The sequence below is a fragment of the Burkholderia metallica genome (assembly GCF_902832845.1).
GTDB classification, from domain to species: Bacteria; Pseudomonadota; Gammaproteobacteria; order Burkholderiales; family Burkholderiaceae; genus Burkholderia; species Burkholderia metallica.
Window position 1 is genome coordinate 400402 of the sequence record NZ_CADFDB010000001.1, and the last position, 457548, is coordinate 857949.

A 457548-nucleotide genomic window follows, 5' to 3' on the forward strand; every position below is an offset into this window, starting at 1 on the left:
CAGGTTGGCGCGCTCGCGGACGGCTTCGCGCCGGAAGCGAACACCCTCGCACCCGTCGATGCGCTCGCCGGGCGCACGCTCGCGCTCGGCGATGCATCGGGTGTGTGGCGCATCTATACGTTCGAGCGCGGCGCGCTGCAGTGGCGCGACGCGGCGACCGACACGGGCGGCCGCGAGCCGTGCCGCGTGACGCGGCTGCGCGGCGGCCTGTACTTCGTCGACTACATCGATTCGACGGTGCGCGCGACGTCGGTCAGTCTCGTGATCGATCTCGATGCCGGCGTGTGGACGTCGGTGGTCGGCACGCTGCCGACCGAAGCCGATACGCACATCGACGCGTTCACGCGGGTTGCGCGCGGGCTGGCGCTGACGGGCGTCGAGGCCGGTTTCCGGCACGGCACGCTCGGCGGCCACACGCAGCCGGGGCCGCTGCACGGGCCCACGCGCGAGCTGATCGGCAAGCGGACGATGTACCGCTACAGCCCGACCGAATGCTACGAGCACATCTACCTGAACGAGAACTTCTACGCGTGGCAGTGCCTGCAGGGTGTCGAAGCCGGGCTGGCCGATGTCGACCGCTGTCATTACTTCAGGATTGCAGACGAACTGTACCTGTTCGTGTGGCGCGAAAAAGTGGTGCCGACGCTCGGCGTCGTGTTGATCGACCTCGCGCAGCGCAAGACCGACGGCAAGATCTTCGGCTACCAGGGCGGCGATTTCGGCACGCTGTCGAACTTCCCGGTCGGCGCCCATGCGCTCGTGCTGAACGACACCGTGCATCCGCTCGGCGGCGAGGCGCCGCGATGACCGCCGTGCCGGGCAGCGGCCGCCTGCGTGCGGATTTCAGCGGGCGCGTCGTCCTCGTCACGGGCGCCGCGCAGGGGATCGGCGCGGCGATCGCGCGCCGCTTCGCGGAATCCGGCGCGTTCGTCGCGCTGGCCGACCTGAACGGCGAGGCCGCCGCCGCGCAGGCCGACGCGCTCGCGAGCACGGGCGGAGACGCGCGCGCCTATCAGGTGGACGCCGCCAGCCGCGACGAACTGCGCGCGCTGGTCGCGGCGGTCGAGCGCGACGGCGGCCGGCTCGATGTCGTCGTCCACAATGCCGCGTATTTTCCGCTGACGCCGTTCATGCAGATCGACCAGCCGACGCTCGACCGGACGCTGTCGGTCAACCTGTCGGCGTTGTTCTGGCTCGCGCAGGCCGCGTTGCCGGCATTCGAGCGCGCGGGAGCGGGGCGGCTGCTCGTCACGTCGTCGGTGACGGGGCCGCGCGTCGCGTACCCGGGGCTCGCGCATTACGCGGCGTCGAAGGCCGGCGTGAACGGCTTCATTCGCGCGGCGGCACTGGAACTCGCGCGCCGCAACGTGACGGTGAACGGTGTCGAGCCGGGGATGATCCGCACGCCGGCGGCCGGCAATCTCGGCGACGCGTCGCTCGCCGCGCAGATCGCGCGCGACATTCCGCTTGCGAGGCTGGGCGAGCCGGACGATATTGCGAACGCGATGCTGTTTCTTGCATCGGCCGACGCCGCGTACATCACGGGGCAGACGATCGTCGTCGACGGCGGCGCGACGCTGCCCGAGAGCGGGGCGGTGCTGGACGGTACGTGACGGCGGGCTGGGCAACGACCGCCGGAACAGCGCGGTGTCGGCGGCCCGCTGCGAGCGCGCGCGGCGGGCTCGGTGCGGGCCGTCCGGGGCATTCGCGCAGGCGTCAGTCCGGCCTCCCGTCATGGCCGCCGAGCGGCCGGTCGGGCCAATCCACCCAGCGGTCCGCGCGGGTCAGCTCGTAGGCCTCGTTCATCGGGTAGCGGATGCGGTTGTCGTCGCGCGGACGTTCGCCGATCACCATCAGCCGGACTTCGTCCTTCGTGTTGTTGATGAAGGTGTGGCAGATTCCGGTCCCCGCCGGGAACGCGACGGATTCGCCTTCGGCAACGGGGTAAAGCACGCCGTCGATCCAGACGTCGGGCTTGCCCTCGAGCACGTACACGAACTCCTGCTCGGTGCTTTCGGCATGCGGATAGGACGTCCGCCGGCCCGGCAGCAGCCTCACGTGATGAATGCCGATCCGCGTGATGCCGAGTTTCTCGGAAAGCGGTGCGTCGAGCGCCATCGGCTCGGTATCGCCGCGATAGCAATGCGCTTCCGGTTCTTCGAGCTCGGTCCAGTGCTTGATGAAATCGGGGCGGGTCATCGGTTGCGCTCCTTTCAAGGGGATGTCGAGGTACGGGCCGGCCGCCGACGTCGGCCGCGAATCGCGCCTGAGCTCTGCGAACGGACCTCGGCCGATAACTTACCAGCCAATATGCAACGGCGGTGCACGTCGTGGTATTCGGGCGGTGGAATGCGCGGCCCGGATGCCGCCGACGAAGCGGCCGACGACATTCATGGAATGTCACGACGTCGATTTTTCGCGCAGCGCCAATGACGTGCGTGATGCGACACGCGCGGGCCGGCCGCCCTGCGTATCGCCGCGGCGATTACAGCCAGCCGTTGCGGATGAACTCGACGATCGAATAGCGGCGGGGTTCGAGATCGTGTTGCCGGACGGCATCGACGATGCGCGACACGCCGTCCGCATACGGTGCCGCACCCACCACGCGCGATTCGAACTGCAGGCTGCATGCGCCGTCTTCGATACGTATCCGGTGAATCGCGTGACGACCAAGCTGATCGTCGGCGAGCCCGAATTCGCCGCGCTGCACGTCCGGGTCGCGCACGGAGCGGATGTCGTCCGGCCGCACGCCGAGCGACTGGCCGATCCCGACGGCCGTGCCGGGGACGGATGTCTTGCCGGCCTGGTGCGACTCGGTCAGGCTGATCCGGCAGCCGTGAAACAGATGGCCGCTGGTCTCCAGCATGCTCATGAACTTGAGCATCAGGATGTTCGTGTTCGGGCACAGCACGACCGGGAACGCGTGCGCACCGGTTTCGAGCTCGGAGCCGGTCGACAGCTCGACGAGCGGCGATGCGGTGGCCTCGCAGAACGCGATCGCGGCACGGAGTTCGCGGCCGGAGCCGGCATGCACGACGATCGTTCGTGCCGGGCTGCGTCGGGCGTCGCTTTGCGCGCTGTCCGACCATGGCATCACGTGATACGTTGCCGGGTCGAGCCGGTGTGCGTCGAGCAGCTCGCTGGCCAGCTTGCCGGTTCCTACGACGAGAACTTGCATGGAATCGATGGATTGAGGTTCGGGATTCTGGATGGAGATGACGCGGGCCGTCGGGTGCCCCGGCCCGGTCGCGTCTGACCGGCTTCATGCATTATGCCCGGCCGGCCGTCGGCGTGCCCGCCGGGCCGCGCGGGCGGCGACGCGTTCAACCTGATGTACCCGTTCCGGCTGCGCGACACGTGGATGCCGAAGCCCGGCTGGCTCGCATACATGTTCAACACGCCGTCCGCGCACCGCGTGCATCATGCGTCGAACCTCGACTGTCTCGATGCGAACGAAGGCGGCGTGTCGAGCGTGTTCGAGCGGCCCTTCAGCACCTGTGTCGCCGAGCGTGCTGACGAGCCGTGCCGTTTCGGCCTCGTCACGTCGACCCGCTCGCGCAATCCGTTCGTCGTCGAGCTCGAGCACTCGGCGAGCGTCGCCCGCGACGTCGCAACGGCCCGCGACGTGGGGGCCGCGATCCGCTTCATGCCGCCGCCGGGCTGGCGCTTGGACAACCCGGACAACCCGGGCGAAACGACGGAGGAACGACGGAGGAACTACGCCGCCGCAGGCCCGTCGCCGTGCGCACGGATGCGTGAACGGCGCTACGCTGTGGCGAATTGCCGGCCGCGCATGCATCCCGCGGCCGGCCTCTGTCATGCAAAACGCATCCAGCAACCCTCGATCCAGGAGAAAACATCGATGGAACACGAACTCAAAGGCAAGGCAGTCGCGATCACCGGCGGCTTCGGCCATCTGGGCGTCGCGACGGCCGCGTGGCTCGGCGCGCGCGGCGCACGCGTCGCGCTGATCGGCCGCGGCGCGGCCCCGGCCGCGCAGGCGCTGCCCGGTGTGCCGGCCGACGCGCTGCGCATCGGCGGCATCGATCTCGTCGATCCGCAGGCCGCCGTGCAGGCGCTCGATACCGTGCAGCGCGAATTCGGCCGGGTCGACGCGCTGCTGAACATCGCGGGCGCGTTCGTGTGGCAGACGATCGCCGACGGCGATGCCGCCACGTGGGACCGCATGTACGACCTGAACGTGAAGACCGCGCTGAACACATCGAAAGCGGCGCTGCCGCACCTGCTGGCGAGTCCGGCCGCGCGCATCGTCAACATCGGCGCCGGCGCGGCGTTCAAGGCCGGCACCGGGATGGGCGCCTATGCGGCCGCGAAGGCCGGCGTCGCGCGGCTCACCGAGGCGCTGGCGGCCGAACTGCTCGACCGCGGCGTGACGGTGAACGCGATCCTGCCGAGCATCATCGATACGCCGCCGAACCGCGCGGACATGCCGGACGCGGATTTCACGCGCTGGGTGCGGCCGGAGCAGATCGCGGCGACGATCGGCTTCCTGCTGTCGGCCGACGCGCAGGCGATCACCGGCGCGTCGATTCCGGTGACGGGCCGCGTCGCGTAGCGCGGCGGGCAGGGGCGCGCACGGCGGCCGGCCGTGCGTACAATGTCGCACCGGAAACGCGCGAGCCCAGCCTGAGCCCATGAATCAGCCCAACATCCTGATCGTCGAAGATGAAGCGGCGATCGCGGACACGATCGTCTACGCCCTCGGCACCGAAGGCATGCAGACTGTCCACTGCACGCTCGGCCTCGCGGCGCTCGATCGCCTGCGCGACACGCGCTTCGATCTCGTGGTGCTCGACGTCGGCCTGCCCGACCTCAGCGGTTTCGAGGTATGCCGGCGGCTGCGCACGTTCTCCGACGTGCCGGTGATCTTTCTCACCGCGCGCCACGATGAAATCGACCGGATCGTCGGGCTCGAAATCGGCGCCGACGATTACGTGGTCAAGCCGTTTTCGCCGCGCGAACTGGCGGCGCGGGTGCGCGTGATCCTGCGGCGCTTCAACCGCACGGCCGCACCCGAAACGACACCCGCGCCGGCCCCGGCGCCCGCCGAAACGCCCGCACCGGGTTTCACGCTCGACCTCGACGGTGCGCGCGTGTCGTGGCTCGGCCACGCGCTGGACCTCACGCGCTACGAATTCGGGCTGCTCGCGCTGCTGGTCCGGCATCCGGGGCGCATCTATTCGCGCGAGCAGCTGATGGACCTCGTGTGGCACGAGGCACTCGATTCGGCCGACCGCACGGTCGATACCCACGTGAAGACGCTGCGCGCGAAGCTGCGCGCGATCGACCCCGAGCGCGACCCGATCCGCACGCATCGCGGGATGGGTTATTCGCTGCAACCGTAACGACCGGCACCGCCCATGCATATCGGCCTGCGCATCTTCTTCGGTTTTTTCCTGATCGTCGGCCTGGCCGCGCTGATCACGCTGCGCGTGTTCGTGCAGGAGGTGAAGCCCGGTGTGCGCGAGGCGATGGAGGACACGCTCGTCGATACCGCGCAAGTGCTCGCGACGCTCGCCGCCGACGACATGGCGAACGGCCATATCGCCGACGGCGCGTTCGCGCGGCAACTGTCGAACCTGCACGAGCGCGCGGTCAGCGCGAACGTGTGGGGCGTGCAGAAGAACGCGATCGGCTACCGTCTCTACATCACCGATGCGCACGGCATCGTGCGCTACGACTCGTCCGGCAAGGCCGTCGGGCAGGACTATTCGCGCTGGAACGACGTGTACCGCACGCTGCGCGGCGAATACGGCGCGCGCAGCACGCGCAGCGATCCGAACGACGACAGCAGCACCGTGATGCACGTGGCGGCGCCGATTCGGCACGGCAACGAGATCATCGGCGTGCTGACGATCGCGAAGCCGAACCAGACGGTCGCGCCGTTCATCGCGCGCAGCCAGCGCAAGATCATGCTGTACGGCGCGCTGCTGATGGGCGGCGCGATCCTGATCGGCGTGGCGTGCACGTGGTGGCTGGTGGTCGGGCTGCGGCGCCTGCAGCGCTATGCGCGCGCGATCGCGGCGGGCGAGCGGGCCGACATGCCGCTGCAGGGCGCGAGCGAACTCGCCGAGCTCGGGCGCGCGGTGGAGAGCATGCATCGGCGGCTGGAAGACCGGCAGTACGTCGAGAACTACATCCATACGCTCACGCACGAGATGAAGAGCCCGCTGGCGGCGATCAGCGGCGCGGCCGAACTGCTGCACGAAGAGATGCCGGTCGCGAACCGCCGGCGCTTCACCGAGAACATCCGCCGCCAGGCCGGCCGCCTCGAACAGATGATCCGCAAGCTGCTCGCGCTCGCCGAAGTCGAGCAGAAGCAGCGCCTGTCGGTGCGCGAACCGGTCGCGCTGCGCCCGATGCTCGAACAGCTCGTCGACGACATCGAGCCGCGCGCGCGGCAGCGCGGCGTGAACCTGGCGATCGACGCGAGCGACGCGGCCGATGCGGCCAATGGGGCCAATGGGGCCGGTGCGGCGATCGTCGAAGGCGATCCGTTCCTGCTGCGCCAGGCGCTCGGCAACCTGCTCGACAACGCGCTGGATTTCGCGCCGCAGGGCAGCACGATCCGCATAGCGCTCGAACGGCAGCCGGCGGGCAGGGCGCACGTCGCGGTCGTGCGCGTCGTCGACGACGGCCCCGGCGTGCCCGATTACGCGCTGGCCCGCGTGTTCGAGCGCTTCTATTCGCTGCCGCGCCCCGACGGGCAGGATCGCAGCACGGGCCTCGGGCTGTGTTTCGTTCGCGAAGTCGCGATGCTGCACCGCGGCCAGGTCGCGCTCGCGAACCGCGACGAAGGCGGCGCGTGCGCGACGCTCACGCTGCCGTCGGCAGGCTGATCGCGCTTCACGTTCGCCGCACGTTCGCCACACATTCGCTTCACGCAGGCTTCAATCGCCCTTCACCGGGCCGGATCATGCTGACCGTACCCTTTACTCCGGTACCTGTCGGCCATGAATCGAGTCCTGTTGTTCAAATTCGCGATCACCGCGTTTCTCGCGCTGCTGATCCTGATCCCGCTGCAGATGGTGCAAGGCATCGTGCAGGAGCGCGCCGCGTATCGCCACGATGCGCTGCAGAGCATCTGGTCGAGCTATGCGGGGCCGCAAACGGTGTCGGGGCCCGTGCTCGTCGTGCGCTACACCGAAGTCACGCGCGTGCGTGACGACGCGCCGGCCCGCGGCGCGCCGAAGACGAGCCTGAAAAGCGAGACGAAGCGCCTGCTCGTGTTTCCGAAGACGCTGAACGTCAACGGCACGCTGACGACCGGCATCCGCTATCGCGGCATCCACAAGGCGCTGGTCTACGAGCTGGCGAGCCGGCTGACCGGTACGCTGCCGTTGCCGGACCTGAAGAAGCTGCCGGAGGCCGACGGCCACGTGAGCTTCAAGATCGACGACGCGTACGTCGCGCTCGGCATCGGCGACATTCGCGGGCTGACCGCGCGGCCCGACCTGCGCATCGGCGGCACGCGGCTCGACGTCGAGCAGGGTGCGCGGCTGGAGAGCTTGCGCCAGGGCGTGCATGCGAACGTCGATCTCGCGGCGCTGGCAGCGGCGAACGCGGGCGAGGCCGTGCCGTTCAGCATCGACCTGCCGCTGCGCGGCGCGGAGTCCGTCGCGTTCGCGCCGGTGGGCGACCAGAACGATTTCTCGCTGAAGTCGACGTGGCCGCATCCGAGTTTCGACGGCGCGTTCCTGCCGACCAGCCGCACGGTCGATGCGCACGGCTTCACCGGCAACTGGCGCGTGACGTCGTTCAACACGAAGGCACGCGAGCAGATCGCATCCGGCAACGGCGAAGGTGCGATCGAAATGGCGTCGGTGTCGATGATCGAACCCGTGAACGTCTATCTGCAGACCGAACGCGCGACGAAGTACGGTGCGCTGTTCGTGATGCTCACGTTCGCGAGCTTCTTCATGTACGAGCTCGTGAAACGGCTGCGCATTCACCCGATCCAGTACACGCTGGTCGGCCTGTCGCTCGCGCTGTTCTTCCTGCTGCTGCTGAGCCTGTCCGAACACATCGCGTTCGCCAGCGCGTATCTCGCGGCAAGCGGCGCCTGCATCGGGCTGCTCGGCTTCTACCTGTCGTTCGTGCTGCACAGCGTGAAGCGCGGGGCGGTGTTCGCCGCGCTGCTCGCGGTGCTGTACGCGGCGCTCTACGGGCTGCTGCTGTCGGAAGACAACGCGCTGATGCTCGGTTCGCTGCTGCTGTTCGCGATCCTCGCCGGCATCATGACGCTCACACGCCGCGTCGACTGGTATTCGCTCGGCGCCGCGTGGCAGCCGCTGGCCGACAAGGCGGGCGCGGGCGCCGCGAAGCCGGGCGCGCAGGCGAAGTAAGCGCGCGGTCGGCGTGCAGGTGCGCCGGCCGGGAAAGTCACGGCCGGCGCGTCACACGGTGCTGTGCAGCGCCGCCGGTTCACGCACGCGATGCGGGCCCGCGAAACCGCGTCATCGGAATTTCCGCGACGGCGGCGATCTCGATCAGCAGATCGGGATGGTAGAGACGCGCGACCTGGACGGTCGTCGTCACGGGATACGGCTCGGCGAAGTACGTGCCGCGGATGTCGCCGGCCTGCATGAAGGCGTCGATGTCGGTCGCGTAGTGCACGAGCGAGATCACGTCCTGCATCTGCCCGCCCATCGACGCGAGCACGGCGCGGATGTTGTCGAGCGTCTGCCGCACCTGCGCGCGCATGTCGCCGACGCCGACCACGCGGCCGTCGCGGTCGAGCGCCACTTGCCCCTTCAGATGCACGATCCGGCCGTCGCCCTGGATCACGGCCATCGAGAACGCGCCGAACGGCGCCCAGACTTCCGGCGGATTGACTGCTTCGGCCATCGTGCGGCTCCTGGCGGGCGATGAGGACGATCAGTATGCCGGAGCGGCTCCCCATCGGCGACGCACTGTATGGCACGCGCAGGTTGCGTGGCGACGCCGCGCAGCGAACGACGGCGCCCGAGCGGCGCGGCGTCGTGTTCCGCGATTCGCGGCACGCGTTCGTCGACCGTCCGGGCGCGAGCCGTGTCGCGCTTGCCGAGGCGAGCGCCGAAATCGATATATGGACCCGCGAGATCCGGATGCGCGACGCCGGGGTGACGATTCGGGGGAGATGGCGCAGCGTGGAACGACCCGCGCGTCACGCAGGCCGCACGGCATCCGCTTATACTGAGCACGTCTCTTCATCCGATTTTCGCCGTGCCCGATACTGCCGCTCCGGAATCGTCCGTCGACGATCCCCGTCCGACCCCGCCGATCCAACCCGAACTGGAAGACTGCTGCAACAGCGGCTGTTCGCCCTGCGTCTTCGATCTCTACGACGAAGCACTCGCGCGCTATCGCGTCGAGCTGGCCGAATGGGAAGCGCGCCACGCGCAACGCCGGCATCCCGCGTGAGCCGGATGGCGGCGAGCCGCCGCACCGGCGGCTGCGTCGTTTTCGCTTCGTCGGCCCCCGCCTGCGCCGCGATTCCCGTTTCGCTCACGCGCCCGCGTGCAGCCGCCGATGCAGCGGCCCGAGCATCGCCGATAGCGCCACGCACGCGAGCAGGACGGCTGTCAGCGCGAACATCGACGTCCGGAAGCCCTGCACGTAATCGAGCGCGGCCGGATGCGCGCCGAGCCGCGCGAAGAACAGGCCGCCGAGCGTCGCCGCGCCGACGGCCGCGCCGATCTGCAGCATCGCGGTGACCATGCCGGATGCGACACCCGCGCGCGCCGTGTCGACTTCCGCGAGCACGATCCGCACGACCGACGGCAGCACGAGGCCCTGGCCGATCCCGATCGCCGCGATCCCCGCATAGAAGCCGGGGCCCGGTGCGGCCGCGCCCGCCAGCGCGGCGGCCGTCGCGACGCCGGCCGCGAGCATCGCGAAGCCGAGCGTGAGCACGCGATAGCCGCCGAACCGGCCGACGAGCCGCGGCATCAGCAGCGGGCTCGACAGGAAGCCGAGCCCGAGCGGCAGGATCGCGAGCCCCGACGCGAGCGGCGACCAGTTCAGGCAGCCCTGCAGATAGATCCCGTAGCTCAGGAAGAACGCGCTCAGCGTGTAGAACAGGAACGCGAGTACGAGCCCGAGCGCGACGACGGGATGGCGAAACAGCCGCACGTCGAGCAGCGGATCGTGGCCGCGCGCGAGACGGCGCGCCTCGACCGCCAGCAGCGCGCCGAGCATCGGCAGCGCGCCGACGAGGCACGCAACCATCCACAGCGGCCAGCCGGCGTCGCGGCCCTGCGTGAGCGGGTAGACGAGCATCAGCAGGAACAGCGACAGCAGCGCCATGCCGGGCACGTCGATGCGCTGGCCGCGCGGCGGCCGGCTTTCCGGGATGAAGCGCCAGCTGCCGATCAGCGCGAGGAGGCCGATCGGCAGGTTGACGAGGAAGATCGCGCGCCAGCCGAGCCCGAACGGATGCAGGCTGATCAACGCACCGCCGCCGAGCTGGCCGATCACGGCCGCGAGGCCGAACACGAAACCGTAGAAGCCCATCACGCGCACCTGCTCCTGCGGGCTGAACACGCTGCGGATCGTCGCGAGCACCTGCGGCGCGAGGATCGCGGCGAACAGGCCCTGCAGCACGCGGCCGCCGACCAGCACCGCGCCGCTGCCGGCGAGCCCGCACAGCGTCGACGCGACGACGAAGCCGGCCATCCCGATCATGAACATGCGCTTGCGCCCGTACAGGTCGCCGAGCCGGCCGCCGGTGATCTGCACGACCGCGTTCGCGCACGCGTACGCCGACACGACCAGCTGCAGCTCGGCCGGGCGCGCGCCGATGCCGTCGCGGATGGCCGGCAGCGCGAGATTCACAATGAAGTAGTCGAGTGGCGGCAGAATCGCGCCGACCAGCAGGACCACCAGCGCCCAGCCGTGGTGGCTGCGCGGCGTCGCTGCGGCGGCCGTACCGGCCGGCACGCAGGGAGCAAGGGTGTCGTTCGTCATGGAAGCAGATCCGAAAGAATGAGTGCCACATTCACGCCGAGCGCGACGCCGGGCGCGCCGGTTCGGCCGTGGACGGGCGATTGACCCCCATTCTGGTTCGTGTCGACGAATCGGAAAAGCGGGAATTGGTGGTAGCATCCATCGGGTAACTCGATGGATGGAGAATGACGATGCGCGGTTTCGACCTGGATCAGTTGCGGACTTTCGCGGCGGTCGCGGACGCCGGCAGCCTGACGGCCGCCGCGCCGCTGCTGCACCTGTCGCAGTCGACCGTCAGCGAGCAGGTGCGCAAGCTCGAGTCGCGCGCCGGCGTGCCGCTGTTCGTGCGCAGCAAGCGCGGCGTCGAGCCGACGCCGGCCGGCGCGCGGCTGCTGCAGCACGCCCGGCGCATCGTCGCGTTGAACGAGGCCGCGTTCGACGAAGTGCGCGGGCAGGCGATCAAGGGCGAACTGCGCGTCGCGATCACCGATTACTACCGGACGAACGAAGTCGCGGGCCTGCTCGCGCGGCTGCGGGAGTGCTACCCGCAACTGAGCCTGCACGTGAGCGCGATGAAGAGCGCGGATATCGAGGCGGCGCACGCGCGCGGGCAGGTGGATCTCGGCGTGGTGATGAACCTGTCGAGCGGGCCGTTCCGGCCCGCGTCGGCCGATACGCGCTGGGTGCTGCGTCGCGAGCCGCTGTCGTGGGTCGCGTCGCCCGCGCTCGCCGAGCAGTTGCCCGAGCCGCTGCCGCTGGTGCTGCTGCCGGACGACTGCATGATGCATCAGATCGCCGTGCGCTCGCTCGACGAGCAGCACACGCCGTACCGGCTCGTGCACAGCGCGTCGGGCGTCGCGGGGCTGCAGTCGATGCTCGCGGCGGGGCTCGGGGTGGGCTGCCTGTGCGCGTCGGCGATCGGCGACGGCCTGATGCGGCTCGGCGCGAAATACCGGCTGCCGCCGCTGCCCGACGCGGTGTTTTCGCTGACGCCGCCGATGCCGGGCGAACGCGACACCGTTGCGCAGGCGCGCGAGGTGCTGTCGCGCCAGTTGCTGATGTAGAACCGGGCCGCGCGATTCGCACGCGTCACGTGCGCGGCCGCGCACCGTCTATTCGCCGGCTTCGCCGTTCACGTACGCACGCAGCCCGTCGGCCAGCGCGTCGAACACCGCACGGCAACGCGGGCTCGTGCGCAGATCCTCGTGCATCACGACCCAGGTTTCGAGCCGCATCGCGAGCGTGTCGGGCAGCACGCGCACGAGCCGCGCGTCGCGTGTCGCGAGCCGGCTCTGGCAGAAGCCGATCCCGTAGCCGGCGCGGATCATCGCGAGCTGCGCGAGGTTGCTGTCGGTGCGCAGCGAGAATGCGTCGCGCTTCCACAGCGGCATGCCGCGCCCCGCCGAACGGATGAACGGCGTGATCGTATCGAAGCCGATCAGCGCGTGATGTGCGAGTGCATCGACCGTCGCGGGCGCGCCGTTGTGCGCCAGGTAGTCGTCGCGCGCATACAGCCCGATCTCGATGTCGCCGATGCGCCGCGCCACGAGCGCCTCCTGCACGGGCGGCGCCATCCGCACCGCGATGTCGGCCTCGCGCTTGAGCACGTCCTGGATGCGATCGGTCGGCACCAGTTCGATGACGAGCCCCGGATGGTGGCGCCGCAATTGTGCAAGGATCGGCGGCAGCACCTCGACGGCGATCACGTCGCTGGCCGAGATCCGCACGATGCCGCGCACGCCGGCGCCGTGGCTCGCGGCCGCACGCTCGAATGCGGCCGCCGCGCTGCGCAGCGCCTCCGCATGGCCGCGCAGCGCGAGCGCCGCCTCGGTCGGCAGCAGGCCGGACGGCGAGCGCGTGAACAGCGTCTGGCCGAACGCGGCCTCGAGCGCCGCGACGTGGCGGCCGGCCGTCGGCTGCGTGATGCCGAGCGCGCGCGCCGCGCCCGACAGCGAGCCTTCCGTCAGCACGGCGAGGAAGGTGCGATAGCGTTCCCAGTTCAGATCGATGGCCATGCATAAATGTATAGCTGATCGCTTGTGTTCGGCAATTCCTTGATAGCCGGAATCGCACCAGAATGCGTGTCATCACGGTTCATTCAAGGAGAGCGGCAATGACGACGAACGCAGGCGGCACGCCACGACAGGCCCTCGTGCTCGGCGCGAGCGGCGGGATCGGCGGGGAAGTCGCGCGGCAGTTGCGCGACGCGGGCTGGCAGGTGCGGGCGCTCAAGCGCGGGCTCGATGCCGAAGTCGTCGAGCGCGACGGTATCAGATGGATACGCGGCGACGCGATGGACCGCGACGCGGTCGTCCGGGCCGCGCGCGGCTGCAGCGTGATCGTGCACGCGGTGAATCCGCCGGGCTACCGGAACTGGGCCGGGCAGGTGTTGCCGATGATCGACAACACGATCGCAGCGGCGAAGGCGGCGCGGGCCACCGTCGTGCTGCCGGGCACCGTCTACAACTACGGCGCCGACGCGTTTCCGGTGCTGTACGAAGACGCGCCGCAGCATCCTTCGTCACGCAAGGGCGCGATTCGCGTCGAGCTGGAGCGGCGGCTGCAGGATGCGGCCGGGCAGGGGATTCGCACGATCATCGTGCGCGCCGGCGATTTCTTCGGGCCGAAGCTCACCGGCAACAGCTGGTTTGCGGCCGGGCTCGTCAAGGCCGGGCAGCCGGTTTCCGCGATCAGCGTGCCGGGGCGGCGCGGTGTCGGGCATCAATGGTCGTATGTGCCGGACGCCGCGCGCGCGATGGTCGAGCTGATCGAGCGGCGCGACACGCTGGAACCATTCGCGCGTTTTCATCTCGGCGGACATTGGGACGAGGACGGCGCGCAGATGGCCGAGGCCATCCGACGCGTCGCGCAGCGGCACGGGCTGCGTCCGACGGTGCGCAAGTTCCCGTGGTGGTTCGTGTGGGTCGCGGCGCCGTTCGTCACGACCCTGCGCGAATTGCTCGAAATGCGTTACCTGTGGCGCGATCCGATCCGACTCGACAACACGCGGGTGACCGCGGTGCTCGGCCGCGAACCGGTGACGCCGCTCGACACGGCGGTGGAGGCGACGCTCGCGGGGCTCGGGTGTCTGAAGTGAGCCACGGCGGCCACGAATGCAAGCGCGTTCCGATCTGATTCGCGTACCCTTCGTCGACGCTGCTGCGGGAAGGTGCCCACGACCGCCGGAATGCCGGAGGACCGGCAGGGGGCAGGCGCCGCGCGCAACAAGCCGTCGCGCCCGTGCGCCGGGTGATTCCCGGCTGCCCGTCACGCGACGACCGGCAGCACCTCCACCGCATAGCGGTGCCGAAGGCTGCGCCCGAGCACCGGATCGTGCAGTTCCATTTCGAACGCATCGCCGTCGCCCATCGCGGCGATCGCGCCATGCACGGCGACCGTGCCGCCATACATCGCGCAGCGCGCGGGCATCGTGCGGCGGTCGTCGAAGCGCTGCCACAGCACGTCGGGCGCCAGCAGGCCGCTGACCGCGCCGTGCTGGTACGCGGTCCGCCCGCCGTCGCGCGCAATCAGCCACGAACGCATCTCGATCGCATCCCAGTGATCCGCAACCTCGGCGTAAAGCCACGCGTCTTGGCCGAGCGGTTTCGCGCATACCTGTTTCGACACCGCGACGCCATAGGCTTCGACTTCGCGATCCGTATGATCGGAGCCGACGGTCACCAGCGTGCCGGCCGGGCTGTCGACCAGCACGCATTCGATCTCGCCGCCCGAGCGCGCGCCGAGCACGCCGATCGACGGTGCCTGCGTGAGCAGCGCGGACGAGACGCGATAGAAGCACGGAGTACTCGACGGCGGCGCGACGCCGAGCGCCGCGAGTTCGTCGATATGCGCGCGGATCGCGGCCGGATCGCGGCCGGCCCAGCCGGCGATCACGACGCGCTCGATGTCGACGTCGACCGGAGCCGGCGCGCGCTGGAGGGAAATCACGTTGAACGACAGGGTTTGCATGCGGTTATCCGTCTGGAATGCGAATCAATGAAACGGGTGAGGACGACGCTCAATCCGCGAGCGGCTTGTGCGCGGTTTCGCGTGCGACGAGCAGCGCGATCGACGTGACGACGAGCGCGGCGGCGACGTACAGCGAGACGGCCGTCGTGGTGCCCGTCTGCCGGAACAGCGCGGCGATCACGAGCGGTGCGAAGCCGCCGCCGACGATGCCGGCGAGCGTGTACGCGAGCGACGAGCCCGCATAGCGCACGCGGGTCGGGAACTGTTCGGTCACGAACGCGCCCTGCGGGCCGTACATCACCGCGTGGATCACGAGGCCGATCGCGACGGCCGCGACGATCGCGGCGGGGCGGGCCGAATCGAGCAGCGCGAAGAACGCGAACGCCCACACGATGCCGGCAAGCGCCCCCGCGAGATATACGGGCCGACGGCCGAAGCGGTCCGACAGCGCGCCGAAGAACGGCACCGCGAGCGCGTTGCAGGCCGTGCCGATCATCACGGCCGTCAGTGCGACGGGGCGCGACAGGTGCAGCACGGTCGTCACGTAGGTCAGCGTGAACACGACGATCAGCGCATACAGCACGTCCGAGCCGATCCGCGAACCGCCCGCGATCAGCAGGCGCTTCCAGTGGTACTTCAACACGTCGGCAACCGGCACGTCGGCGGTTGCATGCGATTCGGCGAGTTGCTCGAACTGCGGCGTTTCGTCGACGCCGCGACGCAGCCAGAAACCGAACACGACGAGCAGCGCGCTGGCCGCGAACGGCACGCGCCACCCCCACGACAGGAAGTCGGCCGACGTGGTCGACAGCGTCACGAGCGCGATGCAGCCGGTGCCGAGCAGCGTGCCGAACGACGGGCCGATCTGCGTCCACGACGCGGACAGCCCGCGCCGCTTCTGGTCGCCGTGCTCGACCGACAGCAGCACCGCGCCGGCCCATTCGCCGCCGAGCGCGACGCCCTGCACGAAGCGCAGCGCGACGAGCAGAATCGGGCTCAGGATGCCGGCCTGCGCGTAGGTCGGCAGCACGCCCATCAGCGCGGTCGTCACGCCCATCAGCACGAGCGTGAGCATCAGTACCGCGCGGCGGCCGATGCGGTCGCCGAGATTGCCGAACACGAAACCGCCGAGCGGGCGCGATACGTAGCCGACCGCATAGGTCGAGAACGCGAGGATCGTGCCGGCCAGCGGATCGACCGATGGAAAGAACAGGTGGTTGAAGACGAGCGCGGCGAGCGTGTTGTAGATCGTGAAGTCGTACCACTCGAGCGACGTGCCGATCATGCTCGCGGTCGCGAGTCGGCTGTTGCGGACGCGGCGGGGCGCGTGGGCGGCGGGCTGGGCGAGAGTGCTCATGGTATCGGGCATGTCGTGACGGAGGACGAAGTGAAGCGCCGGGCCGATGCGCGGGCGTGCATCGCCCGTGCGGTGCGGCCGGCGTGGGCGATCAGGCGGGCAGCGCGGTGGCGGCCGGCGCGGCGGCGACGTCGCCGCGCGCCGCATGCAGCGGTGCGGCGGCGCGCCACAGCAGCGCGAAGGTGCGCACGTCGTCGTGCCCGGCGAGCGCGGCGGCCACGCGGCGCGTCGCGGCCGCATCGCTGCCTTCGATCAGCACGAGCGCGTCGGCGGCCGGGCGGGCGGCCGCATCGGCGCCGATCGGCGCGGACAGCTCGGGCGCGGTGCGGAAGAGCCGTGCCGCGTGGATGCCCGGTTCGTGCAGCGCGGCGTCGAAGCGCTCGCGCAGTTGCGGTACGTCGATACGATCCGGCGGCAGCACGAACAGTGCGAGATGCGCGCCTTCGCCGTCGCCGGCCTCGATCGTCAGGTCGCCGACGCGTCGCTGCGTGCCCGTCATGCGCTCGAAGTTCGCGAGCGACCACGCGGTCTGGTGCGTGAACGCGCGCCGGTACGCATCGCTGCGGAACACGTCGAGCGTCTCCGTCACGTACAGCGCGAGGTACTTGCGCGGGCCGTCGTCGGTCGCGCGAAACCGCCGCGCATGCGTGAAGCCGGGAATCGCGACGCGCTCCTGCATGTGCTCGCGGTCGTACCACGCGTTGAAATCGGCTTCGTGCCCGGGGGCGATATCCGTCCAGACGCAGAGCTGGCCGTGCGCAGGGGAAAGGCGGGTCATGGCAGGTTCCTCGTGATGCTGTGTATCAGGAACTGCAGTGTCCCGAATGCGGGCCGCGCCCGTCCAACAAGAAAACAAATTCGCGGTGAACAGGTTTTCTTATGAGCGGCGCGGGCGGCGTTTTGCTGCGGGCGGCGCGGCTTGAGACGCGCGTGCTGCTTTTGCCTGCGGATTCGATTTCGTCTTCGTTTTTGTCTTTGCCTTTGCTTTTGCCAGTGTCGTCGCACGGGCGGGACGTACATCGTCCGTGTCGGCCGTTTCGGGCACGCGCGATGCGGCCGGCTTCGCCTGGCTCGCGCCGGACGGCATCGCGCGCGCGACTTCGCTGGCGAGTTCGGCGATACGCGCGGCCACCGGCAGGCCCTGGCTGCGATACGTCGCGACGAGCGGCAGCGACGGGAATTCGGGGTCGACGTCGAGCAGTTCGAGCGCGCCTTCGTGCAGCTCGCGCCCGATGATCGCGGGCGGCAGCGCGGCCACGCCGAAGCCGTCGGCGACGAGGCGGATCATCGCGGCGACCGACGTGATGCAGTTGATGCTGGCCGGCCGCTCGACGGCCGCGAACAGCCGTTCGATCGTCGCGTGCGGCCCCGAGTGGCGAGAGAAGCTGACGATCGGGAAGTCGGCCAGGCGCGCGACGCCGAGCCGCTGGCCGCCGAGCCCGAGGCGCGGGCTGGCTGCCCAGCGCACCGGGAACTCGCACAGCGGCAGGTTCGTGAAGTCGGGGCCCGGCACCGGGTCGGTCTGCAGGATCAGGTCGATGCCGTCGGTGCTGAGCAGGCGGGTCAGGTGCAGCGTCGTGTCGCTCGTGATCTCGACGTCGAGGCGCGGATAGCGCTCGCGCAGTTGCGCCATCAGCGCGGGAAACCAGCTGTGCACGATCGATTCGATCACGCCGATCCGGATCAGGCCCGCGTCGCTCGCCGCATCGATGTCGCGGCGCATTTCGCCGTCGAGCCGCACGATCCGCTCGGCATACGCGAGCATGCGGCGCCCGGCGGGCGTGAGCGTGGCCGAGCGCGTGTTGCGGTCGAACAGCCGCACGTCGAACGCTTCCTCCAGCGACGCGATGCGGCTCGATACGGCGGCCTGCGTCGTGTGGAGTTTTTCGGCGGTGAGCCGGAAGTTTTCCAGCTTCGCGAGCCAGACGAAGGTTTCAAGAAACCGGATGTTCATCGAAGTCCGAACGGTGAGGCGGTGCCGGGCAACGCGGCGGGATCGGTCGATGGTAGCGGATTTTCAGGGGCGGGAAACGTGCGGGCGGCGGCCCGCGCGTGAACGGCGGGCGCCAATCCGGAGGACATTCGCGACACGCGGCCCGCGACGCGTGCGTTACGCGGGCGGCGTACCCGCGCCAGTCAGAGCGTGTCGAACGCGAGCGTCGGTACGTCGACGACCGTCGCGCCGCCGTCGGCGACGAGCGTCGCGCCGGTCACGAACGATGCGTCCGGCGACGCGAGGAACGCACAGACCGCCGCGATCTCGTCCGGGGCGGCCGCGCGCCGCAGCGGCACGTCGGCGCTGACGCGCGCATACGCGCCGTCGAGCGTGTCGCCGTGCGCCGACATCAGCGGTTCCATCTCGGCATCGGCCATCGGCGTGCGGACCCAGCCCGGGCATACCGCGTTCGCCCGCACGCCGTGCGGCCCGTAGTCGCGCGCGAGCGAGCGGGCGAGCCCGAGCAGCGCGTGCTTGCCGACGGTGTAGCCGCACACGCCGGGCCCTGCCGCGAGCGCGGCGATCGACGCGACCAGCACGATGCTGCCGCGCTGCGCGATCAGGTCGGGCAGGCACGCGCGTGCGCTGACGAACGCGGTGTCGAGGTTCGCGTGCATCGCGTCGCGCCACTGCGCGTCGTCGGTTTCGCCTGCGCAGCCGAGCCCGTGGCCGCCCGCGCACGCGACGAGCGCGTCGACGCGACCGAAGCGTTCGGCGATCTGCGGCAGGAAGCGGGCCCAGTCGGCGGGGCTCGCGGCATCGCCGGCCAGCGCGAGGCCGCCCGTTTCGGCGGCCAGCGCGGCGAGCGGCGCCGGGCGCCGCCCGATCAGCACGACGCGATCGCCGCGGCGGGCGAAACGGTGCGCGCACGCGGCGCCGATGCCGGTACCGGCGCCGGTGATCACGATCGTGCGGGGTTGAGGGTTGGTCATGGCGGGCTCCGGGAGGTGTCGTTGCCGGTCACTTTAGGGGGCGCCGGCGCGCGCCGGTATCCGCCGAAAGGATGAACGCAGGCGGCATCCGGCCCGGCGTAACGGCCGTCGGCCATTTTGCAAAGGCTGACGATGTCCGGCGCCGAATCGCTCTATCCTCCACATTTTTGCGATAAGTCACGAAAGCCCGGCAAAATAGCGCGGGCGGGCCGCGTATCGACGCGCGACGCGTCGGCCGGCCGATTCCGTCGCGCGGGCGCGGTGGCGGGCCGGCGATCCCGGCATGCGCACCCACCCGGGTTGCCCCGGCCGAAATCGGGCCACGACAACACACATCGCCCGGCCGCGCGCCTGCGCGCCGGACCATCGACAAGAACGAACAGGGAGGGCCGGCTATGAGGCTGGACGACGAAAGGGAAAGCACAAACGTCGAGGATCGCCGCGGCGCGGGCGGGTTCGGTGGCGGGCGTGGCGCGACGATCGGCATCGGCACGATCGTGATCGCGTTCGCGGCATCGTATTTCTTCGGGATCGACCCGCGCGTGGTGCTCGAAGGCGCGTCGGCGCTGCAGGGCCGCCAGCAGCAGGCGCAACCCGCGCCCACGCAGCGGCAGGGCGCGCCGGCGGACGACGCGGGCTCGGTGTTTACGCGCAAGGTGCTCGGCAATATCGAGCGCACGTGGACGAGCGTGTTCAATACCCAGCTGCATGCGCAGTACCAGCCGCCGACGCTCGTGATGTTCACGAACTCGACGCCGACCGCCTGCGGCACGGGCCAGACCGCGATGGGGCCGTTCTATTGCCCGGGCGACCGCAAGGTGTACATCGATCTCGGCTTCTACGACGAACTGCGCAAGCGGTTCGGCGCGGGCGGCGATTTCGCGCAGGCTTACGTGATCGCGCACGAAGTCGGCCATCACGTGCAGAACCTGCTGGGCATTTCCGACAAGGTCGACGCCGCGCGTCGGCGGGCGAGCCAGGCGCACTCGAATGCGCTGTCGGTGCGCATGGAACTGCAGGCCGACTGTTTTGCCGGCGTATGGGCGAACAACGCGCAGCGCGCGAACCAGCGGCTGATCGAACCCGGCGATTTCGAGCAGGGGCTGAAGGCGGCCGCCGCGATCGGCGACGACCGGCTGCAGCAGCAAGGGCAGGGCTACGTCGTGCCGGAAAGCTTCACGCACGGCACCAGCGACCAGCGCGTGTACTGGCTGCGGCGCGGGATGGAGTCGGGCGAGCTGAGCGCCTGCGACACGTTCGCCGCGAACGCACGCTGACGCGAGGGCGCGCCCCGTCGCGCGCCCGCCTCGTCCCGGACGAAACCGGACCGGCCGTCGCGGCCGCATCCGGTCGCGCCGGGCCGGGACGATTTGCCGATTTGTGCTCACCGGCGCTTTTCGGCGCCGGTAGGCTGGCCCGAGCTTCGATCCTCGACACGTTCGCCCGCCCGCCGATTCCTCCATGCCGACTTCATCCGTTCCCGCCGATCCGGCCGCCGCCGACTGGTCGCGTGCGCTGCGCGCGTGCGTGGATGCGTTCGACGCGTTCGCGAGCCCGTCCGCGATCGTGTTCTACCGGCTCGACCTGAGCGGCGAACCGGCCGATTTCGAGCTGTTCGGGATGCCGGAATCGATGCATCGCACCTATGTCGCGCGCTACCGGATGCTCGATCCGCTGCATCCGTCGCGCTGCGCGGCGGGTGAACGCGCGGTCGTCACGCTCGCGTCTCAATTGCCTGACGAAAGACGCGACGCGTCCGCATACTGGACCCGTTTCCTGCGGCGGCACGACGTGGCTGACGTCGTCGAGATCTGGCTGCGCGATGCGGGGCGGACGGTCGGTGCGTTCTCGCTGCTGCGCTTCGGCGCGGGCGAAACGCGCGCCGGCCTGGCCGGCAACCGCACGGCGGGGCGGTTCGCGCCCGGCGAGCTCGACGCGCTCGCGCGGCTGCAGCCGGTGGCCGAAGCCGCACTGAGCCCGCTGCTGCGCGCGCGGGGCGGCATCCACCGGATCGATTGCGCCGAGCGCCTGACCTACCGCGAAGAACAGATCGCGCGCCTCGTGCGCGACGGCCGCTCGAACAAGGAGATCGCACGCGATCTCGCGCTCGGCCAGCCGACCGTCAAGACGCATCTGATGCGGATGTTCCGCAAGCTGGGCGTGTCGAATCGTACCGAACTGGTGGGGGCGTTGTTTCTTTGATTCGTCGGATCATTGCGATTCGGGCTTCGAACGTTCGCGATCGCCGATTCAGGAATAACCACGTATTGCCCGGCTTGCCGGGTGCCTCGACGGCCTCGAAGCGACCCATCCCCGCGCGGTTCGAACCCGCTCCCCCAGCGCCCACGCGCTGCCAATTTGCGCTCACCGGGCGCAATCCGTCGTCGATACAGTGGAACGACGCCCGCGTGCCCGTGCGCACGCGGTCCAGCCACGACAATCATCGAGACGCCCATGAGCACCACGAACTTCGTCGCCGTCAGCGACACCGTGCGCACCTTCGTTGCGCGCGATTTCGGCCTCTTCATCGACGGTGAAATGCAGCCCGCGCACGCGGCCGCGCGGCTCGACGTGTACGACCCCGCGACCGGCGAGCGGCTCGCGACGGTCGCGGATGCCGACGCACACGACGTCGACCGCGCAGTCGCCAGCGCGAAGCATGCATTCGACACGCGCGCATGGAGCGGGCTGCGCCCGGCCGAGCGCGAACGCATCCTGCTGAAACTCGCCGACCTGATCGAGCGCGACGCCGAAACGCTCGCGCAGCTCGAAACGCTGAACCAGGGCAAGTCGATCCACGTGTCGCGCGCGATCGAGGTCGGCGCGAGCGTCGAATACGTGCGCTACATGGCCGGCTGGGCGACCAAGATCACCGGCCAGACGCTCGACGTGTCGATCCCGTTCCCGCCGGGCGCGCGCTACACGGCCTATACGCGCAAGGAGCCGGTGGGCGTGGTGGCCGCGATCGTGCCGTGGAATTTCCCGCTGATGATCGCGGTGTGGAAGCTGATCCCCGCGCTCGCGGCCGGCTGCACGATCGTGCTGAAGCCGTCGCCGGAAACGCCGCTCACCGCGCTGCGCCTGGCCGAACTCGCGCTCGAAGCCGGCGTGCCGCCCGGCGTGTTCAACGTCGTCACCGGCGGGCGCGTGTGCGGCGCCGCGCTCGCGAGCCATCCGTCGATCGCGAAGATCTCGTTCACGGGTTCGACCGCGACCGGCAAGCTGGTCGGTGCGGCGGCCGTGCAGAACATGACGCGCTTCTCGCTGGAACTCGGCGGCAAGAACCCGATCGTGATGCTCGACGATATCGACGTCGCGCAGGCGCTCGACGGCGTCGCCGCCGGCGCGTTCTTCAACCAGGGGCAGGTGTGCGCGGCCGCGTCGCGCATCTACGTGCACCGCAGCAAGTTCGCGCAGCTCGCCGACGGCCTGGCCGGCGTCGCGCAGTCGATGAAACTCGGCGCGGGCCTCGACACGACCGCGCAGATCAACCCGCTCGTGTCCGCGCACCATCGCGACAAGGTCGTCCAGCACATCGAAGGCGCGCGACGCGCGGGCCTCACGTTCCTCGCGGGCGGCACGCCGGCCGACGACCTGCCCGGCTACTACGTGAAGCCGGCCGTGATCGCCGATCCGCATCCGGACAGCGCGATCGTGCGCGACGAGGTGTTCGGCCCGGTGATCGTCGTCGTGCCGTTCGACGACGCGGCCGATGCGGTGCGTCTCGCGAACGCATCGCCGTACGGCCTCGCCGCGAGTATCTGGAGCAACGACCTGAAGCGCGTGATGAACCTCGTGCCGCAGATCGAGGCCGGCACCGTGTGGGTGAACTGCCATATCCCGCTCGACCCGTCGATGCCGTTCGGCGGCTACAAGCAATCGGGCATCGGCCGCGAATTCGGCCAGTACGCGATCGAAGGCTTCACCGAAACCAAATCCGTCTGCATCGCGCACTGACGCACTGACGCACTGCGCCGACGACGCAACCCTCGAACCTCGGCGATCGAGGTTCAACCGATCCGACCTTGGAGACTGCAATGAGCTACAACGAAGCGAAGTTCTGGCACCCGATGCTGCACCCTAACGAGATGAAGCAGCGCAAGCCGATCCGCATCGTGCGCGGCGACGGCTGCTACGTGTTCGACGAAACCGGCAAGCAACTCGTCGACGGCGTCGCGGGCCTGTGGAACGTGAACGTCGGCCACAACCGCCAGGAGGTGAAGGACGCGATCGTGCGCCAGCTCGACGAGCTCGAATACTTCCAGCTGTTCGACGGCATCTCGCATCCGCGCGCGGAAGAACTGTCGACGAAGCTGATCGACATGCTCGAACCGGAAGGCATGCGCCGCGTGCTGTACAGCTCGGGCGGCTCCGACTCGATCGAGACCGCGCTGAAGATCGCGCGCCAGTACTGGAAGGTGCGCGGCCAGGCCGACCGCACGAAGTTCATCTCGCTGAAGCAGGGCTATCACGGCACGCACTTCGGCGGCGCGTCGGTGAACGGCAACACGGTGTTCCGCCGCAACTACGAGCCGAACCTGCCGGGCTGCTTCCACGTCGAGACGCCGTGGCTGTACCGCAACCCGTTCACGCAGGACCCGGAGGAACTCGGCCGGATCTGCGCGGAAATGCTCGAACGCGAGATCCAGTTCCAGAGCCCCGACACGGTCGCCGCGTTCATCGCGGAGCCGATCCAGGGCGCGGGCGGCGTGATCGTGCCGCCGGCCAACTACTGGCCGCTCGTGCGCGAGGTGTGCGACCGCTACGGCGTGCTGCTGATCGCCGACGAGGTCGTGACGGGCTTCGGCCGCAGCGGCAGCCTGTTCGGCAGCCGCGGCTGGGGCGTGCGCCCGGACATCATGTGTCTCGCGAAGGGGATCTCGTCAGGCTACGTGCCGCTCGGCGCGACGGTCGTGAACGCGCGGATCGAGGACGCGTTCGCCGCGAATGCCGATTTCGGCGGCGCGATCATGCACGGCTACACGTATGCGGGCCACCCGGTCGCCTGCGCGGCCGCGATCGCGAGCCTCGACATCGTCGTGAAGGAAGACCTGCCGGCGAACGCGGCGAAGCAGGGCGCGTATCTGCTCGAGGCGCTGCAGCCGTTCGCGCAGCGTTTCGCCGCGGTCGGCGAGGTGCGCGGCAAGGGGTTGATGCTCGCGCTCGACCTCGTCGCGAACAAGGCGACACGCGAGCCGATCGACCCGCTGTCCGGCTATGCGAATGCCGTCGCGGAAGTCGCGCGCGAGCACGGCGTGCTGGTGCGCCCGGTCGGCACGAAGATCATCCTGTCGCCGCCGCTCGTGATCCAGCGCGAACAGCTCGACCGGATCGTCGACGCGCTCGCGGCGGGCTTCGAGGCCGTGCCGTTCGCGTAACCGCGTCGTGGGTCGCGTGACGGCAACCCTGCGGTGGCAGGCGCGCACGCCGCCGCCGGTTTGCCGATTTGCGCTATGACCGGATTATTTTGCCTGCGTATTTTTTCGACATCGGATCGAGGTGTGATCGACAGGGGCCCGGGAGACGAAGCGCTGAAGCGCCGCCCCGGGCCGACCGCAACGCAAATGCAGCCCCAGCCGCCGACGAAGCGGTGGCCGGGGCGACCCACGAAGGAGACAGGGATGTCGGGATGGTCAGGAGTTAACGGCGCAGCAGGCGACGCGCCCGCCGGCACGCCGGCTGAAGCGGGTGGCGGCACGGCGCTGAACGCGGGCGCGGTCGGTTTTCCGACCGCGCTGGCCAGCGCCGTCGGTCTCATCATGGCAAGCCCGGTGATCCTCACCGCGACGTCGGGCTTCGGGATGGGCGGCTGGGCGTTCGCGGTCGCGATGATCATCGCGTTCGTGATGATGCAGGCGCAGGCGACGACCTTCTCCGAAGCGGCCGCGATGCTGCCGACGGCCGGCTCGGTTTACGATTACCTGTCGTGCGGGCTCGGCCGCTTCTGGGCGATCACCGGCACGATTTCCGCGTATTTCCTCGTGCACGTGTTCGCCGGCACGGCGGAGACGATCCTGAGCGGCATCATGGCGCTCGTCAATTTCGAATCGCTGAACGCCGCGTTCGAGAAGCACAACAGCTCGTGGCTCGTCGGCGTCGGCCTCGTCGTCACGTTCGCGATCACCAACATCGTCGGCATCAAGGTGTTCAGCAAGCTCGAAATCGTGCTGACGGCCGGCATGTGGCTGTCGCTGATGATCTTCGGGATTCTCGGGCTCGCGGCTGCGCCGGCCGTGCATCTCGACGGCTGGTTCGGCGGCTCGGAAGTCGGCACGTCGGTGCCGGCCGTGCTGTCGCTGGTCGGGATGGCGATATTCATGTTCGTCGGCTGCGAGTTCGTCACGCCGCTCGCGCCGGAAATGAAGGCGCCGGGCCGCACGATTCCGCGCGCGATGGCGCTCGGCCTCGTCGGCGTCGCGATCTGCATGTTCCTGTACGGCGCGGCGATCCGCCGCCAGGTCGCGAACGTGCCCGTGAGCCCCGACGGCCTCACGCACCTGCTCGACACGCCGGGCGCGATTCCCGCGTTCGCGCTGCAGGTGCTCGGGCCCTTCGGCCGCGTGTGGTTCGGCATCGCGTTCCTGTGCGCGGGCGCCGCGACGATCAACACGCTGATGGCCGGACTGCCGCGCATCCTGTACGGGATGGCGATCGACGGCGCGCTGCCGCGTTGTTTCTCGTATCTGCATCCGCGCTTCAAGACGCCGGTGGTCGGCATCGTCGCGGCGGCGGTCGTGCCGATCTTCCACGCATGGCTGATCAACGGCAATCTCGACAGCATCCTGCACCTCGTGCTCGCCGCGACCTGCGCATGGGGCACCGCGTACCTGCTCGTCACGGCGTCGGTCGTGATGCTGCGGATTCGCCGCCCGGACCTGCCGCGCCCGTACCGTTCGCCGCTGTTCCCGCTGCCGCAGATCGTGTCGAGCGTCGGCATCGTGCTGGCGATCTGGTACATCACGCCGCCGGGCATGAACGCGCGCGACATCTACGTGCCGTTCGGCGCGATGCTCGGGCTCACCGCGCTGTACGCGCTGTTCTGGACGCTCGTCGTGCAGCGCCGGCATCCGTTCCGGCCGGTGCCGGTCGAGGAAGTGCTGCGCAACGAGCACGTCGCGTCGTGAAGGCCGCGCTCGCCCGCTGGCGCGTGGCGCCCGATGCACGGCCGCCCGGCCATCGGCCCGGCGCGATCGCGGCGCGCGTGCTGGCCGACCTGCGCGCCGAGCGCGAAGCCGACGGGGCTGGCGGGTCTGCCGCGCTTGGCGGCGCGACGGCCCGACTGCCGAACGGCGTGCGCGTGAGCATCGACGAGCGCGTCGACCGCCAGTTCCTGATGCATACGGTCAGCGTGAAGGTGGCGGCAACCGCATGCGGCCCGACCGTGCAGGGCAGCGCGCGCGTGCGCCAGACCGGCTGGCTGCGCAGCAAGGGCATCGACGCGGTCGCCGCGCCGGGATGCGACCCCGGATTCGTCGACACGGTGAACGCGCTGGCTGCCGAACCGTCGCTGGCCGACGCGCTGCGGCCGCTGCACCTGACCGACTGCACGATCGACGCACACGACGGCCGCTGGACGCTCGCGATCGTGCCGTTCGGCGGCAGCGAGGTGGTGAACCGGATGCCGTCGTTTCGCCGCTACGTCAGGCTGACGGGCGAGCAGGCCGCCGTGTTGTCCGCAGCCTGTCTTGCGTTCGAAACCGCACTACGCAGGATTTTGCACGGGTAAGCTATGACGTTGCGCGCCGGGGAACCGGCGGTCGCGTTCAAGGGTTTCACCGGAGATGCCGATGCTGTTCCAGTCACGCTCACACGAAGACGTGCACGATCACGGGCTCGCGATCGCGGGCTGGCATCAGGTCTATCGCCAGATGACGCCGGGTCGCTTCAAGGGCACCGTCACGCAGGTGCTGTACGACGATTTCCACTTCTTTCGCGAAACCACCAACCGGCGCGTCGCGCAAACCGGGGTCGCGCCTCACGGGCGCACGTCGCTCGCGGTGCCGCTGTCCGTGCCGCTCGCGGGCACGTTCCAGGGGCAGCCCGTCGACGGCCATGCGCTGCTCGCGCTGCGTGCCGGCGAGGATTTCGAATTCCATACGCCGGAAGGGATGGGGCTCGTCGGGATCAGCGCGGCGTCCGACATGATCGACGAGCTGTGCGAAGCCGAATTCGGCGCGTCCGGCGCGCGCAAGCTGCGCCACGTGACACGGCTGTCCGACGCGCAGGGCGTCGCGCTCGGCGCGAGGCTGTCGGCGCTGATCGACGATGCGCAGCGCAATCCGGGCCACCTCGAATACGCGGCCACCCGCAGGATGTTCCGCGACGCGATGCTCGGCATGTTCCTCGATGCGCTCGAACAGGGCACCGGCGTCGAGCGCCGCGACATCACGCACGCCACCTACAGCGACATCGTGAGCCGTTGCGAGAAGCACCTGCGCGAGCGGCCCGAGGAACCCGTCACCGTGCTCGAACTGTGCCGCGCGCTGCGCTGCAGCCGCCGCACGCTGCAGACGAGTTTTCAACGCGTGGCCGACGTCACGCCGGTCGGCTATCTGCGCACGATCCGGCTGAACGCGGTGCGCCGCATGCTGCGCACGACGTCCGTGCAGCAGCTCGGTGTCGGCGAGGCCGCCGCAAGCTGGGGGTTCACGCATCTCGGCTATTTCGCGCGCGAGTATCGCGACCTGTTCGGCGAGCTGCCCTCGCAGACCACCCGCCCCGAATGACGCACGCGCGGCGCGCCGCCGCCGCCGGGCACCGTCGCGCACGATGCGCGCCACGGTTTGCCGATTTGCGATAGAGGTCCTGAATTTTCGCTGGATAGAGTCCTGTCACCCATATCGACAACACCATCGATCTGCACTGCGAATCGATGACCAAAGAGGGGCGGGACATGAAGACAGGACGACGACTGGCCGCGGCGGCGGCGACGCTGGGTTGCATCCACGCACACGCGCAGACCGCGGGCAGCGTGACGCTGTACGGCACCGTGGATACCGGCATCATCTACTCGACGAACCAGCAGTTCACGCGTGCCGACGGCAGCACGGGCGGCGGCCATGCGTGGCAGATGGGCGGCGGCAACCTCGTGCCGTCGCGCTTCGGCTTCCAGGGCGCCGAGCCGCTCGGCGGCGGGCTCGACGCGGTGTTTACGCTCGAGCAGCAGTTCCTGTCGGCGAACGGGCAGGCGCTGCAAGGCGGCACCGCGTTCAGCCGGCAGGCCTGGGTCGGGCTGCGCCAGGACCGGATCGGCACGCTTGGCCTCGGCCGCCAGTACGACTCGTACACCGACATGCTCGGCGCGTACGTGTCGAGCAACAACTGGGCGACGCCGTACGGCTCGCACCTCGGCGACGTCGACAACCTGAACGCCGCGTTCAACTTCAACAACGCGGTGAAGTTCACCAGCGCCGATTTCAACGGCCTCACGTTCGGCGGCACGTTCAGCTTCGGCGGGCAGGCCGGCGACTTTTCCGCGAAGCGCGGCTATGCGGTGGCCGCGACCTACACGCGCGCGCCGGTCGCGTTCTCGGTCGGCTACCTCGACCTGCACCAGCCGCTCGACGCGGCGCTCGGCGGCGCGAGCGGCTATATCGGCGATTTCGCGTGCAGCAACCCGGGCGCGATGTACTGCCTGCTACAGGATGCCGGCTCGATGCGCGCGTTCGGCGCGGGCGGCTCGGTCACGCTGGGCGCTGCGACGATCGCGCTCACCTACACGCATACGCGCCTCGGCGACAGCCGCTATTTCTCGACCGCCGCGCAGCCGCGCACGCAGGCGTTTACGTTCGATATCGGCGAACTGAACGCCACCTACATGTTCACGCCGGCGCTGCAAGGCGGCATCGCGTACATCTTCAACGCCGCGCATACCGACGGGCGCGGCACGACGCGGTTTCATCAGGTGAACGTCGGCACGAACTACAGCCTGTCGAAGCGCACGGCGCTGTATGCGGTTGCGATCGGCCAGATCGCGAGCGGGAAGGGGCTCGGCACCGACGCGGACGGCAACGCGGCGAACTATGCGCAGATTCCGGTGCTCGCGAACAGCAACTCGACCCGGCAACTCGCGGTGATGGCCGGCATTCGCGTGAACTTCTGACGGTCGGCGGCGCGAGTCGGCGCGCCGGTCAACTGGTGGAAAGCGATGCTTGAAAAAAATCGCCCGTGTGCTTAACTGAACGGTCGAGATCGACGGAAATCCCGTATCGCAAGCGATGGCGCGGAAGGTCGGGGGCGGCTATTCCGCCATTTTCATCAGGAACCGGATCGTTCCATCCGGCACCTTACACGCATCGCGGGGTGCCCGGCTTGCCGCTTGCCACAATACCTTCACGGTCGACGTGAACAATGGCGACGCTTCAGGCGACCGACGTGTCGCCGGCGTTGCACACGTGTGCAACGCATGGTTGTCCCGCTACACACGCCGACCGAGAGAGACCACATGACCCTGTTGAGCCGCCTGCGCGTACTGTCCGCCGCCATCGCGCTGTCCTTCGCCGCCTCGCACGCCTGCGCGGCCGATCTCGTCATCGCAGGCCGCGACGACATCTACGGCAAGGGGCTGGCCGACGCCGTCGCCGGCTTCAACAAGCTGCACCCGGGCACCGAGATCGAGCTGCTCAAGCTGCCGAACGCGAACCTGTACCAGAAGCTGAAGCTGTCGATGCGCGAAGGCACCGGCGCGTACGACCTCGTGATGATGGACGACACGTGGGCACCCGAATTCATCGGCAACGGCTGGCTGAAGCCGCTGCCGGCGTCGCTCGCGGACGCCGATCTCGTGCCGTCCGCCGTCGCGCTCGGCCGCAACGCGGCCGGGGCGCTATACGCGCTGCCGATCGTCGGCAACGTCGAGATGTTCGCGTACCGCAAGGACCTGCTCGCGAAGTACAAGCTGCAGCCGCCGCGCAACTGGGACGACGTGCTGAAGATCGCGCAGACCGTCGGCGGCGCCGACAAGAGCGTGTCGGGCGTGGTGTTTCGCGGCACGAAGGGCAACCCGGTCGTCACGGGCTTCCTGCCGATCCTGTGGGCGTACGGCGGCGACGTGTTCGACCATGCCGGCAACGTGACGATCGATTCGCGCGAAGCGCAGGCCGCGCTGAAGACGTTCCTCGCGCTGAAGGCGTTCGCGCCGAAGGACGTCGACGTGTACGGCGCGGCGGAAGTGCGCGACGCGCTGCAGCGCGGCACGGCCGCGCAGTCGATCGAGGTGTGGCCGGCCTGGGTGCCGGCGCTCGACGATCCGAAGCAGTCGCGCGTGGTCGGGCAGATCGCGCTGCAGCCGCCGCCCGGGCAGACCGCCGGCCCGGCGCCGATGCTCGGCATCTGGCAGATGGGGATTCCGAAGGATGCGCCGCACGCGAAGCTCGCGCAGGATTTCCTGGCGTACCTGACCGCCCGCGACACGCAGACGCGCCTGGCCGGCATCGGCATTCCGCCGACCCGCCGCAGCGTGTTCAACGATCCGGCGCTGGTGCGGCAGTACCGCTGGTATCCGGATCAGCTGAAGGCGCTCGAAGCCGGCCGTGCGCGGCCGCGCGTGAAGGACTGGCAGCAGGTCGAAAGCATTCTCGGCGACCAGTTGCAGCTCGCGCTGACCGGGCAGGCCGCGCCCGACGCCGCGCTGCGCCAGGCGCAGCAGAAGATCGCGCAGGCGACGGCCGCGGCCGGCAAGTGACGGCGCGCGTCAACCCGTCGCCGGAGCGCGGCGCATGAAAGCCTTCGGCCGCAGCCTGCCGTTCGTCGCGCTGCTCGGGCCGGCACTGCTGGTGCTCGCCGCGCTCGCGCTGTATCCGGTCGCGCAGGTGCTGATCGACTCGTTCTGCCAGGTCGACTACTCGGCCGGCCGTCGCGCGTTCGCGGGGCTCGCGAACTATCGCGCGGTGCTCGGCGACGACGCGTTCACGGCCGGCTTCGGCAACACGCTGCGCTTCACGATCGTCGCGTCGCTCGCCGAGGTCGCGCTCGGCTTCGGCCTCGCGCTGCTGTTCGTGCGCGCGTTTCCGGGCCGGCGCATCGCGTTGCCGCTCGCGATCCTGCCGATGATGCTGTCCACGCTCGTATGCTCGGCGATCTGGCGCAACTGGCTGAACTTCGACGGCTTCCTGAACGCGCTGCTCGCGGCGTTCGGCGTCGAAGGCGTGCGCTGGCTGTCCGATCCGCATCTCGCGCTGTGGTCGCTCGCGCTCGTCGACGTCTGGCAGTGGACGCCGATGGCGTTCCTGATCGTGCTCGCGGGGCTGCAGTCGATCCCGCAGGAGCTGTACGAGGCCGCGCGCACCGACGGCGCGAGCGAGTGGCAGTGCCTGCGCGACATCACGCTGCCGCTCGCGGCGCCGCAGATCGGCCTCGCGCTGCTGCTGCGCTCGATCGACACGTTCAAGCTGTTCGACAAGGTCTATGCGCTGACGGGCGGCGGCCCCGGCAATGCGACGCAGACGCTGTCGACCTATATCTACGACACGGGCTTCCGCTTCTTCAACGTCGGGCCGGCGAGCGCCGCGTCGGTGCTGATGCTCGCGGCGTCCGCGCTGCTGGTTTCGGGGTACGTATGGCAGACGGTTCGCAGGCGGCGCGCATGACCGCGCGATCCGCGGGCATCTCGCGCGCGAGAACGGGCGCCGCACCCGGGCGCGCGATGCCGTGGGCGCTGCGCGTCGTCGCGCTCGCGCTATTGCTGCTGCCGTGCCTGTGGATGGCCGGCGCGGCGTTCATGCCGACGCTCGAACGCCTCGATCATCCGTTGCGGCTCTGGCCGGCCGCGCCGACCTTCGAGCATTTCGCGTCGGTGTGGTCCAACGGCATCGGCGCGCCGCTGTTCAACTCGCTGCTGGTCGGCTTCGGCACGACGCTGCTCGCGCTGGCGCTCGCGTTTCCGGCCGCGTACGCGCTCGTGCGGCTGCGCTTTCCCGCGCGGCTCGACCTGCTGTTCCTCGTGCTCGTGCTCGCGTTGAAGCTGATGCCGCCAATCACGATCGCGGTGCCGTTGTTCGCGCTCGCGAAGCGGCTGCACCTGCTCGATTCGACGCTCGGCCTGGTGCTCGCGTACCAGATCTATGCGTTGCCGATGGCGATCTGGATGCTGCTCGCGTTCGTGCGCGACGTGCCGATCGAATACGAGGAAGCCGCGTGCATCGACGGTGCGGGGCTCGCGCGACGGCTCGTGCAGATCGTGCTGCCGCTGTGCGCGCCGGGGCTGATCGCGACCGCGATCTTCGTGTTCATTGCCGCATGGAACGAATTCCTGATCGCGCTGCTGTTCGTGTCGACGCCGAGCCGCTTCACGCTGCCGCTCGCGATTGCCGGCTACGTGACCGAGAACGGGATCGACTGGGGCGACCTGATGAGCGCGGGGCTGATGGCGTCGCTGCCCACGCTGGCCGTGGCCGGCTACGTGCAGCGCTACCTGCTGCGCGGGTTCGCGGGCGGCCTGAAGTGACGCGCGGCGTGGCCGCGCCTGCTGTCACGACGTCACGCGCAGCTTGCCCGCACGATTTGCGTGACCGGCACGACACGCGTGCGCGACGGGCCGTCGAACGTCTGCATCCGGTCGGCGAGCAGCTCGATCGCCGCGTGCGCGAGGCCGCGCGTGTCCTGCCGCAGCGTCGTCAGCCGGTACGCATCGTATTCGGCGGCCGGAATGTCGTCGAAGCCGACCACGCGGACGTCGTCCGGCACGCGCAACCCGAATTCGCTGCGCGCGACGTCGATCACGCCGAGCGCCAGCAGGTCCGACGAGCAGAACACGCCGTCGGGCCGCTGGCCGTTCGCGAACAGTTCGCGCGCGGCCTCGATTCCGCTCGCATGGGTGTCGGACGGGGTGTCGAGCACGTGCGCGAGCGTCGCGCCGAACGCGTCGCCGCGCGCGATCGCCTGCTCGAACGCGGCGGCGCGCGACTGCGCGCTGTAGCTCGCGCCGCGCGGCCCGACGAACGCGAGCCGGCGTGCGCCGGCGCGCACGAGCCGCTGCGCCGCATGGGCAGCGCCCGCCGCATTGTCGCTGACGACGACGTCGGCGCCCGGCAGGTTCGCGTCGCGATTGATCATCACGACCGGAATCCGGTGTTCGAGATACTGCTGCGCGACCGACAGCGGCGGCGACGCGGACGTCATCACGAGGCCCGCGATCCGGTAGCTGAGCAGCTGCTCGAGCGATTGCCGGACCTGACGCGGATCTTCCGCATTGGTCACGAGCGGCGTCAGCGCGCGCTGCCCGAGCGCGGCCATCAGGTCCGACAGCAGCCGCGCGCGGAACGGGTTCTCGAACCCGGCCGTCACGACGCCGATCATGCTGCTGCGCTGCGTGATCATGTCGCGCGCGATCAGGTTGACCTGGTAGCCGAGCGCGCGTGCTGCGGTCATCACGCGCTCGCGCGTCTGCGGTGCGATGCTCGCCGTCGGCGAAAACGCGCGCGACACCGCGGAGCGCGAGACGCCGGCGCGCGCCGCGACATCCGACGCCGTCACCCACGGTTTTCTTTCCTTGTCATTCATCGATTCATGATTCCTTCGAGCCACGATACGTGCATGCCGTCTGCCGACTGGATGTCGGCGCTCGACGACGCGCGGCCGCTGCATACGCTGACCCTACCGGGCAGTCATGACACCTGTGCGTATACGGTCGACGACCTGCTCGTGCGCACGCAGCGCGCGCCGCTCGATGCGCAGCTCGCGCACGGCGTGCGGCTGCTCGACATCCGTTGCCGGCACGTGCGCGATGCGTTCGACATCCATCACGGCGGCATCGCGCTCGGCATGACGTTCGACGACGTGCTGGCGACCTGTGCGCGCTTTCTCGATGCGCACCCGCGCGAATGCATCGTGATGTCGGTGAAGGACGAATGGCCGGCGCACGCGTGCACGCGCAGTTTCGACGCGACGTTCGACGCGCATCGCGCGCGGCAGCCGCGGCTGCGCTGGCATGCCGGCGGCACGCTGCCCGCGCTCGGCGACGTGCGCGGCGCGATCGTGCTGCTGCGGCGCTTTCGCAGCAGCCGGCCGCTCGGCATCGACCTGACCGCGTGGCCCGACAACGCGACGTTTTCGATCGACCATCCGGACGGCGCATTCGTGATCCAGGATGAATATCGCGTGCCGGTGGTCGCGTCGATCGCGTGGAAGTGGCGTGCGATCGACGCGCTGCTCACGCACCTGCCGTTGCCGGACAGCGGCCGCTGGGCGATCAGTTTCTGCAGCGGAACGGGGATGGGCGCGAATCCGTCGGTGGTCGCGCACGGCGACGGCCGCGTGCAGGGCATTCATGCGCGGCTGGCCGAACGCTTGCGCACGCAGCGCGGCCCGTGTGGCGCGATGCTGCTCGACTTCTGCGATGACGACGACTGGGCGCTGGTGCGCGCGTTGATCGAATGCAACGACTCTGCGCCGGCGCAGCGCGTCTGGCGCAAGACGTTGCGCTGTTAGCGCAGATTGGCGCTGAAGAACGCGAGCGCCTTCACGTCGAGCGTTTCGTGGAATGCCGCGCGATCGAATCCGTTCGCATCGGTACAGACTTCAGGCGAGACCTGCGCCAGTTGTTCAGGGCACGGCGCGAGAAACGCGAAATGCGCGGAATTCGGCACGACGTGGAATTCCGGTCGTTGCGGCAGCATGCCGGCCAGCGCGCGGACGGTTTCCGGCTCCACGCCGTCGCCGCCGGCTTCGGACCCCCAGAGCTGGATCGGCGCGTGCACGTCCTTCAGCGAATCGGCGGTCGGAAATTCGTTCAACGGGTCGGCGATCACATAGGCTTTGATCCGCGGATCGTGCGTCAGCGGTTGGTGCGGCAGGTCATGGTCGCGTATCTGCCTGCAGATCAGCCAGGTCGGGTCGGGGCAGGCGACCCGCGCATGGACGAAATCCGGATTGGCGCCGGCCAGCACGAGGCCCGTATAGCCGCCGCGTGAAAAGCCGAAGAAGCCGATCCGCGCGGGGTCGATATGCGTGGCGTCGGGCCCGTTTGCCAGCATGTAGTCGACGAGACGCTTGATGTCCTCCGGCCGCTCGGCGAGCTCGCGAAGGTCGGCCGCGCGGCTCATGTCGGTATGCGTGTCGCCGGGATGGTTGATTGCCGCGACGACGTAGCCCGCATCGGCCAGCGTTTCGGCGAGGTCGTGATGCCCGAAGTACGTGCCGGCATGCCCGTGCGAAATCACGACGAGCGGCAGCTTGTCGCCGACGGTCGGACAGTTGCGTTGCCCTTTCAGCACGAACGGGCCGATCGTCAGCGATTGCGCGGGTGCTGCGCAGGGCGTCCAGATGGCCGCGCGCAGTTCGGGGCCGGCCGCGTCGGCCGGGATGCTGACGAACTTGATACCGGCCGCGTGCGCGAGCGTCGCGGACAGGCAGAGAAGGACAGCCGGGAGCCAGGTTTTCATGTCGATTCCCCTCCGCTGCAGTAAGCGGGCTTCCGTTCCGGTTCGCGGGGCAGCGACTGCCGCGCGAGCCCGGCGATTCGACCGGGCGGCGAGTTCGGGAGGCATCGCGCCGAGCGGTGACATGGCGGTCCCGGCGACGCCGTGGCGTGCGGCGGGGTGCCGTTCAGCGTGTCGCGATCGCCACCGCCGCACCGGCCATCGCGGTTGCGCTCGTGCGGTTGGCAATCCGCTTGGCGCGCGCCGACGTCAGGAACGCTCGTGCGCGCGACGCAAGCAGCGACCAGAAGCAGTCTGCCAGGATCAGGACCGCGAGCATCGTGCCGACCAGTTCGGCCCATGCGGTCACTCCCACGTGCGCGAGGTCGACGAGAGTCGGCAGCAGCGCGAGATAGAACACCGCGATCTTCGGATTGCCGAGCGTGACGGCCATGCCCGCGACGAACATGCGCCATGGCGACTGGCCGCGCGGCAGCGCGTCGGCGCCCGTTTCCGTCGGCGCGGTCCACATCTTCCACGCGAGGAACAGCAGGTACGCGACGCCGAGCAGCTTCAGCACGATCAGCCCCGTCTCGAACGTGCGTACGAACGCGGACAGCCCCGCGACCGCGAGCGTGAGCCACAGCGCCTCGCCGAGCCACATCGCGGCGAGGAACGGCAGCACGTCCCGCACGCCGTTCGTGAGCACGCGTGCGACCAGCGCGGCGACGCTTGGGCCGGGCGTGCCGGCGGTGACGAGCAGGGCGATGGCGAAGACGACGAGCGCGGACAACGTCATGACGAACCTCGTGGGTGGGGCGTTCGAAACGTATGAGGTTTCGATTATAGTGACGGCCGTTCCAGACTGTCTGCCTGAATTGCCGTCATGACTGCATCGATCCTGATTCGCCCGGCCACGCGGGAAGACGCGGCCGCGATGGCCGCCGTGGAAGTCGCCGCCGCGCAGCGGTTTCGCGACATCGGCATGGCCGATATCGCCGATGCCGGGCCGACCGACACGGCCGCCCTGCGCGTGCGCATCGACGACGGTCGGGCGTACGTGGCGGTCGATGCGCAGGGTGCGTGCGTCGGGTTTGCATTTTGCCGGCTGCTCGATGCGCAGCGGCTCTATCTGGAAGAACTGGATGTCGCGCCGTCACATGCGGGGCAGCGGATCGGCGCGCGCCTGATCGAACAGGTGACGGCGCGCGCGGCGCAGGAGGGTATCACCGAAGTCGTGCTGTCGACGTTTCGCGATGCGCCGTGGAATGCGCCGTACTACGCGCGCCTGGGTTTCGAGGTGCTCGACGACGCGATGCTCGACGACATGCTGCGTACCATCCGCGCGTATCACGTGTCGCTCGGGCTCGACGAGACACGGCGCGTATTCATGCGGTTGCGCGTTCCGGGCTGACGCAGGCCCGGCGAATCACGGTGCCGGCCGCGGTCCGGTCCGGCGTCAGCGCAATGCCGTGCTCCCGGTAAACGGCAGCGATGCGAACGCGGCTTCCACGTGTGCAAGAAAGTCGGCCGCGGGCCGCGTCAGTTGCAGCCCCGGCGGCGTGAGCCGGTACAACTGCAGCGGCGGCGGCGACATCGGTAACGGCAGCGGCGTCAGCTTCTGGCCGAACACGGTTTCCGCGAGCGAGAGCCGGGTCCACGAGAAAATCGCATCGTTGGTCATCATCAGGCTGTAGAACAGCGCATACGACGTGCAGCGCGTGATGCAGCGCGGCGGGGGCAGGCCCGCGTGCGCATGCAGGTCACGGATATACGTGGGGAAGTTGTCGCTCGCATCGGCGTGGATCCATTCCGCGTCGCGCAGCGCGTCGAGCGATGTCGCGCCCGCAAAGCGTCCGTTCTCGCGGGTGACGAACGCGGTGTCGAACGTGCGGATCGCCTTGATGTCGAGCGACTCGGCAATGGGGCCCGTGACGGCGACGAAGGCGAGATCGAGCGTGCGATTGCGCAACTGTTCCGAGAGCAGGTTGAACGTCAGTTCACGCAGTTCGCACTCGACGTTTGGCCAGCGGCGGCGGAACGCGGCGTAGGCCTCGGCAAAGCCCGTCACCGCGACGATCGGTGTGAAGCCGATCACGAGCCGCCCGTCTCGCAGCCCCTTCATGTGCGCCATGTCCTCGCTCGCCCGTTCGAGCTCGCGCACGACAGCCTGCGCGCGCCCCAGCAGCGCGTCGCCTTCCGGTGTCGGCACGACGCCCCACGGCTTGCGCTCGAGCAGGGGTAGGCCGAACTCGTTCTCCAGTTCCTGGATCGCCTTGCTGATGGCCGGCTGCGTGACGTGCAGGGTCCGGGCCGCGGCCTTGATGCTGCCGGCCGTCGTGACCGCGACGAGCGCGCGCAATTGATGGATTTTCATGATGCGGAAGATATTACCAAAAGTTATCTGCATCAAAATTCGTGAGTTTTTTGACCCGAAACGCGTCTCTATGCTTGGCCGGGACGGTCGCGAGGCGGCCGATTCCACGGAGCCATTCATGACGCAGAACCTTGCTCACGTACTCGCGGCGATTCGCGAGTCGGAGTCCCGATTCGTGGCGATCCGCCGCGACATCCACGCCCATCCCGAACTCGGCTTCGCCGAGACCCGCACCGCGCAGCTCGTCGCCGAACAGCTGGCCGCATGGGGGTACGACGTCACGACGGGCGTGGGCGGCACGGGGGTCGTCGGCCAATTGCGGCGCGGCGCGGCGGCGCGCACGCTCGGCCTGCGCGCCGACATGGACGCGCTGCCGATCGAGGAGGCGACGGGGCTGCCGTACGCGAGCACGGTTGCGCACACGATGCACGCGTGCGGACACGACGGCCATACGGCGATCTTGCTGGCCGCCGCGCACTATCTCGCCGAACAGGGCCGATTCGACGGCACGCTCAACGTGATTTTCCAGCCGGCCGAGGAAGGGCTCGGCGGCGCAAAGCGGATGATCGACGATGGCCTGTTCGAACGTTTCCCGTGTGAACGCGTATATGCGCTGCACAACGCGCCGGGCGTGCCGGTCGGCCATTTCGCGTTGCGCCATGGGCCGATGATGGCCTCGTCCGATTCGGTGACCATCACCGTGACGGGCAAGGGCGGACACGGTGCGATGCCGCAGCTCGCAAGCGACCCGATCGTCGCGGGCGCGCAAATCGTGACCGCGCTGCAATCGATCGTCTCCCGCAACGTCGATCCGCTGAAACCGGCCGTCGTGACCGTCGGCACGTTCCATGCGGGCACCGCGCCGAACGTGATTCCGGAAACCGCAACGCTGCAGTTGTCCGTGCGTGCGCTCGACGCGGCCACGCGCGACGAAATCGAGGCGCGCATCCGCCGGATCGTCGACGCGCATGCGCAGGCTTACGGGATGACCGCGCAGATCGAATATCAATCGATCTCGCGTGTCGTGGACAACGACCGCGCGGCATCGGATCTCGCGGTCGAGACGATTGCGGCGCTGGCCGGCGAAGGCGCGCTCACGCTGTTACCCGACGGCGTGATGGGCAGCGAGGATTTCTCGTGGATGACCGAATGCGTACCGGGCTGCTACGTGCTGATCGGTAACGGCGTCGATTCCCGCGGCGGGTGCTCGGTGCACAACCCGGGTTATGACTTCAACGACACCGCGCTGAGCTGGGGGGCGGCCTATTTCGCCGGTATCGCCGAACGCTTCCTGAAGGCGGGATGACGACGGCGCAGAGGAGAAGCGCCGGTCGGACATGAATCGAATTGACGATAAGGATATCGAATGAAAAAGCGATTTGCACTGGGTGCGGCCTGTCTCGCGCTCGGCGCCGGCAACGCGCGCGCCGTGCCCTATCAGGACGTGTTGCTGGCGGCGGTGCCCGAGTACAACGGTCGACTGACGGAGGGCGTCGCGCTGTACGGCTCGGTCGACATGGGGATCAACTACCAGACGGTCGGCGGCCATTCGCTGTGGCAGACGCAGAGCGGTGGCGAGTGGACCTCCAAATTCGGCTTCTTCGGCCGCGAGAACCTCGGTGGCGGCTGGCGCGCCGAGTTCAACCTCGAAAGCGGTTTTCTCGCGAACAATGGCGCGCAGCAGGACAAGCAGTCGACCTACAACCGGCAGTCGTGGGTCGGCCTGTCGTCGGACAGCTACGGGCGGCTGCGTCTCGGCAAGCAGATCGGCACGGCGCTGCCGCTGTTCATCGACGTATTCGGCACGGTGGGTACGAACTCGGTCTATACGTGGCTGGGCGCGGCAGCCGTGCAGACGAGCCGCGGCGTCGGCTACAACTCGGACCTCGGGCCAGGGGCGACGCAATTGCCGGCGCGCGTCGACAACGCCATCACGTACCGTACGCCGATCGTTGCGGGCACCACGTCGCTGATGCTGATGTATGCGCCGAGCAACGTGGCCGGGCGCGCGCCCGCGGCGTCCGCGCAGGGCGCGCTGCTGCAGTGGTACAACGGCACGACCTATCTGGCCGCGAGCTACAACCAGGCGTGGGGCGTCAACGGGGCGAGCACCGTGCGCAACGACCTGTACGGGCTCGGCGCCGTCTACGACACGGGGCGGCTCGTGCTGTCCGCATCGTTCAACCAGTACGCGCCGAAGCTGGCCGGCGACGGCATCGCGCGCGTCTACACGGTCGGCGCGATCGTGCCGTTCGGTGTCAATGCGATTCGCGCGTCGGTCGTCTATCGCGATACGTCGGGCGTACGCGACGCGGCCGGCCAGCCGGCCAAGGATTCGGCGCTCGGTGCGATGCTCGGCTACGACTACCTGCTGTCGAAACGCACAGGCCTCTATGCGCGTGCGGGGTTCATCCGCAACTACGGCATCTCGACCGTGTTGCTGAACGGCAACCCGCTGCCGACCGAGCCGGGCGGCACCGCACCGCGCACCGGGACGACCCCCGTGACGCTGTCGCTCGGCATGTATCACAACTTCTGAACGGGAATTTTCCGATGCATACCCTGAATCGCACGGCCGCCGCACCGGTCGATGCCGCGCCGCGCGTGACGCGCCGCACGGTCGTTGCGGCCGCGCTCGGCAACGGACTCGAGTTCTTCGACTTCACCGTCTACAGTTTTTTTGCCGCCCTGATCGGCAAGCTGTTCTTTCCCGCGTCGAGCGACGTCGGCGCACTGATGTTGTCGCTGGCGACGTTCGGTGTCGGGTTTGTCGCGCGGCCGCTCGGCAGCGTCGCGATCGGTGCCTATGCGGACCGTGCCGGGCGCAAGCCTGCACTCGTGCTGACGGTCGCGTTGATGGCGCTCGGCACCGGGATCATCGGCTTCGCGCCGACCTATGCACAGATCGGCATCGCAGCGCCGCTGCTGATCGTCATCGGGCGCTTGCTGCAGGGCTTTTCGGCGGGGGGCGAAGTCGGCGCCGCGACGACCCTGCTGATGGAGTCGGGCGATACCGGCCGGCGCGGCGAGCGGGTGAGCTGGCAGATGGCGAGCCAGGGCGGCGCGACGCTGGTTGGCGCGTTCGTCGCGCTGACGCTGTCGCGCGCGCTGCCACCCGAAGCGCTGCACGCGTGGGGATGGCGCGTACCGTTCGTGCTCGGTCTGCTGATCGGCCCGGTCGGCTTCTATCTGCGGCGTCACCTCGACGATACGTTGCCGCACGCGGCGGGCGGCGCACCGCGCGAGCGTGCGCGCGTTCCGTGGCGGCAGGTCGTGGCCGGCACGCTGCTCGTGATCGGCGGCACGTCGACCACCTATACGATCGTGTTTTTCCTGCCATCGTTCCTGACGCTGACCGTCGGCATGCCGGCGTCGGTGTCGTTGCTGTCGGGCTGCGCGGCGGGCGCCGTGCTGCTGATCGGTTCGCCGCTCGCGGGACGACTCGCGGATCGCGTGCGGCGTCGCAAGCGGCTGGTGGGCGTGACGTGTGTCGCGTCGGCCGTGCTCGTACTGCCGGCGTTTTACGCGATGAGCAAGTGGCCGTCGGCGGTCACCGCGGTCGCGGTCGTGATCGTGCTGATCGGCTTGATGACGCTGTCGAGTCCCGCCGGCTTCGTGATGATTCTCGACGCATTTCGGCCCGAAGTGCGGGCAATGTCGCTCGGGATGATCTATGCGCTCGGCGTGACGATTTTTGGCGGGTTCGCACAACTGATTGTCGGTGCGATGTGGCGCGCGACCGGCAGTTTTTACGCGCCGGCGTGGTATGTGCTGGGATGCAGCGCGGCGAGCCTGGTCGGCCTGGCGTTGTTCGTGGACGCGCCCGCCGTGGACGGCACGCGGTGAGCGGGACGGGCGAACGCGTTGCATGCCCGCCCGGAGGTGTGCACGACGAACGGACGGGCGAGGCCGGACCATTCGTCGTGCATGGCTCGTTGCGCGATCAGGCCGCGTCGCTCAGCGCCGGGTAGTCGGTATAGCCCGTTTCGCCTTCCGCGTAGAACGTCTCCGGCACCGGCTTGTTGAGCGGTGCGCCGAGTTCGAGGCGGCGCGGCAGGTCCGGGTTCGCGATGAACAGCTTGCCCCATGCGATCGCGTCGGCGCTGCCGCTCGCGAGCGCGGCCTGCGCGGTGTCGAACGTGAACTGTTCGTTCGCGATCAGCGGGCCGCCGAACGCTTCCTTCAGGCGCGGGCTCAAGTGGTCGCCCGAGTACGATTCACGCGTGAAGATGAACGCGATCTTGCGGCGGCCGAGTTCGCGCGCGACATAGCCGAACGTGGCGGCCGGGTCGGAGTCGCCCATCGTGTGCGCGTCGCCGCGCGGGGCAAGGTGCACGCCGACGCGGCCGGCGCCCCACACGTCGATCGCTGCGTCGACCACTTCGAGCAGCAGGCGCGCGCGGTTCTCGATCGGGCCGCCGTACGCATCGGTGCGGTGATTCGTGCTGTCCTGCAGGAACTGGTCGAGCAGGTAGCCGTTCGCGCCGTGAATCTCGACGCCGTCGAAGCCGGCCGCCTTCGCGTTCTCCGCTCCCTTGCGATACGCGGCGACGATGCCCGGGATTTCGTCGAGTTCGAGCGCGCGCGGCGTCACGTACGGACGCTGCGGACGCACGAGGCTCACGTGTCCGCCGGCGGCGATCGCGCTCGGCGCGACCGGCAGGTCGCCGTCCAGGAACATCGGATCGGAGATGCGGCCGACGTGCCACAGCTGCAGTACGATGCGCCCGCCGGCCGCGTGCACGGCCTGCGTCACACGCTTCCAGCCGGCTACCTGCTCGTCGGACCAGATGCCGGGCGTGTCCGCGTAGCCGACGCCCTGCGGCGTGACCGACGTCGCTTCGGTAATGATCAGCCCGGCCGTCGCGCGCTCGGCGTAGTAGCGGGCCATCAGGGCGTTCGGCACGCGCGTCGCGCCCGCGCGGGAGCGGGTGAGCGGCGCCATCACGATACGGTTCGGCAGGGTCAGTTCGCCGAGGGTAACGGGGTCGAACAACGTGGGCATGGCAGATAACCTCTTCACGAAAAGCGGGTGCGCGGTCGCGTCATGTGCGATGCGGGCCCGGGTGGCCGATTCGGCCGTTGGCTAGAGTTCGCGACGCAGCGCGTCGTGAAATGCGTCGATGACGGCCTCGTTGCGGCGAAAGAACGCCCACTGGCCGATCCGCGTCGACGTCACGAGCCCCGCGCGCTGCAGCGTCGCGAGGTGCGCGGAGACGGTCGACTGCGACAGCCCGCAGCGCGCATCGATCTGGCCCGCGCAGACGCCGTGTTCATACGGCAGCGTCTGCGCCGGAAAATGCTCGCCCGGCGTTTTCAGCCAGTTGAGGATTTCCCGGCGCACGGGGTTCGAGAGCGCTTTCAGGATCGCGTCGATGTCGAGTTCGGTCGGCATGGAGGGGTGGGTGGCGTTACGGTCGTGCATACGGGTATCGTCGATTGGCGAATCTTATATCGGAATTTGACGATATGATTGAAAGCATTACTGGCTATAGGGGTGATAGGTGGGGACGGACAAAAAAGATCGCACTTGTAAGAAGGGGACGGAAATGCGCAAAAAAGACTGCACCCCGGATGTCACAATGTGAAAAATCGAAGTAACTGATTGATATTAATCTACTTTATTTCCCGCTCGGTTAGGTGGGCTTGGGAGTCAGTAGGGTGGGCGAAAGTCAGCGATCGAGTAAATTGATAAGTATGTCTAAGCTAATGTGTGCGCTAAGGCGATGTGACAGGGGAAAACCATATTCTTTCAAAATTATTTCATGTTGAAGGGGGAAGTCAACTCAACGCGAGCAGGTTGCATCCCTCGATCGATGCCTTCGTCGACTGCGAGGTCAGGTTGATCGCCGCATGCGTTGCTGGACGTGAAAACGACGCCCGGTCGATACCCAGTGTGTGGGACTTGGCGGGCTTCAAAGTCCATAGATGACAGGCGGATGGACCGCGGCTCCTGGATCGATCGATTGTCGTATTACACGCGTGACAGATACGCTTCCTTCATTGATTCCGTATGGTTTTCCGGCAGGTAGCGTCCCGGCAGCGCGCGGTGCCATTCGTAGTTGCCGCGCATGATCCTTTCCATCATCGCAATATACCGATCCAGTCGCTCGCGCACTTCGGCGCCCATCCCCAGGCTCGCGCACCACGCGGGCACGCCGGCCTTCAAGGTGACGAAGTCCTGGCAAAACCGTGCGACCATCCGCTGCGACTCGGCGATGGCTGCGTCGCGTCTCATCCCATGTCCGTGCGTCAACTGAATGACGATGTTGTTGCGCTCGCCCTCGCTCTCCTCGCGCTCCAGCGACACGACGTCGTTCACGATGCAGCACACGGCAAAGCACACGAATGCCATGTCTTCCAGATGCCCCGGCCCGAGCAATGCGGACGGGAGTTCGATGTCGTTCCCGCGTTCGCCGAGATCGAGAAACATGTGGTACGCGTAGCTTCTGACCCGCTTCTGCAGGTAGACCTGCACGTCCGGCGCCCAGACGTCGGCCGCATGTTCTTCGGTTTCTTCCAGCAAGCGCTGGAAGTAATCCTCCCAGTCCCGCAGGCAGCGCGCACGCCATTCGGCCGACATGCCGCCCTCCTTCGCCCGCGCCCAGATATCGAGCCACGCCGCCTCCGGGCCCGACTTCGGGATCCATGTATCGGGATCGCGCATCATGCCGATCACGCGGTTCAGGACCGGCCGAACGCGGGAAAGATCGCCGTTGTTGCGAACGCAGAAATCGTCGAAAACGGCGACCCACATCAGCGTGTCGCAAATGATCCGGTTGTCCTCGAACGGGATATTTCCCCACATCCACGCGATCGCCACGGTCAGATCCGTTTTCATCAGGCTTTGCACCGCGCTTTCGTTTCCGGCAAGGCCTTTCTCGGCCAGCCATTGCTCCTGCACGGTCAGCAGTTCCGCAAGCTGCGGATGCAGGTTCGCGGAAAACGGGACATCGAAATCAACGATGGGCATATGGGTTCCTGATTTATTTCTGAGAGAAATGACTCATCGACCATCGAAACGCCGACAGTCCATTTCCTAAAGCCCGAAACGGCGATGGCGAGAATAAAAAAAGCGAATGGCGTCGTCGAAGTCCGCGCGCCCGAATTCAGGCCAGCACACCGGCGTGAAATACAGTTCGGAAAACGAGCTTTGCCACAGCATGAAGTTCGACAGCCGCTGTTCGCCTGACGTCCGGATGACGAGATCGGGGTCGGGTTGCCCAGCCGTGTAGAGGCGGCTCGCAATCAATTCGGGACTCAGGTCGGCGAGCAACTGGTCGAGCGATCCGGCAGCGGCGTGCTCGCTGATTAGCGCCCGGATCGCGCTTAGCAATTCGAGGCGGCCACTGTACGCAACCGCGATGTTGACTTCGAGCCCCTGAACCTGCTCGGTGCTTCGCACGGCGTCTCCGATGCGCTCCGCGACGGTCGAGGGAAGTTTCGTCAGATCACCAATCACGCGCAGCCGCCACCGGCCGCTACGGGCCAGTTCGTCGAGTACCTTGACGATCACGGTCAACAGGCCGACCAGTTCCTCGGCGTTGCGTTTCAGGTTCTCGGTGGACAGCGGCCATAGCGTCACCATAGGAATGGCCGCAGCTTCGCACCAGGACAGCAGCGCGTGAACGTTTCTTCCACCCGCTCGATAGCCGTCGATGGTTGGCAACCCGAGGCGATCCGCCCAGCGGCGGTTGCCGTCGAGAATGACCGCGAGATGCCGGAGTGGGACGCCTTCGCTGGCGGTCGGCGTTTCGGGCGTGCCGAACGAGCAGGCGTCGGGGGCCGACAGTGCCGCAGCTTGAGTCATCGCCACTCCCTCGGTCAAGAAGTCTGTGTCGACGATGAGAGATCGTTGCGTCGACTCGATGAAACCGACAATACGTAAACGAAAAGAACCTGCGGGGAGATAGTTTATGACTCGTATTATTCATAGTTGCCCGGATTTTTCAAGTCGACAAAATCAATATTTTGTTTTTAGATAAATTGATTTGAATGGTTTCAATAATGGAAATTGCGGTCGCGCGGGTTGCCGGCGCTCGGCGCCGTCCGTCAATGCGGCACCGATGAATGCTGCGGGGTCGACGATCAAACGCAACGATGCAGTTCAGCCATCCAGCGTCTGCGCCGGCGTGTCGAGCTTCAGTTGATAGAACGCAACATCGAGCCAGCGCCCGAACTTGAAGCCCGCTTCCGCAATCGTGCCCGAGTGCACGAACCCCAGCAGCGTCGTATCCGTGCCGCGAAGCTGGGCAAGTTCATCGCTTGTAGACCGGGCGCAGGCCTTGGCGCTGCAAACTACGTCGAACACGCTCAGCACTCACCGGGCAGCCTTGGGCGCGCAATTGCCGCACGATACGGGGGCGGCCATAGCTGCCGCGACTGGCCCGGTAGATGGCCGCCACTTCGACGTTCAGTTGTTGAAGCCCTTAAAAACTGCTAATCGTGTCCATAGATTACGCTAATGTAAGGCACGGCCGCGGCCCCGCGAGATAAGGCATTGCTGCCGTTCGCGCGTCTTTTCATGCGGTGCGTTTTGGCAACGCGCGCACGCACGGATGTCCGTTTATATTGCTAAGGAACCTTATCACGACGGCATGATTGCCTGTTCAAACCCGGGTTTCGCACAACGCGTGAAACGGGCTGTCGGCGCTGCAACGGTGTGGGCGGGAGTTGGCACGGGTCTTCGCAACACCGTGGTCGGTGACAACGTTAATTCGCAACCTGCAACCTCATGAATTCACGACGGTTTCGCTCTTCATTGCCGGTGTGAGGCGGCGGAGTGACATTTTTACTTCGCAAACGGTGACAACTTTAATTTGGTCTACGGTAGGGGAGGCGACGTTGGCCAGTCAAAAATAGCACTTGACGTTCACTTTTTGCGTCATATGCTTTCCACTGGATGCGAGTAAAAGGCGTGGAAATAAGCAATCAGTTTGTCGATGATTTATCGTATTGTTTCCGTTTTTTATGGGACATACGTCGCGACACTACCTGAGATTAAATCGGCAGCATGATTGTTTCGGAAATTCCACTTGGAAATCTCCGAAACTTCCCGAACGAGCGCGACCACCTCTCAGTTCGTTATTTTTCAACCTTTGGAGAGCCGACATGTCATCTATTGCCAAGATCCTCTTTTTGACCTTAATGGCCTGCCTTGTTTTTAACGGAGAAGCTGGCGCCGCTCAAAAGTCTTTCTGCTATTTCCACCACAATTGCCCCGCTGACGGAAAGCTGCCGAAAGGTCAACCGCCGGAGCAATACACCAAACAGCAGTGCAAGAACGGTGGAGGTAAGAGCTGGGGCGACGGCCCAACGAGCTGCGAAAACGTGAACAAATGAGAAGATCGGAGCCCAGCGTCAATTGAACAATGCGAGGGGTAGTTCTCGCTGCCGGATCTCCCTCTTGATTTTGTTGCGTTCTACCGGGGAAGACGGATCTCGGGCGGCAAGGTCTGCCGCTCGCCCAAATCAGAGACCGTGCGATATCGATCCCAACGGGTTCGTCTCGGCAGTCCTCAAAAACGCAATGCCACTAATAAGAATTAGCGGCATTGAATGTGCATCATAAAAACCCGGCCAAAGCCGGGCTCACGTCGCTGTGTGATGCGGCGGCCCACGCCTACTTGACCGTCGCCAACGGCAAAAACAACGCCAACGGGTCATGCGTGAGGGACTGAAAACCGAAGTGGCCATAGAGAACGCCGCGGCACCCTCGTCCTTCGCGTCGACGGTCAAGGCGACGGCCGGGATTTCCGAGCTGGCCACGCGCCGCAGGGCGTTGACCGACATGGTGCGCCCCTGGATCTCGGCGGCCCGGCGGATCACCGCCAGCACATCGGTCTCGACGCGTGCTTCAAAGCGAGTAGTAGCCATAGGGTGTTACCTCCTGGTGCTACTGTACGGAAAATTGCCGGGTGCACTCGCGAGGATGGAACCGGCCATTGTCAAATGCGTACATCCCGTGATTCGGCCGCCGGGGAGCGGCGCCTACGGCAGCACCCTCTGATAAGGGCAGGCGGTCGATGAGCATATCGATGCCGCCTGCGGATGCGGTTGCTTCATGACGCGTCATTCGCGACAATGCGCCCCTGCCCGATGAGCGCCGTCATCGCCATCATCAGTTCGAATGCGCGGTCCGCGTTCACCGGTTGATTCTGCGTACCGAACCTCAGCACGATGACACCGTCCACCAGCGCCGCGATGAGTGTCGCGCGCGCGAGGCATTCGCGCGCGGTCGCCGACGAATCGATCTCCCGGATGAGATCCGTGCAGACCACCCGGTACGCCGCGTAGCCCCTTCCCACGATTTCACGCGTGATATCCGAATGTTGAGCCAGAGCGAACATCTCGATCCAGAGTTGTTGCACCTCGGGAACACAGACTTCCTCGAAGACGTCTGCGGCGATGTCGCACAGGCGCTCCAGCGCCGACTTTCCGCTCGGCTTGCCGAGCTCCGCGTAGTGGTCCAGATAAGCTCGTCCCACCGCGTCAAGTGTCGAGCGCAGCAGGTCGTCATGGGTCGGGAAATAGTTCTGGAGCACCGAGGGCAGGATGCCGAGTTCTCTCGCCACCCGTGCCAGGGTGAAGTTTGCATAGCCTTCTGTCGCCAGAAGGTTGGCGGCGGTGGAGACGATCTCGTTGATCTTGAGTTCCCTGCGCTTGCCCTGGGCCGTCGGCCGGTAATGGAAGGCGTCCTGGGTCGACTGGTGCGCCCGGAGATCCAGTAGCCCGGGCTGGAGGTCCCCATTCGATCCGAAGACGCTGATCGGGGTATGGCTGCCGTCGTGAAGGACACGCGGACGACGATGTGGCGCTTCGCTCTCGAGCATCTGTGGCGACGCGCTCATCACCATTTTTACGGCTCGCTTGGCGACGCGGATCAACTCCACATAGTCTTTTCCGGGGTAATCGCCGTGGGACGCGAATATCGTCATGCCGTCCATCTGCGCGACGATCACGGCGGCACGCACCTGGCATGCGTCACTGGACAACGTCGGGTGAAGCTCCGACAGCAATTTCTCGAAGATGCCTCGATACCGCGCCTGCATGTCGCGCAGCATTTCCGCGACATAGGCTTCATGCGATGCGAAGGCCCAGATCTCGACCATGAACTTCGGTAGATCGGTCTCGTTGATGTTCTGGAAAATGCGATTGATCAGCGCGGAGCAACGTTGCGCAGCACCCATGCCCGGGCGGCTCGCGATCGCTTTGTAGTCCTCCATGACCTGGCTCAGGTAGGCCGGGAGCGCGGTGCGCAGCAACTCTTCCGTCGTTCGGAAGTAGTACTGGAGATTGCCATGGGTGATTCCCATGCGATCCGCTACACGGCGGATCGCGAACCCGGCATAGCCGTCCTCCTGAAAGACCTGGCGCGCGGTATCGATGATCTCTCGAATGCGCTGTTCGCGATTGCGCCGTGACGACGGCCGCGCGGCGGACTTGGCGCCCTCCGAATGGTCAGGGGTTTCTTCCTTGATCGCGCTGTTTTGCACGTTGACGCTCCCATGGCTAATACAAGGTTTCTGTAAATTATAGGCCTATCCGACGGAAGGGGAAAAATGCCGCTTCTTTCCCTCCATGCTTTTGTGCGCGAGCAATGACTGGCTGAGTGCGCAACGCGCCCCTTACGTTTTTTCACTCCAGTGCATGGCGGCGTGCTGCCCGCGGCAACCTTGCGCCCCGGAACATCTTTATTGGCCCATCGTGCAATTCCGCGCCTTGCGGCATGCGAATTCGAGTCGGTTCGACATCGTTTTCCTCGTGCCCGGTCGGTGTTTTCCCTAATTTTTTCGCGCTTGAGTGTAGGCCGACGCAACGTTAATATTAGGCCGTCATAACGTACTTTAAGGGCCGACGATACGTCTCTTGGTGATCGATTCAGGCTCCGGGGCGAGGTGATGGATTTCATTCGTTGCAGAGCGGATCTGCATGCGAAAGGCGTCCCGGAGAAGTGCGAAACGCGTTCCCGGGCGGGTAGCGAACGGCAGAAAGGCGCAGGTTCTCCTTCGCTTGGACGTGCGAGCCGGCTTCAACGGATGTGCCGCGCACCATCGTCGGCGGCCGTACTCCCATCAAACCGTCGGGTGGTCTGGAGTCGAAAGACCACCCACTGGATGCGACCGGCATCGGAACGCGATGACCTCGTCACGCAGCTGCCCGGCAACGCCGGTGTGCGTCAGGTGCAGCGTGCGCGCGCTGCGATCCAGGAAAACGGCGACGCGATGCAGCGCATGGAAGAGGCGGCAGTGGCCGTCCACATTTTGAGCAAGGATTGACGGAGTCTGAAATGAGTACGGCTAACGATACGAAGCAGGAAAAGCCAGATAAGCGTGCGGGAATGACGCGGCGCAATTTCGTGAAAGGTGCGGCAGCCGCGGCCGTTGTCGTGCCTGCCGTGGTGGCGATGCAGGATGCACGCACGGAACCCGTGGAGGACGGCAAGGAGCGAGCCGACCTCGAAAAATATCGGGCGCTGGGCGGATGGGTTGAAAAGCCCGATGACCTGCAGCCCGCGCTCGAGGGCGACGTCAGCGCGGATGTGGTGATTGTCGGCGCCGGTTTCGCGGGCCTTTCCGCGGCAGTGGAACTCGCCCGGCAAGGCGCGAAAGTGGTCGTGATCGAGCGCGAGTTTCCCGGCTTTGGCGCGAGCGGGCGCAACGCGGGCTACCTGGCAGGCGCCATGGGGCTCGAATACGACCTGATGCTTCGCGATATCAGCAAGGAGCAGGCGACGCAGATCGTCCGGTATTACGACGCCGCCGTCGGCTTCGTCGAAGGCAAGCTCAAGGAGCACGATATCGATTGCGAGTACGTGCAGTCCGGATGGATCCGTGCGGGCGTGCATCCGTCGCAGGAGCAGAAGATCCGCGACGAGATGCGGATCGGCGCCGAGCTCGGCCACAAGTCGCAATTTCTGGATCAGGCCCAAATGCGCGCGCGCGGAATTCCCCCCGCGTTTCTCTTTGGCGAATACACACCGACCGGCGGCACGCTCCACCCGGGCAAATACGTGATGGGGCTGCGGCGTGCCGCGCTGCGGGCCGGCGTGAAGCTGTACGAGAACACGCCGCTGCTGTCTTACACCGAAGGCCCGGTCATCCAGGTGAAGACCCCGCGCGGCAGCGCGAGCGCCCCGGTGCTGCTGTTTGCTACCAATGCCTACACCCCGCAGCTCGGTTTGCTCGCAAACAAGGTGGTGCCGTTGCGGATCTCCGCCATCGAGACCGAGCCGCTGTCCGACGCGCAACTGGCGTCGCTGGGGTGGTCACGGCGCGAAGGCATCGTCACCGCTCACTACAGCATGGAGAGCTTCCGCCTGACGGCACGCAACACGATCATCTCGACCGTCAAGCGTATCCACTACGTGTTCGTGCAGCGCGCGGTTCGTACTGCCGACACAGCGGAAAACGCCGGCTGCGCCGGCATCAGAAAGACAACGGATCCGGCGACGGGGCAAGCAAAACGACGCGGATCGAAAGAAGCGCGTATTTCGCTGGCGCAGCTTCGCGCCCGGCCAGACGCCGTGCGACGAGCGGCGCTGCCCGCGTCGCCGCGGGACGCCCGCTTACGTCACCGTGCCGTTCTTCAGCTTGTCGATACACGGAATCCCCGCGCGCCGCTTCGGCCGCAGGAATTTCGGCACCGCGGGCGGCTGCCCGACAGCCGCCGTGCTGTGCTCGACCTTCGGCTTGAGCGCCGACGCCTTCGCCTTGCGCGGAATCCGGCAACCGCCGGCCGGGAGGTCGGCGTACGGATCGTCTTCCGCGGCCGCGGCGGCCGGCAGCGCCGGCGCGGTCGACGCGACCGCCATCGGTGCGAACGGCAGCGCACGCATCCGTTCGCCGGTCAGCACGAACGCGCCGTTGGCGACGGCCGGCGCGATCGGCGGCACGCCGGCTTCGCTCAACCCGGTCGGATGCGCATCAGACGGAACGAAGAACACGTCCACCGGTGCCGCCTCCTGCATCCGCACCGGCGAGTAGTCGGCGAAACCGGCGTTGCGGACCGCGCCATGCTCGACGTCGATCGCGAAACCCGGCTTCGTCGTCGCGAGGCCGAACAGCGCACCGCCCTGAATCTGGGCTTCCGCGCCGGTCGGGTTCACGATGCGGCCGGCATACACGCCGGCCGTCACGCGGTGCACGCGCGGTTGCTGCGCTTCGATCGACACTTCCGTCACATACGCGACGACCGTGCCGGCGGTTTCGTGCATCGCGACGCCCCACGCGTGCCCGGCAGGCAGCGTGCGCGTGCCGTAGCCCGACTTGTCGACGGCCAGGGCGAGCGCGTCGCGATGGTGCGCGTGCTCGGGACCGGACAGGCGCGCCATCCGGTAGGCGACCGGGTCCTGGCGCGCCGAATGCGCGAGCTCGTCGACGAGCGTTTCCATCACGAACGCCGTATGGGTATTGCCGCCCGAGCGCCACGACTGAACCGGCACGTCGACGTCCGTCTGATGGACGGACACCTGCATCGGGAAACCGTACGGGCTGTTCGCCACCCCTTCGGTCAGGTCGGGATCGGTGCCGCTTTTGCGAATGGTGGTGCGCTCGAGCGGCGACCCCTTCAGCACCGACTGACCGACGACGACGTGCTGCCAGTCCCGCACCGCGCCGCTGCCGTCGACGCCGATGTCGACGCGATGCAGCACCATCGGGCGGTAATAGCCGCCGCGCAGATCGTCTTCGCGCGTCCAGATCGTCTTGACCGGGCCCAGATGGCCGGCCGCCAGGTAGGCGGCGGACACGCGGGCGGCTTCGACCACGTAGTCCGACGTCGGCGTCGAGCGCCGGCCGTAGTCGCCGCCGGACGTCATCGTGAAGATCTGCACCTTCGACGGCGCGACGCCCAGCGCCTTGGCAACCGCTGCGCGATCGGTCGTCTGCATCGCCGAACCGCCCCAGATCTTGATGCCGCACGCGCAGCTCGCCGGGCCGACATCGACCGTGCAACTGAGCGGTTCCATCGCGGCGTGCGCGAGATACGGAAATTCGTAGTCCTTCCGGATTCGCGTTGCCGCCGGCGGCGCGCTGCCGGCGTCGGCCGTGCGCACCACGGTCCCCGGCGTGCCGGCGAGCTGCTTGTACGCCTGCATCTGTTCGGCGGACGTGACGGTCGAGCCGACGTCCTTCCACGTGACCTTCAGCGCATCGCGGCCAAGCCTGGCCGGCCAGTAGCCGTTCGCGATCACGGCCACGCCGGTGCCGCCGCGAGCGGTCGGAATCTCGACGACCTCGACGACTCCCTTGACCGCCCGCGCCGCGGCCGCGTTGTAGCTCGCGACCTGTCCGCCGAAGCGCGGCGGCCGCGCAACGACGGCCACCATCATGTCGGGCAGGCTCCAGTCCATTCCATACTTGAGCGTGCCGTCGAGCATCGCGCGCGAATCGACGCGCGGCGTCGGCTTGCCGATGATGCGGAACTGATCGGGCGACTTCAGCGGCACGTGCTGCGGCACGGGCATCGCCATCGCGTCGGGTGCCAGTTCACCGTAGGTCGCACGATGGCTGCCCGACGTCACGACGCCGTTCGCGGTGCGGCACGTGGCGGGATCGACGTTCCAGCGCCGGGCCGCCGCGGCGACGAGCATCGCGCGTGCCGATGCGCCGAGTTCGCGGTATTGCGTAAACGAATGGTTGACCGACGTCGAGCCGCCCGTCATCTGGATGCCGGTCACCGGGTCCCTGTACGGCTCGCCGGCCGGCGCGAGCACGGGGCGCACGTTGCGCCAGTCCGCATCCAGTTCGTCGGCCAGCGCCATCGGCAGCGCGGTGCTGACGCCCTGGCCGGACTCGGTGCGGTTGACGGCAACGGTGACGGTGTTGTCCGGCGAGATGATCAGGAATGCTTGCGGTGGAGACGCCTGCGGCGCGTTGCCCGTTTGCGCGGCGGTGCGCGTCGGCGCGATACCGAGCGCCAGGCAGCCGCTCGCCGCCATCGTGAGCTTCAGAAAGCCGCGCCGGCCGGGCATCGGCGCATCGGGCCCGGTGACGGGCGACGCGTCGCGGCGGGGGGCGTCGGCGCCAGCCGGGCGCCCGAAAGTGCGGATACGCATGATCACAGTCTCCCCGGCAGGCTCAGGCAAGCGCGTGAGCCGCATCGTGAATCGCGGCACGGATGCGCTGATAGGTCGCGCAACGGCACAGGTTGCCGGCCATCGCGCTGTCGATGTCGGCATCGGTCGGTGCCTTGTTGCTGCGCAGCAGGCCGGCCGCGCTCATCATCTGGCCGCTCTGGCAGTAGCCGCACTGCGCGACGTCGTGCCGGATCCAGGCATCGAGGACGGCCTTGCCGACCGCATCGTCGGCGAGATGTTCGGACGTCGTGACGTGCGCACTCCCGACCGTCGACAGCGCCAGCGTGCAGCTATGCACGGGCCGGCCGTCGACGTGCACGGTACAGGCGCCGCAGTCGCCGGCGTCGCAGCCGAACTTGGTGCCGGTCAGACCGAGGTTGTCGCGCAGCACCCAGAGCACCGGCGTCGACGGATCGGCATCGACCTCCGCCGACCGGTTGTTGATGTTCAACGTCACCATCTTGATGTTCTCCCGTGGACACCTCGTTGTCGTTCCGCAGGTCCGGACCGCGGCACGGCGAATGTGAACCAATTAAAGCAGATTCGAGAATAAATCAGGATCCGGGGAATCCGCTTTTTTCCATTCTTAATAATTCACGTGCTTTAGTTAAAACATGAAATTTACAACCCGCATGCGAATCGCCGGATGTTCCAGAAAGATTGTTGAGTTTTGACAAAAACTTGCCGGTTCGATGGAAAACGTTTGCGAGTCATGCCTATATTTGTCTCGCGATCACGCCGGAGGCTTGACGATCGAATATCGGGAATCAGCCAACCTGTATGCGACTCATTCGCAACCGGGTTGAATCGGGGACTGGAATTCAGTGTTTGTTTAACAGGGATGGGAGACAGGCGGGAAATGGAGTACAGCGGGAGTACAGCGTTCGGCTCGTTTGATCTGTATACGCACAGATGCCATCGATGCCGATCGACGCAACAGTTTCTCCATGAAACAGCCATATTTTAAAAAGTGGAAAATTTACCGCTCAGAGGGGATAAAAGTAAAAAGTGCCGAATAAATGATTCCGGTTGATTGATTCTTGATGGTTGCCAATCGAGTCATCTGCATTGATTTGATGGCGGGGCGGCATTTATCTAAAAATATCGAATAACGCATTCCGGTAATTCCTTTCTGCGTTTTTTAACTGCGGAAGGGGCTCGGGTCGTCGATTCTCTTTATGGGAAGGTGTGATTATGCGTATGCGCATGGGTTCGAATAAAAAGCGCGCGGAAGCACGTCCGAAACTCCTCGTCCCGACCGGCATGCTGGTCGCACTCGTCAGTGCGGGGATCGTTCCCGCCGACGCATTGGCCGCCTGCACCGGCTCGCCCACTGTCACCTGTACCGGCACCACCAACAGCTATGCGAACGGCACGAATAATCTCAACGTGACGGTCGCATCGGGCGCGACCGTCTCGGTGGTGCCGCTGTTCGGCGGCACGGCGCTGTCGCTCACGGGCAGCGGCGTCACGCTGACCAACAACGGGACCATCGACCCGTCGCAGGCCGGGCTGAGCATCGTTTCGAACGGCACGGTCGTCGGCAATATCACGTCCGCGAGCACGGTGAACGTCACGAACAACGGCGTGATGATGGGCTCGACCAGTTCGCTGTTCGGCAACGGGCCGGCATTGACCGTCTACAACGGCACGGGCGGCACGACGAACATCACGAACACCGGCACGATCGGCACGACGGGCATCGGCTTCACCGCCGGTCCGACCACGCAGGTGGTCACCGCATCGGGCGGCGCGCAGGTCAACTTCACGAACGCGAGCGGCGGGGCGATCAACGGCTCGGTCGTGCTTGCACCGAGCACCTTGGTGGGCACCGGCAATACCTTCACCAATGCCGGAAGCATTACCGGCAACGTATCGCTGGGCGCGGGCCTCGGCACGTCGAACACGTTCAACGCGCAGACCGGGTCGTCGGTCGGGCTCGGCGTCGATGCCGGGCTGGGCGGCAACAACACGCTGAATCTGCAGCAGAACACGTCCGGCGGGGCGGCGAACGGCGCCATCGCGGTCGACACGTTCGGCAATTTCACGCATCTCGCGGTCCAGGGCGGCACGTGGAACATCACGGGCGCGTCGACCGCGTCGGACGCGTCGCTCACCGGCGGTACCGCGATCATCAACAACAGCGGCTCGCTGGGCACCGGGACGATCGCAGTGAGCGGCGGCCGGCTGGAGGCCGGGTCCGCCGGCGTGAACCTCCAGAACAACGTGGCGCTCGGTGCGGCGCTGACGGTCGACGGCGCAACCGGGTTCGGGATCTCGGGCGCGATTTCGGGCGGCGGCGCACTGAATGCGGCCGGCACCGGCACGCTGGCGCTGAACGGTGCGAATTCCTTCTCGGGCGGAACGAATCTGACGGGCGGCGGCGGGCTGCTCGTCGGTACCGGCCTGGCGCTCGGGTCCGGCGCGCTGAACGTCACGGGCGCGGGCGGGACGCTCGCGACGAGCGTCGGCGGCACGCTGCTCGGCAACGCGGTGAACATCGACAGTGGCGTCACGCTGGGCCTCAACAGTTCGGCGAACCTGGGCCTGGGCGGCGTGATCGGCGGCAACGGCGGTCTGGCGCAAACCGGCAGCGGTACGACGACGCTGCTCGGCCTGAACACATTTACGGGCGGCATGAACCTGAGCGGCGGCGGACTCGTCGCCGGCAACGGCCAGGCGCTCGGGACCGGCGCACTGCATGTGTCCGGCGCGGGCGGCTCGCTGGCGGTGAACGCCGGCGGCACGCTGCTCGGCAACGCGGTGAACCTCGATGCGGGTGCGACGCTCGGCCTGAACGGCGCGGCCGGCATGAGCCTGGGTGGCGTGATCGGCGGCAACGGCGGTCTGGCGCAAACCGGCAGCGGCACGACGACGCTGCTCGGCGCGAACACGTTCTCGGGCGGTACGGCGCTGAGCGGCGGCGGACTCGTCGCCGGCAACGGCAGCGCACTCGGGACTGGCGCGCTGCATGTGTCGGGCACGGGCGGCGCGCTGGCGGTGAACGCCGACGGCACGCTGCTCGGCAATGCGGTGAATCTCGATGCGGGCGCGACGCTCGGCCTGAACGGTACGGCCGGCATGAGCCTGGGCGGTGTGATCTCGGGCAACGGCGGCCTCGCGCAAACCGGCACGGGTACGACGACGCTGCTCGGTGTGAACGCGTTCACGGGCGGCACGACGCTCGGTGCCGGCGGCCTGATTGCGGGCAACGGGCACGCACTGGGCAGCGGCGCACTGAACGTCGTCGGCGCGGGCGGCACGCTCGCCACGAACGTTGCCGGCACCGTGCTCGGCAATGCGGTGAACCTCGGTGCAGGCGCGACGCTCGGCCTGAACGGCGCGGCCGATCTTGGCCTGGGCGGCACGATCTCGGGCGCGGGCGGCCTCGCGCTCGGCGGCACCGGCGCGACGACGCTGTCCGGTGCGAACACGTTCAGCGGCGGCGCGAGCCTCACGGGCGGCGGCAGCCTGATCGTCGACGGCAACTCGGCGCTCGGCGTGGGCGGTGCGTTGAACGTGAGCGGCCTCGGCGGCTCGCTGCACGCGGGTGCGGCAGGCGCGACACTCGTGAATTCGATCAACCTGAACGGCACGTCGCTGACGCTGGACGGGGCGAACGATCTCGGCCTGGGCGGGGTGATCGGCGGCACCGGCGGTCTCGTGCTGAACGGCACGGGCACGACCACGCTGTCCGGCGCGAACACCTTCGGCGGCGGCACGACGCTGAGCGCCGGCACGCTGCTCGCCGGCAACAATCTGGCGCTGGGTACGGGCGCGCTCAATGTCGCCGGCGCGGGCGGCGCACTCGGCGCGAGCGCGAGCGGCGTCGCGTTGAACAATGCGGTCAATCTCGGCACGGGTGCGACGCTCGCGCTCACCGGTTCGAACGATCTTGGCCTGGGCGGCGTGATCGCCGGTGACGGCGGCCTCGCGCAAGTCGGCTCGGGCATCACGACGCTGCTGGGGGCGAACACGTTCACGGGCGGTACGACGCTGAGCGGCGGCGGCATTCTCGCCGGCAACGGCGCCGCACTGGGCACGGGTGCGCTGAACGTGACCGGTGCGGGCGGCTCGCTCGGCACGACCGTCGGCGGCACGGTGCTCGGCAATGCGATCCAGCTCGGCGCGGGCGCGGCACTGACGGTTGGCGGTGCGAACGATCTCGGGCTGGGCGGGATCATTTCCGGCGCCGGCGGCCTGTCCGTGAACGGCCCGGGCACGACGACGCTCACCGCGGCCGAGACGTTCACCGGCGGCACCACGATCGGCAGCGGCACGCTCGCGATCGGCGCGGGCGGCAGCCTCGCCGCGTCGAGCCCCGTCAACCTGGCGGGCGCCGGTGCGCAGTTCAACATCGCCGGGGCGACCACGCCGCAGTCGATCGGCACGCTGTCGGGTGTCGCGGGTTCGACGATCGATCTCGGTTCGAACCACCTGACGCTGGCAGGCAGCGGTAGCGGCGTCTTCGCGGGCAACATCGGCGGGGCGGGCGGGCTCACGCTTTCCGGCACCGGCTCGCAGGCACTCACCGGCAACAACACGTACGCGGGCGGCACGGCGCTGACGGGCGGCGACCTGATCGTCGGCAGCGGCGCGGCGCTTGGCCTCGGCACACTCGACGTCAACGGCTCGGCGTCGCTCGGCGCCAGCGTGCCGGGCGTGACGATCGGCAACGCGGTCAATCTCGGCGCCGGCGTCACGCTCGGGTTGAACGGCGCGAACGATCTCGGCCTGAGCGGCACGATCGCCGGCAACGGCGGTCTCGCGCAAACGGGCACGGGCACGGGCACGACGACGCTCACCGGCACGAACACGTACACGGGCGGCACGACGCTGAGTGGCGGCGGGCTCATCGCGGGCAACGGCAGCGCACTCGGCGCGGGCGCGCTGAACGTGACCGGCGCGGGCGGCACGCTCGCCACGAACGTCGCCGGCACCGTGCTCGGCAATGCGGTGAACCTCGGCGCCGGCGCGACGCTGGGGCTGAACGGTTCGGCGGACCTGAGCCTCGGCGGGGTGCTGTCGGGTGGCGGCGGTCTGGCGCAAACCGGCACCGGCACGACGACGCTGCTCGGCGCGAACACGTACACGGGCGGTACGACGCTCAGCGGCGGCGGACTCATCGCCGGCAACGGCAGCGCACTCGGCACCGGCGCGCTGAACGTAACGGGCGCGGGCGGCTCGCTCGGCACGAGCGTCGGCGGCACCGTGCTCGGCAATGCGGTGAATCTGGGCGCGGGCGCGACGCTGACGGTCGGTGGTGCGAACAACCTCGGCCTCGGCGGCGCGATTTCGGGCGGCGGCAATCTGTCGGTGACCGGCCCGTCGATCACGACGCTCACGGGAGCGGGCCGCTACACCGGCAACACGACGATCGGCAACGGCAGCACGCTGGCGGTCGGCGCGGGCGGCAGCCTGTCGGGCGGCAGCTTGTTCGACCTGACTGGCGTGGGCGCGACGCTCGACCTGAGCGCGGCGACGTCGCCGCAGACGACGGGCGGGCTGGTCGGCACGGCCGGCTCGGCCGTGAACCTCGGCGGCAATACGCTGACGCTCGGCGGCGCCGGCAACGGCACGTTCGGCGGCACGATCGGCGGGGCGGGCGGGCTGACGCTGGCCGGCACCGGCACGGAAACGCTGATTGGTGCGAACACGTACACGGGCGGCACGACGATCAACAGCGGCACGCTGGCGATCGGCGCGGGCGGCAGCCTCGCGGCGGGCGGCGCAGTGAATCTGGGCGGCGCCGGCGCGGCGTTCGACCTGAGCGGCGCGGCGCTGCCGCAGACGATCGGCACGCTGTCGGGCGTGGCCGGTTCGACGGTGAATCTCGGCGGCAACGGCCTGACGCTGGGCGGCGCAGGCAGCGGCACGTTCGGCGGCACGATCGCCGGGGCCGGCGGCAGCCTGACGCTGTCGGGCACGGGTACCGAAACGCTGAATGGTGCGAACAGCTACACGGGCGGCACGAGCCTGACCGGCGGCGGCACGCTGCTCGCCGGCAACGGTGCGGCACTCGGCACGGGCGCGCTGAACATCGGCGGTGCAGGCGGCACGCTGGCCGCGAGCGTTGCCGGCACGACGCTGAACAACGCGGTGAATCTCGGCACCGGTTCGGCACTGACGCTCGGCGGCACGAACGACCTGGGCCTCGGCGGCATCATCGGCGGCGGCGGCAGTCTCGCGCAAACCGGCAGCGGAACGACCGCGCTCACCGGCGCGAACACGTTCACGGGCGGCACGACGCTGAGCGCGGGCGGCCTGTCGGTCGGCAGCAACACGGCGCTCGGCACGGGCACGCTCAACGTGACCGGCAGCGGCGGCGCGCTCAGCGCGAGCACGGCGAACCTCCTGCTGGCGAACGCCGTCGATCTGGGCATCGGCTCGACGCTGAATCTCGGCGGTGCATTCGACTTCGGGCTGAACGGCATGATTTCCGGTGCAGGCGGCGTGGTGCAGTCCGGCTCGGGCACGACCACGCTCGGCGGCGCGAATACCTACGGCGGCGGCACGACGCTGAGCAGCGGCGGACTGAGCGTGGGCAGCAATTCGGCGCTGGGCACCGGCGCACTGAACGTGACCGGCAACGGCACGCTGAACGCGAGCGTGAGCGGCACGACGCTCGGCAACGCAGTGAACCTCGGCGCGGGTGCGACGCTCGGGCTGAACGGTTCGAACGATCTTGGCCTGAGCGGTACGATTTCCGGTAGCGGCGCCCTGGCGCAGACCGGCGCGGGCACCACGACGCTCACCGGCACGAACACCTATGACGGCGGCACCACGTTGAGCGGTGGCGGGCTCATCGCCGGCAACGGCAGCGCACTCGGTTCCGGCGCGCTGAACGTCACGGGCGCGGGCGGCTCGCTCGGCACGAGCGTCGGCGGCACGACGCTCGGCAATACGGTGAATCTCGGCGCGGGTTCGACGCTGACGGTTGGCGGTGCGAACGATCTCGGGCTGGGCGGCGGGATCTCGGGCAGCGGCGGTCTGTCGGTCAGCGGCCCGTCGACGACCACGCTCACGGGCGTGAACACCTATACCGGCAACACGACGATCGGCGGCGGCAGCACGCTGGCGGTCGGCGCGGGCGGCAGCCTGTCGTCGGGCAGCGCGCTCGACCTCGCCGGCACGGGCGCGACGCTCGACATCAGCGCGGCGACCACGCCGCAGACGAGCGGCATGCTGTCCGGCGTAGCGGGCACGAACGTGAACCTCGGCGGCAATACGCTGACGCTGGCCGGTACCGGCAACGGCAACTATGCGGGCACGATCGGCGGCACCGGCGGGTTGACGATGTCCGGCACGGGCACGGAAACGCTGACCGGCACCAACACGTACACCGGCGCGACGACGATCAACAGCGGCACGCTGGCAATCGGCGCGGGCGGCAGCCTGTCCGGCAGCAGCCCGGTGAATCTGGCCGGTGCGGGCGCCACCTTCGACCTCAGCGGCGCAACGACGCCGCAGACGACGGGCACGCTGTCGGGCGTGGCCGGCTCGACCGTGAACCTCGGCGGCAACAACCTGACGCTCGGCGGCACGGGCAACGGCACGTACGGCGGCACGATCGCGGGTGCGGGCGGCAGCCTGACGCTGTCGGGCACCGGCACCGAAACGCTGACCGGGAACAACACGTACACCGGCGGCACGACCCTGAGCGGCGGTGGCACGTTGATCGCGGGCGGCGGTTCGGCGCTCGGCACCGGCGCGTTGAACACGAGTGGCGCTGGCGGTACGCTCGGCACGAGCGTGGCCGGCACGACGCTGACCAACAACGTGAATCTGGGCAGCGGCTCGACGCTGACGGTCGGCGGTGCGAACAATCTGGGCCTCGGCGGCGCGATTTCGGGCAGCGGCAACCTCGCGGTGACCGGCCCGTCGACGACGACGCTCACAGGGGCCAGCTCATACACCGGCAACACGACGATCGGCAACGGCAGCACGCTCGCGGTCGGCGCAGGCGGCAGCCTGTCGGGCGGCAGCGCGATCGACCTGTCGGGTACCGGCGCCACGCTCGATCTGAGCGCGGCGACGTCGCCGCAGACGAGCGGCGCGCTGTCCGGCGGCGCGGGCACGAACGTGAACCTGGGCGGCAATACGCTCACGCTCGGCGGCGCAGCCAGCGGCACGTACGGGGGCGTGATCGGCGGCACGGGCGGGTTGACGCTGTCGGGTACCGGCACCGAAACGCTGACGGGCAACAACACGTACACGGGTGCGACGACGATCAACAGCGGCACGCTGGCGATCGGCGCGGGCGGCAGCCTGTCCGGCAGCAGCCCGGTGAACCTGGCCGGTGCGGGCGCCACCTTCGACGTCAGCGGCGCGACGACGCCGCAGACGACGGGCACGCTGTCGGGCGTGGCCGGTTCGACGGTGAACCTCGGCGGCAACAACCTGACGCTCGGCGGCACGGGCAACGGCACGTACGGCGGCACGATCGCGGGTGCGGGCGGCAGCCTGACGCTGTCGGGCACCGGCACTGAAACGCTGACCGGCAACAACACGTACACGGGCGGCACGACCCTGAGCGGCGGCGGCACGCTGATCGCGGGCAGCGGCTCGGCGCTCGGCACGGGCGCGTTGAACACGAGCGGCGCAGGCGGCACGCTGGCCGCGAGCACGCCCGGTACAACGCTCGGCAACGCGGTGAATCTCGGTGCGGGTTCGACGCTGACGGTTGGCGGTGCGAACAATCTGGGCCTCGGCGGCGGGATCTCGGGTAGCGGCAACCTCGCGGTGACCGGCCCGTCGACGACGACGCTTACCGGCACCAGCTCCTACACCGGCAACACGACGATCGGCAACGGCAGCACGCTGGCGGTCGGTGCAGGCGGCAGCCTGTCCGGCGGCAGCGCGATCGACCTGGCCGGCACGGGCTCGACGCTCGATCTGAGCGCGGCGACGTCGCCGCAGACGAGCGGCGCGTTGTCCGGCGGCGCGGGCACGAACGTGAACCTGGGCGGCAATACGCTCACGCTCGGCGGCGCAGCCAGCGGCACGTACGGCGGTGTGATCGGCGGCACGGGCGGGTTGACGCTGTCGGGTACCGGCACCGAAACGCTGACGGGCAACAACACGTACACCGGCGCGACGACGATCAACAGCGGCACGCTGGCGATCAGCGGCAACGGCAGCTTGTCGTCGAGCAGCCCGGTCAGCCTGACGGCGTCCGGCGCGACGCTCGACCTGAGCGGTGCGTCATCGCCGCAGTCGACCGGTGCGATCTCGGGGGTAGCCGGTTCGACGGTGAATCTCGGCAACAACAACCTGACGCTCGGCGGATCGGACAGCGGCACCTATGCGGGCAATATTGCCGGCACGGGCGGCGTGACGATGAGCGGCACCGGCACCGAAACGCTGACGGGCGCCAACACGTACACCGGTGCGACGACGATCAACAGCGGCACGCTGGCGATCGGCGCAGGCGGCAGCCTGTCGGGGTCGACGCCGGTGAACCTGACCGGTGCGGGCGCAACGTTCGATCTGAGCGGCGCGACGACGCCGCAGACGACGGGTGCGTTGTCGGGCGTGGCGGGTTCGACGGTGAATCTCGGTGGCAACAACCTGACGCTCGGCGGTTCGGGTAGCGGAACGTACGACGGCACGATCGCGGGTTCGGGCGGCAGCCTGACGCTGGGCGGTACGGGCACCGAAACGCTGACGGGCAACAACACGTATTCGGGCGGCACGAACCTGACAGGCGGTGGCACGCTGCTGGCCGGTAACGGTTCGGCACTCGGCACGGGGGCGCTGAACACCAGCGGCGCAGGCGGTACGCTCGGCACGACCGTAGCAGGCACGACGCTCGGCAACGCGGTGAATCTCGGTGCGGGTTCGACGCTGACGGTTGGCGGTGCGAACAATCTGGGCCTGGGCGGCGCGATCACGGGCAGCGGCAACCTCGCGGTGAATGGTCCGTCGACGACGACGCTCACCGGCGCCAGCTCGTACACCGGCAACACGACGATCGGCAACGGCAGCACGCTGGCGGTCGGCGCGGGCGGCAGCCTGTCGGGCGGCAGCGCGATCGATCTGGCCGGCACGGGCTCGACGCTGGACGTGAGCGGGGCGACGACGCCGCAGACGACGGGTGCGTTGTCGGGTGTCTCCGGTTCGACGGTGAACCTCGGCGGCAACAACCTGACGCTCGGCGGTTCGGGCAGCGGCACGTACGGCGGCACGATCGCCGGCACGGGCGGCAGCCTGACGCTCGGCGGCACGGGCACCGAAACGCTGACGGGCAACAACACGTATTCGGGCGGCACGAACCTGACGGGCGGCGGCACGCTGCTGGCCGGCAACGGTTCGGCACTCGGCACCGGCGCGCTGAACACGAGCGGCGCAGGCGGCACGCTGGGCACGAGCGTGGCCGGCACGACGCTGACCAACGCAATCGATCTTGGCGCAGGTTCGACGCTGACGGTCGGCGGCGCGAACAACCTCGGCCTCGGCGGTGCGATCTCGGGCAGCGGCAACCTCGCGGTGAGCGGCCCGTCGACGACGACGCTCACCGGCACCAGCTCGTACACCGGCAACACGACGATCGGCAACGGCAGCACGCTGGCGGTCGGCGCGGGCGGCAGCCTGTCGTCGGGCAGCGCGCTCGACCTTGCTGGCACCGGGGCGACGCTGGACCTGAGCGCGGCCACGACGCAGCAGACGACGGGCGCGCTGTCGGGTGTCTCCGGTTCGACGGTGAATCTGGGCAGCAACACGCTGACGCTCGGCGGTTCCGGTAACGGCACGTACGGCGGCACCGTGGCAGGCACGGGCGGATTGACGCTGTCGGGCACCGGCACCGAAACGCTGACGGGCAACAACACGTACACGGGTGCGACGACGATCAACAGCGGCACGCTGGCGATCGGCGCGGGCGGCAGCCTGTCCGGCAGCAGCCCGGTGAGCCTGACCGGTGCGGGCGCAACGTTCGACCTGAGCGGCGCGACGACGCCGCAGACGACGGGCACGCTGTCGGGCGTGGCCGGTTCGACGGTGAACCTCGGCGGCAACAACCTGACGCTGGGCGGCACGGGCAGCGGCACGTACGGCGGTACGATCGCCGGCACGGGCGGCAGCCTGACGCTCGGCGGCACGGGCACCGAAACGCTGACCGGGTCGAACACGTACACGGGCGGCACGAACCTGAACGGTGGCGGCACGCTGGTCGCGGGCAGCAACACCGCGCTCGGCACCGGCGCACTGAACGCGAGCGGCGCAGGCGGCACGCTGACGGCCGGCACGCCGGGCACGACGCTGGCCAACGCGGTGAACCTCGGCACGGGTTCGACGCTGACCGTGGGCGGCGCCAACAGCCTCGGCCTGACCGGCGCGATCTCCGGCAACGGCACGCTGTCGCTCACCGGCCCGGCGACGACGACGCTGTCGGGCGCGAACAGCTATGCCGGCGGCACCAACGTCACCGGCGGCGGCACGCTGCTGGCCGGCACGTCGACGGCGCTCGGCAGCGGCACGCTGAACGTCGGCGGCAAGGGCGGCACGCTCGGTACGACCGTGGCAGGCACGACGCTCGGCAACGCAGTGAATCTCGGCACGGGCTCGACGCTGACGGTCGGCGGCGCGAACAACCTCGGCCTCGGCGGCCCGATTTCGGGGAGCGGCAACCTGGCTGTGAGCGGCCCGTCGACGACCACGCTCAGTGGTGCCAACACGTACACCGGCGGCACGACGATCGGCAGCGGCAGCACGCTGGCGGTCGGCGGCAAGGGCAGCCTGTCGGCAGCGAGCGGGGTGACGCTGGCCGGAAACGGCAGCACGCTGGATCTCGGCGGCGCGAGCAGCCCGCAGACGGCGAGCGCGCTGTCCGGCGCAGCCGGTTCGACCGTGAACCTCGGCGGCAACACGCTGACCGTGGCCGGCTCGACGGGCGGCGCGTACGGCGGCTCGATCGTCGGCACCGGTGGCTTCGCGGTACAGGGCGGCGGCACGCAGACGCTGACGGGCGCCAACACGTACACCGGCGGCACGACGATCGGCAGCGGCAGCACGCTCGCACTCTCCGGCGCAGGCAGTCTCGCGCCGACCAGCCCGATGACGCTCGCCGGCAGCGGCGCGACGCTGAACCTCGCGGGTTCCGCTTCGCCGCAGTCGATCGGTGTGCTGTCGGGCACGACGGGCTCGAACGTGAATCTCGGCAGTACGCCGCTGACGGTCAACACCGCGGGCACCAGCACGTTCGCGGGCACGCTGTCGGGCACCGGCCCGCTGACGCTGGCCGGGACGGGCGCGCAAGTGCTGAGCGGCACGAACACGCTGTCCGGGCCGACGACCGTCACGGGCGGCACGCTCGCCGTTACCGGTTCGCTCGCCGGCTCGCCGGTGACCGTCGGCAACGGCGCGACCATCACGGGCACGGGCACGATCGGCGGCCTGGTCGTGTCGGGCGGCGGCACCGCATCGGTGCTGCAGCTCGGGCAGCCGCTGAAGGTCGCGGGCAACGCGACGTTCCAGCCGGGCTCGACGCTGCAGGTCGGCGCGACGCCGCAACAGAGCGGCGGCCTCGACGTGACCGGCTCCGCCACGCTCAACGGCGGGTCGGTACAGGTCGTCGCGGCGACTGGGCAATACCAGCCGGGCAAGCTCTACACGATCGTGAATGCCGGCGCGGGTGTGCAAGGCCAGTTCAGCGCGGTGAACTCGACGTATGCGTTCCTCACGCCGACGCTTACGTACAACCCGGCGCAGGTGCTGATGTCGCTGGCGCCGAACGGCACGCCGTTCTCGTCGGTGGCGACGACGCCGGACGGGCAAGCGGTGGCGGGTGCGGTCGGCACGCTCGGCGCCGGCAACCCGCTGTTCGATACGGTGCTGACGTCGGATGCGCCGACCGCGAGCCGTGCATTCACGCAACTGGCCGGCGATCTGTATCCGAGTACGCGCAGCGTGCTGCTGTCGGATAGCCGCTATGTGCGCGACGCGGTGCTCGATCGTGCGCGGCTCGGTTCGCAACCGGGCGGCGCGCTGTGCGGATGCGAGGCGCCGGTGTCGGCGGACGATCATTCGGCTGCGCTCGACCGGCGCATGGCCGCGGAGAACGGCTGCACACCGGCCAAATCGTTCAAGCCCGCGGTCTGGGGGCGGCTGTACGGGTCGCATAGCCGCTTCGACGGCGATGGCGTCGCGACGGTCGACCGCAACCTGTACGGCTTCATCGTCGGTACGGACGCGGAGGTCAGCAGCCACTGGCGCGTCGGTATCGCGGGTGGCGCGTCGCGCAGCCTGCTCAATACCGACCAGAACGAATCGGCGAAGGCAAACGGCGAGACGATCGCGCTGTATGCGAGCGGCCGGTACGACGCGTGGAACGTGCGCGGCGGTGTGTCGCAGTCGTGGTACCGCGTGCACAGCGAGCGCAATCCGTCGTTCGGCAGCTTTGCCGATCACGATACGGCCAGCTACGACGCGAACGCGACGCAGGTGTTCACCGAGATCGGCTACTCGACGGCGTTCCGCAATGTCGCGCTCGAACCGTTCGTTGGGCTCGCGTACGCCAGCCTGCACACCGACGGCTTCAAGGAGAGCGGTGGCGCGGCGGCGCTGCAGGGCGACTCAGATACGACGGGCCTCGGTTTCTCGACGCTCGGCGTGCGGGCTTCGACGGACGTCGCGGTCACGACGAAGGGCAAGGTCACGACCTACGGCACGATCGGCTGGCGGCATGCGTTCGGCAATACGCAGCCGGGGGCGAAGCTGTCGTTCGCGAGCGGCGGTTCGCCGTTCAGCGTGGTCGGCGTGCCGGTCGCGCGTGATGCGGCAGTGCTCGAGGTCGGCGTCGACGCGGCCGTGACGAAGAACCTGTCGCTCGGGTTGTCGTATAGCGGCCAGCTCGGCGGCAGCATCAGCGACCACGCGCTGTACGGCAATCTGTTGTGGAAGTTTTAAGGGGGCGGCCGCTCGCGACGGGGTTGTCGTGAGCGGCCGATTGTCGATCGATGTTTCTATGGGAAGTGTTCGTTTCGCATGACAGAAGTTTCGTGATGCAGATCAATTAGCATGAAGTGCATCGCGTGACGTTTGGTATTCCGTCGCACCGACTGGTCAAGCCTGTTTAACGCTTTGCATATCGAGCAATCCGCACACGATTTACGTCGCCTTCGGGCGGCAGGTCCAGGCGTGATCGCTCGAGCTGTTCCGCGGTTGTCCAACCGAAATGGGGTAATTCATGAAAACGAAAATGAACATGAAGTTGACAGGCATCGCCTTGTCGGTCGCGGCTTTGTTCAGCGTGGCCGCCACGGCGTCCCAGGCGGGGGTAGTGACTGCCGTGCCGGGAAGTCTCAGCAACACCGACGGCTTGATCATCGGAGGCAGATCGCCGGCGCCGGGGGGGCTCGTCGGCGCCGTGGCGGGATGGGGGAACGGGGTGGTGTCGGTCGGCGGCCCGACGAATGCCGGCGGTATCTCGATCGGGGCGGCGGGTGCGGCAGGCGCGGCCATCAATATCAATAGCGGATTGCTCGAGCCGGTCGCGGATGTGGCCGGTACGGTGACCGGGGCGTTGGGTGGCATCGGCGGGAACGGTGGAACCGGCGGTGCGGCGGGCGGACTCGGGGGGGTGATCGGTACCGTCACCGGTGCGCTGGGCGGTGTCGGCGGTAGTGGCGGTGCGACCGGCGGCCTGGGTGGTGTCGTCGGGACGGTGGGTAACGCGGCAACTGGCGCGGTGGGTGCCGTGACTGGCGCGTTGGGTGGTGTTGGCGGCAGCGGTGATCCGATCAGTGGTCTCGGCGGCGTGGTTGGGACGGTGACGGGTGCACTGGGTGGCATCGGCGGGAGCGGCGGCGCGACGGGCGGCCTGGGTGGCGTCGTCGGCACGGTGGGCAATGCGGCAACTGGCGCGGTCGGTGCAGTGACTGGCGCGTTGGGTGGCGTCGGTGGCAGCGGTGATCCGATCGGTGGTCTTGGAGGTGTGATTGGCACGGTGACGGGTGCGCTGGGTGGCATCGGCGGGAGCGGCGGCGCGACGGGTGGCCTGGGTGGCGTCGTCGGGACAGTGGGCAATGCGGCAACTGGCGCGGTGGGTGCCGTGACTGGCGCGTTGGGTGGTGTTGGCGGCAGCGGTGATCCGATCGGTGGTCTTGGAGGTGTGATTGGCACGGTGACGGGTGCGCTGGGTGGCATCGGCGGGAGCGGTGGCGCGACGGGCGGCCTGGGTGGTGTCGTCGGGACAGTGGGTAACGCGGCAACTGGCGCGGTCGGTGCAGTGACTGGCGCGTTAGGTGGCGTCGGCGGCAGCAGCGGTGCGACCGGTGGTCTCGGCGGAGTCGTTGGGACGGTGACTGGTGCGCTGGGTGGCATTGATGGGAGCGGTGGCGCGACGGGTGGCCTGGGTGGCGTCGTCGGGACAGTGGGTAACGCGGCAACCGGCGCGCTCGGCACTGTGACGGGTGCGTTGGGTGGTGTCGGTGGCAGCGGTGATCCGACCGGTGGTCTTGGCGGAGTCGTTGGGACGGTGACGGGTGCGCTGGGTGGCATTGGCGGGAGCGGTGGCGCGACGGGCGGCCTGGGCGGCGTCGTCGGGACAGTGGGCAATGCGGCAACCGGCGCGGTTGGTGCGGTGACTGGCGCGCTGGGTGGCGTCGGCGGCAGCGGCGGTGCGGCCGGTGGTCTCGGTGGCGTGGTTGGGACGGTGACCGGTGCGTTGGGTGGCATCGGCGGGAGCGGTGGCGCGACGGGTGGCCTGGGTGGCGTCGTCGGCACGGTTGGCAACGCGGCAAACGGTGCGGTCGGTACCGTAACCGGTGCATTGGGCGGCCTCGGTGGTAGTGGGGGGCTGACCAGCGGTCTTGGAGGTGTGATTGGCACGGTGACGGGAGCCCTGGGTGGCGACGGCAATCCGGCTGGTGGCCTGGGTAGTGTTGTCGGTACGGTGACCAACGCGGCAAACGGCGCGGTCGGTACGGTGACGGGCGCATTGGGTGGTGTCGGCGGCAATGGCAATCCGGCCGGTGGTCTCGGTGGAGTCATTGGCACGGTGACTGGCGCGCTGGGCGGCGTCGGCGGCGTCGGTGGCGCAACTGGTGGCCTGGGTGGAGTCGTCGGCACGGTAGGTAGCACGGCAACGGGAGCACTCGGCACGGTGACGGGTGCGCTGGGCAGCGTTGGCGTCGTCGGTGGCGCGACTGGCGGCCTGGGTGGTGTCGTCGGCACGGTAGCTAACACGGCTACGGGTGCGCTCGGCACGGTGACCGGGGCACTGGGCGGGGTTGGCGGCGTCGGTGGTGCAACTGGTGGCCTGGGTGGCGTCGTCGGCACGGTAGCTAACACGGCTGCGGGTGCGCTCGGCACGGTGACCGGTGCACTGGGTGGGGTTGGCGGCGTCGGTGGCGCAGCTGGCGGCCTGGGTGGAGTCGTCGGCACGGTGGGCAACACGGCAACGGGTGCACTCGGCACCGTGACCGGTGCACTGGGCAGCGTTGGCGGCGTCGGTGGTGCCGCTGGTGGCTTGGGTGGCGTTGTCGGCACCGTGGCTAACACGGCAACCGGTGCACTTGGGACGGCGGCCAATACGGCAACGGGTGCACTTGGCACGGTGACGGGCGCGCTGGGCAGTGTCGGCGGCGTCGGTGGTGCCGCTGGTGGCTTGGGTGGTGTCGTCGGGACCGTGGGCAACACGGCAACGGGTGCGCTCGGTACGGTGACGGGTGCACTGGGCAGCGTTGGCGGCGTCGGTGGCGCGACTGGCGGCCTGGGTAGTGTCGTCGGGACGGTGGCTAACTCGGCTACCGGTGCACTCGGCACGGTGACCGGTGCGCTGGGCAGCGTTGGCGGCGTCGGTGGTGCCGCTGGCGGCTTGGGTGGTGTCGTCGGCACCGTGGCTAACACGGCAACCGGTGCACTCGGCACGGTGACCGGTGCGCTGGGCAGCGTTGGCGGCGTCGGTGGTGCCGCTGGCGGCTTGGGTGGTGTCGTCGGCACCGTGGCTAACACGGCAACCGGTGCACTTGGGACGGCAGCCAATACGGCAACGGGTGCACTTGGCACGGTGACGGGCGCGCTGGGTAGCGTTGGCGGCATCGGTGGCGCAGCTGGCGGCCTGGGTAGTGTCGTCGGGACGGTAGCTAACTCGGCAACCGGTGCGCTCGGCACGGTGGGCAACACGGCAACCGGGGCGCTTGGAGCGGTGACGGGCGCACTGGGCGGGGTTGGCGGCATCGGCGGTGCTGCTGGTGGCCTGGGTGGAGTCGTCGGCACGGTGGGCAACACGGCGACCGGTGCACTCGGCACGGTGACGGGCGCGCTGGGTAGCGTTGGCGGCGTCGGTGGTGCCGCTGGTGGTTTGGGTGGTGTCGTCGGCACGGTAGGCAACACGGCAACTGGTGCACTCGGGACGGCGGCCAATACGGCAACGGGAGCACTCGGCACGGTGACGGGCGCACTGGGCGGGGTTGGCGGCGTCGGCGGCGCAACTGGTGGCCTGGGTGGAGTCGTCGGCACGATAGGCAACACGGCAACCGGTGCACTCGGCACGGTGACGGGTGCACTGGGCAGTGTCGGCGGCGTTGGTGGCGCAACTGGTGGCCTGGGTGGCGTTGTCGGCACCGTGGCTAACTCGGCAACGGGAGCACTCGGCACGGTGACCGGAGCACTGGGCAGCGTTGGCGGCATCGGTGGCGCAACTGGCGGCCTGGGTGGTGTCGTCGGCACGGTAGCCAACACGGCAACCGGTGCACTCGGTACGTTGACGGGTACGGTCGGTGGCAGCAGCGGTACGATCGGCGGCCTGGGTGGCATCGTCGGTACGGTGGCCAACAGCGGCACCGGCGTGGTCAACGCCGTCACCGGTGTCGCAGGAAACGGCGGTGCGCTGATCACGCCGATCACGAGCATCGTCGGGAACCTCGGCGGATCGCTGCCGGTCGGCGCAGCTACCGGTGCACTCGGTGCAGCGTCCGGCGCGGTCACGGGGATCGTCGGTAGTGGCACGGCGGCGATCTCGCCGATCGCGTCGACCGTCACGTCGCTGATCGGACCGGCATCGAGCGGCGCCGGCAACATCGTCGGCTCCGGAACCGGCGCCCTCACCGGCGCAGCCGGTGCGGCTGCATCGCTCGCATCGACCACGACGGGTGTGGCCAGCTCGCTGGCGAACACCGTGACCAGCACGACGGGCGCGGTCGCAGGCGTCCTTCCGGCACTGAGCGTCGCGCTCAACGGCGGGACGGCATCCGGTGCCGCCGCAGGCGCGACCAACGCAGTCGGTGCGCTGGTCTCCGGCGGCGCGACGATTGCCAATGCGGCAGTGCATTCGGTCGGTTCGGCTGTCGGATCCGTGGCCGGCGTGCTCCCGGCACTGGCGGTCTCGCTGAACAGCAATTCCGCGCAAGGGGGAGGCGCTGCGACAGGTGGTGGTCTGCTGGCACCGGTGACGTCGCTCGTCACTTCGCTTGCAGCGCCGTTGCCGAAGAAGTAAACGACGTGGGTACCCGGCCGCCGCAGCCAATGGGCGGCCGGGAACATTCAGGCACGTCAGAACGACACGATTTCAGCGCTTCCATATCGAGCATCGCTTCGGCCGGCAGTATCTTCAGCCACGCGTTCTCCGTCTCAAGATCCTTCAGTCGGCGAGCCTCCGACACCTCCGTACCGCCAAACTTCGCGCGCCAGGTATGGAACGATGCTTCACTGAAGCCGTGTTTCCTGCATGGCTCCTTTACCGGCATACCGCCCCCGGCTTCCTTCAGAAACCCGATGATTTGCTCTCCCGTGAGGCGCTTCTCGACGTTCGTCTTCTTCTCCGAAAACGAATTCCACTAGATCCTGACTGACTCAGGTTGGCTTGGGGGCATGTCAACGCCCGCATTCGCCGATGGGTCAAGCCGGTAGCGCAGGTCTCGTGCTTTAAAAAATAAAGCAAGAAAAGAAAAAACATCCGCATTGCCGCGCAGCATCCGTTCGATACCGCATCGATTCGTTGACGTCACACGATGCTTGCTTTAAAAAGTACAGCATGACTGCACCCCGAATCGGACAACGCGTGCGCGGATCGAAAACGGGACGACCGATCATGGTCGTGCTGGATCTGCTCGGGCGACGCACGACGCTGCGCATCCTGTGGGAACTACGCGGCGAGCCGCTCACATTCCGTGCGTTGCAGGAAGCCTGCGAAACGAATGCGCGCCTGCTCAACACGCGGCTCGCCGAGCTCAAGGCGTCGGGTCTCGTCGAGCATGGCGAGGGCGGGTACTGCATGACCGCCGAAGGCCGGCGGCTGGAGGCGGCACTGCAGCCGTTGCTGGGGTGGGCCAAACAATGGGCGAGGCGCGACCCGGACGGGTTCGACGCGGCCGATCGCGAGCAATCCGGCCGGGATCGCTGATCGATCGGCGCGCGGAGGCGCATCGCACCGTCAATGCCGGGTTCGCGCATCGTGCGCGAGCCGACTTATGTTCGCGGAGTGCTTTCATGACTGTACGGGCCGTCATCTTCGATTTCGATCTGACGCTGGCGGATTCGTCCGCCGCGATCGTCGCATGCACGCAATACGCGTTGCACCGGCTGGATGCCGCCGGCGCGACGCCGGCGCAGATCGGTGCGGTGATCGGGCTGCCGCTGCACGAGATGTGCGTTTCGCTGACGGGCGAGACCGAACCGGCACGGGTCGATGCGTTCGCGCGTCACTTCGTGGCGCGCGCCGACGAGATCATGGTGGCCGGCACGCGTATCTATCCCGAGGTTCCGTCGCTGCTCGCGCGTCTGCGCGAGCAGGGGCTCGCGGTCGCGATCGTGTCGTCGAAGTTTCGCTACCGGATCGACGCGATCCTGGCGCTTAACGAATTGCAATCGCTCGTCGACGTGGTGATCGGCGGCGAAGACGTGCAGCATCACAAGCCCGATTCGGAAGGGCTCGTGCTGGCGCTGGCGCGGCTTGGCGTGCCGGCCCGGGCGGCTGTCTACGTGGGCGACCACGCGGTGGATGCGCAGGCGGTCGAGCGTGCCGGCGTGGCGTTCGTCGGCGCGGTGAGCGGGATGACGTCGTCCGACGGATGGGCACGCGCGGGCAAGCGGGCGGTGACCGCGCATCTCGGTGAACTGGATGCGATCGTGCGAGCGATGCAGCGCGATCCGCGCGAAGCGTGGGGCTGACGTTCGACCGCATGGCGATCCCGGGCGCGCCGGGCCTGTCGACGATCCCGACGGCTTGCTTCCCGACCTGCGCGATCGGCCCACCGGCGGCCAGATTGTCAGATGAGGGATGCCGGGAATCGGTGTCCGCGAATGGGTGATTGCGCGTACCTCATCCCGACATCCCGGGTTCGTCTGGAGGACAAACCCATGGGTCTGCATTTCGCTCAGGATTCAATAAACAGTATCTTCATTCATTTCCGTTTTTCGCGTAAATGCAGAATCGGTCGAATATCAGCTGATCGATCCGATAACGACGAAGCTGAAATTCCGGTCGCTGTATTTACCATATGAGTCACCGGTTTGAATCGTGGCGCCGCTGCCGGAAAGGGCCGGGAAGATCACGTTGTCGAGCGTATTTTGCCCGCCGCCGTAACCCCATTGCGACCCGACAATGGCCGGTGTCTTGGTGAAGGCGGTGCTGAACGAGAGCTGATACGTGCCCGTGCTTTCACGCTTCACGGTGAATCCGCCCGAGCCGTCGACCACCGTACCGTTACCCTGGACGCTACCCCATAGCGTAACTTGAGCCATGATTGTTTCTCCTTATCTATTGTTGAAACAATGTCGATAATTGAAACGGGATGCCGACCTGGTGATGCTTTAATGATCCGGATCGACGGTTGTATTGTATGTGATGATTTTTTGAAGTTTGATGTGGGATAAATAATTTATTCTGATTTTTTCTTTAAATATTTCGAATTTGTAATTGAAAGAGGGCGCCGTTGCGTCATGTCGGCATGCGAGCGTCGGACGCGCAATCGGGCGCCGGTCGACGTCGCGACCGGTGCGGCGCATGCCGTCATCGGCCGGATCGGGGCCGGCGGGCTTGCCGGGCATCCCGACGTTCGACTCGCAGTGACGCCGGCATGCGCGGCCAGCCGAAGCGATGCAGAATCAGCTCGCCTGAACCGCTGACCGCAGCCACCCGGCAGCGCGCGACGGATTCTGCGACCATTGCCGTTCAAGTCGTACCCGCCTCTTCACTCGACCCGTCACCATGCCAACCATTTCCGTCGCCTTCGCCAGCTTCCGGTTCTCGCGCATGCGGCCGGCTACCCGAACCCTGTCATACGTCCTCGCGCTCGCGGCCGTCGCTGCCGTGCTCGGCGTGCCGCTCCGCACGCGTGCGGCCGAAGCCGCCGCGCTCACGCAGCGCGAACGTCTCGAGGCGCCCGTCAAGGCCGTCGCCGGCCAGCGCGTGGCCGTCGATACGCCGCAGGGCAGCGCGGTGCTGCCCGTCTACGCCGATCGTCCGCTCGACCGGGCCGCGCCTGATGTCGAACGGGTCTTCGTCGTGATTCACGGTACGCTTCGCAATGCCGACGCGTACTACGCATCGGGGCTCGAGGTCGTCGAGAAGGCCGGCTCGGCCGGCAAGGGCACGATGGTCGTCGCGCCGCAGTTCCTGACGCGCGCCGATACGCGTGCGTTCTCGCTGCCCGCGCAAACGCTGGCATGGACGCAGGAGGGGTGGAAGGGCGGCGACGCGGCCCGGCAGCCGGCGCCGATCAGTTCGTTCACCGCGCTCGACGCGTTGCTCGCGCATTTCGCCGACCGCAGCCTGTATCCCGCGCTGTCGAGCGTGGTCGTGATCGGCCATTCCGCCGGCGCGCAGTTGCTGCAGCGCTATGCGGTGGCCGGACACGAAGGCGATGCACTGGTGCGGGCCGGCATCGCCGTGCGCTATGTGGTCGCGAATCCGTCGAGCTACCTGTATTTCGACGACGAACGGCCGAACGCCGATGCAATCGCGGGCGGCACCTGCCCGCGCGCGACGCAGTGGAAATACGGGCTGAAGTCGGCGCCGCCCTACGTCGCGTCGCAGGACGTGCGCGATCTCGAAGCGCGCTACGTGGCGCGTCATGTCGTGTACCTGCTCGGCCAGACCGACACGAACCCTTACACGCACTTCATCGACCGTTCGTGCGCTGCGATGGCGCAAGGCCCGTACCGGCTCGCACGCGGGCTCGCGTATTTCGACTACCTGAAGAAGCGGCACCCGGCCGATCTCGCCCAGCGGGTCGTCGAAGTGCCGGGCGTCGGGCACGACGAGCTCGGCATGTTCACGTCCGCCTGCGGGTTGGCCGTGCTGTTCGGTCAGGCATTGCCGTCATCGTGTCCGGTCATCGCCGGCACCGCGCCGGGCATGCGCGCGGAATCGCCGTAAGCCGAGCGGCGCAGGCCGACGCCCGTCGTCAGGTCGGCCGCGCGTGATCGTACCGATGCGATCGACAAGCGGTTGCGGCGCCGAGTATCACGCCGGGCCTTCCGCGATGGGCGGCCCGCTGGCGTCGAATACCGTCAGCCCTTCCGTCGGGTCCGTCGGCGTGTCCCACGGACGTGCGGCGATGGCCCGTTGCGCGGCCTCGTAGCCGGCCTGCCGGCGGGCCGCGATGCCGGTGGGCGTGAAATCGATGTCCTTGAACTGATTGTCGTCGGCGAGTCGCGGCGCCGCGAGCTTGATCAGATGCATCGTGGTTTCGCATCCCCACGCGGCGAGCCGGCGCACGGCCGGCGATGCGCGCTCCGATTCCGGCACGTGCCGGGCCAGTTCGCGGATCACGTGGCGCAGCCGGTGAATCTGCTGCTGGCGCGCGATGTGGCTGTCGGTGCGGCTTGCATACTGGATGTCCTTCTGCCGCTCCGACACCTCCCAGATGCTCTGGGGTTCGGGGCCCGCCGGATTCCACATCTGGACGGAGAAGATGATCGAGCTGCGGCGCGGATTGTCGTCGAGCACGACCTCGACCGGCGTGTTCGAATACACGCCGCCATCCCAGTACGGTGCGCCGTCGATCCGTATCGCCGGGAACGCGGGCGGCAACGCGCCCGAGCTCATGATGTGCTCGAGTTCCAGCCGCGTATCGCGCGAATCGAAATAGCGCATCGTGCCCGTGCACGCATTGACCGCGCTGACGGTCAGGCGCGGGCGGCCCGCGTTCAGCAGGTCGGGATCGATCAGCGACGCAAGCGTGTCGCGCAGCGGCGCGATCCGGTAATACGACGCGCGATCGACGCCGAGGCGGACCATCGGCCCGAGCCACGATGCCGGATTGGGCTGGAAGAATCCCGAGATGCCGCCTCCGACGATCATCAGCTCGGCCAGCGTCCGGTTCCAGCCGGGCAGCAGCGATCCGGTGTCGAAACGGGTTCGTTCGGTCACGCGGCGCCAGAATGCCGACAGTTTCTCGTAGCGCTGCTCGGGCGGGTTTCCCGCGATCAGCGCCGCGTTGATCGCGCCGATCGACGTGCCGACCACCCAGTCGGGGCGGATGCCGGCTTCGTCCATCGCCTGAAAGACGCCGAGCTGGAATGCGCCCAGTGCGCCGCCGCCCTGGAGCACGAGCACGACTTGCCCGGGAAGGTCCATGCGTGCCGGCTGGCTCGCGGTCATGGCTTGCCTCGCTGCGTATGTGACGATGGGTCTGATCCGAACGGTTCGATTCAGTTTAGGCGATCGGCGGCGAGGGGCCGCATCCAGTGAAGCGGGCGGCTGCGGTGGGCTTCCCTGCCAGTCGATTCCGACCCTCAAGTGCGTTCGCGGCAGGGTGCGTGCGGCAACGCGCATCGTTTTAGCCGCCACGCGCCGCGTCATTCGACCGTGATGGTCTCCTTCATGTACGGGTGAATGCCGCAGAACACCTTGTAGACGCCCGGCTTGTCGAAGCGGAACGAGTACGTCTCGTCCTGGTCGAGCGCTTTCGAATGAAAGATGCCGGCGTCGTTGACGACCGTATGCGGCTCGGCGTCGAGGTTCTTCCACGTGATCGTCGTGCCGGCCTTGATCGTGGTCGACATCGGCGAAAACATGAAATTGCGGATCGTCACGAGCGAGCCGTCCGGGCCCTGCGCGAACGCGGCGAGCGGGGCGGCGGCGCACAGGATCAGTGCCGCGACGAGGCGGGATGGCATGAAGCGGTTCATGTCGGTCTCCTTGCGGTTCGGTGCGTCAGGCGAGCGTCGTGTCGTGCAGCGACGACGCGACCGGATGGCCCGCGAATTCGACGGTCGTCACGCCGAGCATCGACGGCAGCCGGTCGCGCGGCACGGTGAGCGGCACGGGGCCCGGGCCGTTGCCGGCCGTCGGCTGCGGGAACGCGGTGGAGCGCGCGGTGTGGAACGTCACGTTGCCCTCGACCTTCGACACGATCTGGTGGATGTGCCCGTTCAGCACGGTGACCGAGCCGAAGCGGCGCAGCAGCGCCATCGTCTGCGGCGCGTCGCCGGTGCCCCAGCCCCACGGTTCGTAGATGGTCCACATCGGCATGTGCGAGAACACGACGATCGGCGTGCTCGACGAGCGGCCCTTCAGATCCTGCGCGAGCCACGCGAGCTGGTCGTCGCCGAAGCTGCCGAGCCCGTTCGGCTTGAAGTGCATCACGTTGACGAGGCCGATGAAGTGCACGCCCGCGTGATCGAAGCTGTAATACCCGCGGTTGTCGGACGCCTTGCCGAACCGGCCGAAATATTCGGCACCCGAACCATCGGTGACGTCGTGCTCGCCGGGCACCGTATGCAGTTCCGGCACGCGCAGCGCGGACAGCAGCTGCGACGCGTGGTCGAATTCCTCGGGCTTGGACAGGTGCGTGATGTCGCCCGTATGGATGGCCAGTGCGGGCATCGACGGCATGCCGTTGACGAGATCGATCGTCTGCTTCAGCGTGGCCGACACGTCGGGATTGGCATCCTTGTTGAAGCCGATGTGCGTATCGCTGATCTGCACGAACAGCGGGCGGCCTGCGTTGGCCGGGAGCGCGTCGCCGGCCTGCGCGAGCGCGAGGTCGAACGGCGTGAGGATGCCGCCCGACAGCGTGAACAGCGTGCCGAGGCCGCCGAAGGCCATGCACTGCAGCGCCTTGCGACGCGACGGGTTGGGGGGAAGCGATGAAGACATGTGAGCCTCGCATTCGTATGACGAAACCGGACGGCCGGATCGTCCTGGAATAAACCGGCGCCTTCGCGTGCCATACCGGCGAGGCGGCGAATTTATTCCCGCGCGTGACAACGTCGAACGCCCGTGTTCGCGGCTGGCGCGGCGGTCCGGGATGCCAGGAAGATGACCTGTCAATGTCCTGTAAGTGACACGTCACATTTGCGTCACGACCGATCGATAGCCTGCGACTCCGAGTCACCTCTCCGGAGCCCCTTCATGCCGAATCTCGCGGCAACGGAAACCCGCGGCGCGGTCGGTCGTCGCACGCGCACCCTCAGCTTCGCGCTGTTTTTTCTGATCATTGCCTGCGGCATCGTCTACGTCGGCATCCATCTCAGTGCGGACCTCAGCCCCGTCAAGGAAAGTTCGGCCCTCCCGTTCCTGTTGCTGATCGTCGCGCTGCTGATCGCGCTCGGCTTCGAGTTCGTCAACGGCTTCCACGACACCGCGAACGCGGTCGCGACCGTCATCTACACGCATTCGCTCGACCCGCACCTCGCGGTCGTCTGGTCGGGCCTCTGGAACCTGTTCGGCGTACTCGTGTCGAGCGGCGCCGTCGCGTTCGGCATCCTGCAGTTGCTGCCTGTCGAACTGATCCTGCAGGTCGGCAGCGGGTCGGGCTTCGCGATGGTGTTCTCGCTGCTGATCGCGGCCGTCACGTGGAACCTCGCGACCTGGTATTTCGGACTGCCGTCGTCGAGTTCGCACACGCTCGTCGGCTCGATCATCGGCGTCGGGCTGATGAACCAGATCGTCAGCGGCCCGTCGGGCACGAGCGGCGTCGACTGGAACCAGGCGCTCGGCGTCGGCAAGGCGCTGCTGTTCTCGCCGCTGATCGGCTTCGTGCTGTCCGCGCTCGTGCTGCTGCTCCTGAAGGCCGTCGTGCGCGTACCGGCGCTGTACCAGGAGCCGAAGGGCAACCAGCCGCCGCCGTTCTGGATCCGCCTGCTGCTGATCCTGACCTGCACGGGCGTGTCGTTCGCGCACGGCTCGAACGACGGGCAGAAGGGCATGGGGCTGATCATGCTGATCCTGATCGGCGTGATGCCGACCGCGTACGCGCTGAACAAGGCCGTGACGCCCGACCAGACCAGCACGTTCGTCGCGGTCGCGCGCCATGCGTCGACGACGCTCGTCAAGTACGCGGACCCGGACCCGGCCGCGCGCTCGGCCGACGCGCGCGCCGACGTCGAGGCGTACGTGCGCACGCACAGGCTGACGCCCGCGACGATTCCCGCGCTCGGCAAGCTCACCGACACGATCGCCGACCAGGTCGCGCAGGCCGGCGGCATTTCGAGCGTGCCGCAGAACCTCGTCGACAACGTGCGCAACAACATGTACGTCGCATCCGAGGCGATCCGGCTGATGAAGAAGGCGAAGGCGCCGGCGTTCTCGGTCGAGGACGCGAGCGCGCTCGAAGCGTTCAAGAAGCAGATGGACCACGCGACGAAATTCATTCCGACGTGGGTGAAGGTGGCCGTCGCGATCGCGCTCGGCCTCGGCACGATGGTCGGGTGGAAGCGGATCGTCGTGACGGTCGGCGAGAAGATCGGCAAGTCGCACCTGACGTACGGGCAGGGCGCATCGGCCGAAGCCGTCGCGATGCTGACGATCGGGATGGCCGACGCATACGGGCTGCCGGTGTCGACGACGCACGTGCTCGCGTCGGGCGTGGCCGGCACGATGACGGCGAGCGGCGCGGGCCTGCGCTGGGATACGGTGCGCAACCTCGTGCTCGCATGGGTGCTCACGCTGCCTGCGTCGATCGCGCTGTCGGCCGCCCTGTACTGGGCGCTGCACGGACTGTTCTGACCTGCGCCGGGGGCGCGACGTCCGGCCGTGCGACGCGCGGCCGGTCCCATCGATTTTCCATTCAACACAAGACGCTACCGATGGATATCAGTTTCGATCCGAACCGCACCGCGAACGCTTCGGCGTGGCGCGTGCTGCCCAACCGCTGGGATGCCGTCGCGTTTCCGCTGATCATCTGCCTGCTCGCGATGGCGATCGTCGGTTTCCATCAGACGATGGCGCCGATCGGCGTGCTGCAGACGCAGAAGATCTCGCTCGACCCGTCGAACCTGCCCGAATACGCGTTGCGCACCACGCTGCGGATGCTCGCCGCGATGGTTGCCTCGCTTGCGTTCACGCTGGTCTACGGCACGCTCGCCGCGAAAAGCCGCCGCGCGGGCATGGTGCTGATCCCGATCCTCGACATCCTGCAGTCGGTGCCCGTGCTCGGCTACATCTCGTTTACCGTCACGTTCTTCCTCGCGCTGTTTCCGGGCCGCGTGCTCGGTGCGGAGCTGGCCGCGATCTTCGCGATCTTCACCAGCCAGGCGTGGAACATGACGTTCAGCTTCTACCAGTCGCTGCGCACCGTGCCGCGCGACCTGAGCGAAGTGTCGCGCGGCTTCCACCTGACGTCGTGGCAGCGCTTCTGGAAGCTCGAAGTGCCGTTCTCGATGCCTGGCCTGATCTGGAACATGATGATGTCGATGTCGGGCGGCTGGTTCTTCGTCGTCGCATCGGAAGCGATCACCGTCGGCAACCAGACCATCACGCTGCCGGGCATCGGCGCGTATCTCGCGCAGGCGATCTCGGAGAAGAACCTCGGCGCGGTTGGCTGGGTGATCGTCGCGATGTCGGTCGTGATCCTCGCGTACGACCAGTTCCTGTTCCGTCCGCTCGTCGCGTGGGCCGACAAGTTCCGGATGGAAAACACCGCGTCGGGCGACGCGCCGCAATCGTGGCTGCTCGACATGATGCGCCGCACGCACCTGATTCATCAGCTGCTCGTGCCGGCCGGCTGGCTGCTGTCGCAGGCCGCGCGGATTCCGCTGCGCGTGCCGTCGACGAAGGGCAAGCGTGCGCGCGGCGCGTCGTCGCGCGGCTCGTCGCGCATCGGCGACATCGTGTGGGGTACGTTCGTGATCCTGATGACCGTGTACGTCGTGTGGCGCGTCGTCAGCTTCGTCGCGACCGGCGTGACGATGGCCGAGGTCGGCCACGTGCTCGTGCTCGGGCTCGTCACGCTGCTGCGCGTGGTCGTGCTGATCGCGATCGCGTCGGTGGTGTGGGTACCGCTCGGCGTGCTGATCGGGCTGCGCCCGGCGCTGGCCGAGAAGATCCAGCCGCTCGCGCAATTCCTTGCCGCGTTCCCGGCGAACCTGCTGTTCCCGGTGTTCGTGATCGTGATCGTCCACTTCCACCTGAACGCGGACATCTGGCTGTCGCCGCTGATCGTGCTCGGCACGCAGTGGTACATCCTGTTCAACGTGATTGCCGGCGCGATGTCCTATCCGAACGACTACAAGGAAGCGACGAAGAATTTCCGCATCCGCGGCTGGCAGTGGTGGCGCCAGGCGATCCTGCCGGGCATCTTCCCGTACTACGTGACGGGTGCGATCACCGCGTCGGGCGGCGCGTGGAACGCGAGCATCGTGTCGGAAGCGGTGCAGTGGGGCACTACCCGGATCGAGGCGCATGGCCTCGGCGCGTATATCGCGCAGACCACCGCCGCCGGCGATTTTCCGAAGATCATCCTCGGCATCGCCGTGATGTCCCTGTTCGTTACCCTGTTCAACCGTCTGCTGTGGCGTCCGATGTACGCCTATGCGGAATCCCGGCTCCGTCTCGATTGAGAGTAAGCGCGATGCAAAATTCGACCGTTATCAACGCCCCCGCCAAGACGTCCCAGCCGCTGCAGCCGCCGCGTCTCGGTGAAGAAATCCTGCGCGTCGAGCACGTGAACCGCGGCTTCAACAAGTCGCAGGGCGAACTGCTCGTGCTCGACGATGCGAACCTGTCGCTGCGCGAAGGCGAAATCGTCGGGCTGCTCGGCCGGTCCGGCTCGGGCAAGTCGACGCTGCTGCGCATCATCGCCGGCCTGATCGAGCCGACCGGCGGCGAAGTGACTTACCTCGGCAAGCCGCTGCGCGGCCCGGCCGAAGGCGTCGCGATGGTGTTCCAGACCTTCGCGCTGTTCCCGTGGCTCACCGTGCTGCAGAACGTGGAAGCCGGCCTCGAGGCGCTCGGCGTCGGCGCGCGCGAGCGGCGCGAGCGCGCGCTGGCCGCGATCGACCTGATCGGTCTCGACGGCTTCGAGAACGCGTACCCGCGCGAGCTGTCGGGCGGGATGCGCCAGCGCGTGGGCTTTGCGCGCGCGCTCGTCGTCGACCCGACGATCCTGCTGATGGACGAGCCGTTCTCCGCGCTCGACGTGCTGACGGCCGAGACGCTGCGTACCGACCTGCTCGACCTGTGGACGCAGGGCCGGATGCCGATCAAGTCGGTGCTGATCGTCACGCACAACATCGAGGAAGCGGTGTTCATGTGCGACCGGATTCTCGTGCTGTCGTCGAATCCGGGCCGCGTGATCGCCGAGATCAAAGTGCCGTTCAAGCATCCGCGCAATCGCCTCGACACCGATTTCCGCAAGCTCGTCGACGACATCTACGCGAAGATGACCGCGCGCCAGACCGGCGAGGCGACGAAGAAGGGGCTCGAACTCGGCAGCTGGATGCCGCGCGTGTCGACCAACCTGATGGCCGGCCTGATCGAGACGCTCGCGATGGCGCCTTACCACGGCCGCGCCGACATGCCGGAAATCGCGCGCACGCTGCATCTGGAAGTGGACGAGCTGTTTCCGATCGCGGAAGTATTGCAGCATCTCGGTTTCGCGGACGTGCGGGAAGGCGACGTGTTCCTGACGCCGCCCGCGCGCGTATTCGCGGAATTCGGCACGCAGGAACGCAAGCTGATGTTCGCGGATCACCTGCTGAAGCACGTGCCGCTCGCCGCGCGGATCAAGAAGGTGCTGAACGAGCGTCCGGGCCATCGTGCACCGCGCGTGCGCTTCGAGCAGGAGCTGGAGGATTTTCTGTCGGATGAAGCGGCCGAGGAAACGCTCGATGCGGTGATCGACTGGGGGCGGTACGGGGAAGTGTTCTCGTATAACGACAAGACCGAGGTGTTCAGTCTCGAGGATGTCGAGAGCTGAAAGTCACGAAGTAGATTCATCGGGTGCGACATCCATCCGTCAGCGATGTCGCGCCCGCGCCAGAGCCCGCCGCCCAACCGGCAGGATTGCAGAAGGTCTATGACGCAACGATTCCAGCTTCCCAACCGACGAGCGAGCCGACCAGATCGGCGGCGAATCCGGGCGTCATTCCGGCATCGGGGCAACACCATGTTGCGCCACTCGCTGACCGTCCCGCTTGACCATATCAAAAATGGCAAGCTCACATCACAGATGTCGCGTGACAATTTTCTACATTGTTCGGCTCGATTATATTTTGGGCTAGTCGATTGATCCTGCGTGGAAGTACGCTGACTCAGTGGGTATTTTATTGAATTATTTGCCAGTACAAATTAAATCAAATTGTATAGGGGCTGATTTTTTTGTGATGGGGAAATTGCGCTTGAAGGTAGCTGCCGCATACCTATAGCGCATGAGGCTTGCAGGCCCGTTGCTCCCCCGGGATTCGCTCTGTCGTTGTCTCAAAAGGAGGGATTTCGAGATAGTGGGGCGTGGGGAAAAATAAAAAATACACATAATCAAGTGCGGCGTGGTGCTTCGGGTATATCAAAAAAGATAGCGAACGATTGGGGCTGGGGGCGCGTGTGTTCATTCTCGTGAGCCTATGCTTCACTGGCGAGAGCGTAGTGGCACTGCGTCCCCGAATGCATGAGTGGACGAACGTGCCGGTGTACAACCTCTCGTTCGACGGCAGCCATGCTAACCATCCACGATGTGCTGAACCACCCGGGTTCGGTCGTTACCCAACCGCTGCATCTGGAAATCGCGACGCTGGATGCGCCGATCTCCGTTTTGTCGTTTGTCTTGACCGAGGAGATGAACACACGATTCCTCGCGGACATCACTGTGACGTCGAACGACAAACGGATCGACGGTGCGGCGATCGTCGGTCGGCCGGCGGTCTTTACGATCGAGGAACGCGCGTCCGTGCCGTCGATGGCGGGGACGATCGCTCCGGTTCAGCATGCGGCACGTACCGTGCACGGCGTTGTCACGCAATGGACCCGAGTCAAGGCGTCTCGCGACGAGGCGACCTATCAATTGCACCTGAAGCCACGCCTCTCGCTGCTTGAAGAGGTGCACGATTCGGCCGTATTTCTGGACCGGTCGTTTCGCGAGTTGCTGGCCGACGTGATCGTCGATCGCAGTTTGTTCGAGTCTTTCGATGTCGAGTTCGAACTGGAGGGGCTCGACGGGAAGTTCGAACAAACCGTGATGTACGAGGAGACGGTCGCGAACTTTATCGATCGGCATTGCCGGCGCGCCGGGGTCTATTACTACTTCAAGCAGGCCAGGAAGGAGGACGGCCCGCAGCGCGACACGTTGGTGTTCGGCAATACGCTGCGCGGCTATATGCGAGCGCTTGAGGTGCCGTTGTTGCCGCATTCCGGTCTGGTGAACTGGCACGAGGCGATTCTGGCGCTGGAAGCCACGCGCGCGCTGGTGCCGCAGAAGGTACGCGAATGGGATCGCAACTACCGCATACCTGACGATCCGTTACAGGTGGAATCGGTCGTGGCCCACGACGACCGTTCGGTGTATGGGAGCGTGAACCGTAGCATCGAGCATTTCCATTCGGTCGAAGAAGGGCAGGCGCTGGCCGACGCGCGGCGTGACGAATTGCTCACGCGGCAGATACGGTTATCGGGCACGAGTAACGTCATTGGAATGACGCCGGGGATGGTAGTGAGAATTACCAATGAGGTGGTGCCGGAGGCGCCGCACGGGATGGTGATCACGAAGCTCGTCACGACCGGTAGCCGCAGCCAGTCGGTGGTCAACACCTTCGAAGCGATTCCTGCGCATCAGACCTATCGGCCGGAATATGTTCCCGAAGCGCACTGGCGGTGGATCACCGGCATGCTGATCGGCGTGGTCGAGTCCGGCGACGACGAGCCGTACGCGTGGATGGACGAGTATGGTCGCTATCGCGTCAGGCTCCTGTTCACCCGGCACAGCGGAAAACGAGGCACGAACAGCATGCCGTTGCGCCTGTTGCGTACGTCCGCGTCGTATCGCGGTGGCTTGCACGTCCCTTTGCTGCCGCGGTCCGAAGTACGCGTCGTCGCGACTCAAGGAAATTGCGATCGCCTGCTTATCGCCGGGGCGCTGCATGACTATGCGCATCGGGACCTCGTGCATGGCAAGGAGGGCTGGTACAGCCGAGCCGTGTTCCGCTCCCCGCTGCTTGGCAACAAGCTTCGCTTCGAGGATCTGAAAGACCGCGAAGGCATCCGTCTGGCGACGGTGTTCGGGCAGTCGTCGCTCAACATGGGTTGTCTTGTCGACAGTGAGAAGAACAAGCGCGGCGAGGGCTTCGAACTGACCACGCAGGACTGGGGCACCGTGCGTGCGCCGAAGGGGCTGTTCGTCTCGGCAGATGCAGCGGGCGGGGCCGGGAAGCCGCACCTCGATATGCCCGCCGCTGTCGCGCAACTCAAGGCCGCATTGCAGCGTGTAACGGAACTTGCGGCTGCGGCGACGCAGGTCAAGGCCGATCCTGCGGACCGCGCGATGCAGGCGGCGCTGATGGACAGTCTGAATCAGCTTCGCGACGCGGGGCTGCTTGCTAGTGCCCCCGGTGGCATGGCATTCGTGACGCCGAAATCGGTGCAGCACTCGGCGGGCGAGAACGTGATCGTCACCGCGGGGCAGGATCTGGACGTGAGTGTCGTCAGGCGGTTGCGCATGGTGGCGGGGGACCTGATCTCGCTGTGCGCGCTCAAGCTCGGTATCAAGATTTTTTCGAAAGGGAAGATCGAGTTGCAGGCACAACGCGCTTCGATGGATCTCTTCTCCGACGAGCAATTGCACGTGTCGAGCGCCAGCGCGAATGTGCTCGTGAGCGCCAAGACCAGGGCGATGGTGGCCAGTGGCGGTGCGTCGATGACCATCGAGAACGGCAATGTCGTATTCAACTGTCCGGGTGAGTTTCGTATCAGGGCCGCCTCGTTCACGTTCGAAGGGCCGCGCAATACGTCCATCAGCTTGCCGCAACTGCCGGTGAGCGACTACTCGCCCAGCGCGAGATACAGCCACACACGGTAACGATCATGATTATCAGCCCGCCATTTCTGCCCAAGGCCGGTCTCGCGGCCCCGACCGGGACGAACCCCGATCCGATGATGGACGCTGTAGACAAGCTCGAATGTGATCACGGCGTCTATCCGATCGCCCACGATCGGCGCTGGCATTGTGGCGTGCATCTTCAACCCGATACGAAGGGCAAGGTGCACGCGATTGCCGACGGGGAAGTCGTTGCTTATCGCGTCTGCCAGCATGCCGTTGACAGCGGCAAGAGCCATACGGGATTTGTGTTGCTCAAGCATACGACCGAGACGGGGGAAGGCCGTACGCTGACCTTCTATTCGCTTTATATGCATCTGTTGCCGCTGGTGGAATATGTGAAGCACAGTGCGGACAAAGAGGCGCTGCCGGAATTCCTGCGCATGCCGACTGGCCCGGTAAGCAAGGGGCAGGTGACGCCGGCGCTCCCGGGGGAGGGCAAGAAGGTCCGTCGCAAGGAGGTACTGGGGTGGCGCGGCCAATATGAGGATATGCCGCATTTGCACTTCGAAATCTTCATGTTGCCGGAAGATTTCGACGCGTATTTCGGGAGCACGCAACTGGGTAACAGCGCACCCACTCCGCTCAATGGTACGGACTGGTGGGGGCACGCATATTTTGTCATTCCGGCAGGCAGCAACTTTCGCCGTTTGCCTGAGAAGGCCGATGCTCGAAACAAGTTGCACGGGATTGAATTCAGGCCGGGTCAAGAGGGGGCGAGCTCGTTGCCGTTGCTTGTCGAAACTTACTTCAGTCTCGGCTCGAAATACACCACGGTATGGAGCGTTGCGCAAGACGGTACGTGCACGTTGCTCACGCCGCAACCCGTCGAGGAAAAGGACTACGAATACGACCTGTACAAGCGTGCGACGGCGCTTTATTCATCATGTCCGAGCGACGGCTACGAACTGCTGCGTTTCGGCCGCATCCTGTCTCCGTCTCAAACATTGGCGGCCGACGCGCGCGCTACGTGGATGCGGGTCAATTGGGCAGCAGACAAGGCTGGCTACATCGATATTAATGATCCACGTATCCAAAAGTTTTCCGATGCGGACTTTCTGCCATTTATGGGCTGGAAAAAAATCATTGAGGGCAATACGCCGTTCGACAGTGACGGAATGTGCGATGTGGATGCGCTGAAGGAAATACTGAACGATGCCGCCCCACATGAGGTAGCAGCGGTGACAGGCGAAACGCCGGAAATTCACAGGGCGAGAGTGCTGTCGGCCTACGTAAAGAGCAACACCCAGGTGCGGCAGCGGTTGCGCGGGCTTGTCTGCTACGCACCAAGCGAATGGGACAGTGCAAACAACGAGGAGCGCTATGCGCGGTTGCTTGACGAGGGCGGTTTCTATTACGGAAATGATAAGGGATACAACGATTTCATGAAGTATCTGAAGGAAGTTCAGTTTTGGGACAAAACGGGGCTTCCGGCGGGGCAGAAGCTTTGGTTTTTTCATCCGCTTGAATTTATTCGGCACTTCAGACGGTGCAGCTGGCTATCGTCATCTGAACTCTCGTGTATCTACCCGGACAAGCTCTACAATCGTCGGGAAACACCTGATCCATCCGCCACGAGAGAAAGGTATCGGGTATCTCTCAATCAGGGAATGCGGAAGTATCTGGTAGATACGTCAACAAGGATGACGCATTTCCTTGGTCAAGGGGCAGTAGAGTCATTTATGCTGGCTCGCATGATGGAGGCGTCCGTCACGCACTTTATCGCCAGCCTTCAGCCTGAGATGAACGGTTACTACAACAACAAAGAAGATCGCTACTTCGATTATCTTGAAGGGAGGCTTGGGAATGTTGATGCAGGAGACGGTATAAAATTTCGTGGTCGTGGTATGAAGCAGCTTACGGCGCGCGCGAACTACGCGAGCTATTGGGTATATCGTGGCTGGCTAGATTTGTCGACCTTTGACGATCCTTGGTGGGATAAAAAAACTCGCCGTCGACCAATCATTAACGATCCGCAGCGAATTGGAATTGTTCCGTTCAATGCAATTGATGCGGGTGGGTGGTATTGGGTCGCGGGCGCAGCAAGTAATGAAAATATCACGATAAACTCAATTATTCGAGAGATGGACGTCTCGTATGAAAGTGTTTTTGCTGTATCTCGTGCTATTAATGGAATAAATAAAAAGACAAAAAAGCCAAATGGGTTGAGTGAGAGGGTTGGGCACACTCAGAGAATTGCTGAAGTATTGGTGGATATACGATGAAAAAAGTAAATTTTATTGTTTTTGTACTTCTGACTGGATTGCCTTGGGGTGGGTTGAATTTGTATGCGAGAACTGTCACGCTTGAAAACGGTGTCAAGATCGATCTGCCTGTTTATCGCAATAAGCAAATAAATTCGGATGGATCCGTGTGCGTGGATGTTAATCGATTTAATGTAACTGCAACTATATGTTCATATAAAAAAGCCACTGACGCTGCCGTCGGGAGTAATGGTTTTTTTAAGTATAAAGATCTCTCTCTGATGGGGGTGAGGCAAATCCCTTCCTTGCCTGATGATGCCCTTGTGTATGCCGAGGGGGGGTATAGCTTTCTGTATCCGACGAATAAGAAAAGAATTGGTGGATTTGTTGTGTACGAGGCCGACAACATACTCTGTAAAACGGATTCGGATGATGGAGAGCGTCCAGCCGTTTGTTACGCTGCTGCATTGGTTTCGGTAAAAAAACCCGACATGAGTCCGACGATCTTCGTCTTCTCTGTTATTGAACAGCCGCCGACTCCAGGTGGAAATCTTAGTGAAAAGGCGAAGGAGAAGGTGGTGATAATCAATGAAATTATTAGATCTATAAAAACTTATAGGTAACCTGGGTGTGAGTTTGAGGTGGCGGATTAACAGGCTTCACATGCATTTTATTGATTCGCGTTGACAATTCGTGTGGCTCCGTATGTGGGGGTGCGAGTCAATTTCTAAGAGGGAGTGTGAGGCGATATATTTTTTCCATTTTTGCAATAATGTTGACGGCGAAGGCGAAATCAGAGACTCAGATTAAATCGTGCGATGCTGTTTTTTCTGCAAAAAGCAGTCATGGATCGATCGTTATTGAGCGTGCAGGTAAAGTGGTGGGTGCGGCAAAGATCGATCATGAAGTCGAGGGTGGAGTGTTTAGCATGGACGATTCGCTATTAATTGTCTATGGCTTTCATGAAGATTTAAATGGAGAAAGTCTTCAGAGAACTATTCTTTCCATTTTGAGGGTTCCTCGTGCGAATCTTGTTGGAAAGAAGGAGTATGGGAGTAGAGTCTACGACGTTTCATTTAGCGATAACCAGCGTGTTGCCGTTGTCGATAGTAGATATGGAATTGATGTTACAGATTTGATCAAGGGGGATTCGAAATTTTATGATCCAACCTATACTCCCGATTTTACGACTCAGAGATGTGGGGCGAAATGATTTTCCAAGAAAGAGACTGCTGGTGAGGGCTTGCGGTTAGGCGGGGCACTCGTTTCTGTTGTCAAGGATTGATTCATTTAACTTGGAGAAAAGGCTGTCGCGAATATGGCGAATGCCGCTCCAAGAATTTTACGAATGATCCTAATTAACTTGCTCTGAAAAATGATGTGGAGGAGGGTATTGCGTAAGCTACGTCTGCAAGTCGACAGGTGGTCTTCGAGCGTGTTGCTCAGGGGCAATTTTATAATGGCGTGACGATGTATAAATTCGGACACGGTTTATCAGTCTTGATATTGTCCTTTGCCGCATGGAATGTATATGCGGATAATTTCTATGATGTGATCGGAGCGTCGTTAAAAATAGGTGATTCAAAAATATGCTCACTTGACAGAGTGCCACGCTACGCAGTTGAGAGTTTTGATAAATCGGCAGTCATGCTTTCTGAGGCGATGTACGTTGATAAGCGTCAGTTGGATCATTGTCGAGCCGGGGAGGTGGTTCGCGTTCTTTCGGTTCCGGCAGGCGTTGGTGTCCTATCGGATATAAATGTATCGAAGGGAGTCTACGTTGCGCTTGATTTCGTTAGTGTGCGACCATTTTTTTATTTGGCTACCGTTGCTCGTGTTGGTACTTCGAAAAATCTCGTTTCCATTAAGGGTGCATATGTTGTTGGTAGAAAAATCAGTGAACTGAAGGAGGAGGCTTTTAGCAGTAGCGGAGATGCAGGAGCATCGATCATCTCTCCTGATGGGCGCTATGTGGCACCAACTGGCGAAATGGATTGCTCTCAAACATCCTACCCAGGAGTATGGGATATCAAAAATAATCGACGTGTTGTTGCAATGAGTGCTTCATGTACAGAGCTATTTAAAAAGTAGGGAAAATTTGTTGCTTATGGATTCTATGTTTTGGGTGTGGCGCAAAATTTAGTCGCTGACGCTTCGTCCAGTGATAGCCAGTAGATTGCGGCAGCCTGCGATAGACTTAAAGCCGATGTTGTTGATTTAATCAAAGAAAATCGACATTTTATGACTCGATTCATGTTCCGGATTTTTTGGCTTAAATTGGGATGAGAAATAATTTTGGATGGGAATCATGCGTTTTTATTGCAAATTTAAATATGTGTAGATCGAAGTGGGTTATGTGGGTTGTCAGGGGCTTCGTGGCGACGATTATGCTTGCGGCATCATTTATCGTGTGTGCTGAAGATATATATAAAACTTTCTCTCCATATCCAGGCGCAGTGGCTGAGATTAGCATTGATGGCGGAAATTTGTTCTGGAGTTTCTCCGAAAGAAGCGAGACTAGGCGAGGGAAAGTAAATTTCGATACGAATAAACCATTGAATCTAGAAATCGGTAGCTATGATTTCAGCGGACGGCTCGGCTTTTTGGTGTCATATATGGACGACGGAATGGGGGTGTATGAAATTTACAGAATTTTCACATTTTCTCCGTCGTCGAATGAGTTTGTGGAGAGGTTTCCGTCATGTGGAGATGAATTTATCAACCTCACGGTGGATCGAAAAAGCCATTCCCTACTCAGCACTTACTGGGATAGAAATATCCCCAAAAGATGTATCACAAGATTGTCGGTTGAAAGGTGAGGGGCGACCTAATTTAAGGGGAAACATGAATAGAAAATCACCGATTCGCCAAGGCGACAAACTGGAACACGGCGGCGAAGTCACCAGTGGCTCACCATGGACGACATTCATGGGCATGCCGCTTGCCCGCAAGGGTGACGAGGCCACGTGCACTCTGCATGGCCCAACCATTATCGACGAAGGCGCTGACAAGTTTCCCGATCGCGACAACAAACCATTCGCGCTGGACGGCCATCGCTGCGCATGCGGTTGTCGGCTGATCGCATCGCTACCGAACGTCCACTTCGAATAATGCCCGTCGACCTCTCTCAGGCGGGGCCCCCGAGCGCATATCCGAGCCGCCCGCGCTTCTGGCCGTGGTGGTTCTGCATCTGGCTGATCTGCGCGGTGTTCGGAGCGTCGATCGCCCTGCTGACCTGGCCAAAGGGTGAGCGGGCGGCCGGCCCGTGGTTCTGGTTCTGCGTCATCGGTATCCCGAACGGTTTTTTCGGCTTTCTGTTCGCGATCGATCGCGCTCGCTACGAGGCTATGTGGTATCGCGCATACCACCGCAACCTTCATCGCGACCGATGGCTGGCGGGGCGCATCCGTGTCGCGCAGCAGCCGCTTCGGGTGCTGGGTGTCGGCTATTGCTTGCCCTTGAACGACCAGAAGCTTGCACAGGCGATCGATGTGGGGGTGCGTTTGCCGCGACAGCAGCAGCCCCGTGTGGGCGCGGGTGTCGTTGAGCATTGCCGCTTTGACGACCCGTTGGAAATGTCCGACGAAGCCGACGAAGCCGACGAGATCGACGTGGCCGACCCGACAGAGGAAAGCGATGCCGTAGCGGATACGCCTCCAAAGCGCCCCGTTACCCAGCTAGCACTCAGGATCGCCGAAGCGCTCGAACCGCTTTCCACGAGCCTCCACGCGCTTACGCATTACGAAACCACCCACTGGCCGAAAGTGCGCGTTCTGGCCGAGCCCGGCGAAGAAGCGTTGCGCGAGCAGGAGGTGCGCGACGCGCTGCAATGGGTTGGTCTGCCGCCTCTCACCGTGCGGTCCACACCCGCTTCGCACGGATTGCTGTTGGCGGATGCGTGGCTGGATACCCGCGACGCATGCCCGCTGCTCGTGATCGCAACGGCGTGGCACGAAGAACGGCCTCCAGCCGGCAGCACGGAGGGATGTGTCGCGACGCTGCTCGATACCGGCTTTTACGCACTACCCGAAGGCGTGCCCGTAATGGCGACGCTGCACCGACCTGTCGAAGGCAACGCCGACGAAGTCGAATACGGTTTCGCGAATTCGGTGATCTGGGGCAGGTCGGACGTCGCTGCCGTGACGCGTGCCTGGGTCACGCGTGCCGTCAAGCGTTGCAATCGGGGGCTGCGTATCGCGAACCTGGAGGCGCTTGCGAACAGCGACGCCCAGTGTGACCTCGCCTACATCGTGGGCGATTTTGGTAGTGCGAGCGGCTGGCTGTCAGTCGCAGCCGCTATCGAATGTGGTGCTTCGGATGCGCCACAACTGATCATCGATGGCGTGCAGTCCGCCGTCATTCATGTGCTTCCCGGTCCGAGCGGGAAGGATGCCTCGTTGCCTGGACACGCTCAGCATGACCGACCCGAAACTGACCTTGCGATCGCTTGACACGGCCACCGCGGTGGCGTCTGCGCCGTCCGGACGCCTTGCACTTTGGGGTGTGGTTGTCGCGGCGCTGATCGCCGCGGCGTTCGCGATTGGCCTCGTCTGGGGGCGTGGCGACCTGTTCGGTCTCGCGCCCGGTGCGGCGCGTATGCAAGTGGTGATCGTCATCCTCATCGCGCTGATTGTTTTCGTCGCCATACATCTCAGCTTGTTTTTCATCGGTGCATACACGATTGCCGGGCAGACGTTTCGCAAGGATATCGGTGATGCGACGAAGGCGCAGAAGGCATCGAAATACGACACCCGTCTGAAACGCGTGGCCGAGGAACTACGCGCGTCGCAGGGCCGGTTCTGGCGATACCGTTCACCGTGGCTGATGGTGAGCGGCGCGGATACGTTGATCGAACAGGTCGCGCCGGGCCTGAAGCGCGCGGGCGCGATGCCCGTCGGCAACGCGATTCTCGTGCACGCGGCACCGGACGGCGTCGAGGCCGGGGCGTGGCGCCGACAAATCCGTAAGCTGCGACGCAGGCGGCCGGTCGACGGCATCGTGCAGGTTACGCATGGGGACGAGCGCGATACCGAACTGCCGCGCGCACTCGCCGCGCTTGTGACCGACATCGGCTACGCCGCGCCCGTCACGTTCCTGCACGCGGTGCCCACGCAGGGCGATCGACCCGAAACGTTCGAGGCGATCGGTGCGTTTCCGGGGCTGGCGTACAAGAATGAGCAGCCGGCGTCGGCATTACGCGATCAGCTTGCCGAGATCGAGTGCGGGACGGCGGATGCGGGCGTTCGCCTGTGTACAGCGCCCACGCGTATCGCCTGTCTGGCCGAAATTTCGCAATACATCGGGAAGCGGCACGACGATATCGTCGCCGGCTGGCAAGCGCTCCTTGCTTCACCCTGGCTGCGCACACCGCTGGCGGGCGTGATGTTCGCACCCGTATTTGCGACAACGGCAGCAATGCCGACGCCGGTGCCGGTCGCCGCCGACGGAAGTGCTGCAGTTCCGAACCTCCCGATCGAGTTCCCGCCGCAACCGGCCGCTCTGCTGCCAGCATGGCACGCTATCGCCGATCGGAAGCACATTGGCCGGCGGGTGGGGCTCTACTGGCCGAACGCGCTGGCGATGTGCTTGATCGTTGCGGCCATGGTGTGGTGCGCATGGATGTCCGCGTCGTTCATCGGCAACCAGCGGCTCATGCGCGACGCGCGGGCAGCAGCGAGCGCGGCGGTCGATGCGCGGCCGCAGACGGCCGCCGCGTGGCGCGCGCAACTCGCGCTACAACGGTTGATGGAGACGCTCGAATACCGCCAGCAGCATGGCGTACCGTGGTACCTGCGGGCGGGGTTGTCGCGCAACGACGCTATCCTCGACGGTCTCTGGCAACCGTACCGGGTCGCGGCGATCCGCAACCTGCAGACGCCTGTCGTGCAAACGATCGGCACGTTGCTGCAGGCCGCGGATCAGACGCGCGCCGACAGCCTTCAATCGCAGGACACGCGGGGCAGTACCTACAACGCGCTCAAAACCTACCTGATGCTAGGCGATCCGTCGCGGGCCGATCCGGCGTTTCTGAAGCGCTTGCTCGTAGCCCTCTGGCCGCGCCCGGTGGAGATGCCGCTGGGTGAGCGTGACGATACCGGCCGACGGCTCGCAGGGTTTTACGCCGATCACCTGAAAGCGCATCCCGAATGGCGAACAGCGACGGACGAAAGTGTCGTGACAGCGACGCGCAACATGCTGGTCACGCAGATTGGACTCGCGTCGGCAGACGACACGGTGTACCAACGCATCCTCGACGACGTCAGGAACAAATACGCCGATGCGTCGCTCGAAACGCTCCTGAATGGCGCCGATGCGCGTGGGATGTTCATCGCGTCGCATACGGTGCCGGGGATTTATACGCGCGCTGCGTGGGATGGCATGATTGCCGCGGCGATCGACAAGGCTTCCGGCGAGCGCCAGCTCGGCGGCGATTGGGTGCTGACGGGCAAGCAGCCGCAGCAGACGATCGGCAACGCGGTCGCGTACGGTGCGATCCGGACCAGGACGATCGCGGACGAGAAACGCGCGGGCGACGAGTTGAAGCAGCGATTGACGGCACGCTATTTTGGCGAGTACACGGCCGCATGGCAGCGCATGCTCAACAGTCTGCAGTGGCAACCGATGTCCAATCTCAGTGGCGCGGTAGAACAGCTTTCCCGTCTGGCGGATGCGCAGACTTCGCCATTGATCGCGTTGATGCAATCCGTTCAGTATCAGGCGCAGGCGGGGCGCCCGTCGCAGGCACTGGCCGATACGCTGGTGAGAAAGGCACAAAATCTGATCGGGACGGACGAGGACGCGTCTATCGTCGTTCACCCGCTCGACAAGCCGTTTGGTCCACTGCTGGTGCTGATGGGCGACATGAACGCGTCGCCTGCCGCTGCAAATGAGAAGGGCGCGTCACCGGCCAGCATCGCGCTGAACGGCGTGAGCCTGTCGCGTTACCTGACGGCGGTCACGACGATGCGGCTGAAGCTGCAACAGATCTCGAACAGTCCTGACGCATCGGCAATGGCGCGCACGCTCGCACAGGCTGTGTTCCAGGGAAAATTGTCGGAATTGTCGCAGGCGCGCGATGACGCGGCACTCACGGCTGCGAGCCTGGGTACGGCGTGGGCGGGGTTTGGCAATGCGATGTTTGCGCAGCCGCTCGACGCGGCATGGCAGACGATCCTGCAACCGGCCGCAGCGAGCCTGAATGACGCATGGCGAGTCAGTGTTGCAGCGCCGTTCAACGCGGCGATGAATGGCCGCTATCCGTTCTTCGACACGCAGGCCGATGCGTCCTTCGCGGAACTTGGACGCTATGTGCGACCCGATACAGGCTTGATCTCGCGTTTTGTCACGACACAGCTTGCCGGTGTAATGAAACCCGAGGGCGACCATTGGGTGCCTGACGAGCTGGCACCGCAGGCGCTGCAGTTCGACCCGGCATTCCTGAGTGCCGTCAGGCAGTTGTCGGCGGTTGGCGCGCAACTTTACCTGCAAGGCGATGCGAGGGCGAAATTCGAAGTGATGGCGCTGCCGACGCCGCAAGTGACGCGCTCGGAACTGTCGGTCGACGGCAAGCAGATCGTCTATTTCAATCAGCAGGCGCGCTGGACGCCGTTGGCGTGGCCCGGCAATGGCTTGAACGGTCATGCGGGGCTCACGTGGCAGACGCTCGACGCGGGCTTGCGCCAGGCATTCGATGAGACGGGAGACTGGGCGTTCCTGCGGCTGATGAGCAAGGCCGACATCAAGCAGCTCGACAGTACGCGCTATCGGCTCACGTGGAATGCCGGGAACGATATGCCGCTGTCGTACGTGTTGCGTACGCAGATCGGTGCCGGGCCGGTCGACCTGCTGAAACTACGCGGGTTCCGCATGCCTGATCGAATTTTCATTGTCCGCAAGGCGGCCGTCGCTTCGAAGATGTCGCCCTTGCCTCCGCTGCCACCGGAGCTCCAGCCATGAGTGAAGACAAACACGAACCGACGATGCCTGAAAAGGGCGGTTTCGATGCGGACGACGATCCATACCTGCGTTACTTCGACGCGGAGATGCGTTACCTGCGCGAAGCGGGGAAGGAATTTGCGAAATCCCGGCCACAAGTCGCCCGCCGTTTGGGAATGTCGATGCCCGGCGCGCGCCACGACAGTGTCGAGCAGACCTATGAGGGTTTCGCGCTCCTCGCGAGCCGGCTGCGCATGAAGCTCGACGACGCGTTGCCGGAAATCACCGACCCACTGGTCGATCATCTGTGGCCACATGCAGGTCGCACGATTCCGTCGCTGGCCATCCTCGAGTGCATGCCGCGCGCAGGCGAGGCGCGGATTCTCGATACGTTGCCGTCTGGGTTGCAGGTACGATCGACACCGGTCGGACCGGACGGGACGGTCTGTGTTTATCGAACCACGCAGGCGATACGTCTGCTGCCGCTCAGCGTGCGCGAGGCGGGCACGCACATGCGCGAAGACGGTCGTACGGTGATCCGACTCGCATTTGACCTTCTGCATCGCGAGCAGCGGTTGCGGGACGATCTGTCGCGTATCCGGCTATACCTGCATGGAGACCGACCGACTGCATCGGCGCTGTACGGCGCTTTCACGCGCCAGATTGAGTCGATCGGCGTGCGCATGCCGCGCATACTCGACGGCCAATTGCAACCACGGCCGGAGATGACTGTCGAGGCGACCGGCTTTGGCGCGCCGGCGCGACTTTGGCCGATCGATCTCGATGCGCGCGACGCCGATCTCGACCGTGAGCAGACGATGCTCGAGTATTTCGCGTTTCCCGAGAAGTTTCACTTCGTCGACTTGTGCGGTTTCGACACGGCAAGTGTGCCGCCGGGCGAAACGCGCGTTGAATTCGAAATCGTGATCCGGGATCGGATACCGGGTGACGTGACGTTCTGCGCGGACAACATCCGGCTATTTTGTACGCCGGTGATCAATCTGTTCGAACTGGACGCGCAGGCAATCCGACCGAACGTACACGAGCGCCACTATCCGGTGTGTGCCCCGGCGTCGGCGGGCGAGCACGTCGAGCCCTACGATGTACTGTCGGTCGTGGCCAACGATCCGCGCACCGCCAGACAATACACCTACCAGTCGATCAAGGAATTCAGGCACCGAGGCGGGATGATGCGATACGAGTCGCCTGATCGGCACTACCACGCGTCGGTTCGGCAGGGCGTGACGGGCCGGCGCGAGATGGTCGTGACGTTAGGCGGGCATCTCTGGGACGAACCCGGCAGCTTGCCGGACGCATACGTAACGGTTCGGCTGTTGGCAAACAACGGGCGCTTGCCGCGCATGGCGCTGCGTGAATCGATGATCGCCACGCCTGCTTCGAATTTCAACGGTGTCGAACGCGTGCGCAACCTGACGGCCCCGACGATGCCGCTGTATCCCCCGCGCGGCGGCGACTATCACTGGCGGGTGATTTCTCACTTCAACGGGGCGTGCGCAACCGAGCTGAACATGATGGACGCGAACGTGCTGCGCGGCGCACTATCGTTGTACGACTGGACGCGACAGGACGATAACCGTCGACGTATCGACGCGATTCATTACGTTTGGCTCGACGAGGAAACGGAACTGGCAGGTGCGCGTGTCGACCGCATCGTGAATGTGAACGTGGGTATCGAGCCCGCGGGCTTCGCCGGACCGGGTGACGTCGCGTTGTTCGGGGACGTACTCAGCCGCTTCGTAGGCCGCTACGCAAGTGTCCATTTTGCGGTGCGGCTCGTTCTGTATGAAGGCGTGGGCGGTCCGATCCGGCGCTATCCCCGCACGATCAAAACGGGAGGCTGGTTGTGACGCTGCGAGCAAATCGGATGATGCGAAGTGTCCGGCGGGCGAGTGCTGTTGCGATGACGGCAGCATCGTTGTCCGGCTGTGGCACGTGGCAAGCGGTGAAGGCGACGACCACCGACATGACGCGAGCGATTTTCGTCGCGAAGATCAAGCAGATGAATCTCGTGATTGAAAGTCGCTCCGCACTTAACGAGAACGAGCAAGGGCAATCGCTGCCGGTTGTGATACGCATCTACCAGTTAAAGGATGCGAAGGTTTTCGAGAAGGCAGCTTACGTCCAGCTGCTCGACGACGACAAAGCGTTATTGAGTGCCGATCTGCTCGGCAGGCAGGAGGCGACGCTTGCGCCCGACGCGACGGTGAGGCTGTCTGCGCCAATGGCGGATGACGCACAAATCGTTGGGATCGCCGGGTTCTTTCGAAATCAGGACGGTGCCGAGTGGCAACTGACAATTCCGAAGTCGCAGTGGAAAAAGACGGATCCAGTCAAGCTGGTCGTGACGGGGAATCGGATGGAGCTGGTGCCCTGAACGAGATATTGCGAAGACTGCTGGAGTAACGCATCAAATGTTACGGGCTGGAGTTGTTGATTCAGCCAGTATGTTCCACGGCGTCGAGCGCTGAAGTTCATACCTGAATGGAGATGAGCCGTCATCTGGGCAAATCGCGCCGACGCGTGTCCGGTCCGATTCTCCCGGAATTGAGATCCTCGATCTTCTCCATCCTTTGCCGCGCCAGCTTCCGCAAGTAATTCGTCACACCGATCAAGAGCGCTTCGGCGAGCACGAGCGCAGGCACATTGGCCTGCCGCATCGCGAACGGCTGCCCCTTGATCCGCAGCACGATCCCGGCAAACTCGCCGATCGGCGAGTGTCACTCTTCCATGATCAGCCACCCGCACGTACCGAGCCGGTACGCAGCCTGCGCAAACCGGAAGCAGAAGCCTAAGTACGCACGAACGACGCGGCCCGCGAGACGGATCGCAACACCACAACCTGAAGCGGTATCCCGGTCCGAATGCCGGGCCTTCACGCCGCTTCAGCAGGGCGGGCCGCGTCGATATACGCAGCCAGCACCATCGCGGCGGCGTTGCCCGGCGTCGAGCCGAGCAATTGCGGCGCATAGACGCTGTCGCCGATCTCGATCGGCTGCCCAGACAGCGCGCACACGCCGCGCTTGCGCGTGGTGAACAGCCGCCACTTCTGATAACCGTAGTGCCCGGTGCATGCGTCGCGCCACGAAATCATCACGGTGTCGGCCGTGGGCCGTTCGAGTACGCTGATGGTCGGCTTGCTCGTCGCGTCCCACGACGGCAGCCGGTCGCGCGTGATGCTGCGCCGCCGCGGCATGCTCCAGGAGACGGACGGCATGTCGAAGCTGCCGATCGCGGCGACGGTGACGAGCCAGGGCGCTATACGGTTGTTCATGTCGGTTTTCCTCGAAACGTTACGCGACACCGCGACGCGCGGCATCACGACAGGCGGATGCGCGGCTGCACGCAGCCGTTGATCCGTTCGGCGATCCACAGCAGGGTCGCCTTGGAGAAGCCATGCAGCGCCTGCTGGTGCCGCCGGTAGAGCATCAGGTGGCTGAACTGCGCGAAACGCCCCTGGATGAAGCCGCCGCGAAAGAACCCGAACTGCCCGAGCGTGCCGAACGCGTCGTAGTCGCTGATCGACACGAGCGCGCCGAAATCGTGGAACGCGAACGGCGGAATCGGCTGGCCGTCGAGCCACGCGGGCAGGTGCTTCGCGAGATGCTCGGCCTGCTGCGTCGCGACCTGCGCGGTAGGCGGCAGCGGCCGTTCGTGGCCGTCGGGCAGCAGGCTCGCGCAATCGCCGATCGCGAACACGTGCTCGTCGCCGGTTGCCTGCAGCGTCGGCCCGACGACGATCTGGTTCGCGCGATTCGTGTCGAGCCCGTCGAGCGCCTGCATGAAATCGGGCGCCTTCACGCCGGCCGCCCAGACCATCAGGTCCGCTTCCGCGAATGAACCGTCGCCATAGTGAAAGCCGTTCGCGTCGGCCGATGTGACGCGGGTCGACGTCAGCACGTGAAAGCCGATCTGTTCGAGCCGGCGCTGCGCGGAAGCGGAAATCCGCGGCGGAAACGCGGCGAGGATGCGCGGGCCGCTTTCGAGCAGCGTGAGCTGCAGCCGTTCGCGCACCGTCTCGTCGCCATACGCCTGCGCCACTTCCAGCAGGCGGCTCAGCTCCGCCGCGAGTTCGACGCCGGTCGCGCCCGCGCCGACGATCGCGACGCGGAACGGCTCGTTGCGCGCGATGCTGCGAAACACGCGCATCCGCAACGCTTCGTTGAAGGTCTCGGCCTGCTGCTGGCTGTCGATGAAATAGCAGTGCTCGCGCACGCCCGGCACGCCGAAATCGTTGGCCTGGCTGCCGAGCGCCAGGATCAGCACGTCGTATTCGAGTTCGCGGGCTTCGAGCACGAGTTCGCCGTCCTGCGAGCGGATTTCGCCGAGCTGCACGCGGCGGCGGGCGCGATCGAGCCCTTTCAGTTCGCCGGGCTGGTACGTGTAGCCATGGTCGCGCGCATGGGCGAGGAAGATCACCTGCTGCTGCTGCACGTCGCGCGTGCCGGCCGCGATCGTGTGCAGCATCGGCTTCCAGATGTGGGTCGGACTGCGGTCGACGACGGTGACCTGCGCGCGCCCGGACCGGCCGAGACGCTCGCCCAGGCGGGTCGCGAGCTGCAATCCGGCGATCCCGCCGCCGACGATGACGATGCGTGTAGGGGTTGTCATGGATAAATCATCAAGTGATGAATAAGGTATGATCCTAGCGCTTCCCGGCTTCGCGTGTCAACGGAGCAGGGCGGGTCCCCGGTTTCGGCGGCGTGCAAGCGGGGCCGGTACACGGGCATTCGAATCATTCAAGGAGAGCAGGGAAACGTGGCTGAAGTCACTGAGCGCGCGACGGTCAAGCGTATGCGCGGGCGGCCGCTGGCCGGGGCGTCCGTCGGTCCGGACGTGATATTGCGGGCCGCGCGCAAAATGTTTGCGAAACGTGGCTACGACGCGACGAGCGTGCGCGAAATCGCGCGGGAGCTGGGCATCGACGCGGCGCTGATCGCGCACCATTTCGGCACGAAAGAAACGTTGTGGCTGGCCGTCGTCGAGCAGATCGCCGAACTGGCCGAGCCGATGTTCGATGCGCTGCGTGCGTTGCGCACGTCGTCGCTGCCGCATCGCGATCGCGTACGCCGCGCGATCGAGCTGTGTGTCGCCCACGAGTTCGACGAGCCCGACCTGGGCATGTTCTTCTCGACGGCGGCGACCGAAGTGGGCGGGCGGCTCGACCGGCTGCAGGAGCGGCTCGTGCGTCCGTATTACGACATGATGTTCCCGCTGCTGTCGGAGGCGGTCGACGCCGGCGCGATCCGCCCGGTCGAACCGACGGTGCTGTTCTTCATGATCGCGAGCGCGATCGGTACGACGGTGTCGTACAGCCACACGATGCTGGCGTACACGTCGCTGCCCACGCGGCAGGACGCATTCCGGCAGGCCGTAGCGGACATCGCGTTCAACATCGTCGGCGGCTGAGCGCCGCGCGCGCTCACGCCGCGGGTATCAGCCCCAGTTCGCGCACCGCGCTTCGCGCGGTCTCGCGCAGCGCATCGACGAGCGGCGACGGCGTCCGGTACGCGATCGCGAGCACGTACGCGAGCGGGCTGCCCGCATCCTTCAGTTCGCAGAACGTAATACCTTGCGGCTGCATCGGCACGAACAGGCGCGGCATCAGCGCGACGCCGATGCCGCCCGCGACGAGCCCGGCCGTCGTCTGCATCTGGCGCGGCTGCTGGACCACGCGCGGCGCGAAGCCGGCCTGCGCGCACGCGGTCACGATCAGCGCATGCATGCCGGGCCCGTGGTGCGCGGCGAACATGACCCACGGCTCGTCCGCCAGTTCGGCGAGAGCGATGCGCTTGCGGTGGGCGAGCCGGTGACCGTCGGGCAGCGCGGCGACCATCCGGTCGCGCAGCAGCGGCTCGACGCGCACGTCGCCCGCATCGGCAACCGGCAGTACGACGAGACCGACGTCCGTGCGGTCCTGGCGCAGCGCGAGCACCTGCTCGGCGGTCGTGCCTTCCTCGAGCTGGAAATCGACGTCCGGATGGCGTTCCTGGAATGCGCGGAGGATCAGCGGCAGCAACGCGTTGACCGTGCTGTCGACGAAGCGCAGCCGCAGCGTGCCGCCGAGGCCGGCGCCCGCGCGACGGGCCACGGCCACCGCGCGCTCGGCCTGTTCGAGCGCGCGCCGCGCTTCGAGCAGGAACGCGTCGCCGGCCGGTGTGAGTACCGAGCCGCGATTGTCGCGCTCGAGCAGCGCGACGCCCAGCTCGTCCTCGAGCTTGCGGATCGCCGCGCTGAGCGGCGGCTGCGCCATGTGCAGCCGCTCGGCCGCGCGCCGGAAGCTGAGCGTCTCGGCGACCGCGATGAATTGCCTGAACTGGCGCAGATCGATCATGCGATACCTTTCACGTATCAGTAGGTCATCGAATTCGTATTTTACCTATCACCATGCGTTGCCCAGAATGGTCCTGTCATCAACGTTCGGGATTCGGGAGGGCAGGTCATGGCGGGAAACGAGCAACCAAGGACGGCGATCGTCACGGGCGGGTCGAGCGGGATCGGTTTTGCGATCGCGCGCCGGCTGGTGGAGGACGGCTATCGCGTCGCGATCGTCGGGCGCGATGCGGCGCGGCTGCAAGCGGCCGTCGCGCGTCTGGGCGCTGCGGCGATCGGGCACGCGGCCGACCTGAGCGTGCGGCGCGATGCGCAAGCGGCGGTCGCCGCGATCGTCGCGCGCTGGTCCAGCATCGACGTGCTGGTCAACAACGCGGGGCTGACCGGCCGCGTCGGCGCGGATACGGAGGCGGGCGAGGCCGAGGCCGTGTGGGACGCGGTCATCGACGCGAACCTGAAAAGCCTGTTCGTGACGACGATGGCCGTGCTGCCGCATCTGGCCGGGCACGCCGCGCGGATCGTCAACATCGGCTCGATCGCGGCGCGCGCCGGCAGCCTGCTGCCGGGCGGCCTCGCGTACGCGGCGGCGAAGGCCGGCGTCGAAGGGTTCACGGTCGCGCTCGCGCGCGAACTCGGGCCGCGCGGCGTAACGGTCAATACGGTTGCGCCCGGCTACATCGCCGAGACGCGCTTCTTCGGGGAAGGCGGCGTCGCGCCGGCCATCGCGGCGACGATCCGCGAGCAAACGCCGGCCGGCCGCGCCGGCCATCCGGACGACATCGCGGACGCGGTCGCGTGGCTCGCCGGCCCGCGTGCGTCGTTCGTCACCGGCGCGACGATCGCGGTGAACGGCGGCTGGCGCGTTGGATGACGTCAGCCACACGGCCGGCCGCGGCGTTGCGCGCCACGCCCGGCCCGCCGGTCATTCGACGTCCGTGGGCGGCTTGTCGCCGAGCCAGCGCCGCGCGCCGGGCCCGTTGCGGCCCGCGCGGTCTTCCGGGTTCGTCAGCTTGCAGCGCTTCAGCGACAGGCAGCCGCAGCCGATGCATTCGTCGAGATTGATGTAGAGCCGCTGCAGCTCCTCTATCCGGCTCGCGACGCGCTGCTTCCAGCCGCGCGACAGCCGCTGCCAGTCCTTGTTGGTCGGCGCGGTGTCTTCGGGGAGGCTGACGAGCTGCTCGGCGATCTCGTCGAGCGAATAGCCGATCTTCTGCGCGAACACGATGAACGCGATCAGCCGCAGCACCGCGCGCGAATAGTGGCGGTGGCTCGAACCGTTGCGGTGCGACTTGATGAGCCCGCGCGTCTCGTAGAACCGCAGCGTCGACGCCGGCACGCCGCTGCGCGCGGCCACTTCGCGGATCGACAGCAGCGGCCATTGCGGCACGTCCTGGATACCCATGATGCTCCTCCGGGAAAGCTTGACTTGAAGTTAACTTCAACTTTTATGCTACGCGGCAGTTTAACCCTCGCGAGGCATCATGCTCTCCTTATCCCTACGCAGGACGTCGCCTTTGGGTGCGGCCTGTGCACTGCTGCTGGCGTTGTCGGGCTGTCACGACGGCAAAGGCGCATCGTCGGCTCAATCCCCTCCCGAAGTCGGCGTCGCCACCGTCGCGCCGCGCACGATCCGCGTCGCGGACGAATTCAACGGCCGCGTCGAAGCCGTCGATGCAGTCGAACTGCGACCGCGCGTGAGCGGTTATCTGCAGCGCGTCGCGTACAAGGAGGGCGACCTGGTCGCGCAGGGCACGCTGTTGTTCGAAATCGATCCACGCCCGTACCGGATCGCGCTCGATCGCACGAATGCGCAGTTGCAGCGGGCCCGCGCGGCCGCGAGCCTCGCGAACGTGCAGCTCAAGCGCGTGCAGACGCTGATCGATGCGCATGCGACGTCGCAGGAGGAGCTCGACAACGCACGCGCCACCGCCGAGCAGGCGCGCGCGGACCTGCAGGCGGCCGAGGCGGCCGTCGCCGACGCGAAGCTCAATCTCGGCTTCACCGAAGTGCGCGCGCCGATCGCGGGCCGGGTCGGCCGCGCGGTCGCCACCGTCGGCAACCTGGCGCGCGCGGACGACACGCTGCTGACGACCGTCGTGTCGCAGGACCCCGTCTACGTGTACTTCGACTGCGACGAACAAAGCTACCTGCGCTACAACGCGCGTCGCGCCGATCCGAAGCATCGTGCGATCGGCGCCGATCCGGTGCGCGTGGGCCTCGCGAACGAAACCGGCTTCCCGCACGCGGGCACCGTCGATTTCCTCGACAACCGGCTCGACCCGCAAACGGGCACGATCCGCGCGCGCGTGCGGCTGCCGAATGCGGACCATACGTTTACGCCGGGGCTGTATGCGCGCGTGCAGCTCGTCAGCGGCCGCGACCAGGATGCGCTGCTCGTCGACGACAAGGCCGTGCTCACCGACCAGGACCGCAAGTACGTGTACGTGATCGGGCCCGGCGACAAGGCGCTGCGCCGCGACGTGACGATCGGCCGCGGGCTGGACGGCGAGCGGATCATCGAAAAGGGGATTCAGGCGGGCGACCGCGTGGTCGTCGACGGCGTGCAGCGGATCTACTATCCGGGCGCGCAGGTGAAGCCGAAGGCGCTGCCCGCGCACGCCGACGCCGACGCCGGCGCCAGCGCCGAGGCCGGTGCCGGTGCCGGCAACGGCGCGGGCACCGCGGCTGGCAACGCTTCGGGCGCCGCGCCCGGCAGCGCCCCGCAGGCCGTGGCCGACGCCGACGCGCCGGCCGCGCAGTAACGGGAGACAGGCGATGGATTTCTCCCGATTCTTCATCGACCGGCCGATCTTCGCGGTCGTGCTGTCGATCGTCATCTTCGCGATCGGCCTGATCTCGATTCCGATGCTGCCGGCCGGCGAATATCCGGAAGTCGTGCCGCCGAGCGTCGTCGTTCGGGCGACGTATCCGGGCGCGAACCCGAAGGAAATCGCCGAATCGGTCGCCGAACCGCTGGAAGAGGCGATCAACGGCGTCGAAGGCATCATGTACATGAAGTCGGTCGCGGGTTCCGACGGCAGCCTGCAGGTCGTCGTCACGTTCCTGCAGGGCGTCGATCCCGACACGGCCGCCGTGCGCGTGCAGAACCGCGTGAGCCAGGCGCTGTCGCGTCTGCCCGACGAGGTGCGCCAGTACGGCGTGACCACGCAGAAGCAGTCGCCGACGCCGCTGATGTACGTGAGCCTGTACTCGCCCGACAACAGTCGCGATTCGCTGTACCTGCGCAACTACCTGACGCTGCACGTGAAGGACGAGTTGTCGCGGCTCGCCGGCATCGGCGACGTCGGCGTGTACGGGTCCGGCGACTATGCGATGCGGCTATGGCTCGACCCGAACCGGCTCGCGTCGCGCGGGCTGACCGCGAGCGACGTGATCGCCGCGGTGCGCGAGCAGAACGTGCAGGTGTCGGCCGGCCAGCTCGGCGCGGAACCGTCGCCGAAGAAAAACGACTTCCTGCTGTCGATCAACGTGCGCGGCCGGCTGCGCACGGTGCAGGAGTTCGGCGACATCGTGCTGCGCAACGGCGACGACGGCCAGGTCGTGAAGCTGTCCGACGTCGCGCGCATCGAGCTCGGCGCGGGCGACTACACGCTGCGCTCGTATTTCAACGACAGGCAGTCGGCCGTGGTCGGCATCTTCCTGTCGCCCGGCGCGAACGCGCTCGAAGTCGCGAAGGCCGTGTATGCGAAGTTCGACGAACTGTCTAAGCGCTTTCCGCCCGGCGTCGCGTACCGGCCCGTGTGGGACCCGACGGTGTTCGTGCGCGAATCGATCCGCTCGGTGCAGCACACGCTGATCGAAGCCGTCGTGCTGGTCGTGCTCGTCGTGATCCTGTTCCTGCAGACCTGGCGCGCGTCGATCATCCCGCTCGTCGCGGTGCCCGTCTCGGTCGTCGGCACGTTCGCGTGGCTCTATCTGCTCGGCTATTCGATCAACACGCTGACGCTGTTCGGGCTCGTGCTCGCGATCGGGATCGTCGTCGACGATGCGATCGTGGTCGTCGAGAACGTCGAGCGCAACATCGCGCAGGGCCTGAGCCCGCGCGACGCCGCGCACCAGGCGATGCGCGAGGTGTCGGGGCCGATCGTCGCGATCGCGCTCGTGCTGTGCGCGGTGTTCGTGCCGATGGCCTTCATGTCCGGCGTCACCGGCCAGTTCTACCGGCAGTTCGCGGTGACGATCGCGATTTCGACGGTGATCTCCGCGATCAACTCGCTGACGCTGTCGCCCGCGCTCGCCGCGAAGCTGCTGCGCCCGCACGACGCGCCGAAGGACGCGCTCACGCGCGGGCTCGACCGCGCGTTCGGCTGGCTGTTCCGTCCGTTCAACCGCTTCTTCGAGCGCAGTTCCGACCGCTATCACGGCGTCGTCTCGCGCACGCTGAAGCGGCGCGGCGTGGTGTTCGCGGTCTACGCGGCGCTGCTCGGGGCGACCGTGTTGCTGCTCAACGCGGTGCCGGGCGGCTTCATCCCCGTGCAGGACAAGCTGTACCTGTTCGCGGGCGCGAAGCTGCCGGAAGGCGCGTCGCTCGCGCGCACGAGCGAGGTGACCGAGCAGATGACGAAGATCGCGCTCGGCACCGACGGGGTGGAGATGGTGCCGGCGTTCGCGGGGCTGAACGCGCTGCAGGGCGTGAACACGCCGAACATCACGAACTCGTACGTGATCCTGAAGCCGTTCGACCAGCGTCACCGCAGCGCCGCGCAGATCAACGCGGACCTGAACGCGCGTTTCGCGGCGATCGGCGGCGGCATCACCTATGCGCTGATGCCGCCGCCGATCCAGGGCCTCGGCAACGGCTCCGGCTACGCGCTGTATCTGGAGGATCGCGGCGGGCTCGGCTACGGCGCATTGCAGAACGCGCTCACAGCGTTCCAGGCGGCGGTCGCGAAGACGCCCGGGATGAGCTATCCCGTCAGCTCGTACCAGGCGAACATTCCGCAGCTCGAGGTGAAGGTCGACCGGCTGAAGGCGAAGGCGCAGGGCGTCGCGCTGACCGATCTGTTCAATACGCTGCAGGTGTATCTCGGCTCGATGTACGTGAACGACTTCAATGCGTTCGGCCGCGTGTACCGCGTGATGGCGCAGGCCGATGCCGGCCACCGTCAGACGGCTGCCGACATCGCGAACCTGCGCACGCGCAATGCGAAGGGCGAGATGGTGCCGATCGGCTCGATGGTGACCGTGACGCCCGCGTACGGGCCCGACCCGGTGGTTCGCTACAACGGCTATCCGGCCGCGAGCCTGATCGGTGACGCCGATCCGAAGGTGATGTCGTCGTCGCAGGCGATCGAGAAGCTGCAGCAGATCGCGAAGGCGGTGCTGCCACCGGGCATCACGCTCGAATGGACCGACCTCAGCTACCAGCAGGTCACGCAGAGCAACGCGGCGATCGTCGTGTTCCCGCTCGCGGTGATGCTCGTGTTCCTCGTGCTCGCATCGCTGTACGAGAGCTGGACGCTGCCGCTCGCGGTGATCCTGATCGTGCCCGTGTGCATTTGCGCCGCGCTGTTCGGCGTGTGGCTGTCGGGCGGCGACAACAACGTGTTCGTGCAGGTCGGTCTCGTCGTGCTGATGGGCCTGGCGTGCAAGAACGCGATCCTGATCGTCGAGTTCGCGCGCGAGCTCGAAATCCAGGGCAAGGGCGTGATCGAAGCCGCGCTCGAAGCGTGCAGGCTGCGCCTGCGGCCGATCGTGATGACGTCGGTCGCGTTCATCGCGGGCTCGGTGCCGTTGCTGATCGGCGGCGGCGCGGGCAGCGAAGTGCGCGCGGCCACCGGCATCACCGTGTTCGCGGGGATGCTCGGCGTCACGCTGTTCGGGCTGTTCCTGACGCCCGTGTTCTACGTGGCGATCCGCAAGCTCGCGGGCGGCACGCCGGCCGTGTGGGGCGAACACCACGGCACCCTCGAAGGAGAAAGCCGATGAGCGCCGCTTTCCGTCTTGCCGCGCTCGCGACGTCGGTGACGCTCGCCGCGTGCGCGGTCGGCCCCGATTTCAACCGGCCCGACACGGCCACGGCCGCGCGGTTCGCGCGCGATGCGCATCCGTCGGCGGCGCGCGATGCGTCGCCGTCCGCTACGACGCCGCAGACGCCGCCCGACGCGTCTGCCACTGCCGATGCCGCGTTCTGGCGCGGCTTCGGCGATCCGGTGCTGACGCAGCTGATCGACACGGCGCTCGCGGCGAACCAGGACCTGCAGGTCGCGGTGTCGCGCTACGACGCAGCGAATGCGCTGCTGTCGCAGGCGACGTTCGACCGCTATCCGACGCTCACCGCGAGCGGGCAGATCGGCCATCAGCTGATGAGCAAGGACCAGGCGTTCGGCGCGCCGCGCAGCCAGCGCGATACGCCGACGTCGAGCGTCGGGATCAATGCGGCGTGGGAGCTCGACCTGTTCGGCCGGGTGCGCCGTTCGATCGAGTCGCAGCGTGCGGAGACGGCCGCCAGCGCGGCGGACGTGCGCGCGGTGCGCGTCGCGATCGCCGCCGAGGTGGCGAGCACGTACGTCGATCTGCGCGGCTCGCAGGAGCGGCTGCGGATCGCACGCGAGAACGCCGACAACCAGAGGCAGACGCTCGCGCTGATCAACGCGCGGGTCGGCGCGGGGCGCGGCTCCGAACTCGATGCGGCGCGCTCGCGCGCGCAGTACGAAGCGACGACGTCGCGGATCGCCGTGTACGAAGCGGCGATCGGTGTCGACGAGCACCGGCTCGCGGTGCTGACCGGGCAGACGCCCGATGCGCTGATCGGCCGCTTCGATCTGCCGAACGCGGCCGCGGCGACGGGCGCGCCGGTGCCGCTGCCCGCGCTTTCCGCCGACATCGATCCCGGCACGCCAGGCGACCTGCTGCGACGCCGGCCCGACGTCGCGGCCGCCGAGGCGCGGCTGCACGCCGCGACCGCGCGCGTCGGCGTCGCGACGGCCGACCTGTTCCCGCGCTTCACGCTGTCGGGGCTGCTCGGCAGCGCGACGAGCAGCTACGGGTTCTTCCGCTCCGGCAGCGACACGAATCTGATCGCGCTCGGCGTCGACTGGTCGTTCCTCGACGTCGGCCGCGTGCGTGCGCGGATCGCCGCGAGCGACGCGCAGGCGGCCGGCCAGCTCGCGCAGTACCGGCAAACGGTGCTCGGGGCGCTGGAGGAAACGGAGAACGCGCTGCTGCGCGCGGCCCGCACGCGTGACGAGACCGGCCATCTCGTGCGCGCCGCGACCGACAGCGCGCGTGCCGCGCAACTGGCGCAGGCGCGGTTTGCGGCGGGCGCGATCGACTACTACGAAGTGCTCGACGCGCAACGCACGCTGCTGCAGGCGCAGGATGCGGCGGCCGACGGGCGGATGCGCAGCGCGGCGTCGACGGTCGCGCTGTACAAGGCGCTGGCGGGCGGCTGGCCGTCGGGCACGGGGCAGGGCCCGCAGCAACAGGGTCCGATCGCGCAGTCGGGACGGTAGCGCGGGGCAACGATCGTGGCGCCGCATCGTGCGGCGCAATGCCCGCCGATCCGCAGGCTGTGGGTTGCAAATGCAATCGCATGGAAGCAATTTCCATCGAGGTAGAATTTGATTGCATCTGCAATTCAACGAGAGGAACGACCTGACATGAGCGCACCCGAACCCGATCTGTGGTTCTCGTTCGTCCGCGCGCACCGGACGATGGTTCGCGAGATCGAGCGCCGCCTCGCGGCGGCCGGCCTGCCGGCCTATGCGTGGTACGACGCGTTGTGGGGGCTCGAAAGCGGGCCCGACGGCACGCGCCGGATGCACGAACTGGCCGACGTGCTCGCGATCGAGCGCTACAACCTCACGCGGCTCGTCGACCGGCTCGAACAGGAGGGGCTCGTCACGCGCGCCCGTTCGGCGGACGATGGCCGCGCCGCGTATGCGAGCATCACCGACAAGGGGCGCACGCTGCGCAAGAAGATGTGGAAGGTGTACCAGTCGACGGTCGCGGAGCTCTTTCTCGATCAGTTCACCGGCAAGGAGCAGGCGGCGATGGCCGCCGCGCTCGACCGTGCAGCCGCCGCGGCGCGCGACGCCGCAGCCGACGCCAGATAGCGGATAGCGGCGGCCGGCAAGCAACCGTCAGCCGCTTGCATCACGGCGCATCGCCTGCGCGGCCCGGTCGGCCGGCATCCGACCGTCGTCGGTCGGTACGCGCAGCGCGATCGCGGCGATCCAGCCTGTCCCGGCGCGCGCATGCCGGAGCCCGGGGCGGCAGGTCCGTCGAGCGGCGAAACCGCGCGGCCGCGCGACGCGAGCCGCGGCATGATCGGCCTTTCGAGGCAGGCCGCCGAGGCGCGGCGGGTGTCGAGCGTCCGCATGGGCGGACCGGGTCGCCCAGTCTGCATGTCCCTTCTTCGAGTGCTGGCATGTCGCGGGGTGTGACGGTTCCGATATAGGATTGCAATTGCAACGATTGCAGTTGCAACTTCAATCCGAAGACAAGGACCGACATGATCCCCACGTACCCCTTCACGTTCTATACGGCCGACACGCCGAACGGGCACAAGATCGCCATTTATCTGGAAGAGGCCGGGCTCGCGCACGAGCGCGTGCACGTGAACCTGTCCGCCGGCGAGCAGCGCAGCCCGGCGTATCTCGCGATCAACCCGAACGGCAAGATTCCGGCCATCGTCGATCACGACGCCGGGCTGACCGTATTCGAATCCGGCGCGATCCTCGGCTATCTCGCCGAAAAGACGGGCTTTCTGCAGCCCGACACGCTCGCCGAGCGCACGGCGGTGCAGCAATGGCTGCATTTCCAGATCGGCGGGATCGGGCCGATGCTCGGCCAGCTCTGGTGGTTCCTGCATGCATCGAAGACGGTCAATGCGGAGGCGATCGAGCGCTACCGGAACGAGGCACGGCGTCTCTATGGGGTGGTGAACGGCCGGTTGGCGGAGTCGCCGTTTCTCGCGTCGTCGCGGTACTCGATCGCCGACATCGCCGCGTTTCCGTGGCTGCGCACGGCGACCGAGCTCGATCTCGACCTCGCCGGCTACCCGCACGTCGCGCGCTGGCTCGCCGCCATCGAGGAGCGGCCTGCCGTCCAGCGGGGCCTGATCGCATGCCGTGCGCCGGCGGCGCAGCGCGCGGGCTGAACTCGCATCGCCCGCGCCGCACGGACGGCGCGGGCGCCGGCCGTCCGCCTGCCGGGAAACATCGTTCTCCTTCGTCGTAAACGTCTCGAATGCGTGATATTTGCGCCGCGCGATCCGGTTTAGAGTGGCCGCGAATCGATGACGATGTGTCGTATGGCCGCAGCCCCAGGCCGTACAGATGCACAGAAAAGCTGGAGACAAAATGAGTGAAGGCAGGATTACGCAGGTCGAGTCGTTCGGTTTCGAGCGCATTCCCGATGCATCGCGCTATGCGCGGCCGATCGATCTGTTCCGGTTGCTGTTCGGCGGCTGCAATACGTTTTCCACATCGGTGCTCGGCAGCTTTCCCGTGCTGGTCGGGCTGTCGTTCAAGGCCGGTGTCTGCGCGATCGTGCTCGGCGTGCTCGCCGGCACCTTCATCCTCGCGCCGATGAGCCTCTTCGGCCCGCGCAACGGCACGAGCGACCCCGTGTCGTCCGGCGCGCATTTCGGCATCCACGGCCGGATCGTCGGCTCGTTCCTCGCGCTGCTCACGTCGATCGCGTTCTTTTCGCTCGCGGTATGGAGCTCGGGCGATGCGCTCGTCGGCGGCGCGCACGACATGGTCGGCGTGCCGGTCAACGGGCTCACGCTCGGCGCGGCGTACATGGTGTTCGCGGTGCTCGTGCTGATCGTCTGCATCTACGGCTTTCGCTTCATGCTGTGGGTCAACAAGATCGCCGTGTGGGCCGCGAGCCTTCTATTCGTCGCGGGCCTGTTCGCATTCGCCGGGCCGTTCGACATGCACTACGCCGGCACGGTGCAGCCGGGCAGCGCGGGCTTCTGGGCGGCGTTCGTCGGCGCGGTGCTGGTGGCGCTGAGCAACCCGGTGTCGTTCGCGTCGACGCTCGGCGACTGGGCCCGCTACATCCCGCAGCACACGCCGAAGCATCGCGTGATGGGCGCCGTGTTCGCCGCGCAGCTCGCGACCTTCGTGCCGTTCTTCTTCGGTCTCGCGACCGCGACGATCATCGCGACGAAGGCGCCCGCATTCATCGCGTCGAACGACTACGTCGGCGGCCTGCTCGCGATCTCGCCGCGCTGGTTCCTGTTGCCGATGTGCCTGATCGCGATCATCGGCGGGATGTCGACCGGCACCACCGCGCTATACGGCACCGGCCTCGACGTGTCGAGCATGTTCCCGCGCCTGCTGAACCGCGTGCGGGCGACGCTGCTGATCGGCACGATCGCGATCGCGTTCATCTTCGTCGGCCGCTTCTGGTTCAACCTCGTCGAAAGCGTCGCGACGTTCTCGACGCTGATCGATACGTTCAGCTGTCCGTGGATGGCGATCATGGTGATCGGCTACGTGACGCGGCGCGGCTACTATCTCGCCGACGACCTGCAGGTGTTCAACCGCGGCCTGCGCGGCGGCCACTACTGGTTCACGCACGGCTGGAACGTGCGCGCGATGGGGGCGTGGCTGCCGGCCGCGTTCGTCGGGCTCGCGTTCGTGAACCTGCCGGGCCAGTTCGTCGGGCCGCTCGGCAACCTCGCGGGCGGGCTCGACCTCAGCGTGCCGGTATCGCTGGTGGGCGGCGGGCTGCTGTATTTCGTGCTGCTGACGCTGTATCCGGAACCGGACGGCGTGTACGGCCCGCACGGGCGACGCTTCGTGCGCGGCGGCGGACGGACGGCGCGCGGTGTGGGCGCTCCGGCGATCCAGCCGAAGGGGTAAGCGCGGCGCGTAGCGTGTCGCTGTGCGAATGACGAAGCCGCCACGCGGGAGAACTGTCGGTGGCATCGTCGTTTCCGGGCGGGTGATTGCGTGAATTGCGTGAAGGGCGAGACGGTACGTTTCAGGCGGCGCATCGCACACGAAAACAAAACGAAAACGGAAATGAAAACGCCCGCCGGATCGGCGGGCGCGCGTCGGCGTGCAGCGGTGTCAGTGGAACGAACTGCCCGCGAGCATCCCGCCGTCGACGATGAATTCCGACCCCGTGCAATACGCGGATTCGTCGGACGCGAGGAACAGCACGAGGCTGGCCACTTCATCGGGTTTGCCGATGCGCGCGATCGGCAGGCCGCTGTAGATCGACGACGGATCGAAATCCGCGAACTCGGGCGGGCGCGCCATCACGGTATCGATGCCGCCGGGGTGCACCGAGTTCACGCGAATCCCGTAGCGGCCGAATTCGAGCGCGGCGGCTTTCGTCATCCCGCGCACCGCGAACTTGCTCGACACGTACGCGCTGCCGCCCGCGACGCCTTCCATCCCCGCCGTCGACGACACGTTGACGATCGAGCCGCCGCCCGCCGCCTTCAGCGCGCCGAGCGCCGACTTCATGCCGAGCCAGCAGCCGACCTGGTTCACGTCGATCACCTTGCGATAGTCGTCGAGCGAACACGCTTCGATCGGCACCAGCTTCAGGATCGCCGCGTTGTTCACGAGGATGTCGAGCCGGCCGAAATGCGCGAGCGTCGCGTCGACGGCGGCCTGCCAGTCGGCCTCGCTCGTCACGTCGAGATGCTGGAAGCGCGCGGCGTCGCCGAGGTCGGCCGCGACGCGGCGGCCGGCGTCGTCGAGCACGTCGGCGATCACTACGCGTGCGCCTTCGGCGGCGAACCGGCGCGCTTCAGCTTCTCCCTGGCCGCGGGCGCCGCCCGTGATCAGCGCTACCTTGCCTTCAAGTCGTTTCATGCTGCCTGCTCCTGTGAGTGAGGGGAAACGCGGGGCCGCTCACGCGGAAGCCCCCGCCGCGTCGATGATGCGAAGCGGGTCGGCGCCGTCCCATGCACGGGCTTCGGCGATGCCGTGCGCGATCATGTCGCGCATGCCGGCGCCTTCGATCACTTCGACACGCACGCCGGGATCGTCGGCGTCGTCGAGATACGCGACGCGGGTGGCCGCGTTGCGTGCGTCGAACACGACCCGCAGCCCGCGGGACGTGAGCCGCGCGAGCGCGGCATCGAGATCGTCGACGACCCACGCGACGTGATGCAGCCCGACGAGCGGCTGACCGTGCGCATCGCGATAGGGCGAAGGCGTGTCGTTCGTCACGTGGATCAGTTCGATCTGCAGATCGCCGCGATACGCGAGCCCGACGTCCATCGTGACCGTCACCGGGTTGCCGAGATGATGGCCGTCGACGCGCACGTTGCGGAAGACGGTCCACGGGCCGACGTCGTGGCGTTCGCGCCAGCGCGCGATGCTGCGGTCGAGATCGGCGACCACGTAGCCGATCTGGTCGATGGGGCCGAGGACAGGGTCGTTCATGACGTCTCCGTGGCGCACGCACATCTGCGTGCCGCGCGATGAATGACGGCCATGATCGCAACAAAGCGCGGGCGGCGTGCCATCCAAACGGACGAGTGCGTGCGCTTCGTTCCAGCGATGCAGGTGTGGAAAGCGGGAAGGAGAGGGCCCCGCCGGGCGGTCCGCGCGCTACCGCGCGTTCGGCCCCTTGACCGTCAGCCGGCACACAGCACGCGAGTGCGAGCAGGTTCGGGTCGCGCTCGCGTCCGCGCCGGCGGGCAATCGGCGCGGCGGCGGCCAGGGTATCGGCCGCGCCGATAGTCAGCATCGCGGGCGGCGGCCTACCGCGGCGGCCAGCCGGTCGTTACGCTCGGGCGATCATCCACTCTGTCCGGAAGGTCGTCATGTCCCGGCTCGACTACACGTTGCTCGGCCCCTGCCTGCTCGCGATCGCGATCGACGCGATGGGTTTCGGGCTCGCCTATCCGATGATGTCCGCGATCTTCAGCGATCCGCACGCGGGCATCCTGCCGGCCGATGCCGGTGCGCACGCGCGCAATTTCTACCTCGGTCTCGGCTACGGAATCTATCCGTTGTGCATGTTCTTCGGCTCGTCGCTGATGGGCGACCTGTCCGACCGCTACGGCCGCCGCCGGATCCTGCTGCTGTGCCTGCTCGGCCTCGCGGCCGGCTACGCGCTGATGGCGGCCGGCGCATGGCGCGCGAGCGTCGCGCTGCTGCTGGCCGGCCGTGGGCTCACCGGGCTGATGGCCGGCTGCCAGGGCATCGCGCAGGCGGCCATCACCGATCTCAGCACGCCCGAGAACAAGGCGTACAACATGAGCAACATGTCGCTCGCGTTCAGCGCGGGCGTGATCGTCGGCCCGGTGCTCGGCGGGCTCACGTCCGACCGCACGATCTCGCCGCTGTTCGACTACGGCACGCCGTTCGTGCTGGTCGCCGCGCTGTCGTTGATCTGCGCGTGCTGGACCTGGGTGTCGTACCGCGACTCGGCCGCGCCGCGCGGCGGCACGCGCATCGATCTGCTGGTGCCGCTGCGGATCATCGGCGAGGCCGCGCGCCAGCGCAACGTCGCGTTCCTGTCGGTCGTGTTCTTTCTGATGCAGGTCGGCTACGGGCTCTACCTGCAGACCATCATGCTGTTGCTGCAGACGAAATTCGGCTATACGAGCGCGCGGCTCGGGCTGTTCAGCGGCGTGATCGGCGTTTGCTTCGTGTTCGGGCTGCTGGTCGTCGTGCGGCTGATGCTGCGCGTGTGGCGTGTGATCGATATCGCGAAGACGGGCCTGCTCGTCGCCGGGCTGGGCCAGATCCTGTCCGCGCTGTTTCCGCACGAGCCGGTGGTGTGGGCGCTCGCGACCGTCGTCGGTTGCTTCGACATGGTGGCGTACACGACGATGTATACGGCTTTTTCCGATGCCGTCAGCGAGGACCGGCAGGGCTGGGCGCTCGGCGTCGCGGGTTCGGTGATGGCCGTTGCGTGGGTCGTCACGGGCGCGCTGACGAACCTGCTGCCCGCGCTCGGCGAGACCGGCCTGCTGATGATCGGCGGCGCGGCGTTCCTGCTCGGCTTCGTGATGATGACGGCATACGGCCGCACGCGGCCGGGTGCGCGGGCGGCCGCGCTGTCCTAGGCGGTTGCGTGCGCTGGCCCGCTCCTGTCGGACGTTGTCCCGCGCACCGCCGTCGCGTCGCGCCGCGCTGTCGGACACGTTCGGCGACGTGCTGACGACCGCGCAGGGGCCGGCGCTGCCCGTCGCCTGACGGCCGCGCGGTGCGTGCGTCAGTCGGCCCACCCCGGCGCGGCGTAGACGACTTCGCCGCGAAAGCACGTCTCGATCGCGCGGGTCTGCGCGAACGTCTCGACCGGGTGCGCGAACGGATTGCGGTCGAGGATCGCGAAGCTCGCGTCCTTGCCCGCTTCGAGCGAACCCGTGCAGTCGTCGAAGCGCAGCGCATACGCGGTGTTCACCGTATAGGCTTCGAGCATCGTGAGCAGGTCGAGGCGTTCGTGCGGATTCCACGGCGGGCTGTCGGGCTGGTCGATCAGCAGGTGCGTGACGCCCGTCTGGATGATCTGCATCGGGTCCATCGTGCTGACCGACCAGTCGGAGCCGGCTGCGAGCATCGCGCCCGCGTTGCGCAGGCTGCGGAACGGGTAGTTGCGCGCGGTGCGCTCGGCGCCGAGCAGGTCTCGATAGAGCTGTTGCTGCTCCTCGCGAGCGGCCGTCCACAGCGTCTGCACGCTGGCGATCGCGCCCAGCCGGTTGATGCGGCTCATGTCGGCCGGATCGACGAGCTGCAGGTGCGCGAGCTGCGCGCGCCGGTCGCGCATGCCGTTGCGGATCTGCACGTATTCGAGCGCGTCGAGCGTCATGCGCACCGCGCGGTCGGCGAGCGTGTGGAAATGCAGGTCGAAGCCGGCCGTATCGGCGAGCAGGCAGATCTCGTTCAGCGCGTCCTGGCTCCACAGCGCGAGGCCGCAATCGTCGGTGCCCGCGTACGGCTCGAGCAGCGCGGCGGTTTTCGATTCGGGTACGCCGTCGACGAAGATCTTCACCGTATGCAGGCGCAGGTTGTCGCATGCGTACTCGCGACGCCACCGGGTAAAGCGCTCGATCTGTTCGCGCGGATCGCGGCGCGGATTCGCATAGAGGCCCGCGCTCATGTACACCTTCAGCGTGCCCGAGCGCTGCGCGTCGGCATAAGCCTTGAGTTCGGCTTCCTCGACACGTGCGTCGAACCAGCCGGTGATGCCGTAGCCGTGCGCCATCCTGTGCGCCTTCGCGAGCGACTTCGGGTAGCCGGCCGGGCTCAGTTGCGGAATGAGCGGGCAGACGCGGTAGAACGCTGCTTCGTGCACGACGCCGTCGGGTGCGCCGGACGCATCGCGTCCGTACACGCCGCCGGCCGGGTCGGGCGTGTCGGCGCGGATGCCGGCCGCTTCGAGCCCCTTCGTGTTGAGGCAGCCGCTGTGCACGTCGAAACCGACCACGAGCAGCGGCCGGTCGGGGACGATCCGGTCGAGCAGTTCGCGGGTCGGATACGCGCCGAACGCGGCCAGGTTCGCGCCGCCGAGATAGACCCACGGTTCGTTCGGCGTCGCGTCGGCGCATTCGCGGATGCGCTGCAGGATCGCATCGGGATCGTTGATGCCGGACAGGTCGAAGTCGCCGAGGATCTGGTGGCCTTCGAGCGGGTGCACGTGGCCGTCGATGAGGCCCGGCAGCATCAGCCTGCCGGCCAGGTCGACGATGCGCGTCGCGGGGCCGGCCAGCGGACGGATCTCGTCGTCGCGGCCGACGGCGGCGATCTTGCCGTCCCGGGTGGCGAGTGCCTGGGCGAAGCGGCGCTGCGCGTCGCCGGTGTAAAGCAGGCCGTTCAGATAGATGGTGTCGGCGTGTTGCATGTGTCTCCTCCGGATGGGGCGGTACGACGGGCGCACGTGTCCGGCGGGCGGCCCGTGTGGGTCGTCCGGTCGTGTGAACCCGGTTGGTTGGAACGGGGTGAGGGGCGGCTAGGTGCCGGTGCTGCGCGGCAGCCGCGACGATGCGCGATGGCGAAGGCCGGCTGCGGCCGGAGCGTCATGCCGATCGCGCCGCCGGGGCTGACCTGGCGGATCGATGGTCGACGCGCGCGCGGCCGTGCGGGCCGGCGTCCATCCGGTATTCGGCATTCCGTGTCTCCTGGCGTCCGACGCTTTCCTGTCGTCGGGTGAGTCAGATACTAGGAGTGGGGCGGCCGGCTGTCTGTCATCGTTTTGAGGACAACGCGCGACAAAGGCAGTGGGGGCGTACGGCGAGGTGGGGGCGCCGCCTAGTGACCGTGATCTTGCGGCGCTTCGTCTTCGGTCACGCACCACGCGAACAGCCCGGCCCGGTTCGCCACGCCGAGTTTTGCGAGCGCACGCCCGAGATAGGTGCGCACGCTGCTCGGCTTGAGCGCGAGCGTGTCGGAGATCTGCGGGATGGGCCGGCCTTGCAGTACCGCGCGGCACACGAGCCGTTCGCGCTGCGACAGCGCCGCGCCGCTGGCCGACAAGCGCTGTTCGAACCGTTGCAGCAGCGCGCCGTCGTCCGAGCGCGGCGTCAGGCGCGCGAGCCGCGCATGCTGGATCAGCAGCGGCAGCACGAAATCGCCGAGCTGCCGCAGCAGCGCCAGCTCGGCCAGCGTATAGGACGGCTGGCCGCGCCGGCGGAACAGCGAAAACGCGTAGACGTAGTCGCGCTCGCTGCCGAGCAGCGTACAGTCTTCGCCGAGGTCGCCGAGCGCGAACTGGCGGCCGTATTCGGTCGCCGTGTCGACTTCTTCATTGCACGAGAACACGAGCTGCGAATCGGTGGCGCGTTCGATATGCGGGAGCAGCGCGTCGGTGCGCCACTCGCCCTGCGTATACAGATCGAGCGCGTGGCGCGTGCCGTCGGGATCGTCGCCGCCCGCGAAGAACAGCACGTCGACGCTGTCGACCGATTGCGACGGCGCATCGCGGCGGTAGCGCGTCGCGACGCTGTAATGGGACTGCGGATCGACGGTTTCGCGCAGCCACGCCCAAAGCCGGGCGGGAAACTGCGGACTGCCGAGGCTGGCGACCAGGTCGCCGGCGTTGCTGAGGGAAATATGGGCGGGGCTCATCGTTGACACCGTCTTCGCGAACGGCCGCCCGTGCCGGCCGTGCTTCGCGTGCGACGGTGCGCCGGCGGCGAGGCGCTCGGCGGTGCGGTCATGCGGGACGGAGGCCGGCGCGGCGGCGAAGCCCGATTGTAGGGGACTTCGCCGCCGCGGGGCATTCGCACTTGCCCGGCAGGCGGCCGATCGTTCGTCGACGGGCGGCGCGTATCGTCGCGCACCGCATGGCGGCCTCGCGCGTCAGAACATCGTGTTTGCGTTCGCGGACGTTTCGGGCACCGGCTGGATCACGTCCCAGTGTTCGACGATCTTGCCGTTCTTCACGCGGAAGATGTCGACGACGGCTTCGCCGCGGTCGCCGGGGCGCTCGGTTGCATGCACGTGCAGATAGACGAGATCGCCGTCGGTTGCGCTGCGCACGATGCGCGCGCGCGATGCCGGGTTCTTCTGGAACGCGCCGACGAAATACGACACGAATGGCTGCTTGCCGTCCGGCACCTGCGGATTGTGCTGTTTGTAGTCGTCCGCGACGACGGCGGCGGCCTCGAGCGCTTCGTGCTTGTTGAAGAAGCGGTCGTAGAACGTCAGCACGAGCTGGCGGTTGGCTTCCTCGGCGGCCAGGTCGCGCGTGGTCGGGCCGGCGGCCAGCGCGGCCGTCGACGCGGCCAGCAGGACGAGCGCGGCAACGGCGCTAACGGGAGAGCGGAGCGATGACATGCAGCGGGTTCCTTGTCTGACGAAGCGTGGGTGGGCGCGCGATGCGCGATGGCGGGTCGCGCCGTGGGTGTCGTCACGATACGGACAGCGCGAGGCCGCGCGGTGTCGTCATGCTTCGTTGAACTGGCGAATCCGCGCGGCTGTCGGGTCGAGCGAATGGTACAGTTGCTGCGAACCCGTCACAAGAAGTCAGCGCGGTGTGAACAGGTCACACCGCGCTGACCGTGCATTGCCGTTGAAAGAGAATCCAGTCATGCCGTTCCCGTCCGCAGATGAACCCGTCGAACTCGATCAGCCGTGCCCGATCCGCGATGTGCTCGACCGCATCGGCGACCAGTGGAGCCTGCTGGTGCTCGAAGCGCTGGCAGGCGGAACGATGCGCTTCAACGAACTCGGCCGCGCGATCGGCGACGTATCGAATCAGATGCTGTCGCGTACGCTGAAGCGGCTCGAACAGGACGGCTTCGTCAGTCGTGCGCTGTTCGCCGAAGTGCCGCCGCGCGTCGAATATGCGCTGACCGACCTCGGGCGTTCGTTCCTGACGCCGATGCACGCGATGATCCGGTGGGCCGACGAACATCATCGCGCAATCTGCGCGGCGCGACGTCGTGCCCGGGCGCTGGAGAGCGATGGGCGCTAGGCAGCGCGCAGGCGTGCTGTGCTGTCGATGGGTGTCGTGTTGCCGCGCGAATGCGATGCGATGCGACGGGACGGGGGGGCAACTGCATGAGCATCGTTATCGCATGAATGCGTTGTCCGAATGATTGCGCGCGTGTGAGCGCGGTAGCCGATGCTCACGTTCCGTTCGTCCCGAATGTGACGACGTATTGTGGCGCGAAGCTCAAGGGGCACGCGCCGGGGTGACCGAATTGCGGTCTTCCACCGCAACGTGCGCGTCAGGTGCGGGATGATCCGGACGTGACGGGAAGGCATGCGGTTTATCGGCGAGCATGCCGACGGTTGATGTTGCGTGACCAATGCCTCCGAAGAAGTACGAGCGCGGGCATCGGAGCGGGGGGAGACAGGATTCGCGGGAGCGCCCGCCGGGCATCGCGATCCCGGGGCCGAACGGCGCGGGTTCGCCCGCGCCGCCCGGTTCCGGGCCTGCCATCGGCCGGGTGGCGGGTGCCTGCCTATCGCCACGTACCGTCGACGTAGATCCACACCCGTCCCTGGCGTCGCCAGTAGCCGGGCACCCACCGGCGCCCCGGGCGCCGCGCGACCCAGCGACCGGGCACCCATATATAGCGGCCACCCTGCCAGCGCCAGTAGCCGTCCGTCCATATATAGCCGTGCGGCCGGGGCGGCGGCGGACGGCGGTCGTGCCGGGCGGCCGGCGGCCCGAAGCCCGGACGGTCCGCATAGGGTGGTCGGCCGGGCGGGCGGTTCGGGCCGGGCGGCCGATACCCGGGCGGCGCGGGCTGGGCCGAGGCGGCCCGCAGCCAGCCGGTGCCGGCGAGGGCGACGGTCAGTCCGATGGCGCGCAACAACGAGCGTCGATTCATGGCGTGTCCTGTTCTGTATGCGAGGCTGCCTTACATTAGCCTGCCGGTTCGCCAGCCGGGTTACGCGAGCGGTTAAGGCTGTTACCGCGTGTCACGGCAGGCGAGCGGGCCGCCGACGGGCGGAGGCCGGCCTCCCTGTTTCAGCGACCGGCGGCGATGCATGGCTCGCGGCGCGCAGGTCGCATGCTGTTTATCGGCCGTCGGACGCGGTTTAGCCGCTCGGCGCCCGAATTTGGGACTAAACTAGGTAAAAGTTGCCGACTCTTGGGGTGCCGATTCGAATCCGTTTGTTGTTTCTATGCAACCGTCAAGACGATGACATGAAAGAATGGTGCGATGAGAGGGTCCAAAAAGACCCCGTCAAGAAGTCAAAAACAAACGTTAAAACAAATACTTATAACACTTCCCCATTTTCATTATTTCTAGTTCTGGAAAAGCTTATTTCTTTATTTGCGGATCGCTCCCCTAGGGTACACCCCTAAACTCACGGTTCCCAAACGGGCAACTATCCGGGCGCCGCCAGCAGGACCGATGGCGCTCCCAGGCGGTTGCAGACCGTTTATGAACAAGGTCGCGAGACCTGCCTCTTTTTATAGAAGGGAGCTCCACGAATGAACAAGACTCTGATCGTTGCAGCAGCTGCAGCATCGTTCGCTACCGTCGCTCACGCGCAAAGCAGCGTCACGCTGTACGGCGTGCTGGACGCAGGCATCACCTACACGAGCAACGTCCAACCGGCACTGGGCCAAGCTGGCAAGTCGCGCTGGGCGATGGGTTCGGGCATTGACCAGAGCCGTTTCGGCCTGCGTGGCTCGGAAGACCTGGGTGGCGGCCTGAAGGCAATCTTCACGTTGGAAAGCGGCTTCGGCATCGGTGACGGCAAGCTGGGCAACAACGGCGGCATGTTCAACCGCCAAGCTTTCGTCGGCCTGTCGAGCCAGTACGGCACGGTCACGCTGGGTAAGCAATATGACGCAACGCAAGACTTCCTGGCGCCGCTGACGGCAACGGGCTCGTGGGGCGGCACGTACTTCGCGCACCCGCTGAACCTGGACCGCCTGAGCACGACCGGCGACGTCGCATCGAACAACACGATCAAGTACACGAGCGCTAACTACGCTGGCCTGCAATTCGGCGGTACGTACTCGTTCTCGAACAACACGAACTTCGGCAACAACCGTGCATACAGCGCGGGCGTGGCATACCAGTTCCAAGGCCTGAAGCTCGCAGGTGCATACTCGCAAGCTAACCTGGGTGACGGTACGAACGGTAGCGGCGCAACGTCGTCGGCAATCGGTGGTCTGGCTAGCCAAGGCCGTGTCCGCACGTACGGTGCTGCTGCTGGCTACGCATTCGGCCCGGCACAAGTCGGCGCTGCATGGACGCAAGCGCGTCTGGACAACAATGCAGTCGGTGTTGGCACGCTGCGCACTGACAACTACGAAGTCAACGCAAAGTACAACCTGACGCCGGCTCTCGGCCTGGGTGCTGCTTACACGTACACGAACGCGAAGATCAACAACGGCAGCACGCACTGGAACCAGTTCGGTCTGCAAGCTGACTACGCACTGTCGAAGCGCACGGACGTCTACGCACAAGCTGTGTACCAGCGTGCAGCGAAGAACGGCATCGGCGCATCGATCTACAACGGCAACAGCTTCAACGACAACCTGCCGAGCTCGTCGATCAACCAAACCGCAGCAACGGTTGGTCTGCGTCACCGCTTCTAAGCGTGACGGCGGGGTAACCCGCATCGCAGCATCGAAAAAGGCGCCTTCGGGCGCCTTTTTTTTCGCCTGCGGAATGCGAGGCCGGCGATTCGTCGCGTCCGGATGCAAAAAAGCGAGGCCGGTGCCTCGCTTTCTTCTTGGTGCGGCGGTGCCGCCGGCAGGCGGCTCAGCGCGTGTATTCGCCGTTGGCTTCCGGCTGGAACACGATCGCGGCGACCTTCATCAGCTTTTCGGCGCCGCTCGGCTGCATCACCTTGACCATCTGGCCGCGCTGAGTGCCCAACAGGGCCATGCCGACGGGCGAGAACACGTTCAGGCGGCCCAGTTCGAGATTGGCGGCATCCGGATAAACAATCGTCCAGGTTGCCTGTTCCTGGGTCGCTTCGTCGAGCAGCGTGATCTGCGAATTCATCGTGACGACGTTCGCCTTGATCGCATCGGGCTGGACGATGTCGGCGCGTTCGAGCAGCGTATCGAGCATCGTCTGGAAGCGCGGGTTGTGTTCGGCGTGCTTCTCGAGGCGAGCAACGTCGAGTTCGGTCAACTGGTAAAGGCGTTGTTTCATGGAAGTTCTCCAAATGATCGGCAAGGGGCAGGCGTGGCGTGCCTTTGAGGATCGCCCGGAGCCTGTCTGACCTGGCTCCGGGAGGAGACCGAGCCGTCAGATCAGGCGCCGGGCAGGGGCGAGCGGCGCCTGGGCCGTGCGTCGAGCGAGGGGATGCGCCGGCTGGCCGGCGCGCGCACGCACGCCGGCCGGGCCGGACAGCGAAACCGAGAGGGGCGTGAGCGCGTACATGGATGGAATATCGACTGGCGAATAAAACCTTACGATTCTACAACACAACCTTGGGAATATGTGATTTGGCTGTCGGCGTTTCGTCAGCGATTGTTGTGCTGGCGGTGCAAGTGGCAGCGACATCATCCAGAAAAGGCGCTCGATTTTTGTCAAAATCGCAACGCTGTATGTTCAAACTAAGGGTTTCCCCTTGGGGTGGCGCGAACTACACTGCATTCAATCGCTTCAGGCATTCCTGCCGAGGCGACGCCATAAGAGAACATATTCCGGAGGTCAATCATGAAGTCGATCATCTACGCAGCCATCGCCGCATCCGTCCTTGCCGCCCCGATCGCATCGTTTGCGCAGTCCGAGCAAGGGCTCACGCGCGACCAGGTCAAGTCCGAACTCGTGCAGCTCGAACAGAACGGCTACAAGCCGCTGGCGAGCGATTCGCAGTATCCGGACAACGTCCAGGCTGCCGAACGACGCATCCAGCCGAACCAGCCGATGCTCGCGCAGGCCGATACGAGCGGCTACGGTGCCGTGGCGACGGGTGCCGGCCAGGCCGGCCGCCGCATGACGCGCGAAGCACCGAATCCCGTGAACTCGGTCTACTTCGGCAACTGAACGTCCCCGGGTCTGCCCGAGCGCACCGCTTGAACGACGAGACGCGCGCCAGTCGCGCGCGTCATGCGCCCGCAGGAGCAGAACCTCCGTCGTCGCATTCCGGCGACTTTCCGCCCAGACGCTCGCGCGTTTGGGCCTTTTTTGCTGGGGCCGGTCAGGCGGACGTGACCGCGGGCGTGCCGTGGATATAGTGTTCGAGCTGGCTGATCGTGAACTGCTGATCGGCGATCACGCTCTTGACGAGGTCGCCGATCGAGATGAGGCCGACCAGCTTGCCGCCATCGAGGACGGGCAGGTGGCGCATCCGGTGTTCGGTCATCAGCGCCATGCACTCGTCGGTGGATTGCGACGGTTCGACGTAGCGTACCTTCGCCGTCATGATTTCCTCGACGCGGGTGGCCTTCGACGAGCGATCCTGCAGGACGACCTTGCGCGCGTAGTCGCGCTCGGTGACGATGCCTGCGATGTCGTCGCCGTCCACGACCAGCAGCGCGCCGATGCCTTTTTCCGCCATCAGCTTGATGGCGTCGTAGACGAAATCGGTCTTCTTGACGGTGTAGATGGTGCGGCCCGAATCCGGCTTGGCCTTGAGAAGCTGCGCGACAGTCGTGCTCATTCGCTTTCTCCGTGTGCAGTTCGATACTGGGCAGGCAGGGCGCGATGCGTGTCACCCGACGAGCCCAGTATAGCCGCGCAGGCGGCGGCAGTCGCGTGACGATTCCAGATTAGCGGTAAACTCCCGTCACGCACTATCCACACAATTCCTACATTCCAGAACGTTTCGATTGAATTCATGATGTCTTCGCGTCCCCAATCGCCCACGCCGGGCAATGGCCAGGCCGACGAGTGCGTGACGCTCGTCGCCACCGCGTCGCTGCCCACGCGCTACGGTACGTTCACGTCTTACGCTTTTCGCGTATCGGGCAGCGATGCCGAACATCTTGCGCTCGTGATGGGCGACGTCGCCGGCGAGCAGTCCGTGCTGACGCGGCTGCATTCCGAATGCCTGACCGGAGACGTGTTCGGCTCCTACCGCTGCGACTGCGGCGAGCAGCTCGATCTTGCATTGCGCTACATCGCGGCCGAAGACCGCGGCGTGCTGCTGTATCTGCGCGGCCATGAAGGGCGCGGGATCGGCCTGAGCAACAAGATCCGCGCGTACGCGCTGCAGGAGCAGGGGCGCGACACCGTCGAGGCGAACCTCGATCTCGGCCTGCCCGATGATGCCCGCGAATACGACTCGGCCGCTGCGATTCTTCGCATCCTCGGCGTGACGTCGGTGCGGCTGATGAGCAACAATCCGGCGAAGTTCGACACGCTCGCGAAGCACGGCATTCCGGTGTGTGAGCGCGTGGCGCTCGCGGTGCCCGTGCGCGAGGAAAACGAGCGTTATATCCGTACGAAGCAGACGAAATTTGGGCATTACTTCGAGGAAAACGAGTAACTGCCGCGGGCGCGTCGGCGCCCGTTTTCCGTTATCGGTTCAAGGGATCGTCGCCGGCAGCAGCGACGATCTCGATTTCCCCTCCATCCGTTCCGCCTTCGGGTACGTGACGCAGCTCGCGTCTCGCCACCTGAACGAACCGTGTCCCCCATGCCCACCCCATCGAAGCTCGAAACCGAACGTCTGACGCTGCGCCGTTGGCGGCCGGCGGATGCGGGCGCGCTGTCGGCGATGCATGCCGATCCGGATGTGACCGCGTGGCTCGCGCGCGGTCCGATGTCCGTTGACGAGGCGAGCGACGTCATCGCCCGTTTCGATACGCATTTCGATGCCCACGGCTTCGGCCCATGGGCGGTCGAGCGCCGTGCCGACAGGATGGTGATCGGGGTGTGCGGACTGTCGAGCGAAGTACGTGCGACTCACCCGATGGCACCGTGCGTCGAGATCATGTGGCGGCTGGCGCGCCACGCATGGGGGCAAGGCTATGTTGCCGAAGCAGCCGCCGCCGCGTTGGCCGACGGGTTCGACCGGCTCGGGCTCGGCGAGATCTTTGCGTGGACGGCCGACATCAACCTTCGATCGCAACATGTGATGGAGCGGCTCGGCATGCAGCGTCAGCCGGCGCGCGATTTCGACCATCCTGCGTTGTCGGAAGGGCACGCGCTGCGCCGGCACGTCGTGTATGTGGCCCGCGCCGCCGGCCTGACCGGCGTGTAACAGTTCGCACGAATTTGCGCGTCAGCGCCACGTACCGTTCTGCAGCACGATCCGGTAGCCGTCGGCATCCTCGAAAGTCTGGCCGGATATTTCCCAATACGGATTGAACGACGTGACGGGCATGAATCCATGCGCGGTGGCGCGCGCGCAGGCGGCTTCCCATTCCGGCCGATCGGGCAGGTAGAACACGATCAGGTCTTCCGGTGTCGGCGACGGCGCGATCGGATGGTCGGGGCAGTGCGTGAATTCGAAGTGATAATCGAGGCCGTCGCGTCCGAGCATCACGCCCGAAAAGCCGTCGTGATCTTCAAAGCGCGCAAGGACGGACAAGTCGAGGGCGTCGCGATACATGCGCTCGGTTCGGGCGAGGTTGCTGACCGGGCGGGCAATGCGCAGATGGGCGTGCAAGATGGCCTCGGGGTGAGTGGCGGGCCGGTCAATGATAAGCCGGCCGGTCCGGATTGCGCGATGCGAACGGATCGCGTCGCGGCGCATGCTCGTCGTATCGAACGACAGGGGCGCATTTCGGCCAAACGAACCAAACGTCGAATCTCGTATCGCGAAAGAAAAACATGACACTACCGATCAAATGCGCGCACCCCGTTACGGCAGAGGCTTGTTCGAACACCTGTCGAAGTCAGGCCTTCATCTCGGCTTGTCGACCGACGGGCAGAGGTGCCCATCCCGAACGGGAGGCCGCGAATGGGTAAGCCCGATCTGCGCCGGCCGGTTGCCGGCCCTTATCGCCAGTCGCGATGGGCGGCCGTGCTCGAAGTTGTCTTTGGATGGGTGGCCAAGGGGACGATGGTGTCGCTCGGACTCGGAGTGGCCGCATTGGCGGTATTGACGGGCGACGTGAGTGCGCTGACGGACCTGCCGACAACGAAAAAGGGCTGGCTGTATTTGCTGCTGGCTGTGGTCGTGGCGGTCGCGCTGATATTCGCGGTGCATCACTACTGGTTGCGGCCGGCGGGGATGCGGCCGGCGGGCTAGGCGGGGCGAAAGAGGATGTGTCCCCGTAATTTGCGCAGACAAGAAAAAAGCCCGCTTCATTGAGCGGGCTGAATCCATGTTTGGAGACATGGAGGAGACAGACGTAAATTTAAGGGAAAACCCGAGGCATGGCAAGCCCTAGTTGCATCGATACAACCATCTGTTGCGCTGCGTTCACATGCCGCCGGCGCGCGCGTGTGCCGCAAACGCGCTGAACCGCTCCTGCGCGACCGGCAACGCGTACTTGTCGCGCATTTCCGTCTCGATCCACGCGCAGGCCTCGCGCGCGCAGTCGGTCAGCGCGTGCCGCGTGGCGTGCCCGTCGATGTCGTACACGAAGCGCACGCCGACTTCATCGTCGGCGACCTGTCGCTCGAGCTGGTTGAGCTGCAGTTGCGGCCCGTGCTGCTGCGACAGCGCGCGCAATTCGTCGAAGTGATATTCGAGCCAGTCGGCAAAGAACAGCGCGTCGCTGTGGCACGGCAGCCGGAAGGCCGCGCTGCGCGACGGGCGCGGCGCGGCTTCGCCGGTCGATGCGTGCGGTTCACCGTCGGTGGCGATGGACGTTTCGACGGGCGCAAGCGGGTGCCGAAGCCGGCGGTACGGTTCGCGATCACGCAACGCATGCCACAGCAATTCGTCGCCGGCGGCACCGGACGGCTGCATCGTCAGATCATGCCGGCCTTCGCCGACCGGGGCGACGTCGCGGATCACGAGGCGCAGCGAGCAGAGCGGCTCGTCCGCGACCAGCAGTGTCGCAGCACGCGGCAGCCCGCAGACGAGCGGCGCGGCGCCGGCGGCCCGGAACACGAGGCCGCGACGGTCGAGCCGCACGAGCGGCAGCGGCCGGGGAAACGACGGGTAGGCGACCGCGATGCGGGCGCCGTTAGCGCTCGTCAATCCGGGCATCATCGCGCGAAAGACCTGGGACTGGTCCACGTTGATTCTCCTTCGTTACGATGCCGCCCGGGCAGAAACGCGTGTTCCGGCTCAGGCGGCGATGGCTTGCCGGGCAGCGTGCCCCGGCGCGATTCCTAGTGCAGCAAACGTTTGCGGATCGATGTCGATCCAGCACGCGACCACCAGACGTCCGTCCACCTGCTTCGGCGGGCCTGCGCGGTGCGCGTGGATGCCGATCCGGCGGAACAGCCGCTCCATGCTCGCGAACGTCACGCCGATCAGCTGCCGCGCGCCGAGCTGCGCCGCGCATCCGACGACGGCTGCGAGCATCGGGCGCACGGCCCATTCGGCGTTGCCCGGGCCGCCTTCGTCGTCGGTTGCCGCGAACCGGGACAGCTCCCAGACGGCAGCCGACTGCGGCAGCGGCATGTCTTCGGCGATCAGATCGGCGAACAGCGACTTCAGCAGATACGGGCGCGTCGTCGGCAGCAGGCGCGCACATCCGCACATGTCGCCGCCGGCGTTTCGCGCGAACACGTACACGGTATCGTCGCGATCGAACTGATCGCGCTCGAAACTTTCGTTTGCCGACGGGAGTGCCCAACCCAGCTGCTCGACGAACACGCGGCGCCGGTAGCGCCCGAGATCCGCCGCAAGTTCGTGTGGCAACCGCCCTTCCTCGTGAACGAAGGTCCGCATGGTGTCCTCGGATCTGTGCTTTTGTATGCACGCATTACATCGCGGGGCACGAGGGGGCTGTAACTGGTAACTCTTACAGGGTGACGCGGGAATGACGCCGATCAGGACGTGGTAACGGTTTCTTGATCAACGGGATTGAAAACCGTGGCGCTTTTGCTTATAAAGAGCCCCAGCATCACGGAAATCGTCAGAGGAATGCGCGCCAGTTGTCACTGGAGCGTCGGACCGGCATGATAGGCGTCGTTGTGCCCGAGCAGGGCCGCCGCGACCGCAGCCGGCCAGTCGATGCACGCAAGCCGCGCGGCGAGCGCGGCGGCCGTGCGGAACATGCCGATGTCGGTGCCCGTGGCGTCGACGGCCATCACGTTGCTGCGGACGTCGCCGCCCGCGATCACGAACGTGCCCGTCGCGCGTTCGAGATACCAGTCCCAGCCGATCGTCACGTAAGCGACGCCGGCACTGGCCGGGCGATGCCATTCGGTATAGCCGGCGAGCCGGGCGTCGATCGCGCTGTCGCGCAGTTCCGCGAGCAGCGATGCGTCGAGGCCGCTCGCGACATGGTCGAGCGCAAGCACGGCCAGCGTGCCTTCTGACAGGCGTACGTAGCCGTCCGGGGACGGGCCGGAGACCGGGTGCAGCAAAGGTGAAGTCATGCGCGGAATGTATCAGCCTCGAACGGGTGCTGGAACCTGACAAGTATGACAGCGTGACGTTGTCGGAGAATGAATGGAACTGCGCTGGCAGGATGCCTATCAACAATTCAGCGCCGCGGAAGACGAGCAGCAGCTCTTCCAGCGGATCGCTGCCTATTCCAAGCGGCTTGGATTCGAATACTGCTGTTACGGCATTCGCGTTCCGCTGCCCGTCTCGAAGCCGGCGGTCGCGATCTTCAATACCTATCCGGACGGCTGGATGGCGCACTACCAGGCGCAGAACTACATCGACATCGACTCGACGGTTCGCGACGGCGCGCTCAGCACCAACATGATCGTCTGGCCTGACGTCGACCGGATCGAGCCGTGCCCGCTGTGGCAGGACGCGCGTGATTTCGGGCTGTCGGTGGGGGTCGCGCAGTCGAGCTGGGCCGCGCGCGGGGCGTTCGGTCTGCTGAGCATCGCACGCCATGCCGATCCGCTGACGCCGGCAGAAATCAACATGCTGACGCTTCAGACGAACTGGCTCGCGAACCTGTCGCACTCGCTGATGAGCCGCTTCATGGTGCCGAAGCTGTCGCCGGCGGCGGGCGTCACGCTGACCGCGCGCGAGCGCGAGGTGCTGTGCTGGACCGCCGAGGGCAAGACCGCCTGCGAAATCGGCCAGATCCTCAGCATCTCGGAACGGACGGTCAACTTCCACGTCAACAACATCCTCGAGAAACTGGGCGCGACGAACAAGGTCCAGGCGGTCGTCAAGGCCATCTCGGCCGGACTGATCGAGACGCCCTGACCCGCAGACGGGCGGCCCGCAGTGCGACACGCGGCGGCCGCCCGGGCGCTCACTCCATCATCGGCTCCGCTTCCTTCGCGGTCCAGCTCACGCTGGAAATGCTCTTCTCCATGCTCATCCGGCTGGCGATCTGCTCGAGCTTCTGCTGATCCTTCGGATGCAGCTTCAGCGTCGCCGTGACCTTCAGCCGGTCCGGCTGGTCGGGCACGTCTTCGCTCGTCAGGCTCTGGAACGACAGCGGCTTCGCATACATCGCGTTCGACAGCAGCGTGCGGATGTGCACTTCGTCGGCGGCCAGGCAGATCACGGTGATCTGGTATTCGCGTACGAGGTCGGCATTCGATACCGGCGTCGCGTTGATCGCCTGGCTGACGCCGCGCAGCACCGTGTTGGTGAGCAGCACGACGCCCGTGCCGGCGAGCGCGGGCACGTAATGGCCGGAGCCGGCCAGCACGCCGACGGCGGCCGAGCACCACAGCGTCGCGGCGGTGTTGATGCCCTGGATCGAGCCCTTGTCGCGCATGATCACGCCGCCGCCGAGAAAGCCGACGCCCGACACGACGTACGCGGCGATTTGCGTGACGCCCGCGACGCCGTTGCCGGTCAGCACGCCGAGCGTGACGAACAGGCATGCGCCGCTCGCGACGAGCGTGATGGTGCGCAGGCCGGCCGTGCGCTGGCGCATCTGGCGCTCGAGGCCGATGGCGACGCCGCAGGCGAACGCGGTGAAAAGACGGAGTGCGAAATCGAAAGTCATGGGTGTCCTGCCGTGAAGGCGCGCGTGCCGTTTCGCGCGGCCGCGGCGCGATGCCGAAGACGACGCGAAGATAGCCGTCATCGCGCGGTACTGTACCGCGCGTATGCGTCATTCAGTGTGAAACGGGAGGCGTGCGGCTCGCGGAACGCGAGCCGGGCAGGAGAACTGCGTCGGACAGGCGTTCAGGCGGCAAGCGGCGCACGCAACGGAGTGCTGCAACTGTCCACGATGGTTCCTGAAGGAAGAATGGGCGGCATTCTAGTGGGCGGCGAGCGCATGCGTCAACCGCCTCGCGGCGGTCGCGCTACTGCGCCGAGCCGATCGTCCCCGTCGCCAGCGCGAGCGCGGCAGCGGCCGACAGCGCACCGGCATAGCTGTCGACCTCCGCGTTGCGGGCGGCGAGCAGCTGGCTTTGCGCGATCGTCGCATCGGTGACCGAACCGACGCCGTTGCGGTACGCGGTCAGCGCCGCGTCGTAGCTCGTCTGCGCGGCATCGACGAGTGCCTTCGCGGCATCGTGCGATGCGAGGCTCGTCTGCACCGCGTTCTGCGCGGCGACGACCTGGCGGACGGCTTCCTCCTTGGTCCGTGTGAGTCGCGCGGAGGCGCTTTGCGCATCGTTGCGCGCCTGCATCAACACGGCCGAGCGCAGGCCGCCGTCGTACAGCGGAATCGTCACGCCGAGAAACACGCCGCCGCCGTAGCGGCTGCCGTTCAGGTTGACGGTCGGCGCCTGGTCGCCGATCGCCGGCAGCGCGGAGATGGACGTGCCGCCGCTCGCGTACGACGTCGACGCGGACAGGAAGATCTTCGGCATGAACGCGGCTTCCGCGGCCTTGATCTTCGCGCGGTTGGCTTTTTCGAGCGCGAACGCGCCCTGCAGGTCGGGGCGGCGCGCGATCGCATCCGCCACGATTGCGTCGACCGATGCGCCGAGCGCGGGCGGCAGCGGCCGCTTCGGCGGCGCGGCGATGGTCGGCTTCGACAGCGGCGAAATGCCGAGCGCGGACACGAGGGCGAGGTAGCTGTCGCTCTCCGCGCCGCTCGCCTGCACGAGCGCGAGGTTGGCCTGCGCGCGATTCTGCGTCGCCTGCGCGAGCTCGACGACCGTGCCGACACCATGCTTGAGCCGCGCGCGGGAGGCCGCGAGGATCGCGTCCGCGTTCGCGAGGCCCTGCTGCGCGCTGAGCGCGCGTGAGCGTGCCGCGTCGTAGCGGTAGTACGCGACGGTCACGTCGTGGATCACCTGCTGATGCACGGCCGTGAACGCGACGTTCGACGCGATCGACGCCTGTTCGGCCGCTTCGACGCGCGCCGCGCGGCCGCCGAAATCGAACAGCAGCCATTGCAGCGACAGCGCCGAGATGGTGCCGTGCACGGTGGAGTCGCTCGACGATTCGCCGAGGATCGACGACGTCGAGCCGTGGTTTGCCTGGTAGCCGCCCATCGCCGTCGCGGACAACCTCGGCAGATAGGCGGCCTTGGCCAGCCCGACCGCGAGCGCCGCGTTGCGGGCGTCGTTCCATGCGATGCGGGTCAGCGGGTTCGCCGATTCGGCGAGATCGATCAGCTCCGGCAGCGTGTACGCGTGTGCGGCATCGAGGGCGGCCGGCGGCGAGACCGACGCCAGCGCGGGCGACGCGGGCAGCGTGTAGTCGTGCGGACCTTGCGCGGACGCGCGCGGCGGGCCCGGCACGATGTCGCCTGCAGCCGACGTTTGCGGCTGCCACGGGCGATCGGGCGCCTCCGGCGCCAGATCGATCGACGACGTCGCGCAACCGGCCAGCGCGACGGCGGTCGCGAGGGCGGCGGCGGCGATCGACGCGGCCGGCGGTTCAGGTACGCGCATGGGGGGCAGGCTCCTTCGGTGTGGCTTGACGGGCGGCGTCGGCGATGCGCGCGAGCCGCGTGTCGATCAGGTTCAGCAGTGCGTCGCGCGCAGGGTCGGCGGGCGTGCCGCCCGGCGGCGGGGACGATGGCGCGGCGGATTGCGCCGGGGCGGTTGTGTCGTCGCGCGGTTCGGTCACGCGGGCGAGTTGCGCATCGAGCGCCGCGTCGCCGGGCTTGCGTTCGGCGAGCAGGAACAGCGGGCCTTCGAGCGCGCCGAGTTCCGCGAGCGCGCGCCGTCGCGTGGCGAGCCACGTGGCAGCCGGGCGCACCCACGACGGTTCGTAGTGGACCAGCCCGAGCTCCTGCGCGAGCGCGCCGTGACGGGCGAACGCTTCAGCGGCGAGCGCGCGTCGTTCGGCCGGCTGCGCGACTTGCACGAGGCGCCGCCACTGGTCGATCAGCGCCGCGAGACCGACGTCGATCTGCTTGCCGATGCTGACGGGCCAGATGCGCGTGAACACGAGATACACGACGACGTTGCCGAGCAGGATGCCGATCGTGCGATCGCGCGCGATCGTCAGGTCGAAGCCGGGGCCGGCGCCCTGGATCACGCACAGGAAAAACGCGAATGCGATCTGGAAGCCGGCGTACGCGATGCGCGGCGAGCCGAACGCGACCCATGCGGCGAGCCATGCGCCGGCGAACACGAGCGCCATCAGGTCGCCGACCGACGACAGCGACGGCACGACGAATACGAGTGCCGCCGTGCCGAGCAGCGCGCCGACGATGCAGCCGAAGATCCGCAGCGTGAGCTTCTCGACCGTTTCGGCCGTCGACCCGAGCGACACGATGTAGCAGGTGACGACGCAAGTATGGATGCCCGACCAGTCGAGCTGCGAATACAGCAGGTAGCAGAAGATCGCCGCGGCGGTCGTCTTCAGCGCGTAGCGGATGTGGTCGGGGTTGGTGCGCGCGTCGGGCAGGAAGAAGCCGCCGCGCGGTGCGGGCGAGGGGACGGGGGCGTTTGACGAAGCCGTCGAAGCCGTGGAAGCGACATCGGTCGTGGCGGCCGGCTCCGCGAAACGCGTGATCGCCGCATGAAGATCCGTCGCGGCGACACGCGCGAGCGGCGGCAGCGTTTCGATCGGCGGCAGCGCGAGCGTCACGTCGACCGGGTAGCCGCCCTGGTCGAGAATGTCGGCCATCTCGTCGAGCGTCGCCGCGATCGGGGCGGCGTATGCGTCGGGCAATCGGGCGCCCGGTTCGCGATCGGCCAGCGCGACGCCGACCAGCAGCGCGGTGCTCGACGCCACGGCCTGCCGCAACGCCACGAAGTCGGCGGCGGACGACGAGCCTTCGAGTTTCGACAGCTTGAGCCATGTGAGCAACTGCTTGTCGCCTTCGTGCAGGCTGGCGTCGAACGCGTCGCGCGCCGCCTCGTCGCCGCGCAGCCGCTGCGCGGCGAGCCGCAGGCGCTTCGCGAGCTGCGCGTGCGCGAGCTTGCGCGGCGACGGCGCGATCAGCAGGTTGACGACGATCGCGACGCCGACCGGAATCGCGATCGTCAGCCAGATGTACAGCAGCGCGCGCGTCGCGGCTTCGCCGAACGGCGCGAGGCCGAGCTGGTCGAGCCCGAAGCCGACGATCATCGCGAGGATCGCGCCGACCGGGCGCAGCTTGCTGGCCGACGTCAGGTAGAGGAGGCCGACCGACAGCACGGCCATGCACGCGACCCGCAGAATCGAATAGTCGATGCTGAAGATCGCGATGCCGAGCACGAGCCCGATCACGATCGTGACGATCAGCAGCAGCGCGGCCGCGAGCACGACGCTCGTCACGCGGTCGGCACGGATCATGAAGAACACGACGTATGCGGACAGCGCGGCTTCGGGCGTGCCGTAGGCGGCCGTCACGAACGCGGTCAGCGCGCAGATCAGCGCGACCCGCACGGCAATCGACGTGCGTCCCGGAAACGGCGCGAGCAGTCGCAGGACTTCGCGCAGGCCCGGCGCGCGAACCTCAGCGGCAGGCAGTGCCATGCCGGACCTCGACGATCGCGCTGGCGCCGACGCGCACGAGCCGGGCGTCGGGTTCGTCGAGCTTCACGCGCACGGGGAAGCGCTGCGCGACGTGCACCCAGTTCACCGAGTTCTGCACGATCGGCAGCGAGCGCGGCAGGTTGATGCGGGCGCTGTCGGCGATGCCCGCGCCGATACCGACGACCTTGCCCGTCAGCGGGCGGCTGCGGTCGATCATCGAATAGACGGTCGCGCAGTCGCCGACCTCGATGCGGCTCAGCGACGTCTCGCGGAAGTTGCCGACGGCGAACCATTCGCGCGCGTCGATCAGCGTGAAGATCGACTGGTTCGGCGCCAGCGTTTCGCCGGCGAGTACGGTCAGGCCCGTGACGAGGCCGTCGTGCGGCGCGCGCACGACGGTGTCTTCGAGCGCATGCTGCGCGCGGGCCAGCGCGGCCTCGCGCGCGTGCAGCGTCGCGATCGCGTCGGCCTCGTCGCCGATCGTCTGCGCGGACGCGCGCTGCTGTTCCTGGGCCTGCGCGAGCGACACGGCCGCGTCGCGCTGGCGGACCTTCGCCTGGTCGAACTGCTGCGCGCTGACGTAGCCCTGCGCGGCGAGCGGGGCGAGGCGGTTCACGTCGCGCGTCGCGAGGTCGTGGTTCTGCGTCGCGCGCTTGACCTGCTCGGCGGCAACCGTCGCGTTCGAGCGCTCGCCGATCAGCGAACGGCGGCGCGTGTCGAGCGATGCGCGCGCGAGCTCGAGGTCGGCCTGCGCCTGCGCAACCGTCAGCCGGTACGGCACCGGATCGATCGCGTACAGCAGGTCGCCCTTCGCGACGCGCTGGTTTTCATGCACGGCGAGCTGCACGATGCGGCCGCCGACCGGCGACGCGACGTGCACGACGTCCGCATCGATCGACGCGTCGTCGGTGGACGGGTAGGCCGTCGTGCGGTGGTACGCGTACGCGAGTGCCGCGATGCCGAGCGCGACGATCGCCAGCGCGATCACGCGGCCTTTGACGGACGGGCGGGCGGTTCCGGCGGCCTTCATGCGAACGGCCCCGTGCCGGTGAGCCACACGATCACGGCGACCACGAGCCCGATCGCGGTGCAGACGGCAAGCTGGTAGGGTACCGTGGCGGCCCAGCCGGTCGCGACGAACACGCGGTGCGCGACGATCGCGCCGACGACGCCGACGATCGCACTGACGAGCCAAAGCGGGAAATACGCGCCGAACAGGACGTACGACGGTGCGCCGCGCGATGCGCAGCCCGCGAGCGGCAGGGCGGGCGCAAGGATGGCGGCGACGCGCAAGGGCGCGCGCGGCATTGTTTTTCTCATGGTGTGACGAGCTCGACGTTGGGGGTGGATGCCGGGCGCGGCGCAATGCGGATCGTCGCCGCGACGACGATTCCGAGATACGGAGCCGATAATAAAGCAGCGCGATGCGGACCGCCAGCCGCCCGTTTCGCGCATCGTGGGGGCGTTGCCGGTTGGGGGCGCGTCCGCACGCCCGGCATCGTGGTTCGACCGCCGAAGCCGGATCGTCGCGATTCTGCCAGTGCCGGCTCGCGTAGGGTTGCTAACGGACTGTAAAGAATCGTCAGACGAACGCAGGATGACTCGATTTGCCGTGTCGGCGGCGCGGAATCGTTGCGGAAGCGGCAGATTGCCGTTCGAACGGGCGGGAATCGGGGGGGGAGCGTTGATCGCGCCTACTGCGGGCAGACCGATGAAGTCGCGATCGAAGCCGCTTTGGTTGGCCACAATGAAGGTGGTGCGATCAAGCCCGCGTCGGTCGTCCGACGAAACCGCGGTCCAAACCGCTCCGGGCATCTCGACGAAACCCCGAGCAAGCGTTGCGATGCACGGTGTCGAAGCCCGACCGGCGAACGGTCGTCACAGCTGCGATCTGTGTACCATCCATAAGTATGGCGCGCCGCGCGGCACGAAGCCTCACGACGGCCTCGTCCGACGCGCGGCGCGGAACGCGGTAACGCGGTATCGCAACGAAGGTGAACGTTCCATGCGAAGTTTCTTTGTCCGGTTCATTGCAATCGGCGTGCTGTTCCATCTGTACGTCGGGATGCGGATCATTCCCGACGCATTCGCTTCGCCGGTCGCGCGCACGATCGCCGCGCTCGTGCTGGCGAGCTTCGTCGTGCTGATTCCGGTCGGCATGTTCTCGCGCCGCTTCGACGAAGGCTGGGCGGCGACGCTGGTCGGCTGGGCCGGCGCGCTCGTGATGGGCTTCTTCTCGTCGCTGCTCCTGCTCACGCTGTTCCGCGAGTTCGTGTTGCTCGGTGTATTGACCTGGCGGCATCTCGGGCACGACGGCGCATGGCCCGGCGCGGCGACCGACACGGCGCTCGGCGTGCTGGCCGGCGCGGTGTTCGTCACGGCGGTCGGGTTCGTCGGTGCGCGCCGCACGGCGGCGGTCAAGCGCGTGTCGATTCCGGTTGCGGGGCTACCGGCCGGGCTCGACGGGCTGACGATCGTGCAACTGTCCGACATCCATGTCGGGCCGACGATCAAGCGGCCCTATGTCGAACGGATCGTGCGTGCGGTCAATGCGCTCGACGCCGACCTCGTCGTCGTGACGGGCGACGTGGTCGACGGCTCGGTCAAGCGCCTGCGCGAGCACACCGCGCCGCTCGGCCGCATGCAGTCGCGACATGGCAGTTTCCTGGTGACGGGCAACCACGAGTATTACGCCGGCGCGCATGCGTGGATCGACGAGTTCCGGCGGATCGGGCTGACGGTGCTGCTCAACGAGCACGTGCTGATCGAGCATGACGGTGCGCGCGCGGTGCTCGCGGGCGTCACCGATTTCACCGCGGGCGGGTTCGATCCCGCCCATCGCAGCGACCCCGCGCAGGCGCTGGCCGGGGCGCCGCGCGACGTCGGCACGAAGATCCTGCTCGCGCACCAGCCGCGCAGTGCGGAAGCGGCGAGCCGCGCGGGGTTCACCGTGCAGTTGTCGGGGCATACGCACGGCGGTCAGTTCCTGCCGTGGCCGCCGTTCGTGCGGCTGCAGCAGCCGGTGATCGGCGGGCTGACCCGCATCGGCGATCTGTGGCTCTATACGAGCCGCGGCACCGGGTACTGGGGGCCGCCGAACCGTTTCGGCGTGCCGTCCGAGATCACGCTGGTCCGGCTGACGCGCGGCCGGTAGTGCGCCTTCCCCCGTTCGGAAAAATCATTCGTGGAGCCGATGCAAGACCGGCGTAGGCGGGCACGGGCGCCGGCCGTCACGCGATGCGCGCGATGTCGTCGAAGTCGAAGCGCGGGCTGCGGGGGAACAGGTCGGCCGGCTGGCTGGCGGAAGAGAGCGGCGCCGTTCGGCAGGGTGCGCTGCGACACGCCGCGATGATCGCGTGACGGGCGAACGCGCATCGCGTGGCGCATGTTGCACGGTGCATGACGCGGCGGTTACCTTCCATCCGCGAATGACAGCGCATGGCGGTGCGCGATGCCGTTGGCTAGTATGCAGGCATGCACCGCTCGCTGCGTTCATCGCGTTCCTTTCGACATGTCGACCCCCGATCTCTTCGCTGACACGCCGGCTCCCGAAGTGGACTGGTACCCGGACTGGCTCGCGCCGCCAGATGCCGATCGCGCGCTGGCCGCGCTGATCGTCGAGGTCGCGTGGAAGCAGGATACGATCCGCACGCCGCGCGGCCGCATTCCGTTGCCGCGGCTCACCGCGTGGCAGGGCGAGCCGGATGCCGTCTACGTGTATTCGGGAATCCACAACGTGCCGGCGCCGTGGACGCCGGCCGTGTTGGACCTGAAGCGCGCGGTCGAGGCGACGTGCGGCGCAAGTTTCAACAGCGTGCTGCTCAATCGCTACCGCAACGGGCAGGACAGCCTCGGCTGGCACGCGGACAACGAGCCCGAGCTCGGCGACGCGCCGGTGATCGCGTCGGTGAGCCTCGGCGCGATGCGCGTGTTCGATCTTCGTCATCGCGCGACCGGCGTCACGCATGCGTATCGTCTCGTGCACGGCAGCCTGCTCGTGATGCGCGGGCGCACGCAGGCCGAATGGCAGCATCGTGTGCCGAAAGCGCCGGGCGTGCAGGGCGAGCGCGTGAACCTGACGTTCCGGCGCGTGGTGCTGGCCGATATCGGGCGGTCACAGCTCTGATCGACGGGGACTTCGGAAGATTCGTGCCCCGTTTTCGCGATTCACGGGCGACCGATGCAGGCAAGCGTTCGCGTGTGCGGCACGTTGCCGCACGAGCGTCGCGCCGTGTACGCCGAAACGGCGCTGAGGCCCGTGGCATATGGGTTTCAGGCAAACTCGATCGACCGCCCGGTTTTGATAGATGAGTGAAACCTCTGATGGTGCGTCGCAACAATCATTGACTAGACTCACGATTGGCAGAATCGCGTCGAGTCCCGGCGCGATCTTTTCGACATGCCCCGAGCGTCGCCGATGCGACGCGCAAGGGGCAGGAGCACAACGCGTGACCGTATTCGACCCTTCCTTCGAACCCTCGCTGCACGTCTTTGAACAAGACGGCGGATGGCAATGGGCGCTGACGGTGAAGCGGGCGACCGGCGTCGGCGTGAAAGTCGTCGCGTTCAGCCGGGAAGGCTTTCGCGGCGAAGCCGAGGCTTATGCAGCCGGCCAGCTTGCCCGCGCCGAGTATGACGCCGCCGTGACGGCCTGACGCCGTCGCGTCGCGCCGTCGCGTCGATTTCGCCCGAGGATCGTCTTCATCATTTGCCGCCCGGCGCCGGGCGGTTTTCCGATCGTTTTCCGTTTTTCCGTGCGCTCCACGCGGTTGCCCCGTGCGCTTTGCGCAACAGCGCTCGCGGCGCGTCTGTCCATTTGCGTCACCTGCGCCAAATGGTCCGTTCCATTCGACACGTGCGGGCCATGCGCCGCGCTTCACGTTCCTGCATGGCGTCGCGCCTTCCATCGCTGCTATCCTCTCGACCGTGAATGACTGACTCTCCACGGCGTCGCGATGCGAGCGGGTATGAACCCGCGTGCGCACTGAGGTAGCATGACTGACTATCCACGACGATCCGTGACCTGTTTCGTGACTGATTTCCTACCGTCCATGTCCACATGGCCAAGACAACGATGAGCGGCGCACCCGACCGCGCGGCGCCCGCCGACGACGAATCGTCCGGCGGCGCGTCGTCCTACCTGGTGCCGGGCCTCGAACGCGGGCTGCGGATTCTCGCCGAATTCTCCGCGCGCGAGCCCGTGCTCGGCGCGCCCGAGTTGTCGAAGCGCATCGGCATTCCGCGCACGACCACGTTCCGCCTGCTGCAGACGCTCGAAGCGCTCGGCTTCCTCGAGCGCGTGAACGGCGACCGCTATTTCCGGCTGGGTGTCGGCGTGCTGCGGCTCGGCTTCGAATACCTGAATTCGCTCGAACTGACCGATCTCGGCGCGCCCGTGCTCGAACGGTTGCGCGATGCCACCGGCTTTTCGACGCATCTGTTGATCCGCGACCAGCGCGACGTCGTGTTCGTCGCGAAAGCGCAGAGCAACGCGTCGATGTTCGGCTCGGTGAAGGTGCACGTCGGCACGCGCCTGCCCGCGCATGCGACCGTGCACGGCCACGTGCTGATGGGCGACCTGACGCGCGACGCGCTGCGCCAGCTCTATCCGGAAAAGCGCCTCGAGCAGTTCACCGAGCGCACGCCGGGCACCGTCGACGAACTGTACGAACGCGTGCGCCATTACGCGCGGCTCGGCTATGCGGTCAGCGAGGCGGCGTTCGAGAGCGGCATCTCCGCCGTGACGGCGCCGGTGCGCGATCATTCGGGCTCGATCGTCGCGGCGATCACCGCGACGGTGCCGCGCTCGGAGATCGGCGAGGCCGGCGAGAAGGAGCGGCTCGTCGAAGCCGTGTGCGGCGCGGCGGTCGACCTGTCGCAGCGGCTGAACTATCGTCCGCTCGAAAGCGACCCGACGTTCGCGCACGCGCGCCACAAGGTCGCGATGTTCTGAGGGTTCCGGTTTCCGGTGCGCGACCGGCTCGCGGCCGCACATCGATCGCGCGTGCGCGCCAGCGTCTGTGTGCCGATCCCTGGAAATCTCCCGGTATTCGGGCGACTCGATGCGCCGATGCGCGGATGCGTCGTCGGCAAACGACATCAGTACTCCCCAAGACAAAAGCGGCCCGCGGGCCGCTTTTGTCTTATCGGGCGCCGAACGCCCGATCCCGTTCAGAACGAGTGGTGAATCCCGGTGAGCACGATCACCTGGTTCGCGGTGCTCGACACGCCTGCCGTGAAGAACGCGGCCTTCGCGCCGCCCGACCCGTGTTCGTACAACACGTTCGCATAGAGTTGCGTGCGCTTCGACAGCGCATAGATGTCGCCGAGCTCGACCTGCGTCCAGCGGCGGCCGGCCAGCGTCGTGGTCGCCGCGCCGCCCGCGATCGTGTTGAACGCGCTGCTGCGGTAGTTCACGCCCGCATCGTAGCTCTGGAACGTGTCCGAAAAACCGTTCGACTGCATCTTCGTGCGCGTGTACAGGCCATGCACAAGGAAGTCGCCGAACTGGTAGGACGCGCCCGCACCGATGTTCTCCACCTTGCTCGCTGTGTAGCCGTTCGCGGTGTTCTGCCCCTGGAACGACGTGATGCCGGTCGTGCCGATCAGGATCGAGCGGTCGTGCTCGTTCGAGTACACGGCCGACGCCTTGAACGGCCCGTTCGCATAATTCAGCGCGACGCCGACCGATTTGCCGGTCGAGAAGTTCGTCGTGTTGCCGAGCGCCATCGTCGCCGCGGCCGAGAAGCCCGCGAAGGCCGGCGACCGGTACTTGACCGAGTTGTTGTACGGCACGTTGCCGGTCGCGGCGAGACCGTCGATGTTGCCTGGGTGGAACGCGTACCAGCTCATCGCGAGATAGGCCGTGCTGAGCGGATCGAGATAGTCGAACGACAGCGGCGTCTGGCGGCCGAGCGTCAGCGTGCCGTAGCGCTCCGAACCGAGGCCGACGAATGCCGCGCGGTTCCAGATCGTGTTCGCGGTCGCGAACTGCCCGTTGTTCGTATAGAAGCCGTTTTCGAGCTGGAAGATCGCCGACAGGCCGTCGCCGAGGTCTTCCTTGCCCTTCAGGCCCCACCGGTCGGGCTGCGTATTGCCCTGGATCATCGCCCACTTCGCATGGCCGCCGACGTTGTTCACGTAAGCGACCCCCGCATCGAGGCTGCCGTACAGCACCACGCTGCTCTGCGCCCACGCGCCCGACGCGGCGCCCAATCCGATCATTGCTGCTGCTACCGCTTGCTTGACCATTTGATCTCCTGAATCTCCGTACCTGATGAAAACGTGCCATGGCGGCATGCACGGAAGAACGGCCGGCCATCGTGCGTTTTCGCCATCGAGCGGGCATTTTTATGTTCCATATAAGGAACAATGTGCCTCTGATGGAATGGAGTATAGGGGTGTGCAGCGCCGAATCAAAAATAAATTTTTCGGGACGGATGAGCTTGCGGTGCGACCCGGCTGCGCGGAGCGAATCCGTGAAAAAGTCGGTAAATCCCTGCCGAATAACAAAAAATTACATTCGATAAGGTAGGGCGGCGGGTTCGTTGAGCGCGCGGTCGGTGTTTTCCCTAGGACATGCAGCTTTTTGTTTTACTCGTGGAAAGTCGCTCCTATAATCACCATCCATAAACTGCTGTTCCGGATATGGAACAAATCGGAACAAACCGAGCGTCGCTCAGAAGGAAGGGTTGAGATGTCTGAACAATGGATTTGCGCCGGACACGCCGGCGCGCTGTCGGAAGACACGCCGATCGAGTTCAAGCGGACCGACGGCGTCGAAATCGGGATCTACCGCGTCGGCGACGACGTGTATGCGCTCGAGAACGTATGTCCGCATGCGTACGCGCTGCTGACGCAGGGGTTCGTCGACGAAGGCACCGTCGAATGCCCGCTGCACGAGGCCGTGTTCGACATCAGGACGGGCGAATGCCTGAAGGGTCCGGGCGGGCGCGCACTGAAGCAGTACGCGGTGCGCCTCGCCGGCGAGGAAATCCAGATCAAGGTGGAATGACATGAAAGAAGCGACCGTCAACTTCAATCCCTTCCTGAAGCCGTGGGTGGCGCCGCAGCCGAACAACGTCGCGGGCAAGGGGCAGATCGAGATCCCCGGCCAGGTCGAGAACCAGGTCTGGCAGAACCGCAAGGCCGCGCCGACCCAGTACGAAAACGACCTCGGCGACGCGCTCGAACGCGTGTTCGAAGCCGGCGCGACCGAGCTGGACGACGTCGTCGCGGGCCTGAACCGCATCGGCTTCCGCGCGCCGGACGGCACCGCGTGGACCGCCGAGCGCTTCCGCGCCGAAATGGCCTCGCTCGCGGAGTGAGCGCGCTGACGCGCTGACCGCCGAGCCGACGACAACCGCATCCGGAGCACACTGATGACGTCCCCCGCACAACACGCAGTCCAACACGACCCGGTCCGTGACTATCTCGACCGCGGCATCAAGAACTACTGGTATCCCGTCGCGCCGAGCTGGCAGGTGTCGAATGCGCCTGTCGGCCTCACGCGCCTGTCCGAGCAGATCGTGCTGTGGCGCGATCACGACGGCAAGGTCCATGCGCTCGAAGATCGCTGCCCGCACCGCGGCGCGCGCCTGTCGCTCGGCTGGAACCTCGGCGGCAACATCGCCTGCTGGTATCACGGCATCGAAGTTGACGGCGGCGGCACGGTCAACCGCGTGCCGGCCGTGTCGAACTGTCCGCTCGAAGGCACGAAGTGCGTGAAGTCGTACCCGGTCGAAGAGAAGGCCGGCGCGATCTTCCTGTGGTTCGGCGACGAAGCGCACGGCGAGCCGGCGCCGCTGAACCTGCCGGAAGAACTGGTCGCCGACGAATACGCGCACTTCCTGTGCGTGTCGAACTGGAAGTGCAATTACCAGTACGCGATCGACAACGTGATGGACCCGATGCACGGTGCGTACCTGCATGCCACCTCACACTCGATGGCCGAAGGCGACAAGCAGGCCGACATGCGCGTGCGCAAGACGGAAACGGGCCTGATGTTCGAGAAGGTCGGCCAGCGCGACGTGAACTTCGACTGGGTCGAGCTCGGCGAAACGGGCTGCCTGTGGATGCGCCTCGCGATTCCGTACAAGCAGAAGTTCGGCCCGGGCGGCAACTTCGGGATCATCGGCTTCGCGACGCCGGTCGACGGCGACCACTGCCAGGTCTACTTCTGGCGCACGCGCAAGGTCAGCGGCTGGCAGCGCGACGTGTGGCGCTTCATGTATCGCAACCGCCTCGAGGGGCTGCACTGGGACGTGCTCGAGCAGGACCGCTACGTCCTCGAAAGCCTCGCGCCGCAGGCCCGCGATCACGAATACCTGTATCAGCACGACGTCGGCATCACGCGCGTGCGCCGGATGCTGCGCCAGCGTGCGCAGGAGCATCTCTCCGCGCTCGACGCGCATCGTGCGGCGCAGGCCGCGGCGGAGCCGTCGAATGGCTGAGCGCGCTCCGGTCGTGTCGCTCGCGGGGCGCCGCGTGCTCGTCACGGGCGGCGCGCGCGGGCTCGGCGCGGCGTTCGTGACGGCGCTCGTCGAAGCGGGCGCGCAGGTCGCGTTCGGCGACGTGCTGGCCGACGAAGGCCGTGCGCTTGCCGCGCAACTCGCCGAAGCGGGCCACGTCGCGCATTTCTTTGCACTCGATCTCGCCGATCCGGCGAGCGTCGACGCGTTCGTCGCGCAGGGCGCGGCGGCGCTCGGCGGCATCGACGCGCTGATCAACAACGCGGCGATCACGAACTCGGGCGGCAAGCTGTCGACGGAGCTCGACGTGTCGACCTGGGACGCCGTGATGAACGTGAACGTGCGCGGCGTGTGGCTCGTCAGCAATGCGGCGCTGCCGCACCTCGCGCAGTCGGGCCGCGGCGCGATCGTGAACCTCGCATCGGACACCGCGCTGTGGGGCGCGCCGAAGCTGCTCGCGTACGTCGCCAGCAAGGGTGCAGTGATCGCGATGACGCATGCGCAGGCGCGCGAATTCGGCGCGCACGGCGTGACGGTCAACGCGATCGCGCCGGGGCTCACCGAAGTCGAGGCGACCGCCTACGTGCCGGCCGAGCGCCACGCGTTCTACATGCAGGGCCGCGCGCTGACGCGCGCGCAGGTGCCCGACGACGTGACGGGCCCGGTGCTGTTCCTGCTGTCGGACGGCGCGCGCTTCGTGACGGGGCAGTTGCTGCCGGTCAACGGCGGCTTCGTGATGAATTGATTGAACTGAAGTTTTCACTCTGATGAAGGAGAGGACGATGGCGGACGCCGATCTCGAACGCAAGTCGTGGGACCAGCCGGAAGGCGCAAGCTTCAACGACTGGATGGAAGGGCGCGTGGCGCGCTATGCGACGCGTCGCTACGACTGGGACGCACTGAAGTTCCAGGCCGACTACGACCCGAAGTACCGCCGCGCGCAGATGCGCTACGTCGGCACTGGCGGCACGGGCGTCGCGAAGGACGTCAACACGGTGCCGGCCGGCGGCTTCACGTTCTCGACGATGGTCATCCCGGCCGGCAACATCGGCCCGAGCCACATCCACATGGACGTCGAGGAAATCTTCTTCGTGCTGCGCGGCAAGATGAAGGTGATCTGCGAGCGTGACGGCGAGACGTGGGAAGCGGTCCTCGGCGAGCGCGACCTGATCTCGGTGCCGCCGGGCGTGTATCGCACGGAAATCAACATCGGCGAGGAAGATGCGCTGATGTGCGTGATGCTCGGTTCGCCGAAGCCGGTCACGCCGACGTATCCGCCCGATTCGCCGCTCGCGAAGATCAAGCGTTGAGACGGAGCGGCTGAGCAATGAGTGTCATCGACAAACGTGAACGCGACCGCACCGCGGCGTTCGCCGCGCTGCTCGGGCAGTTTCCCGAACAGCGTTGCGCGGCCGGCGCAGCGGGCACGATCGGCTACCGTGAGGCCGGCGCGCAGCATGCGGGCCGCGCGCTGCCCGTCGTGCTGCTGCACGGCATCGGGTCGGGCGCCGCATCGTGGGTGCGCCAGCTCGACACGCTCGGCGCATCGCGGCGCGTGCTCGCGTGGGATGCGCCCGGTTACGGCGTGTCGACGCCGGTGCACGGCGAGTCGCCGGCCGCCGCCGATTACGCGGCGTCGCTGAACGCGTGGCTCGAGGCACTCGGCATCGAACGCTGCGTGCTGGTCGGCCACTCGCTCGGCGCGATCATCGCGGGCGGTCTCGCCCGCGCGATGCCCGCGCGGATCGCCGGCCTGCTGCTGGTGTCGCCCGCGGGCGGCTACGGCGGCGCGCCCGCCGAAACGCGCGAATCGCGTCGCGACGCGCGGCTCGCGATGCTCGCCGCACTCGGCCCGGCGGGGCTCGCCGAGCAGCGCAGCGGCAACATGCTGTCTGGTTTCGCGAACGAGGAGGCGCGCGCGTGGGTGCGCTGGAACATGGCGCGCATCGTGCCGGCCGGCTACGCGCAGGCCACGCATCTGCTCGCGAACGCCGATCTCGCGGCCGATCTCGCCGGTTTTCGCGGCCGCACGGCCGTGGCCGTCGGCGCGAACGACGCGATCACGCCGCCTGCCGCGTGCGAGCGGATCGCCGCGGCCGCGCACGTCGGGCTGCAGGTGATTCCGCAAGCCGGTCATGCCGGCTATGTCGAGGCACCGGCCGTTTATTCCGCACTGATCGACACGTTCTGCCGTCAGTGCGACTCGCAGCGGGGGCTGGCATGAACGAACCGCTGAAACAACCCGAACTCGAGAACGCGAGGGCCGAAGCCAGTTACGTCGTGCCCGGCCTCGAACGCGGGCTGCGGATCCTCGCGGAATTCTCGCCGCGCGAGCCCGTGCTCGGTGCGCCCGAGCTGTCGAAGCGGCTCGGCATTCCGCGCACGACGGTGTTCCGTCTGCTGCAGACGCTCGAATCGCTCGGCTTCCTCGAGCGCGCGGACAAGGATCGCAACTACAAGCTCGGCATCGCCGTGCTGCGGCTCGGCTTCGAATACCTGAGCTCGCTGGAGCTGACCGATCTCGGCCTGCCGGTGATCGAGAGCCTGCGCGATGCGACCGGCTTCACGACGCACATCGTGATCCGCGACGGCCGCGACGTGGTGTTCGTCGCGAAGGCGCAGAGCCAGGCGCCGGTGTTCAGCTCGATCCGCGTGAACGTCGGCACGCGCCTGCCCGCGCATGCGACGACGCACGGCCACGTGCTGATGGGCGACCTGTCGTTGAAGGAACTGCAAGCGCTGTATCCGGAAGGCACACTGAACCGGATGACGAACGCGACGCCGGAAACGGTCGACGCGCTGTATGCGGTGATCCGCGAGGATGCGCTGCGCGGCTACGGCGTCAGCAACTCGTCGTTCGAGCGCGGCATTTCGGTGGTCACGGCGCCGGTGCGCAACGAAACGCAGCGGATCGTCGCGTGCATCACGGTGACGGTGCCGCGGCCGGAAATCGACGCGGCGCTGATCGCGGACGGCCTGATCGACAAGGTGCAGCGCGCGGCGGCAGAACTGTCGCGGCGGCTCAATTACCGCTCGGACGACGAGCACACGTTCATGAAAGCATTAGGACTCCGATGATTCAGATCGATCTGACCGGGCAGGTGGCGGTGGTGACGGGCGGTTCGTCCGGCATCGGCCTCGCGACCGCCGAACGGTTTCTGCAGGCGGGCGCATCGGTCGCGATTTGCGGCCGGGACGGCGAGCGCCTCGCGCGCGCCGAAGCGATGCTCGTCGAAAAATATCCGGGCGCGCAATTGCTCGCCGTGCGCTGCAACGTGCTCGACGAAGCCGATGTGGCTGCGTTCGCGCAGGCGGTGTCCGCGCGCTTCGGCCGCGCCGACATGCTGGTCAACAACGCCGGCCAGGGCCGCGTATCGACCTTCGCCGACACGACCGACGACGCGTGGCGCGAAGAGCTCGAACTGAAGTATTTCAGCATCATCCGCCCGACGCGCGCGTTCCTGCCGCTGCTGCGCGACGCGCAGGCGCCGACGATCACCTGCGTGAACTCGCTGCTCGCGCTGCAGCCGGAGCCGCACATGGTCGCGACGTCGTCGGCGCGCGCGGGCGTGCTGAGCCTCGTGAAGTCGCTCGCGACCGAACTCGCGCCGCAGCGCATCCGCGTGAACTCGATCCTGATCGGCATCGTCGAGTCGGGGCAGTGGCGCCGCCGCTACGAAGCGCAGGCGCAGGCCGGCGAAAGCTGGGACGACTGGACGGGCGCGCTCGCCCGCAAGAAGAACATTCCGCTGAACCGCTTCGGCAAGCCTGACGAGGCCGCCTGGGCGCTCTTTTATCTCGCAACGCATCTGTCGTCCTACACGACGGGCAGCCATATCGACGTTTCTGGAGGCTTTGCACGCCATGTCTAAAAAAACCACGGTTGGCGAGCTGATTGCCGCCTTTCTCGAGCAGTGCGGCGTGAAGACCGCATTCGGTGTCATCTCGATCCACAACATGCCGATCCTCGACGCGATCAACTCGCGCGGCAACATCCGGTACGTCGGCGCGCGCGGCGAAGCCGGTGCGTTGAACATGGCCGACGGCCTGGCCCGCGTGTCGGGCGGCCTCGGCGTCGCGTTCACGAGCACGGGCACGGCGGCCGGCAACGCGGCCGGCGCGATGGTCGAGGCGCTGACGGCCGGCACCGCGCTGCTGCACGTGACGGGGCAGATCGAAACGCCGTATCTGGATCAGGATCTCGCGTACATCCACGAAGCGCCCGATCAGCTGTCGATGCTCGACTCGATCTCGAAGGCCGCGTTCCGCGTGCGCACCGTCGAAACCGTGCTGCCGACGATCCGCGAAGCCGTGCGCGTCGCGCAGACCGCACCGACGGGCCCCGTGTCCGTCGAGATTCCGATCGACATCCAGGCCGCCGAAATCGAATGGCCGGACGACCTTGCGCCGGCGTACGTCGCGGTGCGCGAACACGACTCCGCACGCGTCGCGAAGCTCGCCGACGCGCTGGCCGAGAAGCGCCGCCCGCTGCTGTGGCTCGGCGGCGGCGCGCGCCACGCACGCGAGGAAGTCGAACGCCTCGTGAAGCTCGGCTTCGGCGTCGTGACGAGCGTGCAGGGCCGCGGCGTGCTGCCGGAGGATCACCCGGCCACGCTCGGCGCATTCAACGTGCACGCGTCCGTCGAAGCGTTCTACAAGACCTGCGATGCGCTCGTCGTCGTCGGCTCGCGCCTGCGCGGCAACGAGACGCTGAAGTACAAGCTCGGGCTGCCGCAGCCGCTGTTCCGCGTCGACGCCGATGCGCTCGCCGACAACCGCGGCTATCGCAACGCGCTGTTCGTGCACGGCGATTCGAAGCGCGTGCTGGCCGAGCTGGCCGACCGCCTCGAAGGCCGCCTGACGGTCGATCCGCAGTTCGCGGTCGATCTCGCGACGGCCCGCGAACAGGCGGTGGCCGACGTGTCGAAGGGCCTCGGGCCGTACAAGCAGCTCGTCGACACGCTGCAGGCCGCCGTCGGCCGCGACTACAACTGGGTGCGCGACGTGACGATCTCGAACAGCACGTGGGGCAACCGCCTGCTGAAGATCTTCGAGCCGCGCTCGGGCGTGCATGCGCTCGGCGGCGGCATCGGCCAGGGCATCCAGATGGGCATCGGGGCGGCGCTCGCGGGCGCGGCTGCGAAGACGGTCTGCCTCGTCGGCGACGGCGGCCTGATGGTCAACGTCGGCGAACTCGTCACGGCCGTGCAGGAAAACGCGAACGTGATGATCGTGCTGATGAACGACCAGTGCTACGGCGTGATCCGCAACATCCAGGACGCGCATTACGGCGGCCGCCGCTGCTTCGTGCAGCTGCACCAGCCGGATTTCGCGCAGTTCTGCGCGAGCTTCGGCCTCACGCACTACCGGATCACGTCGCTCGACGACGCCGAAGCGATCGTGCGCGAAGGGATGGCGAAGGAAGGCCCGGTGATGGTCGAGGTCGACATGCTGTCGGTCGGCTCGTTCGCGTCGAATTTCGCGGGCCCGCCGGTCAAGAAGGAAGAACCGTCGGAGCGCCAGTATGCGTAACGGCCACGCACCCGTCGACGTCGCGATGATCGGCTTCGGTGCGATCGGCGCGGCCGTGTACCACGCGGTCGAGCACGATGCGTCGCTGCGCATCGCGCACGTGATCGTGCCGGAACACCAGCGCGCGGCGGTGCAGCGCGAGCTGGGCGGCGCGGTGGAGGTCGTGTCGTCGGTCGACGCACTGGCCCGCCGCCCCGGGTTCGCGCTCGAATGCGCGGGCCACAGTGCGCTCGTCGATCACGTCGTGCCGCTGCTGAAGGCCGGCACCGACTGCGCGGTCGCGTCGATCGGTGCGCTGTCCGATCTCGCGCTGCTCGACGTGCTCGCCCAGGCCGCCGACGAAGGCGACGCAACCGTGACGCTGCTGTCCGGCGCGATCGGCGGCATCGACGCGCTGGCGTCCGCGAAGCAGGGCGGCCTCGACGAAGTGCTGTACGTCGGCCGCAAGCCGCCGCTCGGCTGGCTCGGCACGCCCGCCGAAGAACTGTGCGACCTGCGCGCGATGACCGAGGAGAAGGTGATCTTCGAAGGCACCGCGCGCGACGCCGCGCGGCTGTATCCGAAGAACGCGAACGTCGCGGCGACCGTCGCGCTCGCGGGCCTCGGCCTCGATGCGACGCACGTGCGCCTGATCGCCGATCCGGCGGTCGAGCGCAACGTGCATCGCATCACCGCGCGCGGCGCGTTCGGCGAGATGTCGCTGGAAATGAGCGGCAAACCGCTGCCCGACAACCCGAAGACGTCCGCGCTGACGGCGTACAGCGCGATCCGCGCGCTGCGCAACCGCGCGGCCCGCTGTGTGATCTGACCGGGCCATTGAATGCCCGCCCGCGCCACGGCGCGGGCGAGCCTGCAGAGACAGATTTGTGGGACTTGTGACATGACTCCTTTCGATACGCGCCTCGTACCCGACGGCAACATCCTGATCGGCGGCGAATGGCGGCGCGGCCGTGGCGCGCCTTACGCGAGCATCTATCCGGCCGACCAGTCGCTGAACATGGAAGTGTCGACCGCGGACGCGCAAGACGCGGCCGACGCCGTCGTGGCCGCCGATGCCGCGTGGCGCCGCGCCGACTGGGCCGGGCTGAAGCCGCATCTGCGCGCGCAGGTGCTGTACCGCATCGCCGATCTGATCATGCAGCGCCACGAAGCGCTCGCGAACCTGCAGCGTCGCGACAACGGCAAGCCAATCGGCGAGACGCGCGTGCTGGTGGCGAGCGCCGCGAACACGTTCCGCTATTTCGCGGCGTGCCTCGAAACGCTCGACGAAGAGCTGACGCCGTCGCGCGGCGACTACCTGACGATGAGCGTGTACGAACCGATCGGCGTGATCGCGGCGATCACGCCGTGGAATTCGCCGATCGCGTCCGACGCGCAGAAGCTCGCGCCGGCGCTCGCGGGCGGCAACGCGGTGGTGTTGAAGCCGGCCGAAGTCACGCCGCTCGTGTCGCTCGCGCTGGCGCGCATCTGCGAGGAAGCCGGCGTGCCGAAGGGCGTGCTGAGCGTGCTGCCGGGCAAGGGCTCGGTGATCGGCGACGTGCTCGTGCGGCATCCGCTGGTGAAGAAGGTGTCGTTTACCGGCGGCACCGAAGTGGGCCGCGGCATCGCGCGCATCGCGGCCGAGAAGCTGATGCCCGTGTCGCTCGAACTCGGCGGCAAGTCGCCGACGATCGTATGCGACGACGCCAATCTCGATCACGCGGTCAACGGCGTGCTGTACGGCATCTTCAGCTCGTCGGGCGAAGCGTGCATCGCGGGCTCACGGCTGTTCGTGCAGCGCTCGGTGTACGACGAATTCATGCGACGCCTGGTGGCCGGCGCCCGCAAGCTGCGCGTGGGCGACCCGACGCGGCCCGACACGCAGATGGGGCCGCTGATCACCGCGAAGCATCGCGAATCGGTGGAGCGCTACGTCGCGCTCGGCCTCGAGGAAGGCGGCCGCCTGCTGTGCGGCGGCGAGCGGCCGTCGGGCGACGGCCGCGAAGACGGCTTCTTCTATCAGCCGACGATTCTCGAAGGTCTGCCGAACAGCGCGCGCATCTGCCAGGAAGAAATCTTCGGGCCGGTGCTCGTCGCGATGCCGTTCGACGACGAAGCGTCGCTGATCGTGGAGGCGAACGACAGCGTGTTCGGTCTTGCGGCCGGCATCTGGACGCGCGACTACAAGCGCGCATGGCGCATCGCGCGTGCGCTGGAGACGGGCACCGTCTGGATCAACACGTACAAGCTGTTTTCGATCTCCACGCCGTTCTCGGGCTGGAAGGAGAGCGGGATGGGGCGCGAGAAGGGGCGCCTCGGTATCCGCGAGTACATGCAGCAGAAGAGCCTCTACTGGGGATTGAACGACGCGCCGCTGCCGTGGGCGAACTGAGCGAAGGGGAATGACGCAATGAGCATTTTGGGAATCGAGCAGATCACGTACGGCGTCGACGATCTCGCGACCTGCCGGCGCTTTTTCGCCGACTGGGGGCTGAAGGAAGTCGAGCACGACGACACGCAAGCACGCTTCGAGACGCTGAACGGCTGCACCGTGCTGGTCGTCAAGGCCGACGATCCGGCGCTGCCGCCCGCGTTCGAAGCGGGCCCGACGGTGCGCGAAGTCACGTGGGGCGTCGCGACGCAGCAGGAACTCGACGCGCTGCGCGGCAAGCTCGCCGGCCAGCCCGGCTTTTACGCACGGAAGGACGCGCTCGGCTGTACCGACCCGAACGGGATGGCGATTCGCATCGAAGTCACGCGCAAGCGTGAACTCGACATCACCGGCTCGCCGTCGAACGTGTGGGGCCGCACGCTGCGCGTCGACCAGCCGAGCCCGATCTACGCACGCGCGGAGCCGGTCGAGGTCGGCCACGTGGTGTTCTTCACGAACTGCCTCGACGCACAGGAAAAGTTCTATCACGAGCTGCTCGGCTTCGAGACGTCCGACCGTTATCCGGGCCGCGGTGCGTTCATGCGCTGCGCGCCGCACGGCGGCCACCACGACCTGTTCCTGCTCGCGCTGCCGAACGGCAAACGCGGCCTGAACCATGTCGCGTTCACCGTGCGCGATATTCACGAAGTGTTCGGCGGCGGCCTGCACATCGACCGCTGCGGCTGGCAAACGCAACTCGGCCCGGGACGCCACCCGGTGTCGTCCGCGTACTTCTGGTACTTCCAGAATCCGGCCGGCGGCCTGATCGAGTACTACGCGGACGAGGACATGCTGACGCCCGAGTGGCAGCCGCGCGAATTCGAACCGGGCCCGACCGTGTTCGCCGAATGGGCCGTCGACGGCGGCCTCGACGGCAACACGCGCCGGCAGAAGGACGCGAAGGCGCCGGAAGGCAAGTTCATGACGGAGCGCAAATCGTGAGCGAAGGGACCACACAGGAGCAGGCCGCGCCCGGCACGGTCGTCGTGATCGGCGGCGGCCAGGCGGCCGGCTGGGTGCTGAAGACGCTGCGCGCGGAAGGCTACGCGGGCCGCCTCGTGATGATCGCGGACGAACCGCATCTGCCGTACGAGCGCCCGCCGCTGTCGAAGGCCGTGCTGGCCGGCGACGCCGACATCGACACCGTGCGCGTCGTGCGCCCGGACGAATTCGACACGCTGAACGTCGAAGCGTGGCAGCCGGAACGCGCCGCGTCGATCGACCGCGCCCGCCGCGTCGTGAAAACCGCAAGCGGCCGCGAGATCGAATACGACCGCCTCGTGATCGCGACCGGCGGCACGTCGCGCCGCCTGCCGGATTCGATCGTCAGGACGCCGAACCTGCATTACCTGCGCACGCTCGACGAAGCGTCCGCGCTTGGCGAGAAGCTGCGCGCGAGCCGGCGCGTGCTCGTGATCGGCGGCGGCTGGATCGGCCTCGAAGTCGCGGCGACCGCGCGCAAGCTCGGCGTCGACGCCGTGGTGGTCGAAGGGGCGCCGCGGCTGTGCGGCCGCTCGGTGCCGCAGATCGTGTCGGATTTCCTGCTCGACCTGCATCGCGCGAACGGCGTCGACGTGCGGCTCGGTGCGGCACTCGCGTCGCTCGACGCGCAGCCGGGCGATGCGTCGAAGGTCCGCGCGACGCTTGCCGACGGCACGACGATCGACGCCGATTTCGCGGTGGCCGGCATCGGCATCGCGCTGAACGCGTCGCTCGCGAGCGACGCGGGGCTGGCCGTCGACGACGGCATAGTCGTCGACGAATTCGGCGCGACGAGCGACCCGGCGATCTTCGCGTGCGGCGACGTCGCGAACCATCACAACGGCTGGCTGAAGCGGCGCGTGCGGCTCGAATCGTGGGCCAATGCGCAGAACCAGGCGATCGCGGCCGCGAAGGCGGTGCTAGGCGTGCGTGCGCCGTACGCGGAGATTCCGTGGTTCTGGTCCGATCAGTACGACGTGAACCTGCAGATCCTCGGCGATCTGCCGGCCGATGCGCAGCTCGTCGTGCGCGGCGAGCTGGCCGCGCGTCGGGCGACGTTGTTTTTCGTGGGCGAAGGACATGTGAGAGGTGTCATCGCCGTCAACAACGCGCGCGAGCTGAAACTCGCGCGCAAGTGGATGAACCAGGGCCGGGCAGTCGATACGGAAGCCCTGGCAGACACGAGCAAGGCCTTGGCCTGACCGCGCGACGAGACACAGGAGACTCCCCGCATGAGCACTTTCGACAACGTCGTGGCCGGACGCGCCACGATGGAAGCTGCCGCCTCCACGCCCGGCGCGATCATCGCGCGGCTCGAGCGGCTTCCTGCCAACGCGATGCAGATCCGTGCGCGCGTGCTGATCGGCACCGCAACGTTCTTCGACGGCTTCGACGTGATCACGATCGCGGCGACGCTGCCGCTGCTGATTCACAAATGGGGGCTGTCGCCGACGCAGATCGGCATGCTGATCGCGTCCGGCGCGATCGGCCAGCTGATCGGCGCCTTCCTGTTTCCCGCGCTGTCCGAGAAACACGGCCGCGTGAAGGCGATCGCGTGGAGTTCGGCCGTGATCGGCGTCACGAGCATCGCATGCGGCTTCGCGCCGACGTTCGAGATCTTCGTGCTGCTGCGGATCTTGCAGGGCCTCGGCCTCGGCGGCGAGCTGCCGGTCGCCGCGACGTACATCAACGAGATCACGCGCGCCCATGGCCGCGGCCGTTTCGTGCTGCTGTACGAGATCGTGTTCCCGATCGGCCTGCTCGTGTCGATGGCGCTCGGCGCATGGCTCGTGCCGCGCTTCGGCTGGGAAATCATGTACTTCGTCGGCGGGCTGCCGCTGATCCTGTCGCTGGTGCTTACGCGCCTCGTGCCGGAGTCGCCGCGCTGGCTCGCGTCGCGCGGGCGTCTGGCCGAAGCAGGGCGGGCGGTCGGCGCGTTCGAAACGTCGGTGCGCGGCGAACTGCCGCCCGTCACGCAGGCGGCCGCGTTCGACGAGATGGTGCGCCAGCATCCGAAGCGCAAGATGAGCGACCTGTTCAGCGCCGCGTATCGCAAGCGCACGCTCGCGGTCGCGACGTTGTGGGCGACCTGTGGGTTCATCCAGTACGGGCTGTCGACGTGGCTGCCGACGATCTACAAGAACTTCTATCACGCGCCGCTGCAGCTCGCGCTGAACCTCGCGGTGATCGGCTCGGTGATGGGCGTGCTCGGGTCGCTGGCGTCCGCGCTGCTCGTCGACAAGCTCGGCCGCAAGCCGGTGATCGTCTGGTCGTTCGTGCTGTGCGCGCTGTCGTTGGCGCTCGCGGGCATCTATCACGCGTCGTCGGTGTACGTCGTTGCGCTTTTCTGCTCGCTGTCGCTCGGGTTGATGGCGTCGGGGTTCATTACCGCGTACGTCTATACGCCGGAGCAGTATCCGACGAGCATCCGCGCGTCGGGCTGCGGGCTCGGCAGCGCGTGGCTGAAGATCGCATCGTTCGTCGCGCCGATGGTCGTGCCGCACGCGATTATCGGCGGGAACCTCGCGCCGGCGTTCTACCTGATCGGCGTCGTGCCGCTGATCGCGGCGCTGACCGTGCACTTCGTCGGCATCGAGACGAAGGGGAAGGTGCTCGAAGCGCTGGAAGCGTAAGCGCGGCCGGTGGTAGCGGATGACGTGACGAGGCCCGGGCGGATGTCCGGGCCTTTTTGTCTGGCGCGCCGCGGGTGCCGGTGCAGAGCGCGTCGTGCGAACGCGCGCAGTGACCGGCTTGCGGCTTGCGTGTTCTAATTCACGCTTCCGTTTTCAGAACGACTGTCGCCATGCCCGTGTTCGAACCCGTCACGCTGAGTACCTCCCGCCTCCTCCTGCGGCCGCTGCGCGAAGCCGACGCGCACGCGTTCTTCGAGATCTGGTCGGATGTGGAAGCGATGCGCTATTTCTCGTTCGCGCCGATGACGCGCGTCGAACAGGCCGTCGAGCGCGTCGCGCGCAACCTGACGACGTCCGCGAGCGGACAGGACCTGATCTGCGTGCTCGAACTGCGGGAAACCGGCGAAGCGCTCGGCGAATGCGCGCTGTTCCATGCGAACGACCAATGCCGGCGCGCCGAGATCGGCTTCAGCCTGCGGCGCGCGTTCTGGCGCGGCGGCTACATGCGCGAGGCGGCATCGGCCGTGCTCGATCACGCGTTCGGCACGCTGCGGCTGAACCGGATTGAAGCCGATATCGATCCGCGCAACGTCGCATCGGCGCAGTTGCTCGAACGGCTCGGGTTCACGCGAGAAGGGGTGCTGCGCGAACGCTGGATCGTCGGCGACGAAGTGTCGGACAGCGCGCTGTACGGGTTGCTGGCGAGCGACCGGCGCGCGTGATGCGCAGGCATGCGGGGCACTTGGGCGCCGGCGCGATGACTCACAGCTTCGCGAGCCGGTCCTCGACCATGTCTCTCCCGCGCAGCGTCGCCCTCCATCGATCGGGCAGCGCCTGCTCGCCATACAGCGCGCCGGCGAGGCTGCCGGCGATGGCCGCCGTCGTATCCGTGTCGTTGCCGAGCGCGATCGCGCGCTTCACGCAGTCTTCGTAGCTGCGCGTCGACAGCAGGCAATGGATCGACGACCAGAAGCTGTCGACCACGTACCCGGAGCCTTGCGGCGCATCGAAGCGGCCATCGAGCACGACCTTCAGTTCGATCTCGTCGGCCGTGCCCGCGTAGCGCGTCAGCAGCTCGTCTTCGGCCGCGCGCACCGCATCGGGCGCGGGCTGGCCTTCGACGATGCCCCACGCCGTCAGCCCATAGAGCGCACAGCACAGCTGCGAGCGCACGTGGCCGTGCGTGACGACGCTCTGCCGGCACGCGAGCCGGATCGTTTCGTCGCGCGATGCGGCGGCCATCACCACCGGAAAGCAGCGCATCAATGCGCCGTTGCCGTTGTCGTGCTCGCCGTCCGGGCCGGCCGCTGACGGCGCCGCGCCGGCCGCCAGCGCATGGAGCGCCCGCTGCGTCTGCAGGCCGACGTCGAACACGCAGCCGTCCGGCGTGAAGGCGCCGCGATGAAACCAGTCCTGCAGGTTGCGGGCGAACGCATCGAGGTTCAGGCTGCGGTCGTCCGTCAGCGCGTCGAGCAACGCGAGCGCCTGCGCGCCGTCGTCGCTCCAGGTGCCGGGCGGCACGCCGTCGTGTGCGCGCGCAAAGCCGGGCGGCGGCGTCATGTCGATCGCGGCGGGCGGCGGGATCGACGCCGCGTCGTGGAATTCGTACGGCACGCCCAGCGCGTCGCCGATCAGCAGGCCAAGCAGGCCGCCGCGCAGCCGGTATCGTCGGTTCGGAATCGCTGTCATCGGAACGGGTTCGGATGGGTGGTTCGCGTGGAATACGGTGCAGGCTAGACCATTCGCCCGCGCATGCCTAGCCGATATGTCGCGGCCGGTGCGAACGCATGCCGTAGGGGCGGTGTGCGCCGGTGAACTGGAGTCGAACGGTAGCGGACGAACCGATACCGGGAAGACGATACATCACGGCCGGGAAATTTTCGCTGCAACGAGGGCGCGCAATGCGTGCCGCCGCCGACCGACCGGGCGACGACGGCCTTGCCCGATTGGTGGCGCGAACTTACCCTTTGTCGACATCCCGGCTCCGAACAGGATCGCGACCATGCAAGCCCACCCTCTGCGTCTGTCCCCCGGCGACGACCTGCGCGCGTCGATCGAGCATGCATTGCGTCGGCACGACGCGCACGCGGCATTCGTGATCCAGGGCATCGGCAGCCTGAGCGTCGCGCAGTTGCGCTTCGCCGGGGCCGACGCGCCGACCGAACTGCGCGGCGACCTCGAAATCCTGACGCTGGCCGGCTCGGTATCGCCGGACGGCGCACACCTGCACATGTCCGTTTCCGATCGCGTCGGCCGCGTGTCCGGCGGCCATGTGGCCAGCGGCTGCGTGGTGCGCACGACCGCCGAGATCCTGCTGGCCGTGCTGCCCGCGCATCGCTTTGCGCGCGAGCCCGACCCGCACACCGGCTTCAACGAACTGGCGATCCGCCGCGAGCCGGGCGGCGACGGCACGTGACCGTCGCGACACGGCGCTTGAATCGCCGGTCATTCGACGGCTGATCGACCGGAATCCCGGCGCCGGATAAAAAATGGCGCCGCAGGCATTGAGCCTGCGACGCCATCGCGTGGCGCTGCGACGTCGACCGCCCGTCGCAGCCCCTGCGCGTGCTTACAACTGCACGGTGTCGGCCACTTCCTTGAAGTCTTCGATCTGGTCGAAGTTCATGTACTTGTAGATCTTGTCGCCGTTCGCGCTGAGCACGCCCATGTCGGCCATGTACTCTTCCTTGGTCGGAATCTTGCCCAGACGCGAGCAGATTGCGGCCAGTTCTGCCGAGCCGAGATACACGTTCGTGTTCTTGCCGAGACGGTTCGGGAAGTTGCGGGTCGACGTCGACATGACCGTCGCGCCTTCGCGCACCTGGGCCTGGTTACCCATGCACAGCGAGCAACCCGGCATTTCGGTACGCGCGCCGGCCGTGCCGAACACGCCGTAGTGACCTTCTTCGGTCAGCTGCTTCTGGTCCATCTTGGTCGGCGGCGCGACCCACAGCTTGACCGGAATGTCGCGCTTGCCTTCGAGCAGCTTCGACGCGGCACGGAAGTGACCGATGTTGGTCATGCACGAGCCGATGAACACTTCGTCGATCTTCGCGCCGGCGACGTCGGACAGCGTCTTCACGTCGTCCGGATCGTTCGGGCATGCGACGATCGGCTCATGGATGTCGGCGAGGTCGATCTCGATGACGGCCGCGTACTCGGCGTCGGCATCCGGCGACAGCAGTTGCGGGTCGGCCAGCCACTGTTCCATCGCCGCGATCCGGCGCTGCAGGCTGCGCGGATCCTGGTAGCCCTGCGCGATCATCCACTTCAGCAGCGTGATGTTGCTGTTCAGGTACTCGATGATCGGTTCCTTGTTCAGGCGCACCGTGCACCCGGCCGCCGAACGCTCTGCCGACGCATCCGACAGCTCGAACGCCTGCTCGACCTTCAGGTCGGGGAGGCCTTCGATTTCGAGGATGCGGCCCGAGAAGATGTTCTTCTTGCCTTGCTTGGCGACCGTCAGCATGCCCTGCTTGATCGCGTACAGCGGAATCGCGTTGACGAGGTCGCGCAGCGTGACGCCCGGCTGCATGTTGCCCTTGAAGCGGACCAGCACCGATTCCGGCATGTCGAGCGGCATCGTGCCGGTGGCGGCCGCGAACGCGACCAGGCCCGAGCCTGCCGGGAAGCTGATGCCGATCGGGAAGCGCGTGTGCGAATCGCCGCCGGTACCGACGGTGTCGGGCAGCAGCATGCGGTTCAGCCACGAGTGGATCACGCCGTCGCCCGGGCGCAGCGCGATGCCGCCGCGCGTGCTGATGAAGTTCGGCAGCGTCTGGTGCGTCTTCACGTCGACCGGCTTCGGATACGCGGCGGTGTGGCAGAACGACTGCATCACGAGGTCGGCCGAGAAGCCGAGGCACGCGAGATCCTTCAGTTCGTCGCGGGTCATCGGGCCCGTGGTGTCCTGCGAGCCGACCGAGGTCATCTTCGGTTCGCAGTACGTGCCCGGGCGCACGCCCTGGCCTTCCGGCAGACCGCACGCGCGGCCGACCATCTTCTGCGCGAGCGAGAAGCCCTTGCCGCTGTCGGCCGGCTGGTGCGGCAGGCGGAACAGCGTCGACGGCGCGAGGCCCAGCGCTTCACGCGCCTTCGCGGTCAGGCCGCGGCCGATGATCAGCGGAATGCGGCCGCCGGCGCGCACTTCGTCGAACAGCACGTCGGACTTGACCTGGAATTCGGCGATGACCTTGCCGTCCTTCAGCGCCTTGCCTTCGTACGGGCGCAGTTCGACCACGTCGCCCATGTTCATCTGCGACACGTCGAGCTCGATCGGCAGCGCGCCGGCATCTTCCATCGTGTTGTAGAAGATCGGGGCGATCTTGCCGCCGAGGCACACGCCGCCGAAGCGCTTGTTCGGCACGAACGGGATGTCTTCGCCGGTGAACCACAGCACCGAGTTGGTGGCCGACTTGCGCGAGGAGCCGGTGCCGACCACGTCGCCCACGTAGGCGACCAGGTGACCCTTTTCCTTCAGCGATTCGATGAACTTGACGGGGCCGCGCTTGCCGTCTTCTTCCGGCGTGATGCCCGGGCGCGCGTTCTTCAGCATCGCCAGCGCGTGCATCGGGATGTCGGGGCGGGTGGTGGCGTCCGGCGCCGGCGACAGGTCGTCGGTGTTGGTTTCGCCCGTGACCTTGAACACGGTGATGGTCAGGCTTTGCGGCACTTCCGGACGGCTCGTGAACCATTCGGCGTCGGCCCAGCTTTGCAGCACGGCCTTCGCGTGCGCGTTGCCCTTGTCGGCGAGTTCCTTCACGTCGTGGAACTGGTCGAACATCAGCAGGGTTTTCTTCAGTGCGTCGGCGGCGACGGCGGCCACGGCTTCATCGGACAGCAGCTCGATCAGCGGCTGGATGTTGTAGCCGCCGAGCATCGTGCCGAGCAGTTCGGTCGCGCGTTCGCGCGAGATCAGCGGGCAGGCGGTCTCGCCCTTGGCCACGGCGGCCAGGAAGCCGGCCTTCACGCGGGCGGCTTCGTCGACGCCGGCAGGCACGCGATGGGTGATCAGGTCGAGCAGCGTCTGCTCTTCGCCGGCCGGCGGGTTCGTCAGCAGTTCCACCAGTTCGGCGGTCTGTTGAGCCGTCAGCGGCAGGGGAGGAATACCGAGCGCGGCGCGGGCGGCCACGTGAGCACGAAAGTTTTCAAGCATGGGGAGACCTGCTGATATTGCGTTTGAGGGGAAGGCCTTGCCGGCACTCCGGGGCTGTTCCAGGCACTGCTTTGCAGCCGGATTCTAATCTCAATGCGCTTTAACGTCAAATGTCTTATGTCTTATATAAGAGTTGGCGGTCGGAGTGCGGGGAAGCGCGATGGCGCGGGGGAGTCGGTGGTTTCGGACGTGTAGCGGAGGCGCGGGTGGCCCCGAAGCCGACGAAAGCCGGTTTCGCCAGTACGGTCTCAAGAATCCGGACGGTGTTCTGCCCGATCCGGCTTGCCACCCGATCGACGCGACGATGAAGCGATGACGGCGAGTAATGGTGGGTGCTATTTCCGTTTCGCGCGATACGCGTCGAGATTCTTCCGCGCCTGCGCGCGGATCGCCCGTTGCACGAAAGGTGTCCAGCCGAGCAGCGCGCCTTTCAGCCCCAGTGCCTGACGCGACCAGCGCCACAGGTCGAAGCTGTCGCGATGCTCGACGATGCGTCCGTCGCGAAACCGGAACCGCGCATCGATCCGGTTGACCACCATGCGGTTGGTCGCGGTGAACCGGTATTGGGCGGTCCACCTGGCGCGCCCGGTCTGTTGATCCGCGTCGACGTCGCCGAACGTCAATGAAAAGTCCTGCGCACGCGCGACCAGCATGCGCCACATGTCGCGTGCGAGGTCGCCGCGCAGTTCGCCGAACGCCGGATCGCTGAAGACGACGTCATCGGCGTAGCAGGCGAGCATCGCGTCGATATCGCGCTGCTGGAATGCGGTGTAGAAGCGCTGGATCAACTCGGTGTTCGGATGGGTCACTTCTGGATGGGTTGTGGTTGCCGAAGAGGCGGCGTTTCGGTGCGGCGGCCGGAAATTCGGCCGGTTGAGCGACCGGAGCATGGCGAACGGCAACGATGCCACGATCGAGCCGATGCCGGCGCGTATTCTTCGCGACTCTGCCGGTCGGTCACGCGCAGATCTGCAGACGTGCGGTGTGCCGCCGCCCGTATCGTGACATGCGTCTCGATCTCGATCGAAAAAGCGGGAAGGGAGGCGGGTGGGTGCGGCCGGGGTTCAGCCGGCATGGGCCGGCTGCGACCGGAGCGTCAACCGACGTGCATCAGCGGTTCGCCAGCGCGACATCCGGGTTGCCGCGCCCCGTCACCAGGCAGCCCGACATGTATGCCTCGCTCTGGCTGCCGGCGGCCGCTTCGCCGAAACCGCGGCCGAGCGCGTCGACCTTCACCTGCGCGGCGCCCTGTTCGCAAGCAAGCGGGCTGGTGTCGCGGCCCTGCGCGTGCAGGATCGCGCGACCGCCAATGAGATAGGCCAGCAGCGCGAAAACAGCGATATGTACGGCTCGTCTCATGGTTCGTCTCCTCGTCGCGCTAGCGTAACGCGGACCCGCTTGACGAAGCACTTGGGGGTTCCCCCGGTAAACGTCTGCTGAAACCGCGGTGAACGCGGTGGTTCTGTCCCGTTTTTCGGGCTCGGCGTGCGGCGGGGGCACACAATTTCAATGCGGCCGGCGGACGAAACCGGACGGGCGGCGAGACGTTGGCGCGATGGTTTTCAGCGCAACCGGCGCGCGATTCACGCGAGTTTGACGAATGTCAGGGTACGGGCGGGAGGGGGCGGTCGTGCGGCCGTTCAGAGCGATAGCATGAATGCACGATTTGACGGAACGCGATCGCGGAGGCGCGCATCGGTTCCGGCAAGCAGGTGCGTGTTGAACATCGCTATCGAAATAGTGAGGAATCCAAATGCTTGACGTCTCTTCCGTGTTGATCAGCCTCGCCCCGATGTGGGCCATCCTGCTCGTTGCATCTTCGGCGGCCGCCTATTTCGTATTCTGGCGCAAGGTCATCGAATAAGCGCTGCTTGAAGGCGGGTGCGCGTGCGGGCGGCATGACATCACGCGTTGCGTAACGCCCGCATGCGTGCGGCATTGCTCGTTCGATCGCCGCCGAGGCTGACGAACGACTCGTCGGCGCGAACCGCCGTCACCGCGCCGCTGCGCGTCATCCCGTCATTGCACGGCCGTGACCGGCACGTTCGAAATCCGCACGAGCCGGCTCATCACGCTGCGGCGAAACACCGACAGCAGCGCATGCAGCGGACCGTGCCGTGGCGCGACGACCACGATCTCGTCACATCCTGTTTCTGCCGCGACGGACGCGATCGTATCGGCCACCGGGCCCACCTTCATCACGACGCTGTACTTGACGCCGGCTTCCTGCAGGATCCGTTCGGCCATCGCCAGATCGTCGGACGCGAACTTCTCCTCGATCGAACGCAGCCGCGACAGCGGATGGTAGGCCTCGAGCCGCGTCGATTCGAGCGGCACCTGAACGTTGATCAGCACGATCTCCGATGCGCACCGTTCGCGATACAGGAAGGTCGCATGGCGAACCGCCTGAAGCGAGCGGGGTGAGTGGCCGACCGGAACCAGCAGCTTGAGCATGAACGTTGTCCAGGAAACGAGATGATTCCAGCGTAGCGCGCCGCCGGGCCGAACGATCTAAAGAGAACGGGCGACCGCGTAAAAATGTCGTTAACGCGGGCCGCCTCGTGCCGCGCCTAATAGAAATATAAGAAATTTAAGTTTATGCGCATAAACGATTTCATCGGCCGGGGCGGCGCGCGGCAAGCGTGGCCTGCTGGCCCCGATTTAGTCGAAACCGCAATGAATCGCGGCGGAAAATATCGGAGGTGGCCGATCCGGCGTCGCGTAGAGTAGTGCATCGGCCGCGGCGCGGCCGCTTCCGGCCGGCTCGGGAGCGACCACCGTCATGCGGCCCGCCATTCCATCCCGCTTCCAGGAGACCCCGCATGCCGCACGGCGCCCCGCAGCTTCTCGCTCCCGCTTCCATCCCGGTCGACCCGATCGTGCGCCTGTCGGCGAGCGAGCTCGCGTCGGCGATCCGCGGCAAGGCCGTGTCGTGCGTCGAGACGATGCGCGCGTATCTCGATCACGTCGAGCGTGTGAACGGCGCGGTCAATGCGATCGTCGCGCTGCGCGATCGCGACGCGCTGCTCGCCGAAGCCGCGGACAAGGATGCCGCGCTCGCGCGCGGCGAGTACCACGGCTGGATGCACGGGATGCCGCAGGCGCCGAAGGATCTGGCGATGACGAAGGGGCTGCGGACGACCTTCGGCTCGCTGATCTTCCGCGAAAACGTGCCGCAGGCCGATTCCGTGGGTGTCGCGCGGATGCGCGCGGCCGGCGCGATCTTCATCGGCAAGACCAACACGCCGGAATTCGGGCTCGGCTCGCATACGTTCAACGAGGTCTATGGCGCGACGCGCAACCCGTACGACCAGACGAAAAGCGCGGGCGGCAGCAGCGGCGGCACGGCGGCGGCGCTCGCGTCGCGGATGCTGCCGGTGGCGGACGGCAGCGATTTCGGCGGTTCGCTGCGCAATCCGGCCGCGTTCTGCAACGTCTACGGCTTCCGTCCGTCGCAGGGCCGCGTGCCGCGCTGGCCGGGCGTCGACGTGTTCGTGCAGCAGCTCGGCACGGAAGGGCCGATGGGCCGCACGGTCGGCGACGTTGCGCAGCTGCTCGCGATCCAGGCCGGCTACGACCGCAACGATCCGCTGTCGCTCGCGGAAGATCCGGCCGTGTTCGCGCGGCCGCTCGACGCCGACCTGCGCGGCAGGCGGATCGCGTGGGTCGGCGACTGGAACGGCTATCTCGCGACCGAGGCCGGCGTGCTCGCGCTGTGCGAACAGGGGCTGGCGACGTTGCGCGAGATCGGCTGTGACGTCGATGCCGCGCTGCCGGCGTTCGCGCCCGACCGGATCTGGCGTCTGTGGCTCGCGCACCGGCATCTGCTGTCCGGTGGCGGGCTGCTGGCGCACTATCGCGATCCGGCGCGGCGTGCGCTGCTGAAGCCCGAGGCGATCTACGAGGTCGAAGGGCTGCTCGCGATGCAGGGCGCGGCCGTGTTCGACGCGAGTGTCGAGCGCACCGCGTGGCATCAGGCCGTGCTGAGCTTCTTCGACCGCTACGACTTCATCGCGGCGCCGACCGCGCAGGTGTTCCCGTTCGACGTCGAGCAGCGCTGGCCGAAGGAGATCGCGGGCCGCGCGATGGATACCTATCACCGCTGGATGGAAACGGTCGTGCCGTGGACGCTGGCCGGCTGCCCGGTGATCAGCGTGCCGGTCGGCTTCAACGACGCGGGGCTGCCGATGGGGATGCAACTGATCGGGCGGCCGCGCGCGGATCTCGCGGTGCTGCAGCTCGCGCGTGGTTACGAGCAGGCGGCCGATTGGGTGGGTGCGCGACTGCCCGGGTGGATGGCTGCGTAGCCCGGTGCAATCGTAGCCGCAGCCGGGGCTGGTTGCGGAGGGTGGATCGAGAAGCGGGCGGCGGCAAGCTGCCCGTTTTGCATTGAATCCCGAATGTATTGTCAGGTGGCTTGCGTCACGCCGCCATGGCAACGGCAACGGCAACCGACTCGGACACCGAAGCGTCGCGCGACAGCGTGGCGCCACGTCACGATCGCTGCGCGGTACCGTCCGCAGCCACTGCAGCGCCGATCGATGGTGATACGACGCACATTCAAAGACGCGCGACGTCTGGCAGACCTCCGGCCGTATCACTGCGCAATCGCGCAACCGCTACCGTCGACCGTCATTCCTGCAACTCGCGAACGAATTCACCCGCGTGCCCGACTATCGCGCAGCCTACGCGGATGAATCCACCCCTGCGCATACGCCGGCCTAGGAATTGCAAGCGTCCGCGCCACGTGATTTCGTTTCGATGTGTTTCAGTCGTTGCGGCGGCGCGCGGCGCGCTTCGACAATATCGGCTTCGATCATTCCGGCACGAGGAACACACATGAAGCAGATTCGCGCGACGGGCCGGTACCTGGCCACCGCAGGCATCGCGTTCGGAATCCTGGCGAGCGGCGCCGCGCACGCGCAGCTCGACCTGCAGTCGATCGGCGCGTCGCTGCTCGGCGGCGGCCAGCAGCAGGCCGCGCCCACGCAGGGCGGCGTCGCGCAGTTGCTGCAGGCGTATGTCGGTGCGAACCAGCAGGTGCTGACCGGCCAGTCGTCGCTCGCGTCGGCGATGGGGCTCACCGGCGCGGCCGGGCAGGCGCAGCAGGCCGCGAGCCAGCTCACCGGCGGCGATGCGCTGACGCCGGCCGCGCTGTCGCAGATGGGCGGCGCGCAGCAATCGGTGTCGCAGGCGCTCGGCCAGGCCTTCGCGAGCGGCGGCGCGACGCACGGGCCGATCGACAAGCAGGCGTTCAGCAACGGCCTCGCGTCGCTCGGGCAGGGGCTCACGCAATATTCGCAACTGCAGTCGGGGCTCGGCAATCTCGGCTCGACGAGCGCGGCGTCGCTGTTGCAGTCGGGCCTGAATCCGCAGAACATGCAGGCAGCGTCGTATATCGCGCAAAGCGCGCCGGGCCAGTTGCAGTCGCTCGCGACGACGCTCAGCCAGGCCGTGCAGTTCGCGACGAGCCAGGGCATTTCGGTGCCGTCGGTTGCGTCGTCCGCGCTGAAGCTGCTGCCGTAACGTTGCGCGGGGCCGCGCGCGATCCGGTGCCGGCAGCACGCGCGGTGCGAAGAGGGCCCCGCACAACATGGGGATGGCGCACGATGCTATCGTGGCGTGTCCCTTTGTTCGGTGCAGGTTCATGACAGACTCGTTCGACCTCTCGCGCTACTTCTCCCGCATCGGCTACGACGGCCCGGCCGAGCCGACGCTCGACGTGCTGCGCCGGCTGCATCTGCTGCACCCGCAGGCGATTCCGTTCGAAAACCTCACGCCGCTGACCGGCGCGCGCGTGTCGCTCGACCTGCCGTCGATCGTCGACAAGGTGCTCGCGCATCGCCGCGGCGGCTACTGCTTCGAACTCAACAAGCTGTTCTACACCGCGCTCACGGCGATCGGTTTTCGCGTGACGCCGATGATCGCGCGCGTGCGCTGGCTGCTGCCGCCAGACGTCGCCACCGCGCATACGCACATGCTGCTGCGCATCGATCTCGACGGCGCGGCCTGGCTCGCGGACATCGGCTTCGGCAGCGCGACGCTGACCGCGCCGCTGCGCTTCGTGCCGGACGAGCGGCAACTGACGCCGCACGGCGCATTCCGTATCGTCGCCGCGCCGGTCGACGGCGAATTCGACATGCAGATCGAGACGCCCGACGGCTGGCAGACCACCTACCGTTTCCAGCCGAAGCGGGTCGAGTGGATCGATTACGACGCCGCGAACTGGTTCACGTCGACGTATCCCGAATCGATCTTCCTGCATAACCTGATCGCCTGCCGCGTGCTGCCGGACGGCCGCGCGGCGCTGCGCAACACCACGCTGACGATTCGCGATGCGGCGGGCGTCGGGCGCACCGTCACGTTCGACGATGCGGCCGCATGGGGCGCCTGCCTGCGCGACACGATCGGCATCGACACGACGGGATTCGATCTCGACGCGCTGTTCGCGCGGCTGGCGGCGCACGTCGCCACGTAACCCCGATTCACGACAGCCGATCGCGGCCCGCATGCGCGGGCTGCGTTGGCAATTGACTTTTGCTATATTGCTAGCATACTAGTAACCATGACCGACGAAGAAGTGAAGCAGTTCAACGTGTACCTGCCGCTGAGCCTGATCCGGCAGGTCAAGCATCGCGCCATCGAAACGGAGCAGTCGCTGTCCGCGCTGGTGGCCGACGCATTGCGCGCGTACCTGGCCGCACCGCGGCCGGGCGCGGGGCCGTCCACCAAGGAGGAGTGACATGTCATCCGAGCGAATCGAAGCCGTGTACCTGACGACGCACAACTGGGGCAAGTCGGCGAAATTCTTCCAGGCGCTGGGCTTCACGCTGGAGTTCGAAACCGATCACCAGTCGGGCCAGTTGCGCAGCGGCGACGGCCCGTTCCTGTTCATCGCCGAAGTGCCGCCGGGCGAGACGCCCGATATGCAAGTCGTGCTCAAGGTGGCCGACGAGCACGCGGTGCGACCGCAGCCGATCGTCGACGTCGTCACGCCGTTCGAGGATACCCACTGGGGCACGCGCGACATGACCGTGCGCGATCCGGACGGCCGCGTGTGGCGTCTGCAGGCGCCGGGCAAGGGCGTGTGAGGCTGGCATGGCCGAACTCCGCGAAACCGCCCCCGACAGCACGGCCGCCCGCGTCGCGCTTTGGCGTGCGCTGCACGTCGAACTCGATGCGCCGCCGCATGTGCTCGCCGACGAAGTCGGGCTGCAATTGCTCGCCCCCGAACCCGGCTGGCAGCAGCGCGGCGACATGGACCCGCAGTTCACGCGGCCGTTCCGTGCGTCGATCGTCGCACGGGCGCGCTTCATCGAGGATCTGGTGGTCGAGCAGGCCGCGCGCGGCGTGAGTCAGTACGTGATCCTCGGCGCGGGTCTCGACAGCTTCGTGCAGCGCCGGCCCGACATGGCGTCGCGCGTAACCGTGTTCGAAGTCGATCCGCCGGCGCCGCAGGCGTGGAAGCAGCGCCGCCTGGTCGAGCTCGGTTTCGGCGTGCCCGACTGGCTGCGTTTCGTGCCGGTCGATTTCGAGGCGAAGCAGTCGTGGCGCGCGGCACTCGTCGGCGCGGGCTTCGATGCCGGCAAGCCGGCGGTCGTGGTGTCCACCGGCGTCAGCATGTACCTGACGCACGAAGCGAACGCGGCTGCGTTGCGCGAAGTCGCGTCGCTCGCGCCGGGCTCGACGCTCGCGATGACGTTCCTGCTGCCGCTGGAGAATGCCGACCCGGATGTGCGCCCCGGGCTGGAAATGGCCGCGAAGGGCGCGCGCGCGAGCGGCACGCCGTTCATCAGCTTCTTCATGCCGGCGCAGATCCAGGCACTCGCGCGGGAGGCCGGTTTCGCGCAGGCTACGCACGTATCGGCGGCCGAACTGACGCGGCGCTATTTCGCCGATCGCACCGACGGCCTGCGGCCGCCGAACCACGCGGAAGAGCTGCTGGTCGCGACGGTCTGAGCCGCCGTGCCGGGGCCGGCCGGTCCGTCACGACCGGAGCGGCCGTCACGCGCGTTCGAGCACGGCCATTTCCCGCACGATCACGAGCAGTACCGCGAGGCTCGCGCCGCCCGACGCGCGCAGGTCCGCGAGCAGGTGCTCGTAGCGGGCGAGCGCGGCTTCGCGGCGTTCGCGCCACGCGCCGACGATCGTCTCCGGCGTCGTCGAATCCGGCGATTCCGCGAGCGCGCTCGTCGCGAGCGTGCGCTTGAGGCGGGCGACTTCGGCCAGCGCGGCCGCGCGCGCGAGCATGTCCCAGTGGGTCGGCGTCGGCAGCGTCGCCGCGCGTTCGGCGATCCAGCTGTAATTGAGCAGCGTGCCGAGCGAGAAATACACGCCCGCGACGAGTTCGAGGCTGCGGCTGCCGGTGGCGGCCACTTCGGCGATGTCGAGCAGCGCGGCCGAGATGTCGCCGCTCGCGACGCGCACCGCCAGCGCGCTGTCGACGCCGGCTTCGACCAGCACGCGCTGCCGCTCGGACAGCGCATCGAGGTCGTCGGCCGGCAGCAGCGACGGCAGTTGCGGCGCCAGCCGCTGCGCCGCGTCGCGGCAGCGTGCGATCAGCTCGGCCACGCCGCCGTCGGCCACCGCGCCGGATTGCAGATGCCGCAGGAACCACAGCGCCGCGCGCTCCAGCAGCCGCGCGACGTCGACGAACATGCGCGCCTGCACGTCGTCGGCCACGCGGTTGTCGAGCGCGTCGATGTCGCGCCACACCGCATCGAGGTCGAACACGTCGCGCGCCATGATGCACGCGCGCACGATGTCGCCCGGCTTCGCGTCCGTTTCCTCCATCAGCCGGTGCACGAACGCGCAGCCCACGCGGTTCACGAGCGCGTTGGTCAGGTGCGTCGCGAGAATCTCGCGGCGCAGCGGATGGCGGCGCATCGGTTCGCTGAAACGCTGCTGCAGCGGCTTCGGGAAGTAGTCGACGAGCATCGCGGCCACGAGCGGATCCTCGGGCACGTCGGATTCGAGCAGCGCGTCGTACAGCCACATCTTGCTGTACGCGAGCAGCACCGCGCGCTCCGGCGACGTGAGGCCGAGCTTCGCCGCCTGCCGTTCGGCGATTTCGTCGTCGGTCGGCAGAAATTCGATCACGCGGTTCAGCCGGCCCGCGCGTTCGAGCCAGCGCATCAGCCGCGCTTCGGCGTCGAGCAATTCGACCGCATAGCGGCCGGCGATCGACAGCGCCTGCGTCTGGTAGTAGTTGTCGCGCAGCACGAGCAGCCCGACTTCGTCGGTCATCTCCGCGAGCAGCGCGTTGCGCTGCTTCTCGGTCATCTCGCCGTCGGACACGACGAGCCCGAGCAGGATCTTGATGTTGACTTCGTGATCCGAACAATCGACGCCCGCCGAGTTGTCGATCGCGTCGGTGTTGATGCGGCCGCCGCGCTGCGCGAACTCGATCCGCCCGAACTGCGTGCAGCCGAGGTTGCCGCCTTCGCCGACCACCTTGCAGCGCAGGTCCGCGCCGTTCACGCGCACCGCGTCGTTCGCGCGGTCGCCGACCTGCAGGTGGGTTTCGCGCGCGGCCTTCACGTAGGTGCCGATGCCGCCGTTGTACAGCAGGTCGACCGGCGCCTGCAGGATCGCGCGGATCAGCTCGGTCGGCGGCAGCGCGTGCGCGTCGATGCCGAGCGCGGCCTGCACGGCCGGCGACAGCGGAATCGTCTTCGCGGTGCGCGGATACACGCCGCCGCCCGATGAAATCGCCGCCGGATCGTAATCTGCCCAGCTCGAGCGTTCGAGCGCGAACATGCGCTGGCGCTCCGCGAAGCTCGTCGCCGGGTCGGGGTTCGGGTCGAGGAACACGTGCCGGTGATCGAACGCGGCGACGAGCCGGATATGCGGCGACAGCAGCATCCCGTTGCCGAACACGTCGCCCGACATGTCGCCGACGCCGACCACGGTGAAGTCGGTCGTCTGCGTATCGACGCCCATCTCGCGGAAGTGCCGCTTCACCGATTCCCATGCGCCGCGCGCGGTGATCGCCATCTTCTTGTGGTCGTAGCCGACCGAGCCGCCGGACGCGAACGCGTCGTCGAGCCAGAAGCCGTATTCATGCGAGATCGCGTTCGCGTAGTCGGAGAAGGTGGCGGTGCCCTTGTCGGCGGCGACGACCAGGTACGGATCGTCCGGATCGTGACGCACGACGCCGGGCGGCGGCACGATCGCGCTGCTCGCCAGGTTGTCGGTCAGGTCGAGCAGGCCGCGCAGGAAGGTCTGGTAGCACGCGATGCCTTCGCGCATCCACGCTTCGCGATCGCTCGGCGGCGGCGGGTTCTTCACGACGAAGCCGCCTTTCGAGCCGACCGGCACGATCACGACGTTCTTCACCATCTGCGCCTTCATCAGCCCGAGCACCTCGGTGCGGAAATCCTCGCGGCGATCCGACCAGCGCAGCCCGCCGCGCGCGACGCGCCCGCCGCGCAGGTGCACGCCCTCGACCCGCGGCGAATACACCCAGATCTCGAACATCGGCTTCGGTTCGGGCAGGCCCGGCACTTTCGCCGGATCGAACTTGAACGACAGGTACGGTTTCGATTCGCCGCTGGCGTCGACGAGGAAGTAGTTCGTGCGCTCGGTCGCGTTGATCACGCCGAGGAACTGGCGCAGGATGCGGTCTTCGTCGAGGTTCGGCACCTGGTCGAGCGCGCCTTCGATCGCCTTCAGCAGCCGCTCGGCCTGGACGTCGCGCGTGTCGCCGACGGCCGGGTCGAAGCGCAGCAGGAACAGCTCGACGAGCTGCCGCGCGATCGCCGGGTTGCCGGTCAGCGCGCGCTCGATATACGCGTCGCTGAAGGTCGAGCCGACTTGCCGCAGGTACTTCGCATACGCGCGCAGGATCGTCACTTCGCGCGCGCTCAGGTGGGCGCGCAGCACGAGGCGGTTGAAATCGTCGTTCTCGATCCGGCCGCTCCAGATCTGGTCGAACGCATCTTCGAACAGGCCCTTCACGCGCTCGATGTCGAATTCGGTATTGTCGTCCGCGAGTTCGAGGCCGAAGTCGTGCACCCACGCGTGCGCGCCATCCTGCGTCTGGATGCGGTACGGCCGCTCCTCGTCGACGCGCACGCCGAGATGTTCGAGCATCGGCAGGCTGCGCGACAGCGCGATCGGGTCGCCCGCGCGATAGACCTTGAAGCGGAACGCGCGCGCCTCGGCCTCGATCGGCCGGTACAGGTTCATCGCGAGCTGCCCCGAATCCTTCACGCGCTCGATCAGCTCGATGTCGCGCACGGCCGTGCGTGCCGGATAGTCGTCGCGATAGCCGGCCGGGAACGACTCGGCATAGCGCTGCAGCAGGCGGTTGCCTTGCTCCTCGCCGAATGCGTCGAGCAGCGCGTCGGCGAGATCGTCCTGCCAGCGGCGCGTGACCTGCACGAGCCGCGTTTCGAGTTCACGCGTGTCGACGTCGGGCATCGTGCCCGGTTCCGCGTGCACGACGAAATGAATGCGCGCGATCGCCGATTCCGACAGCAGCGGCGTGAATTCGACGTTCACGCCGTTGTACGCGTCGACCAGCAGTTTCGCGATGCGCCGGCGCAGGTCGGTGTTGTACTTGTCGCGCGGCACGAACACGAGGCACGACACGAAGCGGTCGAAGCGGTCGCGGCGCACGAACAGGCGCGTGCGCTGGTGTTCCTGCAGCCGCAGGATGCCGAGCGCGATGTCGTAGAGCTGGTCTTCGTCGGCCTGGAACAGTTCGTCGCGCGGATAGGTTTCGAGCACCGTCACGAGCGACTTGCCGAGATGCCCCTTCGGCAAAAAGCCCGCGCGCCGCACGATGTTCGCGCACTTGCGGCGCACGATCGGGATTTCCGCGCTCGACACCATGTAGGCGGTCGACGTGTAGAGCCCGATGAAGCGGCGTTCGCCGGTGACCTTGCCGTCGGCGCCGATGAGTTTCACGCCGACGTAGTCGAGATAGCCGGGCCGGTGCACGGTCGCGCGCGAGTTCGCCTTGGTCAGGAAGATCGGCCACGCGCCGGTGATGATGTCGGCGGCAGCCTGCGGCAGCGGCGTGACGTCGGGCGCGCCCGACGGGCGCAACGATTCGCGCAGGATGCCGAAGCCGGTGCCCTCGATGCCGCGCAGCCCGAAGCCGGTGCCGTCCGAGACCAGCGCGTAGTCGCGCTGGCCGAGGAACGTGAAGTGATCGGCCGCCATCCATTCGAGGAACGCGCGCGCCTCGATGTCTTCGGCGGTCGATTCGCGCGCCTTCATTTCCTTGATCGTCGCGCGGGCGATGTCGACGATCTTCGGCCAGTCTTCGACCGACGCGCGTACGTCGCCGAGCACGTGCGCGATGTCGTTGCGCAGCGTGTCGAGCAGCGCGGCGTCGCCGCAGCGGTCGACTTCGAAATGGATGAACGATGCGAGCTGCGACTGGCCGTCGGCCGACGCCGCGCCGCCCGCGTCGACCCGCTCGATGCCGCCGTCGGCGCCGCGCCAGATGCGGAACACCGGGTGCAGCGCGGAATGCAGCGCAAGCCCGAGGCGGTTGACGGCCATCGTCACCGAATCGACGAGGAACGGCATGTCGTCGTTGACGATCTCGATCACCGTGTGATCGGAATGCCAGCCGTGCTGTTCGAGGATCGGGTTGTACACGCGCAGCCGTTCGCTGCCGGGCACGAATTTCTGGGCCGTCTGCCAGTGCGCCATCGCGGCGCCGTAGAGATCGGCGATGCCGCGGCTTTGCAGGTCGTCGGCATCGGCGAAATCGTAGTAGTGACGCAGGAACGGTTCGACGATCCGGAACGTGGCTTCGGGCAGGCGCCCGCGCGCGAATTCGACGACGTCGGAGAGCAGGTGTGCGACGACTTCCTCGTTCTTCGCTTCCATGGCGGTCTCCTCGTCGGGTGGCCATCGGCTGCTGCGTCTGTCCGGCATTATGCGCCGATTGCGTGACAAAGCGATGTGCGGGCGCACAACGGGACGGAGCGTGAAGCGGGGGGCTGCAGCGCCCGTGGCGGGGCGCTGCAGATGTGGGTCACGTCAGTTCCGGCGGCTTCAGGTCGGGGTGCCGTGCGTAGAGCGGGTTCATGAAGTCGACCAGCATTGTGGTCAGCACTTGCGACACGAATTCGCGGTAGGCGACGAATTCGGAATCCGGGCACGACGCCTTGACCTCCAGTAGAGAGCGATCGAGATCGGCCCCCATTTGCAAGATCATGTCGTTCAGGGCGCTTGCGATTTGCTTGTCCGTGATCATGTGCTTACCTTTTTAACATCCCGCCAACGCGTTGCAACTGTTGACGCAGTTCCAGAATTTGAATCCGAAGTTGCCGGTTGGTAAAGTCATTGCAGAACACTTTGCCCGGCACATCTCCCTCCATTGCGCGCAGGACGTGTTTCGAGGCTGCGGCGCCATACCAGGAGGGTTGTCGATGGTTGGGTGAGCGACGAAGACGAAGTTCGTCGATTCTCGTATCGTCGGATAGATCACGGCGAGATCTTCCGAAAAGAGCAACGCTGCATCAAATTCGTGATTGAACTTGGTTGCGCAGGCTGTCGTCGCTGGAGAGAGCGTCAGATGCGATCCATCTTCCAAGCCATCTGATTTTATCTTCCCTGCCAGTCTACATTTACCGATATCGACTGACGCGTCCGCAAGGTTTTTGTCGATGCGAAGCTGGACAGGGATATCGGAGATTGTTGCCAGCCAGCTTCCCGAACGGAGGGCGCCCTGAGCTTTATTTTTGGTGCGATAGGGTTTCGCAACGAAGCTGGTGGTTTCACCATTGGCGCTCAGCATGACGCCAATTGATCGACTGCTAGTCTCCTGAACTCCGATAGTGATTTTGGACGAATTCGAAGTCCACGGGGCATAGTCGGTGCCGTTTGATCCGTCTCGTCGATCATGAATGACGTATCCGGAAATATTCTTTTTGTTTCCGTATACGACTAGAAAGCGGTCGGCGGAAATCTTGATGATTCTGTAAGCCGTTCCATTCTCGTTGGCCTCCCATGTCTCGTGGAGAGTAGCGGAGTGCCGATCCGACGTCGTGTCGGGCGATGTCGAGACGGGGCCGCCGACGCCGGAAGTCGCGAACGAAATCAACGAAAACAGCAGAGCGGCGGAATAGCCTTTGAGCGTCCTGATTTTCATGGTGTCTACCTGTAGCGATAAGTTGAATGTCGGCGTAGACGTACTTGCCGGATTTCATCGCTGGCGGTGACACCGATGGGCGGTGATTGGCTGGCTACTATGTCAAATGCGGAATGATGTTTTTGATTCGTTATACGAAGCTTTTTTGGAGCGCAGCGAAACGATTCCTGGATGTTTTTGTGTTAACGAAAGCTAATTGCGATGATTCTGAATGTCAATGGCAATATATTGGGATAGCTGATTGACGTGAGGTATTCGAGGAGGTGGCGAGGGGGCTATAGCTGATCAACGGAGACAGCGCGCTTTTGTGGTCCGGAGGCGCGCTGGCTTTTTGTGGGGCGCCTGTCAGCGCTCGTCGCTCCACAGCTTGCCGGCCGTCGCCCAGTTTTCCTTCTTCACGTCGGTCAGGATGATATCGACCGAGCCCGGCGTGCAGCCGAGCGTCTCGCAGGTGACGCGCGTGATCGCTTCGACGAATTCGCGCTTCTGGTCGACGGTGCGGCCTTCGAAGAGCTGGATATTGAAAGTCGGCATGACAATGCTCCGGTTGGGTTTGAACGATTCGGCCGCGGTTGCGGCGATGATTGCGGCGTCAGTCGCGATACGACGGATCGATCCGGTCGAGGCGGCGCAGCAGCGCCGGCCATTCGAGTTCGCCTTCGACCGCGCCGCCGTCGCGCAGTTGTTCGGCAGTGCGCTGCGCGACGGCCGCATCGGGCAGCACGAGCGGCCCGCCGCCTGCTTGCGCGCGCACCTGGATGTCGCACGCCTTGATCAGCGTATCCATCAGCACATAGGCTTCGGCCACGGTGCGGCCGACCGTCAGCGTGCCGTGGTTGCGCAGCAGCATCGCGGATTTTGCGCCGAGGCTCGCGGTCAGTCGCGCGCCTTCGGCCGGCGAGAACGCGAGCGCTTCGTAATCGTGATACGCGAGGTCGCCATGAAAGCGCAGCGCGTGCTGCGACGCGGGCAGCAGCCCGTCGCGCTGGATCGACACCGCAATGCCGGCCGTATTGTGCAGATGCATCACGCACACGGCGTCGGCGCGCGCGGCATGCACGGCCGCGTGCAGCGCAAAGCCCGTCACGTTGACCGCATGCTCGCTCGTGCCGATCCGGTTGCCGGCCAGGTCGATCTTCACGAGATTCGATGCGCGGACTTCGTCGAACGTGAGCCCGAACGGGTTGATCAGGAAGTGGCCGGGTTCGCCGGGCACGGTCGCGGACAGATGCGTGTAGATCAGGTCGTCCCAGCCGTTCAGCGCGACGAGCCGGTAGGCGGCGGCGAGGTCGACGCGCAGCCGGCGTTCGGCGTCCGAGATCGGGCCGCCGGGTTTCACGGCGTCAGGACGGTGTGCGAATGACATTGGGTTCTCCGAAGGTGAAGCGGCGTGCGACGGCTACGGTCACCCACGACGCCAACGCGAACGGGGCCGTGAACGCGGGAATGCCGGCGCGCGTCGCGAGCCACTGAATCAGCGCGGCGAATGCTGCGGCGGCCAGTGCCGCGCGCGGGCCGCGCGGCATCAGCGCCAGCGCGGCGAGCGCGCCGTTGAAGCCGAGCAGGCCGTCGGCGAACTGCGCGTCGCTCGCGCCGAGCACGACCAGCAGCACGGTCGATACGAGCGCGCCGCCGAGCGCGAACGCGGCCGCCCGGCGCGACGCGACGGCAAGGCCGGCGACGATCAGCGCGCCGGCCCACGCGCCTTGCGCGAAGGTGGTCTGGGCGACGCCGGACAGAACGGCATCGGCGGCAGCAGCGACGGTCAGCGCCGGGGCGGCCGTCGCGCCGTCCGCGTGTTGCAGCGCGACAAACGGCAGCCACAGCGCGGTGACGACGAGGCACGGGCTCGAATACGGACACTGGCGCCAGCGCGCGAGCGGCGTGCGCATCGCGCGCTGGACGAGCGCCGCGCCGATCGACACGAGCGGCACCAGCGCGACGGCGGCGCCGGAAGACGGCACGCACAGCACGGCGATCAGCGCGGCGAGCGCGCCGTTGAAGCCGTGCAGCCCCTGTTCGATGTCGCGACGCCCGGCGCCCGTCAGCACGGCGGTCATGCTGGCGGCGGCCGAGCCGACCAGCGCCGCGCTCGCGAGCCGCAGGTCGGTCAGCGCCAGCGCGGCGAGCAGCAGGGCGCCTGTGAGCGCATTCGCCTGCAGCACGATCTGCCCGATGCCGCGCAGCAGGATGCGCAGGTCGATCGACGGCGAGGCGGGGCGGGCGGTAGGCATGGCAGCGACGGAACAGGACGACACGCGAGCATAGGACACTCCGCGATGCACCGGAATAGGGAATTCCGGATAGTCAGGATTTGGGATGGATGCCCCAAATTGAGGCGCGGAGAGGCCGACGTGCGTACTCGGGATGCTTTTTCGTGTGCAGGCTGCTCGTCACGTGACTGATTCACACTCGCCGACTTCAAAGCGCCAGCCCCGATCGCCGGTCGAGGGGCCGGCCACGGTGCGCCGTGCTGACCGACGGGGGGCATTCCGGATAGCGACGATTTGTGTGACGATGCCCCGACACGAGATACCCGGGAGGTGGGACGATGCGCGAGGTGCGGTGGGCGTCGCTCGAAGGCGACGGGGTCGAACATCTGACGTTCGACCGGAGCGACGGCGGGATCGTCGTCGAAAGCGCGGTGGTCGGGCAGCGGTACGGCCGTGCGTACGGCCTCGCGTATCGCGTCGAATGCGATCCGCAATGGCGCGTGACCTACGCCGTGCTCAAGGTGATGGGCGGCGGCACGCTCGAACTGCACGGCGACGGGGCTGGGCACTGGCGCAACGGCTCAGGCCGGGCGCTGCACGAGCTGGATGGCTGCGTCGACATCGACATCGCGGCGACGCCGTTCACGAATTCGCTGCCGATCGGCCGCCTCGGGCTCGCGCGCGGCGAGCGGCGGCCGATCGACGTTGCGTACATCTCGACGCCGGACCTGAAGGTCGTGCCGGTCAAGCAGGCTTATGCGTGCATCGAACCCGGCCGGCGCTACCGCTACGAAGGGATCTTCCGGAACTTCACCGCGGAGATGGACGTCGACGACGACGGGCTCGTCGTCGATTACGAGACGCTGTTCAGACGCCTGCCGGCGCTGCCAACGGCACGTTGAACCGCGGCGTTCGGCACCGCCGGGCGCTCCTGCGCGGAGGCGAAGCGGTCGATCCGCGACGCGATCATGTCCGGGTGGCGCAGCACGATCCAGTGCGTGCCGTCGATTTCCTCGCGCACGTGCTCGCCGAGCCAGCGGTCGAGGTCGACCGACATCTCGGGCGTCACATAGCGGTCGCGCACCGGCACGAGGATCTGCACCGGCGCCTGCGCGTAGCGTTCGCGCGGCTGGCGGGCCCGTGCGAGGAAATTCGCGCGGTACAACTGCAGGCCGTTCAGCGCGTTCTTCAGCTGCACGGGATCGCGCCCGGCGCGCACGCGTTCGGTGAGCTGCAGCCAGCGCGGCCACAACGCCGCGCCGCCGAGCCGCCACACCAGCGACGGCACGAGCGGCAGATGAAAGAACGCGATGTACCACGACTTCAGGCTCTGTTTGAGCCGCATCTTCGCGCGGAACACGTGATCGAGGCACGGGCCCGAGATCGACGTGTACGACGCGATTAGGCCGCGGAACGCGGGGTCGGTCACGGCCTCCCAGCACTGGATCGAGCCCCAGTCGTGGCCGACGAGATGGAACGGCCGGCCGCCGCAGGTCGCGTCCGCCACCGCCTTCAGGTCGGCGGCGAGCCGCTCGAGCGTGTAGTCGGCCCGGCGGCGCGGCGCATCTGACGCGCCGGCGCCGCGCACGTCGTACGCGATCACGCGGTAGCGGTTCGCGAGCCGCGCGCGGATCGGCGCCCACACGGACGCCGAATCGGGGTAGCCGTGCACGAGGATCAGCGGCGGCGCGCGCCGCGGCCCGCTCACGTAGACGGCGAGCTTCACGTCGCCGGACTGGACGGTCAGCATCTCGTGGGCGCGCGCCATCGCGTCACGCCTGCGGGACCGGATGCAGCGGCACGCGGCGCGGCGCGGCTTGCGCGGCGTAGCGCGCGTTGGTCGCGTCGATGTTCTCGAGCAGCGTGTCGAGCTCCTGCAGGTACTGATGGTTGTCGTGGTCCCACGGGTGGAAGCCCGGGCGGAAGTAGTCGAGCCATTCGCGCGCGATGCTCGGAAACACGCCGTGCTTCGGGCTGTACAGGTACTTCACGAGGCGCCACATGCCGCCGAACTTCCCGTGTTCGCGACGGTGCGCGCGCATCAGCCGCACGTGGAAGTCGAACACGATCGTCCAGAAGAACACGGTGGTCACGAGCATCGTGCCCGTGCGCAACAGGTAGCTGCCGAGGCCCGGCTTCATCACGGTGTTCCATACGTCGTAGGACACTGCCTTGTGTTCGGTTTCCTCCATCGCATGCCACATCCACATCTGCCGGTAGCCTTCGACCGAACCGTCGATGCGGTGCTCGTGGCCGGACAGCAACTGGTTCGCGAGGATCGCCGTGTAGTGTTCGAGCGCGATCGTGATCGCGAGCTGCATCGAATGCGGCAGCACCTTCTTGAACCAGCCGAGGATCGTCCACAGGCGCTTGTCGAGCTTGTGCGCGGGCAGGCCGGCCGCTTGCAGCAGATCGTTGTATTCGATGTGCTCGCGCGTATGCATCGCTTCCTGGCCGATGAAGCCGAGCACCTGCTTCTTCAGCTCGGGGTCCTCGATCCGGTCGCGGTAGTTGCGCACCGAATCCATGAAGAAGCGTTCGCCGGCCGGAAACAGCAGCGACAGCGCATTCATGAAGTGCGTGACCGGCACGCCCTGCACGTGCCAGTCGCGCGCGCGTTCCGGCGGCAGCGCGAAACGGATGTCGCGCCGCACGGGCATCATGTTCGGGGTCGTCATGATTGTTCTCCCTGATTGCCTGCATTGTTGTAGGTGGCGTGCAGCGGGGCGGGCGCCGGCGTGCCCCGCGCGGCGCGACGGGCCTTCGCGGCCTCGCGGCGCGTCGCGAGCACGACGAGCGCCTGGTACGCGGCCGGCAGGATGCGCGCCATCCAGTCCGCCCCTTTCGCGTCGCGGCCGATCAGCACGCGGCGCTTGTTCCTGCGCACGCCGGCGAGGATCGTGCGCGCGGCGTCGTCGGCGGTCGTGATGAAGAACTTCTCGAAGCTGTCCTTGCCTTGCTGCTCGCTCTCGACGATGAAGCCGACCATGTTCTTCGCGACGCGGCTCGACTGCGCGATGTTCGTGCGGATGCCGCCCGGATGCACGCAGGTGGCCGATACGCCGCACTTCATCATGTCGAGTTCCTGGCGCAGCGATTCGGTGAAGCCGCGCACCGCGAACTTCGTCGCGTTGTAGCCGCTCATGCCCGGCTGCGCGAAGATCCCGAAGATGCTTGACGTGTTGATCACGTGGCCGTCGCCCGATGCTTTCAGATGCGGCAGGAACGCCTTCGTGCCGTGCACGACGCCCCAGAAGTTGATGTTCACGATCCATTCGAGATCGTCGTATTCCATGCCTTCGATCGTGCTCGACAGCGCGACGCCCGCGTTGTTGAAGATCAGGTTGACCTTGCCGTGTTCCTTCGCGGTGTCGTCGGCCCACGCGAACATCGCGTCGCGCTCGCTCACGTCGAGCACGCGGGTCGACACGCGCACGTTCGGCGCGATCGCACGGACGATCCGTTCGGTTTCGGCGAGGCCGACGCCGTTCCTGTCGGCGAGCGATACGTGGCAGCCGGCCTGCGCGAGCTGGATCGCGAGCGCGCGGCCCATGCCCGAGCCGGCTCCGGTGATCGCGGCGACCTTGTTGGCGAAATCTCTCATGTCGGTGGCTCCTTGTCTGGCTCAGGCCGCTTCGGCGGATGCGGAAGCGGAAGCGGCGGGCGCGGCGGCGGGCCGCGCGCTCGTGTCGTGTTGCGGCGCGCGATACGTGTGGTAGTCGGCGATCGAGAAGTGCGCGGTCGCCTGGCGGAAGCGCCACGTGAAGCCCGGCCACAGCGTCGTGTTCTTGCCGGTGCGCGGGTCGAGATACCAGCTCTTGCAGCCGCCTGTCGACCAGATCGCCTTCTTCAGCCTGCCCTGCAGGTCGTCGTTGAACTGCGCCTCGACGAGCGGGCGCACCTCGATCGCGTCCGCGCGCTCGCGGCGCATCGCCTGCAGTGCGCCGAGGATGTACTCGATCTGCGACTCGATCATGAACACCATCGAGTTGTGGCCGAGGCCCGTGTTCGGGCCGACGATCATGAAGAAGTTCGGGTAGCCGGGAAGCGTCGAGCCGAGGTACGCGTGCGCGCCGTCGCGCCACGCGTCGACGATGTCGAGCCCGCCGCGGCCGACGATCGCGCCGCGCGGATACGGATCGGCTACCTGGAAGCCGGTGCCGTAGATCAGGCAGTCGACTTCATGGCGCTTGCCGTCGGCCGTCACGACCGCGTCGGCTTCGATGTGGTCGATGCCGGTCGTGATCACGTCGACGTTCTTGCGCGACAGCGCCGGATAGTAGTCGTTCGAGATCAGCACGCGCTTGCAGCCGAGCGTGTAGTTCGGCGTGACCGTCTTGCGCAGTTCCGGATCGGGAATCTGCTTGCGGATGTGGCGCAGCGCGAGCTTCTGCACGTTCTTCATCAGCGACGGATGGATCGCGAAGCCGAGCACGCGCGATTCGAGCATCCAGTAGATGCCGCTGCGCACGATCTTCTGCGTGAACGGCAGCGTGCGGAACAGCCACTTCTCGAACCCGGTGAGGTTGCGGTCGGGCTTCGGCATGATCCACGGCGGCGTGCGCTGGAACAGCGCGAGCTGCTTCACGCGCGGCGCGATCTGCGGCACGAACTGGATCGCGCTCGCGCCGGTGCCGATCACCGCGACGCGCTTGCCTTCGAGCGCGTAGTCGTGATCCCACTGCTGCGAATGAAACGCGCGGCCCTTGAAGGTCTCGACGCCGGGAATCGACGGCAGCGCGGCGCGCGACAGCCCGCCCATCCCCGACACCAGCACGCGCGCCGACAGCCGCTTGCCGTTTGCGAACGTGAGGCGCCAGCGCTGCGCTGCCTCGTCGTACTCGGCGCGCTGCAGTTCGTGGTTCAGGCGCAGGTGCGGGCCGACGCCGAAGCGCTGCACGCAGTCTTCCAGATACGCGCGGATTTCCGGCTGGGGCGCGAACATGCGCGTCCAGCGCGGGTTCGGCGCGAACGAGAACGAATAGACGTGCGATTGGACGTCGCATGCGCACCCGGGGTAATGATTGTCGCGCCACGTGCCGCCGACCGCCGCGGCCTTCTCCAGCACGACGAAGTCGGTCACGCCTGTTTGCAGCAGGCGAATCGCCATCCCGAGGCCGGCGAAGCCGGTGCCGATGATGGCGATGTCGATGGTTTCGTCCAGGCCGTCGTGGCCGGGCGGACCGAAAGGCAACGTGCGAGCATTCATCCGGGTGTCTCCGATTTGGCTCATTTTTGAATGTTACATTGTTTGATGTAACGATAGTGGGTGAACCCGGAAACCGCAAGAGGCTAGAAGCGGCGCTCTAAGGGCCGGAAGCCAGACGGGAAAAGGCTGAGCGGGGTTTGGAACGGGCCCGGTTCCGCACTGCGGGAAGAGCGGAAACGGCCGTCGGGACGGCGAGAGCGGAAGCGCACGAGGCCGCCGGCGCGCGGCGGCCTGTTTGAAACGGTATCAGGGACGGATCGACCGGGCGGCGGTCTCATGGAAAACCCCGGCCACGATCGTGACCTGCGCGAGCGCGTAGAGGCCCCAGATCAGGTAATCGATGCCCGGAAAGCCGCCGAGGAAGCGGCCGACGCCGATCAGCGTGTCGGAGCCGACGAAGATCAGGCTGCCGATGGCCACCAGCGGGCCGCGCGTGCGGGCGGCGAGCGCGAAGCTCGCCATCGCGCAGAGCACGAGCATGTAGACGGCGACCGGCGCCAGCAGCTCGCCGAGGTGCGGGAAGAACGCCGCGTAGAACGCCGGCGCGGCGATCCATAGCGCGACGAGCGCCACGATGCGCCAGCCCTGCGGCCGCGCGCGCCAGCGCAGGAAGATCGCGCAGTAGCACAGGTGCGTGAGCAGGAACGCGCCGAGGCCGAGGACGAACGACAGCGGCCAGTCGGGCAGCGCGAGCAGCACGTCGCCGAGCACGGCCGTTGCGAGCGCCGCGCACAGCCACGCGCGTTCGCGCGGCGCCGCGCAGGTGCTGCCCGCCGCGAGCAGCAGGATGCCCATCGCGGCTTTCGCGGCGGCCTGGCCGGGATACGGGGCGGCGGCGAGCGACAGCCCGTACAGCAACGCGGCGGCGACGGCGAGCGGCCAGAGCCGGCGGTAGGTGGCGGGAAGCGTGGCGATCAAGGCGGGTGTCTCCGGTTTGTTGTTGTCCGCGGTGGACGGCGCGCGGTCGAGGGCGCGTGGTCGAGAGCGGCTGTCGGCCATTATCCGGAAGAAAGGGCATTCGAAAACCGGCGAATCCTTCTAGGCGTCGAAGGCGATGCGGGCGCGGCGGCCGTCTGCGCGTTGCCCCGGCTGAACCGGGGCAACGACTTCAATTCGGCTTGCTATGATCGCCGCGGGTTTGCCGTTGTCGATCGGGTTTGTTGATGTTGCTGTCGTTGTTTCGCCCGGCTGCGTGACTGGCTGCGCAGGCCGGTGCGTGCCGATGAATCCACGCCGTGCCCGGCCCGTGCGCGCATGCGAAGCGGGGCGGACGGCCCTCCTCACGAAAACAGGTCCGACCATGACCGAACTTCTCCACGGCGACGGCGCGATCCGTCGCACGACGCCGTACGGCTCGTCGATCGAAAACACCTATGCGGGCGTGCTGTCGTTCATGCGCCGCAACTATTCGCGCGAACTCGGCGGTGTGGACGTCGCGATCTCCGGCGTGCCGCTCGACCTCGCGACGACCTATCGCTCCGGCGCGCGGCTCGGCCCCGCCGCGATCCGCGCGGCAAGCGTGCAGCTCGCGGAGCTGCATCCGTATCCGTGGGGCTTCGACCCGTTCGACGAACTCGCGGCGATCGACTACGGCGACTGCTGGTTCGACGCGCACAACCCGCTGTCGATCAAGCCCGCGATCGTCGAGCATGCGCGCACGATCCTCGGCTCCGGCGCGAAGATGCTGACGCTCGGCGGCGATCACTACATCACGTATCCGCTGCTCGTCGCGCACGCGGAGCGCTACGGCAAGCCGCTGTCGCTGATCCATTTCGATGCGCACTGCGATACGTGGGCCGACGACGATCCGGACAGCCTCAATCACGGGACGATGTTCTACAAGGCCGTGAAGGAAGGGCTGATCGATCCTGCGACGTCGGTGCAGGTCGGCATCCGCACATGGAACGACGATTTTCTCGGGATCGAGCGGCTCGATGCGGCGTGGGTGCACGACCACGGTTCGCGCGCGGCGGTCGAGCGGATCGTCGACATCGTCGGCGCGCGGCCCGCGTACCTGACGTTCGATATCGACTGCCTCGATCCGGCGTTCGCGCCCGGCACGGGCACGCCGGTGGCGGGCGGGCTGTCGTCGGCGCAGGCGCTCGCGATCGTGCGCGCGCTCGGCGCGGTGAATCTCGTGGGCGCCGATGTGGTCGAGGTGGCGCCCGCCTACGACCACGCGGACATCACGGCAATCGCGGCCGCGCATGTCGCGTGCGACTTGCTGTGTCTGTGGCGGCAGAAGAAGGTGGCGGGGGCGTTGAAGTAAGTCGGCATGCGGGCGCTGCGAGTGCGATGCGCGTAGCGCGGATCGGTGCCTGGTGCGCGGTGTGCCTGCCGTTTGCATCTCGCTGAGCCCGCATGAGAGTCGTCGCGGATGTCCGTGGACGGCTCTTGCCGATCCATCGGCGACATTCGCGAAACGTCTGCGGCTGGCGGCTTCCGTATATCGACGACGCGTGGGCGAATCACCGCTGCTGCGTGCCGGCATCGTCGCTCGAAAGCTATGGACGCCTGAAGAAAGCCGCAAGCATGTCGTCTTCCGGGGCCGCATGTTGCGTCGCTTGCCGCTTTCCCGATCGTCCGCGGGATCGCGCATGCTCCGGGCCGGCATGAGTGCCACCCGGCCACGTCCCCGTATAAACCGCGCGCGGCCGGATCAGATCGGACTGCTCGCGCTGCTCCAGCCCGTGCGCGATCCAGCCGATCGAGCGGCCCAGCGCGAACAGGCCGAATGCGGCACCGGGCGGCAGCCTCAAATGTCTGCGCAGGGCCACCAGCGCGAGATCCAGCGAGGGCCGGTGGCCGACGAGTGCGCTGCCCGCATCGATCATCCGGCTCCATTGAGGATGGCGCGGCAGGATTCGCGACAACAGAGACGTCGCGCGCACGTCGCCGTCGGGGTACAGCGAATGTCCGAAGCCCGGCAGGCCGTCGCCGCGGGCCAGCCGCTCGCGCATTTTCTGTTCGATGTCCTTGTTACCGAGTTCGTCCCACATGGCTTCGCAGCGCGCGGTGGTGGCGCCGTGCCGCTCGCCCGACAGCCCGGCCAGCCCGCCGACCACGACGGCCCGCAAGCTCGCGTTCGTCGACGCGATGCACCGCCCCGTGAAACTCGACGCGTTCAGTTCGTGGTCCGCGCATAGCACGAGCGCCATCCTGATCAGCTCGGCGCCCGCAGGCCCGACGCCCCATGCCTGCGCGCATTGCACGTGCACGGATGCGGTATCGATCCGGGTTCGCAGCAGGCATGCCGCGAGAATCCGCACGAGGTCGCCGCAACCCTGCGCGTGGCGATCGGCCGATTGCTGCCAGATCGCTGTGGGCGCGTCCTCGCTCGCGACGGTGAAGAGCGGCAGCAGCGCCTGCTCCGCGCGTTGCGCGCCGTAGTGCCTGAAGAGCGTTCGCAACACCGCGGGCGTCGCGGGAACGGGGCGCCCGAACGCGGTCTGCTCGTCGCATCGCCACAGCAGCGCCGCGACTTCCTCGAGACTCGCACGGGCAGCGAGATCGAGCGCATCGACACCGCGATAGAAGAGCCGGCCGCCGTCGATGAGCGTGATGCTCGATTCGAGCACGGGCGACCCCCAGTTCAGCGCGGCTTTCGCCACTTCCTTCGGCTTGCGGCCGCGCGCGCGTTGATCGGCGAGCCGCTCGACGTCGGCCGCGAGATAGCGGCTTTCACGATGACTGCGGCCCGGTTCCGCGCGCAGCAGGCCGCGGCTCACGTACGCATAGAGGGTTGGCCGCGAGACGCCGAGCCGTGCCGCGGCTTCGGTCGAATTCAGGTAGGTCGACATCGTGCGCAGGGGGATTCGTTCGACAGGTTGATCAGGATAATCAACGTTGACAACGAATGCGAGCGAGACGATCTTTGCGTCACCGAATTCATGCGAGGCGAACATGCGTGTCGATCAACTGTCGGGGGAAGCGGCGACGGCCGGCGAGGATCAGGTGTCGCGTCATCTACGGGCGTTCTGGCTTGCGGCCGGCGGGACTGAGGCGTTCGTCGACTCGTGCCGCTTCAGCGGCTCGGGCGAACTGGTCTCCGCGTTTCGCGTCACCGACCTGGCCGCGGCCGCAATCGGTGCAGCCGGGACGGCCGTGGCCGAATTGCTGCATGCGTCGACCGGCACGCTGCCGGCGGTTCGGGTCGACCGGCGCCTGGCGTCGCTGTGGTTCGGCGTGTCGTTGCGTCCGCAGGGCTGGACGATGCCGCCGCCGTGGGACCCGGTGGCCGGCAACTATCGCGCACGCGATCGCTGGATCCGGCTGCACACCAACGCACCGCATCATCGGCTGGCCGCGTTGTCGGTGCTCGGCTGCGCCGGCGATGCCCGGTCGGTCGCGCAGGCGGTGAGTCGCTGGGACGCCGTTGCGCTTGAAGACGCGATCGTCGAGCGCGGCGGTTGTGCGGCGGCGATGTACTCGGCGCAGGAGTGGGCCGCGCATCCGCAGGGCCGGTCGGTCGCGACCGAGCCGCTGCTGCACGTGCAGGCGGCGACCGACGCCGTCGCGCATGCGTGGCGGCCTGCCGAAGACCGGCCGTTGCGCGGCATTCGCGTGCTCGACCTGACGCGCATTCTCGCGGGCCCCGTGGCGACGCGATTGCTCGCGGGTCTCGGCGCCGACGTGTTGCGCATCGATCCGTACGGCTGGGAAGAGCCGGGCACGGTGCCCGACGTGGTGCTGGGCAAGCGATGCGCGCGGCTGAATCTGAAGGATGCGGCGGATCTCGATACGCTCAGGCAGTTGCTGCGCGGCGCGGATATCGTCGTGCACGGCTATCGGTCGGACGCACTCGCGCGTCTCGGGCTCGACGCCGCGCATCGGCGCGAACTGAATCCGGCGCTCGTCGACGTGTCGCTCGACGCGTATGGCTGGAGCGGTGCATGGCGTTGCCGGCGCGGCTTCGACAGCCTCGTTCAGATGAGCACGGGGATCGCCGACGCGGGCATGCGCGTGACGGGGCGCGACGAGCCGGTCAGCCTGCCCGTCCAGGCGATCGACCATGCGACGGGCTATCTGATGGCGACGGCAGCCATCCGCGGGCTGACGGCGCGAATGAAACAGGGTGTCGGCACGCAAGTGCGCGCGTCGCTCGCACGCACGGCGTCCGTTCTGGCGTTGCGTTCGGAGCCCATGAGCGAGGTGGTCGAACTGGCCGCCGACGATCGTCGCGATCGCGCGGAGCAGGTCGAGCCGACGTCGTGGGGGCCGGCAGTCCGGCTCCTGCCGCCGTTGCAGATCGACGGCGCACCGCTGCGCTGGTTTTATCCGGCGCGCGCACTGGGTACGTATGAACCCGGGTGGTTGGCGTTGAACGACGCGCTTTGACGGAATGCGATGAAGCGGGCGGGGACGGGCAACGGGACGGAAGTCGGCCCGGCCGACGCGCGGCCGCCGGAGAAGGTGGCGGCCGGGTGAAGCGGAGAGGCGGGCGCAGGCCGCCGGCGCGTCGCACGCGCCGATGGCCGGGCGTCGCCATCAACCGCGGGTATCGACCCAGTTGCGTGCCCAGCGGACCGAATGCTGCAGCGCCTGTTCCTCGCTCGCGAAGTAATCGAGCGAATAGAACTGGTAGCGGCCTTCGGTGCGCGCGCTGTCGGCGCGTTCGAGCAGCAGGTTGGATGAAAAACTCCCGTCGGGCAAACGGTGCGCCGAGGGTTGAACGGCATAGCCGTTGTATTGCTGAAATCGTTGGTTGTGCATTTTAATTTTAATGATGTTCGAGTGCGTGCGTGCCGTGCGGAATGTGCACCGGCCCGTCGATTCAAAGCCATTGCGAGCTGAATCCGACGCAGTCGTAAAGCGAAAAAAGGGCTTGGCAGCCAGAGGGGGAATGAAGTGCAACGAGACGTGTGGCGCTCGGCAAGCTGCTGAATGAATCGAGGCAGCCAAGAGCGATCGCGCCAACTTTGGGAGACCAATCTCCGCGAGGATGTCGCTGCAACCCGGCGCCCGTGACGGGCGGCCGGGTTCTTCAAACTTTACAGCGGCTTGATGTTGGCCGCTTGCAGACCCTTCGGGCCTTGCTTCGTTTCGAAGCTCACTTTCTGATTTTCAGCCAGCGTCTTGAAGCCGTCGGCGCGAATTTCGGAGAAGTGTGCGAACAGGTCGTCGCCGCCGTTGTCGGGCGAGATGAAGCCGAAGCCTTTGCTGTCGTTGAACCACTTGACGGTACCGGTATCCATGAAGAATCCTTGAGAAAAAAATGAGAGAGTTGCCCTGTAAACGGGCGCGTGAAGCATCAAGGAGAGAGAGGACAACGAATACCGCTGGGAAGCGAGCAATTGATGAACAGCAATCGGACTTCTTGAACTTCGGGTGACACACTAACCGCCGGGCAGTGGTGGCGTCAACGTTTAACTTGTAACTGTTTTACCCGGCGGTCGCTTTTGCCGATGGCGCGATGTGGCCCTGCGAGGCCCGCGCGCCGGCGCGAACGCCGCCCGTTCGTCCCGCGTTTCCCGACGATTCGACACGAACCCGAAGGCCGACGAGTCGTGCGCCCGTCGGCCTTTGGGGCGGGATGCGCGCGGCGTATTCGCTACTTCGCTACTTCGCCGCGAGCGCGCTCTGCACGTTTTTATCGACCCACGCGTTGTCGGCCACGTTCAGCTTCTGCGGAATCAGCTTCGCCGCATGAAACGCATCGGCGACACCCTGCTGGGCCGCGACGATCTTTTCGTCGAGCGGCACCGCGCCGAACGGCACACGCTTGAGCCACGTTTCGACGAGCGGTTGCGGCAGGCCGACCTTCGGCGCGATCAGCGCGGCCGTGTCGGCCGGATGCGCGTTGACCCACTGGCCCGTCTCGCGCGCTTGCTTCAGGATCGCGCCGACCACATCGGGATGCTGTTGCGCGAAGTCCCGCGTGGCTTCGTAGAAGTTGTTGGTGGCCGCGAGGCCCGTGTAATCGGACAGCGTGCGCACCTTCAGCGCATTCTGTGCGGCCGCGTAGTACGGATCCCACACCACCCACGCGTCGACGTTGCCGCTCTCGAATGCGGCGCGCGCATCAGCGGGCGGAAGGTAGACGGGGCGGATTTCGTCGTAGCGCACGCCGGCCTTCTTCAGCGCTGCGAGCAGCAGGTAGTTCGCGCTCGAACCCTTCTGCAGTGCGATCTTCTTGCCGCGCAGGCCGGTGACCGAACGGATCGGCGAATCGGCCTTCACGAACACGGCTTCGTTGTGCGGCGCCGGCGGTTCCGCGCCGACATAGACGAACTGCACGCCGGCCGCCTGCGCGAACACGGGCGGCGGCGCGCCCGTATAGCCGAAGTCGATGCTGTTCGCGTTCAGTGCTTCGAGCAGTTGCGGGCCGGCCGGGAACTCGAACCACTGGACGCCATAGCCGAGCGGCTTGAGCCGCGCTTCGAGCGAACCTTGTGCCTTGACGACCGACAGCAGGCCGGCCTTCTGGTAGCCGATGCGCACGACCTTGTCGGCGCCGCCTTGCGCGAAGGCCGACGCGGCGGACAGCGCGACGACCGTGACGGCGGCGCTGCGGGCGATCCAGCGGGTAAAACGAATCATCGAACGGACTCCATGCAGAACGTCTTCGGGCGAGCGGCGGCGCCGCTCGGTTGGAAGAATCGTCGCATGGGCGATCACACCCGCAAACGAAGCATTGTCGATATCAATATGACGGCCGCGCGCCTATGCTTCGTCGCCGTCGTGTTCCGGTGCCGGCGTGCCGGACTGCCGCGCGGCCTCGTCGCTGAGCTTCTTGTCGAGGATCGTCGCGACGCGGCCGCCGAGATATGCGCTCGCCGCGGTTTCCAGCGCGCGGTTCGTCTCGCCTTCGACGAACACGGCCGCGAGCGGGCGCAGGCGCCAGATCGCGTCGACGAGCTCGGGCACGTCGGTGGCGGGCGGCAGCGTGCCGGCGTCGTAGCGGTCGAGCCGCTTCACGACGAGATCGACGAGCAGCCGCGCGATCGCATCGAAATGCGGCCGCGCGAGGCTGATCACGTCGAGCAGCTCGCGCGGCGGGATGCCTTCCTTCGTCATCGCGGCGGCCGCTTCGAGCAGCGCGGGGCTCTTCGCGACGAACGACAGCCCGCGCCGTTCGAGCAGGCCGAGTTCGGTCACGCGCGACAGCTGGGTGGTCGCCTGCGGGCCGAACATCTGCGCGAGCGCGGCGAGCGAGTAGGTTTTCGGCAGTTCGTGCGACCAGCGTCCGCCGATCGCGTTTTCGAGGCCGAGGATCGAGCGCAGGTCGTGGCCTTCGTCGATCGCCTTGATCAGATCCTGGATGTTCGACAGCGTGTAGCCGCGCGCGAGCAGATGGTTGATCAGCTTCAGGCGCGCGACGTGCGTGTCGTCGTAGATACCGACTCGGCCGCGTTTTTCCGGCGGCGCGAGCAACCCGCGATCCTGGTACGCGCGGACGTTGCGCACGGTCGTGTCGGACACGCGCGCGAGTTCGTCGACGGTGTACTCGTTGCGGGCGTCGGGCGCCGCGTCGTCGGGGGTGGAATGAGTCTGTTTTGCCATGCGGCCATTCTAGCGCGACGGGGTGTGCGCGGGCGAGCCGGCGGCCGTGCGCGCGGCGTCGCCGAGCGGGCGCTGCAGCAGCGCCGTGTCGATCCAGCGGCCGTGCTTGAACCCGACGGCCTTCAGCAGGCCGGCCGGCTCGAAGCCGAATGCGCGATGCAGCGACGTCGAGCCGCCGGTGCCGCCGTCGGCGATCACCGCGATCATCTGCCGCCACGGGCCGGCCTCGCAGCGTTCGATCAGCGCGGCGAGCAGCGCGCGGCCGATCCCGCGCCCGCGCTGCGTGTCGTCGATGTAGATCGAATCCTCGATCGTGAAGCGGTACGCGCTGCGCGTGCGGTACGGCGTCGCGTACGCGTAGCCGGCCACGCGGCCGTCGCATTCGGCGACGAGGTACGGCAGCCCGTGGTCCAGCACCGCGCGGCGGCGCGTGCGCAGTTCGGCGACGTCGGGCGGGGTTTCCTCGAACGACGCGACGCTGTGGTGCACGTGGTGCGCATAGATTGCGTGGATCGCATCGAGGTCGGCATCGGTCGCGTCGCGAACGACGCAGGCGGGGGCGGTGGTCATGGCGGCGGGTCGGGCGGATTCGGAACGCAAACCGCTACTATGCCGGCCGCCGGCGCGCGTGGCAAAGCCGCAATCGGCGCCGGCCGCCTATAGCCGGCCGTCGGCCGCGTGAACCGCGTCGGCGATCGCGTCGGCCACGCGCTGCACGCGCGGCGACCGGCGCACGTCCGGGTGGACCACGAGCCAGATCTCGCGCTCGATGTCGCAACGCGGCGCGGCCGTCAGCTCGACGAGCGGCGCACCGGCATGCGCGGCCGGATCGTCGACGAGAAACCGCGGCAGCAGCGCGACGCCCGCGCCGGCCGCGCACGCGCGATGCTGCGCGGCCAGGTCGTTGGTGACGAACGCGAAACGGCGCCCGGCCGCGAAGCGGGCGAGCCACCGATGCTGCGGCGTTTGCGCGAGCGCGTCGTCGTAGCCGACGAACGCCCAGGTGTCGGGCGGCGCGTCTGCCCATTCCGGCGCCGCGCACAGCGCGAAGCGCATCGTGCCGAGCCGGCGCGCGGCGAGGCCCGGCTCGGTCGGCCGCGACAGCCGCACCGCGAGATCGGCTTCGCGCGCGTACAGGTTCGCCGCTTGCATCTCGCCTGCGAGGTCGATCCGCAGCGCCGGCCACGCGCGCTGCGCGCGGGCGAGCCGCGGCGCGAGGAAATGGCTCGCGAATACCGGCGACGCCGAGACGCGCACCACGCCGTCGAGCGCCGCCGCGCCCTGGGCGGCGCGCGCGAACGCATGCGCGTCGGCTTCGATGCGCGCCGCGTGTTCGGCAAGGTGGAGCCCTTCGTCGGTCGGCGGCCAGCCGCGCGGCAGCCGGTCGAACAGCCGGATGCCGAGCGCCGACTCCAGCGCATCGATGCGCCGCGCGACCGTCGAATGCTGAACCTGGAGCGCCCGCGCGGCGGCCGACAGGCTGCCGCCGCGCATCACCGCAAGGAAATAGCGGACGTCGTCCCAGCTCATCGGGAGCGCGGAGAGGGCGGCGGATGCCAGATCGGTCGAATTTTGCACAGTAGATGGGCGATTGTCGGGAATTCCGATCGATTATGCACGATGGGATGATCGTGTCACTTCATTCGATCAAGAGGAACGTCATGACCCAGACTGCCACCGCCATCCGGATCGGTATCGACCGCTACGGCGACGCCGGCGTGCTGCGCCGCGTCGATGCGCCCGTCGCGGCGCCCGGCGCCGGCGAAGTGCGGATTCGCCAGACCGCGATCGGCGTGAATTTCGTCGACATCTATTTCAGGACGGGTGCGCACGCGTTGCCGGCGCTGCCGGACGCGCTCGGCGTCGAGGCCGCCGGCGTGATCGACGCGGTCGGGCCCGGCGTGACGGCGCTCGTTCCCGGGCAACGGGTCGCGTATGCGGGGATGCCGACCGGCAGCTACGCGAGCCTGCGCACGATGCCGGCCGAGCGCGTGCTGCCGATTCCCGACGGTCTGAGCGACGCCGCGGCGGCCGCCGGGCTGCTGAAAGGGATCACCGTCTACATGTTGCTGCACCGCGTCCGGCAGGTCGGCGCCGGCGACACGGTGCTCGTGCATGCGGCGGCCGGCGGTGTCGGGCTGCTGGCGACGCAGTGGGCGCGTGCGCTCGGCGCGCGGGTGATCGGCACGGTCGGGTCGGCCGCGAAGGCCGCGCTCGTGCGCACGCATGGCGCGGAGGCGGTCGTCGATTATCGCGAGGAAGATTTCGTCGCGGCGGCGCGCGCGTTCGGCGGCGGGGCGGGGGTCGATTACGCGATCGACGGAATCGGCGGCGACGTGCTCACGCGTACGCTCGGCGCGGTGCGTCCGTTCGGGATGGTCGCGAGCATCGGGCAGGTGGCCGCGATCGGCGCGCGGCAGACGTTCGATCTCGACGAGCTTGGGCCGGCGCGGTCGATCGCGCTGGCGCGGCCGAGCGTGCTCGGCTTCATCGCGCGCGACGTCGACGGATATCGGGAGGCTGCACGTGCGACGCTCGAACGGCTGGCGGGCGGGATGCATGTGGAGATCGGCGCGCGGTTGCCGCTCGAACAGGCGGCCGAAGCGCACCGGCTGCTGGAGTCGCGTGCGACGACGGGCGGGGTCGTACTGGTGCCTTGACGGCGGCCCGCCGGGTCGCGATGCGACACGACGCTCGCATCGCGATCCGCAGGAGGCTCAGTGGTGCTTGCGCAGCGGCGCATCCTCGACGAACCACGCGAGCACGAACGCGATCGCGATGATCGTCGCCGCCGCGAGGTACACGACATGCAGCGACCCGGCGAACGCATGCAGGTACGCGTCGCGCACGGCATCCGGCAACTGGTGCACGGCGGCCGGGCCGAGCGCGGGCGGCAGCGCCGTGCCGGCCGGGAGTGCCGCCGTCACCCGCGACTCCAGCCCGTGCGAGAACAGCGCGCCGAACGCCGCGACGCCGAGCGAGCCGCCGATCGAGCGGAACAGCGTCGCGCCGGACGTCGCGACGCCCATGTGCCGGAACTCGACCGTGTTCTGCACGGCGAGCGTGAGTACGGGCATCACCATGCCGAGCCCGATGCCGAGCAGCGCCATGTATGCATACATCGTGTGCAGCGGCGTATCGAGCGTCAGCGTCGACAGCAGCGCCATCGCGATGCCGCCGGTCAGCGTGCCGAGGATCGGGAACATCCGGTACGAGCCGAGCCGCGAGATCAGCCGGCCGCTGACGACCGACGTCACGAGCATCCCGCCCATCATCGGCAGCAGCTGCATCCCGGCCTGCGACGGCGTCGAGCCCTTCACGACCTGCAGGTAGAGCGGAATGAACGTGACCGAGCCGAACAGCGCGATGCCGACGACGAAGCCGATCAGGCTCACCAGCACGAAGGTGCGATGGCGGAACAGTTCGAGCGGCATGATCGGCTCGGCCGCGAGCCGCTCTTCGTAGATGAAGCCGCCGATCGCGACGACGCCGAGCACGAGCGTCATCCACAGCTGCGGCGACGTCCACGGCAGCAGCGAGCCGCCTTCGCTCGTGAACAGGATCACGCAGGTGAGGGCCGTGGCGAGGAACGCGGCGCCCATGTAGTCGATCCGGTGCTTCACGTGCGCGGTGTGCGGCCGGAACGCGACGCCGATCACAGCGAGCGCGAGAAAGCCGAGCGGCAGGTTGATCGTGAAGATCCAGCGCCACGACAGGTGCTCGACCAGGAAGCCGCCGAGCAGCGGGCCGACGATCGTCGCGAGGCCGTACACGCCGCCGAACATCCCCTGGTAGCGCGCGCGGCGATCGGGCGGCACCAGATCGCCGATCGCGGCCATCGTGACGACCATCAGGCCGCCGCCGCCGAGCCCCTGCAGCGCGCGCAGCACGATCAGCTGCGTCATGTCCTGCGCGACGCCGCACAGCGCGGAACCCGCGAGGAACAGCACGATCGCGGCCTGCAGCACGATCTTGCGGCCGTAGAGGTCGCCGAGCTTGCCGTACAGCGGAAGCACGACGGTGGACGACAGCAGGTATGCGGTGACGACCCACGACAGCTGGTCGAGCCCGCCGAGTTCGCCGACGATCGTCGGCAGCGCGGTCGACACGATCGTCTGGTCGAGCGCGGACAGCAGCATCACGAGCAGCAGCGCGGCGACGATCAGCCCGGTCGGGGCGTCGCGGCGGGCCGCGTCGGCGGCCGGCGGAGTGAGGAAGGTGTGGGTGGTCATCGAGATATCTGCCATGGCAGGGAATTGTGTCGAACTATAGCCATGGATAGTTGACTGGTCAATTTCTGCCCAGCCTCGATGTGTTGCAGCCGTAACAGAAGATTGCCTGCGCGAAAAATTGACCGGGATCAGCGGAAAGCGGGGCCCGACTCAAGTTTTTTGCAGGCAAACCGTAATCCAGAGTGCCGCGCGCCGATTGCCGCGACACTTTTTACCGCTCACGTCCCGTCATGAACCTGAACGCCCTGTTTTCCCGTTTCTCGATCCGTACGCGGATCTTCTCCACGCTCGGCCTCGTCGCCGCGCTGCTCGTCGTATCGGGGCTGATCGGCCTCGCCGGCATGCAGAGCTCGAACCGCGCGCTCGACGAGGCGTATACGCGGCAACTGGCTGCGAAGACCGCGCTGTCGGCGGCCAGCCTGAATCTGACGATCGTGCGCACGACGCTCGACCGCGCGATGCTGCACCCGGAAGCGCCGGAAGTGCCCGATCTCGTCAAGAAGGCCGAAAACTATCTCGCGAAGGCCGACGCCGCATGGCGCGGCTACGCATCGATGCCGCACGACGGCGACGAAGGCCCGCTCGCGAGCCGCCTCGACGCCGCGCGTCAGGCGCTGATCGGGCAGGCGCTGAAGCCGATGATCGACGCCGTTCGCGCCGGCCGCCGCGACGAGGCCGACCGGTTGCTGATGTCGGTCGCGCCGCCGCTGTCGGTTGCGCTCACGCAGGCGACCGATGCGCTCGACGCGTACCAGGTCGCGCGCGGCAAGGCGGTGTACGACACCGCGCAGACCTACTACGGCTGGATGCGCGCGGGCGCGATCGCGGGGATCGCCTTTGGTCTCGCCGCATGCCTCGGCTGCGCGGTCGGCCTGCATTACGCGATCACGCAGCCGGTGAACCGGCTGCTGTCGCATTTCCGCCGCCTGTCGGAAGGCGACCTGACGTCGGAAGTGCGCTGGTCGTCGCGCGACGAGATGGCCGAGCTGGTCAAGGGCGTGACCGGCATGCAGCGCAGCCTCGCGGACACCGTGCGCCAGGTCAGTCAGGGTTCCGAAGCGATTTCGACGGCGACGCACCAGATCGCGGCCGGCAACACCGACCTGTCGCAGCGCACCGAGGAGCAGGCTGCCGCGCTGCAGGAGACGGCCGCGAGCATGGAGCAGCTCACCGCGACCGTGAAGCAGAACGCGGACAACGCGATGCAGGCGCAGGCCTGCGCGGACACCGCGAGCGAAATCGCGACGCGCGGCGCGACGGTGGTCGGCGAGGTGATCGGCACGATGAACGAAATCGACCAGAGCTCGCAGAAGGTCGCCGACATCATCGGCACGATCGAGGGCATCGCATTCCAGACCAACATTCTCGCGCTGAATGCGGCGGTCGAAGCCGCGCGCGCGGGCGAGCAGGGTCGCGGCTTCGCGGTGGTCGCCGGTGAGGTGCGCACGCTCGCGCAACGCTCGGCGTCGGCGGCGAAGGAAATCCGCACGCTGATCGGCGAATCGGTCGAGCGCGTCGCGAACGGCTCGCGGCTCGTCGGCATGGCCGGCACGACGATGCAGGACATCCAGCAGGCGATCGGCCGCGTGACGGGCATCATGACGGAGATCGCGGCCGCGTCGAACGAGCAGCGCGACGGGATCGAGCAGGTGAACCGCGCGGTGTCGCAGATGGACCAGGTGTCGCAGCAGAACGCGGCGCTCGTCGAACAGGCCGCGGCGGCGGCCGCGTCGCTCGAAGAGCAGGCCGACGGCCTGCGCCGCGCGGTCGGCGCGTTCCAGGTCGCCTGATCGACCGCGGGCGGCGGCGGGGCGGGGATTCGCCCGACGGGCCGCCGCCCGCCCGTTACATCAGACGGCGGCGAGCTGCGCCGCCGCGCGCGACGACGCGACGATCAGCAGCTTCATCGTCGCGCGCGTCGCGCCGACGAAGAGCTTGCGCGCGGCCCGCGCGTCGAGCGTGTCGAAGTCGACTTCGGTGAGGATCACGCACGGCGCCGACTGGCCCTTGAAGCGGTAGATCGAATCGAGCAGCACGTCGCCTTCGCGATACTCCGGATTGCCGAACAGGTCGTACTTGCCGGTGAAGCTCTTGAGCCGGTGCGGGCCGAGCTGGTCGAGCGGCGCGAGCACCGAGCCTTCGCGGCCGCGATACGACAGCACCGCGATGTCCTGCTTGCGAAAGCCGAGCGACAGCGCGTGCGTGATCGCGCGCTTGGTCGCGTCGATGCAGGCGTCGGCCAGCGCGTCTGCCGACGCGCCGGCTTCCCCGTACGCCGACACCGACGGATCCGAACCGTCGAACGGGCTGCCCGAGCGCAGCTCGGCCGCGAGCGGCTCGACCCGGCCGACGATGTCGCGCACGAATTCGAGCAGGTCGCGCGGGCTGCGGTAATTCGTCAGCGCCTTCAGCGTGACCCAGCCGGGCAGCGCGACGGGCTCGCGCATGTACAGGTTCTGCAGCGGATCTTCGAGCCACCACCATGCGCCGTCGGCCGCCAGCAGGCGCTCCAGCGCCACCGCCCACGGCGCATGGAAATCCTGCCCTTCGTCGACGACCAGCACGTCGAAGCGCCAGCGTTCGGGGATCGGCGTTTCGGCGAAGCGCGTCTCGAGCCGCTCGAATTCGCCGGGCACCTGGAAGTCGGGCGTATAGCCGCCGTCGCGCGCGACCCAGTCGCACAGCTGGTGGTAGTTCGCGATCTTCGCGCCGGGCGGCGCGATGCGCGCAATGTAGTCGGCGAGCGGCCGGTTGAAGCACACGTAGAGTACGCGCTTGCCGGCCGCGACCGCGTCGCGCATCGCCTGCACCGCGAGCTGCGTCTTGCCCGAGCCGGCCGTGCCGGTCACGCGCAGCCGGAACGGCGCGAATTCGAGCTGGCGCGCCCATGCGGCGAGTCCGCCCGACAGCCGCGTGACGAGCGTGCCGGCCTGGCCGACGAGCGCGCTCGTGTCGGGCGTGAGCGCGAGCTCGTCCGCGAGGAAATGGTGGAGTTTCGCTGCGTTCGGAAACGCTTCGTCGTCTTCGGGCAGGATGCGCAGGATCACCTGCGCGAGCTGCGCCTTGCGCGACGCATCGACGATGCGGTCGGCCGCGACGCCGGCGATCGACGCGTCGCGGATCGAGTAGTCGGGGCAGTACAGCAGCGCCTCGACGCCGTAGACGCCCGCGCCGAGCGCGGCCGTCAGGCGGCGGTGCAGCGTTTCCTGCGTGCGCGCGAGCTGGATCGGGACGTTGCGCTCCTTCTGCAGATAGACCTTCACGAGCCCTTTCGGCGTCTCGCGCAGGAAGCCGGCTTTCTGCTCGATCAGCAGCACGCGGCCGGCCGGGCTCACGACGACGAACGCGGCCTCGCCGAACACCGAGAAAGCCTGGTCGGCGCGGGTCCAGTGCACGCCGTGATACACGGTGTAGCTGTCGGGCAGTGCATGTTCGAGCGCGGCGAGCGTTTCGCGCTCGCGTTCGGCCGCGCCGGTCGCGGCGAGGCTTTTCCAGTCGTCGGGGATGAGGCGGGCCATGGCGTCGGGCGGCGGATGCCGGCGTGGGCGTGAACGGGTGCGGCTATTGTACTGAGGTGCCGGGTGATAAACCTGTTCACGGCCGCCGTGCCGCGCGGACGTCGGCCGCCAGCAGGCGCAACGGCCGGGGACGTTGCTCGGGTTGCGTTACCCGCGGGCGAGCCGTTTCGCGAGATCGGCGCTGAGGATCGCCATGCGTGCGGGCTTTTCGTAGCAGACGACGTCGAACGCGCGGATCACTTCGCTGATGTCGGCCTCGCTCGCGCGGCCGGTGAGGAGGTCGCCCGTCAGCACGAAGATCGGCGCACCCGGATTGTCGGACGTGCGCACGGCCTTGATCGCGGTGGCGGCGGTGCCGTCGTCGAACAGCCATTCGGTCAGGACCGCGTCGAACGCCTGACCCTGCAGCGCGTCGACGAACGGTGCGAGACCGTCGAATGCGGCCGTTGCGAAACCCTGACGTTCGAGATAGCGGCACAGCTCGGTCGCGCTGACGCGATCGGGGTCGATCACCGCGACGACGAGCTTGTCGCTCTCCGCGCGGCGCGGATAGATCTCGATCTTGTGCACGTCGTACGCGTTCTGGTACAGCACGCCGGTGTGGCGCAGCACGCGCCAGCGACCGTTCTGTTCATATGCGACGAATTCGGGACGCGCGCCGGCTTCGAGCGGCGCGCCGATCCATGCGGTGCACGGAATCTCGGCGACGCCCGCATAGAGCACGGCTTCCTGCGAATAGGCGCCGACCATGCCGGGGTCGAGCGTTTGCGCGCCGAACAGCTGGGCGGCGGGTTCGCCGTACGCTTCGGCGACTTTCTTGATCTGCGCGAGCGTCCAGGGGCTGCTGCCGCGCAGCTTACGATGGCCTTGCGAGAAACTCAGGTCGAGGATGCGGCAGAGTTCGGTGGTCTGCTGGCGCTTGCCGATGCCGTTGCGGGTCATCAGCTCGCGCACGCGCTCGGCAACCGCGAGGGAATCCGTGGTGATTGCTTCAGTGGTCATGCTACGGGAACGGATCGTGACGTTCAGAACGACGCCTTGCGGCAGTCTCGACGGACAGTCTTCATGACGTCCAGGGGCGAGCCGACCGGCCACGCGCGGAAAAGATAACTTTACCGCAAAATAGTCGTTATTCAGCGGAGTGAAAGGTGCGTTTGTGTGAAAGGTGTGTCACGACGTTACCACCGCCGGCCGAATCCGGAAGCATTCTTGACTGACAGGAAACAATGACGACCACCTATCCATTGCACGATGCGCTGACCGCGGCCGACACGCCGTTCCCGGACGAAGCCGACGTCGTGATTGCCGGCGCCGGCATCATGGGCTGCGCAGCCGCGTATTACCTGGGCCTGCGCGGCCTGAAGGCCGTCGTGCTCGACAAGTCGCGCATCGCCGGGCAGCAGTCGACCCGCGCCTGGGGCTTCGTGCGACAACAGGGGCGCGAAGCGGCCGAGGTGCCGCTGATGATGGCCGGCATGCGGATCTGGGAGCAGTTAGAGGAAACGCTCGGTTTCGATCTCGAATGGCGGCAGGGCGGCTGTCTCTATATTGCGGACAACGAAACGGATTGGGCGTCGTTCAATGCGTGGCTCGCCGTCGCGCGCGAGCACGGGCTCGACACGCGCACGCTGACGCGCGCGCAGATCGACGAACGCGTGAGCGGCCTGGCGCCGAACGCGCGCACGCTCGGCGGGCTGTACACGGCGACCGACGGGCAGGCCGAGCCGCGCCGGGTGGCCGCCGCGTTCGCCGCGCGTGCCGTCGAGGCCGGCGCGCGCTTCTTCGAAGGCTGCGGCGTGACCGCGATCGAGACGGCCGGCGGCACGGTGGCCGGCGTCGTGACCGAGCGCGGCACGATCCGCACGCGGCGCGTGATCTGCGCGGCCGGCGCGACCAGCTTCCGGCTTCTCGACGGCGTCGGCATCCGGCTGCCGCAGCAGGCCGTACGCGGCACCTGCATGCGCACCAACGTCGTGCCGCCGGTGTCGGCGTCGACGGTGTGGGGGCACGGCCTCGGCATCCGGCAGCGCAGGAACGGCACGATCAATCTGGCCGACGACATGCAGGTCGACGTCGACCTGACGCTCGGCCACCTGCGCGGGTTGAGCCTGTTCTGGCCGGCGTTCTGGTCGCAGCGCGACAAATTCCGGCTGCACGTGAACGGCGCCGCATGGCGCGATGCGCTCGCCCGCATCAATGGTGCGACCGGGCCAATCGAGCCGCGCGATCCGCAGCCGCAGCCGAATCGCGCGCACGCGCCGCGTGCGCTCGCGAAACTCAAGGCGATCTTTCCCGCGCTGAAGGACGCGCAGATCGTCGAGGCGTGGGCCGGCCTGATCGACGTGCTGCCCGACGGCATTCCGGTGATCGATGCGCCGGGCACGCCGTCCGGGCTCGCGATCGCGACGGGGTTCTGCGGCCACGGTTTCGCGATGGGGCCGATCGTCGGGCGGCTGCTTGCCGAATGGATCGACACGGGCGCGCCGTCGCTCGACCTGTCGGCGTTTCGCGCGCAGCGCTTCGTCGACGGCACGATGGTGCGGCCACGCAGCATGCTGTAACGGAAGAATCGACGCGATGACGCCGGCCGGTCGAAGCCGACCCATCGTAGAATCGAGCCCGCATCCTTCAGGAGATTCCCCGTTGGCAACGCCTTCCGCCCAGCGCCGCTCGTTGCGCTCACGCCTGCGTCGCGCCCGCAACCCGTGGCAGGCGCCGCGTGCGCGCACGCTGTTCACGCGTCCGGCGACGTCGCCGCAGCGCACGCTGTTGTTCCGTGTCGGCGCGGTCGTGCTGCTGTGCGCGCTCGCGTTCCTCGTGCTGTATCTCGATCGGGACGGGCTGCGCGATTCGACCAAGAGCACGCCGATGACCGTCTCCGATCTCGTGTACTTCACGATGGTCACGGTCGCGACGGTCGGCTACGGCGACATCGTGCCCGTCACCGCACGGGCGCGTCTCATCGATGCGTTCTTCATCGTGCCGATCCGCATCGTCATCTGGTTCATTTTCCTGGGCACGGCGTATCAGTTCGTGATCCAGCGCGTCGTCGAGGAATTCCGCATGAAACGCCTGCAAAAGCAATTGTCCGATCACATCGTCGTCTGCGGTTATGGCCTGTCGGGCTCGATCGCGGTGCGCGAACTGCTCGAGAGCGGCGTCGATCCGGCGACGCTCATCGTGATCGACTCGCAGCAGCAGGCAATCGAGGCCGCGACGTCGCTCGGCGTGGCCGGATTGCTCGGCGATCCCGCGCACGAGGATCTGCTGCAGCAGGCGCAGGTGCGTGAAGCGAAGGCCGTGATCATTTCGGTGACCGACGATCCGACTGCGATCCTGCTGACGCTGTCGGTGCGCAGCATCGCGCCCGATACGAAGATCGTCGTGCGGATCCAGGAGAACCTGTACCAGCGGCAACTGCGGCAGGCGGGTGCGGACGTGATCGTGTCGTCGACGAAGATCGGCGCGCTGCTGCTCGCGGATGCCGTGCATAGCCGCTATATCGTGCCGTTCGTGAACGACATGCTGTCGACGCGCGGACGCGCGACGCTGCTGGAGCGCGAGGCGATGCCGCAAGAGGTCGGCTGCATGACGAACGTCGTGCCGGGTGCGATCGTCGTCGGGCTCGATCGGTGCGGGAAGATCTTCTCGTTCTACGAAGACCCGCCGTGCAGGATCGAGGCGGGGGACACGCTGGTCGTGATCCAGTCGGCGCGGATTCCGGATGCGGATGTGTGAGCCCGTTCGGATCGACGTGTACGCGATACATGCGATGCGCGCCCGCATGTGCGGAACGTGCGCGATATCCGTCGCCGGCGCCGTGATCTGACGGACCCTGTCGCGCGGAAGGCCGGGTGCAATGGCCCGGCGGGCCGCAGTTGCGTTTCCAGTGCGCGCGCACGCTCGGCACCGCGCACTACGCACTCCTAACCCGACAATCCAACGCTCGCCCACGCAATCGTCCGCGACTGGCTCGCATAAGCCGCGCGACGGCGTGCATCGATTGCCGTGCGTTGCGCGCTTATCCCCGGCCGACGAACGGCATGGCCGTCGCCATGATCGTCATGTTCAGGATGTTCGTATCGAGCGGCAGGTTCGCCATCTGGACGATCGCGTTCGCGACATGCGCGACGTCCATGCGCGCTTCGGGCGCGAGGCTGCCGTCGGCTTGCGGAACGCCTTGCGTCATCCGTTCCGTGAGCGACGTCGCCGCGTTGCCGATGTCGATCTGGCCGCACGCGATGTTGTACCGGCGGCCGTCGAGCGCCAGCGATTTGGTGATCCCGGTCACCGCGTGCTTGGTGGCCGTGTACGCGATCGTGTCGGGGCGCGGCGCGTGAGCGGAGATCGAACCGTTGTTGATGATCCGGCCACCCTGCGGCGTTTGCGCTTTCATCAGGCGCCACGCGGCCCGCGCGCACAGAAAGACGCCGGTCAGGTTCGTCGCGACGACGCCGTTCCACACGTCGAGATCGTATTCGTCGAGAGAAACCGGCGGCGCGTTGCGTCCGGCGTTGTTGAACAGCACGTCGAGCCGGCCGAACTGCTGCGCGATCTGCGCAAACGCGCGGTCGACCGATGCTTCATCGGTGACGTCTGCGGGAAACACGTGCGCGTCGCCGCCGGCCGCGCGGATGGCGTGCTGGGTTTCGCGCAGCGATTGCTCCGTGCGGCCGAGCAGCGCGACGGTGAACCCCGCTGCGGCGAGCGCGACGGCCGCCGCGCGACCGATGCCGGAGCCGGCGCCCGTGACGGCTGCGAACTTCTTCGAGATTGACATGGCTTGATGTCCTGCGGGTTGAATGACGGGTGAGGCTGGGGATGAGCGTTGACCTTGCCGCTTCGCCAATGTAGTCGAAATGCGCGGCGGAGAGCCGAACGAACGACGGGGCGGCACGTGGCTGTGAGTCCGCTATCTCGAGCCCGACGTCAGGCGCGACAAATGTGCCGGGAGGGCGGATCGACGGCCGGCGGCCCGTCGGTCACCGGCCGGCCTGACGAAAACGGGCGGCGCAGCGCCCGCCCGCCGTCACTTCACGCATTCGAGCGCGTACTTCAACCCCGGCCCGAGCAAGCCGCGCCAGACATCCCACGTGTGCCCGCCGTCGACGATGCGCAGTTCGGCCGGATTCTGCGCGCGGCGCAGCTGCGTGTACAGCACGCTCGATTCGGCCTGGATCGTCAGGTCGTCGTCGCCGGCCGCGATGAACATCGGGATCCGCCAGTTGCGCGCGAAATAGCCGCGCATCAGCGCCGGGTAGTTGAGCTCGTGCCACACGCGCGGGTCGAACTGCCGCTCGCCGAATACGCCGACGTAGCGCGCGGCGGAATTGAGCGGCGGCTCGTTCGCGTAGATCGCGGGGCTCAGCAGCATCGCGCCGCAGAACAGCCCCGGTTCGAGCAGCGAGAAGCGCAGCGCGCCGAAGCCGCCCATCGACACGCCGCCGATCGCGCGGCCCGCGCGCTGGTTCGACACCGCGAAGTGCGTTTCGACTTCGGGCAGCAGGTCGTTGAGGAACGCGCTCTGCATCTTCTCCTTGCGGTCGACGTACCAGTCGGTGCCGCCCTGCGGCATCACGATCACGACGTGCGGAATCTCGCGGCGCTCGATCAGCGTGTCGACGGTGGCCTGCAGCCGCCCCTGCGTGACCCAGTCGTTCGCGTTGCCGGCATTGCCGTGCAACAGGTACATCACCGGGTAGCGCGCGCCTTCCGGGTTGTAGCCGGGCGGCAGGTAGACCGTGTACGACCAGTCGCGCCTGAGCGACGCCGACCGGAACGTGCGCAGCACGACGCTGCTGCCCGGGTTGAGCGCGGGCTCCTGCGCGGCCGACGGGGTCGTCGCGGTCTGCACGGCCGGCGGTGGCGGCGGCGGTGCGGGCGATGCCGCCGGCGCAGGCGGCGTCGCGCGGGCGGCGCCGATGGAGCCGGCGATCAGGGCGAGGGCGAACGGAAGGGCGAGTCGGCGCATGGCGAATCGTTTCAGGAGAGGCGCCGGCTATCGTAGCAGCGGCGCATGACGGCGCGGCGCGTCATCGCCGCGAACGGAGGAGCGGCAGCCGTGCGACGAGCGGCCCGTAGAGTTTGGCGACGAGATACAGCAGGCTGATCGCGACGACGTCGGCGATCAGCCCGAGCTTCACGTCGAGATAGCCTTCGGTCGCCTGGTACAGCAGCGAATCGACCGCGAGCGAGATGCCGGTGCCGGCGACGAAGCAGAGCAGCCCCTGCCGGCCGATCGTGCCGATCCACGGCATCGCGTGCGCGACCTTCTTCATCCAGCCGAGGTGCACGAGCTTGGCCGCGAGCCACGCGATCGCGAGGAAGTTCGCGAGCCGCAGCGCACCGAGGTTCTGCTTGATCGACGGATCGGTCGGAAACGGCTCGATGCGCAGCCGGTAGTACGCGCCGGCCGCGACGATCGCGAGTGCTGCGGCCGTCAGCAGCCAGCCCTGCGGCTTTGGCGCGAGCGTCTGGTAGACGGGCTGGCAGCGCGCGATCACGCCGAGCACGAACAGGAACTGCCACGCGAACGGGTTGAAGTCCCACGGCGCGCCTTCGACGGTCGGCAAAAAGCGCGCGACGTGCGGCGCCGCGTACCACAGCGACCCGCTGAACGCGAGCAGCAGCCACGGCTGCGTGCGGGCGAGCGGCAGCGCGAGCGGGACGAGCAGCGCGAAGAACGCATACATCGGCAGCACCGAGGCGAGGTACGGCTGGCGGCGGAACAGCAGGATGTCGCGCAACGCGGCGAGCGGCTTGTGGAGCAGGCCGTCGAGATCGTTGGTCGGCATGTTCGGACCGTCGATCGCGAGCGCGTTCAGCGCGGCCGTGATCAGCAGCATCAGGCCGGCCGTCACGAGGAACGCACGGTAGATCTCGAACGCGCGCCGGATGAAGCGCTGGCGCGCGGCGGCTTCGTCGTGCCGCTCGGCGAGCGAGTTGTACGCGATCGCGGTGGCGAAGCCGCCGAGGAACACGAAGACTTCGGCCGCGTCGCACAGCGCGTACGCGTGCAGCGTCACGCGCGACAGGATGCTGCCGCCGATGTGGTCGACGACGATGACGAGCAGCACGAGGCCGCGGAAGAAATCGAGCTCGGCGTAGCGGCCGGCCCGGGCCGGTGCGGTCATCGGACCGCCTCCCGGCGCGGGGCGCGGGCGCGGCTGGCGCGCACCGCGCATGAATCGGGGTGAAGCATGACTTCGTGAGGAAATGGCGAACGGATGCGCATTGTGCCACCGATGCGACGCGTACCGGGTTTACGCGGATGGCGGGCCCGTGCGCCGCTGCCGATAAGCCGGGTCAGGCCGTTCGCGCAACGGGCAGTTGGACGAGCGCAACGTTTTGCGCACGGTTCATACACCCCGATGGACGGACGATTTGCGACGTGACACCATTTTATCCTCACGCGGCAGCACACCGCGTCGTCCGCCCTGCGGGCCAGCCATACAACAGACCAGACATTCGCCGGACGCTTGCCTCGTCCGGCCCCCGGCTCCGGAGATTCGCATGAAGAAGCACGTCATTTTTGCCGCCGCGCTGGCCGCTTTCGCCGCGCCGGTCTTCGCCCAGAACAGCGTGACGCTGTACGGTGTGATCGACGAAGGCTTCAATTACACGAACAACGTGAACGTCAATGGGGTCGGAAAAACGAATTACCAGCTCGCGAGCGGCTATGCGCAGGGCAGCCGCTGGGGCCTGAAGGGCAGCGAGGATCTCGGCGGCGGGCTGAAGGCGATCTTCACGCTGGAAAACGGGTTCGACGTGAACAACGGCCGGCTCGGCCAGGGCGGCCGCATGTTCGGCCGCCAGGCGTTCGTCGGGCTGAGCGAGTCGCGCTTCGGCACGCTGACGTTCGGCCGCCAGTACGATGCCGTCGTCGACTACCTCGCGCCGCTCACCGCGAACGGCAACTGGGGCGGCACGCTGCTCTCGCACCCGTTCGACAACGACAACACGGACAATTCGTTCCGCGTCAACAACACGGTCAAGTACGCGAGCGCCGACTGGAACGGCCTGACGTTCGGCGGCACGTACAGCTTCAGCAACAGCACCGGCTTCTCGAACAACCGTCAATACAGCCTCGGCGCGCAATATTCGCTGGCCGGGCTGCAGGTCGCCGCCGCGTACCTGCAGGCGAACAACCCGGGCGTTGGCAGCGCCGGCGCGATCACGGCGGACGACGCGAACTTCGTCGCCGACCGCCTGCGGATCTTCGGCGGCGGCGTCAACTACACGTTCGGCCCGGCCACGGTCGGCGTCGTCTACACGAAGACCGACGTGAAGAACCCGGTGTCGACCGTCTACCTGCCGGCCTCGACGTTCGCCGGCCTCGGGCTGACCGCGACGAAATTCCAGAACTTCGAGATCAACGGCAAGTACCAGCTCACGCCCGATTTCTATCTCGGCGCGCAGTACGTGTACACGGACGGCAAGTTCGATGCCGCGGCCGGGTCGTTCAAGCCGAAATACCACACGGTCGGCCTGATGGCCGACTACAGCCTGTCGAAGCGCACCGACGTCTACCTGCAGGGCGCATGGCAGAAGGTTGCCGGCGACAAGACCGGCACGGCGGCCGACGGCGGCTACGTGGTCGGCACGGACGGCCCGTCGTCGTCGTCGAACCAGTTCGCGGTGCGGGCCGCGATCCGCCACAAGTTCTGAGCGTCCGATCGGACGGCGCCGCGGCCGGATGCCGCGGCGTCCGTTGTCGTCATTCCGCGCGCGGCGTGGCGCCGAGCGTTTCGGCGAGCCAGTCGACGAAGATCCGCACGCGCGGCGCGAGATGCCGGCCGGTCGGAAACACCACCGACACCGGCAGCGGTTCGGCATTCCATTCCGGCAGCACTTCGACCAGCGAGCCGTCGGCGAGCAGCGGGCCGAGCCCTTCGCGCGGCGCCTGGATCAGCCCGAGGCCCGCGAGACAGCACGCGAGATACGCCTGCGAACTGTTGACCGACACGACGCTGCGCATCTTGAGCGTGTGCAGCTCGCCCGAATCCATGTCCGCATATTCCCAGTCCAGCTCGCGGCCCGTGCGGCTCGAGAAATAGCCGACCGCGACGTGGTCCGGCAGCTCGTCCGGCGAGCGCGGGGTGCCGTACCGCTCGAGATACGCGGGCGCCGCGCAGTTGATCTGCGCGAGTTCGCCGATGCGCCGCGCGACGAGCGACGTGTCGGACATCGCGCCGACCCGCACCGCGCAGTCGATGCCGTCGGCGACGAGATCGACGAAGCGGTCGGTCGTGCCGATCACGATGCGCAGGTCGGGATAGCGCGCGTGGAAATCCGGTAGCGCCGGAATCACCTGGTTCAGCGCGAAGCGTTCGGGCAGGTCGACGCGGATCGCGCCGCGCGGCGCCGTGCCGGCGTCCTCGAACAGCGTTTCCGCATCCTCGAGATCGGCCAGCAAGCGCGTGCAGCGCTCGTAATACGTCGCGCCCTCGACCGTCAGCGCGACGCGCCGCGTCGTGCGCTGCAGCAGGCGGACGGCCAGGTGCCTTTCCAGATACTGGACGGCGTTGCTGACCGTCGGGCGCGGCAGTTGCAGTTGTTCGGCCGCTTTCGTGAAGCTGCCGAGATGGGCGACGCGCGCGAAGATGCGCATTGCTTGCAGATGATCCATGCGGGGTGAGTGCGCGGGTGGAGAAGGCAGGCTCCATTGTTAATCAACGTTGAATGGTTTGGTTGCGCGTTTCGCGTTTATCGCGCGGCCCGATGCGTCCAGAATCCGGCCTGTTCAGTCATCGATCGAGGACACGGATATGGATACGCGTGAACTGGGCCGTACGGGCCCGCGGGTGTCGGCGCTCGCGCTCGGCTGCATGGGGATGTCGGATTTCTACGGGCCGGCCGACCGCGACGAAAGCATCGCGACGGTGCACGCGGCGCTCGACCACGGCATCACGATGCTCGATACCGGCGATTTTTACGGGATGGGCGACAACGAGATGCTGATCCGCGATGCGCTGCGCGGCCGCGCACGCGACAGCGTGCTGCTCAGCGTGAAATTCGGTGCGTTGCGCGATCCGGCCGGCGGGTTCGCCGGTTACGACGCGCGGCCGGCGGCGATCCGCAACTTCGTCGCGTACTCGCTGAAACGGCTCGGCACCGACTACATCGACATCTACCGGCCCGCGCGCGTCGATCCGGCGGTGCCGATCGAGGAGACGATCGGCGCGATCGCCGATCTCGTGAAGGCCGGGTACGTACGTCATATCGGCCTGTCGGAAGCCGGCGTCGACACGATCCGCCGCGCGGCCGCCGTCGCGCCGATCGCCGACCTGCAGATCGAATATTCGCTGCTGTCGCGCGGGATCGAGGCCGCGATCCTGCCCGCGTGCCGCGAACTCGGGATCGGCGTGACCGCGTACGGCGTGCTGTCGCGCGGGCTGCTCGGCGGGCACTGGAGCACGACACGGCAGGCCGCGCGCGATTTCCGCGCGGCGAGCCCGCGCTTCCAGGGCGAGAACCTCGCGCACAACCTCGAGCTTGTCGACGCGCTGCGGGCAGTCGCCGACGAGAAGGGCAGCAATCCGGCGCAGGTCGCGATCGCCTGGGTGCTGTCGCGCGGCGACGATATCGTGCCGTTGATCGGCGCGCGCAAGCGCACGCAGCTTCAGGACGCGCTGCAAGCCGCCGATATGCAACTAACGGTCAATGATATCGAGCGCATCGAAGCGGCGGTTCCCGCCGGGGCGGCTGCCGGTGCGCGTTATCCGGCCGCACAGATGGCCCACCTCGACAGCGAGCAGGCGCGGGGGCCCGCTCACGGGGATTGATCGGCCGGGATCGGCTGCCGTTTCGGAATCAGGTTTTCCGTGCGGCTGCGGTCCGGATTCGGGCGTCGGGGCGAGCTTGGGCAACCCGGGCGGTGCATGGCCCGGGCCCGCCTGCGTCGATGCCGGCGGCGCGTGTTGCGCCGGCTGGCGGCGTGGCTGCCCATCGCCCATCGCCCACCGGCCCACCGGCCCATCGGCCCACCGGCCCACCGGCCCACCGGCCCACCGGCCCACCGGCCCACCGGCCCACCGGCCCACCGGCCCATCGGCCCATCGGCCCACCGGCCCACCGGCCCACCGGCCCACCGGCCCACCGGCCCACCGGCCCGCCCCCGCGCCGGCTCCACCCGGCAAGCCCTAGCCAGCCTCAGGCAAAACCAGATGGCGGGCGGCGCGATCGCGGTTCACCATCGGCGCCGTACTCGACCTGACGGAACGCCTTTCATGCCCATTCATACGCTGACGATCATCGCCGTGGTTTTCCTGCTGGCCGGTGCGGTCAAGGGAATGATCGGGCTCGGGCTGCCGACGATCGCGATGGGGCTGCTGACGCTCGCGATGCCGCCGTCGGCCGCCGCAAGCCTGTTGCTCGTGCCGTCGTTCGTCACCAACGTGTGGCAGTTGTGGCTCGGCCCGTCGTTCGGGCCGCTGCTGCGCCGGCTGTGGCCGCTGCTCGTCGGCCTGACGATCGGCACGCTGACGGGCGGGCTGCCCGCGCTCGCGGCCGGCAGCACCTGGACACACGCGGCGCTCGGCGTGGTGCTGATCCTGTACGGGCTGTGGGGGCTGGCCGCCGCGCGGCTGCCGGCGCCGGGCCGTCATGAGAAATGGCTGTCGGCCGCGGTCGGCTACCTGACGGGTGTCGTGACGGCCGCGACCGGCGTGTTCGTGGTGCCTGCCGTGCCGTACCTGCAGGCGTTGCGGCTGTCGAAGGACGATCTGATCCAGGCGCTCGGGCTGTCGTTTACCGCGTCGACGATCGCGCTTGGGCTGCAGTTGCGCGTGACGGGCGCGCTGGAGACGGTCGATCTCGGCGTGTCGGCGCTGGCGCTCGTGCCGGCGCTGGTGGGCATGGCCGGCGGGCAATATGCGCGGCGCGTGATGAGCGAGCAGGCGTTCAAGCGCTGCTTCTTCGTCGGACTGATCGCGCTGGGTGCGTATATGGCGGCGTCGGGCTGGCTGTGAGCGGGCGTCGCCTGCGATGCGGGCGGCCCGCTTCATCCGTGACGATCCCGAAGCCGGTTTCAGCGGCAACCGGCTTCGGGAGTCTGCGGCGGACCTGCGTTACACCGTTGCGCTCAAGCCGGATCGGCGTACTTCAGCGTCCACCCGAACGTGCGGGTCGCGCCCGCGCCGAGGGCGAACGGCTTCGTCGTACATGCGAAGTTCGAATGCAGCTGGCCGATCGGCGTGGTCGACAACGGATTCGTCGTGCCGTTCGCCGTGTCGAAGGCGGACAGCGCGCAGTGGTCGAAGCCGGACGCCGCATAGCCGGTCGCGGCGCTGTTCGCGTACGTGACCGACGCGCCGTCGCCGTTGGCCTGCGTCGACGCGAAATCCGCGAACGACGTGAAGTCCGTTTCGACCGACAGGTTGCCGGCGAGCGTGCCCGTGCTCAGCGTATCGCTGCGCGAGACCGAGCCGTGCGCGAACGTCAGCACGGTATGCACCTGCAGGTCGAGATCCGTCGTGTACGCCGCGTTCTTCGACGCGAGCCGGAACTTCGCGGTGTCGAACGACACGATCACCTGCCCGTTGGCTTGCTGCACGTTCAGGTTCTTGTAGTACGTGACGGGAATGTAGGTCTTCCCGTTGTACGACACCTGCGGCACCAGCAGCGCGTAGCCGAGATCGGTCGTGCCGTAGATCAGCTTGTCGGAGAACGGCACCGGGTAGTACGGCGTGTACGAGTTGTAGTCGGGCGCCTGGCTGAGATTCAGGTTGATCACGCGCCGGCCGTCGCGCACGGTGACGAGTGCCGCGCTGTACGGATGCGCGGTGTCGCCCGGCTGGTTGTACCAGGTGAGCGTGTAGTGCGGCAGCGCGTCGAGCCACGCGCCGTAGTCCGTATCGGCCATCGGCGCCTTGCCGCCGAAGCCGAGCTTGTTCCACCACGCGTTCACGTACAGGTACTGGTGCAGCAGGCTGAAGTTCTCGCCCATCACGCGCGGCTTGCCGCGATACGCATCCGTGCCGCGGCCCTTGACCCACATGTTCACCGACGGCGTGGGCAGCGACGGGTCGTACCAGTACGTGTCGAAACGCCGCGCGGCCTGGTAGATGAACGTGTACGCGACCTGCTTCTCCTGGTCGGTCAGCACGCCGGCGTTGGCCGCGGCCGTCAGCACCTCCATGAACGCCGAATCGCCGTACGGGCCGATGGAGCGGCCGTAGTTGAAGCCCTGGCCGTCCGCGTTCAACTGCGGCAGGATCAGGTCGACCGACTTGCGCAAGTAGCCCTTCAGTTCGGGCGTGAGGTTCGCCTCGTTGCCCATCTCGAACGTGCGCTCGGTCACTTCGCCGATCAGCAGGGTGCTGTAGCGGTCGAAGCGCGCCTGGTCGTAGTAGGTCGTGTGCGTGTTCGACGCTTCGTCCGAGAACCCGCCCGACGAATCGTTGCGGATGTGGTTCGTGAGCGTGTACAGCAGCGCGTCGCGCGCTCCCATCGTCGCGACCGACGGATCGGTCTTCGACGCGAACGACGGGCTGCTCCAGCCGAGCTTCTGGCGCAGCCCGGCGATTCCGTAGGACACCGCATAGTAGTTCTGCGCGGTATTGAGCGACGCGATGTCGATCGGCGTGCCGGCCGCCGGGCACGTATCGGTCTTGCCGCTCGCATCGGGGCCGAACATGTCGCAGAAGGTGAGCCGCTGCTGCAGCGTCGCGAGCATCGCGTCGCTGAACACTTCGTTGAGCATCCCGTGCGCCTTCAGGTTGTTCAGCGCGACGAGGTAGTAGTACTCGCCCCACGACGTGTTCGCATACGTGTAGTTGCCGCCCGACTGCGCCATCATCGCGGTCGTGATCGTCCGGTACGTCGCGAGGTAGCTCGCGTACTGCGGATCGTTCTTTGACTTCATGTCGATCAGGATGTACGACAGGCCGAGCGCGAGCTTGCCCGGCAGGAATTTGTCGCCGGTGTTCGTGTCGAGCACGTGGACGGGCGTGCCGTCGCCGAGATCCATCACGACCTGCGTGAAGTCGGGCGATTTCCGGATCAGGTCGAACAGCGCGCGGATCTGGCCCATCATCGTGACCGGAACGTTCGTGCCGGCCGGCACGCTGGTGTCGGGCGCGCCGTAGACGAGCGCCTGCAGCGAATTGGGTGCGAGCGACGGCGCCGTGGACGGGGGCGCTGAAGGCGACGACGGCGGCGTGTCGGTCACGTCGTTGCCGCCGCATGCGCTGACGAACAGGACGGAAAGGGCGCTGAGCGCGGCGCCGAGCGCGAATCTGCTGCGCGAATGCATTGTGTCTCCAGTTTCGAATAGTGGTGAAGGACGGGCGGGTATGGCCGTCGCCGCGCTCGATGCCCGTACCCGGCCGCCGCCTTGCAACCCTGATCCCTGAAGACGGACGGCCTGAATCACTTATCGAGCGGGCAAGCGTTCTCCCTGCGCGGGCCGTGGCCGGCGTCGCGCGGTAGCATTGGAAAACGTTTTCCAAATTTAGGCCGCGACTGGGGCGATGTCAATGAACTTTCATGCTGGACGGGGCGGGAAAAACCCGGATGGTGGGAAGTCGGGCGCGGTGCGTGAGATTGGAACGCTGCGATATTTACCGGGATTTTTTGCGGATTTGAAAGGCGGCGGCGAAGGATGCCGATTCAGCCGCGACGTACGGAAGGAATTTTCGAGGAGGCGCGTTCACGCGATTGTGATGGAAAACGTTATCCGAAAGGCTTGAGCCAAATGCGACCGAGATGGGGGGCAACGGCGACGGGCAGTCAGGCCGTTCCGGCAACGCTAGAGCTGTGTCTCGATCGTCGCCTTGTCGATCACCGACCAGACCTGCCGGATCTTGCCGTCATGAAATTCGTAGAACACGTTCTCGCAGAACGTGACCTTCCGGCCGTCGATGGCGAGGCCCATGAACGTGCCTTTTGGCGAACATGAGAAGCGAAGCCGGCATGCGACGCGCGGCGGCTCGCACACGAGCAGCCGGATGTCGAAACGCAGATCGGGAATGTCGCGGAAGTCCTGTTCCAGCATCGCGCGGTAACCGGGCAGGCCCAGCGGCCGGTCGTTGTGGATCACGTTATCGGAGACGTATTCGCCGAGCGCCGGCCAGTCTTGCCGGTTCAGGCAGTCGATGTACGCGCGGTAGCGGGTCGCGAGATCGGTTTCGGTCATCGTTGCTTCTCCCGAAGTTTCGACAGGCGGTGCGAGGTCTCGCGCCGCCGCGTGATGCGCCGCGGTGTTGCATGCGCTGCTGCCGCGGCGCGCTCGACGCGGTTCGCCGGCAGCCTGTGCTCTCGCGCGATCGCGATGCAATCGCGGCCGTGCGCCACCCGAGCGCACGCTCGGCGAGTTGCGCGGCCGTCGCCTCGCGCCACGGTTCGAACCCGTGTTCGGGTTCGTCGGTGGCCCGCGCGGGACGAGGGGCGGGCCGTTCGTGAATCGCCACGACGTTGCGCGTGGCTGCCTTTAGTCGCCGCTCGATGAAGCGCATCGGGATCGACTTGCCGGAACCCATGAAGCCTTCGACGATCGCCAGCCGACGGGCAGGAAGGGCAGGTGGATCGCAGGTCACAGGCATGACGTCGGCGCGGGCGGACGCATCGGTACGGCAGGTTACCGCGCCGCCGCCGCGCCCGACAAGAACGCGACGAATTCGCGCGTGTACTTCGGCAGCGCTTCGAACGACCGCGCGCACAGCTTCAGCCGTCGATGGCTCCACGGATCGGACAGCTCGACGAGCCGCACGTCCATCGTCTGCATCGCGCGCTCGGCCGCGTGGCGCGACACGACGCCGATGCCCACGCCGCTGGCGATCACGCGACAGATCGCGTCGAAGCTCTTCAATTGCACGCGATAGCGGATCCGCTTGCCGAGCGCGCGCGCCTGGTCGGCGAGATGCACCTGCAGCGCGCTGCCGTCGGTGAGGCCGATGAAATCGGCGTCGGCGATCGCGTCGAACGCGACCTCGCGTTGCGACGCGAGCGGATGCGCGGCCGGCACGACGACGATCAGCCAATCTTCGCGGAACGGCTTCTGTTCGAGCCCGCCGAGCCCGACCGAATCGGCGACGATGCCGACGTCGGCCGTCTTGTTGCGGATCGCGTGCACGATCTCCTGGCTCGAACGCTCCTCGACGCTGATCGACAGCTTCGGATGATGGGGCAGGTAGTCGGCCAGCGCGTCGGGCAGGTATTCGCTCAGCGACGCGGTGTTGCACAGCAGCCGGATATGCCCGCGCAGCCCCTGGCCGTATTGCTGCAGTTCGCCGCGCATGTGGTCGATCTGCTGCAGCACGGTGCGCGCGTGGTGTTCGAGCGCGCGGCCCGCGTCGGTTGCCTGCGCGCCCGACTTGGTTCGGTGCAGCAGCGGCACGCCGAGCTCGTCCTCCATGCCGCGGATGCGCTCGCTCGCGGCCTGTAGCGTGATGTGCGTACGCTCCGCGCCGCTCGTGATCGTGCCGGCTTCGCAGATGTTCAGGAAGAGCCGCAGGTCGGTCAGGTCGAAGCGCATGATGGGTGGGGGCGATCGTGTTGGAATGGCCGATAACTTAGCAGGGAACGGCGGCCGCGGTATCAGGCGCAGCCTGAGACCCGATTCGCCGGTTCCGCATTTTCGGTGCGCGCGCGACGGCGGATCATGGCCGCACATCAACCGGGGAGCCTGTCATGCAGATCGATCCGTCGTGGGGCGTGTCGTTCAAGATCGCGCTGCACCTGCTGTTCCTGTGCATCGGCATCGCGTGGGCGTGTTCCGAATTCGCCGCATGGTTGCGCTGAATCGCGCGGCGCGCGGGTGCTGCGGCGGGCTGCCGAAGCCGTCTCGTGCCTATCGATAGCGCGCCGTCATAGTTTTCCGCAACGAATATTCTTCCGCTTTTCGCGCAAAAGACCATCAAGTTTTTCCGGATCGGACCGTATTACCGGTAGCGAATGCCGGCCGGCATCCGGTCCGTGATCGTTTGTCATCATTGTTTGCATCCGGTTACACGTCGGCCGTTCCGTTTTTGAGATGCTTGAAAGATTGTCAAACCGGAGTCGGATCGTCCATGAAATCGCGCGAGATTCACCGCAACGCGGCGTGGCTGCCAGGCCTTGCCGCCGTGCTCGTCATGGCCGGTTGTGCAAGCACGCAGACCGTTGCGCCGAGCGACACGCTGGCGGGACCGTCGTCGCCGTCGAGCCAGCCGGTCACGGCGCCGTCGGCCGCGGCGCCGCCGCCGGCGCCGATTTTCGTCGCACAGAAGTACGTCGTGAAGCGCGGCGACACGCTGACGGGCATCGCGTCCGCGAACGGCTGCAGCGTGGCCGACCTGCGCACGTGGAACAAGCTGGGCGCAAACGGCAGGCTGCGCATGGGGCAGGCGCTGCGCATCGTCAAGCAGCAGCCGTTGCCGCCGTCGTCGCCGTCGGATGCGGCCGGTACGCAGGTGGCCGCCTCGTCGGCCGGGAGCGGCGGCGCGACGGGCAGCCGCGCGGCGACGACGCAGGCCGCCGCGTCGAACGCGAGCGACCGTCAGGTCGTCAAGGAAACGAAGCGGCATGCAGGCGGCGTCGCACTCAAGTGGCCCGCGAGCGGCAAGATCGTCGACGGATTCCGGCCGGGGCAGAACCGCGGCATCCAGATCGCCGGCCGGCCGGGCGATCCGGTCCGCGCCGCGGCCGACGGCCGCGTGATGTACGCGGGCACCGGCCTGAACGATTACGGCAGCCTGATCATCGTCCAGCACAACGCGGATTTCCTGACCGCCTATGCGCACAACCGCAAGCTGCTCGTGAAGACGGGCGACATCGTGCGCCAGGGCGACGAGATCGCCGAGATGGGCGACCTGGACAACTCGCGTGTCGCGCTGCTGTTCGAAGTGCGGCGCGACGGCAAGCCGGTCAATCCGATGCCGTATCTGCCTTCGTCGCAAGGGTGACGCCGCGCCGTTTCGCTGGAACGGGGCGGCGGTCGCTGCTACCCTAGGGAGTCCCGCGCTGCGCGGGCCGGCGGCCGTCTTTCGGGGATGCGCGGCGAATGCCGTCGCGGGCCGGCCGCCGGCGTGAACGGGTGCGCTGCATCGACGCGTGCCCGCGTTGCTTCGTGCCACCGATTCCGACAGAACACACCACATTCATGGATCACTCTCCGACACGCCGCTCGCTGTTGCTCGCCGCCGTTGCCGCGCCGTTCGTCGCCGCGTGCACGTCCGCGCCGGTCGCCGACCAGGGGCGCGCCCATACCGCCCAGGCCGAACTGGCCGCGCTCGAGAAGGCCTCGAACGGCCGGCTCGGCGTCGCCGCGCTCGATACGTCGAACGGCGTGCGCATCGCTCACCATGCGCGCGAGCGCTTCCCGCTGTGCGGCACCTATGCGGTCGTCGCGGCCGCCGCGATACTCGCGCGCGGCTCGCTCGACGCGTCGCTGCTGCCGCGCCGCATCCTGTACCGCCGCTATGAAATCGTCGCGGGCTCGCCGATCACGGAAAGCCACGTCGACACCGGCATGACGATCGAGCAGCTGTGCGCGGCGATGCTGCAGTCGGGCGACAAGGGGGCCGGCAACCTGCTGATGGGCGTCCTCGGCGGCCCGCAGGCCGTCACGTCGTTCGCACGCGAAAGCGGCGCCACGTCGTTCCGCCTCGATCACTGGGAGCCCGAACTGAACAACGCCGCGCCCGGCGACGAGCGCGACACGTCGACGCCGGTCGAGATGGTCGACACGCTGCAGCGGCTGCTGCTCGGCAACACGCTGCAGGAGCCGCAACGCGCGCAGCTGACGGCGTGGATGGCCGGCGGCGCGCGCGGCGCGACCGGCATCGCGGCGGGCGTGCCGCCCGGCTGGCGCATCGCGGACAAGGCCGGCACGGGCGGTTACGGCACGACGACCGACGTCGCGGTGCTGTGGCCGCCGTCGCGCGCGCCGATCGTGATGGCCGTGTCGTTCACGCAGCCGCAGGCTGCCGCGGCCGCCCGCGCGGACGTCGTCGCGTCGGCGGCGCGCATCGTGGCGGGTGCGCTCACCGCGACCACCTGAGCGTCCCGCCTCGCGCAAAGCCGGCGTTTGGCTTATCGTGTCGGACAGCGCGCGCCGGTGCCGGCGCGCGGCCCTTTCGCGCCGTTTTCCGTTCGTCATCTCCATGCGCCGACTTCCGCCCCTGCACGCGCTGCAGATCTTCTCGACGGTGGCCCGCCACCGCAGCTTCACGCGCGCGGCCGAGCAGCTGTGCATCACGCAGGGCGCGGTGAGCCGGCAGATCCAGACGCTCGAGGCGCATTACGGTTTTCCGTTGTTCAAGCGGCATGCGAAGGGCCTCACGCTGACGGCGGAAGGCGAGCAGTTGCTGCCGGTCGTCAACGAGAGCTTCGCGCGGATCGAAGACATTTCGATGAAGCTCACGCGGCAGCGCACCGATCTCGCGCTGAAGGTGCCCACCTGCGTGATGCGCTGGATGCTGCCGCGCATCCTGCGCTTCCAGGGCGAGCATCCCGATCTCCACGTGCAGATCACGACGGCGTGGCAGCACGTCGTCGATTTCTCGACCGAGCCGTTCGACGCGGCGGTCGTGTACGGCACGTCGCCGGGTGCGGGCGTGTGCGCGCTGCCCCTCTTCGACGAACGGCTGACGCCCGTGTGCGCGCCCGAGTTGCGGCAGACGGCGCCACTCGACGCGGTCGGCGATCTCGCGCGCCATACGCTGCTGCATCCGACCCGCGACCATCGCGACTGGCGCGCGTGGCTCGATCACGCGGGCGAGCGCGGCGTCGATCCGGCGCGCGGGCCGACGTTCGACACGCTCGATCTCGCGACGAACGCGGCGATGCAGGGCTTCGGCGTCGCGATCGGCGACGTGACGCTCGTCGACGACGACGTCAGTGCGCGCCGGCTCGAGCGGCCGTTCGACATCGTGCTCGAAACGGGCGCACGGTATTTCTTCGTCTATCCCGAGCACATCGGCAACCAGCAGAAGATCCGCGCATTCAGCGACTGGATCGCGCGCCATCGCGACTGACCGGCGCGTGCCACCCGTCGCATGCAGGGCCGGCGAACGGCTTTACTGGTACGTGACGACGGCGATCATCGGTGCCTGATTGTTGCCCGGACGGCGCGGTAAAACGATTGCGCGCGAGGCCTGCGTAAAGGTCGTCGTCCTGACGGCCTGCCGGCTCGCCGTGTCGACGAACGCGATCTGGCCGGTCGCCGGACGCGGGCAGTCGGGCCGTACGCGCGCTTGAGCGGCATCGGTCGTATCGAGCGCGAACGTGCAGGGCGGCTCGACGATCATGCCGGAGAAGTGGATGGTGCCGGACGCGCCGGCGGCAAACGACGGGGAAATGGCCAGAAGCGAGGCAGCCAGGACGAACGAGGCGGCGACAGGGCAATGCTTCATGACAGGCTCCAGAGAGGAAGCGCGTCGCAGCGGGGCCGCTCGGGTGGCAGTCCGTCAACGCTGCGGTGCTATCTGCGTAAACGGCAAAACCATCGGACCTCTTGAATCGAAAACGGGAAATAACGGTAATAGGTGCATCACTCGGCATTACTTCAATCAATGTAGGCCGGATTTGCGGGTGCGCAAGTCAGGGTAATGCCGATGCCGTAAGCTGAACGGAGGAACCCGGTTGCGCTGCGGGAGCGCACCGCGAGTCGTTGCAGGGTCAACGAGTTGACGAATCGACGAAGCGGTGCACAGGTGAATGCCGCGCGACAAAAGAAAACGGCCGCTCGTGAAAGAGCGGCCGTTTGGCGTGACGCTGCGCCGTTCAGTTCGTGCGCTTGCGTATCGCGCCGACGATCACGAGCAGCACGATCGCGCCGATGATCGACGCGATCCAGCCCGCGCCCTGGCCCGGCGCGTACCAGCCGGCGGCGCGGCCGAGGTAGCCGGCGACGAGCGAGCCGACGACGCCGAGCACGACCGTCATCACGATGCCCATCTTGTCGTCGCCGGGCTTGAGCGCGCGGGCGAGGAGGCCGACGATGAGCCCGACGACCAGGGTTTCGATGAGTTGCAGCATGAACGCCTCCCTATTGCAGTTGAGCAGTTGACGAAACGAAGTTGACTCGTGCGGCGCACAAGGGTTCCATGCGCGCCGGGCCGGTGCATCGCGTGCGAGTATCGCATGCCGGCGCGTCGCGCGGATGTCAGGTTGCCGGTGCGTCCGCCACCGGGTCGAGACGGCGATAGCCTTCGGTCGCGCGCAACAGCGTGCGCGTGTAGTCGCGCGCCACCAACCCGGTGCGCACGTCCTCGATCCGCAACTGTTCGACGATTTCGCCATGCTGCATCACCGCGACGCGCTGGCACAGGAAGCCGATCACCGCGAGGTTGTGGCTGACGAGGATCATCGTCAGGTTGCGTTCGCGATGCAGGCGGCGCAGCAGGTTCAGGATCTCGGCCTGCACCGATACGTCGAGCGCGGACGTCGGCTCGTCGAGCAGCAGTACGCGCGGCTCGACGATCAGCGCGCGTGCGATCGCGACGCGCTGGCGTTGGCCGCCCGACAACTGGTGCGGATAGCGGAACCGGAACGCGGGGCCGAGGCCGACTTCGGACAACGCACGGGCGATGCGCGCGTCGGCGTCGTCGATACGGTGGATCGACAGCGGCTCGCGCAGCGTCTGGTCGACCGTGAAGCGCGGATGCAGCGACGCGTACGGGTCCTGGAACACCATCTGCACGTGCCGGCGCAATGCGCGATCGGGCGTGCCGCCCACCGTCCGCCCGTCGATCGCCAGGTGGCCGGACGCGAGCGGCACGAGGCCCGTCAGCGCGCGCAGCAGCGTCGACTTGCCGGAACCCGATTCGCCGACGAGCCCGAACACTTCGCCGTCGCGCACCGCGAAGCTCGCGTCGCGCACGGCGTCGACGTGACCGGTGCGGGTCGGGAAACGGATGGATGCGTGATCGACGTCGATCATCGTACGGCCTCCTGTCGATCGGCGGACGATCCGGCGTATGACGCGGGCTCGAGCCACGCGGGATCGCGCCGCAGCACGGGCAGTTCGTCCGGCGGGTTCGCGAGCGGCGGGTTCGCCGCGAGCAGCCCGCGCGTATAGGGATGTGCGGCGTCGCGCAGGTCGCGCGCCGCGCAGGTTTCGACCACGCGGCCCGCGTACATCACCGCGACGCGATCGCAGAACGACATCACGAGCGGCAGGTCGTGGCTGATGAACATCAGGCCCGTGCCGTGCCGCGCGATCATCGTGTCGAGTACCGCGAGCACCTGCATCGATACGGCGACGTCGAGCGCGGACGTCGGCTCGTCGGCGATCAGCAGGCGCGGGCCGGTCGACACCATCATCGCGATCATCACGCGCTGGCCCATGCCGCCCGACAGCTCGTGCGGATACGCATCGGCGACGCGCGCCGGGTCGCGGATCTGCACGGCCGCGAGCGCATCGACGATCCGCTCGCGCAGCGCGCGGCCGCGCAAGCCCGGCTCGCGCAGCCGGAACGCCTCGCCCATCTGTTTGGCGACCGTCATCACCGGGTTCAGCGAATACTTCGGGTCCTGCAGGATCATCCCCATCTGGCTGCCGCACAGCCGCCGGCGTTCGGCCGCCGACATCGCGAGCAGGTCGTGGCCCGAGAAGCGCATCGTGCGCGCCGACCAGCGCGCGGCATCGGGCAGCAGGCCGAGCAGCGCGCGGCCCGTCAGCGATTTGCCGGAGCCCGATTCGCCGACGATGCCGAGCCGTTCGCCGGGCGCGAGCGTCAGCGACAGGTCGCGCACGGCATCGGTGACGGTGCCGTCGTGCCCGCGAAAGCCGATCTTCAGGCCGTCGATTTCGCAGAGCGGCGTGGGTGAGGAGGCGGAATTCATCGGCATCTCATGCTCCGTGGCGGGGATCGAAGACGTCGCGCAGCCCGTCGCCGAGCAGGTTGAACGCGAGGCTCACGAGCAGGATCGCGCAGCCGGGCAGCGTGGCGACCCACCATGCATCGAGCAGCACGTTGCGGCCCGACGCGACCATGAAGCCCCATTCGGGGCTCGGCGGCTGCGCGCCGAGGCCGAGAAAGCCGAGGCCCGCGACGGTCAGGATGATGCCGGCCATGTCGAGCGTCGCGCGCACGATCACCGACGACATGCAGAGCGGCACGATGTAGCGCAGCAGGATGCGCGGGCCCGATGCGCCTTGCAGCCGCGCGACGTGGATGTAGTCGGCCTGCGCGATGCGGATCGTCTCCGCGCGCGCGAGCCGCGCATACGCGGGCCATGCGGTGATCGAGATCGCGACGACCGCGTTGATCACGCCGGGCCCGAGCGCGGCCGCGAACGCGAGCGCCAGCACGATCTTCGGAAACGCGAGCGCGATGTCGGTGATGCGCATCAGCACGCTGTCGACGAAGCCGCCGCAGTAGCCGGCCGTCGTGCCGATCGCGAGGCCGATCGGCACGACGATCGCGACGACGAGCAGCGCGATGCCGAGCGTGAGGCGCGAACCGGCGATCAGCCGCGAGAGGATGTCGCGGCCGAGCTGGTCGGTGCCGAACCAGTGCGACGGCGAGCCGGGCGGCAGCAGCCGGTCGGACAGCACCTGGCGCAGCGGGTCGTGCGGCATGATCAGCGGGGCGACGATCGCGACGACGATCAGCGTGACGAGGATCGCGAGCCCGAACAGGTTCAGCGGGTTGGTGGCGAAACGACGCCAGCGTCGATATGCGAGGCCGAATGCGGCCTGCGAGCGCGACGCGGGTGCATCGGACAGCAGCCACGCGCGCAGCGTGAGGCGCTCGGCGTTCATGATCGGAGGACCTTCGGCATGGGTAGTGAAAGAAGCGGAATGAAAGCGGTCATGGCGGGGCGGCCCTCAGCGCGCACGCGGATCGAACACGCGGTACAGCGCGTCGGTCAGCAGGTTGACGGTGATGAACATCGCGCCGATCACGAGCGTCGCGCCGAGCACCGCGTTCATGTCGGCGTTCAGCAGCGCGCCGGTCAGGTACGAGCCGAGCCCCGGCCACGCGAACACGATCTCGGTCAGCACCGAGCCTTCGAGCAGGTTGCTGTACGTGAGCGCGATCACGGTGAGCAGCGGCACCATGATGTTGCCGAACGCATGCCGCCAGATCACGCGCCGCTCGGGCAAGCCCTTCGCGCGCGCGGTGACGATGTATTCCTGGCTCAGCTGGTCGAGCATGAACGAGCGCGTCATGCGGCTCAGGTAGGCCACCGAGTAGTAGCCGAGGATCGCCGCCGGCAGCGCGATGTGCGACACCGCGTTGCGGAACGCGTCCCACTCGCCCGCGAGCGCCGCGTCGATCAGCAGGCTGCCCGTGCGCGGGTCGACCATCCCGTCGTACACGGGATCGAGCCGGCCGGGACCGCCGACCCAGTGCAGCCGCGCGTAGAACAGCAGCAGCCCCATCAGCCCCAGCCAGAACACCGGTACCGAATTGCCGACCAGCCCGACGAAGCGCGCGACGTGGTCGATCGGCCGGTTGTGCTTCACGGCGGCCGCGACGCCGAGCGGGACGCCGATCGCGATGCCGATCAGCGTCGCGATCGTCGCCAGTTCGAGCGTGGCCGGGAACACGCGTCTGATGTCGTCGAGCACCGGGTTCGCGGTCAGCAGCGACACGCCGAGATTGCCGTGCAGCACATCGCGCGCATAGATCAGGAATTGCGTGGCGAGCGGCTTGTCGAGCCCGAGCGCGATGCGTTCGGCCGCATAGGCTTGCGCCGATGCGCGATCGCCGAGGATCGCGAGCACGGGATCGATCGGCACCTTGCGGCCGATCACGAACGTCAGCGCGAGCAGCCCCGCGAACGTGACGGCGAGCGTGAGCGCCCAGCGCAGCACGCGCAGCGCCCAGCGCACGGCCGGGCGCCGCGCGGGCAGCGTGCGCAGCGCTTCGAGGGAGGAGGCGGGAGTCGACATGCGGCGAGTCTTATTGCTTCTTCAGGTTGCGGTACGACACGAGATCGTTGATCGGCCCGACTTCGAGCCCGCTCACGCCGGGCCGCGTCGCGACTTGCGCGACCTTCTCGAACATGATCACGAACGGCGAGCGCGCGAGCACTTCCTTCTGCATCGCCTGATACAGCTGCGCGCGTTTCGCGGCGGTCGGCTCGGCGAGCGCGGCGTCGGTCTGCTTCGTCAGTTGCGGGATGTCCCAGCTGTTGCGCCAGGCCAGCATTTTATAGCTCGACTTGTCGGAATTGTCGGGGTTCCATGCGAACCCCTGCGCGTTGCTGTGCGGATCGATGTAGTCGGCCGACCATTCGCCGATGTAGATGTCGTGCTGGCGCGCGCGGTATTTCGCGAGCGTCTGCTTGTTGTCGCCGGGGATCAGCTGCACCTTGATGCCGGCCTGCGCGAAATTCGCCTGCACCGCCTGCGCGATTTCGGTGTACGGATAATCGTTGCGCACGTCCATCGTCACCGAAAAGCCGTTCGGTACGCCGGCCTTCGCGAGCAGCGCCTTCGCCTTCGCGACGTCGAGCTTGTACGGGTTCGTGTTCAGCGTGCCGAGGAAGCCTTCGGGCAGGAAAGTCTGGTGCACCTTGTAGGTCGTCTTCACGACGTTGCCCTGGATGCCCGCATAGTCGACGAGCCACTTCAGCGCTTCCTGCACGTCGGGTTTCGCGAGCGCCGGGTTCTTCGTGTTCAGGCCGAGATACAGCAGCGTCGCCTGCGGCGAGGCCGACACCTTCGCCTTGCCGGACTTCACGACCGACGCCAGATCGTCGGGGCTCAGGTCGCGCGCCGCGTCGACGTCGCCGTTCTCCAGCAGCAGGCGCTGGCTCGCGGCTTCGGGCACGTGGCGCAGCACGATGCGCTTCATCGCGAGCGGCAGCCGGTAGCCGTCGAAGCGCTGCAGCACGAGGCTGTCGCCGGCTGTCCACTTCACCAGCCTGTATGCGCCGGAGCCGGCTTCGTTGGTCTTGAGCCACGCGTTGCCGAAGTCGTTGCCCTGCTGGTGCGACAGCAGGAGCTTCTTGTCCAGCACCGATGCGGGCCACGAGCCGAGCACGTTCAGCACGAACGTCGGCGCGTATTTCTGGTCGGTCGTGACCGATACCGTCAGGTCGTCGAGCTTCTTCACGTTGGCGACGACGTTCGCCTTCGTGAGCCCGATGCCGGTCAGCACGGCGGCCGGGCCCTTGTCGAGCAGCACCGCGCGCTGGATCGACCACGCGACGTCGTCGGCCGTCAGCGGATTGCCCGAGTGGAACTTGAGGCCGGGCCGCAGCTTGAACGTGTAGGTCAGCCCGTCGGTGCTGACCGTCCACGACTGCGCGACGTCGCCGTTGAATTTCGACGGATCGCGCAGGTCGACGCGCACGAGCCGGTCGTACGTGTTCGCCACGTATTCCTCCGGCACCAGCTCGTAGATCTCGCCCGGGTCGAGCGTCGTGAATTCGTCGAGCAGCGTGGCCATCACGAACATGTCCTTCGGCGTTTCCGCGCGCGCGGCGGAAAGCGGGACGGCGGCGAGCACGGACGCGGCGGCCAGCGCCGCGACGAGCCGGGAAGTCGGGAATTTCATGTGCGCTCCATCTGTCGTTGAAGTCGTTGAACGTGAACGGTGAAGGGGATGCATGTGGCCGTTACATCAGGTGCCACGGGGCGCTGTCGGCAGCATCGATTTGCGGCAGCGCGTGCGAGCCCGGCAATTCGTAGTGCCACCACTCGCTGTCGATGTGCGCGAAGCCGGCCGCGTGCATCACGCCGAGCAGCAGCAGGCGGTTGCGCTGCACGGCGACGGGCAGCCCCGCGTGGAAGTGGCCCGATTCGGCGACCATCTCGTCGAAGCCGGTGCCCATGTCGAGCGGCGCGCCGTCCGCGCCGACGAGCGTCAGGTCGAGCGCGGTGCCGCGGCTGTGATTCGAGCCGCGGCCGAGGTCGGCGATGAAGTTCGGATCGGGCAGGAAATCCCACAGCACCTGCTGCGCCTGCGGCGGCCGGTACGCGTCGTAGATGCGCAGCGTGAAGCCGGCCTGCGCGGCAACGTCCACCGCGCGGCGCAGCGCGGCTTCGGCCGGCTCCAGCAGCAGGCAGTGCGCGTGGCGGTAGATCGGCTTGCCGGTCAGGTTGCGGTCGGTCGCATAGACGAGATCGATGTCGACGCGATGCGTGGCCGGCGTGATTTCAACGAGGCGGTGAGCGTTCATCGGCGGTTGGGAAGGCACTCGCATTCAGGATTCGAATTGATCGAACGTGCGCTGCAGTTCGCGGTTGCGCGCGACGCGCCGGTCGATCGCGGGGCCGAGACGGTCGACCACGGCCGTGATCAGCAGGTTGAACAGGCAGGTGAGCGGCGCGAGCGAATCCCAGAACTGGCCGACGTCGGTCTTCACCTGCAAGAGATCGGCCGGCCAGTCGCGCGCCCACGGGCACGACAGATCGGTGACCAGCGCGAACGGCTGCCCGCGCTCGGCGGCCGCCTGGCAATAGCGGCGCGCGCTGCGCGAATACGCGCGTGTATCGGTGACGATGCAGTATGGCCGCTCGAATTCGGAGTTCAGCGAATCGACGTACGAGCCCGACTGGCCGTCCGAATAGAACACGCGCGGGCGCAGGTATTCGAGGTAGCTGCTGAACGCGTTGCTGATCCCGCGCGTCGACTGGATGCCGAGGATGAACACGGCGTCTGCATCGGCGATCCGGTCGGCCACCTGCGCGAACACCGGGCTTTCGGCGAGCCGGTACACGTGGCGGATCGCATCGAGCTCGCGCTCGAGCGACGCCGCGAGCGGGCTTTCACGGCCGTTGCCGTCGGGTGCGGCCGGTGCCGTGCCCGCGACGCGGCGGTATTCGTCGAGCCGGTCGGTGATCATCCACGGGCGATCGCCGCCGCCGCGCAGCTCGCGCTTCAGGTCGTCGAGATTGCGGTAGCCGACGCTGCGCAGGAAGCGCCCGACCGAAATGCCGCTGGTGCCGGCTTGCTGCGCGATCTGGTCGGCCGTCTCGAGCCCGAGCCGGTCGAGGTTCGCGAGCATGTAGCTCGCGATGCGCTTGGCAGTCGGCGTCAACTCCGCATAGCGGGATTCGACGGTGTGAGCGAACGCACAGGTCATTGGCTGTTAGATCGTTGTCGTTTGATGATCGAATGTCATCCATCTAACAAAGCCAAAATCATTCGCGCCAGCGGATAAAAACTATGGCCGGAGGGTAGGTGATAGGGTCGAAAGCAGGGGCGGTGGCGGGGAAGAGCATCCCGGCTCGACCCGGGGGGGCGACGTTCGACGTATCGAAAAATGTCCGTTTCGCACCATTCGATCAGTTATCCGGATCGAATGAATTGCATCGCGACCGCGCACGAACTTCATACACCTCAGCGCGTCAATCATTACAAAATTAAAGCGGATCAGATTAAATCATTAATTCAGGTTAATAATTCATTTAAGTTTTCAGGGGATTTGGATTTAACTTGCGTCACGGGATGTTCGATTTTCGATAATTCGAAAAACGGCATGTGTTCCGTAATGGAAATTCGCTCAATTGCAGGCATGAAGAGGAAACCATGACGAATCTTTCTCGACGCAAAATGCTGGCGGGAACGGCCGGCGCCATTGCCGCCGCGGGTATCGCGGTATCGGCCAAGGCGGCTTCGTTCGGCAATCCGGACCGCCCGCCGGAAGGCGCGGTGAATGCGCGAAACCGCCAGAGCCTGACCGACCCGGGGCCTAAAAATCCGGCCATCGCGAATCAATTTCCGTCCTTTCAGGATCCGCCGGCCACCGATATCAACGGCATGCCGTTATTCTGGGCGTCGTTCAATAATGCGCATAAACGCATTCAAAATGGCGGATGGGCGCGCGAAGTCACGCAGGACGATTTTGCGATTTCCGAAACCATTTCCGGCGTGAACATGCGCCTGACGCGCGGCGGCATTCGCGAGATGCACTGGCACCAGCAGGCCGAGTGGGCCATCATGCTCGACGGCCGCTGCCGGATCACGGTGCTCGACGAACTCGGGCGGCCGTCGGTGCAGGACGTGAAAACCGGCGATCTCTGGTATTTCCCGCCCGGCCTGCCGCATTCGCTGCAGGGTCTCGGCACCGACGGCGCCGAATTCCTGCTCGCGTTCGATAACGGCCGCGCGTCCGAATTCAACACGCTGCTGCTCACCGACTGGATCGCGCACACGCCGCCCGACGTGCTCGCGCTCAACTTCGGCGTGCCGGCCGACGCATTCAGGAACATTCCGCTCGACAACCTGTGGATCTTCCAGGGCGACGAACCGGGCCCGCTCGCGCAAGCGCAGCGCGCGTCGGCATCGTCGGCCGGGGCGCCGCCGCATCCGTTCGTGTTCTCGCTCGGCGACATGAAGCCGGTCAGGAAAACCCGCGGCGGCGAAGTGCGGATCGCGGACAGCACCAACTTCAACGTGTCGACGACCGTCGCGGCGGCGCTCGTGACCGTCCACCCGGGCGGCATGCGCGAGCTGCACTGGCACCCGAACGCGGACGAATGGCAGTACTACCTGCAGGGCGACGCACGGATGACCGTGTTCGACACCGGACCGAAGGCGCAGACGGCCGACTTCCGCGCGGGCGACGTCGGCTACGTGAAGAAGAGCCTCGGGCACTACGTGCAGAACACCGGCAACACCGATCTGGTGTTCCTCGAGATCTTCAAGACCGACCGCTACGCGGAAGTGTCGCTGTCCGACTGGCTCGCGCATACGCCGCCGCAACTCGTCGAAGCGCACCTGAACGTCGCGCCCGACGTGATCGCGCAGTTTCCGCGCAACCGTCCCGACGTCGTGCCGCTGTAACGCGGCGTTCGCGGTGCCGCGGCCGGCACGCGGCCTGCCGGCCATGGCGCCCGACCTTCACGCAGTCTTCCTCATTCGAACGGAACCCCATCATGATTCCCGTCACGAGCAAACCTGCCGGCGGCCTCGCGCTGCCGGGCCTGCCTCCCGAGCGTACCGACGGCGCCGCGCGTGCCGCGCTGGAAGGGCGCCGCACCGGCGTCGCCGCGCTGCTGCCGTTCGTCGGCCCGGCCGTGATCGCGTCGATCGGCTATATGGACCCGGGCAACTTCGCGACCAACATCCAGGCCGGCGCCGCGTACGGCTACCGGCTGCTGTGGGTCGTGCTGGCCGCGAACGCGATCGCGATGCTGTTCCAGGCGATGTCCGCGAAGCTCGGCATCGTGACCGGACGCAATCTCGCGCAGCTGTGCCGCGACCGCTTTCCCGCGCCGGTCGTGTGGGGCATGTGGGCCGCGTCGGAGATCGCCGCGATGGCGACCGACCTCGCCGAATTCCTCGGCGGCGCGCTCGCATTCGGCCTGTTGTGTCACCTGTCGCTGTTCGCGGGGATGGTCGCGACGGCGCTCGCGACCTGCGCGATCCTCGCGCTCGAAACGCGCGGCTTCCGGCCGCTGGAAGCCGCCATTGCGGCGCTGGTCGGCGTGATCGGCGCGTGCTATCTCGGCGAACTGCTGATCGCGCCGCAGGACTGGCACGCGGCCGCGTTCCACCTGGTCGTCCCGCAGATCCCGGATCATGCGGCGCTGACGATCGCGGTCGGGATCATCGGCGCGACGATCATGCCGCATACGCTGTATCTGCATTCGGGGCTCACACAGAGCCGCACCGCGCCGCGCGACGACGCGGAGCGTCGGCGGCTCGTGCGCTTCTCGAATCGCGAGGTCGTCGTTGCGCTCGGGCTGGCCGGGTTCGTGAATCTCGCGATGGTGATGATGGCGTCGTCGGCGTTTCATGCGAGCGCGCCGGGCATGACCGACATCGGCGACGCGTATCACACGCTGATCCCGGTGCTCGGGCCGGCGGCCGGCGCGCTGTTTCTCGTCGCGCTGCTGACGTCGGGCGTGTCGAGCTCGGTGGTCGGCACGATGGCCGGGCAGGTCGTGATGCAGGGCTTCATCCGCCGCCGCATGCCGGTGTGGGTGCGGCGCGCGGTGACGATCGCGCCGGCGTTCGCGGTGGTCGCGCTCGGCTGCGACGTCACGCGCGCGATGGTCGCGAGCCAGGTCGTGCTGAGTTTCGTGCTGCCGCTGCCGATGATCGCGCTGCTGATGCTGTCGGCACGCACCGACGTGATGGGGGCGCACGCGATGCGGATGCCGCTGCGGCTCGTCGCCGGTGCGGCGACGGTCGTGATCGTCGGCTTGAACGCGTACCTGGTGTGGGCGGCCTTCAATTGAACGGCAGCGGGCCGGCGCCTACTGCTGCATGTCCGGCGCTTCGCGCAGCCGCCAGATCGCGTTGCATTGCTGGCCGCCGAGGCTCGTCGAGCGCAGCGTGACGACGGTGCCGGCCGCGACCCGATACCAGAAATGCGCCATCAGCTCGGTGCCCTTGGGCTGCGCGTGCCCGTCGACCAGCACTTCGCACAGCAGCGGCGACGGCGAGCCGGACGGGTGCGTGACGTACACGTTCAGCCGCGCGATGTCGCGGGTCGCGGTGAACACGATTTCGTGGTTGCCGCTGCCGATCAGCAGCGTGCCGCCGGGTTCGTCGATCGCCTGCAGGTACGCGCCCGCGCCGGCCTCGATCGCGGCGGCCGCAACGGTCAGCCCGGCCGAGCGCACGTAGTCGGTCGCCGCGATGCGGGCGGCGAGCGCGTCGGAGCGGGCCGGCGTGCCGTCCGACAGCGCGAACGGCGCGCCGTCGCGCAGCGCGACGCCGACGTGATTCGCGTAGTAGCGCCACCGGTCGAGGAAGCGGATATCGCCGGTCATGTGCAGTGCGCGGATCGGTTCGCCGTGATACCGGAGCGTCGTCGTGCCGGTGCCCGTATCGAATGCTTCGTGAATGCCGTACTTGCTGACAAAGTTCTGCACCGGATCGAGCAGCGTCGTTTCGCCCTGGGCGCTCCACAGGTGCAGGAACGTCGTATCGATCCCGAAGCATTCCTGGAAATCGGTGCCGATGCGGGCGATGCAGTCGCGCAGGTGGCCGGCGTAGCGGGCCCACGCGTCGGCGGTCCCGGCGACGAGCCCGGCCTGCAGGGCGCCGCCGTGGCGCGCGTTGACTTCGTCGACGACGAGGCGCCAGTGATGGTCGCGCCGCTCGCCGATCAGCGGCGTGACGACGAACGTGCAGAACAGCGGGTCGGGGCACGCGTGGAGCCGGTCGTCGCCGATCTGCGAGAACAGGTCGAACGCCGGCGCGCAGAACCAGATGTCGGCATCGTACAGCGCGAGCTTGCGGATGTGCGGGTGGCGCGCGCAGTACTCGGCGGCTTCGATGAAGCGGCCGACCGGCAGCGCATACGCGCCCGACGCTTCGATCACGTCGACCGACTGGCTCGCGAGGATCTGCCGCTTGCGTTCGGACAGGCCGTAGCCGATCACCGCGACCCGGCCGTCGTAACCGGTGTGCCGCAGCGACAGCAGGAACGGGACGAGCATTTCATACCATGCGCGGTTGTTGTCGTTGATCGCCACGCAGACCGCGTGCTCGCTCGAATGCATGTGGTTTCCCCGTTACGTGTGCCCGGCGCGGGTGTCCCGCGGCGCCTGCCATTGTAGATCGCCGGCCGCGGCCCGGCACGGCGCGGGCGCGGCGGCCGCGGCGATTACCCGCAAGCCGGCGGTGCCGGCTGCGCGGGCAGCCGCGATTATTTCGCGAGCGTGCGGTATGACACGAGGTCGTTGATCGGCCCGATTTCCGGCCCCGTTACGCCGGGGCGCGTCGCGACCTGCACGACCTTCTCGAACATGATGATGAACGGCGAGTTCGCGAGCACGGCTTTCTGCAGCGCTTCGTAACGCTGCGCGCGCTTCGCGGGCGACGGCTCGACGAGCGCGGCCTCGGTATCCTTCGTCAGTTGCGGAATGTCCCAGCTGTTGCGCCACGCGAGCATCTTCGTCGGCGACTGGTCGGAATTGTCCGGATTCCACGCGAAGCCGCGCGCATTGCTGTTCGGGTCCATGTAGTCGGGCGACCATTCGCCGATGAAGATGTCGTGCTGGCGCGCGCGATACTTGCCGATCGCCTGCTTCGCATCGCCCGGAATCAGCTTCACGCGGATGCCGCCCTGCGCGAAGTTCGCCTGCAGCGCCTGCGCGATCTCGAGGTACGGATAGTCGTTCGGCATGTCCATCGTCACGTCGAAGCCGTTCGGCAAACCGGCCTTCGCGAGCAGCGCCTTCGCCTTCGCGACGTCCTGCTTGTAAGGCCGCGCGTTCGACGCGCCGAGGAAGCCTTCGGGCAGGAAGGTTTGATGCACCTTGTAAGTCGTGCTGACGATGTTGCGCTGGATGCCGTCGTAGTCGACGAGCCATTTCATCGCCTGCTGCACGTCGGGCTTCGCGAGGTTCGGGTTCTTCGTGTTCAGGCTCAGGTACAGCAGCGCGGACACCGGCCACGACGCGACCTTGATCTTGCCGGCCTTCGACAGCGCGGCGAGGCTGTCGGGGCTCAGATTGCGCGCGGCGTCGGCGTCGCCGTTCTCCAGCAGCAGCCGCTGCGCGGACGCTTCCGGCACGTGACGCAGCACGACGCGCTTCATCGGGTACGGCGTGCGGTACTTGTCGAAACGCTGCAGCACGATGGTTTCGTTCGGCGTCCACTTGACGAGCTGGTACGGGCCCGAGCCCGCGTCGTTGGTGCGCAGCCAGCCGCTGCCGAAATCGTTGCCCTGCTGGTGCGACAGCAGCAGCTTCTTGTCGAACACCGACGCCGGGCACGCGCTCAATACGTTGAGCACGAAGCTCGGCGCGTACTTGCGGTCGGTTTCGAGCACGACGGTCTGCGGATCGACCACGCGCACCTTCTGCGCCACATTCGCCTTCGTCAGGCCGAGATCGGCGAGCACGCCGGCCGGCCCCTTGTCGAGCAGGATGGTGCGCTGCAGTGACCACGCGACGTCGTCGGCGGTCACCGGGTTGCCGGAATGGAACGTGAGACCGGGGCGCAGCTTGAACGTGTAGGTCACGCCGTCGGCACCGACCGTCCACGATTGCGCGATCTGCCCGTCGAAGCGCGTCGGATCCTTCAGGTCGACGCGCACCAGGCGTTCGTAGGTATTCGCGACGTACTCGGACGGCACCAGCTCGTAGATCCCGCTCGGGTCGAGGGTCGTGAATTCGCCGAGCTGCGTGGCGACGACGAAGATGCCGGGCGGTGTGGCGGCCTGCGCCGGCAGCGCCGGAACAAGCGCGACGAGCGCGGCGCTGACGAACAGCCGGGACAGCAGGTGCTTCATGCGGGCTCCGTTGAAAGGGAATCGTGGGTGCGATTCTCTCATCGACGGCCGCCCGGGTGAAAATATTCGGCGCGCGCGCCGACGGGGTGGCGCGCAGCAGCGAGCCGGGCAGGCGCCCGGCATCGGCAGGCTTAGGTCAGATCGCGCAGCGCGCGATCGCGAAGCGCATCGCTTCCTCGGCCGGCTCGTTGCCCGAGCCGCGCACGACCTTGATGACGGCGCCGTTGCCCGACGGTGTCAGCGTGACGAAGTACGAGTTCGAGCCGACGGAGATATCGGTCACGCCGTTGTGCTGCGATTGCTCGGTGCCCGACAGGCGGCTGTCGAGGCAGTTCGCGATCGCATAGGCAGGACGCTGCGACGCCACGTAGATCATCGGCGCCGCACCGGAGGCGGCGGCCGAGTCGGGCGACGGAGCGGAACCGCACGCGGCGAGCAGGGCGGCGGGAACGAACAGCAGGAATCGTTTCATGGCGGTCGTCGGGTGTCTCGTATCGAGGCTGGGGCGCGGGGTAGGCGAAACGCGAAGCTTCGCGACGAAACCGCCCGGAATCGGGCCGTTCGTGACGGACGACGATGCGGCAGGCGGCTGACGACGGAGTATACCCGCGGCATGCGACGGCGCTGGCGCGTTGAAACGATTCGATACACAACAAGCACCCGCTGCCGCGCGGCGGCAGCGGGCGTTCAGGCAGTGGCGAATGGGCACTTGCCGGTGTTGTCGCTCTTATTGGCCGATCTGGTGGCTGACCGCATTTTCCTGCTGGTTCAGCACGTGCTTTTCGCTCTTCGTGATGTGGCCGTGATCCTGCGCGGCCATGTCCCGCTCTTCCTGGCGGATCTTGCGGTCGTCGCGGTGCAGGCGTGCGGCCTGCGCGTGCGACATCTCGCCTTCCCTCACTTCGTGATGGATGCGGCGATTCTGGTTCGCGAGGCGCTGGTTGACCTCTTCGCGGCGCGGATGCGCCTGCTGCCACGGCGTGTCGGCGAACGCGGTGCCGGTCAGCACCGACATCAGGGTGGCGGCGATCGCGAGATGGCGGGTGAGGGCTCGCATGGTGTTTTCTCCTGTCGTTGTGCGTCCGGATCGTGGGCGCTTGTTCAGAAAACGCGGAGCGGGCACCGGCTGTTGACGTTTCCGCCTGTATCGATTGCAAGTCTTTATTACGTCTGCGGAAAACGGCGCGGGCCCCGGCGTGTGCGGCGCGGGGGCCGGTGGTCGCGCGGGCGGATCAATGCGCGCCGGCCGCCGCCGCATCGGCATCGCCGCCGCCCGAGCGTGTCGGCTTCGTGATCCAGATGAGCGGAATGATCGCGACGAAGATGATCGCCGACACGTAGAAGATGTCGTTCAATCCCATTACGGCCGCCTGCGAATCGACCGACGCGTTGAAGAACGCGAGCGCCGAATCGGGGCTCAGGTGCAGCAGCGAACGCGTCGTGTCGACCTGCTGCGCGAAGATCGGGTTGGTGACGCTCGCCTGTTCGGTGAGCCGCGCGTGATGCAGGATCGTGCGGTCGTTCCACGCGTTGCTGATCAGCGACGTGCCCACCGCGCCGCAGAACGTGCGGCCGAAATTCGACAGGCCGGCGGCGGCCGGGATCTTTTCAGGCGGCAGCCCGGACAGGATGATCGACGTCAGCGGCACGAAGAACATCGCCATCGGGATGCCCTGCAGCAGCGTCGGCAGCACGAGATCCCAGCGCGACACGTCGGTGTAGAACGTCGTGCGCATCATGAACACGACCGCGAAGCCGACGAACGCGAGCGTCGCGATGTAGCGCGGATCGGTGCGCGGCAGCAGGCGCCCCATGACCGGCGTGAGCAGGATCGCGAACACCCCGAGCGGCGCGGTGGCGAGCCCCGAGTCGACCGCGCGGTAGCCGAGGTAGCCTTGCATCCACTGCGGCAGCAATACGAGCGTGCCGAAGAACATCCCGTACGCGACCGAGATCGCGATCGTGCCGCCCGCGAAGTTGCGCTGCGTGAAGAGCCGCAGGTCGACGATCGGGTTGGCCTCGTACAGTTCCCACACGAGGAAGAACGCGAAGCCGATCAGCGCGACGATGCCGAGCGCGACGACGACGGGCGAGTTGAACCAGTCGAGATCCTTGCCCTTGTCGAGCATGATCTGCAGCGATGCGACCCACAGCACGAGCAGCAGCAGGCCGACGGTGTCGATCGGCATGCGTTTCGTCGCCGATTCGCGGTCGCGGAACACGAGCCACGTGACGGCCGCCGCGAAGAAGCCGACCGGGATGTTGATGTAGAAGATCCACGACCAGTTGTAGTCGTACGTGATCCAGCCGCCGAGCGACGGCCCCGCGATCGGGCCGACGAGCGCCGTCATCGACCACAGCGCGAGCGCGGTCGACGATTTCTGCCGCGGCCACGCGCCGAGCAGCAGCGCCTGCGACAGCGGCGCGAGCGGGCCTGCCACCGCGCCCTGCAGGATTCGCGCGGCGAGCAGCGTCGGCAGGTTCGGCGCGATCCCGCACAGCCACGACGCGAACACGAACAGCAGGATCGCCGTGACGAACAGGCGCACCTGGCCGAAGCGCTGCGTGAGCCAACCCGTCAACGGAATCGACACCGCGTTCGCGGCCGCGAAGATCGTGATCACCCACGTGCCTTCGTCGACCGACACGCCGAGGTCGCCCGAGATCGTCGGGATGGCGACGTTCGCGATCGACGAATCGAGCACGTTCATGAACATCGCGAGCGATACCGCGATCGTGCCGATCGCGAGGCGGCCGCCCGATAGCGGCGCTGAAGAGGACGGAGCGGACATGGGTTTCCTGCGAACGGTAGGGACGGATGCGGGCCGCCGGTTGCGGCGGGCACGCGCCGCCGCGCACGCGCGTGCACGCGGCAACGCGGCGCACGCGCGCTCGGGCGGCTGGACGGAAAGGGGCACGGCGCGTGACGCGGCCCGGTACCGGGGCCGACGCGCGCAACGTGCTGCTCGATCGGAAGCACGAAGCCGTGGCGGGCTTCGCGAGGCTGGATGCGGCCGGTCAGGAAGGCGGGACGCGCGTGACGCGCCTGCGGGCAGCGCTCAGGCGGCTGCCGTTGCGTGTGGAGTCGTTGTGCATCGCGACAGGCTAACGATGTGGCGAGCCGCCATCAACACGGGGCGGCTCATTAATCGATTTCGCGTCGCGCAATAATCGGTGGGCGAACCGCACCGGTTACGGCGCGGTTCGCCATGCGGTGAACACTTCCGCGAGGAAATCGACGAACGCGCGCACCTTGCTGTCGAGGGTCGCGCGTCGCGGATACAGCACGTGCAGCTCGACGTCGTCGCTGCGGTGCCAGTCGGGCAGCACGATTTCGAGTTCGTTCCGTTCGAGCCGGCGGGCCGTGTAGTGCGTCGAGACGAGTGCGATGCCGCCGCCGCTCGCGGCCTGGCGGAGCACCGTCACCGATTCGTTGGTGATCAGCACCGGCCGCACCGGCACGTCGGCCACGTCGCCGGCCGCGTTGGTGAGCCGCAGCGTCAGCCCGGGCGCGTCGCGGCCGACCAGCAGCAGGTCGTGTTGCGCGAGATCCTGCGGCGTGGCGGGCCGGCCGGCGCGGTCGAGATAGGCGGGGCTCGCGGCGAGCTTCGCCTGCGACCAGCCGAGCGAGCGCGCGATGTAGCTGGAGTCGGTCAGCACGCCCGCGCGCAGCGCGACGTCGAAGCCGTGCTCGACGAGATCGAGCGCGCTGTTGTCGTAGATCAGCACGAGCTGGACCAGCGGGTAGCGCCGGCGGAACTCGGCGAGTGCCGGCTCCAGTTCGAACAGGCCGATCGAGTAGGGCACCAGCACGCGCAGCGTGCCCTCCGGCGCCGTGCGCAGCGCACGGGCCTGACGGTCCGCGTCGAGCAGGATGTCCTCGGCGCGCAGGCAGCGCTCGTAGTAGTCGCGTCCGGCCTCGGTGACGGAGACGCGGCGCGTGGTCCGGTACAGCAGCTGGACGCCGAGGTCGTCCTCGAGCTGCTTGACCTTGCGGCTCACGCGGCTGAGCGGCATGTCGAGATGCGTGGCGGCGGCGGTGAAGTTGCCGCGCTCGACCACGCGCAGGAATATCCGGATGCTTTCGAAATCCATACGGGGTGCTTCCGTGTTCGGTGTGCGCGCATCTTACCTGCGCCGGCCGAATCGCTTCATGCGGCGGCGATTATCCTGCCCGGTGCAATAACGCATCCTGTCCGAGCCTCTTAGTGGCGGCGGCGCGCGCCCGTATGCTCGCCGGATGAAATTCGCCTTGCCCTCCCTGCCGCCGCTCGCGGCCGTGCGCACCGCGCTGCGCGACACGTGGCCCGCGCTGCCGCCCGGCGCCGTCGGCTTCGCGTTGCGCAACACGGCGGCGTCGCTGCTCGCGCTCTACATCGCGTTCCGGATGAATCTCGACGACCCGAAGTGGGCCGCGTCGACGGTGTGGATCGTCGCGCAGGGCAGCCGCGGAATGGGGTTGTCGAAGAGCCAGTACCGGATTCTCGGCACCGCGATCGGCGCGGTCGTCGCGCTCGTGCTGACCGGCGCATTCGCGCAGACGCCGGAGCTGTTCCTGCCGGCGCTCGCCGCGTGGATCGGCCTGTGCGCGGGCGTCGCGACCTTCCTGCGCAATTTTCGTGCGTATGCGGCGGTGCTCGCCGGCTATACGGCGGCGATCATCGCGATGGACGCGGTGGCCGCGCCGCTGCACGCATTCGACATCGCGACCGCGCGATTCCTGTACGTGGTGGTCGGCATCCTGTGCGGCGCGGCGTTCGAGACGGTGTTCGCGCCGGGCTCGCCGCTGGCCGACGTCCGCACGCGGCTCGCGCGCTATCTCGACCGCGCGGTGGCCGTCGGCGCGGGCGCGCTGCGCCGCGAGCCGAACGGCGCGGCCGTGCACCGGCTGTTCGTGGAGGCGCTCGCACTCGACACGGCAGCCGAGTATGCGGCCGCGGGCGAGCCGTCGGTGCGCAATGCGATCGGCCATCTCCGTGCGGCGGTGCTCGGCGTGCTGTCCGCGCAGGCCGCCGGGCAGGCGCTGCACGAGCACGCGGCGCGCAGCGGCGGCACGCCGGACCCGTTGATCGCCGATACCGCTCAGGTGCTCGACGGCGTGGCCGCGCGGGGCGACGCGGGTGCGGCGCTGGCCGCATTGCGTGCGCGCGTGGACGACGCGATGCGCGCCGGGGCCGCGGAGCCGGCCGGCTCGGACCCGTCGCGCCTGCTCACGCTCGACCGGCTGGCGGCGCTCGTCGCCGGGTTCGACGCCGCGTATGCGGGCCAGGCGCAACTGGCGCGGCCGGATCCGCCAGCGTCGCGCGTGCGCTATGCGTTTCACCGCGATCCGGTGCTCGCGTGCCACAACGGGCTTCGCGCGTTCGTCGCGGTGCTGATCGCGGCAGCGCTGTGGATCGTCACCGCGTGGCCGTCGGGCGCCGGGTTCGTCGCGATCACGGGCGTGGTCTGCGCGCTGTTCTCGACGCGCCCGAACTCGGTCGGTGCCACGCTCGGTTTCCTGAAAGGCGCGGGCTGCGCGGCGGTCGCGGGCGCGCTCTGCAATTTCGTGCTGCTGCCGGCCGTGTCGGGCTTCGAGATGCTCGCGACCATCCTCGGCGTGTTCATGATCGGCACCGGTATCGCGATGCGCAATCCGCGCACGGCCGGCATCGGTAGCGGCTTCTCGATCTTCTTCTGGAATTTCACGTCGCCGGACAATACCGCGCGCATCGGCGACGCCGCCTTTCTTAATTCGGCGCTCGCGACGCTGCTCGGCATCGCGTTCGGCGCGCTGGTGTTCGCGCTCGTGTTTCCCGGCGACGCCGGCACGAGCCGGCGGCGCCTGCATCGCGCGGTGCGCGACGACCTCGCGCGGATCGCGCGCAATCCGCGGGCTTGGCAAGCGAGCGCGTGGCTGAGCCGCACGGCCGATCGTATCGGACGCGAACTCGGGTTCGCGGGCCGTCTGCCGGCCGCGCTGATCGAACGCGACGTGCGCGACCTGCTCGCGGCCTGGACGATCGGCGACAGCCTGCTGGCGCTGGCCGCGCTTGCAACCCGCGAGCCGGCGGCGCGCCGTGCGGTCGCGGTGGTGCGGGGGCGGGTCGGGCACGCGGATTTCGCGCGGCTCGCGCGGGCCGGCCATGCGGCGGCCCGGGTGCTGCTGCGGCGCGTGACCGAGGTCGACAGCGACGATGGCCGCGCGCTGCTGCGCGGGGCGGTGTTGCTGAGAACGATCGCGGATACGGCGGCCGCGCACGACGGCTTTCTGAGCGGCCGCGACGACTGACGGCGCGACTGACGCGCGCGGGCGGCGGCCCGCCCGTCAGCTGAGGTGATACGCGTTGACGGGCGTCACTTCCGCCGGCAGCGGCTCGCGGTTCAGTTCGAGCAGCGTGCGCTCGATCTGGCGCGTCATCGCATCGAGGGCGAGATGGTTCGGCCCGTCGCCGAACGGTTCGGCGATCGCATGCGCGATCGCGTCGAGCGCGATCAGCGTATAGGCGACGAACACGCTGACGAACGGCGTCGCCGCGCCGATCGAATCGACGAGGCCGAACGGCAGCAGCACGCAGTACGCATAGATCGTCCGGTGCAGCAGCACGTCGTAGGAGAACGGGATCGGCGTCGACGCGATGCGCTCGCAGCCGCTCACCATCGCCACCAGCTCGTCGAGGCGCGCGTCGAGCATCCACAGGCGCGTGTCGGCGAGGCGGCCCGCATCGGCGCGCGCGGCGAACGCTTCGCGCAGTTCGTGCACGATGACGATCGGGCGGAAGCGGGACGCGGCGATGCGCGCGCAGGTCGCGCCGTCGAGCAGCCCGCGCAGGTCCGCGTGCGGATCGGTGCCGCGCAGCTGATGCTTGAGCGCATGGACGAACGCGACGACCTTGCGCACGAACGCGCGCTGCGCGGCCTCGTCGCGATCGATCGCGCCGTAGCAGAGCGCCTGCGACACCAGCGTGCGCGTCGCGGTCAGCACGCCGCCCCACAGCTGCCGGCCCTCGCGATAGCGTTCGTAGCTCGCGTTGTTGCGGAACCCGGCGAAGATCGCGAGCGTGAGGCCGATCAGCGTGAACGGCGTCGGGTTCAGCGGCACCTTCTCGCCGAGCACGCGGCCGCCGCCCCATACCGCGACCAGGCTGATCGCAAGCGTCAGCAGGAGCTGCGGCAGGATGGTCGGCAGTACCGAACCGTTCCAGACGAGCAGCATCCGCAGCCAGTGCTCGCGCGGCCGAACGATCATCGCCGTGCTCCGTCAGGCGGCGAGAGACGCCGGCGCGGCCGCGCGATGCAGCAGCACGGGAATCGACTTCGACGTCGGCGTGTTGCACACGTCGCCGACGCTGTCGAGCGGCACGAGCGGGTTGGTTTCCGGGTAGTACGCGCCGATGCAGCCGCGCGGGATGTCGTATTCGACGAGCAGGAAGCCGTCCGCGCGCCGCGCGATGCCGTCGTGCCACACGGTTTCCATGTCGACCCATTCGCCGGCCTTCAGGCCGAGCATCGCGAGATCGTCGCGGTTCGCGAACACCACGCGGCGCTGGCCGAACACGCCGCGATAGCGGTCGTCGAGCCCGTAGACGGTCGTGTTGTACTGGTCGTGCGAACGCGTGGTCATCAGCGTCATCAGCCGTTCGCCGTGCAGCGCGCGGGCGCGCTGGATCGGCGTGTCGGCCGGCAGCGCGTGCGCGATGAAGTTCGCCTTGCCCGTCGGCGTGAGCCACTCGCGGTCGCGCGACGCCACCCGCAGATGGAAGCCGCCCGGCCGCGCGATGCGCGTGTTGTAGTCGTAGAAGCCGTCGAGCGTCGCCTCGATCGCGTCGCGGATCTTCGCGTAGTCGTCCTTGTACGCGAGCCAGTCGATCTTGCCGCTGCCGAACAGCGCGTGGCCGATGTGCGCGACGATCGCGGGCTCCGACATCAGGTTCGGCGACGCCGGCTTGTTCATCCCGTACGACACGTGGACCATGCTCATCGAATCCTCGACCGTCACGCCTTGCGCGACGTTGTCCTGCAGGTCGATCTCGGTGCGGCCGAGCGTCGGCAGGATCAGCGCGTCGCGGCCGTGGATCAGGTGGCTGCGGTTCAGCTTCGTCGTGATGTGCACCGACAGGTCGCAGCGGCGCATGCCTTCCCACGTGCGCGGCGTGTCGGGCGTCGCCATCGCGAAGTTGCCGCCGAGGCCGATCAGCACCTTCACACGGCCGTCGAGCATCGCTTCGATCGTCTCGACGACGTCGTAGCCGTGGTGGCGCGGCGGCTCGAAATCGAACACGCGGCCGAGCCGGTCGAGGAACGCATGCGACGGCTTCTCCTCGATGCCGACCGTGCGGTTGCCCTGCACGTTCGAGTGGCCGCGCACCGGGCACAGGCCGGCGCCGGGGCGGCCGATGTTGCCGCGCATCAGCATCAGGTTCGTCAGCATCTGCACGGTCGCGACCGAATGCTTGTGCTGCGTGATGCCCATCCCCCACGTCGCGATCACGCGTTCGCTGCGCGCATAAAGCTGCGCGAGGCCGTCGATCTGCTCGTACGGCACGCCGCTTTCGGCCGTCAGCGCGGACCAGCTTTCGTCGCGCAGATCGTCGGCGAACGCGTCGAAGCCGGCCGTGTGTTCGTCGATGAACGCGGTGTCGAGCACGCGCGGCGTGCCGGCGGCGCGCGCGGCGTCGTCGAGTTCGAGCACGCGCTTCGCGATCCCCTTGATCAGCGCGAAATCGCCGCCGATCGTCGGCTGGATGAACGTCGACGCGATCTTCGTGCCCGACATCGTCAGCATTTCCAGCGGGCTTTGCGGATCGGCGAAGCGTTCGAGGCCGCGCTCCTTCAGCGGGTTGATCGACACGATCGTCGCGCCGCGCTTCGCGCATTCGCGCAGCTCGCCCATCATCCGCGGATGGTTGGTGGCCGGGTTCTGGCCGAAGATCAGCAGCGTGTCCGCGTGCTCGAAATCGTCGAGCGTGACGGTGCCCTTGCCGACGCCGACCGACGCCGGCAGCCCGCGGCTCGTCGCCTCGTGGCACATGTTCGAGCAGTCGGGGAAGTTGTTCGTGCCGTAGAGCCGCACCAGCAGCTGGTACAGGAACGCCGCCTCGTTGCTCGCGCGGCCGGACGTGTAGAACGCGGCCTGGTTCGGGTCGGGCAGCGCGCGCAGGTGGCGCGCGATCAGCGCGAACGCGTCGTCCCACGCGATCGGGACGTAGCGGTCGGTCTGCGCGTCGTACACCATCGGATCGGTGAGCCGGCCGTGCTGTTCGAGTTCGAAGTCCGACTGTTCGAGCAGCTCGGCGACCGTGTGCGCGGCGAAGAATTCGGGCGTCACGCGCTTGCTCGTCGCTTCGGCGGCCACGGCCTTCACGCCGTTTTCGCAGAATTCGAACGTCGATGCGTGCTGGCGGTCGGGCCACGCGCAGCCCGGGCAGTCGAAGCCGTCCGGCTGGTTCTGGCGCAGCAGCGTGCGGTAGTTGCCGCCGGCGACCTTTTCCTTGATCAGATTGATCGTGACGGCCTTGAGCGCACCCCAGCCGGCGGCCGGGTGGGTGTACGGTTCGATGCGCGCGGTGGCGGATTTCTTTTTCATGATGCGGGTGTCGGGGTCGATGGCTGCAGAGTACGCGCGGCCCCCGTCCGGCTGTGTGTACACCTGTTCACTTCAAAAAAGAGTACAGTTTCGGCCATTCAGGCAGTACGGATCGCAACTGTATCGTTGAAGGGAAGTTGAAAGGGAGGCGCGTGAAGCGTTACGAACAACTGGCCGACGAGCTCCACGCGCAGATCGAGCGCGGCGTGTACCGGCCCGGCGAGCGGATTCCGTCGGTGCGGCAGGCGAGCCGGCAGCAGCAGCTCAGCGTCACGACCGTGCTGCGCGCGTACCTCGTGCTGGAAAGCCGCGGGCTGATCGAAAGCCGGCCGCAATCGGGCTATTTCGTCCGCGCACGCGCCGCGGCGCCGGCCGAGGCCGAGCTGCACACGTCGGCGCCGACCGCCGAGCCGTCGGCGGTGGACGTGAGCCGGCTGGTGCTGTCGACGCTGCGCTCGATCGCGCGCGACGACGCGGTGCCGCTCGGTTCGCCGTATCCCGATGCGTCGCAGTTTCCGGTGCAGCGTCTCGCACGCTATGCGCAGACGATCGGCCGCCGTCGCACGCGCTGGGGCGTGATCGACGATCTGCCGCCGGGCAACCAGGAACTGATCCGCCAGATCGCGCGGCGTTATGCGGAGCGCGGGATCGCGGTCGAACCCGGCGAGATCGTGATGACGATCGGCGCGACCGAGGCGATCAACCTGTGCCTCCAGGCCGTCGCGAAACCGGGCGACACGATCGCGGTGGAGTCGCCTACCTTCTACGCGATGCTGCACGCGATCGAGCGGATGGGCATGCGTGCGCTGGAAATCGCGACGCACCCGGGCGACGGCATCGATCTCGACGCGCTCGAACGGGTGCTCGAGCGCGAGCGCATCGCCGCGTGCATGGTGATGCCGAACTTCCAGAATCCGCTCGGCTTCCAGATGCCCGATGAACGCAAGCGCGCGCTCGTCGAACTGCTGGCGAAGCACGGCGTGCCGGCGATCGAGAGCGACGTCTATCACGAGCTTCACTTCGGCGACACGACGCCGAGCGCGCTGAAGTCGTTCGACCGCGACGGGCTCGTGCTGCATTGCGCGTCGTTCACGAAGAGCCTGTCGCCGCGCTACCGGATCGGCTGGGCGATGCCGGGCCGCTACCGCGACCAGGTCGAGAAGCTGAAATTCCTGAACACGCTCGCGACGCCCGCGATCGAGCAGCTCGCGATTGCCGAGTACCTGAAACACGACGGCTACGATTTCCACCTGCGGCGCATGCGCAAGCAGTACGCGCAGCAGGCGAGCCTGATGAGCGCGATGGTGCGGCGTTTCTTTCCGGAAGGCACGCGGCTGTCGCAGCCGCAGGGCGGTTACGTGCTGTGGGTCGAGCTGCCGCCGCAGGTCGACGCGATGAAGCTGTATGCGCTCGCGCTCGCGCAGCGGATCACGGTCGGGCCCGGGCACATGTTCTCGGCCGGCACCGATTACCGGCATTTCATCCGGCTCAACTACAGTTATCCGTGGTCGCGCCAGATCGAGGAAGCGTTGAAAGTGCTCGGCCGGCTCGCGTCGGAGTGCGCGGCGCGCTGAGGCCAGCGCGGCGGCCGCTCACCGGCCGCCCCGCCTGCGTCAACCCGCGTGCGGCGCCGGCAGCGCGGTTTGCGCGGCGCCGACCATCTGCCGCATGTCGAAGCCCGACGGATGCTGGTACACGCGCAGCCCGAATTCCGGCAGCACGGCGATCAGGTGGTCGAACAGGTCGGCCTGGATGGCTTCGTAGTCGACCCAGGTCGTCGTGTCGGTGAAGCAGTACAGTTCGAGCGGAATGCCTTCGGCCGTGAGCGGCAGTTGCCGTGCCATGCAGGTCATGTCGCGGCGGATGCGCGGATGGCCGTTCAGGTAGTTCGCGACGTACGCGCGGAACGTGCCGAGGTTCGTCAGCTGGCGGCGGTTCGCCGCGCAGTTGCCGGCCGCGCCGAGCGTGCCGTTCCACTGCGCGATCGCATCGACCTTGTCCTCGAGATAATCCTTCAGCAGCGTCAGGCGTTCGAGCCGTTCGATTTCGTCGTCGGTCAGAAAGCGCACGCTCGTCGCGTCGACGAACAGCGCGCGCTTGATGCGGCGGCCACCGGCTTCGGTCATCCCGCGCCAGTTCTGATAGCTCTCGGTGATCAGCTTCCACGTGGGCACCGTGATGATCGTGTGGTCGAAGTTCGCGACCTTCACGGTGTTCAGCGTGATGTCGATCACGGTGCCGTCCGCGCCAGCCGACGGCATTGTGATCCAGTCGCCGATCCGCAGCATGTCGTTCGACGACAGCTGCACGCCGGCGACGAGGCCGAGCAGCGTGTCCTTGAAGATCAGCATCAGCACCGCCGACATCGCACCGATGCCGGACAGCAGCAGGCCGATCTGCTTGCCGGTCGCGTCGCCGATCACGACGAGCGCGGCCGTGATGAACATCACGAGCTTGACGAGCTGCATCGCGCCTTTCAGCGACAGGCGCGGCTGGTCGTGCTGATCGCGCTGGTAAGTGCGATGCGTATGTTCGAGCGCCGAGAGCGTCGCACTGACGGTCATCGTCACGAGGAACACGATCAGCGCGAACAGCACCTTGTCGGCAGCCTGCGCGGCCCCGACCGGGATGCCGGGCACCGCGCCGAGCCCGAGCTTGATCACGACGAACGGGACGATGCGGTTCAGCCACTTGAATGCGCCGAACTCGAACAGCGCGTCGTCGACGCGTGTGGCGGAGCGGCGCGCGACGCGCGCGACCACGCGGAACAGCAGGAAATGGACGACGGTGGTGATCGCGCCGGCGGCGGCGAGCAGGACGAGGGTACCGACGAGCGGCGCAAACCAGGATTCGTTCAGGGTCATAGGGGCAAGCAGGGTCCTTCTGATGCGTTGAATCGGCGCCGCGGCGCGGCGCGCGCCCGGTGAAGGGCACATGAAAGGGACCGTGATTGTGCCATCGGGTTCCATGCGCGTTGTCGTGAACGCGGGGTGCGCGGCTCCCGAATCTTCTCACCGTTATGCAGGTATCCTCTGTAACGAGGTGAGGGGCGGCGATGAAAACGCTTCACCGCAAGCGGTCGTACGAGCACGTTGCAGGATGCGCCGCACGCCGGCCCGACCCCGGCGCGATGCCGCCAGCGCGGGCCGTCGCGTTTCGATGCGCGCGACCGGCGATCCGTGCAATCATGCGGGCGTCGCAACGATCGTCGGCGCGCCGTTCGTCGTTGCGCGGCCCATGCGCCGACGGTGAGCGACACGCGCGTTCTTCGCGCACTTGCCCCGCGATGCCTGCGCCGGGCACGATGCGCGAACGGCTTCGCGAACCCCGTCACCCCGAATTCACGCAATTCACGCATGCAAGATTCCAACGAAACGCGCCCGTCGCGCGTGCGGCTGCTGCAAGGCATCCTCCCGATCCGCCGTGGCGGGGCCGTTCGCGACATCTTCGCGGGCATTTCGCTCGCGTCGATGGACGTCCCGCAGGTGCTCGGCTATGCGCGCATTGCCGGCATGCCGGCCGTCACGGGCCTCTATACGGTGTTCCTGCCGCTCGTCGCGTTCGCGTGCTTCGGCGCGTCGCGGCATCTGGTGGTGGCCGCCGATTCCGCGACCGCGACGATCTTCGCGAGTCGGCTGTCGTCGATGGCGCCGCCCGGCAGCGCCGACTACGTGGCGCTGGCCGGCATGGTCGCGCTGCTGACCGCCGCGATGCTGCTGCTCGCGCGTATCTTCAAGCTCGGTTTCCTCGCCGATTTCCTGTCGCGCACGGTGCTGGTCGGCTTTCTTGCCGGCGTCGGCGTGCAGGTGTCGATCGCGATGCTCGGCGACATGCTCGGGCTGGCCGTGCCGTACCCGGCGTCGCGCAGCCTGGCGCAGCTTGACTACGTCGTCACGCATCTCGTCCACACGAACCGGCCGACGTTCGCGCTCGCGGCGCTCGTCGTCGTCGCGATTCTCGCGTGCAAGCGGTATCTGCCGCGCGTGCCGATGCCGATGATCGCGGTCGCGGGCAGCATCGCGGCAAGCGCCGCGTTCGGATTCGCCGCGCACGGCATCGCGGTGCTCGGGCCGGTTGCTGGCGGGTTGCCGCCGTTGCGCTGGCCGTCCGTCACGTGGCAGCAGTGCCTCGATCTCGTGCCGGTCGCAGCGTCCTGCTTCGTGATGATCATCGCGCAGAGCGCGGCGGCCGCGCGCGTGTTCGCGCAGCAGTATGGCGAGGACGTCGACACCAACGCCGACATCCTCGGCCTCGCGGCCGCGAATGCGGCTGCGGCGGTGGGCGGCGCGTTCGTCGTCAACGGCAGCCCGACGCAGACGGCGATGGCCGACGGCGCGGGCGTGCGCAGCCAGATCGGGCATCTCGCGTTCGCGGCCGTGGTGGCGGGGGTCCTGCTGTTCTTCAGCACGTATCTGCAATACCTGCCGCATGCGGTGCTGGCCGGCATCGTGTTCACGATCGCGCTCGGGCTGATCAACGTGCGCAGCCTCGCCGCGATTCGCAAGGAAAGCCCCGGCGAATTCACGCTCGCGCTGGTGACGGCCGCGGCCGTCGTGACGGTCGGCGTCGAGCACGGCATTCTGCTGGCCGTCGCGCTGTCGCTGCTGCGGCACGTGCGCCACAGCTACCAGCCGCACACGATGGTGCTCGAACCCGTCGAAGGCAATGGCCGGTGGCAGCCGGTGCCCACGCGGCGCGGCGCGATGACGGCGCCCGGGCTGATCGTCTACCGGTTCGGCGCCGACCTGTTCTTCGCGAACGACCATCGGTTCGCCGCCGAAGTGACGGAGCTCGTCGATGCGGCACCGGTGCCGACGCGCTGGTTCGTCGTCGATGCGGGCGCGATCACCGACGTCGACTATTCGGCCGCGCGGACGCTGGTCGAGCTCGTCCGGATGCTGCACGCACGCGGGATCGGCGTGCTGTTCGGGCGCGTCAATCGCTACCTGCGCGCGGACATGGATCGTCACGGGATCACCGGCGTCGTCGGCGCGTCGCGCGTTTTCCCGACGCTGCATCAGGCGCTCGAGGCCGCCGGCACGACGCCGGCGCCGCAGGAACCGGGCGTCGTGTAGCGGGCTGGCGCCAGGCCGCCGGGCGCAGGCGCGCGAGTTGCGTCGCGGCCGGCGTGTGCTGCTCGCGTTGCAGTTCGCGATGAAAGCGGTGGGGGCTCGGCGTGCTGCTCGTGGTGTCGATCTTGCCGACGTGGCTGCCGTAGCGTTGCCCCACGACGCCGCACGCGCGGCGCCGCGTCGTGCACTCAGCGCGAACCGGCGCGCGCGACGCCCGTGGAGGGTCCGCCCGCACCGGTCGACCACAGCGGCAGCCGCAGTGTCGTGACGAAGCTCGCCGCGTGCAGCACGCAGAGCAGCCCGAACGCCCACGCATACGCGTTCGCCTGCGTGCCGCCGCTCGCCACCGATTCGGCCTGCAGCCGCCACGCGAGGAACAGCGTGCACACGGTCGTGAAGGTCGGGCCGCCGAGACGCTGCACGATATTGAGCGAGGTCGTCGCCATCGGCAGGTTGCGGCGCTCGACCGATGCATACGCGGCGGCGATCGACGGTGCGCCGATCGCGCTCTGGCCCATGCCGCGCAGAAACAGCGTCGGCACGAGCAGGTAAGGATCGTAGTCGGTCAGCGCGAGGAACACGAACGGCAGCGTCGCGAGCAGCGCGAGCATCGCACCGGCGGCAGCCAGCCGGCGCACGCCGAACCGGCTCGTCAGCGCGCCCATCGACGGATACGTGACGAGCATGCCGAGGCCCATCGGCGCGAGCAGCCAGCCCATTTCGCCGGGCGTGCGGCCGCACGCCTGGATCAGAAACACCGGGATCAGCATCTGGCCCGCGAACAGCGCGCCGTTCGACAGAAACTGCGTCGCCGCGGCCGCGCCGAACACCTTGCGGCGAAACAGCGCAAGGTCGATCAGCGCGTGGTCGCCACGCCGCGTTTCGACCCGCAGGAACGCCGCGAGCAGGCACGCCGACGCGACGATCGCCGCGATGCCGGGCGCTTCGTCGATCCGCTCGATGCCGTACAGGAACAGCACGAGCCCCGGCGACAGCAGCGCGAGGCCGACCCAGTCGAGTTCGCGCGGCCGCGTGTCGTCGCGGTCGCCGGGCAGGAACCGCGCGGCCAGCGCGAGCGCGAGCACGCCGACGGGCAGGTTCACGAGAAACAGCCAGCGCCACGACGCGTGCTGCAGGATCGCGCCGGCGACGACCGGGCCGAGGATCGGCGCGAGCAGCACCGGCACGGCCGCGTAGCCGATCACGCGCGCCATCTGCTGGCCGGCCGCGCGCGCGATCATCATCTGCGCCATCGGTGCGAGCAGCCCGCCGCTCACGCCTTGCAGCACGCGAAACGCGATCAGCGACGAGGCGGACCACGCGAGCCCGCACAGTGCCGACGTGAGCGTGAACGCCGAGAAGCACCACAGGTACAGCGCCTTCGCGCCGATCCGGTCGACGAGCCAGCCGTTCAGCGGCAGCACCAGCGTGAGCGCGAGCAGGTAGCCGCTCGTCACCCACTGGATCGTCGCGAGGCTCGCGTGCAGGTCGGTCGCGAGGCTCGACAGCGACACGTTGACGATCGTCGCGTCGAGCTGCGACAGCAGCGAGCCGAGCGTCGCGACCGCGCCGACCTTCCAGATCGACGGATCGAGCCGGCCGGCCGCGCGGCCCGGCGCCGGTTGCGTGCGCTCGCCGCTCATGCGCCGCGCCGGTCGAGCAGCGCGACGATGTCCTGCGTCGTGCCCGTCTCGCCGAGGCGCGGGAACAGGCGCTCGACGCTGTTCGCATGCGCATCGGCGTTGAGGTCGGTCATCGCGTCGACGGCGAGCGTGACGTTGTAGCCGAGTTCGTGCGCCTGGCGGGCGGTCGATTCGACACCGATGCTCGTCGCGACGCCGGTCAGCACGATCTGCGTGACGCCGGCCGCCTTCAGGTGCGCGTCGAGGCCGGTGCCGGTGAACGCGCCCCAGGTTTTCTTCGTTACGACGTGGTCGTCCGGCTGCCGGTTCAGTTCGGGCACGAGTTCGGCCCAGTCGGCCGGGAGCGGCGCCGTGCGCGGCGGTTGCTCGTTGCGACCTGGCGCGACGCCCGCGACGTTGACGAGCACGACCGGCAGGCCGCGGCTGCGGAATGCGTCGAGCAGCGTGCGGGCGTGCGCGATCACCGGCGCGACCGGGTGCGCGGTGGGGAGGGCGACGATGCCTTTCTGCAGGTCGATGACGACGAGGGCCGTGTTCGTATCGAGGCGGGTTACGCTCATGATGGGACTCCGTGAAAGGGACGAGGAAAGGCCGTGCGCGCGGATGCGCTCGCGCGCAGGCCGGGTTCAGGGCTCGCCGATGCGACGAATCAACGGGATCGCGGCGGCGAGCGTGGCGATGTCGTCGGGGTCGAGTTGCGCGATCGCGGCGCCGAGCCATTTGTTTTTCGCGGCGTTGCGCTTGAGTCGTGCGTCGAGGCCGGCCGCGGTCAGCCGGAACAGGATCTGGCGGCCGTCGGTCGGATGCGGTTCGCGCTCGACGAGACCGTCTTCCTCGAGGCTCGCGAGAATCGCTTTCATCGACTGTGGCTTCATCGCTTCGGCGCGTGCGAGATCGGCGGTCGTCATCGGTCCATGCCGCTGGAGTCGCGCGAGCGCGCTCGTCTGCGACATGCCGAGCCCTTCGGAATCGACCTCGGAGCGCAGCCGCCGGATCAACTGGCCGACCGCGAGGGTCAGCTCGGCGGCGACGGTATCGGCGGAAACGCCGGGTTTGCGTGGCGGGTTCATGCGGCGGATCATAGAACACGACAGGCAAACTTGCAAGTTTACCTGTCGAATTGATCGCCGGGGCGGGGTGTCGCGGTGCGGCGGTTACGTGCTGCGGCGCGGGACCGGGACGACTTCGCCGTAGCGCGGCGTCGCGTTTTCGTGGAGCAGGTCGCCGAGGTATTGCGCGAGCTCGTCCGCGGCGAGTTCGGACGGAATGAGCAGGTTGGCCGGGCGGCGCTTGCCGTCGGCGCCGAGATCGAACACGTGCCAGCGGCCGTTGTTGCGCACGACGGCGAGCAGCCGGCCAAATGCGTTGAAGCGGTATTCGTCGTGCATCGCATCGCTCCGGGGGGTGAGCGTGCCGGCCGCCCCTGCACACTCACTGGATCGAGCAGGACAGCCAGCGATGGATCTTGAGTGCGTCGCTCGACACGCCCGCACGCGTCGGCGCACCGAGCAGCACGATCGTCTCGCGGCGGCCCTTGACACGCATGCGCATCACGACGCCGTGCCCCGACTCGTTGATGAAGCCGGTCTTCTGCAGGCGGATCGGCAGGCGGCGGTAGCGCACGAGCGGATCGGAATTCACGTACAGCAGCTCGCCGTCGCCCGGGCGCACGGTGGTCGACGTATCCGTCGAGAAATAGCGGATCAGCGGGTCCTGCGCCGCCGCGCCGACGAGCTTCGCGAGGTCCTCGGCCGTCGACACGTTGTGCGGCGACAGCCCGGTGGGCTCGCGGAAGTGCGTATGACGCATGCCGAGCCGGCGCGCTTCGCGGTTCATCGCGCTGACGAACGCGGCGCGTCCGCCCGGATAGTCGCGGCTGAGCGCGGCGGCCGCGCGGTTTTCCGACGACATCAGCGCGATATGGAACATCTCGCGGCGCGACAGTTCGGCGCCGACCCGCAGGCGCGAGCCGGTGAACTTGATCGTGTCGCGGTCGCGCGCGGTGACGCGCAGCACGCCGTTCAGCGGACGGTCGGCATCGCGCGCGACGACGGCCGTCATCAGTTTCGAAATCGACGCGATCGGCCGCACGGTGCGGGCGTTGCGGGCCAGCAGCGGCGTGCCGGAGTCGACGTCGAGCACGTAGGCGGCGCGTGAATGGAGTGCGTTGACCGCGCGCGGGCTGTAGCCGCAGCTCGCCATCAGGCGCGGCTTGCCGGCCGGGCGCGGGCGCACCGCCTGCGTGCGCTTGCCGCGACGAGGCTGCGGGGCCGGCGCCGCGTGGCGCTTGATCGCGTGATGCTTCACGCGCGGGCGACGATGCTTGACGGCCTTCTTGTTGCGCCGGGCCGGCTTCTTCCTGACGGTTTTCTTGACGGCCTTCGCCGGCGCATGAGCGTGCGCGGCGCGCGGCGGCGGGTTGCGTGGCGTGGACGATGCGTGCGTCGAGAATGCGAGCATCAGCATCGACAGGGCGACGAGCACGGTGGTCCGTGCGAATGGCAGGCGCGCGATGAGGCCGGTCAAGCGAAAGTCTCCTTTTCACGCGCGGTGAGGCTGCGTGGAATGCGTGGGCGATCAGCGGGATGCGGAAAATTATACGGTCGATCGCGGGGCGATGACGTTTGAAGGCGGGAAACGATGCGGGGTTCGGTGAGTGCCGGCGACGCGGGGCGACGATCGGAGCGGTGTGCGCGCTCGTGGACCGATCGCGCCGACGCTCAACGCGGCCAGTTCCGCCGCGACACCACCGCGAAACTGATCGCGATCGAACCGGTCACGGGGCGCGGCGGTGCATCGCTCGTCGCGCTCATCGCATCGACGGCATCGCCGAAACGAAAGCGGCGGCCGCGACCGTCGGCGCGGCCGGTCCGTTCGACCCGCTCCGCACGCCGTTTCGGCGTTGCCGAATCGGCCGTTGCGGTGCATTCGTCGATCGCGGCCGGCGCGCACGCGGTGTCGTCGGGCGGCGCTTCGCAGAAGGGAAGAAGGGACATGACGATCGATTCCAGGGAGGGCATGTCCGTATTGAACGTCATTGCGTTCGATCGGTAAAATGAATGTTTCGATCGTTATGATTCCTTTTAAGAATGGAATTGAAGCTGCTGCGAACGTTCCTGACCGTCACCGAGCTGTGCCATTTCAGCCGGGCGGCCGATGCGCTGCACATGAGCCAGCCGGCACTGAGCAAGCAGATCGGCGCACTCGAATCGAGCCTGGGCGGCAAGCTCTTCGAGCGCGGCCGGCACGGCGCGGAGCTGACGCCGTTCGGCGAGCGCTTTCTGCCCGACGCGCAGGCGCTCGTGCGCGATGCCGACGAGATGCTCGCGCGTGCGCGTGAATTGTCGAGCGGGCAGCGTGGCCATCTGCGGCTGGGCATCTGCCTGTCGGTGCTGACGCTCGCGCCGCGGCTCGTCGCGGAATTCCGCAGCCGCAATCCCGGCATTGCCGTCACGTTGAGCGACTTGTCGTCCGCGGAGCAGACGCGTCGGTTGCGCGCGGGCACGCTCGACGCGGGATTCCTGCGGCTGCCGTCGGACGAAGGACTGTCGTCGTTCAAGGTGATCGACGAGGCACTCGCGCTGGCGGTGCCGCCCCAGCTCGGCCTGAAACGCGTACCGGCCGATCTCGGCACGCTCAACGAGATCGGCTTCATCGCGTTGCAGCGCGCACGCGGGCAAGGGTTGGCCGCGCAGGTCGACCGGTGGTGCGTCGAACGCCGCTTCGTGCCGCGCGTGACGCAGCAGGCCGAAGACGTGCAGTCGGTGCTCGCGTCGGTCGCGGCCGGCGCGGGCGTTGCGTTCATTCCGTCGCGTGCGCAATATCTGCTGCGTGACGCGACGGTCCTGTCGCTCGACGGCAAGGACGCGAAGTGGCGCGTCGGGCTCGCGTGGCTGTCGGACCGCGACGATCCCGTCACCACACGCTTCGTGTCGTTCATGCGTGCCGCGATCAGGAACGCATGACGGACGAAGCGGTATAGTGTCCCCGGCCGGCGGCGGTTGCCCGATGATCGCGCGCCGGACACCTGAACGAAAGTACCCAGTCTCGCTCATCCACCGTCACTCATGACTTCAGAATCCGACGACGCCCCGCTCGATCCCGCACTCGTTGCGACGCTCGCAACGCTGAACGACGCCGCGGGCGATCCGGCCGGCAAGCCGTGGTCGCTGCCGAAGATCGCGAAGCGCACGCAATTGCCGATGAGCACGCTGCGCCGCGTGCTGACGCAGCTCGACGCCGCCGGCCTGAGCGCGACGACGCTGAACGAGGACGGCAGCGGCAGCGCCGCGCTCACCGCCGAAGGGCGCGTGCTGTGCGCGCAGTTGTTCGGCGCGAACGACGCGCGATAAAAAAACGAGCCGCTGGAAGCGGCTCGTCGTGTTGCGCTGCGATGCGTGACTCGACAGGCGACGCCGGATGCGTGATCTGCGCGTCACCCGCGGCGTCACCACCGCATCGTCACGCCACCCATCACCGAATGATCGTAGGTCTGGTCGTTCAGCCCGCGGCGGTAGCCGATGTCGAGATCGAGCCACGGCTTCGGCGAATAGATCGCGCCCGCGATCACGAAGGCCGGATTCGCGCCGGCGCCGCTTTCCGTGTTGCGCGACGTGCCGATGTCGGCCACGATCTGCAGCGTGTCGGTCGCCTTGTAGATCGCCGCGCCCGACACGGCCCAGATCGACGTCAGGTCGCCCTGGCGATTCGGCTGGTACGTGATGCCCGCATTCGCGAGAAACGAAAACCGTGCGACGTCGAGCTGCGCGAGCAGCGTCGCGCCGCCGCCCACGCGGCCGGTGCCGAGCCCGCGCCGGTCGTTGCCGGTCGGCGTCGTCAGTTTCGGCTTCAGCGCGACCGACAGCGGGCCGCGCTCGACGAACCGCCATTTCATGCCGATCTCGACGTCGCCGACCCCCGCGCCGTTCTCGTCGGTGCGGGTTTGCAGATGCGTGTACGGCGCGTTCACGTAGAGATCGACGTGCTCGCCGAACCCGCGTGTGAGCGTCGCGTTCCACAGCTGGTGGCGGCCGTTTTCCGGCTGTTTCGAGGTTTCCTCGGCGTTGAACTCGAACTGCCAGTTCGCGTTGCCCTGCGTGCCCGTGTCGTCGCTGACGAGCGGATGGGCGGCGAACGCGTCGAACGGCGCGAGGAGGGCGCTCGCGGCGGCGAGCGGAAGCATTCTTTTCATGATGTCATCCGGGATGCGTTGCGAATCTGCCGGCCCACGCAGCGAGCGCGGGCCGGCAGGCCGTCAGGCGAAGCGGTTCAGAACCACTGCTTGTAGCGGCGCACGTAGATCGTCTTGACGATCTGCGCGAGCAGGATGTAGCCGACCATCGTCGCCGCGAGCCACAGCCAGAACGTGTTCGGCAGATGGATGAAGCCGAGCGATTGCGCGAACGGCGAGAACGGCAGCCAGCAGCCGATCGCGATCGCGGTGAACGTCGACAACAGCACCGGCAGCGCGGCCGTGCTCTGCAGGAACGGAATCTTCTGCGTGCGCAGCAGGTGCACGACGAGCGTCTGCGACACGAGGCTCTCGATGAACCAGCCCGAGTTCATCACGACCTGGCCGCCGGTGCCGCCGTTCAGGTGATACATCGCCCCCGCGCCGAATACCGTCCACATCAGGATGTACGTCGTGATGTCGAACACCGACGACGTCGGCCCGACCCACAGCATGAAGCGGCTGATGTTGCCGGCTTCCCACTTGCGCGGCTTCTTCAGGAACTCGGGGTCCATCTTGTCCCACGGCAGCAGCATCTGCGACGTGTCGTAGATCAGGTTCAGCACGAGCAGCTGCGTCGCGAGCATCGGCTCCCACGGCAGGAACGCGCTCGCGACGAGCACCGAGAACACGTTGCCGAAGTTCGAACTCGCGGTCATGTTCAGGTACTTCAGGATGTTGCCGAACGTCTCGCGGCCCTTGATCACGCCTTCCTCGAGCACCATCAGGCTCTTTTCGAGCAGGATGATGTCGGCCGTTTCCTTCGCGATGTCGGCGCCGCTGTCGACCGAGATGCCGACGTCGGCGTCGCGCAGCGCGGGCGCATCGTTGATGCCGTCGCCGAGGAAGCCGACCGTGTGGCCGTTCGCCTGCAGCGCCTTGACGATGCGCGCCTTCTGCAGCGGCGTGAGCTTCGCGAACACGGTCGTGCGTTCGACGACCTCGGCGAGCGTCGCGTCGTCGAGCGCCTCGATTTCCGTGCCGAGCATCGGCTTGCCGGGTTCGAGGCCGACCTGGCGGCAGACCTTCATCGTGACGATCGGGTTGTCGCCCGTCAGCACCTTCACCGCGACGCCGTTCTCGCGCAGCGCGGCGAGTGCCGGTGCGGCCGATTCCTTCGGCGGATCGAGGAAGGTCAGGAAGCCGCGCACGACGAGGTCGCGTTCGTCGGCGGTGCGGTATTGCTGGCGCTCGTCGCCGCGCGGGATCGTGCGCGTCGCGAGCACGAGCACGCGGAAGCCGTCCTGGTTGTACGCGCCGGCCTGTTCGAGCAGCCGCTTGCGCGCGACGAAATCGAGCGGACGCACGCCGTTTTCGTCCTGCACGTGCGTGGAGACGGCCAGCATCTCCTCGACCGCGCCCTTGCAGATCAGCAGGTGCGTGCCGCGTGTGTCCTCGACGACGACCGACAGGCGGCGCCGCACGAAGTCGAACGGCAGCTCGTCGATCTTCTTGTAGCCCTGCGGCTTCACGCGCTCGCCGATTTCGTCGGCACGCGCGACGACCGCGATGTCGATCAGGTTCTTCTGGCCGCTCTGGTGGAAGCTGTTCAGCCAGCCGAGCCGCAGGATTTCCTCGTCCTTGTAGCCCGACAGGTCGAGGTGATGTTCGAGGATGATCTTGTCCTGCGTGAGCGTGCCGGTCTTGTCGGTGCACAGCACGTCCATCGCGCCGAAGTTCTGTACCGAGTTCAGCCGCTTGACGACGACCTTGCGGCGCGCCATCGCGACCGCGCCGCGCGCGAGGTTCGCGCTGACGATCATCGGCAGCATTTCCGGCGTGAGACCCACGGCCACCGCGAGCGCGAACGTGAGTGCGCTCAGCCAGTCGCCCTTGGTCAGCCCGTTGATCATGAACACGATCGGCACCATCACGAACATGAACTTGATCAGCAGCCAGCTCACGCTCGAGACGCCGCGGTCGAAGCTCGTCTCGATGCGCTTGTGGCTCACGACGTTGCGCGCGAGCGAGCCGAAGTAGGTGTCCTCGCCGGTCGCGACGACGACGGCCGTCGCCGTGCCGCTGACGACGTTGGTGCCCATGAAGCAGACGTTTTCGAGGTCGAGCAGCGATGCCGGCGCGTCGGTCGCCGCATCGGCCGCACCTGCCGCATCGGCCGTGCCCGTGCCGGCGGATTTGCCGGCGACCGCGCCGAGCGTGTCGTACTTCTCGACCGGCAACGCCTCGCCGGTCAGCACGGCCTGGCTGATGAACAGGTCGCGCGAAGCGAGCAGGCGCACGTCCGCCGGGATCATGTCGCCGGCCGACAGGTGCACGATGTCGCCGGTCACGACTTCGCGCATCGGCACTTCGCGGCGGGCCGGTTCGGACGTGTCGGTCACCGCGCGCTGCACGGTGGCGGTGGTGCGGACCATCGCCTTCAGCTTCTCGGCCGCGCGCAGCGAACGGAATTCCTGCACGAAGCGCAGCAGTGCGCTGATCGTGACCATCGTCAGCAGGATCGTCATGCCGACGTAGTCGCGATCGTCGGGCGCCGCGAAGTAGACGTCGGTGAGGAAGCTGATGGCGGCCAGCACCAGCAGCACGTAGACGAACGGGTTGTGGAACGACAGCAGCAACTGGCGGGTCCAGTGCGGCGGCTTGTCGTGCGCGATTTCGTTCGGGCCGTGGTGCTGCAGGCGGTCGGCGGCCTGGTCGTACGTGAGGCCGCGCGTGCTGGTGTGCAGCGACTTCAGCGTGTCTTCGAGCGGACGGGCCGCTTCCAGCGCGGCGCGCAGGATGCGCGGGTCGTTCTGCGTGCCGGCGCCGGCCTTGATGAAGCCGCGCTGTTTCTTGTGCGATGTGTTGTGTCGTGTCGTCATGAGTCGCTCCTTGCGCACGAGGCGGCGCACGGGGAGCGACCGTCACGTCATCGACGCACGAGCGCTTCCCGCCGCGTCGCGTCGGGCGCGATCGGCTGTGGATCGGTGAAGGCGGGAATGCTCGCCGGCGCGTGCGGTGCGGCCGGAGGGGCGATGCGCGGCGTCGCACCGGCGAGCGGTAATCGACTACTGTCGTCTGAGTTCATCAGTATTCCTGTCGGTTGCGGATAATCGGCACGGGCGATCGGCGGCGATGCGCGCAACGAGGCGCGCGGCCGGACGGCACGCGAACGGAGTACGCACGCGGCTGACGCCGCGCGCAACACGAACGCACGCGCGCGACGACGCGTCGCGTGCATTCGGCAATATCGAAAATCGGGCGGGAGATCGGGCCGGTAGTCAGGCCGGAAGGACGCCGCATCCTGCTTCCCGGGATGCGGCAGAAGACGAGGCTCTGCGCGTATTCCTCAGGCAGCAGTCGAGTTGGTCAAGCACCAACTACAACTCGCATCGGTGTTCACAGAACACTCCATGTGTTTAGACGGGAGCGATGGTAATGGGTCGCTGTGCGAAGCGTCAACCCTTTTGTCAGGCGTTATTTCGAGAAACGCAACCGGGTTGCTGCGTGCGCGCCGGCGTGCCGGAGTGCGAACGAAAAAACGGCCGCGCGCAGCCCGTATCGGCATGCGCGCGGCCGTGTCGACGCCGCGTCGCGGCGACTCAGTTGACCGCTGCGACGGCGGCCCCCGCATCGAGGATGCCCGAACCTGCCGGCATCGCGGTGCACGACGTGCCGGCCGCGAGCTTCGCCGCACGCGTGCCGCCTTGCAGCTTCTGCTGGATCTGCGCGGGCGTGAGGTTGCCGTTCACCGACAGCATCAATGCGGCGACCCCCGTCACCTGCGGCGTCGCGAGGCTGGTGCCGCTCGCGGGGCCGTAGGTGTCCGAGCCCGGCGTCGTCGTGCCGCTGTTCGACGTCGACAGGATGTTGACGCCCGGCGCGCTCAGCGTGACGTTGGGCCCGAAGTTGCTGAACGACGCGCGGCGGCCCGTCGTGTCGGTCGCGCCGACGCTGATCACGCCGCGGCAGTTCGCGGGCTGGTCGAGCCCGGTCGACAGGCCGTCGTTGCCGGCGGCGACGATGACGGTCACGCCCTTCGCGTTCACGTCGTCGATGGCCTGCTGGAACGTCGTACTGCACGCGCCGACACCGCCGAGGCTCAGGTTGATGACCTTCGCGGGGCGCGCGTTGTTCGGTACGCCGTTGACCGGAATGCCGGCTGCCCAGCGCATCGCGTCGGCGATATCGCTCGTCCGGCCGCCGCACTTGCCGAGCACGCGCACCGGCAGGATCTGGCCGAGCCACGACACGCCGGCGACGCCGGTGCCGTTGTTGGCGGTCGCGCCGATCACGCCCATCACGCGCGTGCCGTGCCAGCTGCTGTCGCTCGGCTGGCTCGCGCAGTGATAGAACGGGCCGCTGGTGTTGTCGAGTTCCTGCTGCGTGACCCAGTCGCCCGGGTCGGATGCGTCGGGGCCGCGCGCCTGGCCGTTGTTGCTGGTGTTGACGTCGCTGATGAAGCTGTAGCCGGGCTGCAGCAGGTTGCCGACGAGGTCGGCATGCGGCCGGTAGCCGGTGTCGAGCACGGCCGTGACGACGGTCGGCGAACCCTTGGTCGTGTTCCAGGCGGGGGGCAGATCGATGCCGGCGGTCGGGTCGGACAGGTACCACTGCTGGTTGTAGAGCGGATCGCTCGGCGTATCGCGGATCTGCATCGGGTGATCCGGTTCCGCGTAGTCGACGTCCGAATCGGCCGCGAATGCCTGCGCGAGCGCGGCGGCGTCGGCGGCGTCCATGCGCTGGCCGAGCGACAGCACGGCCGCGCCGTTCGACACCGTGCGTTCGACCTGCACGTTCAGCGGCGCTTGCCCGACCGTGCTCGCATACGCGCGTGCGCTGCCGGCGACCGGTGCCGTCCAGCGCGTCACCGAGCGCTGGATCACCGCGTCGAGGCGTGTCCCGTTGTCGACGGCGGCCATCGCACGCGTGGCCGTCAGCGTCTTCAACCGGACGATCAGATGATCGACCGGCGGTTCGGCGGGGGCGGTCTGCGCGGCCATCTGGACGGCGGCCTGCTGCGTCGCGCATGCATTGCTGCCCGACGACGCGGGCGGGTTCGTCGGCGTGGTGGGGGCGGGCGTCGGGGTCGGCGCGGGCGCCGGGGCCGGCGACGCGTTGGACGAAGACGGGTTGCTGCCGTCGCCGCCGCCTCCGCCGCAACCGGCGAGGGGCAGCAGGGCGGCGGCGGACAGCATGCCGGCGAGCATGCGCGCGTGTGCGGTGCGCGCCAGCGCGAAATTGAAGCGTTTGGCTCTCATGTTGAAAATGATCCTCGTAGATAACCGTCGTGCCGGCGGTGGCGCTGGTCCGGCTGAGCCGGACCTTGTCTTTTTGTCTGACGGTTGCAGCCAGGTTGCTGCGACGCGCCATGCACTGGGTAACGGCCGGCGCGGCGGCTTCTTGAGGACGTTTCGCGAGAAAAAAGAGGGGGGCGCAAACGATTACGTTGGTGCGATGCAGCACGAACGAGCGTTTGAAACGCGTGCCGGGAAAGGCGGCGTCGATGCCGCGCGAGGCCGGTGGGGCACCACGTGCGGCGCCAGCGCGGTTTGCGCGGCACCGCAAACGTCTTTCAGGCCACGGCGGCACTGGAAGGTTGCTTACGCTTTCCCTGATACGACGCGAATTTTGTCGGGCGTACGATCGCCGTTCGATCAACGTTTCGTCAGGAGAAAAGCATGGATCGCCGCTTACGCTGGCTGGCCGTCGCGCTGTCCTGTGCGCTGGCGGGAACCGCGCACGCACAGGCCGTCACCGGCACGCTGAAGAAGATCAAGGACACGGGCGTCGTGTCGCTCGGCATTCGCGAATCGTCGGTGCCGTTCTCGTATTCGGACAACCAGCAGAAGAACATCGGCTATTCGCGCGACATCGCGTCGCGCATCATCGACCAGTTGAAGACGGAACTGAACCTGCCGAACCTCGCGGTGAAGGAAATTCCGATCACGTCGCAGAACCGGATTCCGCTGCTGCAGAACGGGACGATCGATTTCGAATGCGGGTCGACGACGAACACGCTCGAACGGCAGAAGCAGGCCGCGTTCTCGAACAGCATCTTTCTCTACGGCATCCGCTTCAGCACGCGCAAGGATTCCGGCGTGAAGGACTTCGCCGACCTCGCCGGCAAGACGGTCGCGACGACCGCCGGCACGTCGGACGAGCGCCTGCTGCGCAAGCTCAATGAAGAGAAGGGGATGAACATGACGATCATCAGCGCGAAGGATCACGCCGAAGCGTTCATGAACGTCACGACCGGGCGTGCGGTGGCGTTCGTGATGGACGAGCCGCTGCTGTACGGCGAGATCGCGAAGGACCGCAATCCGGGCGCGTATACGGTGGCGGGCACGCCGCTCGTCCACGAGAACTACGCGTGCATGATGCGCAGGGACGATCCGGCGTTCAAGCACGTGGTCGACGACGTGATCGCGAAGATGCAGACGTCGGGCGCGGCCGAGAAGCTCTACGATCAGTGGTTCACGAAGCCGATTCCGCCGAAGGGCGTGAGCCTCAACTATCCGCTGTCGGCGGAAATGAAGCAGTTGTTCAGGAATCCGACGGATCAGGCGCAGTATTGACGGAATCGTGTCGCTCGAGTGCAGGCCGGCATGCCGAACATGCCGGCCGTGCGTTCGAACGCCGCCGGCTTTTCAGCCGGTGATGCGGCTCGCGTCCGGCGGCCGTGAGCAGGCTCCACACTGTCCAAACCGGCCGATGAAAGCGGCCTCGTGATCCTTCGCCGCGCGCGCCGCGTTGCCGGCGCGTCGTACTTCGCAGACATCCATCCGCGTTTCCCCGTCTCCTTTTTCCATTTTCCCCGCACCTGTGCTCCGTGCCGACAGGCCGCGTTTGCGCACGCGTGCGGTTTCTGTCCGGTCGCATCGGTTATCGCGTATACCCGGATTCAGATTTCAATTTGAACTGGTCAGAATCGGCCGAAATTGTTCAACAATTTTCGGTGAAAAATCCCGGGAAGCCCCATGCGGCGGCGTCCGGGAGGCGTTGCGGCATTTCAGCGCGGGAGCCGAACAACCCAGGAGTGTTGCCATGTCCGCTCATTTTCCGCTTCGCCATTTCCTTCGCGGCGCGCTCGTGCCGCTGGCCCTCGCGTGCTCGTTCGCGGCGGCGGCTCCGCTGCAGACCGTGCGGCCCGGCACGTTGCTGGTGGGCTCCGATCTCACCTATCCGCCTTATGCGTATCTGGAGGCCGGCAAGCCGGCCGGCTTCGACGCCGAGTTCTCGCGGATGCTGGCGCGCCACCTGAATCTCGAACCGGTGTTTCTCGACACGCGGTTCCCGGACCTGATCCTCGGGATGAAGGCGCGCCGCTTCGACATCGTGGCGTCCGCGCTGTACGTGACGCCCGACCGCGTGAAGCAGGTCGATTTCGTCCCGTATCTGAAGACGGGCGCATCGCTGCTGGTCGCGAAGGGCAGCACGTTCGTGCCCAGGACGCCGCAGGACCTGTGCGGCAAGCGGGTCGGCTCGATCAAGGGCGCATCGTGGACGCCGAAGCTGCGTGCGCTGTCGCAGGATGCGTGCAAGACGACCGGACGCGGCGAGATCGCCGTTCTCGAGTTCCCGACGTCGCCTGAAGCGACGTCCGCGCTGATGTCGAAGGCGGTCGACGTCCAGATCGAGGACGCAGCCGTGGCTCAGGGGATCCCGAAGCAGACGAGCGGGCGCGTCGAGATCGGCTCGACGACGCTGCTGTATCCGATCGTGATCGGCCTCGGGGTGACGAAGGGCGACAGCGGCCTGCTGGGTGCGCTGGAGGGCGCGCTGAGCGACGCAAGGCGCAGCGGCGAGTACGGCAGCCTCGTGAAGAAATACGGGCTGCAGGAGCCGACGGCCGCCGACGTCGCCGCTGCACTCGGTACCGCGAAGTAGGCGCACCGCGGGGCCCGAAGTACGCATGACCCGATCATCGCGTGCCGAGCCGGCGCGCATACCCGCACCGGCGTGCACGCTGCGCGCCGGGCGGGGCATCACCCTGCGGGGTCGAGGAGTTTTCGATGCAGTTCGATTGGCACTATGCGTTTCAGTTGTTGGGGGACAAGGATTTCTGGCGCGCCTGCGTCGTGGTCGTCGAACTCAGCGTCGCGGCGTGGGTGCTCGGGGTGCTGCTCGGCTTTCCGCTGGCGCTCGCGCGGCAATCGCACACGCCGCTGTTGAAGCGGGCGGCGGCCGTCTACATCTGGTTTTTCCGCAGCCTGCCGCTGCTCGTGCTGCTGGTCTTCATCTACAACTTGCCGCAGGTCTTTCCGGCGACCAGCGCGGTCCTGTCCGATCCGTTCACGGCCGGCTTGATCGCGATGGTGCTGAGCGAGACCGCGTATTTCGCGGAGATCCACCGCGGCGGGATCCTGTCGGTGCCGCGCGGGCAGCTCGAAGCGGGGCGTGCGCTCGGCATCCGATTTACCGGCATCCAGCGGATGATCGTGATGCCGCAGGCGATCCGGATCGCGTTACCGGCGCTCGCGAACGAGTTCATCACGATCGTGAAGCTGACGTCGCTGGTGTCGGTGATCTCGCTCGCCGAGATCCTGCTCGTCGGGCAGCGGCTGTACACGCAGAATTTCCTCGTGTTCGAAACGATGCTGGCCGTCGCGTTCTACTACGTGTTGATCGTCACGGTGTTCAGCCGGCTGCTCGGCTATCTCGAGCGGCACCTCGACGTCAGCCGCCGCGCACCCGCGCCGGCCGGCCATACGCACGTCGAACTGCCGCTGTCGGCGCCGGCCGTCGCGCCGAGGCCGCGCGCGAACGCCGAATTCGCGCTGCGCATGAAGGGCGTGCAGCAGCGCTACGGGCGACACGAGGTGCTGAAGGACATCCATCTCGACGTCGTGCCGGGGCAGGTGGTGTCGATCATCGGCCCGTCGGGCTCGGGCAAGACGTCGCTGATTCGCACGGTCAACGGACTTGCGCCGGTGAACGCGGGCGAGATCGACCTGTACGGCGAGCCGTTCATCCGGGCGCCGGGTTCGCGTCCGCCGCGTATGTCGCACGAGCGCATTCTCGATATCGGCATGGTGTTCCAGAGCTTCAACCTGTTTCCGCATCGCACCGCGTTGCAGAACGTGATGATGGCGCCTTGCTATCACCGCCAGGGCGACGACGCGGCGATTCGGTTGCAGGCGCTGTCGCTGTTGTCGAAGGTCGGGATGCTGGAGCATGCGAACAAGTACCCGCATCAGCTGTCGGGCGGCCAGCAGCAGCGCGTCGCCATTGCACGCGCGCTCGCGACGCGGCCGTCGATCATGCTGTTCGACGAACCGACGTCGGCGCTGGATCCCGAACTCGTCGGCGAAGTGCTGAAGGTCGTCGAAACGCTCGCGAAGGAGGGGATGACGATGATCATCGTCACGCACGAGATGAACTTCGCGTTCAAGGTATCCGATCGCATCGTATTCATGGAAAACGGCCGGATTCTTTACGACGTGCCGCCTGAACGGATTCGCGGCAGCGCGGACGAGCGCGTGCAGGACTTCCTGAAGCACGTTCACTTCGCATGACGAATGATCCGGGAAAAGCGGAATTGAATGCGGCGGAGTTTCAGCACGGCCCTGCGGTCGAACGCGCATGCGTCGACCGGCTGCGCGCCTGTCTTGCGCAGGCCGACGCGTATCGCGACGACATCGAAACGGCATGGCTCGCGCGCCGCGACGCCGCAGCGATGGCCGATGCACATGCGTGCGATGCATCGCGGCGCGCCGGTGCGGCCGGCTTGCCGCTGGCCGGTGTCGTGCTGACGGTGAAGGCCTGCTTCGATTGCGCGGGCTGGATCACGCATGCCGGTTCGCGCGTGCTCGCCGACGCGCCGCCGGCCGCGGTCGACGCGACGGCGGTGTCGGCATTGCGTCGTGCCGGCGCGGTGCTGGTCGCGCAGACGGCGATGACCGAGTTCGCGTACGGTGCGCTCGGCGTGAACCGTGCTTACGGGACGCCGACGACACCGCTCGATGCGCGGCGCGAGCGCGTTGCCGGCGGATCGAGTTCGGGCGCGGCCGTGTCGGTCGCGCTCGGTGCGGCCGATCTGTCGCTGGGTTCCGATACGAGCGGGTCCGCACGCATACCGGCGGCATTCTGCGGCGTGACCGGATTCAAGCCGTCGCGCGGACGTTATCCGGACGGCGGCATGCAGTTTCTGTCGACGCGCTTCGATGTGCCGGGCCTGCTGGCCGCGACGGTCGACCTGTGCCGTCGTGCGGACGCGGTGCTGTGCGGTCGTGACGAACGGCGGCCGTCGCGCACGCCGGTGCGGGTTCGCGATCTGGATTTCGTCGTGCCCGAGCCGTTCGCGACCGACGATCTCGATCCCGTCGTTGCGCGCGCATTCGACGCGTGGCTGTCGCGGCTTGCCGCACACGGCGCGCGGATTCGTCGCCAGCGGCTCGACTGTGTGGCCGAGGCCGGCGCCGTCGCCCGTGCGGGCGGCATCATCGCGGCCGAAGCGTTCATGCTGCACCGTGCGCGGCTCGCGACGGCAGCGAACCGCTACGATCCGCTGGTCGGACCGCGCATTGCCGCGGGCGAGCAGGTGCGCGCACACGATTATGCGGCCGCGCTGCTGCGTCTCGCCGCAATGGCCGACACCTACGATGCCGAACTCGGCGATGCGGATGCGGTGCTGACGCCAACGGTGCCGATGCTGCCGCCGCGCATGACCGATCTTGCCGACGAAACCGCGTACCTCGAACAGAACGGGCGTGCGTTCCGGTTGACCGAATTCGCGAACCGGCTCGACCTGCCGAGCATCAGCCTGCCCGGCGACCTGCACGATCGACGGCCCGTCGGCCTGCTGATCACCGGGCGCCGCGGCAGGGACGCGCGGCTGCTCGATATCGCCGCGGCGGTCGAGCGTGCGCTTGCCGATTCCGCATGACCTGCTTTCCGGCGGCAAGGCCTGCCTTGTCATTTTCCATCAATACTATTAAGGAAAACTCATGATTGTCGTAAGATCGGACGATATCGCCAATACCGAACGCCACGCATGCGGTCCGGGCTGGGACAGCAAGCGCATGATCGTCAAACAGGACGGCGTCGGCTACTCGGTCCACGAGACACGGGTTCACGAAGGCGCGGAACTGCATCTGCACTACAAGAACCATTTCGAAACCAACTACTGCGTGGCGGGGGAAGGGGAAGTCGTCGATACGGCGACGGGCGACGTGCACCGGATCACGCCCGGAACGATCTACGCGCTGAATCTGAACGATCCGCATATCCTGCGCGCGACGCGCGGCGATCTGCATCTCGTGTGCGTGTTCAACCCGCCGCTGACCGGCCTCGAAACGCACCGGGAAGACGGCAGTTACGCGTTGCCGGCGGACGGGCACGCGTGACGGCGCGCACCGGCCGCGCGATGCTCACGCGGCCTCGCGCTGGCTGCGCTTGATCGCTTCGACGAGCATCCGCTCAGAATCGTCGAGATAGCGGGCCAGCGTCGTGACGGCCTCGCTGCGACGGTTCTGCGTGAGCAGGTCGTAGATCTGGTATTCGCGCTGGATCCAGTCGGGTGTCTGTACGCGCCGCTCGTCGGGGTCGGCAGCAAAGACGAGGCGCAGCTGCGCCGAGATGGTGCGGAAGAACTCGTCGAGCAGCGCCGATTTCTGCAGCGCGACGATATGCTGATGAAACCGCAGGCTGTGCGTGCCCACGGCCTGCCAGTTCTGCTTGTCGAGTTCGCGCTCGGCCGCCCGGATGGCGACCTGCATTTTCTCGAGCAGCGCCGGCTGCGCGAGTTCGGCGGTGTTCAGCGCATGCAGTTCGAGCGTGCGGCGCGCGACGTAGAGATCGCGCACGTCCTGGCGGTTGAGCGTGCGGACGACGACGCCCTTGTGCCGCACGAACGTGACGAGCCCTTCGCGGCCGAGCTGGTGCAGCACTTCGCGCAGCGAATTGCGCGACGTGTCGTATTCGGCGGCAAGGTCCATTTCGATCAGCGCGGTGCCGGGCGGCAACTTGCCGCTGATGATGTGCTCGCGCAGTTGATGGCTGATTCGGTCAGCGACCGACTGTCCTCTCGCTTTTTCGCTTGCCATGCCGTTCGTTCGCTCCTCTCCTGATCGTGCGCCGCCGGCGTGGCGGCCGGCGGTGTTTCGCCATTCTACGGGCTGCGGCGCGCGTTACGCCGTCTTGTCGCGCTGCCAGTCGGCCTGCGGCGGCTGCATCCCGTGCTGGCCGCGATACGGCGCGACCGACGGCTGCGACCAGCCTTCGAGCAGGCTCGGGGCGAGCCGGTAGACCTCGACGCCGAGCGGCCGGCACACGTCGATCGGGTCGCGCGCGTCGGGGCCCCACATCGGCACCGACAGGTCGCCGCCGGGGCAGGTGGACATCGCGCACAGCAGGTCGATTTCCGCGAAGAATTCGAGGTAGTCGCCCGGCTTCGCGGGGCACGCCTTCATGAAGTATTTGTCGTCGCTGTTCAGGCCCGTGCACTGGAACACGTTGAGCACGTCGTGCACGTCGAATTCGGTCAGCCCGTACGGCGCGACGGCGCGCACGAGGTTCGAGTGGCAGTGGAAATGAAAATCCTCGCCGGTCAGCAGCTTGTTCACGTACGGGTCGCAGCGTGTGCCGAGCAGGTCGTGGACGCGGCCGCCGTCGCCGTCGACGCCATAGCCGGCAAGCGTGTCGTCGGTGATCGTCGCCATCGGGCGCAGATACGGCAGTGTCGACCAGAGCCGGTCGAACGTGCTCACGTGCGCGGCCTGCAATTGCCGGGTGCGCGACGCCCACATGCGTTCGCGCGGATTGTGCAGGTTCCACATGTTGAAGTCGGCCACCTGCGGCCCCTCCAGCGTGACGATGCGGAACACGTGGCCGGCCGGGACCGTCCATGCGAAGCCGCTGCGGATCGGCACGATATGCGACTCGATGCGTTCGCGCGCGTCCTGGCGTTGGGCGATCGCGGAATAGAAGGCAGTGTCGACGTTCAGGACGGAGCCCTTGGTGACCTGGTAGGCAGCGGGATAGTTCGACATGACGCGGTACTCTCGGGGAAGTGGGCAGGTGCGACGATCCGGCTGAAATCCTTTGTGTTGGCCGGTCAGGCGTCAATTCCGATGCATGATTGTTCAACAATTTATCGACGCTTCGGGGAGTATAGAGGGAAGGCGGGGAGGTGTGTCAATGGGTGGAAAGTACGGAGGCGCCGGCGTTTCGATCCGCGTTGGGGCGGGCCGCGCGCGCTCGTTCGCCGGGACGGGAAACGCTCGAGCCGCGCGCGACCGGCAATAAAAAACCGCCGGCATGTGCCGGCGGTTTCGGTATCGGATCCAGTCGCTCGCTCGTTCGCGCGCGACGCAGCGTTGTGTCAGGTCTTGATTTCAGGTCCGCGCGCGGCCGGCCGGGCCGGCGCCTCCGGTGCGGGCGCAGGCGCCACCGACCGCGCGGACGGCTGCGCCGGCACGATGACGAGCACCGGCTCGGGCATTGCCCACGGCGCCATCGCGAACCCGACCGGTTGCGGCATCGGCATCGCCAGTGCGTTGGCGAGCGCGACGTGCTGGAGCGCCATCATCTGCTGCTGCATGGCGACCATCTGCGCCTGGGCCGCCTGCATCTGATACTGCGCGGCCTGTATCTGCCGCAGCGCGGCGGCCGGCGGCATGCCGCCCGACGACGACGTCTGCATCTCGAAGCGCGCGCCGCCTTGCGGGCTCTGCCAGCGCCACGTGCTGACCTTCATCGGGCCGACGGCCGTCTGGACCACGCGTGTTTCGGCTTTCACGGGCACGGCCTGCCCGTCGACGTTGACGAATATCGGCTGGGCGACGGCGGCGCCGGTCTGCCCGGCCAGCGCGAACACGGGCGCGAGTGCCAGTGTGCCCGCCGCCATGAACGAACGGAATCGCATCTTCATATCTCCATCAAACAAGACTGATCGAAGCAATAATGAACGAATCGTGCGGCTCGCGGAGAGAGCCATCGGCGACTATGCGGGGGCCGGCTTAAACCAGAATTAAAGCGGCGCGAGGCCGCCGTTGTCGTGCCGACAGTGGATTGCCGGCCATCCCGCAATCGGCATTCAACCTCGTCCCTGCCAGGGGAATCCGGCCGCGCGATGCGACAACAGGCACAATACGGGATTCGCCACGGCGCACCCGTGTTCGCCTTTCGAACACCGTGCGACCGCGCCGCTGCTGTCCGAGATCCTTCCCAGTCTTCATGAATGCCACGCCCACTGCCGCGCGCGAATCGAATTCGCCGCGTTTCCTGCTTTTCCTGATCTGCCTGTTCGCGTCCGCCGGCCAGCTCGCGATCGACATCTACGTGCCCGCGCTGCCCGATATGGCGCATTCGTTCGCGACCACGCCGCAGGCGATCCAGTCGAGCGTGTCGGGCTACATGGCGGCCTATGCGCTCGGCCAGCTCATCTTCGGGCCCGTCGCCGACGCGTACGGCCGCAAGCGCGTGCTCGCGTTCGGGCTCGTGATCTACACGATCGGCTGCCTGCTGTCGCTCGGTGCGCAGAACCTGGAGACGTTCGTGCTGGCGCGCTGCCTGCAGGGCTTCGGGATCGCGACCACCAACCTGCTGGCGAAGGCGATCATCACCGATTCGTTCTCCGGCCAGGCGCTGATGCATGCGTTCACGTACATGTCGATCGCGTGGGGGCTCGCCCCGATCGTCGCGCCGGTGATCGGCGCGCACCTGCAGGAATGGTTCGGCTGGCGCGCGTGCCTCGTGTTCCTGCTGGTGTACTCGCTCGTGATGTGGGCGCTGCTGTGGCACTACCGCGAAACGCTGCCGAAACCGGTGCATCTCGAGCCGCGCACGCTGATGGCGAATGCGGGCAAGGTGCTGGCGAGTCCGGTGTTCCAGAGCTGCTTCCTCGCCCAGGGGCTGTGCTACAGCATCCTGCTCGTGTTCAACATCGTCGGGCCGTTCATGGTGCAGACCACGCTGCACAAGCCGCCGACCTTCTTCGGCTATCTCGCGCTCGGCATCGGGCTGATGTATTTCCTCGGCGGCCTGTCGAACCGGATTCACGGGCCCGGGCTGCCGAGCGCCGAGCAACGGCTGCGCATCGGCGCACGCGTGATGGCGGGGGCGTCGGTCGCGATGCTGGTGCTCGCGCTGACCGTCGGGCTGCGTGTGTGGACGCTCGCGACGCCGGTGCTCGTGATGGGTTTCTGCGCGGGCGCGATGTACCCGACGCTGATGGCCAAGGGTAATTCGCTGTTCCCGCATATCGCCGGCCTGACGAGCGCGATCCTCGGTTGCGCGCTGCTGCTCGTGTCGTCCGCGATGATGGGGCTGGCCGGGTTCGTGTCGATCCATGTGCTGACGCCGCTCGCGGTGTTTTTCGTCGCGCTGTCGTGCATCGTCGTGTGGATGGTCACCAAGCTGCTGCGCTACCTGTCGCAGCAGCAGGCCCCGGCTGCGCCCGTCGCGTGCGGGAGCGGGGAGGCGGCGTAAGTGCCCGCCTGTTCCGCCGTTCCGGGCTGATGACCGACGCGATGCGCGCGGCGATCGGCGTGGCGTTCGACGAACTCGGGCTGCATCGGGTCGAGGCGAACATCCAGCCCGGCAACCACGCGTCGATCGCGCTGGTTCGGCGGCTCGGCTTCACGAAAGAGGGTTTTTCGCCGCGCTATCTGCGCATCGGCGGCGAGTGGCGCGACCACGAACGGTGGGCGCTGCTGGCCGACGGCGAGCCCGACACGCGTCCCTGACACCCGCTACCGGGCGATCGTCTTCCCGCCGCCGGCCGCTTACAGCGGATGCGCGGCGCCCGCCTGCGTCAGCAGCGAAACGGCCGCCGGGTCCGGCATCCCGTTCGAATCGATCGCACCGGCTTGCGCGAGCGCGACGAGATCGCTGTCGACGCCCGGTTGCCCGACCGTGAACGACGTGGTCAGGAAGGCCGGCGCCGCGAGCGCGACCGAATAGCGCTGCTGCAGGTTCGTCACCACCGCCGATTGCGCGGCCTGCACGGTGTTCGGGCTGTTCAGCGCCTGCTGATAGCGCGAATTGCCCTGGAAATTGCCGATCAGGGTGGCCGTGTTCGTACCGAGCTGCGCGGCGAGGTAGGTCAGCATCAGCTCGGTCTCGGGCGTCGTATTGAAGGTGCCGCCCGCGTACGCGAGCGAATGCAGGCTCGTGCCGCCCGTCGCGACGGTGATCACGCACGGCAGCACCGCATTGACCGTCACGCGGTAGTTGCCGCCGCCGTCCGTCAGCGTGGTTGCCGAGCCCGTCGCGCAACTGACCGTCACCTGCGCGCTCGCGAGCGCGTTGCCCGTGGCGGCCGTGCCCGACAGTGCGACGGTCTGCGTGTTGTCGTTGAAGCAGACATCCACGCCGAAGCAGGCATCGCCGTTGCACGCCTGAAGCGTCGCGAGGGCGGCGATGCAAAGCGTGCGCAGCGCGGGGCGGATGAAACGCCTGGTGTGAACGTTCATGGTCGCTGGCCTTGAGGAGAGTGGGCAACCGGTCGGCGCCGATGGTCCGGCGCCGTTCATATTCTAGGTCCCGGATCGGGGCGCTGCTTGCCTGTCTGGCTCGTCAGGCCCGCTGCGGCCGGGAGCGACCTGCCGTCGAGCGTGTCGTGCGCAGTCCTGCTTGGGCGGTGACGCGCGTCAGTTGCGCGGCGGGCGAGCCGGCGCCATCACGTAGGCGAGCAACAGGCTCAGCACGATGCTGAGCGCGAGTGCGTGCCAATGGCCGGTAAGCAACTGCTGATAGTGCTCGCCCATATCCGGCGTGATCCACCGGCACGTCATGGGATGCATCCGGGCCTGGTGACACTCGAGAATGCCGCCATGCCGATAGGCATCCCACAGCGCATCGCCTGAATACAGCCCCAGGAAGAGCGGGACGATCTGTACGCCGTACCGGAGCAGCTTCCCCTCGGTTTCGGTTGTCATGCTTGTCGACTCCGGAATCGGCCTGCGTTGGGTTGTCGTCCGGGGCCGAATGCTCAGGGCTTGCGCGCGGCCGCCTTCGCGAACGCGCCGCGCACCTCGAAGCCGATCGCATCGGCCACGTTGCCGCGCGCGTCGACGAGTTCGAGCCGGTGCCGGCCCGGCCACGGCATCCACGCGACGCGATCGGCATGCCCGATCACCTTGTCGTCGAGCCGCCACGCGAACTTCGCGGCGCGCCCGGCCGACCGTTCGAACCAGATCCGCTGGTTCTTCGGCGGAATGTCCGGATCGATCGCGAAGATCGTGCCGTCGGTCGGCGCGCCGATCGTCAGCGGCGCGCGCGCGCCGTTCCTGTCGGGCGTGACGGAGGCGGCGAGCCGGATCGTGTCGACCGCCGTTCCCGCGACGAACCACTCGTTGCGGGACGGCTCGATATCGCGTTCGAACGCGATGCGGCGCGTCTCGACGCCGGCCGGCGCGCGCGGCGCGCGGCTCGGCTGGTCGCGGTGCAGGTAGCCGACGACGGCCGACCACACCGGCGACGCTCCCGTGACGCCCGACACGTCCCACATCGGCGAGCCGTCCGCATTGCCGACCCATACGCCGACCGTATAGCGAGACGTGAAGCCGACGGTCCAGTTGTCGCGCATGTCCTTGCTCGTGCCGGTCTTGACCGCCGAGAAGAAGCGCGTCGCGAGCGGATTGTCGAAGCCGAACGTGCGCACGCGCGCGTTGTTGTCGGAGAGGATGTCGGTGACGACGAAGCTGGCCGCCTGGCTGAACACGCGCGTGCCGGTTTCGTCGCGGGCGGGCGACGGTGTCGACGCGCCGGACGCCGGCGCGGGCCGGTCGACGACCTGGCGGGCGACGCCGCCGTTCGCGAGCGCGCGGTACGCGTTGGTCAGCGACAGCAGCGTGACGTCCGCGCTGCCGAGCGCGAGGCTGAAGCCGTAGTAGTCGCCTTCCTGCGCGAGCGGCAGGCCGAGCGCGGTCAGCGTGCGCGCGAAGCGGTGCGGCGTGACGAGCACGAGCGTGCGCACGGCCGGCACGTTCAGCGAGCCGCCGAGCGCGCTGCGCACGCTCACCCAGCCCTTGAAATCCTTGTCGTAGTTCTGCGGAATGTACAGGCCGCCGCCGGCGGCGAGGCTGATCGGCGCATCGTCGAGCAGCGACGCGGCCGTCAGCCGTTTCTCGTCGATCGCCTGCGCATACAGGAACGGCTTGAGCGTCGAGCCGGCCTGGCGCGGCGCCAGCACGGCATCGACGTCGCGCGCGCTCGACAGCGCGCCGGACGATCCGACCCACGCACGGATCTCGCCGGTCGCGTTGTCGAGCACGACGACCGCGCCGTCCTGCACGTTGCGCCGGTGCGCGGGCGCGTTGAGTTCGGTCAGCGCGCGCACCAGCGTGTCGCGTGCGAAGCGCTGCAGCGGCGCGTCGAGCGTCGTGCGCACCTGCGCGCCGGCCGCCGGCCTGATCTCGGCGGCAATGCGCCGCGCGAAGTGCGGGGCGAGCGCGGCGCCGTCGTCACGCACCGCATTGGCCGGACGCGCGATGACCAGTTGCACGTAGCCGTCGAGCGACGCGCAGGCCTGCCCGGCATGCATGTCGCGCAGGATCCGGCACGCGCGTTCGGCGACTTTCGCGGGCGCGGCGTTGGGCGCGCGCACGAGCGCGGCCGCGATCGCGGCTTCGCGCGCGTCGAGGCCCGACGGCGCCTTGCCGAACAGCACCTGCGACAGCGCGGCGAGGCCGATCGTCTCGCCGCGGAACGGCACGAGGTTCAGGTACGCCTCGAGCACCTGGTCCTTGCGCCAGCCGCGTTCGAGCAGCAGCGCATTGACCGCCTGCGACGCCTTCTGCGGCAGCGAGCGCTGGCCCGAGCGGCGCGGCGAATCGCTGAGCAGCCCGGCGAGCTGCATCGTGACGGTCGACGCGCCGCGCGTGCGTTCGTTCCACAGGTTGCCCCATGCGGCGCCGGCGATGCCGCGCCAGTCGACGCCGCTGTGTTCGTAGAAACGCTTGTCTTCGGACACGACGATCGCCTCGCGAAACGCGGGCGAGACATCCGCGAGCGACACCCAGTCGCCGCGCCGCTCGGTGAGGTCGACGCGCGTGCGCTGCAGCGGCGTGCCATCGCGCGCGAGCAGCACCCAGTCGGAGCTGCGCCAGTTGCGGCGCACTTCGTCGTAGCCCGGCAGCGCGTGCGCAACGAGCGGCGCGGCCAGCACGATTGCGACGCATACGCGGCCGGCGAAACGCACCGGCCGAGGCAAACCCTGATCGCTCATCGCGTCCCCGTCACTTGCTCGCGTCGGCCGGTTTCACGGTCATCGGCGGGTTCGGCCACAGGCCGTACACCGACGGCGCATACAGCGCCTCGACGCGCGTCGGCGGCAGCCCGAACGTGCCGACGTTGTTCAGCCGCACCGTGTATTCGACCGAGAATTTGCCCTTCGGCAGATAGTCGTAGTACGCGCGGTAGCCGTCGAAGTCGCGCTCGATGAACGCCGGCCATGCGCCGTCCGGCGTTTTCTCGCCCTGCGTCGCGGCTTCGGAGTCGCGGCCGAGGCCCGAGCCGAGGATCGTCGAGCCGGCCGGAACCGGATCGTTGACGACGACCCACGTCATGTCGCTCTGCGCATCGATGTCGAGATGCACGCGCACGACGTCGCCGCGCGTCAGCACGCCCTGGACGGCGGGCGACACCGGCGTGACGGTCTTCGTGATCCGGTAGCCGGCCGCGAACGGCGCACGCAGCGGCACGGCCGCGAGGCTTTCGATCGTCGCCCACGGGCGGCCCGTGCCGTCCTGCGTGACCGACAACGTGGCGGGCGCCTGCGACGCGCGCGGCCACGGCAGCATCACGCTGCGGGCCGCGGCGGCGCGGGTGGCCGGGGTGGCCGACGCCGGCGTGTCGACGGATGCGGGTGCCGGCGCCGCCGCCTGCGACCACGAGATCGTGCGCTCGTCGCCGCCGAGCGCGACCTTCGTCGCGCCGGCCACCGGCGTGCTCTCGTAAGTGCGCGAGAAGCGCTCGACCGCGAGCAGGCCGAGTGCGTTCGACGTCGTGGTCTGCCATGCGCCCTGGCGTTGCAGCGCGAGCAGGCCGGCCGTCACGCGCGGCATCTCGTCCTTCCACGCCGGGTCGCCCGCGAATTCCAGCGCGAGGCGTGCCGCATTGGTCTCGTTGCTGGTCATCAGCCACCACAGGTCGTCGTCGCGCGCGGTCGAGAACACGAGTTGCGTGCCCTGGTACGTCAAGCGCGCCCGCAGGATCTGTTCGACCTGCGCGCGTTTCTCGTCGCGCTGCGGGATGTCCTTCACGCGCGTCAGGATCGCGTGATAGTCGATCACCGCCGACGTCGGCCACTGGTTCGGCGCGATCTCGATCGAACCGAGCATGCGGCCCTGCGCGGCGCCGTAGCGCGACAGCGCCTCGATCGCGGCGAGCTTGCGCAGGTCGCGATCCTGGCGCGGCGCCCACGTGTTGCGCTCGAGGCGGCCGTCGACGAAGCGCGCGAGCCCGGCTTCGAGCTGCGTACGCAGGTCTTCCGGCAGCGCGAAGCGCGGGTCGAGACGGCTCGCCTCGTCGGACACCACGAGCAGGTACGACGACAGCGTCGCGCTGCCGGCGTGCGAATCGTCGGTCGACGGCGGGAAGTAGCTCGCGAGCCCGTCGCTGTCGAGGTAGACCGGCATCCGGGCGATCAGCGCCTGCCATTGCGCGGGGTCGCGCAGGCCGATCGCGCGCGACGTCTGCTGTTCGAGGCAGCGATACGGATAGCGCTCGAACCAGCGTTTCACGCCGGGCAGGCCGTCGGCGAGCTTCGACTGCAGCGACACGGCGATGCCGCCGCGCGGCGCGCCGTGCGCGTTGTTCGCGGCGCCGGCCGGGGAGGCCACCGGCACCGTCAGCGTGCCGTCGACTTGCGCGAGGGTCGCCTGCTGGACCGTGACCGGCAGGGCCGGCACGACCTTCTGCGCGACCGCCAGCGCGTCGGACGCGCGCTTGCCGCCTTGCTCGGCCGCTTCGATGCGCCAGTTCAGCGCACCGGCCGCGTCGAGCGCCTGCTCGGGCACGGTGATCGTCCACGCGACTTCGGTCGCCGTATTGGCCGCGAGCGACACGGTCTGCGGTGCGACGTCGACGCCCGTCACGCGCGGCGTCACGACGACCTGCATCGCACGGTCGGTCGTGTTGCGCAGCGTGACCTGCGCGCGGAACGCATCGCCTTCGCGCACGAGCGGCGGCAGGCCGGAGATCAGTTGCAGATCCTGCGTGCTGCGGATCGACGTGCTGCCGGTGCCGAAGCGGTCGGGGCCGACGGCCGCGATCGCGACGATCCGGAAGCGCGTGAGCGCGTCGTTCAGCGGCACGTCGACGGTCGCGCTGCCGTTCGCATCCAGCGTCACGCGCGGATTCCACAGCAGCAGCGTGTCGAACAGCTCGCGCGTCGGCGCACTGCCGCCGCCGCCGCCGGCCGGCACGGCCTTGCGGCCGAAGTGGCGGCGGCCGACGATTTCCATCTGCGCGGTGGCCGTCTCGACGCCGTACGCGCGGCGGCGCAGCATCGCGTCGAGCAGGTCCCAGCTGTTGTTCGGCATCAGTTCGAGCAGCGCCTCGTCGACGGCCGCGACCGCGATCTGCGTGCCGGCCGGCGCGGGCTGGCCGTTCGGCAGCGTGACCTTCACATGCGCCTGCGCCTTGCTGCGCACCGTGTAGCGCGTCGCGTCGGTCGTCACGGTCACGCCGAGGCGGTGCACGCCCGTGCCGACCTTGATTTCGCCGAGGCCGTAGCGGAACGCGGGCTTCGACAGGTCGACGAACGCGGTCGGCGCTTCATAGTGACGGCCTTCGCGCCAGAACGCGCGCGCCCATTCCACCGGCGCCTTCCAGCCCCACGTGAAGAACGAGTACCACGGCACTTCGCGAATCCGGCCGCGCAGCGCGAGCACCGACACGTAGACGTTCGGCCCCCACGATTCGCCGACCTTCAGGTCGACGGTCGGGTTCGCGCCGTTCAGCTCGACGATGTGCGTTTCCATCACGCCGCCGCGTTCGACCGCCACCAGCGCGGTCGCGTAGCGGAACGGCATGCGCACCTGGAAGCGGGCCGTTTCGCCCGGTTCGTACGACGTCTTCTCCGGAATCACGTCGATCCGGTCGGTGTTGTCGCCGCCGAACCAGAGCGGGTCGTCGCGCGTGACCCACACCGACGTCGATGCATTCGACGTGCGGCCGTCGCCGTCCTTGGCGACCGCGATCAGCTGCACGTTGCCGGCCTGTTCGAGCGTCGCGTCGCAGGCCATGCGGCCCTTGTCGTCGGTCTTGCCCGAGCACAGCACGCCGAGGTCGCGCGTGTCGCTCTTGTTGTCGTACGCATAGAAGCCGCCGACCATCCGCTTGCGCGACGACGTCGTGATGCGCGCGACGCCCTTGATCTCGATCGGCACGGACGCACGCGGCTTGCCTTGGAGATCGACCGCCAGTGCCTGCACGGGCACGCGCTGGCCGACCGAGACCCAGCGGCCGGCCTTGATGCCGGCCACCACCGCGGCCGGCCACAGGATCGTGTCGCCGCGGATCGTCTGCACTTCGCCGTTCGGGTCGGCGAACGTCGCTTCGAGCGCGAGGCGCTTCGGTGCGTCGACGTCCGGCAGGCCCTTCAGCGTGACCGCGCCCGCGCCGTTGCGGTCGAGCGTCAGCGGCAGCTTGTCGGCGATCAGCTTCGTCGCGTCGGGATCGTTGTTCGACGACGCGGCGTTGTCGCCGTCCTGCGAATCGTCGTCGGCATTGCCGTCGCCCGTATCGGGGCGATACGGCGTGAAGCTGAAGTCCTCGAAGCGGTCCGCGAACGGCGGCGACGCCCACTTCATCAGCGCCGACACCTGCACGGGCAGGTTCGATGCGCCGCCGCCCGACACGTAGTCGATCTGCACCGCGAGCGGCGCTTCCTTCACGGCGACGAGCGGGCTCTTCTGCGCGTCGCGCGCGCCGATCGACCCCTTCAGCACCGGCAGGCGGAACGCCTCGACGCGGAAGCTGCCGCTGTAGTAGGACGCGGTCGGCGCGTCCTCCGGGCCGCCTTCGAGCTCGACGCTGTATTCGCCGAGCTTCGCGGCGGCCGGCAGCGCGAACTGCGTGTCCGCGCTGTGGTCGGCCGCCCACGTGAGCGGCAGCTTGTAGGTCTGGCCCGTGCCGAGATGGCGGATCGTCACGCGCGTCGGGTATTGCGACGGGAACGCGAGGCTCTGCAGCGTCTCGGCCCGGATGAAATGCTTCATCGACACGGTTTCGCCGGCGCGCAGCAGCGTGCGGTCGAAGACCGTATGCGCGCGCACGGTCTGCGCGCGGTCGGTGTCGGTCGGCACGTTGAAGCGCCACGATTCGATCCCGCGGTTCCAGCCCGAGCTGACGAACGCCATGTCCGGGCCCGTCTTCGGATCGTTCACGCGGGCCGACACGAAGTAGTCGTCGAAGCGTGGTTCCGAATCGGACGAGTTGCATGCGCGCTTCGATTCGAACGCGCCGTCGATCTTCAGCAGGCCCTGCGCGTCGGTCTTGCCGGACGCGATTTCGTCGCCGTTGCAGTCCGACACGCGGATCTGCGCGTTCGGCACGGGCTTGCCCTTGTCGAGCGTCGTGACCCACACGAGATTGTTCTCGCGGCCCTGTTTCAGATGCACGCCGAGGTTGGTGACGAGCACCGTGGTGCGCACGTACATGCTCGACGGTTTCGCGAGCAGCGAGCGGCCGAGCGCGGGCGACGCGAGTTCGAGCACGTAGAAGCCGGGCTTGTCGATCGGCACGCCGACGACTTCGAACGGGCGCAGTGCCTTCGGGTCCGCCTTCGGCAGCGTCAGCGCCTGCACGCCAGGCTGGCCCTTGAGCAGCGTCAGCGAGCGCACGTCGATGCGGCGATCCTTCGGCGCGGGCGCTTTTTCGCCGGCTTCGCGCGGTACGTAGACGGGGTGCTGGCCCCTGCGTTCGAGCAGGCCGGGAATCTGGCTGTCGATCGAACCGGCCGTCATCGACCAGTTGTCGAAGCGGTCGACCGTGCGCATCCACTGGCGAATCGCGGTGTCGTCGTCGACCTTCAGGTTCGAGAACTGCGCGCCCTGGGTGTTGAGGCCGTCGATATGCAGGTCGGCCTCGACGTTGCGCAGCGTGACGGGCACGAGCGCGGGCGTGTCGGGTTCGGCGAAGCGCTCGACGATCCCGAAGGTGCCCGACGAAAACTTCGCGAGCGGCGGCATCGGCGCGGTACGCGTCGCGAGCGGGAACAGGTCGGCATTGGACAGCGCGCGGTCGGTCACGTCGCGCAGGCCGGACGGCAATTCGATCGTGAGGCCGGCCTGCTCGGGCAGCGGCGGGTTGAACGTGACGGTCGTGACTTCCTCGCTCTTGTCGTCGGCCGCGAAGGTCGGCGACAGCGACCCGTCGGGGCCGCGCAGCTTGATCGCCTCCGCGTTTTTGCGCGAGATCGGCGCATTGAACGACAGCGTGAGCGGGCGCAGCGGCGTGCAGGGCGCCTTCGCGTTTTCGCGTTCGCACGAGAAGCTCGCGGCGAACGGTGCGCGTACGGTGAAATCGAAGCGCCGCTCCGTTTCGTTCGGGATGCCGCTCGGGCTCGTGACACCCTTGCCGTACACGAGCTGCATCTTGGCGCTCGCCGGCAGCGCCTGCGCGCACGACAGCGTCAGCACGCGCGCGGCATCCTTCTTCAGCCCGAAATGATCGAGCAGCGCGTTGCGCGCATCGTCGTCGGCGGCCGTGACGGGAATGCGGTTGCCGATGCCGGCCGCTTCGCACCAGATGTTCGCGAGCGCTGAGCGCGGCTCGGCCGGGCCGTTCAGCTTCAGCACGAACATCTGCCGTTCCTCGATCTCGCGCGAGCCGGGGCGGACGGTCACCGGGAACGGGCCGCCCGTCTGGAACGTGAAGCGGCGCGGGCCGCTCACCGCATTGCCGGCGACCGAGCGCAACGTGTCGTTGAGCGCGACCGAGCAGCGCACGCCGGGCGGCAGGTCGTTTTCGAAGTCGTAGACCCAGGTCTTGTCGTCGAGCCAGTGACCCTGGCCGCGCGCGGCCGCGGCATCGTTGCAGGTGACGCGCGCGGGATTCGGCGCGGAGGCCGAGCCGAACGCGACCATCGGTTCGTCGAACTTGACGACGCTCTGCCGGACTTCGGTGACGGTGCCCTGCGGCGACACGCTCACCGTGCGCGCCGCGCCCGCATGCAGCGACAGCGCCGTGGCGCCGGCGAGTGCGGCGATGGCGCCGATGCGCCAGAGAACCCGTGCGGTGTGGTTGGTCCGTGTCGGTTTGTTGTGCTTGTCGTGCTGCTTCATCGCTCGGTGCCCTCGGAGGGAAGCTTTCTGTTTGATTGCACCGGATTCTAACCGACCGTCATGCGTGCGCATCGCGGTGCACGGTGTGTCGTCGGGATGCGACACGGGCTTGCGTGCCGCAGATTTGTCGCGTCGACGACACAAAAATGACGAGAAAAATCGATTGTCACGGATGGCGGAACATTTAATGAACTATAAAAAGATTGTTCGATCCGGTTTGTGCGCGTACATTTCAGTTCCGCGCCAATGTTTGAGAAATATCAAGCGTGGTTTTCCCGAATCCGGTGTTCGAGAGAAGGAAACATGCACAACGACAACACTCCCCACTCGCGTCGCACGAGCGACGCAGCCGCAACCGGCATCACGCGGCGTCAATGGCTGCAGGGCGCACTGGCGCTGACGGCGGCGGGCCTCACGGGCTCGCTGGCGTTGCGGGCCCTGGCCGACGATCCCGGCACCGCGCCGCTCGATACGTTCATGACGCTCTCCGAAGCATTGACGGGCAAGAAGGGGCTGAGCCGCGTGCTCGGCCAGCGCTTCCTGCAGGCACTGCAGAAGGGCTCGTTCAAGACGGCCGACAGCCTGCCGCAACTCGCCGGCGCACTCGCGTCCGGTTCGCTGAATCCCGATCAGGAAACGCTCGCACTGGCGATTCTTGAAGCGTGGTATCTCGGCATCGTCGACAACGTCGTCATTACCTACGAAGAAGCATTAATGTTCAGCGTCGTATCCGATACGCTCGTGATCCCGTCGTATTGCCCCAACAAACCCGGCTTCTGGGCCGAAAAACCGATCGAGAGGCAAGCCTGATGGCCGATACCGATACGCAAAAGGCCGACGTCGTGGTCGTCGGGTCGGGTGTCGCGGGCGCGATCGTTGCGCACCAGCTCGCGATGGCGGGCAAGTCCGTGATCCTGCTGGAAGCCGGCCCGCGCATGCCGCGCTGGGAAATCGTCGAGCGCTTTCGCAACCAGCCCGACAAGACCGATTTCATGGCGCCGTACCCGTCGAGCGCGTGGGCGCCGCATCCGGAATACGGCCCGCCGAACGACTACCTGATCCTGAAGGGCGAGCACAAGTTCAACTCGCAGTACATCCGCGCGGTGGGCGGCACGACGTGGCACTGGGCCGCGTCGGCGTGGCGCTTCATCCCGAACGACTTCAAGATGAAGACGGTGTACGGCGTCGGCCGCGACTGGCCGATCCAGTACGACGACCTCGAGCATTACTACCAGCGCGCCGAGGAGGAACTCGGCGTGTGGGGCCCGGGCCCCGAGGAAGACCTGTACTCGCCGCGCAAAGAGCCGTACCCGATGCCGCCGCTGCCGTTGTCGTTCAACGAGCAGACGATCAAGAGCGCGCTCAACGGCTACGATCCGAAGTTCCACGTGGTGACCGAGCCCGTTGCACGCAACAGCCGCCCGTACGACGGCCGGCCGACCTGTTGCGGGAACAACAACTGCATGCCGATCTGCCCGATCGGCGCGATGTACAACGGCATCGTCCACGTCGAGAAGGCCGAGCAGGCCGGCGCGAAACTGATCGACAGCGCGGTCGTCTACAAGCTCGAGACCGGGCCGGACAAGCGCATCACCGCCGCGATCTACAAGGACAAGACGGGCGCCGACCATCGCGTCGAGGGCAAGTATTTCGTGGTCGCCGCGAACGGCATCGAGACGCCGAAGATCCTGCTGATGTCCGCGAACCGCGATTTCCCGAACGGCGTCGCGAACAGCTCCGACATGGTCGGCCGCAACCTGATGGATCATCCGGGCACCGGCGTGTCGTTCTACGCGAACGAAAAACTGTGGCCGGGCCGCGGCCCGCAGGAGATGACGTCGCTGATCGGTTTCCGCGACGGCCCGTTCCGCGCGACCGAAGCGGCGAAGAAGATCCACCTGTCGAACATGTCGCGCATCAACCAGGAGACGCAGAAGATCTTCAAGGGCGGCAAGCTGATGAAGCCCGCGGAGCTCGACGCGCAGATCCGCGACCGTTCCGCGCGCTACGTGCAGTTCGACTGCTTCCACGAGATCCTGCCGCAACCCGAGAACCGCATCGTGCCGAGCAAGACGGCCACCGACGCGATCGGCATCCCGCGCCCGGAGATCACGTATGCGATCGACGATTACGTGAAGCGCGGCGCCGTGCACACGCGCGAGGTCTACGCGACGGCCGCGAAGGTGCTGGGCGGCACGGAGGTCGTGTTCAACGACGAGTTCGCGCCGAACAACCACATCACGGGCGCGACGATCATGGGCGCGGATGCACGCGACTCGGTCGTCGACAAGGACTGCCGCACGTTCGACCATCCGAACCTGTTCATTTCGAGCAGCTCGACGATGCCGACCGTCGGTACGGTGAACGTGACGCTGACGATCGCGGCGCTCGCGCTGCGGATGTCGGACACGCTGAAGAAGGAAGTCTGACCGTGCGGAAATCTACTCTCACCTTCCTCCTCGCCGGCTGCCTCGCGCTGCCGGGCCTCGTCCAAGCGGCCGACGCGGCCGATCCGGCGCTGGTCAAGCGCGGCGAATATCTCGCGGTCGCGGGCGACTGCATGGCGTGCCACACCGCGAAGGGCGGCAAGCCGTTCGCGGGCGGCCTCGGCATGCCCGTGCCGATGCTCGGCAAGATCTACACGAGCAACATCACACCCGATCCCGACACGGGCATCGGCACCTGGTCGGCCGAGGACTTCGAGCGCGCGGTGCGCCACGGGGTGTCGAAGAACGGCGACAACCTGTATCCGGCGATGCCGTACGTGTCGTACGCGAAGATCAACGACGACGACGTGCAGGCGCTGTACGCGTACTTCATGCACGGCGTCGAGCCGGTCAAGCAGGCGCCGCCGAAGAACGAGATCCCCGCGCTGCTGAGCATGCGCTGGCCGCTGAAGATCTGGAACTGGCTGTTCCTGAAGGATGGCGCGTACGAGCCGAAGCCGGCGCAGAGCGCCGAGTGGAACCGCGGCGCGTATCTGGTGCAGGGGCTTGCTCACTGCAGCACGTGCCACACGCCGCGCGGCATCGCGATGCAGGAGAAGTCGCTTGACGAAACCGGCGGCAGCTTCCTGTCGGGCTCGGTGCTCGCGGGCTGGGACGGCTACAACATCACGTCCGACCCGAACGCGGGGATCGGCGGCTGGACGCAGCAGCAGCTCGTGCAGTACCTGCGCACCGGCAGCGTGCCGGGGCTCGCGCAGGCGGCCGGCCCGATGGCCGAGGCGATCGAGCACAGCTTCTCGAAGATGACCGAAGCCGACATCGGCGCGATCTCGACGTACATCCGGACGGTGCCGGCCGTGGCCAGCGGCGATGCGAAGCAGTCGCGCTCGTCGTGGGGCAAGCCGGCCGAGGACGGGCTGAAGCTGCGCGGCGTCGCGCTCGCGTCGTCGGGCATCGATCCGGCGCGGCTGTATCTCGGCAACTGCGCGACCTGCCACCAGATGCAAGGCAAGGGCACGCCGGACGGCTATTACCCGCCGCTGTTCCACAACTCGACGGTCGGCGCGTCGAATCCGACCAATCTCGTGCAGGTGATCCTGAACGGCGTGGAGCGCAAGGCCGGCGGCGAGGATGTCGGGATGCCCGCGTTCCGTCACGAGCTGTCGGATGCGCAGATCGCCGCGCTCGCGAACTACCTGACCGGGCAGTTCGGCAATCCGGCCGCGAAGGTGTCCGAGCAGGACGTCGCGAAGCTGCGGTGACGCGGTGCGCGACGAAGCGGCGCGATAACTGACGAGAGGAGGAGCACAGCACATCGGGTCGTTGCCCGATGCCGGTTGTTGCAGAGCGGGGCGGGCGGCGCGGGTGGCCGCCCGTCCCGGTTCATTCGCAATCCGGTGCGCCGCGCGTGTGCCCGCCGTGCGCATCGCTTTCGTTGATCGACACCATGACACCGAATCAACCGTTTCTCGCGTCCCAGCGCGATGTGCTGCTGCTGCTTGCCCGGATCCTGCTCGTGATCCTGTTCATCATGTTCGGCTGGAAGAAGATCGTCGACTTCCCCGGTACGATTGCGTTCATGGGTTCGGAAGGCGCGCCCGCGCCGATCATGTCCGCCGCGATTTCCGTCGTGATGGAGCTGTTCGCCGGGATCGCGATCCTGGTCGGCTTCCAGACGCGCGCGCTCGCGCTGCTGCTGGCGCTCTATACGGTCGGCACCGGCATCATCGGCCACCACTTCTGGAACATGACGGGCGGCGAGCAGATCAACAACATGATTCATTTCTACAAGAACATCGCGATCGCCGGCGGCCTGCTCGCGCTTTGCGCGGCGGGCCCCGGGCGTTTTTCGATCGATCGCGGATAAGCAGACCCGGGGCGCGCGCATGGGGCACGCGCTGGAAGGTCGAGACTCCGAGGGGGCATCATTTTGCGACTCAAACATTTCGCATGGCTGATCGCGGCCGCCACACCGGCGGCCGCTGTTGCACAGACGAGCGTGACGCTGTACGGCCGCGTCGACGGCGGCGTCGAGTACCTGAACCACATCGCGAAGCCGAACGGCGGCAGCGCGAGCCGCTGGAGCGCCGAAAGCGGCGACTGGGGCACCAGCATGTTCGGGCTGAAGGGGGTCGAGGATCTCGGCGGCGGGCTGTCGACGGTCTTCAACCTGGAAACCGCGTTCCAGGTGATGAATGGCCAGACGGGCGGCGGCCGCATGTGGTCGCGGCGCGCGTACGTCGGGCTGAAGAGCAACACGTGGGGCCAGTTGCAGGCCGGCCGCAACCTGTTCATCGACAGCGACGGCGTGTGGGAATTCGACCCGTTCGTGCAGCAGGCGTTTTCGTCGGCCTCGCTCGTGCGCGGCCGCAACTGGCAGCAGACCAGCAACAACATCGAGTATCACAGCCCGGTGATCGGCGGCTTCGACGTGCAGGCGCAATACGCGTTCGGCAACCAGTCGCGCGGCTTCAACTACGGCGCGGCCGACGATTTCGGCCGCTCGGACGGGATCATGATCTCGTACCATTCGCCGGTGCTCGACGTGCGCGGCATCTACGACGAACTGCGCGACAACAACGGCAAGTTCAGCAACATCTTCACCGCGTCGCGCGAGTATTTCGTCGGCGCGAACGTGAAGGTGTCGAAGTTCAAGATCCAGGGCGCGTATACGCATTACCAGGCGCCGGACAGTCCGGCCGGCGTGGCCGATCGCGCGGATCACTACTGGCTCGGCGCGACCTACACCGCGACGCCGCAGTGGGCGGTGACGGGCGGCGGGTATTACGTGAAGGTGGGCGACGGCGGCGGCGACGCGTCGCACGATCCGTCGGGGCACGCGATGATGTACGTGCTCGGCACGACGTACAACCTGTCGAAGCGCACGTTCCTGTATGGCACGGTCGCGTATGTGCGCAACGGCGGCAATTCGAACTTCTCGCTGCTCGCGACGCCGCGTGATGCGACGTCGGGCACGAGCCCGATGACGGGCGAGTCGCAGACGGGGGCGTATGTGGGGATGATGCATACGTTCTGAGCCCCGAAGGGCGCCGGATGCGCAAAAGGCACGGGTGGTCGAACCCGTGCTTTTTTCGTTTGCGGCCCGCGGGCCGCATCGGCCACCCGTCAGTCGAGCGCCTTCCCGGCCTTCTCATCCATGCAGCGCACGGCGAGCAGCGTCATCGCACCGCACCCGATCGCATACCATGCAGGCGCATTCGGATTGCCCGTCGCCGCGATCAGCCACGTGACGAAGAACTGCGCGAAGCCGCCGAAGATCGCGACACCGATGCTGTACACGAGCGCGCCGCCGGTCGCGCGCACCGCACGCGGGAACAGTTCGCCGAGCATCGCGCCCGTCGCGCCGATGTTGATCGCGTGCACGATCGACAGCGCGGCGATGATCGACAGCAGCGACGCGGCGCCCGGCCAGCGGTTCAGCGCGATGAACGCCGGGTAGATCGCGGCCATCAGCACGATGCGCGTCCACCAGACGATCCGGTTGCGCCCGTACACGTCGGACAGGTGGCCGCCGATCGGCGTCACGAGCATCAGGATCGCGCCGGCGACGCAGCCGGCCGTCATCGACAGCCACGTCGGCAGGTGCAGCACCTGCACGCCGTAGATCGCCATGTAGAACACGATGATGTAATGGATCGACGTGCCGCCGATCGTCACGCCGAGGCCCGCGAACACGGCCTTGCCGTGATGGCGCAGCACGTCGGCGAGCGGCAGCGACGCGACCGGCTCGTCGTGCGCGGCGGCGGGCGCGGCGGACGGCACTTCCTCGACGGTGCGGCGCAGCCAGTAGCCGAGCGGCACGAACAGCGTGCCGATGATGAACGGCACGCGCCAGCCCCAGCTTTCGAGCTGCGCGGCATTCAGCGTCGACGTGAGCGCGACGCCGGTCAGTGCGCCCGCGAGCGCGGCGAGCCCCTGGCTCGAGAACTGGAACGACGCATAGAAGCCGCGCCGATGCTGCGGCGCCTGTTCGAGCAGCAACGTCGTCGATGCGCCGACTTCACCGCCGGACGCGAACCCTTGCAGCAGGCGCGCGAGCACGAGCAGCAGCGGTGCGGCGAGGCCGATCTGCGCGAAGGTCGGCGCGACCGCGATCATGGCGGTGCCGAGCGCCATCAGCAGCAGCGTGAGGATCATCGCCTTCTTGCGGCCGGCGCGGTCGGCGTACATGCCGATCACGAGCCCGCCGAGCGGGCGCGTGACGAAGCCGACGCCGAAGCTCGCGACCGCGAGCATCAATTGCCCGAACGGCGAATGCACGGGAAAGAACAGCTTGCCGATCAGGATCGCGAAGAAGCTGTAGACCGTGAAGTCGTAGAACTCGAGCGCGTTGCCGACGGCGGCGGCCGCGATCAGCTTGCGTTTCTTCGCGGCGGCGCGGGCATCGACCGGCGTGCCGGCATACGGAAGGGCGGACGTTTCCATGGGGTTCCCCCGGGTAAGCGCTGAACTGCGTGATGAAGGGCCGTCAGGCCGCGAGCCAGGCTTCGGCGACGCGGACCCAGTAGCTCGCGCCGATCGCGAGGATGTCGTCGTTGAAGTCGTAGCCGGGGTTGTGCACCATGCAGCCGCCCTTGCTGCCGATCCCGTTGCCGATGAACGCGTAGCAGCCGGGGCGCGCTTCGAGCATGAACGCGAAATCCTCGCTGCCCATCAGCGGCGCGGTGTCGGCCTCGACACGTTCCGCGCCGAGCATCTGGCGCGCGACGTCGATCGCGAACGCGGTGGGTTCCGCATGATTGACGAGCACCGGATAGCCGTAGTCGTAGTCGACTTCCGCCGTGACGCCGAAGCTTTCCGCCTGGCCCTTCACGAGCGCTTCGATGCGACGCGCGAGCAGCGCGCGCACGTCGGCGTTCAGCGCGCGCACCGACAGCTTCATCGTGACGGTTTCGGGAATGATGTTGAACGTCTCGCCGGCCTGCACGCTGCCGACGGTGATCACCGCCGCGTGCTGCGCATCGACCTCGCGCGCGACGATCGTCTGCAGTGCGACCATGATGCTGCCCGCGGCCGACATCGGATCGCGCGCGAAGTGCGGCATCGCGCCGTGGCCGCCGACGCCGCGCAGCGTGATCGTCACGCGGTCGGCCGACGCCATCGCGGCGCCGGTGCGGAACGCCATGTCGCCGGCCGCGCGGCCGGGCATGTTGTGGATCGCGAAGATCGCGTCGCAGGGGAAGCGGTCGAACAGGCCGTCGTCCATCATCGCCTTCGCGCCGCCGAAGTTTTCCTCGGCCGGCTGGAAGATCAGGTTCAGCGTGCCGGAAAACTGGCGCGTGGCCGCGAGGTGGCGCGCCGCGCACAGCAGCATCGCGGTATGACCGTCGTGGCCGCACGCGTGCATCTTGTTCGCATGGCGGCTCGCGTACGGCAGGCCGGTGGCCTCCGCGAGCGGCAGCGCATCCATGTCGGCGCGCAGCCCGACCGTGCGCGTGCCTTGCCCTTCGCGCAGCACGCCGACCACGCCCGTCTTGCCGATGCCGCGATGCACTTCATAGCCCCAGCCGGCGAGCAGCTCGGCGACGAGATCGCTCGTGAGCGTTTCCTCGAATGCGAGTTCGGGATGAGCGTGGATGCGGCGGCGCACTTCGACCAGCTCGGGCGCGATCGCGGCGATACCGGGGATGACGGGGTTCACGGCTTGCAGCATGGTCTCTCCTGTGGGGCAGGTGGGGCGTTTGGCGCACATATGACGAGCAAGCATATAAATTTCTTTTGTGTACCAGAAGCTGATAAATTGCTTTGGTGCTCACCACCGGTTGCCGCTCGGGAATACCCTGAACCGGCGTGTGCCGTGCAGCACAGGGTTTCCACGGATCACGCATTGCCGCCATGAAATACCATCAGTTGAAAGCGTTCGTCACCGTCGCGGAAGAGGGGAGCATTCGCGCGGCCGCGCGGCGCCTGAACGTGTCGCCAGCGGCGCTGACGAAGGCGGTCAAGGAGCTGGAGATCGCGCTCGGCGTCTCGCTCGTGGTGCGCACCGCGCGCGGCGTGCAGCTCACCGGGTTCGGCCAGCAGTTGCAGGTGCGCGCGCGGCTGATCGTCGCCGAAATGCAGCGCGCCCGCGACGACATCGAACAGGCGCAGGGCGCGATGACCGGCTCCGTCGCGGCGGCGATCACGCCGGCTGCCGCGGTGACGATCCTGCCCGATGCGTTTCGCGCGTTCCGGCGCCGCTTTCCGGTGGCACGCGTCAACCTGATCGAAGGGTTTCCGGGCGTCGCGCTGCCGCGCCTGCATGACGGCTCGCTCGATTTCGCGGTGGCCGTCGTCGTGCCCGAACTGCTCGCGGCCGAATTCGATCACGCGGAGCTTTATGCGAGCCGGTCGCTGATCGTCGCGCGCAAGGGGCATCCGCTCGCTTCGGCGACGTCGCTTGCCGATCTCGTCGACGCCGACTGGCTGATGAACCCGTCGCCGGAAAGCTCGACGCAGGTGCTGTTCAATTCGTTCGTCGCGTACGGGCTGCCGGTGCCGGCGCGCGTCGTCGAATGTCCGAGCTTCGGCCTCGCGCACAGCCTGATGACCGAATGCGACCTGATCGCATCGATGCCCGAGCAACTGTTGCAGGGCGAATGGGCGCGCGACCAGCTCGCGGTGCTGCCGATCCGCGAGCGCCTGCCGGGCGTGTCGGTGCAGGTCATCACGCGCCGCGACAGCCCGCTGACGCCGGCCGCGGCGATGCTGCTCGACTGCCTGCGCGATTCCGCGCGGCGCAAGGGGCTGCGGTGAGCCTTTGCGCGCGACCGCCAACGGTCATTGCATCGTTGTCCTGCGGATCGTGCGAACGGCGCTGACGTCATCCCGGCGGGCATGCGGCTTGCTCGGCGGGCACGCCATCGCGGCGCCTGTCGTGCAAGCCGGTATCATAACGGCCGGCCCGCCGCTTCGGCCGGCCTCCAACAACATCGCCATCCGGCATTCAGCAATCAGAGGCATTACATGACCAGTGCAACCCAATTCGACAACGTATCGGTCGTCAAGCGCGCGAACGTCTATTTCGACGGCAAGTGCGTGTCGCATACCGTGCTCTTCCCGGACGGCACGCGCAAGACGCTCGGCGTGATCCTGCCGTGCGCGCTCAACTTCGGCACCGATGCGCCCGAATTGATGGAAGTGCAGGCCGGCAAGTGCCGCGTGAAGCTCGACGGCAGCAGCGAATGGCAGACCTACGGCGCGGGCGAATCGTTCTCGGTGCCGGGCAAGAGCCGCTTCGACATCGAAGTGCTCGAGACGCTCGATTACGTCTGCAGCTACCTGTAACACGCGCCGCGAAGACACACGCTGCGCGGCAGCAGCAAAAAGAAAGCCCCGCCGAAGCGGGGCTTGTCGCAAGCGGATGGCGCAAGGCCATCCGGAGCGCCTGTTCTCGTTACAGGCAGGCGTTGATGTCGCCGGCCGACGATGCATCGCCGCCGCGGAAACCAACCCAGGTCTTCGCATTCGCGGCGTTGGCCGGGCGCACGACGGCCGCGGCGCCATTCGGCGGCTGCTGGCCCGGCGCATACACGGCCATCGCGAGGCCATTCGCGAGTTCGTACTGCGACGTCACTTGTTGCTGCGACTTGTCGGCCCAGGTCTTCGCGATGCACTGCGCGACCTGGTCGGCAGGCTTCTGGCTTTGTCCCACGTTTTGCAGGGCAGAATCGGCTGCATGAGCAGAAAATGCCACGGTCAATGCGATGAGCGGTAAGTATTTCGCGTTCACGTTATCTCCCTCGAGTCGTGATTGATTGAATGGGATCCGCAGCAGAACTGCGTGATAGTCAGATCGCGTTGAACAAGCACGGTTCCGATGATTCCGAAACAAGTTGTTAACGCGCTTGCCAAATCGCGGCGCCGATGCTGTGCACTTTGCTGCGGCACGGCATGCATCGTATGCAGCTCGACGTCATGTGTTGCATGGCCGGTACGCTGCCCGGTCGTGCCGTGAGAGGTGGCCGCGGCGAGCGGCATGCGTTCCGCATGCCGTGCCGCAACTCTTTATTGGATTGCGAAAGTGGAATGGCTGATTGATGGCCCCGTCGCATGAGCACCATGATGACAAACTTTCGTCAGTCGAATTGTTAACCAACTTTAAACGCGGGAAGCGACGGCTTGCGAAGCGGCACGCGAGGGGCGTGTCGCTTCGTGCGGAAGAGGAAGCGGCCATGCGGGCGACGCGTGCGCGGCGAAACTGCCGCGCAGCGTGGTGGATCAGCCGGCCTGGCGCGAGCGGGAGACGCGCAGGTTGGCCGGGACGACCGGGCGGAAGCGTTCACGCTTCTGTTCGTCGTCGAAGTGCTGAAGCGCGGGCTTGATCAGATCGCTGCGCGACACGATGCCCGTGATGCGCATCGACTGCTCGTCGGCGACGACGGGCAGTCGCTCGAGCCCGAGCATCGCGAGTCGCGATGCGACGACGCGGCAGGTTTCATGCGCGTGCGCGACGGCGGGGGGGCGGTTCTCGAACGCGCCCGAGATCGGCGAGTCCGCCGCGGCCTCGGCGCGCCGCGCGTCGAGCGTCGCGCGATCGACGAGACCGAGCAGGCGGCCGTCCTGCACGACCGGGTACGCGCGATGGGCCTGCTGCGCGCCGAAATACTGCGACTCGACAGTAGCCAGCGTCGCTGCGCCGTCGATCGCGACGACCCGCTCGGCCGGCGTCATCACTTCGCCGATGTCGTGCCGCTCGAGCGGATCGACGCCGTATTCGCGATAGATGTGATAGCCGCGGCGTGCGATCTTTTCCGTCATGATCGAGCGCTTCATCACGACGGTCGCGAAACCGTGCGCGACGAGGGTCGCCGCGAGCAGCGGCAGCAGCGCGTTCGTGTCGTGCGTGAGGCCGAACGCGAACACGATCGCGGTCAGCGGCGCGCCGAGCGTTGCACCAAGCGTCGCGGCCATGCACACGAGCGGCCACAGCGCCGGGTCGCCGCCCGGCAGCACCGGCGACAGCACGGTGCCGAGGCCGGCGCCGAGCATCAGCAGCGGGGCGAGCACGCCGCCCGAGGTGCCCGAGCCGAGTGCGATCACCCACATCACGGCCTTCACGATCAGCAGCGCGAGCGCGATCTTCAATGCGATGTGCTGATGCAGCAGGTCGCCGATCACGTCGTAGCCGACGCCCAACGCGCGCGGCTCCAGCCAGCCGCCGATGCCGATCACGATCGCGCCGAGCGCGGGCCACCACATCCAGTGCACCGGCAGTTTCGCGAAGGCGTCCTCGACGCGGTACAGCGCGGCTGACAGCCCGCACGCGAGCATGCCCGACAGCAGGCCGGCGACGCCGCACGACAGCAGCGCGACGGGCGTCGGCGCGGCCGTGGTCAGCGCAAACAGCGGATCGACGCCGAAGAACACGGCGCGCGCGAAACCGGCCACCGCGCACGCGAGCGCGACCGGCAGGAAACTGCGCGGACGCCATTCGAACAGCAGCAGTTCGACCGCGAGCAGCACGGCGGCGACCGGCGTGCCGAACACGGCGGTCATGCCGGCGGCCGCACCGGCGACGAGCAGCGTCTTGCGCTCGGCGGCGGTGACGTGCACGCATTGCGCGATCAGCGAGCCGAGCGCGCCGCCCGTCATGATGATCGGGCCTTCGGCGCCGAACGGGCCGCCGCTGCCGATCACGACGCCGGACGACAGCGGCTTGAGGATCGCGACCTTCGGCGACATGCGGCTCTTGCCGAACAGGATCGCCTCGATCGCTTCGGGAATGCCGTGGCCGCGGATCTTGTCCGAACCGAAGCGCGCCATCAACCCGACGATCAGCCCGCCGATCACCGGCACGACGATCACCCACGCGCCGAGCGTATTGTGCGCGGGCGAGCGGTCGACGAACGAGAACTGCCGGAAGAAGAACAGGTTCGTGAACAGATGGATCAGGCTCAGCAGCACGAATGCGGCGAGCGTGCTGAGCAGCCCGATTCCGGCGGCAAGCAACGCGATCCTGGGCAGGCGTTCGTTGGTCGAGAAATCGCGTTTGTGCGGTGCGTTCATCGGTGTGGAAAGGGCAAGGGTCAGTAATCGATCTGGGGAACCTGGAACGCGCCCTTGAGCGACTTCAGCTCGGCGCGATGCATGGCCGCGAGACGCGCGAGCAGCGTCTCGCCCGCGGGCTCGAGGTGGACTTCGACCTGGCGGCGGTCCGCTTCGCTCGTCTTGCGCTTCACGAGGCCGAGCGCTTCGCAGCGCGTGACCAGCGCGACGACGCCGTGATGCTGCGCCTGCAGGCGTTCCGCGAGCTCGCCGATGGTTGCCCATTCGCGATGCGGGTAGCCCTTGATGTGGAGCAGCAGCAGGTATTGCAGCGGCGTCACGCCTTCGCTTTGCGCGGCGCGTTCGGAGAAGCGCTCGAAGCGGCGCATCTGGTAGCGGAACTCGGACAGTTGCTGGAAATCGCTTTTCGCCAGTGCACGTCGCGTATCGTTCATCGGGGCGGTCGGACAGTCGGTTTCGATAGCGGTAAATATATCACAACATGATATAAATGGCCGAATTTCCGCGAACGGAATACATGCTGCGTTACGTCGGCCGTTACAGCGCGTGACGCGCGCTGCATGCGCTACGCCGCTTCGGGCATTTGCGTCTGCCGATACAGGCCCGTGACGAGATCCGTCTGGGTCATGATCCCGACGAGCCGGTGCGACGCATCGACGACAGGAATGTGGTGGTGGCCCGAATGCGTAAACAGCGGCACGAGCGCGGTAATCGGCATCGTTTCCGGCACGCATGCGACGTCGCGCGTCATCACGGACGCGACGCTCGCCGGCTGGCCGCCGAACGATTGCGGCAGCCGCGCGGACACGCGTTGCCACAGCGGGGTCGGGCGGCGCAGCGCGCGCGTGAGGTCGGCGCGCGTAATGATGCCGGTCAGGCGGCCTTCGCCGTCGACCACGGGCAGCGCCTTCACGCGGTGGCGGTCGAGCAGCGCGAGTGCGGCCGTCACCGACGTCGACGGCGCGACTTCGATGGCATGTCTAGTCATCAGGTCGGCGCACGAGAGCTGGCCGAACGTGCGCGTATAGGCCTGCATCTCCGTTTCGCGCAGCAGCGCTTCGAGATCGTCAGGATCGACGTCGAGCCATTCGCCGCGGCGCTTCAGCACCGCGTCGAGGTCGTCGCGCGTGAAGCCGCCGCGCGCCGCTGCGGCGGCGCCGGCCGGTTTCGCTTCGGTGCGCACGCCGCCGTGCGGGTAGCGGTGCCCGGTGAGCGCATGATAGGCGAGCGCGGCCGACAGCAGGATGGCCGATTGCAGCGCGATCGGCTCCAGCACGAAGCTGAATCCGAGCGAGTGGATCGCCGGGCCGCCGACCACCGCGGTGAGCGCGACGGCGCCCGACGGCGGGTGCACGCAGCGCAGCGCGAACATGCCGCCGATCGCGCACGCGATCGCGACCGCGGCGGCCGTGACCGGATCGGCGATCCATTGCGCGCAGGCGACCCCGACCGTCGCCGCGACGAGATTGCCGCCGACGATCGACCACGGTTGCGCGAGCGGGCTGGCCGGCACCGCGAACAGCAGCACGGCCGATGCGCCCATCGGCGCGACGAGCAGCGGCACGAGGCCCGGCACGCCGGGGAGCAGCCGCATCGTCACGCCGACCGTCGCGATCCCGACGAGCGCACCCATGCACGAGCGCAGGCGCTCGCGCCAGCCGAGCGACATCGGATGAGGAACGAAGCTGTGCAGCCATTGCCGCAACGTGCGGCGCGACGAAGAAGAGCCTGACGACATGGACGGTAAGCGGTAGATACGACGGCGCGGATGCGCGCGGTGGCAAGCGGCGAATTATATCGTGTTGTGATACAAATTGCTGCGCTGCTTCCGCGTTGCAGATGAGCGATGCGCATGTCTTGCAAAAACCTTTCATCCCATGAAGGCGGGTGCGTCGATTGCGCAAATTCGTCGGCAGCGGCGTACAATTCGGGCCACCGAATCCCCCCGTCATGCCCGAACTCCGTACGCGATGCCCGCTCTCCCGCCTTTTCCCCCGGCACGGCGATCGATGCGACGTGGTTCGCGGCTGCGTTCCGTTTCCCCCTGACGCGAGCGCTGCCGACGCCTCCCCACTGACTCTCCCCCAGCCAATTCAATGGACATGCTCGAAAACATGCGCCTGTTCGTGCGCGTCGTCGAAGCCGGCAGTTTTACTGCGGTTGCGAAGGAAATCGACGCGACCACCGCGCAGGTGTCGCGCGCGGTATCGAACCTCGAAGCGCACGTACAGACGCGCCTGCTGCATCGCACGACGCGCCACCTCGGTCTCACCGAAAGCGGCCAACGCTATTTCGAGCGCGCGAAATCGATCCTCGCGGAAATCGACTACGCGAATGCGGAGGCACGCAACGCGCTGCTGCGGCCGACCGGCAAGATGCGCATCCATGCGATGACGGGGCTCGGGCAGAGCCATGTCGTGTCGTCGATCGTCCGCTACCAGGAGGACAACCCCGACGTGTCGGTCGAACTCACGCTGGCGCAGCGGATGCCGAATCTCGTCGAGGAGGGCTACGACGTGTCGATCGTGACGGCGTCGCAGCTGCCCGATTCGGGCTATGTCGCGCAGACCTGCGGCACGAGCTGCAGCGTGCTCGTCGCGTCGCGCGAATACCTGGCGCGCCACGGCACGCCGCAAACGCCCGACGAACTGCCGAACCACGTGTGCCTGCGTCTCGACACGCCCGCGTCGCCGGCCGGCGAATGGCGGCTCGAGCGCAGCGACGGCGAGGAGACCGTCTACGAGCTGCAGCCCGCGCCGTTCCAGGTGAACGTGCCGGACGCGTTGTGCGTCGCCGTGCGCGCCGGGCGCGGGATCGCGTGCGTCGCGCTGTATACGGTGCTCGACGACATCCGCGAAGGGCGGCTGATCCGCGTGCTGCCCGAGTACCGGCTGCAGACGGTGAGCGTGTATGCGGTCTACGCGACGCGCCGCTATCTCGACGCGAAGATCCGCACATTCCTCGACCACCTGCGCACGACGCTCACGCCCGCGCTGGAGAACGATCTGCGCGAACTCGACCGGCTGACCACCGAACAGACGCCCGGCGGCCGCAAGCGCGCCTGACGGCCCGCGCGGGCGGGCACCGCCCGAACCGTACGTGCGGCGGCGACGGTCACGCGCGCGGCGCGATGCGAATCCGCTCGAAGCGTCCCGCCAGCCATGCGTAGGCGGCAATGCCGATCAGCCCGTGCGCGGCGACGAACCACAACGCACCGGCGAACGAGCCCGTGCTCGCGACGAAATAGCCGATCACGAGCGGCGTGACGATGCCGGCGATGTTGCCGAGGCCGTTGAACACGCCGCCGCTCAGCCCGACCATGCCTTCCGGCGCCGTATCGGCGAGCACGGCCCAGCCGACCGCCGCGAGCCCCTTGCCGAAGAACGCGATCGTCATCAGCGCGATCACGACCGCGTTCGACGACGCGCCGTTCGCGAGCACGAGCAGCGTCGCCATCGCCATCCCCGCGACGAACGGCGTCTTGCGCGCCTTCGACGGATGCATGCCGCGGCGGATCAGCCAGTCCGACAGCACGCCGCCGAGCACGCCGCCCGTGAAGCCGCAGATCGCCGGCAGCGCGGCGACCCAGCCGGCTTCCATGATCGTCATCCCGCGCCCCTTGATCAGATAGATCGGGAACCACGTGATGAAGAAGTAGGTGAGCGCGGTGATGCAGTACTGGCCGATGTAGATCGCCCACAGGTTCCGGTGGCGAAACAGTTGCGACACGTCGTGCCACGACACGCGCGGCCGCGCGCGCACGCGGTTCGCTTCGAGGTCGACGAGCGCGCCGTGCGCGCGCAGGTAGTCGCGCTCCGCGTCGCTCACGCGCGGGTGGCCGTGCGGCTCGCGATACCACGCGAACCACAGCGCGGCGAGCGCGATGCCGAGCAGCCCCATCCACAGAAACACGTGCTCCCAGCCGAGCGCATGCGTGAGCCACGCCATCGCGGGCGTGAACAGCACGACGGCCATGTATTGCGCGGAATTGAACAGCGCCGACGCGGTGCCGCGTTCGGCGGTCGGGAACCAGCACGCGACGATTCTCGAGTTCGCCGGGAACGCCGGAGATTCGACGAGGCCGAGCATGAAGCGCATCACGAACAGCGCGAGCGTGGCGGCCGCGCCCTGCACGGCGAGCCAGCCGACCGTCCCTTGCAGCATCGTGAAGACCGACCACAGCAGCAGGCTCAGGCCGTACACGCGCCGTGCGCCGAAGCGGTCGAGCAGCCAGCCGCCCGGGATCTGGCCGATCGCATAGGCCCACGCGAACGCGGAAAAGACGATGCCGAGCTGCACCGGCGTGAGTCCGAGGTCGTGTGCGACGCCGGTGCCGGCGATCGACATCGTCGCGCGATCCGCATAGTTGATGACGGTGACCGCGAAAATCAGCGCGAGGACTGTATAGCGGACGCGGCCGATCGTGCGCGACGCGGCGGGCGACGCGGCGAGGGCGGCGCCGCTGGATCGATGGGGCATGCGTGTCTCCTGGCCTTCGTCGTGCGAAGGCATCCGGTGTTGTAAGGGGCCGTCGTACGGCTTGCGGCGGTCAGCGCGTGACGCTGGTCGGCGGGCGCTGGCCCGCGAAGCACGCGGCGAGATTGGCGAGCACGATCCGGCCCATCTCCTCGCGCGTTTCGCGGGTCGCGCTCGCGCGGTGCGGCTGCACGACCACGCGGTCGAGTTCGAGCAGCGCGGCCGGCACGTGCGGTTCGTTCGCGAACACGTCGAGGCCGGCACCGGCGATCGTGCCGTCGGCGAGCGCGCGAATCAACGCGGCTTCGTCGACCAGCTTGCCGCGCGCGACATTGATCAGGAATCCTTTTGGACCGAGCGCGGCGAGCACGTCGGCCGTCACGAGCACGTTGCCGTGGTCGGCCGATGCCGCGATCACGAGCACGTCGCTGTCGCGTGCGAGCGCGGCGAGGTCGGGCACGAAGCGATAGCCGCTGTCGCGATGCTCGCGCGGGCCGAAATAGCTGACGGGCATCCGGAACGCCTGCGCGCGCGCGGCGATCGCGCGCCCGACACGGCCGAGCCCGACGATGCCGAGCCGCTTGCCGGTCACCTGCGTCGCGAGCGGCTGGGCCGCCTTGCCCCAGCGGCCGGCGCGCACGATGCGCTCGCCGGCGCCGAGGTCGCGCAGCGTCATCAGGATCAGCCCCAGCGCCATGTCGGCGACGTCGTCGGTCAGCACGTCGGGCGTCGTCGTCACGTGGATGCCGCGGGCCCGCGCGCGATCGAGATCGACGGCGTCGGTGCCGATGCCGCTGATCGCAACGATCTCGAGCGCGGGCAGCCGGTCCATCAGCGCGGCGGACAGGCCGTTCGCGCCGCCGGTCACGACACCGCGAATGCGCGCGGCGACGCGCTCGAGCAGCGCGTCCGGGTGTGCGGCCGCATACAGCCGGTGCACCGCGTAACGGGCGGACAGCTCGGCGTCGATGGGGTCGGGAAGCGGCTGGGTGAGCAGGATGTCGATGGTCATGAAGGTCTCGGTCGGCGGGCGCGGTGCAGGCCGCGCATCAGGTGAAACCGAGTATAGAAATCGCATCGATATGCGTCTAACATCAAAAACCTATCGATTGATTCAAGAATTGGATGATTGAACTGCACCAGCTTCGCTGCTTCGTCGCGGTCGCCGAGGAACTGCACTTCGGCCGCGCGGCCAAACGGCTCTTCATGACTCAGCCGCCGCTCAGCCGGCAGATCCAGCTGCTCGAACACGCGCTCGGCATCGCGCTGCTGGAGCGCAGCAGCCGGCAGGTCAGCCTGACCGCGGCCGGCGAGCGGTTCCTGCGCGACGCGCGGCACATCCTCGAATTCTCCGCGCGGGCCGAGCAGGCCGCCCAGCGCGTCGCGCATGGCGGCGCCGGGCGCATTACGCTCGGCTTCACCGCGGTCAGCGCGTACCGGATGATTCCGATGCTGCTCGCGCATGCCGCGCACGCGCTGCCGGACGTCGACGTCGAATTGCGCGAGATGGTGTCGACCGTGCAGATCGATGCGCTGGCGTCGCGGATGCTCGATGCGGGCTTCGTGCGCCAGCGGGCCGCACGCCAGCCGCTCGAATACCGGCTCGTGCAGCGCGAGCCGATGCTGGTCGCGGTCGCGCAAGGCGCGCCGCTCGCCGCGTGCGAGCGCATCGGCCCCGACGATCTCGACCGGCAGCCGTTCATCGCGTATTCGCCGAACGAGGGGAAGTACTTCCACGACCTGATCTCGGGGCTGTTCGCGAACGCGGGGCGGCTGCCGAACTACCTGCATTACGTCGGGCAGACGCATACGATCCTCGGCCTCGTGCGCGCGGGGCTGGGCGCCGCGCTCGTGCCGGCGTCGGCGCGCGAGCTGCATGTCGACGGCGTGGTGTTCCGGCCGCTGGCGGGCGCCGACGTGGCGGCCGAGCTGTATCTCGCATGGCGCGCGGACAACGACAATCCGGCGCTGCCGGTATTCAACGCGATGGTCGAGCGGTTTCTGACCGAGAGCGCCGACGAAGCGGGCGGCCACGGCGGCGCGCGGCAAGGCGGCGGCTCGCGTCAGCGGACGCTGTAATAAGTCTGTCGTCTGACAATTCGCATAGCGATCCGAATCCTTTCCGAATCGTTCGTGATTCGGTGAAATGCCATCGATTCATAGCATATTGCGCAGGAATCGGGCGGGCACCTCCGCCCGTTTTCATCTGGGTCACGGGAAAACCCTCTCTTTTCAGCTTGTCGGTCGTCGTATTACTGTATCGATACACTAAATCGATACAGTTGCGTCGCGAGACGCAAACGCACAGGAGACGGCCCATGAATACCTACACCCGGCGGCGCTTTCTGCAGACGGCGTCCGTCGCCACGCTCGCGGCCGCGGGCGGCTTGCCCGGCGTGGCGCGCGCGCAGCCTGCGGTGACGTTGCGCTGCTCGTCGTCGATGCCGGCCGACCAGAACGCCGCGCACTACGCGTGGTACGAGCGGCTGGCCGCGAACCTGAAGGCGAGCGTGGGCGATGCGATTCGCGTCGACTACTTCCCGAACAGCCAGCTCGGCAAGGAGAGCGACGTCGCGCAGCAGGTCAAGATCGGCGCGATCGACATGATGATCGCGGGTTCGTCGATCTGGGCGACGGTGGCGCCGGAACTCGGGATGCTCGATCTCGGCTATCTGTTCGACGACTATGCGCATCTCGCGAAAGTGCTCGACGGCCCGGTCGGCAAAACCCTGAACGCGCTGCTGCAAAAACGCGCGGGCTGCACGGTGCTGACCTGGGGCTCGCACTTCGGCGGGCGTTGCGTGTTCACGAAACAGCCCGTGGTCGCGCTGCAGGGGATCAAGGGCACGAAGCTGCGCGTGCTGCCGACGCCGGCCTTCATGGACACGTTCAAGGCGATGGGCGCGGTGCCGACGCCGATTCCGTTCGGCGAGCTGTACATGGCCGTGCAGACGGGTGTCGTCGACGGGCTCGAGCACGATCCGGCCACGGTGCTCGCGAGCAAATTCGAGGAAGTGGTGAAATCGTGCTGGCAATCGCATCACGTGTTTGCCGCGATGACCGTCGTGATGGGGCGGCGCGCGCTCGACCGGATTCCGGCGAACCTGCGCCCCGCGTTCGATCGCGCGGTGGCCGACGCAACCGCGCAGCAGCGCGCGATCGCCGCGCAGAAGGCCGACCAGGCCGAGCAGGCGCTGAAGCAGCGCGGCATGCGCTTTCATCCGATGGCGGAGGCCGAACGCGCGGCGTTGCGGCAGACGATGCACGACCGGCTCTATACGGCGTTCGCCGCGCAGTATCCGGCGACCGCGCCGCTGTTTCCGGCGATTGCCGCCGCACGGGGCTGAACGATGGAGACCTGTTCCGTTTCGGGCGCCGCGGCGGCGCCGGGCGCCGGCCGTCCGGCGCGCCGCGCCGCCCGCATGCTGGACGCGATGCTGCGCACGATCGAAATCGTGTCCGCGGCGGTGCTGGCCGTCGACGTGCTCGTCGTGTTCGTGTCGGTCGTGTGCCGTTATTTCCTGCACGACCCGCTCGACTGGACCGAGGAGGTCGCGAGCGCGCTGATGATCGTGCTGGTGTTCTTCGGCGCGGCGACGGTGCTGGGGCGCAGCCAGCACGTCGGCATCGACCTGTTTCGCGGCTGGTTCCCAGCGCGCTGGCAGGGGGCGCTCGTGCAGATCGGCCACTGGATCGTCGCGGCCGTCTCGCTGAACCTGCTGGTGTCGTCGTGCCAGTTGCTCGCCGATTCGTACGACCAGCTGACGCCGGGCGGGCTGCCGGGGTGGATCAACGTGTATCCGATGATGTTCGGCGCGCTGTTCATGACCGTGTTCGCGCTGGCGAACGCGCTCGACGCGCCGCGCCGCCGCGTGGTCGGCACGCTCGCGTGCTGCGCCGGATGCGCGGCCGCGCTGTACGGATGGAATGTGCTGGTGCCGGCGCACGCGATCGCGCCCGGCATGCTGCTGGCGGCCGGGTTCATCGGCGGGCTCGTGCTGGGCGTGCCGATCGGTTTCGTGCTCGCGTTCTCGGCGCTGCTGTATTTCCTGGCCGACCCGACGCTGCCGCTGCTCGTCTACTCGCAGCAGGTCATGGCCGGCGCCGATCACTTCGTGCTGCTCGCCGTGCCGTTCTTCGTGCTGGCGGGGCTGCTGATGGAATCGAACGGCATGTCCGCACGGCTCGTCGAACTGCTGCTGCGAATCTTCGGGCGCGTGCGCGGCGGGCTCGGACTGATCGTGATTCTCGCGACGGCCTGCTTTTCCGGCGTGTCGGGCTCCAAGCTCGCGGACATCGCCGCGGTCGGCGGCGTCGTGATGCCGGCCGTGCGCCGCGCGCGCCAGGATCCTGACGAAACGGCCGCGCTGCTCGCGTGCAGCGCGGTGATGGCCGAGACCATCCCGCCCTGCGTGAACATGATCATCATGGGCTTCGTCGCGAACATCTCGATCGCCGGGCTGTTCGTCGCGGGCATCGTGCCGGCCGCGGTGCTGGCCGCGTCGCTCGCCGTGGTCACGGTGATCACCGGGCGCCGCATCGACGTCTCGGCGGTGTTCACGGAGCGCCGCGCATGGCTGCCGCTCGCGGGCGGCGCGCTGGTCGCGCTGGCGATGGTCGCGATGATCGGCAAGGGCGTGACGTCGGGGATCGCGACGTCGACCGAGGTGTCCGCGTTTGCGGTGGTCTATGCGCTCGTGGCGGGCTGGCTCGCGTTTCGCGAGCTGACCTGGCGTTCGGTCGGGCGCGTGTTCGTGCGCGCCGCGTCGATGGCGGGTGGCATCCTGTTCATCGTCGCCGCGGCGTCGAGCGTGTCGTTCGCGCTGTCGATCGAGCAAATTCCCGCGCTGGTCTCGGGCACAATGACGGCGTTCGCCCACCAGTACGGCGCGACGATGTTCCTGCTGCTCGCGGCGCTGGTGATGGTCGTGTTCGGCGCGGTGCTCGAGGGCGCGCCGGCGCTGATCATCTTCGGGCCGCTGCTTGCGCCGATCGCGCTGCAGCTCGGCATCAACCCGCTGCATTTCGGCACGGTCGTGGTGGTGGCGATGGGGCTGGGGCTGTTCGCACCGCCGGTCGGGCTCGGGCTGTTCACGACCTGCGCGATCACGGGCACCGAAGTCCGGCACGTCGCCCGCCCGATGGTGAAATATCTGCTGGTGCTGGTGGCCGCCCTCGTGGCGCTGATTCTCGCACCGGCGTTTTCGTTGTGGCTGCCGGCCCGCTTCGGCCTGTAGCCGCCCTTTACCGCAAGACGACATGAGTACGATTCAGGACGTGGCCCGTCATGCGGCCGTTTCGGTCAGCACGGTTTCGAACGTGCTCAACGGCCGCACCGACCAGATGAAGCAGGAAACGCTCGAACGCGTGCAGGCCGCGATGCAGGCGCTGCAGTACCGGCCCAGTACGCTCGCGCGCCAGCTCAAGACGGGGCAGACGCCGCTCGTCGGGCTGCTGGTGCCGTCGATGGCGAACCCGATGTACGGCTACATCGCGCGCGAGGTCGAGGCCTGTGCGCAGGAACGCTACGGTCATCGCGTGCTGATCGGCAATACGTATCGCGATGCGATGAAAGAGGCGTCGTTCTTCGACGACCTGTTCGCGCATGGCGTGCGGCGCGTGATCGTGATCTCGTCGCTGGCCGACGAAAGCCATCTCGAGCGCGCGGCCGCGCGCGGGATGACGGTCGTGAGCTACGACCGGCGCGCGACGCCCGGCGAGCCGTCGAAGGTCGATCACGTCACGGCCGACAACGAGGCCGCCGCGCGGCTCGCGACGCGTTGCCTCGTCGACGCGGGACACCGGCGGCTCGCGTTCGCGACGGTCGCCGGCATGACGGTGAGCCGCAGCGACAAGATCCGCGGCTTTCTCGCGACGGCGCGCGACGCGGGCCTCGACGCGAATGCGCAGGTGCTCGACGGCGGTCCCGCGAACGAGTACGGCGATGCGGTGATCGTCGACGTGGGGCGTGCGCTCGGCGTCGCGCTTGCCGCCGATCCGGCGCGGCCGACCGGCATCGTCGCGGTCAACGACCTGTTCGCGCTCGGCCTGATGGCCGGGCTGCGCGACGGCGGCCTGCGCGTGCCGGACGACGTGTCGGTCGTCGGGATGGACGGGCATTTCCTGTCGGCGATTTCCAATCCGGCGCTGACCACGGTGCAATTGCCCGTCACCGAGATGGCCGAGGAAATGGTGCGGCGCGTGATGCGGCCGGACGGCGAGTCGCCGCCTGCGCCCGAGCCGCACGTGTTTTCCGGCGTGACGCTCGTCGAGCGCGCGTCGGTCGCGTCGCCGCCGCAGGTCGACGATTCGCACGGAGGCGCCGCATGACGCGCGTCTTCATCACGCATCCGTCCGGGCGGCTCGACCAGTATTTCGGCGCGAAGGCGATGCGCGCGCTGCAGGCGATCGCGGACGTCACGTGCAACCCGCTCGATCGCGAGCTGCGCACGGACGAACTGGTGGCGGCCGCGCAGGGTTGCGATGCGATGATCGCGTACCGGCAGACGCCCGCGCCGCATGCGCTGTTCGCGGGGCTGCCCGCGCTGGCGGCGTTTCTGCGGTGCGCGGTCGATATCCGCACCGTCGATGTCGACGCGGCGAGCGCATTCGGCGTGCTGGTCACGCAGGCGAGCCCCGGCTTCGCGCCGGCGGTCGCCGAGTGGACGATCGGCGCGATGATCGATCTGGCGCGCGGTATCGGCCGCTATGCGTCGGCGTACCACCAGGGAACGCCGCCGGCGCCGCGGATGGGCCGCGAATTGCGCGGCAGCACGCTCGGCCTGATCGGTTACGGACAGATCGCGCGCCACCTCGCGCCGATCGCGACGGCGCTCGGGATGCGCGTGCTCGTCAGCGATCCGTACGTGCGCGTCGACGAGCCGACGCTCGAACAGGTCGAATTCCCCACGCTGCTGCAGGCTGCCGATTTCGTCGTGTGCCTCGCGCCGGCAACGCCGGAAACCGCGCACCTGATCGATGCGGGTGCGTTCGCGGCGATGAAGCCGGGCGCGTACTTCATCAACGCGTCGCGCGGCGAGCTGGTCGACGAGCGGGCGCTGTCCGACGCGCTCGACACCGGCCGGCTCGCAGGCTGCGCCCTCGACGTCGGGCGCGCGGCGGACCAGATGCCTACGCCCGCACTCGCCGCGCATCCGCGCGTGATCGCGACGCCGCACGTCGGCGGCCTGACGCTGCCCGCGGTCGAGCACCAGGCACTGGAGACGGTCGATCAGCTCGCCGCGCTGCTCGCCGGCAGCGTGCCGCGCGGCGCGGTCAACGCGGAGCGTGCGACGCGGCTCGCGCGCTGGCGGACGGCACGCCCGGATACGGGGAGGGGCACGCGATGACACGCGACGAGCGCGCCGGGCGGATGGCCGACGCCTGCGATTGCCACATCCATATCTACGACGACGCCTATCCGCTCGCACCGACGGCGACGTTCCGTCCGCCGCACGCGCCGGTCGATGCGTATCGCCGCGTGCAGCAGGCGCTCGGCCTTGCTCGCGTCGTGATCGTGCAGCCGACCGGCTATGGCGTCGACAACCGCTGCCTGCTCGACGCGCTGGCCGCATTCGGCGAGCGGGCGCGCGGCGTCGCGACGCTGCCGGTCGACGTGCCGGACGCAGAACTGGCGCGATTGCATGCGGCGGGCGTGCGCGGTGTGCGGTTCATGATGCTGTCGGGCGGCCTGGCGCGGTGGGACGACCTGGAGCGGGTGGCCGCGCGGATCGGGCCGCTTGGCTGGCACATCGACGTGCAGCTCGACGGCCTGACGCTGCCGGACGTGCTGCCGGCGTTGTCGTCGCTACAGGCGCGTGTCGTGATCGATCACACGGGCAAGTTCCTGACGCCCGTCGCGCCGGACGCGCCGGCGTTTGTCGCGCTGCGCCGCCTGCTCGACCGCGGCCACGCATGGGTGAAGCTGTCGGCGCCGTACGAGACGTCGCGCTCGGGCGCGCCCGGCTACGACGATGTCGCGCGTCTGGCCGCCGTGCTGGCGCGTAACCATTCGACGCGTTGCGTGTGGGGCAGCAACTGGCCGCACCCGAACACGTCGCCGGTTCCGGACGACACGAGCTTGCTCCGCTGGCTGGATGACTGCACCGCGGACGACGCGCTCACCCGGGCGATTCTGGCCGACAACCCGGCGGTGCTGTACGGATTCTGAGTTGGCCGCCTGCACGATGCCGGCGCGTGACAATTTTGCAATCCTGAGCGGCGCCCGCATCGGCGCCTCGTGACGCTCGTCGCGCCCCGCCTTGCATTGCGCCGTCGGCTTGCGTGACCGGCCGGCGGCTGCCGGCGTCCGACGCATTTCGATCGAGCTTGAAAAACGAACGCGAGCAGGCTCGGCCGTGGGGAGCGCTATCAAGAGGTTCGACGTCGCAACACCCTCGCGAACCCGAACCCGAACGTGATCCTGGCGGGCCAGCATCGGGTGATTCCGGTGCGACAGCGGCGGCGTGGGTGACTGAAGGGGGGGATGGATTGCAACGGCCCGGCGGAGAAGCTCCGCCGGGCCGTGTGCGTTCTGGCGTCAGTGCGTGATCGACAGGAACAGGTACGCGGCGAACAGCGACAGGTGCACGACGCCGTGCAGCACCGTCGTGCGACCCTGGCTGAGCGTCAGCGTGCTGACCAGCAGCGTCAGCGCCAGCAGCACGGTTTCCATCGGGCCGATGCCGAGCGTGAGCGGCTGGCCGACCCAGATGAACACGGCCGCGACGGTCGGGATCGTGAGCCCGATGCTCGCGAGCGCCGAGCCGAGCGCGAGGTTCATGCTGGTCTGCAGGCGATTCGCGCGCGCGGCGGTGACGGCCGCGAGGCCTTCAGGCAGCAGCACGAGCGCGGCGATCACGATGCCGACCGCGGCTTCGGGCGCACCAAGCTGCAGCACCGCATGCTCGACGGCCGGCGACAGCAGCTTCGCGAGCAGCACCACGGCGACGAGGCTGGCGAACAGCAGCACCATGCTGATCACGGCGGTGCGGTTGCTCGGGGCCGCCGCGTGAACCGCCTCGTTCGCGCTGTCGTGCGCGGCGAGGAAGTAGTCGCGGTGGCGCACGGTCTGCACGAACACGAACGCGCCGTACAGCACGAGCGACGACACGCCGGCGAACGCGAGCTGCGATTTCGAAAAGAACGGGCCCGGTGCGGCGTTCAGGTAGTTCGGCATCACGAGCGACAGCACCGACAGCGACGCGAGTACCGCGAGCGCCTTGCTCGCGCCGCGCCCCTGGAAGTCCTGCTCGCCGTGCTTCCACGCGCCGACCAGCAGGCAGATGCCGACGATGCCGTTGCAGATGATCATCACGGCGGCGAACACGGTGTCGCGGGCGAGGCCCGATTTCTCGGGGCCCGCGCCGAGCATCACGGAGACGATCAGCGCGACCTCGATGACGGTCACGGCGACCGCGAGCACGAGCGTGCCGAACGGCTCGCCGACGCGATGCGCGACGACTTCGGCGTGGTGGACGGCGGCGAACACGGCGCCGGCGAGCGCGGCGGCCAACACCGCGATGACGAGGCCTTCGGCCGGCACGACGCGCGACAGCGCGAGGACCAGCCATGCGGCAAGCGGGGCGACGAGGGTCCAGCGCGGGAGCTGGTTGGACGAGAGCGGCATGGAGGGTTTCCTTATGCGGGTGGCGGCGCGCGACGCGCCGTCACGGATTGACGAAGCCCGGCCGTACTATCCGCCGAACGAGGACGATGAAACCGAAGGGTGGCAGCACGCAACGGCGCTGCCCTGGATTCGCCGCCGTGAAGCGGCGAGGGGCGCGGGCGGGACGGAGCCCGTCGCTGGATGAAACGATTCGATGCGGCCGGCCGCAGAAGGCGGCACGAGCCCGTGTGAGACGCGCGAGCCGGAGGCCCGGTTCCGACCCCGGAAGGGCGGCCGGCGATGGACGGCGGTGGCGACGTGGCACGCGGTTTCCCCCTGAAATCCGGCGATTTGTCGAATTTTATCAGGCGTTTGGGGGTCACCATCTCATATTCGAATGCTTTCATTGACCTTTCTGTTCGCAAAAAGTGCCCGGGACTTTCAAATTTTTTGTCTTTGCAGTTTCCGTAACGGTCTCTTGCACGACACATTCGGGCACGCCCTGACATAAATCTACCGACCGGTCGGTTTATAATTGCCCGCACTTTCACTTCATGACGGATCGCAAGCGATGGCTGTTTCTTCTGCACATTCGGTGAACTCGGGCGCGCTGGCGCCGTCGGCCGTCGTCGGCGTGATCGGTGCCGGCGCGATGGGCGCGGGCATCGCGCAGGTTGCGGCGGCGGCCGGCCATACGGTGCTGCTGTACGACCTGAACGAAGCCGCGTGCGAGCGCGCGCTGACGGGCATCCGCGCGCAGTTCGCGCGACTCGCGGAGAAAGGCCGGCTCGAACCGGCCGAAGCCGACGCGGCCGGCAACCGGATTCGCGCGGTGCGTGAACTGGCCGATTTCGCGGGCGCCGCGCTGATCGTCGAGGCGGCGGCCGAGCGGCTCGACGTGAAGCGCGAGATCTTCGCGACGCTCGAGCGTCATGTCGACGACGCGTGCGTGCTGGCAACCAACACGTCGTCGATCTCGATCACGTCGATCGCGGCGGGGCTGCGCGTGCCGCAGCGCGTCGCCGGCCTGCATTTCTTCAACCCGGCGCCGCTGATGGCGCTCGTCGAAGTGGTCAGCGGGCTCGCGACCGCGCCCGACGTCGCGCAACGGCTGTACGCGAGCGCCGCCGCATGGGGGAAGCAGCCCGTGATGGCGAAATCGACGCCCGGCTTCATCGTGAACCGCGTCGCGCGGCCGTACTACGCGGAAGCGCTGCGGGTGCTGAACGAGCAGGGCGGCACGCCGGCCTCGATCGACGCGGTGATGCGCGAGGCCGGCGGCTTCCGGATGGGGCCGTTCGAGCTGATGGACCTGATCGGGCACGACGTGAACTTCGCGGTGACCGAATCGGTGTTTCGCGCGTACTTCAACGATCCGCGCTACACGCCGTCGCTGATCCAGCAGGAACTCGTGAACGCGGGCTTTCTCGGGCGCAAGTCGGGGCGCGGCTTCTATTCGTATGCGGACGGGGCGACGCCGCCCGCGCCCGATGTCGAAACGCCGCGCGACGCGCCGGCCGACGTCGCGCTGTTTGCGCAGGACGGCCCGGCCGCCGCGCTGCATGCGCGTTTCGCGCAACGCGTCGCGCTCGCCCGGCAGGCCGGCGCGCATGCCGACGACCTGCTCGCGACGGCCGGCCGCGCGTCGATCGCGCTGACCGACGGCCGCACGGCTACCGCCCGCGCCGCGCAGACGGGCGTGGCCGATCTGGTGCTGGTCGACCTGGCGCGCGATTACGCGCAGGCCGGGCTCGTTGCGCTGACGCGCGCGCTCCAGTGCAGCGATGCCGCGTATGCGGACGCGGTCGGCCTGTTCCAGCAGGCGGGTTTTCGTGTGGTCGGCATCGCGGACGTGCCGGGTATGGTCGCGATGCGCACCGTCGCGATGCTCGCGAACGAGGCGGCCGACACGGTAAACCAGGGCGTGTGCTCGCCCGCCGATCTCGATCTCGCGATGGAGAAGGGCGTGAACTACCCGTGCGGCCCGCTCGCGTGGGCCGATGCGATCGGCATCGGCCGCGTGCATCGCGTGCTGTCGAACCTCGCGGCGAGCTACGGCGAGGACCGCTACCGCGTGTCGCCGCGCATCGCCGCACTGCATGCGGCCGGCCGCACGTTCCGCTCGTGACGCCGGCCCCGTTACCTCGAACACGACAACGACATCACTCCACTGGAGGAGCACCCCGATGACTCACCCGACGCATCCCGCCGCCGCCCTCGAACCGATCGAGACAGCCAGCCGCGACGAACTGCAGGCGCTGCAGCTCGCGCGCCTCAAGTGGTCGCTGCGCCATGCGTACGACAACGTCCCGCACTATCGCCGCACGTTCGACGCGGCGGGCGTGCATCCGGACGACCTGAAGTCGCTCGCCGATCTCGCGAAATTCCCGTTCTCGACCAAGAACGACCTGCGCGACAACTATCCGTTCGGGCTCTTCGCGGTGCCGCGCGAGCAGGTCGTGCGCGTGCATGCGTCGAGCGGCACGACCGGCAAGCCGACCGTGGTCGGCTACACCGCGCGCGACATCGACACGTGGGCGAACGTCACCGCGCGTTCGATCCGCGCAGCGGGCGGCCGCCCGGGCGACACGCTGCACAACGCGTTCGGCTACGGGCTCTTCACGGGCGGGCTCGGGATTCACTACGGCGCGGAACGGCTCGGTTGCATGGTCGTGCCGATGTCGGGCGGGCAGACCGAGAAGCAGGTGCAGCTGATCCGCGATTTCGAACCGAAGATCATTCTCGTCACGCCGTCGTACATGCTGAACCTGATCGACGAAATGGTGCGGCAGGGGATGGACCCGGCCGAGTCGTCGCTGAAGATCGGCATCTTCGGCGCCGAGCCGTGGACGCAGGCGCTGCGCGAGGAAGTGGAGACGCGCGTGGGCATCGACGCGCTGGACATCTACGGGCTGTCGGAAGTGATGGGCCCGGGCGTCGCGTGCGAATGCGTCGAGACGAAGGACGGCCCGGTGATCTGGGAAGACCATTTCTACCCGGAGATCATCGATCCGGTCACGGGCGAAGTGCTGCCGGACGGCAGCCCGGGCGAGCTGGTGTTCACGTCGCTGACGAAGGAGGCGATGCCGGTGATCCGCTACCGCACGCGCGACCTCACCGCGCTGCTGCCGCCGACGTCACGCGCGATGCGCCGTCTCGCGAAGATCACCGGCCGCTCCGACGACATGCTGATCGTGCGCGGCGTGAACGTGTTCCCGAGCCAGATCGAGGAGATCGTCGTCGCGCTGCCGCAGTTGTCGGGCCAGTTCCAGATCACGCTGTCGCGCGACGGTCACATGGACCGGCTCGACGTCGCGGTCGAACTGCGCTCCGAGGCGGCCGCGTCCGTCGGCGAAAGCGATCGTGCGGCGCTCGCGCGCGAGCTGCAGCACCGGATCAAGACGCTGGTCGGCGTGTCGTCCGGCGTGACGGTACTGCCGGCGGGCGGCATTCCCGCGACCGCGACCGGCAAGGCGCGACGCGTGATCGACCGCCGCGTGGCTGCCTGATCCCCCGTTTGCCGTACTCCCCGAGGAAACCTGTGCGATGGATGAATTGAAGACCCTGGCCGTCACGGTCGATGCGCGCGGTATCGCCACCGTCGCGCTGCAGCGCGGCGACGTGCTCAACGCGTTCGACGAGACGATGATCGCCGAGCTGACCGATGCGTTCACGTCGCTCGGCCGGCGCGACGACGTGCGCGCGATCGTGCTGCGTTCGGACGGCCGCGCGTTCTGCGCGGGCGCCGACCTGCAGTGGATGCAGCGCGCGAGCGCGAATGACGCGGCGGCGAACCTGCGCGATGCGCAGCGGTTCGCCGCGATGATGCGCGCGATCCGGCAATGCCCGAAGCCGACGGTGGCGCGCGTGCAGGGCCATGCGTTCGGCGGCGGCGTGGGCCTGTGCGCGGCGTGCGACATCGTGATCGCGAGCGATCACGCGCGCTTCTCGGTCAGCGAGGCGCGCTTCGGAATCCTGCCGGCGGTGATCGGCCCGTATCTGGTCGAGGCGGTCGGCCAGCGCCAGGCGCGCCGGCTCGCGTTGACGGCGACCCAGCTCGCCGCCGGCGACGCGGTCGCGATCGGTCTGATCCACCAGGCCGTGCCGCTCGATTCGCTCGACGAAACGCTCGAGCGGACACTCGCCGAACTCGGCCGCAACGGCCCGAACGCGCTGATGGAGATCAAGCGCTTCTTCGACGCGATCGGCGAGTATCCGCCGTCGGACGAGCGCGCGGCGTTCACCGCGCAGACGATCTCCCGCGTGCGGGCGACACCGGAAGCGAAGGAAGGCTTCGCCGCGTTCTTCGCGAAGCGGCCGCCGGCATGGGAGACGGGCGCCGGCTAACGGGACACGGCGGCGCGCGCCCGCGCGGCGGGCCCGGCCCAATTTTGCGGTGCGGGCGCGGGCGCTTGCTCTACAATGCGTGACCTCCGGCGCGCTGCCGGCCCAGCCCCGACCGATTCTTCATCCGATGATCGTCAACCGCCTTATCTCCGAGATCCTGTTCGGCTTCACCGGCCTGATCGGCATCATCAACCCGATCGGCATCGCGTTCCTGTTTCTCGAACGGACCGAGGCGCTCACCGAGCAAGAACGCGATCTGCTCGCGAGGAAGGTGGCGTTCAATGCGTTCATCGTGCTGATGGTCGCGTTCTTCGCCGGCACGCCGGTGCTGCATTTCTTCGGGATTTCGATGGAAGCGTTGCGGATCGGCGGCGGCTTCGCGGTGGCGGTGGCCGGCTGGCAGATGCTGAACGAGCCCGACGGGCCGGGCGGCGGCGATACGCCGGTCAAGCCGATCGACGCGAACGCGATCATGACGCGCGCGTTCTTCCCGTTGACCATGCCGCTGACGGTCGGCCCCGGCTCGATCGCGACCGCGATCGCGCTGAACGCGAACCGCACACACAAGCTGTCGGAGTTCATGCTGTCGAGCATCGTGTCGATCGCCGTGTCCGTGCTGGTCGCGATCGTGATCTGGCAGGTCTACAGCCGTTCCGCGCTGCTGTCGCGCTACCTCGGCAGCGAGGGCACCAAGGTCGCGAAGCGCGTGTCGGCGTTCCTGCTGCTGTGCATCGGCGTGCAGATCATGCTGACCGGCTTTTCCGCGTTCCTGCAGCCGCTCGCCGACCAGGTCAAGTAAGCCGGCGGCGCCGCGGCGCACGTGCCGCGCAGCCGGTGCCGTACGCGCGTTCGCACCGACGCGCTCCCTGCATACCCTTCGTACCCTGCGGCGACGCCGCACGTCTTTTTGCCGCCCGCGATACCATGCGACGGTCCGGCGGATGCGCGGCGCGCATCCGGCCGTCAGCTCAACTTCAATGGCGAGGCGTGCAATGGAATACGTGAAATTCGGATCGACAGGGCTGGAAGTGTCCAGGCTGGTGCTGGGTTGCATGACGTTCGGCGAGCCGTCGCGCGGCACGCATCCGTGGACGCTGCCGGAGGCGGAGAGCCGCCCGATCATCCAGCGGGCGGTCGAAGCCGGCATCAACTTCTTCGATACCGCGAACATGTATTCGGACGGCACGTCGGAGGAGATCGTCGGCCGCGCGCTGCGCGATTTCGCGAAGCGCGACGAGATCGTGATCGCCACCAAGGTGTTCTACCGGATGCGGCCGGGGCCGAACGGCGCGGGGCTGTCGCGCAAGGCGATCATGACCGACATCGACCAGAGCCTGAAACGGCTCGGCACCGACTACGTCGATCTGTACCAGATCCACCGCTGGGACTACGGCACGCCGCTCGAGGAGACGCTCGAGGCGCTGCACGACGTCGTGAAGGCCGGCAAGGCGCGCCATATCGGCGCGTCGTCGATGTACGCGTGGCAGTTCGCGAAGGCGCTGCACACGTCGAAGCAGCACGGCTGGACCCGCTTCGTCAGCATGCAGAACCACCTGAACCTGCTGTATCGGGAAGAGGAGCGGGAAATGCTGCCGCTGTGCGAAGACGAAGGGATCGCGGTGATTCCGTGGAGCCCGCTCGCCCGGGGCCGCCTCACGCGCAACTGGGACGAATCGACCGGGCGGCAGCAGAGCGACGCGGTCGGCCAGCGGCTTTACGACGCGACCGCGGAATCGGACAAGGCGATCATCGATGCCGTCGCGACGATCGCGGCCGCACGCAACGTCCCGCGCGCACAGGTCGCGCTCGCGTGGGTTGCCCAGAAGCGCGGCGTCACCGCGCCGATCGTCGGCATTTCGAAGACGCCGCAACTGGACGACGCGCTGGCCGCGCTCGAACTGAAACTCACCGACGACGAAATCGCGACGCTCGAACGCCCGTACGTGCCGCACGCGGTCGCCGGGCTCGACTGAGCGGGCGCGCCGCGCGGCCGTCAGCGCGCGGCGGCGAGCATCGGGTAGGTGAACAGCCCGAAGTGAACGACGTTCAGCCCCGCGTGCGCAAGCGCGGATGCGAGCAGGCCGCCGCGCCGCCACGCGAGGCCGTAGCCGACACCGGCCACCGTGCCGAGCACGATCCATTGCCAGCCGGCGGCCGCATGCGCGGCGCCGAACAGCAGCGCGCCGATCGCGAGCGCGACCCACGGCCCCCACGCGAACGCGCGCAGCATGCGCGTCAGCCCGCCCTGCACATAGCCGCGGAACAGCGCTTCCTCGGCGAACGTCACGAGCAGCAGGTTGTTCACGAGCCACAGCCAGCCCGACGGCGGCCACTTGGGCGCCCAGCCGACCATCCCGAACGCGAGCGCGCCGGCCAGGCACGCGGCCGCCGTGGCGACCGCGGCCACGGCGCCGGTGCGCAGCGCGCGTGACAGCGGGACGTCGGGGGCGACCCACGGCAGCACCCACACCAGCCACAGGCCGACGAGCGGCTTGTCCAGATTCAGGTACATCGTGAACGGCACGGCATCCGGCGTGAAGCGCGTCGGCCCGATCACGCGCGGATTGTGGAAGCCGGGAATCAGATGCAGGCTGAGCGCGATCGCGAGCGCGGCAAAGACGACGTGCGCGGCGATGCGCACCGCGCGCGCTCGCTCGGGCATCACGCCCCACGCAGCCGCGGCCAGCAACCCGAGCGGCGCCAGCGCGAACGGCGCGAGCTTGCCGAACGCCAGTGCGCACGCATAGCCGAGTGCGGCGAGGCCGACGCTCAGGCCGTGCTGCGGGCGATGCCACGCGAACGCGGCGGCCGCGAACAGCGCGAGCCAGATCGTGGCGGATGGGAGGAGCGAAAGGGACATGACAGGGGCGGCATTCGTCGGACGAGACGCCGCGCATCATACAGGAGCGTCCTGCGATACCGGCCCGATGCGGTCAGCGGCCGGCCGTTTCGGTGACGCCGTCGCGCCCCGGAATGTGGACGCTGTTGCGCTCGCGCATCCGCCGCCGGTACCAGAACGTCCACAGCAGCAGGCAGCCGAACACGGTATAGCCCATGACCGGCGACACGACCAGCACGCGTTCGACCGGCCAGGTCACGACCATCCAGCAGCGCACCAGCATTTCCAGCGTCATGAACGCGCCCCAGACGAAGGTCATCCGCCGCAGCATCCGCCGCAGCCCCGGCTGCGCGTTCCAGACCGCTTCGAAGTGCGCGGCGCCGCCGTCCATCTCGCGGGCCACGGTAGCGCGGGCGAGGTAGAAGATCAGCGGGCGTTCGCGGAACAGCGACAGCAGGAACACGACGCCGATCGTGCCCGACGCGAGCGATTCGCGCATCAGCAGCGTGCGCGGGCTGCCGCCGAGCGCCATCCCGACGATCGACAGCGCGATGCCGAGCAGCACGATGGCCGCCACCGCATCGACGCGGCGCGAGCGGATGAATTCGACGATCGACCAGATGATCGGCGGGACCGCCGACGCGTACAGCGCGCCGGTTTCGCCGAAATGGGGCTGTACGGCCCGGTAGGCGACCCAGGGCAGCACCAGGTTGACGAAGAGTTCGAGTATCAGTCCGGCTCGCGGTTTCACGGTACGCAATTCCACGCAGGTGGGGGCGAACGGGCAAGGGGCGCGGTTGGCCCCCGGTTGCCCCGAAAAGGGTTCGGTCCAGTATATCGAAGAATCGGGCGGGCGCTGCTGCGGCACCGCATCGGCCGTCGGGTATTGGCCGCTTATGGCAGGCAGCGTCGTTGCCGTCGTCACGGGGCCGCGGCAGCTGGCAGCGTGATCGTAACCGTGGTGCCCTGCAGCACGACGCTGTGCACGTGAATCTGGCCTTCGTGCCGCTCGACGACGGTCTTGACGAACGCCATGCCGAGCCCGACGCCGCTGGTTTCCGGCTGGCCGACGGTGCGAAAGCGCCGGTAGCGCTCGAACAGTCGCGTCTGGTCCGCGCTGTCGATTCCGCACCCGCTGTCGCGGATCGTGCAGCGCACGGTCTTGCCGCCGGCGTCCGGCTCGACCCGGCATTCGACGCTCGTCAGCGGTGCGCTGTACTTGATCGCGTTGTCCAGCAGGTTGATCAGCGCCCTCGACAGCAACGCCGGATCGCCCAGCACGATCGTGTCGTCGCGCCGCGGCACGTCGTCGATCGACATGGATTTCCGGTGCGCGAGCGGCCACACCGCATCGCGCGCCTCGTTCATCCGGTCGGCGAGGTTCACCGGCACGCGCTCGTATTCGCCGGCCTCGGCCCGCGAGAGCTGCGCGAAGCCGTCGGCCATCGCCAGCGTGTGCCGTGCGAGCTTGCCGATTCTCGCGAACTGCTGCTTCACCGGTGCATCGGCCGCCCGCCGCGCCTGCGTGTCGATCAGGATGATCAGCGAGGTCAGCGGGGCGCGCATGTCGTGCGAAAACAGCGTCAGCATGTCGTTGCGCTGGCGCTCGAGCATGTCGCGGCGCACGGTCGCGTGGCGCAACGTTTCCAGCGCGTCGTGGATTCGCGTGATCTCGGGGCCGATGCCGCGCGGCATCGCGACGTGCGACGTATCGCCGTCGCTGAGCGCGACGATCCGGCGGCCCAGCATGTCGAGCGGCTTCGACAGCAGCCGCTGCAGGCCGCGCGCGAGCGAAACCAGGATCGCGATGCACAGTGCCGTCGCGAACGCCGACACGCCGACCATGATCCGGGCGGCATCGCGCTCGGCGGTCGCCCGGTGCCGGGCAACGGCGATCACGCGGTCGCGCAGCCGCTCGCTCGGCCGGAAATACGGCACGATCGCGCGGGACAGCCCGGCCGCGCTCATCGCATAGGTGCCGTTGCGGCCGTCGGCGACGGTCGCGTCGACGAGCGGCAGGATGTGCGCGTCGAATGCGGTATTCAACTGCGCATAGTCGCGCGCCACGTCGGGATCGTCGAGCCGCGTGCCGATCGCGCCGTCGATCAGCGCGCGCAATTGCTCGATGCGCCCGCGCATGCGCATGATGTCCGCGAACTGCGTGCGCTCGAGCGGCTGGCGCGCGAACATCGGCGCGATGAGCAGCGAACCCGTGCGGCCCGCGTATTCGCGCAGATCGCCGAGGAGCCGCGCGAGCAGGATCGCACCCGACGTGCGTGGGTCGTCCGTCGCGGTATCGGAGATGGCGCCGTCGATCAACGGCGACAGCGTGTCGACGATCCGGAACAGGCGCGCCTGCGCGTGCTGGATATCGTGCACGGTGCGTGATGCGAGCGGCCGCGCATCGAGCGCATCGACTTCCGCGCGCGCAGCGGCGAGCGCGATCCGGATCGCGTCGAGTGCATGCAGCAGGTTGCTGCGTTCGCGATCGTCGAGCACGCTCGTCTGCGCGATGCCGGCGCGAAACCGTGCGAGCGCCCGGTCGGAACGCGCGCGCGCGGCGGACAGCGTGCGGGCCTCGGTCGCGCCGTCGTCCTGCGACCGGACCAGCAGGTCGTTCGTCGGGCCGCGTTCGGCCGAGATCACGTTGGCGGCGCTGATCGCGCAGCGGACGAAGTCGAAGCGCTGCAGGTCGGCGTCCTCGTGCCGGTATTGCCGGACGCTCCCCCAGATGATCGTGCCGCACAGCAACGCCAGCAGCGTCGTGACGAGTGCGAAGCCGATATGCGTCTTCTGCTGGATCGTCAGCGATCGAACGTTGCAGGCGGGGTCCAGGCGAAACGAGAATGAACGATTCATGACATACCATGTTTGCAAGCTATCCCGGTGGGCCCGTATTCTCGGCCTGTCGGCGTCGTGACGTTGTCAGATTCCGTGAGGCCATGGCGGGGCGCCTTGGCGGGGCGGCGATCACGGCCGGAGGTGGGCGCGCGTTGCACAGGATCACCTTGCATCGGAGCAATGTCGACAGTGCACGCATCGCGATCGATCCGGAGAAACCCTGATCGCGGATAGGACGGATCTGCGATGCGTTACGAAGGATGATTCGGATTGCGAATGTTTTCGGTCGTCGTGTCCGAATCGCGTCCGCGACGTCGCGCGGCATCGAACTTGCATCGAACGACGGCAGCGGGGAGGGTGCTGGAGGGTAAGGGCAGGCAGGCGCGCCGCCCGTATACAGGCGGCGCTTTGGGTCGACTCGGCGGCCGGCGTGCCGCGGCGTTAATTGCTGCCGCGGCCGCGCGCGCGGTCAGGCGGTGGCAGGCTGAACGATGATCTTCACGTTCCGGTCCTTGTGGTTGACCAGTTCCTCGAAGCCGTGCGAGACGATGTCGCCGAGTGCGATGCGCCCGGTGATGAGCGGCTGCACGTCGATGCGGCCGTCGGCGATGAAGCGGATCACGTCCGCGAATTCGCCGTTGTACGCGAGCGAGCCGATCACTTCCTTTTCGGTCGACACGATGTCGAAGAAGTTGAACGGCGCGGGCTCCTCGAAGATGCCGACCATCACCGACTTGCCGGCCTTGCGGATCACGTCGATCGCGAGCTTCGCGGTGGCCGTGTGCCCGATGCACTCGAACGACACGTCGGCGCCGTAGCCGCCGGTCAGTGCCCTGACTTCCGCGATCGCGTCGCAGGTCTTCGGATCGATGACGACGCTCGCGCCGACTTCCAGCGCCTTCTGCTTGCGCGCGGCCGACATTTCCAGCGCGATCACGCGGCCGGCGCCCGCGGCCTTCGCGCACATGATCGTGCACAGGCCGATCGTGCCCGCGCCGACCACGACGACGGTCTGCCCGACGATGTTGCCGGCCTTCTTGACCGCATGCAGCCCGACCGCGAGCGGCTCGATCAGCGCGCCGGCCTCGGTCGGGAAATCGTCGGGCAGCTTGTACAGCAGCTCGGCCGGCACGTTCACGTATTCGGCGAATGCGCCGTTGTTCATCAGTCCGGTGAACGCGAGGTTCTCGCAGATGTTGTACAGCCCGTGCCTGCAATACCAGCACGTGCCGCAATGCTGGCATGCGTCGGCGGTCACGCGCTCGCCGACCGCGAAGCCCGTCACGCCGGCACCGAGTTCGGCAATTTCGCCGCTGAATTCGTGGCCGAGGATGCATTGACCTTTCAGGCCCGTCAGCGGATGCGGCGCGTCGACCGGGATGAAGACGGGGCCCGCGACGTATTCGTGCAGGTCGGAGCCGCAGATCCCGCACCAGTGCACGCGAATCGTGACCCAGCCTGCCGGCGGGCGCTCGGGAACGGGAACCTGTTCGACGCGGATGTCGTGGCGGCCGTGCCAGACGGCGGCTTTCATGCTGGGGGCGGGGGTCGATGCCGGTGTACTCACGTTGCTGTCTCCGTCAGGTTGTCGTCGGGCGCGAGGCATCGCTGCCGGTGCGCCCGTCGCGCGATTGCGCGATCGACCCATATGCACGAACGGGGCCAGCTCCCCGGCGTGGGCCGGGCGGCAGTCCGGCGAGCGGTGAATGATGCGACGCATCACTTCGCTGTTCGTTGACGGGAAACGTGCGGACGGGAGCGGGGTGCGAAGTTTGCTGCGGCAGCCGGGCGGCGCGCCGGGTGAGACGCCGGGACGTTCGTCTCAGCGCAATGAGACGAATCGTGAGACGCGCGGCTTTGGCCGGTACGGTTCGCCGCGCGTGTTCACGCGACGACTTCGTCGACCGCGACCGGTGCGAGCAGCGTGAATCCGGCGGCACGGTACAGCGGCAGGCCGGCCTCGGTCGACACGAGCCACACCCGCTGCGCGCCGCGTTGCCGGGCGTGCGCGACGATCGCGGCGAGCAGTTGCCGTGCAAGGCCGCTGCGGCGGTACGCGTCCGACGTTCCGACCCGGTCGACGACGATATCGCGCGCCGACGCAAAGCCGTAACGCGCGGCGGCGGCGATCTGCCCGTTCAGCCGGTGCGCGAACAGGAACGCGGCAGGATTCGGCCGGAACGGCGGGAACGACGCATCCGCATTGAACGTATCGACGTCGGCGGGCGTGTGGCAGGCGAGCGCGCGGGCGAGGGCATCGTCGCCGGACAGCATGCCGATATCGGCGGCCATGAAATGCTCGTCCGACAAGCGGCGGGTCCTGCCGTGCAGCGCAGGCGGCAGCGGTGCGGCGCCGTAGCGCGTGATCCACGCGCCGACGGCGAACGGGCCGTCGCCATGCGCGGGCGCGCCCTCGATCACGAAGTGCTCGAAAGGCCGCCCCATGCCGGCGTCGAATTGCACGACGTGGCCATCCGGGCTGTCGTGCAGCGGTGCATCGCGCCGGTCGCGGGCGGCGCAGTATCCGGCGACGAAGGTGCGCACGGCGGCCTTGCGGCGTGGGAAGGTCGACCAGGCCGCGTCGAGCGGCGGCAGGGCGTCGGGGGCGGGGGAGGCGGTCGGCATGCGGGCGGATGCAACGTCGTCGGGGCGAAGCCGACAGCTTAGATCAGGACGCCGCACGCTGCATGGCGGCCCATTGCCGCGATCGACGGAACGGATCGTTGCGCACATTACCCCTTTACTTGAAGTGAACTTCAATTTGTATCATGTGCGCCAGTCCGATCGCGGCCGCGTGACGCATCCCGTTGCGCGCGGCCGGTTCAACGGAGGGGGAGATGACCGAATCGCCTGTCGCGGCCGAGGCCGCCACGCTGCCGTCGCGCAGCGACCGGGCCGCCGTCGCGAACGTCGTGTTGGCAAGCATCACGGCGGCGTTGCACGTCGGCAAGGCGACGATCGCGTTGCCGTCGCTCAGGCACGAGTTCGGCGGCTCGCTCGCATCGCTGAGCGCGATCATGTCGGTGTTTCCGTTCGTCGGCGTGTTCGGCGGCATCGCGGCCGGGCTGCTCGTGCGGCGCTGGGGCGACCGGCGGCTGCTGATCGCGGGCCTCGTCATCCTCGGGCTGTCGAGCGTCGCCGGCGCGTGGACCGGCAGCTTCGCCCTGCTGCTGGCCACGCGCTTCGCCGAGGGGCTCGGTTTCGTGATCGTGGTGGTTGCCGCGCCGGCCGTGCTGAATCGCGTGACGCCGCCCGAGCGGCGCAGCGTCGCGTTCGGACTGTGGAGCACGTTCATGCCGGCCGGCATGGCGCTGTCGATGCTGGTCGGGCCGCTGCTCGGCGGCTGGCGCAACGGCTGGCTCGCCGCCGCGGCGCTGACGCTCGTCGCTGCGGCAGCGGTGCCCGTGACGACGTCCGCCGATGCGCCGTCGCGGCAGGCAGCCGCGCCGCGCATCGGGCCCGCGCTGCGCGACGTGCTCGCATCGCGCGCGACCACGCTGCTCGCGCTGGGTTTCGCGACCTACAACGTGCAGTTCTTCGCGGTGATGACGTTCCTGCCGGTGTTCCTGATGCAGCGCCTCGGCGTCGCGGTCGGCGCGGCGGGGCTGATCAGCGCGGCGATCGTGGCCGCGTGCGTGATCGGCAACCTGACGGCCGGCTGGCTGCTGTCGCGCGGCGCGCGGCCGGGGCGCGTGATGGCCGCGACGTCGGTCGCGATCGGCGCGGCCGGCGCAGGGCTCTTCAGCGCGGCCACGCCGGCGCCGCTCGCGGTGGCGCTCGGCTTTGCGTTCTCGACGGTCGCCGGGATGCTGCCGGCGACGATCCTGGCGTGCGCGCCGGGCTCGGCGCCGACGCCGTCGCTGGCGCCGCTCAGCATCGGCTGGGTCGTGCAGGGCAACTATCTCGGGCAGGTGATCGGGCCGCTGGCGATCGGCGCGATCGTCGGCGCGTTCGGCTGGTCGGGCGGCATCGGGCTGATGCTCGCCGCGGCCGTCACCGGCGCGGCGATCGGTCTGTCGCTGCTGCGCGAACCGATGGGCCGGCGCTGAGCGCGGCGCCGTTCAACCTGCACGGAAATCCGTCAAGCATGCTCAACACCCTGGAAAGCCTGATTTGCGACGACGAACCGTCGTGCGATGCGCCGGCATGGCGCGAACCCGACGTGAAGCCGCCGCATGGCGGCGTCGCGCATCCGCGCATGACGATCGGCCGGAGGCCGGTTGCCGGGCACGCGATAGCGGCCGTCTCGCCGTTGCGCCCGCAACTGTTCGTCACGGTGCTGGAAGCCGGCGACGATGCGTTGCTGGTGCGTTGGGTCGAGAGCGGACGTTGCCATTACGGCGAACAGCGCTGGCGCTTGCGCGTCGCGCTGCAGCCGGGCCGCTGCGCGATCTCGGGGCAGCCGATCGAGCCGGGCGAGCCGGTGTTCCGGCCGGTGCGGCGGCCCGTGCCGGCCAACGGCGACGAGATGATCCGCCCGGCGTCGGTGCCGGGTGCGACCGGCGCGGTGGGCGACGTCGTGCCGGAAGACGACGCGCGCACGCCGGCCGACGTTCCCGGCTGAACGCGGGCCGGCAGCTGCGCCGCGTCAGGGCTTCACGTCGTGCCGGTACTGGATGAACCCGGCGTTGGTCGCGAGCTTGTCGTACAGCGCGCGCGCGGCCGTGTTGGTTTCGTGCGTGAGCCAGTACACGCGGCTCGCGCCGGCTTCGCGCGCATGGTCGTACACGGCCTCGATCAGCGCGCGGCCCGCGCCTTGTCCGCGTGCGTCGGGTGCCGTGTAGAGGTCCTGCAGGTAGCAGTACGGCCCTTCGGTCCAGCACGAGCGGTGGTAGATCGAATGCACGATCCCGACCAGCGCGCCCGATGCGTCGAATGCGCCGAGCACGAACATCGGCTCGGCCGGGTCCATCAGGCGCGCCCACGTCGTTGCGAACACCGCGTCGCTCAGCGCGGTGTCGTAGAACTTCTGATAACCCTGCCACAGCGGGCGCCACGCGGCTTCGTCGGCGGCGACGAGCGGGCGCACCGTGACGCGCGTCGCGTCGTTCGCACGGCTGCCCGCGTCGCGTGCGCTTGCCTGTGCGTGGCGGATCGCGGTGAGCGACCGGCGCTGCGCCCCTTGCGCGTCGAAGTTCTCCGGTGCGAGCCACGCGTCGAACGCGGCGCGGACATCCGGCCATTCGCCGTCGATGATCGAGAACCATGCGGTATCGCGATTGCGGCCGCGATAGATGATCGCCTGCCGGAACGTGCCTTCGTAGCGGAAGCCGAGCCGCGCGGCGGCCTTGCGCGACGGGAGGTTCAGGTCGTCGCACTTCCATTCGTAGCGGCGGTAGCCGAGCGTGTCGAACGCATACTTCATCAGCAGGAACTGCGCTTCGGACGAAACGGGCGTGCGCTTGAGCAGCGGCGAGAACGTGACGGAGCCGACCTCGATCACGCCGTTGGCCGGATCGATGCGCATCAGCGCGAGCGTGCCGACCGCGCGGCCCGTGGCGCGGTCGATCACCGTGTAGTGCAGCGGATCGGCGCTCGCCTGCGCGGTGCGCGCGTAGTCGCGGTAGCTCGCTTCGTCGCTGTACGGGCCGTGCGCGAGATAGGTCCAGTCGCTGCCGTCCGGCGCCTGGGCGTAGGCGGCGTACAGGTCGGCCGCGTGGCGCTCGGCGTCGAGCGGCTCGAGCCGGCAGTAGCGGCCTTCGAGCACGATGCGCTCCGGGCGCGGGCGCGCGGACCAGTCGGGAACGGGATGGCCGATGGGTTGCTGGAATTCGTTGGTGAGCGTGGACAAGGTCGATCTCGCTTCGGTTGGCGGCCGGCGACATGCCGGCATGCAGACGATCGTAGTCTCGGCGAGGTACCATGAGAAGCGCCAGAGAACGGCAAATTTATGGTGCCACGGGCGGTGCGTGATCGGCTGGCCGAAACCAGCCGTGCGCGACTGGCCGTGTGCAACTAGCCGTCCGCGACTGGCCGTCCGCCACCTTCCGACACTTTCAAGCTGCGATGTTCCGATGACGACTGCCTTTCCTCCCGGCGACGCGCCGTTGCTGCCGCTCGATGCGCCGCTGGCGCGCACGCCGGGCGCGCCTTCGCTGCAGCGCCAGCTGCTGCGCCGCGTGCGCGATGCAATTCTCGGCGGCGCGATGCCGGCCGGCACGCGGCTGCCCGGCACGCGCGCACTGGCCGAGACGCTCGGCGTGTCGCGCAACACGACGGCCGCCGTCTACGAGCAGCTCGTCGCCGAAGGCTTCCTGCAGTCCGACCGGCGCGGCACGCGGGTCGTCGGGTTGTCGCGCCCGGCGCCGCCGCGCCGGCGTGTCGCCCCGCCGGCCGTCGCGCAGCGGCTCGGCCGGATTCGTCCGAGCCGCATCGGCACCGGCGAATCGGAGGGCTTCCGGCCGGGCGTGCCCGCGCTGACGCATTTCCCGGCGGACGCGTGGCGCCACGCGATCGACCGCGCGCTGCGCCGCGCCGGCCGCGACCTGCTCGGCTATGGCGATCCGCTCGGCGAGCCCGGATTGCGCGAATCGATTGCACGCCACCTGGCCGTGACGCGCGGCGTGCGCTGCGATCCCGAGCAGATCGTGATCACGGAAGGCGCGCAGGGCGCGATTGCGCTGTGCGCGCAGTTGCTGACGAACCCGGGCGATACGGTGTGGGTGGAGGAGCCCGGCTATCGGGGCGCGCGCACCGCGATGCAGGCGGCCGACCTCGACGTCGTGCCGATGCCGGTCGACGCGGAAGGGCTGCGTGCGGAAGAGGACGACTGGCGCGAGCGCACGCCGCGGCTCGTCTATACGACCCCGTCGAACCAGTTTCCGACAGGCGCCGTGCTGTCGATCTCGCGCCGGCTCGCGCTGATCGATGCCGCGCGCCGGCATCGCGCGTGGATCATCGAGGACGACTACGACAGCGAATTCCGTCACACCGGTGAACCGATCGGCGCGATGCACGGGCTCGCGCCCGATTCGCCGGTCGTCTACCTCGGCTCGTTCAGCAAGACGATGTTTCCTGCGCTGCGGATCGGCTTTCTCGTGCTGCCCGACGCGCTGCTGGCCGCGGTGCGGCCGGTGCTGCCGGAGATGCTGCGCGGCGGCACTCGCCACGTGCAGCTCGCGCTGGCCGATTTCATCGAGACGGGCGAATACGGCCGCCATCTCGGGCGAATGCGCCGGCTGTATCGCGACCGGCGGCGCTTGCTGCTCGCCGCGCTCGACGGCAACCTGAGCGTGCCGCACCGGATCGAGGGCGGGCCGTGCGGGCTGCATCTCGCGCTGCGGTTGCCGGCGCGCTACCGCGATCGCGCGATCGTCGACGCGGCGCGTGCGCACGGCATCGGTCCGTTCCCGCTGTCGGGGTTTTCGATCGATGCGGCTTCGGCGGGCAACGGGCTCGTGCTCGGTTTCGGCAATACGTCGGCCGACGCGTTCGAACCGATGCTGCGGATGCTGTCGACGATCGCGCAGCAGGTGGGCGGGCATTGACGCGCGACGCGCCGCTTAGTCTCGGCAATATATCGAGATAATCGTTTGAATATTCAATTTTTAACAATCGGAATGATATTCGTCGGTTTCCGTCTTCGCTCCTGGTGCTGAATCGTGTAACGATTTGATCGTCAAGAATCGTCAATGGTGCTTGCCAGTACCAACGGGATGAGCGACGATCAATTCGCTGTAACAAACGGTTACTGATTGAAGAGTATTGAGCCGTCGTTCGCGACGGCCCGGTTTTATATTCCGTGATCGACGGTTTCCGTACTGGATGGATGCCGGAGAGCGGTAGGGGACGGGGCCAGGCGGGCAATGTGCGCGGAGAAATCATAAAAACCGGTCGTCACGACGATCGATGGCGGACAACCGAGACCGTGATCATCACGGAAGCCGTTCGCAAAACCATCACAATCCCGATGAAATCCGATTCAAATCGCTATTGCTTCCCGAATTTGCTGGAAGCATTTTTTATCGTCGTCGTGCTGATCATGGTCGAGTATCTGATGAACTCGATCATCTGGTCGGTCGGCCGAAGCGCCGGGCTTCAACCGATGGCGATTGCCAGCATCGGCCGCGTTCTCGCGAACGGGCTCGTATTTACCGTGCTGCTTCACCACGGCAAATTGACCTACCGCAGCCTGCTGCACGACAGCGTCGATTCCTGGCGCTCGACACTCGCGCGATTTTTCTTCCCCGTCCTGCTGATGACGCCGGGTCTGATGGTGGCGATCAGCGTGATTGAAGTCGGCGTCGGGCAATTGTTTCCATGGGGCGGAAGCGGATATGACGCCCGCGATGCTTATACGAACGGCGGCCTCGGTCTGATCGTATTGATCTGCGTGATTGCACCGGTAGTCGAAGAAATGCTGTTTCGCGGCGTGATGCTGCGCAGCTTCTTGCGACAGTATCCGGAGGGCACGGCCATCGCGCATTCGGCCGCGGTGTTCGGTCTCGCCCACCTGAACGTGTATCAGTTCGTTCTGGCATTCGGGCTCGGATTGTTGATCGGGAAACTGTATGCGGCCACGCGCTCGCTGCTGCCGGGCATCCTGATCCACGCCTGCTACAACACCGCTGTCGTGATCGTCGCGCTGAACACGCCGTTCGATTTTTCCAGGGAAAGCCTTTTGACCATCTGGCCGACCGCGTGGTGGTTCGGCGCGCTCGCGGCCGGCGTGATCGGTGCGTGTCTTCTGGTCAAGGCGCTCGATGCGCTAAGGATGGCGCAAGCAGATACGTCGGGCAGCAACGCGTTGCGTTGAATGTTGCGGCGGCAAGCGCTCGCGTGCATTCACCGAATGCCGTCGTCGCGCAGTCATTTTTCAAAACGAGAGAACAGGAGCAAGTCATGCGGGGAATGCAGGTCTGGTTGGCGAGTGTGGCAAGCACGGCGTTGCTGTTGACGGCGTGCGGCGGCGGCGATGACGGCGCGGCCAAGACGGGAAGCAATGCATCGAACACCGATACGGCCGGGACGCCGACGGCCACGTCGCCTGCCGCGCCGCCGCCCGGGTCGTCGACACAGCCGTCGGTCCAGACGGCCTGTCGCCCGAACGGCAGCTTCAGCTATTCGGGCTCGGCGCCGCCCGTCGCCGCGAACAACGGCCAGCTGGCGGTGCTCGTGGTGCCGAATCTGCCGAGCGAATACGCGAAGAACCGCAACATGACGGCCGCCAATGTGCCCGCGGCGAGCCTGGTTCAGCAGCCGAGCGGGGCGTTTACGACGCTTGCATCGTCGGCGGCGGCCACCGACTGTCTTGGGCTCGACCACGGTGCCGTCACCGACATCCAGAGCGTCGGCACCGACGTCGCGATCGGCCGCTGGAATCGTGCGATGGATACCGACGGCAATACCTATACCGATACGCAAGGCGTTCACTACGCGGTCGGTACGCCGCTGTCGTTGCCCGCCACCGGCGGTGTGCTTGCGTGTACCCAGGTGATTGCCGACACGGTGGCGAGCAACATTGGCGATACGGACGGCACGCTCGTTTCGGGTTCGGCCACGCTGGACCCGGCCACGCGCATGCTCACCGCACTGAACCTGTCGATCAAGCTGAACTCCGCCCAATACCCGCTGACGTACACGCAAGTGCCGTTGAACGGCGTGCTGAACACCTCCGGACCCGCGACGATTCAGTCGATCGTCGTCGGGCATGACGCGGCCCAGCCGCTGGTGGCCGTCGGTTACTCGGTTGCGTTGCCGACTACGCGAGGGGTGGGTGGGGTGGCGATCCTCTCGTGCCACTGACCGGGGCCGGCTCGGTCGTGCGCACGCACGCCGGCCGATAAAGGACGAGCGGGCGCGTGCATGCGGCCTGTCGACGACGCACGGCAGGCTGACGCGCGGTGACCGGCCGCAACGACGGCGCCAACGATGCGCCGCCTGCGTGCGTGTCGCTGCGTGGTGGATGTGCGGATTGACGAACCGCTCACTTTGTTCGAAACGAACGCCGTCGCGGCTCCGCGTCTGCCGTGCCGCCCGGCATTCGGGTTTCGATTCGTATGTTCGAACAGGCCGCGTGGACTATAAATGGATGCGTGTACCGGTGCTTGTCGGGCGCCTGCGCGTCTCGCGCATGTCGGCGTTGCGACTCCCGGGGGAGGTGCACCGTGGTTCGCCAGACGCTTGCTCGCGCCGTGCTTCGCACCGCGTTGATCGGGGGCGTGTTTGCCGGCAGTTTGCTGCCCGCGCCGGCCGCCCTTGCCGGAAACCTCTCGCCGCCCGTCGCGCCGCATGCGATCAAGCAGCGGACGGCTGCCGCGCCGTATGCGGTGCCGGTCGACTTTCCGGCGATCGTCGACCGCTACGGCCCGGCGGTCGTGACCATCATGACCGCCGCACCCGAGCAGCAGGCCGGCGGCCCGTCCTTCGCGATTCTCGATCCCGACGATCCGCTCGCCGCGTTCTTCCGGCGCGACGCACCGCCGCCCGCGCAGGGCCAGCAGGCGCAGCCGCAGGCACCGGCGCCCGACACGTCGCCGCGCGCGGTATCGGGCAGCGGCTCGGGTTTCATCGTCAGCGCCGACGGGCTGATCCTCACCTCCGCGCACGTGGTCGCCGATGCGAGCGACGTGACCGTGCGGCTCACCGACCGCCGCGAATTCAAGGCGACCGTGCTGGCCGTCGATTCGCAAAGCGACGTGGCCGTGTTGCGGGTCAATGCGACGAAGCTGCCGTTCGTGCGCGTCGGCGATTCGTCGAAAGTCCGCGCGGGCGAACCGGTGATGACGATCGGCGCGCCGGACGGTTCGGGCAACACGGTCACGGCCGGCATCGTCAGCGCGACGTCGCACCGGCTGCCGGACGGCAGCGCGTTCCCGTTCTTCGAAACCGACATCGCGCCGAACCCCGACAACTCGGGCGGCCCCGTATTCAATCGAGCGGGCGACGTGATCGGCATCGCGGTGCAGGTCTATACGGGTACCGACCGCTACGCGAGCATGACGTTCGCGATCCCGATCGCGTTTGCCGCAAAGGTGCGTGCGCAACTGCAGAAGCAGATGCAGGCGCAGCAGGAACCGCAGGCGCCGGACGCTTCGTCGTCGGGCAATGCGATCGGCGTCGACGTGCAGGACGTCGGCATCGGGCTGGCCGCGGCGTTCGGATTGCCGCGTCCGGCGGGCGCGCTCGTCAACGGTGTCGCCCCCGGCTCGCCGGCCGCCGCGGCCGGCGTGAGGCCCGGCGACGTGATCGTGAAGCTCGGCGACAGGACGATCGGCCGCTCGGCCGAGCTGAACGATGCGGCCGCCGCGCTGCCGTCCGGCCAGAAGACGCCGCTGCGGCTGATCCGCAACCGCGCGCCGGTGATGCTGACCGTCACGGGCGCCGACGAAGCCGCCGGCAACGCGGGCCCGGCCGCCGGCACGGCCGCGCCGAAGGCGGCCGCGCGACCCCGGCCGGGCGGCGCGGCGAGCGATGGCGGCGACCGCCTCGGGCTGACGATGCACGCGTTGAGCGACGACGAACGCCGTTCGACGGGGCTTGCGGTCGGGATGATGGTGGACGCGGTACACGGCCCGGCGGCCAACGCGGGCATCCTGCCGGGCGACGTCGTACTGGAACTGAACGACACGCTGCTCGAAACGCCGGACGACGTACCGTCGCTCGAAGCGAACGGCGGCAGCGTGATCGCCGTGCTGATCCAGCGCAACAACGCGCGCAAGTTCGTGTCGGTGCGGGCGCGCTAGGGTCTGCTCACGCTAACGTGCGTTGCGGGCCGCATTACTGCGTCGCGCGTCGCTTGTTTGGCTCGGCCGAACGGCGCTCCTTGCTTCTTGCTCGCGCCCGAAGGAAGTCCCCTTGTGGGACAGCCGGCAACGCTCGTTCGCATGCCCGCAATTGGCGTGAACGGCCCCCCAGGGCGTTGACGCGGCCGGTATCGTCCGCCTACCATCGTCCGGTATCGTTCAGCACGGCACGCAGTCAACCCGGCAATCAGGAGCCATCCGGCATGCACGCAGCTCACTTCATCGTAGTATTCCCGAGGCGCAGGGTCCGGTAGCGACACTACGCCGGCACCCATGCGCCCCCGACTCGATCGGGGGCTTTTTTTTGCATTGCGCACGGCCGCGCGGCACGTGCGCGGAGGCCATCCGCTTGCCATCGAACCTGCCGATCGTGTCCGAACGGGCGTCGCCGCGATTCGCGACGCTGATCCTGCTGTGCGCGTGCTCGGTGCTGCCGCTGAGCCTGTTCCTGCCGTCGCTGCCGGCGATCGCGCGCGACCTGCGCGCCGACTATGCGCTCGTCGCGCTGTCGCTCGGCGGCTATGCGGCGATGGCCGCGTCGCTCGAATTCGTGACGGGGCCGCTGTCGGACCGGTTCGGGCGGCGGCCGGTCGTGCTGGCGAGCGTCGGCGTGTTCGCGCTCGGCTCGCTCGGCTGCGCGATGGCGACCGACGTTCGCGTGTTTCTCGCCTGCCGGCTGATGCAGGCGGCGATCACGTCGGTCTATCCGGTGTCGATGGCGACGATCCGGGATACCGGCGGCGGTGCGCGCGCGGCGAGCCGGATCGGCTATGCGGCGACCGCCGCCGCATTCGCGCCGATGCTCGGTCCGACGCTCGGCGGCGCGCTCGACCAGACGACGGGCTGGCGGGCGATCTTCTGGCTGCTCGGCATGACGGGCATCGCGCTGTTCGTCTGGTGTGCGTTCGATCTCGTCGAAACCCATGCGAACCGGTCGTCGAGCGTCGGGCAGCAGCTTCGCGCGTATCCGGCGCTGCTGCGTGCGCGCCGCTTCTGGGCCTATGCTCTCTGCATGGCGTTTTCCACCGGCTCGTTCTATGCGTTCCTGGCCGGCGCGCCGCTCGCCGCGCAAACGGTGTTCGGCATCGCGCCGGCGGAAATCGGTTTCTACATGGGCACCATCACAGCCGGCTTCGTGTGCGGCAGCTTCCTGAGCGCGCGTTACGCGCGCCGCTACGCGCCGGCGACGACGATCCTGTGCGGGCGTGTCGTCGCGTGCGCGGGTCCGTCGACCGGCCTCGCGCTGTTGTTCGGCGGCGCGACGCACGCGATCGCGTGGTTCGGGCCGTGCGTGCTGGTCGGCATCGGCAACGGGCTGAGCAATCCCGCCGCGCATGCCGGCGCGGTGTCGGTGCGCCCGGAACTGGCCGGCAGCGCGTCGGGGCTGGCCGGCGCGATGACGATCGCCGGGGGCGCCGCGCTTTCGTCGCTGACCGGCGCGGTGCTGACGGCCGGCAACGCGGGCTATGCGCCGCTGGCGATGATGCTGGGATCGGCCGCGATTGCGTTGGCGGCGGCCGTCTGCGTGCGGACGTTAGACGCGCGGGACGCCGGGCGGTGAGCGCGGGCGCGTGGCGGCGGGTACGGGTACGGGCCCGCTACCGTGGCGGGGACGATTGGCGGACAATCGATTGAATACCGGCAGACGACGATCCCTGCGTGCGCAAGGCATTCCCGGCGCGCGAAGGGCGATTGGACGAGGATGTGATGAGCGACTTTTCTGATTTCCAGCGGGAGATTGCCGACGCCGCGAGAGCGACATTCAGGGCGCTGCGGGCGTTGCATCCGGACGAGCATTTCTACGCGTTCGCGCTTTACACCGACAGCGGTGCGATGACGGTGGTGCCGGCGGCCAATTCGGTCGAAGGGCTGCGCCGGATGCGCACGCAACAGGCGATCGCGGACGACGATCCGGCGCCGTGGTGCACGTGGGGTTTTGCCGAATGGGCGTACGCGGCGGCGGAGGCTTCACCGTTCAATGCGCTCTGCGGAAAGCTGGCCGACGAGGTACTGAGCCCGCAGTTCGTGCAGTCGAGATTCGCGGAATTTTCGCGGCAATTGCACGCCGACATGATCGAGGCATTGCGGCTGCTCGATCGCGACGGCCTGTTCGGCACGGGCGAAGCCCGGGCGGCAATCACGCTGTTCGTGTCGATCAGCGACGACGACGCGGCCGACGCGCTGGAAAACGAATCGGCGAAAGCGCTGAATCCGCCGGCCGTCGCCGACGCATTCCTGCGCCGCTACGACTGACCGGCATCGCGACGGCGCACGGCGCCCCGGAACGGGGGGCCGCCGTGCAGGCCGCGTTACGGCGTCGCGCCCACGACGAATTCGAACGTTGCGACACCGTCGACGCCGCCCGTCACGCGGTCGCCCGGTTGCAGCGCGCCGACACCCGCCGGCGTGCCGGTGAAGATCAGGTCGCCGGCCTTCAGCTCGACCGAGCGCGACACGGACGCGATCACGTCGGGCACGGCCCAGATCATGTCGGCCAGGTCGCCTTGCTGGCGCGGCTCGCCGTTGACCGCGAGCCAGATGCGGCCCGTTGCCGGGTGACCGGTGGCCGCGGCCGGGCGCAGCGCGGTCACGGGGCCCGATGCGTCGAAGCCTTTCGCCCAGTCCCACGGCCGGCTCAGTTTCTTCGCTTCGGCCTGCAGGTCGCGGCGCGTGAGGTCGACGCCGACGCCGTAGCCCCACACGTGCGACAGCGCGTCGGCCGGATCGATCGACCGGCCGTCCTTGCCGATCGCGACGACCAGCTCGATTTCATGGTGGAGATCGTTCGTCAGCGGCGGATAGGGGACGGTCCCGCGGGCCGGGACGATCGCGTCGGCCGGCTTCATGAAGAAGAACGGCGGTTCGCGGTCGGGATCGGCGCCCATTTCGCGCGCGTGGTCGGCGTAGTTGCGGCCGACGCAGAAGACGCGGTGCAGCGGAAAGCGCGCGGACGACTGGTCGACTTCGACGGAAGGACGCTCGGCAGCGTCGATGACATAAGCGGACATCGGATGGCCTCGTTCGGTGAAAGGACGATTGCCGCGCCCATGCAGCGCACGGGCCGGCATGCGTGCAACGATACCCGACGCCCGCGCGGCCGGATGCGACGCAACTGCGTTTTACCGGGACAAAACTACGCGTCGGCGGTAGCGGCCGTGTCGTCGCCGTCCGGCAGCGCCGCGTTCGCGTCGCGATACGCCTTCGGCGACATGCCGACCCGCGCGCGGAAGCGCCGCGCGAAATACCCTTCGTCGCGGAAGCCGACCGAGCGTGCGATGTCCGCGATGCGCCGGCTCGTGTGGGCCAGCAGCGACTGCGCGAGCGCGATCCGGCGTTCGGTCACGAGATCGGTGAACGTGCTGCCGGTTTCCTTGCGGACCAGGTGCGCGAGGTAGTTGGGCGACAGGAACGCGGCCTCGGCGGTCGCGGCGAGCGTCAGGTCCTCGCGGGTCAGGTTGGCGCGCACGTGGCGCAGCACGCGCGCGAGCGCGTCGCGCCGGCCCGCGCGCTGGGCGCCGCGCTGCGCGAGCTTGTCGAGCGCGCCCGCGTACTGCGTGCAGACGAGCCCGATCAGTTGCAGCAGGTAGCCGCGCAGCAGCGTGGTCGAGCCGAACGTGCGCACGCGATCGGTGTCGAGCATGCACAGCGCGAGGCGGCGCGCTTCGTCGTAGGCGTCGCCGGTCAGGATGAAGTCGAGGTGTTCCTGGAAGCGGAACGGCGTCAGCTCGGGAAAGCGGTGCGCGGGCACGTCCTCGAGGTCGAGCGGATCGACGTCGAGATCGGCGCGCAGGAACGCCTGGCTGAAGTTGATCACGATGAAGTGCGCGCCTTCCGGATGCGGGATCAGGTGCTCGCGGTGCGGCAGCACGAACGCGAGCGCGCCGCGCGGAAACGGCCGTGTGACGCCGCCGATCCGTTGCTCGGTGTCGCCGCCGAGATTGAACTGGATCTGGAAATACGCGTGCCGGTGCGGCTCGGTGATCGCCTGGCGCGACGCCTGGTCGCGGATGTAGAAGTCGAGCCGGTCGCTGCGTTCGGGCATCCCGTACAGGCGCGGCGGGGCGGTGGAGGGCATGAAGGATTCTGCTGGTCGTGACGCGGTTGAGCCGCGATGGTACAGCGAAACCGGCCTGCGCCGGGCAGCACGGAGAATCCGCGGCCGCGGCGGCGGCGGGATCGTGCCCCTTGGCCGGCAATGGCCCCAGCGTCGAATGGCGGGGCCACGCGCCGAACGGCGGCGTCGACAGGTGCGACGCCGGCCGGCGGAGCGTGAAGCGGTGACGGAGCCGGTGACTGAGCCCGGTACCGGGCCCGTTACTGAGCCGTATAGCCGCCGTCGACCATCAACGACGATCCATTGACGAACGACGCGTCGTCGCTGGCGAGAAACAGCACGGCGCTCGCCACTTCGTCCGCTTTGCCGAGACGCCCCATCGGATGCAACGCGATCAGCGCCTGTTTTTGCGCGGCCGGCGCGTCTTTCAGCAGCGGCGTGTCGATATACCCGGGACACACGGCATTCACGCGAATGTCGTGCTGACCATAGTCGATCGCGAGCGTCTGCGTGAGGAGCTTCACGCCGCCTTTCGCGGCGGCATAGGCGGTCACGCCCGATTTCCCGACGTGACTGTGGATCGAGCCGCAATTGACGACGACACCGCCGCCTTGCTTGCGCATTTGCTGAATCGCATATTTATCGCAAAGATAAACGCCGGTCAGGTTGATATCGATCGTCTTTTTCCATGCGGATTCGTCGAGATGTTCGATGCAATCGTCGACTGCGATGCCGGCATTGGCGAACATGATGTCGACGCGCCCGTAAATTCGGACGGTTTCAGCTATCAGTTTCTGAACGGCTTCGCTATCCGTTACGTCCGTACGAATATACGTCGCCTTTCCGCCATTTTCGACGATCTCGCCGGCGAGCCGCTCGCCCCGGTCCGTCAGGTCGGCAATCACGACACTGGCGCCTTCGCGCGCAAACACGCGCACCGTCGCTTCACCAATACCGCTTGCACCACCGGTGACGATCGCAACCTTGTTATCGAAACGCATCATTGCACTCCTCGAGCTCATGCTCTTTATTCAATGAGAGTAATGAGGCTAGCACAATGAATGAGAATGAATATTGAGGTGAGATTATCTCGATTTAAATGCCGGGTTTATTTCGATAACGTCGAGATTTGATGGATTTTCTATTGAGCGATGATGGCGGAAATGGGAAAAATCGTAGAAACCGATTGCGCCGGACGCGATGCGGCGGGATGACATCGTGATGTTCCGGGATGCGACGCAGACTCGGGGCCGTGCCGCGCGGAAACGGCCCCACGCGGAAACGGCCCCATGACACTGCCGTCGCCGCTGCGATTACCCGCCGGGATGAAAGCCGAGGTAGTGGGTGCGCGGACCGGGTTCGCTTGCCGCAAGCCGGCTGGACGCACCGACGGATGCGAGCGCTTCGGCCGTCGCAGTACGGTTCGTCAGTAGCGTCCAGGTTGCCGGTGCGACGGTGTCGTTGGCTTTCGCCGCCGCGTGCAGATCGGTCAACGCGGCGAGCAGCTCGCCGGCAGGCGGGGCATGGATCACGAACCCTTCGTTGGCCACGGCCGCCGTGTCGATCCCCAGCACCGTACACAACCGCGCCCGCAGCGGCGTTTCGGCTTCGCTCGCCGCCCGCGAACGCGCGATGTCGTCGCGCGTGGCCGCGTCGACGATCGTGCCGCCTCGCACGAACGGCGTCTGCTGCCACGCGTCGGGCGTGCATTGCTTGCCGTCCGGCACCAGCGGCACGAACGGATTCACTTCGGCCGGATAGATCCGGCACACGAGCGGGCGCTCGTCGTAGATCGCGCACCGCAGGTCGTCGCGCAGGTTCGGGCACGGCCCGGCATGGGTCGCGGTGAGCATGACCGTGATGCGCACGGGCAGCGAGCCGCTGAGCGCGGCGCTCGAGCGCACGCGCTTGTACGCGGCGAATGCGTCGTGGGGCTCGGGCTCGACGAGCCACGGCATCGCGTCGCACAGCAGCTCCACGTGGCCGCCGCGCCGCAGCCATGCGGCGGCCTCGTCGATCGTCAGCGGAATGCGCAGGTCGCGGCAGCATCCGCCGCAGCCGTTGCAGGCAAAGTCGAGATCGGTAGGGGTGTCGTTCATGCTGGATTCGATATGGATAACGTGGGGTGTCGCAACGCGGCGCGACGCGGCGGCGATTGCGTTTACCGCGCGACCAGCGGCGCGACCCTGCGCCGCAGTTCCGGCACGACCTCGGCGTCGAACCACGGGTGGTGCTTGAACCACGCCTGGTTGCGCGGAGACGGATGCGGCAGCGGCAGCACGTCGGGGCCGTGGTCGCGCCACGCGCGCACGGTGTCGGTCAGCGTGGCCTGGCGCGCGTCGCGCAGGAAATGCCGCTGCGCGTACTGGCCGATCAGCAGCGTGAGCCGGATCGACGGCAACTCGGCGAGCAACCGGTCGATCCACAGCGGCGCGCACTCGGGGCGCGGCGGGTTGTCGCCGCCGGCGCCTCGGCCCGGGTAGCAGAAGCCCGTCGGCACGATCGCGAAGCGCGTCTCGTCGTAGAAGGTGTCGGCGTCGACGTCGAGCCAGCCGCGCAGGCGCTTGCCGCTCGCGTCGTCCCACGGGATGCCGCTCGCATGGACGCGTGCGCCCGGCGCCTGCCCGACGATCAGGATGCGCGCGTCGCGATGGGCACGCACGACAGGGCGCGGGCCGAGCGGCAGGTCGGCTTCGCAGGCACGGCACGCGCGGATTTCGGTGAGCAGCACGTCGAGCGGCGCGCGCGCGGGTTTCGGCATCGAATCGGATCGGGGACGGAGTGGTCATGCGGCGTCGGCCGGCGAGCCTGCCGGGCACGGGCGCCGGCAGGCGGCCCGGACAGGCGTGGCGCGGGAGCGCGCGTCGCCTGCATCACGCGGCGCGTGTCACGCCCGCGACGGGCCCGGTGCGCCGCTTTCGGCGACGGCAGCATCATACAACGCGGTTTGCGCGATCGCGCCGGCGATTTCCGCGTCGTCGTGCGAGCCGTCAAGCATGCCCCAGCGCCGGTACTGGGACAGGAACCACTGGCATTCGCACGGATTGGGGCGGTTCACCGCGCCGCCGTCGTGGAAGCGGATCGGCAGCGGCGGCACGGCGAACGGCCCCGATCCGTAGTCGCCGAGCAGGCGCGGCGCGATCAGCCGGGCCGGCACGCCGAGCGCGTCGGGCGACGCGAGCCAGTCGGCCGCGTCGCGCCGGTGCGCGGCGCTGTCGAGCCATGCGCACGCATCGACGAGCGTGCGGATCAGCGCGCGCGCGGTGGCCGGATACAGCGCGACGAAATCGCGCCGCGTCGCGAGCACTTTTTCCGGATGATCGGGCCAGATCTCGCTCGTGACGGCGACGGTCCGCCCCGCGCCGCACGCTTCGGCCACCGCATGCCACGGCTCGCCGGCGCAGAAGCCGTCGAGTTCGCCGCCGGCGAGCGCGGCCACCATCTCGGGCGGCGGGATCACGACGCTGCGCACGTCGCGCAGCGGATCGACGCCGTGTGACTCGAGCCAATGGTTCAGCCACATCGCATGCGTGCCGGTGGGGAACGTCTGCGCGAGCAGCGGCTTGCGGCGAAGTGTCGCGAACGCATCGCGCACGCTGCCGCTGCCGCGATAGGCGTCGGCGAGGCCGCGCGACAGCGAGATCGCCTGGCCGTTGCGGTTCAGCACCATCAGCGCGGCCATGTCGGCCTGCGGGCCGCCGATTCCGAGCTGCAGCCCGCACACGAGCCCGTACAGCGCATGCGCGGCGTCGAGCTCGCCGCTCAGCAGCTTGTCGCGCACGGCGGCCCACGACGGCTGGCGGCTGAGCTCGAGCGTGAGGCCGTGCCGCGCGCCGAGATTCAGGCGCTGCGCGACGATCAGCGGCGCCGCGTCGCTCAGCGCGACGAACCCGAGGCGAAGATGTGCGCGTTCCGGCGCGGCGGGAGAGGAGGTATCCATGGCGTTCATGATTGGGGTGGCGCGTCGAGCAGTTTCCGCGCGACGTCGACGATGCGCAGGCCTTGATCCATCGCACGCTTGCGCAGCGCCGCATACGCGTCGTGTTCGGACAGCCTGCGCTGGTCCATCAGCATCCGCTTCGCGCGGTCGATCAGCTTGCGCTCCTCGAGTTCGCGCTCGACGTCGGCCAGCCGGCGGCGCAGCGCGTCGTCGTGCGAGAAGCGGGCGAGCGCGACTTCGAGAATCGGCGCGAGGCGCTCGGCCGACAAGCCTTCGACGAGATACGCGCTGACGCCCGCGCCGACCGCCGCGCGGATCAGTGACTGGTCCGCATCGTGGCTGAACATCAGCACGGGGCGCGGCGCGGTCGCGTGCATCACCGCGAGCTGCTCAAGCGTGTCGCGCGACGGCGAATCGGTATCGATGATCACGACGTCGGGGCGTTGCTCCTCGACGGCGGCCGGCAGGCGCGCGGGCGTCGCGACGTCGTTCAGCATCTCGTAGCCGAGGTGCGCGAGCGCGTCGCCGAGTTCGCCGATCGGCTTGTCGGTGTCGGTGACGAGCAGCACGCGCAGGCGGGTGGAAGAAGCAGACGTGCTCATGATGCGAACGGCGGCGGCGAAATCGTGGCGGGATGCGCGGGTGCCGCGCGACGGCCCCGCGCGGGCGTCGTCGCGGCGCCGGGCGCGGCGGCCCGACGGCCGGTGCCGCTGCGTCGATGATCGGTGGGCGGCCGGTGCCGCGTGGTGTCGCGCATGCTACGCGGCCTGCGACATCGCCGGTTCGATCGCCGCGCCCGCTTCCGGCACGGGTTGCACGGCCGCTTCGCCGATCGCGCCGCCGACGAGGATCACGGCCGGGCTGCCGAGCCGTGCCGCGTCGATGCCGCGTGCGAGATCGCCGAGCGTGCCGGTCCAGCGGCGTTCGTCGGGTGTGCCGGCCCATTGCACGGCCGCGGCCGGCGTCGTCGGCGGCAGCGCGGCGAGCAGGCCCGCCGCGATACTGTCGACGCGGCTCATCCCCATGTAGATCGCGAGCGTGGTGCCGGTCGCCGCGAGACGCGCCCAGTCGGGTTCGCCGTGGTCCTGACGGTGCGCGGTGACGAACGTGACGCCGTGGCAATGCGCGCGGTGCGTGAGCGAGATGCCGAGGCTCGCGGCGGCCGCAAATCCCGACGAGATGCCGTTGACGATCTCCACCGGAACCGCGGCGGCGCGCAGCGTCGCGAGTTCTTCGCCCGCGCGACCGAACAGCAGTGCGTCGCCGCCTTTCACGCGCACCACGTGCGCGCCGCGCAGCGCGTAGCGGCGCATCAGCTTCTCGATGAATGCCTGCGGCGTGGAGCGGCAGCCGCCGCGCTTGCCGACGCGGATCACGCGCGCCTGCGGCGCGAGTTCGACGATGCCGGGCGCGACGAGGTCGTCGAGCAGCAGCACGTCGGCGGTAGCCAGCGCCTTCACGGCCTTCAATGTGAGGAGATCGGGATCGCCGGGGCCGGCGCCCAGCAGCGTGACTTTGCCTGTCGTCATGTCGTGTTCCTGTGCCGCCTGCACTCGGCGGTCGCATGGGTGTCGTTGCGGGCGGCGGCGGGCGGTCGAAACGCACCGGTATCCGGCCGTGCCGCGCACGGGTGGGGACACCGTTGTCCTGATCGGCCCGTCTGAACGACGGACATGGTTTGCGGGGACTGCCCACCGGCGCCGTTGCCGGTGTCATGCATCGGATTCAGCAATATCCGGGCCAACCGGAATGGCGCGTCGTGCTCGCACCGCGGAAACGGCAGGCATCGCGCCGCAAGGGGCGCATGCGCTTATGCGGCCGCCGTGCGCGGGCGGCCGCAAGCCCGCATCGGCATGCGTCGTGCCCCGCTCATGCGCACCGCGATGTCGCACGGCGATAGTGCTGCGGCGCACCACCTCTGTGCCTCGCTGCATCGCGACGCATCGTGCGCGGCCCTGGCGCCGCGCGCTGCGCGTCGCGCCGCAAGCCTTGCATGGTGGGGCTGCGAGCCCGATTCGCGACGACATGGCACGGCGTTTGCGTAACGTGCTTCGGGCGAATCAATGGCGATTCGTCCGCAGTACCGATTACTAGACGCGCCCGGCAACGGGCTTCATGGGCAACGGCGTCCTACGCATCGGGTCTCGACGAGACCGGGTGCGCAGGACGCCGTTTTTCGTTTGGCGGATGACATGACCGACAAAGCTACCCGTATCGATCTCTTCAGCCTCCGCACCGCGCCGATGCGCGCGTTCCACCTGACGTGGATGGCGTTCTTCGTGTGCTTCTTCGCGTGGTTCGCGTGCGCGCCGCTGATGCCGCTGATCGCACGCGAATTCCATCTCACCGCGGCGCAGGTCGCGAACATCAACATCGCCGCGGTGGCCGCGACGATCGCCGTGCGGCTGCTGGTCGGCCCGCTGTGCGACCGCTTCGGCCCGCGCCGCGTGTACGTCGGCCTGCTGCTGCTCGGCGCGATTCCCGTGTTCGCGGTGTCGTTCACGCACGACTACCTGTCGTTCCTGATCTGCCGGCTCGGCATCGGCGCGATCGGCGCGGGCTTCGTGATCACGCAGTACCACACGTCGGTGATGTTCGCGCCGAACGTGGTCGGCACCGCGAACGCGACGACGGCCGGCTGGGGCAACGCGGGGGCCGGCGCGACGCAGGCGCTGATGCCGCTGCTCGTCGCCGCCGGCCTGATGCTCGGCTTCGGCGAGGACTCGTCGTGGCGCGTCGCGCTGGTCGTGCCGGGCGCCGCGATGCTCGTGATGGCATGGGCGTACTGGCGCTTCACGCAGGATTGCCCGCAAGGCGACTTCGTCACGCTGCGCAAGGCAGGCGTGACGGTCGACAGCGGCAAGAAGGGCGGCTGGGCGAGCTTCTTCGCCGCGTGCGGCAACTATCGCGTGTGGATGCTGTTCGTCACGTACGGCGCGTGCTTCGGCGTCGAGGTGTTCATCCACAACATCGCCGCGCTGTACTACGTCGATCACTTCAGCCTGTCGCTGAAGGACGCCGGGTTCGCGGTCGGCCTGTTCGGGCTGCTCGCGCTGTTCGCCCGCGCGCTCGGCGGCTGGCTGTCCGACAGGATCGCCGCGCGTCGCAGCCTCGACGCGCGGGCGGCGCTGCTGTGTGCGCTGATCGTCGGCGAAGGGCTCGGGCTGATCTGGTTCTCGCATGCGCAAAGCGTCGGCATCGCGCTCGTCGCGATGCTCGCGTTCGGGCTGTTCACGCACATGGCCTGCGGCGCGACCTACGCGCTGGTGCCGTTCATCGACCGCAAGGCGCTCGGCGGCGTCGCGGGGATCGTCGGCGCGGGCGGCAACGTCGGCGCGGTGGCGGCGAGCTTCCTGCTGAAAGGCGTCGGCGACGTGCAGCACACGCTGAGCCTGCTCGGCCTGGCCGTCACCACGACCGCGCTGTGCGCGATGGCCGTGCGCTTCAGCGAAGCACACAAGGCGCGCGAAGCCGAACTGCGCGAGCGCGCGCTGGCTGCCGGCAGCGCCGCGAACTGACCGACCGAAGGAAACGTCATCATGAAACTCATCGTCATCGGCCACGGGATGGTCGGGCACAAGCTCCTCGAATGCGTCGCGGCCGAGGCCGGCACCGCCGGCGCGCTGCAGGTCACCGTGCTCGGCGAGGAGCCGCGCCCGGCCTACGATCGCGTGCATCTGTCCGAATTCTTCGCGGGCAAGTCGGCGGACGACCTGTCGCTCGTGGAACCCGGCTTCTTCGAGCGCCATCCGCAGTTCGATCTGCGCCTGAACGCGCGGGTCGCGTCGATCGACCGCGCCGCGCATACGGTCACGCTCGCGTCGGGCGAAACGCTCGCGTACGACAAGCTGGTGCTCGCGACGGGCTCGCGCCCGTTCGTGCCGCCGATGCCGGGCCACGATCGCGCCGGCTGCTTCGTGTACCGGACGATCGAGGATCTCGAAGCGATGCAGGCGTGCGGCGCGCACGCGAAGCGCGGCGTGGTGGTCGGCGGCGGGCTGCTCGGCCTCGAATGCGCGAAGGCGCTGCGCGACATGGGGCTCGACGCGCACGTCGTCGAATTCGCGCCGCGGCTGATGGCCGTGCAGGTCGACGACGGCGGCGGCCGCATGCTGCGCGCGAAGATCGAGGCGCTCGGCGTGACCGTGCATACGGGCAGGAACACGCTGGAGATCGTCGACGGCGACGCAGGCACGCACCGGATGAGGTTCGCCGACGGCACGCACCTCGACGCCGACATGATCGTCTTCTCGGCCGGCATCCGCGCCCGCGACGAACTGGCGCGCGCGTGCGGGCTCGACATCGGCCCGCGCGGTGGCGTCGCGATCGACGACGCGTGTCGCACGAGCGATGCCGACATCTACGCGATCGGCGAGTGCGCGGCCTGGAACGGGATGGTGTACGGGCTGGTGGCGCCGGGCTACGACATGGCGCGCGTGGTCGCGAAGCAACTGCGCGGCGAGACCGGCGACGCGGCCGTATTCGCCGGCGCCGACCTGAGCACGAAGCTGAAACTGATGGGCGTGGACGTCGCGAGCATCGGCGACGCGCACGGCACGACGGCCGGCAGCCGGGTCTACCAGTACGCGGACGAGCGCCGCCAGGTCTACAAGAAGCTCGTGGTGTCCGACTGCGGCAAGTTCCTGCACGGCGCGGTGATGGTCGGCGACGCAGCCGAGTACGGCACGCTGCTGCAGATGATGCTGAACCGCATCGAGCTGCCCGAGTCGCCGGAATTCCTGATCCTGCCGTCGTCGGACGGCGCGGCGAAGCCGGCGATCGGCGTCGACGCGCTGCCTGCGGCCGCGCAGATCTGCTCGTGCAACAACGTGTCGAAGTCGCAGATCTGCACGGCGGTCGCGGAAGGCGCGACGAGCGTCGGCGCGCTGAAGGCGTGCACGGGCGCGGGTACGTCGTGCGGCGGCTGCGTGCCGCTCGTCACGCAGATCATGAAGGCCGAGATGAAGAAGCAGGGCCTCGCGGTGAACAACCATATCTGCGAGCACTTTCCGCATTCGCGCCAGGAGCTGTTCCACCTGATCCGCGTCGAGCGCATCACGACGTTCGACGAACTGCTCGCGAAGCATGGCCGCGGCCTCGGCTGCGACGTCTGCAAGCCGGCGGTGGCGGGCATCCTCGCGTCGTGCTTCAACGAATTCGTGCTGAAGAAGGAGCACGCGGGGTTGCAGGACTCGAACGACTACTACCTCGCGAACATCCAGCGCGACGGCACGTATTCGGTCGTGCCGCGCATGCCGGGCGGCGAAGTCACGCCGGAAGGGCTGATCGCGGTGGGCCAGGTCGCGAAGAAATACGGGCTTTATACGAAGATCACCGGCGGCCAGCGCGTCGACCTGTTCGGCGCGCGCGTCGAGCAGCTTCCGTCGATCTGGGAAGAACTGATCGCGGCCGGCTTCGAATCGGGACACGCGTACGGCAAGGCGCTGCGCACGGTGAAGTCGTGCGTCGGGTCGACGTGGTGCCGCTACGGCGTCGGCGATTCGGTCGGCCTCGCGATCGACCTCGAGAACCGCTACAAGGGCCTGCGCGCGCCGCACAAGATCAAGTTCGGCGTGTCCGGCTGCACGCGCGAGTGCGCGGAAGCGCAGGGCAAGGACGTCGGCATCATCGCGACCGAGAACGGCTGGAACCTCTACGTGTGCGGCAACGGCGGGATGAAGCCGCGCCACGCGGAACTGCTCGCGTCCGATCTCGACCTCGCCACGCTGGTGCGCTACATCGACCGTTTCCTGATGTTCTACGTGCGCACCGCCGACCGGCTGCAACGCACCAGCGTGTGGCGTGACAACCTCGAAGGCGGCCTCGATTACCTGATCGACGTCGTCGTGCACGACAGGCTCGGGATCGGCGCCGAACTCGAAGCCGACATGCAGCACGTGGTCGACACCTACGAGTGCGAATGGAAGCGCGCCGTGACCGATCCCGACACGCGCAAGCGCTTCCGCCACTTCGTGAACAGCGACGCGCCGGACACGACCATCGAATTCGTCGAGACGCGCGGCCAGATCCGGCCCGCGACACCCGGCGAGCGCGCGGGCGGCAAGCCCGTGCCGATTCCGGTCGTCGCTGCCGGCGCGACGCACACAGCAACCGAACCCGCAACCGTTTGACCCTGACCGATACCCGCGTCTTTTTCAAGGAGCCCGTCATGAACGATCGTCTTCCGCTGTCCTGGACCCGCGTGTGCGCGCTCGACGACATCGTGCCGAACACCGGCGTGTGTGCACTCGTCAACGGCGAGCAGGTCGCGGTGTTTCACGTCGCCCATCCCGAGGAAGGCGGCGTGTTCGCGATCGACAACGTCGATCCTGTGTCGCGGGCGGCCGTAATGTCGCGCGGGCTGATCGGCAGCCTCGGCGAGCGCGTCGTGGTCGCGTCGCCGCTGTACAAGCAGCACTTCGACCTGCGCACCGGCGAATGCCTGGAAGCGCCCGAGCAGTCGGTGAGTGCGTATCCGTCGCGGGTCGAGGACGGCTTCGTGTGGGTCGCGGCCTGATCGTCACGGAGCACGCATGAGCGCCACTCCCGTGAAGAGCGTGTGCCCGTACTGCGGCGTCGGCTGCGGGGTGGTGCTGCACGTCGAGGATGGCGAGGTCGTCAAGGTATCCGGCGACGCCGAGCATCCGGCCAACTTCGGGCGGCTGTGCACGAAGGGCGCGTCGGCGCACGTCGCGCTGCGCCGCTCCGGGCGGCTCGACCGTGCATTCGTGCGCCGCGCGCGCGAGGACGACCTCGTGCCGCTGCCGGCGCGCGACGCGATCGCCGAGACCGCGCGCCGGCTGCGCGCGGTGCTCGACGCGCACGGCCCCGACGCGTTGTCGTTCTACGTGTCGGGGCAGATGTCGATCGAGGCGCAATACCTCGTCAACAAGCTCGCGAAGGGCTTCGTCGGCACCAACAACATCGAGTCGAACTCGCGTCTGTGCATGGCGAGCGCGAGCACCGGCTACAAGCAGTCGCTCGGCGCGGACGGCCCGCCCGGGTCGTACCAGGATTTCGATCGCGCGAACCTGTTCTTCGTGATCGGCGCGAACATGGCCGACTGCCACCCGATCCTGTTCCTGCGGATGATGGATCGCGTGAAGGCGGGCGCGAAACTGATCGTCGTCGATCCGCGCCGCACCGGCACGGCCGACAAGGCCGACCTGTTCCTGCAGATCCGGCCGGGCACCGATCTCGCGCTGACCAACGGACTGCTGCACCTGCTGCACGCGAACGGCCGCACCGATCCCGCGTTCATCGACGCGTACACCGAAGGCTGGGACGCGATGCCCGCGTTCCTCGCCGATTACACGCCCGAGCGCGTCGCGGCGATCACGGGGCTCGCGGAAGACGACCTGCGCACGGCCGCGCAGTGGATCGGCGACGCGCAGGCGTGGACGAGCTGCTGGACGATGGGGCTCAACCAGAGCACGCACGGCGTGTGGAACACCAACGCGATCTGCAACCTGCACCTTGCGACCGGCAAGATCTGCCGCCCGGGCAGCGGGCCGTTCTCGCTGACCGGCCAGCCGAACGCGATGGGCGGGCGCGAGATGGGCTACATGGGCGCCGGGCTGCCGGGCCAGCGCTCGGTGGCCTCCGACGACGACCGCCGGTTCGTCGAGACCCTGTGGCGCGTGCCGGCCGGCACGCTGCGCCACGAGACCGGGCACGGCACGGTCGACCTGTTCGCGCGGATGGCGGCCGGCGACATCAAGGCATGCTGGATCATCTGCACGAACCCGGTCGCCACCGTGCCGAACCGGCAGAACGTGATCGCCGGGCTGCAGGCCGCGCAGCTCGTGATCGCGCAGGATGCGTTCCTCGATACCGAGACCAACCGCTACGCGGACATCCTGCTGCCGGGCGCACTATGGGCCGAAGGCGACGGCGTGATGATCAACTCCGAGCGCAACATGACGCTGATGCGCGCGGCGGTCGCGCCGCCCGGCGACGCGCTGCCCGACTGGCGCATCGTCGCGGAAGTCGCGCGCGCGATGGGTTTCGGCGACGCGTTCGACTACGCGTCGGCCGCCGACGTGTTCGACGAGATCGTCCGCTTCTCGAATCCGGCGACCGGCTACGACCTGCGCGGCGCGAGCCATGCGGCGCTGCGCGACGGCCCGGTGCAGTGGCCGGTCGCGCCGGGCGCCGCGCGCGACCGGCACCCGATCCGCTACCTGAACGACGGCGTGAGCCAGACGCTGCGCCCGGCCGCCGCCGGCAACGACGCGCCGCGCATCGCGTTCCCGACGCCGTCGGGCAAGGCGCGCTTCTTCGCGCGGCCGCACGTCGATCCGGCCGAGCTGCCCGACGACACGTTTCCGATCGTGTTGAATACCGGGCGCCTGCAGCATCAATGGCACACGATGACGAAGACGGGCAAGGTCGCGATGCTGAACAAGCTCAACCCGCGCCCGTTCGTCGAACTGCATCCGGACGACGCGGGCGCGCTCGGCATCGCCGCGAAAGACAGCGTCGAGATCCGCTCGGCGCGCGGCCGCGCGGTGCTGCCGGCCGTCGTGACCGAGCGCGTGCGGCGCGGCAACTGCTTCGCGCCGATGCACTGGAACGACGTGTACGGCGACGACCTGTGCATCAACGCGGTGACGAACGACGCGATCGATCCCGAATCGCAGCAACCCGAGCTGAAATACTGCGCGGTCGCGCTGCGGCGCGTCGACACGGATGCGTTCGCGCGCGCCGACGCAGAAACGGCGCAGCCCGACGCACGCGCCGACGGCGCGCGGGCAGCGCCCGCGACGGTGCAGGCCGCTGCTTCACAGGAATCCGACATGGCAGACATCGACACTTTCGCGGCTGCGCTCGGCGTGGCCGACCTCGCGCCGCCGCCGTTGACCGACACCGAACGGCTGTACGTGGCGGGCCTCGTCAGCGGGCTGAAGGCGAGTGCCGGCCGGCGCGAAGGCGGCGTGCCCGTGCTGCCGGCCGCCGCGCCGTTGACGCCGCCGGTGCGAGTCTGGCTCGACGGGATGCTCGCGGGGCTGTTCAGCCGCTCGCTGCCCGCGAGTGTGCCGGGTGGCGCCGCGCCCGCGCTGGCGGCCGATGCCGGCGCGGTGCGGATCGTGCGCGCGCGGCCGAAGGTCGTGCTGCTGTGGGCGTCGCAGACCGGCAACATCGAATCGTTGACCGAGGATTACGCGACGCAGCTGATGAACGCGGGCTTCGAGATCCGCACCGCGTGCATGTCCGATTATCCGGTCGCGTCGCTCGCCGGCGCCCAATACGTACTGCTGATGACGAGCACGTTCGGCGACGGCGATGCGCCCGACAACGGCCGCGCGTTCTGGGACGCGCTGCAGGCCGGCAGCGCCGCGCGCCTCGACGGCGTGCACTTCGCGGTGCTCGCGTTCGGCGATCGCAACTACGACGCGTTCTGCGGCCACGGCCGCCGGCTCGACGCACGGCTCGCGGAACTCGGCGCGGCGCGGCTGTTCGCACGCGTCGATTGCGACGTCGAATTCCAGCACGATGCCGACCGCTGGCTCGAACGCGTCGTCGCGCGGATCAAGGACGCCGATGCCACGCTGCACGCGGTGCCGTCCGGCGGGACGAGCCCGTCGGGGCTGCTGCCGACGAAGGCGCATCCGGCGCCGTCGAAGCTCGTCGCGAACCTGCGGCTCAACCGTCCGGGTGCGGCGAAGGATACGCGCTACGTGTCGCTGTCGACCGAAGGCGCGAACCTCGAATACGAAACCGGCGACGCGCTCGGCGTGTGGCCGACCAACTGCCCGGAGCTGGTCGACGAACTGCTGTCGGTCACCGCGCTGAAGGCCGATGCGCCGGTATCGATCGCGGGCGTCGGCGACATGCGCCTAGGCGATGCGCTCGCGCGTTACTTCGACATCACGCGCCCGCATCCGGATACGCTCGCTTTCATCGCGTCGCGCAGCGCGAACGGGGCGCTGAAGTCGCTGCTCGGCGACGATCGCAAGGGCGACCTGAAGCAATGGCTGTGGGGTCAGCAGCTCGCGGACGTGCTGCACGAATTTCCGGTCGAGCTGTCCGGCGCGGAGCTGGTCGGCATGCTCAAGCGCATGCAGCCGCGCCTCTATTCGATCGCGTCGAGCCCGAGCGCGCATCCGGGCGAGATTCACCTGACCGTATCGGCCGTGCGCTATCACAACGGCCGGCGTGCGCGCAAAGGCGTCGCGTCGACGTTTCTCGCCGATCGCGCGGACGACGGCCGCGTGCCGGTGTTCGTGCAGAAGTCCGCGCATTTCCGGCCGCCGGTGAACGGCGACGTGCCGATCGTGATGGTCGGCCCCGGCACCGGCATCGCGCCGTTCCGCGGCTTCCTGCACGAGCGGCAGGCGCGCGGCGCGCGCGGGCGCAACTGGCTGTTCTTCGGCGAGCAGCATGCCCGGACCGACTTCTACTACGGCGACGAGCTGCGCGCGATGCACGACAGCGGCTTCCTGACGCGGCTCGATCTCGCGTTCTCGCGCGACCAGGCCGACAAGATCTACGTGCAGGACCGGATGCGCGAGCACGGCGCCGAGCTGTACGCATGGCTGGAGGAAGGCGCGCATTTCTACGTGTGCGGCGACGCCGCGAGGATGGCCAAGGACGTCGATACGGCGCTGAAGGCGGTGGTCGCCGAACACGGCGGGATGTCGAACGAAGCCGCGAACGACTACGTCGCGCGGCTTGCCAGCGCACGGCGCTACGTGCGCGACGTGTACTGAGCGGGCGAGCGGCGGCGCGCTGCCCGCCGCTTCGCCGGCCCGTTACTGCTGCCGCTCCCACGCCCGTGCCTGTTCGGCACGCACGAACGCTTCCGACGAGGCCGGCAGCAGGTTGCGGAACGCGCCGCCGTCGCCGTCGATCACGTCGACCATCTTCGCGATCATTTCCTCCGGGTCGTGCTGCTCGAGCGGGAACGTCAGCCGCTCGGGCGTCACGGTATGCACGGCCGGATCGTGCCAGCGCCGCGTCGTTTCCATCATCCGGTCGTTGAAGCCCGTGCGGTACGGACCGGGGTTCACGACCGCGACGCGGATGCCGTGCGGTGCGAGTTCCGCGTGCATTGCTTCGGCCACCGATTCGATCGCGTGCTTCGACGCGCAATAGGCGCCGGTGAACGGCCCGGTGATCAACCCCGCGATCGACGACACGAACACGATCTTGCCGTGCCGGCGCGCGAGCATCCCGCGCGCGACTTGCTGCGTGAGTTCGAGCGGCCCGAACACGTTGACGTCGAACAGCTCGCGGACGATCTCGACCGGCAGGTCGACCAGCGCGCCGGCTTCGCCGACGCCCGCGTTGTTCACGAGCACGTCGATGTCGAGATCGGCCGCGCGGGCGCGGTCGTGGGCCGACGTGACGTCGAGCTTGAGCGCGCGCAGTGCGGTGCCGCGCTGCGCGGCGGCGGCCGTCAGCGCGTCGATTTCGGCGGGGACGCGTACGCCGGCCGTCACGTCGTGACCGCGTTCGGCGAGCCGCAGCGCGACTTCGCGGCCAAAGCCGGTGCCCGCGCCGGTGATGAGGATGCGTTTCTGTGCCATGTGCTTACCTTGTGGAGTGGAACGTTGCCTGAAAGCGGTCGCGGCAGTGCTGCGCGATCGCGGTGTCTTCGTCGACGCTGCCGCCCGAGATGCCGATCGCGCCGACGCAGCGCCCGTCGCCGTCGACGAGCGGTTCGCCGCCGCCGAACGTGACGAGCCCGCCATGACTGTGCTCGATGCCGCGCAGCGGACCTGCGCCCGACATCGCGCCGAGCGCGGCGGTCGATGCACGGAAGCGGATCGCCGTCAGCGCCTTGCGCTGGGCGAGATCGATTGCGCCGAGAAAGCATTCGTCGGTGCGCGCGAACGCGAGCAGGTTCGCGCCTGCATCGACGATCGCGATCGCGAGGCCGGCGACCTGCAGCGACGCGGCATGCGCCAGTGCCGCGTCGATCGTGCGGCGGGCGGCTGCGAGCGGCAGCGCGGCGGTGAGCGGATTCATGCGGGGCTCCGGTGAGATGACGGCACCAGTTTAGGCTGTCCCGGTATATGGGAGAATCCATCTTCCGCTCGAAGGCATTTCAAGTTTTTTTAATGATGAGCAGACGCGATCCGATGGCCGGACTCCACGTGTTCATGACCGTCGCCACGGCCGGCAACTTCACGCGCGCCGCCGCCGCGCTGGGCCTGACGCCGGCAGCCGTCAGCCTCGCGATCGGGCAACTCGAGGGCGAGCTGAACGTAAAGCTGTTCAACCGCAGCACGCGCGGCGTGAGCCTGACGGAAGCCGGGCAGCGCTACTGGCGGCAGACGGAGCCGGCGTACCGGGAGGTCGTGCGGGCGCGCGACGAACTGAAGGACGTGCGCAGCGAGCCGAGCGGGGTATTGCGCGTGACCGCGCTGCCGCTGGCGCGCTCGCTCGTGATCGCGCCGGTGCTCGCCACGTTCCGCGAGCGCTATCCGAAAGTGCGGCTCGAGATTCACTACGAGAACGAACTGGTCGATATCGCGAAGGACGGGTTCGATGCGGGGATTCGCCTGGCCGACCGACTGCAGCCGGGGATGATCGGCGTGCGGATCGCGCCGGCGTTGACGTGTGCGCTGGTTGCGTCGCCCGATTATCTGGCGCGGTACGGCGAGCCGACGTCGATCGCCGGGCTCGAACGGCACGCGTGCATCCGGTTCCGGTTCTCGGAGAGCGGGCGACTGCACAAATGGCTGTTGCGCGACGGGCAGCGCGACGTCGATCTCGATCCGGAAGGCGTGTTCGTGACGAACGACGCCGACGCGGTGATCGATGCGGCGCGCGCGGGTGTCGGCATCGCGTTCGCGTTCATGCGCGAGCGGATCGAGCAGGACTTGCGCGACGCGACGCTCGTCGAGGTGCTGCCGGGCGTGTGCCGGACGCTGCCGCCGATGTGGCTTTACTACGTCAATCGCAAGCACGTGCCGGCCAAGCTGCGCGCGTTCATCGACGTGCTGCGCGAGCGGGAAGGCGCGGACGCGGCGTGATGGCATCGGCCGGCGGCCGGCTGCAGCGATTTTCCCGTCGGCGCATGATGGCGGCTCCAGCCACGAAGCCATGGAGTCGCGTCATGACGGTATTCCCGCATTTTCCGATTCGAACCGTTGCCGTTGCCGCGATGCTGGCCGGTGCCGCGATCTGTAGCGCGCCGGCCGTCGGCCAGACGTCGACCGTGCCGACCGGGTCGGTTGCCGCGACGCCCGACAATGCCGTACTGCTGACGGTATTCCTCAAACACGACCAGTCACGCCCGCTCGCCGAACTGAATGCGCAACTCGCGAAGCAGGGCTTTTACAAGGCGTTTCCGCCGCCGGGCGTCGAAGTCGTGAGCTGGACCGTGACGATGGGGATCGGCCAGATCGTCGTGCTGCGGCTGCCGGCATCGCGGCTGCGCGAGGTCAATCGCGTGCTCGAGGATACGGCGTGGGGCGCGTACCGGACGGAGTTCTATCCCACCTACGACTACAAGGCGATCGGGTTGGGGGAGCATGAGCGGGCGAAGTGATGCGCGCGCGGGGGGATTCAGTGTCTACCAGCCGTCGGGATTCCCGGCGGCATGGGTTACGTTCTGCTTTCAACCGACTGCGCAGTTTTAACGACAAGGATTCCGATTGCGGGGCAGAACGACGCACGGCTGCCGTCGGCTACGTCGCAAGAGGAGGGCCACGCGTCGCCAGGTCACCTGTCCCCATCCCCAAAAAGCCCTGCGAGCTTATGTATTTATCCTTGTCCGCGCGGGCCCGTCCGGCAGATTTCTCCAAAATGCATCACAAGTCATTCATCCGATGAAAAAACCCGTCCGGTTCCCGGTATGATGCGCACCTTGCGTTCGTGGGACGCTGTATTTTTTATGCGATTTTGATGTGCGAGACACCACAAATCCGCACAAAGCGAACGTGAAAGATTTTGTAATATAAGTTCCGTATACTCGTAAGTTCTGATCCAGGCGTCGCTTGCCCCCGTCCTGGGCCGACCGCCCACGCAGAACAAACCCGATACGTCGCCGCCCGATCACCTCGCGCCGCGACTCGATATGCACCACCACTGAACAACTTATGTCTTCCCGCCACTCTGGTTCGCCCGGCCGTGCCGCGGCGGTGATCGCCCGTGCCCGGGCGCTGATCCGCAACGAGCGCGTGCTGTCGCCGCTGCTCGCGCTCGGCATCGGCCTGCTGCTGATCGTGGTTTTCCAGCATCTGTCGGAATCCGTCGACTACCGGTCGGTGATCCGCCAGCTACGTCACATGTCCGTCGGCGAGTGGGGCGCGTCGCTGGCCGCGACCGCCCTCAGCTATCTCGCACTCGTCGCCCGCGACGCGGTCGGCCTGCGCTACGTCGCCGCGAAGGTGCCGCGCGTCGCATTGTGGATCGGCGCGATCGCCGGGTCCGCGCTCGGTAACGCGACCGGCTTCGGCGCGCTGACGGGCGGCGCGGTGCGCGCACGCGTGTACGGCGTGTCGGGCGTCACGCCCGCGCAGATCGGCCGGATGACGGTGTTTACGAGCGGCACGCTGGCGCTCGCGATGGTGTTGATGACGGCGGTCGGCATGGTCTGCGTGCCGGAGGCGCTCGCCGCGATGCTGCACGTCGCGCCCGGCGTGCTGACGTGGGCCGGCGCGGCGCTGCTCGTGGTGCTGGCCGCGATGGCGGCGATGTGCGGCAACACCGCGCGCCCGGTCGTCACGCGCTTCAAGTGGCTGTCGTTCGACGTGCCGGCGCGGCGCGATCTCGTCGCGCAGGTCGTTTATGCGGTCCTCGACGTCGTTGCCGCGGGCCTGACGCTGTGGGTGCTGCTGCCGGCCGCGCCGGTCGGCTTTCCGACCTTCATCACCGTTTACGCCGCCGCGTTGCTGCTCGGGATGATCGGCCATACGCCGGGCGGGATCGGCGTGTTCGAAGCCGCGATGGTCTTCACGCTCGGTCGCGAAGTGCCGCCGCATGCGATGGTCGCCGCGCTGATCGCGTATCGCGCGATTTATTTCGGCGTGCCGCTCGTACTGTCGGCCGGCCTGCTGGCCGGTTTCGAAGGCCGCGCGCTGCGGCGCCGGCTCGTCACGCGTCAGGCCGTGCGCGTGTCGCAGCTCGCACCGGTGTTCCTGAGCCTCGTAACGTTCGCGGTCGGCGGGATGCTGGTGATCTCGAGCGCGACCCCCGCGTTCTGGCACCGGATCGCGATCCTGCGCCACATCGTGCCGTTGTGGGTGCTCGAAGGCTCGCAGGTGATCGCCAGCGTGCTCGGCGTCGCGCTGCTGTTCGTCGCGCGCGGGCTGCTGCGCCGCCTCGACGGCGCATGGTGGATGACGTTCGCGCTGACGCTCGCGAGCCTCGCGCTGTCGCTGGCGAAGGGCCTCGCGTTCGTCGAGGCCGGCGTGCTCGGCACGCTGCTGGTGCTGCTGCTCGTCAGCCGCCGCCGCTTCAATCGCCACTCGTCGCTGTTCGCCGAGCGCTTCACGGTGAGCTGGTTCGTGTCGGTGGCGATGGTGCTGATGCTGGCCGTGTGGGTGCTGTTCTTCGCGTTCCGCGACGTGCCGTACACGCGCGAGCTGTGGTCGCATTTCTCGTTCGACGCGCGTGCGCCGCGTGCGCTGCGCGCGACGCTCGCCGCCGGCGTGTTCGTCGCGCTGTTCGCGCTGTGGCAACTGCTGCGCCCCGCGCCCGGCCGGTTCGTGAAGCCCGTGCAGCAGGATCTGCTCGACGCCGAGCGGATCATTCGCGCGCAGGAGTGCAGCGACGCGGGCCTCGCGCTGATGGGCGACAAGTCGTTTCTTTTCTCGGAGTCCCGCCGGGCGTTCCTGATGTATGCGAAGAACGGCCGCACCTGGGCCGCGCTGCACGACCCGGTCGGGCCGCGGGAAGAATGGCCGGCGCTGATCAGCAAGTTCATCGCGCTCGCGCACGCGCACAGCGGCCGCGCGGCGTTCTATCAGGTGCGTGCGAATGCGCTGCCGCTGTATCTCGACGCGGGGCTCACGCTGATGAAGCTCGGCGAGGAAGCGCATATCGCGCTCGACGAGTTCGACCTGAAGGGCTCGAACCGCTCGCACCTGCGCTATGCGCTGCGCCGCGGCGACAAGGACGCGCTGACGGTCGAGGTGATCGCGCCGAGCGACGTGCCGGCCGCGCTGCCGTCGCTGCGCGACATCTCCGACGGCTGGCTCGACAGCCGCGACGCGCGCGAGAAGAGTTTCTCGGTGGCCGCGTTCCACGACGGCTATCTCGCGACGCAGTCGGTGATGCTCGTGCGGCAGGCCGACAAGCCGATCGCATTCGTCACGTTCATGACGACCGACCTGAACACCGAGGCGACGGTCGGCGTGATGCGCCATCTGCCGGAAGCGTCGCCGTACGCGATGGAATATCTGTTTACGCAGCTCGCGCTGCATCTGAAGGAGGCGGGCTTCCGCAAGCTGAGCCTGGGCATCGCGCCGTTCTCGGGGATGGGGGCGGCGAAGATGCCGTCGCCGTTGCACCGGATCGGCCTGATGGTCTGGCGCTTCGGCGGCCGCTTCTACAACTTCCGCGGCTTGCGCGCTTTCAAGAGCAAGTTCGAACCGCACTGGGAGCCGCGTTATCTCGCGGCCTCGGGCACGGTCGGCGTGTTCGTCACGCTTGCGGATCTGTCATTGCTGGCGGGAGGTCGGCGTTCATGATGTTGAAGAAGGGAATCGCGCGGGCGGCAGCCGCCTGCGCGGGAATGATGCTGGCCGGCGCCGCGTGCGCCGCGCAACCGGCCGCCGTGAAGGCCGAAACCGTGTCGGGCGGCCGTTACGGGCCCGTGACCGTGACCAAACCTGCCGGGCCGCTGCGCGGCTTCGTCGTGCTGTTCTCGCGCGAGGCCGGCTGGAATGCGGCCGACCAGCAGGCCGCCGATGCGCTCGCGAAGGCCGGTGCGATGACGGTCGGCGTCGATTCGGAGCGCTATGCGGCGAATCTTGCCGCGAAGCAGGAGACCTGCCACCACCTCGACGGCGACGCCGAGGCGGTCAGCCACCAGCTCGAACGCCTCGCGCAATCGTCGCGGTATTTCACGCCGATCGTCGCGGGCGTGGGCCAGGGCGGCGCGATCGCGAAGCAGATTCTGGCGATGGCGCCGGAGAACACGATCGCCGGCGTCGTATCGGTCGATCCGGCCGCCAAACTCGATCCGCGCTTCAAGCCGTGCCCGCCCGATCCGACGATCGTGCGCCGCGCGATGCCGGGATTCGTCGAAACGGCCGCGACGGGCGATTCCGCGAAGCTCGTGTCGCTCGTCTCGTCCCATCTGCGGGACACCAGCGGCGGCGACGAGCTCGACGTGTCGGACTTGCCGCTCGTCGAACTGCCGGCCAAGGGCGGCAGCGACCGGCTCGCGATCGTGATCTCGGGTGACGGCGGCTGGCGCGATCTCGACAAGACGATCGCCGAGGCGCTGCAACGCGACGGCGTGTCGGTGGTCGGCATCGACAGCCTGCGCTACTTCTGGAGCGAGAAGCCGCCGGCGCAGGTGAGCCGCGATCTCGCGCGCGTGATGCGGACCTACACGGCGCGCTGGCACGCGAACCGCGTGGCGCTGGTCGGCTACTCGTTCGGCGCGGACGTGATGCCGTTCGCGTACAACCGGCTGCCGGCCGACCTGCGCGACAAGGTCGCCGTGATGTCGCTGCTCGGCTTCGCACCGTCGGCCGATTTCCAGATCCGCGTGACGGGCTGGCTCGGCATGCCCGCGAGCGACAAGGCGCTGAAGGTCGCGCCGGAAATCGCGAAGGTGCCGCCGCAGCTCGTGCAGTGTTTCTACGGCGCGGAAGAGAAGGACACGATGTGTCCGGCACTCGCGAACACGGGCGCCGACGTGATCAAGACGCAGGGCGATCACCACTTCGGCCGCGACTACATCGCGCTCGAGAAGAAGATTCTCGGCGCGTTCGGCAAGCCGGTGGCGGCGCGCTGAACGCAGGCGCGCGCTTCGCGGCGCGCGCGGCCGGTTGCGGTTTATCGTTCGGGCGGCCTGCGGGCCGCCCGTTTCGTTTACCGGCTTATGCGCCGTCGGCGTCGACGACGAGCGCCGGATCGAGCGCGCGGATGCGCTGGTCGACGAAGTAGCCGCCGGCTTCCTGATAGCGCAGGAACAGGCGGCCGCACGCGCGGCAGCGGTTGACGGTGCAGCGGTTGTACGGGAAATGGCGCAGCGCGATCGGCGCATCGTCCGATGCGTAGTGCGTGCCGGCCGGATGATGTTCGGCGTAGGTCGGCTCCGCATCGTCGGGCGGCGCGAGCGTGGCGACTTCGATCAGTTGTGCGTCCTGCAGCGACAGCGGCAGCGTCGTCCAGCCGGCGAGCGGCGTTTTCGTGCAGGTGCACGGCTGCGTGATGTGCGCGGCTTCAGCCGCCAGTTTCAACAGCGCGTCGTGATCGAGGTAGGGCAGTCGACTCATCGGAAATCGTGCAAGGCGGCGGGATCAGCACTGTAACCCGCGTGCGGATTGCATGCATGGCCGTGCCGCGGGCGGTGCACCGTGGGTACCGCGCGATTCAACCGCCCTTGCGGACCGAAGGCTGCGCGACGAGCTCGCCGAGCACGCGGATCGCACGCTCGATGTCGCGGCTCCACGGATGGCCGAAGTTCACGCGCACGCAGCGCTCGAAGCTGTGCGCAGCCGAAAACAGCGGCCCCGGCGCGAAGCTGATGCCGCGCGCGATCGCCTGGCGATGCAGCTCCATCGCGTCGATCGCGTCGGGAAACGCGAGCCACAGAAAGTAGCCGCCCTCGGGCCGCACCCATTCGACGCCGGCCGGCAGCCAGCGCCGAAGTGCGTCGTCCATCCGGTCGAGCTGCGCGTGCAGTGCGCCGCGCAGCTTGCGCAAGTGCCGGTCGTAGCCGCCGTGCTCGAGATAGTTCGCGATCCCGGCCTGCGCGGGAATGCTGGCAGACAGCGTCGTCATCAGCTTGAGCCGCTGCACTTTTTCCGCGAAGCGACCGGCGGCGGTCCAGCCGATCCGGTAGCCGGGCGCGAGCGTCTTCGAGAACGAACTGCAGTGCATCACGAGGCCCTGGCGATCGAATGCGCGCGCGGGCAGCGGATAGTCGGGGCCGAAATGCAGCTCGCCGTACACGTCGTCCTCGATCAGCGGCACGTCGTGCGCGGCGAGCAGTTCGACGAGCCTGCGCTTCTTGTCGGCGGTCAGCGTGACGCCGGTCGGGTTCTGGAAGTTGGTCATGAACCAGCACGCGCGGATCTTGTGCCGGTCGAGCGCGTTCGCGAGTGCGTCGAGATCGAGGCCCGTGCGCGGATCGACGGGAATCTCGACCGCGCGCAGGTCGAGCCGTTCGATCGCCTGGAGCGCCGCATAGAAGCCGGGCGCCTCGACGGCCACGACGTCGCCGGGGCGCGTGACGGCCATCAGGCACAGGTTCAGCGCTTCGAGCGCGCCGTTCGTGACGACGATCTCGTCGATCGACTGCGCGATGCCGGTGGCGAGGTAGCGCCGCGCGATCTGCTGGCGCAGCGCCTCGTTGCCGGGCGGCAGGTCGACGACCGTGCTCCACGGGCTCACGAGCCGCGTGGCCTGCGCGAGCGATTTCGCGAGACGCGGCAGCGGAAACAGTTGCGGCGCCGGGAAGGCGGAGCCGAGCGGCACGATGCCGGGTTGCGTCGCCGCATCGAGGACGGAGAACACGAGGTTGCTGATGTCGACCTTGCGCGTGGCGCCGGCGCGGCTGGCACGGCGTTGGGCCGCCGGGGCCGCTTGCGGCGTCGCACCCGGCGCGACGTAGTAGCCCGAGCGCTCGCGTGCGCGGATCAGCCCCCACTGTTCGAGCAGGTAATACGCGCGAAACACCGTCGACTGACTCACGCCGTGCTGCGCGATGATCTGCCGCAGCGACGGCAGACGCGTGCCGACGGCGAGGTTGCCGTTGCGGATGTCGTCGGCGATCGTGTGGGCGAGGGTTTCGTAGCGTTTCATCGGCGAGTGGGGCGCGCGCCGTCGCCGCGCGCGGGCCGGAGCGGCCGCCGCGCCGGCGGGCGCGGCTCATTGTCCGATGCGCGGCCCGAAAAGGAAAGCGCAGGCGGGGCGGCCGCGCTTTACGGCTTCGTCAGGCCGCGCTCGGCTCGACGTTCTGCCGGTTCGCACGGCCCCGCAGCGGCGGCAACGGCTCGACCTTGCCGACGACGAACAGGTACGACAGCGCGCCGACCACGCACAGCGCGCCGGCCACCGCGAGCGGCACGACGAACGAGCCCTTCGTGATCGACAGCATCGCGCCCGTGAACGTCGTGATGAAGATGCCCGCGAGATTGCCCGCGAAGTTCTGGATGCCGCCGAGCGACGCGACGTGCGCGGGAGTCGGTGCGACTTCGCCGACGAGCGTCCACACGTTGGCGCCCGCGAACGACAGGCTTGCATAGGCGAGCGCGAACAGGCCGAGGCATGCCCACACGTTTTCGACGAAGGCCGACAGCGCGATCGACGACGACAGCAGCATCCCGAGCACGAGGCAGGTCTTGCGCGCGGCGGTCGCGCTCCAGCCGCGCCGGAACAGGCTGTCCGACACGTAGCCGCCGAGCCAGCCGCCCGGAATCGCGAGCAGGGCGGGCAGCATGCCCCACGTGCCGAGCGACGCGAGCGAGAAGCCGCGCGACTGCAGCAGGTAGCTCGGGAACCACGTGATGAAGAAGTAGATCGCGAAGTTCAGGCAGAACAGGCCGATCATCATGCCCCACACGGTGCGATAGCGGAACAGGTCGAGCCACGACACCTTCGGGCCGTCGGTTGCGGCCGCAACGATCGGTGCGCCGCGCTGAGCGAGCAACGCGTCGACGGCATCGGGCGCGATCGCGCGATAGCGTTCCGGGTCGCGGTAGACGAACCACCACGCCAGTGCCCACACGATGCCGATGCCGCCCGTGATCGCGAACGACCCGCGCCAGCCGACGATCGAGATCAGCCACGCGACGAGCGGCAGCGACAGCGCGGAGCCGACGCGCGAGCCGCTGTCGAAGATGCTGCTCGCGAGCCCCCGTTCGCTGCGCGGGAACCAGTTGAACGCGACCTTCGCGAACGACGGGATCGCGGCCGCTTCGCCGACGCCGAGCATCAGCCGCACGCCGACGAGCTGCGCGAGGCCGCGCGCGGCGCCCGTCGCGACGGTGAACACCGACCACCAGCCGACCGCGAGCGCGAGGCTCACGCGCACGCCGACCTTGTCGATGAACCAGCCGGCCGGCAGTTGCAGGAACGCGTAGGTCCAGAAGAACGCGCTCAGCACGAGCCCCATGCCGACCGCATCGAGGCCGAGGTCGGCGCGGATGCTGGGCGCGGCGATCGCGAGATTCGCGCGGTCGATGAAGTTGATGACGTTGGCCAGGAAGCACATCAGGATCATGGCCCATCGGATGCGTGGCATAGAGTGTCTCCGCGCGGAATGTCGTGACGGGCGGCCGGCGATCCGCTGCGCCGGCCGCCTCGATGGGCGGGTTATCGTGCGGCGTGCGACGGCGTGCGGTCGAATTTCGCGAGTGCTTCCCACAGCCCGTTCAGGTAGACCGCGCCGAGCGCGCGGTCGTAGAGGCCGTAGCCGGGCTTGCCCGTCTCGCCCCAGATCATGCGGCCGTGGTCGGGGCGCACGTAGCCGGTGAAGCCGGTGTCGTGGTACGCCTTGACGATCGCGGCGATGTCGAGCGAGCCGCAGCTCGACAGGTGCGCGGTTTCCTCGAAGTCGCCGTTCGCGTCGACCTTCACGTTGCGGATGTGCGCGAAGTGGATGCGGCCCATCGCGCCGAATTCGCGCACGAGCGCCTCGACGTCGTTCTGCGGGCCCGCGCCGAGCGAGCCCGAGCACAGCGTCAGCCCGTTCGCGGGCGAGTCGACGATGCGCACGATCCGCGCGAGATCGTCGCGGTCCTTCACGATGCGCGGCAGTCCGAAGATCGGGCGCGGCGGATCGTCGGGGTGGATCGCCATCTTCACGCCGGCTTCCTCGGCGACGGGGACGATCGCCTTCAGGAAGTATTCGAGGTTCGCCCACAGCGCCGCTTCGTCGACGTCGCGATACTCGGCGAGCAGCGCCTTCAACTGTTCGGGCCGGTAGCTCGAATCCCAGCCCGGCAGCGCGATCCCGTCGTCCGGATCGATCCGGTCGACCGCGTCGGTGCTGAACGCGAGGCAGGTCGAACCGTCGTCGAGCGTCTTCGACAGATCGGTGCGCGTCCAGTCGAACACGGGCATGAAGTTGTAGCAGACGACACGCACGCCGGCCGCGCCGAGATGGCGAATCGTCTGACGGTAGTGGTCGATCAGGCGGTCGCGGCCCGGCTTGCCGAGCTTGATGTCCTCGTGGACGGGCACCGATTCGACGACTTCGAACCGCAGGCCGGCGCGCTCGATCGTCGCCTTCAGCGCGTCGATCTTGTGCGCGGGCCAGACTTCGCCCACCGGTTCGTCGTAGATCGCGGACACGATATGCGTGACGCCCGGGATCTGGCGGATGTATTGCAGCGAGACCGGATCGGACTCGCCGTACCAACGGAAAGACATCTTCACTGGAGCGGCTCCTGACTGGCGGTTGTGGCATCGGGCTGACGGGCGGCTGCATGCCGGCCGTCTCCGTTGACGGGATTATGATTGGTATGCCAGTTGTGCGGGATAGTGGTTTACCAGTTGACCGGGCGGCGATGACCGGTGCGGCGCCTCCGGCGGCGATCCGTGTCGCCGGCCGCGAGGGCATTCCGAAGGCGAGTTAGAATTGGTGTACCATTTTGGCGATCCGGTGCCGCGACGGCGCCGGCCCGCCCGTTGCGAGCCTTTCGATGACCGATCTTTCCAGCCTGCCTGCCAGCCGCGATACCGATGCCGCGGACCGCTCCTATATCGGCCTTGCGCGGCAGATTCACGCGATGGTGGCCACCGGCGCGTTCGAGGCCGGCGCACGGCTGCCGTCGGAGCGCAGCCTGGCCGACCAGTTCGGCGTGAGCCGCACGCAGGTGCGCGAGGCGATCATCGCGCTCGAGGTGCAGGGGATCGTCGAGGTGCGGATCGGCTCGGGCATCTATGTATCGGCGGTCGATGCCGCGCGGCCGGTGACGTTCGAGGTGCCGCGCGGCCCGGGGCCGATCGAGACGCTGCGCGCACGCGGGCTGATCGAAGCGGAAGTCGCAGCGCTCGCGGCGACCGAGCGCAAGGATGCGGATCTCGACCGGCTGTTCTTCTCGCTGACGACGATGCGCGAGCAGATGCACGACAAGGCCGCGTACGACGCGGCCGATCGCCAGTTCCATCTGCGCATCGCGGAATCGACCGGCAACACGGTGCTGCTGCACATGGTCACCGCGATGTGGGACTGCGCGCGCAGCGATCCGGTGTGGGACAAGATCGAGGAGCATTTTCACTCGACCGCGCTGCGCGAGGCGTCGCAGGACGATCATCAGCGGATCTTCGCGGCGATCATGGCGGCCGATGCAGGCGCGGCACGCGATGCGATGCGCGCGCACCTGTCGCGCGTGATCGCGGAATTCACGCAGGCGTGGCGCTGACGTTCGTTCCTTCGCACGGCGGCGGGCCGGCGTAGCGACGTTACGACGTCCGCCCGCACGAGCCGCCGTATACGGCTTCTTCCGATTGCGCGGCCGCAGGTTTTATGGTCTCGTTGCGGGATATCGCATCGACTCGAAAAAGGACAGTCGAATGCAGCCGGGCGATTTACGCAAAGTCCGATTGATCAGGGGAATCGGCGCACGTATGCGCGTACGGAACGCCGTGCGTGGGCTGCTTATCATTCTGACGGCGAGCTTACTCGCCCCTGCGTTCGCGGTATTCGCCGCCTCTCCCGAAGCCGTCAATGACAACGTGCTGCGCGTGCTTGCATGGCCCGGCTATGCGGACAGCGATGTCGTCAGCGCGTTCGAGGCGCAATTTCATGTCCGGGTCGAAGTGACGTTCGTCGATTCCGACGAAGCGCTGTGGACGCGCATGCACAGCGCGGCGCCGCCGCCATTCGACGTGCTGGCCGCGAACACGGCCGAGATCCAGCGCTATGCGCACGATCGTCTGCTCACGCCGATCGACCTGTCGCGCATCCCGAACCGGCGTCGGCAGTTGCCGAATTTCCAGCAGCTCGCGACGATCGACGGGCTCGTGGAACAGGGCGCCGTGTATGCGATTCCGTTCACGTATTCGTCGATGGGGCTGATCTACGATCGCAAGCAGGTTCCGGCCGCGCCGCGCTCGATGCGGGAGCTGTGGAATCCGCGCTACCGCGGCAAGGTGCTCGACTTCAACAGCGCGCAGCACAATTTTTCGTTCACGGCGCTGGCGCTCGGCTACCCCGATCCGTTTCGCCTGTCGCCCGCGCAGACGGTCGCCGTCGCGCACAAGCTGATCGACCTGCGCCGCAACCTGCTCACGTATTACACGCTTCCTGAAGAAGCCACCGCGCTGTTCGTCCAGCATCGCGCGGCGCTGATGTTCGGCAACTACGGCACGCAGCAGGTCGAACTGCTGCGGCGTGCCGGCGCGGACGTCGGCTACGTGATCCCGGACGAAGGCGCGCTCGCGTGGCTCGACTGCTGGGCCGTCACGCGCGGCGCGCCGCATCCGGAGCTTGCGCTGGCATGGATCAACTACATGCTCGAACCGGAGATCGGCGCGCTGCTGACCGAGCGCCAGGGCCTCGCGAACACGCTTGCACCACCGCCGGGCCTCGATGCCGGGCACCGGCGTCTCGTCTGGCTTCAGCCCGTCGAGGACATCGAGCGGCGCGAAGCGCTGTGGAGCCGCATCGTGTCGGGCGACCGTCCGGAGCGGTTCGGAAAATGATCCGCCTCGGGCTCACGTCGAAACTGTCGGTGCTGTTCGCCTGCGTCGGCGTGATCGCGTCCGGTACGACCGGCTATTACGCGTATCGTGCGAACCGCACGATGCTGGTGCAGGAAGCGCAGCACAGCCTGCTGATGTCGACGCAACTGCTCGGGCAGCGCTTCACCACGGCGCTGTCCGACGTCGCGGACGATGCGCTCGTGCTCGCGCAGTTGCCGTCGTGCGCGTCGGTCGCGCGCGGCGACAACCGGGACACCGCGCCGCGCGCGCGGCTCGAGCAGGTGTTCTACAGCTTCATGAGAAACCACCCGGAGTACCTGCAGGTTCGCCTGATCGCGCGCGCGGAGTTCGGGATCGAGCGCATTCGCGTCGATCGCGATGCGCACGGCATCGTCGTGCTGCCGGACAGCGCGTTTCAGGAAAAAGGACAGTTCTCCTACGTATTCGACACGCTCGCGACGGCGCCCGGGCATATCTACCTGTCGCCGATCGTGATCAACCACGAGACGGGATCGCACGCGGCCGAAGGGCTGCCGATCCTGCGCGTGGGCACGCCGGTCGTCGACGCCACCGGCCAGACCGTGGGCGCGCTCGTCGTCGACGTCGAGCTGTCGCGCGTGTTCGACCGGCTCGAACGCGATCTGCCGGACGACTATGCGGTGTATCTCGCGAACGAGTGGGGCGATTTCCTCGTGCACCCCGATCCGTCCCAGACGTTCGGTTTCGATCGCGGCCGGCGCGTGCTGATGCAGGACCGCTTTGCCGTCACGCGCGCGCTGTTCGACGGCGCGCGCACGAACGTGACCCTCAATGGCCTTGCCGATCCCGCCGCGGCGCCGGGCCAGATGTTCGCGTTCGTGCGCACGCCGTTCGGACACGACGAAGGCAACCGCGTCGTCGTGCTCGGGATGGGGCGCCCGCTCGCGGACGTGCTGGCGCCGGCCGGCATGCTCGGCGAACGGATCGTGCGGATGGTATTCGTGTCGAGTGTGCTGGCGGTGATCCTCGCGATCCTGTTCGCGCGTGCGATCACGCGGCCGCTGCAGACGCTCGCGCGCGCCGCGACGCACGTGTTCGACGATCCGGCCGCCGAGCGGTTGCCGGTCGGGCGCGCCGACGAGATTGGCGTGCTCGCGCGCTGTTTCGACAGCATGCGCGTCGAGATCCGCACGCAGGTCGCGATGCTGCATGCGAAGCAGCTGGAGCTCGCGCACCTCGCCGGCCACGATGCGCTGACGGCGCTGCCGAATCGCCTGCTGTTCATGGAGCATCTCGATACGGCGATCCGCCGCGCGGCCGCGCTGCAGGAAGGGCTCGCGGTGATGTTCGTCGATCTCGACCGCTTCAAGCAGATCAACGACCAGCACGGGCATTCGGCCGGCGACCGCGCGCTCGTCGCGGTCGCGAAGCGGCTGAGCCTCGTGCTGCGCGCCGGCGACATGGTCGCGCGGCTCGGCGGCGACGAATTCATCGTGCTGATCGCGGACGTGCGCTCACCGGCGGTGATCGGCGACGTCGCGTCGCGCATCCAGCTTGTGATGGCCGAGGAACTGGAGTTCGGCGACCGGCGCGTGGCCGTCGGCGCGAGCATCGGCGTCAGCGAGTTTCCGGCCGACGGTGCGTCGGCCGAGGAACTGCTCGTCAAGGCGGATGCGGCGATGTACGCGGCGAAGGCGTCCCCGCAGTGCGCGTACGTGCGCTATCAGGAACTGGTCGGCAGCGGTGTGGGCAGCGGCACGGGTGCCGGCGCCGGGATGGACGAAGCGGCCGGGCGTATCGCGTCGGGCGGCAGCCGCTGACGGCCGCTGATACGCGCGATGCAAGCGCAACGAGCCCGTCGCGGGACGGGCTCGTTGCCGGTGCGGACGGCGCGCGAACGCGCGCCGCCGCGGGCTTAGTGGCCGAAGTAGATCGAGTCGCGCGGGCTCTGCACCTTCGCGGCCGGTGCGCCACCCTCGACGGTCGCGGCCGGCTGTGCGCCGTAGCCGCTGTTGTCGGCAGCGTGCACGCGGGCTTGCGCGGCCTGGATGTCGGCCGGGTAGTACGGGCTCGACTGGCTCGGCTTGTAACCGGCGCTTTCGAGCTGGACCAGTTCGTTGCGCACCTGGGCGCGGGTCACGGTGCTTTGGGCGAACGCGCCGAACGAAGCGGACAGGGCGACAGCGGCGACGACTGCGGAAACGAGCGATTTCATGATGACCTCCGATGTTTTTGGCTTTCCGCGTTCGACACCATGTCGTAAGCGGTTGATTACATCGTAGGCGTCGGTGGACCTAGGGTAAACGTGAGATTTGGCGAAAGATCGTTGCAAACAGGGCAATAATTTCTGGATAAACGCTTTCGTCCCCTATTCGATGTTGCCGGATTCGCAACGGCGGGGCGGTCGCAGGCGCGGTGCACGGAGGGTCTGCACAGTCGGACGCCCGGCGGCGGATGCGCGGGCAGAAGGCGGCGGCCCGGCGGCGACGCAGCCGGGTCAGAGGTCGTCGTCGATTTCCTTGCGCTCCCGGCGCTCCTCGTTGCCGCGGCGCGCGCGCAGGCGCTGGCGCGACAGCACGGCGATCACCTGCTGGGTCGGCGCGCCGGACGGCAGTTCGTTGCGGATGCGATCGGGCACCATCGGCAGGCCGGCGCGCTGCCGGCGCAGCGCCTTGGCGATTGCCCGGCGGCATTCGTCCCCGTGGCAATCCCATTCATCGCGGATTCTCTGGCAATAACGGCATTGTTCCATCGAAACAGTCTAACCCGTCTTCGGGAACGAGGCTGGACGCCGGCCTGGCCGCGGCGAGCGTTCTCGCATGAGTCCGGAAGCAGCGGTGTTCTTTCGGCGACACCGGCGAGCCGCCCGTCGCGGAGGTGACGTGCGTCGACCTGCTGCACGACGCCGCGCCGTGCAGTGACGCACCCAGCGGAAGCCCGCACGGGTAGTGGAGACCGCCGGACGGATGAATCGGAGTGCGAACTGACTGGATGACGAATACGGACGCAAACGACGATTTCCTGTCCGTCTCCCTACGGATTGCTTGCGCGTGGCGCGCGTGGACGGGCCGGCGAGCGTTACTTGAGCTGCCAGATTCCCCAGATCGCGATCAACAGGCCAAGGCCGAATCCGCAGCCGAGCAACACATAGGTTTCCATTTCATGCCTTTGAAAGCGTGCGGTGCCGATGCGCGCATCCGCGCGCGAAGCACAGTCGGTGACGTACCGCCCGCACCGTCGGGCGGGGCGATACGCCGGATCCGCGAATACTACGCCCGGCAGCTTTCAGAACGCATGCGCGCCCGATGGCGGTGTGTCGCCTGCTAGTTGTTGCCCGTGTGCGCGGTGCCCGTCTGGACGGCGTGCGATCCGCCGTGCCGGAACACGCCCGATTTCCAGATCATCTGCGACGCCGCGACGAGCACGAACAGCAGCACGACGATCCGGAAGATCCGCGGCGACATCTTGTCGCGCAGCGGGCGAACGAGCCACATGCCGGCAATGGCGGGCAGGCTGGCCGCCGCCGAGATCGCGAGGTCGGCGCCGCTCGCGTGCGCGGCGCCGCTGAACGTCGTGATCAGCGTGACGATCGACACCACGAGGATGATCGCGATCTGCTTCGTGAACACGCGTCCGGTGGCGCCGGACGAAATCAGGTAGGTGGCGAGCAGCGGGCCCGGAACCGACGCGATGCTCTCCATCAGCGCCGCACCGAAGCCGAGCACGAATCCGACGGGCTGTCGCCATGCGTCCGGCAGGTTGAGCTTCGGCGCGGCGAGCATCAGCGTCGCGGCGACGATCAGCAGCGCGCCGGATGCCGCCTGCGCATGACCGGGATTGAGCGCGAGCAGGATCGCGACGCCGACGATATTGCCGATCACGGTACCCGCGATCGGCGCGGCGATCTTGCGTGCCGTCGCCAGCACCTGGCCGCCTTCCAGCGCCTGCGGAATGTTGCCGAGGATGATCGGCATCGACAGCAGCAGCACCGCATGCCGGATCGGCAGGAACTGGCTGAGGATCGGCATCGCGATCAGCGGGACGCCGATGCCCGTGATCCCTTTGGCCATGCCGCCCAGGAACAGCGCGATGGCGATGCCGGCCAGGTCGAACGCGCCGAGCCCCTGCAGGCTGGAGACCAGCACCCCTTCAGTCGGATTGATAGACATCATCGAATGGCATGTCGCGGCTGGTGCGGCAGCGGGCGCTGCCGACAGCGCCCGCACGCATGTGTTCCGGATTCGCGTGAACCGATAGTCGATCACGTGGCGCCGTCCCGTTGTGCGGCCGGGGCCGCAGGTAATCGCCGCGCGGTTCGAGCGTGCATCTTACCTGAGCGTTGCGCAACGCATTCGGCGCTGGCTGTGACGCGCCATCCGCATCGGCCGCATGGTCATTTCGCCGGTTCAATATAATTCATGACGATGTAATGCTTCATGCATGACTTACATACTCTTCTTGAACAAGGAGGCCGGATGACACTGGCGCAGTTGCAGGCCCTGGCGGCCGTGGTCGAACTCGGCTCGCTCACGGCCGCCGCCGACCGGTTGAGCCGCAGTCAATCGGCGATCAGTCACGCACTGAGCGAGCTGGAAGCTGTCACGGAGGTCAAGCTGCTCTGGCGCGATCGGCAGCCGGTCGTCCTGACCGCGGCGGGCGAGCGCCTGTGGCCGTACGTTCAGAGCGTGGTGCGGGAAGCGCAACTGCTGCGCCAGCAGTTCAGCCTGTCGCGCGGCAAGCTCGAAGGCAAGCTGGTGGTTGCGTCGCTGCCGAGCGTGTCGCTGGCGTTCGTCGTGCCGGCGCTCGAGGCGTTGAAGGAGATGCACCCGGGCGTGTCGGCGGTGCTGCTCGAAGGCACGGACAGCGAAGTCGAGGGGTGGATCGACGACGGTACGGCCGACGTCGGCGTGGTGGCCGGCACGAAGACGTTCGCACACAATCTGCCGCTGCTCGACGAGGATTTCGTGGCGGTCGCGGCGGACGACATGTTCGCGGGCCGCAAGAGCGTGTCGGCGAAGCAGTTGACCGCGGCGCCGTTCATTTTCTCGAAAGCAGGATGCGGGCCGGTGATCGCGGATTACTTCGCGCGCAGCGGCGCGCCGCTGCAGGCCGCGTTCAACGTGGTCGAGATGCGCACCATCCTGTCGATGGCGGAGGCCGGCATGGGCGTGTCGATCGTTCCGCGCATCACGCTCACGTACACGCCGTTCGGCGGCCGCGTGCTGCCGCTGTCGCCGAAGCTGCATCGTTCGGTGCGGCTGTCGTGGAGCGCGTCCGGCAACGCGATCACCGACGCGTTCGTGCGGCTCGTCGACGCGCAACGCGCGAAGGCGGCGAAGGCGATCCACGCGCGCGCGAGAAAGGGCCGGTAGCGAACCGTCGAGGCGATGAACGGCGCTCATGAGCGGCTTGCAGTTTATTCATGCCGATGGCCGCGGGGATGCAATACATTGTGCGGGCCGCCACCCGCGCATTGCATTCACAAGGAGATCACCGTGCCGGCCGTACCCACCTTGCTTGCTTTCGCACTCGTGTCGCTCGGAATGGTGCTGACGCCCGGGCCGAACATGATCTACCTGGTTTCGCGCTCGATCTGCCAGGGCCGCCGGGCCGGGCTGGTATCGCTCGGCGGCGTCGCGCTCGGGTTCGTCGTCTACATGGTGTGCGCGGCGCTGGGCATCACAGCTCTGGTGATGGCCGTGCCGTATGCGTACGACGCGTTGCGCTTGGCCGGTGCGCTCTATCTCGCGTACCTCGCGTGGCAGGCGCTGAAGCCGGGCGGCCGCTCGGCGTTCCAGGTCAGGCAGTTGCCGCACGACAGCCGCGCGAGGCTGTTCACGATGGGCTTCGTCACGAACCTTGCGAATCCGAAGATCGCGGTGATGTATCTGTCGCTGCTGCCGCAATTCATTTCGCCGGGGCACGGCAGCGTGCTCGCGCAATCGCTGGTGCTCGGCTGCGTGCAGATCGCGGTGAGCGTCAGCGTGAATGCGCTGATCGCCTGCATGGCCGGCGCGATCGCGGGTTTTCTGGCGGGGCGGCCGGTCTGGGCGTCGGTTCAGCGCTGGCTGATGGGCACGGTGCTGGCCGGACTGGCCGTGCGTATCGCGCTGGAATCGCGCTAGCGTGAGCGGTTGACGGCTTGCCGGCCCGACGCGAGGCCGTCGAACGACATCGCGGCGAAAGCATCCGGCAGCGTCAGCCCTGGCAATGGCCCGGCGCTTCGTGGCGGGCTCGAACGGGCGCCTTTTTTTCGCGGCGCCGGCCGCGCGTCGCGAGCCAGCACAGGATCGACCCGCCGCACACCATCGATGTGCCTTGCCAGAATTCGATCGACAGCGGCGCATGCAGCAGCGTCGCGGCGAGCAGCGCGGCGAGCACCGGCGTGAAGTACGACGCGCCGACGATGATCGTCACGTTGCCGTGCATGATGCCGGTGTTCCAGGCCGCGTAGCCGAAGCCCAGCGCCGACGCAGCCAGCACGATGTAGATGGCCGCATGCAGGCTGAACGTCATGCCGCCGCCGCCTTCGATCGCGAACTTGATCCAGAGCGCGAGCGCCACCAGCATGAAGAACGGCGTGACGCCGTTCTTGCCGTCGGCGATGCGTGCGGTCACCGTGCAATAGCCGGCCCAGATCAGCGCGCCGACGAACGCGAGGCCGTAGCTCAGCGGATTGTCCGCGACGTTGTGCAGCATGCCGGCCGGGTCGAGCCCCTGGTCGCCGCCGAGCACGCGGCCGATTCCGAGCATCGACAGTACGACGCCGGGCACGACCAGCAGGTTGGCGCGCTGCCGGTTGAACACGATCGCCGCGACCAGCGTGAAGCTCGGCCACAGATAGTTGACCATCGCCACTTCGATCGCCTGCCGGCCGTTGCTTGCATAGCCGATCGACAGCGACAGGCACACCTCGTACGCAACGAACAGCAGCCCGCCCCAGAGCAGATAGTTTTTGGGGAATCTGCTGAGATCGGGGAAGCCGATCGTAAACAGCAGCAGTACGGATGCGACCGTATAGATCATCGCGGCGCCGCCCGTCGCGCCGAGGCTTTCGCTGACTCCGCGAACGAGGGCGACCACGGAGGCCCACAACAACACCGCGCCGAGCCCGGCGAGCGTTGCCTTATTCTTGCGCTTCATGCTTCGTGCCTGTTTCAACATTCAAATTCGATTTCGGGTGAGACGGGGCCGTCGCGCGCGTGCTGACGCCGCAAACGGAAAACCCGGTTGCGGCGCGCTGCGCGAGGCGGCGGCTGCAACCGGCCATGCAAAGCGGCGCATTTACATGGGGGGGCGCCGGGACGTCGATCCAGATGGCCTTGATCTCGGTGTACGGAGCGTGCGCCCGCGCGGACTGGTCGCAGTCGCCGGATTCTTGCGGCGGCACTCTAGCACGATGCGCTTCAGACTGGATTCCGCCGCGTACGTGAGGCGCTTCCGCCCGGTATCAGCCCACCCGGTGAAGCTCACCCTGTCGACGCCCGCGTGACGGCCGAGCGGCGCGTGAGCAACGGGTGGCATGCCGGTCGCGGTGCGCGACGACGGTCCTGTCGCCATGTGCATCAGACGCGTGCGCCCGTCGCGGTATAGTCACGCAGCCGTCGCCGCATGCATCGAATCCCATAAGACCAACCAGAGGCGCCATGTCGAACCGCTCAATGCTTGTCGTTTCAGCCGCCACCTTCGCCGCCTTCGCGCTTTCCGGCGTCGCGCATGCCGAAGCGCCCTACGTCCAGGCAAGCGAAGTCGCGCGCTGCACCCGGATCGATTCCCGCGACGTCCCGTATCCATCGAGTGCGCGCCGGGCCGGGCAGAGCGGGGAGGTGACGGTCGGCGGCGTCGTGCTGCCGGACGGGACGGTGTCGGACGTGACGTTGCTGGAGAGCAGCGGTCATGCGGAGCTCGACGCGGTGGTGACAGCGGCGTTCACGCGCATTCACTGTAGCGCCGACGGCGGCGCACAGCCGATTCGCATGAAGCAGAAGGTCACGTTCTCGTTGATGTAGCCAACTGTCCACATCGCGCTTTCAGAGAGGAAAGCCATGAAAGAAGTGCCGTATTTCTCGCAATGGGAATCGTCGCACCTGGTCTCACGGTTCGTGTCCCGCGAGCTGCGTTCGGAGGACGACCCGTTGTGGCATCGCTCCGGTGCGCGCACGCCGGAAGAATATGCGCAGTGGAGCCCGAACATTTGCGGCATCGCGTGCCTGAAGATGCTGCTCGCGTACCGCTCGAACACGATCGTGCCGTTGCTCGAACTGGTTCGCGAAGCCGTCGGGTTCGGCGTGTACCGGCCGGAACTCGGCGATACCGGCAAGCGCCTGCATTACCGGCCCTTCGTGCACTGGGTGCGCGAGCGGTACGGGATCGACGGCGACGTCGTCGAAGATATCGATTCGGCCGCACTCGAATCGAAGCTCCATGACGGCCACATGCTGATGGCGTCGGTTCATCCCGGCATCCGGCACGACGGGTTCGAGCCGCCGTCGCGCGGCGGGCATCTGGTGCTCGTGTTCGGCGCGAACCGCGACACCGGCGACTGGCTGTTCCACAACCCGTCCGGATTCGACGTGCGCACGCAGCAGGGCGTCGCGATGCCGCGCGCGACGTTCGACCGTTATTTCGCGAACCGCGGCATCCTGATCGCCCCGTGACGTTGCGCACGCAACCAATCGTTCGATGAAGCATCAGGCGCCCGCCGCAACGGGCGCCCGCGCGATCACCGGCCGTTGCGCTTCTTGCTCAGCTCGATCGTCTCGAACAGCACGTAGTCGGCGCTCGGGTGCTGGTCGGCGCCCGGCGCGTGGTAGTAGCGCATCGTGATCGTCGTGCGGCCGCCCGGTTTGCCCGGATCGTGGTCGAACACGGCGATCCCGTAGCCGGTGCCCGTATCGCGCCGCGCGGACCAGATCGCATCCTCGAGTGCGTCGGCAGGCTGGCGCACGAACGTATTCGGCGCCGTGCCGGGCACCGGCCGGTTCGGCTTCGTGAACACCTTCGCCTGCGCAAAGCCGGTCGCCGGGTTCTCGCCGTACACGTCGAGCGGCGCGCTGGTGCCGCCGCCGCCGAGGATCAGGTGGATCGTGCCGTGGCTCGTGTCGAACGTCGTGCGATCCGGATCGTTCGAGCCGACGGGGCGCGGCTGCAGCGTCTCGACGACTTCGCCCGTCTTCGCATCGACGCCTGCGCGGTGATTGCAGCCGCGCACCGGGTAGCTGCGCTCGTAGTCGTGATCGTGGCCGCACAGCACGAGATCGACGCCGTAGCGGTCGAACAGCGGCAGCCATGCTTCGCGGATGCCCTTGTCGGAGCCGTTGCCCGTCTTCGATGAACTGAGCGCGTCCTGGTGCATCTGCACGACGATCCAGTCGATGTCGTCGTCGTGCGCGGCATGACGCAGCGTGTGTTCGAGCCAGCGCGTCTGCTCGCCGTTGCTGTAGCCGCGCACGTAGAACGACGTGCCGGGCTCGATCGGCGCGCGGCCGGTGCTCGCGGCCGGCACGAGCGGATCGGGGCCGCCGACGAACGCGGCGGCGTCCTGGTACACGACGTCGTCGGCGTCGAGCGACACGAACAGCACCGAGCTCACGCGGAAGCTGTACCAGCGGCCCGGGAAGCGCGTGCCGTTCTCCGGCAGCGTATAGCGCGCGAGATACGAGTCGAGCCCCTGTGGGCCGTTGTTGAACTCGATCTCGTGATTGCCGGGGCAGGGCATCCACGGACGGTTGGCGGCCGACGTCTGGTTGTTGTTGCCGAAATCGCGCCACACCTCGGGCTGGTGCGCGGGGTTCAGGTTCGCATAGCAGAGGTCGCCGTTCAGCAGGTGGAACAGCGGCTGGAACTGCTCGACGGCCTGCACCGCGAAGCGGCTCTGCGGCGACGACAGCACCCAGGCGCCGTTCGGCGTCGCGAGGTCGCCATAGCTCGTGAAGCGGAACGGCGCGCGGCCGCGCGGCGCCGTCGAGAAATTCGCGGAGAACGGCTGTGCGGCGTTGCTGTCGTTGTCGGCCGTGATCTCGTAGCGGTAGCGCGTATTCGGCTTCAGCCCATGCACGCGCGCGTGGTACGCGAATACGGTCTCGCCGTTCAGGCCGTCGGTGTACAGGCGCTGCACGCCGTGCACGGTGCGCGCGGGCTCGCCGTCGGCGACGATGCGCGCGCGCGGATTGACGGCCGGCGCGAGCGAGGCCCACGAGATCACGACTTCCGACGTCGGGTCGTTGCCCCACGTCAGATGGACCTGTTCGGGCGTGCCGTCCGGGTTCGACGCGGCCGCCCGGGCCGCCGCGAGACTACCGGCGGCGGTGGCGAGGCCGGATACGCCGGCGAGTTTCAGGAAGCCGCGGCGCGAGACGGACGCGGCCGGCTCGTTCGGCTGGATCGGAGAGGTGTCCTGGTTCGACATGGTCGGTGTTTTCGTGGGTGGAGACGCGAGATGCGGAACCGCCCGGCCGCGCGCGAACGTGGCCGGGGCATGAGCCGGAAACGAGCGGGATCCCGGTGGCGAACATTGTCGAAGGGCAGTTTTGCCGGGTTGTGACAGCACGGCAACCCCGTTGGGCGTGGGCGATTGCCCGGACGGGCGGATCGCCGCTTCCGGGCTGCGGCGACGCACGTCCGGTTCGACCGAAATTTATTTGCCGGCATCGCGACGGATTTTTTCCTCAGCGCCGTTTAACGCATGAACGGCCGCTTCCGGTCGATACCTGCTATTTCGGAGTCTTACATGAAGCTTTCCATTCCATTGCGGTTCGCCACGGCATGCGTGGCCGCGCTGGCTGCGTCCGCCGCGTTCGCGCAGGCCGTCATCGTCGCGCCTTATGCGCCGCCGCCGCCCCGCGTCGAAGTGATGCCGGCGCCGCGCGCGGGCTACGTGTGGGATCAGGGCCACTGGCACTGGCGGCAGGGCCGCTACGTGTGGATTCCGGGCCACTGGCAAGTGGTTCGCGTCGGCTATCACTGGGTGCCGGGTCACTGGGCCGCGCGTGGGCCGGCATGGCGCTGGATTCCCGGCCACTGGGCCTGATGCGCACGCCGCCGCCCGGCACGCGATGCCGGCGCGCGGCGCCTTCGCCACATCATGAGTCGCAGCCATGCCTTTTCGAACCGTGCTGATACTGGCGGCCGCAGCCATCGTGCTGGCCGGCTGTGTCGTGGTGCCGGCGCGCCCGGCCTATTACCGGCCCGCGCGCGTCGTCGTATATTGAGCGCGCCGGCCGCCGCTCGCGCGAACGCGACCGGGCGGCCGGCCTCCGGTCGACCCGATCGCCATGCGGCCTGAAACGGATACCGATGAAACGGATCTTGCCGATCCCGTGCGCGATGCGCACGATGATTCCGAACCGCCGGTGTGGCGGGGCCGGGTAATGACACGGCGCACGCAAGGAGAACACGACGATGAGCTTCGGTCTGCCGGCGGGCGCACCTACGATCGCGCCGCGGCACAGACGCGCGACGCGCTGGAGCGCCCCGCGTTGAGCGGCGGCGATCCGGACGCCGAGCTGGTGGCGCGGGTCGGCGCGCGCGACGCGTCGGCCGTGCGCGCGCTCGTCGCGCGCAAGCTGCCGCGGCTGCTCGCACTCGCGACGCGCATGCTCGGCGACCGCACGGAAGCCGAGGACGTCGCACAGGAGACGTTCTTGCGGATCTGGAAACAGGCGCCGGGCTGGCGCGAAGGCGACGCACGGTTCGACACGTGGCTGCATCGCGTCGTGCTGAATCTGTGCTACGACCGCTTGCGCGGCCGCCGCGAGGAACCGATCGACGTATTGCCCGACGTACCCGACCCGCAGCCGGAGCCGGCCCTGCGCGCGCAGGCCCGCGCGCGCGACGCGCGCGTGCGGCAGGCGCTCGCGGCGCTGCCGGCGCGGCAACGCGAAGCGCTGGTGCTCCAGTACTATCAGGACCTGTCGAACGTGGAGGCGGCCAACCTGATGGGCATTTCCGTCGACGCGCTGGAAAGCCTGCTTGCGCGTGCGCGACGAAACTTGCGCGCGCAACTGGCCGGCGATTCACCTAGCGAGGACATCCGATGACACCCGAACGATTTCGTACCATCGTCGCCGCGTACGGCTCCGATGCGCGGCGCTGGCCGGACGGCGAGCGCGCGGCCGCCGAGGCGTGGGCGCACGCGCATCCGGGCGATGCGCTGGCGGCGCTGGACGAGGCCGCCGAACTCGATGCGTGGCTCGCCGACGATACGGTCGCACCGCCCGCGCCGTTGCTCGTCGAGCGCATCGTCGCGACGGCGCCGGCCCCGCGCCGCGCGCGGCGGCGGGGTGCCGTGTGGTGGTCGGGCGCGGCATTCGCGGGCGTGGGCCTGGCCGGGGCGCTCGCGGGCGCGGTGGCCGTGTCGATGCTGATGCTCGGCAGCGTGCCTTCTTCGCATGAGCCGGGCTATCTGACAACGACGTTCGGCGGGCCGAGCGTGGACTGGAGCGATGAATGAGCGAGCGCAGCTGGAAATTCATCCTCGTCGGTTCGGTCGTGCTGAACGTATTCATGCTCGGCGCGATCGGCGGCGGCGCGTATCAGTGGTTCTCGACGCATCGCGACCTGCGGGCCGCGGGCGTGCCTGCGTCGCGCACCGCATTGCGTTTCGCCGCGGACGAATTGCCCGAGTCGCGCCAGCAGGCATTCGTCGCGGCGCTGAAGGCTGCGCGCAAGGACGGTCGCGATTTCGCGCGGGAAGGGCGTGACGGCCGGATCACCGTGCTGGATCTGCTCGCCGCGCCGCAACTCGACCGTACCGCGATCGACGCCGCTCTCGATCGCACGCGGGCGGCCGATACCGCGCTGCGTGCGCAGGTCGAGCGCAGCGTCGTGGATTTCGCGGCGACGCTGACGCCGGACGAACGCATGAAGTTCGTCGACGGGTTGCGGCATAGCGGTAACTGGCGGTTGCCGCCGAAGTTGCAGAAGCAGCAGGACGACTCGGCGAGTCGGTAAATCGGTTAGCACACGCCGCGCGGGCGACGGGCGGCGGCGTGCAACGCGTACGCGGAGTGTCGATCGACAACGCTTGCAGGCACGCTTCAGCGAAGCGTCGCGAGGCAACTGCGACGGCGCTACGCTGCGCGCACGTTCAACGTGCAAGCATCCACGCGGAGATCGAGTCGACCACGCCGCTCTCCAGGCCATTGAAGCCGTGATAGGCAAATGCTTCGCACGGATCGCCCCGGGACGTGCCGCCCGACACGATCATCAGCTCGGCTTTGGGCGACGCATCCAGTTTCTTCATCAGCGCATCCGTTTCGGACACCGGACAATGTTTGCAGCCGTCATTCTCGTGGTGAACGACGAGCACCGGAATTCTGAGGCTGGCAAGGTTCATGTCCGTGACCGCGGTGCCGCCTCGATCTTCGCGGAGGATGGTGGATGTCAGCACGATACCGTCGGGCCCGCCGCCGCCGGCCAGCGCGATCGCAATGGCAGCGGCGGACTGGGTGCCGCGGCTCGTCCCGACCAGCCAGACAGGTACGTGCAGTTGCTCCCGCAACCACGCGATCACGGCACGCGCGTCGTCGGCGTGTTCCTTCGAGAGTCGAAAGCCGTTGAGGTAGGGCGCGGATTGCCGGTCGCTCGGTGCGTCGATGACCGCGACGGCGATGCCGTCCTTCACGAACAACTGCCTGGTTCGGACGAGAAAGTTGCCTGCGCCCCATCCGAACCGTCCGGACGGCTCCAGTTGCAGCCCGCCGTGTCCGCCGGCATAGAGAATGGCCGCGGCCTTCGGTGCTTCCGGCGCGATGAAGAGAAACCGCTGAGTCACGCCGGGACGGGTCGGGATGTCGACCACCCTGGGCGGGTTCTGCGCATGTGCCGGATAGCCGTGTAGCGTCAGCGTGACCGCAAGCAGCCACGCGCGGGTCCAGTGCGAGGGCGCACGCATCGAGCCGAAGCAAAGAAACTGCGCACGCAAGCTGACGGGAAGAGTGGGCATCGTAGCGGTGGCCGGCGCAATTCGTCGTGGCAGGCGGGAATGCGGCGGCTTCTCCTGGTCAATGTAGTGGCGCCACGTCGACGCGAGGCGAGGCGTGGCGAGCGGTGGCTGAATGAACGGTCGCTTTCCTTTCGACGCGCGACGCCCAATGCGATTCGATGAACCGAACGATTTCGCTGTTATTGCGCTCGAGGGCGCGCGCGTCGTCTTTCATGCGAACGCCGTTACACGAGTCTAGGTCGCTTTCCGCGAAGGGCAAGCGCCTGGCGGCTTCGACGCGGCAAGCGGTGATTCGCAGATTTGGGCATCCGCCGGCGAGCATGCCGATCCGAGCCGGTCGGGTTGGTGAAAAGTGAAAAGATTCGTTGCAACCTTCAGTCGAATTCGTGATTGAAATTCGAGCGGCAACACGCACGCATTCAAGGCCGCGAGACAAACCCGAAATATTTGCGTTCCGCGCGACGGATTTGCCGCCGGCCAGCGTTAAACACGGGTACGCATCGCGAGAACCCGTCATGGACCACCCGAACGACATCACACCGGCCGCCATTGCGCTGAACCGCTTCGGCCTCGGCGCGCGGGCCGACGACGCGCCGCCCGCCGACCCGAAGGCGTCGCTCGTCGCCCAATTCGACCGCTACGACCCACGGCCGCCCGCGTGGGCCGGCGAGCCCGACGCGGTGGCGCTCGCCACGCGCTTCGCGAACGCGCGCAATGCGATGACCGGCAACGATCCGGCCAAGAAGCGCGCGACCGAGCAATCGATCCGGCGCGACGGTTACGACACGTATCGCAGCGCCGTCGTCGCGCGGATGAACAGCGCGCTGGGCACGCCCGCGCCGTTCGTCGAGCGGCTCGTGCATTTCTGGGCGAACCATTTCGCGGTGTCGGTCGACAAGGGCCCGGTGGCGGCCTATGCGGGCGCGTTCGAACGCGACGCGATCCGCCCGCACGTGCTCGGCCATTTCGAGGACATGCTGGTCGCCGTCGAACAGCATCCCGCGATGCAGCTCTTTCTCGACCAGGCGCGCTCGGTCGGCCCCGACAGCCCGGCCGCGCTGCGTGCCGAAGCCCGCAATCCGTCGGCCAAGCGCGGGCTCAACGAGAACCTCGCGCGCGAAATCATGGAACTGCACACGCTCGGCGTGCGCACGGGCTACACGCAGGCCGACGTGACGGAATTCGCGCGCGCGCTGACCGGCTGGAGCATCGCCGGCGGGCGCGGCCCGCAACCGGGCGATGCGGCGCCCGGCGCGTTCGTGTTTCGCCCGAAACTGCACGAGCCTGGCGTGCGGATCGTGATGGGGCGCCGCTACGAGCAGCCCGGCGAAGCGCAGGCGCGCGCGATCCTGCACGACCTCGCGCATTCGGAGGCGACCGGCCGGCATATCGCGTTCCAGCTGGCGCGCCATTTCGTCGCCGACAATCCGCCGCCCGCGCTGACCGATCGGCTCGCCCGCGCGTTCGACGCGAGCGGCGGCGATTTGCCGACCGTCTATCGCGCGCTCGTCGAGGCGCCCGATGCGTGGGCGCCGGTCAACCGCAAGTTCAAGACGCCGTGGGAGTGGGCCGTGTCGTCGCTGCGCGGCCTCGGCTGGCGCGACACGGGCGACCTGAAGGTCGCACCGCTGCTCGCGCAGCTCGGCCAGCCGGTGTGGCGGCCCGGCTCGCCGGCCGGTTACGACGACGTTGCCGCGAGCTGGGCCGCGCCTGACGCGCTCGTGCGCCGCGTCGAGCTCGCGCAGCGGCTGGCCGCGCGCACGGGCGACCGGCTCGACCCGCGCACGCTTGGCAACACGCTGCTCGCCGGTTCGTTGAGTGCGCCGACGGCCACCGCGCTGTCGCGCGCCGAAAGCGCGACCACGTCGCTCGCGCTGCTGCTCGTTTCGCCCGATTTCCAACGGAGATGACCATGGCACTGTCCCGCCGACAATTCCTGAGCGTGGCCGCCGCCGGCGCGGGCGCGATCCTCGTTGCGCCGCGGATCGTGTTCGCGAACGTCGAGACCGATCGACGCTTCGTGTTCGTGATCCAGCGCGGCGCGGCCGACGGCCTGAACATCGTCGTCCCGTATGCGGAGCCCGCGTATGCGTCATTGCGCGGCCCGCTGGCGATCGACACGTCGGCCGCGACGCGGCTCGACGGCACGTTCGCGCTGCATCCGTCGCTCGTGCAGACCGCGCAGTTGTACCGCGACGGGCACGCGTTGTTCGTTCATGCGATCGCGTCGCCGTATCGCGACCGCTCGCATTTCGACGGCCAGAACGTGCTGGAGACGGGCGGCCGCGCGCCGTACCAGGTGAAGGACGGATGGCTGAACCGGCTCGCCGCGCTGCTGCCGGCGTCGCGCGAAAACGCGATCGCGTTCGCGCCGACCGTGCCGCTCGCGTTGCGCGGCACCGTGCAGGCCGCGTCGTACGCGCCGTCCGGCTTGCCCGCCGCGCCGGACGACCTGCTCGCACGCGTGTCGGCGCTTTACGAAGCCGATGCGCAGCTCGGCCCGCTGTGGCAATCGGCGATGGATGCGCGCGGCCTCGCCGGCGACGCGCATGCGCGGCAGGACCCGGCGGGTGTCGGCAAGCTCGCCGCGACGTTTCTCGCGCGCGACGACGGCCCGCGCATCGCGATGATCGAGACGGGCGGCTGGGACACGCACAGCGCGCAGAACGCGCGGCTCGCGAATCAGTTGAAGGCGCTCGATACGATGCTCGCCGCGCTGCGCGACGGCCTCGGGCCTGCGTGGCAGCAGACCACGGTGCTGGTCGCAACGGAGTTCGGCCGCACGGCGGCCGCGAACGGCACGGGCGGAACCGATCACGGGCAGGCGTCGGTCGCGATGCTCGCGGGCGGTGCGGTGGCCGGCGGCCGCGTGATCGCCGACTGGCCCGGTTTGCGGCCGGGCGACCTGTACGAAGGGCGCGACCTGAAACCGACCGCGTCGCTCGACGCGCTGATCTCGGGCGCCGCCGCCGAAAGCCTGCGGCTCGATCCGCATCGCACCGCGTCCGCGCTGTTCGCGGAAAGCGGTGTGACGCGGCCGATGAGCGGACTGGTGCGCGGAACCGCGTGACGCGCGGCGTGGCCGCTTCTGCACCGAATCCATCCACAACACGACAAGGGAGAATCCACGATGTCGAAGATCCGAACCGTTTCGCTCACCGTACTGGTTGCGGCCAGTGCGGCGCTGATGTCCGCATGCGTGGTCGAACCCGCGCGGCCGCCGCAGCCGGCGCCCGTCGTCGAGGTGCCGCCTCCAATGCCTGCGCCGGGCTATCGCTGGGCGAAGGGGCATTACCGGTGGGCCGGCAATCACTGGGCCTGGGTGCCCGGGCACTGGGTGGGCGTGTACTGATCGACGGGACGTGCCGAGCGTTCCGGTCGACTGGCAGGTGAAAAGCGACCGCGCAAAATGTCGCGGCAACGGCGGCCTCGGCGGGCTCGATCTCGCTCACTGAGCGCGGACCTATGGCGCGAGTCCGGGGCTCCATCAGATCGGTACGCGCCTACCACCCGATGCGATGCTTCTCCTCCGTCTCGCGATGCCGCCAGTCGTCGTCCGCGTGCAGGTACTGGCTCGTCGTCGTGAGCGACGCATGGCCGAGGTTGTCGCGCACGAGCCGCAGGTCGACGCGGCCGTCGGCCATGTGCGAGCCCGCGCTGTGGCGCAGCCAGTGCGCGGACGCCTGTTCGAGCACGCGCGCCTGCTGTTCGCCGGCTTCGCCGTGCGCGCGCAGCCGGTCGGCCGCGTGCCGGAACACCTGCTTCACGATCCGGTGCAGCGCCGCGCGCGTGAGCGGCTTGCGCGCGTGGCCGACCGGCAGCACGAGCGGCGTGGGCTCGCCGTCGGACGGCAGCGCGGGCAAACCATGCGCGCGCCGGTAGCGCGCCAGCTCGGCCATCATTTCGTCGGTGGCCGGCACGAGCCGTTGCCGGCCGCCTTTGCCCGTCACGTCGAGCCACCAGCGGTCCCGCCCGTCCGCATCGCGCCGGCAGAAGAACTGGCCCATCGTCGTATCGGCCGCTTCGGTGATGCGCAGCCCGCCGAGATACAGCAGCGTGAACAGCCAGCGCGCGCGATCCGCATGGAAGCTCGCGCGTGCGTCGTCGCGCGGCATCGCGGCGATCGCGTCCTTGACCGACTGCCACAGCGGCTGCCCGAGATGGCGCGTGACGCGCGGCGCGGGCCGGCGCTGCCGCTGCCGCGACAACGCGAGCGGATTGCCGGCGAGGTAGCCGGCCTGCACGAGCCACGAGAACATCACGTTCAGGATCACCAGTGCCTGCCGCTGGCTGGCCGCCGACAGCGGCCCGTAGAACGGCCGCCAGCGCGGATCGTCGCGCGGATGCTTGCGCCCGCCGTTCGCGCACCACAGCTCGGCCGGCTCGGGGGCGAGCAGGAACTGCCGGTAGACGATCAGGTCTTCGTGCGTGAGCGACGACAGCGGCTTGCCGCACGCGATCACGGCCCACAGCAGCAGCCGTTCGGCTTCCTTCCGGTAGTTCTGGAACGTGGTCGGCGTATCGACGAAGCGGGCGAGCCACGCGCGCACCGCGTCGAGATCGTTGGTCGCGGCAATCTGCGGATGCGCGCCGTTCGAGCGGTTGGTGCCCGCGCGTCCGTCGAGCGCGGCCGGCACGGTCAGCGCATCGATCGGCAGCGGGCGCAGCGCGGGGGCGGACGGAACGGGTGAGGTCATGCGAAGCGGGGTGCGCCGGGCGGATCGCACGCACGTGAAAGAGCGGACGAACGCAGCGCGATCGGGCATATCGGGAAGCGTCGATGGTACACGATCGCCGCGCGGTGAACCGCTGCCGTGACGACGGCAGCGCGCGTGTCACCCCAGTGTCAGCACGCTGTTGAGCAACGTCCTGACGAGCGTCGCCTGCCGCGTGACACCCGTCTTCGAAAAGATCGCACGCAAATGCGAGCGCGCTGTGTTCTTGCTGATCGCGAGCGCGTCAGCTGCTTCCTCGAGCGTCTGCCCGTTGACGAGCGCGAGCGCCAGCGCGGTTTCGGCCGGCGTGAGATCGAACAGCTTGCGCACGATGTCGTGCGATGCCTGCGACTTGCGCTCGGCATCGCGGATGAAGATCGCGCACGCCGGCCGGCGCGGATTGTCCTCGGACCATTCGCTGAGCGGTACCGCGCGGATCAGCACGCCGAGCGGCGGCTTGCCGGACGGGCGCGGCACGGCGATCGCCTGCGCGACCGACGGTGCGCCGCCCGCGCGCTCCGCAAGCACCTGCCGGATCAGCTTCTGCAGCTTGCGGTCCTCCAGCGGATACGACGCTTCGAGCGCGTCGCCGCGCACGCGCAGGCCGTCGCATTCGGCGAAGATTTCGTCCGCGACGCAGTTGGTCTTCATGATCGCGCCGCGCTCGTCGAGAATCGCGGTGGCGACGAGCATGCGGTCGATCGCGCTCGCGTACAGCGTGCGCTCGGATTCGACCACCCCGAACTTCGCGTGCAGCCGCACCGCGCGCTTCAGATGCGGCAGCAGCGCGTTGCACACGGCCTTGTCGGTCGCCGTGAACGCGCGGCCGCGATGCGGGCGGCACACGCGGAAGCGGCATTCGATGCCGTCGGACGTGCGCAGGTCCGCGCCCATCAGGTACCCGACGTCGAACGGCTCCAGAAACTCGCGATACATCGCGCTGCCGCGCCAGACGCTGATGCCGAGCAGCTCGTCGACGGTGACGACGCGATCGCTCGGCAGGTTCACGAACGGATCGAGCGCGTAGTAGTAGGTGTTGTACGACGCGACGCCCGACAGCGGCGCACTCGCGTCGGATGCGTTGATCATCAGCCCCGCGTGGCCGTCGGCCGGCCAGCGCAGGATCATCGTCACGTAGTTCGCGTGCAGGTGCATGCGGATCTGCTCGAGCGCGGCGCCCCACGGCACGTCTTCGAGCGGGCCTTCGTAGAGGGTCGTGAGCAATGCGTCGAACTGCTCGAGCGTCAGTTTCGACTGGGCAAGGTGCGGCGGCAGGGCCGCGGGCGCCGTGGTCATCCGGGTTGTCTCCTGTTGCGGCCGCCGGGTCGCAAGGCGCCCGGCGTGCAGGTTCGGACCGTCGGCGGCGATGCGCGCGGCGGACCCGGAACACGGTAACGTGTCGGGGCGTACCGGACATCCCACGAATGAGGGTGGTCGAGCGTGTTTTGTAAGGTATTTGTGAACTTTCGAGCCGTGCCGATCGTCTAACCGGCCCTCCAACGCTCCAGAGGAATCTCCGATGATTCACACAACCCGAATGCTGCTCGGCGCGGCCGTCATCGCCGGCAGCACGCTCGTCGCCGGATGCCAGACCGACGCAGCCGCCACGGCGCCGAACGCGGCGCGCCCGGCCGACGGCAAGCCGGTGACCCGGACCGTCTACGTCGCGCCGCAATCCGCGCGCTGCACCGGCGTCGCGCCGATGGAGTGCCTGCAGGTGCGCAGCAGTCCGAACGAGCCGTGGAGCCTGTGGTACGCGGGCATCGAAGGCTTCGCGTACCAGCCCGGTTACCTGTACACGCTGGAAGTCGACGAATACCGCGTCGCGCAACCGCCGGCCGACGGTTCGTCGATCCGCTGGGTGCTCAAGCGCGTCGTCGAGCGCCGTCCGGCGAACTGACGGCCGCGCTCACGCGGATGGGCGCGCCGCCGCCCCGGCCGGCGGCGCGGCCGTATCGATGCGCCGGAACACGGCGGACGACAGCAGCGTCACCGTACCCATGCACACGAACGACAGCATGAACCCGTGTGCCATCGAGCCCCGCCAGGCGCCGAACAGGTTGACGAGGCCGCCGCCGATCGACACGCCGAGCCCCATCGCCAGCATCTGCATCATCGTGAACAGGCTGTTGCCGCTGCCGGCGTCGGCATGCGACAGCCCCTTGAGCGTCACGCCGTTCATCGCCGCGAACTGCATCGAGTTCGCGGCGCCGAACACGATCAGCAGCGCGCCTTCCAGCACCGGCGCGGGCCGCGCCGACACCAGTGCGAACCCCGCGATCGCGCCACCGACGATCGCCGTGTTCACGACCAGAAATGCCGCGTAGCCGAAGCGCTTCACGAGCGGCGCGATCCATCTTTTCGCGATGACGCCCGCGATCGCGGCCGGCAGCATCATCAGCCCCGACTGCAGCGGCGTATAGCCCAGCTGCACCTGCATCAGCAGCGGCAGCATGAACGGCACCGAGCTCGTGCCGATCCGGCACAGCAGGTTGCCGAGCAGCCCCGACCCGAAGTTCGGCTCGCGGAACAGCCCGAGCCGGAACAGCGGCTGCGCGCGCCGCCGCGCGTGCGGCAGGTACGCAAGCGCGCTCGTCAGGCCGAGCACGGCGAGCCCGGTCGCCCACGCGGCGCGATGCGCAGGCATCGGCGGGTCGATCGCGAGCGACAGCGCGATCATCGAGACCGACAGCAGCGCACAGCCGACGAAGTCGAACGGCGGCGGCTGCTGCGCTTGGTCGTGCGGCAGGTAGCGCTGCACGGCGAGGAAGCCGACCACGCCGACCGGCACGTTGACGATGAACACCCAGTGCCACGAAATCGCCTGCGTGAGCCAGCCGCCGAGCGTCGGCCCGACGATCGGGCCGAGCTGGCCGGCGATCGACACGAACGCGATCGCCGCGACGTACTGTTCGCCCGGCACGCGCCGCAGCACGGCGAGCCGCCCGATCGGCAGCAGCATCGAGCCGCCGATGCCCTGCAGCGCACGCGCGGCGACGAGCTGACCGAGCGTATGCGACGCCGCGCAGCCGATCGACGCGAGCACGAACACGAGAATCGCGAGCGAGAACACGCGGCGCGTGCCGAACCGGTCGGCGAGCCAGCCGGACGCCGGCGTGAGCATCGCCATCGTCAGCGTATAGACGACCACGACGGGCTGCATCGCGAGCGGCGACGCGTGCAGGCTTTGTGCGATCGAAGGCAGCGCGGTGTTGACGATCGTCGTGTCGAGCGACTGCATGAAGAACGCAGCGGCGACGATCCAGAGCAGCGCGGAATGTGTGGGTTCCCGGGACATGGCGAATTCGGTGGTGCAAAGGCCGGCGCGGGAGGCATCGTTACGGCCGTTACGCGATCGTGCGGCGCCTGCCGGTCTTCGAGCGCTCGATGGTACCGATTCCGGTGGTCATCGGGAAGCTGCCTCAAGTCGTTGACTGTCATCGGCAATGCCGATGACAATGCCGGCATGCTCAATCCCGTCTGGCTCAAGACGTTCGCGACCGTCACGAACTGCCGCAGCTTCACCGAAGCGGGGCGGCAGCTCGGGCTCAACCAGTCGAGCGTCAGCGAACACATCCGTCGTCTCGAGGAGAGCGTCGGCCGGCGGCTGTTCGTGCGCGATACGCATTCGATCGCGATGACGGCCGACGGCGAGGCGCTGCTCGTGCATGCGAACGTGATCCTGCAGGCGCTGAACCGCGCGGAATCGCAATTCCGCAAGCCGCGGCTGCAGGGGCGCGTGCGGCTCGGCGCGTCGGACGACCTCGCGCTCGTCGCGCTGCCGGACGTGCTGGCCGGGTTCCGCGCCGCGCATCCGGACGTCGCGCTGGAGATCACCACCGGCATGACGAGCCGGCTCTACGAACTGATGGATGCGGGCGCGCTCGACCTGATGATCGGCAAGCGGCGGCTCGGCGAGCGGCGCGGCACGCCGTTGCTGCGCGCACGGCTCGAATGGGCCGCGCGGCCGGGCACCGTCGTCGATCTCGAGCGGCCGTTGCCGCTCGTGCTGGTGGCCGAGCCGAGCGTCACGCGCGCGGTGGTGCTGAACGCGCTCGCGGAAAAGGGGATCGGCTGGGAAGTCGTGTGTTCGAGCAGCAGCCAGCCGGGCTGCATCGCGGCCGCGCGGGCCGGGCTCGGGCTGACCGCGACGTCGCAATACCTGTCCGCGCGCGGCCTGGCGCCGCCCGTGAACGTCGACGGGCTGCCCGCGCTGCCGGACGTCGAATTCATCGCGCTGGCCGCGAAACGGCTCAGCCAGCCGGCCGGCACGCTGCTCGAACTGCTGGAAACCAGCGACCTGCGCGCGTCCGGCGAGGACGTTTGACGCCGGGTGCGCAGGCGCCGCATGCGGCGTGCGTGCGTCACGTCGCCCGTTTCTGGGAAATCACGAGCAACGCGCCGTTTTTGTCCTCCAGCACCGCGCGGTATTCGTGCGGGCCGGCCTGCACGGGCACGCGCACCGAAGCACCGGCCTTCACGACCCGCGCCATCGCCGCATACAGATCGTCGTCCTCGTCGACGCGCAGCGTGAGCGCCGCGCGCTCGACGATCTGCTCGTCGCCCGCGACCAGTGCGATCGTCAGCGGGCCGCCGTCGAGCGCGCAATAGCGATCGCCGTCGCGGAACTTCACGTTCAGGCCCAGCCCGTCGACGAACAGCGGCAGCGCCGTGTCGATGTCGTCGACCGGATACAGCAGCATCGAAACCTTCATTCCCTCTCTCCGTTGTCGTTGGCCGGCGCGCGCAACGCGCCGCCGTTCGATGCTAGCGCGGCGTTCGCCGCGTCACGCAGTCCGATCGGATGACGGTGAAACCCCTCTGTCCGCGCACCCGTGCCGGTACTCCGAACAGACGATGCCTGCGCCCGTCCGCGCGCCGACACTTCCATTCGTGGACCGTCGCGCTTCGTCCGTATCGTGCGGGCGGGCTGCACGACCCCGACTCGTCCAACATACATGGAGACGCACGCAATGAAGTTTTCCCTCATCTACGAAGCCCAGACCACCGACGCATCGCGCGAGGGCGACCACCGGGTATTCAAGGAGACGGTCGAACAGGCGCTGCTCGCCGAGCAGGTCGGCTTCGACACGATCTGGTGCGTCGAGCACACGTCGCTGACCAACTATGCGCACATGAGCGCGCCGGAAACCTTCCTTGCCTACCTGGCCGGCCGCACGACGCGCATCGGCCTCGGCCACGGGGTCGTGTGCCTGCCGCCGGCGATGAACCACCCGATCAAGGTCGCGGAACGCGTCGCGCTGCTCGACATCCTGTCGGGCGGCCGCGTGCACTTCGGCGTCGGCAAGGGCGGCAGCCAGCAGGAAGCCGGCGCGTTCGGCTACGACCTCAACGAACTGCAGCCGATGATCGACGAATCGATGTACCTCGTGCCGAAGATGTTCGTGCAGGACGAGATCGAGCACGACGGCAAGTACATCAAGATCCCGAAGCGCCCGATCCACCCGAAGCCGTTCCAGGACCCGCACCCGCCGATGTATCTCGCGTGCACGAACACCGATGCGCTGCTGCGCGCCGGCCAGCGCGGGATGGGCGCGCTGGTGCTCGGCTTCGGCGGCCCCGACGAAGTCGCGAAGAAGAATGCCGTGTATCGCGAAGCGTGGGCGAACCGCAAGCCGGAAGACCAGGTCGGCTTCCGGCCGACCCAGCACCTCGCGGCGCTGTGCCCGACGGTCGTGATGGCCGACGGTCAGGCGGCCCGCAAGATCGGCATCCGCGGCCAGCGCTACTTCATGGAATCGCTCGCGTACTGGTACACGGGCGGCGAGCGTCCGGACCCGGCGAAGTGGGGCGACGATCTCGTGCAGGCCGACACCGGCGAGATGGTGATCCGCTCGCGCTTCGCGTCGGAGGAAGTCGTGGTCAATTTCGCCGACCCGGCGCTCGCGATGATGAACCCGAACCACGCGTACGGCACGGTGGACGACTGCATCGGCTACGTCGGCCGCCTGCAGGAAGCCGGCGTCGACGAAGTGCTGTTCCTGTGCCAGATGGGCACGGTGCCGCACGACGCGCAGATGGAGACGATCCGCAACATCGGCGAGCACGTGATCCCGTACTTCAACCGCGAGAAGGCGCGCGCCTGCGCGTGATGCATGCGGCCGCGGCCGTCGTCCGGTCGGACGATGCGGCGCGCTCGCGCGAAGCCGACCATCGGGGGTGGCGAGCATCGCCCGCGGCCCGGCCGCACCGAACCATTTTGAACGAGAGCGGGAAAGGCGCCGCGGCGCATCACCCGCTTCACAGGAGACATTCGTGCATCGCGACAACGATTCGAACGCACTGGCCGCCACGCTGATCGCCCGCGCCGAGGCGCTCGCGCCGACGCTGGCCGCCCGCGCCGCGCAGGCGGAAGCACAGGGCCGCATCCCGGCCGAGACGATCGCCGACATGCAGGCCGCCGGCTTCTTCAAGGTGCTGCAGCCGAAGCGCTACGGCGGCTACGAGCTCGATCCGCAAGCGTTCTTCGACATCCAGATGGCGCTGGCGCGCGGCTGCATGTCGACCGCGTGGGTGTACGGCGTCGTCGGCGTGCACAACTGGCAGCTCGCGCTGTTCGATGCGCGCGCGCAGCAGGACGTATGGGGCAACGACCCGGCCACGCTGATCGCGTCGACCTACATGCCGGTCGGCCGCGTGACGCCGGTCGACGGCGGCTTCCGCCTGTCGGGCCACTGGAAGTTCTCGAGCGGCAGCGAACTGTGCGAATGGGTGTTCCTCGGCGCGCTGGTGCCGCCGGCCGAAGCCGGCCAGCCGCCCGAATACCGCACCTTCCTGCTGCCGAAATCCGACTACCGGATTCAACAGGACTGGGACGTGCTCGGCCTGCGCGCGACGGGCAGCCACGACATCGTCGTCGACGACGTGTTCGTGCCCGCATACCGCACGCACAAGGCGATCGACGGGATGATGGGCACGAGCCCGGGCCTCGCCGTCAACGATGCGCCGCTGTTCAAGCTGCCGTTCGCGCAGATCTTCGTGCGCGCGGTGTGCACGTCGTGCATCGGCGCGCTGCAGGGCGCGCTCGACGATTTCACCGGCTATGCGGCCACCCGCGTGTCGGCCAACAGCGGCGCGAAGACGACCGACGATCCGGGGGCGCAGAACGCGTGCGCGAACGCGGCCGTCGCGATCGACGAGATGAAGGTGCTGCTCAAGCGCAATTTCGCGGAACTGATGGCGTCGGTCACCGGCGGTCCGGCCGTGTCGATCGAGCGCCGCGTGCATTTCCGCTACCAGTCCGCGCAGGTCGCCGAGCGCTGCGCGCAGGCCGCGAACGCACTGCTGCGCTACGCGGGCGGTAACGGCATCTATCACCGCAATCCGCTGGTGCGCCGTTTCCTCGACCTGCATGCGGCCCGCGCGCACTACGCGAACAACGTGGATCGTTTCGGCCAGAACCTCGGCGCCGTGATGCTCGGCCGCGAGAACACCGACTTCTTCATCTGACGAGGCCGCAATGAACGACCCGCAAGCACAGCAATACGTGTTCGACGTGGTGGTCGTCGGCTCGGGCGCGGGCGCGCTGCTCGCCGCGTGCCGCGCGGCCGACCACGGCCTGGCCGTCGTCGTGATCGAGAAGACGGCGCTGTACGGCGGCACGTCGGCCGTCTCGGGCGGCGGCATCTGGGTGCCGTGCAATCACCATATCGCCGAGCTGGGCGCGACCGATTCGCGCGAGGCCGCGCGCGGCTATATCGAAGCCTGCGTGGCCGGCGAATCGACGCCCGAGAAAATCGACACGTATCTCGACCGCGCGCCGGAAATGCTGCGCTACCTGGAATCGAACACGCCCGTGCGTTATCAGGCGCTGCCGAAGTACGCGGACTATTTCCAGAAGGTGCCGGGCGCGATGCCGGGCTATCGCGCGCTCGATCCGCTGCCGTTCGACGGCGCGCTGCTCGGCGACGAGTTCGACCGGCTGCGGCCGCCGTCGCCCGGCACGCTGATCGGCGGGCGTGTCGCGGTGACGTCGAAGGAGGCGCATACGCTGTTTTCGCGCGGGCCCGGCTTCATGAAGCTCGCGCTCGCACAGTTCGGCCGCTACTGGCTCGATATCGGGATGCGCCGCCGCACGCGGCGCGACCGGCGCCTGACGCTCGGCAACGCGCTGATCGGCGGGCTGCGCCGCGCGCTGCTCGACCGCAACGTGCCCGTGTGGCTCGACACGCCGATGCGCGACCTGCTCGACGACGACGGCCGTGTGACGGGCGTGCGTGCGCAGCGCTTCGGGCAACGCGTGACGATCGTCGCGCGGCGCGGCGTGATCCTCGGCGCGGGCGGTTTCGAGCGCAACCAGCCGATGCGCGAGCGCCATCTGCCGCAGCCGACGCAGTCGCAATGGAGCGCGACACCGCCTGCCAACACCGGCGACGCGATCGCCGAAGGCCACCGGCTCGGCGGCGCGCTCGCGCTGATGGAGCACGTGTGGGGCGCGCCGACGGTCGGCGTCGCCGGCGAGGAGAAGCAGCGCGCGCTGTTCGTCGAACGCAACCTGCCCGGCTGCGTGATCGTGAACCGCCTCGGCAAGCGCTTCGTCAACGAAGCCGCGCCGTATTCCGAATTCGTGCCGGCGATGTATCGCGACCATGCGCGTACCGGCGCGAACGTGCCGGCGTGGATGGTGTTCGACGCGCGGTTTCGCCGCAAGTATCCGTGCGGGCCGATCATGCCGGCGTCGATGATGCCCGATGCGCGGATTCCGGCCGAATTCCGCGACGTGCTCGTGAAGGCCGACACGGTCGACGCGCTGGCCGCGCGCATCGGCGTCGATGCGGCCGGCCTGCACGATACGCTGCGCGACATGGCGCGCTATGCGGCAACCGGCGTCGACGAAGCGTTCGGCAAGGGCGACAACCTGTTCGACACGTACTACGGCGATCCGCGCAACGAGCCGAACCCGTGCCTGGGGCCGGTCGACCAGGCGCCGTTCTACGCGGTGCGGATCGACGCGGGCGACATCGGCACGAAGGGCGGGCTCGTCACCGACGCGCACGCCCGCGTGCTGCGCGCCGACGGCGAGCCGGTCGACGGGCTCTACGCGATCGGCAACACCAGTGCCTCGATGATGGGCGCGAGCTACCCCGGCGCGGGCTCGACGCTCGGTCCGGCGATGACCTTCGGGTATCTCGCCGCCGACCACCTGGCTGCCCGCGCAGCCGACGCCGAAGGCCGCCTCGCCCGGCGATCCACGACTGAACCCGACGGAGTCCGATCATGAGCGATCTCACCACCCATCCGCTGCGCACCGACATGCTGCTCGCGATGCGCCGTCTCGCGCGCTCCGTCACGGTCATCAGCAGCGCGCACGACGGCCGGCGCTACTCGATGTCCGCGACGGCGGTCGATTCGCTGTCGACCGATCCGCCTTCGCTGCTGATCTGCATCAACCGCAGCGCATCGCTGTATCCGCCGCTCGACGCGGGCGCGGGGTTCTGCGTGAACGTGCTGTCGGCGGCGCACGAAGGCATCGCGATCGACTGCAGCGGCCGCCTGAAGGGCGAAGCGCGCTTCACGACCGGCGACTGGCAGGCGTCGGCGCACGGCGTGCCGTATCTGCGCGACGCGCAGGCGAGCCTCGTGTGCGAGCAGGACGGCCGCTTCGAATACGGCACGCATACGGTGTTCATCGGGCGCATTCGCGAGGTGCTGATGAGCGGCGACGTCGATCCGCTCGTCTATCTCGACGGCGCGTACACGACGCCGGGCGCGCCGGTGAGCCGCGCGGCCGCGTGACGCGCGTGTTTCATCGCACCGGAAAGAGACGACACATGACACGCAGACTGAACCGCGACCACACGAACGATGCGCACACCACGATCCTGCAAGCACTCGCGAGGACGATCGGCGGCGCGAGCGCGCACGTGCTGAATGCGTTTGCGTGCGTCGCGCCGGCGCTGGCGTCGACGCAAGCGTATCGCGCTGCCGGCGACACGGCCGGCGCGGCATGAGGAGCGGGCGATGAGCGATTCCCGTTTTCACCGGCTGACCGTGGCCGACGTGATCGCAGAAAGCGACGACGCGTGCTCGTTCGTGTTCGACGTGCCGGCTGCGTTGCGCGACGCGTTCGCGTACCGGCCCGGGCAGTTCCTGACGCTGAACGTGCCGTGCGCGGATGCGAGCGTCGCGCGCTGCTATTCGCTGTCGAGCGCGCCCGGTATCGACGCCGCGCCGAAGATCACCGTCAAGCGCGTACGCGACGGCCGCGCGTCGAACTGGCTGTGCGACCGCGTGAAGGCGGGCGACACGCTCGACGTGCTGCCGCCGGCCGGTGTGTTCACGCCGCGCACGCTGGACGGCGACCTGCTGCTGTTCGCGGGCGGCAGCGGCATCACGCCGGTGCTGTCGATCCTGAAATCGGCGCTCGTGCACGGTCGCGGGATGCTGACGCTGATCTACGCGAACCGCGACGAGCGTTCGGTGATTTTCCGCGACGAACTGCAGCAGCTCGCGCACCGTCATCCGGGCCGGCTGCGCGCGATTCACTGGCTCGACAGCGTGCAGGGCATCCCGCAGCAACGCCATCTCGAGGAACTCGCGCGGCCGTTCAGCAGGCAGGAGACGTTCATCTGCGGGCCCGCGCTGTTCATGGAGAACGCGCTCGCCGCGATGCTCGGCCTCGGGCTGCCGCGTGCGCGGGTGCACGTCGAGCGGTTTGCGTCGTTGCCCGATGCGCCGGCGCAGGCCGATCCGTCCGCGACGGCAGCCGAGGCCGGCGACGGCGCGGCGATCGAGACGGTCCTCGACGGCGACGCGTTCGCGTTCGACAGCGCACCCGGCGAAACGCTGCTCGACGCGATGCTGCGCGCGGGCGTGCCGGCGCCGAATTCCTGCCGGATGGGGCAGTGCGGCGCATGCATGTGCCGGATCGAGCGTGGTGAAGTCGCGCTCGACAGCAACCACGTGCTCGACGACGACGAGATCGCGGCCGGCTGGACGCTCGCCTGTTGCGCGCGGCCCGCGAGCGACGCGCTGCGCGTGGTGTTTCCCGACTGAGCCGCGGCGCGCCGGCGGCGCGCACGGCCACCCTGATCTATGACGATGGACAACGAAATCCTGACCACGCCCGCGCTGATCGCACGGGCAGCCGCGCGCCACGGCGCGCATCCGGCGATCGAGTCGGAACACGGCCGGCTGACCTACGCGGAACTCGATGCGGCGCGCGTCGACGCGGCCCGCGCGCTGCTCGCGAGCGGCATCGACGCGGGCGACCGCATCGCGGTGTGGGCGCCGAACCTGCCGCAGTGGATCGTCGCGGCGCTGGCGATCCACACCGTCGGCGCGATCCTCGTGCCGGTCAATACGCGAATGAAGGGGATGGAGGTGGGCGGCATCCTGCACGACGGCGGCGTGCGGCTGCTGTTCTGCTGCGGCACCTTCCTCGGCGAATCCTATCCGGCGATGCTCGCGCCGCACCGGCCCGCGACGCTCGAACGCGTGGTCGTGTTCGACGGCGAGCCGCCCGCCGGCGCGTGCGACGAGACCTGGAACGCGTTCCTCGCGCGCGGCGCCGCGGTGCCGCTGGCGGCGGTGCGGGTACGCGAGGCGCAGGTCACGCCCGACACCGTGATGGACCTGATGTTCACGTCCGGCACGACGGGCCGCCCGAAAGGCGTGATGACCGCGCACGGCCAGAACCTGCGCGCCGCGCAGGCGTGGGCGGCGATCGCCGGCGTGCGCGCCGACGACCGCTACCTGATCGTCAATCCGTTCTTCCACACGTTCGGCTACAAGGCCGGCTGGCTCGCGGCGCTGTCGAGCGGCGCGACCGTGCTGCCGCATCTCGTGTTCCAGCCGGCCGACGTGCTGCGGCGCGTGGCCGACGATCGCGTGTCGGTGCTGCCCGGGCCGCCGACGCTGTACTACGCGCTGCTCGACGCACCCGATCGCGCGCGGCACGACCTGTCGTCGTTGCGGATCGCGGTGACGGGGGCGGCTGCGATCGCGCCGAGCCTGATCGAGCGGATGCGCGCGGAGCTCGGCTTCGAGACGGTGCTGACCGGCTACGGGCTGACCGAGTCGTGCGGTTTCGCGACGCTGTGCCGGCAGGGCGACGATGCCGAGACGGTCGCCTGTACGTCCGGCCGGCCGATGCCGGACGTCGAGCTGCGCATCGCGGGGCCGGGCGGCGCGCCGCTCGGGCCGGACGAGACCGGCGAGATCTGGGTGCGCGGCTACAACGTGATGCGCGGCTACTTCAACCAGCCGGACGCGACGCGCGAGACCGTCGATGCCGACGGCTGGCTGCATACGGGGGATCTCGGCTGCGTCGATGCGAACGGTAACCTGAAGATCACCGACCGCATCAAGGACATGTTCATCGTCGGCGGCTTCAACTGTTATCCGGCCGAGATCGAACGGCTGCTCGCCGCGCATCCGTCGATCGCGCAGGTGGCGCTGGTCGGCGTGCCCGATCCGCGGCTGGGCGAAGTCGGGCACGCGTATGTCGTGCTGCGGCCGGGCGCGCATGCCGACGCGGACGAACTGAACGACTGGGCGCGCCGCAACATGGCGAACTACAAGGTGCCGCGCTATTTCACGTTCGTCGAGCAGCTGCCGACGAGCGCCGCCGGCAAGGTGCTGAAGTACCGCCTGCGGGCGCAGACCGAGGCGGCGGCCTGAGCGCCGCCGCGACACACGAACGGGGTGAACGCATGAACGACAACGGGTTTCCGCAGGGGGCGGTACTGGTGTTCGGCGGCAGCGGCGGGATCGGGCAGGATGTCGCGCGCGAGTTCGCGCGGGCCGGCGTGCCGGTCGCGGTGGGATACCGCAGCAAGGCCGACGTGGCCGAGCGCGTCGCACGCGACATACGCGACGAAGGTGTCGCGGCCTCCACGCACCGCGTGGACGTGACCGATCCCGCGCAGGTCGACGCCGCGCTCGCGGCTGCGATCGGCGCGCATGGCCGCGTGCATACGATTGTGTGGGCGGCCGGGCCGTTCGTGAACCAGCGCCATATCGGTGACATGACGCACGACGACTGGCGCCGTGCGATCGACGTCGAGACGGTCGGTTTTTTCAACGCGGCGAAGGCCGCGTTGCCGCATTTCCGCGCGTCGGGCGGCGGATCGTTCGTCACGCTCGGCTCGGCCGGGCACCTGCGCTGGCCGGATCGCGACGGGCTGTCGGTCGCGCCGAAGGCGGCCAACGAGGCGCTGGTCAAGGGGCTCGCGCGCGAGGAAGGCCGGCACGAGATCCGCGCGAATTCGATCCTGGTCGGCGTGATCGAGGCCGGGATGTTTCCGGTGCTGCTCGAACAAGGGCAGTTCGACCAGGCGTGGATCGACGAGACGCAGAAGATGCTCGCGCTCAAGCGCTGGGGGAAGGCGCCCGATATCGGGCGGGCGGCGGTGTTTCTCGCGTCGGATCGGGCGAATTACATCACCGGGCAGCAGTTGAATGTGTCGGGCGGGTATGGGTTGTAGCGAGTGCGAAGACGCCTGCTCGGACGAGCAGGCGTCGGCGTCGCTTGAGCCGCGTCAATTGTCTTGAACGTTAACATCGCCGGTTTGGGCGATCTTCGTCAGAACGCGCTTCTGATACGCATACCACGATGTCAGACATTCCTTGTCGCGACAATTTTTCTCACGAAAATTCCATTGTTTGCGTGTCCGCTCAACAAAGGCAGCCTTGTCGATGACGGCGTCTTTCGCTTGTTGGTAAGTCGCGGCCAGATCTCGATCTGAAGCCGCAAGATCGGGATCGTGACAGATCAAAAATTCCGGAATGGACTTGGCTTTAGCACAGTCGAAGCTGGTTTGTTGCAGGGGGGAGGCTGCAGCGTCGCTTGCGGGTTGATTTGCCACTGGCTGCGCAACAGGTAAATTCGATGGTGGCGAGAGCGTCGTAGTCGCTGATTGTTGAGACTGGGGCAACGTTGCCGTGCGTTGACCATAGGGCGTCAGCTGCCCTGACATCGCGTCTTCGATCATTGCGCCGATCAGCGAATTGGGTACAACCCGTATGGTTTCAGTTTTTACAACCGAATCGCCGGCCATGGTTTGCGACTTGGCGAAATTGCACGGGGCTGAACACGTAATGCGATTCGAAATATTCGGATTGTCTTCATCGACCAGGAGCAGAATATAGCTTCCATCCCTCAGGCCCACATAGCGCATCATGACAAGCGCCTTCGTGGCCTTTCCTGCTCTCACGTCGTCTTCACTAAGTGCAGGCTCGTAACCATACGTGCCATCTTGGCTCATTGCGTAGTTGTGTGAAGGGGGCGGAGGCGCAGGGGCCACCACTGGGGGCGGTTGCTGCGGCGTGGAAGTGTCGCTGGATGAATTGGGACTTGTCGTTGACGACTGAGCACTGTTGTCGGATTGTTTCGAATTGCAAGCAGCAACAGTGGCTGCAACCAACAAAAGAATTGCGATGTGTTTCACATTTTCCCCGCTAGTCGATTTGTCTTATAAATTGCCGATGGTTGCCGCGGATGTTCGAGGTGAGGTGCGTCGCCTGCAATTTTCCGTTTGCCGGATTGATTTATAAATCGGATCGGTCTTGGTTGATGGATTGTATCAAGGGGCTCCGTTCGGATGGTGATCTAGAAAGCCAATAAATCTTAAGTATTAGATACCCGCCGGCATCCGTATTCACCCTGCATCGCCACGCGCGATCGCGCATCGGCCTCGCGCTCGACGGGCGCGAGGTCACATTCTTGCAACGCATTCTTCGATGCGTTGCGTCACACACCCTTGACGGCAACGGCGACTCCCGACCGCTGAAGGCCGTTCAGCCTCGTTCCGCGCGCATTGCGGCCTCGATGGACGGCGCGGCAGGTCGCGTGTGCCGGCATCGCTCGCCGAATCACGATGCGTTCCTGAAACATTTCCTCCGATGACAAGCCGCGTGACCGCCCGTGTTCGGCGCTCACGCTTGTCGCGCTTCGGTTTGCGTCGCATGGCATGCGCTTTGCGGTTGACCCGGTGCCGCCGGTGCGAACGAAATGGGCAACCACGATGAACGCATCGCCGGCATGCAACGACATCGAAACAAACGGGGAATCGGATCGGGCCGCGGGCGCCGCGCATGTCGTATCGGTCATGCGCGCGGGGCAACGCGTTCCCGATCCGTAGAACGGCAAGCGTGCTTGCAAGGTGTCGTGTCGGGGTTCGCAACGCGCAGGCGGCGCAGGCCGCATGCGTTGGCGACGCGCGCCCGGCACATGTCGGGGGAGGCGCCCGTGAAAATGACGGTGAACCAATGGGCAGCGGTCGCGGCGATGTGCGCGGCTAGCGCGCACGCGCAGGAGATCTACCTGCAGGGCGGTACGCAGGGCGTCGGCATCGGCGCGGCCGTGAGCTTCAATTCGATGCTGGGGGCGCACGCGGATTTCAATGCGATCGATCTGACGCATGATTTCACGGTGGCAGGCAATCGCTATCAGGACGACCTGAAGTTGCGCCAGGGCGGCTTGTACGCCGATGTCTTTCCGTGGCGAGGCAGCGGCTTCCGGGCGACGCTCGGGTTGCGTTTCAACGACGACGAGCTTCACGGCGTATCCGTGCCGACCAACGGCACCTATGTGTTCGGCGGCAAGCGTTATCCGGCGCTGCCGGGAATGTACGCGGTGGCGGAAGCGCGCTATCCGACCGTGATGCCGTACTTCGGGATCGGCTACGGGCATCGGCCGGCGTCGAAGGGGCTGGGTTTCGTTGCCGACCTCGGCGTCGCGTACGGGATACCGAAATGCTCGTACACGCTGTCGCCGGAACTGGCAGCCGCGGCCGGGCCGGCGAAGAGCCAGATCCTGGCCGCGAGCGGGCTGGATTCGCTGCGGCAGGTGATGTCGCGCTATCGGTGGTACCCGGTGCTGCAGATCGGGATTTCGTATCGGTTCTGAGTGGTTCCGCTGGCGTCGCGTGTGCCGGGGAGGGCGACGCCGGCATCGCCGATACGGGCGTGGCAACGCTCGCCGACCGACGACCGTTGCGAGCACGGCGCGCGGCGGCGGTGAATGCAGCCGCCTCGCTGCGGTTTGCGTGCGCCTCCACAAGACGGGGTGAATAGTCGATCGGCCGTCTTTCCGTTCCGATCCGGCTTACCTTGCTAACAGCAATTCGACCCGTCGGGCGAGCGGCGCATGCCGAGACGATTCATGCGGCTCGTTATCGTTCGCCGACGCCAATCACTGTCCTCTTTCCGCCGATGGCGATGATTGCAGTTCGCAGTCGCGGCGCTATCATTGATATCAAACCAGGATGGAGGAACTTATGGCAAATCTACTGGTGCGTAACGTGGATGACAGTATCGTTCAGAGCCTGCGCGAGCAGGCTGCGGCAAATGGCCGGAGTGCCGAGGCCGAACACCGGGCCATTCTGGCCGATGCGCTCGGCCGGCCGAAGCGAAAGACATTTGCGCAGGTGCTGATGAGCATGCCTGATGTTGGCGACGACGCGGATTTTCAACGTGTTCAGGATTCCGGCGGGGCCACGCGTGTATTTGATTGAAGCATTCGATCGGATGACAGCCCTTGTCGCCGAAGGGCGTGTTCAGAACTTGTTCAGAATTCCTTAAGAACCCAGCTTTACCCGAAGAGACTCAATCCCTCGCGCAGCCCGACGAGACGAGCGACATCACGTTACGGTTGCGCAGGCAGTCGCTCGATCAGTTCGTCAACCGGCACGGAGAGCGCGCTGGCGATCTTGGACAGCACGTCGGTAGTGCCGACGCGTTGACGCGTTTCGATCTGACTGAGATACGGTTTGCTGATGCCCGCTGCTGCGGCGAGAGCATCTTGTGTCATACGCAGATGATTGCGCCACGCGCGAACGGGATGATCGCCAGCCAGTTCCGCGTCAAGCACGGCGGCCGGGATGCGGTGGCCGTCGTCGCTTGCCTTTGCGCGTGCATACAGCGCTTCGTCTTCGAGGTCTTCGAGCAGATCCTTCACGCGGTCCCACAGTTCGATGGGGACCACCGCAAAGGCCCGGTGGCCGTCCTGCTCGATAAATTGAACTTCGGTCATTTGTAGGCACCTCCACGGGGTTTGACGGCCAGCACAACGATCACAACGCGGCCGTCTTCGATTTCGTACAACACACGCCAATCGCCAACTCGGAGCCGGTAGCCGGGCTGGCCTGCCAACTTCTTCGCGTTCGGATTCGGTGCGTAGGGATCGGCAGCCAGTGCATCGATCTTTTCCCGAATCGTCACCGAAATGTTGCGCGGCATTGCCTTGAGGGCTTGGGCGGCTTGTTTGGGGATTCGATTGAGTGCATGAACGTATGTTTGCAAAGTGCTAATGGATTTGCAAATAAAGTTAGCGGAAGTTGGAAGAGGCACCTCGCCCGACGAAGCCCAGCAAACACCGACGATGCAGCGCGCTCGTCGCGGACGGTAAGATGCACCGCGACCAGCAAGCGTGGCGATCAACATGCCTATCCAGCAGCACAATATCTTGTCCGTTTCCGGTTTCATGGCATGTCTTTGCATGCTCTACGGCCTGGAATATGACGGGTGGGGATGTTTTGCCCAGAACACCATTGATCAACGAATCCCTGGCACGTTGGCGGCCATCTCGTCATATGTACGTATGTGAACGCCGTACGATGACGCACACCCGACGGGATATGTCAGAAGAATAATTTCGCGGATACCGAGGAATATTAGTTTAGACGTCTTGACCCTATAATCACATTCCGTGAATAACTACGAAGACGGGGTCGTGATGCCGCTGTATGAGGATCGGATGTGTCGACACGGCAAGATGCTGTTTAATTCGAATGATGAGTTTGTCGGTCGCAGCCTGTCGTTGTATGGGGAGTGGTCGGAGCCGGAAGCATTCCTGTTTATGCAGATGGTTCGGCAGGGCGACACGGTTGTCGAGGCCGGGGCGAACATCGGTTCGCATACTGTCATGCTCTCCAAAACAGTTGGCGATAACGGAACGGTATTCGCGTTCGAACCACAGCGGCACACGTTTCAATTGCTGAATGCGAATCTCGCGCTGAACGAGCGGTTGAACGTGCGTGCATTTCAGTATGCGGTTGGCGACGTCGACGAGACTGTCGAGTTTCCGATCGTGGACCCGCGATTGCCGAACAATTTCGGCGGATCATCGCTACTGATGAGTCATGCCGTGGCCGAACAGGTGCCGTTGCGCACGATCGATTCGTTGCGGCTGCCGAGACTCGACTTCCTGAAAGCCGACGTCGAAGGTTTCGAAATTCAAACCATTCGCGGCGCGCAGGATTCAATCCGGACACTGCGTCCGATCGTGTATCTCGAATACCTCAACCACTACACGGGAGACAGTTCGAAGTCGTTTCTCGAGTACTTCGCGCCGCTTGGCTATCGCGTCTGGTATTTCATTACACCGGTGTACAACCGTCTGAACTTCCGCGGCAACCCGGAGAACGTATTCGATGGGATATGGTCGTTCGATCTCGTATGCGTTCCGCGTGAGCGCGGCGAAATGCACGGGCTCGTCGAGGTGACGCCGGACAACGAGGGCGTGTGTCGCGATCCGGACGCATGGCGGCGCGTTCGGTTCGTGCCTGCGTAGGCGACGTCGAAGGGGGCGATGGATAGGCCGCAAGTCGACTGGAAGACGGTCGAGGGTAAGTGCTTGATTCTCACGGCGGCAAGATGGACACTCCAGCAAGTGTTTTTTCGCCGAAATGTGCCTCTAACCAATTGAAAGCAAAAGAAAACGCGTCGAATCGTCAAGCCTATCTGATTGATACGAACGTCATCAGCGAAATCAGGAAGGGCAAGCGAACCAACCGCGGCGTGCGGGCATTCTTCAAGCAAGCAGCGGCCGACGCGAGCCCGCTTTACCTGTCCGTCGTAACGGTTGCTGAACTTCGCCGCGGCGTCGACCTGATCCGTCATCGCGGCGATACGCGCCAGGCGTCGATGCTCGAGGCCTGGATGGCGACCATCCTGTCCGGCTATGCGCCGAACATCCTGCCGGTCGACATCGAGATCAGCCAGATGTGGGGGCATTTGCGCGTGCCCGATCCGACCCACGAACTCGACAAACTGATCGCGGCCACCGCGCTGATCAACGATCTCACGGTCGTCACGCGCAACGTCGACGATTTCGCCCGTACCGGCGTCAGGCTGCTGAACCCGTTCGACTGACCCGGATTGCCGCACCGCGGCAACCTTTCCCTGCGCCCCGTTTCCTCCCGCAAGCCCGGCCCGTCGCGCCGGGCTTGCGCGCGCGCCTGCGCCGCTTCGATTCCCCGCCGCCTCTCGTCCCAACAGACGATGTAACGCCACCCCCGACCGGCCAGAATCCTTTCACGAACAACGGATTCTGAACCAGGAGGAGGCCGACATGATCGATGTCCGTGCGCTTGGCTATGTCGTCGTCGAGGCGACGCGCGTCGATGCGTGGCGCCGCTACGCGGAAGACGTGCTGGGCATGCAGGCGCTCGACGCGCCCGACGGCGCGCTGTACCTGAAGATGGACGAGCGCGATTTCCGCTACGTGATCGTCCCCGGCTCGACCGACCGCTATTTCGCGTCGGGCTGGGAACTGCCCGATGGTGCCGCGTTCGACGCCGCGCTCGCGGCGCTGCAGCGTGCGGGCGTCGAGCCGGCGCGCGCGAGTCGCGACGAAGCCGCGCTGCGCCGCGTGCAGGCGATGGCGTGGTGCACCGACCCGTCCGGCAACCGCCACGAGCTGTACTGGGGCGCGCGCTGCGACTTCCGCCGCTTCGTGTCGCCGCTGGGCGTCGCGCGCTTCGTCACCGGCGACATGGGGCTCGGCCACGCGGTGCTGCCCGCGCCGCAGTTCGATGCGACCGACGCGTTCGTGCGCGGCGTGCTCGGCTTCGAGCTGTCCGACATCTATCGCGTGAAGTTCACGCCCGATCCGGCCGAACCCGAGAAACGCATCCATTTCATGCACTGCCGCAACGCGCGCCATCACAGTCTCGCGTTGTTCGAGATGGCCGTGCCGTCGGGCTGCGTGCATGTGATGGCCGAAGTCGACTCGATGGACGAAGTCGGCCGCGCGCTCGACCGGGTCGCCGCGCACGACGTGAAGATGTCCGCGACGCTCGGCCGGCACTGCAACGACCAGATGATTTCGTTCTACATGAAGACCCCCGGCGGCTTCGATCTCGAATACGGCTTCGGCGGCCTCACGGTCGACTGGTCGAAACATGCGGTGTTCGAGGCCACGAAGGTGAGCCAGTGGGGCCACGATTTCAGCATCGGATACCGGTAAGCCAGCACGATGACGATGAAACCTCTCGACAAGACGATGTCCGCGCGCGACGTGGTCGCGCAACTCGCCGACGGCATGACGATCGGCATCGGCGGATGGGGGCCGCGGCGCAAGCCGATGGCGCTGGTGCGCGAAATCGCGCGCTCCGACCTGAAAGACCTGACGGTCGTCGCGTACGGCGGCGCCGACGTCGGCCTGCTGTGCGCGGCGGGCAAGGTGCGCAAGGTGGTGTTCGGCTTCGTGTCGCTCGACGTGATCCCGCTCGAACCGCATTTCCGGCGCGCGCGCGCGCAGGGCCGCGTCGACGTGCTCGAACTCGACGAAGGGATGCTGCAGCTCGGCCTGCGCGCGGCCGCCGCGCGGCTGCCGTTCCTGCCGACGCGCGCCGGGCTCGGCACCGCGCTGCTCGATCACGCACCGCAACTGCGCACCGTGCAGTCGCCGTACGACGACGGCGAAACGCTGCTCGCGATGCCCGCGCTCGAACTCGACGTCGCGCTGCTGCACGTGAACGCAGCCGACCGGATGGGCAACACGCGCATCGACGGCCCCGATCCGTTCTTCGACGCGTGGATGGCGCGCGCCGCGCAGCGCTGCTACGTGTCGGCGGAAAAGGTCGACGCATCGATCGCGACCGAAGACCTCGACGCCGCGAAACGCAACCCGTTCGAGCGCTCGCTCGTCACGGGCGTCGTGCACGCGCCGGGCGGCGCGCACCCGACGTCGTGCGGGCCGGCCTACGGCTGGGACCTGCCGCACCTGCGCGCGTACTGCGCGAGCGCGGAGGACGACGCGAAGACGGCGGCCTACCTGCGCGACGTGGTCGGCCAGGACGAACGTCAGTACCTCGAAGGCGTCGGCGGCCTGTCGCATGTGACGACGCTGCCGTTGCCGATTCTGTAAAGGAGCGCCTGTGAGCGAATCTCTTGACCATTCCCTCGCGGAACTGATGATCGTCGCGTCCGCGCGACTCTGGCGCGACGACGGCGAAGTGCTGGCGACCGGCATCGGCACGGGCCCGCGGCTCGCGGCCGGCCTCGCACGGCTCGCCTACAACAACGGACTGCTGTTGACCGACGGCGAAGCGTATCTCGTCGAGGAGCCGGTGCCGCTCGGCCCGCGCCCCGACGGCTATCGCGTGAAGGCGAGCGGCTGGATGACCTACGAGCGCGTGTTCGACTGCCTGTGGCACGGCCGCCGTCATGCGCTCGTGATGCCGACGCAGATCGACCGTTTCGGCCAGGCCAACATCTCGTGGCTCGGCGACGACTACGCGCGCCCGAAAACCCAGCTGCTTGGCGCGCGCGGCTTCCCCGGCAACACGACGAACCACGCGAACTCGTTCTTCGTCAGCGGCCACGGCAAGCGCACGTTCGTCGCGGGTGAAGTCGACATGGTGTGCACGGTCGGCTACAACCCGGTGCGCCGGCTGCCGGGGATGAAGACCTTCGTCGACCTGCGCAGCATCGTCACCGATCTGTGCGTGATGGATTTCGGCGGCCCCGACCACGCGATCCGCGTGCGCTCGCTGCATCCGGGCGTGAGCTTCGACGAGGTACAGGACGCGACCGGTTTTCCGCTGATCGCCGCGCCGGACCTCGGCACGACGGCCGCGCCGGACGCGGAAGACCTGCGCATCGTGCGTGCGCTCGACCCTCACAACCTGCGCGCGACGATCGTGCGCAACAATCCGGCGCCGCGCCGCGGATGAGGCCCGACATGGAAGCGACCCAGGTGACCTTCGGCGACGGTGTCGTCGACTACGCGGTCGAAGGCGGCATCGCGACGATCACGATGAACCGTCCCGAGTATCACAACGCGCAGAACTCGAAGATGACGTATGCGCTCGACGCGGCGTTCCGGCGCGCGGCGCACGACGACGCGGTGAAGGCGATCGTGCTCGCGGGCGCCGGCAAGCATTTCTCGGCGGGTCACGACATCGGCACGCCGGGCCGCGACATCCACGAGTCGTTCGACCGCGCGTCGCTGTGGTACGACCACGTCGACAAGGAAGGCGGCGAATTCCTGTATGCGCGCGAGCAGGAGGTGTACCTCGGGATGTGCCGGCGCTGGCGCGACCTGCCGAAGCCGACGATCGCGATGGTGCACGGCGCGTGCATCGCAGGCGGGCTAATGCTCGCGTGGGTGTGCGACCTGATCGTCGCGTCGGAGGATGCGTTCTTCGCCGATCCGGTCGTGCGGATGGGCATTCCGGGCGTCGAGTATTTCGCGCATGCGTACGAGCTGAACCCGCGCATCGCGAAGGAGTTCCTGTTTCTCGGCGAACGGATGCCGGCCGAGCGGGCGTACCAGATGGGGATGGTCAACCGCGTGGTGCCGCGCGAACGGCTGCGCGACGCGACCTACGCGATCGCCGCGAAGATCGCGACGATGCCGCGCCTCGGACTCACGCTGACCAAGCAGGCGCTGAATCACGTCGAGGAACTGCAAGGCAAGCGCGCGGCGATGGACGCGGCGTTCGCATGGCATCACTTCGCGCATGCGCACAACGAGCTGGTGAGCGGCGATCGTCTGGGCGGCTACGACGCGCGCAGCATGGCCAGTTCGCAGCGTCAGCCGAACGGCGCGGAGCGAAGCGACACGCAAGCGCCGGCGCCGGTCGCCGTCAACGGAGCCGCCGCATGAGCACGACGCTGCATACGCCGTTGTGCGACCTGCTCGGCTGCCGCTATCCGATCGTACAGACCGCGATGGGCTGGGTGGCCGATGCACGGCTCGTCGCGGCCACGAGCAACGCGGGCGGCTTCGGCTTCCTGGCCGGCGCGACGCTGGACCCGGAGCAGGTCGAAGCCGAGATCCTGAAAGTGAAGTCGCTGACGGATCAACCGTTCGGCATCAACTTCCACATGTTCCAGAAGAACGCGCAGCAGGTCGTCGAGCTGGCGATCAGGCACCGGCTGCGCGCGGTGAGCTACGGCCGCGGGCCCGATGCGAAGACGATCCGCCGCTTCAAGGACGCCGGCATCGTCTGCATGCCGACCGTCGGCGCGCCGAAGCACGCGGCGAAGGCGGTCGAGCTCGGCGCGGACATCGTGACGGTGCAGGGCGCGGAAGGCGGCGGCCACACGGGCGCGGTGCCGACCACGCTGCTGCTGCCGAAGGTACTCGACGCGGTGCAGGTGCCGGTGGTCGCGGCAGGCGGCTTCTTCGACGGGCGCGGGCTGGCCGCCGCGCTCGCGTACGGCGCGGCCGGCATCGCGATGGGGACGCGCTTCCTGATGAGCGCCGAATCGCCGGTGCCGCGCGCGACGCTCGATCGCTATGTGGCCGTGGGCGACCCGGCACGCATCCGCGTGTCGGATGCGCTCGACGGGCTGCCGCAACGGATGATCGACAACCCGTATCTGCTGAAGCTCGAACGCTTCGGCCCGCTGCGCCGCACGTGGTTCGCGCTGAAAACCGCCGAAGCGTGGCGGCGCCGGAACGGCCTGAGCACGGCCGACATGCTGGGCCTCGCGCTCAGGGCGCTGCGCTCGCACGACTACACGGCCAGCCAGACGCTGATGGCCGCGAACGCGCCGTTCCTGATCCAGCGCGCGATCGTCGAGGGGCGTCCGGACGAAGGCGTGCTGCCGAGCGGCCAGGCGGCCGCGATGATCGGCGCGATCGAATCGTGCGACGCGCTGATTGCGCGCATCGTCGCGCAAGCCGGCGAGCGGCTCGACGCGCTGGCCGCGCTGCGCGGCGCGCCGGCCGCCGAGGCCGCGTGAACACAATCACAGGGAGGCAGAGGAGATGACAGCAACCCACCAACCGGCCGGCGCGATGCCGTTCCGGATCGATCGCGCAGACGGCATCGCCGAACTGGTGATCGCCCATCCGCCCGTGAACGCGCTCGACGCGCAGGGCTGGCACGCGCTTGCTCGCGCGCTCGACGCGCTCGGCGAGGACGACGACGTGCGGGTGATCGTCGTGCGCGGCGAGGGCCGCGGCTTCTGCGCGGGCGTCGACATCAAGGAGCTGGCCGCGCATCCGGAGCGGATCGTGTCGGTCAACGCAGGCAACTACGAGACGTTCCGCGCGGTGCACCGCAACCCGAAGCCCGTAATCGCGGCCGTACACGGCTTCGTGCTCGGCGGCGGGATCGGCATCTGCGGCGCGGCGGACATCGTCGTCGCGGCCGACTGCGCGCGCTTCGGCGTGCCCGAGATCGATCGCGGCGCGATGGGCGGCGGCGCGCATCTGCAACGGCTGTTCGGCGTGCAGAAGGTGCGCACGATGTATTTCACCGGCGACATGATCGACGCGGCCGAAGCGTACCGGCTCGGCGCGCTTGAGCAGGTCGTGACGCGCGACGCGCTGCGCGACGCGGCGCTCGCGATCGCCCGCCGGATCGCGGAGAAGAGCCCGGCGATGGTGCGGCTCGCGAAGGAGGCGCTGAACGGCGTCGAAGACGGCGATCTCGAGGACAAGTACCGCTGGGAGCAGGGCTTCACGCTGCAGGCGTACATGACGAACGATTCGACCGAAGCGCGCGCCGCGTTCGTCGAAAAGCGCGACGCGCGCTTCGATGCGCAGGCCGCTGCCGGGGAGGCCCGCGCATGAACCTGACCTATACGCCGCAACAGCAGGCGTTTCGCGCGGAGATCCGCGAATGGCTCGCCGCGCACGTGCCGCGCGAGCGGCTGCCGAGCTTCGACACCGAGGAAGGCTTCGCCGCCCACCGCGACTGGGAGCGCACGCTGCACTCGGGCCGCTGGAGCATGGTCACGTGGCCGCGCGAACTCGGCGGGCGCGGCTGCGACCTGATCGAGTGGCTGATCTTCGAGGAAGAGTACTGGCGCGCGGACGCGCCGATGCGCGTGAACCAGAACGGCATCTTCCTGCTCGGCCCGACGCTGATGGATTTCGGTACCGCGGAGCAGAAGGCGCGCTTCCTGCCCGCGATGGCGGCCGGCGAGCACGTGTGGGCGCAGGGCTGGTCGGAGCCGAACGCGGGTTCGGACATGGCCGCGATCCGCACGACGGCGGCCCGTATCGGCGACGAATACGTGCTGAACGGCCAGAAGATCTGGTCGACGCGCGCGGTGTGGGCGGACTGGCTCTTCGGCCTGTTCCGCAGCGATCCCGACTCGTCGCGCCACCACGGGCTCACGTTCCTGATGGTGCCTCTGTCCGCGCCGGGCATCACGGTGCGGCCGATCCGGCAGTTGAACGGGCAGACCGGCTTCGCGGAAATCTTCTTCGACGACGTGCGCGTGCCGGTCGGCAACCGGCTCGCGGCCGAAGGCGCGGGCTGGCAGGTCGCGATGGCGACGGCCGGTTTCGAGCGCGGGCTGATGCTGCGTTCGCCGGCACGGTTCCAGCGCACCGCGCAGGCGCTGCGCGACCTGTATCTCGCGCACCGCGACAGCGCGGACCGCGACCCGACGCTGCGCGAGCGCGTGGTGCAGGCGTGGATGGATGCGCAGGCGTATGCGCTGTCGACGTATGCGACCGCGAGCCGGCTGCTGAAGGGCGGCCATATCGGCGCGGAGTCGAGCACCAACAAGGTGTTCTGGTCGGAACTCGATCTGCGCATGCACCAGACCGCGCTCGACATCCTCGGCGCGCACGGCGAGGTCGTTCCGCAGACGGCCGCGCAGCACGCGACGCTCGGCCACTGGCTCGACGGCTTCCTGTTCGCGCAGGCCGGCACGATCTACGCGGGCACCAACGAGATCCAGCGCAACATCGTCGCCGAACGGATGCTCGGCATGCCGCGCGCGTAACGGCGCCGGCGCCCCCCCTCACTGAACGGACATCGTATGGATTTCGTATTCGATGAAGACCAGGAAGCGCTCGCGGACAGCGTGAAGCGCCTGCTGATGACCGAGATGACGCCCGAGCTGATCCGCGAGCTGTGGGCCACGCCGACCGGGCGCTCGGACGACCTGTGGGCGCTGTTCGCGTCGCAGGGGCTGACCGCCGTGTCGGTGCCCGACACGCACGGCGGCGTCGGCCTGACCGAAGCGGAATGGGCGCTGCTCGCGCAGACCTACGGCTATTTCGGCAGCCCCGAGCCGCTGCTCGACACGGCGCTCGTATCGGCCGGCGTGCTCGCGCGGCTGCCCGCGAGCGACTGGCGCGACGCGTTGCTGCGCGACATCGCCGAAGGGCGTGCGCGCGTCGCGCTCGTGCATCCGGTGAACCCGTATGCGGCCGACGTGCACGTCGCGCAGGCGCTGCTGTGCGAACACCGCGGCGAGCTGCACCGCGTCGACCCCGCGCAGTGCGCGTGGCGCGCGGTCGACAGCGTCGATCCGTCGCGGCGGCTGTTCACGCTCGACTGGGAGCCGTCGGCCGCCACGCGGATCGCGCTCGCCGACGAAGCCGCGCCGCTGCTGAATCGCGCGCTCGACCACGGCGCGTTCGCGGTGGCCGCGCAACTGCTCGGCCTCACGCAGCGCGTGCTCGACGTCGCGATCGACTACAGCGCGCAGCGCAAGCAGTTCGGCAAGGCGATCGGTTCGTACCAGGCGCTCAAGCACCTGCTCGCCGACGTCGCGATCCGCTACGAGTTCGCGCGGCCGGTGGTCGCGCGCGCCGCGCAGGCGATCGCCGACGATCACCCGCAGCGCGCGGTGTTCGTGTCGCACGCGAAGCTCGCGGCGACGTCGGCCGCGCAGCTTGCCGCGCGCCACTCGATGCAGGTGCACGGCGCGATCGGCTACACGTGGGAGCTCGATCTGCAGATCTTCATGAAGCGCATCTGGGCGCTCTCCGGCAGCTGGGGCGACACGGCCTTCCACAAGGCCCGCGTGGCCGACGCGATCCTCGGCGACGCGTTGCCGATCGGCCCCGCGCAAACCTTCGACCTCGAGGAACCGAACTGATGAAACAAGCCTATATCGTCGACGCGCTGCGCACGCCGACCGGCCGCCGCAAGGGCGGGCTCGCGCACGTGCACGCGGCGGATCTCGGCGGCTTCGTGCTGAAGACGCTCGTCGAGCGCAACGCGATTCCCGCCGACGACTACGACGACGTGGTGTTCGGCTGCGTCGACACGATTGGCCCGCTCGCGGGCAACATCGCGCGCACCTGCTGGCTCGCGGCCGGACTGCCGTTGCAGGTGCCGGGCGTGACGGTGGACCGCCAGTGCGGCTCGTCGCAGCAGGCCGTGCATTTCGCCGCGCAGGCCGTGATGAGCGGCGTGCAGGACGTGGTGGTGGCCGGCGGCGTACAGACGATGACGCAGATCCCGATCTCGTCGGCGATGACCTGCGCGGCGCCGCTCGGCTTCGACGATCCGTTCTCGGGCAGCACCGGCTGGCGGGCGCGGTTCGGCGACGCGCCGGTATCGCAGTTCGTCGCCGCGCAGCGGATCGCCGATCACTGGAACCTGTCGCGCGACGCGATGGAGCGCTACGCGCTGGAAAGCCACCGCCGCGCGGTCGCGGCGATCGAGGCCGGCCATTTCAGGCGCGAAATCGTGCCGCTCGAAGGCGTGATGCACGACGAGACGCCGCGCCCGGACACGTCGCTCGACAGGATGGCGACGCTCGAACCGCTCGCGCCGGGCGGCTCGCTGACCGCCGCCGTCGCGAGCCAGACCTGCGACGCGGCGGCCGCGCTGCTGATCGTGTCGGAGGATGCGCTGAAGCGCTACGGCCTCACGCCGCGCGCGCGCATTCATCACCTGAGCGTGCTCGGCGACGATCCGCTGTGGATGCTCACCGCGCCGATCCCGGCGACGAAGGCCGCATTGAAGAAGAGCGGGCTCGACTGGTCGCAGATCGACGTCGTCGAGTTGAACGAGGCGTTCGCGTCGGTCGCGCAGGCGTGGCTTGCCGATACGCGCTTCCCGCACGAAAAGACCAATCCGAACGGCGGCGCGATCGCGCTCGGCCATCCGCTCGGCGCGACCGGCGCGCGGCTGATGACGACGCTCCTGCACGAGCTGGAACGCACGGGCGGCCGCTACGGACTGCAGACGATGTGCGAAGGCGGCGGCCTCGCGAACGTCACGATCATCGAGCGCCTGTGAGCGCGTCATTTTCACGATCTCACGATCCAGGATCCAAGAGGCATCAGCATGGGAATCTGTAACGGACGCACCGTCATCATCACCGGCGCGGGCGGCGGGCTCGGGCGCGAATATGCGCTGGCGTTCGCGGCCGAAGGCGCGGCGGTCGTCGTCAACGACATCCGGTACGACGCCGCGCAGGCCGTGTGCGACGCGATCGCGCAACGTGGCGGCCGCGCGCTCGCGAATGCGGACGACATCACGCGGCTCGACACCGCGCAGCGCATCGTCGACGCGGCGCGCGAAGCATTCGGCGACGTGCACGTGCTCGTCAACAACGCGGGCATCTGCCGCGACAAGATGTTCACCAGCATGACCGAAACCGACTGGGACGACGTGATACGCGTGCACCTGCGCGGCCACTTCTGCCTGTCGAACGTGCTGGCGCGCGCGTGGCGCGACGCCGCGAAAGCCGGCCATCCGGTCGACGCGCGGATCGTCAACACGAGTTCCGGCGCCGGGCTGCAAGGCTCGATCGGCCAGTCGAACTACGGCGCGGCGAAGGCGGGCATCGCGGCGCTCACGCTGATGCAGGCGGTCGAGCTGCAGCGCTACGGCGTGCGCGTGAACGCACTTGCGCCGGCCGCGCGCACGTCGATGACGGAAGGCGTGTTCGCCGACATGATGAAGCAGCCCGAGGACGGCGGCTTCGACTATTTCGATCCGGCCAACGTCGCGCCGCTCGTCGTGTGGCTCGGCAGCGCGGCATCGGCCGACGTGACCGGCCAGGTGTTCGAGGTCGCGGGCGGGATGATCGCGGTCGCCGAAGGCTGGCACACCGGCCCGCGCGTCGATCGCGGCGCGCGCTGGGCGCCGGCCGAGGTCGGCCCGGCGGTCGCGCGACTGCTCGCCGATGCGCGGCCGGCGCAGCGCGTGTACGGGAGCTGAGCGATGGATCTGGCGCTCACCGACGAACAGGCGATGATCCGCGACGCGGCGGCCGATGTGCTTGCCGAGCGCAGCGCGTCCGCCGACGTGCGTCGTGCACTCGCGCAGTCGGCCGGCCGCGACGACACGCTGTGGGCGGCGCTCTCGCGCGAACTCGGCTGGACGGCGCTCGCGCTGCCCGAGGCGGCCGGCGGGCTGGGGCTCGGCGCGGTCGAACAGACGCTGCTGATGGAGCAGCTCGGCCGCCGTATCGCGTGCGTGCCGTATTTTTCGACCGCATGCCTCGCGGCGACGGCGCTCGCAGGCTGCGTCGACACGCCGGCGGCAACCGGCTGGCTCGCGAGGATCGCCGAAGGCGCGTGCAGCGCGACGCTCGCGCTGCCGTTTGACTGGCCGGCCGTGTCGCGGCCGCTGCCGGTCGTCGCGGAAGAAGCCGCGGGCGGCTATGCGTTGTCGGGCGCGATCGACCAGGTGATCGACGGCGCGCGCGCCGACCTGCTGCTGGTGCCGGCCCGGATCGCGAACGAAGGGCAGGCGATCGGGCTGTTCGCGATCGACGTCGCAACGGCGTCGGGGCTTTGCGTCACGCCGCTCGACACGCTCGACGCGACGCGGCCGATCGCGCGGATCGTGCTCGACGAAGCGCGTGTGAGTCGCGACGCGTTGTACGCCGGCGGCGCGCATGCCGCACGGCTGCTCGATCGCACCGCCTGGTTCGCGGCACTCGCGCTGGCCGCCGAACAGCTCGGCGGCGCGCAGCAATGCCTCGATCTGACGCTCGACTACACGAGCCAGCGCGTGCAGTTCGGCCGCGCGATCGCATCGTTTCAGGCGGTCAAACACCGCTGCGCACAGATGATGGTGCTGATCGAATCGGCGCGGTCGGCCGTGCTCGGCGCCGCCCATGCATGGGACGCGGAGGCCGGCGACGCGACACCGGGCGCGGCACTGCGCGCCGACATCGCCGCGGCGAAATCGGCAGCGAACGATGCGTATGCGTTCTGCGCGCAGGAAGCGATCCAGTTGCACGGCGGCGTCGGCTTCACATGGGAATACGACCCGCATCTCTATTTCAAGCGTGCACAGGCATCGCTCGCGCAGTTCGGCTCGACGCCGCAACTGCTCGAATGGATCGCATGCCACGCGATCGACGGCGGCACGCCGCAGCGCGGCGAAGCGTTCGCCGCGCCGCCGGTTGCGGTCGGCGCGCGTGGGTCCGCCGCGCGTACGGGAGCCCTTCAATGAACAGCGAAACGCGCGAACAGCAATTGCGGCACGAAGTCGCCGACTGGGTGCAATCGCACCTCACCGGCGAATTCGCATGCCTGAAATACCGCGGCGGCCCCGGCGACGAGGAAGCGTGGCCCGAATTGCGCAAGGCGTGGGAACGGGAACTCGCCCAGGGTGGCTGGACCGGCCTCGGCTGGCCGACCGACGCCGGCGGGCGTGGCTTCTCGGTGGCCGAGCAGGTGATCTTCCACGAGGAATACGCGCGCGCCGGCGGCCCGGGGCGAATGGGCCACATCGGCGAAGGGCTGCTCGGACCGACGCTCGTCGCGTGCGGCACCGACGACCAGCGCGCCCGCTTCCTGCCCGGCATTCTCGACGGCACGCAGTTCTGGTGCCAGGGCTATTCGGAGCCGGGCGCGGGTTCGGATCTGGCCAACGTACGCACGCGCGCCGAACAGGATGCGGACGGCGCGTGGCGTGTGTCCGGCCAAAAGGTGTGGACGTCGCTCGCGCACGATTCCGACTGGATTTTCGTACTCGCGCGCACCGATCCGGCGTCGCACGGCAACAAGGGCCTGTCGTTCCTGCTGATGCCGCTCGACCAGCCGGGCATCGAGATCCGCCCGATCAAGCAGCTCAACGGCGGTGCGGAATTCAACGAAGTGTTCTTCGACGGCGCGCGGGCGGACGCGCGCGACCTCGTCGGCGCGCCCGGCGACGGCTGGCGGATCGCGATGACGCTGCTCGGCTTCGAGCGCGGAATGTCGACGCTCGGCCAGCAGATGCAGTTCGTCCGCGAACTCGAATGGGTGGTCGACGCCGCGCGCGAATCGGGCGCGGACCGCGACCCGGTGCTGCGCCAGCGGATCGGGCGCGCGTGGGCCGGGCTGCGCGTGATGCGCTACAACGCGCTGCGGATGCTGGCCGGCGCGGACGATGCCGACGGCGGCACCGCGCCGCTGCGCCGCGAGGCGCTGATCTACAAGTTCTTCTGGTCGAACTGGCACCGCGATCTCGGCCAGCTCGCGATGGACGCACTCGGGCCGCGCGCGAACGTGATCGATCCGGCCGACGAAAAGCTCACGCATCTGCAGCGCGTCTTCCTGTTCTCCCGTGCGGACACGATCTACGCGGGCACCAACGAAATCCAGCTCAACATCATGGCCGAGCGCGGGCTCGGCATGCCCAGGGAACCACGAGGCACAGCATGACCGAACCCCAGATCCAGAAAGCCCCGGCATACGTACCGGGTCACCGGCTGCTCGCCGGCAAGTCCGTGCTGATCACGGCCGCCGCCGGCGCCGGCATCGGCTTCGCGGCCGCGCGCCGCTGCGCGGAGGAAGGCTGCCGCGCGCTGTTCATCTCCGACATCCACGAAAAGCGTCTCGAACAGGCGGTGGCGACGCTGCGCGCCGAAACGGGGCTGCAGCAGATCCACGGCCGCCTGTGCAACGTCGCGGTCGAGGACGACGTGCGGTCGCTCGTCGCCGGCGCCGAGGACGCGCTCGACGGCGTCGACGTGCTGATCAACAACGCCGGGCTCGGCGGATCGACCCGCATCGTCGATATGGACGATGCCGAATGGTCGCGCGTGATCGACATTAGCCTGACCGGGACGTTCCGGATGACGCGCGCGATGCTGCCGCACATGCAGGCCCGCGGCCGCGGCGCGATCGTCAACAACGCATCGGTGCTCGGCTGGCGCGCGCAGGCGGAACAGGCGCACTACGCGGCGGCGAAAGCGGGCGTGATGGCGCTCACGCGCTGCGCGGCGCTCGAGGCGTCGCCGTATGGCGTGCGCATCAACGCGGTCGCGCCGAGCATCGCGATGCACGATTTTCTGAAGAAGTCGGCTCCGGCCGATCTGCTGAATCAACTGGCGTCGCGCGAAGCCTTCGGGCGCGCCGCCGAAGTCTGGGAGGTTGCGAACGTGATGGTGTTCCTTGCAAGCGATTACGCGTCGTACATGACGGGCGAAGTGCTGTCGGTCAGCAGCCAGCACGCATGATGAGCACGACGCTCGACCCCGTGCGTGCGACGCCCCGCGTGTTCGCGCATCCCGGCGAACTGGCGGCGGCCGCGGGCGACCCGCTCGGCGCGAGCGCGTGGCTCGCGATCGACCAGCTCCGCATCGACGGCTTCGCCGATGCGACGGGCGATCACCAGTGGGTGCACGTCGACCCGGTGCGCGCGCAGGACGGCCCGTTCGGCGCGTGCATCGCGCACGGCTATCTGACGCTGTCGCTCGTCAACTACTTCCTGCCGCAGATCGTGCGGATCGACGGTGCGCGGCTCGGCGTCAACTACGGCTGCGACAAGGTCCGCTTCCCGGCGCCGGTGAAGGTCGGCGCGCGCATACGCGGCGTCGGCGAGCTGCTGCGCGTCGAGCCGCTCGACGGCGGCGTGCAGGCGTGGATTCGCGTGACCGTCGAGATCGAAGGCGAAGCGAAGCCCGGCTGCGTGGCCGACACGATCAGCCGTTACTACTTCTAATCCGGATTCAGAGAGCCAGCTCATGGAAGACGCAGTCATCGTTTCCGTCGCACGCACGCCGATCGGCAAGGCGTTTCGCGGCATGCTCAACGACACCGAGGCGCCCGCGCTGGGCGGCCACGTGGTGCGCACGGCGCTCGAACGGGCGGGCGTCGCGCCGGCCGACGTCGACGACGTATTGATCGGCTGCGCGGCGCAGCAGGGCACGCAGGGCTACAACATCGGCCGGCTGTCGGCCGCGGCGGCCGGCCTGCCGGCATCGGTGCCCGGCATGGCGATCGACCGCATGTGCTCGTCGGGCCTGATGTCGATCGCGAGCGCCGCGCGCAGCATTGGCGCGGGCGACGCGCGAATCGTCGTCGCGGGCGGCGTCGAGTCGATTTCGCTCACGCAGAACAAGCACAAGAACGCGTATCGCGCGCGCTCGCAGGCCGTGCTCGACCACCAGCCGGCGGCCTACATGGCGATGATGGAAACGGCCGAGATCGTGTCGCGCCGCTACGGGATCTCGCGCGCCGCGCAGGACGAATTTGCGTTGCAGAGCCACCAGCGCACGGCCGCAGCGCAGGCGGCCGGCCGCTTCGACGCGGAAATCGCGCCGCTCGACGTGCGGCGGGCGCTGTTCGACAAGGAAGGCAACCCGGCCGGTTACGAGGACGTGAACGCCGCGCGCGACGAAGGCGTGCGCGCCGATACGACGGCCGAGCGGCTCGCCGGGCTGAAGCCGTCGTGGAGCGGCGGCAAGGTCGTCGAGCAGGGCGCGTTCGTGACGGCCGGCAATGCGTCGCAACTGTCGGACGGCGCGGCGGCGGTGGTCGTGATGTCGCGCAGCGAGGCGGTACGCCGCGGGCTGACGCCGCTCGGCGCGTTCCGCGGCCTCGCGGTGGCCGGCTGCGAGCCGGACGAGATGGGCATCGGTCCGGTGTTCGCGATTCCGAAGCTGCTCGCGCGCTTCGGGATGACGGTGGCCGACGTCGGGCTGTGGGAGCTGAACGAGGCGTTCGCGTGCCAGGCGCTGTACTGCCGCGACACGCTCGGCATCCCCGACGACCGGCTGAACGTCGACGGCGGCGCGATCGCGCTCGGCCATCCGTTCGGGATGTCGGGCACGCGGATGACGATGCACGCGCTGCTCGAAGGCGCGCGGCGCGGCGTGCGGCATGCGGTGGTGACGATGTGCATCGGCGGCGGGATGGGTGCCGCCGCGCTGTTCGAAGTCGGCGCGTAGCGACGCGCCATTCAGGACCATTCGAGGCCGCGGCAACGACCGACGGCCCGCAGACTTGCCGGCGACGGCGGTGGGCGCCACGGCGCGCACCGTCGTTGCATGCAGACACAGGAGACAAGCGATGAAACGTTCTTTGCCCGGACTCGCGATGTCGGCGCTCGTGCTCGGCGCCGCGCTGTTCGCGTTTTCGCCGCGCCCGCTGCCGGCGTTTCCCGTCACCGCGATCCATGCGGACCGGCTGCAGATCAACGGGCTCGCGCGGGCCGGCGCGCGCATCGTCGCGGTCGGCGAACGCGGCGTGATCCTGCTCAGCGACGATGCGGGCGACCACTGGCGGCCGGCATTGGTCACGCCGGACCAGGGCTCGACGCTTACCCAGGTGCGCTTCCTCACGCCGACGCTCGGCATCGCGGTCGGCCACGACGGCCGGATCCTGCGCAGCGACGATGCCGGCATGCACTGGCGCGAAGTCCACATCGACCGCGCGCATTCCGATCCGCTGCTATCGGTGTGGGGCACGGCGAGCGGTCCGCTGTTCGCGGCCGGCAGCTTCGGCCAGCTGCTGCGCTCGGACGACGCGGGCCTGAACTGGCAGACCGTGAGGACGCCGGCCGGCGACCGTCACCTGAACGCGATCGTCGGCGACGGCCACGGCAACCTGCTGGTCGCGGGCGAGAGCGGCACGCTGCTGCGCTCGACCGACGACGGCGCGACGTGGGACAAGCTGCCGTCGCCGTACGCCGGTTCGCTGTTCGGCGCGCTGATGCTCGCGAACGGCGACTGGGTGGCCTACGGGATGCGCGGCAACGTGGTGCGCAGCACCGATCGCGGCGCCACCTGGACGCACGTCGACAGCCGCGTGCCGGTGTCGTACTTCGGCGCGACCCAGCTCGCCGACGGCGAGCTCGTGCTGGTGGGTCAGGGCGGCGCGATCGTCGCGTCGCGCGACGGCGGGCTGACCTTCGACGTGCGCAGGCTCGGCGGCGTGCAGAGCCTCGCGGCCGTGCTCGACATGGGCCACGGCGCGCTGCTGCTCGGCGGCGAGGCCGGCGTCGCACCGCTCGCCGGCGCGCGCGCATCGACGCCGTCCTGACGCGCGGCGCTTCCGCTGCCCGTTCCCGTTCGTTTCGCATCGACAAGAGAATTCCATGAACGACCTGTCACGCCCCCCTGAAGCCGTTTCCGCGTCGCGCCTCGCCGCGTTCGTCGAGCGCTGTGCCGGCACGATCATCCGCCGGCGCCGGCTGCTGATGCTGCTGTGCGTCGCGCTCACGCTCGCGCTCGGGCTGTCCGCGACGCGCCTGAAGCTCGATCCGGGCTTCAACAAGATGATCCCGATGCAGCACCCTTACATGCAGGTGTTCGAGCGCTACGCGGGCGCGTTCCCCGGCGCGAACACGATCCTCGTGAGCCTGCGCTGGAAGGGCGACGGCGACATCTACAACCAGACGTTCATGGACGCGCTGCGTCATGCGACCGACGACGTGTTCTTCATCCCCGGCGTGAACCGCTCGCGCGTGTTCTCGCTGTTCACGCCGAACGTCCACTACACCGAGGTGACCGAGGCCGGCTTTCGCGGCGACGTGGTCGTGCCGGGCCAGTTCTCGAGCGCGAACCCGGACGATCTCGGGAAGGTGCGCCGCAACGTCGCGCGTTCCGGGCAGATCGGCCGCCTCGTCGGCAACGACCTGAAATCGGCGCTGATCCGCGCGGAGCTGCGCGAGACCGACCCGACCACCGGCAAGCGGCTCGACTACAGCGCGGTCGCGCGCCAGCTGGAGCAGATCCGCGCGAAGTACGCGAAGCAGGGCATCGACGTGAACATCATCGGCTTCGCGAAGCTGGTCGGCGACGTCGAGAGCGGCATCGCCGGCGTGATCGCGTTTTTCGCGCTTGCGTTCCTCGTGACGGCCGCGTTGCTGTTCGCGTACACGCGTTCGTTGAAGACCACCGTGCTCGCGCTCGTCGTCGCGCTGCTGCCGGTGGTGTGGCTGCTCGGCGCGCTACCGCTGCTCGGGCTCGGCATCGACCCGATGTCGATCCTCGTGCCGTTCCTGATCTTCTCGATCGGCGTGTCGCACGCGGTGCAGATGACCAATGCATGGAAGCAGGCGCTCGTGCGCGGCGCGTCGTCGGTCGACGCCGCGCGCGACGCGTTCCGCAAGCTGTTCGTGCCGGGCACCGTCGCGCTGCTCACCAACGCGCTCGGGTTCATGGTGATCATGCGCATCAGGATCGACATCGTGCGCGAGCTCGGCATCACCGCGTGCCTCGGCGTGCTGCTGATGATCGTGACGAACAAGGTGTTCCTGCCGATCCTGCTGTCGTACACGCGGCTCGAGCGCGGCACGCTCGCGCGCGCGCAGCGCGCGGCGGCGGCCGGCGGCAGCGGCAAGTGGTCGCGCTTCGCGGTCTTCGCGCGGCCGGCGCCGGCACTCGGCGTGTTCGCGGTGGCGCTGGCGCTGCTCGCGTACGGCACGCTCGAATCGCGCAAGCTGGAGATCGGCGACATCGGTACCGGCGCGCCGGAGCTGCGCGCGAATTCGCGCTACAACATTGACAACGCGGCGATCACGCATCAGTACAACATCGGCGTGGACGTGCTGTCGGTGATCGTCGAGACGACCGGCTTCGACGACGCCTGCCTGCATTACCCGGTCATGAGCGCGATCGAGAAGTTCGAGATGAACATGCGCGGCGTGGCCGGCGTGCAGTCGGTCACGAGCGTCGCGTCGCAGGGCAAGGTGTTCATCGCCGCGTTCAACGAGGGCAATCCGCGCTGGGCCGCGCTGCCGCGCTCCAGCGACGGGCTCACGCAGGGCTCCAACGCGTTCGACCCCGACAACGGGATGAACACCGCGAACTGCAAGGCGATCCAGGTGCTGATCTACACGCAGAACCACGAAGGCACGACCATCGCGCACATCGTCGACGAGATCAAGCGCTTCGCGGCCGAGAACCCGACGCCGAACGTCGCGTTCCGGCTCGCGGGCGGCAACGTCGGCGTGATGGCCGCGACCAACGAGGCCGTCGGCGACGCGGAGATCGCGATGCTGCTGTCGATCTTCGGCGCGATCGCGCTGCTCTGCGCGGTGACGTTCCGCTCGTGGCGCGCGGTGCTGTGCATCGTCGTGCCGCTCACGCTCGTGTCGATCCTGTGCAACGCGGTGATGGCGCGGCTCGGCATCGGGCTGAAGGTCGCGACGCTGCCGGTGATCACGCTCGGCGTGGGCGTGGGCGTCGATTACGGGATCTACCTGTACGAGCGCCTGCAGCACGACCTGCGCCACGGCGCGACGCTGCCCGACGCTTTTGCGGACGCGATGCGCCAGCGCGGCACGGCGGCGCTGTTCACGGCGGTCACGATGTTCATCGGCGTCGGCACGTGGGCGTTCTCCGCGCTGAAGTTCCAGGTCGACATGGGTGTGCTGCTCGCGTTCATGTTCCTCGTGAACCTGTTCGGCGCGGTGTTCCTGCTGCCCGCGCTCGCCGCATGGCTCGGCGTCGAGCGTGCCGAGCGCCGCGTGGCGCACCGGCAGCAGTCGGTGCCGGCCGTGCCGGCCCAGGCGCCGCTGAAGCCGTCGCCCGCGCTCGAACCCGGCGATCCGGTGCGCTGAACGGCATCCCCATTTCCCCCACGCGCGGCCGGCCGCCGCGCGCTCTCCACAAGAGGAGTCAATCCACATGTCCGCACGCCCCTACAAGATCGAAGCCCAGCCGCTCACGCAGCGCTATGCGCGCGGCTGGCACTGCCTTGGGCTCGCCCGCGATTTCAAGGACGGCAAGCCACACACGCTGAATGCGTTCGGCCGCAAGCTCGCCGCGTTCGCCGATTCGACCGGCAAGGTCAACGTCGTCGACGCGTACTGCCCGCACATGGGCGCCGACCTGAGCCTCGGCACGGTGCAGGGCGACCACCTCGTATGCCCGTTCCACGGCTGGGAATGGAACGGAGACGGCCAGTGCGCATCGATCCCGTACTGCAAGCGGATTCCGCCGAAAGCGCGCATCGGCACGTGGCCGACCTGCGAGGAAAACAACCTGCTGTTCGTGTGGAACGACCCGGAAGGCAATGCGCCGCCGCCCGAGGTCGCGATTCCGCGCCTCGACGTGTGCTTCTCCGACGAATGGTCGGACTGGGTCGTCGACACGATGGTGATCCAGGCCAATTGCCGCGAACTGGTCGACAACATCTCGGACGTCGCGCACTTCGCGACCGTGCACCGCGCGCCGATCGACTATTTCGCGAACCTGTTCGAAGATCACAAGGCGACGCAGCTGATGGTCGGCCGCAGCGAGAAGCTCGGCGGCGACGCGCTGACCGCGCTGTCCACGTACTTCGGGCCGGCCGTGCACATCACGCAGATGACGGGGCAGAGCGGCGGCCAGCCGATCCATTCGGTGCTGCTGAACTGCCACGTGCCGATCGACATGAACAGCTTCGAGCTGCGCTACGGCGTAATCGTGAAGAAGGTGGCCGGGCTGACCGACGCGCAGAACATGGAGATCGCGAACGCGTACGTGAAGGAAGCGCAGCGCGCGTTCTACGAGGACGTCGACATCTGGCACAGCAAGACGCGGATCGACAACCCGCTGCTCTGCGAAGGCGACGGGCCGCTGTACCAGATGCGCGACTGGTATTCGCAGTTCTATCTGGACGTGGCGGACGTGCGGCCGACGAGCGTCGCGCGCAAGGCGTTCGAGATGCGGATCCGCGAAGGCGATGCGCCGCCGCCGCTGCACCACGTGTTCGAACCGCAGTAACAACCGACGGGCCGGCCGAAAAAGGGGGCGCATCGAAATGCGTGCCGTCGGCCGGCAACCCACGCCGCGCAAGGCGCACGGGGCGGGCGCGCTTGTGCGTCGCATCAAAATGACTTGACGAAACGGCCACTACCGCGTAGTGTCCATGACCGAAGTGTCCAAGAAGTTCGATTGCTCATCATTGGCCGCACTCCGTGCGGCGGTCGTTGGTCTCTCCCTCTTTAGATTCTTTCTGTGCCCGTTGCGGGCGCATGTTCAATTATTCGTCATTTGTATTAAGGAAGTATTTGTGGATACCGGTACCGTCAAGTGGTTCAACGAAACCAAGGGCTTTGGTTTCATTTCCCCGGACAACGGCGGCGACGATCTGTTCGCCCATTTCTCTGAAATTCGCGGCACGGGCTTCAAGACCCTGGCCGAAGGCCAGAAGGTCAGCTTCGAAGTGAAGCGCGGCCCGAAGGGTCTGCAAGCGTCGAACATCACGCCGCAGTAAGCCGCATCGGCAGCGGCCGCCACGCGGTGGCTGTTGCCGGACGGATTGGCGCGCAGGGCGCCGCTTCGGCGGCAGCCGGCGCGTTTCCGATGCGCACGACCGATGCATCGCGACATCCACGATGCATCGGTCGTGACGCCTCCCTCATCGCATGCGTGATCCGCGTGCGACGCAACGCCTTCGCGAAGCGCCTGCCGTTTCGCGAGCGCATCACCGCTTCAAGCATCAACCCGAGCAGACCGTCGCCATGCCGTAGCAGCCGGCGCGGTCCCGACTTGCGCGGCGCTCATCGCGCCGCCGCCACTGACCGCCCGAACGCCGCAACGCGCCGGGTTCCGATCGCAAGACAGGCCCTGGGCCCGTCTGAACGAACCGATCCCCGGCAGCCTGCCGGCCGTCGTCCCGTTGCGGGTACGGCGCCGGACAGAACGCCGCGGCTGCGGTCAATTACCTTGTCTGGAGGAATTGGTTTGGCAAAAGAAGAACTGCTGGAACTGGACGGAATCGTCGACGAAGTGCTGCCGGACAGCAAATACCGTGTGACGCTGGAAAACGGCGTCGTGGTCGGCGCGTACGCGTCGGGCCGCATGCGCAAGAACCACATCCGCATTCTCGCGGGCGACCGCGTGACGCTGGAACTGTCGATGTACGACCTGACCAAGGGCCGCATCAACTTCCGTCACAAGGACGCGAATTCGACGCGTCCGCCGCGCAGCGGCCAGCCGCGCCGTTAAGCGGCATCGATCGGGCGCGTTCACCGCACCGATCGACTCCCATCCGGCCACGCGGCCGGACGCACCGGATGGACGGCACGCGTCGTGCCGTTCGTCGGTCGCCGGCGGCGGCGTCATGCCGCGGCGGCCAACACCTTCTTCTCCGGTCGTCTTGCGTGTTCCACGCTCGAGCGGCCGCGTCCCGCGGCAAATCCTCGAAGATCATCGCGAAGTAGGGCGGACATTGCCTGCATCGGGCCATGCCCGTAATTCGGCCTCGTCACGCGCCGCGCGTTCGGATGCCGCGCGACGAACGTCGCCTGCATCGGCGCTTCGTCGAGCCCCGCATCTTCGGCACCGACGAACTTGAAACCGCATCGGCAGACAGCCGAACGCGCGCGCCGCAACACGGTTCGCGTGCGGCTTTACGTGCGGGTCGGCGCGGTCGTACACTCGTCGGCAATTCGCGGCCCGCGCCGCGGCTTTCGATTCCTTCAGTGGCTTTCAGCGGGCCAACGACCGTGCCAGCAGGACTTTCGTCGCGCGACGCCAGGAGGCGCCATGAGTGCAGACGCAGCCCCCGCATCCCCGTCGGTTCAGGACCGCATCCGGCACGTGTTCGTGCTGATGCTCGAGAACCGCTCGTTCGATCACCTGTTCGCGCTGTCGGGCTATCCCGACATCGTTGCCGCATCGCCGGGCAACAGCAATGCGTACGGCGGTGCGGTCTACCCGTTCGGCGGCGGCGCGCCCGACCGGATGCCGACCGACCCGTGTCACGAATTCACCGACGTGCTCGAGCAGCTTTGCGGCGCGGGCGTGCCGTTCGTGAAAGGGCAGCCGTATCCGCCGGTCCGCAATACCGGGTTCGTGTCGAACTATGCGACGTCGCATTCCGAAGGTGCGCCGCCGCAGCCGGCCGATGCGGGCAAGATCATGCAGGGCGTCGACATCGCGACGCAGGCGCCTGCGCTGCACATGCTGGCGAACGCATTCGTGTTGTGCGACGCATGGCATGCGTCGGTGCCGGGGCCGACCTGGCCGAACCGCTTCTTCCTGCATGGTGCGTCGTCGGCCGGGCTCGACCATTCGCCGACCCGGGAAGAAATGGCCGGGTGGGACGTGTTCGGCGGCTTTCCCTATCCGAAGGGTTCGATCTTCGCCGCGCTCGGCGACGACAACTGGCGCATCTACCAGGACCAGACGGGCGACCCGCTCGGGCACGTGCCGCAGGTCGCGTCGCTGAAGGGCATCAGCTTCTTCGACATCGACGACCTCGCGCATTTCGAGGCCGATCTCGCGGCCGGCTATACCGCGCGCTATACGTTCATCGAACCCGGCTACGGCGACATCGTGCACGGCACCTACCGGAACGGCAGTTCGCAGCACCCGATGGATGGCCTCACCGGTGGCGAGCAGCTCGCCGCGCGCGTGTACGACGCGATCCGCAATTCGCCGGTGTGGAACAGCAGCCTGCTCGTGATCTGCTACGACGAGCATGGCGGCTTCTACGATTCGGTCAGGCCGGGCGCCGCGCCGCCGCCGAACGACGGCGCGGCGGCGACGTTGAACGCGAGCGGCTTCGGGTTCGACGTGTACGGCGTGCGGGTGCCGGCGATCGTGATTTCGCCGTGGGTCGCGGCCGGGCAGGTCGACCATACGCCGTACGACCATGCGTCGGTCGCCGCGACGCTCGAGCGGCTGTTCGGCCTCGCGCCGCTGACCGACCGAGATCGTCTCGCAAACGACCTGCTGGCGCTCGTCACGACGACGTGCCGCACCGACTGCCCGCAAAGGATCGGATCATGAGCACGACACCGGCCCCCGACCCGCGCGATGCGCTGCCCGTGCGCGATGGCACGAGCCTGGTCGCGTTTCTGCACATCCTGAAGAAAGCGCATGCGGCGCTGGTCGGCCATGACAAGGCTCACCAGCGCTTCACGGAGATCGTCACGCGCGGTCAGGCGCGGCAATACATCGAGGAGCTGATGCCGTCGCTGCTGCAGGCGCGTGCGGAACATCGGCGACGCCGGCATGGCGGGAAGCATCGTTGATCGACGTGGCGGCGCGAGGTTGGGGCGTTTTGAACGCGGTGTCTTGGTGAGAGAGGCCGCGACGCGTCACGCGGCCTGCCGTGGGCGCAGCGCGCCGACCCCCGTCAAAAGAAAACGGGGCTTGCGCCCCGTTCACACCGCTTCGCTTTCGGACGAATGCGGGCAGCATTCGGTTACGCCGCAATCTCTCGCGCCCGCACCATCGTCAACGCCGCATCCTCGATCATGTCCTCCTGGCCGCCGACGAGCCGCTGCCGGCCCAGTTCGACGAGGATGTCGCGCGCGGGAATCCCGTACTTCGCTTCCGCGCGCTTCGCGAACAGCAGGAACGACGAGTAGACGCCCGCATAGCCGAGCGTCAGCGCGTCGCGATCGAGGCGGATCGGCGCATCCATGATCGGCACGACGAGATCCTCGGCGACGTCCGAGATCGCGAACACGTCGACGCCCGTCTCGATCCCCATCCGGTCGCACACCGCGACGAACACTTCCATCGGCGTGTTGCCCGCGCCGGCGCCGAGGCCGGCCGCGGCCGCGTCGATCCGGTTCGCGCCGGCGGCGACCGCCGCGACCGAGTTCGCGACGCCCATCGCGAGGTTGTGGTGGCCGTGGAAGCCGAGTTCCGTCTCCGGCTTCAGCGCGTCGCGTACCCGGGCGATCCGCGCGGTCACGTCGTCGGGCAGCATGTGGCCGGCCGAATCGGTGATGTAGATGCAGTTCGCGCCGTACGATTCCATCAGCTTCGCCTGCACGACGAGCTGCTCGGGCGACGACATGTGCGCCATCATCAGGAAGCCGACCGTATCGAGCCCGAGCGTGCGCGCAAGGCCGATGTGCTGCTCCGACACGTCGGCCTCGGTGCAGTGCGTCGCGACGCGGATCGTGCCGACGCCGAGTTCGTGCGCCATGCGCAGGTGCTCGACGGTGCCGATGCCCGGCAGCAGCAGCGCCGACACCTTCGCCTGCTTCAGCTCCGGAATCACGGCGCTCAGGTACGCCTCGTCGGTATGCGCGGGAAACCCGTAGTTGACCGATGCGCCGCCGAGCCCGTCGCCGTGCGTGACCTCGATCAGCGGCACGCCGGCCGCGTCGAGCCCGCGCGCGATGTCGCGCATCTGGTCGAGCGTGATCTGGTGGCGCTTCGGGTGCATGCCGTCGCGCAGCGACATGTCGTGGACGGTGATCTTCTTGCCTGCAAGTGACATCGTGTGACTCCTCGACTCAAGCGGTGGCGGCCGTCGCGGCCAGCATCTGTTCGGCGAAACGCTCGGCCGTGGCGGCCGCGGCGGCGGTCATGATGTCGAGGTTGCCCGCGTACTTCGGCAGGTAGTCGCCGAGCCCCTCGACTTCCATGAAGACCGACACGCGATTGCCGTCGAACACCGGGCCGTTCTTCAGCGTGTAGCCGGGCACGTAGCGCTGCACCTCTTTCACCATCGCATGGACGGAGGCCGTGATCGCGTCGACGTCGGGCGGCCCGTCGGTCAGGCAGTGGATCGTGTCGCGCATGATCAGCGGCGGCTCGGCCGGGTTGATCACGATGATCGCCTTGCCCTTGCGCGCGCCGCCGACCTGTTCGATCGCGCCGGACGTCGTGCGCGTGAATTCGTCGATGTTCTTGCGCGTGCCGGGGCCGACCGAGCGCGACGAGACCGTCGCGACGATCTCGCCGTACGCGACCGGCTGCACGCGCGACACCGCGTACACCATCGGGATCGTCGCCTGGCCGCCGCACGTGACCATGTTCACGTTCGCCTGCGCGCTGTCGAGATGCGCGTCGAGGTTCACCGGCGGCACGCAGTACGGCCCGATCGCGGCGGGCGTCAGGTCGATCATTTTCACGCCGAGCGCGGTGAGCTTGTCGGAGTTGTCGCGGTGCACGTACGCCGACGTCGCGTCGAACGCGATGCGGATGTCGTCCGCGGCCACGTGCGGCAGCAGCCCGTCGACCCCGTCGGCGGTGGTCTTCAGGCCGAACTCGCGCGCACGTGCGAGGCCGTCGGACGCCGGATCGACGCCGACCATCCACACGGGTTCGAGCACCGGCGAGCGGCGCAGCTTGTACAGCAGGTCGGTGCCGATGTTGCCGGGCCCGATCAGTGCGCATTGGATTTTCTTCATCAGGAGTCTTCCTTTAGATAAAGCGGACGTCGCAACCGCCGATGCCGGAGATGTGCATCGACAGTGCGTCGCCGGCCGTGACCGGAATCAGTTTCGCGAGCGAGCCGGACAGCACGATTTCGCCGGCAAGCAGCGGGACGTCGTACTCGGCGAGCGTGTTCGCGAGCCACGCGACCGCGTCGGCGGGATGGCCGAGCGCCGCATCGCCGCGCCCGTGCGCGACCTGCTCGCCGTTCTTCTCGATCGTCATCTCGCACGCGGCGAGATCGAGCGAGCGCGGATCGACGCGCGCGTCGCCGAGCACGTACACGCCGCACGACGCGTTGTCGGCGACGGTGTCCTCGATGCGGATCGCCCAGTCGCGGATGCGCGAGTCGACGATTTCGAAGCAGGGGGCGACGGCGGCCGTCGCGGCGATCACGTCGGTGCGGTCGATGCCGGGGCCGCGCAGGTCGCGCGCGAGGATGAACGCGATCTCGCCCTCGGCGCGCGGCGCGATCAGCGAATCGGCGGCAATCGCTTCGCCGGCCGCGTAGTGCATGCCGGACAGCAGGATGCCGAAATCGGGCTGGCGCACGTTCAGCATGTCCTGCACGGCCTGGCTCGTCACGCCGATCTTCTTGCCGACCACCGCTTCGCCGTGTTCGACGCGGCGTTCGATGAAGCGCTGCTGGATGCGGTACGCATCGTCGAGCGACAGGCGGCGCGGGCGGCTCGACAGCGGCGCGACCGGCGCGCGCGCGTGCCACGCGTCGTACAGCTCGTCGCCGAGCGTCGTATGCAGGCGGGAAGACATGAAAGGGCCCTCGAATCTCGAATGGAAAAGCCGCCGTCGCGGCGGCGTCGTGCGCCGGAGCGGGGCTCCGGCGCGTGCGGCGCATGACGCGCGATCAGGTCGCGCCCACCGGTTGCTTAGTTACCCGAACTGCGGATCGCGTCCGGCGAGAAGTACGCCTCGTTGAACTGCGGGCTGTTGTCGAGCTTCGGCATCGGGCCTTCGTTCGTCAGGCGGTCGGCCATGTACGCACCGGAGATCAGGTCGTGATAGAACACCACGCCCGGGTAGAACACCTTCGCGTCGTACGCATACAGCGTCGTCGCGACGTTGGTGCGCCACAGCTGGCCGCGCGCATCGTAGTTGTCGGCCAGCAGCGTCATCCACGAATCCTCGTCGATGTACAGCACGCGCTTCGCATACTGGTGACGGTAATTGCTCTTCAGCGTCGCCTGCAGCACCCACACGCGATGCAGCTCGTAGCGGATGTACGCCGGATTCTCGTGGCCCTTGGTCAGCAGGTCCGCGTACTTCACCGAGCTGTCCATCGCCTTGTAGTTGTCGTACGGCACGTAGACTTCGCGCTTGCCGACGATCTTCCAGTCGTAGCGGTCGCCGGGGCCGTTGTACAGGCGGTCGTCGTCGACGGTTCGGAAGCCGCCCGGGCCCTGCGGCTGGTCGTAGCCGTACTCGGGCGCCTGGCGCACGCGCCGCGTGCCGGGGTTGTACATCCACGTGCGCGACGAGTTGTCCGCGCCGGCCTTGTCCCAGTTCGTGAAGCCGACGATCAGCGAGCCGCGGTCGGACAGCGGCAGCTCCGTCGCGTTGCGGTAGTACGTGCGGTTGTTCAGGTCGCTCTTCACGTCGAACTTGCCGGCGTTGCGCGGCGAGTAGATGTCGTAGCGCACCTTGCCCCACGCGATGTTGCCGTCCGAGTACACGACGGCCTGGTCGTAGGTCGCCTGCTCGGCGCCGATCGCCGACGAGAAGCGCTGGTTCCACAGCAGCTCGGCGGCCGTCTTCGGGATCGGGTAGGGCACCGTCGGCGGCGCGTTCGTGATGCCGTTCGCGTCGGACGTCATCGTCGAATCCGGCGCGTACGTGCGGATGTCCTTGTAGACGGAATCCGCGTAGCGGAAGTCGCGATGGCTCGGGTAGACGTTGATCTTGAACGTGGCCGGGTAGCGCTTGAACATCGCCTTCTGGCCGTCGGTCAGGTGCTCGGCGTACTGCGCCATGTTCTCCGCGGTGATCGTCGCGACCGGCTTCTCGTTCGCGAACGGATCGGGGTAGCGGCTGCCGCGCTTGTACTGCACGTCCGGCGGCGTGCCGAGCCACTTGCCCGACCATTCGGGCACGCCGCTGTCCTTGCTCGCGGCGCGCACGGCGCCCATCGGCGTCAGCGGGCCGTCGAGCGCCTTGAGGTCGTCCGGCGTGACCTTCGGGAACGACGCCGTCGCGGCGAGCGCGCACGCGGCCATCACCGACGCGCGCAGGAGGGGGAGATGAATGCGTTTCATGACAATCCTCATCTTGCTGGGTGACGAGCGGCCGGGCCGCTCAGAAGTGGTAGGTCGCCGTGGCCAGCACGTAGTCGCGATCCGCGAGCGGGCGCGTGGCCGGGTTCGGCGAGCCGAGGAACTTCGCGTAGACGAGCGACAGCTGCAGGTTGCTCAGGCGTGTGAACGTCACGCCGGCCGTCACGCGGTGGTCGCCCTGTCCGGTCAGCGAGCCGAGTGCGCCGGCGAGCGGCGACGTGCCCGTCAGGTCGTGCGTGTAGGTCAGCGGCACGTCGAGATCCCAGCCGTTGAACACGTTCTTGTAGCTGAGCGTCCACGCGATCTCCATCGCCAGCGCGTTGCGCGAATTCGCGAGCGTGGTCGAGCCGTCGAGTTCCGAGATGCTGCCGGCGTGTACGTACGTGAGTTCGCCGATCAGCGACTGCGAGTTCGCGAGGAAGCTCGGCCCGATCGAGTAGATGCCCGACAGGTTGGTCTGCAGCACGTTCGCGCGGGTCGACTGCGGGCCCGTCGCCGTATTGACGAGCACGGCCGCGCCCTGGCGGTACGACACTTCGCCGGCGACGTTCACGGGGCCGACCTGCGTCGAGAAGCTCGCGCCGGTCAGCTTGATGTTGCTGAAGTAGGTCTGCTGGTACTGGAGCGTCGGGAAGTACGTCGTGACGACGCTCGGGTTCATGTCGTTGTAGTGCAGGTGATACAGGCCGAGCTCGGTATCGCCGAGCACGCGAAAGCGTGCGCCGATCCCCCACTGGTTGCGCGCGCTCGGCTTGTCGTCGGGGCCGCGCGGAATGATCATCCCGCCCGGTCCGATGATGAACTGCGCGCCGGGGCCCGTGACGTCGGAATAGCTCCAGTACGTGCCGGGCGCGGTCAGCCGGTTCTGCTGGAACGAGAACTGGTAGTAGCCGAGCAGGCTGAAGTTCGGCGTGATCTGCCACTGCGTCGAGATCTGCGGCACCGGCAGCAGGATGTCCTTCACCTCGGCGCCCGCCATGTACGACTTGGTCGCGTCGGACGGCCCCTGTGCGCCCGCGATGTTCGGGAAGAACAGGCTTTCGCCCCACGCGACCACCTGGTCGCCCACCTTCACGTTCAGGCTCGTCGAACCGATTTTGAACGTGTTGTACGCATACGCGGCGAGCAGCGTCGTGTGGCCGCCCGACCAGTAGCGCGCGTCGCTCGTGAAGTTGTTGTACTGGCCCGACTGGTTCACGGTGCCCGGCGCGTCGTTGTAGTTCGGGCGGCGATACGCCTGGTCGTAGAACGTATCCGCGCGCACGAACACGCCCCAGTCATCGTGCTTCAGGTTCACTTCGCCGAGCAGGCTGACCTGGTTCTCGATCAGCTTGTTCTTCGCGAAGTTGCGGTCGCCGTCGTCGCCGTTGATGTTCGCCGGCGTGAGGAGATTGCCGCTCGGCGCGCGGGTGCGCATGCCGAGGCCGTAACTGAGCGTGAACGTATAGTCCAGCGTCGTGTCGGCGCCCAGCTCGATCGTGCTGCCGGCGTGCGCGGCGGGAACGGCGCACGTCAGCAGCGCGGCGGCCAGCGTCGACAGCGTGGCGGGGGCCCGCTTGTCGGTACGGCGCGAAATCCGTTGATGCATGGTGTCTCCTCTTGGGGTATCGACGACGGTCGACTGTGTGTGTTGTCGTGAGAGGCAGAGTAGGGAGATCGCGGTAGCAGGGAATCGTCAAAATGAACTAGATGACTTCCCTAGGACTCGCAACGATGCGTGCGCGGCGCTTGCCGTGCGCGCATCGGCGTGTATCAACGCGCAGCCGCCTGCGCCGCCGACAGGAACGCGGGCCGCTCGCCGCCGCCGTCGAGCCGCAGGTTCGCGCCGGACGTGTACGACGCTTCCGGCGACGCGAGGAACAGGCACGCGGACGCGACGTCGTCGGGCGACGCGAGCCGTCCGGCGGGAATCGTCGCGCGGATCGCGTCGAGCGCGTCGTCGTCGCCGTAGTGGCCTTCGGTGGCCGATTCGGTCTGCACGAGGCTCGGGCTGATCGCGCACACGCGCACGCGCGGCGCCCACTCGACTGCGAGCGACGTGACCGCATTGACGAGGCCCGCTTTCGCGGCGCCGTACGCGGCCGTGCCGGGCGACGGCCGCGACGCGCTCACGCTCGCGATGAACAGCATCACGCCGCCCGCGGGCTGCGGCTGCATGATCGCGTTCACGCGCTGCGCGAGCTGCAGCGGCGCGATCAGGTTCAGCCGCACGATCGATTCGGTGAAGCGCGGCGACGCATCGGCCGCGAGCGCGAACGGCGAGCCGCCCGCGTTGTTGACGAGCACGTCGAGGCCGCCTGCCGCGTCGCGGATCGTCGCGAGCATCGCATCGACCTGTTCGATGTCGCGCAGGTCGGCCGCGACGCAGGCCGCCGTGCGGCCGCCGGCCGACGGCGGCGTGTCGGGCGCGCTGCGTCCGCACACGAACACGCGCGCGCCTGCCGCGAGAAACCGCTCGGCGATGCGCCGCCCGATGCCCTTGGTGCCGCCCGTCACGAGCACCGTCTTGCCGCTGTAGTCGAATCCGTTCATCGTTGCCTCCGTTTCGGTGGGCCGATGATAGGAAGAAGCGCGCGCGGCTTCGTAGTCTGAAAGGATGATGCCGGCCGGCGCCTGCGGCGCAATCATCATGGCAGGCATCCATCGAACGACGAAGGAGACAACCCGCGATGACGATCCCCACGACGCCGCCTGTCGGCATCTTCACCGACGTGCCGGGCGGCCTGCGCCTGCACCATTACGAGGCGGGCGACGGCCGGCCCGTGGTGTTCATCCACGGCAGCGGCCCGGGCGCGAGCGGTTTCAGCAATTTCAAGCACAACGTCCCGGCTTTCGCGGCGGCCGGCCATCGCGCGATCGTCGTCGACCTGCCGGGTTACGGGCAGTCGTCGAAACCGTCCGATGTCGCGTATACGCTCGATTTCTTCGTCGGCGCGCTGCATGCGCAGCTGAACGCGCTTGGAATCGGGCCGGCCGTGCTGCTGGGCAACTCGCTCGGCGGCGCGATCGCGCTCAAGTACGCGCTCGACTACCCGGACGAAGTCGACGGGCTGATCATGATGGCGCCGGGCGGCGTCGAGGATCGCGACACCTACTTCCGGATGGAAGGCATCCAGCGGATGGTGCAGTTGTTCACCCATCGCCAGATGAACGACGACACGATGCGCGAACTCCTGACGCTGCTCGTGCACGACCCGGCGATCGTCACCGACGCGCTGGTCGCCGAGCGGATGAAGGTGTGCGTCGAGCAGCCGACCGAAGTGCTGTCGACGATGAGAGTGCCGAACCTGACCGGTGCGCTCGGCGACCTGCGCTGCCCGGTGCTCGGCTTCTGGGGCACGGACGACCGCTTCAATCCGGTCGGCGGCGCGCTGACCTTCCTCGAACGCTGCCGCGACGCGCGCTTCGTGCTGTTGAACCGGTGCGGCCACTGGGTGATGGTGGAACACGCCGCCTATTTCAATCGGGAATGCCTCGATTTTCTTTCGGCGCGCAATGCGCGATAACGCCGGATGCGTTGGCAGGCTGGCCCCGACGCGGGCGGCCCGTCCGAACAAAACCATGGAGACGACATGAAGCTCATCGAAGACCTGTTCGACCTGCGCGGCAAGGTAGCCGCGATCACCGGCGGCGCGCGCGGCATCGGCGCCGAGACGGCGCGCACGCTGGCCGCCGCCGGCGCGAGCGTCGCGATTCTCGACGTGCTGTCGCAACCGGCCGAGGCGCTGGTCGACGAAATCCGCGCGCAGGGCGGCCAGGCCGCATTCTGGTCGCTCGACGTCACGCACGAGGCCGACGTCACGCGCGTGTTCGGCGAGATCGTCGCGCGCTTCGGGCGCCTCGACGTGCTCGTGAACAACGCGGGCATCGAAGGTCACAACGTGCCGACGCACGAGCTCACGCTCGCGCAGTGGCAGCGCGTGCAGGACGTGAACGTCAACGGCGTGTTCCTGTGCACGCGCGCGGCGATTCCGCATATCGATGCGGCCGGCGGCGGGTCGATCGTGAACCTGTCGTCGATGTACGGGATCGTCGGCGGCGCCGACGTGCCCGCGTATCACGCGTCGAAGGCCGCGGTGCGGATGATGGCGAAGGTCGACGCGATGCTGTACGCGGCGAAGAACATCCGCGCGAACTCGGTGCATCCGGGCTATATCCGCACGCCGATGCTCGAGGACGCATTCCGCCAGATGGGGCAGGACCCGGATCGCGCATTCGAATACATGCAGACGCACGTGCCGATGGCGAAGATCGGCAGCCCGCGCGACATCGCGGCCGGCATCCTGTATCTCGTGTCGCCGGCAGGCCGCTACGTGACGGGTGCGGAGCTGGTGATCGACGGCGGGTTCACTGCGCGCTGACGCGGCGCGATGCACGTAACGAAACAGGAGACCGGCAGTTGAAAGCGCTCGTGGCAGTGAAGCGCGTGGTCGACGCGAACGTGAAGGTCGGCGTGAAATCCGACCGCACGGGCGTCGACATCGCGAACGTGAAGATGTCGATGAACCCGTTCGACGAGATCGCGGTGGAAGAGGCCGTGCGGCTGAAGGAAGCGGGTGTGGTGACCGAGGTGGTGGCCGTGTCGGTCGGTGTGGCGCAGGCGCAGGAAACGCTGCGCACGGCGCTCGCGATCGGCGCGGATCGCGCGATTCTCATCGAAGCGAATGACGGCGTCGAGCCGCTCGGTGTCGCGAAGGTGCTGAAGGCGCTGGTCGACAAGGAGCAGCCGCAACTGGTGATCGTCGGCAAGCAGGCGATCGACGACGATTCGAACCAGACGGGCCAGATGCTGGCGGCGCTGGCGGGTTTGCCGCAAGCAACGTTCGCGTCGAAGGTGACGGTGGCCGACGGCCGTGCAACGGTCGCACGCGAAGTCGACGGCGGCGCGGAAACGCTGTCGCTTCAACTTCCCGCGGTCATCACGACCGACCTGCGTCTGAACGAGCCGCGCTACGTGACGCTGCCGAACATCATGAAGGCGAAGAAGAAACCGCTCGAAACGGTGAAGCCGGGAGATCTGGGTGTGAACGTTGCGCCGCGCCTGAAGACGCTGAAAGTAGTCGAGCCGCCGAAGCGCGCGGCCGGCGTGAAGGTGCCGGACGTGCAGACGCTGGTCGGGAAGCTGAAGACCGAAGCCAAGGTGCTGTAACGGGGAACGCAACGAAATGACGATTCTGGTAATTGCCGAGCATGACAATGCATCGCTCAAGGCCGCGACGCTGAATGCGGTGGCGGCCGCACAGGCACTCCATGCCGCGGGCGCGGGCGACGTTCACGTGCTGGTCGCGGGCTACGACGCGCAAGCGGCTGCCGATGCGGCCGCGAAGATCGCGGGCGTGTCGAAGGTGCTGCTGGCCGATGCGCCGCAACTGGCCGACGGTCTTGCGGAGAACGTCGAAGCGACGGTAATGAATGTCGCGTGCAGCTACTCGCACATCCTCGCGCCGGCGACGGCCTATGGTAAGAACATCGCGCCGCGTATCGCCGCGAAGCTGGACGTCGCGCAGATCTCGGACATCACGGCAGTTGACAGTGCCGACACGTTCGAGCGTCCGATCTACGCGGGCAACGCGATCGCGACGGTGCAGTCGAGCGATCCGATCAAAGTCATCACGGTGCGTGCAACGGGCTTCGATCCGGTGGCATCGGAAGGCGGCAGCGCAGCGGTCGAGAAGATCGAAGCGGCGGCAGATGCAGGCAAGTCGCAGTTCGTGAGCCGCGAAGTGACGAAGCTGGACCGTCCGGAACTCACGAGCGCGAGCATCATCGTGTCGGGCGGCCGCGGGCTGGGCAGCGGCGAGAACTACACGAAGGTGCTGGAGCCGCTGGCGGACAAGCTGTCGGCCGCACTCGGCGCATCGCGCGCGGCAGTCGACGCCGGCTACGTGCCGAACGACTACCAGGTCGGCCAGACCGGCAAGATCGTCGCACCGCAGCTGTACATCGCGGTCGGCATCTCGGGTGCGATCCAGCATCTGGCCGGCATGAAGGATTCGAAGGTGATCGTCGCGATCAACAAGGATTCGGAAGCGCCGATCTTCAGCGTGGCCGACTACGGCGTCGTCGGCGACCTGTTCACACTGGTGCCGGAAACGGTCGCGGCGCTCTGACCGATGCCGCTGTTCGAATTCAACGGCATGCGGCCGCGCATCGATCCGTCCGCGTATGTCGACCCGAGCGCGGTCGTGATCGGCGACGTGACGATCGGCGCGCGCTGCTACATCGGTCCGCATGCGAGCCTGCGCGGCGACTTCGGCGCGATCGTCGTCGAGGAAGGCAGCAATGTGCAGGACGGCTGCGTGCTGCACGTCGGAATCGGCGACACGTGCCGGCTCGGCGTGAACAGCCACGTCGGCCATGGTGCGATCGTGCATGGCGCAACGCTCGAACCGGACACGATGATCGGGATGAATGCGGTCGTGATGGACGGCGCGACGATCGGCGCGACGACGATCGTCGCCGCGTGCGCGTTCGTGAAGGCCGGCTACGACGTGCCGCGCGGCGTGCTGCTCGCGGGCATGCCGGGGCGCGTCGTGCGGCGGCTGAGCGACGCGGAGATCGACGCGAAGGCGAACGGCACGCGGATCTATCAGCAGCTGGCGGCCGACTGCCTGCGCACGCTCAAGCGGATCGACGGGTGAGCGCGCATCCGGGCGGCCCAGGATGCGACGGATTGCCGGGCAGGTTGCCGTTGCCGTAAGATCGGCACTGGCTTTCCCACCGGCATCCGCGTTACATGAAAAAGCACGTCCGTTTGCGGTTCACAGTCATTGCGTCGGCTTTTGCCGTCTACAGCGTTTACATGCATATCCAGCAGATGATCAGTGGCTGCGTGTGGGTCAGGGGCCATCAGCGCTGCAGTTTCGAGAACAGCGCGAATTTCGAAGGCTGGATGGATCTCGACCTGATGATCGCCTGCTGCTGGGTGGCCGCCGCGGCGGTGGGCTGGATTTCCGTCGTGCAGGCCGCGAAGAAACCGGGCTGAAGTCCGACGCTTCGTTCACGCGAAACCGGTCGCTGTCAATCCGTGACAACGATCGTCCGTGCGGCATCGCCGCAATCGTCAGTGCCATACCCGGCCCTCGCGCCACAGGTGCAACCGGCCGGAGGCGCGGGTTCCGGTCCGCCGATGCGCCGGTCCGAGCCTGGCCTCGCCGTCCATCCGCCGCGATCGGCCGTCGTTGTGCTTTTATCTTTCGCGCCGGGATAATGATCCGGCGTCGCGCACGCTGCGCGAGGGGAGGCTCCCATGCAATTTCCGACAGGATCGGTGGTCGCGCTCAGTTCGGCCGCCGCGACGATGTTTTCGATGGGCATGCTGTTTCTCGGCTACTGGGGTTGGCACGAACCGCTGCCATGGCGATTCGGCGACTACGTCGTGATCCTGCCGGCGCTCGCCGGGTTCGCGTGCCTCGTCAGCGTGCCGTTTCTCGCCACTTCGCCGATGAAAACCCCCGACGACGAGACGCGGATGTTGGTCGCGCGACGCGTGTTTCTGTGCGGTGCGAGCGCGTTGTGGTGCGCGATCGTCGCGTCGCTGGTCGTGTGAGGTTCGTGCAGGAGTCGCATCAGCCGATGTCCGCCGGCGCGGTCTTGCGCGCTTGTGTCGAAACCTCTTCCAACCGCGTTTGACGGACCGTTTTCAAGTATTGATTCGGGCTACCCCGACGGCTTTGATTTCCCGATGCCGTGCACTAGATTCGAAGCATTCATGTGCAATCGCGCGCGAGGTGGAGCCATGACGCCGTGGGAGATTCAGGGCACCGAACTGATGAATTGCAATTGCTCATACGGTTGCCCGTGCCAGTTCAATGCGCTGCCGACCAACGGCTATTGCGCGGCGATGGGGGCGATTTCGATCGACAGCGGCCACTACGGCGACGTGGTGCTCGACGGTGTCAGGATCGCGGTCGTGTTCGCTTGGCCGGGGGCGGTGCACGAGGGCAGGGGCAAGTGCCAGCCGATCGTCGACGAGCGCGCGAGCCCGGCGCAGCGCGACGCGGTGCTGAAGATCATGACTGGTCAGGATACCGATCCTTTTGCGACGATGTTCGCGGTCTTCGCGTCGACGCTCGAGCAGGCGTTCGATCCGATCTTCGCGAAGATCGATTTCGACGTCGATGTCGATGCACGGCGCGGCCGGATTCATGTCGACGGCGTGTTCGACGTCGCGGGCGATCCCATCCTCAATCCGGTGACGGGGGACGAACATCGCGTACGGATCGACCTGCCGCACGGTTTCGAGTACGAGCTGGCCGAAATCGGTTCGGGCACGTCGCGCTCGCAAGGCAACATTCCGCTGACGCTCGACGGCACCTATGCGCAGTTCGCACGGCTGCACATGAACAATCATGGGTTGATCCGGCATCGCGCCGCGGCATGACTGCATTCGACCACGGGCGCTGGCGCGAGCGCGTCATCACGCTGCTCGGCATGGCGGCGCTCGTCGGTTTGTGCTGGTTCTACCTGTGGACGGGGGCGGGAACCGGCATGTCGGCGCTGGAGATGACGACCGTCGCGCTCTTTCCGCATCGCCTCGCGGACGCCATGGGCAGCATGGAGCCGACGCTCACGACCGTGATCGTGATGTGGTGGGTGATGATGATCGCGATGATGACGCCCAGTGCGGCGCCGCTCGTGATGCTGTACCGGCGCGTGCTGCGGCAGCGGGGCGCGGACGGCGCCGGTTCGGCGTTCACGTCGATGGCGCTGCTGGCCGGTTATCTGGTCGCGTGGCTCGCGTTCTCGATCGGCGCGGCGTTGCTCCAGGCGATGCTGCAGCCGGCCGGGCTGATCTCCGCGATGATGCTGTGGTCGAAGAGCGCCGTCCTGTCCGCGATCGTGCTGGCGCTGGCCGGTCTCTATCAGTTTTCGCCGCTCAAGCGCGCGTGCCTGCGGCAATGCCGGGCGCCGGCCGCGTTCCTGGTCGCGCACTGGCGTCCGGGCGTCGCCGGCAGTTTCCTGCTCGGCGCGCGGCACGGCATGGTTTGCGTGGGGTGCTGCTGGTTGCTGATGGCGCTGCTGTTCGTCGGCGGCGTGATGAACGTCGTCTGGATCGCCGCGCTGTCGTGCTTCGTGTTCGCGGAAAAGATCCTGCCCGGCGGCGAACGTATCGGGCAGGCGCTGGGCGTCGTGCTGATTGCGTGGGCCGGTGTGACGTTGATCGTGTGACGGGCGATCGTCCCTGCGGGGAACGCGGGGCCGGCCCGATGGGAGCGTGGCGACGAAAACCTGCTTGCAGCTCGCCGCCGTATGGTGCGCGATGGCCGTCGTTGCGCCGCCGGCGTTCGCGGGCGGCGACATGTCCGACATGAAGATGGGCGGCGCGGCGATGTCGGCGCCGGATTCGGCGCTGACCGATGCCGAGGTCCGGGAGATCGACGTCGGCCGCGGACGGGTGACGTTGAAGCACGGTGCCCTCGACAACGTCGGGATGCCGCCGATGACGATGGCGTTCAAGGTCGCCGACGCAGCCATGCTCCGGCCGCTTCATGTGGGTGACAAGGTCAGGGTCCGGGTGGAGAACGTCAACGGTACGCTCACGATCGTGAAGCTCGTGAAGGGGCCGTGACGAACCCGCGGGCACGCGCGCACGGGCTCGGCGTGCGGCGGCTGATGGCCGGTTGGGTTGGTATTGCGCCGGGTGATGCGTTCATCACGCAGGCGCCCCCGTGCCGAGATCCACGAAGACGTTGTTGGCGCGCGCCTCGTACAGCCGCTTGCCGAGGTTCTGACAGTCGTGTTCGTCGGGTTCCGGCAGGTCGCACGCCACCAGATAGACCCGCGGCAGATCGCCGGTGTTCAGCGTCGTGTGTGCGTCGCTGCCGCGCGGAAATCGCGTGAGGTTGCAGCGGCCGATCGCTTCGCCGGTTCCCGACAGGACAAAGACGCATTCCGCGTACGGGCGGCGGCGGCGCATCGTGGGGCATATCTGAATGACGGCGGTACAGGCCGGAAAGCACCGTTCGCCGCCGCGATGCTACGTAACGCAGCGGGCGCGTTACGCCCGCGTCACCCGGTACGCGACGCCCGGTCGAAGCTGCGAAGACGGCCGCGGACGCAGCACGACGCCCCTGAACGGCCGTCTGGACGCGGCTCTCCGGCAGGCGTGCGAAGTCGTCGTTGAGGCCGATCGCAATGGCACGATAGATGCTTATCAGAGTGATCGAGCTAAAAAAGCTAACGGGGGCTTCCATGCAAAATCACTTCATCAGGACGAACGTTGCGCTCGCGGCCATTGCGGCGGCTTGCGCACTGGCCGCGTGCGGCGGGACCGATGTTACGGCGCCGAAGCCGGGCGGTAACAACATCGGCACGAGTACGAGTGGCACTGGCGGGAGCAGTGGTACGAGTGGGACTAGTGGCACGAGTGGAACCAGCGGAACGAGTGGGACCAGTGGCACGAGTGGAACCAGCGGAACGAGTGGGACCAGTGGCACGAGCGGAACCAGTGGCACGAGCGGAACCAGCGGCACGAGCGGAACCAGCGGCACAAGTGGAACCAGCGGCACAAGTGGAACCAGCGGTACGAGCGGAACCAGCGGTACGAGCGGAACCAGCGGTACGAGCGGAACCAGCGGTACGAGCGGAACCAGCGGTACGAGCGGAACCAGCGGTACGAGTGGAACCAGCGGTACGAGCGGAACCAGCGGTACGAGTGGAACCAGCGGTACGAGTGGAACCAGCGGTACGAGTGGAACCGGCGGCACGAGCGGCACCAGCGGTACCCCCGGCACCAACGGCATCATCAGCTCCGTCGGCGCGGTCGTCACGGGCGTTGGCGCCACGATCAGCGCGGCGAGGCCGCCGGGCGTGGACGCGGGCGTGGCGATCGGCGCCGGCGACACGGTCTCCGGCGTGGGCACGCTCATCCGCGACACGTCGAACGCCGTGAGCAACGGCATCGGCCAGACCGGCTTCACCGCGAACCCCGTCGGGACCACGGTCGCCGGGCTCGGCGAAACGGTGAAGGCGCTCGGCACCGGCCCGCTGTCGCCGTTGGCGCCGCTCACGACGCCGGTCGGCGGGCTGCTCGACACTGTGGCCGGCGGAATCAAGACCGGCGGCACGATGCTCGGCTCGGCCCTTTCGTCGGGCCCGGTCCAGCAGACGACGCAGGCGATCAGCACGGCGATCACGCCGCTCGTCACGACCGTCGGCCAGGTCACGCAGCAGGTCGGCACGGCGACCGGCCTCGGGCAGCCCGTCGCGGGCCTGCTCGGCCAGATCGGCGGCGCGATCACGTCGGCGGGATGGAAGGTGACGTCCACGTCGCCGCAGCCGGTGGTCGGCGGCGTCGGCGAACTCGTTCGCGCGGTCGGCAACACGGTGACCAACGTGGGCGGCCTCGTGAACCCGAACGGCGCGAACGGCGCGGTGCCGGTCGCGGGCCTGGTGACGAGCGTGGTCGGCGGCATGCCGGCGGCCGTCCACAACGGTCCGGCAACCGGTACGGGCGGCGGCTCGCCATTGGGCGGCCTCTCCAATCCGCTCGCGCCCGTTACCGGGCTGGTGGGCGGCTTGCTCGGCGGCCTGGCGGGAAAGTAGCCGCCCCGTCCGGATCGTCACGGCGGTAACCGGCCGAATGAAAATCGGCCGCCGGTTACCGCCGATCCTGCCGGTCGGATAGTCTCCTGCGGGGAAACCGGCAGGCCGGCGCCGCCCGCTGCATCAATCGCGACCCACGTCGTGCTGCGATGGCGGCCGCGCCAAACCGCGTGCGGGCAGCGGCGTCGACATCACGATCGACGTGCGCGTTTCGCCGTACAGATTGATGCGTCCGATCAGTTGTTCGAGATGGGTCATGCTGACGGCGACGAGTCGCATGACGTACGAGTCCGCGCCCGTCACGTGATGGCATTCGACGACTTCGGGAATCGTCTCCAGCAGCCGGAGGAATTTGGCTTTCGCCGGTTGCGCGACCGTGATGCCGATCAGCGCGCTGACCGGATAGCCGGCCGCGACAGGATTGACCTGCGCCGTGTAGCCGTCGACGACGCCGGCCGCTTCGAGGCGCTTCACGCGCTCCGTCACCGCCGGCACCGACAGGTGCACGTGGCGCGCCAGCTCCGTGTAGCTGATGCGGCCGTTGTCCTGCAACAGCGCCAGTACCTTCCAGTCCAGATCGTCCATCGCGGCGGATTTTTTAAGGTCGAGTGACCATTTTTCCTTAAAAACCGCATTCAGCGAGGACGGGATTTTCCCTACGATGCCTGTTCCACCCGTTGCAGGTTGCAAGGAGCAGGCGATGCTGTTCATCAAGTCCGTCGTGATGGGGCTGTCGATCGCGGTGCCGGTCGGCCCGATCGGCATGCTGTGCATTCAGCGCAGCCTGAGCCGCGGGTTTCGCGCGGGATTCGCGACGGGCATCGGCGCCGCATGCGCCGATGCGATCTACGGCCTGCTCGGCGCGCTCGGCATCGCGGGTGTCGTCACCGCGTTCCCGATGCTCACCGTCGGCCTGAAAATCGGCGGCGGCGCGTTCCTCGTGTGGCTTGCATGGACCATCGTGCGACAGGCGCCGGCCGACTCCCGTGCGCCGCGCGACGTGCCGCGTACGAGCGTGTTGCGGGATTTCCTGACCACGTTCGGCCTGACGCTGTCGAATCCGATGACGATCCTGTCGTTCGTCGGGATTTTCGCGGCGCTCGGCCCGCTGTCGGGCGCGGGTGAAGGGGCGATGGGGCTGGCCGTCGCGCTGATGGTCGCCGGCGTGTTCACCGGTTCCGCGACGTGGTGGCTGTGCCTGAGCGGTGCGACCGCCGCACTGCGCACGAAGATGCCGTTCGCGTTCATCCACGGGCTGTCGCGCGTGTCGGCCGCAGTGATCGCGGTATTCGGCGTGATTCAGGTGATCGCGGGCGTGCGCGGTGTGATCCAGGTCTAGATGTCGGTCGATGCACGGCGCATATCGCATGGCGACCGGATCGCATCGACCGTCCCGCCGCCCACCCGCCATCACGGTAACGCGTTGCCGTCCGCCGGCTTCGCGACGATCATCCCAGCTCGAACGACGTCACGCCGAACACGCGATCGATCGCAATCGCCGGCGCGTCTTTCGTGTACATCCGCGCGGTTTCGAAGACGCTCGTCATTCCGTGCCGTTCTGCCAGTGCGACAGCAGCGGGGTTGGTTTCCGGCACGTCGAGCACGATCGTTTCGCCCGGCATGCGCGCCGCGAGCGCGCGAAACAGCCCGGTGGCAACATCTGCGTCGTCGGCGAACAGCGGGCCGATCTTGCAGCCTGCGCGGCAGCGGCGCACGACCCCGTAACCGGCGATCCGGTCGCCGTCGATCGTCGCGAGCGCCACCGCATCCGGTTGCCCGATCCACGCGGCAAGGAAGCGATCGCGCGCCGCGGGAAAGCACGGGCGATCGTATGCGAGCAACTGCGCGAACGGCACGTCGGCTGCTGCCACCACGTGCGCGCACCCGATGCCGTCCACTCGCCCCTGATAGCGGATGTTGCGGTAGGCCAGCCTGAAGCCGGATTTCCGGTAGTTCGCCTGCTGGGCGACGACGCCGTCGAGCCCGACGTTGCGACCGGCGAGGTAACGCATGCCGTGCTGCCAGACTCGCATGCCGAAGCCCCGGCCGCGAAATCCGGGTTTCACGATATAGAGACCGATGAAGCCGAAGCATGCGTCGTAGGCGACCGCGGCAAGGCACGCGACCGGCTCGCCGCGCAGCACGCCGACGAAAAATCCGGCCGGGTCCGCTTCCCGGAAACACGACGGATCGTGCAGGCCGGGGTTCCAGCCTTCCGCGGCCGCCCATTCGACCGACATCGCGACCTCGTCGGCCGACATGGTGCGCACGATGAAGTCTTCGTCCTGATCCATGGTTCACCTCGGTCGCTGTGCTCGGGATTGCGCGTGACGTGACGGCCTGTGCATCGGGGCGCGCGGGCGTTCGGCAAGATCGCCGTCCGCGCACCCGCTACGGGTGGAAGGTTTCGCCGCGGGTCAGCATGGCGATGAATTCCGCGATCTTGCGCGCCCTGGTTTCCGGCTTCCTGGCGTTCTGTATCCGGTACAGGATCGCATAGCGGTTACGGCTGTTCAGCGTCGCGAAAAACTTCGCGGCTTTCGGATGAGCGTCCAGCGCCGCCTGCAGGTCGTCCGGCACGGTCGAGTTGCTGGCCGACGTATAAGCCGCCTGCCAGCGGCCGTCCTTCCTGGCCTTCTCGATTTCGCTCATGCCGGCCGGCCGCATCCTGCCCGCGGCGATCAGCGCTTCGGCGCGGTCGGTGTTCAGTTTGGACCAGCTGCTTTTTGCGGAGCGCGGGGTGAAGCGCTGGAGCCAGCAGATGTCGTCCCCGGCCCGCTTTTGGCCGTCGATCCAGCCGTGGCAGAGGGCGCTTTCCAGCGCCTGTTCGTACGTGACGGTGCGCAGATCGGCACCTTTTTTCGCGAGACGCAGCCAGACACCCGTTGAAGCGCCGCCGTTTTGACCGAGCCAGCTTTCCCATTCGGTCTGACTGGCAAAGGTTAGAGCGGATTCGGTCATGTCGCCGTCCTGAAGGGTTGCGTGCATGTGCGGGGATAGCGTCCGCAGTCTAACAGTGTCGATACGGGCGGCGAAGTCCGTGATGCGTCCGAAGGCCGGCCGCCCGGGGCATCGCGGGTCCGTCGGCGGGGCTGGACCGGAATCGCCTGTGTCAAGCATCCGGCGACGACGGAAGACCTGGCCGCACACGGCACCAAAGGCCCCGCCATCGACGCATCAGAACGTGTAGCTCACCTTACCGAACGCCGTGCGCCCCAGCGTGTTGTACCCGTACGCGGTCATGTACTGCCGGTCGAACAGATTCGACACGGTCGCCGATACCGTCAGGTGCGAATTGATCCGGTACGACGCACGCAGCCCCACCGTCAGATACGAAGGCAGATAGGTCGAGTTCGCCGGATCGTCGAACGTCGTGCCGCCATACAGCAGCGATGCGCCCGTGCTCAACGCATGCAGGTGCAGCTCGTCCCACGTGTGGTCGATGTTGATGCTGACCGTCTGGCGCGGCCGCCGGTTGAGCCACGAGTCGTTCGTCTCGTCCTGCGGATTCAGGAGCCCGACCGCGACGCTCACGGGCGTCGAGCGGCCGATCGTCCCCTTGTACGACAGGTCGATCCCGCGAATATGCGCGCGGCCGATGTTCATCGGCGAGAACGTCGCCGGGTTGTACGCGATCAGGTTCGTGACGCGCGTGTCGTAGATCGCAGCCGTGAACGTGCCGTACGACGTGTTCGCATCGACCGCGGCCTCGACCGACGTGTTGCGCTCCGGGCTGAGATTCGGATTGCCGTAGCCGGGGTAGTACAGGTCGTTGAACGTCGGCAGCTTGAACGCGTTGCCGTACGACACGCGCGCCGTGTACACCGGCGTGATCGCCCACGACAGCGCCGCGTTGCCCGTATTCACCGACTGCCCGGCGATGATTTCATGACGTCCCGCGACGAACATCGTCACGTTGCCGAGCGTCGCCGACTGATGCAGCGAGAACGCGGAATCGTTGCGCGTCGGCACGCCGTTCGGGATGTCGACCGGCAGGAACGCCTGCTCACGCGTGAAGTCGTACGCGAGCTTGGTTTCGCCCGACAGCGGCAGCCCGAACAGATGGAACCCGCGCTCCTGATGCGTCAGCGACGTCGACGTGCTGATGCGCTGCGAATCGATCTGGTCGGTCGGGATGGTCGGGGCGCTCGCGTAGAGGAACCCGCGATCGTTCGCATAGCCGAAGGACTGGTCGAACTGCGTGTCCGGCGTGATGTCGAGATGGAATGCGATCCCGGTCGTCAGCTGATGATCGAGCTGGCGGTTCGCGGAGCCGCTGTTGTCGTACGACAGATCGGACCGGTGATACAGCGCGAACGTCGAGATCGACCAGTTGTCGCGCGCGTAGCCGAGGCGTGCATCGAGGTCCTGCGCGTGATACGGGTTGCGGCCGGCTTCGTGCCCGTATGCGAAGGGCCGCGTCGCGTCGATGCCGGCCGTGTTGTACGTGTGCAGGCCGAGCGAGTAGGTGAGCCCGCCGAGCGCGGCGAGCGGCCCGGTCGACGGCACGGTGCCCGACGTGCGCAGCTGCGTGTCGAACGTCTTGTTCGACCCGCCGCCGAACGACACGGTGGTCTGGTTCGGCTGGTTGGCGGCGCGCCGCGTGAAGAGCTGCACGACGCCGCCCATCGCATTGGCGCCGAACGACGCGGCGGCCGGCCCCGAAATCACTTCCACCCGCTCGAACGCTTCGGTCGGCAGGTCCGACCACGGCGCGATGCCGGTGGTCGGCGAACCGATCCGGATGCCGTCGATGAACACCGCGACCTGGCTTGCCGACGAGCCGCGAATGCTGACCGATGCGTTCGAGCCGGGGCCGCCGTTCTGCGAGACGGTCACGCCCGGCAGCGTCGCGAGCGCCTGCGTGATGCTCGGGTCGCTCGGCGCCAGCCGGTCGAGGTCGGTACGCGTGAGCACGTGGGTCGTCGCATAGCGCTGGTCGAACGACTCGGGCAGCCGCCGCGTGTCGGTCACGTTGACGGTCGGCAGGTCGGCATTGTTGGCGGCCGGGGCCGGCTGCGAAACCGCGGTGTCGCCGGCGGCGTGCGCGAGCGGCGACAGGAGTGCGGTCGCGGCGGACGTGGCAAGGAGGTGTCGAATCTTCATGAGGCTGTCGTCGTGGTCGGGCTGCGCATGCGCCGATCGAAAGCGGGCAGCGGGCAGCACCGGTTTTGTTATCGGTGAGCGGGCTATCGCGCGACCGGCCGGTGCCGGCCGCCGTCGCGGGCGTTGCGGGTGCAGGGGCGGCGCACGCCGGCGGGCGCGAGCGAAAGGGAACGGCGCGCGCGAGCGGGCGGGCCGTGCATGCCGGCAGCGTGCCGGCGCGGCGCTTCCGGTGCGAAAGCGAATGCGGTAACGGTGGACATCGGGCGGATCCGGAGGTCGGGCCGTCCATGCAACGGGCAACCGCGCATGGCGGTGCCTGGCGCATCGGGACACCCCGCCCGGTGCGGCTGCTTGGACCTCGGGTCGATGGCAGGTCTCCTGGCTCGCGGGTCGTGATTCGCGCCGGCCTTCCCGGTTTCCCAGTGGCATGCAGTGGCACGGATTCGCCGCTCACAGTTGCGGGGGCAGCCGCAGATTCGAGGCCCGGCCTCGCCTGCGTTCCCTTTTGATCCCATCGCTGGGAACCATCAGCGCGCAAGGGTAATGGTGTGCGCGCCGGCGCGTCAATTGTCCGGCGGCGCGGGGATGCGAAAAAACGTCATTGCCGAGCCAAAACGGTCGAAATCCTTTGCGTCATGCGTCGCCGTCGCGCGTCATGTCTGACGAAACGGGGCCGCTCGCCGCCTGGCGATCGCGCCTGAACCGGCTCGGCGCGACACCCGTCCACCGGACGAAGGCGCGGCGGAACGCTTCCTCGCCGCCGAAGCCGAGTTGCGCGGCGATGCGCGCGACCGGCCAGTCCGACTCGCGCAACCGGCGCTGCGCGGCCTCGGCGAGACACTGCTCGCGCAGCGCGTGATAACCGCTTCCTTCGGCCGCGAGGCGCCGCCGCAACGTCGCTTCGCTGGTGCCGAGCCACGCGGCGAGTGCGGCGAGCGCCGGCAACGCCTGTTCGTGCGCGAGCGCCGCATCGAGAAAACCGCGTACCTGCTGCGTCCACGACACGACCGCCGGCGCCGCATCGATCAGGCGAAACGGAAAATCGACGAGAAACGCGTCGAGTTCGGCCGGCTGCCGGATCACGCGGCATGCGAGCCGGGCCGCGTCGAACGCGAAGCCGTAGGTTGTGCGGCCGACCTCGACCGGGGCGTTGAACAGCCCGAGCAGCGGCATCGCGTCGTCGCGGCGCGGATGGCCGAGCCACACGTCGGCCGGCCGCAGCGGCTGCCCGATCAGCCAGCCGAACAACTGCAGATAGCAGAACAGGCCCGTCAGGTCGACGAGGCACGCGGCCGGGCTGCGCGTGCGGCGCAGCGAATCCATCCGGAACGTCGCGCGGCCGTCGCGAACGGCGAGCGACAGCGCACCGGCGCGCGGCGTCAGCATCTCGCAGAAGTCGCGCGCACAGCGGATCGCGTCGGCAAGCGTCGCGCAACTCAGCAGGCAGCCGCACATCAGGTCGACTTCGCGCTTGCGCATCGGCGGATGGCCGTCGCCGCGCGCGACCTGCGCCTCCAGCCGTTCGATCGCATCGCGGTACAGCGCGACGAAATCGCCAGGCGTCGCCGTCGGTGGCGACGGCGGCGCATCGCGGTCGGCCGGCGGCGCGCCGCCGCGCGAGAGTTCGCTCAGCAGCCGCGCGCCGAGGCCCGGCAGGATGCGACCGCGGGCCGGCATGGCGCGCTGTTTCATGAGTTTCCCGTTCTGAGCGTCGTGACAGGGGCGGGTGAGCGGGCCGGTAGGGGCTCGCAAACCGTCGCCACGCAAGAATGCTATCCACGCCGGCCGCCCGCGGCCTCGCCGGAACGGCGTAGGCCGGCCCCGCATCCCAGTCACGAACGACCCCGGACGACACGCGAATGATCCAGATCGTAGACGAAATCACGCTCGCGCCCGAGCGCATTCCCGACGTGCTTGCACTGCTGCGCGACCGATATCTGCCGGGCCATGCGGCGCGCGGGCTGACGGCGGCTGGCCGCTGGGTATCGCCGCCCGTCGCGGTGCCGGGGCAGCCGAGCACGCTGTGGCTGACCTGGCACGTGGCCGATGCGCCGGCCTACTACCGGATGCGCGCGCTGACGGATGCCGGCGTGGCCGGCTTCTGGATGGCCGTCGACGCGCTGTGCGACGTGCGCCGCCGCCATGTGATGACGGACGCCGACGCGCCGCTGCACGCACTGACGGAGGTCGACGATGCGGCATGACACGGCGCGGGTATTCGTGTCGGCGGAGGGCAACGCCGACGCGATCGAACGGGCATTGCGCGACGCCGCTCACGCGCTGGCCGGCGCGCGGCGCGTGGCGCTGGCGCGCAATCTCGACGGCAGCTGGGGCGCGGGCGACTACACGCTCGACGTGCTGCGCGACGAATCGGCGGCCGAAGGCGCACCGGATTTCGCCGCGCTGGCGCAGCTGCCGGGCATCGAGCGCATCGACGGCGCCAGCTGCCGCGCGATCGGCGGCGGCCTGCGCGAACCGGTGCTGCGCGACGGCGTATGGCGCACGCTGATGCTGCGCGTGCGCCCGCACGCCCACGCCGATCAGGTCGACGCGCTCGAACGCGAACTGCTGCGCATGCCCGCGTTCATGCCCGGTATCCGCAACTGGCGTCTGAGCCGGATCGTCACACCCGGCGCGTGGACGCACGTGTGGCAGCAGGAATTCGCGCACGTCGGCGACCTGCTCGGCGAATACCTGCTGCATCCATATCACTGGGGCTGGGTCGACCGCCGGTTCGATGCCGAAAGCCCCGACTGGACGGTCGATGCGATCTCGCATGCGTTCTGTCCGCTCGCGTCGAGCCTGCTGGCCGATACCGATATGGCCGCGTGACGCGCGGCACCCGTCGAGCCGACGACAACCCTGAACTGGAGACACGAAGATGCGAGCCCTGTTGATCGACCGCGTGGGTCATTCCGACGTTCTACGGATGGCCGACGTGCCGGCACCGAAGCTGGGCGCGGGCAACGTGCTGATCCGCGTGGCCTGTGCGGGCGTCAATCCCGCCGACTGGAAATGCCGCGAAGGCTACCTCGGCGCGTTCATGCAGTACACGTTTCCGTTCGTGATCGGCTTCGACGCGGCGGGCGTGGTCGAAGCGGTCGGCGACGGCGTCGACGGTTTCGCGCCCGGCATGCGCGTGTTCGCGCAGACCGACGTCGGCGCGGGGCGCTGGGGCGCGTATGCGGAATACGTGGCGGTGCGCCACGACTCGGTCGTGCGGCTGCCCGACGCGGTGAGTTTCGCGGAAGCGGCCGCGACGCCGACGCCCGCACTGGCCGCATGGGCCGGCCTGTTCGACGACGGCGGGCTGCGGGCGGGCCAGACCGTGCTGGTCCACGGCGGCGCGGGCGCGGTCGGCACGTTCGCGATCCAGCTCGCGGCGCAGGCCGGCGCGCGCGTCGCGGCGACGTGTTCGGCGCGCAACCGCGAGACGGTCGAATCGCTGGGCGCGACCGCGAGCATCGACTATCGCGCGCAGGACATCGCCGCGGCGCTGCGCGCGTGGGCGCCCGGCGGCGTCGATCTCGTGCTCGACTCGGTCGGCGGCGACACGCTGCCCGATGCGCTCGACCTGCTGGCGCCGGGCGGCACGCTCGCGACCATCATGACGCTCGCGCCCGGCGATGCGCAGCGGCTTGCCGCAACCGCCGCCGACGCCGCACGGCGCGGCCTGCGCACCGCGATGACCTATAGCCGGATGCCGAGCGGCGCGACGCTCGCCCGGATCGCCGCGCAACTCGGCACGCGTGCGCTGCGCGTGCCGCGTTTCGACCGTTTCCCGCTCGAACAGGCGGCCCGCGCACTCGATCTCGTTCAAACGGGCGAGGCGAAAACGAAGCTCGTGCTTCATGTTGCGGATATCGACGGCTGAGCGATCCGCACGCACTTCACAGGAGACCACGATGACCGATATCCGAACCGGCGTACTGACCGGCAAGTGCGCGCTCGTGACGGGCGCGAGCCGCGGCATCGGCCGCGCGATCGCGCAGCGCCTCGCATCGGAAGGCGCGACCGTCGTCGTGACGGCGCGCAGCCTCGCGCAATCGGCCACGACCGCCGGCACGCTCGCCGAAACGGTGGCGCTGATCGAGCAGGCCGGCGGCCGTGCGATCGCGCTGGCGGCCGACCTGTCGAACGCGGCCGAGCGCGATGCGCTCGTCGGGCGCGCGGCGCATGCGGCCGGCGGCCTCGACATCCTCGTCAACAACGCGGGCGTGGCCGACTACGCGTGCGTCGACACGATGCCGATGACGATGTTCGACACGACGATCGAACACTATCTGCGCATCCCGTTCGCGCTGGCACAGGCCGCGATTCCGCTGATGCGCGCGCGCGGCGCCGGCTGGATCGTGAACGTCGGCTCGGTGACGGCGCTGCCGCCGCTACGGCCGTTCGACGCGTTCTCCCGCATGGGCGGCGCGACCGTCTATGCGGCGGCGAAGGCGGCGCTGTCGCGCTTCACGCAGGGGCTCGCGGCCGAACTCGAAGCCGACGGCATTGCGGTGAACCTCGTTGCGCCGAGTACGGCGATCCGCACGCCGGGCGCCGCGCGCTACATCCCCGAAGGCTATCCGACCGAGGACGTCGCGTATCTCGCCGAAACCGCGCTCGCGCTGTGCAGCCTGCCGGCGCGCGAACGCACGGGCCTCGTCACGCACAGCCTGCATTTCCCGCTCGCGCAGCAGCTCGCGGTGCGATCGCTCGACGGCCGCGCCGCGTTGCCGCCGCCGGTGATTCCCGCCTATGCGCATCCCCGCATCGACCCCACAGGACTCTGACTGACATGATGAATTCGATTCGCTTCGACGGCGGCACCGCCGTGATCACCGGCGCGGCCAGCGGCATCGGCAGCGGGCTCGCGCGCCACGCGGCCGCGCTCGGCATGCGCGTCGTGCTGGCCGACCTCGATCCGGCGAAGCTCGACGCATTCGCCGCGACGCTCGACACCGACGTCCTGTGCGTGCCGACCGACGTCAGCCGGCCCGACGCCGTCGACGCGCTGGCGGAGGCCGCGTGGCAGCGTTTCGGTGGCGTCGACCTGCTGTTCAACAACGCGGGCGTGATGGCGACCGGTTTCAGTTGGGAAATCACGCCAGAACGCTTCGAGCGCAGCTTCGCGATCAACGTGCACGGCGTGATGAACGGGATCCGCAGCTTCGTGCCGCGGATGCTCGAACGCAACGTGGCGGCGCGTATCGTCAATACCGCGTCGGTCGGCGGGTTCCTGCCGAGCCCGCTGATGTCGCCCTATTCGGCGACGAAATTCGCGGTGGTCGCGCTGACGGAGTCGCTGTACGGCGAACTGAAGATGCTCGGCGCGCCGGTGGGCGTGTCGTTGCTCGCGCCGGGCCCCGTGCTGTCGGGCATTTTCAACGACCCGTTCGGCGCGGTGCACGACCGGCCCGAGGTGCGCAGCTTCGTCGACACGATGCGCTCGATGCTGAACGCGCACGGGCTCACGCCCGACGCATTCGCCGAGCGGGTGTTCGACGGCATCCGCGAAGGGCGCTACTGGCTGATTCCGCAACCGGAGACGATCGACGGCGCGCTGCAGCGGCGCACCGACGACATCCTCGCCGCCCGCGATCCGTCGCTGCCGTCGTTCTGAAGCGAGCGGGCCGGGCGCGGCTGCCGCGCCCGGCATGTGCCGTCACATATGCGTGCCGGCATGCGTGCGGCCGCCCGGGTCGCCGCCGCGATCGGGCGGCGTATTGTTCTGATCGATCTTCGCGAGCACGAAGCCGGCGGGCGGCAACGCGCCGGGCGAGCGGTGCGTCGCATGCGCGACGGCGTCGTATGGCGATGCGGCGGGAAAACCGGATGACGTCACGCCCGGTTGAGCGAACGCCGAAACAAAAACGGCCGCCAGGGCGGCGGCGACGATCGCATGCGTTTTCATGGTGGCTCCTTCACGACTGACTGACTGCGGGACAACGTAATCAGTCTAGGGCGCGAAACTTAACGCGCCGTGAAGGTGGGGAGCGGCGCGGATGAAGGAATGTTCATGCGCGCCGCGCCGTTCATGCAGGCGCCGACACCAGTGCGCAGAAGTTCTCGAGATCGACGTTGCCGCCGCTGATCACCACGCCGACGCGCTTGCCCTTCAGCGCATCCTTCATCCGTCGCACGGCGGCGAACGACAGGCAGCCGGTCGGCTCGACCACGATCTTCATGCGCGTCGCGAAGAAGCGCATGCAGTCGACGAGTTCGGCGTCCGTCGCGGTCAGGATGTCGTCGACGTCGCGGCGGATGATCGGGAACGTCAGGTTGCCGAGGTGCTGCGTCTGCGCGCCGTCGGCGATCGTGCGCGGCGTGTCGATATGGACGATCGAACCGGACCGGAACGACTGCTGGCCGTCGTTGCCGGCTTCCGGCTCGACGCCGTACAGCGTCGCGTGCGGCGACAGCGCGCGCGTGGCGAGCGCGGTGCCCGACAGCAGGCCGCCGCCGCCGAGCGGCGTGAACACCGCGTCGAGCGGGCCGACTTCGTCGAACAGTTCCTTGGCCGCCGTCCCCTGGCCGGCGATTACGTCCGGGTGGTCGTAGGGCGGGATCAGCGTGAGCCCGTGCCGCGCCGCGAGGTCGCGCCCGATCTGCTCGCGATCCTCGGTGTAGCGGTCGTAGGTCACGACGTTGCCGCCGTAACCGCGCGTCGCGGCCATCTTCGCGGCCGGCGCGTCCTGCGGCATCACGATCGTCGCGGGAATCCCGAGCATGCGTGCCGACAGCGCGATCGCCTGCGCGTGATTGCCGGACGAGAACGCGACGACGCCGTTGCGGCGCTGCTCCGCGTCGAAGCGCGACAGCGCGTTGAACGCGCCGCGAAACTTGAACGCGCCCATGCGTTGCAGGTTTTCGCATTTGAAGAACACCTGCGCGCCGAGCGCTTCGTCGATCGTCCGCGACGTCATCACCGGCGTGCGGTGTGCATGGCCTTCGAGCCGGGCCGCAGCCGCGGCGACGTCGTCGTACGTGGGGAGAGTCGGAGAGTTCATGGGTTGCCCGGTGGTCGTTGGAATCGGTCGTTGAAGTCGTTTGGCGGGAAGGCAGCGCGGTTACGCGCGTGCGTCATTTCGCATCGTTGTAGACGGTCGCGCGCGAGACGCCGAGATGCTGCGACACGATCTCCATCGCGCGGCGCACCTCGAGAAAGCCGTCGGCCTTCAGCGCGTGCATCAGCTCGCGGCGCTGGTCGGTCTTCAGTTCGCGCGGCGTCGTCGCGAGGCGCATCGCGAATGCGTCGATGCGTTGCCGGATCGCGTCCGCGCCGGCCGGGTCGAGCGTCTCGGCGACGGCTTCGCCGTCCGTGCTGCAGAACTGGTTCAGCATGCCCTGGAAGCCGCGGAACAGCGTGACGTCCGCGTTCAGGCACAGCGCGGCCACATAGCGGCCGGTCGAGTCCTTGATGCCGATCGACGTGCTTTTCGCGGTACGGCCGTCGGCGAAGCGGTTCGGGTAGTTCGCGAGCACCGGCGGGAAATCGTCGTCCTCGATGCGCGCGAGGCCGAGTTCGGTCGCGGGGTCGCCGATCGCGCGCCCCGACAGGTTGTTGTGGATCGCGAGGATCGCGTGCTTCGGCGTGCGCAGGTCGTGCACCACGACCTCGGTGAACGGCGCGAACATCGCGCCGAGCCCTTCGGCAATCCGCTGCACCTGTTCGATCAGCGATGCCTGCTCGGACAGCGCTTTTTTCCGGGTGGTGGTCATAGTGGTTTCGCGTTCGGGTGTCGGATCGACGCAGGGCGTCGGGATTGGGGCAACCGGCGTGCTATTCGCCGTCAGCGGCTTCCGGCCGCGTGATGTCGGCGAGCAGCGGCCGCGCGATCCGCACGTAGTCGGCCGTGTCGAGCACGACGGAGCGGTCGAGACGGCCCGCGTTGAAGGCGATCTCGGCGTTGCGTTCGACGAGTGCCGGATCGACGACGAGCGTCACGTTGGAGTCGAACACGAACGGCGGCACGGCGCCCATCACGCAGCGCGTGACGGCGGCCGCGAGGTCGGGCGGGGCGAGCGTCGCCTTGCGGCGGCCGACGGCGTCGGCCACCTTGCGGAAATCGATCTTCAGGTGGCCGGGAAGCACCGCGAGCGCGGTGGCGTCGCCGCCGTCCTTGAAGGTGCAGAGCATCGCCTTCGCGCCCTGTTCGGGGCGCGTGCCGCGCAGCGCGGCGATCGCGTCGGATTTCCCTTCGGCCGGATGCTCCAGCACGCGAAAGCGCGCGCCGGACGTGTTCAGCAGATCGCACAGCGTGTCGAAAACGGGGTAGTCGCTCATGTCGCTCCGGGCAGGTAGCCGGGGAAATCGGGACACGCCGGGGAGGGCGCTTCGGCGCGTCGATCGATGGAATGTCCAAGTATAGACGTTTTGTCATGGCCCCGCAAAGACAGGGGCGGGGAGCGACGGTCATCACGGGTCAGTCGACGTCGCCGCGCAGGTCGTCGACAATGGCGGTCGGCTCAATCCGCGGCCCGGGCGACGCTTGCTCGAAACCGGTTGGAAGAGGGATCGACGAGGAATACACGAACGATGTTGACCACCATGCAGGAAAAGTGCCGAGAAGATTCATTTCCGGGGCAGCGATATTCAGGCGACAGAAAAACGAAGAAACGTCACTTTTACATCCGGGCGATGCTGACGGTCGTGCTGGCATGGGTTGCCAATTGCACATTTGCCGCGAGCGATGTGAGCGACGTGGACCAGCAAGCCGCGTTGCGCACCCTGATGGGCAACGATCCCGCGCCTGCGGATAGCATCAAGGGTGTCGCGCTGTCGCCATGGGCGAACGGGCCGGCGGCTTCAGGGCCGCTGTGGGTCGTGGCCGCATTGGTCCAGCGCTCGACCGATGACGTCGACGCGGCGTTGTGGACGGGTGTCCTGACTCGCGACGGGCAACGGTTCCACCTGGTCGCGAGCGATCGAAGCGAGCGCGTCGATACGTCACCGATGTTGTGGAACGCGTTCCTGACCATGGACGTGATCCCCTACCGAATCAGCGCGCAGGAAACCGCGTTTGGCGTGCGTTTCTACAATAACTACACGTCGACCTCGCATAGCGATACGAACGAGATACTGAGCCTGTATCGCTATGCCGACGCTCGCGTGACGCCCGTCTTCACGGCGGTTACCGACTGGTCCACCTACGACAAGGACGCGGCGGCGGAGTGCGTTACCGGGAAGACCGGGAAAGGCAAGGGTCAGGGCGACGCGGAGCAGGACGCGTGTGATGCGGAAAACACGCAGCAGGTTCATTACGTGCTGTCGTTCAGCGCTCACATGACCAACGGGCATTACGACCTCGTCGTGCGTCAGAAGGGCAACGCCGCGTCGGGCAAGGCCGCGCGGTTTACCTGGAACGGGAACACGTATCAGCCGCGTCGATTCGCCGGCGACTGGCACTGAAAGTCGGCTGCACATTTGCAGCTAGCGGCTCTGGTTCTTCATTAGCGAGATCCCTCACAAACCATGCAGACGGAAATCGAAGCGCCGGGCCCCGTCGGCCCGCTGAAAGGCACGCTCCTGTCCGCGGACACCGGCGACGCCCCGGTGGTGCTGATCGTGCCGGGTTCGGGCCCGACCGATAGAAACGGCAACGCGCCGACCTGGCTTCAGGCGTCGACCTACCGCATGCTCGCGGAAGAATTGCTCGATAAAGGCATCGCGTCGGTTCGAATCGACAAGCGCGGCATGTACGGCAGCGCGTCGGCGGTACCGGATGCAAACGACGTCACGATCGACGACTACGCGGCCGACATCCAGTCGTGGGTAGCGGCCATCCGGGCGCGGACCGGCGCTTCCGGCGTCTGGGTGTTGGGGCACAGCGAGGGCGGCTTGGTGGCGTTGCTGGCGGCGCGGCAATCGGCCGACATCGCCGGCCTGATCCTGGTAGCGACGGCGGGGCGCCCGTTAGGCGCCGTATTGCGGCAACAACTGCAATCGAACCCGGCCAATGCCCCGGTGCTGGAAAATGCATTGTCGATTCTCGAATCGCTGGAAGCCGGGCAGCGGGTCGAAGCGACTCGCATCGATCCGGCGCTCATGCCGTTGTTCAGGCCGCAAGTCCAGCGCTTCCTGATGAGCGAACTGACCATCGATCCGGCGTCGCTGCTCGCCGGTTATACGAAGCCCGTGCTGATCGTGCAGGGAACGCGCGATATCCAGGTTGCCGTACAGGACGCGGAACGGTTGCAGCGAGCCAATCCGCAGGCTGAAATGGCGCTGATTGCCGACGCCAGTCATGCACTCAAGACGGTTCGCACGGCGGATCTGCAAGACAATCTCGCCACTTACTCGAACCCGGATCTGCCGCTGGCGGATGGCGTCGTAGACGCAATTACGGCGTTCTTGCGCGCATCGACAGTGAGTCGGCGCTAGTCCGGCGGAAGGCGGTTCGTCTGCCGATAACGGATCACAAGCTACCGATCCGAAGCCATTCGATGGCGGGATGCTCGCCGGGAACGGTTTCCGGTACGACTGTATGCACCAGCCTCATTCCTCGGGCCGAATTGGCGAACCAGACGACCGCATCCCGAGTCGTCCGATTGGCGAGAACGAGCGCCCGGAATCCCGGGTTGTTTCCCCAGTGAAAGAAGCAGCCCTGGAAGGGTTCGAGCCCCCAACCCAATCCCCAGGCAACGTTCGGATCAGGCGGGTTCCGGCCGACTAGATCCTCGGCGTCGTCGCCTTGCCGCGTATGGATGCGCGGCACGAACCATTGATCGTAGGTCGTGGCTGCCAACCCTCGGCGAGCCAGTACGTGCTGAACAAAGCTGATGTAGTCGGATGCCGTCGTCAGAAGCGACCACGAGGCCTGCGCCGTTTGAACGCGATGCTTGGGTACCGGCTGGCCTTCCCATTCATGGCCCTGCGCATGGTTGACCGCGAAACGCTCCTGCCACTCCAGGCTCGAATGACGCATGCCCAACGGTTCGAATACGCGCTCTCGCGCCAACATTTCCAGCGGGCGGGCACTGACGGCCTCCATCGCACGCTGAAGCCACGCAAACGCGCTGCTGCCGTAGCTGAACCGCTCGCCGGGGACGAAATATGTGCGAAGCGGCGCTTTGTCGCTGACGATATTCGGAAGGCCGCTCGTGTGTGTCAGCACATGAAAGGGCGTTATCCGCAGGGCATTCGGGTCGCCCGGTACGTACGCTCCACACATGTCGAACAGGGGTTTGTGCAGGTCCAGCAGCCCTTCTTCGACAAGCTGGAGTGCGATGTACGCGACCAGCGGTTTGGTGAGGGACGCAGCCTCGAAGACGGTTGCCGCATCGACACCGGCGCGGTCGTGCGCACCGCGAACGCCGACGTAATGTTCGGCGCTTCTCGTTCCCGCGCGAAGCGTGGCAAGCGATACGCCGGGAATCTTGCCGCTGGCCGTCGTTTCCGCCAGAAATCGGTTGAGGTCGGTCATCGGTTCACGCGTCGGCAGGATTTTTGCCGGATTGTACCGGTTGCGATGCCGGCGGAGCCTGCCGGCGTCGTTCGTCTCGGGTCGGCCATCAAGAGACGTTCGTTTTCGACTAGCAAGGACGCATGAGCGACGCTTCCGCCTGCGACAGCGGTCATTCGCATCAAGCGGATGACCGCTTGCACATACCTCGGCGCAAGCAGCGCGCGAGTCTCGCGGATTAGTTCCACTTCTTTCAGAAGCAGCGCGCAGATCACAATGCGCGGGGATGAGGAGGTCGAAAGGAGACTCCGATCAAGATGGCCTAGATTCATCGTCCCAGCTTTTTGACCACAAAGCTCGCAAAGCTAAATCGATCTCAGCCATATTCTCGCCTGACCGCAGTTCACACTAGACGCTACGCAACTATAGGCCGAGCCTCCATGGCGAAAGCACCCCGTGAGTGATGCATCTTTAAAAGGGAAATTCCTTTACTCGTGCAAATATCGGTGAGCCTCGCCTGATCGTCAGGCGAAATATGTGATCCGAGATATACTGATTTGGGCAATGGCATTTTCCAAGACTGCGCCTTGTCGAGTACGCCATTTGTAAAAATCAGGCGCCACTCTTTCTCGTATCTCCAATCTACCGATTTAATAAGTCCAGCAAGATTCAAATATAAATTATTAAATCCAGCCTTCCCAACTTGCAATATATTTTGCGTTGCATCGAACGGATTCTCACTATAAATTACCGGATACATGAATCTGGAAACATAATCATCGGGGCGCACTGATTTTATGTCATACTCAATGCAAAACCCCTTGTGATAATTCGCATAGTGCGCCCACATCAATGTCGAGTCGACACGCTCCGAAAACGAGCAGACTTTGAATCCGTCTTTCATTCGATTGGCGCCATCTGTGCCCATTTTCTCAAACATGGCCGATGTTGCTCCAAGTAGAGCCGTTTTCATTGCGGCGGCTTTTCCCGGGGCTTCGTCGCGCAAAAGAATGTCGATCATTGCAGAATTTGGGTCTTCTGCAAGCGAGATGGAATTTTCGATCTCTTCGAGTTTGTCCTGTGGAAGGCGATCACGCAATTCCTGCGGCATCAGTTTCAAAAAATTATTTGATAACTTGTCGTAGTCGATGAAATGGTGACAATCATACGGATCGTTGAATGTCGCGGGGTCTGCAAGCCAAACAGTGTCGTCGAGAAGATTTTTTATCGAATACTCATTCGCCTCGCGATATTTGAATAATCTATTTGGAGTGTTTTGATATTTAAGCAAAAAAGCGGCTTCCAGTTTCTGCGAAGATGTATCCAGCGGGAAGAGTTTGGCAACAAAGTCATCAATCCAATTCATACAGGCAGCCCCCGACCGATAAATAATTAGTAATTTCGATGCGAATATCTTTGAATCATGATTGGGCGCGTTTCAGCTGCGCCACTTCTATCTACCCAATTGCCCTAGACCTCACGGCAGGCGTGCTGAAAATGTTACCACGCTCTTGCGTAGCCCCGAGGCCTTAAGCCGCAGACCGACATTAATGCGCGGACGACCGTTGTACCTTGGAAGCCGCCGCTCTAGGTATGTTGAATCGACGGTCCATT

Annotated in this window: 393 protein-coding genes, 6 pseudogenes and 1 riboswitch (1 of these 400 only partly in view); of the genes and pseudogenes, 219 read left to right on the forward strand and 180 right to left on the reverse strand. The window is 67.8% G+C overall.

The genetic code is table 11. The annotated features are described in order from the left end of the window. Together HWX08_RS01785 and HWX08_RS01790 are read left to right on the forward strand one after the other, a co-directional pair. A protein-coding gene (locus HWX08_RS01785; protein ID WP_174922787.1) for a molybdenum cofactor biosynthesis F family protein crosses the window boundary here: on the forward strand, nucleotides 1–807 show its 3' portion. The gene continues 27 nt to the left of window position 1, outside the view; the window shows 807 of its 834 coding nt (coding positions 28–834); the start codon falls outside the window, past its left edge; the stop codon is at nucleotides 805–807. Beyond that, nucleotides 804–1613, forward strand: coding sequence for an SDR family oxidoreductase (locus HWX08_RS01790; RefSeq protein WP_069260369.1), 810 nt, complete (start codon nucleotides 804–806; stop codon nucleotides 1611–1613). The genes HWX08_RS01785 and HWX08_RS01790 overlap by 4 nt, the downstream gene beginning before the upstream one ends. A 103-nt stretch (nucleotides 1614–1716) precedes the next feature. On the opposite strand, the gene HWX08_RS01795 is transcribed toward HWX08_RS01790, so the two are convergent. Together HWX08_RS01795 and HWX08_RS01800 are read right to left on the reverse strand one after the other, a co-directional pair. After that, entirely contained in the window at nucleotides 1717–2199 is a 483-nt protein-coding gene (locus HWX08_RS01795; RefSeq protein WP_069260368.1) for a cupin domain-containing protein, read from the reverse strand. 286 nt (nucleotides 2200–2485) lie between these two features. Then, nucleotides 2486–3178: a dihydrodipicolinate reductase gene (locus HWX08_RS01800; protein WP_174922788.1), complete on the reverse strand. Its 693-nt coding sequence runs from the start codon at nucleotides 3176–3178 to the stop codon at nucleotides 2486–2488. A gap of 684 nt (nucleotides 3179–3862) precedes the next feature. Here HWX08_RS01800 and HWX08_RS01810 point away from each other — a divergent pair. The 4 genes from HWX08_RS01810 (at nucleotide 3863) to creD (ending at nucleotide 8366) form a co-directional block, all read left to right on the forward strand. After that, nucleotides 3863–4576, forward strand: a complete 714-nt coding sequence (locus tag HWX08_RS01810; RefSeq protein ID WP_174922789.1) for an SDR family NAD(P)-dependent oxidoreductase — start codon at nucleotides 3863–3865, stop codon at nucleotides 4574–4576. A gap of 79 nt (nucleotides 4577–4655) precedes the next feature. Then, the gene (creB, locus tag HWX08_RS01815; protein ID WP_069260364.1) at nucleotides 4656–5366 is read left to right on the forward strand and encodes a two-component system response regulator CreB; all 711 of its coding nucleotides are present in this window, start codon (nucleotides 4656–4658) and stop codon (nucleotides 5364–5366) included. 15 nt (nucleotides 5367–5381) lie between these two features. Then, nucleotides 5382–6860, forward strand: a complete 1479-nt coding sequence (gene creC, locus HWX08_RS01820) for a two-component system sensor histidine kinase CreC (protein WP_174922790.1) — start codon at nucleotides 5382–5384, stop codon at nucleotides 6858–6860. 114 nt (nucleotides 6861–6974) lie between these two features. After that, on the forward strand, nucleotides 6975–8366 hold the full coding sequence (gene creD, locus HWX08_RS01825) for a cell envelope integrity protein CreD (protein ID WP_174922791.1): 1392 nt from the start codon (nucleotides 6975–6977) through the stop codon (nucleotides 8364–8366). Between the two features lie 79 nt (nucleotides 8367–8445). On the opposite strand, the gene HWX08_RS01830 is transcribed toward creD, so the two are convergent. Next, complete coding sequence (locus HWX08_RS01830) at nucleotides 8446–8868, reverse strand: RidA family protein (protein ID WP_174922792.1); 423 nt, start codon at nucleotides 8866–8868, stop codon at nucleotides 8446–8448. A 357-nt stretch (nucleotides 8869–9225) separates the two neighbouring features. Between HWX08_RS01830 and HWX08_RS01835 the strand changes: the two genes are divergently transcribed. Further along, nucleotides 9226–9423: an oxidoreductase-like domain-containing protein gene (locus HWX08_RS01835; RefSeq protein ID WP_069261189.1), complete on the forward strand. Its 198-nt coding sequence runs from the start codon at nucleotides 9226–9228 to the stop codon at nucleotides 9421–9423. Between the two features lie 84 nt (nucleotides 9424–9507). Here HWX08_RS01835 and HWX08_RS01840 read toward each other — a convergent pair whose 3' ends face one another. Next, entirely contained in the window at nucleotides 9508–10968 is a 1461-nt protein-coding gene (locus HWX08_RS01840; protein WP_174922793.1) for an MFS transporter, read from the reverse strand. A 170-nt stretch (nucleotides 10969–11138) separates the two neighbouring features. Between HWX08_RS01840 and HWX08_RS01845 the strand changes: the two genes are divergently transcribed. Then, nucleotides 11139–12011, forward strand: coding sequence for a LysR family transcriptional regulator (locus HWX08_RS01845; protein WP_174922794.1), 873 nt, complete (start codon nucleotides 11139–11141; stop codon nucleotides 12009–12011). Between the two features lie 48 nt (nucleotides 12012–12059). On the opposite strand, the gene HWX08_RS01850 is transcribed toward HWX08_RS01845, so the two are convergent. Then, complete coding sequence (locus HWX08_RS01850) at nucleotides 12060–12962, reverse strand: LysR family transcriptional regulator (RefSeq protein ID WP_174922795.1); 903 nt, start codon at nucleotides 12960–12962, stop codon at nucleotides 12060–12062. Nucleotides 12963–13060: 98 nt separating this feature from the next. On the opposite strand from HWX08_RS01850, the gene HWX08_RS01855 reads away from it, so the two are divergent. Next, nucleotides 13061–14044: an NAD-dependent epimerase/dehydratase family protein gene (locus HWX08_RS01855; protein WP_174922796.1), complete on the forward strand. Its 984-nt coding sequence runs from the start codon at nucleotides 13061–13063 to the stop codon at nucleotides 14042–14044. A gap of 170 nt (nucleotides 14045–14214) precedes the next feature. Here HWX08_RS01855 and HWX08_RS01860 read toward each other — a convergent pair whose 3' ends face one another. The 5 genes from HWX08_RS01860 to HWX08_RS01880 form a co-directional block, all read right to left on the reverse strand. Further along, nucleotides 14215–14916: a DUF2848 domain-containing protein gene (locus HWX08_RS01860; protein WP_174922797.1), complete on the reverse strand. Its 702-nt coding sequence runs from the start codon at nucleotides 14914–14916 to the stop codon at nucleotides 14215–14217. A 49-nt stretch (nucleotides 14917–14965) separates the two neighbouring features. After that, nucleotides 14966–16420 (reverse strand): MFS transporter, encoded by a 1455-nt coding sequence (locus HWX08_RS01865; RefSeq protein ID WP_425128428.1) that lies wholly within the window; start codon nucleotides 16418–16420, stop codon nucleotides 14966–14968. Further along, the gene (locus tag HWX08_RS01870) at nucleotides 16365–17051 is read right to left on the reverse strand and encodes a DUF4286 family protein (RefSeq protein WP_175806972.1); all 687 of its coding nucleotides are present in this window, start codon (nucleotides 17049–17051) and stop codon (nucleotides 16365–16367) included. The genes HWX08_RS01865 and HWX08_RS01870 overlap by 56 nt, the downstream gene beginning before the upstream one ends. A gap of 99 nt (nucleotides 17052–17150) precedes the next feature. Then, nucleotides 17151–18227 carry a LysR family transcriptional regulator gene (locus tag HWX08_RS01875; RefSeq protein ID WP_069260355.1) on the reverse strand — a complete coding sequence of 359 codons (1077 nt, stop codon included), beginning with the start codon at nucleotides 18225–18227 and terminating at the stop codon, nucleotides 17151–17153. Between the two features lie 182 nt (nucleotides 18228–18409). Then, on the reverse strand, nucleotides 18410–19201 hold the full coding sequence (locus HWX08_RS01880) for an SDR family NAD(P)-dependent oxidoreductase (protein ID WP_174920629.1): 792 nt from the start codon (nucleotides 19199–19201) through the stop codon (nucleotides 18410–18412). Nucleotides 19202–19596: 395 nt separating this feature from the next. Here HWX08_RS01880 and ypfJ point away from each other — a divergent pair, with 395 nt between their 5' ends. The 11 genes from ypfJ (at nucleotide 19597) to HWX08_RS01935 (ending at nucleotide 32645) form a co-directional block, all read left to right on the forward strand. Next, the gene (ypfJ, locus tag HWX08_RS01885; protein ID WP_069260353.1) at nucleotides 19597–20478 is read left to right on the forward strand and encodes a KPN_02809 family neutral zinc metallopeptidase; all 882 of its coding nucleotides are present in this window, start codon (nucleotides 19597–19599) and stop codon (nucleotides 20476–20478) included. Between the two features lie 184 nt (nucleotides 20479–20662). Continuing rightward, the gene (locus HWX08_RS01890; protein WP_174920630.1) at nucleotides 20663–21403 is read left to right on the forward strand and encodes a helix-turn-helix transcriptional regulator; all 741 of its coding nucleotides are present in this window, start codon (nucleotides 20663–20665) and stop codon (nucleotides 21401–21403) included. 252 nt (nucleotides 21404–21655) lie between these two features. Beyond that, the gene (locus HWX08_RS01895; protein ID WP_069260351.1) at nucleotides 21656–23158 is read left to right on the forward strand and encodes an aldehyde dehydrogenase family protein; all 1503 of its coding nucleotides are present in this window, start codon (nucleotides 21656–21658) and stop codon (nucleotides 23156–23158) included. Between the two features lie 80 nt (nucleotides 23159–23238). Further along, nucleotides 23239–24579 carry an aspartate aminotransferase family protein gene (locus HWX08_RS01900; protein WP_174920631.1) on the forward strand — a complete coding sequence of 447 codons (1341 nt, stop codon included), beginning with the start codon at nucleotides 23239–23241 and terminating at the stop codon, nucleotides 24577–24579. 243 nt (nucleotides 24580–24822) lie between these two features. After that, on the forward strand, nucleotides 24823–26325 hold the full coding sequence (locus HWX08_RS01905) for an APC family permease (protein ID WP_174920632.1): 1503 nt from the start codon (nucleotides 24823–24825) through the stop codon (nucleotides 26323–26325). Then, a complete protein-coding gene (locus HWX08_RS01910; RefSeq protein ID WP_174920633.1) occupies nucleotides 26322–26927 on the forward strand; it encodes a DUF3156 family protein in 606 nt (201 codons plus the stop codon). The genes HWX08_RS01905 and HWX08_RS01910 overlap by 4 nt, the downstream gene beginning before the upstream one ends. A 61-nt stretch (nucleotides 26928–26988) precedes the next feature. Continuing rightward, complete coding sequence (locus HWX08_RS01915; protein WP_174920634.1) at nucleotides 26989–27927, forward strand: helix-turn-helix domain-containing protein; 939 nt, start codon at nucleotides 26989–26991, stop codon at nucleotides 27925–27927. A gap of 167 nt (nucleotides 27928–28094) precedes the next feature. After that, nucleotides 28095–29303, forward strand: coding sequence for a porin (locus tag HWX08_RS01920; protein WP_069260347.1), 1209 nt, complete (start codon nucleotides 28095–28097; stop codon nucleotides 29301–29303). 342 nt (nucleotides 29304–29645) lie between these two features. After that, nucleotides 29646–30884, forward strand: coding sequence for an ABC transporter substrate-binding protein (locus HWX08_RS01925; protein ID WP_069260346.1), 1239 nt, complete (start codon nucleotides 29646–29648; stop codon nucleotides 30882–30884). Between the two features lie 34 nt (nucleotides 30885–30918). Beyond that, complete coding sequence (locus tag HWX08_RS01930; protein ID WP_107309714.1) at nucleotides 30919–31788, forward strand: carbohydrate ABC transporter permease; 870 nt, start codon at nucleotides 30919–30921, stop codon at nucleotides 31786–31788. Beyond that, a complete protein-coding gene (locus HWX08_RS01935; protein ID WP_174920635.1) occupies nucleotides 31785–32645 on the forward strand; it encodes a carbohydrate ABC transporter permease in 861 nt (286 codons plus the stop codon). Before HWX08_RS01930 ends, HWX08_RS01935 begins: the two co-directional genes overlap by 4 nt. Before the next feature lie 32 nt (nucleotides 32646–32677). Here the strand turns inward: HWX08_RS01935 and HWX08_RS01940 are convergent, their stop codons facing one another. Next, a complete protein-coding gene (locus HWX08_RS01940; RefSeq protein ID WP_174920636.1) occupies nucleotides 32678–33700 on the reverse strand; it encodes a LacI family DNA-binding transcriptional regulator in 1023 nt (340 codons plus the stop codon). A gap of 6 nt (nucleotides 33701–33706) precedes the next feature. Here HWX08_RS01940 and HWX08_RS01945 point away from each other — a divergent pair, with 6 nt between their 5' ends. Beyond that, complete coding sequence (locus HWX08_RS01945) at nucleotides 33707–34627, forward strand: phosphatidylinositol-specific phospholipase C (RefSeq protein ID WP_174920637.1); 921 nt, start codon at nucleotides 33707–33709, stop codon at nucleotides 34625–34627. Here the strand turns inward: HWX08_RS01945 and HWX08_RS01950 are convergent. Both HWX08_RS01950 and HWX08_RS01955 read right to left on the reverse strand, forming a co-directional pair. Continuing rightward, a complete protein-coding gene (locus HWX08_RS01950; protein WP_174920638.1) occupies nucleotides 34624–35580 on the reverse strand; it encodes an alpha/beta hydrolase family protein in 957 nt (318 codons plus the stop codon). The genes HWX08_RS01945 and HWX08_RS01950 overlap by 4 nt on opposite strands. A gap of 163 nt (nucleotides 35581–35743) precedes the next feature. After that, the gene (locus tag HWX08_RS01955) at nucleotides 35744–36355 is read right to left on the reverse strand and encodes a LysE family translocator (RefSeq protein ID WP_069260341.1); all 612 of its coding nucleotides are present in this window, start codon (nucleotides 36353–36355) and stop codon (nucleotides 35744–35746) included. 87 nt (nucleotides 36356–36442) lie between these two features. Here HWX08_RS01955 and HWX08_RS01960 point away from each other — a divergent pair, with 87 nt between their 5' ends. Continuing rightward, nucleotides 36443–36970 (forward strand): GNAT family N-acetyltransferase, encoded by a 528-nt coding sequence (locus HWX08_RS01960; RefSeq protein ID WP_174920639.1) that lies wholly within the window; start codon nucleotides 36443–36445, stop codon nucleotides 36968–36970. A gap of 45 nt (nucleotides 36971–37015) precedes the next feature. On the opposite strand, the gene HWX08_RS01965 is transcribed toward HWX08_RS01960, so the two are convergent. Next, the gene (locus tag HWX08_RS01965) at nucleotides 37016–38053 is read right to left on the reverse strand and encodes a LysR family transcriptional regulator (RefSeq protein WP_226243731.1); all 1038 of its coding nucleotides are present in this window, start codon (nucleotides 38051–38053) and stop codon (nucleotides 37016–37018) included. Between HWX08_RS01965 and HWX08_RS01970 the strand changes: the two genes are divergently transcribed. The 3 genes from HWX08_RS01970 to HWX08_RS01980 are packed head-to-tail and all read left to right on the forward strand — an operon-like array spanning nucleotide 38052 to nucleotide 41779. After that, nucleotides 38052–39239, forward strand: coding sequence for a M20 aminoacylase family protein (locus HWX08_RS01970; RefSeq protein ID WP_174920640.1), 1188 nt, complete (start codon nucleotides 38052–38054; stop codon nucleotides 39237–39239). The genes HWX08_RS01965 and HWX08_RS01970 overlap by 2 nt on opposite strands. 60 nt (nucleotides 39240–39299) lie before the next feature. Continuing rightward, nucleotides 39300–40472 carry a porin gene (locus HWX08_RS01975; protein WP_174920641.1) on the forward strand — a complete coding sequence of 391 codons (1173 nt, stop codon included), beginning with the start codon at nucleotides 39300–39302 and terminating at the stop codon, nucleotides 40470–40472. Nucleotides 40473–40486: 14 nt separating this feature from the next. Continuing rightward, nucleotides 40487–41779 carry an MFS transporter gene (locus tag HWX08_RS01980; protein ID WP_174920642.1) on the forward strand — a complete coding sequence of 431 codons (1293 nt, stop codon included), beginning with the start codon at nucleotides 40487–40489 and terminating at the stop codon, nucleotides 41777–41779. Nucleotides 41780–41876: 97 nt separating this feature from the next. Here HWX08_RS01980 and HWX08_RS01985 read toward each other — a convergent pair whose 3' ends face one another. The 6 genes and pseudogenes from HWX08_RS01985 to HWX08_RS02010 form a co-directional block, all read right to left on the reverse strand. Then, nucleotides 41877–42938 carry an alkene reductase gene (locus HWX08_RS01985; RefSeq protein WP_069260335.1) on the reverse strand — a complete coding sequence of 354 codons (1062 nt, stop codon included), beginning with the start codon at nucleotides 42936–42938 and terminating at the stop codon, nucleotides 41877–41879. A gap of 81 nt (nucleotides 42939–43019) precedes the next feature. Then, nucleotides 43020–43328, reverse strand: coding sequence for an ArsR/SmtB family transcription factor (locus tag HWX08_RS01990; RefSeq protein ID WP_069260334.1), 309 nt, complete (start codon nucleotides 43326–43328; stop codon nucleotides 43020–43022). 579 nt (nucleotides 43329–43907) lie between these two features. Continuing rightward, complete coding sequence (locus HWX08_RS01995) at nucleotides 43908–44906, reverse strand: terpene synthase family protein (protein WP_069260333.1); 999 nt, start codon at nucleotides 44904–44906, stop codon at nucleotides 43908–43910. A 66-nt stretch (nucleotides 44907–44972) separates the two neighbouring features. Continuing rightward, on the reverse strand, nucleotides 44973–45743 hold the full coding sequence (uppS, locus tag HWX08_RS02000) for a polyprenyl diphosphate synthase (protein ID WP_069260332.1): 771 nt from the start codon (nucleotides 45741–45743) through the stop codon (nucleotides 44973–44975). A gap of 297 nt (nucleotides 45744–46040) precedes the next feature. Continuing rightward, nucleotides 46041–46163: pseudogene (locus tag HWX08_RS02005) on the reverse strand (GNAT family N-acetyltransferase); the annotation flags it as partial. Nucleotides 46164–46194: 31 nt separating this feature from the next. Then, nucleotides 46195–46350, reverse strand: a pseudogene (locus tag HWX08_RS02010) (IS3 family transposase); the annotation flags it as partial. Nucleotides 46351–47044: 694 nt separating this feature from the next. Between HWX08_RS02010 and HWX08_RS02015 the strand changes: the two are divergent. Beyond that, the gene (locus tag HWX08_RS02015; RefSeq protein WP_174920643.1) at nucleotides 47045–47275 is read left to right on the forward strand and encodes a hypothetical protein; all 231 of its coding nucleotides are present in this window, start codon (nucleotides 47045–47047) and stop codon (nucleotides 47273–47275) included. Nucleotides 47276–47524: 249 nt separating this feature from the next. Here the strand turns inward: HWX08_RS02015 and HWX08_RS34250 are convergent, their stop codons facing one another. Next, nucleotides 47525–47809: a type II toxin-antitoxin system TacA family antitoxin gene (locus HWX08_RS34250; protein ID WP_244122670.1), complete on the reverse strand. Its 285-nt coding sequence runs from the start codon at nucleotides 47807–47809 to the stop codon at nucleotides 47525–47527. A 185-nt stretch (nucleotides 47810–47994) separates the two neighbouring features. Further along, entirely contained in the window at nucleotides 47995–49428 is a 1434-nt protein-coding gene (locus tag HWX08_RS02030) for a TetR/AcrR family transcriptional regulator (RefSeq protein WP_174920644.1), read from the reverse strand. Nucleotides 49429–49988: 560 nt separating this feature from the next. On the opposite strand from HWX08_RS02030, the pseudogene HWX08_RS34255 reads away from it, so the two are divergent. Together HWX08_RS34255 and HWX08_RS02035 are read left to right on the forward strand one after the other, a co-directional pair. Further along, nucleotides 49989–50211, forward strand: a pseudogene (locus HWX08_RS34255) (thiolase C-terminal domain-containing protein); the annotation flags it as partial. 128 nt (nucleotides 50212–50339) lie between these two features. Continuing rightward, nucleotides 50340–51332: pseudogene (locus HWX08_RS02035) on the forward strand (NAD(P)/FAD-dependent oxidoreductase); the annotation flags it as partial. Nucleotides 51333–51500: 168 nt separating this feature from the next. Here HWX08_RS02035 and HWX08_RS02040 read toward each other — a convergent pair. Beyond that, the gene (locus HWX08_RS02040; protein WP_174920645.1) at nucleotides 51501–53990 is read right to left on the reverse strand and encodes a xanthine dehydrogenase family protein molybdopterin-binding subunit; all 2490 of its coding nucleotides are present in this window, start codon (nucleotides 53988–53990) and stop codon (nucleotides 51501–51503) included. Between the two features lie 22 nt (nucleotides 53991–54012). Continuing rightward, the gene (locus HWX08_RS02045; RefSeq protein ID WP_174920646.1) at nucleotides 54013–54471 is read right to left on the reverse strand and encodes a (2Fe-2S)-binding protein; all 459 of its coding nucleotides are present in this window, start codon (nucleotides 54469–54471) and stop codon (nucleotides 54013–54015) included. Nucleotides 54472–55205: 734 nt separating this feature from the next. Here HWX08_RS02045 and HWX08_RS02050 point away from each other — a divergent pair. Then, nucleotides 55206–67916 carry an autotransporter-associated beta strand repeat-containing protein gene (locus HWX08_RS02050; protein WP_174920647.1) on the forward strand — a complete coding sequence of 4237 codons (12711 nt, stop codon included), beginning with the start codon at nucleotides 55206–55208 and terminating at the stop codon, nucleotides 67914–67916. Between the two features lie 280 nt (nucleotides 67917–68196). Then, nucleotides 68197–72447: a beta strand repeat-containing protein gene (locus tag HWX08_RS02055; RefSeq protein ID WP_175806974.1), complete on the forward strand. Its 4251-nt coding sequence runs from the start codon at nucleotides 68197–68199 to the stop codon at nucleotides 72445–72447. A gap of 70 nt (nucleotides 72448–72517) precedes the next feature. Here HWX08_RS02055 and HWX08_RS02060 read toward each other — a convergent pair. Next, a pseudogene (locus HWX08_RS02060) lies at nucleotides 72518–72757 on the reverse strand (transposase); the annotation flags it as partial. A 284-nt stretch (nucleotides 72758–73041) separates the two neighbouring features. Here HWX08_RS02060 and HWX08_RS02065 point away from each other — a divergent pair. Together HWX08_RS02065 and HWX08_RS02070 are read left to right on the forward strand one after the other, a co-directional pair. After that, nucleotides 73042–73353 carry a winged helix-turn-helix transcriptional regulator gene (locus HWX08_RS02065; RefSeq protein WP_244122671.1) on the forward strand — a complete coding sequence of 104 codons (312 nt, stop codon included), beginning with the start codon at nucleotides 73042–73044 and terminating at the stop codon, nucleotides 73351–73353. Between the two features lie 86 nt (nucleotides 73354–73439). Next, nucleotides 73440–74120 carry an HAD family hydrolase gene (locus tag HWX08_RS02070; protein ID WP_174920649.1) on the forward strand — a complete coding sequence of 227 codons (681 nt, stop codon included), beginning with the start codon at nucleotides 73440–73442 and terminating at the stop codon, nucleotides 74118–74120. A gap of 273 nt (nucleotides 74121–74393) precedes the next feature. On the opposite strand, the gene HWX08_RS02075 is transcribed toward HWX08_RS02070, so the two are convergent. Next, the gene (locus HWX08_RS02075; protein WP_226242178.1) at nucleotides 74394–74693 is read right to left on the reverse strand and encodes a hypothetical protein; all 300 of its coding nucleotides are present in this window, start codon (nucleotides 74691–74693) and stop codon (nucleotides 74394–74396) included. A 69-nt stretch (nucleotides 74694–74762) separates the two neighbouring features. Then, a complete protein-coding gene (locus HWX08_RS02080; RefSeq protein ID WP_157126874.1) occupies nucleotides 74763–74999 on the reverse strand; it encodes a hypothetical protein in 237 nt (78 codons plus the stop codon). 160 nt (nucleotides 75000–75159) lie between these two features. Between HWX08_RS02080 and HWX08_RS02085 the strand changes: the two genes are divergently transcribed. Continuing rightward, the gene (locus tag HWX08_RS02085) at nucleotides 75160–76329 is read left to right on the forward strand and encodes an alpha/beta fold hydrolase (RefSeq protein ID WP_174920650.1); all 1170 of its coding nucleotides are present in this window, start codon (nucleotides 75160–75162) and stop codon (nucleotides 76327–76329) included. Between the two features lie 87 nt (nucleotides 76330–76416). Here HWX08_RS02085 and HWX08_RS02090 read toward each other — a convergent pair whose 3' ends face one another. The 3 genes from HWX08_RS02090 to HWX08_RS02100 all read right to left on the reverse strand — a co-directional run bounded on the left by HWX08_RS02090 (nucleotide 76417) and on the right by HWX08_RS02100 (nucleotide 79056). Beyond that, on the reverse strand, nucleotides 76417–77556 hold the full coding sequence (locus HWX08_RS02090) for a patatin-like phospholipase family protein (protein WP_174920651.1): 1140 nt from the start codon (nucleotides 77554–77556) through the stop codon (nucleotides 76417–76419). 197 nt (nucleotides 77557–77753) lie between these two features. Beyond that, a complete protein-coding gene (locus HWX08_RS02095; RefSeq protein ID WP_174920652.1) occupies nucleotides 77754–78086 on the reverse strand; it encodes a cupredoxin domain-containing protein in 333 nt (110 codons plus the stop codon). Between the two features lie 25 nt (nucleotides 78087–78111). Further along, nucleotides 78112–79056, reverse strand: coding sequence for a metallophosphoesterase family protein (locus HWX08_RS02100; protein ID WP_107309674.1), 945 nt, complete (start codon nucleotides 79054–79056; stop codon nucleotides 78112–78114). Between the two features lie 255 nt (nucleotides 79057–79311). Between HWX08_RS02100 and HWX08_RS02105 the strand changes: the two genes are divergently transcribed. From HWX08_RS02105 to tssJ, 13 genes are all read left to right on the forward strand, one after another. After that, the gene (locus tag HWX08_RS02105; RefSeq protein WP_174920653.1) at nucleotides 79312–80907 is read left to right on the forward strand and encodes an inorganic phosphate transporter; all 1596 of its coding nucleotides are present in this window, start codon (nucleotides 79312–79314) and stop codon (nucleotides 80905–80907) included. 80 nt (nucleotides 80908–80987) lie between these two features. Then, nucleotides 80988–82739 carry an ABC transporter permease gene (locus HWX08_RS02110; RefSeq protein WP_174920654.1) on the forward strand — a complete coding sequence of 584 codons (1752 nt, stop codon included), beginning with the start codon at nucleotides 80988–80990 and terminating at the stop codon, nucleotides 82737–82739. Nucleotides 82740–82750: 11 nt separating this feature from the next. Then, nucleotides 82751–84097, forward strand: coding sequence for an ABC transporter ATP-binding protein (locus HWX08_RS02115; protein ID WP_174920655.1), 1347 nt, complete (start codon nucleotides 82751–82753; stop codon nucleotides 84095–84097). A gap of 735 nt (nucleotides 84098–84832) precedes the next feature. After that, entirely contained in the window at nucleotides 84833–87184 is a 2352-nt protein-coding gene (locus HWX08_RS02120) for a type VI secretion system Vgr family protein (protein WP_174920656.1), read from the forward strand. A 5-nt stretch (nucleotides 87185–87189) separates the two neighbouring features. After that, on the forward strand, nucleotides 87190–89427 hold the full coding sequence (locus tag HWX08_RS02125) for a M23 family metallopeptidase (protein WP_174920657.1): 2238 nt from the start codon (nucleotides 87190–87192) through the stop codon (nucleotides 89425–89427). Then, complete coding sequence (locus HWX08_RS02130; protein WP_174920658.1) at nucleotides 89424–90029, forward strand: hypothetical protein; 606 nt, start codon at nucleotides 89424–89426, stop codon at nucleotides 90027–90029. The genes HWX08_RS02125 and HWX08_RS02130 overlap by 4 nt, the downstream gene beginning before the upstream one ends. Nucleotides 90030–90178: 149 nt before the next feature. After that, nucleotides 90179–90619: a hypothetical protein gene (locus HWX08_RS02135; protein ID WP_174920659.1), complete on the forward strand. Its 441-nt coding sequence runs from the start codon at nucleotides 90179–90181 to the stop codon at nucleotides 90617–90619. Between the two features lie 257 nt (nucleotides 90620–90876). Next, nucleotides 90877–91497 carry a hypothetical protein gene (locus tag HWX08_RS02140; RefSeq protein ID WP_174920660.1) on the forward strand — a complete coding sequence of 207 codons (621 nt, stop codon included), beginning with the start codon at nucleotides 90877–90879 and terminating at the stop codon, nucleotides 91495–91497. A gap of 546 nt (nucleotides 91498–92043) precedes the next feature. Beyond that, a complete protein-coding gene (locus tag HWX08_RS34745; protein ID WP_425128431.1) occupies nucleotides 92044–92517 on the forward strand; it encodes a PAAR domain-containing protein in 474 nt (157 codons plus the stop codon). Next, on the forward strand, nucleotides 92517–93857 hold the full coding sequence (locus HWX08_RS02150) for a hypothetical protein (RefSeq protein WP_174920661.1): 1341 nt from the start codon (nucleotides 92517–92519) through the stop codon (nucleotides 93855–93857). Before HWX08_RS34745 ends, HWX08_RS02150 begins: the two co-directional genes overlap by 1 nt. Further along, nucleotides 93823–97362, forward strand: coding sequence for an ImcF-related family protein (locus tag HWX08_RS02155; protein ID WP_174920662.1), 3540 nt, complete (start codon nucleotides 93823–93825; stop codon nucleotides 97360–97362). The genes HWX08_RS02150 and HWX08_RS02155 overlap by 35 nt, the downstream gene beginning before the upstream one ends. Further along, entirely contained in the window at nucleotides 97359–99209 is a 1851-nt protein-coding gene (gene tssF, locus HWX08_RS02160; protein ID WP_279610493.1) for a type VI secretion system baseplate subunit TssF, read from the forward strand. The genes HWX08_RS02155 and tssF overlap by 4 nt, the downstream gene beginning before the upstream one ends. A 53-nt stretch (nucleotides 99210–99262) precedes the next feature. Beyond that, on the forward strand, nucleotides 99263–99736 hold the full coding sequence (gene tssJ, locus HWX08_RS02165) for a type VI secretion system lipoprotein TssJ (protein ID WP_244122672.1): 474 nt from the start codon (nucleotides 99263–99265) through the stop codon (nucleotides 99734–99736). Nucleotides 99737–99857: 121 nt separating this feature from the next. On the opposite strand, the gene HWX08_RS02170 is transcribed toward tssJ, so the two are convergent. The 3 genes from HWX08_RS02170 to HWX08_RS02180 form a co-directional block, all read right to left on the reverse strand. After that, entirely contained in the window at nucleotides 99858–100049 is a 192-nt protein-coding gene (locus tag HWX08_RS02170) for a hypothetical protein (RefSeq protein ID WP_174920664.1), read from the reverse strand. Nucleotides 100050–100234: 185 nt separating this feature from the next. Then, complete coding sequence (locus tag HWX08_RS02175; protein WP_069260303.1) at nucleotides 100235–100633, reverse strand: DUF3331 domain-containing protein; 399 nt, start codon at nucleotides 100631–100633, stop codon at nucleotides 100235–100237. Nucleotides 100634–100677: 44 nt separating this feature from the next. Further along, on the reverse strand, nucleotides 100678–101970 hold the full coding sequence (locus HWX08_RS02180; RefSeq protein ID WP_174920665.1) for an NAD(P)/FAD-dependent oxidoreductase: 1293 nt from the start codon (nucleotides 101968–101970) through the stop codon (nucleotides 100678–100680). Nucleotides 101971–102117: 147 nt separating this feature from the next. Here HWX08_RS02180 and HWX08_RS02185 point away from each other — a divergent pair, with 147 nt between their 5' ends. Beyond that, nucleotides 102118–102768 carry a TetR/AcrR family transcriptional regulator gene (locus HWX08_RS02185; RefSeq protein ID WP_069260301.1) on the forward strand — a complete coding sequence of 217 codons (651 nt, stop codon included), beginning with the start codon at nucleotides 102118–102120 and terminating at the stop codon, nucleotides 102766–102768. 13 nt (nucleotides 102769–102781) lie between these two features. Here the strand turns inward: HWX08_RS02185 and HWX08_RS02190 are convergent, their stop codons facing one another. Beyond that, on the reverse strand, nucleotides 102782–103693 hold the full coding sequence (locus HWX08_RS02190) for a LysR family transcriptional regulator (protein WP_174920666.1): 912 nt from the start codon (nucleotides 103691–103693) through the stop codon (nucleotides 102782–102784). A gap of 108 nt (nucleotides 103694–103801) precedes the next feature. Here HWX08_RS02190 and HWX08_RS02195 point away from each other — a divergent pair, with 108 nt between their 5' ends. Continuing rightward, nucleotides 103802–104563, forward strand: coding sequence for an SDR family NAD(P)-dependent oxidoreductase (locus tag HWX08_RS02195; protein WP_174920667.1), 762 nt, complete (start codon nucleotides 103802–103804; stop codon nucleotides 104561–104563). A gap of 51 nt (nucleotides 104564–104614) precedes the next feature. On the opposite strand, the gene soxR is transcribed toward HWX08_RS02195, so the two are convergent. Continuing rightward, the gene (gene soxR, locus HWX08_RS02200; protein ID WP_069260298.1) at nucleotides 104615–105094 is read right to left on the reverse strand and encodes a redox-sensitive transcriptional activator SoxR; all 480 of its coding nucleotides are present in this window, start codon (nucleotides 105092–105094) and stop codon (nucleotides 104615–104617) included. A gap of 79 nt (nucleotides 105095–105173) precedes the next feature. Here soxR and HWX08_RS02205 point away from each other — a divergent pair, with 79 nt between their 5' ends. The 6 genes from HWX08_RS02205 (at nucleotide 105174) to HWX08_RS02230 (ending at nucleotide 114533) form a co-directional block, all read left to right on the forward strand. Next, entirely contained in the window at nucleotides 105174–106454 is a 1281-nt protein-coding gene (locus HWX08_RS02205) for an efflux RND transporter periplasmic adaptor subunit (protein WP_174920668.1), read from the forward strand. A gap of 13 nt (nucleotides 106455–106467) precedes the next feature. Next, nucleotides 106468–109641, forward strand: a complete 3174-nt coding sequence (locus HWX08_RS02210; RefSeq protein WP_069260296.1) for an efflux RND transporter permease subunit — start codon at nucleotides 106468–106470, stop codon at nucleotides 109639–109641. Next, complete coding sequence (locus HWX08_RS02215) at nucleotides 109638–111167, forward strand: efflux transporter outer membrane subunit (protein WP_174920669.1); 1530 nt, start codon at nucleotides 109638–109640, stop codon at nucleotides 111165–111167. Before HWX08_RS02210 ends, HWX08_RS02215 begins: the two co-directional genes overlap by 4 nt. A 147-nt stretch (nucleotides 111168–111314) precedes the next feature. Beyond that, a complete protein-coding gene (locus HWX08_RS02220) occupies nucleotides 111315–111770 on the forward strand; it encodes a MarR family winged helix-turn-helix transcriptional regulator (protein WP_069260294.1) in 456 nt (151 codons plus the stop codon). Between the two features lie 398 nt (nucleotides 111771–112168). Beyond that, nucleotides 112169–112816, forward strand: coding sequence for a glutathione S-transferase family protein (locus HWX08_RS02225; protein WP_069260293.1), 648 nt, complete (start codon nucleotides 112169–112171; stop codon nucleotides 112814–112816). Nucleotides 112817–113018: 202 nt separating this feature from the next. Further along, entirely contained in the window at nucleotides 113019–114533 is a 1515-nt protein-coding gene (locus HWX08_RS02230) for a purine-cytosine permease family protein (protein ID WP_244122673.1), read from the forward strand. Nucleotides 114534–114743: 210 nt separating this feature from the next. Here HWX08_RS02230 and HWX08_RS02235 read toward each other — a convergent pair whose 3' ends face one another. Together HWX08_RS02235 and HWX08_RS02240 are read right to left on the reverse strand one after the other, a co-directional pair. Further along, nucleotides 114744–115499, reverse strand: a complete 756-nt coding sequence (locus HWX08_RS02235) for a glucose 1-dehydrogenase (protein ID WP_174920671.1) — start codon at nucleotides 115497–115499, stop codon at nucleotides 114744–114746. A 39-nt stretch (nucleotides 115500–115538) separates the two neighbouring features. Next, nucleotides 115539–116075 carry a VOC family protein gene (locus HWX08_RS02240; RefSeq protein WP_174920672.1) on the reverse strand — a complete coding sequence of 179 codons (537 nt, stop codon included), beginning with the start codon at nucleotides 116073–116075 and terminating at the stop codon, nucleotides 115539–115541. Between the two features lie 383 nt (nucleotides 116076–116458). Between HWX08_RS02240 and HWX08_RS02245 the strand changes: the two genes are divergently transcribed. Further along, a complete protein-coding gene (locus HWX08_RS02245; protein WP_174920673.1) occupies nucleotides 116459–117709 on the forward strand; it encodes an MFS transporter in 1251 nt (416 codons plus the stop codon). A gap of 149 nt (nucleotides 117710–117858) precedes the next feature. Here HWX08_RS02245 and HWX08_RS02250 read toward each other — a convergent pair whose 3' ends face one another. The 3 genes from HWX08_RS02250 to HWX08_RS02260 form a co-directional block, all read right to left on the reverse strand. Beyond that, the gene (locus tag HWX08_RS02250; RefSeq protein ID WP_174920674.1) at nucleotides 117859–119484 is read right to left on the reverse strand and encodes an amidohydrolase; all 1626 of its coding nucleotides are present in this window, start codon (nucleotides 119482–119484) and stop codon (nucleotides 117859–117861) included. A gap of 407 nt (nucleotides 119485–119891) precedes the next feature. After that, the gene (locus HWX08_RS02255) at nucleotides 119892–120707 is read right to left on the reverse strand and encodes a helix-turn-helix transcriptional regulator (protein ID WP_174920675.1); all 816 of its coding nucleotides are present in this window, start codon (nucleotides 120705–120707) and stop codon (nucleotides 119892–119894) included. 234 nt (nucleotides 120708–120941) lie between these two features. Continuing rightward, nucleotides 120942–121418, reverse strand: coding sequence for a nuclear transport factor 2 family protein (locus tag HWX08_RS02260; RefSeq protein ID WP_069260288.1), 477 nt, complete (start codon nucleotides 121416–121418; stop codon nucleotides 120942–120944). Between the two features lie 253 nt (nucleotides 121419–121671). Between HWX08_RS02260 and HWX08_RS02265 the strand changes: the two genes are divergently transcribed. Further along, a complete protein-coding gene (locus HWX08_RS02265) occupies nucleotides 121672–122058 on the forward strand; it encodes a winged helix-turn-helix transcriptional regulator (RefSeq protein WP_069260287.1) in 387 nt (128 codons plus the stop codon). A 493-nt stretch (nucleotides 122059–122551) separates the two neighbouring features. Here the strand turns inward: HWX08_RS02265 and HWX08_RS02270 are convergent, their stop codons facing one another. Continuing rightward, entirely contained in the window at nucleotides 122552–122923 is a 372-nt protein-coding gene (locus HWX08_RS02270) for a YXWGXW repeat-containing protein (protein ID WP_076606016.1), read from the reverse strand. Between the two features lie 611 nt (nucleotides 122924–123534). Between HWX08_RS02270 and HWX08_RS02275 the strand changes: the two genes are divergently transcribed. Next, nucleotides 123535–124653, forward strand: a complete 1119-nt coding sequence (locus HWX08_RS02275) for a porin (RefSeq protein WP_069260286.1) — start codon at nucleotides 123535–123537, stop codon at nucleotides 124651–124653. A 166-nt stretch (nucleotides 124654–124819) separates the two neighbouring features. On the opposite strand, the gene HWX08_RS02280 is transcribed toward HWX08_RS02275, so the two are convergent. Continuing rightward, nucleotides 124820–125218 carry a GreA/GreB family elongation factor gene (locus tag HWX08_RS02280; RefSeq protein ID WP_006486027.1) on the reverse strand — a complete coding sequence of 133 codons (399 nt, stop codon included), beginning with the start codon at nucleotides 125216–125218 and terminating at the stop codon, nucleotides 124820–124822. A 510-nt stretch (nucleotides 125219–125728) separates the two neighbouring features. On the opposite strand from HWX08_RS02280, the gene HWX08_RS02285 reads away from it, so the two are divergent. Beyond that, nucleotides 125729–126058: a DUF4148 domain-containing protein gene (locus HWX08_RS02285; RefSeq protein WP_069260284.1), complete on the forward strand. Its 330-nt coding sequence runs from the start codon at nucleotides 125729–125731 to the stop codon at nucleotides 126056–126058. A gap of 154 nt (nucleotides 126059–126212) precedes the next feature. On the opposite strand, the gene HWX08_RS02290 is transcribed toward HWX08_RS02285, so the two are convergent. Next, the gene (locus HWX08_RS02290; protein ID WP_069260283.1) at nucleotides 126213–126674 is read right to left on the reverse strand and encodes a CBS domain-containing protein; all 462 of its coding nucleotides are present in this window, start codon (nucleotides 126672–126674) and stop codon (nucleotides 126213–126215) included. Nucleotides 126675–126851: 177 nt separating this feature from the next. Between HWX08_RS02290 and ribA the strand changes: the two genes are divergently transcribed. Together ribA and HWX08_RS02300 are read left to right on the forward strand one after the other, a co-directional pair. Continuing rightward, complete coding sequence (gene ribA, locus HWX08_RS02295; protein WP_069260282.1) at nucleotides 126852–127502, forward strand: GTP cyclohydrolase II; 651 nt, start codon at nucleotides 126852–126854, stop codon at nucleotides 127500–127502. A 150-nt stretch (nucleotides 127503–127652) separates the two neighbouring features. Then, nucleotides 127653–128219: a GNAT family N-acetyltransferase gene (locus HWX08_RS02300; RefSeq protein WP_174920676.1), complete on the forward strand. Its 567-nt coding sequence runs from the start codon at nucleotides 127653–127655 to the stop codon at nucleotides 128217–128219. Between the two features lie 21 nt (nucleotides 128220–128240). Here the strand turns inward: HWX08_RS02300 and HWX08_RS02305 are convergent, their stop codons facing one another. After that, the gene (locus HWX08_RS02305; RefSeq protein WP_021162343.1) at nucleotides 128241–128627 is read right to left on the reverse strand and encodes a VOC family protein; all 387 of its coding nucleotides are present in this window, start codon (nucleotides 128625–128627) and stop codon (nucleotides 128241–128243) included. Between the two features lie 294 nt (nucleotides 128628–128921). Between HWX08_RS02305 and HWX08_RS02310 the strand changes: the two genes are divergently transcribed. Next, nucleotides 128922–129212: a hypothetical protein gene (locus HWX08_RS02310; protein WP_174920677.1), complete on the forward strand. Its 291-nt coding sequence runs from the start codon at nucleotides 128922–128924 to the stop codon at nucleotides 129210–129212. Between the two features lie 174 nt (nucleotides 129213–129386). Here the strand turns inward: HWX08_RS02310 and HWX08_RS02315 are convergent, their stop codons facing one another. From HWX08_RS02315 to HWX08_RS02325, 3 genes are all read right to left on the reverse strand, one after another. Beyond that, nucleotides 129387–130151, reverse strand: a complete 765-nt coding sequence (locus tag HWX08_RS02315) for a hypothetical protein (RefSeq protein ID WP_174920678.1) — start codon at nucleotides 130149–130151, stop codon at nucleotides 129387–129389. Between the two features lie 51 nt (nucleotides 130152–130202). Continuing rightward, a complete protein-coding gene (locus HWX08_RS02320) occupies nucleotides 130203–130811 on the reverse strand; it encodes an acyl-homoserine-lactone synthase (RefSeq protein WP_174920679.1) in 609 nt (202 codons plus the stop codon). A 209-nt stretch (nucleotides 130812–131020) separates the two neighbouring features. Beyond that, nucleotides 131021–131464 carry a DUF4902 domain-containing protein gene (locus HWX08_RS02325; protein WP_069260277.1) on the reverse strand — a complete coding sequence of 148 codons (444 nt, stop codon included), beginning with the start codon at nucleotides 131462–131464 and terminating at the stop codon, nucleotides 131021–131023. Nucleotides 131465–131537: 73 nt separating this feature from the next. On the opposite strand from HWX08_RS02325, the gene HWX08_RS02330 reads away from it, so the two are divergent. Further along, nucleotides 131538–132257, forward strand: coding sequence for an autoinducer binding domain-containing protein (locus HWX08_RS02330; RefSeq protein WP_069260276.1), 720 nt, complete (start codon nucleotides 131538–131540; stop codon nucleotides 132255–132257). A 49-nt stretch (nucleotides 132258–132306) separates the two neighbouring features. Here the strand turns inward: HWX08_RS02330 and HWX08_RS02335 are convergent, their stop codons facing one another. The 5 genes from HWX08_RS02335 to HWX08_RS02355 all read right to left on the reverse strand — a co-directional run bounded on the left by HWX08_RS02335 (nucleotide 132307) and on the right by HWX08_RS02355 (nucleotide 138203). Continuing rightward, complete coding sequence (locus tag HWX08_RS02335) at nucleotides 132307–133014, reverse strand: MgtC/SapB family protein (RefSeq protein ID WP_006483946.1); 708 nt, start codon at nucleotides 133012–133014, stop codon at nucleotides 132307–132309. A gap of 304 nt (nucleotides 133015–133318) precedes the next feature. Continuing rightward, nucleotides 133319–134863, reverse strand: a complete 1545-nt coding sequence (locus HWX08_RS02340; protein WP_174920680.1) for a TolC family protein — start codon at nucleotides 134861–134863, stop codon at nucleotides 133319–133321. Next, a complete protein-coding gene (locus tag HWX08_RS02345) occupies nucleotides 134850–136883 on the reverse strand; it encodes an FUSC family protein (protein WP_174920681.1) in 2034 nt (677 codons plus the stop codon). Before HWX08_RS02345 ends, HWX08_RS02340 begins: the two co-directional genes overlap by 14 nt. Continuing rightward, nucleotides 136864–137913, reverse strand: a complete 1050-nt coding sequence (gene mdtN / locus HWX08_RS02350; RefSeq protein ID WP_174920682.1) for a multidrug transporter subunit MdtN — start codon at nucleotides 137911–137913, stop codon at nucleotides 136864–136866. The genes HWX08_RS02345 and mdtN overlap by 20 nt, the downstream gene beginning before the upstream one ends. Beyond that, nucleotides 137910–138203 carry a hypothetical protein gene (locus HWX08_RS02355; protein WP_174920683.1) on the reverse strand — a complete coding sequence of 98 codons (294 nt, stop codon included), beginning with the start codon at nucleotides 138201–138203 and terminating at the stop codon, nucleotides 137910–137912. Before HWX08_RS02355 ends, mdtN begins: the two co-directional genes overlap by 4 nt. 685 nt (nucleotides 138204–138888) lie before the next feature. On the opposite strand from HWX08_RS02355, the gene HWX08_RS02360 reads away from it, so the two are divergent. The 4 genes from HWX08_RS02360 to HWX08_RS02375 all read left to right on the forward strand — a co-directional run bounded on the left by HWX08_RS02360 (nucleotide 138889) and on the right by HWX08_RS02375 (nucleotide 142836). Further along, the gene (locus HWX08_RS02360) at nucleotides 138889–140037 is read left to right on the forward strand and encodes a metallophosphoesterase (protein WP_174920684.1); all 1149 of its coding nucleotides are present in this window, start codon (nucleotides 138889–138891) and stop codon (nucleotides 140035–140037) included. A gap of 357 nt (nucleotides 140038–140394) precedes the next feature. Next, nucleotides 140395–141009 (forward strand): alpha-ketoglutarate-dependent dioxygenase AlkB family protein, encoded by a 615-nt coding sequence (locus HWX08_RS02365; RefSeq protein ID WP_174920685.1) that lies wholly within the window; start codon nucleotides 140395–140397, stop codon nucleotides 141007–141009. A 322-nt stretch (nucleotides 141010–141331) separates the two neighbouring features. Continuing rightward, a complete protein-coding gene (locus HWX08_RS02370; protein ID WP_059585120.1) occupies nucleotides 141332–141538 on the forward strand; it encodes a hypothetical protein in 207 nt (68 codons plus the stop codon). Nucleotides 141539–141942: 404 nt separating this feature from the next. Next, the gene (locus HWX08_RS02375; protein WP_069260269.1) at nucleotides 141943–142836 is read left to right on the forward strand and encodes an IclR family transcriptional regulator; all 894 of its coding nucleotides are present in this window, start codon (nucleotides 141943–141945) and stop codon (nucleotides 142834–142836) included. A 218-nt stretch (nucleotides 142837–143054) separates the two neighbouring features. On the opposite strand, the gene HWX08_RS02380 is transcribed toward HWX08_RS02375, so the two are convergent. Continuing rightward, complete coding sequence (locus HWX08_RS02380; RefSeq protein WP_174920686.1) at nucleotides 143055–144134, reverse strand: porin; 1080 nt, start codon at nucleotides 144132–144134, stop codon at nucleotides 143055–143057. Nucleotides 144135–144579: 445 nt separating this feature from the next. Between HWX08_RS02380 and HWX08_RS02385 the strand changes: the two genes are divergently transcribed. From HWX08_RS02385 to HWX08_RS02455, 15 genes are all read left to right on the forward strand, one after another. Continuing rightward, nucleotides 144580–144897: a non-heme iron oxygenase ferredoxin subunit gene (locus HWX08_RS02385; protein WP_027789384.1), complete on the forward strand. Its 318-nt coding sequence runs from the start codon at nucleotides 144580–144582 to the stop codon at nucleotides 144895–144897. Between the two features lies 1 nt (nucleotide 144898). Next, the gene (locus HWX08_RS02390; protein ID WP_027789383.1) at nucleotides 144899–145210 is read left to right on the forward strand and encodes a recombinase-like helix-turn-helix domain-containing protein; all 312 of its coding nucleotides are present in this window, start codon (nucleotides 144899–144901) and stop codon (nucleotides 145208–145210) included. A gap of 54 nt (nucleotides 145211–145264) precedes the next feature. Beyond that, nucleotides 145265–146335, forward strand: a complete 1071-nt coding sequence (locus tag HWX08_RS02395) for an aromatic ring-hydroxylating dioxygenase subunit alpha (protein ID WP_069260267.1) — start codon at nucleotides 145265–145267, stop codon at nucleotides 146333–146335. Beyond that, nucleotides 146328–147098, forward strand: a complete 771-nt coding sequence (locus tag HWX08_RS02400) for an SDR family oxidoreductase (RefSeq protein ID WP_174920687.1) — start codon at nucleotides 146328–146330, stop codon at nucleotides 147096–147098. Before HWX08_RS02395 ends, HWX08_RS02400 begins: the two co-directional genes overlap by 8 nt. 37 nt (nucleotides 147099–147135) lie before the next feature. After that, nucleotides 147136–147663, forward strand: a complete 528-nt coding sequence (locus HWX08_RS02405) for a cupin domain-containing protein (RefSeq protein ID WP_069260265.1) — start codon at nucleotides 147136–147138, stop codon at nucleotides 147661–147663. Nucleotides 147664–147680: 17 nt separating this feature from the next. Continuing rightward, nucleotides 147681–148577, forward strand: a complete 897-nt coding sequence (locus tag HWX08_RS02410) for an alpha/beta fold hydrolase (protein ID WP_174920688.1) — start codon at nucleotides 147681–147683, stop codon at nucleotides 148575–148577. After that, nucleotides 148574–149431, forward strand: coding sequence for an IclR family transcriptional regulator (locus HWX08_RS02415; protein WP_174920689.1), 858 nt, complete (start codon nucleotides 148574–148576; stop codon nucleotides 149429–149431). Before HWX08_RS02410 ends, HWX08_RS02415 begins: the two co-directional genes overlap by 4 nt. Further along, entirely contained in the window at nucleotides 149428–150225 is a 798-nt protein-coding gene (locus HWX08_RS02420) for an SDR family oxidoreductase (RefSeq protein ID WP_069260262.1), read from the forward strand. The genes HWX08_RS02415 and HWX08_RS02420 overlap by 4 nt, the downstream gene beginning before the upstream one ends. Then, complete coding sequence (locus HWX08_RS02425; protein WP_069260261.1) at nucleotides 150218–151885, forward strand: thiamine pyrophosphate-binding protein; 1668 nt, start codon at nucleotides 150218–150220, stop codon at nucleotides 151883–151885. Before HWX08_RS02420 ends, HWX08_RS02425 begins: the two co-directional genes overlap by 8 nt. Beyond that, nucleotides 151878–152693 carry an aspartate dehydrogenase gene (locus HWX08_RS02430; RefSeq protein ID WP_069260260.1) on the forward strand — a complete coding sequence of 272 codons (816 nt, stop codon included), beginning with the start codon at nucleotides 151878–151880 and terminating at the stop codon, nucleotides 152691–152693. Before HWX08_RS02425 ends, HWX08_RS02430 begins: the two co-directional genes overlap by 8 nt. Nucleotides 152694–152765: 72 nt before the next feature. After that, nucleotides 152766–154256, forward strand: coding sequence for an aldehyde dehydrogenase (locus HWX08_RS02435; RefSeq protein ID WP_174920690.1), 1491 nt, complete (start codon nucleotides 152766–152768; stop codon nucleotides 154254–154256). 18 nt (nucleotides 154257–154274) lie between these two features. Next, complete coding sequence (locus tag HWX08_RS02440; protein WP_069260258.1) at nucleotides 154275–155237, forward strand: VOC family protein; 963 nt, start codon at nucleotides 154275–154277, stop codon at nucleotides 155235–155237. Beyond that, nucleotides 155234–156478: an NAD(P)/FAD-dependent oxidoreductase gene (locus tag HWX08_RS02445; protein ID WP_174920691.1), complete on the forward strand. Its 1245-nt coding sequence runs from the start codon at nucleotides 155234–155236 to the stop codon at nucleotides 156476–156478. Before HWX08_RS02440 ends, HWX08_RS02445 begins: the two co-directional genes overlap by 4 nt. 30 nt (nucleotides 156479–156508) lie before the next feature. After that, on the forward strand, nucleotides 156509–157909 hold the full coding sequence (locus HWX08_RS02450; RefSeq protein WP_174920692.1) for an MFS transporter: 1401 nt from the start codon (nucleotides 156509–156511) through the stop codon (nucleotides 157907–157909). A 170-nt stretch (nucleotides 157910–158079) separates the two neighbouring features. Beyond that, complete coding sequence (locus HWX08_RS02455; RefSeq protein WP_174920693.1) at nucleotides 158080–158631, forward strand: GNAT family N-acetyltransferase; 552 nt, start codon at nucleotides 158080–158082, stop codon at nucleotides 158629–158631. 40 nt (nucleotides 158632–158671) lie between these two features. Here the strand turns inward: HWX08_RS02455 and HWX08_RS02460 are convergent, their stop codons facing one another. Next, the gene (locus HWX08_RS02460) at nucleotides 158672–159598 is read right to left on the reverse strand and encodes an ADP-ribosylglycohydrolase family protein (RefSeq protein ID WP_174920694.1); all 927 of its coding nucleotides are present in this window, start codon (nucleotides 159596–159598) and stop codon (nucleotides 158672–158674) included. 313 nt (nucleotides 159599–159911) lie between these two features. Between HWX08_RS02460 and HWX08_RS02465 the strand changes: the two genes are divergently transcribed. After that, on the forward strand, nucleotides 159912–160325 hold the full coding sequence (locus HWX08_RS02465) for a PPC domain-containing DNA-binding protein (protein WP_174920695.1): 414 nt from the start codon (nucleotides 159912–159914) through the stop codon (nucleotides 160323–160325). Nucleotides 160326–160478: 153 nt separating this feature from the next. Here HWX08_RS02465 and acnB read toward each other — a convergent pair whose 3' ends face one another. The 4 genes from acnB to HWX08_RS02485 all read right to left on the reverse strand — a co-directional run bounded on the left by acnB (nucleotide 160479) and on the right by HWX08_RS02485 (nucleotide 165518). Further along, nucleotides 160479–163064, reverse strand: coding sequence for a bifunctional aconitate hydratase 2/2-methylisocitrate dehydratase (gene acnB / locus HWX08_RS02470; protein WP_069260253.1), 2586 nt, complete (start codon nucleotides 163062–163064; stop codon nucleotides 160479–160481). Between the two features lie 335 nt (nucleotides 163065–163399). Continuing rightward, nucleotides 163400–163873, reverse strand: coding sequence for a nuclear transport factor 2 family protein (locus tag HWX08_RS02475; protein ID WP_174920723.1), 474 nt, complete (start codon nucleotides 163871–163873; stop codon nucleotides 163400–163402). Nucleotides 163874–164174: 301 nt separating this feature from the next. Then, nucleotides 164175–164423 carry an adhesin gene (locus HWX08_RS02480; RefSeq protein WP_069260251.1) on the reverse strand — a complete coding sequence of 83 codons (249 nt, stop codon included), beginning with the start codon at nucleotides 164421–164423 and terminating at the stop codon, nucleotides 164175–164177. Between the two features lie 660 nt (nucleotides 164424–165083). After that, a complete protein-coding gene (locus tag HWX08_RS02485) occupies nucleotides 165084–165518 on the reverse strand; it encodes a universal stress protein (protein WP_069260250.1) in 435 nt (144 codons plus the stop codon). A gap of 368 nt (nucleotides 165519–165886) precedes the next feature. Between HWX08_RS02485 and HWX08_RS02490 the strand changes: the two genes are divergently transcribed. The 6 genes from HWX08_RS02490 to HWX08_RS02515 all read left to right on the forward strand — a co-directional run bounded on the left by HWX08_RS02490 (nucleotide 165887) and on the right by HWX08_RS02515 (nucleotide 171023). Next, entirely contained in the window at nucleotides 165887–167371 is a 1485-nt protein-coding gene (locus tag HWX08_RS02490) for an amidase (RefSeq protein ID WP_174920696.1), read from the forward strand. 532 nt (nucleotides 167372–167903) lie between these two features. Next, the gene (locus HWX08_RS02495; RefSeq protein ID WP_069260248.1) at nucleotides 167904–168590 is read left to right on the forward strand and encodes a hypothetical protein; all 687 of its coding nucleotides are present in this window, start codon (nucleotides 167904–167906) and stop codon (nucleotides 168588–168590) included. A 121-nt stretch (nucleotides 168591–168711) separates the two neighbouring features. Continuing rightward, nucleotides 168712–169542 carry an arylamine N-acetyltransferase family protein gene (locus tag HWX08_RS02500; RefSeq protein ID WP_174920697.1) on the forward strand — a complete coding sequence of 277 codons (831 nt, stop codon included), beginning with the start codon at nucleotides 168712–168714 and terminating at the stop codon, nucleotides 169540–169542. A gap of 87 nt (nucleotides 169543–169629) precedes the next feature. Continuing rightward, nucleotides 169630–169806, forward strand: coding sequence for a ribbon-helix-helix domain-containing protein (locus HWX08_RS02505; protein WP_069260246.1), 177 nt, complete (start codon nucleotides 169630–169632; stop codon nucleotides 169804–169806). Nucleotide 169807: 1 nt separating this feature from the next. After that, entirely contained in the window at nucleotides 169808–170155 is a 348-nt protein-coding gene (locus HWX08_RS02510; protein WP_174920698.1) for a VOC family protein, read from the forward strand. 7 nt (nucleotides 170156–170162) lie between these two features. Continuing rightward, nucleotides 170163–171023 carry a class I SAM-dependent methyltransferase gene (locus HWX08_RS02515; RefSeq protein WP_174920699.1) on the forward strand — a complete coding sequence of 287 codons (861 nt, stop codon included), beginning with the start codon at nucleotides 170163–170165 and terminating at the stop codon, nucleotides 171021–171023. Between the two features lie 45 nt (nucleotides 171024–171068). Here HWX08_RS02515 and HWX08_RS02520 read toward each other — a convergent pair whose 3' ends face one another. The 6 genes from HWX08_RS02520 to HWX08_RS02545 form a co-directional block, all read right to left on the reverse strand. Next, nucleotides 171069–175913, reverse strand: a complete 4845-nt coding sequence (locus HWX08_RS02520) for an NAD-glutamate dehydrogenase (RefSeq protein WP_174920700.1) — start codon at nucleotides 175911–175913, stop codon at nucleotides 171069–171071. 148 nt (nucleotides 175914–176061) lie between these two features. After that, entirely contained in the window at nucleotides 176062–176283 is a 222-nt protein-coding gene (locus tag HWX08_RS02525; protein WP_069260242.1) for a hypothetical protein, read from the reverse strand. Nucleotides 176284–176295: 12 nt separating this feature from the next. Beyond that, nucleotides 176296–177180: a hypothetical protein gene (locus HWX08_RS02530; protein ID WP_174920701.1), complete on the reverse strand. Its 885-nt coding sequence runs from the start codon at nucleotides 177178–177180 to the stop codon at nucleotides 176296–176298. Between the two features lie 345 nt (nucleotides 177181–177525). After that, on the reverse strand, nucleotides 177526–177714 hold the full coding sequence (locus HWX08_RS34665) for a 4-oxalocrotonate tautomerase (RefSeq protein WP_174920702.1): 189 nt from the start codon (nucleotides 177712–177714) through the stop codon (nucleotides 177526–177528). Nucleotides 177715–177772: 58 nt separating this feature from the next. Continuing rightward, nucleotides 177773–178546, reverse strand: coding sequence for a class II aldolase/adducin family protein (locus HWX08_RS02540; RefSeq protein ID WP_174920703.1), 774 nt, complete (start codon nucleotides 178544–178546; stop codon nucleotides 177773–177775). After that, the gene (locus tag HWX08_RS02545; protein WP_174920704.1) at nucleotides 178524–179414 is read right to left on the reverse strand and encodes an urea transporter; all 891 of its coding nucleotides are present in this window, start codon (nucleotides 179412–179414) and stop codon (nucleotides 178524–178526) included. The genes HWX08_RS02540 and HWX08_RS02545 overlap by 23 nt, the downstream gene beginning before the upstream one ends. Before the next feature lie 317 nt (nucleotides 179415–179731). Here HWX08_RS02545 and HWX08_RS02550 point away from each other — a divergent pair, with 317 nt between their 5' ends. Continuing rightward, nucleotides 179732–180295, forward strand: a complete 564-nt coding sequence (locus HWX08_RS02550; RefSeq protein WP_174920705.1) for a putative glycolipid-binding domain-containing protein — start codon at nucleotides 179732–179734, stop codon at nucleotides 180293–180295. Here HWX08_RS02550 and HWX08_RS02555 read toward each other — a convergent pair. The 5 genes from HWX08_RS02555 to HWX08_RS02575 form a co-directional block, all read right to left on the reverse strand. Beyond that, the gene (locus HWX08_RS02555; protein WP_174920706.1) at nucleotides 180247–181161 is read right to left on the reverse strand and encodes an alpha/beta fold hydrolase; all 915 of its coding nucleotides are present in this window, start codon (nucleotides 181159–181161) and stop codon (nucleotides 180247–180249) included. The genes HWX08_RS02550 and HWX08_RS02555 overlap by 49 nt on opposite strands. A 4-nt stretch (nucleotides 181162–181165) precedes the next feature. After that, entirely contained in the window at nucleotides 181166–182071 is a 906-nt protein-coding gene (locus tag HWX08_RS02560) for a metal-dependent hydrolase (protein WP_174920707.1), read from the reverse strand. Continuing rightward, the gene (locus HWX08_RS02565; RefSeq protein WP_174920708.1) at nucleotides 182068–182997 is read right to left on the reverse strand and encodes an SDR family NAD(P)-dependent oxidoreductase; all 930 of its coding nucleotides are present in this window, start codon (nucleotides 182995–182997) and stop codon (nucleotides 182068–182070) included. Before HWX08_RS02565 ends, HWX08_RS02560 begins: the two co-directional genes overlap by 4 nt. A gap of 21 nt (nucleotides 182998–183018) precedes the next feature. Beyond that, nucleotides 183019–184602 carry a flavin-containing monooxygenase gene (locus tag HWX08_RS02570; protein WP_174920709.1) on the reverse strand — a complete coding sequence of 528 codons (1584 nt, stop codon included), beginning with the start codon at nucleotides 184600–184602 and terminating at the stop codon, nucleotides 183019–183021. A gap of 246 nt (nucleotides 184603–184848) precedes the next feature. Next, a complete protein-coding gene (locus tag HWX08_RS02575; protein WP_174920710.1) occupies nucleotides 184849–185520 on the reverse strand; it encodes a lysoplasmalogenase in 672 nt (223 codons plus the stop codon). Nucleotides 185521–185902: 382 nt separating this feature from the next. Here HWX08_RS02575 and speB point away from each other — a divergent pair, with 382 nt between their 5' ends. Further along, nucleotides 185903–186871 carry an agmatinase gene (speB, locus tag HWX08_RS02580; protein ID WP_107313603.1) on the forward strand — a complete coding sequence of 323 codons (969 nt, stop codon included), beginning with the start codon at nucleotides 185903–185905 and terminating at the stop codon, nucleotides 186869–186871. A gap of 235 nt (nucleotides 186872–187106) precedes the next feature. Here speB and HWX08_RS02585 read toward each other — a convergent pair whose 3' ends face one another. Next, nucleotides 187107–188402 (reverse strand): citrate synthase family protein, encoded by a 1296-nt coding sequence (locus HWX08_RS02585; RefSeq protein ID WP_174920711.1) that lies wholly within the window; start codon nucleotides 188400–188402, stop codon nucleotides 187107–187109. Between the two features lie 103 nt (nucleotides 188403–188505). Here HWX08_RS02585 and HWX08_RS02590 point away from each other — a divergent pair, with 103 nt between their 5' ends. After that, nucleotides 188506–189939: a CoA transferase gene (locus HWX08_RS02590; protein WP_174920712.1), complete on the forward strand. Its 1434-nt coding sequence runs from the start codon at nucleotides 188506–188508 to the stop codon at nucleotides 189937–189939. 150 nt (nucleotides 189940–190089) lie between these two features. Here the strand turns inward: HWX08_RS02590 and HWX08_RS02595 are convergent, their stop codons facing one another. From HWX08_RS02595 to HWX08_RS02620, 6 genes are all read right to left on the reverse strand, one after another. After that, nucleotides 190090–190314, reverse strand: coding sequence for a hypothetical protein (locus tag HWX08_RS02595; RefSeq protein ID WP_069260231.1), 225 nt, complete (start codon nucleotides 190312–190314; stop codon nucleotides 190090–190092). 278 nt (nucleotides 190315–190592) lie between these two features. Beyond that, nucleotides 190593–190796, reverse strand: coding sequence for a cold-shock protein (locus tag HWX08_RS02600; protein ID WP_069260230.1), 204 nt, complete (start codon nucleotides 190794–190796; stop codon nucleotides 190593–190595). 364 nt (nucleotides 190797–191160) lie between these two features. After that, on the reverse strand, nucleotides 191161–192141 hold the full coding sequence (locus HWX08_RS02605) for a sulfonate ABC transporter substrate-binding protein (RefSeq protein WP_174920713.1): 981 nt from the start codon (nucleotides 192139–192141) through the stop codon (nucleotides 191161–191163). 123 nt (nucleotides 192142–192264) lie between these two features. Beyond that, nucleotides 192265–193104 (reverse strand): MerR family transcriptional regulator, encoded by an 840-nt coding sequence (locus HWX08_RS02610; RefSeq protein ID WP_069260228.1) that lies wholly within the window; start codon nucleotides 193102–193104, stop codon nucleotides 192265–192267. Between the two features lie 9 nt (nucleotides 193105–193113). Continuing rightward, a complete protein-coding gene (locus HWX08_RS02615; protein ID WP_174920714.1) occupies nucleotides 193114–193674 on the reverse strand; it encodes a GNAT family N-acetyltransferase in 561 nt (186 codons plus the stop codon). Nucleotides 193675–193761: 87 nt separating this feature from the next. Further along, complete coding sequence (locus tag HWX08_RS02620) at nucleotides 193762–194634, reverse strand: LysR family transcriptional regulator (RefSeq protein ID WP_069260226.1); 873 nt, start codon at nucleotides 194632–194634, stop codon at nucleotides 193762–193764. A gap of 131 nt (nucleotides 194635–194765) precedes the next feature. Here HWX08_RS02620 and HWX08_RS02625 point away from each other — a divergent pair, with 131 nt between their 5' ends. Beyond that, on the forward strand, nucleotides 194766–195764 hold the full coding sequence (locus HWX08_RS02625; RefSeq protein ID WP_174920715.1) for a quinone oxidoreductase family protein: 999 nt from the start codon (nucleotides 194766–194768) through the stop codon (nucleotides 195762–195764). 57 nt (nucleotides 195765–195821) lie between these two features. On the opposite strand, the gene HWX08_RS02630 is transcribed toward HWX08_RS02625, so the two are convergent. Continuing rightward, nucleotides 195822–197336, reverse strand: a complete 1515-nt coding sequence (locus HWX08_RS02630) for an MDR family MFS transporter (RefSeq protein WP_174920716.1) — start codon at nucleotides 197334–197336, stop codon at nucleotides 195822–195824. 230 nt (nucleotides 197337–197566) lie between these two features. On the opposite strand from HWX08_RS02630, the gene HWX08_RS02635 reads away from it, so the two are divergent. Then, a complete protein-coding gene (locus HWX08_RS02635) occupies nucleotides 197567–199126 on the forward strand; it encodes a methyl-accepting chemotaxis protein (protein ID WP_069260225.1) in 1560 nt (519 codons plus the stop codon). A 60-nt stretch (nucleotides 199127–199186) separates the two neighbouring features. Here the strand turns inward: HWX08_RS02635 and HWX08_RS02640 are convergent, their stop codons facing one another. Together HWX08_RS02640 and HWX08_RS02645 are read right to left on the reverse strand one after the other, a co-directional pair. Beyond that, nucleotides 199187–200854, reverse strand: a complete 1668-nt coding sequence (locus HWX08_RS02640; protein ID WP_069260224.1) for an ATP-binding domain-containing protein — start codon at nucleotides 200852–200854, stop codon at nucleotides 199187–199189. A 147-nt stretch (nucleotides 200855–201001) separates the two neighbouring features. Beyond that, complete coding sequence (locus HWX08_RS02645) at nucleotides 201002–201856, reverse strand: helix-turn-helix domain-containing protein (RefSeq protein ID WP_069260223.1); 855 nt, start codon at nucleotides 201854–201856, stop codon at nucleotides 201002–201004. A 224-nt stretch (nucleotides 201857–202080) separates the two neighbouring features. Between HWX08_RS02645 and HWX08_RS02650 the strand changes: the two genes are divergently transcribed. Next, nucleotides 202081–203415: an NAD(P)/FAD-dependent oxidoreductase gene (locus HWX08_RS02650; protein ID WP_174920717.1), complete on the forward strand. Its 1335-nt coding sequence runs from the start codon at nucleotides 202081–202083 to the stop codon at nucleotides 203413–203415. A gap of 82 nt (nucleotides 203416–203497) precedes the next feature. Then, nucleotides 203498–204592, forward strand: a complete 1095-nt coding sequence (locus tag HWX08_RS02655) for a potassium channel family protein (protein WP_069260221.1) — start codon at nucleotides 203498–203500, stop codon at nucleotides 204590–204592. Between the two features lie 283 nt (nucleotides 204593–204875). Here HWX08_RS02655 and HWX08_RS02660 read toward each other — a convergent pair whose 3' ends face one another. The 3 genes from HWX08_RS02660 to HWX08_RS02670 all read right to left on the reverse strand — a co-directional run bounded on the left by HWX08_RS02660 (nucleotide 204876) and on the right by HWX08_RS02670 (nucleotide 207987). Beyond that, the gene (locus HWX08_RS02660; RefSeq protein WP_069260220.1) at nucleotides 204876–205634 is read right to left on the reverse strand and encodes an SDR family oxidoreductase; all 759 of its coding nucleotides are present in this window, start codon (nucleotides 205632–205634) and stop codon (nucleotides 204876–204878) included. Between the two features lie 249 nt (nucleotides 205635–205883). Continuing rightward, on the reverse strand, nucleotides 205884–206825 hold the full coding sequence (locus HWX08_RS02665) for an alpha/beta hydrolase (RefSeq protein WP_174920718.1): 942 nt from the start codon (nucleotides 206823–206825) through the stop codon (nucleotides 205884–205886). Between the two features lie 61 nt (nucleotides 206826–206886). Continuing rightward, nucleotides 206887–207987 (reverse strand): OpgC domain-containing protein, encoded by a 1101-nt coding sequence (locus HWX08_RS02670; protein WP_069261172.1) that lies wholly within the window; start codon nucleotides 207985–207987, stop codon nucleotides 206887–206889. A gap of 379 nt (nucleotides 207988–208366) precedes the next feature. Here HWX08_RS02670 and HWX08_RS02675 point away from each other — a divergent pair, with 379 nt between their 5' ends. After that, nucleotides 208367–209521: a porin gene (locus tag HWX08_RS02675; RefSeq protein WP_107313591.1), complete on the forward strand. Its 1155-nt coding sequence runs from the start codon at nucleotides 208367–208369 to the stop codon at nucleotides 209519–209521. Between the two features lie 49 nt (nucleotides 209522–209570). On the opposite strand, the gene HWX08_RS02680 is transcribed toward HWX08_RS02675, so the two are convergent. Then, nucleotides 209571–210482, reverse strand: coding sequence for a LysR family transcriptional regulator (locus HWX08_RS02680; protein ID WP_069260217.1), 912 nt, complete (start codon nucleotides 210480–210482; stop codon nucleotides 209571–209573). A 139-nt stretch (nucleotides 210483–210621) separates the two neighbouring features. Between HWX08_RS02680 and HWX08_RS02685 the strand changes: the two genes are divergently transcribed. Beyond that, nucleotides 210622–211638 carry an aldo/keto reductase gene (locus tag HWX08_RS02685; protein ID WP_174920719.1) on the forward strand — a complete coding sequence of 339 codons (1017 nt, stop codon included), beginning with the start codon at nucleotides 210622–210624 and terminating at the stop codon, nucleotides 211636–211638. Between the two features lie 444 nt (nucleotides 211639–212082). Beyond that, nucleotides 212083–212823 carry a sulfite exporter TauE/SafE family protein gene (locus HWX08_RS02690; protein ID WP_174921746.1) on the forward strand — a complete coding sequence of 247 codons (741 nt, stop codon included), beginning with the start codon at nucleotides 212083–212085 and terminating at the stop codon, nucleotides 212821–212823. Nucleotides 212824–212936: 113 nt separating this feature from the next. Here the strand turns inward: HWX08_RS02690 and HWX08_RS02695 are convergent, their stop codons facing one another. From HWX08_RS02695 to HWX08_RS02705, 3 genes are all read right to left on the reverse strand, one after another. Continuing rightward, complete coding sequence (locus HWX08_RS02695) at nucleotides 212937–215108, reverse strand: hypothetical protein (protein ID WP_174921747.1); 2172 nt, start codon at nucleotides 215106–215108, stop codon at nucleotides 212937–212939. A gap of 495 nt (nucleotides 215109–215603) precedes the next feature. Continuing rightward, a complete protein-coding gene (locus HWX08_RS02700) occupies nucleotides 215604–215990 on the reverse strand; it encodes an ester cyclase (protein WP_069260213.1) in 387 nt (128 codons plus the stop codon). A gap of 441 nt (nucleotides 215991–216431) precedes the next feature. Continuing rightward, nucleotides 216432–217328 carry a LysR substrate-binding domain-containing protein gene (locus HWX08_RS02705; protein WP_069260212.1) on the reverse strand — a complete coding sequence of 299 codons (897 nt, stop codon included), beginning with the start codon at nucleotides 217326–217328 and terminating at the stop codon, nucleotides 216432–216434. Between the two features lie 535 nt (nucleotides 217329–217863). On the opposite strand from HWX08_RS02705, the gene HWX08_RS02710 reads away from it, so the two are divergent. From HWX08_RS02710 to HWX08_RS02720, 3 genes are all read left to right on the forward strand, one after another. Beyond that, nucleotides 217864–218736, forward strand: coding sequence for a peptidoglycan DD-metalloendopeptidase family protein (locus tag HWX08_RS02710; RefSeq protein WP_174921748.1), 873 nt, complete (start codon nucleotides 217864–217866; stop codon nucleotides 218734–218736). A gap of 197 nt (nucleotides 218737–218933) precedes the next feature. After that, on the forward strand, nucleotides 218934–219833 hold the full coding sequence (bla, locus tag HWX08_RS02715) for a class A beta-lactamase (RefSeq protein ID WP_174921749.1): 900 nt from the start codon (nucleotides 218934–218936) through the stop codon (nucleotides 219831–219833). A 103-nt stretch (nucleotides 219834–219936) separates the two neighbouring features. Then, nucleotides 219937–220809 carry a LysR substrate-binding domain-containing protein gene (locus tag HWX08_RS02720; protein ID WP_069260209.1) on the forward strand — a complete coding sequence of 291 codons (873 nt, stop codon included), beginning with the start codon at nucleotides 219937–219939 and terminating at the stop codon, nucleotides 220807–220809. 42 nt (nucleotides 220810–220851) lie between these two features. Here the strand turns inward: HWX08_RS02720 and HWX08_RS02725 are convergent, their stop codons facing one another. The 9 genes from HWX08_RS02725 to sapR form a co-directional block, all read right to left on the reverse strand. Beyond that, nucleotides 220852–221187: a type 1 fimbrial protein gene (locus HWX08_RS02725; RefSeq protein WP_174921750.1), complete on the reverse strand. Its 336-nt coding sequence runs from the start codon at nucleotides 221185–221187 to the stop codon at nucleotides 220852–220854. A 370-nt stretch (nucleotides 221188–221557) separates the two neighbouring features. Further along, complete coding sequence (locus HWX08_RS02730) at nucleotides 221558–221812, reverse strand: GlsB/YeaQ/YmgE family stress response membrane protein (RefSeq protein ID WP_069260207.1); 255 nt, start codon at nucleotides 221810–221812, stop codon at nucleotides 221558–221560. A 127-nt stretch (nucleotides 221813–221939) separates the two neighbouring features. Continuing rightward, nucleotides 221940–222716 (reverse strand): ABC transporter ATP-binding protein, encoded by a 777-nt coding sequence (locus HWX08_RS02735; RefSeq protein WP_174921751.1) that lies wholly within the window; start codon nucleotides 222714–222716, stop codon nucleotides 221940–221942. After that, nucleotides 222713–223627 carry an ABC transporter ATP-binding protein gene (locus tag HWX08_RS02740; RefSeq protein WP_174921752.1) on the reverse strand — a complete coding sequence of 305 codons (915 nt, stop codon included), beginning with the start codon at nucleotides 223625–223627 and terminating at the stop codon, nucleotides 222713–222715. Before HWX08_RS02740 ends, HWX08_RS02735 begins: the two co-directional genes overlap by 4 nt. Before the next feature lies 1 nt (nucleotide 223628). Then, on the reverse strand, nucleotides 223629–224543 hold the full coding sequence (nikC, locus tag HWX08_RS02745; protein ID WP_069260204.1) for a nickel transporter permease: 915 nt from the start codon (nucleotides 224541–224543) through the stop codon (nucleotides 223629–223631). Between the two features lie 66 nt (nucleotides 224544–224609). Then, nucleotides 224610–225680, reverse strand: a complete 1071-nt coding sequence (locus HWX08_RS02750) for an ABC transporter permease (RefSeq protein WP_174921753.1) — start codon at nucleotides 225678–225680, stop codon at nucleotides 224610–224612. A 10-nt stretch (nucleotides 225681–225690) separates the two neighbouring features. After that, nucleotides 225691–227292, reverse strand: coding sequence for an ABC transporter substrate-binding protein (locus HWX08_RS02755; RefSeq protein ID WP_069260202.1), 1602 nt, complete (start codon nucleotides 227290–227292; stop codon nucleotides 225691–225693). A 61-nt stretch (nucleotides 227293–227353) separates the two neighbouring features. Next, nucleotides 227354–227917, reverse strand: a complete 564-nt coding sequence (gene ddpX, locus HWX08_RS02760; protein ID WP_174921754.1) for a D-alanyl-D-alanine dipeptidase — start codon at nucleotides 227915–227917, stop codon at nucleotides 227354–227356. A 24-nt stretch (nucleotides 227918–227941) separates the two neighbouring features. Next, on the reverse strand, nucleotides 227942–228823 hold the full coding sequence (sapR, locus tag HWX08_RS02765; protein ID WP_174921755.1) for a sap1 transcriptional regulator SapR: 882 nt from the start codon (nucleotides 228821–228823) through the stop codon (nucleotides 227942–227944). 446 nt (nucleotides 228824–229269) lie between these two features. On the opposite strand from sapR, the gene HWX08_RS02770 reads away from it, so the two are divergent. Both HWX08_RS02770 and HWX08_RS02775 read left to right on the forward strand, forming a co-directional pair. Beyond that, entirely contained in the window at nucleotides 229270–230526 is a 1257-nt protein-coding gene (locus HWX08_RS02770; RefSeq protein ID WP_069260199.1) for an oxalate decarboxylase family bicupin, read from the forward strand. A gap of 92 nt (nucleotides 230527–230618) precedes the next feature. Next, nucleotides 230619–231926 carry an Nramp family divalent metal transporter gene (locus HWX08_RS02775; RefSeq protein ID WP_069260198.1) on the forward strand — a complete coding sequence of 436 codons (1308 nt, stop codon included), beginning with the start codon at nucleotides 230619–230621 and terminating at the stop codon, nucleotides 231924–231926. An 18-nt stretch (nucleotides 231927–231944) separates the two neighbouring features. Here HWX08_RS02775 and HWX08_RS02780 read toward each other — a convergent pair whose 3' ends face one another. The 6 genes from HWX08_RS02780 to HWX08_RS02805 all read right to left on the reverse strand — a co-directional run bounded on the left by HWX08_RS02780 (nucleotide 231945) and on the right by HWX08_RS02805 (nucleotide 239029). Next, nucleotides 231945–233198, reverse strand: a complete 1254-nt coding sequence (locus HWX08_RS02780) for a hypothetical protein (RefSeq protein WP_174921756.1) — start codon at nucleotides 233196–233198, stop codon at nucleotides 231945–231947. Nucleotides 233199–233344: 146 nt separating this feature from the next. Continuing rightward, entirely contained in the window at nucleotides 233345–234934 is a 1590-nt protein-coding gene (locus tag HWX08_RS02785; protein WP_174921757.1) for an ABC transporter substrate-binding protein, read from the reverse strand. 136 nt (nucleotides 234935–235070) lie between these two features. Continuing rightward, entirely contained in the window at nucleotides 235071–235406 is a 336-nt protein-coding gene (locus HWX08_RS02790) for a sugar ABC transporter ATPase (protein ID WP_069260195.1), read from the reverse strand. A gap of 255 nt (nucleotides 235407–235661) precedes the next feature. After that, nucleotides 235662–235991, reverse strand: coding sequence for a hypothetical protein (locus tag HWX08_RS02795; protein ID WP_069260194.1), 330 nt, complete (start codon nucleotides 235989–235991; stop codon nucleotides 235662–235664). A 175-nt stretch (nucleotides 235992–236166) separates the two neighbouring features. Then, a complete protein-coding gene (locus tag HWX08_RS02800; RefSeq protein ID WP_174921758.1) occupies nucleotides 236167–237726 on the reverse strand; it encodes a DHA2 family efflux MFS transporter permease subunit in 1560 nt (519 codons plus the stop codon). A 400-nt stretch (nucleotides 237727–238126) separates the two neighbouring features. After that, complete coding sequence (locus HWX08_RS02805; protein ID WP_107313573.1) at nucleotides 238127–239029, reverse strand: LysR family transcriptional regulator; 903 nt, start codon at nucleotides 239027–239029, stop codon at nucleotides 238127–238129. 145 nt (nucleotides 239030–239174) lie between these two features. Here HWX08_RS02805 and HWX08_RS02810 point away from each other — a divergent pair, with 145 nt between their 5' ends. Beyond that, nucleotides 239175–241205, forward strand: coding sequence for an FUSC family protein (locus HWX08_RS02810; protein ID WP_174921759.1), 2031 nt, complete (start codon nucleotides 239175–239177; stop codon nucleotides 241203–241205). A gap of 36 nt (nucleotides 241206–241241) precedes the next feature. On the opposite strand, the gene HWX08_RS02815 is transcribed toward HWX08_RS02810, so the two are convergent. Then, entirely contained in the window at nucleotides 241242–242162 is a 921-nt protein-coding gene (locus tag HWX08_RS02815) for a bestrophin family protein (RefSeq protein ID WP_174921760.1), read from the reverse strand. A 12-nt stretch (nucleotides 242163–242174) separates the two neighbouring features. After that, a complete protein-coding gene (locus HWX08_RS02820; protein ID WP_174921761.1) occupies nucleotides 242175–244499 on the reverse strand; it encodes an FdhF/YdeP family oxidoreductase in 2325 nt (774 codons plus the stop codon). Nucleotides 244500–244651: 152 nt separating this feature from the next. On the opposite strand from HWX08_RS02820, the gene HWX08_RS02825 reads away from it, so the two are divergent. Further along, the gene (locus HWX08_RS02825; protein WP_107313755.1) at nucleotides 244652–246073 is read left to right on the forward strand and encodes an aminotransferase-like domain-containing protein; all 1422 of its coding nucleotides are present in this window, start codon (nucleotides 244652–244654) and stop codon (nucleotides 246071–246073) included. Between the two features lie 39 nt (nucleotides 246074–246112). Here the strand turns inward: HWX08_RS02825 and HWX08_RS02830 are convergent, their stop codons facing one another. After that, the gene (locus tag HWX08_RS02830; RefSeq protein WP_174921762.1) at nucleotides 246113–247363 is read right to left on the reverse strand and encodes a mechanosensitive ion channel family protein; all 1251 of its coding nucleotides are present in this window, start codon (nucleotides 247361–247363) and stop codon (nucleotides 246113–246115) included. A 492-nt stretch (nucleotides 247364–247855) separates the two neighbouring features. On the opposite strand from HWX08_RS02830, the gene HWX08_RS02835 reads away from it, so the two are divergent. Further along, entirely contained in the window at nucleotides 247856–249574 is a 1719-nt protein-coding gene (locus HWX08_RS02835) for a SulP family inorganic anion transporter (protein ID WP_174921763.1), read from the forward strand. Nucleotides 249575–249759: 185 nt separating this feature from the next. Here the strand turns inward: HWX08_RS02835 and HWX08_RS02840 are convergent, their stop codons facing one another. The 6 genes from HWX08_RS02840 to HWX08_RS02865 all read right to left on the reverse strand — a co-directional run bounded on the left by HWX08_RS02840 (nucleotide 249760) and on the right by HWX08_RS02865 (nucleotide 254252). Continuing rightward, complete coding sequence (locus HWX08_RS02840) at nucleotides 249760–251214, reverse strand: DHA2 family efflux MFS transporter permease subunit (RefSeq protein ID WP_174921764.1); 1455 nt, start codon at nucleotides 251212–251214, stop codon at nucleotides 249760–249762. Continuing rightward, the gene (locus HWX08_RS02845) at nucleotides 251211–251774 is read right to left on the reverse strand and encodes a cysteine hydrolase family protein (protein WP_069260183.1); all 564 of its coding nucleotides are present in this window, start codon (nucleotides 251772–251774) and stop codon (nucleotides 251211–251213) included. The genes HWX08_RS02840 and HWX08_RS02845 overlap by 4 nt, the downstream gene beginning before the upstream one ends. A gap of 66 nt (nucleotides 251775–251840) precedes the next feature. Beyond that, on the reverse strand, nucleotides 251841–252296 hold the full coding sequence (locus HWX08_RS02850) for a MarR family winged helix-turn-helix transcriptional regulator (RefSeq protein ID WP_084636121.1): 456 nt from the start codon (nucleotides 252294–252296) through the stop codon (nucleotides 251841–251843). Nucleotides 252297–252368: 72 nt separating this feature from the next. After that, nucleotides 252369–252602, reverse strand: coding sequence for a DUF7661 family protein (locus HWX08_RS02855; protein ID WP_069260182.1), 234 nt, complete (start codon nucleotides 252600–252602; stop codon nucleotides 252369–252371). Nucleotides 252603–252645: 43 nt separating this feature from the next. Next, a complete protein-coding gene (locus HWX08_RS02860; protein ID WP_174921765.1) occupies nucleotides 252646–253740 on the reverse strand; it encodes a serine hydrolase in 1095 nt (364 codons plus the stop codon). A gap of 194 nt (nucleotides 253741–253934) precedes the next feature. Further along, nucleotides 253935–254252, reverse strand: a complete 318-nt coding sequence (locus tag HWX08_RS02865) for a hypothetical protein (protein ID WP_174921766.1) — start codon at nucleotides 254250–254252, stop codon at nucleotides 253935–253937. Between the two features lie 51 nt (nucleotides 254253–254303). On the opposite strand from HWX08_RS02865, the gene HWX08_RS02870 reads away from it, so the two are divergent. Together HWX08_RS02870 and HWX08_RS02875 are read left to right on the forward strand one after the other, a co-directional pair. After that, nucleotides 254304–255179 carry a LysR family transcriptional regulator gene (locus tag HWX08_RS02870; protein ID WP_174921767.1) on the forward strand — a complete coding sequence of 292 codons (876 nt, stop codon included), beginning with the start codon at nucleotides 254304–254306 and terminating at the stop codon, nucleotides 255177–255179. A 102-nt stretch (nucleotides 255180–255281) separates the two neighbouring features. After that, nucleotides 255282–255566 (forward strand): transcriptional regulator, encoded by a 285-nt coding sequence (locus tag HWX08_RS02875; protein ID WP_069260178.1) that lies wholly within the window; start codon nucleotides 255282–255284, stop codon nucleotides 255564–255566. Between the two features lie 95 nt (nucleotides 255567–255661). Here HWX08_RS02875 and HWX08_RS02880 read toward each other — a convergent pair whose 3' ends face one another. The 3 genes from HWX08_RS02880 to HWX08_RS02890 form a co-directional block, all read right to left on the reverse strand. Continuing rightward, nucleotides 255662–256405: a transporter gene (locus HWX08_RS02880; protein WP_069260177.1), complete on the reverse strand. Its 744-nt coding sequence runs from the start codon at nucleotides 256403–256405 to the stop codon at nucleotides 255662–255664. A gap of 77 nt (nucleotides 256406–256482) precedes the next feature. Next, nucleotides 256483–259266 carry a magnesium-translocating P-type ATPase gene (gene mgtA, locus HWX08_RS02885; protein ID WP_174921768.1) on the reverse strand — a complete coding sequence of 928 codons (2784 nt, stop codon included), beginning with the start codon at nucleotides 259264–259266 and terminating at the stop codon, nucleotides 256483–256485. 720 nt (nucleotides 259267–259986) lie between these two features. Further along, on the reverse strand, nucleotides 259987–261645 hold the full coding sequence (locus tag HWX08_RS02890) for a S8 family peptidase (protein ID WP_174921769.1): 1659 nt from the start codon (nucleotides 261643–261645) through the stop codon (nucleotides 259987–259989). Nucleotides 261646–262065: 420 nt separating this feature from the next. Here HWX08_RS02890 and HWX08_RS02895 point away from each other — a divergent pair, with 420 nt between their 5' ends. The 5 genes from HWX08_RS02895 (at nucleotide 262066) to HWX08_RS02915 (ending at nucleotide 267732) form a co-directional block, all read left to right on the forward strand. Next, the gene (locus tag HWX08_RS02895; RefSeq protein WP_069260175.1) at nucleotides 262066–262962 is read left to right on the forward strand and encodes a glutamate/aspartate ABC transporter substrate-binding protein; all 897 of its coding nucleotides are present in this window, start codon (nucleotides 262066–262068) and stop codon (nucleotides 262960–262962) included. 469 nt (nucleotides 262963–263431) lie between these two features. Continuing rightward, entirely contained in the window at nucleotides 263432–264274 is an 843-nt protein-coding gene (locus HWX08_RS02900; RefSeq protein ID WP_174921770.1) for a transporter substrate-binding domain-containing protein, read from the forward strand. A 125-nt stretch (nucleotides 264275–264399) separates the two neighbouring features. Continuing rightward, nucleotides 264400–265902: an amino acid ABC transporter permease/ATP-binding protein gene (locus HWX08_RS02905; RefSeq protein WP_174921771.1), complete on the forward strand. Its 1503-nt coding sequence runs from the start codon at nucleotides 264400–264402 to the stop codon at nucleotides 265900–265902. Continuing rightward, entirely contained in the window at nucleotides 265899–267272 is a 1374-nt protein-coding gene (locus tag HWX08_RS02910; RefSeq protein WP_174921772.1) for an amidase family protein, read from the forward strand. Before HWX08_RS02905 ends, HWX08_RS02910 begins: the two co-directional genes overlap by 4 nt. Nucleotides 267273–267333: 61 nt before the next feature. Next, nucleotides 267334–267732, forward strand: a complete 399-nt coding sequence (locus tag HWX08_RS02915) for an ectoine synthase (RefSeq protein WP_174921773.1) — start codon at nucleotides 267334–267336, stop codon at nucleotides 267730–267732. 24 nt (nucleotides 267733–267756) lie between these two features. Here the strand turns inward: HWX08_RS02915 and HWX08_RS02920 are convergent, their stop codons facing one another. The 3 genes from HWX08_RS02920 to HWX08_RS02930 form a co-directional block, all read right to left on the reverse strand. After that, nucleotides 267757–268431, reverse strand: coding sequence for a GntR family transcriptional regulator (locus tag HWX08_RS02920; RefSeq protein WP_174921774.1), 675 nt, complete (start codon nucleotides 268429–268431; stop codon nucleotides 267757–267759). 84 nt (nucleotides 268432–268515) lie between these two features. Beyond that, entirely contained in the window at nucleotides 268516–269376 is an 861-nt protein-coding gene (locus tag HWX08_RS02925) for an urea carboxylase-associated family protein (RefSeq protein ID WP_069260170.1), read from the reverse strand. Between the two features lie 332 nt (nucleotides 269377–269708). Continuing rightward, nucleotides 269709–270251 (reverse strand): hypothetical protein, encoded by a 543-nt coding sequence (locus HWX08_RS02930; RefSeq protein ID WP_174921775.1) that lies wholly within the window; start codon nucleotides 270249–270251, stop codon nucleotides 269709–269711. A 311-nt stretch (nucleotides 270252–270562) separates the two neighbouring features. Between HWX08_RS02930 and HWX08_RS02935 the strand changes: the two genes are divergently transcribed. Both HWX08_RS02935 and HWX08_RS02940 read left to right on the forward strand, forming a co-directional pair. Further along, the gene (locus tag HWX08_RS02935) at nucleotides 270563–271816 is read left to right on the forward strand and encodes a multidrug effflux MFS transporter (protein WP_107313731.1); all 1254 of its coding nucleotides are present in this window, start codon (nucleotides 270563–270565) and stop codon (nucleotides 271814–271816) included. A gap of 11 nt (nucleotides 271817–271827) precedes the next feature. Continuing rightward, nucleotides 271828–272073 (forward strand): annotated as a pseudogene (locus HWX08_RS02940) (GNAT family N-acetyltransferase); the annotation flags it as partial. 39 nt (nucleotides 272074–272112) lie between these two features. Here the strand turns inward: HWX08_RS02940 and HWX08_RS02945 are convergent. The 4 genes from HWX08_RS02945 to HWX08_RS02960 form a co-directional block, all read right to left on the reverse strand. Further along, nucleotides 272113–272802: a hypothetical protein gene (locus HWX08_RS02945; protein WP_174921776.1), complete on the reverse strand. Its 690-nt coding sequence runs from the start codon at nucleotides 272800–272802 to the stop codon at nucleotides 272113–272115. A 177-nt stretch (nucleotides 272803–272979) separates the two neighbouring features. Beyond that, complete coding sequence (locus HWX08_RS02950) at nucleotides 272980–273267, reverse strand: hypothetical protein (protein WP_174921777.1); 288 nt, start codon at nucleotides 273265–273267, stop codon at nucleotides 272980–272982. A 53-nt stretch (nucleotides 273268–273320) separates the two neighbouring features. Next, nucleotides 273321–275558, reverse strand: a complete 2238-nt coding sequence (gene pbpC, locus HWX08_RS02955; protein ID WP_174921778.1) for a penicillin-binding protein 1C — start codon at nucleotides 275556–275558, stop codon at nucleotides 273321–273323. Nucleotides 275559–275568: 10 nt separating this feature from the next. Beyond that, the gene (locus tag HWX08_RS02960; RefSeq protein ID WP_174921779.1) at nucleotides 275569–281622 is read right to left on the reverse strand and encodes an alpha-2-macroglobulin family protein; all 6054 of its coding nucleotides are present in this window, start codon (nucleotides 281620–281622) and stop codon (nucleotides 275569–275571) included. Nucleotides 281623–281925: 303 nt separating this feature from the next. Between HWX08_RS02960 and HWX08_RS02965 the strand changes: the two genes are divergently transcribed. From HWX08_RS02965 to HWX08_RS02985, 5 genes are all read left to right on the forward strand, one after another. Beyond that, nucleotides 281926–282432 (forward strand): sugar dehydrogenase complex small subunit, encoded by a 507-nt coding sequence (locus HWX08_RS02965; protein ID WP_069260164.1) that lies wholly within the window; start codon nucleotides 281926–281928, stop codon nucleotides 282430–282432. After that, nucleotides 282432–284051 carry a GMC family oxidoreductase gene (locus HWX08_RS02970; RefSeq protein ID WP_069260163.1) on the forward strand — a complete coding sequence of 540 codons (1620 nt, stop codon included), beginning with the start codon at nucleotides 282432–282434 and terminating at the stop codon, nucleotides 284049–284051. The genes HWX08_RS02965 and HWX08_RS02970 overlap by 1 nt, the downstream gene beginning before the upstream one ends. A gap of 2 nt (nucleotides 284052–284053) precedes the next feature. Further along, nucleotides 284054–285331, forward strand: a complete 1278-nt coding sequence (locus tag HWX08_RS02975) for a cytochrome c (protein ID WP_069260162.1) — start codon at nucleotides 284054–284056, stop codon at nucleotides 285329–285331. 185 nt (nucleotides 285332–285516) lie between these two features. Further along, nucleotides 285517–285936: a DoxX family protein gene (locus HWX08_RS02980; RefSeq protein ID WP_174921780.1), complete on the forward strand. Its 420-nt coding sequence runs from the start codon at nucleotides 285517–285519 to the stop codon at nucleotides 285934–285936. 63 nt (nucleotides 285937–285999) lie between these two features. Further along, on the forward strand, nucleotides 286000–287106 hold the full coding sequence (locus tag HWX08_RS02985; RefSeq protein ID WP_174921781.1) for a porin: 1107 nt from the start codon (nucleotides 286000–286002) through the stop codon (nucleotides 287104–287106). A gap of 89 nt (nucleotides 287107–287195) precedes the next feature. Here the strand turns inward: HWX08_RS02985 and HWX08_RS02990 are convergent, their stop codons facing one another. Then, complete coding sequence (locus tag HWX08_RS02990; RefSeq protein WP_069260160.1) at nucleotides 287196–288515, reverse strand: MFS transporter; 1320 nt, start codon at nucleotides 288513–288515, stop codon at nucleotides 287196–287198. A 43-nt stretch (nucleotides 288516–288558) separates the two neighbouring features. Beyond that, nucleotides 288559–289743: a M20 aminoacylase family protein gene (locus tag HWX08_RS02995; protein WP_069260159.1), complete on the reverse strand. Its 1185-nt coding sequence runs from the start codon at nucleotides 289741–289743 to the stop codon at nucleotides 288559–288561. Between the two features lie 182 nt (nucleotides 289744–289925). Here HWX08_RS02995 and HWX08_RS03000 point away from each other — a divergent pair, with 182 nt between their 5' ends. Next, nucleotides 289926–290828 carry a LysR substrate-binding domain-containing protein gene (locus tag HWX08_RS03000; RefSeq protein ID WP_069260158.1) on the forward strand — a complete coding sequence of 301 codons (903 nt, stop codon included), beginning with the start codon at nucleotides 289926–289928 and terminating at the stop codon, nucleotides 290826–290828. A 210-nt stretch (nucleotides 290829–291038) separates the two neighbouring features. Then, entirely contained in the window at nucleotides 291039–291359 is a 321-nt protein-coding gene (gene ppnP, locus HWX08_RS03005; protein WP_006478890.1) for a pyrimidine/purine nucleoside phosphorylase, read from the forward strand. 109 nt (nucleotides 291360–291468) lie between these two features. On the opposite strand, the gene HWX08_RS03010 is transcribed toward ppnP, so the two are convergent. From HWX08_RS03010 to HWX08_RS03025, 4 genes are all read right to left on the reverse strand, one after another. After that, entirely contained in the window at nucleotides 291469–291804 is a 336-nt protein-coding gene (locus HWX08_RS03010) for a hypothetical protein (RefSeq protein WP_021162025.1), read from the reverse strand. Between the two features lie 488 nt (nucleotides 291805–292292). Next, nucleotides 292293–294080: a chloride channel protein gene (locus tag HWX08_RS03015; RefSeq protein ID WP_174921782.1), complete on the reverse strand. Its 1788-nt coding sequence runs from the start codon at nucleotides 294078–294080 to the stop codon at nucleotides 292293–292295. Nucleotides 294081–294100: 20 nt separating this feature from the next. Beyond that, nucleotides 294101–294514, reverse strand: a complete 414-nt coding sequence (locus tag HWX08_RS03020; protein WP_069260155.1) for a MarR family winged helix-turn-helix transcriptional regulator — start codon at nucleotides 294512–294514, stop codon at nucleotides 294101–294103. Nucleotides 294515–294645: 131 nt separating this feature from the next. Beyond that, on the reverse strand, nucleotides 294646–295818 hold the full coding sequence (locus HWX08_RS03025; RefSeq protein WP_174921783.1) for an HPP family protein: 1173 nt from the start codon (nucleotides 295816–295818) through the stop codon (nucleotides 294646–294648). A gap of 358 nt (nucleotides 295819–296176) precedes the next feature. On the opposite strand from HWX08_RS03025, the gene HWX08_RS03030 reads away from it, so the two are divergent. Then, nucleotides 296177–297145 carry a LysR family transcriptional regulator gene (locus HWX08_RS03030; RefSeq protein WP_069260153.1) on the forward strand — a complete coding sequence of 323 codons (969 nt, stop codon included), beginning with the start codon at nucleotides 296177–296179 and terminating at the stop codon, nucleotides 297143–297145. Nucleotides 297146–297194: 49 nt separating this feature from the next. On the opposite strand, the gene HWX08_RS03035 is transcribed toward HWX08_RS03030, so the two are convergent. Both HWX08_RS03035 and HWX08_RS03040 read right to left on the reverse strand, forming a co-directional pair. Then, nucleotides 297195–298559, reverse strand: a complete 1365-nt coding sequence (locus HWX08_RS03035) for an MFS transporter (protein WP_107312608.1) — start codon at nucleotides 298557–298559, stop codon at nucleotides 297195–297197. A 70-nt stretch (nucleotides 298560–298629) separates the two neighbouring features. Then, nucleotides 298630–299568, reverse strand: a complete 939-nt coding sequence (locus HWX08_RS03040) for a 2-hydroxyacid dehydrogenase (protein WP_174921784.1) — start codon at nucleotides 299566–299568, stop codon at nucleotides 298630–298632. 113 nt (nucleotides 299569–299681) lie between these two features. Between HWX08_RS03040 and HWX08_RS03045 the strand changes: the two genes are divergently transcribed. The 6 genes from HWX08_RS03045 (at nucleotide 299682) to HWX08_RS03070 (ending at nucleotide 306726) form a co-directional block, all read left to right on the forward strand. Beyond that, complete coding sequence (locus tag HWX08_RS03045) at nucleotides 299682–300635, forward strand: LysR family transcriptional regulator (RefSeq protein ID WP_069260150.1); 954 nt, start codon at nucleotides 299682–299684, stop codon at nucleotides 300633–300635. A 239-nt stretch (nucleotides 300636–300874) separates the two neighbouring features. Continuing rightward, the gene (locus HWX08_RS03050; RefSeq protein WP_174921785.1) at nucleotides 300875–301903 is read left to right on the forward strand and encodes a TRAP transporter substrate-binding protein; all 1029 of its coding nucleotides are present in this window, start codon (nucleotides 300875–300877) and stop codon (nucleotides 301901–301903) included. A 3-nt stretch (nucleotides 301904–301906) separates the two neighbouring features. Next, nucleotides 301907–303793, forward strand: a complete 1887-nt coding sequence (locus tag HWX08_RS03055) for a TRAP transporter large permease (protein ID WP_174921786.1) — start codon at nucleotides 301907–301909, stop codon at nucleotides 303791–303793. A 22-nt stretch (nucleotides 303794–303815) separates the two neighbouring features. Beyond that, a complete protein-coding gene (locus HWX08_RS03060) occupies nucleotides 303816–304886 on the forward strand; it encodes a LacI family DNA-binding transcriptional regulator (RefSeq protein ID WP_174921787.1) in 1071 nt (356 codons plus the stop codon). Next, the gene (locus tag HWX08_RS03065) at nucleotides 304883–305905 is read left to right on the forward strand and encodes a hydroxyacid dehydrogenase (protein WP_174921788.1); all 1023 of its coding nucleotides are present in this window, start codon (nucleotides 304883–304885) and stop codon (nucleotides 305903–305905) included. The genes HWX08_RS03060 and HWX08_RS03065 overlap by 4 nt, the downstream gene beginning before the upstream one ends. Next, a complete protein-coding gene (locus tag HWX08_RS03070) occupies nucleotides 305902–306726 on the forward strand; it encodes an amidohydrolase family protein (protein ID WP_174921789.1) in 825 nt (274 codons plus the stop codon). The genes HWX08_RS03065 and HWX08_RS03070 overlap by 4 nt, the downstream gene beginning before the upstream one ends. A 369-nt stretch (nucleotides 306727–307095) precedes the next feature. On the opposite strand, the gene HWX08_RS03075 is transcribed toward HWX08_RS03070, so the two are convergent. Beyond that, nucleotides 307096–308184 (reverse strand): calcium:cation antiporter, encoded by a 1089-nt coding sequence (locus HWX08_RS03075; RefSeq protein WP_069260144.1) that lies wholly within the window; start codon nucleotides 308182–308184, stop codon nucleotides 307096–307098. Between the two features lie 550 nt (nucleotides 308185–308734). On the opposite strand from HWX08_RS03075, the gene HWX08_RS03080 reads away from it, so the two are divergent. From HWX08_RS03080 to HWX08_RS03100, 5 genes are all read left to right on the forward strand, one after another. Next, entirely contained in the window at nucleotides 308735–310291 is a 1557-nt protein-coding gene (locus HWX08_RS03080) for a 3-hydroxyacyl-CoA dehydrogenase (RefSeq protein ID WP_069260143.1), read from the forward strand. 58 nt (nucleotides 310292–310349) lie between these two features. Continuing rightward, the gene (paaK, locus tag HWX08_RS03085) at nucleotides 310350–311672 is read left to right on the forward strand and encodes a phenylacetate--CoA ligase PaaK (RefSeq protein WP_174921790.1); all 1323 of its coding nucleotides are present in this window, start codon (nucleotides 310350–310352) and stop codon (nucleotides 311670–311672) included. Nucleotides 311673–311709: 37 nt separating this feature from the next. Then, nucleotides 311710–312510 carry an enoyl-CoA hydratase-related protein gene (locus tag HWX08_RS03090; RefSeq protein WP_174921791.1) on the forward strand — a complete coding sequence of 267 codons (801 nt, stop codon included), beginning with the start codon at nucleotides 311710–311712 and terminating at the stop codon, nucleotides 312508–312510. Between the two features lie 127 nt (nucleotides 312511–312637). Continuing rightward, on the forward strand, nucleotides 312638–313309 hold the full coding sequence (locus tag HWX08_RS03095; RefSeq protein ID WP_069260140.1) for a MarC family protein: 672 nt from the start codon (nucleotides 312638–312640) through the stop codon (nucleotides 313307–313309). A 193-nt stretch (nucleotides 313310–313502) separates the two neighbouring features. Beyond that, the gene (locus HWX08_RS03100; RefSeq protein ID WP_069260139.1) at nucleotides 313503–314483 is read left to right on the forward strand and encodes an aldo/keto reductase; all 981 of its coding nucleotides are present in this window, start codon (nucleotides 313503–313505) and stop codon (nucleotides 314481–314483) included. 20 nt (nucleotides 314484–314503) lie between these two features. Here HWX08_RS03100 and HWX08_RS03105 read toward each other — a convergent pair whose 3' ends face one another. From HWX08_RS03105 to HWX08_RS03125, 5 genes are all read right to left on the reverse strand, one after another. After that, on the reverse strand, nucleotides 314504–315370 hold the full coding sequence (locus HWX08_RS03105) for a CPBP family intramembrane glutamic endopeptidase (RefSeq protein ID WP_069260138.1): 867 nt from the start codon (nucleotides 315368–315370) through the stop codon (nucleotides 314504–314506). Nucleotides 315371–315443: 73 nt separating this feature from the next. After that, entirely contained in the window at nucleotides 315444–316100 is a 657-nt protein-coding gene (locus HWX08_RS03110; protein ID WP_069261165.1) for a VC0807 family protein, read from the reverse strand. Between the two features lie 170 nt (nucleotides 316101–316270). Continuing rightward, entirely contained in the window at nucleotides 316271–318208 is a 1938-nt protein-coding gene (locus HWX08_RS03115; protein ID WP_174921792.1) for a sensor histidine kinase, read from the reverse strand. Nucleotides 318209–318659: 451 nt separating this feature from the next. After that, nucleotides 318660–319724 carry a 2,3-butanediol dehydrogenase gene (locus tag HWX08_RS03120; RefSeq protein ID WP_069260136.1) on the reverse strand — a complete coding sequence of 355 codons (1065 nt, stop codon included), beginning with the start codon at nucleotides 319722–319724 and terminating at the stop codon, nucleotides 318660–318662. 350 nt (nucleotides 319725–320074) lie between these two features. Beyond that, nucleotides 320075–320815, reverse strand: a complete 741-nt coding sequence (locus HWX08_RS03125) for a GNAT family N-acetyltransferase (protein WP_174921793.1) — start codon at nucleotides 320813–320815, stop codon at nucleotides 320075–320077. A 212-nt stretch (nucleotides 320816–321027) separates the two neighbouring features. Here HWX08_RS03125 and HWX08_RS03130 point away from each other — a divergent pair, with 212 nt between their 5' ends. Together HWX08_RS03130 and HWX08_RS03135 are read left to right on the forward strand one after the other, a co-directional pair. Next, a complete protein-coding gene (locus tag HWX08_RS03130; protein WP_174921794.1) occupies nucleotides 321028–322239 on the forward strand; it encodes an MFS transporter in 1212 nt (403 codons plus the stop codon). Between the two features lie 38 nt (nucleotides 322240–322277). Beyond that, the gene (locus HWX08_RS03135) at nucleotides 322278–322754 is read left to right on the forward strand and encodes a DUF3331 domain-containing protein (RefSeq protein WP_174921795.1); all 477 of its coding nucleotides are present in this window, start codon (nucleotides 322278–322280) and stop codon (nucleotides 322752–322754) included. A gap of 24 nt (nucleotides 322755–322778) precedes the next feature. Here the strand turns inward: HWX08_RS03135 and HWX08_RS03140 are convergent, their stop codons facing one another. Next, complete coding sequence (locus HWX08_RS03140) at nucleotides 322779–323981, reverse strand: GNAT family N-acetyltransferase (protein WP_174921796.1); 1203 nt, start codon at nucleotides 323979–323981, stop codon at nucleotides 322779–322781. Between the two features lie 223 nt (nucleotides 323982–324204). On the opposite strand from HWX08_RS03140, the gene pdxR reads away from it, so the two are divergent. From pdxR to HWX08_RS03170, 6 genes are all read left to right on the forward strand, one after another. Further along, nucleotides 324205–325677: a MocR-like pyridoxine biosynthesis transcription factor PdxR gene (gene pdxR, locus HWX08_RS03145; RefSeq protein WP_069260131.1), complete on the forward strand. Its 1473-nt coding sequence runs from the start codon at nucleotides 324205–324207 to the stop codon at nucleotides 325675–325677. 422 nt (nucleotides 325678–326099) lie between these two features. Next, on the forward strand, nucleotides 326100–326945 hold the full coding sequence (locus HWX08_RS03150) for a CPBP family intramembrane glutamic endopeptidase (RefSeq protein WP_174921798.1): 846 nt from the start codon (nucleotides 326100–326102) through the stop codon (nucleotides 326943–326945). Between the two features lie 86 nt (nucleotides 326946–327031). Further along, nucleotides 327032–327934, forward strand: a complete 903-nt coding sequence (locus HWX08_RS03155) for a hypothetical protein (RefSeq protein WP_174921799.1) — start codon at nucleotides 327032–327034, stop codon at nucleotides 327932–327934. Nucleotides 327935–328296: 362 nt separating this feature from the next. Beyond that, a complete protein-coding gene (locus HWX08_RS03160) occupies nucleotides 328297–329874 on the forward strand; it encodes a trypsin-like peptidase domain-containing protein (protein ID WP_175806976.1) in 1578 nt (525 codons plus the stop codon). A gap of 409 nt (nucleotides 329875–330283) precedes the next feature. Beyond that, entirely contained in the window at nucleotides 330284–331495 is a 1212-nt protein-coding gene (locus HWX08_RS03165) for an MFS transporter (RefSeq protein WP_174923223.1), read from the forward strand. Nucleotides 331496–331641: 146 nt separating this feature from the next. Then, nucleotides 331642–332187, forward strand: coding sequence for a DUF4303 domain-containing protein (locus HWX08_RS03170; protein ID WP_174923221.1), 546 nt, complete (start codon nucleotides 331642–331644; stop codon nucleotides 332185–332187). 56 nt (nucleotides 332188–332243) lie between these two features. On the opposite strand, the gene HWX08_RS03175 is transcribed toward HWX08_RS03170, so the two are convergent. The 8 genes from HWX08_RS03175 to cobA form a co-directional block, all read right to left on the reverse strand. Next, nucleotides 332244–332942 (reverse strand): fumarylacetoacetate hydrolase family protein, encoded by a 699-nt coding sequence (locus HWX08_RS03175; RefSeq protein WP_174923219.1) that lies wholly within the window; start codon nucleotides 332940–332942, stop codon nucleotides 332244–332246. Between the two features lie 125 nt (nucleotides 332943–333067). Next, the gene (locus HWX08_RS03180) at nucleotides 333068–334009 is read right to left on the reverse strand and encodes a helix-turn-helix transcriptional regulator (protein ID WP_174923218.1); all 942 of its coding nucleotides are present in this window, start codon (nucleotides 334007–334009) and stop codon (nucleotides 333068–333070) included. Nucleotides 334010–334248: 239 nt separating this feature from the next. Next, nucleotides 334249–334992: an SDR family NAD(P)-dependent oxidoreductase gene (locus HWX08_RS03185; RefSeq protein WP_208454943.1), complete on the reverse strand. Its 744-nt coding sequence runs from the start codon at nucleotides 334990–334992 to the stop codon at nucleotides 334249–334251. Nucleotides 334993–335301: 309 nt separating this feature from the next. Then, the gene (locus tag HWX08_RS03190) at nucleotides 335302–336087 is read right to left on the reverse strand and encodes a YkgJ family cysteine cluster protein (RefSeq protein ID WP_174923216.1); all 786 of its coding nucleotides are present in this window, start codon (nucleotides 336085–336087) and stop codon (nucleotides 335302–335304) included. A gap of 62 nt (nucleotides 336088–336149) precedes the next feature. Beyond that, the gene (locus HWX08_RS03195) at nucleotides 336150–336749 is read right to left on the reverse strand and encodes a uracil-DNA glycosylase family protein (RefSeq protein ID WP_174923214.1); all 600 of its coding nucleotides are present in this window, start codon (nucleotides 336747–336749) and stop codon (nucleotides 336150–336152) included. 126 nt (nucleotides 336750–336875) lie between these two features. Beyond that, nucleotides 336876–337928, reverse strand: a complete 1053-nt coding sequence (locus HWX08_RS03200; RefSeq protein ID WP_069260123.1) for a CmpA/NrtA family ABC transporter substrate-binding protein — start codon at nucleotides 337926–337928, stop codon at nucleotides 336876–336878. Nucleotides 337929–337933: 5 nt separating this feature from the next. Further along, nucleotides 337934–338530 (reverse strand): ANTAR domain-containing response regulator, encoded by a 597-nt coding sequence (locus tag HWX08_RS03205; RefSeq protein ID WP_069260122.1) that lies wholly within the window; start codon nucleotides 338528–338530, stop codon nucleotides 337934–337936. A 156-nt stretch (nucleotides 338531–338686) separates the two neighbouring features. After that, the gene (gene cobA / locus HWX08_RS03210) at nucleotides 338687–339457 is read right to left on the reverse strand and encodes a uroporphyrinogen-III C-methyltransferase (protein WP_174919308.1); all 771 of its coding nucleotides are present in this window, start codon (nucleotides 339455–339457) and stop codon (nucleotides 338687–338689) included. A 663-nt stretch (nucleotides 339458–340120) separates the two neighbouring features. Here cobA and HWX08_RS03215 point away from each other — a divergent pair. Genes HWX08_RS03215 through HWX08_RS03230 form a run of 4 tightly spaced genes read left to right on the forward strand, consistent with a single transcriptional unit; the run spans nucleotide 340121 to nucleotide 348640 of the window. Then, entirely contained in the window at nucleotides 340121–341446 is a 1326-nt protein-coding gene (locus HWX08_RS03215) for an MFS transporter (RefSeq protein WP_174919309.1), read from the forward strand. A 21-nt stretch (nucleotides 341447–341467) separates the two neighbouring features. Beyond that, nucleotides 341468–344059: a nitrite reductase large subunit NirB gene (gene nirB, locus HWX08_RS03220; RefSeq protein ID WP_174919310.1), complete on the forward strand. Its 2592-nt coding sequence runs from the start codon at nucleotides 341468–341470 to the stop codon at nucleotides 344057–344059. A 38-nt stretch (nucleotides 344060–344097) separates the two neighbouring features. Then, a complete protein-coding gene (gene nirD, locus HWX08_RS03225; RefSeq protein WP_069260119.1) occupies nucleotides 344098–344445 on the forward strand; it encodes a nitrite reductase small subunit NirD in 348 nt (115 codons plus the stop codon). Nucleotides 344446–344461: 16 nt separating this feature from the next. Further along, nucleotides 344462–348640, forward strand: coding sequence for a bifunctional nitrate reductase/sulfite reductase flavoprotein subunit alpha (locus tag HWX08_RS03230; RefSeq protein ID WP_174919311.1), 4179 nt, complete (start codon nucleotides 344462–344464; stop codon nucleotides 348638–348640). A 42-nt stretch (nucleotides 348641–348682) separates the two neighbouring features. Here the strand turns inward: HWX08_RS03230 and HWX08_RS03235 are convergent, their stop codons facing one another. Together HWX08_RS03235 and HWX08_RS03240 are read right to left on the reverse strand one after the other, a co-directional pair. Next, nucleotides 348683–349459: an SDR family oxidoreductase gene (locus HWX08_RS03235; RefSeq protein WP_069260117.1), complete on the reverse strand. Its 777-nt coding sequence runs from the start codon at nucleotides 349457–349459 to the stop codon at nucleotides 348683–348685. Nucleotides 349460–349463: 4 nt separating this feature from the next. After that, nucleotides 349464–349901: a GlcG/HbpS family heme-binding protein gene (locus tag HWX08_RS03240; protein WP_069260116.1), complete on the reverse strand. Its 438-nt coding sequence runs from the start codon at nucleotides 349899–349901 to the stop codon at nucleotides 349464–349466. A 95-nt stretch (nucleotides 349902–349996) separates the two neighbouring features. Here HWX08_RS03240 and HWX08_RS03245 point away from each other — a divergent pair, with 95 nt between their 5' ends. From HWX08_RS03245 to HWX08_RS03260, 4 genes are all read left to right on the forward strand, one after another. Beyond that, a complete protein-coding gene (locus HWX08_RS03245) occupies nucleotides 349997–350911 on the forward strand; it encodes a LysR substrate-binding domain-containing protein (protein WP_174919490.1) in 915 nt (304 codons plus the stop codon). 83 nt (nucleotides 350912–350994) lie between these two features. Continuing rightward, the gene (locus tag HWX08_RS03250; protein ID WP_174919312.1) at nucleotides 350995–351429 is read left to right on the forward strand and encodes a hypothetical protein; all 435 of its coding nucleotides are present in this window, start codon (nucleotides 350995–350997) and stop codon (nucleotides 351427–351429) included. Between the two features lie 550 nt (nucleotides 351430–351979). Beyond that, nucleotides 351980–354574, forward strand: coding sequence for a bifunctional lysylphosphatidylglycerol flippase/synthetase MprF (mprF, locus tag HWX08_RS03255; RefSeq protein WP_174919313.1), 2595 nt, complete (start codon nucleotides 351980–351982; stop codon nucleotides 354572–354574). Further along, nucleotides 354571–355851, forward strand: coding sequence for a virulence factor family protein (locus HWX08_RS03260; protein ID WP_174919314.1), 1281 nt, complete (start codon nucleotides 354571–354573; stop codon nucleotides 355849–355851). The genes mprF and HWX08_RS03260 overlap by 4 nt, the downstream gene beginning before the upstream one ends. An 85-nt stretch (nucleotides 355852–355936) precedes the next feature. Here the strand turns inward: HWX08_RS03260 and HWX08_RS03265 are convergent, their stop codons facing one another. The 4 genes from HWX08_RS03265 to uxuA all read right to left on the reverse strand — a co-directional run bounded on the left by HWX08_RS03265 (nucleotide 355937) and on the right by uxuA (nucleotide 360443). After that, entirely contained in the window at nucleotides 355937–356335 is a 399-nt protein-coding gene (locus HWX08_RS03265; RefSeq protein WP_174919315.1) for a hypothetical protein, read from the reverse strand. Nucleotides 356336–356432: 97 nt separating this feature from the next. Beyond that, nucleotides 356433–357866: an aminotransferase-like domain-containing protein gene (locus HWX08_RS03270; protein ID WP_174919316.1), complete on the reverse strand. Its 1434-nt coding sequence runs from the start codon at nucleotides 357864–357866 to the stop codon at nucleotides 356433–356435. A gap of 130 nt (nucleotides 357867–357996) precedes the next feature. After that, the gene (locus HWX08_RS03275; RefSeq protein ID WP_174919317.1) at nucleotides 357997–359307 is read right to left on the reverse strand and encodes an MFS transporter; all 1311 of its coding nucleotides are present in this window, start codon (nucleotides 359305–359307) and stop codon (nucleotides 357997–357999) included. Nucleotides 359308–359378: 71 nt separating this feature from the next. Further along, entirely contained in the window at nucleotides 359379–360443 is a 1065-nt protein-coding gene (gene uxuA, locus HWX08_RS03280; RefSeq protein ID WP_174919318.1) for a mannonate dehydratase, read from the reverse strand. A gap of 266 nt (nucleotides 360444–360709) precedes the next feature. Between uxuA and HWX08_RS03285 the strand changes: the two genes are divergently transcribed. The 3 genes from HWX08_RS03285 (at nucleotide 360710) to HWX08_RS03295 (ending at nucleotide 364513) form a co-directional block, all read left to right on the forward strand. Continuing rightward, nucleotides 360710–361432 (forward strand): FadR/GntR family transcriptional regulator, encoded by a 723-nt coding sequence (locus HWX08_RS03285; RefSeq protein ID WP_069261159.1) that lies wholly within the window; start codon nucleotides 360710–360712, stop codon nucleotides 361430–361432. 151 nt (nucleotides 361433–361583) lie between these two features. After that, nucleotides 361584–362714 (forward strand): ABC transporter substrate-binding protein, encoded by a 1131-nt coding sequence (locus HWX08_RS03290; RefSeq protein WP_174919319.1) that lies wholly within the window; start codon nucleotides 361584–361586, stop codon nucleotides 362712–362714. Then, a complete protein-coding gene (locus HWX08_RS03295; protein WP_174919320.1) occupies nucleotides 362711–364513 on the forward strand; it encodes a GGDEF domain-containing protein in 1803 nt (600 codons plus the stop codon). The genes HWX08_RS03290 and HWX08_RS03295 overlap by 4 nt, the downstream gene beginning before the upstream one ends. 95 nt (nucleotides 364514–364608) lie before the next feature. Here the strand turns inward: HWX08_RS03295 and HWX08_RS03300 are convergent, their stop codons facing one another. The 3 genes from HWX08_RS03300 to HWX08_RS03310 form a co-directional block, all read right to left on the reverse strand. After that, the gene (locus tag HWX08_RS03300; RefSeq protein WP_069260106.1) at nucleotides 364609–364908 is read right to left on the reverse strand and encodes a DUF4148 domain-containing protein; all 300 of its coding nucleotides are present in this window, start codon (nucleotides 364906–364908) and stop codon (nucleotides 364609–364611) included. A gap of 282 nt (nucleotides 364909–365190) precedes the next feature. Next, nucleotides 365191–365445, reverse strand: a complete 255-nt coding sequence (locus HWX08_RS03305) for a hypothetical protein (protein WP_069260105.1) — start codon at nucleotides 365443–365445, stop codon at nucleotides 365191–365193. A 571-nt stretch (nucleotides 365446–366016) separates the two neighbouring features. Further along, entirely contained in the window at nucleotides 366017–366865 is an 849-nt protein-coding gene (locus HWX08_RS03310; RefSeq protein WP_174919321.1) for a sulfite exporter TauE/SafE family protein, read from the reverse strand. 303 nt (nucleotides 366866–367168) lie between these two features. On the opposite strand from HWX08_RS03310, the gene HWX08_RS03315 reads away from it, so the two are divergent. After that, complete coding sequence (locus tag HWX08_RS03315) at nucleotides 367169–368065, forward strand: LysR family transcriptional regulator (RefSeq protein ID WP_069260103.1); 897 nt, start codon at nucleotides 367169–367171, stop codon at nucleotides 368063–368065. 123 nt (nucleotides 368066–368188) lie between these two features. After that, nucleotides 368189–368818 (forward strand): LysE family translocator, encoded by a 630-nt coding sequence (locus tag HWX08_RS03320; RefSeq protein ID WP_174919322.1) that lies wholly within the window; start codon nucleotides 368189–368191, stop codon nucleotides 368816–368818. A 73-nt stretch (nucleotides 368819–368891) separates the two neighbouring features. Here the strand turns inward: HWX08_RS03320 and yddG are convergent, their stop codons facing one another. Continuing rightward, the gene (gene yddG / locus HWX08_RS03325; protein ID WP_174919323.1) at nucleotides 368892–369836 is read right to left on the reverse strand and encodes an aromatic amino acid DMT transporter YddG; all 945 of its coding nucleotides are present in this window, start codon (nucleotides 369834–369836) and stop codon (nucleotides 368892–368894) included. 503 nt (nucleotides 369837–370339) lie between these two features. Between yddG and HWX08_RS03335 the strand changes: the two genes are divergently transcribed. Together HWX08_RS03335 and HWX08_RS03340 are read left to right on the forward strand one after the other, a co-directional pair. Then, a complete protein-coding gene (locus HWX08_RS03335; RefSeq protein ID WP_069260100.1) occupies nucleotides 370340–370702 on the forward strand; it encodes an energy transducer TonB in 363 nt (120 codons plus the stop codon). A gap of 36 nt (nucleotides 370703–370738) precedes the next feature. Then, entirely contained in the window at nucleotides 370739–371350 is a 612-nt protein-coding gene (locus HWX08_RS03340) for a C39 family peptidase (RefSeq protein WP_069260099.1), read from the forward strand. A gap of 65 nt (nucleotides 371351–371415) precedes the next feature. Here HWX08_RS03340 and HWX08_RS03345 read toward each other — a convergent pair whose 3' ends face one another. Beyond that, nucleotides 371416–373101 (reverse strand): purple acid phosphatase family protein, encoded by a 1686-nt coding sequence (locus tag HWX08_RS03345; RefSeq protein WP_174919324.1) that lies wholly within the window; start codon nucleotides 373099–373101, stop codon nucleotides 371416–371418. A gap of 321 nt (nucleotides 373102–373422) precedes the next feature. On the opposite strand from HWX08_RS03345, the gene HWX08_RS03350 reads away from it, so the two are divergent. The 4 genes from HWX08_RS03350 (at nucleotide 373423) to HWX08_RS03365 (ending at nucleotide 375644) form a co-directional block, all read left to right on the forward strand. After that, nucleotides 373423–373722: a YXWGXW repeat-containing protein gene (locus tag HWX08_RS03350; protein ID WP_069260097.1), complete on the forward strand. Its 300-nt coding sequence runs from the start codon at nucleotides 373423–373425 to the stop codon at nucleotides 373720–373722. A 244-nt stretch (nucleotides 373723–373966) separates the two neighbouring features. Then, the gene (locus tag HWX08_RS03355) at nucleotides 373967–374731 is read left to right on the forward strand and encodes an RNA polymerase sigma factor (RefSeq protein ID WP_076606012.1); all 765 of its coding nucleotides are present in this window, start codon (nucleotides 373967–373969) and stop codon (nucleotides 374729–374731) included. Further along, nucleotides 374728–375144 (forward strand): hypothetical protein, encoded by a 417-nt coding sequence (locus HWX08_RS03360; RefSeq protein WP_174919325.1) that lies wholly within the window; start codon nucleotides 374728–374730, stop codon nucleotides 375142–375144. Before HWX08_RS03355 ends, HWX08_RS03360 begins: the two co-directional genes overlap by 4 nt. After that, on the forward strand, nucleotides 375141–375644 hold the full coding sequence (locus HWX08_RS03365; protein ID WP_174919326.1) for a periplasmic heavy metal sensor: 504 nt from the start codon (nucleotides 375141–375143) through the stop codon (nucleotides 375642–375644). The genes HWX08_RS03360 and HWX08_RS03365 overlap by 4 nt, the downstream gene beginning before the upstream one ends. 136 nt (nucleotides 375645–375780) lie before the next feature. On the opposite strand, the gene HWX08_RS03370 is transcribed toward HWX08_RS03365, so the two are convergent. Then, on the reverse strand, nucleotides 375781–376638 hold the full coding sequence (locus tag HWX08_RS03370; RefSeq protein WP_226262653.1) for an alpha/beta hydrolase: 858 nt from the start codon (nucleotides 376636–376638) through the stop codon (nucleotides 375781–375783). Nucleotides 376639–377153: 515 nt separating this feature from the next. On the opposite strand from HWX08_RS03370, the gene HWX08_RS03375 reads away from it, so the two are divergent. The 3 genes from HWX08_RS03375 to HWX08_RS03385 are packed head-to-tail and all read left to right on the forward strand — an operon-like array spanning nucleotide 377154 to nucleotide 379990. After that, nucleotides 377154–378548, forward strand: coding sequence for a DUF1800 domain-containing protein (locus tag HWX08_RS03375; RefSeq protein ID WP_174919327.1), 1395 nt, complete (start codon nucleotides 377154–377156; stop codon nucleotides 378546–378548). A 2-nt stretch (nucleotides 378549–378550) separates the two neighbouring features. Beyond that, nucleotides 378551–379708, forward strand: a complete 1158-nt coding sequence (locus tag HWX08_RS03380; RefSeq protein ID WP_425128434.1) for a DUF1501 domain-containing protein — start codon at nucleotides 378551–378553, stop codon at nucleotides 379706–379708. A gap of 60 nt (nucleotides 379709–379768) precedes the next feature. Continuing rightward, nucleotides 379769–379990: a YXWGXW repeat-containing protein gene (locus HWX08_RS03385; protein ID WP_069260091.1), complete on the forward strand. Its 222-nt coding sequence runs from the start codon at nucleotides 379769–379771 to the stop codon at nucleotides 379988–379990. A gap of 151 nt (nucleotides 379991–380141) precedes the next feature. Here the strand turns inward: HWX08_RS03385 and HWX08_RS03390 are convergent, their stop codons facing one another. Continuing rightward, nucleotides 380142–381335, reverse strand: coding sequence for a tyrosine-type recombinase/integrase (locus HWX08_RS03390; protein ID WP_174919329.1), 1194 nt, complete (start codon nucleotides 381333–381335; stop codon nucleotides 380142–380144). Between the two features lie 138 nt (nucleotides 381336–381473). Then, on the reverse strand, nucleotides 381474–382649 hold the full coding sequence (locus tag HWX08_RS03395; protein WP_174919330.1) for a helix-turn-helix transcriptional regulator: 1176 nt from the start codon (nucleotides 382647–382649) through the stop codon (nucleotides 381474–381476). A 223-nt stretch (nucleotides 382650–382872) separates the two neighbouring features. Here HWX08_RS03395 and HWX08_RS03400 point away from each other — a divergent pair, with 223 nt between their 5' ends. After that, a complete protein-coding gene (locus HWX08_RS03400; RefSeq protein WP_069260088.1) occupies nucleotides 382873–383253 on the forward strand; it encodes a DUF4377 domain-containing protein in 381 nt (126 codons plus the stop codon). 9 nt (nucleotides 383254–383262) lie between these two features. On the opposite strand, the gene HWX08_RS03405 is transcribed toward HWX08_RS03400, so the two are convergent. Continuing rightward, complete coding sequence (locus HWX08_RS03405; RefSeq protein WP_174919331.1) at nucleotides 383263–384651, reverse strand: DHA2 family efflux MFS transporter permease subunit; 1389 nt, start codon at nucleotides 384649–384651, stop codon at nucleotides 383263–383265. 168 nt (nucleotides 384652–384819) lie between these two features. On the opposite strand from HWX08_RS03405, the gene HWX08_RS03410 reads away from it, so the two are divergent. Then, nucleotides 384820–385680, forward strand: coding sequence for a LysR family transcriptional regulator (locus HWX08_RS03410; RefSeq protein WP_069261157.1), 861 nt, complete (start codon nucleotides 384820–384822; stop codon nucleotides 385678–385680). Nucleotides 385681–385717: 37 nt separating this feature from the next. Here the strand turns inward: HWX08_RS03410 and HWX08_RS03415 are convergent, their stop codons facing one another. Next, nucleotides 385718–386068: a VOC family protein gene (locus tag HWX08_RS03415; RefSeq protein ID WP_174919332.1), complete on the reverse strand. Its 351-nt coding sequence runs from the start codon at nucleotides 386066–386068 to the stop codon at nucleotides 385718–385720. Nucleotides 386069–386326: 258 nt separating this feature from the next. Here HWX08_RS03415 and HWX08_RS03420 point away from each other — a divergent pair, with 258 nt between their 5' ends. From HWX08_RS03420 to HWX08_RS03455, 8 genes are all read left to right on the forward strand, one after another. Then, complete coding sequence (locus tag HWX08_RS03420; RefSeq protein ID WP_069261156.1) at nucleotides 386327–387466, forward strand: LLM class flavin-dependent oxidoreductase; 1140 nt, start codon at nucleotides 386327–386329, stop codon at nucleotides 387464–387466. Nucleotides 387467–387629: 163 nt separating this feature from the next. Further along, complete coding sequence (locus HWX08_RS03425) at nucleotides 387630–388823, forward strand: acyl-CoA dehydrogenase family protein (protein WP_069260086.1); 1194 nt, start codon at nucleotides 387630–387632, stop codon at nucleotides 388821–388823. A 10-nt stretch (nucleotides 388824–388833) separates the two neighbouring features. After that, the gene (locus HWX08_RS03430) at nucleotides 388834–390594 is read left to right on the forward strand and encodes an FAD-binding protein (protein WP_174919333.1); all 1761 of its coding nucleotides are present in this window, start codon (nucleotides 388834–388836) and stop codon (nucleotides 390592–390594) included. Then, nucleotides 390591–391109 (forward strand): flavin reductase family protein, encoded by a 519-nt coding sequence (locus tag HWX08_RS03435; RefSeq protein ID WP_069260084.1) that lies wholly within the window; start codon nucleotides 390591–390593, stop codon nucleotides 391107–391109. The genes HWX08_RS03430 and HWX08_RS03435 overlap by 4 nt, the downstream gene beginning before the upstream one ends. 35 nt (nucleotides 391110–391144) lie before the next feature. Beyond that, on the forward strand, nucleotides 391145–391324 hold the full coding sequence (locus HWX08_RS03440) for a hypothetical protein (protein WP_174919334.1): 180 nt from the start codon (nucleotides 391145–391147) through the stop codon (nucleotides 391322–391324). A 10-nt stretch (nucleotides 391325–391334) separates the two neighbouring features. Beyond that, complete coding sequence (locus tag HWX08_RS03445; RefSeq protein WP_174919335.1) at nucleotides 391335–392369, forward strand: ferredoxin--NADP reductase; 1035 nt, start codon at nucleotides 391335–391337, stop codon at nucleotides 392367–392369. 39 nt (nucleotides 392370–392408) lie between these two features. Then, a complete protein-coding gene (locus tag HWX08_RS03450; RefSeq protein WP_279610497.1) occupies nucleotides 392409–393995 on the forward strand; it encodes a FadD3 family acyl-CoA ligase in 1587 nt (528 codons plus the stop codon). Between the two features lie 32 nt (nucleotides 393996–394027). Beyond that, a complete protein-coding gene (locus HWX08_RS03455) occupies nucleotides 394028–394801 on the forward strand; it encodes an SDR family NAD(P)-dependent oxidoreductase (protein WP_174919337.1) in 774 nt (257 codons plus the stop codon). A gap of 54 nt (nucleotides 394802–394855) precedes the next feature. Here the strand turns inward: HWX08_RS03455 and HWX08_RS03460 are convergent, their stop codons facing one another. Further along, the gene (locus HWX08_RS03460) at nucleotides 394856–395581 is read right to left on the reverse strand and encodes a lysozyme inhibitor LprI family protein (protein WP_076606011.1); all 726 of its coding nucleotides are present in this window, start codon (nucleotides 395579–395581) and stop codon (nucleotides 394856–394858) included. A gap of 965 nt (nucleotides 395582–396546) precedes the next feature. Between HWX08_RS03460 and HWX08_RS03465 the strand changes: the two genes are divergently transcribed. After that, nucleotides 396547–397224 (forward strand): hypothetical protein, encoded by a 678-nt coding sequence (locus HWX08_RS03465; protein WP_069261155.1) that lies wholly within the window; start codon nucleotides 396547–396549, stop codon nucleotides 397222–397224. Nucleotides 397225–397594: 370 nt separating this feature from the next. Next, on the forward strand, nucleotides 397595–397831 hold the full coding sequence (locus HWX08_RS03470) for a FitA-like ribbon-helix-helix domain-containing protein (RefSeq protein WP_069261154.1): 237 nt from the start codon (nucleotides 397595–397597) through the stop codon (nucleotides 397829–397831). 131 nt (nucleotides 397832–397962) lie between these two features. On the opposite strand, the gene HWX08_RS03475 is transcribed toward HWX08_RS03470, so the two are convergent. After that, nucleotides 397963–398349 (reverse strand): helix-turn-helix domain-containing protein, encoded by a 387-nt coding sequence (locus tag HWX08_RS03475; protein ID WP_174919338.1) that lies wholly within the window; start codon nucleotides 398347–398349, stop codon nucleotides 397963–397965. Beyond that, complete coding sequence (locus HWX08_RS34260) at nucleotides 398346–398801, reverse strand: type II toxin-antitoxin system RelE family toxin (protein WP_244122674.1); 456 nt, start codon at nucleotides 398799–398801, stop codon at nucleotides 398346–398348. The genes HWX08_RS03475 and HWX08_RS34260 overlap by 4 nt, the downstream gene beginning before the upstream one ends. A 223-nt stretch (nucleotides 398802–399024) precedes the next feature. Here HWX08_RS34260 and HWX08_RS03485 point away from each other — a divergent pair, with 223 nt between their 5' ends. The 24 genes from HWX08_RS03485 to HWX08_RS03600 all read left to right on the forward strand — a co-directional run bounded on the left by HWX08_RS03485 (nucleotide 399025) and on the right by HWX08_RS03600 (nucleotide 423454). Beyond that, the gene (locus HWX08_RS03485) at nucleotides 399025–399888 is read left to right on the forward strand and encodes an FkbM family methyltransferase (protein ID WP_226241895.1); all 864 of its coding nucleotides are present in this window, start codon (nucleotides 399025–399027) and stop codon (nucleotides 399886–399888) included. Between the two features lie 170 nt (nucleotides 399889–400058). Further along, a complete protein-coding gene (locus HWX08_RS03490; RefSeq protein ID WP_069261152.1) occupies nucleotides 400059–400469 on the forward strand; it encodes a type II toxin-antitoxin system VapC family toxin in 411 nt (136 codons plus the stop codon). 199 nt (nucleotides 400470–400668) lie between these two features. Beyond that, the gene (locus HWX08_RS03495) at nucleotides 400669–401565 is read left to right on the forward strand and encodes a VOC family protein (RefSeq protein WP_069260077.1); all 897 of its coding nucleotides are present in this window, start codon (nucleotides 400669–400671) and stop codon (nucleotides 401563–401565) included. 9 nt (nucleotides 401566–401574) lie between these two features. Then, complete coding sequence (locus HWX08_RS03500; RefSeq protein WP_174919339.1) at nucleotides 401575–402468, forward strand: CoA transferase subunit A; 894 nt, start codon at nucleotides 401575–401577, stop codon at nucleotides 402466–402468. A gap of 10 nt (nucleotides 402469–402478) precedes the next feature. After that, a complete protein-coding gene (locus HWX08_RS03505) occupies nucleotides 402479–403276 on the forward strand; it encodes a CoA-transferase subunit beta (protein WP_174919340.1) in 798 nt (265 codons plus the stop codon). Between the two features lie 8 nt (nucleotides 403277–403284). After that, nucleotides 403285–404211 (forward strand): enoyl-CoA hydratase, encoded by a 927-nt coding sequence (locus tag HWX08_RS03510; protein ID WP_174919341.1) that lies wholly within the window; start codon nucleotides 403285–403287, stop codon nucleotides 404209–404211. Beyond that, the gene (locus HWX08_RS03515) at nucleotides 404208–405296 is read left to right on the forward strand and encodes an NAD(P)H-dependent flavin oxidoreductase (RefSeq protein ID WP_069260073.1); all 1089 of its coding nucleotides are present in this window, start codon (nucleotides 404208–404210) and stop codon (nucleotides 405294–405296) included. The genes HWX08_RS03510 and HWX08_RS03515 overlap by 4 nt, the downstream gene beginning before the upstream one ends. A 25-nt stretch (nucleotides 405297–405321) precedes the next feature. Continuing rightward, nucleotides 405322–406131, forward strand: coding sequence for an enoyl-CoA hydratase family protein (locus tag HWX08_RS03520; RefSeq protein WP_174919342.1), 810 nt, complete (start codon nucleotides 405322–405324; stop codon nucleotides 406129–406131). Continuing rightward, nucleotides 406128–407297 carry an acyl-CoA dehydrogenase family protein gene (locus HWX08_RS03525; RefSeq protein WP_069260072.1) on the forward strand — a complete coding sequence of 390 codons (1170 nt, stop codon included), beginning with the start codon at nucleotides 406128–406130 and terminating at the stop codon, nucleotides 407295–407297. Before HWX08_RS03520 ends, HWX08_RS03525 begins: the two co-directional genes overlap by 4 nt. Before the next feature lie 36 nt (nucleotides 407298–407333). Next, the gene (locus HWX08_RS03530) at nucleotides 407334–408401 is read left to right on the forward strand and encodes an acyl-CoA dehydrogenase family protein (RefSeq protein ID WP_174919343.1); all 1068 of its coding nucleotides are present in this window, start codon (nucleotides 407334–407336) and stop codon (nucleotides 408399–408401) included. Beyond that, nucleotides 408401–409552 (forward strand): acetyl-CoA C-acetyltransferase, encoded by a 1152-nt coding sequence (locus HWX08_RS03535; RefSeq protein WP_107312844.1) that lies wholly within the window; start codon nucleotides 408401–408403, stop codon nucleotides 409550–409552. Before HWX08_RS03530 ends, HWX08_RS03535 begins: the two co-directional genes overlap by 1 nt. Nucleotides 409553–409600: 48 nt before the next feature. Then, the gene (locus HWX08_RS03540) at nucleotides 409601–410479 is read left to right on the forward strand and encodes an SDR family oxidoreductase (protein WP_174919344.1); all 879 of its coding nucleotides are present in this window, start codon (nucleotides 409601–409603) and stop codon (nucleotides 410477–410479) included. A gap of 3 nt (nucleotides 410480–410482) precedes the next feature. After that, nucleotides 410483–411724 (forward strand): acyl-CoA dehydrogenase family protein, encoded by a 1242-nt coding sequence (locus HWX08_RS03545; RefSeq protein WP_174919345.1) that lies wholly within the window; start codon nucleotides 410483–410485, stop codon nucleotides 411722–411724. Then, the gene (locus tag HWX08_RS03550) at nucleotides 411721–412920 is read left to right on the forward strand and encodes an acyl-CoA dehydrogenase family protein (RefSeq protein WP_174919346.1); all 1200 of its coding nucleotides are present in this window, start codon (nucleotides 411721–411723) and stop codon (nucleotides 412918–412920) included. Before HWX08_RS03545 ends, HWX08_RS03550 begins: the two co-directional genes overlap by 4 nt. After that, the gene (locus HWX08_RS03555; protein WP_174919347.1) at nucleotides 412917–413717 is read left to right on the forward strand and encodes an SDR family oxidoreductase; all 801 of its coding nucleotides are present in this window, start codon (nucleotides 412917–412919) and stop codon (nucleotides 413715–413717) included. The genes HWX08_RS03550 and HWX08_RS03555 overlap by 4 nt, the downstream gene beginning before the upstream one ends. Continuing rightward, entirely contained in the window at nucleotides 413717–414202 is a 486-nt protein-coding gene (locus HWX08_RS03560) for a MaoC family dehydratase (protein WP_174919492.1), read from the forward strand. Before HWX08_RS03555 ends, HWX08_RS03560 begins: the two co-directional genes overlap by 1 nt. 22 nt (nucleotides 414203–414224) lie before the next feature. Beyond that, nucleotides 414225–415430, forward strand: a complete 1206-nt coding sequence (locus HWX08_RS03565) for an acetyl-CoA C-acyltransferase (RefSeq protein WP_174919348.1) — start codon at nucleotides 414225–414227, stop codon at nucleotides 415428–415430. Nucleotides 415431–415551: 121 nt separating this feature from the next. Further along, complete coding sequence (locus tag HWX08_RS03570; protein ID WP_174919349.1) at nucleotides 415552–416523, forward strand: WD40/YVTN/BNR-like repeat-containing protein; 972 nt, start codon at nucleotides 415552–415554, stop codon at nucleotides 416521–416523. A 55-nt stretch (nucleotides 416524–416578) separates the two neighbouring features. After that, entirely contained in the window at nucleotides 416579–419047 is a 2469-nt protein-coding gene (locus tag HWX08_RS03575) for an efflux RND transporter permease subunit (RefSeq protein ID WP_174919350.1), read from the forward strand. Between the two features lie 67 nt (nucleotides 419048–419114). Beyond that, a complete protein-coding gene (locus HWX08_RS03580) occupies nucleotides 419115–420194 on the forward strand; it encodes a 3-ketosteroid-9-alpha-monooxygenase, oxygenase component (RefSeq protein ID WP_107312851.1) in 1080 nt (359 codons plus the stop codon). Between the two features lie 289 nt (nucleotides 420195–420483). Next, nucleotides 420484–420687 carry a cold-shock protein gene (locus HWX08_RS34670; protein WP_006483056.1) on the forward strand — a complete coding sequence of 68 codons (204 nt, stop codon included), beginning with the start codon at nucleotides 420484–420486 and terminating at the stop codon, nucleotides 420685–420687. Nucleotides 420688–421157: 470 nt separating this feature from the next. Beyond that, nucleotides 421158–421421: a translation initiation factor IF-1 gene (gene infA / locus HWX08_RS03590; RefSeq protein WP_006751842.1), complete on the forward strand. Its 264-nt coding sequence runs from the start codon at nucleotides 421158–421160 to the stop codon at nucleotides 421419–421421. Nucleotides 421422–421961: 540 nt separating this feature from the next. Further along, a complete protein-coding gene (locus HWX08_RS03595; protein ID WP_174919351.1) occupies nucleotides 421962–423209 on the forward strand; it encodes an alkaline phosphatase family protein in 1248 nt (415 codons plus the stop codon). Beyond that, nucleotides 423206–423454: a hypothetical protein gene (locus tag HWX08_RS03600; protein ID WP_069260059.1), complete on the forward strand. Its 249-nt coding sequence runs from the start codon at nucleotides 423206–423208 to the stop codon at nucleotides 423452–423454. The genes HWX08_RS03595 and HWX08_RS03600 overlap by 4 nt, the downstream gene beginning before the upstream one ends. A gap of 173 nt (nucleotides 423455–423627) precedes the next feature. Here the strand turns inward: HWX08_RS03600 and dmpG are convergent, their stop codons facing one another. The 6 genes from dmpG to HWX08_RS03630 all read right to left on the reverse strand — a co-directional run bounded on the left by dmpG (nucleotide 423628) and on the right by HWX08_RS03630 (nucleotide 430420). Further along, entirely contained in the window at nucleotides 423628–424659 is a 1032-nt protein-coding gene (gene dmpG, locus HWX08_RS03605; RefSeq protein WP_174919352.1) for a 4-hydroxy-2-oxovalerate aldolase, read from the reverse strand. A gap of 16 nt (nucleotides 424660–424675) precedes the next feature. Beyond that, the gene (locus HWX08_RS03610) at nucleotides 424676–425575 is read right to left on the reverse strand and encodes an acetaldehyde dehydrogenase (acetylating) (RefSeq protein WP_069260057.1); all 900 of its coding nucleotides are present in this window, start codon (nucleotides 425573–425575) and stop codon (nucleotides 424676–424678) included. Between the two features lie 13 nt (nucleotides 425576–425588). Further along, entirely contained in the window at nucleotides 425589–426371 is a 783-nt protein-coding gene (gene dmpE, locus HWX08_RS03615; RefSeq protein WP_174919353.1) for a 2-oxopent-4-enoate hydratase, read from the reverse strand. 116 nt (nucleotides 426372–426487) lie between these two features. Beyond that, on the reverse strand, nucleotides 426488–427870 hold the full coding sequence (locus HWX08_RS03620; protein ID WP_069260055.1) for a DUF1329 domain-containing protein: 1383 nt from the start codon (nucleotides 427868–427870) through the stop codon (nucleotides 426488–426490). Between the two features lie 40 nt (nucleotides 427871–427910). Then, a complete protein-coding gene (locus HWX08_RS03625) occupies nucleotides 427911–429476 on the reverse strand; it encodes a DUF1302 domain-containing protein (RefSeq protein WP_174919354.1) in 1566 nt (521 codons plus the stop codon). 164 nt (nucleotides 429477–429640) lie between these two features. After that, nucleotides 429641–430420 (reverse strand): SDR family oxidoreductase, encoded by a 780-nt coding sequence (locus tag HWX08_RS03630; RefSeq protein ID WP_174919355.1) that lies wholly within the window; start codon nucleotides 430418–430420, stop codon nucleotides 429641–429643. Nucleotides 430421–430557: 137 nt separating this feature from the next. Between HWX08_RS03630 and HWX08_RS03635 the strand changes: the two genes are divergently transcribed. The 10 genes from HWX08_RS03635 (at nucleotide 430558) to HWX08_RS03680 (ending at nucleotide 437459) form a co-directional block, all read left to right on the forward strand. Beyond that, on the forward strand, nucleotides 430558–431394 hold the full coding sequence (locus tag HWX08_RS03635; protein ID WP_174919356.1) for an alpha/beta fold hydrolase: 837 nt from the start codon (nucleotides 430558–430560) through the stop codon (nucleotides 431392–431394). A 66-nt stretch (nucleotides 431395–431460) separates the two neighbouring features. Next, entirely contained in the window at nucleotides 431461–432249 is a 789-nt protein-coding gene (locus tag HWX08_RS03640; protein ID WP_069261149.1) for an SDR family NAD(P)-dependent oxidoreductase, read from the forward strand. Nucleotides 432250–432287: 38 nt separating this feature from the next. After that, the gene (locus tag HWX08_RS03645) at nucleotides 432288–433037 is read left to right on the forward strand and encodes an electron transfer flavoprotein subunit beta/FixA family protein (protein WP_174919357.1); all 750 of its coding nucleotides are present in this window, start codon (nucleotides 432288–432290) and stop codon (nucleotides 433035–433037) included. A 16-nt stretch (nucleotides 433038–433053) separates the two neighbouring features. Beyond that, a complete protein-coding gene (locus HWX08_RS03650; RefSeq protein ID WP_174919358.1) occupies nucleotides 433054–433998 on the forward strand; it encodes an electron transfer flavoprotein subunit alpha/FixB family protein in 945 nt (314 codons plus the stop codon). Between the two features lie 3 nt (nucleotides 433999–434001). Continuing rightward, the gene (locus tag HWX08_RS03655; protein WP_174919359.1) at nucleotides 434002–434529 is read left to right on the forward strand and encodes an acyltransferase; all 528 of its coding nucleotides are present in this window, start codon (nucleotides 434002–434004) and stop codon (nucleotides 434527–434529) included. 95 nt (nucleotides 434530–434624) lie between these two features. Then, on the forward strand, nucleotides 434625–434873 hold the full coding sequence (locus HWX08_RS03660; protein ID WP_174919360.1) for a hypothetical protein: 249 nt from the start codon (nucleotides 434625–434627) through the stop codon (nucleotides 434871–434873). A 264-nt stretch (nucleotides 434874–435137) separates the two neighbouring features. Further along, nucleotides 435138–435437, forward strand: coding sequence for a hypothetical protein (locus HWX08_RS03665; protein ID WP_069260048.1), 300 nt, complete (start codon nucleotides 435138–435140; stop codon nucleotides 435435–435437). A gap of 189 nt (nucleotides 435438–435626) precedes the next feature. Beyond that, complete coding sequence (locus tag HWX08_RS03670; RefSeq protein ID WP_174919493.1) at nucleotides 435627–436271, forward strand: DUF1326 domain-containing protein; 645 nt, start codon at nucleotides 435627–435629, stop codon at nucleotides 436269–436271. Beyond that, nucleotides 436268–437059, forward strand: coding sequence for a DUF2182 domain-containing protein (locus tag HWX08_RS03675; RefSeq protein WP_174919361.1), 792 nt, complete (start codon nucleotides 436268–436270; stop codon nucleotides 437057–437059). The genes HWX08_RS03670 and HWX08_RS03675 overlap by 4 nt, the downstream gene beginning before the upstream one ends. A gap of 91 nt (nucleotides 437060–437150) precedes the next feature. Beyond that, the gene (locus tag HWX08_RS03680; protein ID WP_174919494.1) at nucleotides 437151–437459 is read left to right on the forward strand and encodes a copper-binding protein; all 309 of its coding nucleotides are present in this window, start codon (nucleotides 437151–437153) and stop codon (nucleotides 437457–437459) included. An 84-nt stretch (nucleotides 437460–437543) separates the two neighbouring features. On the opposite strand, the gene HWX08_RS03685 is transcribed toward HWX08_RS03680, so the two are convergent. After that, nucleotides 437544–437807 carry a cupin domain-containing protein gene (locus HWX08_RS03685; RefSeq protein WP_174919362.1) on the reverse strand — a complete coding sequence of 88 codons (264 nt, stop codon included), beginning with the start codon at nucleotides 437805–437807 and terminating at the stop codon, nucleotides 437544–437546. Between the two features lie 275 nt (nucleotides 437808–438082). Between HWX08_RS03685 and HWX08_RS03690 the strand changes: the two genes are divergently transcribed. Continuing rightward, on the forward strand, nucleotides 438083–439435 hold the full coding sequence (locus tag HWX08_RS03690; protein ID WP_175806978.1) for a collagen-like triple helix repeat-containing protein: 1353 nt from the start codon (nucleotides 438083–438085) through the stop codon (nucleotides 439433–439435). Between the two features lie 123 nt (nucleotides 439436–439558). Here the strand turns inward: HWX08_RS03690 and HWX08_RS03695 are convergent, their stop codons facing one another. Continuing rightward, nucleotides 439559–440020: an Lrp/AsnC family transcriptional regulator gene (locus tag HWX08_RS03695; protein WP_174919495.1), complete on the reverse strand. Its 462-nt coding sequence runs from the start codon at nucleotides 440018–440020 to the stop codon at nucleotides 439559–439561. A gap of 115 nt (nucleotides 440021–440135) precedes the next feature. Between HWX08_RS03695 and HWX08_RS03700 the strand changes: the two genes are divergently transcribed. Then, on the forward strand, nucleotides 440136–440774 hold the full coding sequence (locus tag HWX08_RS03700) for a LysE family translocator (protein WP_174919364.1): 639 nt from the start codon (nucleotides 440136–440138) through the stop codon (nucleotides 440772–440774). A gap of 109 nt (nucleotides 440775–440883) precedes the next feature. Here the strand turns inward: HWX08_RS03700 and HWX08_RS03705 are convergent, their stop codons facing one another. The 4 genes from HWX08_RS03705 to HWX08_RS03720 all read right to left on the reverse strand — a co-directional run bounded on the left by HWX08_RS03705 (nucleotide 440884) and on the right by HWX08_RS03720 (nucleotide 446233). Continuing rightward, nucleotides 440884–441729 carry a GNAT family N-acetyltransferase gene (locus HWX08_RS03705; RefSeq protein WP_174919365.1) on the reverse strand — a complete coding sequence of 282 codons (846 nt, stop codon included), beginning with the start codon at nucleotides 441727–441729 and terminating at the stop codon, nucleotides 440884–440886. Between the two features lie 97 nt (nucleotides 441730–441826). Beyond that, a complete protein-coding gene (locus tag HWX08_RS03710; RefSeq protein WP_069261147.1) occupies nucleotides 441827–442396 on the reverse strand; it encodes a YdeI/OmpD-associated family protein in 570 nt (189 codons plus the stop codon). A 216-nt stretch (nucleotides 442397–442612) separates the two neighbouring features. Continuing rightward, entirely contained in the window at nucleotides 442613–444541 is a 1929-nt protein-coding gene (locus tag HWX08_RS03715) for a TonB-dependent receptor domain-containing protein (protein ID WP_174919366.1), read from the reverse strand. 351 nt (nucleotides 444542–444892) lie between these two features. After that, a riboswitch (cobalamin riboswitch) is annotated at nucleotides 444893–445085 on the reverse strand. An 89-nt stretch (nucleotides 445086–445174) separates the two neighbouring features. After that, complete coding sequence (locus HWX08_RS03720; protein ID WP_174919367.1) at nucleotides 445175–446233, reverse strand: helix-turn-helix transcriptional regulator; 1059 nt, start codon at nucleotides 446231–446233, stop codon at nucleotides 445175–445177. A 167-nt stretch (nucleotides 446234–446400) separates the two neighbouring features. Between HWX08_RS03720 and HWX08_RS03725 the strand changes: the two genes are divergently transcribed. From HWX08_RS03725 to HWX08_RS03745, 5 genes are read left to right on the forward strand one after another with little or no spacing between them, the layout of a single operon-like run. After that, complete coding sequence (locus HWX08_RS03725) at nucleotides 446401–446745, forward strand: hypothetical protein (RefSeq protein ID WP_069260038.1); 345 nt, start codon at nucleotides 446401–446403, stop codon at nucleotides 446743–446745. Beyond that, nucleotides 446735–447373, forward strand: coding sequence for a Dabb family protein (locus tag HWX08_RS03730; protein ID WP_174919368.1), 639 nt, complete (start codon nucleotides 446735–446737; stop codon nucleotides 447371–447373). Before HWX08_RS03725 ends, HWX08_RS03730 begins: the two co-directional genes overlap by 11 nt. Nucleotides 447374–447422: 49 nt before the next feature. Beyond that, nucleotides 447423–448415, forward strand: coding sequence for an NADP-dependent oxidoreductase (locus HWX08_RS03735; RefSeq protein WP_174919369.1), 993 nt, complete (start codon nucleotides 447423–447425; stop codon nucleotides 448413–448415). A gap of 31 nt (nucleotides 448416–448446) precedes the next feature. Beyond that, nucleotides 448447–449322: an SDR family NAD(P)-dependent oxidoreductase gene (locus HWX08_RS03740; protein WP_174919370.1), complete on the forward strand. Its 876-nt coding sequence runs from the start codon at nucleotides 448447–448449 to the stop codon at nucleotides 449320–449322. A gap of 5 nt (nucleotides 449323–449327) precedes the next feature. Then, nucleotides 449328–450152, forward strand: a complete 825-nt coding sequence (locus HWX08_RS03745) for an SDR family NAD(P)-dependent oxidoreductase (RefSeq protein WP_174919371.1) — start codon at nucleotides 449328–449330, stop codon at nucleotides 450150–450152. A 42-nt stretch (nucleotides 450153–450194) separates the two neighbouring features. Here the strand turns inward: HWX08_RS03745 and HWX08_RS03750 are convergent, their stop codons facing one another. The 4 genes from HWX08_RS03750 to HWX08_RS03765 form a co-directional block, all read right to left on the reverse strand. Next, nucleotides 450195–450443, reverse strand: a complete 249-nt coding sequence (locus HWX08_RS03750; RefSeq protein WP_174919372.1) for a hypothetical protein — start codon at nucleotides 450441–450443, stop codon at nucleotides 450195–450197. Between the two features lie 121 nt (nucleotides 450444–450564). Beyond that, nucleotides 450565–451539, reverse strand: coding sequence for a threo-3-hydroxy-L-aspartate ammonia-lyase (locus HWX08_RS03755; RefSeq protein WP_069260032.1), 975 nt, complete (start codon nucleotides 451537–451539; stop codon nucleotides 450565–450567). A 73-nt stretch (nucleotides 451540–451612) separates the two neighbouring features. After that, the gene (locus HWX08_RS03760) at nucleotides 451613–452251 is read right to left on the reverse strand and encodes a helix-turn-helix transcriptional regulator (protein WP_174919373.1); all 639 of its coding nucleotides are present in this window, start codon (nucleotides 452249–452251) and stop codon (nucleotides 451613–451615) included. A gap of 61 nt (nucleotides 452252–452312) precedes the next feature. Further along, nucleotides 452313–452816 carry a YbaK/prolyl-tRNA synthetase associated domain-containing protein gene (locus HWX08_RS03765; RefSeq protein ID WP_069260030.1) on the reverse strand — a complete coding sequence of 168 codons (504 nt, stop codon included), beginning with the start codon at nucleotides 452814–452816 and terminating at the stop codon, nucleotides 452313–452315. Nucleotides 452817–453068: 252 nt separating this feature from the next. On the opposite strand from HWX08_RS03765, the gene HWX08_RS03770 reads away from it, so the two are divergent. After that, nucleotides 453069–453941 carry a hypothetical protein gene (locus tag HWX08_RS03770; RefSeq protein ID WP_174919374.1) on the forward strand — a complete coding sequence of 291 codons (873 nt, stop codon included), beginning with the start codon at nucleotides 453069–453071 and terminating at the stop codon, nucleotides 453939–453941. A gap of 63 nt (nucleotides 453942–454004) precedes the next feature. After that, a complete protein-coding gene (locus tag HWX08_RS03775; RefSeq protein WP_174919375.1) occupies nucleotides 454005–454913 on the forward strand; it encodes an alpha/beta hydrolase in 909 nt (302 codons plus the stop codon). A 34-nt stretch (nucleotides 454914–454947) separates the two neighbouring features. Here HWX08_RS03775 and HWX08_RS03780 read toward each other — a convergent pair whose 3' ends face one another. Beyond that, complete coding sequence (locus tag HWX08_RS03780; protein ID WP_174919376.1) at nucleotides 454948–455955, reverse strand: serine hydrolase domain-containing protein; 1008 nt, start codon at nucleotides 455953–455955, stop codon at nucleotides 454948–454950. A gap of 394 nt (nucleotides 455956–456349) precedes the next feature. Continuing rightward, nucleotides 456350–457300, reverse strand: a complete 951-nt coding sequence (locus HWX08_RS03785; RefSeq protein WP_174919377.1) for a DUF2971 domain-containing protein — start codon at nucleotides 457298–457300, stop codon at nucleotides 456350–456352. Between the last annotated feature and the right edge of the window lie 248 nt (nucleotides 457301–457548).

What these genes read in the sequence shown, in the direction of transcription:
- HWX08_RS03065 (WP_174921788.1), top strand. Translation starts at nt 304,883, where the DNA reads ATGACGCGCGTCTTCATCACGCATCCGTCCGGGCGGCTCGACCAGTAT.
- HWX08_RS02125 (WP_174920657.1), top strand. Translation starts at nt 87,190, where the DNA reads ATGATTATCAGCCCGCCATTTCTGCCCAAGGCCGGTCTCGCGGCCCCG.
- HWX08_RS02205 (WP_174920668.1), top strand. Translation starts at nt 105,174, where the DNA reads ATGCTCTCCTTATCCCTACGCAGGACGTCGCCTTTGGGTGCGGCCTGT.
- HWX08_RS03125 (WP_174921793.1), bottom strand. Translation starts at nt 320,815, where the DNA reads ATGCCGACCGCCTCCCCCGCCCCCGACGCCCTGCCGCCGCTCGACGCG.
- nikC (WP_069260204.1), bottom strand. Translation starts at nt 224,543, where the DNA reads ATGAACGCCGAGCGCCTCACGCTGCGCGCGTGGCTGCTGTCCGATGCA.
- HWX08_RS02920 (WP_174921774.1), bottom strand. Translation starts at nt 268,431, where the DNA reads ATGGCAAGCGAAAAAGCGAGAGGACAGTCGGTCGCTGACCGAATCAGC.
- HWX08_RS03035 (WP_107312608.1), bottom strand. Translation starts at nt 298,559, where the DNA reads ATGCCCCATCGATCCAGCGGCGCCGCCCTCGCCGCGTCGCCCGCCGCG.
- HWX08_RS01850 (WP_174922795.1), bottom strand. Translation starts at nt 12,962, where the DNA reads ATGGCCATCGATCTGAACTGGGAACGCTATCGCACCTTCCTCGCCGTG.
- HWX08_RS02190 (WP_174920666.1), bottom strand. Translation starts at nt 103,693, where the DNA reads ATGATCGATCTGCGCCAGTTCAGGCAATTCATCGCGGTCGCCGAGACG.
- HWX08_RS03675 (WP_174919361.1), top strand. Translation starts at nt 436,268, where the DNA reads ATGACTGCATTCGACCACGGGCGCTGGCGCGAGCGCGTCATCACGCTG.
- tssJ (WP_244122672.1), top strand. Translation starts at nt 99,263, where the DNA reads ATGACGGCAGCATCGTTGTCCGGCTGTGGCACGTGGCAAGCGGTGAAG.
- HWX08_RS02990 (WP_069260160.1), bottom strand. Translation starts at nt 288,515, where the DNA reads ATGGAAACGTCCGCCCTTCCGTATGCCGGCACGCCGGTCGATGCCCGC.
- uppS (WP_069260332.1), bottom strand. Translation starts at nt 45,743, where the DNA reads ATGACTCAAGCTGCGGCACTGTCGGCCCCCGACGCCTGCTCGTTCGGC.
- HWX08_RS02120 (WP_174920656.1), top strand. Translation starts at nt 84,833, where the DNA reads ATGCTAACCATCCACGATGTGCTGAACCACCCGGGTTCGGTCGTTACC.
- HWX08_RS03710 (WP_069261147.1), bottom strand. Translation starts at nt 442,396, where the DNA reads ATGACCGAATCCGCTCTAACCTTTGCCAGTCAGACCGAATGGGAAAGC.
- paaK (WP_174921790.1), top strand. Translation starts at nt 310,350, where the DNA reads ATGACTCACCCGACGCATCCCGCCGCCGCCCTCGAACCGATCGAGACA.
- HWX08_RS02960 (WP_174921779.1), bottom strand. Translation starts at nt 281,622, where the DNA reads ATGAAGCAGCACGACAAGCACAACAAACCGACACGGACCAACCACACC.
- HWX08_RS03705 (WP_174919365.1), bottom strand. Translation starts at nt 441,729, where the DNA reads ATGGATCAGGACGAAGACTTCATCGTGCGCACCATGTCGGCCGACGAG.
- HWX08_RS01930 (WP_107309714.1), top strand. Translation starts at nt 30,919, where the DNA reads ATGAAAGCCTTCGGCCGCAGCCTGCCGTTCGTCGCGCTGCTCGGGCCG.
- HWX08_RS02915 (WP_174921773.1), top strand. Translation starts at nt 267,334, where the DNA reads ATGATTGTCGTAAGATCGGACGATATCGCCAATACCGAACGCCACGCA.
- HWX08_RS02255 (WP_174920675.1), bottom strand. Translation starts at nt 120,707, where the DNA reads ATGAGCCCCGCCCATATTTCCCTCAGCAACGCCGGCGACCTGGTCGCC.
- HWX08_RS02250 (WP_174920674.1), bottom strand. Translation starts at nt 119,484, where the DNA reads ATGCAACACGCCGACACCATCTATCTGAACGGCCTGCTTTACACCGGC.
- HWX08_RS02425 (WP_069260261.1), top strand. Translation starts at nt 150,218, where the DNA reads ATGTCTAAAAAAACCACGGTTGGCGAGCTGATTGCCGCCTTTCTCGAG.
- HWX08_RS03040 (WP_174921784.1), bottom strand. Translation starts at nt 299,568, where the DNA reads ATGACCATCGACATCCTGCTCACCCAGCCGCTTCCCGACCCCATCGAC.
- HWX08_RS02515 (WP_174920699.1), top strand. Translation starts at nt 170,163, where the DNA reads ATGGCCGAACTCCGCGAAACCGCCCCCGACAGCACGGCCGCCCGCGTC.
- HWX08_RS03670 (WP_174919493.1), top strand. Translation starts at nt 435,627, where the DNA reads ATGACGCCGTGGGAGATTCAGGGCACCGAACTGATGAATTGCAATTGC.
- HWX08_RS03360 (WP_174919325.1), top strand. Translation starts at nt 374,728, where the DNA reads ATGACACCCGAACGATTTCGTACCATCGTCGCCGCGTACGGCTCCGAT.
- HWX08_RS02835 (WP_174921763.1), top strand. Translation starts at nt 247,856, where the DNA reads ATGCAAGATTCCAACGAAACGCGCCCGTCGCGCGTGCGGCTGCTGCAA.
- HWX08_RS02505 (WP_069260246.1), top strand. Translation starts at nt 169,630, where the DNA reads ATGACCGACGAAGAAGTGAAGCAGTTCAACGTGTACCTGCCGCTGAGC.
- HWX08_RS03725 (WP_069260038.1), top strand. Translation starts at nt 446,401, where the DNA reads ATGATCCAGATCGTAGACGAAATCACGCTCGCGCCCGAGCGCATTCCC.
- HWX08_RS03540 (WP_174919344.1), top strand. Translation starts at nt 409,601, where the DNA reads ATGGGAATCTGTAACGGACGCACCGTCATCATCACCGGCGCGGGCGGC.
- HWX08_RS03635 (WP_174919356.1), top strand. Translation starts at nt 430,558, where the DNA reads ATGACGATCCCCACGACGCCGCCTGTCGGCATCTTCACCGACGTGCCG.
- HWX08_RS02635 (WP_069260225.1), top strand. Translation starts at nt 197,567, where the DNA reads ATGAACCTGAACGCCCTGTTTTCCCGTTTCTCGATCCGTACGCGGATC.
- HWX08_RS02495 (WP_069260248.1), top strand. Translation starts at nt 167,904, where the DNA reads ATGAAGCAGATTCGCGCGACGGGCCGGTACCTGGCCACCGCAGGCATC.
- HWX08_RS03550 (WP_174919346.1), top strand. Translation starts at nt 411,721, where the DNA reads ATGAACAGCGAAACGCGCGAACAGCAATTGCGGCACGAAGTCGCCGAC.
- HWX08_RS03740 (WP_174919370.1), top strand. Translation starts at nt 448,447, where the DNA reads ATGACCGATATCCGAACCGGCGTACTGACCGGCAAGTGCGCGCTCGTG.
- HWX08_RS03665 (WP_069260048.1), top strand. Translation starts at nt 435,138, where the DNA reads ATGCAATTTCCGACAGGATCGGTGGTCGCGCTCAGTTCGGCCGCCGCG.
- HWX08_RS02330 (WP_069260276.1), top strand. Translation starts at nt 131,538, where the DNA reads ATGGAACTGCGCTGGCAGGATGCCTATCAACAATTCAGCGCCGCGGAA.
- HWX08_RS02525 (WP_069260242.1), bottom strand. Translation starts at nt 176,283, where the DNA reads ATGATCACGGACAAGCAAATCGCAAGCGCCCTGAACGACATGATCTTG.
- HWX08_RS03200 (WP_069260123.1), bottom strand. Translation starts at nt 337,928, where the DNA reads ATGGATACCTCCTCTCCCGCCGCGCCGGAACGCGCACATCTTCGCCTC.
- HWX08_RS01800 (WP_174922788.1), bottom strand. Translation starts at nt 3,178, where the DNA reads ATGCAAGTTCTCGTCGTAGGAACCGGCAAGCTGGCCAGCGAGCTGCTC.
- HWX08_RS03640 (WP_069261149.1), top strand. Translation starts at nt 431,461, where the DNA reads ATGAAGCTCATCGAAGACCTGTTCGACCTGCGCGGCAAGGTAGCCGCG.
- HWX08_RS03765 (WP_069260030.1), bottom strand. Translation starts at nt 452,816, where the DNA reads ATGAGCGACTACCCCGTTTTCGACACGCTGTGCGATCTGCTGAACACG.
- HWX08_RS03355 (WP_076606012.1), top strand. Translation starts at nt 373,967, where the DNA reads ATGCGGCCTGAAACGGATACCGATGAAACGGATCTTGCCGATCCCGTG.
- HWX08_RS02375 (WP_069260269.1), top strand. Translation starts at nt 141,943, where the DNA reads ATGGCCAAGACAACGATGAGCGGCGCACCCGACCGCGCGGCGCCCGCC.
- HWX08_RS02510 (WP_174920698.1), top strand. Translation starts at nt 169,808, where the DNA reads ATGTCATCCGAGCGAATCGAAGCCGTGTACCTGACGACGCACAACTGG.
- HWX08_RS03070 (WP_174921789.1), top strand. Translation starts at nt 305,902, where the DNA reads ATGACACGCGACGAGCGCGCCGGGCGGATGGCCGACGCCTGCGATTGC.
- HWX08_RS02550 (WP_174920705.1), top strand. Translation starts at nt 179,732, where the DNA reads ATGCGCGAGGTGCGGTGGGCGTCGCTCGAAGGCGACGGGGTCGAACAT.
- HWX08_RS02345 (WP_174920681.1), bottom strand. Translation starts at nt 136,883, where the DNA reads ATGGCACTGCCTGCCGCTGAGGTTCGCGCGCCGGGCCTGCGCGAAGTC.
- HWX08_RS01975 (WP_174920641.1), top strand. Translation starts at nt 39,300, where the DNA reads ATGAAAAAGCGATTTGCACTGGGTGCGGCCTGTCTCGCGCTCGGCGCC.
- HWX08_RS02930 (WP_174921775.1), bottom strand. Translation starts at nt 270,251, where the DNA reads ATGCGATTCCGTTCGTTCATGGCGGCGGGCACACTGGCACTCGCGCCC.
- HWX08_RS02335 (WP_006483946.1), bottom strand. Translation starts at nt 133,014, where the DNA reads ATGACTTTCGATTTCGCACTCCGTCTTTTCACCGCGTTCGCCTGCGGC.
- HWX08_RS01900 (WP_174920631.1), top strand. Translation starts at nt 23,239, where the DNA reads ATGAGCTACAACGAAGCGAAGTTCTGGCACCCGATGCTGCACCCTAAC.
- HWX08_RS02105 (WP_174920653.1), top strand. Translation starts at nt 79,312, where the DNA reads ATGCCGAATCTCGCGGCAACGGAAACCCGCGGCGCGGTCGGTCGTCGC.
- HWX08_RS03535 (WP_107312844.1), top strand. Translation starts at nt 408,401, where the DNA reads ATGAAACAAGCCTATATCGTCGACGCGCTGCGCACGCCGACCGGCCGC.
- nirB (WP_174919310.1), top strand. Translation starts at nt 341,468, where the DNA reads ATGAAACTCATCGTCATCGGCCACGGGATGGTCGGGCACAAGCTCCTC.
- HWX08_RS02075 (WP_226242178.1), bottom strand. Translation starts at nt 74,693, where the DNA reads ATGGCTCAAGTTACGCTATGGGGTAGCGTCCAGGGTAACGGTACGGTG.
- HWX08_RS03405 (WP_174919331.1), bottom strand. Translation starts at nt 384,651, where the DNA reads ATGTCCCGGGAACCCACACATTCCGCGCTGCTCTGGATCGTCGCCGCT.
- HWX08_RS02455 (WP_174920693.1), top strand. Translation starts at nt 158,080, where the DNA reads ATGCCCGTGTTCGAACCCGTCACGCTGAGTACCTCCCGCCTCCTCCTG.
- HWX08_RS02360 (WP_174920684.1), top strand. Translation starts at nt 138,889, where the DNA reads ATGCGAAGTTTCTTTGTCCGGTTCATTGCAATCGGCGTGCTGTTCCAT.
- pbpC (WP_174921778.1), bottom strand. Translation starts at nt 275,558, where the DNA reads ATGAGCGATCAGGGTTTGCCTCGGCCGGTGCGTTTCGCCGGCCGCGTA.
- HWX08_RS03135 (WP_174921795.1), top strand. Translation starts at nt 322,278, where the DNA reads ATGCTCAACACCCTGGAAAGCCTGATTTGCGACGACGAACCGTCGTGC.
- HWX08_RS03240 (WP_069260116.1), bottom strand. Translation starts at nt 349,901, where the DNA reads ATGAATCCGCTCACCGCCGCGCTGCCGCTCGCAGCCGCCCGCCGCACG.
- HWX08_RS02700 (WP_069260213.1), bottom strand. Translation starts at nt 215,990, where the DNA reads ATGACCGAAACCGATCTCGCGACCCGCTACCGCGCGTACATCGACTGC.
- HWX08_RS02870 (WP_174921767.1), top strand. Translation starts at nt 254,304, where the DNA reads ATGGAATTGAAGCTGCTGCGAACGTTCCTGACCGTCACCGAGCTGTGC.
- HWX08_RS02600 (WP_069260230.1), bottom strand. Translation starts at nt 190,796, where the DNA reads ATGGATACCGGTACCGTCAAGTGGTTCAACGACAGCAAAGGCTTCGGC.
- HWX08_RS01840 (WP_174922793.1), bottom strand. Translation starts at nt 10,968, where the DNA reads ATGACGAACGACACCCTTGCTCCCTGCGTGCCGGCCGGTACGGCCGCC.
- acnB (WP_069260253.1), bottom strand. Translation starts at nt 163,064, where the DNA reads ATGCTTGAAAACTTTCGTGCTCACGTGGCCGCCCGCGCCGCGCTCGGT.
- HWX08_RS03275 (WP_174919317.1), bottom strand. Translation starts at nt 359,307, where the DNA reads ATGCCACGCATCCGATGGGCCATGATCCTGATGTGCTTCCTGGCCAAC.
- HWX08_RS03075 (WP_069260144.1), bottom strand. Translation starts at nt 308,184, where the DNA reads ATGCCGCTCTCGTCCAACCAGCTCCCGCGCTGGACCCTCGTCGCCCCG.
- HWX08_RS02710 (WP_174921748.1), top strand. Translation starts at nt 217,864, where the DNA reads ATGAAATCGCGCGAGATTCACCGCAACGCGGCGTGGCTGCCAGGCCTT.
- HWX08_RS02625 (WP_174920715.1), top strand. Translation starts at nt 194,766, where the DNA reads ATGACCCAGACTGCCACCGCCATCCGGATCGGTATCGACCGCTACGGC.
- HWX08_RS03150 (WP_174921798.1), top strand. Translation starts at nt 326,100, where the DNA reads ATGAAATCCGATTCAAATCGCTATTGCTTCCCGAATTTGCTGGAAGCA.
- HWX08_RS02725 (WP_174921750.1), bottom strand. Translation starts at nt 221,187, where the DNA reads ATGAAGCATTGCCCTGTCGCCGCCTCGTTCGTCCTGGCTGCCTCGCTT.
- HWX08_RS03025 (WP_174921783.1), bottom strand. Translation starts at nt 295,818, where the DNA reads ATGTCGTCAGGCTCTTCTTCGTCGCGCCGCACGTTGCGGCAATGGCTG.
- HWX08_RS03345 (WP_174919324.1), bottom strand. Translation starts at nt 373,101, where the DNA reads ATGTCGAACCAGGACACCTCTCCGATCCAGCCGAACGAGCCGGCCGCG.
- HWX08_RS03595 (WP_174919351.1), top strand. Translation starts at nt 421,962, where the DNA reads ATGAGTGCAGACGCAGCCCCCGCATCCCCGTCGGTTCAGGACCGCATC.
- soxR (WP_069260298.1), bottom strand. Translation starts at nt 105,094, where the DNA reads ATGGGTATCCAGGACGTGCCGCAATGGCCGCTGCTGTCGATCCGCGAA.
- HWX08_RS03090 (WP_174921791.1), top strand. Translation starts at nt 311,710, where the DNA reads ATGGATGAATTGAAGACCCTGGCCGTCACGGTCGATGCGCGCGGTATC.
- HWX08_RS03500 (WP_174919339.1), top strand. Translation starts at nt 401,575, where the DNA reads ATGACGATGAAACCTCTCGACAAGACGATGTCCGCGCGCGACGTGGTC.
- HWX08_RS02080 (WP_157126874.1), bottom strand. Translation starts at nt 74,999, where the DNA reads ATGCCCGGCAAGCCCGCCGGCCCCGATCCGGCCGATGACGGCATGCGC.
- HWX08_RS02785 (WP_174921757.1), bottom strand. Translation starts at nt 234,934, where the DNA reads ATGAAGCACCTGCTGTCCCGGCTGTTCGTCAGCGCCGCGCTCGTCGCG.
- HWX08_RS02155 (WP_174920662.1), top strand. Translation starts at nt 93,823, where the DNA reads ATGACCGACCCGAAACTGACCTTGCGATCGCTTGACACGGCCACCGCG.
- HWX08_RS03465 (WP_069261155.1), top strand. Translation starts at nt 396,547, where the DNA reads ATGTCGGGGGAGGCGCCCGTGAAAATGACGGTGAACCAATGGGCAGCG.
- HWX08_RS01905 (WP_174920632.1), top strand. Translation starts at nt 24,823, where the DNA reads ATGTCGGGATGGTCAGGAGTTAACGGCGCAGCAGGCGACGCGCCCGCC.
- HWX08_RS02705 (WP_069260212.1), bottom strand. Translation starts at nt 217,328, where the DNA reads ATGCGCTTCGACCTGACCGACCTGCGGCTCTTCCTGAACATCTGCGAA.
- HWX08_RS03235 (WP_069260117.1), bottom strand. Translation starts at nt 349,459, where the DNA reads ATGGCACAGAAACGCATCCTCATCACCGGCGCGGGCACCGGCTTTGGC.
- pdxR (WP_069260131.1), top strand. Translation starts at nt 324,205, where the DNA reads ATGACGACTGCCTTTCCTCCCGGCGACGCGCCGTTGCTGCCGCTCGAT.
- tssF (WP_279610493.1), top strand. Translation starts at nt 97,359, where the DNA reads ATGAGTGAAGACAAACACGAACCGACGATGCCTGAAAAGGGCGGTTTC.
- HWX08_RS03395 (WP_174919330.1), bottom strand. Translation starts at nt 382,649, where the DNA reads ATGACCACGGCGCCCGCGGCCCTGCCGCCGCACCTTGCCCAGTCGAAA.
- HWX08_RS02720 (WP_069260209.1), top strand. Translation starts at nt 219,937, where the DNA reads ATGCGCCGACTTCCGCCCCTGCACGCGCTGCAGATCTTCTCGACGGTG.
- HWX08_RS02310 (WP_174920677.1), top strand. Translation starts at nt 128,922, where the DNA reads ATGGGTAAGCCCGATCTGCGCCGGCCGGTTGCCGGCCCTTATCGCCAG.
- HWX08_RS02800 (WP_174921758.1), bottom strand. Translation starts at nt 237,726, where the DNA reads ATGTCCGCTCCGTCCTCTTCAGCGCCGCTATCGGGCGGCCGCCTCGCG.
- HWX08_RS02895 (WP_069260175.1), top strand. Translation starts at nt 262,066, where the DNA reads ATGGATCGCCGCTTACGCTGGCTGGCCGTCGCGCTGTCCTGTGCGCTG.
- HWX08_RS03455 (WP_174919337.1), top strand. Translation starts at nt 394,028, where the DNA reads ATGAACGACAACGGGTTTCCGCAGGGGGCGGTACTGGTGTTCGGCGGC.
- HWX08_RS02110 (WP_174920654.1), top strand. Translation starts at nt 80,988, where the DNA reads ATGGATATCAGTTTCGATCCGAACCGCACCGCGAACGCTTCGGCGTGG.
- HWX08_RS03290 (WP_174919319.1), top strand. Translation starts at nt 361,584, where the DNA reads ATGCAGCCGGGCGATTTACGCAAAGTCCGATTGATCAGGGGAATCGGC.
- HWX08_RS02100 (WP_107309674.1), bottom strand. Translation starts at nt 79,056, where the DNA reads ATGTCTTCATCGCTTCCCCCCAACCCGTCGCGTCGCAAGGCGCTGCAG.
- HWX08_RS02070 (WP_174920649.1), top strand. Translation starts at nt 73,440, where the DNA reads ATGACTGTACGGGCCGTCATCTTCGATTTCGATCTGACGCTGGCGGAT.
- HWX08_RS03130 (WP_174921794.1), top strand. Translation starts at nt 321,028, where the DNA reads ATGACCGAATCGCCTGTCGCGGCCGAGGCCGCCACGCTGCCGTCGCGC.
- HWX08_RS02685 (WP_174920719.1), top strand. Translation starts at nt 210,622, where the DNA reads ATGGATACGCGTGAACTGGGCCGTACGGGCCCGCGGGTGTCGGCGCTC.
- HWX08_RS01980 (WP_174920642.1), top strand. Translation starts at nt 40,487, where the DNA reads ATGCATACCCTGAATCGCACGGCCGCCGCACCGGTCGATGCCGCGCCG.
- HWX08_RS01950 (WP_174920638.1), bottom strand. Translation starts at nt 35,580, where the DNA reads ATGAAAACCTGGCTCCCGGCTGTCCTTCTCTGCCTGTCCGCGACGCTC.
- HWX08_RS03785 (WP_174919377.1), bottom strand. Translation starts at nt 457,300, where the DNA reads ATGAATTGGATTGATGACTTTGTTGCCAAACTCTTCCCGCTGGATACA.
- HWX08_RS03155 (WP_174921799.1), top strand. Translation starts at nt 327,032, where the DNA reads ATGCGGGGAATGCAGGTCTGGTTGGCGAGTGTGGCAAGCACGGCGTTG.
- HWX08_RS03190 (WP_174923216.1), bottom strand. Translation starts at nt 336,087, where the DNA reads ATGAACGACACCCCTACCGATCTCGACTTTGCCTGCAACGGCTGCGGC.
- HWX08_RS01925 (WP_069260346.1), top strand. Translation starts at nt 29,646, where the DNA reads ATGACCCTGTTGAGCCGCCTGCGCGTACTGTCCGCCGCCATCGCGCTG.
- HWX08_RS01945 (WP_174920637.1), top strand. Translation starts at nt 33,707, where the DNA reads ATGATTCCTTCGAGCCACGATACGTGCATGCCGTCTGCCGACTGGATG.
- HWX08_RS03180 (WP_174923218.1), bottom strand. Translation starts at nt 334,009, where the DNA reads ATGCCCTCCACCGCCCCGCCGCGCCTGTACGGGATGCCCGAACGCAGC.
- HWX08_RS02970 (WP_069260163.1), top strand. Translation starts at nt 282,432, where the DNA reads ATGGCCGATACCGATACGCAAAAGGCCGACGTCGTGGTCGTCGGGTCG.
- HWX08_RS03495 (WP_069260077.1), top strand. Translation starts at nt 400,669, where the DNA reads ATGATCGATGTCCGTGCGCTTGGCTATGTCGTCGTCGAGGCGACGCGC.
- HWX08_RS03650 (WP_174919358.1), top strand. Translation starts at nt 433,054, where the DNA reads ATGACGATTCTGGTAATTGCCGAGCATGACAATGCATCGCTCAAGGCC.
- HWX08_RS02615 (WP_174920714.1), bottom strand. Translation starts at nt 193,674, where the DNA reads ATGACCACCGCCCCCGCCTGCGTCGTTCGCGACGCGACCGATGCCGAC.
- ppnP (WP_006478890.1), top strand. Translation starts at nt 291,039, where the DNA reads ATGACCAGTGCAACCCAATTCGACAACGTATCGGTCGTCAAGCGCGCG.
- HWX08_RS03700 (WP_174919364.1), top strand. Translation starts at nt 440,136, where the DNA reads ATGCTGTTCATCAAGTCCGTCGTGATGGGGCTGTCGATCGCGGTGCCG.
- HWX08_RS02235 (WP_174920671.1), bottom strand. Translation starts at nt 115,499, where the DNA reads ATGAAACGACTTGAAGGCAAGGTAGCGCTGATCACGGGCGGCGCCCGC.
- HWX08_RS03445 (WP_174919335.1), top strand. Translation starts at nt 391,335, where the DNA reads ATGAGCGATTCCCGTTTTCACCGGCTGACCGTGGCCGACGTGATCGCA.
- HWX08_RS03245 (WP_174919490.1), top strand. Translation starts at nt 349,997, where the DNA reads ATGAGCAGACGCGATCCGATGGCCGGACTCCACGTGTTCATGACCGTC.
- HWX08_RS02815 (WP_174921760.1), bottom strand. Translation starts at nt 242,162, where the DNA reads ATGATCGTTCGGCCGCGCGAGCACTGGCTGCGGATGCTGCTCGTCTGG.
- HWX08_RS03050 (WP_174921785.1), top strand. Translation starts at nt 300,875, where the DNA reads ATGAATACCTACACCCGGCGGCGCTTTCTGCAGACGGCGTCCGTCGCC.
- HWX08_RS03770 (WP_174919374.1), top strand. Translation starts at nt 453,069, where the DNA reads ATGTTGACCACCATGCAGGAAAAGTGCCGAGAAGATTCATTTCCGGGG.
- HWX08_RS01940 (WP_174920636.1), bottom strand. Translation starts at nt 33,700, where the DNA reads ATGAATGACAAGGAAAGAAAACCGTGGGTGACGGCGTCGGATGTCGCG.
- HWX08_RS02690 (WP_174921746.1), top strand. Translation starts at nt 212,083, where the DNA reads ATGCCCATTCATACGCTGACGATCATCGCCGTGGTTTTCCTGCTGGCC.
- HWX08_RS03170 (WP_174923221.1), top strand. Translation starts at nt 331,642, where the DNA reads ATGAGCGACTTTTCTGATTTCCAGCGGGAGATTGCCGACGCCGCGAGA.
- HWX08_RS02540 (WP_174920703.1), bottom strand. Translation starts at nt 178,546, where the DNA reads ATGTCATTCGCACACCGTCCTGACGCCGTGAAACCCGGCGGCCCGATC.
- HWX08_RS02640 (WP_069260224.1), bottom strand. Translation starts at nt 200,854, where the DNA reads ATGGCCCGCCTCATCCCCGACGACTGGAAAAGCCTCGCCGCGACCGGC.
- HWX08_RS02480 (WP_069260251.1), bottom strand. Translation starts at nt 164,423, where the DNA reads ATGAGACGAGCCGTACATATCGCTGTTTTCGCGCTGCTGGCCTATCTC.
- HWX08_RS02135 (WP_174920659.1), top strand. Translation starts at nt 90,179, where the DNA reads ATGTTGACGGCGAAGGCGAAATCAGAGACTCAGATTAAATCGTGCGAT.
- HWX08_RS02365 (WP_174920685.1), top strand. Translation starts at nt 140,395, where the DNA reads ATGTCGACCCCCGATCTCTTCGCTGACACGCCGGCTCCCGAAGTGGAC.
- HWX08_RS03630 (WP_174919355.1), bottom strand. Translation starts at nt 430,420, where the DNA reads ATGAACGGATTCGACTACAGCGGCAAGACGGTGCTCGTGACGGGCGGC.
- HWX08_RS03575 (WP_174919350.1), top strand. Translation starts at nt 416,579, where the DNA reads ATGAACGACCTGTCACGCCCCCCTGAAGCCGTTTCCGCGTCGCGCCTC.
- HWX08_RS03460 (WP_076606011.1), bottom strand. Translation starts at nt 395,581, where the DNA reads ATGAGCCAAGATGGCACGTATGGTTACGAGCCTGCACTTAGTGAAGAC.
- HWX08_RS03570 (WP_174919349.1), top strand. Translation starts at nt 415,552, where the DNA reads ATGAAACGTTCTTTGCCCGGACTCGCGATGTCGGCGCTCGTGCTCGGC.
- HWX08_RS01990 (WP_069260334.1), bottom strand. Translation starts at nt 43,328, where the DNA reads ATGCCGACCGAACTCGACATCGACGCGATCCTGAAAGCGCTCTCGAAC.
- HWX08_RS03730 (WP_174919368.1), top strand. Translation starts at nt 446,735, where the DNA reads ATGCGGCATGACACGGCGCGGGTATTCGTGTCGGCGGAGGGCAACGCC.
- HWX08_RS02795 (WP_069260194.1), bottom strand. Translation starts at nt 235,991, where the DNA reads ATGCGAGCCCTCACCCGCCATCTCGCGATCGCCGCCACCCTGATGTCG.
- creD (WP_174922791.1), top strand. Translation starts at nt 6,975, where the DNA reads ATGAATCGAGTCCTGTTGTTCAAATTCGCGATCACCGCGTTTCTCGCG.
- HWX08_RS01895 (WP_069260351.1), top strand. Translation starts at nt 21,656, where the DNA reads ATGAGCACCACGAACTTCGTCGCCGTCAGCGACACCGTGCGCACCTTC.
- HWX08_RS02610 (WP_069260228.1), bottom strand. Translation starts at nt 193,104, where the DNA reads ATGGCAAAACAGACTCATTCCACCCCCGACGACGCGGCGCCCGACGCC.
- HWX08_RS02485 (WP_069260250.1), bottom strand. Translation starts at nt 165,518, where the DNA reads ATGCTCAAGCTGCTGGTTCCGGTCGGCCACTCACCCCGCTCGCTTCAG.
- HWX08_RS02420 (WP_069260262.1), top strand. Translation starts at nt 149,428, where the DNA reads ATGATTCAGATCGATCTGACCGGGCAGGTGGCGGTGGTGACGGGCGGT.
- HWX08_RS02500 (WP_174920697.1), top strand. Translation starts at nt 168,712, where the DNA reads ATGACAGACTCGTTCGACCTCTCGCGCTACTTCTCCCGCATCGGCTAC.
- HWX08_RS02050 (WP_174920647.1), top strand. Translation starts at nt 55,206, where the DNA reads ATGCGTATGCGCATGGGTTCGAATAAAAAGCGCGCGGAAGCACGTCCG.
- HWX08_RS02180 (WP_174920665.1), bottom strand. Translation starts at nt 101,970, where the DNA reads ATGACAACCCCTACACGCATCGTCATCGTCGGCGGCGGGATCGCCGGA.
- HWX08_RS02650 (WP_174920717.1), top strand. Translation starts at nt 202,081, where the DNA reads ATGACGACCACCTATCCATTGCACGATGCGCTGACCGCGGCCGACACG.
- HWX08_RS02465 (WP_174920695.1), top strand. Translation starts at nt 159,912, where the DNA reads ATGCAAGCCCACCCTCTGCGTCTGTCCCCCGGCGACGACCTGCGCGCG.
- HWX08_RS02380 (WP_174920686.1), bottom strand. Translation starts at nt 144,134, where the DNA reads ATGGTCAAGCAAGCGGTAGCAGCAGCAATGATCGGATTGGGCGCCGCG.
- HWX08_RS02560 (WP_174920707.1), bottom strand. Translation starts at nt 182,071, where the DNA reads ATGACGACCCCGAACATGATGCCCGTGCGGCGCGACATCCGTTTCGCG.
- HWX08_RS03270 (WP_174919316.1), bottom strand. Translation starts at nt 357,866, where the DNA reads ATGAAACGCTACGAAACCCTCGCCCACACGATCGCCGACGACATCCGC.
- HWX08_RS02890 (WP_174921769.1), bottom strand. Translation starts at nt 261,645, where the DNA reads ATGAGAGCCAAACGCTTCAATTTCGCGCTGGCGCGCACCGCACACGCG.
- ribA (WP_069260282.1), top strand. Translation starts at nt 126,852, where the DNA reads ATGATGTCTTCGCGTCCCCAATCGCCCACGCCGGGCAATGGCCAGGCC.
- HWX08_RS02290 (WP_069260283.1), bottom strand. Translation starts at nt 126,674, where the DNA reads ATGAGCACGACTGTCGCGCAGCTTCTCAAGGCCAAGCCGGATTCGGGC.
- HWX08_RS02750 (WP_174921753.1), bottom strand. Translation starts at nt 225,680, where the DNA reads ATGTCGACTCCCGCCTCCTCCCTCGAAGCGCTGCGCACGCTGCCCGCG.
- HWX08_RS03415 (WP_174919332.1), bottom strand. Translation starts at nt 386,068, where the DNA reads ATGAAGGTTTCGATGCTGCTGTATCCGGTCGACGACATCGACACGGCG.
- HWX08_RS02945 (WP_174921776.1), bottom strand. Translation starts at nt 272,802, where the DNA reads ATGAACGTTCACACCAGGCGTTTCATCCGCCCCGCGCTGCGCACGCTT.
- dmpG (WP_174919352.1), bottom strand. Translation starts at nt 424,659, where the DNA reads ATGTCACTTGCAGGCAAGAAGATCACCGTCCACGACATGTCGCTGCGC.
- HWX08_RS02590 (WP_174920712.1), top strand. Translation starts at nt 188,506, where the DNA reads ATGCGTGTCGATCAACTGTCGGGGGAAGCGGCGACGGCCGGCGAGGAT.
- HWX08_RS02805 (WP_107313573.1), bottom strand. Translation starts at nt 239,029, where the DNA reads ATGGATTTCGAAAGCATCCGGATATTCCTGCGCGTGGTCGAGCGCGGC.
- ypfJ (WP_069260353.1), top strand. Translation starts at nt 19,597, where the DNA reads ATGAGGCTGGACGACGAAAGGGAAAGCACAAACGTCGAGGATCGCCGC.
- HWX08_RS02845 (WP_069260183.1), bottom strand. Translation starts at nt 251,774, where the DNA reads ATGAGCGTAACCCGCCTCGATACGAACACGGCCCTCGTCGTCATCGAC.
- HWX08_RS03195 (WP_174923214.1), bottom strand. Translation starts at nt 336,749, where the DNA reads ATGCCGAAACCCGCGCGCGCGCCGCTCGACGTGCTGCTCACCGAAATC.
- HWX08_RS03560 (WP_174919492.1), top strand. Translation starts at nt 413,717, where the DNA reads ATGAGCACGACGCTCGACCCCGTGCGTGCGACGCCCCGCGTGTTCGCG.
- HWX08_RS03735 (WP_174919369.1), top strand. Translation starts at nt 447,423, where the DNA reads ATGCGAGCCCTGTTGATCGACCGCGTGGGTCATTCCGACGTTCTACGG.
- HWX08_RS03055 (WP_174921786.1), top strand. Translation starts at nt 301,907, where the DNA reads ATGGAGACCTGTTCCGTTTCGGGCGCCGCGGCGGCGCCGGGCGCCGGC.
- HWX08_RS03695 (WP_174919495.1), bottom strand. Translation starts at nt 440,020, where the DNA reads ATGGACGATCTGGACTGGAAGGTACTGGCGCTGTTGCAGGACAACGGC.
- HWX08_RS02400 (WP_174920687.1), top strand. Translation starts at nt 146,328, where the DNA reads ATGGCTGAGCGCGCTCCGGTCGTGTCGCTCGCGGGGCGCCGCGTGCTC.
- HWX08_RS01915 (WP_174920634.1), top strand. Translation starts at nt 26,989, where the DNA reads ATGCTGTTCCAGTCACGCTCACACGAAGACGTGCACGATCACGGGCTC.
- HWX08_RS02850 (WP_084636121.1), bottom strand. Translation starts at nt 252,296, where the DNA reads ATGATCCGCCGCATGAACCCGCCACGCAAACCCGGCGTTTCCGCCGAT.
- mdtN (WP_174920682.1), bottom strand. Translation starts at nt 137,913, where the DNA reads ATGAAGGCCGCCGGAACCGCCCGCCCGTCCGTCAAAGGCCGCGTGATC.
- HWX08_RS01985 (WP_069260335.1), bottom strand. Translation starts at nt 42,938, where the DNA reads ATGCCCACGTTGTTCGACCCCGTTACCCTCGGCGAACTGACCCTGCCG.
- HWX08_RS01855 (WP_174922796.1), top strand. Translation starts at nt 13,061, where the DNA reads ATGACGACGAACGCAGGCGGCACGCCACGACAGGCCCTCGTGCTCGGC.
- HWX08_RS02245 (WP_174920673.1), top strand. Translation starts at nt 116,459, where the DNA reads ATGTCCCGGCTCGACTACACGTTGCTCGGCCCCTGCCTGCTCGCGATC.
- HWX08_RS03265 (WP_174919315.1), bottom strand. Translation starts at nt 356,335, where the DNA reads ATGAGTCGACTGCCCTACCTCGATCACGACGCGCTGTTGAAACTGGCG.
- HWX08_RS01810 (WP_174922789.1), top strand. Translation starts at nt 3,863, where the DNA reads ATGGAACACGAACTCAAAGGCAAGGCAGTCGCGATCACCGGCGGCTTC.
- HWX08_RS03720 (WP_174919367.1), bottom strand. Translation starts at nt 446,233, where the DNA reads ATGAAACAGCGCGCCATGCCGGCCCGCGGTCGCATCCTGCCGGGCCTC.
- HWX08_RS03185 (WP_208454943.1), bottom strand. Translation starts at nt 334,992, where the DNA reads ATGATGCGTTTCGATAACAAGGTTGCGATCGTCACCGGTGGTGCAAGC.
- HWX08_RS01830 (WP_174922792.1), bottom strand. Translation starts at nt 8,868, where the DNA reads ATGGCCGAAGCAGTCAATCCGCCGGAAGTCTGGGCGCCGTTCGGCGCG.
- ddpX (WP_174921754.1), bottom strand. Translation starts at nt 227,917, where the DNA reads ATGAACGCTCACCGCCTCGTTGAAATCACGCCGGCCACGCATCGCGTC.
- HWX08_RS01865 (WP_425128428.1), bottom strand. Translation starts at nt 16,420, where the DNA reads ATGCGGCGCGCGGCGACGTCGCCGCCGCGCCGGCCGCCACCGCGCTGC.
- mgtA (WP_174921768.1), bottom strand. Translation starts at nt 259,266, where the DNA reads ATGACGACACGACACAACACATCGCACAAGAAACAGCGCGGCTTCATC.
- HWX08_RS01970 (WP_174920640.1), top strand. Translation starts at nt 38,052, where the DNA reads ATGACGCAGAACCTTGCTCACGTACTCGCGGCGATTCGCGAGTCGGAG.
- HWX08_RS02320 (WP_174920679.1), bottom strand. Translation starts at nt 130,811, where the DNA reads ATGCGGACCTTCGTTCACGAGGAAGGGCGGTTGCCACACGAACTTGCG.
- HWX08_RS02045 (WP_174920646.1), bottom strand. Translation starts at nt 54,471, where the DNA reads ATGGTGACGTTGAACATCAACAACCGGTCGGCGGAGGTCGATGCCGAT.
- HWX08_RS02740 (WP_174921752.1), bottom strand. Translation starts at nt 223,627, where the DNA reads ATGCCGATGAATTCCGCCTCCTCACCCACGCCGCTCTGCGAAATCGAC.
- HWX08_RS02285 (WP_069260284.1), top strand. Translation starts at nt 125,729, where the DNA reads ATGAAGTCGATCATCTACGCAGCCATCGCCGCATCCGTCCTTGCCGCC.
- yddG (WP_174919323.1), bottom strand. Translation starts at nt 369,836, where the DNA reads ATGAAGCGCAAGAATAAGGCAACGCTCGCCGGGCTCGGCGCGGTGTTG.
- HWX08_RS02735 (WP_174921751.1), bottom strand. Translation starts at nt 222,716, where the DNA reads ATGATCGACGTCGATCACGCATCCATCCGTTTCCCGACCCGCACCGGT.
- HWX08_RS03260 (WP_174919314.1), top strand. Translation starts at nt 354,571, where the DNA reads ATGATGTTGAAGAAGGGAATCGCGCGGGCGGCAGCCGCCTGCGCGGGA.
- HWX08_RS02520 (WP_174920700.1), bottom strand. Translation starts at nt 175,913, where the DNA reads ATGGAAGCGAAGAACGAGGAAGTCGTCGCACACCTGCTCTCCGACGTC.
- HWX08_RS01920 (WP_069260347.1), top strand. Translation starts at nt 28,095, where the DNA reads ATGAAGACAGGACGACGACTGGCCGCGGCGGCGGCGACGCTGGGTTGC.
- HWX08_RS02220 (WP_069260294.1), top strand. Translation starts at nt 111,315, where the DNA reads ATGAGCGCACCCGAACCCGATCTGTGGTTCTCGTTCGTCCGCGCGCAC.
- HWX08_RS03555 (WP_174919347.1), top strand. Translation starts at nt 412,917, where the DNA reads ATGACCGAACCCCAGATCCAGAAAGCCCCGGCATACGTACCGGGTCAC.
- HWX08_RS03015 (WP_174921782.1), bottom strand. Translation starts at nt 294,080, where the DNA reads ATGAACGCACCGCACAAACGCGATTTCTCGACCAACGAACGCCTGCCC.
- HWX08_RS02565 (WP_174920708.1), bottom strand. Translation starts at nt 182,997, where the DNA reads ATGAGAGATTTCGCCAACAAGGTCGCCGCGATCACCGGAGCCGGCTCG.
- HWX08_RS02630 (WP_174920716.1), bottom strand. Translation starts at nt 197,336, where the DNA reads ATGACCACCCACACCTTCCTCACTCCGCCGGCCGCCGACGCGGCCCGC.
- HWX08_RS02390 (WP_027789383.1), top strand. Translation starts at nt 144,899, where the DNA reads ATGAAAGAAGCGACCGTCAACTTCAATCCCTTCCTGAAGCCGTGGGTG.
- HWX08_RS03305 (WP_069260105.1), bottom strand. Translation starts at nt 365,445, where the DNA reads ATGGAACAATGCCGTTATTGCCAGAGAATCCGCGATGAATGGGATTGC.
- HWX08_RS01890 (WP_174920630.1), top strand. Translation starts at nt 20,663, where the DNA reads ATGCCGACTTCATCCGTTCCCGCCGATCCGGCCGCCGCCGACTGGTCG.
- creB (WP_069260364.1), top strand. Translation starts at nt 4,656, where the DNA reads ATGAATCAGCCCAACATCCTGATCGTCGAAGATGAAGCGGCGATCGCG.
- HWX08_RS03095 (WP_069260140.1), top strand. Translation starts at nt 312,638, where the DNA reads ATGATCGTCAACCGCCTTATCTCCGAGATCCTGTTCGGCTTCACCGGC.
- HWX08_RS02385 (WP_027789384.1), top strand. Translation starts at nt 144,580, where the DNA reads ATGTCTGAACAATGGATTTGCGCCGGACACGCCGGCGCGCTGTCGGAA.
- HWX08_RS02140 (WP_174920660.1), top strand. Translation starts at nt 90,877, where the DNA reads ATGTATAAATTCGGACACGGTTTATCAGTCTTGATATTGTCCTTTGCC.
- HWX08_RS03020 (WP_069260155.1), bottom strand. Translation starts at nt 294,514, where the DNA reads ATGAACGATACGCGACGTGCACTGGCGAAAAGCGATTTCCAGCAACTG.
- HWX08_RS34250 (WP_244122670.1), bottom strand. Translation starts at nt 47,809, where the DNA reads ATGGCTACTACTCGCTTTGAAGCACGCGTCGAGACCGATGTGCTGGCG.
- HWX08_RS02090 (WP_174920651.1), bottom strand. Translation starts at nt 77,556, where the DNA reads ATGACCGCGAGCCAGCCGGCACGCATGGACCTTCCCGGGCAAGTCGTG.
- HWX08_RS02065 (WP_244122671.1), top strand. Translation starts at nt 73,042, where the DNA reads ATGGTCGTGCTGGATCTGCTCGGGCGACGCACGACGCTGCGCATCCTG.
- HWX08_RS03475 (WP_174919338.1), bottom strand. Translation starts at nt 398,349, where the DNA reads ATGACCGAAGTTCAATTTATCGAGCAGGACGGCCACCGGGCCTTTGCG.
- HWX08_RS02175 (WP_069260303.1), bottom strand. Translation starts at nt 100,633, where the DNA reads ATGAACAACCGTATAGCGCCCTGGCTCGTCACCGTCGCCGCGATCGGC.
- HWX08_RS03690 (WP_175806978.1), top strand. Translation starts at nt 438,083, where the DNA reads ATGCAAAATCACTTCATCAGGACGAACGTTGCGCTCGCGGCCATTGCG.
- HWX08_RS03300 (WP_069260106.1), bottom strand. Translation starts at nt 364,908, where the DNA reads ATGAAATCGCTCGTTTCCGCAGTCGTCGCCGCTGTCGCCCTGTCCGCT.
- HWX08_RS02905 (WP_174921771.1), top strand. Translation starts at nt 264,400, where the DNA reads ATGCAGTTCGATTGGCACTATGCGTTTCAGTTGTTGGGGGACAAGGAT.
- HWX08_RS03390 (WP_174919329.1), bottom strand. Translation starts at nt 381,335, where the DNA reads ATGACCTCACCCGTTCCGTCCGCCCCCGCGCTGCGCCCGCTGCCGATC.
- HWX08_RS03340 (WP_069260099.1), top strand. Translation starts at nt 370,739, where the DNA reads ATGAAAGAAGTGCCGTATTTCTCGCAATGGGAATCGTCGCACCTGGTC.
- HWX08_RS02810 (WP_174921759.1), top strand. Translation starts at nt 239,175, where the DNA reads ATGAAATTCGCCTTGCCCTCCCTGCCGCCGCTCGCGGCCGTGCGCACC.
- HWX08_RS03450 (WP_279610497.1), top strand. Translation starts at nt 392,409, where the DNA reads ATGACGATGGACAACGAAATCCTGACCACGCCCGCGCTGATCGCACGG.
- HWX08_RS03515 (WP_069260073.1), top strand. Translation starts at nt 404,208, where the DNA reads ATGAGCACGACGCTGCATACGCCGTTGTGCGACCTGCTCGGCTGCCGC.
- HWX08_RS03545 (WP_174919345.1), top strand. Translation starts at nt 410,483, where the DNA reads ATGGATCTGGCGCTCACCGACGAACAGGCGATGATCCGCGACGCGGCG.
- HWX08_RS02660 (WP_069260220.1), bottom strand. Translation starts at nt 205,634, where the DNA reads ATGTCAATCTCGAAGAAGTTCGCAGCCGTCACGGGCGCCGGCTCCGGC.
- HWX08_RS01870 (WP_175806972.1), bottom strand. Translation starts at nt 17,051, where the DNA reads ATGACCCGCCTTTCCCCTGCGCACGGCCAGCTCTGCGTCTGGACGGAT.
- HWX08_RS03610 (WP_069260057.1), bottom strand. Translation starts at nt 425,575, where the DNA reads ATGAAGAAAATCCAATGCGCACTGATCGGGCCCGGCAACATCGGCACC.
- HWX08_RS02965 (WP_069260164.1), top strand. Translation starts at nt 281,926, where the DNA reads ATGCACAACGACAACACTCCCCACTCGCGTCGCACGAGCGACGCAGCC.
- HWX08_RS02530 (WP_174920701.1), bottom strand. Translation starts at nt 177,180, where the DNA reads ATGAAAATCAGGACGCTCAAAGGCTATTCCGCCGCTCTGCTGTTTTCG.
- HWX08_RS02195 (WP_174920667.1), top strand. Translation starts at nt 103,802, where the DNA reads ATGGCGGGAAACGAGCAACCAAGGACGGCGATCGTCACGGGCGGGTCG.
- HWX08_RS02855 (WP_069260182.1), bottom strand. Translation starts at nt 252,602, where the DNA reads ATGCACGACGAATACCGCTTCAACGCATTTGGCCGGCTGCTCGCCGTC.
- HWX08_RS03375 (WP_174919327.1), top strand. Translation starts at nt 377,154, where the DNA reads ATGGACCACCCGAACGACATCACACCGGCCGCCATTGCGCTGAACCGC.
- HWX08_RS03655 (WP_174919359.1), top strand. Translation starts at nt 434,002, where the DNA reads ATGCCGCTGTTCGAATTCAACGGCATGCGGCCGCGCATCGATCCGTCC.
- HWX08_RS03335 (WP_069260100.1), top strand. Translation starts at nt 370,340, where the DNA reads ATGTCGAACCGCTCAATGCTTGTCGTTTCAGCCGCCACCTTCGCCGCC.
- HWX08_RS03715 (WP_174919366.1), bottom strand. Translation starts at nt 444,541, where the DNA reads ATGAAGATTCGACACCTCCTTGCCACGTCCGCCGCGACCGCACTCCTG.
- speB (WP_107313603.1), top strand. Translation starts at nt 185,903, where the DNA reads ATGACCGAACTTCTCCACGGCGACGGCGCGATCCGTCGCACGACGCCG.
- HWX08_RS02830 (WP_174921762.1), bottom strand. Translation starts at nt 247,363, where the DNA reads ATGACCCTGAACGAATCCTGGTTTGCGCCGCTCGTCGGTACCCTCGTC.
- HWX08_RS02270 (WP_076606016.1), bottom strand. Translation starts at nt 122,923, where the DNA reads ATGAATCGACGCTCGTTGTTGCGCGCCATCGGACTGACCGTCGCCCTC.
- HWX08_RS03510 (WP_174919341.1), top strand. Translation starts at nt 403,285, where the DNA reads ATGGAAGCGACCCAGGTGACCTTCGGCGACGGTGTCGTCGACTACGCG.
- HWX08_RS02085 (WP_174920650.1), top strand. Translation starts at nt 75,160, where the DNA reads ATGCCAACCATTTCCGTCGCCTTCGCCAGCTTCCGGTTCTCGCGCATG.
- HWX08_RS01935 (WP_174920635.1), top strand. Translation starts at nt 31,785, where the DNA reads ATGACCGCGCGATCCGCGGGCATCTCGCGCGCGAGAACGGGCGCCGCA.
- HWX08_RS02150 (WP_174920661.1), top strand. Translation starts at nt 92,517, where the DNA reads ATGCCCGTCGACCTCTCTCAGGCGGGGCCCCCGAGCGCATATCCGAGC.
- HWX08_RS02300 (WP_174920676.1), top strand. Translation starts at nt 127,653, where the DNA reads ATGCCCACCCCATCGAAGCTCGAAACCGAACGTCTGACGCTGCGCCGT.
- HWX08_RS03115 (WP_174921792.1), bottom strand. Translation starts at nt 318,208, where the DNA reads ATGAATCGTTCATTCTCGTTTCGCCTGGACCCCGCCTGCAACGTTCGA.
- HWX08_RS02875 (WP_069260178.1), top strand. Translation starts at nt 255,282, where the DNA reads ATGACTTCAGAATCCGACGACGCCCCGCTCGATCCCGCACTCGTTGCG.
- HWX08_RS02980 (WP_174921780.1), top strand. Translation starts at nt 285,517, where the DNA reads ATGACACCGAATCAACCGTTTCTCGCGTCCCAGCGCGATGTGCTGCTG.
- HWX08_RS03060 (WP_174921787.1), top strand. Translation starts at nt 303,816, where the DNA reads ATGAGTACGATTCAGGACGTGGCCCGTCATGCGGCCGTTTCGGTCAGC.
- HWX08_RS02585 (WP_174920711.1), bottom strand. Translation starts at nt 188,402, where the DNA reads ATGTCGACCTACCTGAATTCGACCGAAGCCGCGGCACGGCTCGGCGTC.
- HWX08_RS02440 (WP_069260258.1), top strand. Translation starts at nt 154,275, where the DNA reads ATGAGCATTTTGGGAATCGAGCAGATCACGTACGGCGTCGACGATCTC.
- HWX08_RS01960 (WP_174920639.1), top strand. Translation starts at nt 36,443, where the DNA reads ATGACTGCATCGATCCTGATTCGCCCGGCCACGCGGGAAGACGCGGCC.
- HWX08_RS02780 (WP_174921756.1), bottom strand. Translation starts at nt 233,198, where the DNA reads ATGCATTCGAGCGAGCACGCGGTCTGCGTGGCGATCAACGACAACAAC.
- HWX08_RS02595 (WP_069260231.1), bottom strand. Translation starts at nt 190,314, where the DNA reads ATGCACAACCAACGATTTCAGCAATACAACGGCTATGCCGTTCAACCC.
- HWX08_RS03625 (WP_174919354.1), bottom strand. Translation starts at nt 429,476, where the DNA reads ATGCATCAACGGATTTCGCGCCGTACCGACAAGCGGGCCCCCGCCACG.
- HWX08_RS01880 (WP_174920629.1), bottom strand. Translation starts at nt 19,201, where the DNA reads ATGACCAACCCTCAACCCCGCACGATCGTGATCACCGGCGCCGGTACC.
- HWX08_RS01790 (WP_069260369.1), top strand. Translation starts at nt 804, where the DNA reads ATGACCGCCGTGCCGGGCAGCGGCCGCCTGCGTGCGGATTTCAGCGGG.
- HWX08_RS02605 (WP_174920713.1), bottom strand. Translation starts at nt 192,141, where the DNA reads ATGATTCGTTTTACCCGCTGGATCGCCCGCAGCGCCGCCGTCACGGTC.
- HWX08_RS02680 (WP_069260217.1), bottom strand. Translation starts at nt 210,482, where the DNA reads ATGGATCATCTGCAAGCAATGCGCATCTTCGCGCGCGTCGCCCATCTC.
- HWX08_RS03745 (WP_174919371.1), top strand. Translation starts at nt 449,328, where the DNA reads ATGATGAATTCGATTCGCTTCGACGGCGGCACCGCCGTGATCACCGGC.
- HWX08_RS03365 (WP_174919326.1), top strand. Translation starts at nt 375,141, where the DNA reads ATGAGCGAGCGCAGCTGGAAATTCATCCTCGTCGGTTCGGTCGTGCTG.
- HWX08_RS03470 (WP_069261154.1), top strand. Translation starts at nt 397,595, where the DNA reads ATGGCAAATCTACTGGTGCGTAACGTGGATGACAGTATCGTTCAGAGC.
- HWX08_RS02570 (WP_174920709.1), bottom strand. Translation starts at nt 184,602, where the DNA reads ATGAATGCTCGCACGTTGCCTTTCGGTCCGCCCGGCCACGACGGCCTG.
- mprF (WP_174919313.1), top strand. Translation starts at nt 351,980, where the DNA reads ATGTCTTCCCGCCACTCTGGTTCGCCCGGCCGTGCCGCGGCGGTGATC.
- HWX08_RS02280 (WP_006486027.1), bottom strand. Translation starts at nt 125,218, where the DNA reads ATGAAACAACGCCTTTACCAGTTGACCGAACTCGACGTTGCTCGCCTC.
- HWX08_RS03105 (WP_069260138.1), bottom strand. Translation starts at nt 315,370, where the DNA reads ATGTCCCTTTCGCTCCTCCCATCCGCCACGATCTGGCTCGCGCTGTTC.
- HWX08_RS02935 (WP_107313731.1), top strand. Translation starts at nt 270,563, where the DNA reads ATGAATGCCACGCCCACTGCCGCGCGCGAATCGAATTCGCCGCGTTTC.
- HWX08_RS02670 (WP_069261172.1), bottom strand. Translation starts at nt 207,987, where the DNA reads ATGACCGCACCGGCCCGGGCCGGCCGCTACGCCGAGCTCGATTTCTTC.
- HWX08_RS02865 (WP_174921766.1), bottom strand. Translation starts at nt 254,252, where the DNA reads ATGACGTTCAATACGGACATGCCCTCCCTGGAATCGATCGTCATGTCC.
- HWX08_RS02215 (WP_174920669.1), top strand. Translation starts at nt 109,638, where the DNA reads ATGAGCGCCGCTTTCCGTCTTGCCGCGCTCGCGACGTCGGTGACGCTC.
- HWX08_RS03660 (WP_174919360.1), top strand. Translation starts at nt 434,625, where the DNA reads ATGAAAAAGCACGTCCGTTTGCGGTTCACAGTCATTGCGTCGGCTTTT.
- HWX08_RS03030 (WP_069260153.1), top strand. Translation starts at nt 296,177, where the DNA reads ATGGACATGCTCGAAAACATGCGCCTGTTCGTGCGCGTCGTCGAAGCC.
- HWX08_RS03215 (WP_174919309.1), top strand. Translation starts at nt 340,121, where the DNA reads ATGACCGACAAAGCTACCCGTATCGATCTCTTCAGCCTCCGCACCGCG.
- HWX08_RS02095 (WP_174920652.1), bottom strand. Translation starts at nt 78,086, where the DNA reads ATGAACCGCTTCATGCCATCCCGCCTCGTCGCGGCACTGATCCTGTGC.
- HWX08_RS03410 (WP_069261157.1), top strand. Translation starts at nt 384,820, where the DNA reads ATGCTCAATCCCGTCTGGCTCAAGACGTTCGCGACCGTCACGAACTGC.
- HWX08_RS02900 (WP_174921770.1), top strand. Translation starts at nt 263,432, where the DNA reads ATGTCCGCTCATTTTCCGCTTCGCCATTTCCTTCGCGGCGCGCTCGTG.
- HWX08_RS03400 (WP_069260088.1), top strand. Translation starts at nt 382,873, where the DNA reads ATGATTCACACAACCCGAATGCTGCTCGGCGCGGCCGTCATCGCCGGC.
- HWX08_RS02880 (WP_069260177.1), bottom strand. Translation starts at nt 256,405, where the DNA reads ATGAAAAGAATGCTTCCGCTCGCCGCCGCGAGCGCCCTCCTCGCGCCG.
- HWX08_RS03430 (WP_174919333.1), top strand. Translation starts at nt 388,834, where the DNA reads ATGAACGACCCGCAAGCACAGCAATACGTGTTCGACGTGGTGGTCGTC.
- HWX08_RS02015 (WP_174920643.1), top strand. Translation starts at nt 47,045, where the DNA reads ATGTCATCTATTGCCAAGATCCTCTTTTTGACCTTAATGGCCTGCCTT.
- HWX08_RS02130 (WP_174920658.1), top strand. Translation starts at nt 89,424, where the DNA reads ATGAAAAAAGTAAATTTTATTGTTTTTGTACTTCTGACTGGATTGCCT.
- HWX08_RS02645 (WP_069260223.1), bottom strand. Translation starts at nt 201,856, where the DNA reads ATGACCACTGAAGCAATCACCACGGATTCCCTCGCGGTTGCCGAGCGC.
- HWX08_RS03565 (WP_174919348.1), top strand. Translation starts at nt 414,225, where the DNA reads ATGGAAGACGCAGTCATCGTTTCCGTCGCACGCACGCCGATCGGCAAG.
- HWX08_RS02430 (WP_069260260.1), top strand. Translation starts at nt 151,878, where the DNA reads ATGCGTAACGGCCACGCACCCGTCGACGTCGCGATGATCGGCTTCGGT.
- HWX08_RS03385 (WP_069260091.1), top strand. Translation starts at nt 379,769, where the DNA reads ATGTCGAAGATCCGAACCGTTTCGCTCACCGTACTGGTTGCGGCCAGT.
- HWX08_RS01845 (WP_174922794.1), top strand. Translation starts at nt 11,139, where the DNA reads ATGCGCGGTTTCGACCTGGATCAGTTGCGGACTTTCGCGGCGGTCGCG.
- HWX08_RS03420 (WP_069261156.1), top strand. Translation starts at nt 386,327, where the DNA reads ATGAAGTTTTCCCTCATCTACGAAGCCCAGACCACCGACGCATCGCGC.
- HWX08_RS03045 (WP_069260150.1), top strand. Translation starts at nt 299,682, where the DNA reads ATGATTGAACTGCACCAGCTTCGCTGCTTCGTCGCGGTCGCCGAGGAA.
- HWX08_RS02450 (WP_174920692.1), top strand. Translation starts at nt 156,509, where the DNA reads ATGAGCACTTTCGACAACGTCGTGGCCGGACGCGCCACGATGGAAGCT.
- HWX08_RS02545 (WP_174920704.1), bottom strand. Translation starts at nt 179,414, where the DNA reads ATGCCTACCGCCCGCCCCGCCTCGCCGTCGATCGACCTGCGCATCCTG.
- HWX08_RS03350 (WP_069260097.1), top strand. Translation starts at nt 373,423, where the DNA reads ATGAAGCTTTCCATTCCATTGCGGTTCGCCACGGCATGCGTGGCCGCG.
- HWX08_RS02210 (WP_069260296.1), top strand. Translation starts at nt 106,468, where the DNA reads ATGGATTTCTCCCGATTCTTCATCGACCGGCCGATCTTCGCGGTCGTG.
- HWX08_RS03100 (WP_069260139.1), top strand. Translation starts at nt 313,503, where the DNA reads ATGGAATACGTGAAATTCGGATCGACAGGGCTGGAAGTGTCCAGGCTG.
- HWX08_RS02995 (WP_069260159.1), bottom strand. Translation starts at nt 289,743, where the DNA reads ATGCTGCAAGCCGTGAACCCCGTCATCCCCGGTATCGCCGCGATCGCG.
- HWX08_RS02775 (WP_069260198.1), top strand. Translation starts at nt 230,619, where the DNA reads ATGATTCCCGTCACGAGCAAACCTGCCGGCGGCCTCGCGCTGCCGGGC.
- HWX08_RS03285 (WP_069261159.1), top strand. Translation starts at nt 360,710, where the DNA reads ATGACCGATCTTTCCAGCCTGCCTGCCAGCCGCGATACCGATGCCGCG.
- HWX08_RS02620 (WP_069260226.1), bottom strand. Translation starts at nt 194,634, where the DNA reads ATGAGCTGGGACGACGTCCGCTATTTCCTTGCGGTGATGCGCGGCGGC.
- HWX08_RS02490 (WP_174920696.1), top strand. Translation starts at nt 165,887, where the DNA reads ATGCCGCACGGCGCCCCGCAGCTTCTCGCTCCCGCTTCCATCCCGGTC.
- HWX08_RS03230 (WP_174919311.1), top strand. Translation starts at nt 344,462, where the DNA reads ATGAGCGCCACTCCCGTGAAGAGCGTGTGCCCGTACTGCGGCGTCGGC.
- HWX08_RS02460 (WP_174920694.1), bottom strand. Translation starts at nt 159,598, where the DNA reads ATGACAGCGATTCCGAACCGACGATACCGGCTGCGCGGCGGCCTGCTT.
- HWX08_RS03520 (WP_174919342.1), top strand. Translation starts at nt 405,322, where the DNA reads ATGACAGCAACCCACCAACCGGCCGGCGCGATGCCGTTCCGGATCGAT.
- HWX08_RS02755 (WP_069260202.1), bottom strand. Translation starts at nt 227,292, where the DNA reads ATGAAATTCCCGACTTCCCGGCTCGTCGCGGCGCTGGCCGCCGCGTCC.
- HWX08_RS03080 (WP_069260143.1), top strand. Translation starts at nt 308,735, where the DNA reads ATGGCTGTTTCTTCTGCACATTCGGTGAACTCGGGCGCGCTGGCGCCG.
- HWX08_RS03760 (WP_174919373.1), bottom strand. Translation starts at nt 452,251, where the DNA reads ATGACCACCACCCGGAAAAAAGCGCTGTCCGAGCAGGCATCGCTGATC.
- HWX08_RS01955 (WP_069260341.1), bottom strand. Translation starts at nt 36,355, where the DNA reads ATGACGTTGTCCGCGCTCGTCGTCTTCGCCATCGCCCTGCTCGTCACC.
- HWX08_RS03680 (WP_174919494.1), top strand. Translation starts at nt 437,151, where the DNA reads ATGGCCGTCGTTGCGCCGCCGGCGTTCGCGGGCGGCGACATGTCCGAC.
- HWX08_RS02840 (WP_174921764.1), bottom strand. Translation starts at nt 251,214, where the DNA reads ATGAGCGGCGAGCGCACGCAACCGGCGCCGGGCCGCGCGGCCGGCCGG.
- HWX08_RS02730 (WP_069260207.1), bottom strand. Translation starts at nt 221,812, where the DNA reads ATGCTGCAACTCATCGAAACCCTGGTCGTCGGGCTCATCGTCGGCCTC.
- HWX08_RS03435 (WP_069260084.1), top strand. Translation starts at nt 390,591, where the DNA reads ATGAGCGATCTCACCACCCATCCGCTGCGCACCGACATGCTGCTCGCG.
- HWX08_RS01995 (WP_069260333.1), bottom strand. Translation starts at nt 44,906, where the DNA reads ATGCCCATCGTTGATTTCGATGTCCCGTTTTCCGCGAACCTGCATCCG.
- HWX08_RS03775 (WP_174919375.1), top strand. Translation starts at nt 454,005, where the DNA reads ATGCAGACGGAAATCGAAGCGCCGGGCCCCGTCGGCCCGCTGAAAGGC.
- sapR (WP_174921755.1), bottom strand. Translation starts at nt 228,823, where the DNA reads ATGACCTGTGCGTTCGCTCACACCGTCGAATCCCGCTATGCGGAGTTG.
- HWX08_RS02415 (WP_174920689.1), top strand. Translation starts at nt 148,574, where the DNA reads ATGAACGAACCGCTGAAACAACCCGAACTCGAGAACGCGAGGGCCGAA.
- HWX08_RS02555 (WP_174920706.1), bottom strand. Translation starts at nt 181,161, where the DNA reads ATGGCGCGCGCCCACGAGATGCTGACCGTCCAGTCCGGCGACGTGAAG.
- HWX08_RS03755 (WP_069260032.1), bottom strand. Translation starts at nt 451,539, where the DNA reads ATGAACTCTCCGACTCTCCCCACGTACGACGACGTCGCCGCGGCTGCG.
- HWX08_RS34665 (WP_174920702.1), bottom strand. Translation starts at nt 177,714, where the DNA reads ATGCCGACTTTCAATATCCAGCTCTTCGAAGGCCGCACCGTCGACCAG.
- HWX08_RS34260 (WP_244122674.1), bottom strand. Translation starts at nt 398,801, where the DNA reads ATGAAACCGGAAACGGACAAGATATTGTGCTGCTGGATAGGCATGTTG.
- HWX08_RS03525 (WP_069260072.1), top strand. Translation starts at nt 406,128, where the DNA reads ATGAACCTGACCTATACGCCGCAACAGCAGGCGTTTCGCGCGGAGATC.
- HWX08_RS02435 (WP_174920690.1), top strand. Translation starts at nt 152,766, where the DNA reads ATGACTCCTTTCGATACGCGCCTCGTACCCGACGGCAACATCCTGATC.
- HWX08_RS03310 (WP_174919321.1), bottom strand. Translation starts at nt 366,865, where the DNA reads ATGATGTCTATCAATCCGACTGAAGGGGTGCTGGTCTCCAGCCTGCAG.
- HWX08_RS03380 (WP_425128434.1), top strand. Translation starts at nt 378,551, where the DNA reads ATGGCACTGTCCCGCCGACAATTCCTGAGCGTGGCCGCCGCCGGCGCG.
- HWX08_RS03580 (WP_107312851.1), top strand. Translation starts at nt 419,115, where the DNA reads ATGTCCGCACGCCCCTACAAGATCGAAGCCCAGCCGCTCACGCAGCGC.
- HWX08_RS01795 (WP_069260368.1), bottom strand. Translation starts at nt 2,199, where the DNA reads ATGACCCGCCCCGATTTCATCAAGCACTGGACCGAGCTCGAAGAACCG.
- HWX08_RS02910 (WP_174921772.1), top strand. Translation starts at nt 265,899, where the DNA reads ATGACGAATGATCCGGGAAAAGCGGAATTGAATGCGGCGGAGTTTCAG.
- HWX08_RS02325 (WP_069260277.1), bottom strand. Translation starts at nt 131,464, where the DNA reads ATGACTTCACCTTTGCTGCACCCGGTCTCCGGCCCGTCCCCGGACGGC.
- HWX08_RS02115 (WP_174920655.1), top strand. Translation starts at nt 82,751, where the DNA reads ATGCAAAATTCGACCGTTATCAACGCCCCCGCCAAGACGTCCCAGCCG.
- HWX08_RS02770 (WP_069260199.1), top strand. Translation starts at nt 229,270, where the DNA reads ATGACGAATCTTTCTCGACGCAAAATGCTGGCGGGAACGGCCGGCGCC.
- HWX08_RS02225 (WP_069260293.1), top strand. Translation starts at nt 112,169, where the DNA reads ATGATCCCCACGTACCCCTTCACGTTCTATACGGCCGACACGCCGAAC.
- HWX08_RS02925 (WP_069260170.1), bottom strand. Translation starts at nt 269,376, where the DNA reads ATGTCGAACTATCCCGCTGCCTACCAGGTCACCAAGGGCTCCGTCCTG.
- HWX08_RS02275 (WP_069260286.1), top strand. Translation starts at nt 123,535, where the DNA reads ATGAACAAGACTCTGATCGTTGCAGCAGCTGCAGCATCGTTCGCTACC.
- cobA (WP_174919308.1), bottom strand. Translation starts at nt 339,457, where the DNA reads ATGACGACAGGCAAAGTCACGCTGCTGGGCGCCGGCCCCGGCGATCCC.
- HWX08_RS01965 (WP_226243731.1), bottom strand. Translation starts at nt 38,053, where the DNA reads ATGAATGGCTCCGTGGAATCGGCCGCCTCGCGACCGTCCCGGCCAAGC.
- HWX08_RS02340 (WP_174920680.1), bottom strand. Translation starts at nt 134,863, where the DNA reads ATGCGCGTACCTGAACCGCCGGCCGCGTCGATCGCCGCCGCCGCCCTC.
- HWX08_RS03620 (WP_069260055.1), bottom strand. Translation starts at nt 427,870, where the DNA reads ATGAAACGCATTCATCTCCCCCTCCTGCGCGCGTCGGTGATGGCCGCG.
- HWX08_RS02040 (WP_174920645.1), bottom strand. Translation starts at nt 53,990, where the DNA reads ATGCGTATCCGCACTTTCGGGCGCCCGGCTGGCGCCGACGCCCCCCGC.
- HWX08_RS03750 (WP_174919372.1), bottom strand. Translation starts at nt 450,443, where the DNA reads ATGAAAACGCATGCGATCGTCGCCGCCGCCCTGGCGGCCGTTTTTGTT.
- creC (WP_174922790.1), top strand. Translation starts at nt 5,382, where the DNA reads ATGCATATCGGCCTGCGCATCTTCTTCGGTTTTTTCCTGATCGTCGGC.
- HWX08_RS03315 (WP_069260103.1), top strand. Translation starts at nt 367,169, where the DNA reads ATGACACTGGCGCAGTTGCAGGCCCTGGCGGCCGTGGTCGAACTCGGC.
- HWX08_RS02230 (WP_244122673.1), top strand. Translation starts at nt 113,019, where the DNA reads ATGAGTGAAGGCAGGATTACGCAGGTCGAGTCGTTCGGTTTCGAGCGC.
- HWX08_RS03250 (WP_174919312.1), top strand. Translation starts at nt 350,995, where the DNA reads ATGACGGTATTCCCGCATTTTCCGATTCGAACCGTTGCCGTTGCCGCG.
- HWX08_RS02260 (WP_069260288.1), bottom strand. Translation starts at nt 121,418, where the DNA reads ATGTCATCGCTCCGCTCTCCCGTTAGCGCCGTTGCCGCGCTCGTCCTG.
- HWX08_RS02405 (WP_069260265.1), top strand. Translation starts at nt 147,136, where the DNA reads ATGGCGGACGCCGATCTCGAACGCAAGTCGTGGGACCAGCCGGAAGGC.
- HWX08_RS03530 (WP_174919343.1), top strand. Translation starts at nt 407,334, where the DNA reads ATGGATTTCGTATTCGATGAAGACCAGGAAGCGCTCGCGGACAGCGTG.
- nirD (WP_069260119.1), top strand. Translation starts at nt 344,098, where the DNA reads ATGAACGATCGTCTTCCGCTGTCCTGGACCCGCGTGTGCGCGCTCGAC.
- HWX08_RS02355 (WP_174920683.1), bottom strand. Translation starts at nt 138,203, where the DNA reads ATGAGAAAAACAATGCCGCGCGCGCCCTTGCGCGTCGCCGCCATCCTT.
- HWX08_RS03440 (WP_174919334.1), top strand. Translation starts at nt 391,145, where the DNA reads ATGACACGCAGACTGAACCGCGACCACACGAACGATGCGCACACCACG.
- HWX08_RS03295 (WP_174919320.1), top strand. Translation starts at nt 362,711, where the DNA reads ATGATCCGCCTCGGGCTCACGTCGAAACTGTCGGTGCTGTTCGCCTGC.
- HWX08_RS03175 (WP_174923219.1), bottom strand. Translation starts at nt 332,942, where the DNA reads ATGTCCGCTTATGTCATCGACGCTGCCGAGCGTCCTTCCGTCGAAGTC.
- bla (WP_174921749.1), top strand. Translation starts at nt 218,934, where the DNA reads ATGGATCACTCTCCGACACGCCGCTCGCTGTTGCTCGCCGCCGTTGCC.
- HWX08_RS34745 (WP_425128431.1), top strand. Translation starts at nt 92,044, where the DNA reads ATGAAATTTACAGAATTTTCACATTTTCTCCGTCGTCGAATGAGTTTG.
- HWX08_RS02240 (WP_174920672.1), bottom strand. Translation starts at nt 116,075, where the DNA reads ATGAACGACCCTGTCCTCGGCCCCATCGACCAGATCGGCTACGTGGTC.
- HWX08_RS03370 (WP_226262653.1), bottom strand. Translation starts at nt 376,638, where the DNA reads ATGCCCACTCTTCCCGTCAGCTTGCGTGCGCAGTTTCTTTGCTTCGGC.
- HWX08_RS02695 (WP_174921747.1), bottom strand. Translation starts at nt 215,108, where the DNA reads ATGCATTCGCGCAGCAGATTCGCGCTCGGCGCCGCGCTCAGCGCCCTT.
- HWX08_RS03685 (WP_174919362.1), bottom strand. Translation starts at nt 437,807, where the DNA reads ATGCGCCGCCGCCGCCCGTACGCGGAATGCGTCTTTGTCCTGTCGGGA.
- dmpE (WP_174919353.1), bottom strand. Translation starts at nt 426,371, where the DNA reads ATGTCTTCCCGCCTGCATACGACGCTCGGCGACGAGCTGTACGACGCG.
- HWX08_RS03780 (WP_174919376.1), bottom strand. Translation starts at nt 455,955, where the DNA reads ATGACCGACCTCAACCGATTTCTGGCGGAAACGACGGCCAGCGGCAAG.
- HWX08_RS03600 (WP_069260059.1), top strand. Translation starts at nt 423,206, where the DNA reads ATGAGCACGACACCGGCCCCCGACCCGCGCGATGCGCTGCCCGTGCGC.
- HWX08_RS02820 (WP_174921761.1), bottom strand. Translation starts at nt 244,499, where the DNA reads ATGAAAAAGAAATCCGCCACCGCGCGCATCGAACCGTACACCCACCCG.
- HWX08_RS02950 (WP_174921777.1), bottom strand. Translation starts at nt 273,267, where the DNA reads ATGACAACCGAAACCGAGGGGAAGCTGCTCCGGTACGGCGTACAGATC.
- HWX08_RS03000 (WP_069260158.1), top strand. Translation starts at nt 289,926, where the DNA reads ATGAAATACCATCAGTTGAAAGCGTTCGTCACCGTCGCGGAAGAGGGG.
- HWX08_RS01875 (WP_069260355.1), bottom strand. Translation starts at nt 18,227, where the DNA reads ATGAACATCCGGTTTCTTGAAACCTTCGTCTGGCTCGCGAAGCTGGAA.
- HWX08_RS01860 (WP_174922797.1), bottom strand. Translation starts at nt 14,916, where the DNA reads ATGCAAACCCTGTCGTTCAACGTGATTTCCCTCCAGCGCGCGCCGGCT.
- HWX08_RS03120 (WP_069260136.1), bottom strand. Translation starts at nt 319,724, where the DNA reads ATGAAAGCCGCCGTCTGGCACGGCCGCCACGACATCCGCGTCGAACAG.
- HWX08_RS02665 (WP_174920718.1), bottom strand. Translation starts at nt 206,825, where the DNA reads ATGCGCCGACTCGCCCTTCCGTTCGCCCTCGCCCTGATCGCCGGCTCC.
- HWX08_RS02395 (WP_069260267.1), top strand. Translation starts at nt 145,265, where the DNA reads ATGACGTCCCCCGCACAACACGCAGTCCAACACGACCCGGTCCGTGAC.
- HWX08_RS02410 (WP_174920688.1), top strand. Translation starts at nt 147,681, where the DNA reads ATGAGTGTCATCGACAAACGTGAACGCGACCGCACCGCGGCGTTCGCC.
- HWX08_RS02675 (WP_107313591.1), top strand. Translation starts at nt 208,367, where the DNA reads ATGAAGAAGCACGTCATTTTTGCCGCCGCGCTGGCCGCTTTCGCCGCG.
- HWX08_RS03205 (WP_069260122.1), bottom strand. Translation starts at nt 338,530, where the DNA reads ATGAGCACGTCTGCTTCTTCCACCCGCCTGCGCGTGCTGCTCGTCACC.
- HWX08_RS02265 (WP_069260287.1), top strand. Translation starts at nt 121,672, where the DNA reads ATGCCGTTCCCGTCCGCAGATGAACCCGTCGAACTCGATCAGCCGTGC.
- HWX08_RS02790 (WP_069260195.1), bottom strand. Translation starts at nt 235,406, where the DNA reads ATGAAACGATTCCTGCTGTTCGTTCCCGCCGCCCTGCTCGCCGCGTGC.
- HWX08_RS02055 (WP_175806974.1), top strand. Translation starts at nt 68,197, where the DNA reads ATGAAAACGAAAATGAACATGAAGTTGACAGGCATCGCCTTGTCGGTC.